The 461,373-nt window shown below is 64.3% G+C and carries 406 protein-coding genes, 7 tRNA genes and 1 pseudogene (2 of these 414 only partly in view); 176 read left to right on the plus strand and 238 right to left on the minus strand.

Annotated features, from left to right (window positions below):
• From mutY to mutM, 3 genes are all read right to left on the minus strand, one after another.
• Positions 1-287, minus strand: partial view of an A/G-specific adenine glycosylase gene (gene mutY / locus JY96_RS03680; protein ID WP_052162103.1) — the start only. Its footprint begins 811 nt before the window's first position; 287 of the gene's 1,098 nt are visible here — the first part of the coding sequence; its start codon is at positions 285-287; its stop codon lies beyond the left edge, outside the window.
• Positions 284-2,296, minus strand: coding sequence for a dynamin family protein (locus JY96_RS03685; RefSeq protein ID WP_035035046.1), 2,013 nt, complete (start codon positions 2,294-2,296; stop codon positions 284-286). The genes mutY and JY96_RS03685 overlap by 4 nt, the downstream gene beginning before the upstream one ends.
• A gap of 98 nt (positions 2,297-2,394) precedes the next feature.
• Positions 2,395-3,225: a bifunctional DNA-formamidopyrimidine glycosylase/DNA-(apurinic or apyrimidinic site) lyase gene (mutM, locus tag JY96_RS03690; RefSeq protein WP_035035049.1), complete on the minus strand. Its 831-nt coding sequence runs from the start codon at positions 3,223-3,225 to the stop codon at positions 2,395-2,397.
• 90 nt (positions 3,226-3,315) lie between these two features.
• Between mutM and JY96_RS03695 the strand changes: the two genes are divergently transcribed.
• The 8 genes from JY96_RS03695 to JY96_RS03730 all read left to right on the plus strand — a co-directional run bounded on the left by JY96_RS03695 (position 3,316) and on the right by JY96_RS03730 (position 10,117).
• Positions 3,316-5,190 carry a tetratricopeptide repeat protein gene (locus JY96_RS03695; RefSeq protein WP_052162104.1) on the plus strand — a complete coding sequence of 625 codons (1,875 nt, stop codon included), beginning with the start codon at positions 3,316-3,318 and terminating at the stop codon, positions 5,188-5,190.
• Positions 5,187-5,846: a lipoprotein insertase outer membrane protein LolB gene (locus JY96_RS21915; RefSeq protein WP_052162105.1), complete on the plus strand. Its 660-nt coding sequence runs from the start codon at positions 5,187-5,189 to the stop codon at positions 5,844-5,846. The genes JY96_RS03695 and JY96_RS21915 overlap by 4 nt, the downstream gene beginning before the upstream one ends.
• An 18-nt stretch (positions 5,847-5,864) precedes the next feature.
• Complete coding sequence (gene ispE / locus JY96_RS03705; RefSeq protein ID WP_035035051.1) at positions 5,865-6,755, plus strand: 4-(cytidine 5'-diphospho)-2-C-methyl-D-erythritol kinase; 891 nt, start codon at positions 5,865-5,867, stop codon at positions 6,753-6,755.
• Positions 6,756-6,900: 145 nt separating this feature from the next.
• Positions 6,901-6,977: transfer RNA gene (locus JY96_RS03710), tRNA-Gln, on the plus strand.
• Positions 6,978-7,128: 151 nt separating this feature from the next.
• Entirely contained in the window at positions 7,129-8,091 is a 963-nt protein-coding gene (locus JY96_RS03715; RefSeq protein WP_035035053.1) for a ribose-phosphate pyrophosphokinase, read from the plus strand.
• Positions 8,092-8,174: 83 nt separating this feature from the next.
• On the plus strand, positions 8,175-8,795 hold the full coding sequence (locus JY96_RS03720; protein WP_035035055.1) for a 50S ribosomal protein L25/general stress protein Ctc: 621 nt from the start codon (positions 8,175-8,177) through the stop codon (positions 8,793-8,795).
• Positions 8,796-8,885: 90 nt separating this feature from the next.
• Complete coding sequence (pth, locus tag JY96_RS03725; protein WP_035035057.1) at positions 8,886-9,551, plus strand: aminoacyl-tRNA hydrolase; 666 nt, start codon at positions 8,886-8,888, stop codon at positions 9,549-9,551.
• Between the two features lie 53 nt (positions 9,552-9,604).
• On the plus strand, positions 9,605-10,117 hold the full coding sequence (locus tag JY96_RS03730) for a DUF4124 domain-containing protein (protein WP_035035059.1): 513 nt from the start codon (positions 9,605-9,607) through the stop codon (positions 10,115-10,117).
• 38 nt (positions 10,118-10,155) lie between these two features.
• Here the strand turns inward: JY96_RS03730 and JY96_RS03735 are convergent, their stop codons facing one another.
• The 3 genes from JY96_RS03735 to rsmD all read right to left on the minus strand — a co-directional run bounded on the left by JY96_RS03735 (position 10,156) and on the right by rsmD (position 11,691).
• Positions 10,156-10,410, minus strand: a complete 255-nt coding sequence (locus tag JY96_RS03735; RefSeq protein WP_035035061.1) for a YfhL family 4Fe-4S dicluster ferredoxin — start codon at positions 10,408-10,410, stop codon at positions 10,156-10,158.
• Between the two features lie 30 nt (positions 10,411-10,440).
• Positions 10,441-10,941, minus strand: coding sequence for a pantetheine-phosphate adenylyltransferase (gene coaD, locus JY96_RS03740; RefSeq protein WP_081961015.1), 501 nt, complete (start codon positions 10,939-10,941; stop codon positions 10,441-10,443).
• A gap of 84 nt (positions 10,942-11,025) precedes the next feature.
• On the minus strand, positions 11,026-11,691 hold the full coding sequence (gene rsmD, locus JY96_RS03745) for a 16S rRNA (guanine(966)-N(2))-methyltransferase RsmD (RefSeq protein WP_052162107.1): 666 nt from the start codon (positions 11,689-11,691) through the stop codon (positions 11,026-11,028).
• A gap of 57 nt (positions 11,692-11,748) precedes the next feature.
• Between rsmD and ftsY the strand changes: the two genes are divergently transcribed.
• Entirely contained in the window at positions 11,749-12,933 is a 1,185-nt protein-coding gene (gene ftsY, locus JY96_RS03750; RefSeq protein WP_035035064.1) for a signal recognition particle-docking protein FtsY, read from the plus strand.
• 42 nt (positions 12,934-12,975) lie between these two features.
• Here the strand turns inward: ftsY and JY96_RS21920 are convergent, their stop codons facing one another.
• Together JY96_RS21920 and ffh are read right to left on the minus strand one after the other, a co-directional pair.
• Positions 12,976-13,839: a DUF2726 domain-containing protein gene (locus JY96_RS21920; protein WP_052162108.1), complete on the minus strand. Its 864-nt coding sequence runs from the start codon at positions 13,837-13,839 to the stop codon at positions 12,976-12,978.
• A gap of 211 nt (positions 13,840-14,050) precedes the next feature.
• Positions 14,051-15,430, minus strand: coding sequence for a signal recognition particle protein (ffh, locus tag JY96_RS03760; RefSeq protein ID WP_035035067.1), 1,380 nt, complete (start codon positions 15,428-15,430; stop codon positions 14,051-14,053).
• A gap of 32 nt (positions 15,431-15,462) precedes the next feature.
• Between ffh and JY96_RS03765 the strand changes: the two genes are divergently transcribed.
• The 17 genes from JY96_RS03765 (at position 15,463) to JY96_RS03845 (ending at position 39,272) form a co-directional block, all read left to right on the plus strand.
• The gene (locus JY96_RS03765; protein WP_035035070.1) at positions 15,463-16,326 is read left to right on the plus strand and encodes an inner membrane protein YpjD; all 864 of its coding nucleotides are present in this window, start codon (positions 15,463-15,465) and stop codon (positions 16,324-16,326) included.
• Between the two features lie 18 nt (positions 16,327-16,344).
• On the plus strand, positions 16,345-16,581 hold the full coding sequence (locus JY96_RS03770) for a PP0621 family protein (protein WP_035035072.1): 237 nt from the start codon (positions 16,345-16,347) through the stop codon (positions 16,579-16,581).
• 11 nt (positions 16,582-16,592) lie between these two features.
• Positions 16,593-18,461 carry a PAS domain-containing sensor histidine kinase gene (locus JY96_RS03775; protein ID WP_052162110.1) on the plus strand — a complete coding sequence of 623 codons (1,869 nt, stop codon included), beginning with the start codon at positions 16,593-16,595 and terminating at the stop codon, positions 18,459-18,461.
• Positions 18,458-19,975: a sigma-54 dependent transcriptional regulator gene (locus JY96_RS03780; RefSeq protein ID WP_035035074.1), complete on the plus strand. Its 1,518-nt coding sequence runs from the start codon at positions 18,458-18,460 to the stop codon at positions 19,973-19,975. Before JY96_RS03775 ends, JY96_RS03780 begins: the two co-directional genes overlap by 4 nt.
• A 6-nt stretch (positions 19,976-19,981) precedes the next feature.
• The gene (gene ampD, locus JY96_RS03785; RefSeq protein ID WP_052162111.1) at positions 19,982-20,623 is read left to right on the plus strand and encodes a 1,6-anhydro-N-acetylmuramyl-L-alanine amidase AmpD; all 642 of its coding nucleotides are present in this window, start codon (positions 19,982-19,984) and stop codon (positions 20,621-20,623) included.
• 296 nt (positions 20,624-20,919) lie between these two features.
• Entirely contained in the window at positions 20,920-23,778 is a 2,859-nt protein-coding gene (locus tag JY96_RS03790) for a ribonucleoside-diphosphate reductase subunit alpha (protein WP_235334022.1), read from the plus strand.
• 270 nt (positions 23,779-24,048) lie between these two features.
• On the plus strand, positions 24,049-25,263 hold the full coding sequence (locus tag JY96_RS03795; protein WP_035041094.1) for a ribonucleotide-diphosphate reductase subunit beta: 1,215 nt from the start codon (positions 24,049-24,051) through the stop codon (positions 25,261-25,263).
• 159 nt (positions 25,264-25,422) lie between these two features.
• Positions 25,423-25,884: a histone H1-like DNA-binding protein gene (locus tag JY96_RS03800; protein WP_035035079.1), complete on the plus strand. Its 462-nt coding sequence runs from the start codon at positions 25,423-25,425 to the stop codon at positions 25,882-25,884.
• A gap of 95 nt (positions 25,885-25,979) precedes the next feature.
• Positions 25,980-26,327 (plus strand): DUF167 domain-containing protein, encoded by a 348-nt coding sequence (locus JY96_RS03805; protein ID WP_081961018.1) that lies wholly within the window; start codon positions 25,980-25,982, stop codon positions 26,325-26,327.
• A 146-nt stretch (positions 26,328-26,473) separates the two neighbouring features.
• A complete protein-coding gene (locus tag JY96_RS03810; RefSeq protein WP_035035081.1) occupies positions 26,474-26,665 on the plus strand; it encodes a hypothetical protein in 192 nt (63 codons plus the stop codon).
• A 97-nt stretch (positions 26,666-26,762) separates the two neighbouring features.
• Positions 26,763-28,427 (plus strand): energy-dependent translational throttle protein EttA, encoded by a 1,665-nt coding sequence (gene ettA / locus JY96_RS03815; protein WP_035035083.1) that lies wholly within the window; start codon positions 26,763-26,765, stop codon positions 28,425-28,427.
• Between the two features lie 325 nt (positions 28,428-28,752).
• Positions 28,753-29,778, plus strand: coding sequence for a hypothetical protein (locus JY96_RS03820; RefSeq protein WP_235333842.1), 1,026 nt, complete (start codon positions 28,753-28,755; stop codon positions 29,776-29,778).
• A gap of 231 nt (positions 29,779-30,009) precedes the next feature.
• Positions 30,010-31,044, plus strand: coding sequence for a putative solute-binding protein (locus JY96_RS03825; protein ID WP_035041102.1), 1,035 nt, complete (start codon positions 30,010-30,012; stop codon positions 31,042-31,044).
• Between the two features lie 118 nt (positions 31,045-31,162).
• Positions 31,163-33,316, plus strand: coding sequence for a TRAP transporter large permease subunit (locus tag JY96_RS03830; protein WP_052162113.1), 2,154 nt, complete (start codon positions 31,163-31,165; stop codon positions 33,314-33,316).
• Between the two features lie 110 nt (positions 33,317-33,426).
• Complete coding sequence (locus tag JY96_RS03835; protein WP_152606351.1) at positions 33,427-36,240, plus strand: zinc-dependent metalloprotease; 2,814 nt, start codon at positions 33,427-33,429, stop codon at positions 36,238-36,240.
• 81 nt (positions 36,241-36,321) lie between these two features.
• Positions 36,322-38,553, plus strand: coding sequence for an ATP-dependent DNA helicase (locus JY96_RS03840; protein WP_152606352.1), 2,232 nt, complete (start codon positions 36,322-36,324; stop codon positions 38,551-38,553).
• Positions 38,550-39,272, plus strand: a complete 723-nt coding sequence (locus JY96_RS03845; protein ID WP_035035085.1) for a glutamine amidotransferase — start codon at positions 38,550-38,552, stop codon at positions 39,270-39,272. The genes JY96_RS03840 and JY96_RS03845 overlap by 4 nt, the downstream gene beginning before the upstream one ends.
• 73 nt (positions 39,273-39,345) lie before the next feature.
• On the opposite strand, the gene panC is transcribed toward JY96_RS03845, so the two are convergent.
• A complete protein-coding gene (gene panC / locus JY96_RS03850) occupies positions 39,346-40,221 on the minus strand; it encodes a pantoate--beta-alanine ligase (RefSeq protein ID WP_035035087.1) in 876 nt (291 codons plus the stop codon).
• A gap of 28 nt (positions 40,222-40,249) precedes the next feature.
• Positions 40,250-41,074: a 3-methyl-2-oxobutanoate hydroxymethyltransferase gene (gene panB / locus JY96_RS03855; protein ID WP_035035089.1), complete on the minus strand. Its 825-nt coding sequence runs from the start codon at positions 41,072-41,074 to the stop codon at positions 40,250-40,252.
• Positions 41,075-41,256: 182 nt separating this feature from the next.
• On the opposite strand from panB, the gene JY96_RS03860 reads away from it, so the two are divergent.
• The gene (locus tag JY96_RS03860) at positions 41,257-42,474 is read left to right on the plus strand and encodes a PQQ-dependent sugar dehydrogenase (protein WP_081961020.1); all 1,218 of its coding nucleotides are present in this window, start codon (positions 41,257-41,259) and stop codon (positions 42,472-42,474) included.
• A 16-nt stretch (positions 42,475-42,490) separates the two neighbouring features.
• Here the strand turns inward: JY96_RS03860 and JY96_RS03865 are convergent, their stop codons facing one another.
• Both JY96_RS03865 and JY96_RS03870 read right to left on the minus strand, forming a co-directional pair.
• Positions 42,491-43,339 carry a ScpA family protein gene (locus JY96_RS03865; RefSeq protein ID WP_035035094.1) on the minus strand — a complete coding sequence of 283 codons (849 nt, stop codon included), beginning with the start codon at positions 43,337-43,339 and terminating at the stop codon, positions 42,491-42,493.
• Between the two features lie 45 nt (positions 43,340-43,384).
• The gene (locus JY96_RS03870; protein WP_035041112.1) at positions 43,385-43,585 is read right to left on the minus strand and encodes a DUF3460 family protein; all 201 of its coding nucleotides are present in this window, start codon (positions 43,583-43,585) and stop codon (positions 43,385-43,387) included.
• Positions 43,586-43,678: 93 nt separating this feature from the next.
• Here JY96_RS03870 and JY96_RS03875 point away from each other — a divergent pair, with 93 nt between their 5' ends.
• Positions 43,679-45,250 carry a CYTH and CHAD domain-containing protein gene (locus tag JY96_RS03875; protein ID WP_161784234.1) on the plus strand — a complete coding sequence of 524 codons (1,572 nt, stop codon included), beginning with the start codon at positions 43,679-43,681 and terminating at the stop codon, positions 45,248-45,250.
• A gap of 78 nt (positions 45,251-45,328) precedes the next feature.
• On the opposite strand, the gene metG is transcribed toward JY96_RS03875, so the two are convergent.
• Positions 45,329-47,404, minus strand: a complete 2,076-nt coding sequence (metG, locus tag JY96_RS03880) for a methionine--tRNA ligase (RefSeq protein ID WP_035035097.1) — start codon at positions 47,402-47,404, stop codon at positions 45,329-45,331.
• A gap of 158 nt (positions 47,405-47,562) precedes the next feature.
• Here metG and apbC point away from each other — a divergent pair, with 158 nt between their 5' ends.
• The 3 genes from apbC (at position 47,563) to JY96_RS03895 (ending at position 52,184) form a co-directional block, all read left to right on the plus strand.
• Positions 47,563-48,678, plus strand: a complete 1,116-nt coding sequence (gene apbC / locus JY96_RS03885; RefSeq protein WP_152606353.1) for an iron-sulfur cluster carrier protein ApbC — start codon at positions 47,563-47,565, stop codon at positions 48,676-48,678.
• Positions 48,679-48,690: 12 nt separating this feature from the next.
• Positions 48,691-51,315: a PAS domain S-box protein gene (locus JY96_RS03890; RefSeq protein WP_035035100.1), complete on the plus strand. Its 2,625-nt coding sequence runs from the start codon at positions 48,691-48,693 to the stop codon at positions 51,313-51,315.
• 194 nt (positions 51,316-51,509) lie between these two features.
• Positions 51,510-52,184, plus strand: coding sequence for a response regulator (locus tag JY96_RS03895; RefSeq protein WP_035041117.1), 675 nt, complete (start codon positions 51,510-51,512; stop codon positions 52,182-52,184).
• A gap of 4 nt (positions 52,185-52,188) precedes the next feature.
• Here the strand turns inward: JY96_RS03895 and JY96_RS21925 are convergent, their stop codons facing one another.
• Positions 52,189-53,256, minus strand: a complete 1,068-nt coding sequence (locus JY96_RS21925) for an ATP-binding protein (protein ID WP_152606354.1) — start codon at positions 53,254-53,256, stop codon at positions 52,189-52,191.
• 572 nt (positions 53,257-53,828) lie between these two features.
• Between JY96_RS21925 and JY96_RS21930 the strand changes: the two genes are divergently transcribed.
• The 3 genes from JY96_RS21930 to JY96_RS03915 are packed head-to-tail and all read left to right on the plus strand — an operon-like array spanning position 53,829 to position 61,922.
• A complete protein-coding gene (locus tag JY96_RS21930) occupies positions 53,829-57,902 on the plus strand; it encodes a response regulator (protein WP_052162116.1) in 4,074 nt (1,357 codons plus the stop codon).
• 3 nt (positions 57,903-57,905) lie between these two features.
• Positions 57,906-60,140, plus strand: coding sequence for a bifunctional diguanylate cyclase/phosphodiesterase (locus tag JY96_RS03910; protein WP_052162117.1), 2,235 nt, complete (start codon positions 57,906-57,908; stop codon positions 60,138-60,140).
• A 3-nt stretch (positions 60,141-60,143) separates the two neighbouring features.
• Positions 60,144-61,922, plus strand: coding sequence for a diguanylate cyclase (locus JY96_RS03915; protein WP_035035102.1), 1,779 nt, complete (start codon positions 60,144-60,146; stop codon positions 61,920-61,922).
• 39 nt (positions 61,923-61,961) lie between these two features.
• On the opposite strand, the gene JY96_RS03920 is transcribed toward JY96_RS03915, so the two are convergent.
• Positions 61,962-63,497, minus strand: a complete 1,536-nt coding sequence (locus JY96_RS03920; protein ID WP_035041128.1) for a bifunctional ADP-dependent NAD(P)H-hydrate dehydratase/NAD(P)H-hydrate epimerase — start codon at positions 63,495-63,497, stop codon at positions 61,962-61,964.
• Positions 63,498-63,957: 460 nt separating this feature from the next.
• Here JY96_RS03920 and JY96_RS03925 point away from each other — a divergent pair, with 460 nt between their 5' ends.
• Complete coding sequence (locus JY96_RS03925) at positions 63,958-64,986, plus strand: AraC family transcriptional regulator (protein ID WP_035035104.1); 1,029 nt, start codon at positions 63,958-63,960, stop codon at positions 64,984-64,986.
• A 21-nt stretch (positions 64,987-65,007) separates the two neighbouring features.
• On the opposite strand, the gene JY96_RS21935 is transcribed toward JY96_RS03925, so the two are convergent.
• The 5 genes from JY96_RS21935 to JY96_RS03950 all read right to left on the minus strand — a co-directional run bounded on the left by JY96_RS21935 (position 65,008) and on the right by JY96_RS03950 (position 69,857).
• Positions 65,008-66,255, minus strand: coding sequence for a lipase family protein (locus JY96_RS21935; protein ID WP_152606356.1), 1,248 nt, complete (start codon positions 66,253-66,255; stop codon positions 65,008-65,010).
• Positions 66,256-66,504: 249 nt separating this feature from the next.
• Positions 66,505-68,220, minus strand: a complete 1,716-nt coding sequence (locus tag JY96_RS03935) for a ClcB-like voltage-gated chloride channel protein (RefSeq protein WP_052162888.1) — start codon at positions 68,218-68,220, stop codon at positions 66,505-66,507.
• 121 nt (positions 68,221-68,341) lie between these two features.
• Entirely contained in the window at positions 68,342-68,773 is a 432-nt protein-coding gene (locus JY96_RS21940; protein ID WP_052162119.1) for a hypothetical protein, read from the minus strand.
• A gap of 121 nt (positions 68,774-68,894) precedes the next feature.
• Positions 68,895-68,984, minus strand: a tRNA-Ser gene (locus tag JY96_RS03945).
• Positions 68,985-69,029: 45 nt separating this feature from the next.
• A complete protein-coding gene (locus JY96_RS03950) occupies positions 69,030-69,857 on the minus strand; it encodes a symmetrical bis(5'-nucleosyl)-tetraphosphatase (protein ID WP_035035106.1) in 828 nt (275 codons plus the stop codon).
• Between the two features lie 74 nt (positions 69,858-69,931).
• On the opposite strand from JY96_RS03950, the gene JY96_RS03955 reads away from it, so the two are divergent.
• Positions 69,932-71,227, plus strand: a complete 1,296-nt coding sequence (locus tag JY96_RS03955) for a hemolysin family protein (RefSeq protein WP_035035108.1) — start codon at positions 69,932-69,934, stop codon at positions 71,225-71,227.
• Here JY96_RS03955 and JY96_RS03960 read toward each other — a convergent pair whose 3' ends face one another.
• Positions 71,228-73,855, minus strand: a complete 2,628-nt coding sequence (locus JY96_RS03960) for a DNA internalization-related competence protein ComEC/Rec2 (RefSeq protein WP_152606358.1) — start codon at positions 73,853-73,855, stop codon at positions 71,228-71,230.
• Positions 73,856-73,990: 135 nt separating this feature from the next.
• On the opposite strand from JY96_RS03960, the gene JY96_RS03965 reads away from it, so the two are divergent.
• The gene (locus JY96_RS03965) at positions 73,991-74,395 is read left to right on the plus strand and encodes a GFA family protein (protein WP_035041142.1); all 405 of its coding nucleotides are present in this window, start codon (positions 73,991-73,993) and stop codon (positions 74,393-74,395) included.
• 27 nt (positions 74,396-74,422) lie between these two features.
• Here the strand turns inward: JY96_RS03965 and JY96_RS03970 are convergent, their stop codons facing one another.
• Positions 74,423-75,298 carry a CPBP family intramembrane glutamic endopeptidase gene (locus tag JY96_RS03970; RefSeq protein ID WP_035041156.1) on the minus strand — a complete coding sequence of 292 codons (876 nt, stop codon included), beginning with the start codon at positions 75,296-75,298 and terminating at the stop codon, positions 74,423-74,425.
• A gap of 138 nt (positions 75,299-75,436) precedes the next feature.
• On the opposite strand from JY96_RS03970, the gene JY96_RS03975 reads away from it, so the two are divergent.
• From JY96_RS03975 to gloA, 5 genes are all read left to right on the plus strand, one after another.
• Positions 75,437-75,892, plus strand: a complete 456-nt coding sequence (locus JY96_RS03975) for a RidA family protein (RefSeq protein ID WP_035035109.1) — start codon at positions 75,437-75,439, stop codon at positions 75,890-75,892.
• Positions 75,893-75,900: 8 nt separating this feature from the next.
• Positions 75,901-76,389, plus strand: coding sequence for a disulfide bond formation protein B (locus JY96_RS03980; protein WP_035035113.1), 489 nt, complete (start codon positions 75,901-75,903; stop codon positions 76,387-76,389).
• A complete protein-coding gene (locus JY96_RS03985) occupies positions 76,382-78,277 on the plus strand; it encodes a chorismate-binding protein (protein ID WP_235333843.1) in 1,896 nt (631 codons plus the stop codon). Before JY96_RS03980 ends, JY96_RS03985 begins: the two co-directional genes overlap by 8 nt.
• Before the next feature lie 148 nt (positions 78,278-78,425).
• Positions 78,426-78,992 (plus strand): fasciclin domain-containing protein, encoded by a 567-nt coding sequence (locus tag JY96_RS03990; RefSeq protein ID WP_052162123.1) that lies wholly within the window; start codon positions 78,426-78,428, stop codon positions 78,990-78,992.
• A 116-nt stretch (positions 78,993-79,108) separates the two neighbouring features.
• The gene (gloA, locus tag JY96_RS03995) at positions 79,109-79,528 is read left to right on the plus strand and encodes a lactoylglutathione lyase (RefSeq protein WP_035041165.1); all 420 of its coding nucleotides are present in this window, start codon (positions 79,109-79,111) and stop codon (positions 79,526-79,528) included.
• Between the two features lie 70 nt (positions 79,529-79,598).
• On the opposite strand, the gene aroC is transcribed toward gloA, so the two are convergent.
• From aroC to JY96_RS04010, 3 genes are all read right to left on the minus strand, one after another.
• Positions 79,599-80,699: a chorismate synthase gene (gene aroC, locus JY96_RS04000; RefSeq protein ID WP_035035115.1), complete on the minus strand. Its 1,101-nt coding sequence runs from the start codon at positions 80,697-80,699 to the stop codon at positions 79,599-79,601.
• A 146-nt stretch (positions 80,700-80,845) separates the two neighbouring features.
• Positions 80,846-81,316, minus strand: coding sequence for a CBS domain-containing protein (locus tag JY96_RS04005; protein ID WP_035035118.1), 471 nt, complete (start codon positions 81,314-81,316; stop codon positions 80,846-80,848).
• 193 nt (positions 81,317-81,509) lie between these two features.
• Entirely contained in the window at positions 81,510-82,697 is a 1,188-nt protein-coding gene (locus JY96_RS04010; protein ID WP_369796120.1) for a YihY family inner membrane protein, read from the minus strand.
• 73 nt (positions 82,698-82,770) lie between these two features.
• On the opposite strand from JY96_RS04010, the gene JY96_RS04015 reads away from it, so the two are divergent.
• Both JY96_RS04015 and JY96_RS04020 read left to right on the plus strand, forming a co-directional pair.
• A complete protein-coding gene (locus tag JY96_RS04015) occupies positions 82,771-83,313 on the plus strand; it encodes a DUF2069 domain-containing protein (RefSeq protein ID WP_369796121.1) in 543 nt (180 codons plus the stop codon).
• Positions 83,310-84,767: an FAD-binding oxidoreductase gene (locus JY96_RS04020; RefSeq protein ID WP_035035120.1), complete on the plus strand. Its 1,458-nt coding sequence runs from the start codon at positions 83,310-83,312 to the stop codon at positions 84,765-84,767. Before JY96_RS04015 ends, JY96_RS04020 begins: the two co-directional genes overlap by 4 nt.
• Before the next feature lie 18 nt (positions 84,768-84,785).
• On the opposite strand, the gene JY96_RS04025 is transcribed toward JY96_RS04020, so the two are convergent.
• The 23 genes from JY96_RS04025 to tsaD form a co-directional block, all read right to left on the minus strand.
• Complete coding sequence (locus tag JY96_RS04025; RefSeq protein ID WP_035035123.1) at positions 84,786-85,343, minus strand: DUF1178 family protein; 558 nt, start codon at positions 85,341-85,343, stop codon at positions 84,786-84,788.
• Positions 85,344-85,364: 21 nt separating this feature from the next.
• Positions 85,365-85,976 (minus strand): NUDIX domain-containing protein, encoded by a 612-nt coding sequence (locus JY96_RS04030; RefSeq protein ID WP_052162124.1) that lies wholly within the window; start codon positions 85,974-85,976, stop codon positions 85,365-85,367.
• Between the two features lie 36 nt (positions 85,977-86,012).
• Complete coding sequence (locus JY96_RS04035; RefSeq protein WP_035035126.1) at positions 86,013-86,321, minus strand: DUF2818 family protein; 309 nt, start codon at positions 86,319-86,321, stop codon at positions 86,013-86,015.
• A 35-nt stretch (positions 86,322-86,356) separates the two neighbouring features.
• Positions 86,357-87,835: an NADH-quinone oxidoreductase subunit NuoN gene (gene nuoN, locus JY96_RS04040; RefSeq protein WP_035035128.1), complete on the minus strand. Its 1,479-nt coding sequence runs from the start codon at positions 87,833-87,835 to the stop codon at positions 86,357-86,359.
• A gap of 12 nt (positions 87,836-87,847) precedes the next feature.
• Positions 87,848-89,335 (minus strand): NADH-quinone oxidoreductase subunit M, encoded by a 1,488-nt coding sequence (locus JY96_RS04045; RefSeq protein WP_235333844.1) that lies wholly within the window; start codon positions 89,333-89,335, stop codon positions 87,848-87,850.
• A gap of 16 nt (positions 89,336-89,351) precedes the next feature.
• Positions 89,352-91,361 carry an NADH-quinone oxidoreductase subunit L gene (gene nuoL / locus JY96_RS04050; RefSeq protein ID WP_035035133.1) on the minus strand — a complete coding sequence of 670 codons (2,010 nt, stop codon included), beginning with the start codon at positions 91,359-91,361 and terminating at the stop codon, positions 89,352-89,354.
• Positions 91,362-91,378: 17 nt separating this feature from the next.
• On the minus strand, positions 91,379-91,693 hold the full coding sequence (nuoK, locus tag JY96_RS04055) for an NADH-quinone oxidoreductase subunit NuoK (RefSeq protein WP_035035136.1): 315 nt from the start codon (positions 91,691-91,693) through the stop codon (positions 91,379-91,381).
• Positions 91,690-92,340 carry an NADH-quinone oxidoreductase subunit J gene (locus JY96_RS04060; protein ID WP_035035138.1) on the minus strand — a complete coding sequence of 217 codons (651 nt, stop codon included), beginning with the start codon at positions 92,338-92,340 and terminating at the stop codon, positions 91,690-91,692. Before JY96_RS04060 ends, nuoK begins: the two co-directional genes overlap by 4 nt.
• Before the next feature lie 6 nt (positions 92,341-92,346).
• Positions 92,347-92,841 (minus strand): NADH-quinone oxidoreductase subunit NuoI, encoded by a 495-nt coding sequence (gene nuoI / locus JY96_RS04065; RefSeq protein ID WP_035041172.1) that lies wholly within the window; start codon positions 92,839-92,841, stop codon positions 92,347-92,349.
• 13 nt (positions 92,842-92,854) lie between these two features.
• Positions 92,855-93,913, minus strand: a complete 1,059-nt coding sequence (gene nuoH / locus JY96_RS04070; protein ID WP_035035139.1) for an NADH-quinone oxidoreductase subunit NuoH — start codon at positions 93,911-93,913, stop codon at positions 92,855-92,857.
• A gap of 19 nt (positions 93,914-93,932) precedes the next feature.
• A complete protein-coding gene (gene nuoG, locus JY96_RS04075) occupies positions 93,933-96,260 on the minus strand; it encodes an NADH-quinone oxidoreductase subunit NuoG (protein ID WP_035035141.1) in 2,328 nt (775 codons plus the stop codon).
• Between the two features lie 104 nt (positions 96,261-96,364).
• Complete coding sequence (gene nuoF / locus JY96_RS04080; protein ID WP_035035142.1) at positions 96,365-97,708, minus strand: NADH-quinone oxidoreductase subunit NuoF; 1,344 nt, start codon at positions 97,706-97,708, stop codon at positions 96,365-96,367.
• A 12-nt stretch (positions 97,709-97,720) separates the two neighbouring features.
• Positions 97,721-98,206 (minus strand): NADH-quinone oxidoreductase subunit NuoE, encoded by a 486-nt coding sequence (gene nuoE, locus JY96_RS04085; protein ID WP_035035144.1) that lies wholly within the window; start codon positions 98,204-98,206, stop codon positions 97,721-97,723.
• Between the two features lie 18 nt (positions 98,207-98,224).
• Positions 98,225-99,478, minus strand: a complete 1,254-nt coding sequence (locus JY96_RS04090; RefSeq protein WP_035035147.1) for an NADH-quinone oxidoreductase subunit D — start codon at positions 99,476-99,478, stop codon at positions 98,225-98,227.
• Between the two features lie 21 nt (positions 99,479-99,499).
• Positions 99,500-100,114, minus strand: a complete 615-nt coding sequence (locus JY96_RS04095) for an NADH-quinone oxidoreductase subunit C (protein ID WP_035035149.1) — start codon at positions 100,112-100,114, stop codon at positions 99,500-99,502.
• Positions 100,115-100,128: 14 nt separating this feature from the next.
• Complete coding sequence (locus JY96_RS04100; protein ID WP_035035151.1) at positions 100,129-100,605, minus strand: NADH-quinone oxidoreductase subunit B family protein; 477 nt, start codon at positions 100,603-100,605, stop codon at positions 100,129-100,131.
• A gap of 72 nt (positions 100,606-100,677) precedes the next feature.
• Complete coding sequence (locus tag JY96_RS04105; protein ID WP_035035154.1) at positions 100,678-101,037, minus strand: NADH-quinone oxidoreductase subunit A; 360 nt, start codon at positions 101,035-101,037, stop codon at positions 100,678-100,680.
• Positions 101,038-101,282: 245 nt separating this feature from the next.
• Positions 101,283-101,367, minus strand: a tRNA-Leu gene (locus JY96_RS04110).
• Between the two features lie 109 nt (positions 101,368-101,476).
• Entirely contained in the window at positions 101,477-101,851 is a 375-nt protein-coding gene (gene secG / locus JY96_RS04115; RefSeq protein ID WP_035035157.1) for a preprotein translocase subunit SecG, read from the minus strand.
• Between the two features lie 36 nt (positions 101,852-101,887).
• The gene (gene tpiA, locus JY96_RS04120) at positions 101,888-102,643 is read right to left on the minus strand and encodes a triose-phosphate isomerase (protein ID WP_035041173.1); all 756 of its coding nucleotides are present in this window, start codon (positions 102,641-102,643) and stop codon (positions 101,888-101,890) included.
• On the minus strand, positions 102,643-104,928 hold the full coding sequence (gene pnp / locus JY96_RS04125) for a polyribonucleotide nucleotidyltransferase (RefSeq protein WP_035035160.1): 2,286 nt from the start codon (positions 104,926-104,928) through the stop codon (positions 102,643-102,645). Before pnp ends, tpiA begins: the two co-directional genes overlap by 1 nt.
• A gap of 200 nt (positions 104,929-105,128) precedes the next feature.
• Positions 105,129-105,398 (minus strand): 30S ribosomal protein S15, encoded by a 270-nt coding sequence (gene rpsO / locus JY96_RS04130; protein ID WP_035035163.1) that lies wholly within the window; start codon positions 105,396-105,398, stop codon positions 105,129-105,131.
• Between the two features lie 163 nt (positions 105,399-105,561).
• On the minus strand, positions 105,562-106,632 hold the full coding sequence (tsaD, locus tag JY96_RS04135; protein WP_035041175.1) for a tRNA (adenosine(37)-N6)-threonylcarbamoyltransferase complex transferase subunit TsaD: 1,071 nt from the start codon (positions 106,630-106,632) through the stop codon (positions 105,562-105,564).
• 76 nt (positions 106,633-106,708) lie between these two features.
• On the opposite strand from tsaD, the gene JY96_RS04140 reads away from it, so the two are divergent.
• From JY96_RS04140 to JY96_RS04155, 4 genes are all read left to right on the plus strand, one after another.
• Positions 106,709-107,341, plus strand: a complete 633-nt coding sequence (locus tag JY96_RS04140) for an ANTAR domain-containing response regulator (protein ID WP_035035166.1) — start codon at positions 106,709-106,711, stop codon at positions 107,339-107,341.
• 230 nt (positions 107,342-107,571) lie between these two features.
• On the plus strand, positions 107,572-108,795 hold the full coding sequence (locus tag JY96_RS04145; RefSeq protein WP_369796122.1) for a CmpA/NrtA family ABC transporter substrate-binding protein: 1,224 nt from the start codon (positions 107,572-107,574) through the stop codon (positions 108,793-108,795).
• 242 nt (positions 108,796-109,037) lie between these two features.
• Positions 109,038-109,973 carry a nitrate ABC transporter permease gene (gene ntrB / locus JY96_RS04150; RefSeq protein ID WP_035035173.1) on the plus strand — a complete coding sequence of 312 codons (936 nt, stop codon included), beginning with the start codon at positions 109,038-109,040 and terminating at the stop codon, positions 109,971-109,973.
• Positions 109,974-110,011: 38 nt separating this feature from the next.
• Complete coding sequence (locus JY96_RS04155; protein ID WP_035041177.1) at positions 110,012-110,812, plus strand: ABC transporter ATP-binding protein; 801 nt, start codon at positions 110,012-110,014, stop codon at positions 110,810-110,812.
• A 176-nt stretch (positions 110,813-110,988) separates the two neighbouring features.
• Here JY96_RS04155 and lgt read toward each other — a convergent pair whose 3' ends face one another.
• Positions 110,989-111,792: a prolipoprotein diacylglyceryl transferase gene (lgt, locus tag JY96_RS04160; protein WP_035041178.1), complete on the minus strand. Its 804-nt coding sequence runs from the start codon at positions 111,790-111,792 to the stop codon at positions 110,989-110,991.
• Between the two features lie 78 nt (positions 111,793-111,870).
• Between lgt and JY96_RS04165 the strand changes: the two genes are divergently transcribed.
• The gene (locus tag JY96_RS04165) at positions 111,871-113,127 is read left to right on the plus strand and encodes a putative Na+/H+ antiporter (protein ID WP_035035176.1); all 1,257 of its coding nucleotides are present in this window, start codon (positions 111,871-111,873) and stop codon (positions 113,125-113,127) included.
• 88 nt (positions 113,128-113,215) lie between these two features.
• Positions 113,216-114,208, plus strand: coding sequence for a sodium:calcium antiporter (locus tag JY96_RS04170; protein ID WP_235333845.1), 993 nt, complete (start codon positions 113,216-113,218; stop codon positions 114,206-114,208).
• Between the two features lie 21 nt (positions 114,209-114,229).
• Here JY96_RS04170 and ilvD read toward each other — a convergent pair whose 3' ends face one another.
• A complete protein-coding gene (gene ilvD, locus JY96_RS04175) occupies positions 114,230-116,080 on the minus strand; it encodes a dihydroxy-acid dehydratase (protein ID WP_035035182.1) in 1,851 nt (616 codons plus the stop codon).
• Positions 116,081-116,158: 78 nt separating this feature from the next.
• Positions 116,159-116,419 (minus strand): TIGR04438 family Trp-rich protein, encoded by a 261-nt coding sequence (locus tag JY96_RS04180; RefSeq protein ID WP_035035184.1) that lies wholly within the window; start codon positions 116,417-116,419, stop codon positions 116,159-116,161.
• 119 nt (positions 116,420-116,538) lie between these two features.
• Here JY96_RS04180 and JY96_RS04185 point away from each other — a divergent pair, with 119 nt between their 5' ends.
• Entirely contained in the window at positions 116,539-116,850 is a 312-nt protein-coding gene (locus JY96_RS04185; protein ID WP_052162125.1) for a c-type cytochrome, read from the plus strand.
• Positions 116,851-116,959: 109 nt separating this feature from the next.
• Here JY96_RS04185 and JY96_RS04190 read toward each other — a convergent pair whose 3' ends face one another.
• From JY96_RS04190 to JY96_RS04200, 3 genes are all read right to left on the minus strand, one after another.
• A complete protein-coding gene (locus JY96_RS04190) occupies positions 116,960-118,789 on the minus strand; it encodes an MFS transporter (RefSeq protein WP_235333846.1) in 1,830 nt (609 codons plus the stop codon).
• 213 nt (positions 118,790-119,002) lie between these two features.
• On the minus strand, positions 119,003-120,985 hold the full coding sequence (acs, locus tag JY96_RS04195) for an acetate--CoA ligase (RefSeq protein WP_035035190.1): 1,983 nt from the start codon (positions 120,983-120,985) through the stop codon (positions 119,003-119,005).
• 207 nt (positions 120,986-121,192) lie between these two features.
• Positions 121,193-122,452, minus strand: a complete 1,260-nt coding sequence (locus JY96_RS04200; protein WP_035035193.1) for an HD-GYP domain-containing protein — start codon at positions 122,450-122,452, stop codon at positions 121,193-121,195.
• 296 nt (positions 122,453-122,748) lie between these two features.
• Between JY96_RS04200 and JY96_RS04205 the strand changes: the two genes are divergently transcribed.
• The 3 genes from JY96_RS04205 (at position 122,749) to JY96_RS04215 (ending at position 126,145) form a co-directional block, all read left to right on the plus strand.
• The gene (locus tag JY96_RS04205) at positions 122,749-123,351 is read left to right on the plus strand and encodes a TIGR00645 family protein (protein ID WP_035035197.1); all 603 of its coding nucleotides are present in this window, start codon (positions 122,749-122,751) and stop codon (positions 123,349-123,351) included.
• 91 nt (positions 123,352-123,442) lie between these two features.
• On the plus strand, positions 123,443-124,969 hold the full coding sequence (locus JY96_RS04210) for a fumarate hydratase (protein WP_035035201.1): 1,527 nt from the start codon (positions 123,443-123,445) through the stop codon (positions 124,967-124,969).
• Between the two features lie 96 nt (positions 124,970-125,065).
• The gene (locus JY96_RS04215) at positions 125,066-126,145 is read left to right on the plus strand and encodes an MBL fold metallo-hydrolase (RefSeq protein ID WP_035035212.1); all 1,080 of its coding nucleotides are present in this window, start codon (positions 125,066-125,068) and stop codon (positions 126,143-126,145) included.
• Here the strand turns inward: JY96_RS04215 and JY96_RS04220 are convergent.
• From JY96_RS04220 to JY96_RS21950, 3 genes are all read right to left on the minus strand, one after another.
• Positions 126,120-126,722 (minus strand): type IV pili methyl-accepting chemotaxis transducer N-terminal domain-containing protein, encoded by a 603-nt coding sequence (locus JY96_RS04220; protein WP_161784237.1) that lies wholly within the window; start codon positions 126,720-126,722, stop codon positions 126,120-126,122. The genes JY96_RS04215 and JY96_RS04220 overlap by 26 nt on opposite strands.
• Before the next feature lie 283 nt (positions 126,723-127,005).
• Positions 127,006-129,600 carry an ATP-dependent chaperone ClpB gene (clpB, locus tag JY96_RS04225; protein WP_035035216.1) on the minus strand — a complete coding sequence of 865 codons (2,595 nt, stop codon included), beginning with the start codon at positions 129,598-129,600 and terminating at the stop codon, positions 127,006-127,008.
• A gap of 120 nt (positions 129,601-129,720) precedes the next feature.
• Positions 129,721-130,887, minus strand: a complete 1,167-nt coding sequence (locus tag JY96_RS21950; protein WP_052162127.1) for a diguanylate cyclase — start codon at positions 130,885-130,887, stop codon at positions 129,721-129,723.
• A gap of 155 nt (positions 130,888-131,042) precedes the next feature.
• Between JY96_RS21950 and JY96_RS04235 the strand changes: the two genes are divergently transcribed.
• On the plus strand, positions 131,043-132,479 hold the full coding sequence (locus JY96_RS04235; RefSeq protein ID WP_035035218.1) for a carotenoid oxygenase family protein: 1,437 nt from the start codon (positions 131,043-131,045) through the stop codon (positions 132,477-132,479).
• Between the two features lie 39 nt (positions 132,480-132,518).
• Here JY96_RS04235 and JY96_RS04240 read toward each other — a convergent pair whose 3' ends face one another.
• The 6 genes from JY96_RS04240 to JY96_RS04265 all read right to left on the minus strand — a co-directional run bounded on the left by JY96_RS04240 (position 132,519) and on the right by JY96_RS04265 (position 138,773).
• On the minus strand, positions 132,519-133,082 hold the full coding sequence (locus JY96_RS04240) for a molybdenum cofactor biosynthesis protein MoaE (protein WP_052162128.1): 564 nt from the start codon (positions 133,080-133,082) through the stop codon (positions 132,519-132,521).
• Position 133,083: 1 nt separating this feature from the next.
• A complete protein-coding gene (gene moaD / locus JY96_RS04245; protein ID WP_035035220.1) occupies positions 133,084-133,344 on the minus strand; it encodes a molybdopterin converting factor subunit 1 in 261 nt (86 codons plus the stop codon).
• Positions 133,345-133,358: 14 nt separating this feature from the next.
• Positions 133,359-134,672, minus strand: coding sequence for a gephyrin-like molybdotransferase Glp (gene glp, locus JY96_RS04250; protein ID WP_235333847.1), 1,314 nt, complete (start codon positions 134,670-134,672; stop codon positions 133,359-133,361).
• Positions 134,673-134,711: 39 nt separating this feature from the next.
• Entirely contained in the window at positions 134,712-136,133 is a 1,422-nt protein-coding gene (thrC, locus tag JY96_RS04255) for a threonine synthase (protein WP_035035222.1), read from the minus strand.
• A 2-nt stretch (positions 136,134-136,135) separates the two neighbouring features.
• Positions 136,136-137,458, minus strand: coding sequence for a homoserine dehydrogenase (locus JY96_RS04260; protein ID WP_035041187.1), 1,323 nt, complete (start codon positions 137,456-137,458; stop codon positions 136,136-136,138).
• An 82-nt stretch (positions 137,459-137,540) separates the two neighbouring features.
• Positions 137,541-138,773: a pyridoxal phosphate-dependent aminotransferase gene (locus tag JY96_RS04265; protein WP_035035226.1), complete on the minus strand. Its 1,233-nt coding sequence runs from the start codon at positions 138,771-138,773 to the stop codon at positions 137,541-137,543.
• A 137-nt stretch (positions 138,774-138,910) separates the two neighbouring features.
• Between JY96_RS04265 and JY96_RS04270 the strand changes: the two genes are divergently transcribed.
• The 4 genes from JY96_RS04270 (at position 138,911) to JY96_RS04285 (ending at position 143,547) form a co-directional block, all read left to right on the plus strand.
• Positions 138,911-139,285 carry an Mth938-like domain-containing protein gene (locus tag JY96_RS04270; protein WP_035035228.1) on the plus strand — a complete coding sequence of 125 codons (375 nt, stop codon included), beginning with the start codon at positions 138,911-138,913 and terminating at the stop codon, positions 139,283-139,285.
• A 106-nt stretch (positions 139,286-139,391) separates the two neighbouring features.
• Entirely contained in the window at positions 139,392-139,871 is a 480-nt protein-coding gene (locus JY96_RS04275) for a peroxiredoxin (RefSeq protein ID WP_035035232.1), read from the plus strand.
• Between the two features lie 359 nt (positions 139,872-140,230).
• The gene (locus JY96_RS04280; RefSeq protein WP_035041189.1) at positions 140,231-141,991 is read left to right on the plus strand and encodes a PhoH family protein; all 1,761 of its coding nucleotides are present in this window, start codon (positions 140,231-140,233) and stop codon (positions 141,989-141,991) included.
• A gap of 176 nt (positions 141,992-142,167) precedes the next feature.
• Positions 142,168-143,547 (plus strand): diguanylate cyclase, encoded by a 1,380-nt coding sequence (locus tag JY96_RS04285; RefSeq protein ID WP_035035235.1) that lies wholly within the window; start codon positions 142,168-142,170, stop codon positions 143,545-143,547.
• Here JY96_RS04285 and rlmD read toward each other — a convergent pair.
• The 4 genes from rlmD to surE all read right to left on the minus strand — a co-directional run bounded on the left by rlmD (position 143,476) and on the right by surE (position 147,631).
• Entirely contained in the window at positions 143,476-144,915 is a 1,440-nt protein-coding gene (rlmD, locus tag JY96_RS04290; protein ID WP_081961029.1) for a 23S rRNA (uracil(1939)-C(5))-methyltransferase RlmD, read from the minus strand. The genes JY96_RS04285 and rlmD overlap by 72 nt on opposite strands.
• Before the next feature lie 88 nt (positions 144,916-145,003).
• On the minus strand, positions 145,004-145,942 hold the full coding sequence (locus JY96_RS04295) for a peptidoglycan DD-metalloendopeptidase family protein (protein ID WP_035035238.1): 939 nt from the start codon (positions 145,940-145,942) through the stop codon (positions 145,004-145,006).
• 55 nt (positions 145,943-145,997) lie between these two features.
• Entirely contained in the window at positions 145,998-146,909 is a 912-nt protein-coding gene (gene pcm, locus JY96_RS04300) for a protein-L-isoaspartate O-methyltransferase (protein ID WP_235333848.1), read from the minus strand.
• The gene (gene surE, locus JY96_RS04305) at positions 146,882-147,631 is read right to left on the minus strand and encodes a 5'/3'-nucleotidase SurE (protein WP_035035241.1); all 750 of its coding nucleotides are present in this window, start codon (positions 147,629-147,631) and stop codon (positions 146,882-146,884) included. Before surE ends, pcm begins: the two co-directional genes overlap by 28 nt.
• Before the next feature lie 191 nt (positions 147,632-147,822).
• Here surE and JY96_RS04310 point away from each other — a divergent pair, with 191 nt between their 5' ends.
• Together JY96_RS04310 and JY96_RS04315 are read left to right on the plus strand one after the other, a co-directional pair.
• Positions 147,823-148,551, plus strand: coding sequence for a response regulator transcription factor (locus JY96_RS04310; protein ID WP_035035244.1), 729 nt, complete (start codon positions 147,823-147,825; stop codon positions 148,549-148,551).
• Between the two features lie 47 nt (positions 148,552-148,598).
• The gene (locus JY96_RS04315; RefSeq protein WP_052162129.1) at positions 148,599-150,953 is read left to right on the plus strand and encodes an ATP-binding protein; all 2,355 of its coding nucleotides are present in this window, start codon (positions 148,599-148,601) and stop codon (positions 150,951-150,953) included.
• Positions 150,954-150,973: 20 nt separating this feature from the next.
• Here JY96_RS04315 and JY96_RS04320 read toward each other — a convergent pair whose 3' ends face one another.
• Together JY96_RS04320 and JY96_RS04325 are read right to left on the minus strand one after the other, a co-directional pair.
• Positions 150,974-152,797 carry a GspE/PulE family protein gene (locus tag JY96_RS04320; protein ID WP_081961030.1) on the minus strand — a complete coding sequence of 608 codons (1,824 nt, stop codon included), beginning with the start codon at positions 152,795-152,797 and terminating at the stop codon, positions 150,974-150,976.
• On the minus strand, positions 152,794-153,579 hold the full coding sequence (locus JY96_RS04325; RefSeq protein ID WP_035035246.1) for a spermidine synthase: 786 nt from the start codon (positions 153,577-153,579) through the stop codon (positions 152,794-152,796). Before JY96_RS04325 ends, JY96_RS04320 begins: the two co-directional genes overlap by 4 nt.
• Before the next feature lie 27 nt (positions 153,580-153,606).
• Between JY96_RS04325 and JY96_RS04330 the strand changes: the two genes are divergently transcribed.
• From JY96_RS04330 to JY96_RS04355, 6 genes are all read left to right on the plus strand, one after another.
• Positions 153,607-154,209 carry a DNA-deoxyinosine glycosylase gene (locus tag JY96_RS04330; RefSeq protein WP_081961032.1) on the plus strand — a complete coding sequence of 201 codons (603 nt, stop codon included), beginning with the start codon at positions 153,607-153,609 and terminating at the stop codon, positions 154,207-154,209.
• 189 nt (positions 154,210-154,398) lie between these two features.
• Complete coding sequence (locus JY96_RS04335) at positions 154,399-155,997, plus strand: FAD-binding oxidoreductase (protein ID WP_035035249.1); 1,599 nt, start codon at positions 154,399-154,401, stop codon at positions 155,995-155,997.
• A 22-nt stretch (positions 155,998-156,019) separates the two neighbouring features.
• Positions 156,020-157,501 (plus strand): glycerol-3-phosphate dehydrogenase/oxidase, encoded by a 1,482-nt coding sequence (locus tag JY96_RS04340; RefSeq protein WP_052162130.1) that lies wholly within the window; start codon positions 156,020-156,022, stop codon positions 157,499-157,501.
• The gene (locus tag JY96_RS04345) at positions 157,498-159,075 is read left to right on the plus strand and encodes an FGGY-family carbohydrate kinase (RefSeq protein WP_035035251.1); all 1,578 of its coding nucleotides are present in this window, start codon (positions 157,498-157,500) and stop codon (positions 159,073-159,075) included. The genes JY96_RS04340 and JY96_RS04345 overlap by 4 nt, the downstream gene beginning before the upstream one ends.
• Before the next feature lie 38 nt (positions 159,076-159,113).
• Positions 159,114-159,812: a phosphatase PAP2 family protein gene (locus tag JY96_RS04350; protein ID WP_052162131.1), complete on the plus strand. Its 699-nt coding sequence runs from the start codon at positions 159,114-159,116 to the stop codon at positions 159,810-159,812.
• Entirely contained in the window at positions 159,809-160,186 is a 378-nt protein-coding gene (locus JY96_RS04355) for a diacylglycerol kinase (RefSeq protein ID WP_035035254.1), read from the plus strand. Before JY96_RS04350 ends, JY96_RS04355 begins: the two co-directional genes overlap by 4 nt.
• Here the strand turns inward: JY96_RS04355 and JY96_RS21955 are convergent.
• The 6 genes from JY96_RS21955 to JY96_RS04385 form a co-directional block, all read right to left on the minus strand.
• Entirely contained in the window at positions 160,176-162,572 is a 2,397-nt protein-coding gene (locus JY96_RS21955; protein WP_052162132.1) for an MASE3 domain-containing protein, read from the minus strand. The two genes, JY96_RS04355 and JY96_RS21955, sit on opposite strands and share 11 nt — an antisense overlap.
• Before the next feature lie 121 nt (positions 162,573-162,693).
• Positions 162,694-163,560: a TatD family hydrolase gene (locus JY96_RS04365; RefSeq protein WP_035035257.1), complete on the minus strand. Its 867-nt coding sequence runs from the start codon at positions 163,558-163,560 to the stop codon at positions 162,694-162,696.
• A 21-nt stretch (positions 163,561-163,581) separates the two neighbouring features.
• Positions 163,582-164,262: a lipoprotein-releasing ABC transporter ATP-binding protein LolD gene (lolD, locus tag JY96_RS04370; RefSeq protein WP_035041208.1), complete on the minus strand. Its 681-nt coding sequence runs from the start codon at positions 164,260-164,262 to the stop codon at positions 163,582-163,584.
• 5 nt (positions 164,263-164,267) lie between these two features.
• Entirely contained in the window at positions 164,268-164,477 is a 210-nt protein-coding gene (locus JY96_RS04375) for a DUF2788 domain-containing protein (RefSeq protein WP_035035260.1), read from the minus strand.
• 1 nt (position 164,478) lies between these two features.
• Positions 164,479-165,264, minus strand: a complete 786-nt coding sequence (locus JY96_RS04380) for a DUF2189 domain-containing protein (protein WP_052162133.1) — start codon at positions 165,262-165,264, stop codon at positions 164,479-164,481.
• Positions 165,257-166,510: a lipoprotein-releasing ABC transporter permease subunit gene (locus JY96_RS04385; RefSeq protein ID WP_035035261.1), complete on the minus strand. Its 1,254-nt coding sequence runs from the start codon at positions 166,508-166,510 to the stop codon at positions 165,257-165,259. Before JY96_RS04385 ends, JY96_RS04380 begins: the two co-directional genes overlap by 8 nt.
• 60 nt (positions 166,511-166,570) lie before the next feature.
• Here JY96_RS04385 and JY96_RS04390 point away from each other — a divergent pair, with 60 nt between their 5' ends.
• Together JY96_RS04390 and recJ are read left to right on the plus strand one after the other, a co-directional pair.
• Positions 166,571-167,563 carry a hypothetical protein gene (locus JY96_RS04390; RefSeq protein WP_035035262.1) on the plus strand — a complete coding sequence of 331 codons (993 nt, stop codon included), beginning with the start codon at positions 166,571-166,573 and terminating at the stop codon, positions 167,561-167,563.
• A gap of 9 nt (positions 167,564-167,572) precedes the next feature.
• Positions 167,573-169,300, plus strand: a complete 1,728-nt coding sequence (gene recJ / locus JY96_RS04395) for a single-stranded-DNA-specific exonuclease RecJ (protein ID WP_035035263.1) — start codon at positions 167,573-167,575, stop codon at positions 169,298-169,300.
• Positions 169,301-169,342: 42 nt separating this feature from the next.
• On the opposite strand, the gene JY96_RS04400 is transcribed toward recJ, so the two are convergent.
• The 4 genes from JY96_RS04400 to flgA all read right to left on the minus strand — a co-directional run bounded on the left by JY96_RS04400 (position 169,343) and on the right by flgA (position 172,178).
• Positions 169,343-170,380 (minus strand): PEP-CTERM sorting domain-containing protein, encoded by a 1,038-nt coding sequence (locus JY96_RS04400; protein ID WP_035035265.1) that lies wholly within the window; start codon positions 170,378-170,380, stop codon positions 169,343-169,345.
• Positions 170,381-170,534: 154 nt separating this feature from the next.
• Positions 170,535-170,930 (minus strand): hypothetical protein, encoded by a 396-nt coding sequence (locus tag JY96_RS04405; RefSeq protein WP_035035267.1) that lies wholly within the window; start codon positions 170,928-170,930, stop codon positions 170,535-170,537.
• Between the two features lie 8 nt (positions 170,931-170,938).
• The gene (gene flgM, locus JY96_RS04410; protein ID WP_035035269.1) at positions 170,939-171,235 is read right to left on the minus strand and encodes a flagellar biosynthesis anti-sigma factor FlgM; all 297 of its coding nucleotides are present in this window, start codon (positions 171,233-171,235) and stop codon (positions 170,939-170,941) included.
• Between the two features lie 127 nt (positions 171,236-171,362).
• Positions 171,363-172,178: a flagellar basal body P-ring formation chaperone FlgA gene (flgA, locus tag JY96_RS04415; protein ID WP_052162134.1), complete on the minus strand. Its 816-nt coding sequence runs from the start codon at positions 172,176-172,178 to the stop codon at positions 171,363-171,365.
• A 202-nt stretch (positions 172,179-172,380) separates the two neighbouring features.
• Between flgA and flgB the strand changes: the two genes are divergently transcribed.
• The 15 genes from flgB (at position 172,381) to JY96_RS04490 (ending at position 186,114) form a co-directional block, all read left to right on the plus strand.
• Positions 172,381-172,818 carry a flagellar basal body rod protein FlgB gene (gene flgB, locus JY96_RS04420; protein ID WP_035035271.1) on the plus strand — a complete coding sequence of 146 codons (438 nt, stop codon included), beginning with the start codon at positions 172,381-172,383 and terminating at the stop codon, positions 172,816-172,818.
• A 21-nt stretch (positions 172,819-172,839) separates the two neighbouring features.
• Complete coding sequence (gene flgC, locus JY96_RS04425; RefSeq protein WP_035035273.1) at positions 172,840-173,250, plus strand: flagellar basal body rod protein FlgC; 411 nt, start codon at positions 172,840-172,842, stop codon at positions 173,248-173,250.
• Between the two features lie 32 nt (positions 173,251-173,282).
• Complete coding sequence (locus JY96_RS04430) at positions 173,283-173,942, plus strand: flagellar hook assembly protein FlgD (protein ID WP_035035275.1); 660 nt, start codon at positions 173,283-173,285, stop codon at positions 173,940-173,942.
• Positions 173,943-173,998: 56 nt separating this feature from the next.
• Positions 173,999-175,303, plus strand: coding sequence for a flagellar hook protein FlgE (gene flgE / locus JY96_RS04435; RefSeq protein WP_035035278.1), 1,305 nt, complete (start codon positions 173,999-174,001; stop codon positions 175,301-175,303).
• Between the two features lie 37 nt (positions 175,304-175,340).
• Positions 175,341-176,069: a flagellar basal-body rod protein FlgF gene (flgF, locus tag JY96_RS04440; protein WP_035035280.1), complete on the plus strand. Its 729-nt coding sequence runs from the start codon at positions 175,341-175,343 to the stop codon at positions 176,067-176,069.
• Between the two features lie 46 nt (positions 176,070-176,115).
• Positions 176,116-176,898 carry a flagellar basal-body rod protein FlgG gene (gene flgG, locus JY96_RS04445; RefSeq protein WP_035035284.1) on the plus strand — a complete coding sequence of 261 codons (783 nt, stop codon included), beginning with the start codon at positions 176,116-176,118 and terminating at the stop codon, positions 176,896-176,898.
• Positions 176,898-177,575: a flagellar basal body L-ring protein FlgH gene (locus tag JY96_RS04450; protein ID WP_035035286.1), complete on the plus strand. Its 678-nt coding sequence runs from the start codon at positions 176,898-176,900 to the stop codon at positions 177,573-177,575. The genes flgG and JY96_RS04450 overlap by 1 nt, the downstream gene beginning before the upstream one ends.
• A gap of 64 nt (positions 177,576-177,639) precedes the next feature.
• Complete coding sequence (locus tag JY96_RS04455) at positions 177,640-178,770, plus strand: flagellar basal body P-ring protein FlgI (protein WP_035035288.1); 1,131 nt, start codon at positions 177,640-177,642, stop codon at positions 178,768-178,770.
• Complete coding sequence (gene flgJ / locus JY96_RS04460) at positions 178,770-179,687, plus strand: flagellar assembly peptidoglycan hydrolase FlgJ (RefSeq protein ID WP_035035297.1); 918 nt, start codon at positions 178,770-178,772, stop codon at positions 179,685-179,687. Before JY96_RS04455 ends, flgJ begins: the two co-directional genes overlap by 1 nt.
• A gap of 20 nt (positions 179,688-179,707) precedes the next feature.
• Positions 179,708-181,483 carry a flagellar hook-associated protein FlgK gene (flgK, locus tag JY96_RS04465; RefSeq protein ID WP_035035299.1) on the plus strand — a complete coding sequence of 592 codons (1,776 nt, stop codon included), beginning with the start codon at positions 179,708-179,710 and terminating at the stop codon, positions 181,481-181,483.
• A gap of 28 nt (positions 181,484-181,511) precedes the next feature.
• Positions 181,512-182,747, plus strand: coding sequence for a flagellar hook-associated protein FlgL (gene flgL / locus JY96_RS04470; RefSeq protein ID WP_035035301.1), 1,236 nt, complete (start codon positions 181,512-181,514; stop codon positions 182,745-182,747).
• A 27-nt stretch (positions 182,748-182,774) separates the two neighbouring features.
• On the plus strand, positions 182,775-183,980 hold the full coding sequence (locus tag JY96_RS04475; protein ID WP_035035304.1) for an EAL and HDOD domain-containing protein: 1,206 nt from the start codon (positions 182,775-182,777) through the stop codon (positions 183,978-183,980).
• 104 nt (positions 183,981-184,084) lie between these two features.
• Positions 184,085-184,414: a hypothetical protein gene (locus JY96_RS04480; RefSeq protein ID WP_035035306.1), complete on the plus strand. Its 330-nt coding sequence runs from the start codon at positions 184,085-184,087 to the stop codon at positions 184,412-184,414.
• A 27-nt stretch (positions 184,415-184,441) separates the two neighbouring features.
• The gene (locus JY96_RS04485; RefSeq protein WP_035035308.1) at positions 184,442-185,470 is read left to right on the plus strand and encodes a serine/threonine protein kinase; all 1,029 of its coding nucleotides are present in this window, start codon (positions 184,442-184,444) and stop codon (positions 185,468-185,470) included.
• A gap of 185 nt (positions 185,471-185,655) precedes the next feature.
• Positions 185,656-186,114 (plus strand): flagellar basal body-associated FliL family protein, encoded by a 459-nt coding sequence (locus JY96_RS04490; RefSeq protein ID WP_035035310.1) that lies wholly within the window; start codon positions 185,656-185,658, stop codon positions 186,112-186,114.
• On the opposite strand, the gene JY96_RS21960 is transcribed toward JY96_RS04490, so the two are convergent.
• Positions 186,074-188,119, minus strand: coding sequence for a S8 family serine peptidase (locus JY96_RS21960; protein ID WP_161784238.1), 2,046 nt, complete (start codon positions 188,117-188,119; stop codon positions 186,074-186,076). The genes JY96_RS04490 and JY96_RS21960 overlap by 41 nt on opposite strands.
• A gap of 297 nt (positions 188,120-188,416) precedes the next feature.
• Between JY96_RS21960 and JY96_RS04500 the strand changes: the two genes are divergently transcribed.
• On the plus strand, positions 188,417-189,043 hold the full coding sequence (locus tag JY96_RS04500) for a superoxide dismutase family protein (RefSeq protein WP_035035312.1): 627 nt from the start codon (positions 188,417-188,419) through the stop codon (positions 189,041-189,043).
• A gap of 37 nt (positions 189,044-189,080) precedes the next feature.
• On the opposite strand, the gene JY96_RS04505 is transcribed toward JY96_RS04500, so the two are convergent.
• The 4 genes from JY96_RS04505 to ppc form a co-directional block, all read right to left on the minus strand.
• Positions 189,081-189,752, minus strand: coding sequence for a DUF1345 domain-containing protein (locus JY96_RS04505; RefSeq protein ID WP_235333849.1), 672 nt, complete (start codon positions 189,750-189,752; stop codon positions 189,081-189,083).
• Between the two features lie 30 nt (positions 189,753-189,782).
• Positions 189,783-191,288: an MDR family MFS transporter gene (locus JY96_RS04510; RefSeq protein WP_081961582.1), complete on the minus strand. Its 1,506-nt coding sequence runs from the start codon at positions 191,286-191,288 to the stop codon at positions 189,783-189,785.
• 123 nt (positions 191,289-191,411) lie between these two features.
• Positions 191,412-193,757: a response regulator gene (locus tag JY96_RS04515; RefSeq protein WP_052162136.1), complete on the minus strand. Its 2,346-nt coding sequence runs from the start codon at positions 193,755-193,757 to the stop codon at positions 191,412-191,414.
• Between the two features lie 201 nt (positions 193,758-193,958).
• Positions 193,959-196,772 (minus strand): phosphoenolpyruvate carboxylase, encoded by a 2,814-nt coding sequence (ppc, locus tag JY96_RS04520; RefSeq protein WP_052162137.1) that lies wholly within the window; start codon positions 196,770-196,772, stop codon positions 193,959-193,961.
• Positions 196,773-196,935: 163 nt separating this feature from the next.
• Here ppc and edd point away from each other — a divergent pair, with 163 nt between their 5' ends.
• Genes edd through JY96_RS04535 form a run of 3 tightly spaced genes read left to right on the plus strand, consistent with a single transcriptional unit; the run spans position 196,936 to position 199,893 of the window.
• Positions 196,936-198,786: a phosphogluconate dehydratase gene (gene edd / locus JY96_RS04525; protein ID WP_035035320.1), complete on the plus strand. Its 1,851-nt coding sequence runs from the start codon at positions 196,936-196,938 to the stop codon at positions 198,784-198,786.
• A gap of 44 nt (positions 198,787-198,830) precedes the next feature.
• On the plus strand, positions 198,831-199,484 hold the full coding sequence (locus tag JY96_RS04530) for a bifunctional 4-hydroxy-2-oxoglutarate aldolase/2-dehydro-3-deoxy-phosphogluconate aldolase (protein WP_035041222.1): 654 nt from the start codon (positions 198,831-198,833) through the stop codon (positions 199,482-199,484).
• Positions 199,485-199,542: 58 nt separating this feature from the next.
• The gene (locus JY96_RS04535; RefSeq protein WP_035035322.1) at positions 199,543-199,893 is read left to right on the plus strand and encodes a YggL family protein; all 351 of its coding nucleotides are present in this window, start codon (positions 199,543-199,545) and stop codon (positions 199,891-199,893) included.
• On the opposite strand, the gene JY96_RS04540 is transcribed toward JY96_RS04535, so the two are convergent.
• Positions 199,880-200,719, minus strand: a complete 840-nt coding sequence (locus JY96_RS04540) for an EAL domain-containing protein (protein WP_052162138.1) — start codon at positions 200,717-200,719, stop codon at positions 199,880-199,882. The genes JY96_RS04535 and JY96_RS04540 overlap by 14 nt on opposite strands.
• 525 nt (positions 200,720-201,244) lie before the next feature.
• Between JY96_RS04540 and fic the strand changes: the two genes are divergently transcribed.
• The gene (fic, locus tag JY96_RS04545; RefSeq protein WP_035035325.1) at positions 201,245-202,363 is read left to right on the plus strand and encodes a protein adenylyltransferase Fic; all 1,119 of its coding nucleotides are present in this window, start codon (positions 201,245-201,247) and stop codon (positions 202,361-202,363) included.
• Positions 202,364-202,504: 141 nt separating this feature from the next.
• Here the strand turns inward: fic and JY96_RS04550 are convergent, their stop codons facing one another.
• Both JY96_RS04550 and hrcA read right to left on the minus strand, forming a co-directional pair.
• The gene (locus JY96_RS04550) at positions 202,505-203,218 is read right to left on the minus strand and encodes an NYN domain-containing protein (protein WP_035035327.1); all 714 of its coding nucleotides are present in this window, start codon (positions 203,216-203,218) and stop codon (positions 202,505-202,507) included.
• A 693-nt stretch (positions 203,219-203,911) separates the two neighbouring features.
• Positions 203,912-204,931, minus strand: a complete 1,020-nt coding sequence (hrcA, locus tag JY96_RS04555; protein WP_035035329.1) for a heat-inducible transcriptional repressor HrcA — start codon at positions 204,929-204,931, stop codon at positions 203,912-203,914.
• A gap of 92 nt (positions 204,932-205,023) precedes the next feature.
• On the opposite strand from hrcA, the gene JY96_RS04560 reads away from it, so the two are divergent.
• From JY96_RS04560 to rapZ, 3 genes are read left to right on the plus strand one after another with little or no spacing between them, the layout of a single operon-like run.
• Positions 205,024-205,926: an NAD kinase gene (locus JY96_RS04560; protein ID WP_035035332.1), complete on the plus strand. Its 903-nt coding sequence runs from the start codon at positions 205,024-205,026 to the stop codon at positions 205,924-205,926.
• 1 nt (position 205,927) lies between these two features.
• On the plus strand, positions 205,928-207,661 hold the full coding sequence (gene recN / locus JY96_RS04565; RefSeq protein WP_035035335.1) for a DNA repair protein RecN: 1,734 nt from the start codon (positions 205,928-205,930) through the stop codon (positions 207,659-207,661).
• 58 nt (positions 207,662-207,719) lie between these two features.
• Positions 207,720-208,664 (plus strand): RNase adapter RapZ, encoded by a 945-nt coding sequence (gene rapZ / locus JY96_RS04570; RefSeq protein WP_035035338.1) that lies wholly within the window; start codon positions 207,720-207,722, stop codon positions 208,662-208,664.
• 4 nt (positions 208,665-208,668) lie between these two features.
• Here the strand turns inward: rapZ and JY96_RS04575 are convergent, their stop codons facing one another.
• The 15 genes from JY96_RS04575 to JY96_RS04645 form a co-directional block, all read right to left on the minus strand.
• Entirely contained in the window at positions 208,669-209,598 is a 930-nt protein-coding gene (locus JY96_RS04575; protein WP_035035341.1) for an SDR family oxidoreductase, read from the minus strand.
• 24 nt (positions 209,599-209,622) lie between these two features.
• A complete protein-coding gene (locus tag JY96_RS04580; RefSeq protein ID WP_035035343.1) occupies positions 209,623-210,651 on the minus strand; it encodes an NADP-dependent oxidoreductase in 1,029 nt (342 codons plus the stop codon).
• A gap of 136 nt (positions 210,652-210,787) precedes the next feature.
• The gene (locus JY96_RS04585; protein ID WP_035035345.1) at positions 210,788-211,252 is read right to left on the minus strand and encodes a PaaI family thioesterase; all 465 of its coding nucleotides are present in this window, start codon (positions 211,250-211,252) and stop codon (positions 210,788-210,790) included.
• A gap of 54 nt (positions 211,253-211,306) precedes the next feature.
• The gene (locus JY96_RS04590; RefSeq protein ID WP_035035347.1) at positions 211,307-212,101 is read right to left on the minus strand and encodes an SDR family oxidoreductase; all 795 of its coding nucleotides are present in this window, start codon (positions 212,099-212,101) and stop codon (positions 211,307-211,309) included.
• A gap of 12 nt (positions 212,102-212,113) precedes the next feature.
• Entirely contained in the window at positions 212,114-212,395 is a 282-nt protein-coding gene (locus JY96_RS04595) for a Dabb family protein (RefSeq protein ID WP_035035350.1), read from the minus strand.
• Positions 212,396-212,443: 48 nt separating this feature from the next.
• Positions 212,444-214,339, minus strand: a complete 1,896-nt coding sequence (locus JY96_RS04600) for an acyl-CoA dehydrogenase (protein ID WP_035035353.1) — start codon at positions 214,337-214,339, stop codon at positions 212,444-212,446.
• A gap of 62 nt (positions 214,340-214,401) precedes the next feature.
• On the minus strand, positions 214,402-215,181 hold the full coding sequence (locus JY96_RS04605; RefSeq protein ID WP_035035356.1) for a crotonase/enoyl-CoA hydratase family protein: 780 nt from the start codon (positions 215,179-215,181) through the stop codon (positions 214,402-214,404).
• Positions 215,182-215,327: 146 nt separating this feature from the next.
• Positions 215,328-217,433 carry a 3-hydroxyacyl-CoA dehydrogenase NAD-binding domain-containing protein gene (locus tag JY96_RS04610; protein WP_035035359.1) on the minus strand — a complete coding sequence of 702 codons (2,106 nt, stop codon included), beginning with the start codon at positions 217,431-217,433 and terminating at the stop codon, positions 215,328-215,330.
• A 273-nt stretch (positions 217,434-217,706) separates the two neighbouring features.
• On the minus strand, positions 217,707-218,402 hold the full coding sequence (locus JY96_RS04615) for an ABC transporter ATP-binding protein (protein ID WP_035035361.1): 696 nt from the start codon (positions 218,400-218,402) through the stop codon (positions 217,707-217,709).
• A 2-nt stretch (positions 218,403-218,404) separates the two neighbouring features.
• Positions 218,405-219,229 carry an ABC transporter ATP-binding protein gene (locus JY96_RS04620; protein ID WP_052162139.1) on the minus strand — a complete coding sequence of 275 codons (825 nt, stop codon included), beginning with the start codon at positions 219,227-219,229 and terminating at the stop codon, positions 218,405-218,407.
• Positions 219,230-219,240: 11 nt separating this feature from the next.
• Positions 219,241-220,533 carry a branched-chain amino acid ABC transporter permease gene (locus JY96_RS04625; RefSeq protein WP_035041228.1) on the minus strand — a complete coding sequence of 431 codons (1,293 nt, stop codon included), beginning with the start codon at positions 220,531-220,533 and terminating at the stop codon, positions 219,241-219,243.
• Positions 220,534-220,538: 5 nt separating this feature from the next.
• On the minus strand, positions 220,539-221,564 hold the full coding sequence (locus tag JY96_RS04630; protein ID WP_035035363.1) for a branched-chain amino acid ABC transporter permease: 1,026 nt from the start codon (positions 221,562-221,564) through the stop codon (positions 220,539-220,541).
• A gap of 106 nt (positions 221,565-221,670) precedes the next feature.
• Positions 221,671-222,915 carry a branched-chain amino acid ABC transporter substrate-binding protein gene (locus JY96_RS04635; protein WP_035035365.1) on the minus strand — a complete coding sequence of 415 codons (1,245 nt, stop codon included), beginning with the start codon at positions 222,913-222,915 and terminating at the stop codon, positions 221,671-221,673.
• 198 nt (positions 222,916-223,113) lie between these two features.
• Positions 223,114-224,745 (minus strand): 3-(methylthio)propionyl-CoA ligase, encoded by a 1,632-nt coding sequence (locus JY96_RS04640; RefSeq protein ID WP_035035367.1) that lies wholly within the window; start codon positions 224,743-224,745, stop codon positions 223,114-223,116.
• Positions 224,746-224,945: 200 nt separating this feature from the next.
• Entirely contained in the window at positions 224,946-225,383 is a 438-nt protein-coding gene (locus JY96_RS04645; RefSeq protein ID WP_035035370.1) for a thioesterase family protein, read from the minus strand.
• A 152-nt stretch (positions 225,384-225,535) separates the two neighbouring features.
• On the opposite strand from JY96_RS04645, the gene JY96_RS04650 reads away from it, so the two are divergent.
• From JY96_RS04650 to JY96_RS04675, 6 genes are all read left to right on the plus strand, one after another.
• Positions 225,536-226,309 carry a TetR/AcrR family transcriptional regulator gene (locus tag JY96_RS04650; protein ID WP_235333852.1) on the plus strand — a complete coding sequence of 258 codons (774 nt, stop codon included), beginning with the start codon at positions 225,536-225,538 and terminating at the stop codon, positions 226,307-226,309.
• On the plus strand, positions 226,306-227,463 hold the full coding sequence (locus JY96_RS04655; protein WP_035035372.1) for an efflux RND transporter periplasmic adaptor subunit: 1,158 nt from the start codon (positions 226,306-226,308) through the stop codon (positions 227,461-227,463). Before JY96_RS04650 ends, JY96_RS04655 begins: the two co-directional genes overlap by 4 nt.
• Before the next feature lie 12 nt (positions 227,464-227,475).
• Complete coding sequence (locus JY96_RS04660) at positions 227,476-230,646, plus strand: efflux RND transporter permease subunit (RefSeq protein ID WP_035035375.1); 3,171 nt, start codon at positions 227,476-227,478, stop codon at positions 230,644-230,646.
• Between the two features lie 55 nt (positions 230,647-230,701).
• A complete protein-coding gene (locus JY96_RS04665) occupies positions 230,702-231,355 on the plus strand; it encodes a protein-L-isoaspartate O-methyltransferase (protein WP_035041233.1) in 654 nt (217 codons plus the stop codon).
• 27 nt (positions 231,356-231,382) lie between these two features.
• The gene (locus JY96_RS04670; RefSeq protein ID WP_369796123.1) at positions 231,383-232,786 is read left to right on the plus strand and encodes a TolC family outer membrane protein; all 1,404 of its coding nucleotides are present in this window, start codon (positions 231,383-231,385) and stop codon (positions 232,784-232,786) included.
• Positions 232,787-232,920: 134 nt separating this feature from the next.
• Positions 232,921-233,256 (plus strand): hypothetical protein, encoded by a 336-nt coding sequence (locus JY96_RS04675; protein WP_152606362.1) that lies wholly within the window; start codon positions 232,921-232,923, stop codon positions 233,254-233,256.
• 63 nt (positions 233,257-233,319) lie between these two features.
• On the opposite strand, the gene JY96_RS04680 is transcribed toward JY96_RS04675, so the two are convergent.
• The 6 genes from JY96_RS04680 to petA form a co-directional block, all read right to left on the minus strand.
• A tRNA-Thr gene (locus JY96_RS04680) sits at positions 233,320-233,395 on the minus strand.
• Between the two features lie 49 nt (positions 233,396-233,444).
• Positions 233,445-234,071: a ClpXP protease specificity-enhancing factor gene (locus JY96_RS04685; protein WP_035041243.1), complete on the minus strand. Its 627-nt coding sequence runs from the start codon at positions 234,069-234,071 to the stop codon at positions 233,445-233,447.
• 25 nt (positions 234,072-234,096) lie between these two features.
• Positions 234,097-234,711, minus strand: a complete 615-nt coding sequence (locus JY96_RS04690; RefSeq protein ID WP_035035379.1) for a glutathione S-transferase N-terminal domain-containing protein — start codon at positions 234,709-234,711, stop codon at positions 234,097-234,099.
• Between the two features lie 138 nt (positions 234,712-234,849).
• Positions 234,850-235,617 (minus strand): cytochrome c1, encoded by a 768-nt coding sequence (locus tag JY96_RS04695; RefSeq protein ID WP_035035382.1) that lies wholly within the window; start codon positions 235,615-235,617, stop codon positions 234,850-234,852.
• A gap of 20 nt (positions 235,618-235,637) precedes the next feature.
• Positions 235,638-237,041 carry a cytochrome bc complex cytochrome b subunit gene (locus tag JY96_RS04700; RefSeq protein WP_035035385.1) on the minus strand — a complete coding sequence of 468 codons (1,404 nt, stop codon included), beginning with the start codon at positions 237,039-237,041 and terminating at the stop codon, positions 235,638-235,640.
• A 13-nt stretch (positions 237,042-237,054) separates the two neighbouring features.
• On the minus strand, positions 237,055-237,651 hold the full coding sequence (gene petA / locus JY96_RS04705; protein ID WP_035035387.1) for a ubiquinol-cytochrome c reductase iron-sulfur subunit: 597 nt from the start codon (positions 237,649-237,651) through the stop codon (positions 237,055-237,057).
• 264 nt (positions 237,652-237,915) lie between these two features.
• Here petA and mscL point away from each other — a divergent pair, with 264 nt between their 5' ends.
• Positions 237,916-238,338 carry a large conductance mechanosensitive channel protein MscL gene (mscL, locus tag JY96_RS04710; protein WP_035035389.1) on the plus strand — a complete coding sequence of 141 codons (423 nt, stop codon included), beginning with the start codon at positions 237,916-237,918 and terminating at the stop codon, positions 238,336-238,338.
• A gap of 117 nt (positions 238,339-238,455) precedes the next feature.
• The gene (locus tag JY96_RS04715; protein ID WP_052162140.1) at positions 238,456-240,936 is read left to right on the plus strand and encodes a DUF1631 family protein; all 2,481 of its coding nucleotides are present in this window, start codon (positions 238,456-238,458) and stop codon (positions 240,934-240,936) included.
• A gap of 30 nt (positions 240,937-240,966) precedes the next feature.
• On the opposite strand, the gene pdxA is transcribed toward JY96_RS04715, so the two are convergent.
• Entirely contained in the window at positions 240,967-241,974 is a 1,008-nt protein-coding gene (gene pdxA / locus JY96_RS04720) for a 4-hydroxythreonine-4-phosphate dehydrogenase PdxA (protein ID WP_035041248.1), read from the minus strand.
• 142 nt (positions 241,975-242,116) lie between these two features.
• Between pdxA and hisI the strand changes: the two genes are divergently transcribed.
• From hisI to tatC, 5 genes are all read left to right on the plus strand, one after another.
• Positions 242,117-242,509, plus strand: coding sequence for a phosphoribosyl-AMP cyclohydrolase (hisI, locus tag JY96_RS04725; protein WP_035035391.1), 393 nt, complete (start codon positions 242,117-242,119; stop codon positions 242,507-242,509).
• Complete coding sequence (locus tag JY96_RS04730; protein WP_035035393.1) at positions 242,506-242,898, plus strand: phosphoribosyl-ATP diphosphatase; 393 nt, start codon at positions 242,506-242,508, stop codon at positions 242,896-242,898. Before hisI ends, JY96_RS04730 begins: the two co-directional genes overlap by 4 nt.
• Before the next feature lie 104 nt (positions 242,899-243,002).
• Positions 243,003-243,233 carry a Sec-independent protein translocase subunit TatA gene (tatA, locus tag JY96_RS04735; protein WP_035041251.1) on the plus strand — a complete coding sequence of 77 codons (231 nt, stop codon included), beginning with the start codon at positions 243,003-243,005 and terminating at the stop codon, positions 243,231-243,233.
• A 45-nt stretch (positions 243,234-243,278) separates the two neighbouring features.
• Positions 243,279-243,737, plus strand: coding sequence for a twin-arginine translocase TatA/TatE family subunit (locus tag JY96_RS04740; RefSeq protein WP_035035396.1), 459 nt, complete (start codon positions 243,279-243,281; stop codon positions 243,735-243,737).
• Between the two features lie 12 nt (positions 243,738-243,749).
• Positions 243,750-244,535, plus strand: coding sequence for a twin-arginine translocase subunit TatC (gene tatC, locus JY96_RS04745; RefSeq protein ID WP_035035399.1), 786 nt, complete (start codon positions 243,750-243,752; stop codon positions 244,533-244,535).
• Between the two features lie 11 nt (positions 244,536-244,546).
• Here tatC and JY96_RS04750 read toward each other — a convergent pair whose 3' ends face one another.
• Positions 244,547-245,725: a trypsin-like peptidase domain-containing protein gene (locus JY96_RS04750; RefSeq protein ID WP_035035401.1), complete on the minus strand. Its 1,179-nt coding sequence runs from the start codon at positions 245,723-245,725 to the stop codon at positions 244,547-244,549.
• Between the two features lie 43 nt (positions 245,726-245,768).
• On the opposite strand from JY96_RS04750, the gene JY96_RS04755 reads away from it, so the two are divergent.
• From JY96_RS04755 to JY96_RS04765, 3 genes are all read left to right on the plus strand, one after another.
• Entirely contained in the window at positions 245,769-246,518 is a 750-nt protein-coding gene (locus JY96_RS04755) for a Nif3-like dinuclear metal center hexameric protein (RefSeq protein ID WP_081961035.1), read from the plus strand.
• A gap of 118 nt (positions 246,519-246,636) precedes the next feature.
• On the plus strand, positions 246,637-248,283 hold the full coding sequence (locus JY96_RS04760) for a FecR domain-containing protein (protein ID WP_161784239.1): 1,647 nt from the start codon (positions 246,637-246,639) through the stop codon (positions 248,281-248,283).
• Positions 248,280-250,643 (plus strand): CHASE2 domain-containing protein, encoded by a 2,364-nt coding sequence (locus tag JY96_RS04765; RefSeq protein WP_035035405.1) that lies wholly within the window; start codon positions 248,280-248,282, stop codon positions 250,641-250,643. Before JY96_RS04760 ends, JY96_RS04765 begins: the two co-directional genes overlap by 4 nt.
• A gap of 19 nt (positions 250,644-250,662) precedes the next feature.
• Here JY96_RS04765 and JY96_RS04770 read toward each other — a convergent pair whose 3' ends face one another.
• The 12 genes from JY96_RS04770 to JY96_RS04825 form a co-directional block, all read right to left on the minus strand.
• Entirely contained in the window at positions 250,663-251,247 is a 585-nt protein-coding gene (locus tag JY96_RS04770) for a CBS domain-containing protein (protein ID WP_035035408.1), read from the minus strand.
• A 218-nt stretch (positions 251,248-251,465) separates the two neighbouring features.
• The gene (hisF, locus tag JY96_RS04775; RefSeq protein WP_035035411.1) at positions 251,466-252,245 is read right to left on the minus strand and encodes an imidazole glycerol phosphate synthase subunit HisF; all 780 of its coding nucleotides are present in this window, start codon (positions 252,243-252,245) and stop codon (positions 251,466-251,468) included.
• Between the two features lie 18 nt (positions 252,246-252,263).
• On the minus strand, positions 252,264-253,010 hold the full coding sequence (gene hisA, locus JY96_RS04780; protein ID WP_035035414.1) for a 1-(5-phosphoribosyl)-5-[(5-phosphoribosylamino)methylideneamino]imidazole-4-carboxamide isomerase: 747 nt from the start codon (positions 253,008-253,010) through the stop codon (positions 252,264-252,266).
• A 47-nt stretch (positions 253,011-253,057) separates the two neighbouring features.
• On the minus strand, positions 253,058-253,747 hold the full coding sequence (hisH, locus tag JY96_RS04785) for an imidazole glycerol phosphate synthase subunit HisH (RefSeq protein WP_035035416.1): 690 nt from the start codon (positions 253,745-253,747) through the stop codon (positions 253,058-253,060).
• 44 nt (positions 253,748-253,791) lie between these two features.
• Positions 253,792-254,415 carry an imidazoleglycerol-phosphate dehydratase HisB gene (gene hisB, locus JY96_RS04790; protein WP_035035418.1) on the minus strand — a complete coding sequence of 208 codons (624 nt, stop codon included), beginning with the start codon at positions 254,413-254,415 and terminating at the stop codon, positions 253,792-253,794.
• Positions 254,412-255,512 (minus strand): histidinol-phosphate transaminase, encoded by a 1,101-nt coding sequence (gene hisC / locus JY96_RS04795; protein WP_035035420.1) that lies wholly within the window; start codon positions 255,510-255,512, stop codon positions 254,412-254,414. Before hisC ends, hisB begins: the two co-directional genes overlap by 4 nt.
• Positions 255,513-255,515: 3 nt before the next feature.
• Complete coding sequence (gene hisD / locus JY96_RS04800; protein ID WP_035035422.1) at positions 255,516-256,829, minus strand: histidinol dehydrogenase; 1,314 nt, start codon at positions 256,827-256,829, stop codon at positions 255,516-255,518.
• 87 nt (positions 256,830-256,916) lie between these two features.
• Positions 256,917-257,573: an ATP phosphoribosyltransferase gene (gene hisG, locus JY96_RS04805; protein WP_035035423.1), complete on the minus strand. Its 657-nt coding sequence runs from the start codon at positions 257,571-257,573 to the stop codon at positions 256,917-256,919.
• A gap of 139 nt (positions 257,574-257,712) precedes the next feature.
• Entirely contained in the window at positions 257,713-259,008 is a 1,296-nt protein-coding gene (gene murA, locus JY96_RS04810; protein ID WP_035035426.1) for a UDP-N-acetylglucosamine 1-carboxyvinyltransferase, read from the minus strand.
• Positions 259,009-259,113: 105 nt separating this feature from the next.
• The gene (locus JY96_RS04815; protein ID WP_035035429.1) at positions 259,114-259,368 is read right to left on the minus strand and encodes a BolA family protein; all 255 of its coding nucleotides are present in this window, start codon (positions 259,366-259,368) and stop codon (positions 259,114-259,116) included.
• A gap of 29 nt (positions 259,369-259,397) precedes the next feature.
• Positions 259,398-260,171: an ABC transporter permease gene (locus tag JY96_RS04820; protein ID WP_035035432.1), complete on the minus strand. Its 774-nt coding sequence runs from the start codon at positions 260,169-260,171 to the stop codon at positions 259,398-259,400.
• Positions 260,168-261,121 (minus strand): ABC transporter ATP-binding protein, encoded by a 954-nt coding sequence (locus JY96_RS04825; RefSeq protein ID WP_052162141.1) that lies wholly within the window; start codon positions 261,119-261,121, stop codon positions 260,168-260,170. The genes JY96_RS04820 and JY96_RS04825 overlap by 4 nt, the downstream gene beginning before the upstream one ends.
• A gap of 173 nt (positions 261,122-261,294) precedes the next feature.
• Between JY96_RS04825 and JY96_RS04830 the strand changes: the two genes are divergently transcribed.
• Entirely contained in the window at positions 261,295-261,552 is a 258-nt protein-coding gene (locus JY96_RS04830; protein ID WP_035035437.1) for an acyl-CoA-binding protein, read from the plus strand.
• 90 nt (positions 261,553-261,642) lie between these two features.
• Here JY96_RS04830 and JY96_RS23510 read toward each other — a convergent pair whose 3' ends face one another.
• Positions 261,643-261,948 carry a polyhydroxyalkanoic acid system family protein gene (locus JY96_RS23510; protein ID WP_035035442.1) on the minus strand — a complete coding sequence of 102 codons (306 nt, stop codon included), beginning with the start codon at positions 261,946-261,948 and terminating at the stop codon, positions 261,643-261,645.
• A 166-nt stretch (positions 261,949-262,114) separates the two neighbouring features.
• Between JY96_RS23510 and JY96_RS04840 the strand changes: the two genes are divergently transcribed.
• Complete coding sequence (locus JY96_RS04840) at positions 262,115-263,266, plus strand: M20 aminoacylase family protein (protein ID WP_369796187.1); 1,152 nt, start codon at positions 262,115-262,117, stop codon at positions 263,264-263,266.
• Here JY96_RS04840 and JY96_RS04845 read toward each other — a convergent pair whose 3' ends face one another.
• Both JY96_RS04845 and JY96_RS04850 read right to left on the minus strand, forming a co-directional pair.
• Positions 263,267-263,968 (minus strand): RNA ligase family protein, encoded by a 702-nt coding sequence (locus JY96_RS04845; RefSeq protein WP_035035448.1) that lies wholly within the window; start codon positions 263,966-263,968, stop codon positions 263,267-263,269.
• 9 nt (positions 263,969-263,977) lie between these two features.
• The gene (locus JY96_RS04850; RefSeq protein ID WP_035035450.1) at positions 263,978-264,472 is read right to left on the minus strand and encodes a hypothetical protein; all 495 of its coding nucleotides are present in this window, start codon (positions 264,470-264,472) and stop codon (positions 263,978-263,980) included.
• Between the two features lie 181 nt (positions 264,473-264,653).
• Between JY96_RS04850 and JY96_RS04855 the strand changes: the two genes are divergently transcribed.
• Both JY96_RS04855 and JY96_RS04860 read left to right on the plus strand, forming a co-directional pair.
• Positions 264,654-266,429, plus strand: a complete 1,776-nt coding sequence (locus tag JY96_RS04855) for an ExeA family protein (RefSeq protein ID WP_035035454.1) — start codon at positions 264,654-264,656, stop codon at positions 266,427-266,429.
• Positions 266,413-267,180, plus strand: coding sequence for a general secretion pathway protein GspB (locus JY96_RS04860; RefSeq protein ID WP_035035457.1), 768 nt, complete (start codon positions 266,413-266,415; stop codon positions 267,178-267,180). The genes JY96_RS04855 and JY96_RS04860 overlap by 17 nt, the downstream gene beginning before the upstream one ends.
• Positions 267,181-267,197: 17 nt before the next feature.
• Here JY96_RS04860 and JY96_RS04865 read toward each other — a convergent pair whose 3' ends face one another.
• Positions 267,198-268,568, minus strand: a complete 1,371-nt coding sequence (locus JY96_RS04865; protein WP_035035460.1) for an ATP-binding protein — start codon at positions 268,566-268,568, stop codon at positions 267,198-267,200.
• Positions 268,565-269,299, minus strand: coding sequence for a response regulator (locus tag JY96_RS04870; protein WP_035035462.1), 735 nt, complete (start codon positions 269,297-269,299; stop codon positions 268,565-268,567). Before JY96_RS04870 ends, JY96_RS04865 begins: the two co-directional genes overlap by 4 nt.
• A gap of 233 nt (positions 269,300-269,532) precedes the next feature.
• On the opposite strand from JY96_RS04870, the gene JY96_RS04875 reads away from it, so the two are divergent.
• Both JY96_RS04875 and JY96_RS04880 read left to right on the plus strand, forming a co-directional pair.
• The gene (locus JY96_RS04875; protein ID WP_052162142.1) at positions 269,533-270,528 is read left to right on the plus strand and encodes a hypothetical protein; all 996 of its coding nucleotides are present in this window, start codon (positions 269,533-269,535) and stop codon (positions 270,526-270,528) included.
• 44 nt (positions 270,529-270,572) lie between these two features.
• On the plus strand, positions 270,573-270,839 hold the full coding sequence (locus JY96_RS04880) for a cysteine rich repeat-containing protein (protein ID WP_052162143.1): 267 nt from the start codon (positions 270,573-270,575) through the stop codon (positions 270,837-270,839).
• Here the strand turns inward: JY96_RS04880 and modD are convergent, their stop codons facing one another.
• The 3 genes from modD to cphA (JY96_RS04895) all read right to left on the minus strand — a co-directional run bounded on the left by modD (position 270,840) and on the right by cphA (JY96_RS04895) (position 276,655).
• Positions 270,840-271,685, minus strand: coding sequence for a ModD protein (gene modD / locus JY96_RS04885; protein ID WP_035035464.1), 846 nt, complete (start codon positions 271,683-271,685; stop codon positions 270,840-270,842).
• A gap of 141 nt (positions 271,686-271,826) precedes the next feature.
• Positions 271,827-274,406: a cyanophycin synthetase gene (cphA, locus tag JY96_RS04890; RefSeq protein ID WP_035035466.1), complete on the minus strand. Its 2,580-nt coding sequence runs from the start codon at positions 274,404-274,406 to the stop codon at positions 271,827-271,829.
• A 29-nt stretch (positions 274,407-274,435) separates the two neighbouring features.
• Positions 274,436-276,655, minus strand: coding sequence for a cyanophycin synthetase (gene cphA, locus JY96_RS04895; RefSeq protein ID WP_035035467.1), 2,220 nt, complete (start codon positions 276,653-276,655; stop codon positions 274,436-274,438).
• Positions 276,656-276,832: 177 nt separating this feature from the next.
• Here cphA (JY96_RS04895) and JY96_RS04900 point away from each other — a divergent pair, with 177 nt between their 5' ends.
• The 4 genes from JY96_RS04900 (at position 276,833) to JY96_RS04915 (ending at position 282,331) form a co-directional block, all read left to right on the plus strand.
• Entirely contained in the window at positions 276,833-279,088 is a 2,256-nt protein-coding gene (locus JY96_RS04900) for an ABC transporter ATP-binding protein (protein WP_081961585.1), read from the plus strand.
• A gap of 135 nt (positions 279,089-279,223) precedes the next feature.
• Positions 279,224-279,697, plus strand: coding sequence for a DUF1854 domain-containing protein (locus tag JY96_RS04905; RefSeq protein WP_035035468.1), 474 nt, complete (start codon positions 279,224-279,226; stop codon positions 279,695-279,697).
• 59 nt (positions 279,698-279,756) lie between these two features.
• Positions 279,757-281,622: a B12-binding domain-containing radical SAM protein gene (locus JY96_RS04910; protein WP_052162144.1), complete on the plus strand. Its 1,866-nt coding sequence runs from the start codon at positions 279,757-279,759 to the stop codon at positions 281,620-281,622.
• Positions 281,623-281,764: 142 nt separating this feature from the next.
• Positions 281,765-282,331 carry a hemerythrin domain-containing protein gene (locus JY96_RS04915; RefSeq protein ID WP_081961040.1) on the plus strand — a complete coding sequence of 189 codons (567 nt, stop codon included), beginning with the start codon at positions 281,765-281,767 and terminating at the stop codon, positions 282,329-282,331.
• 25 nt (positions 282,332-282,356) lie between these two features.
• Here the strand turns inward: JY96_RS04915 and JY96_RS04920 are convergent, their stop codons facing one another.
• The 17 genes from JY96_RS04920 to JY96_RS05000 form a co-directional block, all read right to left on the minus strand.
• Positions 282,357-283,493, minus strand: a complete 1,137-nt coding sequence (locus tag JY96_RS04920; protein ID WP_081961041.1) for a GGDEF domain-containing protein — start codon at positions 283,491-283,493, stop codon at positions 282,357-282,359.
• A 333-nt stretch (positions 283,494-283,826) separates the two neighbouring features.
• Positions 283,827-283,902, minus strand: a tRNA-Lys gene (locus tag JY96_RS04925).
• Positions 283,903-284,006: 104 nt separating this feature from the next.
• Positions 284,007-284,082 (minus strand) — tRNA-Lys (locus tag JY96_RS04930).
• 38 nt (positions 284,083-284,120) lie between these two features.
• Positions 284,121-284,921: a ThiF family adenylyltransferase gene (locus JY96_RS04935; RefSeq protein ID WP_200883434.1), complete on the minus strand. Its 801-nt coding sequence runs from the start codon at positions 284,919-284,921 to the stop codon at positions 284,121-284,123.
• A gap of 7 nt (positions 284,922-284,928) precedes the next feature.
• A complete protein-coding gene (ybgF, locus tag JY96_RS04940) occupies positions 284,929-285,747 on the minus strand; it encodes a tol-pal system protein YbgF (protein ID WP_052162145.1) in 819 nt (272 codons plus the stop codon).
• A gap of 17 nt (positions 285,748-285,764) precedes the next feature.
• Positions 285,765-286,337, minus strand: a complete 573-nt coding sequence (pal, locus tag JY96_RS04945) for a peptidoglycan-associated lipoprotein Pal (RefSeq protein WP_052162146.1) — start codon at positions 286,335-286,337, stop codon at positions 285,765-285,767.
• A gap of 40 nt (positions 286,338-286,377) precedes the next feature.
• Positions 286,378-287,700, minus strand: coding sequence for a Tol-Pal system beta propeller repeat protein TolB (tolB, locus tag JY96_RS04950; protein ID WP_081961042.1), 1,323 nt, complete (start codon positions 287,698-287,700; stop codon positions 286,378-286,380).
• 137 nt (positions 287,701-287,837) lie between these two features.
• Positions 287,838-289,340 (minus strand): ribonuclease G, encoded by a 1,503-nt coding sequence (gene rng / locus JY96_RS04955; protein WP_035035470.1) that lies wholly within the window; start codon positions 289,338-289,340, stop codon positions 287,838-287,840.
• Between the two features lie 12 nt (positions 289,341-289,352).
• Entirely contained in the window at positions 289,353-290,036 is a 684-nt protein-coding gene (locus JY96_RS04960) for an NAD(P)H-binding protein (protein WP_052162898.1), read from the minus strand.
• Between the two features lie 11 nt (positions 290,037-290,047).
• Positions 290,048-290,671 (minus strand): nucleoside triphosphate pyrophosphatase, encoded by a 624-nt coding sequence (locus JY96_RS04965; protein WP_035035471.1) that lies wholly within the window; start codon positions 290,669-290,671, stop codon positions 290,048-290,050.
• Between the two features lie 26 nt (positions 290,672-290,697).
• A complete protein-coding gene (locus JY96_RS04970; RefSeq protein WP_035035473.1) occupies positions 290,698-291,426 on the minus strand; it encodes a hypothetical protein in 729 nt (242 codons plus the stop codon).
• Between the two features lie 62 nt (positions 291,427-291,488).
• Entirely contained in the window at positions 291,489-291,956 is a 468-nt protein-coding gene (gene rlmH, locus JY96_RS04975; protein WP_035035476.1) for a 23S rRNA (pseudouridine(1915)-N(3))-methyltransferase RlmH, read from the minus strand.
• Between the two features lie 43 nt (positions 291,957-291,999).
• Positions 292,000-292,746, minus strand: a complete 747-nt coding sequence (rsfS, locus tag JY96_RS04980; RefSeq protein WP_035035478.1) for a ribosome silencing factor — start codon at positions 292,744-292,746, stop codon at positions 292,000-292,002.
• On the minus strand, positions 292,747-293,400 hold the full coding sequence (gene nadD / locus JY96_RS04985) for a nicotinate-nucleotide adenylyltransferase (protein WP_235333853.1): 654 nt from the start codon (positions 293,398-293,400) through the stop codon (positions 292,747-292,749).
• Between the two features lie 9 nt (positions 293,401-293,409).
• Positions 293,410-294,336, minus strand: coding sequence for an oxygen-dependent coproporphyrinogen oxidase (gene hemF, locus JY96_RS04990; protein ID WP_035035479.1), 927 nt, complete (start codon positions 294,334-294,336; stop codon positions 293,410-293,412).
• Positions 294,337-294,377: 41 nt separating this feature from the next.
• Entirely contained in the window at positions 294,378-295,664 is a 1,287-nt protein-coding gene (gene purD, locus JY96_RS04995) for a phosphoribosylamine--glycine ligase (RefSeq protein WP_035035481.1), read from the minus strand.
• Between the two features lie 12 nt (positions 295,665-295,676).
• Positions 295,677-296,399, minus strand: a complete 723-nt coding sequence (locus tag JY96_RS05000) for a YebC/PmpR family DNA-binding transcriptional regulator (protein WP_035035484.1) — start codon at positions 296,397-296,399, stop codon at positions 295,677-295,679.
• Positions 296,400-296,617: 218 nt separating this feature from the next.
• Here JY96_RS05000 and JY96_RS05005 point away from each other — a divergent pair, with 218 nt between their 5' ends.
• The gene (locus JY96_RS05005) at positions 296,618-298,189 is read left to right on the plus strand and encodes a helicase HerA-like domain-containing protein (RefSeq protein ID WP_035035486.1); all 1,572 of its coding nucleotides are present in this window, start codon (positions 296,618-296,620) and stop codon (positions 298,187-298,189) included.
• Between the two features lie 12 nt (positions 298,190-298,201).
• Here the strand turns inward: JY96_RS05005 and JY96_RS23700 are convergent, their stop codons facing one another.
• Together JY96_RS23700 and lplT are read right to left on the minus strand one after the other, a co-directional pair.
• A complete protein-coding gene (locus JY96_RS23700) occupies positions 298,202-298,666 on the minus strand; it encodes a hypothetical protein (protein ID WP_052162147.1) in 465 nt (154 codons plus the stop codon).
• Between the two features lie 80 nt (positions 298,667-298,746).
• Positions 298,747-300,051, minus strand: a complete 1,305-nt coding sequence (gene lplT, locus JY96_RS05015; RefSeq protein ID WP_035035489.1) for a lysophospholipid transporter LplT — start codon at positions 300,049-300,051, stop codon at positions 298,747-298,749.
• A gap of 212 nt (positions 300,052-300,263) precedes the next feature.
• On the opposite strand from lplT, the gene alr reads away from it, so the two are divergent.
• From alr to JY96_RS24105, 4 genes are all read left to right on the plus strand, one after another.
• The gene (alr, locus tag JY96_RS05020; RefSeq protein ID WP_035035491.1) at positions 300,264-301,385 is read left to right on the plus strand and encodes an alanine racemase; all 1,122 of its coding nucleotides are present in this window, start codon (positions 300,264-300,266) and stop codon (positions 301,383-301,385) included.
• Between the two features lie 129 nt (positions 301,386-301,514).
• Positions 301,515-302,015: an acyl-CoA thioesterase gene (locus JY96_RS05025; protein WP_035041294.1), complete on the plus strand. Its 501-nt coding sequence runs from the start codon at positions 301,515-301,517 to the stop codon at positions 302,013-302,015.
• A gap of 41 nt (positions 302,016-302,056) precedes the next feature.
• Positions 302,057-303,430 carry a DNA repair protein RadA gene (gene radA, locus JY96_RS05030; RefSeq protein ID WP_035041297.1) on the plus strand — a complete coding sequence of 458 codons (1,374 nt, stop codon included), beginning with the start codon at positions 302,057-302,059 and terminating at the stop codon, positions 303,428-303,430.
• Between the two features lie 148 nt (positions 303,431-303,578).
• On the plus strand, positions 303,579-305,429 hold the full coding sequence (locus JY96_RS24105; RefSeq protein ID WP_161784240.1) for a TonB-dependent siderophore receptor: 1,851 nt from the start codon (positions 303,579-303,581) through the stop codon (positions 305,427-305,429).
• Between the two features lie 19 nt (positions 305,430-305,448).
• Here JY96_RS24105 and murJ read toward each other — a convergent pair whose 3' ends face one another.
• Positions 305,449-307,011, minus strand: a complete 1,563-nt coding sequence (gene murJ, locus JY96_RS05040; RefSeq protein WP_035035497.1) for a murein biosynthesis integral membrane protein MurJ — start codon at positions 307,009-307,011, stop codon at positions 305,449-305,451.
• A 169-nt stretch (positions 307,012-307,180) separates the two neighbouring features.
• Here murJ and rpsT point away from each other — a divergent pair, with 169 nt between their 5' ends.
• Complete coding sequence (rpsT, locus tag JY96_RS05045) at positions 307,181-307,474, plus strand: 30S ribosomal protein S20 (protein ID WP_035035500.1); 294 nt, start codon at positions 307,181-307,183, stop codon at positions 307,472-307,474.
• 122 nt (positions 307,475-307,596) lie between these two features.
• On the opposite strand, the gene JY96_RS05050 is transcribed toward rpsT, so the two are convergent.
• Positions 307,597-307,944 (minus strand): DUF3579 domain-containing protein, encoded by a 348-nt coding sequence (locus tag JY96_RS05050; protein WP_052162148.1) that lies wholly within the window; start codon positions 307,942-307,944, stop codon positions 307,597-307,599.
• A 472-nt stretch (positions 307,945-308,416) separates the two neighbouring features.
• On the opposite strand from JY96_RS05050, the gene JY96_RS05055 reads away from it, so the two are divergent.
• Together JY96_RS05055 and argF are read left to right on the plus strand one after the other, a co-directional pair.
• Entirely contained in the window at positions 308,417-309,619 is a 1,203-nt protein-coding gene (locus tag JY96_RS05055) for an aspartate aminotransferase family protein (protein WP_035035504.1), read from the plus strand.
• 18 nt (positions 309,620-309,637) lie between these two features.
• Positions 309,638-310,570, plus strand: coding sequence for an ornithine carbamoyltransferase (gene argF, locus JY96_RS05060; protein WP_035035507.1), 933 nt, complete (start codon positions 309,638-309,640; stop codon positions 310,568-310,570).
• A gap of 16 nt (positions 310,571-310,586) precedes the next feature.
• Here argF and JY96_RS05065 read toward each other — a convergent pair whose 3' ends face one another.
• The 6 genes from JY96_RS05065 to flhB are packed head-to-tail and all read right to left on the minus strand — an operon-like array spanning position 310,587 to position 318,656.
• On the minus strand, positions 310,587-311,954 hold the full coding sequence (locus JY96_RS05065) for a methyl-accepting chemotaxis protein (protein WP_035035510.1): 1,368 nt from the start codon (positions 311,952-311,954) through the stop codon (positions 310,587-310,589).
• A 26-nt stretch (positions 311,955-311,980) separates the two neighbouring features.
• Positions 311,981-312,694: an RNA polymerase sigma factor FliA gene (locus JY96_RS05070; protein ID WP_035041302.1), complete on the minus strand. Its 714-nt coding sequence runs from the start codon at positions 312,692-312,694 to the stop codon at positions 311,981-311,983.
• Between the two features lie 21 nt (positions 312,695-312,715).
• Positions 312,716-313,558 (minus strand): hypothetical protein, encoded by an 843-nt coding sequence (locus JY96_RS05075; RefSeq protein ID WP_052162149.1) that lies wholly within the window; start codon positions 313,556-313,558, stop codon positions 312,716-312,718.
• Between the two features lie 42 nt (positions 313,559-313,600).
• Positions 313,601-315,370 carry a flagellar biosynthesis protein FlhF gene (gene flhF, locus JY96_RS05080; protein ID WP_035035512.1) on the minus strand — a complete coding sequence of 590 codons (1,770 nt, stop codon included), beginning with the start codon at positions 315,368-315,370 and terminating at the stop codon, positions 313,601-313,603.
• On the minus strand, positions 315,367-317,475 hold the full coding sequence (gene flhA, locus JY96_RS05085; protein ID WP_035035514.1) for a flagellar biosynthesis protein FlhA: 2,109 nt from the start codon (positions 317,473-317,475) through the stop codon (positions 315,367-315,369). Before flhA ends, flhF begins: the two co-directional genes overlap by 4 nt.
• Positions 317,472-318,656, minus strand: a complete 1,185-nt coding sequence (gene flhB, locus JY96_RS05090) for a flagellar biosynthesis protein FlhB (RefSeq protein ID WP_052162150.1) — start codon at positions 318,654-318,656, stop codon at positions 317,472-317,474. Before flhB ends, flhA begins: the two co-directional genes overlap by 4 nt.
• Before the next feature lie 448 nt (positions 318,657-319,104).
• Here flhB and JY96_RS05095 point away from each other — a divergent pair, with 448 nt between their 5' ends.
• The 3 genes from JY96_RS05095 to JY96_RS05105 are packed head-to-tail and all read left to right on the plus strand — an operon-like array spanning position 319,105 to position 321,459.
• On the plus strand, positions 319,105-319,692 hold the full coding sequence (locus JY96_RS05095; RefSeq protein ID WP_035035516.1) for a hypothetical protein: 588 nt from the start codon (positions 319,105-319,107) through the stop codon (positions 319,690-319,692).
• Positions 319,689-321,095: a sensor domain-containing diguanylate cyclase gene (locus JY96_RS21965; protein WP_052162151.1), complete on the plus strand. Its 1,407-nt coding sequence runs from the start codon at positions 319,689-319,691 to the stop codon at positions 321,093-321,095. Before JY96_RS05095 ends, JY96_RS21965 begins: the two co-directional genes overlap by 4 nt.
• 1 nt (position 321,096) lies before the next feature.
• Positions 321,097-321,459 (plus strand): response regulator transcription factor, encoded by a 363-nt coding sequence (locus JY96_RS05105; RefSeq protein WP_035035518.1) that lies wholly within the window; start codon positions 321,097-321,099, stop codon positions 321,457-321,459.
• A 47-nt stretch (positions 321,460-321,506) separates the two neighbouring features.
• Here JY96_RS05105 and JY96_RS05110 read toward each other — a convergent pair whose 3' ends face one another.
• The 4 genes from JY96_RS05110 to JY96_RS05125 form a co-directional block, all read right to left on the minus strand.
• Positions 321,507-323,066 (minus strand): SpoVR family protein, encoded by a 1,560-nt coding sequence (locus tag JY96_RS05110; protein WP_052162152.1) that lies wholly within the window; start codon positions 323,064-323,066, stop codon positions 321,507-321,509.
• Positions 323,063-324,361 (minus strand): YeaH/YhbH family protein, encoded by a 1,299-nt coding sequence (locus JY96_RS05115; protein ID WP_035035521.1) that lies wholly within the window; start codon positions 324,359-324,361, stop codon positions 323,063-323,065. The genes JY96_RS05110 and JY96_RS05115 overlap by 4 nt, the downstream gene beginning before the upstream one ends.
• Positions 324,362-324,464: 103 nt before the next feature.
• Entirely contained in the window at positions 324,465-326,387 is a 1,923-nt protein-coding gene (locus JY96_RS05120; protein ID WP_035035524.1) for a PrkA family serine protein kinase, read from the minus strand.
• 263 nt (positions 326,388-326,650) lie between these two features.
• Complete coding sequence (locus JY96_RS05125; protein ID WP_081961045.1) at positions 326,651-329,236, minus strand: ATPase, T2SS/T4P/T4SS family; 2,586 nt, start codon at positions 329,234-329,236, stop codon at positions 326,651-326,653.
• 223 nt (positions 329,237-329,459) lie between these two features.
• Here JY96_RS05125 and JY96_RS05130 point away from each other — a divergent pair, with 223 nt between their 5' ends.
• The 3 genes from JY96_RS05130 to JY96_RS05140 are packed head-to-tail and all read left to right on the plus strand — an operon-like array spanning position 329,460 to position 331,529.
• Entirely contained in the window at positions 329,460-329,759 is a 300-nt protein-coding gene (locus tag JY96_RS05130) for a DUF2282 domain-containing protein (RefSeq protein ID WP_035035526.1), read from the plus strand.
• Positions 329,760-329,773: 14 nt separating this feature from the next.
• Positions 329,774-330,721 (plus strand): DUF692 domain-containing protein, encoded by a 948-nt coding sequence (locus JY96_RS05135; RefSeq protein WP_035035528.1) that lies wholly within the window; start codon positions 329,774-329,776, stop codon positions 330,719-330,721.
• A complete protein-coding gene (locus JY96_RS05140; protein WP_081961046.1) occupies positions 330,705-331,529 on the plus strand; it encodes a putative DNA-binding domain-containing protein in 825 nt (274 codons plus the stop codon). Before JY96_RS05135 ends, JY96_RS05140 begins: the two co-directional genes overlap by 17 nt.
• A gap of 21 nt (positions 331,530-331,550) precedes the next feature.
• Here JY96_RS05140 and JY96_RS05145 read toward each other — a convergent pair whose 3' ends face one another.
• The 8 genes from JY96_RS05145 to JY96_RS05180 form a co-directional block, all read right to left on the minus strand.
• Complete coding sequence (locus JY96_RS05145; protein WP_052162153.1) at positions 331,551-332,477, minus strand: energy transducer TonB; 927 nt, start codon at positions 332,475-332,477, stop codon at positions 331,551-331,553.
• Between the two features lie 4 nt (positions 332,478-332,481).
• A complete protein-coding gene (locus tag JY96_RS05150; RefSeq protein ID WP_035035532.1) occupies positions 332,482-332,925 on the minus strand; it encodes a biopolymer transporter ExbD in 444 nt (147 codons plus the stop codon).
• Between the two features lie 2 nt (positions 332,926-332,927).
• Complete coding sequence (gene tolQ / locus JY96_RS05155) at positions 332,928-333,632, minus strand: protein TolQ (protein WP_035035535.1); 705 nt, start codon at positions 333,630-333,632, stop codon at positions 332,928-332,930.
• 6 nt (positions 333,633-333,638) lie between these two features.
• The gene (locus JY96_RS05160; protein ID WP_081961586.1) at positions 333,639-334,142 is read right to left on the minus strand and encodes a YbgC/FadM family acyl-CoA thioesterase; all 504 of its coding nucleotides are present in this window, start codon (positions 334,140-334,142) and stop codon (positions 333,639-333,641) included.
• An 84-nt stretch (positions 334,143-334,226) separates the two neighbouring features.
• On the minus strand, positions 334,227-334,745 hold the full coding sequence (locus JY96_RS05165; protein ID WP_035035537.1) for a histidine phosphatase family protein: 519 nt from the start codon (positions 334,743-334,745) through the stop codon (positions 334,227-334,229).
• Between the two features lie 77 nt (positions 334,746-334,822).
• Positions 334,823-336,868 carry a polyphosphate kinase 1 gene (ppk1, locus tag JY96_RS05170; protein ID WP_035035539.1) on the minus strand — a complete coding sequence of 682 codons (2,046 nt, stop codon included), beginning with the start codon at positions 336,866-336,868 and terminating at the stop codon, positions 334,823-334,825.
• A 171-nt stretch (positions 336,869-337,039) separates the two neighbouring features.
• Positions 337,040-339,928 carry a DNA polymerase I gene (polA, locus tag JY96_RS05175; protein ID WP_235333854.1) on the minus strand — a complete coding sequence of 963 codons (2,889 nt, stop codon included), beginning with the start codon at positions 339,926-339,928 and terminating at the stop codon, positions 337,040-337,042.
• 62 nt (positions 339,929-339,990) lie between these two features.
• Positions 339,991-340,599, minus strand: coding sequence for an outer membrane beta-barrel protein (locus JY96_RS05180; RefSeq protein WP_035035541.1), 609 nt, complete (start codon positions 340,597-340,599; stop codon positions 339,991-339,993).
• A 242-nt stretch (positions 340,600-340,841) separates the two neighbouring features.
• On the opposite strand from JY96_RS05180, the gene JY96_RS05185 reads away from it, so the two are divergent.
• Both JY96_RS05185 and JY96_RS05190 read left to right on the plus strand, forming a co-directional pair.
• Positions 340,842-341,810, plus strand: a complete 969-nt coding sequence (locus tag JY96_RS05185; protein WP_035035543.1) for a homoserine kinase — start codon at positions 340,842-340,844, stop codon at positions 341,808-341,810.
• A gap of 2 nt (positions 341,811-341,812) precedes the next feature.
• Positions 341,813-342,619: a BPSS1780 family membrane protein gene (locus tag JY96_RS05190; RefSeq protein WP_035035547.1), complete on the plus strand. Its 807-nt coding sequence runs from the start codon at positions 341,813-341,815 to the stop codon at positions 342,617-342,619.
• A 14-nt stretch (positions 342,620-342,633) separates the two neighbouring features.
• On the opposite strand, the gene JY96_RS05195 is transcribed toward JY96_RS05190, so the two are convergent.
• Together JY96_RS05195 and recG are read right to left on the minus strand one after the other, a co-directional pair.
• Entirely contained in the window at positions 342,634-343,557 is a 924-nt protein-coding gene (locus JY96_RS05195; protein WP_035035548.1) for a LysR substrate-binding domain-containing protein, read from the minus strand.
• Between the two features lie 55 nt (positions 343,558-343,612).
• Positions 343,613-345,769: an ATP-dependent DNA helicase RecG gene (gene recG / locus JY96_RS05200; RefSeq protein ID WP_081961047.1), complete on the minus strand. Its 2,157-nt coding sequence runs from the start codon at positions 345,767-345,769 to the stop codon at positions 343,613-343,615.
• Between the two features lie 228 nt (positions 345,770-345,997).
• Between recG and queA the strand changes: the two genes are divergently transcribed.
• The 4 genes from queA to JY96_RS22755 are packed head-to-tail and all read left to right on the plus strand — an operon-like array spanning position 345,998 to position 351,824.
• Positions 345,998-347,056, plus strand: a complete 1,059-nt coding sequence (gene queA / locus JY96_RS05205) for a tRNA preQ1(34) S-adenosylmethionine ribosyltransferase-isomerase QueA (RefSeq protein ID WP_035035551.1) — start codon at positions 345,998-346,000, stop codon at positions 347,054-347,056.
• 13 nt (positions 347,057-347,069) lie between these two features.
• A complete protein-coding gene (locus JY96_RS21970; RefSeq protein ID WP_052162156.1) occupies positions 347,070-349,439 on the plus strand; it encodes an ATP-binding protein in 2,370 nt (789 codons plus the stop codon).
• A gap of 21 nt (positions 349,440-349,460) precedes the next feature.
• Positions 349,461-350,600, plus strand: a complete 1,140-nt coding sequence (gene tgt, locus JY96_RS05215) for a tRNA guanosine(34) transglycosylase Tgt (protein WP_035035554.1) — start codon at positions 349,461-349,463, stop codon at positions 350,598-350,600.
• A gap of 15 nt (positions 350,601-350,615) precedes the next feature.
• On the plus strand, positions 350,616-351,824 hold the full coding sequence (locus tag JY96_RS22755) for a ceramidase domain-containing protein (protein ID WP_081961048.1): 1,209 nt from the start codon (positions 350,616-350,618) through the stop codon (positions 351,822-351,824).
• Positions 351,825-351,857: 33 nt separating this feature from the next.
• Here the strand turns inward: JY96_RS22755 and JY96_RS21975 are convergent, their stop codons facing one another.
• The 7 genes from JY96_RS21975 to JY96_RS05260 all read right to left on the minus strand — a co-directional run bounded on the left by JY96_RS21975 (position 351,858) and on the right by JY96_RS05260 (position 358,879).
• Positions 351,858-352,892: an endonuclease/exonuclease/phosphatase family protein gene (locus tag JY96_RS21975; RefSeq protein WP_081961049.1), complete on the minus strand. Its 1,035-nt coding sequence runs from the start codon at positions 352,890-352,892 to the stop codon at positions 351,858-351,860.
• A gap of 19 nt (positions 352,893-352,911) precedes the next feature.
• A complete protein-coding gene (locus JY96_RS05235; RefSeq protein ID WP_035041351.1) occupies positions 352,912-353,580 on the minus strand; it encodes a CAAX prenyl protease-related protein in 669 nt (222 codons plus the stop codon).
• A gap of 100 nt (positions 353,581-353,680) precedes the next feature.
• Positions 353,681-355,015, minus strand: a complete 1,335-nt coding sequence (locus tag JY96_RS05240; protein ID WP_052162159.1) for an MFS transporter — start codon at positions 355,013-355,015, stop codon at positions 353,681-353,683.
• A gap of 59 nt (positions 355,016-355,074) precedes the next feature.
• A complete protein-coding gene (locus JY96_RS05245) occupies positions 355,075-357,039 on the minus strand; it encodes an MFS transporter (protein ID WP_052162160.1) in 1,965 nt (654 codons plus the stop codon).
• Positions 357,040-357,078: 39 nt separating this feature from the next.
• Positions 357,079-357,933: a DUF2145 domain-containing protein gene (locus JY96_RS05250; protein ID WP_369796124.1), complete on the minus strand. Its 855-nt coding sequence runs from the start codon at positions 357,931-357,933 to the stop codon at positions 357,079-357,081.
• A gap of 10 nt (positions 357,934-357,943) precedes the next feature.
• Complete coding sequence (locus tag JY96_RS05255; protein WP_235333855.1) at positions 357,944-358,390, minus strand: hypothetical protein; 447 nt, start codon at positions 358,388-358,390, stop codon at positions 357,944-357,946.
• A 30-nt stretch (positions 358,391-358,420) separates the two neighbouring features.
• Positions 358,421-358,879 carry a YiaA/YiaB family inner membrane protein gene (locus JY96_RS05260; protein WP_052162161.1) on the minus strand — a complete coding sequence of 153 codons (459 nt, stop codon included), beginning with the start codon at positions 358,877-358,879 and terminating at the stop codon, positions 358,421-358,423.
• A gap of 113 nt (positions 358,880-358,992) precedes the next feature.
• Here JY96_RS05260 and JY96_RS05265 point away from each other — a divergent pair, with 113 nt between their 5' ends.
• The gene (locus JY96_RS05265) at positions 358,993-359,799 is read left to right on the plus strand and encodes a helix-turn-helix transcriptional regulator (protein WP_035035560.1); all 807 of its coding nucleotides are present in this window, start codon (positions 358,993-358,995) and stop codon (positions 359,797-359,799) included.
• On the opposite strand, the gene JY96_RS05270 is transcribed toward JY96_RS05265, so the two are convergent.
• The 4 genes from JY96_RS05270 to JY96_RS05285 are packed head-to-tail and all read right to left on the minus strand — an operon-like array spanning position 359,786 to position 363,086.
• Entirely contained in the window at positions 359,786-360,997 is a 1,212-nt protein-coding gene (locus JY96_RS05270) for a CaiB/BaiF CoA-transferase family protein (RefSeq protein WP_035035562.1), read from the minus strand. The genes JY96_RS05265 and JY96_RS05270 overlap by 14 nt on opposite strands.
• 43 nt (positions 360,998-361,040) lie before the next feature.
• Entirely contained in the window at positions 361,041-361,481 is a 441-nt protein-coding gene (locus JY96_RS05275; RefSeq protein WP_035035564.1) for a biopolymer transporter ExbD, read from the minus strand.
• Between the two features lie 33 nt (positions 361,482-361,514).
• Positions 361,515-362,288, minus strand: coding sequence for a MotA/TolQ/ExbB proton channel family protein (locus JY96_RS05280; protein ID WP_081961051.1), 774 nt, complete (start codon positions 362,286-362,288; stop codon positions 361,515-361,517).
• A gap of 9 nt (positions 362,289-362,297) precedes the next feature.
• Complete coding sequence (locus JY96_RS05285) at positions 362,298-363,086, minus strand: energy transducer TonB (protein WP_152606363.1); 789 nt, start codon at positions 363,084-363,086, stop codon at positions 362,298-362,300.
• Positions 363,087-363,252: 166 nt separating this feature from the next.
• On the opposite strand from JY96_RS05285, the gene tssA reads away from it, so the two are divergent.
• Positions 363,253-364,338, plus strand: a complete 1,086-nt coding sequence (gene tssA / locus JY96_RS05290) for a type VI secretion system protein TssA (RefSeq protein WP_035035566.1) — start codon at positions 363,253-363,255, stop codon at positions 364,336-364,338.
• A gap of 93 nt (positions 364,339-364,431) precedes the next feature.
• On the opposite strand, the gene JY96_RS05295 is transcribed toward tssA, so the two are convergent.
• From JY96_RS05295 to JY96_RS05320, 6 genes are all read right to left on the minus strand, one after another.
• Complete coding sequence (locus tag JY96_RS05295; RefSeq protein ID WP_235333857.1) at positions 364,432-365,223, minus strand: OmpA family protein; 792 nt, start codon at positions 365,221-365,223, stop codon at positions 364,432-364,434.
• A 13-nt stretch (positions 365,224-365,236) separates the two neighbouring features.
• Positions 365,237-366,223: a type VI secretion system-associated protein TagF gene (tagF, locus tag JY96_RS05300; RefSeq protein WP_035035571.1), complete on the minus strand. Its 987-nt coding sequence runs from the start codon at positions 366,221-366,223 to the stop codon at positions 365,237-365,239.
• Positions 366,220-370,098 carry a type VI secretion system membrane subunit TssM gene (gene tssM / locus JY96_RS05305; protein WP_035041358.1) on the minus strand — a complete coding sequence of 1,293 codons (3,879 nt, stop codon included), beginning with the start codon at positions 370,096-370,098 and terminating at the stop codon, positions 366,220-366,222. The genes tagF and tssM overlap by 4 nt, the downstream gene beginning before the upstream one ends.
• Positions 370,099-370,116: 18 nt before the next feature.
• Positions 370,117-371,667: a hypothetical protein gene (locus tag JY96_RS05310; protein ID WP_035035572.1), complete on the minus strand. Its 1,551-nt coding sequence runs from the start codon at positions 371,665-371,667 to the stop codon at positions 370,117-370,119.
• A 79-nt stretch (positions 371,668-371,746) separates the two neighbouring features.
• Positions 371,747-372,013 (minus strand): PAAR domain-containing protein, encoded by a 267-nt coding sequence (locus tag JY96_RS05315; RefSeq protein WP_035035574.1) that lies wholly within the window; start codon positions 372,011-372,013, stop codon positions 371,747-371,749.
• A gap of 133 nt (positions 372,014-372,146) precedes the next feature.
• Positions 372,147-372,992, minus strand: coding sequence for a M15 family metallopeptidase (locus JY96_RS05320; RefSeq protein WP_235333859.1), 846 nt, complete (start codon positions 372,990-372,992; stop codon positions 372,147-372,149).
• A 124-nt stretch (positions 372,993-373,116) separates the two neighbouring features.
• On the opposite strand from JY96_RS05320, the gene JY96_RS05325 reads away from it, so the two are divergent.
• The 5 genes from JY96_RS05325 (at position 373,117) to JY96_RS05345 (ending at position 377,156) form a co-directional block, all read left to right on the plus strand.
• Positions 373,117-374,058, plus strand: a complete 942-nt coding sequence (locus tag JY96_RS05325; protein ID WP_152606364.1) for a hypothetical protein — start codon at positions 373,117-373,119, stop codon at positions 374,056-374,058.
• Positions 374,059-374,180: 122 nt separating this feature from the next.
• Positions 374,181-374,936 (plus strand): GTP cyclohydrolase I, encoded by a 756-nt coding sequence (gene folE / locus JY96_RS05330; RefSeq protein ID WP_035035579.1) that lies wholly within the window; start codon positions 374,181-374,183, stop codon positions 374,934-374,936.
• A 5-nt stretch (positions 374,937-374,941) separates the two neighbouring features.
• A complete protein-coding gene (locus JY96_RS05335; RefSeq protein ID WP_035035581.1) occupies positions 374,942-375,370 on the plus strand; it encodes a BLUF domain-containing protein in 429 nt (142 codons plus the stop codon).
• Positions 375,364-376,299: a DUF429 domain-containing protein gene (locus tag JY96_RS05340; RefSeq protein ID WP_235333860.1), complete on the plus strand. Its 936-nt coding sequence runs from the start codon at positions 375,364-375,366 to the stop codon at positions 376,297-376,299. Before JY96_RS05335 ends, JY96_RS05340 begins: the two co-directional genes overlap by 7 nt.
• Positions 376,296-377,156 (plus strand): D-hexose-6-phosphate mutarotase, encoded by an 861-nt coding sequence (locus JY96_RS05345; protein ID WP_035035583.1) that lies wholly within the window; start codon positions 376,296-376,298, stop codon positions 377,154-377,156. The genes JY96_RS05340 and JY96_RS05345 overlap by 4 nt, the downstream gene beginning before the upstream one ends.
• A gap of 30 nt (positions 377,157-377,186) precedes the next feature.
• Here JY96_RS05345 and JY96_RS05350 read toward each other — a convergent pair whose 3' ends face one another.
• Genes JY96_RS05350 through JY96_RS05370 form a run of 5 tightly spaced genes read right to left on the minus strand, consistent with a single transcriptional unit; the run spans position 377,187 to position 381,521 of the window.
• A complete protein-coding gene (locus JY96_RS05350; RefSeq protein WP_052162164.1) occupies positions 377,187-377,825 on the minus strand; it encodes an SCO family protein in 639 nt (212 codons plus the stop codon).
• 8 nt (positions 377,826-377,833) lie between these two features.
• Positions 377,834-378,760 (minus strand): heme o synthase, encoded by a 927-nt coding sequence (cyoE, locus tag JY96_RS05355; protein ID WP_052162165.1) that lies wholly within the window; start codon positions 378,758-378,760, stop codon positions 377,834-377,836.
• Between the two features lie 27 nt (positions 378,761-378,787).
• The gene (locus JY96_RS05360; protein WP_052162166.1) at positions 378,788-380,035 is read right to left on the minus strand and encodes a heme A synthase; all 1,248 of its coding nucleotides are present in this window, start codon (positions 380,033-380,035) and stop codon (positions 378,788-378,790) included.
• Between the two features lie 15 nt (positions 380,036-380,050).
• Positions 380,051-380,737 (minus strand): hypothetical protein, encoded by a 687-nt coding sequence (locus tag JY96_RS05365; RefSeq protein WP_035035584.1) that lies wholly within the window; start codon positions 380,735-380,737, stop codon positions 380,051-380,053.
• Positions 380,724-381,521: an SURF1 family protein gene (locus JY96_RS05370; RefSeq protein WP_035035586.1), complete on the minus strand. Its 798-nt coding sequence runs from the start codon at positions 381,519-381,521 to the stop codon at positions 380,724-380,726. The genes JY96_RS05365 and JY96_RS05370 overlap by 14 nt, the downstream gene beginning before the upstream one ends.
• Positions 381,522-381,563: 42 nt before the next feature.
• On the opposite strand from JY96_RS05370, the gene JY96_RS05375 reads away from it, so the two are divergent.
• A complete protein-coding gene (locus JY96_RS05375; RefSeq protein WP_035041366.1) occupies positions 381,564-381,782 on the plus strand; it encodes a twin transmembrane helix small protein in 219 nt (72 codons plus the stop codon).
• 72 nt (positions 381,783-381,854) lie between these two features.
• On the opposite strand, the gene JY96_RS05380 is transcribed toward JY96_RS05375, so the two are convergent.
• The 7 genes from JY96_RS05380 to JY96_RS05405 form a co-directional block, all read right to left on the minus strand.
• Positions 381,855-382,739 (minus strand): cytochrome c oxidase subunit 3, encoded by an 885-nt coding sequence (locus tag JY96_RS05380; RefSeq protein WP_035035588.1) that lies wholly within the window; start codon positions 382,737-382,739, stop codon positions 381,855-381,857.
• Between the two features lie 37 nt (positions 382,740-382,776).
• Positions 382,777-383,007 (minus strand): DUF2970 domain-containing protein, encoded by a 231-nt coding sequence (locus JY96_RS05385; protein ID WP_035035591.1) that lies wholly within the window; start codon positions 383,005-383,007, stop codon positions 382,777-382,779.
• Between the two features lie 9 nt (positions 383,008-383,016).
• The gene (locus JY96_RS05390) at positions 383,017-383,559 is read right to left on the minus strand and encodes a cytochrome c oxidase assembly protein (RefSeq protein ID WP_235334024.1); all 543 of its coding nucleotides are present in this window, start codon (positions 383,557-383,559) and stop codon (positions 383,017-383,019) included.
• Positions 383,560-383,654: 95 nt separating this feature from the next.
• On the minus strand, positions 383,655-383,780 hold the full coding sequence (locus JY96_RS23810) for a cytochrome oxidase small assembly protein (protein ID WP_235333861.1): 126 nt from the start codon (positions 383,778-383,780) through the stop codon (positions 383,655-383,657).
• Positions 383,781-383,799: 19 nt separating this feature from the next.
• A complete protein-coding gene (gene ctaD / locus JY96_RS05395) occupies positions 383,800-385,434 on the minus strand; it encodes a cytochrome c oxidase subunit I (protein WP_035035597.1) in 1,635 nt (544 codons plus the stop codon).
• Between the two features lie 39 nt (positions 385,435-385,473).
• Complete coding sequence (gene coxB, locus JY96_RS05400) at positions 385,474-386,613, minus strand: cytochrome c oxidase subunit II (RefSeq protein ID WP_235334025.1); 1,140 nt, start codon at positions 386,611-386,613, stop codon at positions 385,474-385,476.
• Between the two features lie 346 nt (positions 386,614-386,959).
• Positions 386,960-387,913: a hypothetical protein gene (locus JY96_RS05405; RefSeq protein ID WP_035035603.1), complete on the minus strand. Its 954-nt coding sequence runs from the start codon at positions 387,911-387,913 to the stop codon at positions 386,960-386,962.
• 77 nt (positions 387,914-387,990) lie between these two features.
• Between JY96_RS05405 and JY96_RS05410 the strand changes: the two genes are divergently transcribed.
• The 3 genes from JY96_RS05410 (at position 387,991) to JY96_RS05420 (ending at position 390,650) form a co-directional block, all read left to right on the plus strand.
• Positions 387,991-388,752 (plus strand): ComF family protein, encoded by a 762-nt coding sequence (locus JY96_RS05410; protein WP_161784241.1) that lies wholly within the window; start codon positions 387,991-387,993, stop codon positions 388,750-388,752.
• 73 nt (positions 388,753-388,825) lie between these two features.
• A complete protein-coding gene (locus JY96_RS05415) occupies positions 388,826-389,632 on the plus strand; it encodes a PEP-CTERM sorting domain-containing protein (protein ID WP_035035605.1) in 807 nt (268 codons plus the stop codon).
• Complete coding sequence (locus tag JY96_RS05420) at positions 389,574-390,650, plus strand: tetratricopeptide repeat protein (RefSeq protein ID WP_052162168.1); 1,077 nt, start codon at positions 389,574-389,576, stop codon at positions 390,648-390,650. The genes JY96_RS05415 and JY96_RS05420 overlap by 59 nt, the downstream gene beginning before the upstream one ends.
• On the opposite strand, the gene JY96_RS05425 is transcribed toward JY96_RS05420, so the two are convergent.
• A complete protein-coding gene (locus JY96_RS05425) occupies positions 390,651-391,466 on the minus strand; it encodes an SGNH/GDSL hydrolase family protein (RefSeq protein ID WP_081961588.1) in 816 nt (271 codons plus the stop codon).
• Between the two features lie 330 nt (positions 391,467-391,796).
• Here JY96_RS05425 and JY96_RS05430 point away from each other — a divergent pair, with 330 nt between their 5' ends.
• Positions 391,797-392,549: an SDR family oxidoreductase gene (locus JY96_RS05430; RefSeq protein WP_035035607.1), complete on the plus strand. Its 753-nt coding sequence runs from the start codon at positions 391,797-391,799 to the stop codon at positions 392,547-392,549.
• On the opposite strand, the gene JY96_RS05435 is transcribed toward JY96_RS05430, so the two are convergent.
• From JY96_RS05435 to JY96_RS05445, 3 genes are all read right to left on the minus strand, one after another.
• Entirely contained in the window at positions 392,550-394,628 is a 2,079-nt protein-coding gene (locus JY96_RS05435; RefSeq protein ID WP_035035609.1) for a TonB-dependent siderophore receptor, read from the minus strand.
• A gap of 160 nt (positions 394,629-394,788) precedes the next feature.
• Complete coding sequence (locus JY96_RS21980; protein ID WP_081961057.1) at positions 394,789-396,831, minus strand: ATP-binding protein; 2,043 nt, start codon at positions 396,829-396,831, stop codon at positions 394,789-394,791.
• Position 396,832: 1 nt separating this feature from the next.
• On the minus strand, positions 396,833-397,741 hold the full coding sequence (locus JY96_RS05445) for an ABC transporter substrate binding protein (RefSeq protein ID WP_161784242.1): 909 nt from the start codon (positions 397,739-397,741) through the stop codon (positions 396,833-396,835).
• Between the two features lie 341 nt (positions 397,742-398,082).
• Here JY96_RS05445 and JY96_RS05450 point away from each other — a divergent pair, with 341 nt between their 5' ends.
• From JY96_RS05450 to JY96_RS05460, 3 genes are read left to right on the plus strand one after another with little or no spacing between them, the layout of a single operon-like run.
• On the plus strand, positions 398,083-399,918 hold the full coding sequence (locus tag JY96_RS05450; RefSeq protein WP_052162172.1) for a thiamine pyrophosphate-binding protein: 1,836 nt from the start codon (positions 398,083-398,085) through the stop codon (positions 399,916-399,918).
• Positions 399,915-400,739: a citrate synthase gene (locus JY96_RS05455; protein ID WP_035035614.1), complete on the plus strand. Its 825-nt coding sequence runs from the start codon at positions 399,915-399,917 to the stop codon at positions 400,737-400,739. The genes JY96_RS05450 and JY96_RS05455 overlap by 4 nt, the downstream gene beginning before the upstream one ends.
• A complete protein-coding gene (locus tag JY96_RS05460; protein ID WP_035035617.1) occupies positions 400,736-401,542 on the plus strand; it encodes a hypothetical protein in 807 nt (268 codons plus the stop codon). The genes JY96_RS05455 and JY96_RS05460 overlap by 4 nt, the downstream gene beginning before the upstream one ends.
• A gap of 17 nt (positions 401,543-401,559) precedes the next feature.
• On the opposite strand, the gene JY96_RS05465 is transcribed toward JY96_RS05460, so the two are convergent.
• From JY96_RS05465 to JY96_RS24110, 7 genes are all read right to left on the minus strand, one after another.
• Complete coding sequence (locus JY96_RS05465; protein ID WP_161784243.1) at positions 401,560-403,599, minus strand: TonB-dependent siderophore receptor; 2,040 nt, start codon at positions 403,597-403,599, stop codon at positions 401,560-401,562.
• 191 nt (positions 403,600-403,790) lie between these two features.
• Positions 403,791-404,093, minus strand: a complete 303-nt coding sequence (locus tag JY96_RS05470) for a hypothetical protein (RefSeq protein ID WP_035035624.1) — start codon at positions 404,091-404,093, stop codon at positions 403,791-403,793.
• A 102-nt stretch (positions 404,094-404,195) separates the two neighbouring features.
• On the minus strand, positions 404,196-405,437 hold the full coding sequence (locus tag JY96_RS05475) for a sodium:proton antiporter (RefSeq protein WP_035035627.1): 1,242 nt from the start codon (positions 405,435-405,437) through the stop codon (positions 404,196-404,198).
• A gap of 11 nt (positions 405,438-405,448) precedes the next feature.
• The gene (locus JY96_RS05480; RefSeq protein WP_052162174.1) at positions 405,449-406,822 is read right to left on the minus strand and encodes a DUF389 domain-containing protein; all 1,374 of its coding nucleotides are present in this window, start codon (positions 406,820-406,822) and stop codon (positions 405,449-405,451) included.
• 566 nt (positions 406,823-407,388) lie between these two features.
• Positions 407,389-408,378: a hypothetical protein gene (locus JY96_RS05485; RefSeq protein WP_035035629.1), complete on the minus strand. Its 990-nt coding sequence runs from the start codon at positions 408,376-408,378 to the stop codon at positions 407,389-407,391.
• A gap of 26 nt (positions 408,379-408,404) precedes the next feature.
• Positions 408,405-409,865 (minus strand): GIY-YIG nuclease family protein, encoded by a 1,461-nt coding sequence (locus tag JY96_RS05490; protein WP_035035631.1) that lies wholly within the window; start codon positions 409,863-409,865, stop codon positions 408,405-408,407.
• A 331-nt stretch (positions 409,866-410,196) separates the two neighbouring features.
• Positions 410,197-410,319, minus strand: a complete 123-nt coding sequence (locus JY96_RS24110) for a hypothetical protein (RefSeq protein ID WP_255352659.1) — start codon at positions 410,317-410,319, stop codon at positions 410,197-410,199.
• Positions 410,320-410,973: 654 nt separating this feature from the next.
• Here JY96_RS24110 and JY96_RS24255 point away from each other — a divergent pair.
• Positions 410,974-411,531 (plus strand): helix-turn-helix transcriptional regulator, encoded by a 558-nt coding sequence (locus tag JY96_RS24255; protein WP_369796188.1) that lies wholly within the window; start codon positions 410,974-410,976, stop codon positions 411,529-411,531.
• A gap of 355 nt (positions 411,532-411,886) precedes the next feature.
• Here the strand turns inward: JY96_RS24255 and JY96_RS05500 are convergent.
• From JY96_RS05500 to uvrB, 15 genes are all read right to left on the minus strand, one after another.
• Positions 411,887-411,961: transfer RNA gene (locus JY96_RS05500), tRNA-Val, on the minus strand.
• Positions 411,962-412,025: 64 nt separating this feature from the next.
• Positions 412,026-412,751 (minus strand): DNA polymerase III subunit epsilon, encoded by a 726-nt coding sequence (gene dnaQ, locus JY96_RS05505; protein WP_035035636.1) that lies wholly within the window; start codon positions 412,749-412,751, stop codon positions 412,026-412,028.
• Between the two features lie 65 nt (positions 412,752-412,816).
• Positions 412,817-413,464, minus strand: coding sequence for a hypothetical protein (locus JY96_RS05510; RefSeq protein ID WP_152606365.1), 648 nt, complete (start codon positions 413,462-413,464; stop codon positions 412,817-412,819).
• A 36-nt stretch (positions 413,465-413,500) separates the two neighbouring features.
• Positions 413,501-415,162 (minus strand): GMC family oxidoreductase, encoded by a 1,662-nt coding sequence (locus tag JY96_RS05515; protein WP_035035642.1) that lies wholly within the window; start codon positions 415,160-415,162, stop codon positions 413,501-413,503.
• Positions 415,163-415,185: 23 nt separating this feature from the next.
• Entirely contained in the window at positions 415,186-415,713 is a 528-nt protein-coding gene (locus JY96_RS05520) for a gluconate 2-dehydrogenase subunit 3 family protein (RefSeq protein WP_152606366.1), read from the minus strand.
• 30 nt (positions 415,714-415,743) lie between these two features.
• Positions 415,744-416,082: an ISC system 2Fe-2S type ferredoxin gene (fdx, locus tag JY96_RS05525; RefSeq protein ID WP_035035647.1), complete on the minus strand. Its 339-nt coding sequence runs from the start codon at positions 416,080-416,082 to the stop codon at positions 415,744-415,746.
• A gap of 9 nt (positions 416,083-416,091) precedes the next feature.
• On the minus strand, positions 416,092-417,960 hold the full coding sequence (gene hscA, locus JY96_RS05530) for a Fe-S protein assembly chaperone HscA (RefSeq protein WP_035035649.1): 1,869 nt from the start codon (positions 417,958-417,960) through the stop codon (positions 416,092-416,094).
• 14 nt (positions 417,961-417,974) lie between these two features.
• Positions 417,975-418,499 (minus strand): Fe-S protein assembly co-chaperone HscB, encoded by a 525-nt coding sequence (gene hscB / locus JY96_RS05535; protein ID WP_035035652.1) that lies wholly within the window; start codon positions 418,497-418,499, stop codon positions 417,975-417,977.
• Between the two features lie 85 nt (positions 418,500-418,584).
• On the minus strand, positions 418,585-418,908 hold the full coding sequence (gene iscA / locus JY96_RS05540) for an iron-sulfur cluster assembly protein IscA (protein WP_035041381.1): 324 nt from the start codon (positions 418,906-418,908) through the stop codon (positions 418,585-418,587).
• Positions 418,909-418,996: 88 nt separating this feature from the next.
• Positions 418,997-419,383, minus strand: coding sequence for a Fe-S cluster assembly scaffold IscU (gene iscU, locus JY96_RS05545; RefSeq protein ID WP_035041383.1), 387 nt, complete (start codon positions 419,381-419,383; stop codon positions 418,997-418,999).
• A 129-nt stretch (positions 419,384-419,512) separates the two neighbouring features.
• Complete coding sequence (locus tag JY96_RS05550) at positions 419,513-420,733, minus strand: IscS subfamily cysteine desulfurase (RefSeq protein WP_035041385.1); 1,221 nt, start codon at positions 420,731-420,733, stop codon at positions 419,513-419,515.
• A gap of 145 nt (positions 420,734-420,878) precedes the next feature.
• Positions 420,879-421,412, minus strand: coding sequence for a Fe-S cluster assembly transcriptional regulator IscR (gene iscR / locus JY96_RS05555; RefSeq protein ID WP_035035654.1), 534 nt, complete (start codon positions 421,410-421,412; stop codon positions 420,879-420,881).
• Between the two features lie 264 nt (positions 421,413-421,676).
• A complete protein-coding gene (locus JY96_RS05560; RefSeq protein WP_081961061.1) occupies positions 421,677-422,240 on the minus strand; it encodes a low molecular weight protein-tyrosine-phosphatase in 564 nt (187 codons plus the stop codon).
• Positions 422,241-422,306: 66 nt separating this feature from the next.
• Positions 422,307-422,564 carry a hypothetical protein gene (locus JY96_RS05565; RefSeq protein ID WP_035035657.1) on the minus strand — a complete coding sequence of 86 codons (258 nt, stop codon included), beginning with the start codon at positions 422,562-422,564 and terminating at the stop codon, positions 422,307-422,309.
• 153 nt (positions 422,565-422,717) lie between these two features.
• Positions 422,718-424,868: an excinuclease ABC subunit UvrB gene (gene uvrB / locus JY96_RS05570; RefSeq protein ID WP_081961062.1), complete on the minus strand. Its 2,151-nt coding sequence runs from the start codon at positions 424,866-424,868 to the stop codon at positions 422,718-422,720.
• 140 nt (positions 424,869-425,008) lie between these two features.
• Between uvrB and JY96_RS05575 the strand changes: the two genes are divergently transcribed.
• A complete protein-coding gene (locus JY96_RS05575) occupies positions 425,009-426,208 on the plus strand; it encodes an amino acid aminotransferase (protein WP_035035658.1) in 1,200 nt (399 codons plus the stop codon).
• A gap of 515 nt (positions 426,209-426,723) precedes the next feature.
• On the opposite strand, the gene JY96_RS05580 is transcribed toward JY96_RS05575, so the two are convergent.
• Positions 426,724-428,790: a TonB-dependent receptor gene (locus JY96_RS05580; RefSeq protein ID WP_035035661.1), complete on the minus strand. Its 2,067-nt coding sequence runs from the start codon at positions 428,788-428,790 to the stop codon at positions 426,724-426,726.
• Positions 428,791-429,025: 235 nt separating this feature from the next.
• Between JY96_RS05580 and JY96_RS05585 the strand changes: the two genes are divergently transcribed.
• Positions 429,026-429,535 carry a hypothetical protein gene (locus JY96_RS05585; protein WP_035035663.1) on the plus strand — a complete coding sequence of 170 codons (510 nt, stop codon included), beginning with the start codon at positions 429,026-429,028 and terminating at the stop codon, positions 429,533-429,535.
• A gap of 133 nt (positions 429,536-429,668) precedes the next feature.
• Positions 429,669-430,631 carry a hypothetical protein gene (locus tag JY96_RS05590; RefSeq protein ID WP_152606367.1) on the plus strand — a complete coding sequence of 321 codons (963 nt, stop codon included), beginning with the start codon at positions 429,669-429,671 and terminating at the stop codon, positions 430,629-430,631.
• Here JY96_RS05590 and JY96_RS05595 read toward each other — a convergent pair.
• The 6 genes from JY96_RS05595 to JY96_RS05620 form a co-directional block, all read right to left on the minus strand.
• Positions 430,611-433,247 carry a fused MFS/spermidine synthase gene (locus JY96_RS05595; protein WP_235333862.1) on the minus strand — a complete coding sequence of 879 codons (2,637 nt, stop codon included), beginning with the start codon at positions 433,245-433,247 and terminating at the stop codon, positions 430,611-430,613. The genes JY96_RS05590 and JY96_RS05595 overlap by 21 nt on opposite strands.
• Positions 433,244-433,867, minus strand: coding sequence for a TIGR02466 family protein (locus JY96_RS05600; RefSeq protein WP_035035674.1), 624 nt, complete (start codon positions 433,865-433,867; stop codon positions 433,244-433,246). The genes JY96_RS05595 and JY96_RS05600 overlap by 4 nt, the downstream gene beginning before the upstream one ends.
• Positions 433,868-433,892: 25 nt before the next feature.
• On the minus strand, positions 433,893-434,765 hold the full coding sequence (locus JY96_RS05605) for a HupE/UreJ family protein (protein WP_235333863.1): 873 nt from the start codon (positions 434,763-434,765) through the stop codon (positions 433,893-433,895).
• Positions 434,766-434,842: 77 nt separating this feature from the next.
• On the minus strand, positions 434,843-435,706 hold the full coding sequence (locus tag JY96_RS05610) for a peptidyl-prolyl cis-trans isomerase (RefSeq protein WP_081961063.1): 864 nt from the start codon (positions 435,704-435,706) through the stop codon (positions 434,843-434,845).
• Between the two features lie 66 nt (positions 435,707-435,772).
• Positions 435,773-436,216 (minus strand): copper chaperone PCu(A)C, encoded by a 444-nt coding sequence (locus tag JY96_RS21985; RefSeq protein WP_052162175.1) that lies wholly within the window; start codon positions 436,214-436,216, stop codon positions 435,773-435,775.
• 96 nt (positions 436,217-436,312) lie between these two features.
• Entirely contained in the window at positions 436,313-438,616 is a 2,304-nt protein-coding gene (locus tag JY96_RS05620; protein ID WP_035035678.1) for a hypothetical protein, read from the minus strand.
• A gap of 330 nt (positions 438,617-438,946) precedes the next feature.
• Between JY96_RS05620 and JY96_RS05625 the strand changes: the two genes are divergently transcribed.
• Positions 438,947-439,543 carry a PEP-CTERM sorting domain-containing protein gene (locus JY96_RS05625; protein ID WP_035035682.1) on the plus strand — a complete coding sequence of 199 codons (597 nt, stop codon included), beginning with the start codon at positions 438,947-438,949 and terminating at the stop codon, positions 439,541-439,543.
• Between the two features lie 68 nt (positions 439,544-439,611).
• Here the strand turns inward: JY96_RS05625 and JY96_RS05630 are convergent, their stop codons facing one another.
• Positions 439,612-441,144, minus strand: a complete 1,533-nt coding sequence (locus JY96_RS05630) for a galactose oxidase early set domain-containing protein (protein ID WP_052162176.1) — start codon at positions 441,142-441,144, stop codon at positions 439,612-439,614.
• Between the two features lie 345 nt (positions 441,145-441,489).
• On the opposite strand from JY96_RS05630, the gene JY96_RS05640 reads away from it, so the two are divergent.
• The 15 genes and pseudogenes from JY96_RS05640 to nth all read left to right on the plus strand — a co-directional run bounded on the left by JY96_RS05640 (position 441,490) and on the right by nth (position 454,476).
• Positions 441,490-442,746, plus strand: coding sequence for a polyhydroxyalkanoate depolymerase (locus tag JY96_RS05640; RefSeq protein ID WP_035035687.1), 1,257 nt, complete (start codon positions 441,490-441,492; stop codon positions 442,744-442,746).
• A gap of 54 nt (positions 442,747-442,800) precedes the next feature.
• Positions 442,801-443,469: an electron transport complex subunit RsxB gene (gene rsxB, locus JY96_RS05645; RefSeq protein ID WP_035035689.1), complete on the plus strand. Its 669-nt coding sequence runs from the start codon at positions 442,801-442,803 to the stop codon at positions 443,467-443,469.
• Positions 443,470-443,627: 158 nt separating this feature from the next.
• Complete coding sequence (locus tag JY96_RS23815) at positions 443,628-445,043, plus strand: lamin tail domain-containing protein (RefSeq protein WP_235333864.1); 1,416 nt, start codon at positions 443,628-443,630, stop codon at positions 445,041-445,043.
• Positions 444,932-446,209, plus strand: a pseudogene (locus JY96_RS23820) (ExeM/NucH family extracellular endonuclease); the annotation flags it as partial. The gene JY96_RS23815 and the pseudogene JY96_RS23820, both read left to right, overlap by 112 nt.
• Positions 446,210-446,254: 45 nt before the next feature.
• Positions 446,255-446,542, plus strand: a complete 288-nt coding sequence (locus tag JY96_RS24180; protein WP_304413409.1) for a type I secretion C-terminal target domain-containing protein — start codon at positions 446,255-446,257, stop codon at positions 446,540-446,542.
• Between the two features lie 35 nt (positions 446,543-446,577).
• A complete protein-coding gene (locus JY96_RS05655; RefSeq protein WP_035035693.1) occupies positions 446,578-447,342 on the plus strand; it encodes a PEP-CTERM domain protein in 765 nt (254 codons plus the stop codon).
• 228 nt (positions 447,343-447,570) lie between these two features.
• Entirely contained in the window at positions 447,571-447,777 is a 207-nt protein-coding gene (locus JY96_RS05660; RefSeq protein WP_152606368.1) for a hypothetical protein, read from the plus strand.
• 174 nt (positions 447,778-447,951) lie between these two features.
• The gene (gene egtB, locus JY96_RS05665; protein ID WP_035035698.1) at positions 447,952-449,166 is read left to right on the plus strand and encodes an ergothioneine biosynthesis protein EgtB; all 1,215 of its coding nucleotides are present in this window, start codon (positions 447,952-447,954) and stop codon (positions 449,164-449,166) included.
• A 27-nt stretch (positions 449,167-449,193) separates the two neighbouring features.
• The gene (gene egtD, locus JY96_RS05670; RefSeq protein WP_035035701.1) at positions 449,194-450,150 is read left to right on the plus strand and encodes an L-histidine N(alpha)-methyltransferase; all 957 of its coding nucleotides are present in this window, start codon (positions 449,194-449,196) and stop codon (positions 450,148-450,150) included.
• Positions 450,151-450,217: 67 nt separating this feature from the next.
• Positions 450,218-450,838 carry a LemA family protein gene (locus JY96_RS05675; RefSeq protein ID WP_035035704.1) on the plus strand — a complete coding sequence of 207 codons (621 nt, stop codon included), beginning with the start codon at positions 450,218-450,220 and terminating at the stop codon, positions 450,836-450,838.
• A gap of 84 nt (positions 450,839-450,922) precedes the next feature.
• On the plus strand, positions 450,923-451,807 hold the full coding sequence (locus JY96_RS05680) for a YgcG family protein (protein ID WP_035041418.1): 885 nt from the start codon (positions 450,923-450,925) through the stop codon (positions 451,805-451,807).
• A gap of 10 nt (positions 451,808-451,817) precedes the next feature.
• Complete coding sequence (locus JY96_RS05685; RefSeq protein WP_035035707.1) at positions 451,818-452,321, plus strand: TPM domain-containing protein; 504 nt, start codon at positions 451,818-451,820, stop codon at positions 452,319-452,321.
• 90 nt (positions 452,322-452,411) lie between these two features.
• Positions 452,412-453,170 carry a PEP-CTERM sorting domain-containing protein gene (locus tag JY96_RS05690; RefSeq protein ID WP_035035709.1) on the plus strand — a complete coding sequence of 253 codons (759 nt, stop codon included), beginning with the start codon at positions 452,412-452,414 and terminating at the stop codon, positions 453,168-453,170.
• A gap of 62 nt (positions 453,171-453,232) precedes the next feature.
• Positions 453,233-453,826, plus strand: a complete 594-nt coding sequence (locus tag JY96_RS05695; protein WP_052162177.1) for a DUF3617 domain-containing protein — start codon at positions 453,233-453,235, stop codon at positions 453,824-453,826.
• 8 nt (positions 453,827-453,834) lie between these two features.
• The gene (gene nth, locus JY96_RS05700) at positions 453,835-454,476 is read left to right on the plus strand and encodes an endonuclease III (protein ID WP_035041424.1); all 642 of its coding nucleotides are present in this window, start codon (positions 453,835-453,837) and stop codon (positions 454,474-454,476) included.
• A gap of 76 nt (positions 454,477-454,552) precedes the next feature.
• Here nth and JY96_RS05705 read toward each other — a convergent pair whose 3' ends face one another.
• On the minus strand, positions 454,553-455,527 hold the full coding sequence (locus JY96_RS05705; RefSeq protein ID WP_052162178.1) for an SGNH/GDSL hydrolase family protein: 975 nt from the start codon (positions 455,525-455,527) through the stop codon (positions 454,553-454,555).
• Between the two features lie 134 nt (positions 455,528-455,661).
• The gene (locus tag JY96_RS05710; RefSeq protein WP_035035712.1) at positions 455,662-456,576 is read right to left on the minus strand and encodes an SDR family oxidoreductase; all 915 of its coding nucleotides are present in this window, start codon (positions 456,574-456,576) and stop codon (positions 455,662-455,664) included.
• A 62-nt stretch (positions 456,577-456,638) separates the two neighbouring features.
• Here JY96_RS05710 and JY96_RS05715 point away from each other — a divergent pair, with 62 nt between their 5' ends.
• The 3 genes from JY96_RS05715 (at position 456,639) to JY96_RS21990 (ending at position 459,802) form a co-directional block, all read left to right on the plus strand.
• Positions 456,639-457,682: a CDP-6-deoxy-delta-3,4-glucoseen reductase gene (locus JY96_RS05715; protein ID WP_035035716.1), complete on the plus strand. Its 1,044-nt coding sequence runs from the start codon at positions 456,639-456,641 to the stop codon at positions 457,680-457,682.
• A 42-nt stretch (positions 457,683-457,724) separates the two neighbouring features.
• The gene (locus tag JY96_RS05720) at positions 457,725-458,141 is read left to right on the plus strand and encodes an HIT family protein (RefSeq protein ID WP_035035718.1); all 417 of its coding nucleotides are present in this window, start codon (positions 457,725-457,727) and stop codon (positions 458,139-458,141) included.
• Between the two features lie 182 nt (positions 458,142-458,323).
• Positions 458,324-459,802, plus strand: coding sequence for an ATP-binding protein (locus JY96_RS21990; protein ID WP_052162179.1), 1,479 nt, complete (start codon positions 458,324-458,326; stop codon positions 459,800-459,802).
• Between the two features lie 87 nt (positions 459,803-459,889).
• Here JY96_RS21990 and JY96_RS05730 read toward each other — a convergent pair whose 3' ends face one another.
• The gene (locus JY96_RS05730; protein ID WP_035035720.1) at positions 459,890-460,099 is read right to left on the minus strand and encodes a hypothetical protein; all 210 of its coding nucleotides are present in this window, start codon (positions 460,097-460,099) and stop codon (positions 459,890-459,892) included.
• A 5-nt stretch (positions 460,100-460,104) separates the two neighbouring features.
• Positions 460,105-461,373 carry the 3' portion of an HlyD family type I secretion periplasmic adaptor subunit gene (locus JY96_RS05735; RefSeq protein WP_035035722.1) on the minus strand. 255 nt of this gene lie beyond the right edge of the window, so 1,269 of the gene's 1,524 nt are visible here — the last part of the coding sequence; its start codon lies off the right edge, out of view; it ends in the stop codon at positions 460,105-460,107.

The following is a 461,373-nucleotide window of genomic DNA, read 5'->3' on the forward strand; positions in this document are numbered from 1 at the left end:
TAGCCCAGGCCGCTCCACAAGGTCAACACATCATCCAAGGGCGCAGCAGCCAGTGCCTGCACATCGGGAAAGCGCTGCAAAAAACGCTCGAAGTAGCCCAGCACGGTGCTGACCTGGGTCTGCTGCAGCATGATCTCTGACAGCCACACGCGGTAAGGATCACGCACACCCTGCCAGGGCAGATGATGGCGCCCTTCCTGACGCTGCCAGGCCACCAGGCGCTCAGCCAAGACTGGCGTCACCTGCTGCGCTTGCTGCAGCAGGCGGGCTGGGCTCGTGGCGCTCATGCGCCCGCGGTGCTTTGCGACGTGGATTGAGAAGCCAGCGACAAGTCCAGCGTCACCTGCTGGACATCGGCCCCGTTGGCCGCAGACAAGGTATCGGTCTGCGCCTGCTTGACCAGCTCATCCACCAGCGACCCCAGACGGGTCTGCAACTGCAGCACGCGCTCGTCCTGCGCCTGGACTTCCTGCACGCGGTTGTCCAGCTCGTTCGATGCCGACTGGATGCGGTCCAGCGACTCATAACGGCGCTTGAAGTTGCGGCGGCGTTCGCGCAACTGGCTGTCCACCTGCGCCGACGCGGTCTTGTTCCACAGTTCGATGTCGTTGCTCACGGTCTCGAACACCACACGCAGACGCGAGATCAGCATGCGGCGGAACTGCTCCTGGAAGCCCGGCTGCGCCAGCCTGAAGGCCTGGCTCAGGCCCAGGTACTGCACGTAGTTGCGCTCGATGAGGTTGAGGTCTTCGGTGTACTTGCGCACATCCAGCGGCACATCGGCCACCAGGCTGAAGCCGAACTCGGCATTGAGCTTGGCGTACGAGGCCACCAGCATGGCGTGGATCTCGTCATTGCGCTGCTGCGCCTGCTCGATCAGGTCACGCAGGCGGCCACACAAGTCGATGAAGGACTTCTTGGCGCCCAGCGGCAACCACGAGCCCCCCAGCACCTGCTGCAGCACATCCACCTCCTGGCGCAGGCGATCTGCGGACAGGTCATGCAAGGCATTGCGCAACATGCGGGCATGCACACTGCGCATGGCCTGCAAGCGGGCCGTACATTGCTCGAACTCGGAGGCTTCGGCCTGCACCCGCTGCAGCATCAGCTGCACCTTGCCACTGCTCTTGCCGCGCAGGCCACGCAGTTCATGCAACTGGTCGGCATACAGGCGGCGCATCTCGCCGAAACGGCGGGTGAGCTGCTGCTGGAACTGCTGCGCCCCCTGCACCGCGGCCTGCCCCAACGTCTCGCGGCGACGCGGCAGCAGCCCTTCGGACAAGGCGTTCTCGAAGGTCTCCAGACGGCTTTCGCCCAGGCCTTCACGGTTGCCGCTCAAGCGTGCAGCCAGGGCCTGACGTGCCGAGATCGGGAACACATGCGAAGTCGGGATCTCCAGCGTCTGCGCCACGCTTTCGCACTGGCGCACGATGGTCTGCTCGATCTGCTCGGGCGTGCTCAAGGGGTCGACCAAGGAGTCGATCTTGTTGAGCGCCACGAAACGGGCCAGCGCCGGGCCGCACAGGTGATCACGCCAGATCGACAGGTCGGACTTGGTCACGCCGGTGTCCGCCCCCAGGATGAACACGGTGGCATGCGCCTGGGGCAGCAGCCCCAACGTCAATTCAGGTTCCGTACCGATCGCGTTGAGACCAGGGGTGTCCAGCACCACCAGGCCGCGCTTGAGCAGCGGGTGCGGCAGGTTGATACGGGCATGGCGCCACACCGGCACTTCAACCGAACCATCAGCCTGCAAGGGCGGGTTTTCTTCGGGGCGCTCGGGATCCCAGAAACCCAGGCGAGCGGCTTCCTCGGGCGACACCATGCGCGTGCGCATCACCTCGCTCAGCGCCTTGGCCATCCCCTCCGGATTGGACAGGTCCAGCTCGATCCAGGTCCACTCCTTGGGCAGGCGGCGGTACTCGGCCAGGGAGGCCGCCTCCAGGCGCGTGTCGATGGGCAGCAGCGACAAGCCAACCGGGTCGTGCGCGTCATACCCCAGCTCGACGGGGCACATCGTGGTGCGCCCGGCCGACGCCGGCATCATGCGGCGGCCCTTGTCCGAGAAAAAGATGGCGTTGATCAACTCCGACTTGCCGCGCGAAAACTCGGCGACAAACGCCACCATCAGTTTCTCGCCGGACAGGCGATGACGCATGGCCTCGAACCATTCTGCGGACGCATCGTCAAGCAGATCATGTTCGCGGGCAAAGCGGGCCAGGGCCGCCAGTTTGGCGTCCGTGTCGGCGCGCCACTGCCCAAGGGCATCCAGGTGGCTGGCAAAAGTCGGCATCATGGAATTAATCGTATCTCAAGCCGGTGAACCGGAAATAAGCATATTCGTCCGAGTTGGGACAAAAAGTACAGCCTTATTCGCCAAGCAATCCACAGCCGTCACCTTTTCTGACAAATTGGGCAATAAAAGGTGGCGCGTTGCCCCTGCAGCACACGGCGAATCGGCGTGCCGCAAACCCGACAGGGCAGCGCTTCGCGTCCGTAAACCTGGGTCGCCAATTGAAAATGGCCCTGGGCACCGTGCGCGTCCTTGAAATCCTTCAGGCTGGAGCCACCCAGGGCAATGGCTTGCTGCAAAACAGATTGAACCTCTCGCACCAGTTTTTCACAGCGTGGTTTACTCACGCGCCCGGCGGGCAACCTCGGGTCGATACCCGCTCTGAAAAGCGCCTCACACGCATAGATATTGCCTGCCCCAACCACAATGTCGCCGGCGAGCAGGGCCTGCTTGATGGCCACCGAACGCCCCCGCAAACGCTCATGCAGATAAGCGCCATCCAAGGCTTCGTCAAATGGCTCCAGCCCGAGGCCCGCCAGCAATTTGCCGGGCACCCCTTCGTGCATCGAGGGTCCCCATACGACAGCACCAAAACGACGCGGGTCGGTCAGCCGCAAGGTCCCTTTGTCGGTCACCATTTCAAAATGGTCGTGCACACCAGCCGGTGGCAAGCGGTGAGAAAACGACAAGGAGCCTGACATGCCCAGGTGGATCAGCAAACCGCCTTGCGTGCCATCCGACCGGGCCAAAGGCAGCCAGAGGTATTTGCCTCGGCGCAACACTTTGCCCACCTGCCAGCCATGCAAGGCATCCACGTCATACCCGACTGGCCAGCGCAATGGCTTGCCCATGTGCACGGAACGCACGCTCGCGCCTTCGATGCGGTCACCAAAACTCTGGCGAGTGACTTCAACTTCGGGTAATTCAGGCATGAAGGGAATTATCCCGTCCCAATCGAATCCATCGGAGCCAAGGCGAGTGGCCGCCACATCAATAGAATGGCCACATCAGTTGGAGACCCCATGTCCCTCTCTTTTGCCAATTTGTCCGCCCTGGCCTTCAGAGCCGCCACCGCACCAGCCGCCCGCCGGCGGTCACGCTCATCCTCCCTGGCGGCCACGCTGGGCGCCGGCACGCTGGCCCTGTGTGGCCTGAGCACGGCGTTTGCCCAAGGCCAGGCCGCATCCCCCCCGAGCAAGGCAGGCTCTGCAGCGGTCACATCCGTGGTGGTCAAGCCTACCGTCCAGAACTCGGCGATGGACGGCGCCCTGTTTTATCAAATCCTGGTCGCCGAGGTGCAAGCCAACAGGGGCGATGCCGGCTCTGCCTACCAGCTCTACCTGGAGTCTGCCCGCCGGCACCAGATCGGCCAGCTTTACCAGCGCGCCGTGGAAATCGCCTTGCGTGGCCGCGCTGGCGAGCAGGCATTGGCCGCAGCCAAGGCCTGGCGCCAGGCCATGCCACATTCCAAAGAAGCCTCCGAGTACACCGCGCAGATCCTGCTGGCGCTGGGCCGCACCAGCGACCTGGCCGCCCCGCTGCGCACACTGATCCAGCTGACCCCGACACCACAGCAACCGCAGGTGCTGGCCTCTCTGCCTCGCACCGTGGCCCGATTGAATGACAAACGCGCCGCGGCACAGGTGATCGACGAAGCCACCCAACCCTGGCGCCAGCCCCCGCTTGAACTGGCCGAAGCCTGGTCCGCCAGCGCCGAAGGCTGGATGCAGGCCAAGGACTACGACAAGTCCATGGCCGCACTGGAAAAGGCCGTTGCACTCAAGCCGTCCTTGCCCAACCCGGGCCTGATCGCCATCGACCTGATGAACATCGACCCACGCGCCGAACAGTTCGTCAAGCAGCAACTGGCTCGCCCCGACGCTCCCTCGCTGGTGCGACTGGCTTACGGCCGAAAGCTGGCTGGCACGCAACGTTATGTCGAGTCGGCCGAGCAACTGGAGCAACTGCTGGCCACCCAGCCTGATCAGATGGGCACCTGGGTCACCCTGGCCGCCGTGCGGCTGGAGCTCAAGCAACTGGACAAGGCCGAAGCAGCCCTGCAGCCCGTGCTCAACCCGACCCCAGGCAACAACAAGGCCGCCACGTCCAACGTCACGCCACCTGACGCCAACGACACCGAGCAGGCCTACCTGCTCATGTCCCAGATTGCCGAGCAACGCAACCAGCTGGCGCAATCGAGCGCCTGGCTGGACCGCGCCGACCCCAAGCATGAGCGGCTCAACATCCAGGCCCAACGTGCACGCCTGCTGGTCAAGCAGGGCAAGATCGCCGAGGCACGCAAGCTGATCCGCGAACTGCCCGAGACCGAACCGCGCGACGCCGTGATGAAGGTCCAGGCCGAAGCCCAGCTGCTGCGCGACGCACGCCAATGGGACGAGGCCTACAAGGTCCTGGGTGACGCCACCAAGCGCTTCCCGGACGACAGCGACCTCTTGTATGACCAGGCCATGCTGGGCGAACGCCTGAACAAGTTCACCGAGATGGAAGCGCAGCTGCGCAAGGTCATGGAGATGGCGCCGGACAACCCCAACGCCTTCAATGCCCTGGGCTACAGCCTGGCCGACCGCGGCATCCGCCTGGATGAAGCGCGCACACTCATCAAGAAGGCGCTGGAGCTGCGCCCCGGCGACGCCTTCATCACCGACAGCCTGGGCTGGCTGGAGTTCCGCGCCGGCAATGGCGCCGAAGCCCTGCGCATCCTCAATGAGGCCTACCAGTCCCGCCCTGACCCTGAAATTGCAGCCCACCTGGGTGAAGTGCTCTGGAGCCAGGGCAAGCAGGATGAAGCACGCCAGTTGTGGCTGGACGCCCTCAAGCGCGAGCCAGACAACGACACGCTCAAAGAGACCCTGACGCGCTTCAAGATCAAGCCGTGAGATCGCCGCGCGCCCTCGCTCGCGCCCTGTGCGTGCTGTGCCCCCTGATGCTGCAGGCTTGTGCCAGCGTGTCCGAGGGCGACCCCATCGTGGCGCAGATGCGATCCGGCGGCGCCTGTGCGGCAGCAGAGGCCTCATCCGCGCCGGGCGCACCCTTGCCAGCTCAGGCGGCGGAAGCACGCCCGCCTGCTCGCGCCCTGCCCCGCATCGACCTGCAAGGACAGATGAGCGTCAAGCTGAGTGCCTTTGCCGATCAGCCCGCCAAGGGCCTCAGCCTGGGTTTTTTCTTCTCAGGCAACACCGACACCGGCCAGCTTGACCTGATGACCCTGATGGGCAGCCAGATGGCGCAGGTGAACTGGCAACCGGGCGAAGCCTGGCTGGTCAATGACAAGGGCCGCGCACGCTACGACAACCTCGACAGCCTGAGCGAAGCCGCGCTGGGCGAGCCCCTGCCCTTGCGGCAACTGGTGCACTGGATGCAAGGCCATCCAGACCCAGAACTGCCCAGCGCACCAGGCCCTGAGACCGACACCTTCACCCAGCAAGGCTGGCTGATCGACGCACGCGAACTGCCCATCAAGAAGCTGAACGCCCGGCGCGAAGCCACGCCCGTTCAACGAGGCGTCCAGCTCAAGATCTACCTGGACCGCTGAAGCACCCGCACGCCCGCCATGCCCAGCCTGCACAACCTGCCCGCACCCGCCAAGATCAACCTGTTCCTGCACGTGACGGGTCGCCGCCAGGATGGCCACCACCTGCTGCAGTCCGTCTTCATGCTGATCGACTGGCAGGACACCCTGCACATCGAGACCCGCAGTGATGGCCAGTTGCGCCGCCACGACCTCAACGTGGGCCTGCCCGACGATGACCTGTGCCTCAAGGCTGCACGGCTGCTGCAGGCCGAGAGCCGCACGTCGCAAGGCTGCGACATCCGCATCCACAAAGAGGTGCCCTGGGGCGCCGGCCTGGGCGGCGGCAGCTCGGACGCGGCCACCGTGCTGCTGGCGCTCAACCAGCTGTGGGGCCTGAACTGGCCGAGGTCGCACCTGGAGGCACTCGCCGTGAAGCTCGGGGCCGACGTGCCTTTCTTCGTGCGCGGGCACAACGCCTGGGTCGAAGGCATTGGTGAGTCCATCACCCCGATCGCACTGCCAACCGAGGTGCTGAACACCCCCTTGGCCTTGCTCAAACCGCCTGTGGCCGTCCCCACTGTGGCGATTTTTGGCAACGAATTGCTCAAGCGCGACACAAAGCATGCTATAGTCGAAGACTTTCTTGCAGCGCCCCGGCGCTTCGGCAGAAACGACTTGCAGGCTCCCGCGGAGTCCTACAGCGGTCAGATCAGTCAAGCGCTGGAGATCATGCAGAACCGCTTCGGCAACAGCCGGATGACGGGCTCAGGCAGTACCGTGTTTTCGTGGATGTCCACTGACACAAACAGCCAGACACCCACCTTCCAGCCAGCCGATCTGGGCCTGAATGATCCCGCATGGGTCGGTCGCGTCAGTCGCGGTCTGATTCAGCATCCCCTGCTTGATTTGCTTGATCCGATCCCTGATTGATCCGCAAATTAAACAGTGAAGATTCTGAACAACAGACTTGAATGACGCAAAAAACCGGCTATAATGCGAGGCTCTGAACAAGAGTGCAGCTTACTAGGTTGCAGCGCGATGAGGTAGCGATACATCAAAGCACTGTGTCCTGTGTAGGGGAATCGCCAAGTTGGTTAAGGCATCGGATTTTGATTCCGACATACGAGGGTTCGAATCCTTCTTCCCCTGCCAAATAATTCGTTCGGTCCCTTGATCGAACATCACCTGCCCTACACCTTCCGCGAAGGCTGTTTTTCCTGGCAACAGTCAGGTACTCCTCAGGGCCAGGTGCTGGGCAGATGCTATTTTCGCCATCAGTCCCACGTTCTACGATCGGCCCGCCATGCTATCCGATACCGTTCTGTTCACCGGCAACGCCAACCCGGCGCTCGCTCAGGAAATCGCCACCAACCTCGGCATCTCGCTGGGCAAGGCCTCGGTGGGCCGCTTCTCTGATGGTGAAACCACGGTCGAGATCCAGCAGAACGTGCGCGGTCGCGAGGTGTTCGTGGTGCAGTCCACCTGCGCCCCCACCAACGACAACCTGATGGAACTGCTGATCATGGTCGACGCGCTCAAGCGCGCGTCCGCCCAGCGCATCACGGCCGTCATCCCCTACTTCGGCTACGCCCGCCAGGACCGTCGTCCTCGCTCGACCCGTGTGCCCATCTCGGCACGCGTCGTGGCCAACATGCTGGAAGCCGTCGGCGTCAACCGCGTCCTGACGATGGACCTGCACGCCGACCAGATCCAGGGCTTCTTCAACATCCCCGTCGACAACATCTACGCTTCGCCCGTGCTGCTGTCCGACCTGCAGGCCAAGAAGTACGAAGACCTCGTGGTCGTGTCGCCCGACGTCGGTGGCGTGGTGCGTGCCCGTGCGCTGGCCAAGCAACTGGGTTGCGATCTGGCCATCATCGACAAGCGTCGCCCCAAGGCCAATGTGTCTGAAGTGATGCACGTCATCGGTGAAATCGATGGCCGCAACTGCGTGATCATGGACGACATGATCGACACCGCCGGCACCCTCGTGAAGGCGGCCGAAGTGCTCAAGGAGCGTGGCGCCAAGAGCGTGTACGCCTACTGCACGCACGCCGTGTTCTCGGGCCCCGCCATCGAGCGCATCAAGAATTCGCATCTCGACGAAGTCGTGATCACCAACACCATTCCGCTCAACGACAGCGCCAAGGGCACCGGCAAGATTCGCCAGCTCACCACGGCCTTCCTGTTTGCGGAAACCATCCGCCGCATCACCGATGGTGAGTCGGTGACCTCGCTCTTCTCGGAACAGAACAACAACTTCTGATCCGATTCCCTTGACCGGGCCGTCGCAGGTCCGGTCTTTTTACAGCGCCTGGTCGCGGGCGCTATACCAACTTGGAGCATTCCATGAAATTCACCGCCTTCGAGCGTAGCCTGCAGGGGACCGGAGCGAGCCGCCGCCTGCGCATTTCCGGCAAGACACCTGGCATCGTTTACGGTGCCGGCCAAGAGCCCAAGAACATCGAGCTGGACCACAACGCGCTGTACCACGCCATGCGCAAGGAAGCCTTCCATTCGTCCGTCCTGGACATGGAGCTGAACGGCAAGGTCGAAAAGGTCCTGCTGCGTGACTACCAGGCTCACCCCTTCAAGCCCCTGGTCCTGCACGTTGACTTCCAGCGCGTTGACGCCACCACCCGCATCCACAAGAAGGTGCCCGTGCACTTCGTGGGCGAGGTCGACTCTCCTGCAGTCAAGGTTGACAAGTGCATCATCAACCACGTCACCACCGAACTGGAAATCGAGTGCCTGGCTGAACAGCTGCCTGAATTCCTGACCTGCGACCTGAGCAAGGCCGTCAAGGGCCAGACCTTCGGCGTGGAAGACCTGGGCCTGGCTGCCCACATCAAGGTGCTGACGCACGGCCGCAAGGCTCCGACCCTGGCTACCGTGGTCGAGCCCGTGGAAGAAGTCATTGCCGCCCCCGTGGCTGCTGCCGAACCCGCCAAGGGCAAGAAGAAGAAGTAATCACTTCTTCCCTTGCGCTCATGCGAGTCAAGCCCCGCTCAAGCGGGGCTTTTCTTTTTGTGGATGCCACCTAGATAATCCGCACCCATCATGATTCGACTGTTTGTGGGCTTGGGCAACCCCGGCCCGGAATACGAAGACACTCGGCACAACGCCGGTTTCTGGTTCATTGACGACCTGGCCCGCCGCCTGGGCGTCACCCTGCTGCCCGACCGCGCCTACCATGGCCTCGTCGCCCGCGCCAACACGCCACAAGGGCCTGTGTGGCTGCTGCAGCCGCAGACCTACATGAACCTGTCGGGCAAGTCGGTGGCTGCGCTGGCCCGCTTCTTCAAGATCACGCCCGAAGAAGTGCTGGTGGTGCACGATGAACTCGACTTGCTGCCCGGCCAGGTCAAGCTGAAAAAGGGTGGCGGTCATGGCGGCCACAACGGCCTGCGCGACATCCACACCCAACTGGGCACGCCCGACTACTGGCGCCTGCGCCTGGGCATCGGCCACCCCGGGGTCAAACACGAGGTGGCCAACTTCGTGCTGCGCAAACCACCTCAGTCAGAGCGTGAGGCCATTTTCAAATGCATCAGCCAGTCGCTGGATGCCGTGGACGCCATGCTCGCCGGTGACATGAACAAGGCCGTCACCGTGGTGCATGCGCAGCCTCAGCGCCCCAAGCCGCCCCGCAAGGAAGCGACCGCCAAGCCCATTGAGTCCACTGAACCAGGCAAGACAACGCCCCCGGAGGCGCCACCAGGCTGAGACCCATATCAGCCGGCTTGCCTGAACCACATACAACACAAGGAGGAAGGTTCATGACACACCGGACACGCACCATCAAGAAGCCGCATCAACGCGTGGCCACCTCTGTGGCCGTGGTGATGATCGGCCTGCTGCTCGGCATGAGCGGCGCAGCCGTACGCGCCAATGCGCCCTCGCCCGCCAGCACCAAGCAGAGCTGGCGCTGCACCAGCCAGACCGGCACGGTCACCTACAGCCAGCAACCCTGCGAGGGCCAGGCCGAGCTCAAGCAGATGGCCGACGATCGCAGCACCGCTCAACTGCGCCAGTCTCGCGACAACGGCCTGCGCGACGCCAAACTGGCCCGGCGAATGCAGCGTGAGCGCCGCCATGAAGAGCGCATGGCCAGCCTGGAGCGGCCGGTTGCGCTGTCGAAAAACAAGCCGCACGTGATCAAGGCCACGCCCAACAGCCATCGCCCCAAACCCGTCAGTGACTCGACGCGCCCGGTCAAGATCAAATCAGAGAAAAAGCCGTCTGGCCGCAGCAACACAGCGGACAACCAGGGCTCGTCACTTCGCCCCTGATCAAGCGGCAGGCAAAAAGAGCCGCCCCACCAGGTAGCTCAGGCCGCCTGCGCCTGCAAGCGACGGAACTTGGCCCACAGCTGGTCTTTGGACTCGACGTGATCCGGGTTGACCGGGATGCACTCCACCGGGCAGACCTGGATGCATTGGGGCTCATCGAAGTGCCCGACACACTCCGTGCACTTGGCCGGGTCGATCACGTAGATGGTCTCGCCCATCGAGATGGCCTGGTTGGGGCACTCGGGCTCGCACACGTCGCAGTTGATGCACTCGGAGGTGATGGTCAGGGCCATGTACTTCTACCTTGCTTGCTCGGCGCCGGCTCAATCGGCCTTGCGGTTCACACGTTCGTGCAAGCGCGCCAGCACGCTGGGTGCCACGAACTTGGAGACATCGCCACCGAGCATGGCGATTTCACGCACAAAGGTGCCCGACACAAACTGGTATTGATCCGACGGCGTCAGGAACACCGTTTCAACATCGGGCATCAGCTGGCGGTTCATGCCAGCCATCTGGAATTCGTACTCGAAGTCGCTGACGGCGCGCAGGCCACGCACCACCACCTTGCCGCCGTGCCCGACCACGAAGTCGCGCAGCAGGCCCGAAAAGGCGATGACCTCGACATTGGGATAGTCCTTCGCCAGCTCCTTGGCCATGGCCAGGCGCTCATCCACCGAGAACATCGTGCGCTTGTGGTGGCCGGCGGCCACCGCCAGGATCAGGCGACCAAACAACTGGCTGGCACGACGCATCAGGTCAGCGTGGCCCAGGGTCATGGGGTCAAAAGTACCAGGGTAAACGGCGGTCAGCTTGGATGAAGTCAATCGGGGCTCCGATGGTGAAGATGCCGGGGCAGCCGGCTCCCGGCTCGGCAGAGGGCAGTGTAAAGCCCAGCTTGAGCGGCGCGGTCAGGCAGGCGGAGCAGCCACGCGTCGAAAAAGGTGAAAGTGCACTGCCCCTGCCTGCCCGTGGCGATGCGGCGCAAGCTGGGCGATCAGGTGCGCGTGCTGTTCAGCATCAGGCAATTGCGCCAATGGTGCCGGCGATTCCAGATAGATCCAGCCGCCGTCTGGCACGCATTGAAGCGCCCCTTCCAGGGCTGACCAGAACAAGCCTTCGTCAAAAGGAGGATCCAGAAAAACCAGGTCAAAGAGCCCGGCCTGACGCGCCTGGCGCATCCAGGGGATGGCGTCGGCCTGCATCACCCGAACCTGGGAAGCCTTGAGCCGCGCTTGCACGGCTTGCAGATTGCGGACGAGACCGGGCTCGCGCTCCAGCAGCAGCACCTCCTCGGCGCCGCGCGACGCGGCCTCGAAGCCCAAGGCACCGCTGCCGGCAAAGGCATCCAGTACCCGCCAGCCAGACAGATCCTGCCCCAGCCAGTTGAACAAGGTTTCTCGCACGCGGCCAGGTGTGGGGCGCAGGCCAGCCGACACCGGCACGGGCAACACGGAGCGCTTCCACTGCCCCCCGATGATGCGAACCTCCTGTGCGGCGGTTTGCGCCACGGCTTGCGCCGCCTTGGTCTGCGGGCCTTTGATCGGATCGGGTTTGCGGGGGCGTGTTGCGCTCATGTCGTTCGGTCTTGCTCTGCGCGTATTGTAAAAACCCGGGGCTCTTACAATGTGCCCATGTTCAGTTTCATCAAGAAAAAGCTGGGGTGGGGCTCCGCCCAGCCTGAGTCCGCGCCCGCGCAGCCCTCCGGCGATGCCGACAAGGCAGCAGGCGCGCCCGCACCTGCCGAGCAGCCGGCGCCAGCCATCTCCACCAAGCCTGCAAACGCCTCGCCTGCAGCGCAGCCCCCTGCTCAGCCCCCCGTTGCGCAGGCTGCACGCCCCGAGACACCTCAGGTCCAAGCATCACAAGCGCCTGCTGCAACGCCTGCACCAGCGCCGGCCCCCGAGCGCCGCTCCTGGCTGGACAAGCTGCGCGCAGGCCTGCGCAAGACCGGTTCCAGCATCGCCCAGGTCTTCACCGGCACGCAGATTGACGACGCCTTGTACGAGGAGCTGGAGTCCGCCCTGCTGATGGCGGACGCGGGCGTGGCCGCCACAGAGCACCTGCTGGCCGACCTGAAGCACCGCGTCAAGGAAACCAAGGCCACCGACCCATCGCAGGTCAAGAACCTGTTGATCGACGCCATCACCGAGCTGCTGCAACCACTGGAGAAATCCCTGGTGGTGGGGCTGCACACGCCCACCGTCATCATGGTCGCCGGCGTCAACGGTGCGGGCAAGACCACCTCGATCGGCAAGCTCACACGCCACCTGTCCGATGCCGGGCAGAAAGTGCTGCTGGCCGCCGCCGACACCTTCCGCGCAGCAGCCCGTGAACAGCTGCTGGTCTGGGCCGATCGCAACCATGTGGAGATCGTCAGCCAGGAAGGCGGCGACCCTGCTGCGGTCACTTTTGACGCCGTTCAGGCCGGCCGTTCACGCGGCTGCGACGTGGTCATCGCCGACACGGCAGGCCGCCTGGCCACGCAATTGCACCTGATGGAAGAGCTGCGCAAGGTCAAGCGCGTGATCGGCAAGGCCATGGACAGTGCCCCGCACGAGGTGCTGCTGGTGGTCGATGGCAACACGGGCCAGAACGCGCTGTCGCAGGTCAAGGCCTTTGACGAGGCCCTGGGACTGACCGGCCTGATCGTGACCAAGCTCGATGGCACGGCCAAGGGCGGCGTGCTGGCCGCGATCGCCTTGTGGTCGCGCCAGCGTCACAGCGCGGTGCCGGTTTACTTCATCGGCGTCGGTGAAAAGCTGGAAGACCTCCAGACCTTCAACGCCCGCGAATTTGCCCAGGCCTTGCTGGCCTGACCGCCACCGGGCCCCGCTGTGCGGTGCCTGGCAATGCCTGACTCAATGGTGGCGTTGCGCGGTCGGTGCAGCCGTTGCGGCTGGCGCAGCGTCGAGCGGCATCTCGCCTGAGTCCAGGTCATCGAACCAGGTCGAAGGCGGCGGCTCTTTGCGCTCGTTCTCGGGCGTGTCATCGGTGTAGGCCCATTCGTCCAGCGCGACGTCCACCGTTTCGTTGACGCTCATGCCATTCATGGCGCCAATCGGGCTTTGCATGGAAGCCACCACGGCGGCGGCTTCGGCATCGCGCCTCGCCACACTGACATCCTGATAGCCGGAGCGCCCAGAAGTCGAGATGGCTGCGCCCAGGATGGCCTCCCTTGCCACGGCTGGCCCGGGCAAAGCCCCTTCCAGCCAGACATGAACGGGGATGCGCGCCGCCTGCAGCACACGGTCCATGCGCGCATGGCGGCGCTGGCTGCGTTCTTTTTCGCGAGAAATCGGCTGGCGGATCTCCACCACCGCGATCACCTGCGAGGCCATGTCGCACACGACCAGGTCGGCACACAGGGAACCCACGCGGCGCAGCCATTCGCTGTAGGAATTCTTGGTGGGCACCTTGATGAAACGGGCCACCGGCACTTGCGCCAGGATGACGTGATCCGGCATGGCCTTGCGCAACACGTGATAAGCGTCACGCTCGCTCACGGTCAACACCCGGGTGGCCATGGGCTCCCAGTCCATCAGGGTGTCGAGGTTGTCCTGCATGCTGGGCCCGCTCTTGCGACCGAAGCGCGCCTTGCCCTCCTGACGGGCTTTGGAACGAGGCGCGTCACCGCGCGATGGCCGTCCAGATGCGGCCTGGTGGTTCTTGCTGTACCACCACGCGCCTGCAATGCCTGCGGAACCCAGAATGCTGGCGACCAAAACCGGCCAAGTCGTTACCATGTCCATCATTTTTCAGGCCTTCCTGCCCAAGCTCACCACGGGCAACCAACACCCGGACTCATCAGGCTCTTCGGCTACCAAACGGGTCGACTGAAGGCCTCGGTTGCACACGCAACACAAGTCACATACGCTAACAGCGCCCCCCTGCCAGGGTCAATCGGGTTTACAGGCAAGGTCGTGACAAGGCGTTTCAGCGGCCCATGCCCGGCATGCCCTTCATGCCGCCCATGCGTTTCATCATCTTGAAAAGGCCGCCGCCCTTCATCTTTTTCATCATGGTCTGCATCTGCTCGAACTGGTTGAGCAGGCGGTTGACGTCCTGGATCTGGACACCCGCGCCTTGTGCAATGCGGCGCTTGCGGCTGGCCTTGGTCTTGCCATCCATCAGCAAGGCAGGCTGGCGGCGCTCCTTGGCTGACATCGAACGGATGATGCCCTCCATGCGGCGCATGTCGCGCTCGGCCTTGTCCATGTCGGCCTGACCTGCCTTGGAAGCCAGCTCGGTGGGCAGCTTGTCGATCAGGCCGGACAGCCCGCCCATCTTCTTCATCTGGCTGATCTGGGCCAGGAAGTCGTCGAAGTCGAAATCGGCACCGGCCTTGACCTTGTCGGCCAGCTTTTGTGCCGCCGCGATGTCGACCCCCTTGGTCACCTCTTCGACCAGGGCCACGATGTCGCCCATGCCCAGCACGCGGCCGGCATGGCGATCGGCGTCGAACACTTCCAGGCCGTCGATCTTTTCAGAGACACCGGCAAACTTGATGGGCACACCGGTGATCTGGCGCACGGACAGCGCCGCACCACCCCGCGAGTCACCGTCCAGCTTGGTCAGCACCACGCCGGTCAGCGGCAAGGCATCCTTGAAAGCCTTGGCGGTGTTGACGGCGTCCTGGCCCTGCATGGCATCCACCACGAACAGGGTTTCGACCGGGTTGAGCAAGGCGTGCAGGTCCTTGATCTCGGCCATCAGCACTTCGTCAATCGCCAGGCGGCCGGCCGTGTCGAACAGCAGCACATCGAAGTAATGGCGCTTGGCGTAGTCGATCGCGGCCAGGGCGATGTCGTGCGGCTTCTGGCTCGGGTCGGAAGGGAACCACTCGGCGCCGGCTTGCGCCGTCACGGTCTTGAGCTGTTCGATGGCGGCCGGACGATAGACGTCGGCCGAAACCGTCAGCACCTTCTTCTTGCGCTTTTCGATCAGGTGCTTGGCCAGCTTGGCCGTGGTGGTCGTCTTGCCCGCGCCCTGCAGGCCGGCCATCAGGATGATCGCGGGCGGCTGGGTGGCCAGGTTGATGTCAGAGACACCCTCGCCCATCGTGGCGGCCATCTCTTTCTGGACGATGCTGACCAGCACCTGACCCGGCGTCAGCGAGGACACGACCTCGTGGCCCAGGGCCTTTTCCTTGACGCGGGCGATGAAATCCTTGACGACCGGCAAGGCCACGTCGGCCTCCAGCAGCGCCATGCGGACCTCTCGCAACATGTCCTGCACGTTGGATTCGGTGATGCGGGACTGGCCGCGCATGGTTTTAACCAGGCGACTCAGTCGTTCAGTGAGGTTGGATGCCATGAAATAGCTGCTTGTGCTCTTAAACTCGTCACATGATTTTATCGCTCGCCTCGTTCACGTCTTTCACGTCATGGCCCACTGGCCTGGCCGTGCTGGCTTATGTGGTGGCCAGTGCATGGCCCGCACGCACCGCCAGCGAGAACACCCACCAGGATAGGCCCGTCTGGGCGGCCCTCTGCCTGGGCTGGCTGGCTCAGGCATTGGCCATCCTGCTCGACACGGTGGCGTTTGACGGCCCGACCCTGCATGCGCGCTTCGGCTTTGCGCCAGCCCTGTCTGTGACCACATGGCTGGTGCTCGCAGTCTATGCCATCGAGAACCGCCGGCTGGGTTTGCCCAGCGTGCGCCGTGCGCTGGCGCTGCTGGCCGCCATCACCGTGGCCCTGGCCTGGCTCTTCCCAGGGCAGACGCACCCACAGAACGTGCCGCCCCTGGCGCCGCTGCATTGGCTGACGGGCTTTGCGTCCTACGGCCTGATCGGCGCGGCGCTGTTGCATGCAGCCCTGCTGCGGCACGCCGAAAAACAACTGCGCGCCAAGCCGGTATCAGGCCAGATCCCCCACCCAGGCTCGTCTGGCGGGCAAGCCCTGGGCATGCCGCTTTTGCGCCTGGAATCCTTGACCCTGCGTTTCGTGGGCGCCGGCTTCGTGATGCTCAGCCTCACGCTGGTGCTCGGCGCCTTGTTTGCCAAACCCTGGCGCTGGGATCACAAGACCATTTTTTCCGTGCTGTCGTGGCTGGTGTTCGCCGTGCTGCTGATCGGCCGAGCGCGATTTGGCTGGCGCGGCCGCCAGGCGGTGCGCTGGCTGGTGGCGGGCTCCGCGCTGCTGCTGCTGGCTTATGTTGGCTCGCGTTTCGTGCTGGAAGTGGTGCTGCACCGCGCCACCTCGGCCTGATCACGTGCAGAGCCAAGCATGTTCAAGTACCTCCTGATCGCCCTGCTCCTCGTCTGGCTGTTTTACTCGCCGGCGCTGCGTGGCCGACGCACGGGCAGCAAACCGCCAGGCAAACCTGAAGCACCCCGCGCCGAAAAAATGGTGCAATGCGCCCATTGCGGGGTCCACCTGCCCGAGGGCGAAGCCGTCATGGACGACAAGGGCCAAGCCTTCTGCAGCCAGGCACATCGGCACGCCGGGCGCGGGCAGGCTTGAACAGCGCATCCATGTCATCTTCCAGAGACTCTCACGTATCCTGGTTTGGCGAGCCCCCGGTCGCCGGCACCACCGCGTGGGCTGAGCAGGGCGCCACAGAAGCGGCGTTCGCAGACAGCACGCAACTCAACGCCAGCCCGCCGCCCAGCGCCGGCAAAACCAGCGCAGCCACCAGTGAAGCCACCACCGGCGACGCCAATCGGCCATCTTTCCACCGCATTTACCGGGCGTTTCTGACGGCCCGCTTCGCGCTGGCGGTGGTGCTGCTGGGCCTGGTCATCGGCTACTGGGCCCTGGGCAACCACCCTGCTTTGTGGATGGTGGTGTCCACGATGGGGTATGCGATCGCCACGTTATCGCTGCTGATCTGGCCCAGCCATGCCCAGGCCACCCGCCCGGATCTGCAATCGCTCAAGCCACGTGAAGCCATCGCGAGCGTGGGGGTCGACCTCGCGTTTTTCGCGGCCATGCACTACCTCAGCGGCAACACCCTGAACTCGCAGGCCCTGCTGGTGCTGCCGGTGCTCATGGCAGCCGTGCTCATGCCGCGCATCCTGGCGCTGGGCGTCGCCGCGGCAGCCACACTCAACCTGCTGGGCGCGGCCTTGCTGCAAGGTCAGGTCAGCGGCAACCTCACTTCCTTGCTGGCCCAGGCGGGCCTGACTGGTTTTGGTCTGTTTGCGATTGCCGCACTGGCCAGCGAGTTGTCAGCCCGGCTGGCCAAGGAAGAACGCAGCGCCCGAGGCAGCCTCGAACTGGCCCGGCAGCAAGCCCAGCTCAACCGCCTGGTGATCGAGGAAATGAGCGAAGGCGTGATGGTGGTTGACCGCCAGGGGCGCGTGCGCACGGCCAACCCGGCGGCTCGCCGCCTGCTGGCGGCACAGGGCCTGGTATCCCCCGCCCCATTTCAACTGCGCGGTGTCCCGTCGTGGGCCGCCCTGATCAACGCCGTCGAAAAGGCACTGGGTAATCCTCAAAGGGCGGAGGACGGGCAGGAGGTCAAACTCCAGTTCGACGACCAGACCCAACGCGAACTACGCCTGCGCGTGCGCTTCACCAAGGGCAAAGGCGGGCGCACATCGGAAGACATGTGCGTGATGCTCCTGGAGGATCTGCGCGCCGTCCGTGCCCGCCAGCGGCAGGACAAACTCGCGGCCATGGGGCGCATGTCGGCCGGCATCGCACACGAGATCCGCAACCCGCTGGCGGCCATCTCGCAGGCCAATGCCCTGCTGGCCGAAGACGCCGCCACCCCCACCCAGAAAAAGCTGACCCAACTGGTGACTGACAACGTCGCCCGCCTCAAGCACATCATCGACGACATCCTGGCGGTTGCACCGGGCGTGCGCCCACCGGCCCCCGCCATCGACCCGATCGAAACCATTGTGGCCATCTGCAACGACTGGCGCAGCACGCAAGGGTTGGCCCTTGGCGAAGACAGCCTGCTGGACATCGACACCTCGGGTTGCCAGCGAGCACCCACCTACCCACACCTCAAGATCCGCTTCGAACCAGAGCACCTCCAGCGCGTACTGGTCAACCTGCTGGACAACGCCTTGCGCTACAACACGGGCGAGCCTGGTGCGATCAACGTCAGCCTGCGCTGGATGCCCTCTGCGGACCCGGCCGGCCTGCTGATGCTGTCGGTGTCCAATGACGGTGAGCCGGTTTCGGCCGACACCGAGCGCTCCTTGTTCGAGCCCTTCTTTTCCACACGCAGCAGGGGCACCGGGCTGGGCCTGTATATTTGCCGTGAACTGTGCGAGCGACATGGTGCCAACATCGATTACCGCCTGCACCCGCCGCCTGTTCGACACCGCAACGAGTTCTTCGTGACGGTGCCTGTTGAACCCAACGGCCTGCCCCATCAGACAGCATGAGCACCCCCACCCACCATCGCCTGCTTGTCGTGGATGACGAACCCGATCTGCGCACGCTGTACGAACTCACCTTGCTGCGCGAAGGTTATGACATCGAAACTGCGGGCTGCGTCGAAGACGCCCGGCTGCTGCTGGCCGAACACCGCTTCAGCGCGGTGATCACCGACATGCGCCTGCCCGATGGCACCGGTCTGGACATCCTCAAGCAGCTGGAGTCTGAAGGCCGCCCGGAAAAAGCCATCGTGATCACGGCCTATGGTTCCGCGGAAAACGCGGTCAGCGCCCTGAAGGCCGGGGCCTACGACTACCTGACCAAACCGGTCGATCTCAAACAGTTCCGCGCCGTCATTGCCTCGGCCCTGAACAACGAAGCACCGCCGGGCGTACAAGAGCCCATTCAGGGCGCGCCTGCGAATGCCACCGCCCACACTGCGGCCCCCAGCGAAAAAAGCCGCTCGGCCCTGGCTCGGCTGGCCGGCAACAGCCCCTGCATGCAGCAGGTGCGGGTCTTGATCGACAAGGTCTCGCGCAGCATGGCCCCCGTGCTGCTGTGGGGCGAATCGGGCACCGGCAAGGAACTGGTGGCACGCGCCATCCACGATGTCAGCAACCGCGCCTCGCAGCCCTTCATCGCGGTCAACTGCGGCGCCATCCCTGAACAGCTGCTGGAAGCCGAGTTCTTCGGCTTTCGCAAAGGCGCCTTCACCGGCGCCACTGAAGAACGCGAAGGCTTCTTCCAGGCCGCCAACGGTGGCACCCTGTTCCTGGACGAAATCGGTGACCTGCCGCTGGCCATGCAATCCAAGCTGCTGCGCGCAATCCAGGAGCGGGCCGTGCGGGCCGTGGGCGCCACGCAGGAAGTGCAGGTGGATGTGCGCATCGTCAGCGCATCCCACAAGGACTTGCAAGCCGAAGTCCATGCCGGGCGCTTCCGCCAGGACTTGTTCTACCGCCTCAATGTCATCCAGATCACCTTGCCCGCCTTGAGGGAAAGGCTCGAAGACCTGCCGCTGCTGAGCCAGCGCATTCTGGAGCGCATTGCGCACGAGTCCGGCATGACGGGCGTGCCGCAATTGAGCCTGGCCGCGCAATCGGCCCTGCTCAGCCACCGATTCCCTGGCAATGTGCGCGAGCTTGAAAACCTCCTGCACCGCGCGGTGGCCCTGAGCACCCAGCACATCCTGGAGCCCGAGGACCTGGGCCTGGCCACACCCGCCCCCTCGCTGGAAAAGATCGAGGTGGAGGTGGCCGCCCCGATCCACGCCCCCGGCGTTTCACCAGCCGAAGCCCCGCTCCCGACGGACCTGGTTGCGCACCTTGACCAGATCGAGCGCGACATCCTGGTGCAGGCACTGGAAAAGCACAGGCTCAACCGCACGGCAGCTGGCGCAAGCCTGGGCTTGTCCTTGCGCCAGATGCGCTACCGCATGGCGCGCCTCGGCGTGCAGGTGAGCGACCAGGGCGTGGTGCTGGGCGAGCGCTTCGACCCGGACACCGACACCGATCAAGCTTGAGCGCCCATGGGCCACACACCTGACCACACCGACGGCACCGCCAACGCCAGCCCTCACCTCTGGCGCAACGGCTGGTATGCAGCCGCGCGCCAGGTGCCTTCGCCCAACTTTGGTCCGCGCCCCGAACAGGCCCGCATCACGCTGGCCGTGATCCACTCGATCAGCCTGCCACCAGGCGAGTACGGCGGCAGCGAGATCGAGCAACTGTTCACCAACCAGCTGGACTGGAGCGCCCACCCCTACTTCGAACAGATCCGCGGCGCGGAGGTCTCGGCGCATTTCGTGATCCGCCGCGACGGCGAGATCGTGCAGTTCGTGTCGGTGGATGACCGGGCATGGCATGCGGGCCGTTCAAGCTGGTTGGGTCTGGACAACTGCAATGACTACAGCGTGGGCATCGAGCTGGAAGGCCTGGAAGACACGCCGTTCGAACCCGCGCAATACACCGCCTTGGCCACCCTGATTGATGCGCTCAAACAACGTTGCCCCATCGACCAGATCGCGGGCCACGAACACATCGCCCCAGGCCGCAAACGTGACCCGGGCAAGGCCTTTGACTGGGCCCATCTGCAGCAGTTGACAGACTGGCCCGCAGCCCATCTCGCGGGCCTTTGCACCCAGACGCCAGGCACGGCACACGACGCCTAACCGCCTGGCGCTCGGCTGTCATGCCGACTTCCCCCATTGGCGATTTCCCTTGTTTTTCCCCCTGTTCGCGGGGTGGGGGCAAAAAGGCGTTATAGTCACGGCCAGACACTACAGGTAGTGCTTCACGGCACCCAAAACACCAGATATAGTGTCCTCCGCAGTTGGCAGTTGTGATCGCAACTGCCTGATTTCAACAGGCCAGACACCGCATCCAAGCGCGTGATCGGCCTGGCGATCCTGAAGGGAATTCCATGCAAACGTCCACGCCCAGCACCATGCCCACCCCCGCTTCTGTCATGCCCGGCGCCGCCGCGGTGGCAGTCGAGCCGCGTCAGTCCGCGTACTCCGCCTATCAGATCATCCGACGCAATGGTGCGGTCGTCTCGTTCGAACCCAGCAAGATCGCCGTCGCCCTGATGAAGGCCTTTCTGGCCGTGCACGGCACGCAAGGCGCCGCATCGGCCTCCGTGCGCGAAACCGTTGACGGCCTGACCGAAATGGTCGTGCGCGGCCTGCTGCGCTCGCGTCCAAGCGGCGGCACCTTCCACATCGAAGACATCCAGGATCAGGTCGAGCTGTCCCTGATGCGCGGTGGCCATCATGAAATCGCCCGCGCTTATGTGCTGTACCGAGAGCGTCGCGCACAGGAGCGCGCCAAGCAAGCGGATGCACAGCAAGCCGCCGCCCTGCCCACCCTGACCGTGATCGACCGCGGTCAACGCGTCCCGCTGGACCTGGCCCGCCTGCAAGCGCTCATCGTGGAAGCCTGCTCGGGCCTGGGCGATGACGTCAAGGCCGCCCCCATCCTGGCCGAGACCCAACGCAACCTGTATGACGGCGTCTCGATCGACGAGGTCTACAAGGCCGCCATCCTGGCCGCCCGCACCCGCATCGAGCACGACCCGGCCTACACCCGAGCCACCGCCCGCCTGCTGCAGCACACCATCCGCCGCGAGATCCTCGGTGAAGAAGTGACCCACGCTGAAATGGCCACGCGCTACGCCGACTACTTCCCCACTTTCATCAAGAAGGGCGTGGAAGCCGAACTGCTGGACGAGCGCATGCAGCAGTTCGACCTGGCCCGACTGGGTGCCGCTCTTAAATATGAGCGCGACCTGAACTTCGACTACCTCGGCCTGCAGACCCTGTACGACCGCTACTTCCTGCACCACAACGGTCAGCGCATTGAAATGCCCCAGGCGTTCTTCATGCGCGTGGCCATGGGCCTGGCCCTCAACGAAATCGACCGCGAAGCCCGCGCCATCGAGTTCTATGAACTGCTGTCGTCCTTCGATTTCATGTCGTCGACGCCCACGCTGTTCAACTCCGGCACCCGTCGCTCGCAGCTGTCGAGCTGCTACCTGACCACGGTCCCTGACGACCTCGACGGCATCTACGAAGCCATCAAGGAAAACGCCCTGCTGTCCAAGTTCGCTGGCGGCCTGGGCAACGACTGGACCCCGGTGCGCGCCCTGGGTTCGCACATCAAGGGCACCAACGGCAAGTCGCAAGGCGTCGTCCCCTTCCTGAAGGTGGTCAACGACACCGCCGTGGCCGTGAACCAGGGCGGCAAGCGCAAGGGCGCCGTCTGCGCTTATCTCGAGTCCTGGCACCTGGACGTGGAAGAATTCCTCGAACTGCGCAAGAACACCGGTGACGACCGTCGTCGCACCCACGACATGAACACGGCCAACTGGATCCCCGACCTGTTCATGCGCCGCGTGATGGAAGGTGGCGACTGGACCCTGTTCTCGCCCGCCACCTGCCCTGATCTGCACGACAAGTTCGGCAAGGCATTCGAAGAGGCCTACACCGCCTACGAAGCCAAGGCCGACCGCGGCGAGATCAAGCTCTTCAAGCGCGTGAAGGCCACCGACATGTGGCGCCGCATGCTGTCGATGCTGTTCGAAACCGGTCACCCCTGGATCACCTTCAAGGACGCCTGCAACGTGCGCTCGCCGCAGCAGCACGTGGGCGTGGTGCACTCCTCGAACCTGTGCACCGAGATCACCCTGAACACCAACGGTGGCGAAATCGCCGTGTGCAACCTGGGCTCGGTCAACCTGGCACAGCACATCAAGGACGGCGCCATCGACCAGGAGAAGGTCAAGAAGACGGTGAAGACGGCGATGCGCATGCTCGACAACGTCATCGACATCAACTACTACGCCGTCAAGAAGGCCCGCGACTCCAACCTGCGCCACCGCCCCGTCGGCCTGGGCATCATGGGCTTCCAGGATGCGCTCTATCAATTGCGCACGCCTTACGCCAGCCAGGAAGCGATTGAATTTGCCGATCGCTCGATGGAAGCTGTCTGCTACTACGCCTACTGGGCCTCGACCGAATTGGCCGAAGAGCGCGGCCGCTACAGCAGCTACCGCGGCTCGCTGTGGGACCGCGGCATCCTGCCGATCGACTCGCTCAAGCTGCTGGCCGAACAACGCGGTGGCTACGTTGAAGTCGACACCTCGACCTCGATGGACTGGGATGCCCTGCGTGCTCGCATCGCGATGTTCGGCATGCGCAACTCCAACTGCGTGGCCATCGCCCCGACCGCGACCATCTCCAACATCATTGGTGTGGATGCGTCGATCGAGCCTTGCTTCGGCAACCTGTCGGTGAAGTCCAACCTGTCGGGCGAGTTCACCGTGGTCAACGAGTACCTGGTGCGCGATCTGAAGAAGCTCGGCCTGTGGGACGACGTCATGGTCATGGACCTCAAGCACTTCGACGGTTCGCTGCGCCGCATCGACCGCGTGCCTGAAGACCTCAAGAACCTGTACGCCACCGCATTCGAAGTTGAACCGGTGTGGCTGGTTGAAGCGGCATCGCGTCGCCAGAAGTGGATCGACCAGGCTCAGTCGCTCAATATCTATATGGCGGGCGCATCGGGCAAGAAGCTGGATGAGACCTACAAGCTGGCATGGCTGCGCGGTCTCAAGACCACCTACTACCTGCGCACCGTTGGCGCCACGCATGCCGAGAAGTCGACGGTCTCGCGCGGTCAGCTCAATGCCGTGTCGAACATGGTGGGCGGCAGCATGAACGCTGCACCGCAGCAAGCTGCAGCACCTGTTGAAGCAGCACCTGCAGAGCCCGCAACCGACATCAAGTTCTGCTCGATCGACAACCCCGATTGCGAAGCTTGCCAATGATCGGCACGTGCTCATGATTGAAGACCATCAGTGATCATCATCAATCGATCAGACCTTCAACATGGGCACCATCACAAGGCCTCGTCATCTCATCAAAGGTGCGAGGTCTTGTTCAACTGATGGTTTGAACTGAGCTTCAAAACATACTCAATCGATGCCTTCTTGATGTTTTCGATGCAAGCCCGCAACAACCACGAGGCTTTGATGTCAAGAAGTGCTTGGTGTTTTTAACAACACCCTTTCATAATCCGACTCCATAGGATGTTCACCATGCTGGTCTGGGAAGACGACTCCTCCAAATCATCTTCAACGCCAATCGGTTCTGTGCCCTCTTCGCTCGGCGATGCACGGAACACGGCCTCGTCACCTCTCGCGACCGGCCTGGCAAGCGTTGCATCCAGCACCCCGAGTGCCCACACCATGTCTGCCTCCACGCCCACACCCGCAGCCACCACCGGTGGCTCGACGCGTCGTGTGAACGTGGCCGACAAGCGCATCATCAACGGTCAGACCGACGTCAACCAACTGGTGCCGTTCAAGTACAAGTGGGCCTGGGAAAAGTATCTGGCCACCTGCGCCAACCACTGGATGCCACAAGAAGTGAACATGTCTCGCGACATCGCCTTGTGGAAGGACCCCAATGGTTTGAGCGAAGACGAGCGTCGCATCATCAAGCGCAACCTCGGCTTCTTTGTCACCGCTGACTCGCTGGCCGCCAACAACATCGTGCTGGGCACCTACCGCCACATCACCGCGCCCGAGTGCCGCCAGTTCCTGCTGCGCCAGGCTTTTGAAGAAGCCATCCACACCCACGCCTACCAATACATCGTGGAATCATTGGGCCTGGATGAATCAGAGATCTTCAACGCGTACCACGAAGTTCAATCCATCCGCGACAAGGACGAGTTCCTGCTTCCCTTCATCGAAGCAATCATGGACCCGAACTTCCACACCGGCACACAAGAAACCGATCAGACCTTGCTGAAGTCGCTGATCGTGTTCGCCTGCCTGATGGAAGGTCTGTTCTTCTACGTGGGCTTCACCCAGATCCTGGCGCTGGGTCGCCAGAACAAGATGACCGGCGCCGCCGAGCAGTATCAATACATCCTGCGCGATGAATCGATGCACTGCAATTTCGGTATCGACCTCATCAACCAGCTCAAATTGGAAAACCCGCATCTGTGGACTGCGCAATTCAAGGCAGAAATCAAGGCGCTTTTCATTAAAGCTGTGGAACTGGAATACCGATACGCTGAAGACACGATGCCGCGTGGTGTGCTGGGCCTGAACGCGTCCATGTTCAAGGGTTACCTGCGCTACATCGCCAACCGTCGTGCCACGCAAATTGGTCTGGAAGAGTTGTTCCCCAATGAAGAGAACCCCTTCCCGTGGATGAGTGAAATGATTGACCTGAAGAAGGAACGCAACTTCTTCGAGACCCGAGTTATTGAATACCAGTCGGGCGGTGCCCTGTCCTGGGATTGATCGCGAGCCGCAAAGAGCACGAGGATCCACCCCGGATATGTCCACCCGACCTACCCCATTCATCACACCGCGCTCAGATCCTAGGGGGCGATGGGTGATGGATCCCTGTACTGCAATCCGCAGTGCAGTGCTCTTTGCAACTTGATCAAGGAGATCCGTATGGCAACTGCGAAAAAAGTGGCAGCTAAGAAAGCCGCCCCGGCCAAGAAGGCCGCTGTGAAGAAGGCTGCGCCCGCCAAGAAGGCCGCCGTGAAGAAGGCCCCTGCCAAGAAGGCAGCAGTGAAGAAGGCAGCACCCGCCAAGAAGGCCGCTGTCAAGAAGGCTGCACCCGCCAAAAAGGCAGCAGTGAAGAAGGCCGCACCGGCCAAGAAAGCTGCCGTCAAGAAGGCTGCGCCCAAAAAGGCAGCTGTGAAGAAGGCTGCACCGAAGAAGGCTGCCGTCAAGAAGGCTGCACCGGCTAAAAAGGCTGCTGCCAAGAAGGCGCCTGCCAAAAAGGCCGCTGCCAAGAAGCCTGCTCCCGCCAAGCCTGCCCCTGCCCCAAAAAAGGCAGCTGCACCGGCCGCAAAGACCACGCTGAGCCCTCAAGCCGCGTGGCCTTTCCCGACGGGCAACAAGCCCTGATTCACTCACCGTGAATCAGCATCAGTGATCAACTGATGTTCCCCAACCCGGCTACGGCCGGGTTTTTCTTTTGTCGATGTGCACCTGCCCCAGACATGAGCACCAACGCCCCCAAGCCAGCCTCATCATGGCCCTGTCTTCGCATTGACGGCAAAGGCAAGGCTCAACGCACCGTGCTCGATATCAGCGTCTCGCCCAACGCCAAGAAGACAGAACTGGTGGGTTGGCACGATGGCGCACTGCGCGTCCGGCTGGCGGCGCCACCCGTGGATGGCGCCGCCAACGATGCATTGCGCAAATGGCTGGCGCAGGAAATGGGCATCCCTCAAAACCAGGTGACCTTGCTGCGAGGCGCATCAGGGCGAAGAAAGCAATGGGCACTGGACATCCCCGCCGAACAAGTCGAGGCCTGGCTGGCCAGTCAAACCACATTGCAAAACTGACCCCCGCATCCCGGCGACCCGCTTTCATCACCCCTTAATCGAGCGCTACCCTATCGTGGGGGACAGGGCTACAGTGCCTGCATGCCTGCAGCGTCTCGCCCCTCGCTCGGCAAAGACAGTACTGATGGGGGCAGGAGAGCCAGGCCATGTCGCAACACAACACCCCTGAACCCAGCCAGACCCAACTGCAAGAGGTTCAAGCCGCCCTGTTCAACCTGCGCGATGGCCTGATGAACCTGAAGATGTCCCTGCAGGAACTGGCCTTCATGACCGACGAAACCGCCCAGCGCGAAGCCATGGCCGAGGCCGAAAACCTGATCATGCGCCTGCGGGGCTGAATACCCGCGGATAAACGCACCGAAAAAACGTAAAGGGCCGCAGCTTGCCTTAAGCTACGCGGTTTGATCCAAGTTACTCGCATCAAGCGAGCGCGCCATGGCCCAGTACGTTTTCACAATGAACCGCGTCGGGAAGATTGTTCCCCCGAAGCGTCAGATCCTCAAAGACATCACCCTGAGTTTCTTCCCGGGCGCCAAGATCGGCGTGCTGGGGGTGAACGGCTCCGGCAAGTCCACCTTCCTGAAGATCATGGCAGGGGTGGACAAGGACATCGAGGGTGAAGCCGTCCCGATGCCCGGCATCAAGATCGGCTACCTGCCCCAGGAACCCCAACTCAACCCCGAACAAACCGTTCGCGAGGCTGTTGAAGAAGGCATTGGCGGCGTGCTCGCAGCCAAGAAGCGCCTGGACGAGGTGTACGCTGCCTATGCCGAACCCGATGCCGACTTCGATGCGCTGGCCGCAGAACAAGGCGAGCTCGAAGCCATCATCGCCGCCGGCGGCTCCGAGAACACCGATCTGCAACTGGAGCTCGCTGCCGACGCGTTGCGCCTGCCCGCATGGGATGCCGTGATCGGCAACCTGTCCGGCGGTGAAAAGCGCCGCGTGGCCTTGTGCCGCCTGCTGCTGTCCAAGCCCGACATGCTGCTGCTCGACGAACCCACCAACCACTTGGACGCCGAGTCCGTGGACTGGCTGGAACAGTTCCTCAGCCGCTTCTCCGGCACCGTGGTGGCCATCACCCACGACCGCTACTTCCTGGACAACGCGGCCGAGTGGATCCTCGAACTCGACCGTGGCGCAGGCCACCCCTACAAGGGCAACTACTCCGATTGGCTGGAAGCCAAGGAGAAGCGCCTGGAGCAGGAACAAAAGACCGAAGACGCCCGCGCCAAGGCCCTGAAGCAGGAACTGGAATGGGTGCGCAAGAACACCAAGGGTCGCCAGGCCAAGTCCAAGGCTCGCCTGGCACGCTTTGAAGAACTGAGCGACGTCGAATACCAGAAGCGCAACGAGACGAACGAAATCTTCATCCCTGTGGCCGAGCGCCTGGGCAATGAAGTCATCGAGTTCAAGAACGTCACCAAGTCCTTTGGTGATCGCTGCCTGATCGACAACCTGAGCTTCAAGGTGCCTGCTGGCGCCATCGTCGGCATCATCGGCCCCAACGGCGCGGGTAAATCCACACTGTTCCGCATGATCCAGGGCGTCGAGAAGCCAGACAGCGGCGAAGTTGTGATCGGCAAGACCGCACAACTGGCCTTCGTGGATCAGAGCCGTGAAGGCCTGGCAGCCGACAACACGGTGTGGCAGGACGTCTCGGGCGGGCTGGACAACATCGTCGTGGGCAAGTTCGTCATGCCTTCGCGCGCCTACATCGGCCGCTTCAACTTCAAGGGCAACGACCAGCAGAAACTGGTGGGCAACCTGTCTGGTGGTGAACGTGGCCGCCTGCACCTGGCCAAGACACTGGCTCAGGGCGGCAACGTGCTGATGCTCGACGAACCCTCCAACGACCTGGACGTCGAAACCCTGCGCGCATTGGAAGACGCCCTGCTGGAGTTCGCCGGCAGCGCCATGATCATCTCCCACGATCGCTGGTTCCTGGATCGCATCTGCACGCACATCCTGGCGTGCGAAGGCGACTCGCAATGGTTCTTCTATGACGGCAACTACCAGGAGTACGAAGCCGACAAGAAGAAGCGCCTGGGCGAAGAAGGTGCCCGCCCCAAGCGTGTGCGCTTCAAGCCCATTCGCTGATACGCATTGCGCACCGCCATCAAGGCCCGTCATCGACGGGCCTTTTTTATTCACTTTCGCTTGCCATTCGGGGGCTATCCCTAGGGTTTCCAACAGAAGGGCCACCCCCTGCGGGGGCTAGAATTTCGTGGAATTTTTGGCATTGGCAGATGCGCCCAAAGTGCCCTGGCAACAGCCAGGCACACGATGGATTCAGGGACCCGGGACGAGGTTTGCCACGTGACAAATGGACCTTGCCCCACGCCCTTGAAGGACGTCGGCCACAACACACCGGCCCTGGCCCCGAAGCCGGTGAACACTGATGATTCTTGTTGGAGACTTGTTGATGACCTCTCGGATTACCCGCCTGCTCACGTCGACCGTGCTGGCCATTTCGGCGATGACCATGGGTGGCTGCGCCCTGATCGAATCCAACGTGAGCGGCACGACCCTCAGCATCCTGGAGGACGGCTTCACCCCCCCCACGCTGCAAATGCGTGACGTGGAAATGGCCTGCAACTTCGCCACGGTCAACGGCCCGCTGGTTGGCGCTGCGCGCAATTTCTACGGTGACCCTTCGCTGATGGAAACCGTGCTGATGTCTTCGGCTGGCGTGTGCTCCGAGAACCAGGCGATCGCCGAAGAAATGCGCTACATGCGCGCAGCCCGCGAGAAGCGTGCCGACGAAGCCCAGGATGCACGTATCGCCCAGAAGCGCTTGCTGGCCGTCGCGGCCGAACGCCAGTACACGGCCTTCTACCGCATGCGGACCAAGATGGAGCAGAAGTACTTCATCAAGTACGGCTCCGAGTGCCCACGCTTCAAGCGTGACTTCGACGAACTGGTCTACCTGCTGGGCTCGGTGGCCGGCCTGCAAGCCATGCAGAACGACATCGCTGCTCAACAGACCGTGGGCGTGCCCACCGACACCGCCCCGCTGGTCGAGAAAGCTTTGAAGTGCCTGGACAACGCCAAGTGGTGGGGTGCCCCCAATGCAGCCCGCGCTGCGGTGTGGAGCATCATCCCTGGCGGCGGCGAAGGCAAGGACATCAAGGGCACCTTTGATACCTCGATGAAACTGGGTGAAGCCGCCGGCGTCCGCCTGTCGCACGTGATGGCCGCTGTGGCCGCCCAATCGGTGGACGACAAGACCGCCGTGCGTGAGACCATCAAGCGCTTCACGGCCAACAAGGACTTCAAGGCCAACCCTGAATACCGCCTGATCGATGCGATTGCCCAATCGCAGATGATCAATGTCTCGGACCGCATGTGGACACAGGCCACCGGCACCCGTACACCGATCGGCAGCCTGGGCAAGTTCTGGGATGAGAAAGCCGGTGGCGACATCGATGCAGACAGCTTCCTGAAGTGATCCGCATCGATAAACGCTAGGTAAAACCCCAAGGGAATTCCCTTCCCCCGTGTGTGTGGGTGGGGGTTTACCTCAAGAAACCTTCAACCAGATATAGTTACAAAGCTAACGATCCAGACCACCGCAAGTGGTCGCTTTCAAGTGCCGAAAATCGGCAAAGCTCAGGGGTCCCGTCAATGGGCCCCTGACTTTTTTTGGTATCGAGGAGACATCATGAAGTTGGTCAAGAAAATGAGCCAAACCAGCCTGGCCGTGCTGGTTGCCATGGGTGCAATGACATCTGCCCAGGCTGCTCAAAAAGTTTGCGTTTACGACTTGCTGGGCACTGCTGGCGACCTCTTCAACATGGCCAAGGATTACGCCGTGGCGATGCAAAAGTTCGGTGGCAACATCGAACTCAAGGGCTATACCGATGAGCGCGTGGCCTCGGAAGACTTCCGTACCGGCCAATGCGACGGTGTGATCGCCACCGCATTCCGCACGCGCCAGTTCAACCCCGTGGCCGGCTCGATCGACACGCTGGGCGCCACCACCATCGTCAAGGACGGCAAGATCGACATCGCCGCCAGCTACGACGTGGTCCGCAAGATCATCCAGACCTATGCATCGCCTGCAGCAGCCAAGCTGATGGTTGAAGGCAACTATGAAATCGGCGGCATCACACCGCTGGGCGCCGCCTACCCCGTGCTCAATGATCGCAAGATCAACACCGTGGAAGCCCTGGCCGGCAAGCGCATTGCCTCGTTCGACTACGACAAGGCCCAGGCCGTGATGATCCAGCGCATTGGTGCGCAGCCGATCTCCGCCGACATCACCAACTTCTCGACCAAGTTCAACAACGGCGCCGTGGACATGATCGCGGCACCCACACTGGCCTACAAGCCGCTGGAGCTCTACAAGGGCATTGGCAAGACGGGTGCCATCACGCGCTTCCCGATCATGATCCTGACCTACCAGGTCGTGCTCAACAAGACCAAGTTCCCCGAAGGTTTCGGCGAGAAGTCCCGCGAATACTGGGCCAGCCAGTTCGATCGCTCCATGCAGCTGATCAAGCAGGCCGACGCCAGCATCCCGCCCGGCACCTGGATGGAACTGAGCGCCGAGAATTCCTACAAATACACCTTGATGCTGCGTGAATCGCGCATCGATATCGCGCAAAAGGGCTTGTACGACAAGCGCGGTCTGAAGGTCATCAAGAAAATCCGCTGCAACGTGAACCCGGCTGACCCCGAGTGCACCACCAAGTCGGAAGAAGACTGGAAGTAAGCCAGCAGTGACGGGTTCCCCCCCGTCACGTCGTACTGCTGATACCGCCGAGGGGCCTGCAGGCCCCTCCCCCTTTGACTGCTGGTCGTGATGGCCAGCCCGGTCGCGTGATTGCCCCATGAACACCCCTGCCTCCCGAAAGATCCTGGGTCGCACCATTCTCGAATGGTTCTCCAGCCTTCCCGTCTTTGCCTTGTTGTTGTTGACCCTGATCATCGGTACCGGTGAGATGGTCCACGGCCAGTTGCTCAAGCTGGGCGAATCCATGTTCGGCGACTCCCACGCTCAAGTGCAGTACTTCATGCTGCGCGCCGAGCCGGTCAAGCCCGATTGCGATGTCAACGTCAACATCGACGCCGAACTGGCCAAGCAATCCGCGGCGCCTTCTGGCAAAACCGGCGGTGATGACATCGACGATCTCTTTGGTGATCAGAAGGCTGCAGACCCGGCTGTGCTGCGCAAGTCGATCGAGCAGGCCCTGGCGATCTGCAAGGCCAAGCACGAGTTGTATGCCAAGGTGGTGCAGCACCAGACGCCGCAGGTCAGGGCCTACCGCACACTGGAAACCAGCTTCTTCGGTCTGTTCCAGATCGGTACGGACAACCGCCCGCTGATCCTGCTGCTGATGGTGGCCATCGCCGCCGTGACCACCACGCTGGGCTTCCACCACATCGGCATCCGCCCCGGCCATTACTCGAAGGACTACCTGCTGCAATCGGTGTCGCAGGTGATCTCATCGGCCCTGCTGCTGTTTTCCTGCGTGCGCTACTACCAGATCCTGCAAGGCTCTGGCGTGCCCATCGAGCACCCGCTGATCCACTACATCTGGATGGCCTTGTTCACCACCCTGCTGCTGATCAACCTCAAGCGCGTGATCATGCCGGTCAAGTCCCAGTTCGGTGAAGGTGAGTGGTCCGGTGCATTCCTGTCCATCCCGCTGTACGCGCAGATGGCCACCATCGCAGGCGTGTACTTCCTGATCAAGGGTCACCACGCTGGCCTGGCCATCTACATCAACCAGCTGATGGAGTTGCCCAGCATCTTCATGAACCTCGGCCTGTTCATCTGGTCGGGCATGTTGCTCAAGCAAAGCCGCATCGTCGACCTGTTCATGGACACGCTGCGCCCCTGGAACCTGTCGCCCCAGCTGCTGACCTACATCATCTTGCTGGCTGCTGCTGTGGCCACGGCCTACACGGGTGCCTCCGGTGTGTTCGTGATCGCCGCTGGCGGCATCATCTACCACGAGGTGCGTGCCTCGGGTGGTTCGCGTCAGTTCGCCCTGGCCGCCACCGCCATGTCCGGCTCGCTGGGCGTGGTGCTGCGCCCCTGCCTGCTGGTCGTGATGATCGCCGCGCTGAACAAGCAAGTGACCACCAGCGGCCTGTACCACTGGGGCTTCTACGTGTTCCTGCTGACGTCGACGCTGTTCTTCCTGACCTCGCAGATGCTGCGTACCCAGCGTGCCAACATCGAATCGCCGATGAAGGCCCTGCCCGCGATGATTCGCCAGATCGTCCCCCTGCTGCCCTATTTCCTCGTGGTGGCCGTGGTGGTCTGGCTGTATGAATACGCCCTGGACACCAAGCTCAACGAGATCACTGCCCCGACGATCATGCCGGTCATCCTGCTGATCATCCTCGTCTACGACAAGTTCACGAACAAGGGCAAGGCCGAGCTGACACCTGACTACGCCAGCCACCGCCAGGAAGGTGTCGAGAAGTCGATCCGTTACGCCACCAACGAGACCATCGGTCACATCGGTGCGCTGCTGAGCCTGATGACGCTGTCGCTGGCCATGGGTGGCGTGATCGAGCGCTCCGAAGTCATGGGCTTCTTCCCCAAGGTGTTCGAAAATCACTGGACGGCAATGGCCTTCCTGGTTGTCACCAAGGTGCTGCTGGGCATGATCATGGACCCGTTCGGTGCCGTGGTGCTGGTGTCGGGCACGCTGGCCCCCATCGCCTACGCCAACAACATCGACCCGCTGCACTTCTGGATGATGGTGCTGGTGGCCTTCGAGCTGGGTTATCTGCTGCCTCCCGTGGCCATCAACCAGTTGCTGACGCGTCAGGTGATCGGCGAAGAAGAGGTGACCGTGGCGGATGCCGAAGTGAAGCACCTGGGCTTCTACCGTCGCTACGAGCGCTGGATCCTGCCGCTGGTGGTGATGACCATCGGCCTGGTGATCGTGGCGTTTGGCCCGCTGGCCATCCACGACTATCCGCAGCTGGCCTTCATGAAGGAATGGTTCCCGCCCGCTGGCCAGTGATGCCCTGACATCACCCTGCACAAACCCGGTTGAATGCCACGCATCAGCCGGGTTTTTTCTTGGGTGGCCCCTTGTCAGGCCAGCATGGGTCGGTGGTATGTTCCCAACCCATGATTTGCCCCCCTCACCTGAACCTGCTGAACTCCCCCGTGCATCACGGGCACACACATCGAACCTGGACGTTCAAGCCGCTTGTCGGCGCCACGTTGCTGGCCATGGCCTTGAGTGCATGCAGCAGTCTGGGCGGCAAGACTGGTGCTGCCCCCGCAGCCGTCGCGACCGCCAATGGGGCCGCCGCACCAGGGCCCCAGCACTTGAATCCGCCGGTGGTAGCCGCCAGCGGCGTCAACGCATCGATGCCACCCGGCGCTGCGCATGTGCCCGCAAGCGCCCCCGCGCAGCAGCCGCCCTTCGACGCCGTGATCAAAGGCGCCGAACGCCAGGACGGCATGCTGCCCATCTGGAAGCGCCAGGACAAGGTCTGGATCGAGCTGCGGCCAGAGGCCTTTGGCAAACCCTTTTTCCTGTCTCCCAAGCTGGCATCGGGCATTGGCGAAGCTGGCGTGTTTGGTGGCTTGATGCAAAGCCGCTGGGCGCAGGTGGGCCGCCCGCAATGGGTGGAGTTCCGCAAGGTGCAGCAGCAGGTGCACCTGCTGGCCATCAATGCCGCGTACACCGCCCAGGCCGGCACACCTCAGGCCAGGGCCGTTCAGGCCGCCTTCTCGCCCAGCCTGCTTGGCAGTGTGCCGCTGGCCAGTGCGCCGCACGGCAAGTCTGGTGCTGTCCTGATCGAGGCCAACACGCTGCTGCTGGGTGACCTGCTTGGCGTTGCTCAGCACCTGCAGCGCACCTACCGTCAGAACTATGGCCTGGACGGCCGCAACTCCGCCTTGCTGGAAGCCCGCACGCAAAGCAACAGCCTGGTGTTCGAAGTGTCTCAGCACTTTGCGACAGCGGGCATCGCGGCGGGCGGTGGCGCACCGGGTGTGCCTGCGTCCACCGTGCCGTTGTCCGTGCCCGATCCGCGCAGCATGTTCATCACTGTGCACTACAGCTTGTCAGCCCTGCCTGAAAAGCCCATGCGCACACGCGCAGCCGACCCCCGTGTCGGCTACTTCACCAGCACAGTGGCCGACTTCACCGATGACCTCGCGCGCACCCCGCGCCAGCGCTTCATCAACCGCTGGCGACTGGAGAAGAAGGACCCGGCGGCCGCATTGTCCGAGCCGGTTCAGCCCATCGTTTTCTGGCTGGACCCGAGCATCCCCGATGCCTACCGGCCCACCATCACCGAAGGCATCCTGGAATGGAACAAGGCCTTCGAGGCCATTGGCTTCAAGAACGCCATCGAGGTGCGCACGCCGCCCAAGGACAAGCCCTTTGACACGCAGGAGACCGGCCACACCTCCATCCGCTGGATGACCAACAGTGCCCCCGTGTTCGGGGCCATCGGTCCCACCCATGTGGACCCACGCACCGGCGAGATCCTGGACGCCGACATCGCACTGGAAAGCCTGTCCTCGCGGGCCATCCGCACCGTGCGCAGCCAGTTCATCAGCGCATCGAACGCCGAGCAGGCACCTGATGCCTGCCAGCATGCCGAGCAGGCGTCCGAGCAACTGGGGCTGGCGCTGGACGTGCTGGAGGCGCAAGGCGTGCTCGACCCTGACAGCCCACAGGTGAAGGACTTCGTGCTGGCCTACATCAAGGACACCACGATGCACGAGGTGGGCCACACACTGGGCCTGCGCCACAACTTCCGCGGGTCGCGCTGGCACACGGCCGAAGAACTGACTGACCCGGAGCTGACGAAGGCCAAAGGCAACAGCGCATCGGTGATGGACTACTCGCCCATCAACCTGCCCCTGCCGGGCCATCGCGCCGGGGCCCCCTTCCAGACCACGCTGGGCCCGTATGACTACTGGGCCATCGAATACGGCTACAAGGCCTTGCCAGACGACAAGGCAGCCGCGCAGAAGGAACTGCAAGCCATTGCCCAGCGCAGTGCGGACCCGGCCCAGGCCGACGCCCTGGCCTTTGGTACAGATGAAGACAACGCCATCGGGCTGGACCCTCAGGCGCTGGTGTTCGACCTGGGGCGTGACCCCGTGGTGTTTGCCCGCACGCGCCTGGCCATCGTGCAAGACCTGTTCGAACGCCAGGCCAGGCGGCAGCTGACGCCGCAAGATGACCCCACGCTGCTGCGCCGCAGTGTGAGCTACGGCCTGCGTGACATGGCCCGCACCAGCCATATCCTGCTCAAGCAGGTGGGCGGCATGGTCACCCGGCGCGATGCACCAGGCAGCGGCCGCGACTTGCTGGACCCCTTGCCCTCGTCACAACAACGTGCGGCCTTGCACCTGTTGATGGAGGCCTACCTGTCGCCGCAAGCCATCAAGCTGCCCCCCGCCCTGCTGCGGCGCCTGGGGCCTGATTACCTGGATCGCCAGGAAGGCGGCGATGGCCGCACGCCGGTGCCCACGGACTTCTCCTTGGCCGAGCAGCAACTCGTGCTGCAACGTGATGTGCTGGGCTACCTGATGAGCGAGACGCTGGCCGAACGCCTGCTCGACAACATCGACAAGACGCGCGACAAGGACAAGCAACCACTGACGGTGCGTGAACTGCACCGCACCTTGTTCGACACCATCTGGCAGGACGAGGCCTTGCCCGCCGGCACCGAAAGCGCACGGCGCAACCTGCAGCGAGAACATGTCAACCGCCTGGCCACGGCCGTGGTGCGCGGGGCCAGCGCACGCGCCGATGTGCGCGCCATCATGCGACAGCAGGCTGTGAAGCTGCTGGCACTGCTGAAGAAACAGCATGGCGGAGACCCGAACAGCACGGCTTACGCCCATCGCGAGGATTGCATCAACACCTTGAGCGCGGCCTTGCAAGCCAGCGTGGTGCGCAACGCGCCCTGAAGCACCACCAAATCACCTGCGCCACCCCATCGGAGGGGCCCAAAGCGCGGCGTCCCGCAACGACAATAGCGGGACGCAAGCTTGAGTGACGACATGGACCTGCCCACGCTGTTTTCCGCATCAGGCCCGCTGGCGCGTGCCTTTGAAGGCTACCGCGTGCGGACCGAACAAATCGAGATGGCCCAGGCCATCCAGGAAGCCATACGCGAGGCCAGCACGGTGGTGCTGGAAGCGGGCACCGGGGTGGGCAAAACCGCAGCCTATCTTGTGCCGGCGCTGCTGGAAGGCGGCAAGGTCATCGTGTCGACCGGCACCAAGGCCTTGCAGGACCAACTCTTTCACCGCGATCTGCCCGCCGTGCGCGACGCGCTGGCCGTGCCCATCAAGGTGGCCCTGCTCAAGGGCCGCAGCAACTACCTGTGCTGGCACCATCTGGAGCGCACCAACCAGGATGCCACGCTGCTGGGCAGCAAGCAGGAGGTGCGCGACCTCAGCCTCATCAACCGCTTCATCCACCTCACGCCCACAGGCGACAAGGCCGAGTGCAACCAGGTGCCCGAGCACGCCTCGATCTGGTCGCGCGTCACCTCCACGCGCGAGAACTGCCTGGGCAGCGAGTGCAAGCACTACACCGATTGCTTCGTCATCAAGGCCCGGCGTGAAGCGCAGGACGCCGATGTGGTCGTGGTCAACCACCACCTGTTCTTTGCCGACCTGATGCTGCGCGAAGAAGGCGTACCCGAGCTGCTGCCCAATGCGCAGACCATTGTGTTCGACGAAGCGCACCAGCTGCCTGACACGGCCACGCTGTTCTTTGGTGATTCGATTTCGACTGCGCAACTGCTGGACCTGCTGCGCGACACGCTGGCCACAGGTCAATCACAAGCGCGTGACGCGGCCAACTGGAACGACGTGCTGGCCCCGCTGGACCGTTGTACGCGTGACCTGCGTCTGTGCTTCGGGCTGCAGATGCAGCGCCTGTCGCACGCACAGCTGGGCGCTGACCACCCTTTGCATGCGGCCATCGGTCAATTGAAAGAAGCCTTGATGCATGTGCGTGAGGTGCTGGACGGCCAGGCGGACCGCAGCCCTGACCTGGCCCAATTGCACCGCCGCAGCGATTCCCTGATGCAGCGCCTGTGCGCATGGGGTGCACCCGAGCGCGCCAACGAGCCCGAGCTGTGCTGGGTGGACGTCGGCACGCACGGCGTACAACTGCACCGCACGCCCATCTCGGTGGCCGACGTCTTCAAGCGTCAACGCCTGGGTTTAGGTGAAGTCGAGACAGCGCTGGACGAAGAGCCAGACGAAGACGACGTCGAAGGTGCCCTGGCGCGCAACGCCGAGCTGGATGAGTTGCCCTGGCAGGATGACGACAAGCAGGGCGAGACCAATCCCACAACTCAGGCCGAAGCGGGCAGCGACGCGGACGACGAACAAGAGGATTTGCAGGCCTTGATGGCCGGCGCATACGATGAACCGACCGCCAGCACCAGGCCTGCATCGGTGCCCAGCCACAAGGCCGATGGTGATGAGCCTGGCGCCGTGCCCAAGCCACCGCGCCGAGCCTGGATCTTCACCTCGGCCACACTGGCCGTGCGGCAGGACTTCAGCCACTTCACGCACGCCCTCGGCCTGGAGGACGCACATTGCCAGTCCTGGTCCAGCCCATATGACTACGGCGAGCAAGCCATGTTGTATGTGCCCCAGCAGATGCCCGCGCCGTCAGACCCGGGCCATACCGATGCGGTGGTGGATGCCGCCCTGCCCTTGATCCGCGCCAACCGAGGGCGAGCCTTCGTGCTGTGCACCAGCTTGCGCGCCGTGGCCAAGGCGGCCGAGCGCCTCAAGAAGCTGTTTGCCGAATCGGGTGACCCGTTCCCGGTGCTGCAACAAGGTGATGCACCCCGGCCCACGCTGCTGGAAGACTTCCGCCGCGCAGGCAATGCGGTGCTGGTAGGCAGCCACAGCTTCTGGGAAGGCATCGACGTCAAAGGCGATGCGCTCACGCTGGTCGTGATCGACAAACTGCCCTTTGCCCCGCCCGATGACCCGGTGATGGCCAAACGCCTGGAGTTGCTGGCTCAGCAAGGCGGCAACCCCTTCATGGAACACCAGGTGCCTCAGGCCATCATCGCCTTGAAACAAGGCGCCGGCAGACTGATCCGCAGCGAGACCGACCGGGGTGTGCTGATGATCTGTGACACGCGCCTGATCGACAAGCACTATGGCCGTCGGATATGGCAGAGCCTGCCCCCGATGAAACGCACCCGCGTGGAAAATGAAGTGGTCGCTTTCCTGGAGACGCTATGAGCCGCACCTGTCTGGCCCTGCAACACCTCAGCTTTGAAGACCTGGGTTCGATCGAGCCCGTGCTGCGCACGATGGGCTTCACCATCCAGTACCGCCAGGCTGGTGTGGATGACCTGCACAGCGCACAGGCCCAGGCCGAATGGCGCGACGCCGACCTGGTGGTGGTGCTGGGCGGGCCCATCGGCGTGTACGAAGCCGATCGCTACCCCTTCATCCACGATGAAATCGCGCGCATCCAGGAGCGGCTGAGCAGTGGCAAGCCCTTGATCGGCATCTGCCTGGGTGCGCAAATGATTGCTGCGGCCAGCGGGCAACGCGTCTACCCCGGCCCGGCCAAGGAGATCGGCTACAAGCCTTTGCGTTTGACCACAGAGGGTCAGAACTCACCGTTGGCTGCCTTGGCTGCTTGTGCTTATGAGGTGCTGCACTGGCACGGCGACACCTTTGATCTGCCGCCCGGCGCCGAGTTGTTAGCCTCGACGGACCTGGTCACCAACCAGGTCTTCAGCATCGGCCCCAGGGTGCTGGGCCTGCAGTGCCACCTGGAAGCCCAGCCACGTGATCTGGAACGCTGGCTGATCGGCCACACCGCCGAGTTGACGGCAGCCGGCATCGACCTGGCACAGCTGCGTGCAGACAATCAACGCATCGGTGATCAGCTGGTCAGCGCGGCCCAGCAGGTGTGGCTGAACTGGTTGATGGGCGCGCTGCCCTTGTGATCAAGCACCAGGGTCTACTGACATGAAGACCTGGCGCGCCTGACCTACCCAAAGCCCCAAGCACCACCAGCGCTCAGAACTCCAGGTTGTCGATCAGGCGCGTCTTGCCCAGGCGGGAGGCCGCCACGCCAACCAGGGGCTCGCCTTGCGCCAGTTCGGCGTCGGTGGCAGGCAGCAAGTCACGCTGGCGACGCACCATGATGTAGTCGGTCTTCCAGCCGCGGGCATCGAGTGCGGCCTGGGCTTGGGCTTCCATCGTGGCGATGCTGGCCTGGGTCAGGGCTGAACTCGCACGCGCCGCCGCCACCTTGTCCTTGACCGAACGCAGCACAACGCTGAGCTGCACCGCTTCCGCCCGCTCGTCGGCGCTGAGGTAACCATTGCGCGAGGACAAGGCCAGGCCATCATCGGCACGCAAGGTCTCACCACCACGGATGTCGATGGGCAGCCCCATCTGGATCACCATGTTGCGGATGACCATGAGCTGCTGGTAGTCCTTCTTGCCGAACACGGCCACGCGCGGCTGAACCAGGTTGAACAGCTTGTGCACGACGGTGCAGACGCCTGTAAAGAAGCCGGGACGGAAGGCCCCTTCCAGGATATCGGCCAGCTCGGTGGGCGGCACCACCTTGTAGCCTTGCGGCTGCGGATAGAGCTCCGCTTCGGAAGGTGCGAACAGCACATCGCATCCGGCCTGGGCCAGCAACTCGGCATCGCGCTCCAGTGTGCGCGGGTAGGTATCGAAGTCTTCGTTGGGCCCGAACTGCAGGCGGTTGACGAAGATGCTGGCCACCACCGGGCTGCCGCTGCCGGCCACGATCTCGCGGGCTTGCTTGATCAAGGCCAGGTGGCCATCGTGCAGATTGCCCATGGTGGGCACGAAAGCGGGCGCGGCTGGGTGAGCGGCCAGCTCGGCACGCAAGCCGGCCACGGTGTGGATGATCTTCATATCAAATTCCGAGAGGGGATCTGGTTGATCAGTAGGCGTGCACGGCTTCGTCAGGGAAGCTGCCGTCCTTCACAGCGGCCACGTAGCGGCGGATGGCGTCATCCACCGAACCACCCTCGGCGGCAAAGTTGCGCACGAAGCGTGGCAGCTTGCCACGCGTGATGTTGAGCATGTCGTGCAGCACCAAAACCTGGCCGGCCGTGCCCTGCCCCGCGCCGATGCCGATGGTCATCAGGCCGGGGTTGTCGGCCTGCACCTCGCGCGCCACCGCTGACGGCATCAGCTCCAGCACCATCATGGCGGCACCAGCATCAGCCAGGGCCTTGGCGTGCTTGCGCAGCGTCTGCGCGCCGGCTTCATCCCGTCCCTGGATGCGGTAGCCGCCCAAGGCATGCACGCTCTGCGGGGTCAGGCCCAGGTGGGCACACACCGGCACGCCGCGCTCGGTCAGAAAGTGCACGGTCTCGGCCGTCCAGCCACCGCCTTCGAGCTTGACCATCTGGGCGCCTGCCTGCATCAAGGCGATGCTGGAGCGCAGCGCCTGCTCGCGGTTTTCCTGGTAGCTGCCAAACGGCAGGTCCCCCACCACCCAGGCATTGCGGTTGCCACGGGCCACGCAACGCGTGTGGTAGACCATCTCGTCCATGGACACAGGCACCGTGCTGGCATGGCCTTGCACGATCATGCCCAGCGAGTCACCCACCAGGATGCAATCGACACCGGCCTCGTCCACCACGCGCGCAAACGTGGCGTCATAGGCAGTCAACATGGCGATTTTTTCGCCCTTGGCATGCATTTCCCGCAGGCGGTGCAGGGTGATCGGCTTGCGGCTTGGCTCGACGGCGTTGTTCATGTAGTTTGCGACCTCGGCGTGTGGACGCCAGTGTAGGAAGTGGCGCGATTCTAGGCCGGGAAATCCCTTTGCGCAGGCATCCGGCCCGACAGACCCTGACACCCGCAGCATGGGGCGTTCAATCGGCCTGGGCCTCGCCCCTTCTGTCGTCACCGGCCCCCTTGAAGCCAGGGAGAAACGCCATGGCAACACATCTTCCGATCTGCCCCTCGACACCTGCCCGCTGGTGGCGATTTGGCGCATGGGCCCCCTTGTTGACGATGTATCTGGCTGCCTGCGGTGGCGGCGCTTCGCCTGACGGCACGGTGGGCACGCCCAGCAGCACGTCCATCAAGACCGTGCTGATCGCGCAGGGTTTGTCATCCCCGTGGGGCATGGTATTCATGCCCGATGGCCGGTTGCTGATCACTGAAAAAGCCGGGCAAATGCGACTGGTGAGCATGAACGGCCAGGTGTCGGGCGCCATCACAGGGCTGCCGCCGGTGGCCGACGCCGGCCAAGGTGGCTTGCTGGACGTGCAGCTCGACCCGGACTACCCAAGCTCGCCCTGGATCTACTGGAGCTATGCGGAACCCGGCGTCAACGCTGAAGCCGGTCTGGCCGGCACCGCGGTAGCGCGCGGCCGGCTCACAGAGCTGGTGATGGGCAACGTCCAGGTGATCTTTCGCCAGGTTCCCAAAGTGCAGGGAAACAACCATTTCGGTTCGCGGCTGGCTTTTGCCAGAGACAAGACCTTGTTCATCACGCTGGGTGAGCGCATGCAGGATGACCCAGCCAACCCAGGCACGGAAAACGCCCAGAATCTGGCCAAGCACCTGGGCAAGGTCGTCCGGATCAACCGCGATGGCGGCATACCTGGCGACAACCCCTTGTTTGCCAACGGCCTGGCCTTGCCCGGCATCTGGAGCCTCGGCCATCGCAACGTCCAGGGTGCGGCGATTCACCCCGCCACCGGCGAACTGTGGGTTTCAGAGCACGGACCACAAGGCGGCGATGAAATCAACCTGGTGCGTGCGGGTCACAACTATGGCTGGCCACTGCGCAGTTACGGTTGCCCATATGGCGCGACACCAGGGGATGCTTGCCGCGTGGGCGGCGGCGTGCATGCACCCGACTTCGATGAACCCCTGACCTACTGGGTGCCCCTCTCCACGGCTCCCAGCGGCATGGCCTTCAACACGGGCACACGCTACCCGGGCTGGGAGGGCAATCTGTTCGCAGGCTCATTGGCCGGGCAGACACTCTGGCGACTGACGGTGGACAACGAACATGTCCTGGTCAGAGAGGCCCTGCTGAGCAAGGTCATCGGGCGGATACGCGATGTGGTGCTGGGCCCGGATGGCTGGCTGTACGTGATGACCGACGGCGACAACGCCCGCATCTACCGGATCGAACGTTGAGCGCGAACTTGAAGATTCAAGCGGGCTGGTAAGCCAGGCGCACGTAGATGGGCGCAAAGGCCTCGGCCTGGGTCACTTCCAGCAGGCGTTCGCGGGCCAGCTCCAGCATGGCGATGAAGGTCACCACCATGACCTGCGGGCCGCGGGTGGTGTCGAACAGCTCTTCAAACTCGACGAAGCGGCGCCCCTGCAGCGTGCGCAAGACCTGGCTCATGAACTCGCGTACTGACAGCTCCTCGCGGCTGATGGTGTGGTGCTTGTTCAAACGGGCGCGCTGCAGGATGTCCATCCAGGCTTCGCGCAGGTCGGACAGGGCCACATCGGGGTGGCGCACGTGCACAGAGGGGTCGTTGTGGATCTCGACGCGCAGGAAGTCACGGCCCAGCAGCGGCAGTTGATCCAGCTTGGCCGCGGCCAGCTTCATCTGCTCGTACTCGATCAGGCGGCGGACCAGTTCGGCGCGCGGGTCTTCGGCTTCTTCACCCTCGGCCACCTTCTTGGGCGGCAGCAACATGCGTGACTTGATCTCGATGAGCATGGCCGCCATCAAGAGATAGTCGGATGCCAGTTCGAGGTTGGTCTTGCGGATCTGATCCACATAGGCCAGGTACTGCCGCGTGACATCCGCCAGCGGGATGTCGAGGATGTTGAAGTTCTGCTTGCGGATCAGGTAGAGCAGCAGATCCAGCGGGCCCTCGAAAGTCTCCAGGAAGACTTCGAGCGCATCCGGCGGGATGTAGAGATCCGTCGGCATGGCAAACAGGGGTTCGCCATACAGACGTGCCAATGCCACCTGGTCGATGACCTCGGGCAGACCTTGCTCGTCAAGCTCGGCCGGTGGCAGGCCACCTTCATCGGCGGCCATGACGTGCTGTTGTGTCACCTGTCAGACCAGGCCATCACCCGAGGCTCAGGCCTTGGTTGAGTAGACGTAAGGCTGTTGCTCGACGCGGGCTTCGCGGTAGCCCTTCTGAGCCTCGCGGTCCACGGGCTTGTCCCACAGCAGGAAACGCCCCTGGCGCTGACGCTCTTCGAGTTGCGGATCACGTGCCTTGAGGCTGTCGATGAACTGCGTGACGTCGGACTTGTACGGTTTCCAGAAAAGCGGCATGGCTTTGACCAATTCAATCAAGATGCGAGAACCTGACATTTTATGGGTGCGATCGCCCTGATCTGATCACCAGGGCACACGACAATGTCAGGCATGCAGGAAATTGAACTGAAATTCCAGATTCCGGAAGGCGCGCTGGAGGCCGTTCGGGCCGAATTCACCCGCCTCAACGCCGGCCAGAACACCGATCTGCGCCTGCGGGCCTCGTATTTCGACACGCCCGATCGCCGCCTGGCTGCCGCACGCATGGCGCTGCGCGTGCGCCAGGAAGGCGAGGACTGGGTTCAGACGCTCAAGGCTGGTGGCAGCAACACCATGATGCGGCTGGAGGACAACCAGCCTGCGCAGGAGCCTGCCCACGGCCAGCCCATTCGCGCCGACCTGGGGCGGCATGCCGGCACACCTGCCCAAGAGGCCCTGGAGCGCGTGTTGAGCTGGTCCATGGCACAAGACCCGCAAGGCCATGGCACTGGCCTGATCGAGCTGTACGGCACCGACATCACCCGCACGCGGGCGCTCGTCACCGTGGGCAAGGGCACCTTGTTCGAGGGCGAAGTGGAGCTGGCGCTGGACCTGGGGCAGATCCATTCCGGCAGTTTGAGCGTGCCCGTACGCGAACTGGAGATTGAATCGGTATCAGGCCACCCCATGGCCGTGATCCTGGCCGGGCGCGACTGGGTGGCTCGCCACGGCCTGTGGCTGGACACGCAGACCAAGGCCCACCGGGGTGACCGCCTGGCGCGTGAAGCGGCGGCGTTGCTGGCGCCCACCGCAGCCGCGCCTGACCAGGCTGAGCCTGCCGTGCACACCACACTGGCGCACCCCGCCAAGGTCAAGTCCGGCTCGACCATGGACGAAGCCTGGCGCGCCGGCGTCGAAACCTGCCTGGAACACATCACCGGCAACCTGAGCGAACTGGGCAACGCGCCCACCTCGACACCCGCACTGGCTTACCAGTTGAGGCTGGGCCTGCGCCGCCTGCGGGCACTGGGCCGCTTGTGGGCGCACACACCCTGGGCACTGCCGGCCAGCAGCCTGGACAAGGCCACGACCCTGACGCGGCAACTGGGCTACTGGCGCGACCAGGAGGCCTTGGCCTGGTTGCCTGAGAAACTGCTTGCCGCAGGTAGCCCCGCACGCCCCCTGCCCAGCCCGACACCGCCGCCAGGCCTGCCCGCCGACGTGGTGGCGCTGGCCCGCTCTGCCCTGGCCACCGAACTCTGCCTGGACGTGTTCGCCACCTTGCTGGCGCCTGAGCGTCCCGCCGATGCGCCCCACGCTGACTTGCTGCCCTGGCTGAATGCTCGCCTGACACGCTGGGCGGCCCGCTGCGCCAGACACGCGCACGGCCTGGCCAAACTGCCCGACACCGAACTGCACCAGTTGCGCAAGCGCGGCAAGCGGCTCAGGCTGGCTGCCGCCATTTATGCGCCGCTGTGGTCGGACAAGGCTTTCAGGCGCCATGACCGGGCGCTGCAAAGCGTGCTGACCGGTTTGGGGCGTGTGCAGGATGAGGTGGTTGCGCAGGCCTGGTACGCCCAGCTGGCGCAGCAGGAGCCTCAGGCACAGTTCGCCTGCGAGTGGCTGCAAGGCCGGCGCAAGAGCCTGCGCAAGAAGGCGCAGCGGAGCGCACAGCGCTGGCTCAAGCGCCGTTCACCCTGGTGATCTGAACGGCGTCGCGATCTGGCGCCGCGAAACAGCGTGACAACAGGGTGCCGGCTCGCTGCGACGCCCTGATTCGTCTCAGCGGATGCGCATACCCGGCTGCGCACCGGCCACCGGCTCCAGCACATAGATGCCGGGCGTGCCCTTTTCATCGGCATGCGAAGCAGCCAGCACCATGCCTTCGCTCACGCCGAACTTCATCTTGCGGGGCGCCAGGTTGGCCACCATCACGGTGTGCTTGCCGATCAGGTCTTCAGGCTTGTAAGCCTCCTTGATGCCGCTGAACACATTGCGTGTGCGGCCCTCGCCCACGTCCAGCGTCAGGCGTAGCAGCTTGGTGCTGCCTTCCACGTGCTCGGCGTTGACAATCTTGGCGATGCGCAGGTCCACCTTGACGAAGTCGTCGATGGTGATGGTGTCGGCGATGTCCTCGCCACCCGGTTTCGGCAACTCCACCACAGGCGCAGGCGGCGCCTCAAACAGCGCATCCAGCATCTTCACGTCCACACGCTGCATCAGGTGCTGGTAGGCGCCAATGGTGTGCGCGCCCAGCAGTTGCTCGGCGCTGGCAAAGGTCATCGGCTCAACCTTGAGGAAGGCCTCGACGTTGGCGGCCACGACCGGCAGCACCGGCTTGAGATAGATGCTCAACAGGCGGAAGGCCTCGATGCACACCGTGCAAACCTCTTGCAGGCGAGCGTCCATGCCCTCCTGTTTGGCCAGCTCCCAGGGCTTGTTGGCATCGACGTATTCGTTGACGCGGTCGGCCAGAAGCATGATCTCGCGCAGCACCTTGCCCAGTTCGCGGGCCTCGTACTGTTCGACGATGCTGGCGCGGCCAGCCTGCAGCGTGGCCAGCAACTGCTTGCCCTCTTCGCCGATGTCGGCCGTCGTTTTGCCTTCAAATCGCTTGGCGATGAAACCCGCCGCGCGGCTGGCGATGTTGACGAACTTGCCCACCAGGTCACTGTTGACCCGGGCCATGAAGTCGTCCTTGTTGAAGTCGATGTCCTCGACGTTGGCGTTGAGCTTGGCGGCGATGTAGTAGCGCAGCCATTCGGGGTTCATGCCCAGGCTCAGGTACTTCAGCGGGTCCAGGCCGGTGCCGCGGCTCTTGGACATCTTCTCGCCGTTGTTCACGGTCATGAACCCGTGCACGTTCACCTGGTTGGGCAATTTGCGGCCGCTGAACTGCAGCATCGCGGGCCAGAACAGCGTGTGGAAGTAGGTGATGTCCTTGCCGATGAAGTGGATCTGCTCCACGTTCGGGTCGGCCATGAACTCGTCATAAGAGCGGGCTTCGCCGTACCTGGCCTTCGGGCCGCCGGCTGCGAAGTAGCCCTTGAGCGAGGCCAGGTAGCCGATGGGCGCATCCAGCCACACATAGAAGTACTTGCCTGGCGCGCCGGGGATCTCGATGCCGAAATAAGGCGCGTCGCGGCTGATGTCCCAGTCACCCAGGCCACCTTCACCGTTCTCATCCTTCGTGAACCATTCCTTGATCTTCTTGCTCACCGCAGGCTGCAATTTGCCGTCCTGCGTCCATTGCTCCAGGAAGCTCAGGCAGCGCGGGTCGGACAGCCTGAAGAAGTAGTGGTCCGAGGTCTTGAGCACCGGCGTGGCCCCTGACAAGGCCGAATACGGGCTCTTGAGTTCGGTGGGCGCGTAAACGGCACCACACACCTCGCACGAATCCCCGTATTGGTCCTTGGCGCCGCACTTCGGGCACTCGCCCTTGATGAAGCGGTCGGCCAGGAACATGCCCTTTTCAGGGTCGAAGAACTGTTCGATCGGGCGGACGTCGATCAGGCCCTGCTCCTTGAGGGCCAGGTAGATGCTCTGCGCCAGTTCATGGTTCTCGGGGCTGTCCGTGCTCGACCAGTGGTCGAAACTGATGTGGAAACCGTCCAGGTAGGGCTTGCGGCCGGCTGCGATGTCGGCCACGAACTGCTGCGGTGTCTTGCCGGCCTTTTCGGCGGCGATCATGATCGGCGCGCCATGCGCGTCATCCGCGCCGACGAAATGCACCTGGTTGCCTTGCATGCGCTGGAACCGCACCCAGATATCAGCCTGGATGTACTCCATGATGTGGCCGATGTGGAAATGGCCATTGGCATAAGGCAGCGCGGTGGTGACAAAAAGCTGGCGTGGCATGGTGCGGTTCGGGTGAGGCGGGCCAAGGGAAGCCTGCCAACGTTTCAGGGGGAATCGCCGATTTTAGGCTGCATGCCGTGCCACACTCATACAGACCGTTGCACTAGACTGCCCGGTTTCGCCGTTTTACCGCTTTCTCCGCGCCCTGCTCCGCTCTTATGACCGCCCTGTCCCCCATCGAAAACGCCGCCCAGACTGCCCTGACCGCCGTGTGCGACCCGCTGACTGGTCAGGACTGGGTGTCCACGCGTCACCTGAAATCACTGAAGGTGGACGGCGGCCGTGCTGTGCTCGACATCGCCCTGGGCTACCCGGCGCAATCGCAATGGCCCGCCTACACCGAACTGGTCAAGCAAGCGCTGCTGCTGGTGCCGGGCATTTCGGACGTGCAGGTGAACTGGTCCACCCAGATCCAGACCCACGCGGCTTCGCGCGGCCAGGCTTTGCTGCCCGGCGTGAAGAACGTGGTCGCCGTGGCCTCGGGCAAAGGGGGCGTCGGCAAGAGCACCACGGCCATCAACCTGGCCCTGGCCCTGGCCGCCGAAGGCGCTCGCGTGGGCATGCTGGACGCCGACATCTACGGCCCCAGCCAACCTTTGATGATGGGCATCAGCGGCAAGCCGCCCAGCCCGGACGGCAAGACCATCACCCCGCCCGTCAATTTCGGGCTGCAGATGATGTCCATGGGCCTGCTGGTCGACAACCAGGCGGCCACCATCTGGCGCGGCCCCATGGCCAGCCAGGCCTTTGACCAATTGCTGCGCCTGTCCAACTGGGGGGAACCTGGCGAGCCGTTGGATTACCTGGTCGTCGACATGCCGCCCGGCACCGGCGACATCCACCTGAGCATCAGCCAGCGCTCGCCCCTGACGGCCGCGGTCATCGTGACCACCCCGCAGGACATCGCCCTGCTGGACGCCCGCAAGGGCCTGCAGATGTTCGAGAAGGTCAGCGTGCCGGTGCTGGGCATCGTCGAGAACATGGCCGTGTTCTGCTGCCCGAACTGTGGCCACGAAGAACACATCTTCGGCCAGGACGGCGGCAAGCGCATGGCCGCCGATTTCAATGTGCCCCTGCTGGGCTCCATGCCGCTGGACCTCAAGATCCGCCTGCAGGCCGACAGCGGCCAGCCGACCATGGTGGCCGAGCCCGACAGCAAGGTGGCACAGCTCTACAAGGACATGGCCCGCAAGCTGGCGGCCGGCTTGTCCAAACTGCCCAAGGATTACTCCGCCAAGATGCCCGGCGTGAGCGTTGTACAACCCAAGGCCTGATTTCGTATTCACATGGCAAGCCCCACGCCTTTACATGTAGAGGACGCCTGGTTCGATCTGGTGCCGCTGGCGCTGATCGAGTTCAACGAGCACGGGCGCGTTTTACGCGCGAACTCAGCGTTGAGCGCGCAGCTGGGCTATGCCATCCCGCCGGGCAGCGCGCTGGCCGACACCCCTCAGGCCTTGCAAAGGTTGTGCGGCTGGGACTCCCCTTTGACCCTGCTGGCGCTGGGCCCTGAGGACGCGCCGCTGCAAAGCCAGGTCATGCAGACACGCCAGGGCAGCACGCCCGTCAGCCTGCGCAGCCAGATCTGGACGCTGGCCCAGCCCAGCCACGAGGCGCCCAGGCGCTTCCTGTGCGCCATCAAGGACACGCCGACGGCCACCGCCACACCCACGGCGGCGCCAGCGAGCGCCATCACCTCCGATGCCGACGCCGCCCCCGTGCCGGATCAGGCTCAGCTGCTGCACGAGCTCAGCACCATCCTGGAGAGCACGCCAGCGGGCATCGCCTACCTGCGCGACAACGTGCTGATGCGCTGCAACCGCCGCTTCGAGCGCATGCTGGGCCTCACCCCCGGCTCCATGGCCGGCCAGAGCCTGGACGTGCTGCTGAGCGCCGACCCGCGCATCGACCGCGTGGTGACAGAGACGGCCACCGAGCTGCTCAAGTCCGAGCAGTTCGAAAGCGAGCTGGAAATCGTCATCCCGGGCAACACCACGCGCTGGTACACCTTGTCCGTGCGCCGCATCGGCATGTCCAACAACCCGCTGGAAGTGATCGCGGTGCTGTCGGACATCAGCCGCATCCGCTCGCAACAGCAGCAGCTCGACGCGCTGGGCCGCGATCGCGAGCTGATGTTCACGCTCTCGGGCGTGGGCATCGCCTTCGTCAAGGACGGCCTCATCCAGAGCGCCAACCCAGCCCTGTCGCACCTGATCGGCGACGACGCCGCCAGCCTGACCGGCCGCCCGTTGCTGAGCCTGTACGCACTGGACGTCGACAACAACACCGACCCCGACATCACGGGCGTGCTGCGCAGCCTGGGCCACTGGCAAGGCGAACGCGCGCTGCGCACCAAGAAAGGCCGTGTGCTATGGGCTGAAGTCGCGCTGCGGCTGGTCAACCCGCTGCGGCCTGAAGAAGGTTTCATCGCCTCCTTCGTCAATGTGGACGACCGCCATCGCGCGGAGCAACGCCTGACCCTGCAGGCCGACCGCACCCGCGCCATCCTGGACTCGGTGTTCGTGGGCATCGTGACGCTGGACGAACACGGCATCGCCTGGATGAACCGCTCGGCCCGCCGCATGTTCGCCGGTGATCTGGCCGACTTCGTGGGCCAGCCACTCAGCACCGTGGCCACGCCCGACCTGGACCACCCCTTCCGCCTGACGGACTACCTCGATGACCTGCTGGACGGGCAGTCGCACACCTTCGAGTGCCAGGTCGTGGGCCGAGATGGCCGCGTCTTCTGGGTCGTGGGCAACGCCGTGGTCACGCTGGGCGAAGGCAACCGCCGCCACATCACCTACGCCCTGCTGGACATCGACCGGCGCCGCCAGGCCGAGGCCCAGTCCGCCGAAGCCCAGGCCACGCTGCAGCGCATCATCGAGATGGCGCCCATGGCCATCCACCTGGTCGACGCCAAGGCCTTGACCTTGCTGCAGGCCAACCAGGCGGCATCCAGCAGCTACATGAACATCGAGCCGGCCAAGGCCCTGGGCAAGCCGCCCGAGGCCCTGTACGACGCCGATCGGGCCCGCTTGCTGCGTGCCGACATGCAGCACGCACTCGACAGCGGCCAGACCGTGCACCGCGAATACAGCCGCCCGTACAAGGGTGGCAACCAGATCTGGGATGTGAACTACCTGCCGCTGGCGCGCGAAGGTGAGTCCGCCGACCAGTTGCTGGTGGTGGCCTCCGACATCACCGAGCAGCGCGCGGCCGAGCAGGCCCGCCTGGACGCGGCCATCGCCCAGCGCGAGATGCTGGTCAAGGAAGTGCACCACCGCATCAAGAACAACCTGCAAGGCGTCGCCGGCCTGCTGCAGCAGATCGCCATGCGCAAGCCGGAGGTCGCCTCCGCCATCTCCGAAGTGGTCGGCCAGGTGCAGGCCATTGCCCAGGTCTATGGCCTGCAGGTGGGTGCAGGCGGCCCGCTGCGGCTCAAGGCCGTGGTCGAGGCGATTGCCTCGTCGGTGCAACGCACGTTCGGGCGCCCCATTGCCCTGAGCATGGAAGGCAGCAATGCAGGCGACTGGCAATTGCCGGAAGCCGAGTCCATCCCCATTGCCCTGTGCCTCAACGAGTTGCTGACCAACGCCCACAAGCATGGCCCGGGCACCACTGCCCTGGGCTGCACGCTGCAATCGAGCGAGCAAGGCGTGTCCATCAAGATCAGAAGCCCCGGCCAGTTGCCACCGGACTTCAATGTGGACCGTGTGCCCGGCGGCGTGTCCGGCCTGGGCCTGGTGCGCGCCCTGTTGCCGCGTCGCAGTGCCAAGCTGGCCATGAAGCAGGATGGCCCCGAGGTGCTGACCCAGGTCGACCTCACGCCACCGGGCATCAACCTGATCCCGCCACCCCACGTCTTGGGTGAACCCACTGGTCAGCAGATCACTCTTTGGCCACAATAAGCCCCCGACGCTTGGATACACCTGCATCACGCAGGTGCATTAGACTGGTCGGCTTCGGTAAACGGTGCCCATTGTGGAACGCATGGCACCACTCTGACCGATCGACGACAAGCAGAAGACTGAGCGGTAGGTAAGAGGTGCTGGCCATTTCCGGTCGTACACGGCCTGGGCTGGTAGCCGAAAAGGACACGGGTGTGAATCAAAAAGGCAAGATTCTGGTGGTGGATGACGACCGGCTGGTGTTGGCCACGCTGACCCACGGTCTCGCGCAAGCGGGCTACGAAGTCATTGACGCCGACAACGGGGATGACGCCATCTTGCTGGCCCGCCAGCACAAGCCCGAACTGGCCTTGCTGGACATCCGCATGGAAGGCAAATCCGGCTTTGACGTGGCCGTTTACCTGCGCGAGTACTGCCAGATCCCCTTCATGTTCCTGTCCGCTTTTGCCGATGAGGCCACGATCAAGCAGGTCAAGGAACTGGGCGCGCTGACCTACCTGGTCAAGCCTCTGGACATCCAGCAGATCGTGCCGGCCGTGGAGGCCGCCTTTGCCAACCGGGCCAAGACCCATGCACCGGCGGCGCCTGCTGTGGTGGCATCCCCTGTGGCTGCGCCCGCCGCGACGCCAACGTCCACCCCGACACCAGCCACGCAGGCTGCTGCGCCGGCAGTCACGGCACCTGTAGACCCACTGGCGCAGAACGTGGCCATCGCCGTGGGCATCGTCATGCACCGCAATTCGCTGGACCGCCAGCAGGCCATGGCCAAGCTGGTTCAGCAGGCCCAGCAGGAAGGCCGCACACTGGAAGCCCAGTGCGAGCGCCTGCTCAATGCACAGGAAGTGCTGGCCGGCCTGGGTTCGCTCTGAGCGTTCACTCCGGGCGCTGGGCGCGCTGCTGCGCCTCAACCGTGCCCATCAAGGTGAAGTAGAAACAGGCGCCCTCGCCCGGACGGGCCTCGGCCCAGATGCGCCCACCATGCCGGCGCACGATGTTCTGGACCCCCGCCAGCCCCACGCCCGTGCCGGGGAACTCCTTGGCGCTGTGCAGCCGCTGGAACATGCCAAACAGCTTGTCCGCGTGCTGCATGTCAAAGCCGGCACCGTTGTCGCGCACAAAGAACACCGCCGGGTTGGTTGCCGGCATGACACCCACTTCCACGCGCGGTTGCGCCACCTTGGCGCTGTACTTCAGGGCATTGCTGATCAGGTTTTCAAGCACGCGCCGCACCAGCAGCGGGTCGGCATCTTCATGCATGCCCTCGGCCACCACCAGTTCGGCCGCCGCGCAACCCGCATTGACCAGCGCCGACTGCTCCGAGCCGATTTCACGCGCCAGGGCGGTCATGTCGATGCCCACACGCTGCAAGGGCTCGGCGGCCAGTTGGGCCTGCGCCAGGATCGCGTCGATCATGCCGTTCATGCGTGCCGCGGCTGTCAGCACGCGGTCCAGGTGATCGTTGCCCAGGCGGTCCATCGCCCGGCCATAGTCTTCCTTGACGATGCGGGTGAAGCCCTCCACCACACGCAAGGGTGCGCGCAGGTCGTGCGACAGGGCATAACGCAGCACCTCCTGCTCGGCCTCGCGCATCTGGGCATTCTGGGCCGCATCCTCGGCCTCGGCGCGGGAGAGCGCGCTGGCAGCTTGTTGAGCCTGATCGGCCGCGGCCACAGCAGGCTGCATCATCTGCAACACGCCTCGGAACCCCAGAAACTGACCCTGGTCGCCCCAGCGGGGCTCGGCCTGAACGGCGCAACGCCAGCCCTGCCCCTGCGCGCTCACGCCCTGCAGCCCCTGGGGCCAAGGCAGGTCCAAGGCCTCCCCGCAAGCCACTTTTTGCTGCAGGCAATAGGCCAGACGCCCCAGATCCGCATCCTGGCATGAAGCATCCTCAGGCCAGTTGGACAACCACAGTGGATGTGCGCCAACGTATTCGGACAATCGGGCCCAATCCACCGAAATGCTTTTGGGCAAACCCAGGCCGGGTTTGAAAACGCTCAAATGGTGCAGCGCGTCCGTTTCCCAATACCAGCCCGAAACCCAGTTTTGCCAATGGGGGGCGTCAGGGGCAGTCGGTTTTGAATTAACGCTAGCGTCAGCAATTTGACGCATCACAAAAATGACGTCGCTTTGTAACAACACCGCGCCGGCCACGCACCAAGCCATCATGGCCAGGGCAAACAGCCACACGGGCGCCTCGATGAGCGCCAGAGCGACCATCGCGACAACGCCGCCCAGGGCCCAACGCCAGAACCGGGCCTTCGAATGGCGAAAACCCTGATCAAGCGGGGTGGGCAAATCTACGTCGCTGCGCATCCAAACCATTGTAAGGAGGGCTGCAAGGGGTTTCTTCTGCTGGTTGAAGTTTTCACGGAGCCTGTAAAGTTCGTGAAATATCTGACGAAGGTCACAGTATGCCCGCCTATTTTCTCGCGGCAAGTGGGTGACTTTCCCAAGGAATCAAGTTGGCGATGTCGCAGAACCCGTATTCAAGGCGCACACCTTGGACCGTGATGATGCTCCTTCTGGCGCTTGCAGCCGTGGCCGCTGCAACCTGGAACTGGGGGCTCAGCGGTCTGGGCCTGACCGTGACCGTGCTGGCCTCCACCGGCATCGGCCTCATGGCGCGTCGGCCTCTGCAGCCCGCGGGTGATCAGCCCAGCAGCACCCAGCCACCGCAAAACACGGAGTTGTCCGCCGATGCCGTGGCCCAGGCCACGCAGCCCCTGTCTCAACCACCTGCATCCCCGCCGCCCAACGAGCCCACCCCGAACGACGACGCCCAGCGCCAGCTGGAGCTCAGCCGCCGCATCGCAGAGGCCGCCCACACCGCCCCCAATCTGGCCCAGGCCCTGCACCGGGTGGGCGAAGCCCTGCACCAGCACCTGGGCTCGCGCGGCTGGATCTGCCTGCGTGTGGAGGGCTGGAACGGTGAGTCGGCCTTGCTGCGGCCCTGGATGGACACCGGCAGCGATGGCAACGACATGATCGACGTGTCGGCCATTGCCGCCACGCACCGCGATGAACGCCCCCTGGGTGAGGCGCTGAGCAAGCTCTCGCCCCAGATGGCCGACATCCCCCGCTCCCCTGACAGCAATTGCCCGTGGCGCCTGAACGGCACCCAGAGCGTGGTGGCCATGCCCATCTCGATCGAAGGCTGGCCCCTGGCCCTGCTCGAATTCGACGACCCCAGCGCCAGCCAGACGGATTGCGCCGCCGTGCTGGAGATCGCCGCCATCCAGCTCGGCTTCGTGGCCCAGCGCGATGCCAACCTGGCCCACATGGCCAGCAACGCCGAACACCTCAGCCGCCTGACCCTCGTGGCCACGCGCATCAGCAGCGGCGTGGCCATCACCGACCGCGACGGCAACATCGAGTGGATCAACAGCGCCTTCGTGGCCCTGACCGGCTGGCCGGAAGAGCGCGTCATCGGCCGCCGCCTGCCCGAACTGCTCGCCCAGGAAGTCAGCGACCCGGCCACGGTCACGGAACTGGAAGACCACATCTCGCGTGGCGTGCCCTTCCGCTTGTCGTACGAATCCGGCCGCCAGGGCTCGCAGAGCATCACGCGCTACTGGGGCGAGATCGACGCCATCCAGATGCTGGACGAGACCGGTGGCCGCAGCCAGTACGTCTGCCTGTTCAACGACATCACCAAGCGCAAGTCGCAGGAGCACATCCGCGACCAGGAGCGCGAGTTCCTCGAAGCCCTGCTGGGCAACCTGCCGGTCAGCCTGTTCGTGCTGGACCCGGTCAACCTCAATGTGGTGGCCATCAACCGCTACACCGAGATCGAATTCAAGCTGCAGCGCGACCAGGTCGTGGGCCGCTCCATCGAGCATGCGCTGGGCAAGTCCGTGCTGGGCATGACCCAGCCTTATATGCAAGAGGCCATCGAATCGGGCCTGACGGTCGAGCACGATTTCACCTGGTCCGGCGAAGCCGGCACGCGGGTGGTCAATGCTCGGCACTTCGCCCTGCGCCACAGCAATGGCCGCCCTCGCCTGCTGATCTCGCTGGTGCGCGACATCACATCGTCCCGCCAGGCCCAGGCCGACCTGGAAGAGTCCGAACGGCGCTTCCGCGAGCTGGTCGAGTCCATGGACGACTCGGTGTACGTGGCCACGCAATCGCGCGAGCGCTACATCTACCTGAGCCCGCGCACGGAGGCCCTGCTGGGCATTCCGAATGAAGAGATGCAGGCCCAGCCCAGCCGGGTGCGCGACATGGTCGTGCCCGAGGACCTCCACCTGCTGGTCGAGCAAGAGGCACACGAGCAAGCCAACGAGCCCACCGACGCGCTGCTGCGCCTGGTCGTGCCTGGCAAGGGCCTGCGCTGGATCCGCCACCGCACCCGCGCCCGCCGCCTGCCCGATGGCCAATCGCGCATCTACGGCCTGGTGTCCGACGTCACGGAAGACCATAACCAGGCGCTGGAGCTGCAACGTGCCCGCGACCTGGCCGAAGCCGCCAGCCAGGCCAAGAGCCAGTTCATGGCCAATATGAGCCACGAGATCCGCACGCCCATGAACGGCATCCTGGGCATGACGGAACTGCTGCTGGGCACGCCGCTCAACGACAAGCAGCGGCGCTTTGCCCAGGCGGTCTACCGCTCCGGCGAGAGCCTGCTGGAGATCATCAACGACATCCTGGACTTCGCCAAGATCGAAGCCGGCCGCCTGGAACTGGCCACCTGCGACTTCGTGCTGCGCACCCTGGTGGAAGACACCCTGGAGCTGATGGCCCCGCGCGCCCACGAAAAAGGCCTGGAGCTGAGCTTCCGCGAACAACCCGGCCTGCCCGCGGTCATCCACGGCGACCCGCTGCGCCTGCGCCAGATCCTGACCAACCTCGTGGCCAACGCCATCAAATTCACCGAACACGGCGAAGTGGTGGTGGACATCCGCCGCGCCATTGGCGGCACCGTGAGCCTGCACAACGGCGACATCCCCAACGGCATCGAGCTGGAATTCATGGTGCGCGACACCGGCATCGGCATCCCATCCGAGGTGATCCCCCGCCTGTTCAGCGCCTTCGTGCAGGCCAATGGCGGCATGGCGCGCCGTTATGGCGGCACGGGCCTGGGCCTGGCCATCTCCAAGCAGTTGGTCGAGCTGATGGGGGGCTACATCGAGGCGCACAGCGCACCTGGCGTGGGCTCGGAGTTCGTGTTCCGCGTGCCGGTGCGCGTGGGCGACACCCAGGTCGACATGGCCATGCTGGAAGAGCCCGAGATGCCCTCTTTCAACGTGCTGGTGGTGGACGACAACGACACCAACCGCACCGTGATCGAGAACATGCTCACCGCCTGGGGCATGAACGTCACGCAGGCCACCAATGGCCGCGAGGCGCTCAACATCCTGATGGCCAACCCGAATCAGGACGCCGAGTTCGAGCTCGCCCTGGTCGACATGAACATGCCCGAGCTGGATGGCCTGGGCCTGGCCGAAGCCCTGCGCAGCAGCGGCCGCTACCCCCATATCAAGATGATCCTGCTGTCGTCGGTATCCTCGCCGGACGACGTGCGCCGCGCCCAGGAAGCCGGCTTCCAGCGCTTCGTGGCCAAACCCTTGCGCAAGGCCGAACTGCGCCAGGCCATCCTGGGCATCTCGGCCGAACTGGGCAGCGACGTGGCCCACGAGGCCATCCGCATCTGCAAGAGCGTGCTGGTCGTGGAGGACAACTCCGTCAACCAGGAGGTCTGCAGCCAGATGCTGCGCCGCCTGGGTTGCGAGGTGAAGGTAGCCAACTCGGCGCTCGAAGGCCTGCGCAAGCTGGGTGAATACCGCTTCGACCTGGTGCTGATGGACATCCAGATGCCCGGCATGGACGGCGTGGAGGCCCTGAGCTGGTTCCGCCGCGGCTCGACCACCCGTTTCAAGTTCCTCACGCCGTCCGACACCCCGGTCATCGCGGTGACGGCCAATGCACTGGAAGGCGACGAGCAACGTTTCCTGGATCTGGGTTTTGACGACTACCTGTCCAAGCCCTTCCGCCAGAGCCAGTTGCAGAAGATCCTGATCGAGCACACCCACCCGGACGGCCTGGCCTCCGGCATGGCCAACGAAGAGCCCAGCACCGTCCCCATGGCCTTGCGCGATGTGGCTGATGCCCAACGAGACACCCAAGCCGGCGCCCTGCCAACCGCCGAGCCGCACGACGAGCCGAGCGAGCCCACCGTGCCCGCCGCGCTGGAGCCGCTTGCCGCAGCACCTGCCAGCGCGGTGGCTGACCACAGCGACCTGTTCGACGCCGAGGCCCTGCGCCGCCTGCGCGAACTCGACCCGCGGGGCGACAACCGCCTGATCGAGCGCGTGGCCAAGGCCTTCGAAACCTCGGTCGGCCGCCTGCTACCGCAGTTGGATGAAGCATTCAAGATGAATGACAGCGCGGCAATCATGCATGTTGCGCATACACTGAAGTCGTCCTCAGCCAGCATCGGCGCACTCAAGTTGTCACAAATGTGTGCCGAAATTGAAACCATGATCCGGCGCCAGACAGGAGAAGACTTGAGCACACGCATCCGCGAGGTTCCCATTGAGGCTGACCGCGTGCTCCTGGGCCTGCGGCAGATGCTGGAGACTTGAGCGATGAGTCTCCCCTCCCTCATGGCCGATCAGAACCTCGACGAACAACCCAAGGTCCTGCTGGTTGACGACGATGAAGTCAACCTGCTGCTGACCTCGATCGCCCTGCGGGAACGCGGCTTTGCCATCACGGAGGCCAGCTCCGGCGAGCAAGCCCTGCACTTGATGGCCGACCTGCTGCCCGACGTGGTGGTGCTGGATGCGGTCATGCCCGGCCTGGACGGCTTTGCCACCTGCCAGGAATTGCGGCACCTGCCCGGTTTCGAATCCCTGCCCGTGCTGATGCTGACGGGCCTGGACGACGAAGCCTCGATCACCCGCGCCTACGAAGTCGGCGCCACGGACTTTTTCGTCAAGTGCACCCAATGGAGCCTGCTGGCCGGGCGCCTGCGCTACCTGCTGCGTGCCTCCCGCACCCGCTACGAGCTGGAGCGCAGCAAGGCCAAACTGGCCCGCGCACAAGACCTTGCCCGCATGGGCAGCTTCGACTGGCGCAAGGGCGCGGGCGACATCGCCTTCTCACTTGAAGGCCTGCGCGTCTTCGGCATGGGCCAGGGCGACAGACTCGGCCTGCGCCAGATCGTGCGCATGATGCCGGCCGAAGAGCGGCGAGCCTTCCAGCGCGTGCTGCGCGAGGTGATCGACCATGGCACGGTGCTGTGCAACGACGTGCAAGTTGGCCTCACCGATGGCCGCCAGCGCATCCTGCACGTGGAGGCCGAGCCCGAATTCAACGAGCAGGCCAACCTGATCGGCTACACCGGCATCGTTCAGGACGTGACCGACCGCCGCGTGGCCGAAGACAAGATCAAGCACCTGGCCAATTTCGACACGCTCACCGGCCTGCCCAACCGCCGCCAGGTGTTCTGGCGCAGCGAACGCGCCATCGAGCATGCCAAGCGCCTCAACCATTGCGTGGCCCTGCTGCAAGTCGGCCTGGACCGCTTCAAGATCATCAACGAGAACCTGGGCCACCACGCCGGTGACGAACTGCTGATCGAGGTCTCGCGCCGCCTGCGCAGTTGCGTGCGCCACTCCGAGCAGGTCATGGAGGGCAACCTGGACATCGGCAGTGGCCAGCGCGTGCACCGCACGCTCGAAGCCGTGGGCCGCCTGGGTGCCGATGAATTCGTGGTGCTGCTGCCCGAGATCAGCAGCGAGCAGGAGGCCATGGACACCGCGCGCCTCATCCTGGATGCGCTGCGCGAACCCATGATGGCCGCCGGCCAGGAATGCTTCATCACCGCCAGCGTGGGCGTGGCCGTGTTCCCGGCCCATGGCCTGAGCGTGGCCGACCTGCTGCGCAATGCCGACGTGGCCATGGACCTGGCCAAGACCCAGGGCCGCAACACCGCCCAGCTGTATGACCCGCAACTGGCCAGCAAGGGCCGCGTGCGCCTGGACCTGGATACCGCCCTGCACAAGGCCCTGGAGCGCAAGGAACTGGTGCTGTACTACCAGCCCAAGATCGACGTGCGCACCAGCCGCATGGTGGGCGCTGAAGCCTTGATGCGCTGGCAGCGCGGCACCCAGCTGGTGCCGCCTGGCGACTTCATCCCGCTGGCCGAGGCCACCGGCCTGATCAACGAGATGAGCCTGTGGGCCATCGAAGAAGCGGCCAAGCAGGCCAAGGAATGGGAAAGGAAGTTCGGCTTCGATGCCTCGATCGCCGTCAACCTGCCCAGCCGCCTGTTCGAACAAGCTGACCTGGTCGAAAAGATCGAGGCCATCCTGTCACGCCTGGGCGTGGAGCCCCGTGCCATCGAGCTGGAAATCACCGAAACCGGCCTGATGAAGGACTTGCAAGGCGTCGTGCCCTCGCTGCACCGCCTCAACCAACTGGGCACCGAGATCTCGATCGACGACTTCGGCACGGGCTATTCGTCCCTGGCCTACCTGACCACCTTGCCCATCAGCGAACTCAAGATCGACCGATCCTTCGTGCGCGACCTGGGTGACACGCCCCAGAGCGGCGCCGTGGTGTCCGCCATCATCGCGCTGGCCCGTGCGCTGGGCTTGCGCGTCATCGCCGAGGGCGTCGAGAACGTGACCCAGATGGAAGTGCTCTACAACCTGGGCTGCCACATCTGCCAGGGCTTCCTGTTCGCGCGCCCCATGCCCGCCAGCCAGGTCGAGCAATGGCTGCTGGACACACAGTCCGGCCAGACCTTGCCGCGCATCGCCGGTGGGCTGGTCGGCACGGACCCCACCGCCACAAGGATCAGCGGCTCACGTTGAACCATGCCCACACCGCCCAACACGCCAAGCAGCTCACTCACCCCTGCCCAACTGGCCAAGGCCGCACTCAAGCGCCTGGCCGAACAGCGGCTGGAGCCCACCCCTGACAACTACCGCAAGGCTTACGAGGCCGAGTCAGGCGTGCCCTCCTCGCCCACCACCACGCCAGACAGGCCCGCGGACAAGGCCGCCACGCTCAACGAGTCCCAGCAGGACAACGATGACGGTGAACGCTGGTCCAACCTGATCACCCGCATCCTGCGTGGTGCGGAACGGGGCGGCCGTCAATGGACCACCGCCCGCAAGAAGGACAGCCTCAAGCGCGTACTCGATGGCAGCAAGAGCTCGGCCACGCGCCTGCACCAGCGCCTGACCCAGCTCGTCGGCAGCTGGGACAGCGACACGCTGGACAACAGCCTGCTGGAAGGCGACGAGGCCGCCGCCGACACGCCGGCCACATCCACTGAAGACAAGGCCGCTGCACCGGCGCAGGCCAGCGCGGCGTCCACCGCTGCGCCTTTGATCACGACACCCGACGCCACGCTGGCATCCACGCCCGCCATCACCTCGTCCTGGCCCGAGCTGGCTCGCCACGCCATCGACCAACTCGCCGACACGGTGGCGGCCGCCCTGCCCCCGCAGCAGGCGCAGTCGGAAGAAGCCATCCGCACCATTGAGTCCGTGCTGGATCAAACCCGCGACACCACCGTGCCCGATGAGCAGCACGCGCACATCAAGTCCGAGATCAGCCTGGCTTGCGAGCAGGCACGGCGCGTCATCGAGCACCGCTACCACCTGATCGACCAGTTGACTGGGCTGTGCACCGCCCTGACCGACAGCCTGGCCGAGTTGTCTGAAGACGACTCCTGGGTGCAAGGCCAATGCCTGGCCATGCGCCACCAGTTGGCCGATGGGCTCAACAGCCGCGGCGTGCGCCACATCCAGCAGTTGCTGGCCGAGACCCGTGAGAAGCAGATCGCACTCAAGCAGGAACGCGAAGCGGCCCGCCAGGCGCTCAAGCAGTTGATCCACCAGATGCTGCACGAGATCGCCGAACTGGGCAGCACCACCGACCGCTTCCATACCAATTTGGGCCGCTATGCCGACACCATCGGTGAGGCCGACAGCCTGGAGAGCCTGGCCGGCGTGGTGCGCGAAATGGTGGCAGAAAGCCGCACCGTGCAGGCCGTGGTGTCGCAGACGCAAACCCGCTTGAACGACGAGCACGCCCGCGCCAGCGAGCTGACCGAACGCGTTCGCCAGCTGGAAGACGAGATCCGCAAGCTGTCTGACGAGGTCTCGACGGACCCGCTGACCCAGATCGCCAACCGGCGCGGCATGATGCGCGCGTTCGAGACCGAGCAGGCCAAGATGCAACGCGACGGGACCACGCTGGCCATCGGCTTGCTGGACGTCGACAATTTCAAGAAACTCAACGACACCCTGGGCCACCAGACGGGCGACGAAGCCCTGAAATTCCTGGCCCGCCGCGTGGGCGAATTGCTGCGCCCCGTTGATGTCGTGGCGCGCTATGGCGGCGAAGAGTTCGTGGTGCTGCTGCCAGCCACTGGCCTGGATGAGGCCCAGCAGGTGCTGACCCGCCTTCAACGCACGTTGAGCGCCGAGTTCTTCGAGCATGAAGACAAGAAGGTGTTCATCACCTTCTCGGCCGGGGTCACGCTCTACCGCGCAGGCGAAGCCATCGAGGCCACGCTGGACCGCTCGGACGTGGCCTTGTACGAGGCCAAGCGCACCGGCAAGAACCGCACCTGTATGAACTGATGAACTGAGGGCGCCCGACGAGGCTACCCCAGCCCGCGCTCAACGCGGCACAGGCAAAGCAGCCAGGCGCTTGAGCGCAGCCGGGATCAGATCAGGCAGGTCATCGGCGATCAGGCCCAGGCCAAAGTCCTGCGCCGCATCACCATGCAACCAGGCCGCGGCACACGCCGCCTGCCACGCCGGCATCCCCTGAGCCAGCAAGCCCACGATCATGCCCGCCAGCACATCACCTGCGCCCGCCGTGGCCAGGGTGGCCGGCGCATGGCGGTTGATGGCCGCGCGCCCATCGGGCGAGGCCACCACGGTATCGGCGCCCTTGAACAGCACCACCGCGCCACTGAGCCTGGCCGCTGCACGCGTGCAGGCCAGCTTGCTGCCCGCGCCCGCCACTTCCGGCGTCTTGAACAGGCGAGCGAACTCGCCACCATGCGGCGTGAGCACCACGGGCCGGCTGTGCCCCTTGATCGCGGCGAACAACAAGGATGGGTCTTCATGGAAGGCCGAGATCGCGTCTGCATCCAGCACCACCGGCCGGCCACTGGCCAGCATGGTCAGCACCAGGCCGCGGATGCCCGATGCGTTCGAGCCGCCCATGGCACCCGGCCCGATCAGCATGGCCGACAGCCGGTCGTCGTCCAGCAAGCCCTCCAGGCCCACCTGCCAGCTGGCGGCGGCTTCGCCCTCCAGCGGGTGCACCATCACGCACTCCAGCGCGCTGGCGTACACAGGCCAGGCACGGTGTGGTGTGCACACCGTGGTCAGGCCGGCCCCGATGCGGGCGCAAGCGCGGGCAGCCAGCCGGGCCGCGCCGGTCATGGAGGCGCCGCCCCAGATCAAGGCATGGCCTCGGTGGTACTTGTGGCCGGCCGCGTCCACCGTGGGCCACACATCGCGCCAGACGACGGGCTGGTTGTCCCAGGCCTGCACGTTCATGGGCGCCAGCACTTCAGGCCGGATGCCGATACCCGACACCACCACCTCGCCACACAAGGCCCGCCCCGGCATCAAGGCATGCCCGGGCTTGAGCCTGAAGAAGGTCACCGTGAGCTGCGACTGCACGGCCCCTGCGGCCTCACCGGTATCGCCCCAGACACCGCTGGGTACGTCCACCGCGACGATGGGCAGGCCACGGGTGTGCGCCTTCAGCAGCACATCGGCAGCCACGCCATCCAGAGGCCTTGCCAGGCCGGCACCGAACAAGGCGTCCACCACCAACTGGGCCCCATCCAGGCATACCGGCGCCACATCGTTCAACAAGGGGGTATCGCCACCGGCTTGCGACCAGGCTTGTGCCGCCAGGGCCGCGTCCCCTTTGAGTGCGTCAACAGGGGCCAGGCAGGCCAGTCGCACAGGCCAGCCCAAGGCACGCAAGCGCGTGGCCACCACGAAGCCATCGCCACCGTTGTTGCCGGGCCCGCACAGCACCACCGTGTCACGTGGCGACCAGCGCTGTGTGAGCGCACGCACCACGGCATCACCTGCTGCCTGCATCAAAACCCAACCAGGGGTGCCCGCCGCGATGGTGGCCGCGTCGGCTTGCGCCATCTGCCCGACCGTCAAGATTTCACAAACCATGTTGAAGACACCCGCCTGGGGGTGCAAGGAAAAGCATCTGCGCACAGTGTGCCGCCAACTTTCACACACAGGTGGCATCTGCATCTTGATCTGCGTGCAAAAAACCGCCACAGCACCGATGAAAAGCGAGATACTGAATCTGTCGACGCGCTGAGGTAATCAACGCCAGACGGGGTAGCCGGGTAACGGCGCCAAACATGGGTGCTCAGCCTGACTTGATCAGGCAGGCAAGGTGGTCTTGCCGCACCACGCCACCGATCTGGTGGCTCCCCTTCACAGGGGCAGATCTGGGGACCGCCCCACCAGATCAGGCCTTCCAGTTGGATGGCCGCCGCACAGCCCGTCGCTCCTAGGCCGATGGGCTGTTTTCTTTGTGGGCGTGGCACCTCAAACATCGGTGCAAAGCCGAATGGCCGTGAGGGCTGTGCTGCTCTAGCATCGGGCCTCCGCCTGATTCGCCATGCCCATCGAACGCAGTTACCTCGGCTCCGCCAGCCCCAGCTATGCGCTGGCGGTGCTGGAGTATTTCGAGCAACGCAGCATCAACCCTGAAGATGTGTTTGATCCAGCACGTGTGCACGACATCCGGCAAGGAGCCGACACGCAACGGCTGAGCATCCTGCAATGGCAAGGCATGCTGCAGCAGGCGGCGAAGTACCTGGGCGACCCGGCCTTCCCGCTGAAGCTGGCCGAGACCATCAAGATGCGCCACCTGGGCATGCTGGGCTTTCTGCTGATGTCGTGCGACACGCTGGGGGCCGCCGCCGCCACGCTGCAGCGCTACGAGCAATTGCTAGACAGCGTCAACGAGGCCGAGTTCCAGGCCGAGGGCGAACACTGCACGCTGACCTGGCGCCCGCTCATCGAGAACCCGCCTGTGGACTTCATCATGTTGTCCATGAGCTTGTGGGCGCACCAGGCGCGCAAGCTGGCGGAGCGGCCGGACCTGGTCTGCGATGCCTGCTTCACGTTTGCCGAGCCTGACAGCGCAGCGGTGCGGGCCTGCTTCGAGGCCACTTTTGGCGGGCGTGTGCAGTTCAACAAGGGCGTCAACCAGTTGCGCATCCCCATGGCCTACCTGAGCCTGCCTGTGGCGCAGCGCGACCGGCATGTGCATGCCTCTTTGCGGCAACAGGCTGAAACCGATCTGGTCAAGCTGCTGGGACAGGATCACGGCTTCATGGCGCACCTTGAAACGCTGCTGGCCGAGCGCCTGCCCATGGGCGAGGTCACGCTGCAGCATCTGGCCACTGAGTTGCAACTGGCACCCCGCACCTTGCAGACGCGGCTGGAGCAGCACGGCGAAACCTACCGCGAGGTGCTGGACCGCGTGCGCTACCGTCAGGCAGAACGCCTGTTGCGCAACCCGCGAATGACGCTGGCCCATGTGGCGGACCTGCTCGGCTTCTCAGATCAAAGCGGCTTCCAGCATGCGTTCAAGCGCTGGGCGGGGGTGTCGCCCGGCGACTATCGGCGGCGCCTGACCTGAGCAGTCAGGCGCCAAGCTGCGTCACTTGCAGTTGGTGGGAGCAGGCACGTCGTTCAGGCGGTCCTGCAAATAGGCAAAGGCCTTGCCAAAGCCCGTGACGGCCAGCAGCAAGTGGTCGTTGTAGGTCCGGCTGTATTGCACCTTCACGCCCTGGCTGCAGTACTTGTTCACCAGCGCGTCCACATCGGCCACCGGCATGAGCTCATCCACCGTGCCTTCGTAGATGTAGACGGGTGCCCCCGGTGTGCGCTGCCCCAGGCGGTTCTCGGCAATGATCTGCTTGACCACGGGCACATCCAGCAACTGCGGCACGGTGGTGTTGCTGCTCATCTTCTGGAAGGCGAAGTTCAGCAGCGGGTCAGGTGCACCGGTGAGGAACTGCCCCAGGCACATGTTCTGCGCCTTGGCCAGCATGGTCTTGCCTTTGTCATTGGTCAGCGTGGCCGTATCCACCTCCGGGTAGCCATTGGCCAGCGCGGCCACGGCACCGAAGTACACGCCCGCCCAGAAGCCGCCATCCACCTTGCGGGCAATGTCACCCAGGTCCACGGCCACGCCACCGGCCGCCACGCCCTTGATGTTCAGCTCGGGCGCATAACTGCGGTACAGCTCATTGGCCCAGTTGGCCGCGATCGCACCGCCCGAGTAGCCCGAGATCACCACCGGGGTGCTGGCACCATTGAGGCCGGCGGGGTTGAAGTTCTCTGCCGCGCGGATGCCGTCGAGCACACCGTGGCCGGAGTTCAAACCGATCGTCCACAGCGACTTCAAACCCTCGTAGTCAGGCGACATCACCACCAGGCCATTCTTCAAGGCGGTCTGGATCAAGGCCTGTTCCAGCGCCGTACCTTTGACGAACTCGTAGGACGGCGCGCAACGCAGCGTCAAGGCGTCATACGCAACGTTGTAGGCCATCAACTGTCGGTTGGTCGCCGGCGCGTTGTCCGGCAAGAGCACCGTACCCACCATGGCCACGGGGCGCCCCTTGTGGTCGGTGCTGCGGTACATCAGTTGCCAGGCCTGGCCTTTCACCGGAAAGAGGTAGTAGGCCTTGGCGTTGATCTCGCGGTAGCGCAGCACCGTGCCAGGCATCACCGCGCCCAACTCCACCTCGCTGGGCGCGGTGTAGAACGTGTCGTTCTTGGGCTCCAGCGGTGGCGTGGGTGGGGCAGGAAAGGCCTGCTGCGCCGCAGCGGGGTGCGACAAAGTTGCGGCCAGGGCGGCCATGCTGGCGAGGCCAGTCAGGATGCGGTTGAGGGATGTCGTCATGTTGATGCGCTGCGCTGTCTCTTGGTGTTGCTCTGAACCGCGGCCAGCGAGGGCCGCGGCATGATGCCGACGCACGGAGGCATCGGCGAGCACATGGTGAAAGCAGCTCACCAGTCTGTATTGCGCGTTCGCGCAGATGTCATGCGGCAACGCGCATAAGCAGGGTTAGCCCCGAGCCGGATTCAAGATGGCAAGACCGCCAGCAGGGGGGCACCGACGTGACGACAAGGACCCGTGCGAACGGCATGCTCAGCGGGTCAGGCTCGCCCCCATCAGCAGCATCACATCGGTCTTGGTGGCCGAGCCAAGGAGCTTGCGCACGCCACCTTCATCGCTCACCACGGGGAGGCGTTCGCCGTGATGACGCGCAAACACCAGCAGCGCCGCGCTCATGTCCATATCAGGCGTTAGCGCGGGGAACTCACGCAGCAGGATGTCGCTGGCGAACAGGGTCGGCACAGCATGCTGGGCCATGGCGCGCGCCACGTCATGCAAAGACACCGCACCCACGAACCCGCCTTGCTCGTTGACGACATAAAGATACTGCACCCGGTGTCGGGCGAATACCTGAGCCAATTCAGCCACGCTCGTCTGGGGCGTCACGCTGGGGCGATCCGGCTTGATCAGATCAGCTACCGTGGTCAGCCTGATGGCTTGCACGCCGGCGTCCGTGCGCTGGCTGCGCAGAGAGGCGGCGTAAACAGAACCGCGGCGAAAAACACGCGCTACCGAATACGCACTCACGCAAGCCAGCATCAGCGGCAAGGTGATCTGGTAGCTCATCGTCATTTCCGAAATCATCAGAATCGACATCAACGGCGCATGGGTGGTTGCCGCCAGCATGGCCCCCATGGCCACGGCAGCACAGGCGCTGGGCAAAGCCATGCCGGGCACCAACGCATTGAGTGCATGCGCATAAAGCGCACCAAATGTTGCGCCAACAAACAAGGTCGGCGTGAACACACCACCCACCGCCCCACTGCCCACTGTCGCCGACGTGGCCAGCAGCTTGGCCATCAGGACCAGCAACAATGCCTGCCAGCCCCATGGGGAGCCCAGAATCGAGTTCACAACGCTGTAGCCATTTCCCCAGACCTGAGGCTCGTACATCGACACCAGGCCAACGATCAGCCCACCCAAGGCGAGCCGGAGCGCGAGCGGCAGTGGTAGCCGGGCAAACAGGCTTTTGGCGGCATCCAGCATCCAGAGAAACGCAGGCGCGACCAGGCCAGTCAGCGCGCCCAGCATCAAATATGGCAAGACATCGGCGCCAGCGATCGGCGCGAACGCGGGCATGTCATAGCTTGCGTGATACCCCACCACCTGATGGATCACGATGCTGGCACTGACCGACGCAACCAACAATGGCCCGAGCCCGGACATCGCCACCGAGCCCAACACGATTTCCGAGACGAACAAGGCCCCTGCAATGGGTGCGTTATAGGCAGACGCGATGCCTGCTGCAGCACCGCAGGCTGTGAGCAGGCGCTGGCGCGGCACATTGAAATCGACCGACTTGCCGAGCACGGATGCGGCCATCGCGCCCAACTGCACCATGGCCCCTTCTCGCCCGATCGAAGCACCAGAAGCAATCGACAGCAAGGAGGACAAGCTGCGCAACAGCGACTGCCCCGGCTTGATCACGCCATCTCCTGCGGCGATGGCCTCCATGTAATCAGGGGCCGAACGCGCTCCCGGCATGCGTCGGGCCAGGACGAGTACGGTACCCGCCAGCAACCCACCAAGCGCCGGGATCCAGACGCGTTGCCAAGGCTGCAGTGCACTGGCCACCGCAACCAGGCTCCCCGTGTGACGAGTGAAACCCCATTGAAGCAAGGAAATCGCTTCACGAAAAGCCACCGTGGCCAGCGCCCCCACCACCCCTGCCAGCGCCGCCCACAACCAAAGCGTGTTGCCGGGCCGTGGCATCAAGCGCTCTATCAAGCGCAGCCTGAAACTCAGCAGCCGCCTGTACCAATCTGATTTTCTGGGTGGCATCGCCGGTCCGCTCATGGTGATGATCAGCAGGCGCGTGCCTGCGCAAGAAGCGGCACGACGATGGTTGCCAACGGCAAGACCTGGCTGATCACCCTTGGAGACCCGCTTGCAGCACCGCCAGACAGCGCGCTCTCACCGTCTCCGGCAAATCGACGATGGCGTGCGCCAGGCAGGCGCGGGCAACCCGCTGGGCGTCTTCCAGCGCCCCCTGTTGCGAATAAACAAGCATCAGTCGCTCGTAGGGGTGGCTGCCGCAGAACATGTCGTCCACGTTCGCCTCATACAGGGCCATGGCGGCATCCAGCTGCCCTTGCTTTTCCAGGGCCTCACCGCGCACATTGCGCTCGGTCAGCACGGACTCCATCTCATGGATGCGCGCCCGGAGTGCATCGCCACCGTCTTCGCCGCAGGCCATGACCCGCCCCAGTTCACGGCGAGCCTCGTTGAGCTGCAACTGCAGCGGGCGCCGGTCTTCCTGACCTGCTTGTGTCGGACCGGCCACCGTCAGCAGCCTGTACATGCGCCCGAGAATGCCCACCAAGCACCTCAATAGAAGCCCCTCATCGAAACGGATGACCCGCAAGAGGAGAGAAGCGTCAACCATGAAATGCCCAAGCAACTCATTGACTCGGGCCAGATACTGGCGGGTGCGGTGAGATTCGAACTCACGGAGGGGATAAACCCTCGCCGGTTTTCAAGACCGGTGCCTTAAACCGCTCGGCCACACACCCTGAAGCTCGCCATTGTAGTGGCTTTGGCCACAGCTTTGCTGCCGCTCAAGCCTTGCCCGGCTTTTGCGCCTGCGGGCAATCGATCTGAATGAGCTCGCGCGTGGCGCCGTCGACACGCACCGCCGAGAGCTGGCCGCCCCAGACGCAGCCGGTGTCCAGCGCCAGCAGGTCGTCACGGTTGATGAGCCCCAGCGTGGACCAATGCCCGAAGGCCACGGGCGTGCCCTCGGTGCGGCGCCCCGGCACGTCGAACCAGGGCATGAAACCCTCGGGCGCGCCGTCGCTGCCGTCCTTGGTGGCGAATTCCATCGTGCCGTCCACCGAACAAAAGCGCAGGCGTGTCAGGCTGTTGACCACACAGCGCCAGCGCGGCACGCCTTGCAGGCTGTCATCCCAGCGCTCGGGCTCGTTGCCGTACATGCGGGTCAGGAACTCCCCCAGGTCCGGCCCGGCCAGCATGGCCTCGACCTCACCGGCCAGCGCCACGGTCTGCGCAGCATCCCATTGCGGCACCACGCCGGCATGCACCATCAGCCATCCGTGCTCATGAACGGCCAGGCGCTGCTGGCGGATCCAGTTGAGCCAATCGTCCCGGTCGGGCGCGTTCAGGATGGTGTCGAGCGTGTCACTGCGGTGGGGCTTGCGCACGCCATGGGCCACCGCCAGCAGGTGCAGATCGTGGTTGCCCAGCAGGCAGGTGGCCGAGTTGTCCAGCTCGCGCAGGCGGCGCAGCACGCCCAGCGAATCAGGCCCCCGGTTGACCAGATCGCCCAAGATGTAGACGTGGTCCCTTGAAGGAGAGAAATCAATGGTCTGCAACAACCGCTCAAAAGGGTTGCAACAACCTTGCAGGTCGCCAACTAAATAGATCATGGAACGGATTCTGCTACGCTTATGGGCCCTTTACAGACGGCCCGGCCAAGGCATTGCCCGACGCGGCGCCACACATGGAACTTGCTCTACTGTTTTTTCTGACCCTGCTCAACGGCTGTTTCGCCATGTCGGAGATGGCGCTTGCCGCCAGCCGCAAGGCGCGCTTGCAGGTCATGGCCGAAACCGGCGACGTGGGCGCTCAGACCGCCATCGAGCTCCACGACAACCCCACGCAGTTCCTGTCCACCGTTCAGATCGGCATCACCTCCACGGGCGTGCTCAACGGCATCGTGGGCGACGCGGCTTTCTCCGAACCGCTTGCACACTGGCTGCATGCGCAGTTCGACCTGCATGAACGTGCCGCGGCCATTTCTGCCACCGGCATCGTGGTGCTCATCATCACCTTCGTGACCATCATCTTTGGTGAGCTGGTGCCCAAGCGTGTGGGCCAGCTCTACCCCGAGACGGTGGCCCGCCTGGTGTCGCAGCCCATGAAGTGGCTGTCCCGGATGGCCAAACCTTTTGTGCGCCTGCTGGCGGCCACCACGGTGGCCATCCTCAAACTGCTGGGCATCAAGGACAACGGCAACCGCAGCGTGACGGAAGAAGAGATTGCCGCCCAGTTGGAAGAAGGCCTGGACGCCGGCGTGATCGAGGCCCATGAGCACCAGATGGTGCGCAATGTGTTCCGCCTGGATGAGCGCCAGATCGGCTCGATGATGATCCCGCGCAGCGACATCGCCTGGCTCAACATCGACGCGCCCATGGAAGACAACCTGGCCACGATTGCCGAGCACGGCTATTCGCGCTACCCCGTCTGTCGGGGCGGCCTGGACGACGTGGTGGGCGTGGCCACGGCCCAGCAACTGCTGCATCAGCTGACCCAGCATCAATCCAATGACCTGAGCGAAGGCCTGATGCCCGCGGTGTTCGTTCCCGAAACCCTCTCGGGCATGGAGCTGCTGGAGCACTTCCGCGCCTCGGACACACAGATGGTGTTCGTGGTGGACGAATACGGCGAAGTGCAAGGTGTGATCACGCTGCGTGACGTGCTGGAAGCCATCACAGGCGAATTCACGCCCACCGAATCGGAAGATGCCTGGGCCATCCAGCGCGAGGATGGCTCCTGGTTGATCGACGGCCTCATCCCCATGCCGGAGCTGAAGGATCGCCTGGAAATGAAGGCCCTGCCCGATGAGGACCGTGGCCGCTACAACACCCTGGCCGGCATGGTCATGCTGTTGCTGGGTCGCCTGCCTGAGACCACCGACTCGGTTGACTGGGAAGGCTGGCGCTTCGAGGTGGTGGACATGGACGGCAAGCGCATCGACAAGATCCTGGCCAGCCGCATCAACACGCACGAAGGCTGATCAACCATCCTCAGTGGGGCGGTGTCCCTTGACGGGCCTGGCCTGCATCGGTGAAGGCTGATCCCAATACCGATGGTGGCCCGGCCGCCAGCACTGCCCGAGGCGCGGTGTGGCGCCCGGCTGGGTGACATCCAGCGGGTGCGTATCAATCTGGCTTTCGCCCATCGACCAGACGAAGGCCCCACAAGCCGGCGTGGCCACCCAGTTCAGCTGCATGGCCTCGTAGCGCGCCAGCACCGGCGGCGAAGGGTGCCCATAACGATTGCGGCGGCCCACCTGAATCACCACCTGCTGTGGCTGCACCGCCTGGAGGAAACCAGCCGTGGACGATGTTCGGCTGCCGTGGTGCGCCGCGACGAGCACGGTGCTGCGCAAGGCCTGCGGGTCATGGGCGACCAGGGCTGCCTCCTGCTCGGCCTCGATGTCACCCGTCAACAAGGCGCTCGCGCCGTTGGGCCCATCCACACTCACCTTGAGCACGCAGGACATCGCATTGGGTTCGCGCTCGGTGCGATTGGCGTAGTCATCAGGCCACGGGTGCAGCACCTCGAAGCGCACACCATCCCATTGCCATTGCTGGCCTGCCTGGCAGGCGAGGTGAGGCACCGCTTTGCCGCCCATGCCTGGCTGGTGGCGCAGCGCATGATCCTCATCCAGCGAGCTGATCAACTGCGCCACCGGCATCTGCCCGATGATGGCGGCCGCCCCGCCGACATGGTCGGTGTCCTGGTGGCTGATCATCAAGGTGTCCAGCTCGCTGACACCCATGGCCCGGAACAGGGGCAGCAAGGTGCGCTCACCGGCATTGAGCTGCTCGCCAATGCGTGGCCCCGTGTCGAACAGCAGCGCATGGTGTGCTGTGCGCACCAGCACCGCCGTACCTTGGCCGACATCCGCCGCGATCAGGCCAAACGTACCGGGCCTGGGCGCTGGCAAGACATGCCCGCTCTGGGGCAAATAAGCCAAGGGCAAAACGAACGGCAGCAACCCCAGCCGCCAGCGCCAATGCATCGGCACGGCCAGCGCGGCACCGGCCACCACGCCAAACAGTGCCACCCACCAGGGCAACACCGGTGACGCCGCCATCGCGGGCCACGCGTGAACGAGCGAGGCCACCAGGCCCATCAGGCCATGGATCACCCAGACACCGGCATCCCAGCACGGGGCCCACAACGTCCCCAGCAGGGCCATTGGCGTGATGCAGATCGTGAAGACAGGAATGGCGATCAGGTTGACCAGCAGGCTGCTGATCGAGGCCTGCTGAAACACGACCAGGCTCAAGGGCATCAAGGCCAGCGTGATCAGGCACTGGATGCGCACGAGCTGGCACAAGTCCCCCCAGGCCTTCGCCGCCCAGCCCCGCAGGCGCTCGCTCATGGAGGATGGCTCCGGCCCGGCAGGCTGGACCTCGGTGTGCAGTGGCGAGGCCGCCAGGCCTGCGGACAACAAGACCCCCACCGCCACATACGACAACCAGAACCCGGCCTGCCGCACGGCCCAGGGGTCCAGCACCGTCAGCCCCACGGCACTGACCATCCACACCAGTGGCCATGGCCAGCGCCGGCCACCCGATCGCAAGCAGCACACCATGGCCATCATCCACACCGTCCGCTGGGCCGGCACGCCCCACCCCGCCAGCACCGCATACAAACCGCTGGCACACACCGCCGCCCACATGGCCACATCGGGCGCAGGCCACCAGTGCATGCCTCTGGGCCACCGTGACCAGAGCCGGCGCACCAGCAAGGCTGCCATCCAGCCAAACATGGCAATGTGCGCGCCGCTGATGCTGACGAGGTGGGTGATCCCGGCCTGGCGGAACAAGCCCCAGTCATCTTGCTCGATAGCCGATTGATCCCCCACGGACAAGCCCGCCAGGATGCCCGCCGCACGCCTGTCTGGCACATGCTCGAAGATCGCGCCCCGTATGCGCTGGCGCCAGCGGTCCATCACCCCTTGCCAAGGCCACTCGGCCTGATCGCTGATGCGGCGTGCACCCTGCCCGTCTCCCACCCCCTTGGCCCGCACCTTGCCCACCGCCCTGACACCCCGCTCGAAATAGGCCAGCGTCCCGTCAAAGGCACCAGGGTTGGATTGGCCATCTGGCGCATGCAGTTGCACCGTCACCTGCCATTGCTCACCAGCCAGGGGCAGCACGCCATCTTGAACGGCCATGCGCACACTCAGGTGCCGCGGCCAGTCACGGGCCATGGTGTCAGTGTCCAGTCCCCGCTGCGGCAACCAGTTGATCACCCGGGCATCCAGCACGGCACCGCCTGGCACGGGTTGAGGCAAGCCTTCCACCTGCACGAGGGCGGACACCGCTTGCCCCACCCACGCATCAGGGATGGCTTCGTGCATGCGGGCGCTCGCGCGCCACGCCGTGGAAGACCAGGCCAAGGCCAGCACGGCCAACGCGCTCAGGGCCAGCCATGCCCAGCACAAACCGCGCCGCCATCGCGCAAACCTGATCCAGGGCCGGCGCCTCGCCCAGATCAAGGCGATCAAGCCGACCCCGGACACACCCGCAACCCATGCCGACGCCCAAGCCGGTGGCAACGCCCCCGCGCCGGTCTGCCAGAACACCCCCCACAACCAGGCCCCAGCCCAGACCAGCCACACACCCATCACCCGCCACCCACATTTTTTGTGTTGCCATCTGTATCAATGGCTGCGGCATTGTGTGGAGCACATTAAACAGCGGCAAGCACCCCGATAGGTGGCGATGAACGGGGGATGGACAAGGCACAGCACAATCCAGCCATGAACACAGGAAGCTGCCTGTGCGGGGGCATTCAATTCCGCATCCTCACCGACATCCCACCGATTCAGATCTGTTATTGCAGCCAGTGCCGCAAGGCGCAGGGTTCGGCGTTTGCCGGCAATGCGCCCATCCCGGCAGCAGACTTCGAGCTGGTATCGGGGCAAGCCTTGATGCAGGCATACGAGGCCACGCCGGGCAAGCGCCGCTGGTTCTGCAAATGCTGCGGCTCGCCCATCTACAGCGAGCGAGACAGCCTGCCGGGCGTGCTGCGCGTGCGCATGGGCACGGTGGACGAGCCCATCCAGGCCGGCCTGGCCTTTCATGCCTATGTGGGATCAGGCTGCAGCTGGTGGGCAGCGCCAGACGATGGTCGCCCGCACCACCCGGCCAGCCCGACCACCTGAGTGCAATGGCCACGCGCCCTGCCAAACTCAAGCCAAAGCCGGATAGGTGAACAGCAGGAAGTGCGTAGCATTGACCGCGATGTGCGTGAGGATGGCCGCCTCGATGCGCCGGGTGCGCGCATAGGCCGCCGCATACCCGAGCCCGGCAACGGTGGCCAGCAGGGCAAAGGGCCACCCACCACCCAGGTGGACGGCACCAAACAAGATCGCAGACACCAGCGCCGGCAGCCAGCACACCAGTGGCGATGCCCCCCATGCCTGAGCCAACCGTTCCTGCAACAGCCCACGGAAGAATGCCTCCTCGGCCACACAGGTGAACAGCAAGTTGATGGCGAGGAAGGCTGGCGCCTGCACCGGCCACTTCGGATCCCAGTGGATCAAATGGGTTGCCACACCCAAGCCCAGCACCAGGGCCACGGTAAGCAGCAAGATGGGTGCGGTGGCCAACAGCATGGCGCGCCATTCAGGCAGCGAGCCACAACGCCGGCACACCCAGACCAGCAGCCCCAGGCCGGCCAGGGCCTTGTCCACGCTGGCGAACAAGGCAAAAGGTGGCGCGTCCGGACTCAGCCGAACGGCTTCAAACACCGGCACGCGGTGAAACCAGGGGAAGGCGTGCAAAGCCAGCGCCAGCGCCATCACGCCAAAGGCCAGAGGCGGCCACTTTGATGAGGCGCTCGACGAGGCGCTTTCCTGGGCCCACCACCCCAGCCACATGAAAACGGCCAGTGGCAACAGCGCGGCCCAGTTCAGCACGCCACCGGCCAGGCCAGCCAGGACGGCCGCCACCAGCAACCACACCCAAGGCGCACCCCAGCCGCCGGCCGCGCCGCTGCGCGCCGGGCTTGGCCACCAGCTCACCACAATGGCCAGGCCCAGCAGCCCCACACTCACATCGGCCATCACCATCGATCGGCACCTTCCTGAATTGCTTGTAATTGCTTGTATCACCCTGTCAAACCGGGTGTCAGGCAGTCGGTGTAGCATTCCCGTTCAGGCCGCTGCCTGCGGCACAAACCGATATTTGACCCCACGCTGACCATGTCCATCGAACAACGCCTCAAAGACCTCGGCATCACCCTGCCCCCGGTGTCGGTGCCCGCCGCCGCCTATGTGCCCTTCGTGCGCACCGGCAACCTGGTCTTTCTGTCCGGCCACATCGCCAAGAAGGACGGCCAGGTCTGGGCTGGGCAACTGGGCAAGAACATGGCCACGGCTGACGGCAAGGCCGCAGCGCGCGCCGTCGCCATCGACCTGATGGGCACGCTCAGCGTGGCCGCCGGGGGGCTGGACAAGGTCGTGCGCATCGTCAAGGTCATGAGCCTGGTCAACAGCACGCCTGACTTCACGGAACACCACCTGGTCACCAATGGCTGCTCGGAACTGCTGGGCGAGGTCTTTGGTGAAGCCGGCGTGCATGCCCGCAGCGCGTTCGGCGTGGCGCAGATCCCGCTGGGGGCCTGCGTTGAAATCGAACTGATCGCCGAAGTGCGCTGAGCCCCGTCATGGCCAAGTTGTCTCCGCGTCTCGCACTGAGTTTGATGGGCCTGGCCAGCGGCGTGTCCGTTGCGCTGGCCCTGCTGGCACAGCACAAGTTCGGCATGGAGCCCTGCCCCTGGTGCATCCTGCAACGCATGATCTTCATCGTTCTGACGGTGCTGTGCCTGCTGGCCGCCGCCCTGCCCGGCGCGCTGCCACGTCGTGCGCTGTCGGCCCTCACCTTGCCCTTGACGCTGGGCGGCATCGGCGCAGCCCTGTGGCAGCACTTTGTGGCCGCCAAGTCGGCATCCTGCGCCCTGACCTTCGCCGACAAGCTCATCACCTTCGTTGGCGCTGACACGCGTTGGCCCGACATCTTCGAGGTGCGCGCCTCGTGTGCCGATGCCGCCGCCAGCGTGCTGGGCGTGCCCTTCGAGTTCTGGAGCCTGGCTTTGTTCGCCGTGGTGGGCATGGCCCTGCTCTACAGCATCGTCACCCCCGACCGCCGTGCTTGACCAAGACCCGAGCCTGCCCACCGCGCTGCTGGACTTCCCGGCGCACGAGGGGCAGGAAGGCCCGCGCCAGCGCTGGCGTTTCGAGCGCCCGGTGCGCTGGCTGGTGGCCCATGACCCCTCACAGGTGGCAGGCTTGCTGGACGCCGCACACGCCCACGCCAAGGCCGGCCAATGGTGTGTCGGCTGGGTGGCGTATGAAGCTGCACCGGGGCTGGATGCGCACCTGCCCGTCAAGGCCTTGCCGCCCGGCCAGCCTTATGCCGTGTGGGCCGTGTTCGATGAGGCCCAGCCCTGGGCCGGTGACGAGATCGTGCCGGGCGCAGCCGCAAGCTGGTCGACAGGCCCCTGGCAAGCCGACCTGGACGACGAGGCCGCCACACAGCGCATCCAGCAGATCCACGAACTGATCCGTGCTGGCGAGGTCTACCAGGTCAACCTGACCACGCAGCGCCACTCGGCCTACCAAGGCGAGCCCTCGTCCCTTTGGCCCTACTTCATGGCCTTGCGCCGCAGCCAGCCACAAGGCTACGGCTTGATGCTGGATGCACGCGCGGCCTGCCGTGCCCCAGGGGCGGTGTTGAGCGTGTCCCCAGAGCTGTTTTTTGACTGGGATGGCCACACGCTGACCACGCGCCCCATGAAGGGCACCGCTGCCCGCGGCCTGGATGCGCAGTCGGATACCGAGGCTGCAGCGCACCTGCGCACCAGCACCAAGGAGCGCGCAGAGAACCTCATGATCGTGGACCTGCTGCGCAACGACCTGTCGCGGGTCGCCGAAGTGGGCAGCGTGCAGGTGCCTTCGCTGTTTGATGTGCAGGCCTTGCCCACGGTGTGGCAGATGACCTCCACCGTCACGGCCCGAAGCCGCGCAGGCCTGAAACTCAGCGAGGTGTTTGCGGCGCTCTTCCCGTGTGGTTCGGTCACCGGCGCGCCCAAGCGCCAGGCCATGCACCACATCGCCCGGCTGGAGCGCAGCGCCCGTGGCGTTTACTGCGGCGCCGTGGGCATGATGGCGCCGGGCGGGCGGGTCACGTTCAACGTGCCCATCCGCACCGTGTGCGTGCACACCCCGCCGCCGCCTGCCCCGTGGTCCGCCCATTGCGGCATCGGCAGCGGCATCACGCTGGATGCCACGCCTGCCGGCGAAGTGGCCGAGTGGCATGCCAAACAAGCCTTTCTCAAGCGCGCCGACAGCCCCTTCCAGCTGCTGGAATCGATGCGGCTGGAGCAAGGCCAGATCCCGCGCCTGAGCCTGCACCTGCAACGCCTTGCCGCCAGTGCATGGCACTTTGGCTGGGCCTGGGGCGAGGCGCAAGAACAGCGCGTGCGAGAAGCCCTGAACGCGCTTTGTCAGGCGCACCCGGCCGGGGTGCACAAGGTGAGGCTGCTGTTGTCCGTCGATGGTCATATCAATGCCCAAGCCAGCCCTTTGATCGGCCCGGGCTCGGCTCCTGAGACGCATCCGCCACCGTGGACCCCGCAAAGTACGTCGGCAGACCTCACGCCCGATGATCGGCCGACCGTGACCGTTCAGCTGGCCGAACAGGCCATGCCCCCCGCTGACGACTTTATCCGCCACAAGACCACCAGGCGCCAGGCCTACGCGCCCTTCGCCCCCAAAGACGGGGCGTTCGACACCTTGCTGTTCAACCAGGCGGGCGAGCTCACCGAGTTCACCATCGGCAACCTGGCCTTGAAGCTCGATGGCCATTGGTACACCCCGCCCCTTGCCGCCGGCCTGCTGCCCGGCGTGATGCGCGCCAGCCTGCTGGCACAGGGCGCCTTGCACGAGCGCACGTTGACACTCAACGACCTTGCCCAGGCGCAAGGGATGGCATTGCTCAACAGCGTGCGCGGCTGGCTGCCGGTGCGTCTCGCTCGCGCTTAGCCGAAACCCGGCCCCCCCGGTGCCACCGCGCGCCAGTTACCCAACAGACAACATGGCCAATGTGCACAAAGCGGGCATATTGCGCACAATAAATACCGATCAGTCACTTTTAATACTGATTGGTTTAACCCCATTCCAGGAGCCACCCATGTTCAAGTTCGCCCGCCTTCCTCGCCTGTCGCTGCGTCAACTGACCCCGGTCGCGGCCATTGCTTCCGCCCTCTTTGCCTTGACGCCCGCCCAGGCGACGCCCTTCAACCTGAGCGCCTACCTCAGTTGCCGCCACACCCAGCTCACCGAGTTCCCCGGCACCATCGTGGATGCGGCGATGGCCACGCCGCAATTGAGCACGCTGGTGTCCCTGGTGGTCGCGGCAGACCTGACCGGTGCGCTCTCCGGCAAAGGCCCGCTGACCGTGTTCGCGCCCACCAACGATGCCTTCGCCCAGGTTCCCGGGCCGCTGCTGGACCTCATCGGCAGCGATCCCAAACTGTTGACCAAGGTCCTCACCTACCACGTCACCAGCGGCACAGCCGACCCGCGCCGCAGCCTCATCCCCACACAGGTCCCCACCCTGCAGGGGCAAAGCCTGTTCCTGACCTATGACGCCGACGGTGCTTCAGTGAACCAGTCGGTGGCCAGTTGCAAGGGTGTGAAGACCACCAACGGTACGGTCTGGCTGATCGACAGCGTCTTGCTGCCACAATTCAAGTGACCCAGCCGCACTGAGGCACTGCAAGCCTGCAGCGCGAGCGGGGTTTCCTGCCGCGCTGCCAGGCTTCGTTTCATGGTGGCCGCACACTCTTGGCTTTCTTTTACGCAACCACACTCATGCGACTGCTGCACACCATGCTGCGCGTTGGCAACCTCCAGCGCTCGATCGACTTCTACACCCAGGTCATGGGCATGACCTTGCTGCGCACCACCGACCGCCCGGAACAGCAATACACGCTGGCCTTCCTGGGCTACGGGCGCAATCCTGAACATGCCGAGCTGGAGCTGACCTACAACTACGGCGTCGACCAGTACGAACTGGGCACGGCCTACGGCCACATCGCCATTGGCGTCGACAACGCAGCAGCGGTCTGCGACGCCGCCCGCGCCAAGATGGCCACGCTCGGCGGTTCGGTTTCGCGTGAGGCCGGCCCCATCAAGGGCGGCACCACCGTCATCGCCTTCCTGACGGACCCGGATGGCTACAAGCTAGAGCTGATCGAACGCCCTCAGGCGGCCAGCGAGCTCACCCAGTAAAAGCCACTCGGTAAAAGCAAAGGGCCCGAGGGCCCTTTGTGCTTGGAAGCTGCCGCCAGGCCTGCGCCCATCAGGGCCGGCGCGCCGCGATCTGAGGCGTGTCCACGACCACATCACCACACTGTGCGCGATGGCGCAAGGCATGGTCGATCAACACCAGCGCCAGCATCGCCTCGGCAATCGGCGTGGCACGGATGCCGACACACGGATCGTGTCGCCCGAAGGTTTCCACCGTGGCAGGCTGCCCCTGCAGGTCGATGGACTGGCGCGGCGAGCGGATCGAGCTGGTCGGCTTGATGGCAATCGCCACACGCAGGTCCTGCCCGGTCGAAATGCCACCCAGCACGCCACCAGCATGGTTGGAGGCAAAGCCATCGGGGTACAGCTCGTCGCCATGCACCGTGCCGCGCTGGCTCACGCTCTCGAAGCCCGCGCCGATCTCCACGCCCTTCACCGCATTGATGCCCATCATCGCGTAGGCGATGTCGGCATCCAGCTTGTCGAACAGGGGCTCGCCCAGGCCCACCGGCATGCCCGACGCCTCGACGATCAGCTTGGCCCCGCAGGAGTCACCGTCCTTGCGCAACTCGTCCATATAGGCTTCCAGCGCCTCGATCTGGCTGACGTTGGGCGCAAAGAAGGGGTTGTTGGGCACATGCTCCCAGCCCTCGAAAGCAATCGGCATGGTACCCAGCTGGGTCATGCAGGCGCGGATCTCGGTACCGAACTGCTCGCGCAGCCACTTCTTGGCCACGGCGCCGGCGGCCACCATCGGGGCGGTCATGCGGGCGGAAGAGCGGCCACCACCACGCGGGTCGCGGATGCCGTACTTGTGCCAGTAGGTGTAATCAGCGTGCCCGGGGCGGAAGGTCTGCAGGATGTTGCCGTAGTCCTTGCTGCGCTGGTCCGTATTGCGGATCAGCAGGGCGATGGGCGCGCCCGTGGTTTTGCCTTCGTAGACACCGCTGAGGATCTCGACGGCATCCGGCTCATTGCGCTGGGTGACGTGGCGCGAGGTGCCAGGGCGGCGGCGATCCAGGTCGGGCTGGATGTCGGCTTCGGACAAGACCATGCCCGGTGGGCAGCCGTCGATCACGCAACCGATGGCCGGGCCATGCGATTCGCCAAAGTTCGTCACCGTGAACAAAAGACCAAGGGTGCTGCCAGCCATAGCGCCAATTCTTGAGAAGTCGAAAGCGGAAGACCGCTATTGTCCCCCATCGGCCCGCGCCTGGCTGCCGGAATGCAAAACGCCCGGCAGAACCGGGCGTGGCATGCTGCATGGCGCGCACAGGCGCCCATCGGGTGACGCAGGCGTCAGAGCAAGGCGGGGCGTTCGCGCTCGGCTTCCTCTTCGACAGGCCAATCACGAATGTAGGCCTTGAGCATGCGGTTTTCGAAGTCCTGGCCGTCCACCACGGCCTTGGCCACGTCGTAGAAAGAGATCACGCCCATCAGGGTCTTTTGGGTCATGACCGGCATGTAGCGCGCATGGCGGTTGAGCATCATGCGACGCACTTCGTCGATTTCGGTTTCGGGCGTGCAGGTCAAGGGGTGATCGTCCATCACCGAACGCACGGTCATGGCGCCCACGGAGCCGCCATTGCGCACCACGCCCTGGATCACCTCGCGAAACGTGAGCATGCCGACCAGGTCGCCATGTTCCATCACCACGAGCGAGCCAATGTCATGTTCGGCCATCGTGGTCGTGGCCTCGGACAGGGGCTGATCAGGCTGAACGGTGAACAGGGTGCTGCCTTTGACTCGCAGGATATCGCTGACTTTCATGGTCTGTCTCCTCGATCGGTTGCACAAAAAAATTAGGGAAAGGTAGCGTTCAATATAGCCGCATCGGTGCGGGCTCGCCAAGAGGCAAAACAAGTCTGGAGCCCGGAAAACGGACCGCGGGCCATCAAGCAGCCACGCCCTCAGCCTCCACCGCCCCGCTGTCGCCCCGGGTTCCCCCTGATCGCCCGAGTCGTCAGGACAAGGCTTCCGCCAGGGTCATGCGGTCCATGCCCGCGCGGCTCCAGAAGCCTTCTGTGAAGCCATCAGGCCGCAACAGCACCTCGCCCACCAGCGGCGCCACCAGGGTGGCCTGCGGATCACACAGCAGGACAAAACGCCCACCCGTGCCAACCTGCGGCTCGTCCAGCAAACCGATCCAGTCCAGCCCCTGCAACAACTCCAGCAAGGGCTCGATCTGCAAAGGGTCCGTGCGCAGGCGCTGCGCCAGTTGTTCCGCCGTCAGGCCACGCACCGAACCGTGCCGCTCGGCCAGCAAGGCGCGCAACACAGCCAGGGCCAAGGCAAAGCGATGGCCTGGTGTGTCTGGCCAGCGCTTGACCTGTGACAACAGGCTGGGCGTGTAGGCCGTCACCACCGCGCCCAGCAAGATGATCAACCAGCTGAGATAGATCCAGATCAGGAACAGCGGCACGGCCGCGAAAGCGCCATAGATGGTCGAGTAGACCGGCACCTTGGACAGGTAGATCGCCAGCCCCTTCTGCCCCAACTCCAGGCCGGTTGACGCGAACAGCGCCCCGCCCCAGGCGTGCTCCCAGCGCACGAAGGTGTTGGGCACAAACTTGTACAGCGAGGCGAAACCGGCCGTCTGCAGCATGAACACGATCATGCTCAGCAGGAAGCTCACGCCACCGGGCAACTCGTCCACCAGCCCACCGGAGGCCGACAATAGGTAGGACGTCAGCGACAAGCTGGCCCCGACCAGCAAGGGCCCCAGGGTCAGGGCAGCCCAGTACACCAGCACGCGCTGCGCAATCGGCCTCACCGTGCGCACGCGCCAGATGCTGTTGAGCGTGTGGTCGATGGTCAGCATCAGCGCCATGGCCGTGACACCCAGCGCCACCAGCCCCAGCCCGCCCATCTGGCTGGCCTTGGTCGCAAACTTGGTCAGCGACAGCAGCACCGGCTTGGCGATGGCATCCGGCACCATGCCGGTCAACACTTGCTGCTCGAGCACCTTGCGAAAACGCGCGAACACCGGGAAGGCGCTGAACAAGGCCAGCATCACGGTGAACAGCGGCACCAGCGCAATCGTGGTCGTGAATGTCAGGCTGCCTGCCGTGACGCCCAGGTGATCCTCGCGGAAACGCAGGCGCAAGGTCTGATAAGTCTGAGCCCAGGGCCACTGCTGAAGCGTGCTCACCAGCAGCGTCCATCGCTCGCGGGCATTTGCCCAAAAGGTCCAATTCGACGTCATGCTGGCTATGATGCCAGCCATGCGCGACCACACAGCCCGTGTCGACCCGCGTCGTGAAATTTTCGAGATGAGCACGCCCCCTTCCACCCCTACTTCCACCCCCACCGCCCCTGAAGACGACAGCCACACCGAAACCGTCGTCGGCCAGCACCCCGCTGAGCGCCTGATGCGCATCGACCGCATGCGCCTGCTCAATGTGGCCCTGCTGCTGGCCTTGATCAGCCTGGGCTTGAGCTGGGAGTTGTGGCTGGCCCCGCTCAAGGGCGGCAGCGGCGCGCTCGCGCTCAAGGTGCTGCCCCTGACGCTGGCCATTGCCGGCATGCTCAAACACAGGCTCTACACCTACCGCTGGATGTCCCTGCTGATCTGGCTGTACTTCACCGAAGGCGTGATGCGTGCCACCAGCGATACCGGCTTGTCGCAGATCCTGGCCGGCATTGAAGTCACCCTGAGCGCCGCGCTGTTCACCGCCTGCGCGGTGTATGTCCGTCTGCGTTTGCGCGTGCTGCCACCCAAGGTCAAGGCTGGCAAGGGCGCCGCCAAAGCCGATCAGCCCGCATGAACACCCTGCTGGACGCCCTGCGCGCCGTGGTCGGCCAGGCCCATGTCCTGGTCCCACGTGATGCGAGCGATCCCGAGTTCAGCCGCCATCAAACCGATTGGCGAGGCCGCTATCACGGGTGGGCCATGGCCATCGTGCGACCGGCCAGTACAGGCGAAGTCGCCGAGGTGATCAAGCTGTGCGCGGCGCATCGGGCCGGCGTCGTGCCGCAAGGCGGCCACACGGGCCTGGTAGGCGGCGGTGTGCCGGACGCCAGCGGCCAGCAGATCGTGCTGAGCCTGCAGCGCATGAACAAGGTGCTGTCGGTGGATGTGGCCAACTTGTCCATGACCGTCGAAGCAGGTTGCCTGCTGGCGGAGGTGCAACAAGCGGCTGACGATGCAGGCCTGCTGTTCCCGCTCAGCCTGGCCTCTGAAGGCAGTTGCACCATCGGCGGCAACCTGGCCACCAACGCGGGCGGCACCCATGTGCTGCGCTACGGCACCGCGCGCGAACTCTGCCTGGGCCTGGAAGCCGTGACCGCCCAAGGCGACATCTGGAACGGACTGAAGAGCCTGCGCAAGGACAACACTGGCTACGACCTGCGCGACCTGCTCATCGGCAGCGAAGGCACCTTGGGCATCATCACCCGCGCCAGCCTGCGGCTGTACCCCAAGCCCGCATCCCGGCTGTCGGCGCTGGTGGCCTGTGACACCATCGAGCAAACCCTGGCGCTGTTGACCCTGGCGCGCCGCACGCTGGACGCCTCGCTCTGCGGTTTCGAAGCGATGCAGGCCTACCCGATCGCCCTCACCTTGCGCCACAAGCCCGAGCAGGCCAAGGCGGCCCGCGCGCTGCTGCGTGCCAATGCCAGCGCCCAGGACATCTCACCCGAGTGGAGCGTGCTCATTGACACCAGCAGCCCGCACAGCCAGGCCAGCCTTCAGGCCCAGCTTGAAGACACCCTGTCGCAGGCTTTGCAAGCAGGCCTGATCCAGCAAGCCAGCATCGCCCAGTCAGACACGCAATACCGCGAGATGTGGGCCTTGCGCGAAACCATTCCGCTGGCCGAGAAGGTCGAGGGGCAGATGGTCAAGCACGACATCGGTGTGCCCACCTCCTGCATCCCCGCCTTTCTGGCCCAAGCTGAACAAGCCTTGTCCAAGGCCTTTCCCGGCTGCCGCATCGTGTGCTTCGGGCACCTGGGTGACGGCAACCTGCACTTCAACGTGCAGAGCCCCGTCGGCATCGACGATCAGGCCTTTCTGCTTCAACACGAACACGCCGTCAACACCATCGTGTACGACATCGCTGTGAGCCTGGGCGGCACGATCTCGGCCGAGCATGGCATCGGGCAACTCAAACGCGAGGAACTGGGCAGGCGACAAGGCCAGATCGGCACGGGCCTGATGCGCGCCATCAAGCAGGCGCTGGACCCGCAAGGCCTGCTCAACCCCGGCAGGCTGCTGCCCTGAAGGCGTTTGGGCCCGCGCTTACTGCAAGGGCCCCTCGAACCCTTCAGGAATCGGCATGCTCAGGATGTCGATGCCCTCTTCCCGCAATGCCTGTTTTTCTTCTTCCGTGGCCTGCCCACGGATGGCCCGCTCGGGCGCATCACCATGGTGGATGCTGCGGGCCTCGTCCGCGAAGCGCTCACCGACGTCCTCGGTGTGCTCGACCACATGGCGCACCGCCTTGAGGTAGAGCGCCTGCAAAGCGGCCATAGCCTCCTGGGCTTCGGCAGGCAGAGAGTCATGCGCGGGGCGCTCGCTTGCTGCTACCGAGGAAACCGGCTTCTGCGATACCGGCTGCACGCGCTGCACCTGGGCCACGTTGTCGCGCCCCGTTGCCCCACCGGCCACAGCAGGCAAGCGTTCCTTCAAGCCCGATGTGTTGAGATGCGGCGCGGACGGCAGGCGTGTGACCTCATGGTCACCACAGACAGGACAAGTCAGCAAGCCGCGCGCCTTCTGGGACGACAGATCGTCGGCGGACGCAAACCAGCCTTCGAAGTGATGCCCCTGTGAGCAGTGCAGATCAACCACCAGCATGATCAACCACCTCAGCCGCGCTCAACCCACTGATGCCCATTGCAGCGGCCACTGGCCAGCCCTGTACTTGGCCAGCCACATCATGCCCACGATGGTCTTCACGTCCGTGAGCTTGCCGTCACGCACCCAGCCCTCCAGCTCGTCCAGGCTGGCCGTGAACACGTCCAGGAACTCGCCTTCGTCCAGGTGGCGCTCGCCCAGTGTCAGCTCATCGGCAAACCAGATCTCGATGATCTCAGTGGCGTAGCCAATGACAGGGTGCATGATGCCGGCCTTGGCCCAGCGTTTCGCCTTGTAGCCGGTTTCTTCCCACAACTCACGTTGAGCGCAGGCCAGGCCACCTTCACCGGCGTCCAGCTTGCCCGCAGGGAACTCGATCATGGTCTGGCGCACAGGGTAACGGTATTGGCGCTCCATCACCAGCTTGCCATCGGGCAGCATGGCCACGATCATCACGGCGCCCGGATGGACCACGTACTCGCGCGGGGCCTCACGGCCATCGGGCAGGCGAACACGGTCACGCCGCAACTCGATGAAATGCCCTTTGTAGACCTGGCTGGACTCGATGGTCTCTTCGCGCAGGTGCGCGTCTTGCGCAGGCGCTTGCGTCACGGGCTGATCAGGATCGGACATCTTGGCAACGGCCTTGCGTGGCGACTCAAAACGCCATCATCCCTGCTTGCGCAGATAGCGCCAGACGAAGCCCGGAAAAGCCAGCGTCAGGAAAACGCACAACCACACGGCCACGAATTCCCAGCGCAGGGGGCTGGCTTGCCCCAGCTTGCTTTCCAACACTCGCCCCAGCACGGCAGTGAGCCCGGCATACACCAGCAACTCCAGCAGGCGCCAGGCCACCGGCTTGCGCTCGCTGCGCGGCCCGAGCACGAACAGGCGTTCGTTCACAAAAGGCAAATTGGCCGCGATCAACGCGGCCACGAGCACAACACTGACAGCCCAGACGGGCACGAGGCCCGTCATGCGCTGATGCTTTCAGATCGTTGTGCCATCTTCAATCAACCAGCCAGCGACTGGGTGATGGCCTTGGCGCACAGCGTCATGAGGCCGCTGGGCAAGATACCCAGTGCAAGCACGACCAGCGCGTTCACCGACAGCAGCACGCGGGCGCTGCCACCCGCCACGGGGGCGGTGTCGGTCGGCTCATCAAAGTACATGACCTTGACGATGCGCAGGTAGTAGAACGCGCCCACCAGCGACAGCAGCACCGCCGCGATCGAGATCTGCAGCAGCAAAGGCGAGTTGGTGGTGATCAGTGCCTGCAGCACGGCCAGCTTGGCGTAGAAACCAACGGTCGGCGGGATGCCTGCCAGCGAGAACATGAACACGGCCATGATGCCGGCCAGCATCGGGCTGCGCTTGTTCAGGCCAGCCAGATCGGAGATCTGCTCGGACTCGAAACCAGGACGCGACAGCACCATGATCAGGCCGAAGGTACCCAGCGTGGTCAGCACGTAGGTCAGCACATAGAACAGCGAAGAGCCGAAGCCATTGCCGGCCGACACGGTGTTGCCCGCCACGACGGTGGGCACGAAACCCAGCAGCATGAAGCCCAGTTGTGCGATACCCGAGTACGCCAGCATGCGCTTGAGGTTGGTCTGCGCAATGGCCGCCAGGTTGCCCACGGTCATGGACAGCACGGCCAGGATCATCAGCATCTGCTGCCAGTCGGTGGCGGTGTTGATCAGGCCTTCCACCAGCAGGCGGATGGTGATGGCAAAGGCAGCCAGCTTGGGCGCACCGGCCACCAGCAGCGTGGCAGCGGTAGGCGCACCCTGATACACGTCAGGCACCCACATGTGGAAAGGCACCACACCCAGCTTGAACGCCAGGCCAGCCACGATGAACACCAGGCCGAAAGCCAGCACCTGCTTGTTGATCTGGCCCGTCAGCGTGGCCTTGTAGACCTCGCCCAGGTCCAGCGAACCCGTGGCGCCGTACATCATCGACAGGCCATACAGCAGGAAGCCCGAAGCCAGCGCGCCCAGCACGAAGTACTTCATGGCCGCTTCAGTGGCTTGCGCGTTGTCACGACGCAGGGCCACCAGGGCGTACAGCGACAGCGACATCAACTCCAGGCCCAGGTAGATGCTCAGGAAGTTGTTGCCGATGATCATGATGGAGATGCCCAGCAGCGCGAACATGCTCAAGGTGAACAGTTCACCCTTGAGCATCTCGCGCTCACCGGCGTACACCTGGGCATACACCAGCGAGCCCATCACGGCCAGCGTCGCGCACAGCGACAGCAGATGGCCCATGGCATCGGTCACGACCATCTTCTGCATGGCGTACACCGACGCGCCGTTGTCCAGCGCAGCCAGGTGCAGGCCAGCCACCGCAGCCAGCGAGGCCAGGGTCAGCAGATAGGTGGTGGTTCGTTTCGGGCAAGTGACAAACAGATCAACCAGGGAGACCAGGCAGGCCATTCCCAGCAGCACGATCTCGGGCGTCACTGCGCACCAGTTCAAATCAGTCATGTCGATCGGCCCTTATTTCAACTTGCTCACGGACACGTGCTGGATCAGCTCGGTCACGGACACATGCATGGCATCGGTGAACGGCTTGGGCTGGATGCCCATCCACAACACCGCAGCAGCCAGGATGGCCAGCATCAGGAACTCGCGGGCGTTGATGTCAGTCAACTCACGCACGTGGTCGTTGGTCACGTCACCGAAGTACACGCGCTTGTACATCCACAGGGTGTAGGCAGCGCCAAAGATCAGGGCGGTGGCAGCCAAGGCACCAATCACGAAGTTGAACTTCACGGCACCCAGGATCACCATCCACTCGCCAACGAAACCGGCGGTGCCCGGCAGGCCGCAGTTGGCCATCGAGAACAGCAGCGCAAACGCGGCGAACTTGGGCATGGTGTTGACCACACCGCCGTAGCTGGCGATTTCACGCGAGTGAACGCGGTCGTACAGCACACCGATGCTCAAGAACATGGCACCCGACACAAAACCGTGGGCGATCATCTGCACGATGCCGCCGGCGATACCCAGCTCATTGAAGATGAAGAAACCCAGGGTCACGAAACCCATGTGCGCGATGGACGAATACGCCACCAGCTTCTTCATGTCCTGCTGGACCATGGCCACCAGGCCGATGTAGATCACGGCGATCAGCGACAGCGTGATCACGACCGGGGCGAACTCATGCGAGGCGTCCGGCACGATGGGCAGCATGAAACGCAGGAAGCCATAACAACCCAGCTTCAGCATGATCGCGGCCAGCACGACGGAACCACCGGTCGGCGCTTCCACGTGGGCGTCCGGCAACCAGGTGTGCACCGGCCACATCGGGACCTTGACCGCGAAAGCTGCGAAGAAGGCGCCGAACAGCATCGCCTGAGGCGTGGCCGGCAGCGGCAGCTTCTGCCAGGTCAGGATGTCGAACGAGCCACCCGACTTGTAGTACAGGTAGACCAGCGCGACCAGCATCAGCAGCGAGCCCAGCAGCGTGTACAGGAAGAACTTGAACGCGGCGTAAACACGGCGCGGACCGCCCCACACACCGATGATGATGTACATCGGGATCAGGGTCGCTTCGAAGAACACGTAGAACAGCATGCCGTCCAGTGCCGAGAACACGCCCACCATCAGACCCGACAGGATCAGGAAGGAGCCGTAGTACTGGTGCGGGCGGTCTTCGATCACTTCCCAGCCCGCGATCACCACGATGATGGTGATGAAGGCCGTCAGCGGCACGAACCACATCGAGATGCCATCGACACCCAGGTGGTAGAAGATGTTGAAGCGCTCGATCCAGGCCGCGTGCTCGACGAACTGCATGGCAGCGGTGCCGCCATCGAAATGCGTCATCACGGGGATGGTGACCAGGAAGCCGATCACCGAGCCGATCAAGGCGATCCAGCGCGTCACGCCGGCGTTTTCCTGACGGCCGATGGCCAGCAGCAGGATCCCGAATGCCACCGGAATCCAGATGGCCAGAGAAAGGAGGTTAGACATAGTTTGCATGAACCGGTCCTCGCGCTCAGTGGTGCATGAACACGAACCATGTCATGAGGGCGAACACCCCCAGGATCATGACCAGCGCGTAGTGATAGAGGTAACCCGTCTGGAACAGGCGCACCAGCGAACCGATCAGGCCCACCAGCTTGGCCGAGCCATTGACCAGCAAGCCGTCAATGATGCCGACATCACCCACCTTCCACAGACCACGGCCCAGCAGGCGTGCGCCAGCGGCCAGCACGTTCTCGTTGAACCAGTCCAGGAAGTACTTGTTCTCGCCGATCACGATCAGCGGGCGCAGCACCTTGGCGAACATCGCGGGAATCTGTGGCGCCACGATGTAGAACACGTAGGCAGTCACGACGCCAGCCAGAGCCAGGAAGAACGGCAGCGAGGAGAAACCGTGCACAGCCATCTCGAAGGCACCGTGGAACTCATGGGCCAGCTCTTCCATGGCCGGGTGGTGCTCCAGGTCGATGCTGATGGCGCTCTTGAGGAAGTCGCCAAACAGCTCAGGCTGAATGGTGAAGTAGCCGATCAGCACCGACGGAATGGCCAGCAAGATGAGCGGCAGCGTCACGACCAGTGGCGACTCGTGCGGTTCGTGGGCATGCCCATGGCCGTGATCGTCGTCATGGTGGTCATGCTCACCGGGGAAAGGCTTGTGATGGAAGCGTTCCTTGCCATGGAAGACCAGGAAGTACATCCGGAAGCTGTAGAAGGCGGTCACGAACACACCCATCACCGCGGCGATGTAGGCATAGTGTGCGAACGGCAGGTGGCTGGCATGCAGCGCCTCGATGATCGAGTCCTTCGAGTAGAAGCCCGAGAAGAACGGCGTACCGATCAGGGCCAGCGACCCGATCAGCGACGTGATCCAGGTGATGGGCATGCGCTTCCACAGGCCGCCCATGTTGCGGATGTCCTGGTCGTGGTGCATGCCGATGATGACCGAGCCTGCACCGAGGAACAGCAGCGCCTTGAAGAAGGCGTGCGTCATCAGGTGGAACACGGCCACGTTGTAGGCCGACACGCCCAGGGCCACGGTCATGTAACCCAGCTGCGACAGCGTGGAGTAAGCCACCACGCGTTTGATGTCGTTCTGGATGATGCCCAGGAAGCCCATGAACAGGGAGGTGATCGAACCGATGACCAGGATGAAGTTCAGCGCGGTGTCGGACAACTCGAACAGCGGCGACATGCGGGTCACCATGAAGATGCCGGCCGTCACCATGGTGGCAGCGTGGATCAGCGCGGAGATCGGCGTGGGGCCTTCCATCGAGTCAGGCAGCCACACGTGCAGCGGGAACTGCGCCGACTTGCCCATGGCACCGATGAACAGGCAAATGCAGATCACGGTGATCAGCATCCAGTCCGTCGCAGGGAAGCCCAGCTTGGCCAGTTCAGGTGCCTTGGCGAAGATCTCGGTGTAGTTCAGCGTGCCGGTATAGGCCAGGATCAGGCCGATGCCCAGGATGAAGCCAAAGTCACCCACACGGTTGACCAGGAAGGCCTTCATGTTGGCGAAGATGGCCGTGGGCTTCTTGAACCAGAAGCCGATCAGCAGGTAAGACACCAGGCCCACGGCTTCCCAGCCGAAGAACAGCTGCAGCATGTTGTTGCTCATCACGAGCATCAACATCGAGAAGGTGAACAGCGAGATGTACGAGAAGAAGCGCTGGTAGCCAGGGTCCTCTTCCATGTAGCCGATGGTGTAGATGTGCACCATCAGCGACACGAAGGTCACCACGCACATCATCATCGCGGTCAGGCCGTCGATCATGAAACCGACTTCCATCTTCAGCGAACCCAGCGTCATCCATTCGTAGACCGTCTGGTTGAAGCGTGCGCCATCGATGACGGCATTGAGCGTCATCGCCGAGATGATGAAGGAGATCAGCACGCCCAGGATGGTCAGGGCATGCGCGCCTTTGCGGCCGATCACCTTGCCGAACAGGCCGGCGGCGATCGAGCCGGCCAGCGGCGCCAGGGGCACCGCCAGCAGCGAGTTGAGAGAAAGTGCTGTTGTCATTGTTGTGTCTCTCCCGATCAGCCCTTGAGCGTGTCCAGCTCGTCGACGTTGATCGACTGGCGGTTACGGAACAGCGTCACCAGAATGGCCAGGCCGATCGCCGATTCAGCAGCCGCCACGGTCAGGATGAAGAACACGAAGACCTGCCCGTCCATGTCACCCAGGTAGTGGGAGAAGGCCACGAAGTTCAGGTTCACCGCCAGCAGCATCAACTCGATGCACATCAGCAGCACGATGAGGTTCTTGCGGTTCAGGAAGATCCCGATGACCGACATGGCGAACAGGATGGCGCCCAGCGACAGGAAGTGGCCGAGTGTGATGGTCGTGATCATGCTTGGCCTCCGTTCTGAGGAGCGGCTTCGGCGGCAGGCGCAACCGGAGCTTCGATGGTCGGAGCCAGCTTCACCACGCGCAGACGGTCGCCCTTCTTGACGCGCACCTGCTCGGAGGGACTCTGGAAGTGCGAATCCTTGCGCTTGCGCAGGGTCAGCGCGATGGCGGCAATGATGGCCACCAGCAAGATGACGGCAGCGATCTGCACCGGGAACAGGTAGTGCGTGAACAGCTCGATACCCAGCGCCTTGGCGTTGGGCACCTTGGCCACGTCAGGCGGGAACGGCTTGGCAGACGGCAGGTCGAAACCGCGCGTCAACACGAAGGCCATTTCCACCGCGATCACGGCGCCGATGCCACCGGCCAGCGGGAAGTGCTTCCAGAAGCCCTGACGGATCGAGTCGATGTTGATGTCCAGCATCATCACGACGAACAGGAACAGCACCATGACCGCCCCCACGTACACGAGCACGAGGGAGATGGCCAGGAACTCGGCTTGCAGCAGCATCCACACGCACGAGGCGCTGAAGAAGGCCAGCACCAGGTGGAGCGCGGCGCTCACTGGGCTCTTGGCGGTGATCACGCGGAAGCCCGCGAAGACCAGCACTGCGGCAAAGGTATAGAAAAGTAGGCTGAAGGTGTCCATATCGGGTCAGCGGTATTTCGCGTCCGCCTCCTTGTTGGCTGCAATTTCCTTTTCGTAGCGATCACCCACCGCCAGGAGCATGTCCTTGGTGAAGTACAGATCGCCGCGCTTCTCGCCGTGGTATTCGAAGATGTGGGTTTCCACGATCGCGTCCACGGGGCAGCTTTCTTCGCAGAAGCCGCAGAAGATGCACTTGGTCAGGTCGATGTCATAACGGGTCGTACGACGTTGACCATCGTCGCGCACCGCCGATTCGATGGTGATGGCCATGGCCGGGCACACCGCTTCGCACAGCTTGCACGCGATGCAGCGCTCTTCGCCGTTTTCATAACGACGCTGGGCGTGCAGACCGCGGAAGCGTGGCGACAGCGGCGTCTTTTCTTCAGGGAACTGCACGGTGACGTACGGTTTGAAGAAGTGACGACCGGTCAGGGCCATGCCCTTGAACATTTCCAGCAGGAAGAAGCTGGAGACGAACTCTTTGAGGGACGTAGCAGACATGTTCATGTGCCCCTTATTTCCAGATGTTCCAAGGCGACATCATCCAGCCGCCAACCAGCACCAGCCAGATCAGCGTGATGGGGATGAAGATCTTCCAGCCCAGACGCATGATCTGGTCATAGCGGAAGCGGGGGAACGAAGCACGCACCCACAGGAACATGGTGACGATGATGAAGGCCTTGATGCCCAGCCAGATCCAGCCGGGGATGAAGTCCAGCGCCGCAAATGGAGACAGCCAGCCGCCGAAGAACATGATGGCCGCCAGTGTGGACACCAGGATCATGTTGGCGTATTCAGCCAGGAAGAACATCGCGAAGGCCATGCCCGAGTACTCGATCATGTGGCCGGCCACGATTTCCGATTCACCTTCGACAACGTCGAAGGGGTGACGGTTGGTTTCAGCCAGGCCGGAGATGAAGTACACGACCGTGATCGGCAGCAGCGGCAGCCAGTTCCACGACAGGAAGCCCATGCCCATGCTGGCGAACTGCCCCTTGCCCTGGCTCATCACGATGTCGGTCATGTTGAGCGAGCCGGCTGTCATCAGCACGATCACCAGGCAGAAGCCCATGGCGATTTCGTACGACACCATCTGGGCCGAAGCGCGGATGGCGCCCAGGAAGGCGTACTTCGAGTTGGATGCCCAGCCGGCGATGATCACGCCATAGACTTCCAGCGAGGTGATCGCCATCAGGAACAGCAGGCCAGCGTTGACGTTGGCCAGCGCGACTTCCGGGCCGAAGGGAATCACCGCCCAGGCAGCCAGCGCGGGCATGATCGTCATGATCGGGCCCAGCAGGAACAAGGGCTTGTTCGCCGCCGACGGCAGGATGATTTCCTTGAAGATCAGCTTGACGGCGTCCGCAATCGGCTGCAGCAGGCCCAGCGGACCCGTGCGGTTCGGGCCCGGACGGATCTGCGACCAGGCAATCGCCTTGCGCTCCCAGAGGGTCAGATACGCCACGCAGCCCAGCAGCGGCAGCAAGAGCGCCACGATCTTGATCAGCGACCAGACCACGGGCCAGGCTGCGCCCAGGTTGGCGGCACCAGCGTTGTACAGGGTGTCAATCATTGGTTGTCTCCCCTACCCTTCAGGCTTTTTCGACGCGGATGGCGCCGAAAGATGCGCCCAGCGTTGCGGTGGCCGAGGTACCGGCAGGCACACGCACCACGTTGGCGGGCAGGCTGGCATCCAGCACGGCGGGCAGCACAGCCGCGCCACCGTCTTGCGACACCTTGACTTGAGCGCCTTCGGCCAGGCCGAGCTCGGCCCAAAGGGCTTGCGGCAGGCTGGCCACAGGCGCCTTGCCGTCGGCCGTGGCCTGCAGCGAGGGCGCGCGGCGCACCAGGGCGTCGGCGCTGTAGATGGGCACATCGGCCAGACGCTGCAGACCACCGGTCGAAGCGCTCAGGTTGATGGCCGCCGAGGTGGCATTGTTGAGCTTGGCAGGCAGCGCAGCCAGGTCACCCAGCGCGCGAGCCTTGACCTCTTCCGAAGTTTCGTAGGCAAAGCCTTCCAGGCCCAGCATCGTGCCCAGCACGCGCAGCACCTTCCAGGCCGGACGGGCGTCGCCCAGGGGCTTGACCACGCCGTGGAAGCTTTGCACGCGGCCTTCGGCGTTCACGAAGGTACCGGAGGTTTCGGAGAAAGGCGCAATCGGCAGGATCACGTCGGCATACTCATTGGCGCTGGTCTTGAACGACGACAGCGACACGACCATGTCGGCACCTTGCACGACAGCCATGGCCGCGCTCGGGTTGGCCGTATCGAACTCGGGCTCGACGCCCAGCAGCACGATGGCCTTGAGGCCCTTGCCGTCACCAGACAAACCGAGCATCTGGCCGGCGTTCAGGCCGCCTTGTTGCGGCTGGGCACCCACCAGTTGCGCGCCGACCGTGTTGGCCGACTCGCCCAGGAAGCCCAGCTTGGCGCCGGTTTGCTCGGCAATCCATTGCCCCAACGCCTGCAGCGACGAGGCTTGCGGGTGTTGCACTGCGGCATTGCCCAGCAGGATGGCCTTGCTCTGACCAGACAGCAGCGATGCAGCGATGGCCTTGGCGGCGTCGGTCGCGTTGCCGGCGGCTGGTGCCGACACGCCGCGCTCGGCGGCCACGGCGGCAGCCACGTCAGCCAGGGCTTGTGCCCAGGCGCTCGGCGCCACGGTCACACGTTGGTTCAGCGGGATCAGCCAGTCATCATTGGCGCCACCGATAGCAGAGATCTGTGCACCACGCTTGGCAGCCTGACGCAGACGCGAAGCGAACAGCGGGTGATCCTTGCGCAGGAAGGAGCCGACCACCAGGGCGCGATCCAGCGTGGACAGCTCGGCAATCGGCAGACCCAGCCAGCGTGCGCCGGCACCGGTCGTGAAGTCAGCCTGACGCAGGCGGGTGTCAACGTTGTCGGAACCCAGGCCGCGCACCAGCTGGCTCAGCAGGAAGAGTTCTTCCACGGTGCTGTGCTCGGTGGCCAGCGCGCCGATGGTGTTGGCGCCCTGCTCCTTGGCAATGCACTTCAGGCCGTGTGCCACGTATTCCAGGGCGGTGTTCCACTCCACCTCTTGCCATTGACCGCCCTGCTTGATCATGGGCTTGGTCAGGCGTTGCTCGCTGTTGAGCGCCTCGTAGCTGAAGCGATCGCGGTCAGCGATCCAGCATTCGTTGACGTCTTCGTTCTCGAGCGGCACCACGCGCATCACCTTGCCGTTCTTCACTTGAACGATCAGGTTGGCACCAGTGGAATCATGGGGCGACACGCTCTTGCGGCGCGACAGCTCCCAGGTACGGGCGCTGTAGCGGAAAGGCTTGCTAGTCAGGGCACCGACCGGGCAGATGTCGATCATGTTGCCCGACAACTCGGAATCAATCGAGCGGCCCACAAACGTGGCGATCTCGGAATGCTCACCGCGGTGCTGCATGCCCAGTTCCATCACGCCGGCGATCTCCTGGCCGAAGCGGACGCAGCGCGTGCACTGGATGCAGCGGCTCATCTCTTCCATGGAAATCAGCGGGCCGACCTCCTTGTGGAAGACCACGCGTTTTTCTTCCTGATAACGGGAAGAAGAACCGCCGTAGCCCACGGCCAGATCCTGCAACTGGCACTCGCCGCCCTGGTCGCAGATGGGGCAATCCAGCGGGTGGTTGATGAGCAGGAACTCCATCACGCTCTGCTGAGCCTTGATGGCCTTCTCGCTCTTGGTGCGCACGATCATGCCTTGCGTGACCGGGGTGGCGCAGGCCGGCATGGGCTTGGGCGCCTTCTCGATGTCCACGAGGCACATGCGGCAGTTGGCCGCGATCGACAACTTCTTGTGATAGCAGAAGTGCGGAATGAAGGTCCCATTTTCTTCAGCAGCACGGATCACCATGCTGCCTTCCTGGGCCTGGACTTTGCGTCCGTCGATTTCGATTTCGATCATAGCGTTACTTACCTTTTAGGGCACGCGTGCGGGCTTCCGCCGGGCCGCCCCAAGGAAGACCAGCCCCCACGGGGGGCAGCGAGGTACTCCGAGCGTGGGGGCGCTTAGACATAGGCCGGGACCATGCAGGTCTTGTGTTCGATGTGGTGCACGAACTCGTCGCGGTAGTGCTTGATGAAAGCACGCACCGGCATTGCCGCGGCATCACCCAGTGCGCAGATGGTGCGGCCCTGGATGTTGTCGGCAACGGAGTTCAGCAGGTCGATGTCTTCAGGACGGCCCTTGCCGTTCTCGATGCGGTCCATCATGCGCCACAGCCAGCCCGTGCCTTCGCGGCAAGGCGTGCACTGGCCGCACGATTCGTGCATGTAGAAGTAGGACAGACGCAGCAGGCTCTTGACCATGCAGCGGGTCTCGTCCATCACGATGACGGCACCCGAGCCCAGCATCGAGCCGGCCTTGGCGATGGAGTCATAGTCCATCGTGCACTCCATCATGATGTTGGCAGGCAGCACCGGCATGGACGAACCACCAGGGATCACGGCCTTGAGCTTGCGGCCACCGCGCACGCCACCGGCGAGCTCCAGCAGCTTGGCAAACGGCGTGCCCATCGGGATCTCGTAGTTGCCGGGACGCTCGACGTCACCAGAAATCGAGAACAGCTTGGTGCCACCGTTGTTGGGCTTGCCGGTATTCAGGAAGGCTTCGCCACCATTGCGGATGATCCACGGCACGGCCGCGAAGGTTTCCGTGTTGTTGATGGTGGTGGGCTTGCCGTACAGGCCGAAGCTGGCGGGGAAAGGCGGCTTGAAGCGGGGCTGGCCCTTCTTGCCTTCGATCGATTCCAGCAGCGCGGTTTCTTCACCGCAGATGTAGGCGCCAAAACCATGGTGCGCGTGCAGCTGGAACGTGAAGTCGCTGCCCATGATGTTGTTGCCGAGGTAACCGGCAGCACGGGCTTCTTCCAGGGCGGCTTCGAAGCGTTCGTACACCTCGAAGATTTCGCCGTGAATGTAGTTGTAGCCCACGGTGATGCCCATCGCGTAGGCCGCAATGGCCATGCCTTCGATCACGGTGTGCGGGTTGAAGCGCAGGATCTCGCGGTCCTTGCAGGTACCCGGTTCGCCTTCGTCGGAGTTGCAGACCAGGTACTTCTGGCCGGGGAAGGCGCGGGGCATGAAGCTCCACTTCAGGCCGGTGGGGAAGCCGGCACCGCCACGACCACGCAAGGCAGAAGCCTTCACTTCGGCGATGACCTGGTCCTGGGTCATGCCCGGGCCACCGTCCTTGCCGAGGATCTTGCGCAGCGCTGCGTAGCCACCGCGGGCTTCGTAGTCCTTCAGACCCCAGTTGTTGCCGTCGATGCCCGCATAGATTTGCGGCTCGATGTGGCGGCCATGGAAAACGGTTTCCTTGCCGGTCGCCTGGAATTGGGAAAGATCAAGCATCTTGTTCCTGCCTCACTTGGCCTGGGCCTTGAGCACATCAACCAGCTTGTCCAGCTTGTCGTTGCTCATGTAGCTGACCATCTGACGGTCGTTGACCAGCATGACCGGTGCGTCGGCGCAGGCGCCCAGGCACTCACACTGCTGCACGGTGAACAGGCCGTCGGGCGTGGTGCCACCGTTGTCGACACCCAGCTTCTCGCACAGGTACTGCAAGGCCTTCTGGCCGTCGCGCAACTGGCAAGGCAGGTTGGTGCACACGTTCAGCTTGAACTGGCCCACCGGCTGCTGGTTGTACATGTTGTAGAAGGTGACCACTTCATGCACGGCGATGGGCGCCACGCCGATGTAGTCAGCCACTTCCTGCTCGCTTTCAGGCGACACCCAGCCACGCTCCTGCTGGACGATGGACAGGCAGGCCATGACCGCGGAGATGCGCTGGTCGGCCGGGTACTTGGCGAGTTCGCGGTCGAAACGCGCTTTGGTTTGTTCGCTCAACATGGTTTGTCGATCACTCACTTAGCGGTCAATCTCACCGAACACGATGTCCATCGTGCCGATGATGGCCACGGCATCAGCCAGCATGTGGCCGCGGGACATTTCGTCCAGCGCAGCCAGGTGCGGGAAGCCGGGGGCACGGATCTTCAGGCGGTAAGGCTTGTTGGCACCGTCGGATGCCAGGTAGATGCCGAACTCTCCCTTGGGGTGCTCGACTGCGGCATAGGCCTCGCACTCGGGCACATGGAAGCCTTCGGTGAACAGCTTGAAGTGGTGGATCAGCTCTTCCATCGAGGTCTTCATCTCGACGCGCGAAGGTGGGGCCACCTTGTGGTTGTCGGTGATGACAGGGCCCGGGTTGGCACGCAGCCAGTCCACGCACTGCTTGATGATGCGGTTGGACTGACGCAGCTCTTCGACACGCACCACATAGCGGTCATAACAGTCGCCATTGGTGCCGACAGGGATGTCGAAGTCCAGCTTGTCGTACACGTCATACGGCTGGTGCTTGCGCAGGTCCCACACGATGCCGGAACCACGCAGCATGGCGCCCGTCAGGCCCATCTGCAGGGCACGCTCAGGCGTCACCACACCGATGCCCACCGTACGCTGCTTCCAGATGCGGTTGTCGGTCAGCAGGGTTTCGTACTCGTCCACCAGCTTGGGGAAGCGTTGGGTGAAGTCGTCGATGAAGTCCAGCAGCGAGCCCTGACGGTTCTCGTTCATGCGAGCGATCGTCTTGGCGTTCTTGATCTTGCTGACCTTGTACTGCGGCATCGCATCCGGCAGGTCGCGATAGACACCGCCTGGACGGAAGTAGGCCGCGTGCATGCGCGCGCCCGACACGGCTTCGTACATGTCGAACAGGTCTTCACGCTCGCGGAAGCAGTAGATCAGGATGTTCATGGCGCCGCAGTCGAAGCCATGACAGCCCAACCACAGCAGGTGGTTCAGCACACGGGTGATCTCGGCGAACATCACACGGATGTACTGCGCACGCACCGGCACCTCGATGCCCAGCATCTTCTCGATGGCCAGGCAGTAGGCGTGCTCGTTGCACATCATCGAGACGTAATCCAGGCGGTCCATATAGGGCAGCGACTGGATGTAGGTCTTGGACTCGGCCAGTTTTTCAGTGGCACGGTGCAGCAGGCCGATGTGCGGGTCGGCGCGCTGGATGACTTCGCCGTCGAGCTCCAGCACCAGACGCAGCACGCCGTGCGCTGCCGGGTGCTGCGGACCGAAGTTCAGGGTGTAGTTCTTGATTTCTGCCATGGTTCAACCTTCCTGCATCGATCAGTGGAGACCACCGTAGTTGTCTTCGCGGATGATGCGCGGGGTGATCTCGCGCGCCTCGATGGTGACCGGCTGGTAGATCACGCGCTTTTGCGCTTCGTCGTAACGCATTTCGACGTGCCCCGTGGTGGGGAAGTCCTTGCGGAACGGGTGGCCGATGAAGCCGTAGTCGGTCAGGATACGGCGCAGGTCTTCGTGGCCGTCAAACACGATGCCGTACAGGTCGAAGGCTTCGCGCTCGAACCAGTTGGCCGAGTTCCAGATGCCGTTGACCGAGGCCACGATCGGGAAATCATCGTCAGGCGCGAACACCTTCAGGCGCAGGCGCCAGTTCTTGCTGACCGACAGCAGGTGGCTGACGGCGCAAAAGCGCGGGCCTTCCGAATAGATGCTGGGTGCGCCGTCCTTGTAGGCCGAGTAATCCATGCCGCACAAGTCGATCAACTGTTCGAACTTCAGGTCGGCATGGTCACGCAAGGTGCGGGCCACTTCGAGGTAGTCGGCGGCAGACACCGTCAGGGTCAGTTCACCCTTGGCGTTGTCCAGTCGCTTGATCTTGTCGCCCAGCACGTTTTGCAGGGCGTTTTGCAGGTTGGCGAGTTTTTGGGTCGTCATGCGATGGCTCCTGATCAGCGGGCGATCGTGTTTTCGCGGCGAATCTTCGCCTGCAGCTGCAGGATGCCGTAGAGCAGTGCTTCAGCCGTCGGCGGGCAGCCGGGCACGTACACGTCCACCGGGACGATGCGGTCACAACCGCGCACCACCGAGTAGCTGTAGTGGTAGTAGCCACCACCGTTGGCGCACGAGCCCATGGACAATACCCAGCGGGGTTCGGCCATCTGGTCATACACCTTGCGCAGGGCTGGCGCCATCTTGTTGCACAGCGTGCCGGCCACGATCATCAGATCGGACTGACGGGGGCTGGGGCGGAACAACATGCCGAAGCGGTCAATGTCGTAGCGAGCCGCGCCCGCGTGCATCATCTCGACCGCGCAGCAGGCCAGACCGAAGGTCATGGGCCACAGAGAACCGGTCTTGGACCAGTTGATCAGCGTGTCAGCCGAGGTGGTGATGAAGCCCTCTTTGAAGACGCCTTCGATACCCATTTCAATTACCTCTTGAAGATTCCAGTGCCAGAGCGGTTGCAGGAACGGTCGCGATGCGAGCCAGAGCCGGGATCACTCCCAGTCCAGCGCGCCCTTCTTCCACTCGTAGGCAAAGCCCACAACCAGGATGCCCAGGAACAACATGATGGCCAGGAAGCCGGTCATGCCCACTTCCTTGAGCGCCACCGCCCAGGGGAACAGGAATGCGATTTCCAGGTCGAACAAGATGAAGAGGATGGCGACCAGGTAGTAGCGCACATCGAACTTCATGCGTGCGTCCTCGAAGGCTTCGAAGCCGCACTCGTAAGGGGAGTTCTTGGCCTCGTCAGGGCGACGGGGGCCCAACAGGAAACCAAGCGCCTGTGGCGCAATGCCCACACCCACGCCAACGAGGATGAAAAGAATGACGGGCAGATATTGCTCAATGTTCATGGCCAGGGGCTTTCAGAACGAACAAGACGCGTGATTGGACCACACAGACAAAACAAAAAGCGCGCCAGGCATGCGATCAATCGGGATTGAACCCGAGATGACAGCATCCACAGCGCGCCCACCGGAGGACTTCGTACTGCTGAACCCACCCAACGGAAGGCAGCTTTCACATCCTTCACGATCAGCTTGGGAGAAACAACCGGCGCTGATCATGGGATTGGCACAAAGACTCGTTTGAAATCTTATGGTGCCGACGGCGAGACTCGAACTCGCACAGCTTTCGCCACTACCCCCTCAAGATAGCGTGTCTACCAATTTCACCACGTCGGCAAGTGGGTCAGCAAAGTGCTTCACTGAACCCGCTCGTTTGTTGCTTCGGTTTGCTTGAGGTTTGCTCACCGAAGCCTCTTATTCTAAACCGATTTTTGTCGCCGATTCGTCACTTGTTCGGAATCAGTGCAGCACCAGAGGCCGGCGCAGCAGGCACCGACACCGCAGAGGCCGCAGAAGCGGACACCGCAGCACCACTGGCAGCCTGATCCAGCACGCTGGCTTGATCAGCCGCGTTGGCGCGATGGTTACCGAAGTAAGCCAGCGCCAATGTGCAAGAGAAGAACACAGCGGCCGCCACGGCCGTCGAGCGCGACAAAAAGTTGGCGCTGCCGGTGGCCCCGAACAGACTGCCCGACGCCCCACTACCGAAGGACGCCCCCATATCGGCACCCTTGCCGTGCTGCACCAGCACCAGGCCAATCATGGCCAGCGCAGACACAACCTGGAGCAAGAGCACCATCGTCATCAAAGCTTGTTGCATGAAAGAAAACTCCTAGACCTTTTCCAGTCGATGACCTCAGGCCGCGCGCGCGATGGCAGCGAAATCCGCCGCCTTGAGCGCAGCACCACCAATGAGGCCGCCGTCGATATCAGCCTGAGCGAACAGCTCGGCCGCGTTGTCGGGCTTGACGCTGCCGCCGTACAGCAGCGGCACCTTGGCCGCTTCAGGCAGGGCAGCCTTGAGCTGCGCACGCAGGAAAGCGTGCACAGCCTGCGCCTGCTCGGGTGAAGCCGTCTTGCCTGTGCCAATGGCCCAGACAGGCTCGTAAGCCACCACGACCTGCACCAGCTGCGCACCCAGGGTGTCGATGACAGCCTTCATCTGGCGCGCCACCACAGCCTCGGTTTGACCCGCTTCGCGCTCGGCCAGCGTTTCGCCGACACAGACGATCGGCGTCAGGCCATGAGCCAGTGCAGCCTTGGCCTTGTCGGCGACCAACTGGTCACTCTCAAGGTGGTAGCTGCGGCGCTCCGAATGCCCCACGATGGCGTACTTCGCACCGAATTCGCGCACCATCGGGCCCGAGACCTCACCCGTGTAAGCGCCTTGCGCCTGCACGGAGACGTCCTGCGAGCCCCAGGCAATGGCCGAACCCTTGAGGGCCTCGGCCACATCAGCCAGGAACACGAAAGGCGGGCACACCGCCACATCAGCCTTGGGCGCCGTGGCGGCCAGGTCGGCCGCCAGAAGACCCTTGATCAGTTCAGCATTGGATGCACGGCTGCCGTGCATCTTCCAGTTGCCAACAACCAGTTTCTTCATGGCGCGGATCACTGCTGCTGTTGCTGCTGAGCCTGGCCTTCGGCGTCACCACCTTGAGCCGACGTCTCTTGCTCGGCGCGGGGCGCACGGTCACGGCGCTCGCCGCGGTCACCGCGATCACCACGATCACGGCCACCACGGTCGCCGCGGTCACCACGAGGGCCACGGTCGCCGCGCTCTTCGCGCTCGGGCATACCTTCAGGGCGATCCAGCAAGGCCTTCATGGACAGCTTGACGCGGCCCTTTTCGTCGGTCTCCAGGACCTTGACCTTGACGATCTGGCCTTCCTTCAGGTAGTCGCCCACGTTCTCGACACGCTCATGTGCGATCTGGCTGATGTGCAGCAGACCGTCCTTGCCGGGCAGCAGGTTGACCAGGGCACCGAAGTCAAACAACTTGGTGACAGCGCCTTCGTAGGTCTTGCCGATTTCGACTTCAGCGGTGATCTCGTTGATGCGCTGGATGGCGAAGTTGGCCTTCTCGGCATCGGTCGAAGCCACGGTGATGACACCGTCTTCGGCGATGTTGATCTGGCAGCCGGTTTCTTCACACAGGCCACGGATGGTGGCGCCGCCCTTGCCGATCACGTCACGGATCTTCTCGGGGTTGATCTTCAGCGTGTACAGGCGGGGCGCGAACTCGGAGACTTCGGTGTTGGCACCGGCCATGGCTTCGACCATCTTGCCCAGGATGTGCAGGCGAGCTTCCTTGGCCTGAGCCAGCGCGACCTGCATGATTTCCTTGGTGATGCCCTGGATCTTGATGTCCATCTGCAGAGCCGTGATACCGGACGTGGTACCGGCCACCTTGAAGTCCATGTCACCCAGGTGATCTTCATCACCCAGGATGTCGGTCAGCACGGCGAACTTGTTGCCTTCCTTGATCAGGCCCATGGCGATACCGGCCACGTGCGCCTTCATGGGCACGCCAGCGTCCATCAGCGCCAGGCAGCCGCCGCACACGGAAGCCATCGACGAGGAGCCGTTGGATTCGGTGATCTCGGAAACCACGCGCAGGGTGTAGGCGAACTCTTCCTTCGGGGGCAGCAGCGGCACCAGGGCGCGCTTGGCCAGACGGCCGTGGCCGATTTCGCGGCGCTTGGGGCTGCCCACACGGCCGGTTTCGCCGGTGGCGAACGGAGGCATGTTGTAGTGGAACAGGAAGGTGTCGCGGAAGTCACCGGTCAGCGCGTCGATGCGCTGGGCATCTTGCTCGGTGCCCAGGGTGGACACGACCAGGGCCTGGGTTTCACCACGGGTGAACAGGGCCGAGCCGTGCACGCGCGGCAGCACGCCGGTGCGGATCTCGATGGGACGCACGGTGCGGGTGTCGCGACCGTCGATGCGAGGCTCGCCGGCCAGGATCTGGCTGCGCACGATCTTGGCTTCGATGTCGAACAGCAGGCCTTCAACCTTGACGCTGTCAAAAGCGATGCCCTCTTCGGTCAGCGCGGTCTTGACTTCTGCGTAGGCCAGGCGGCAGGCGTGCGTACGAGCCTGCTTGGAGCGGATCTGATAAGCAGCGCGCAGCTTTTCTTCAGCCAGGGCATTGACCTTGGCGATGAAGGCCTCGTCCTTGGCGGGAGGCAGCCAGTCCCAGGCAGGCTTGCCGGCATCGCGCACGAAATCGTGGATGGCCTGGATGGCGATGTTGCCTTGCTCGTGGCCGAACACCACACCACCCAGCATCACGTCTTCCGACAGCTGGTCGGCCTCGGACTCCACCATCAGCACGGCGGACTCGGTACCGGCGACGATCAGGTCCATCTTGGACTCGGCCATCTGCGAAGGGCTGGGGTTCAGCACATATTCGCCATTGATGTAGGCCACGCGTGCGGCGCCGATGGGGCCGTTGAACGGGATGCCGGAGATCGACAGCGCGGCGCTGGAGGCGATCATGGCGGCGATGTCGGACGCCACCTCAGGGTTCAAGGACACCACATGGATCACCAGCTGGACTTCGTTGTAGAAGCCTTCGGGGAACAGGGGACGGATCGGGCGGTCGATCAGACGCGAGGTCAGGGTCTCGAATTCGGAAGGCTTGGCTTCGCGCTTGAAGAAGCTGCCAGGGATCTTGCCGGCGGCGTAGGTCTTTTCGAGGTAATCAACCGTCAGGGGGAAGAAGTCCTGGCCGGGCTTGGCGGTCTTGGCGCACACCACGGTGGCCAGCACGACGGTGCCTTCGATGTCGACCAGCACGGCGCCGGTGGCCTGGCGGGCGATTTCACCCGTTTCCATCGTGACGGTGTGGTTGCCCCACTGGAAGGTCTTGGTGACTTTGTTGAACATGGTCATGGAAGTGATCTCCGGTTTATATCGGGCACCTTGCGGCGCCTTTGGTTATGCCGTCACTCAGTCGCGATGCCATTCCAGCGGGATTGCGGGGATCAACCCCGTTGGAATGACACAGCGTTCGCTTGTCGAGTGCCTGGCGTCAAAAAACAAAAAGCCTGTGCTGGGGGAGACCAGACAGGCTTTTTGTTGTCATGCGGTGCTTACTTGCGCAGACCCAGCTTGGCGATCAGTGCAGCGTAGCGGCTGAAGTCCTTGTCCTTCAGGTAGTCCAGCAGCTTGCGACGACGGCTGACCATGCGCAGCAGGCCGCGACGACCGTGGTGGTCCTTCTTGTTGGCCTTGAAGTGGGGAGTCAGTTCGTTGATGCGAGCGGTCAGCAGGGCCACTTGCACTTCGGGAGAGCCGGTGTCGTTGGCGGCACGGGCGTTGTCCTTGATGATGGCTGCGGTATTGATGTCTGCGACGGACATGGTGTTTCCTGAAAAACAGATGCAGGCCGACGGTACAGACTGATCAAAAAGTCAGGCACCAGCGGTTTCTGCGTTGGACTTGCGACACCGGGTGAAACCAACCCAGGTCGTGCGAAATTGCCGCCCTTTGAAAACGGCAAGACGCAGAGTATAGCAAAAATCCTCAGAGGGTGGCCAGATCCCAGCGCGGCTTGACGTCGAACGCCGGCTCGGTGCTCAGCGTGGCCAGCCCCGCCTGCAGTCGCATGGCCGCTGCCAGGGCGATCATGGCGCCGTTGTCGGTACACAGGTGCAATTCAGGGTAGTGAACGCGGATACCACGCCTGGCGCAAGCTCGATCCAGTTGCTCGCGCAGCAGTTTGTTGGCACCCACGCCACCGGCCACCACCACCCGCTTCAGGCCAGTGGACTTCAACGCGGCCAGCGACTTCTTGACCAGCACCTCGACAATCGCGGCCTGCGTGGAGGCCGCCAGATCTGCCAGTACCGCCTGGTTTTCGGGCGCCGCCAGCTTGTCGGCCTGCTCCAGCCAACCCAGACGCACCAGATGGGTGCGAACCGCGGTTTTCAAACCCGCGAACGAAAAATCCAGGTTGCCGGAATGCAGCATGGGCCGAGGCAACTCGAAGGCATCCGCCCGCCCATTGGCCGCCAGCTTCGACAGGTGCGGGCCACCCGGATATGGCAAGCCCATCAGCTTGGCCGACTTGTCGAAGGCCTCGCCGGCTGCGTCGTCCACCGTTTCGCCCAGCAGCTCGTAGCGCCCTACCCCATCAACACGCATCAGCTGCGTGTGGCCGCCGGATACCAGCAGCGCCACAAAGGGGAACTCGGGCGGGTCAGCGGACAGGAAAGGCGACAGCAAATGCCCCTCCAGGTGATGCACCCCCAGCAGCGGCTTGCCCATGGCCGCACCCAAGGCACAGGCCACACCCGCCCCAACCAGCAGCGCCCCTGCCAGACCAGGGCCCTTTGTGTAGGCCACCACATCCACATCGCTCATGGATTTGCCAGACTCGCTCAATACCTGGCGAGCCAGCGGCACGACGCGGCGAATGTGATCGCGGGAAGCCAGTTCGGGCACCACGCCGCCATAAGCCTGATGCATGTCGATCTGGCTGTGCAAGGCATGGGACAAGAGCGTGGGTGCACCACCGCTCTGAGGCAGCGCCACCAGCGCCAGCCCCGTTTCGTCACATGAAGATTCAATACCCAGGATCAATGTGTCAGCCATCCCGCGAGTGTAGATCCCCACCAACATCGGTGCCATGGCCGTCGCCGGCGGGCTTGTTTGTTGCATGATCCCGGCCATGAGCCTTCCAGCGCAGCAGCTACGCGTCGTCATCGTCCTGCCCGTCACCCTGTCCATCGAACCCGATGACGATGAGGTGGCCGAGGTCGAACGCACACGCATCCTGCGCATCGCGCTGCTGGAGGCCGGCTACAACGTGATCGCCACCCTGCCCGGCGACCGCTTCCTGCCCGACCGCCTGACCGAGATCCAGCCCGACATGGTGGTGGTCGATGCCGAATCACAAGGCCGCGACATCCTGGAACACGTGGTGATGGCCACGCGCGACGAGCGCCGCCCCATCGTGATGTTCACGGACGACGAAGACACCAGTTATGTGCGCAAGGCGATTGCCGCAGGCGTGTCGGCTTATGTGGTGGCAGGTACGCCGGCCGAACACATCAAGCCCGTGCTGGATGTGGCCATGGCGCGCTTCGAGCATGAAGAGAAGCTGCGCAGCGAGCTGGCCGACGCGCGCAATCAGCTCGAAGAGCGCAAGGTCATCGACCGCGCCAAGGGCCTGCTCATGACCCGCCAGGGCCTGACCGAGCAGGAAGCCTATGCGCGCCTGCGCAAGGCGGCCATGGACAAAGGCATCAAGCTGGCCGATGTGGCCCAGCGCCTGATCGACGCGGCCGACCTCCTCGGCTGAAGCCTGGCCCCAAGCCTGTGCACACAGGCTGGCACACCGTTTGCATTACCTGATTCAAGCAAAGTCAACGGCGACTTTGCGTGCCTTGGGCGCCCAATGACGGGCCCCGAGCTTCCGACAAAGGTGTCATCGAAGCGTGTTTCCGTCCTTGTGATGGAGGCCTGCTGCGACGACACCTTTTTTGTTTTCAAACAGGAAAGCTTTGCACCATGAACTCGCAGGATCTGAAAATGACCCGCCGCACCATCTTGAAAACCGCAGCCGCCGCCAGTGCCGTCGGGGCTGTGCCTGGGCTCCAATCCGCCGTCTGGGCCGCGGGCTCCGACAAGCCCGAACTGGAGGAAGTCAAGATCGGTTTCATCCCCCTGACCGACTGCGCCTCCGTCGTGATGGCCTCGGTGCTGGGCTTTGACAAGAAGTACGGGGTCAAGATCGTCCCGTCCAAAGAAGCCTCCTGGGCCGGTGTGCGAGACAAACTGGTGAACGGCGACCTGCACATGGCACACGTGCTGTACGGCCTGGTCTATGGCGTGCACCTGGGCACGGCTGGCCCCAAGAAGGACATGGCTGTGCTCATGTCCATCAACAACAATGGACAGGGCATCACCCTGTCCAAAATGCTGGCCGACAAAGGGGCGGTGGACGGGCCGTCTTTGGCCAAATACATGGCCGCCAACCATCGTGAGTACACCTTCGCAGGCACGTTCCCGACAGGCACACATGCCATGTGGATGCACTACTGGCTGGCTGCCGCCGGCATCAACCCACTGTCTGGCGCCAAGCTGATCACGGTACCGCCGCCTCAGATGGTGGCCAACATGCGCGTGGGCAACATGGACGGTTTCTGCGTGGGCGAGCCATGGAACCACCGCGCCATCATGGATGGCATCGGCATCACGGCCAACACCACCCAGGACATCTGGCAGGATCACCCTGAAAAGGTACTGGGCTGCACCGCAGAGTTCGTCAAGATGTACCCCAACACCGCCCGCGCGGTGATGATGGCGGTGCTGGAAGCCAGCCGCTGGATCGATGCCGGCCTGCAAAACAAGATGAAGATGGCCGAGACAGTCGCCCAGAAGTCCTACATCAACACCAGCGTCGATGTGATCAACCAGCGCATCCTGGGTCGCTATCAGAACGGCCTGGGCAAGACCTGGGACGACCCCAACCACATGAAGTTCTTCAATGACGGCAAGGTCAACTTCCCGTACCTGAGCGACGGCATGTGGTTCCTGACGCAGCACAAGCGCTGGGGCTTGTTGAAAGACCACCCGGACTACCTGGGTGTGGCCAAGCAGATCAACCGGATCGACCTGTACAAGCAGGTGGCCAGCGCCATGGGCATCAGCGTGCCCAAGGATGTGATGCGTACCAGCAAATTGATGGACGGCGTCGTCTGGGACGGAAAGGACCCGAAGAAGTACGCCGACAGCTTCAAGATCAAGGCCTGACCTTGGTCCACAGGTTTGTGCAACCTGCCCGATTCCTTGCCTGAGTTTTGTGAGCTTTTTGAGTTTCGCCAACAAAACCAACTGAGTCCCGCTGAGACCCGATCCCGCCGGGGCGCCCTTGAAGGCACCCCCAGGTCATCCACTTGAATGGATGGCCCCGGCTGGTCACCTTTTGCAGACATCGAATCGGGCGGGCCCCTGCGCTTCGCTCACGCCTCACCGGCCCATTGAAGGAGTTCCTCATGGTCAGCGCCGTCTTTCACAGCCCCTCGGATGCCAGCGACGCCCTGCGCGCGGACAAGGCATCCGGCAAGCCCACATCCAACCCCATGACTTCCATCGCCGCCCCCGCTGGCAGCCCCCTCGCCACAGCCAGCACCAAACCTGCCCCCCTGCCCAAAGCGCCCACTGACTGGGCAGGCCTGGCCCTGACCGCGCTGGCACCACTGGCGGGCATCGCCTTGCTGGTGGGCATCTGGGCCTTGCTCACCATGAAAGGCGGCAACTTCCCCACGCCGCTGGCCACCTGGCAGGAAGCCGTCAAGCTCTTCTCGGACCCGTTCTACAGCAACGGCCCCAATGACCAGGGTATCGGCTGGAACATCCTGTTCTCGCTCAAGCGCGTGGCCATGGGCTTCGGGCTGGCTGCCGTGGTCGGCATCCCGCTGGGTTTCCTGATCGGCCGCTCGAAGATCGCCAGCGCCATGCTCAACCCGATCATCAGCCTGCTGCGCCCGGTGTCGCCCCTGGCCTGGCTGCCCATCGGCCTGCTGGTGTTCAAGTCGGCTGACCCGGCCGCCATCTGGACGATCTTCATCTGCTCGATCTGGCCGATGATCATCAACACCGCCGTGGGCGTGCAGCGTGTGCCCGAGGACTACCTCAACGTGGCCAAAGTGCTGAACCTGAGCGAATGGAAGATCGTCACCAAGATCCTCTTCCCCTCCGTGCTGCCCTACATGCTGACCGGCGTGCGCCTGTCGGTGGGCACCGCGTGGCTGGTGATCGTGGCCGCTGAAATGCTCACGGGCGGCGTCGGCATCGGCTTCTGGGTCTGGGACGAGTGGAACAACCTGAACGTGCACCACATCCTGATTGCCATCTTCGTGATCGGCATCGTCGGCCTGCTGCTTGAAAACGCCCTGGTGGCTGTCGCCAAGCGCTTCAGCTTCGAATGAGCCCCGCGCACCACCCACCACCATCCAAGGAGTCACGCATGCCTCACTTCATCGACATCAGCCAGGCCGAAATGGTGTTCAACACCAAGAAGGGCCAGTTCCACGCCCTGCGCGAGATCAACCTGGGCATCCAGAAGGGTGAATTCATCGCCTTGATCGGCCACTCGGGCTGCGGCAAGTCCACCCTGCTCAATCTGATTGCCGGCCTGCTCATGCCCACCAGCGGCGGCCTAATCTGTGACGGCCGGGAGATCGCCGGCCCCGGCCCCGAGCGCGCCATGGTGTTCCAGAACCACTCGCTGCTGCCCTGGCTGACGTGCTACCAGAACGTCTACCTCGCCGTGGAGCGCGTGTTTGGCGGCAAGGAAAGCAAGGAGCAACTCAAGAAGCGCACCGAGGACGCGCTGGAGCTGGTCAACATGACCCACGCCACGCACAAGCGCCCCAACGAGATCTCGGGCGGCATGAAGCAGCGTGTCGGCATTGCCCGCGCCCTGGCCATGGAGCCCAAGGTGCTGCTGATGGACGAGCCCTTTGGTGCGCTGGACGCGCTGACCCGCGCCCACCTGCAAGACGAGCTGCTCAAGATCGTCGCGCGCACCAAGTCAACCGTGGTCATGGTGACCCACGATGTGGACGAGGCCGTGCTGCTGTCGGACCGCATCGTGATGATGACCAATGGCCCGGCCGCCACGATTGGCGAGGTGCTGGACGTGCCGCTGGCCCGCCCCCGCAACCGTGTCGAACTGGCCGAAGACCCGACCTACATCCATTGCCGCAAGGCGGTGCTGGACTTCCTCTACACACGCCACGGCGTGGCCGACAAGAAGGCCGCCTGATCCGGGCCGAGAGATCGTACGGAGAAACCGAGGAGCAAACAGAGGTTGAAACCAAACGCTGGCACACCCCTTGCTTGAAGAGCAGTGGCCGCTTGATTCGCCAGAGCCAGGCGGTCTTCCTCAGCGGGGGTCAGTGGGTCCGCGAAACTCCACCGACCTCTTAACGCCTTCCAGTTTCAGGACTGGAAGGCGTCTTTTTTTGCCATGCCCCAGAACAGGGCCCCCAGGACGATCATGGGCACGCACAGCCATTGCCCCATGCTCATGTTCAGTGCAAGCAGGCCCAGGAAGCTGTCCGGCTCGCGGAAGTACTCGGCGATGAAGCGGAAGCTGCCATAGCCCAGCAGGAACATGCCGGACACAGCGCCCTGCTGGCGCGGCTTGCGCGCGTACAGCCACAGCAGCACAAAGAGCAGCACGCCCTCCAGCCCGAACTGGTAGAGCTGCGAGGGGTGGCGAGGCAGGTCACTGCCCGACTCCGGGAACACCATGGCCCACGGCAGGCTCGGGTCGGCCGCCCTGCCCCACAACTCGCCGTTGATGAAATTGCCGATGCGCCCGGCAGCCAGGCCGAGCGGCACGCAGGGGGCCACCAGATCGGCCACCTCGAAAAAGTGTCGGCCCTGACGTTTGGCGAACACGGCCATGGCGGTGATCACCCCCAGCAAGCCACCGTGAAAGGCCATGCCCCCTTGCCAGACCGCGAAGATCTCGGCCGGGTGAGCGAAGTAATGCGAAGGCTTGTAGAACAGCACATAGCCCAGCCGCCCGCCCAGCACCACGCCCAGCATCGAGAAGAACAGCAGGTCTTCTACGTGCTGGCGCGTCCAGCCGCGTTCGGCAAACGGGGCATGCGTGGCGCGCACGGTCGCCAGCAGATAGGCGCCCACGAAGGCCGCCAGGTAAGTCAGGCCGTACCAGTGCACCTTCAAGGGGCCCAGCGACACGGCAACAGGGTCAAATTGGGGATGAATCAGCATGGCGCGAACGATAACCGATGTGGCCAGCCACATGGCCGCCCCCAATGTGAAGATGTGTTGGGCTGGTAGGATCAAGCCATGAACCCGACCACCATCCAGATCATTGGCGCCGGCCTGTTCGGGGTCGCGCTGCTGCACACCTTCTCGACCAAATTCTTCGAGCACCTGGCTCACACGCGCCCGACCCACGCCGGCCTGTGGCATCTGCTTGGCGAGGTCGAAGTCGTTTTTGGTTTCTGGGCGTTCGTCATGATGACCGTGATGTTCGTGCTCGAAGGCAAAGCCGCTGCCACGCACTACCTGGACACACGCAACTTCACCGAACCGCTGTTCGTGTTCGCCATCATGGTGGCGGCCGCCAGCAAGCCCATCCTGCAAGCCGCAGGTGGCATGACCCGATTGCTCGCACGCATGTTGCCGCTGGCACCCGGCTGGTCGTTCACGCTGGTTGCGTTGACGATCGTGCCCTTGATGGGCTCCTTCATCACCGAGCCGGCTGCCATGACTTTGGCTGCGCTGCTGCTGCGTGATGGGCTTTACAGCCATGCCATCTCCAACCGGCTGAAGTACGCCGTACTGGGCGTGCTGTTCGTCAATGTGTCGATTGGCGGCACCTTGACGCCTTATGCAGCGCCGCCCGTGCTGATGGTGGCCAGCGCCTGGGGCTGGGATCTGGCCTTCATGTTCCTGCACTTCGGGGACAAGGCCGCACTGGCCGTGGCCATCAATGCCATCGGCCTGGTGCTGCTGTTCGGCAAGGAACTCAAGACCCTGCCGCCCCTTGCTCCGCCGGATGAGGCCCGGCCTCCCTTGCTGGTCACCGCCATCCACATCCTGCTGCTGGCGGGCATCGTGATCTTCGCCCACCACCCGCCGGTCTTCCTCAGCCTGTTCATGCTGTTTCTCGGCTTCACGGCTGCTTACGAGCGCTACCAGTCACCGCTGATCCTGCGCGAAGGTTTGCTGGTGGCCTTCTTCCTGGCGGGGCTTGTGGTGCTGGGTGGGCAACAACAGTGGTGGCTGGAGCCCTTGCTGCTCAAGATGGATGCCAACGCCGTGTTCTTTGGCGCCACGGCGCTGACAGCCATCACCGACAACGCCGCGCTGACTTACCTGGGTTCGCTGGTGCAAGGTTTGAGCGACGAGTTCAAGTACGCCCTGGTGGCTGGCGCGGTGACTGGCGGTGGCCTGACCATCATTGCCAATGCACCCAACCCTGCCGGCGCATCCATCCTCAAAGGCAAGTTCGAGGACCAGGCCATCCACGCAGGGGGCCTGCTGCTGGCCGCATTGGCTCCTACGCTGGTGGCCTTGATGGCATTCAAGTTGTTGTGAGCCACCCTGATCACACGATTGGTGGAATCCAAAGCACCGGGCTGAACCTGACCAAATCGAAGGGGATACCATCCTGACCACACTCTGGTTGACCTGGCTGCAATTTCTGATCTGCGTCGCTGTGATCGGATTTGCCGGCGTCAGGCTCAGCCGCTATGGTGACGCGATTGCGTCACTCACCGGCCTGTCCCGCAACTGGATCGGGCTGATCCTGATCGGGACTGTCACGTCACTACCTGAGTTGGTCACGGGCATGAGTGCAGTGACCGCAGCCAATGCGCCAGACATCGCGATGGGCGATGCACTGGGCAGTTGCGTGTTCAACCTGGCCATCCTGGCCTTGATCGATGTGCTCTATCGCAAACAGTTTGTCTACCGCGTAGCATCCAGTGAGCACATGCTGTCTGCGGCCTTCAGCATCATCTTGTTGGCAGGTGCTGCCTTCAATTTGTTGATGACAAGGCAGAACGCCATGCCAATCATTGGGCATATCAGCCTGGGCAGTGTGGCGTTGCTGGTCATGTACCTGGTGACCATGCGAGCGCTTTACCTGGCGGAACAAAGGCATGCCAACGCCAGACCAGGCACCAAACCGGAACAACTGAGCATGAAGGCTGCCCTGATGGGCTACAGCATCTCTTCTGCCGTGATCATTGCCGCAGGCGTTTGGTTGCCCTTCGTCGGAGTCGAACTGGCACGCGTCATGGGGTGGTCCCACTCCTTCGTTGGCTCACTGTTTGTCGCGTTCGCCACATCGGTTCCAGAACTGGCCACCACATGGGGAGCCTTGCGCGTCGGGGCCATCGACATGGCCCTGGGCAACCTGCTTGGCAGCAACTTGTTTGACGTGATGATCTTGGCCCTGGACGACATAGCCTACCGCGCAGGCTCGATTTACCAGTCGGTGTCACCCGTCCATGCTGTATCGGCCGTCACGGCGTGCATGATGAGCGCCGCGGTCATTGTGGCCCTGGCCTACCGTCCGGTCTCCAGGGTCTGGCATACAGCGAGTTGGGCCAGCCTCTCCTTGCTGGCCTTGTACCTGCTCAACGCCATGATCCAGTTTCTGCACGGCCATTAGGGCCGCGCAGACGGCCTCGCTTCAGCGCTTGATCTGCGACAGGTCGCGCACCGCGCCCGTGTCAGCCGAGGTGGTCAGCAAGGCATAAGCCTGCAAGGCCGCCGACACATAACGCTCGCGCTTGGCCGGCTTCCAGGCATGGGTGCCACGGGCTTCCATGGCCTCGCGGCGCTTGGCCAGCGTCTCGGGGCTGACGGCCAGGTGGATCTTGCGGTTGGGGATATCGATCTCGATGGCGTCGCCATCTTCCACCAGCGCAATGGCGCCGCCTTGCGCCGCTTCAGGCGAGGCGTGGCCAATGGACAGGCCCGAGGTGCCACCGGAGAAGCGGCCATCTGTGAGCAAGGCGCATTGCTTGCCCAGGCCGCGGCTCTTCAGGTAGGAGGTGGGGTACAGCATTTCCTGCATGCCGGGGCCGCCCTTGGGGCCTTCGTAGCGGATGATGACCACGTCACCAGCCTGCACCACTTCGCCCAGGATGCCGTCCACGGCGTCTTCCTGGCTCTCGAACACGCGGGCCTTGCCGGTGAACTTCCAGATGGACTCGTCCACACCGGCCGTCTTCACGATGCAGCCCTTCTCGGCGATGTTGCCGTAGAGCACGGCCAGGCCACCGTCTTTGGTGAAAGCATGTTCTGTGCTGCGGATCACGCCCTTGGCGCGGTCCAGGTCCAGCGCCTTCCAGCGGCTGTCTTGCGAGAAGGCCACTTGCGTGGGCACGCCACCAGGCGCGGCCTTGAAGAACTCGTGCACGGCTTCGTCCTTGGAGACGGTCACGTCCCACTGAGCGATGGCATCAGCCATGGTCTTGCTGTGCACGGTGGGCAGATCGGTGTGCAGCAGGCCGCCACGGGCCAGCTCGCCCAGGATGGCCATGATGCCGCCGGCACGGTGCACATCTTCGATGTGCACATCAGGCACGGCAGGGGCCACCTTGCTCAGGCAAGGCACGCGGCGCGAGATGCGGTCGATGTCCTGCATGGTGAAGTCCACGCCGGCTTCCTTGGCAGCGGCCAGCAGGTGCAGCACGGTGTTGGTCGAGCCGCCCATGGCCACGTCCAGGCTGATGGCGTTCTCGAAGGCCTTGAAGTTGGCGATGTTGCGGGGCAGCGCGGATTCGTCGTCCTGCTCGTAGTAACGCTTGGCCAAGGCCACGATGCTGCGGCCGGCCTGGCGGAACAGCTTTTCACGATCGGCGTGCGTGGCCAGCGTGGTGCCGTTGCCTGGCAGGGACAGGCCCAGCGCCTCGGTCAGGCAGTTCATGGAGTTGGCGGTGAACATGCCCGAGCACGAACCGCAGGTCGGGCAGGCCGAGCGCTCGACCTGGGCAACCTCTTCGTCAGAGCAGCTCTTGTCAGCGGCCTTGACCATGGCGTCCACCAGGTCCAGCGCGATGACCTTGCCTTCAAGCTTGACCTTGCCGGCCTCCATCGGGCCACCGGAAACGAAGATCACGGGGATGTTCAGGCGCAGCGCGGCCATCAGCATGCCCGGGGTGATCTTGTCGCAGTTGGAGATGCACACCAGCGCGTCGGCCGTGTGGGCATTGCACATGTACTCGACGCTGTCGGCGATCAGGTCACGCGAGGGCAGCGAATACAGCATGCCGCCGTGACCCATGGCGATGCCGTCGTCCACGGCGATGGTGTTGAATTCCTTGGCCACACCGCCTGCCGCTTCGATTTCGCGGGCAACCAGCTGCCCCAGGTCCTTCAGGTGCACGTGGCCGGGCACGAACTGGGTGAAGCTGTTGGCAATCGCGATGATCGGCTTCTCGAAATCACCGTCCTTCATGCCCGTGGCGCGCCACAGGGCACGGGCACCCGCCATATTGCGACCGGCGGTGGAGGTACGGGAACGATACTGAGGCATGAAACGGCTCCGGGGGGCTTGTTTTCTGAAGGGACCCGATTTTATCCCCTGCCCCGAAAGCCGGCTAACTTTGCGCGATCAACGCTTGCCCTTCTTGGGGCTTTGCAGGCCGAGCGCATCCAGCGACTTCTGCCGGCGGGCCTCCCGCTTGTCGTCGATCTTCTGCATGGCCTTGCGCTGCGTCATGCCCGACCAATCGGCCCACACCCACCAGACGATGGCCAGCCCGAAGGGCAGCAGCATGATCCACCAGTGCTCTTTCCAGGTCCAGGCCCCGACGGGACCGATGCCAGCCAGGTTCAGGACCAGCAACACAACGCCAATTGCGACAAACCACATGATTGCTGCCCTATGAAATGCGTGCCGAGGCAAAAAAGACACGCCTGTCAACGCGCGCCCTGCCCAAGCGTTTATAAAACACCCCTCAACTGTAATTCACCCTCTGTGGAAGGACCCCCATGAAACTCCTGCCCTCCCTGCTGATTGCCGCCACGCTGGCCGCTGCTGGCGCCCCCGCCATGGCCAACCTGGAACTGGCCCAGAAAAAGGCCTGCCTGGCTTGCCACAGCGTGGACAAGAAGGTGGTTGGCCCAGCCTACAAGGATGTGGCCAACAAGTACCGCGGCCAGAAGGGCATCGAAGCCAAGCTGGTCGAGAAGGTCATGAAGGGCGGCAAGGGTGCCTGGGGTGAAGTGCCCATGCCCGCCAACCCCCAGGTCAACGAAGCCGAAGCCAAGCAACTGGTGGGCTGGATCCTGTCGCTGAAATAAACAGCCCGGCCGCTCCCGGCAACGAAAAAGCCCCGCTGTGTGCGGGGCTTTGTTTTTCACGGCTGGCCAACGCTTGTGGCATTGGCCAGCCCGGGGTCGCATCGAGGCGTCAGTCGCCGGCGTAGATGTCGACGTCCTTGGTTTCACGCACGAACAACAGGCCAATCACAAACGTGGCGCTGGCAATGATGACCGGGTACCACAAGCCGTTGTAGATGTTGCCCGTCTGGGCCACGATGGCAAACGCCGTGGTTGGCAGCAGGCCGCCGAACCAGCCATTACCGATGTGGTACGGCAAGCTCATCGAGGTGTAGCGGATGCGGGTCGGGAACATCTCCACCAGCATGGCGGCAATCGGGCCGTACACCATGGTCACGTAGATGACCAGCAGCGTCAGGATGGCCACGATCACAGGCTTGTTCAGCTTGGCCGGGTCAGCCTTCGCCGGGTAGCCCGCCGCCTTGAGCGCAGCACCCACCGACTTCTTGAAGTTGGCTTCGAGGACCTTCACCGCAGCAGCCTTGCCGTCCTTGTCGAACGAAGCCAGGGTCGCCGAGGCTTCCTTCAAGGCCTTTTCCGCGTCCTTCAGCTTGTCGGCGGCAGCGGGATTGGCCGTCATGTCGGCCACCTTGGCCGCAGCGGCGTCCTTGGCCTTCGTTGCCATCTCCTTGGCGGCGAGCACATCAGCCTCGGTCACCTTGGTGGGCGACACGCTGTTGATCACCGTTTCGCCAACCTTGACGACAGCCAGGGCACCAGCGGGGCCGCTGACGTTCTCGTAGTTCACCGAGCTGCTGGCCAGCAGTTGCTTGGCCACGTCGCAGGAACTGGTGAACTTGGCGGTGCCCGTCGGGTTGAACTGGAAGGAGCACTCGCTCTGGTCGGCCACCAGGGTCACCGGCGCAGAGGCCTGAGCGCGAGCCAGATCAGGGTTGGCCGCTTCGGTCAGCGCCTTGAACAGCGGGAAGTAGGTCACCGCGGCAATCAGGCAGCCACCCAGGATGATGGGTTTGCGGCCGATCTTGTCGGACAGCGAACCAAACACCACGAAGAAAGGCGTACCGATCAGCAGGCCCAGGGCCACCAGGATGTTGGCGGTGGCACCATCGACCTTCAGCGCCTGCGTCAGGAAGAACAAGGCGTAGAACTGGCCGGTGTACCAGACCACCGCCTGACCCGCGACCAGACCAACCAGGGCCAGGATCACGATCTTCAGGTTGGCCCACTGGCCGAAGGACTCGGTCAGCGGCGCCTTGGAGGTCTTGCCCTCTTCCTTCATCTTCTTGAAGGCCGGGCTTTCGTTCATGCTCATGCGGATCCACACGCTGACGCCCAGCAGGGCGATCGACACGATGAACGGGATGCGCCAGCCCCAGTCAGCGAAGGCCTCTTCGCCAATGGCCGTGCGCACGCCCAGGATCACCAGCAGCGACAGGAACAAACCCATCGTGGCGGTGGTCTGGATCCAGGCTGTGTAGGCACCACGACGACCGTGCGGCGCATGCTCTGCCACGTAGGTTGCCGCACCACCGTACTCACCACCCAGTGCGAGACCCTGCAGCAGGCGCAGCCCGATCAGGATCACAGGCGCAGCAACACCGATCGAGGCATAGCTGGGCAGCACGCCCACGATGAACGTGGACATACCCATGATCAGGATGGTGACCAGGAAGGTGTACTTGCGGCCGATCATGTCACCCAGGCGACCGAACACCAGGGCACCGAAGGGACGCACGATGAAGCCGGCCGCGAAGGCCAGCAGCGCAAAAATGAACGCCGAGGTGGGATCAAGCCCGGCAAAGAACTGTTTGGCGATGATGGCCGCCAGAGAACCGTACAGGTAAAAGTCGTACCACTCGAAAACCGTGCCTAGGCTGGAGGCGAAGATAACCTTCTTCTCCTCGGCCGTCATTGGCGCACTGGAAACGTTGCTTGCCATGGTGTAGAGCTCCTCGTCATTACAGAAGTAAGCACGCTTGTGGCGTACTCACCCCTCAATCTAGGGGGGGTCGTTAATAAATGTAATGAGGGTGAATGCTTAGAAAGCGGTGAATTTGCACATATTCCCACATGGGGTTTTCACCAGCACAAAAACCTGGTGCCTTTCAACACCAGGTTTCACATTCACTCGAATATCTGAAAACCAAAGTTTTCAATTACTCTGGGACAACTGATCGAGAATCGCGGGGTTTTCCAGCGTGCTGGTGTCCTGCGTGACAGGCTCGCCCTTGGCCACCACGCGCAACAGGCGTCGCATGATCTTGCCGGAGCGGGTCTTGGGCAGGTTGTCACCGAAGCGGATGTCCTTGGGCTTGGCGATGGGCCCGATCTCGTGGCCCACGTGGTTGCGCAATTCGTTGGCCAGTTGCTTGGCCTCGTCCCCCGTGGGGCGTGGACGCTTGAGCACCACGAAGGCGCAGATGGCCTCGCCGGTCAGGTCGTCAGGGCGACCCACGACAGCGGCCTCGGCCACCAGCGGGTGCGACACCAAAGCCGATTCGATTTCCATCGTGCCCATGCGGTGGCCCGACACGTTCAGCACGTCGTCGATGCGGCCGGTGATGGTGAAGTAGCCCGTCTTCTCGTCACGGATGGCGCCGTCACCAGCCAGGTAGTACTTGCCCTGGAAATCCGCCGGGTAATAGCTCTTCTTGAAGCGCTCGGAATCACCCCAGATGTTGCGGATCATCGATGGCCAGGGCTTGCGCACGACCAGCACGCCGCCCTGCCCCCATGGCACTTCCTTGCCGGTTTCGTCCACCACGGCCGCATCGATGCCCGGGAAGGGCAGCGAGCAGGAACCAGGCGTCAACGCGTGGGCGCCAGGCAGCGGCGTGATCATGTGGCCGCCCGTTTCGGTCTGCCAGAAGGTGTCGACGATGGGGCAACGGCCACCACCGATTTCGCGGTGGTACCACTCCCAGGCCGCGGGGTTGATGGGCTCGCCCACCGTGCCCAGCAGGCGCAGGCTGCTCAGGTTGAAGTTGCGCGGGTGCACGGCGTCGTTGGACTCGGCTGCCTTGATCAGGGCGCGGATGGCCGTGGGCGCGGTGTAGAAGATCGAGACCTTGTGGGCTTCGATCATGCGCCAGAAGCGGGCGGCGTCCGGGTAGGTGGGCACGCCCTCGAACACGACCTGCGTGCCACCGACGGCCAGCGGGCCATAGGCCACGTAGGTGTGACCGGTGACCCAGCCGATGTCAGCCGTGCACCAGAACACGTCATCGGGCTTGAGGTCGAACGTCCACTTGGTGGTCACGGCTGCATGCAGCAGGTAACCGCCCGTGCTGTGCTGAACACCTTTGGGCTTGCCGGTGGAGCCAGAGGTGTACAGCAGGAACAGCGGGTGTTCTGCAGAAACCCACTCAGGCGGGCAGACATCGGATTGCTGGGCAACGACATCGTGCAGGTACACGTCGCGGCCAGCCACCATGGGCACCTTGCCGCCCGTGCGTTGCCAGACGATGACCTGGCGGACGCTGTCGCAGCCGCCCAGAGTAAGAGCCTCGTCCACGATGGCCTTGAGCGGCAGCGCCTTGCCACCGCGCAGTTGTTCATCGGCCGTGATCACGACCACGGCGCCCGCGTCTTCCACGCGGTCACGCAGGCTCTGTGCCGAGAAGCCGCCGAACACCACCGAGTGCGTCGCGCCAATGCGCGCGCAGGCCTGCATGGCCACGACGCCTTCCACCGACATCGGCAGATACAGCACGACGCGGTCACCCTTCTTGACGCCCTGGGCCTTCAAGGCGTTGGCCAGCTTCGACACGCGAGCCAGCAGATTCTTGTAGGTCACGTGGGTGACCTGGCCATCGTCGGCCTCGAAGATGATGGCAGTCTTGTCGCCCAGGCCAGCCTCGATGTTGCGGTCCAGGCAGTTGTAGGAGGCGTTGAGCTCGCCGTCCTCGAACCATTTGAAGAACGGGGCGTTCGATTCGTCCAGCGCTTTGGTAAACGGCTTGTGCCACGTCAGGAACTGCTTGGCCAGACCGGCCCAGTAACCTTCGTAGTTCTCCTGCGCCTGGGCGCACAGCTTGTCATAGGCCGCTCGGCTGCCGACGTGGGCGGTACGGGCGAAGGCCTCGGGGACGGGATATTGCTTGCTCTGATTTGTGGTCTCAGTTGGGCCAGTCATGTTTATTAACTCCATCTGGCGGCGCTTGTGGCGTCGCGGTTTCAATCGGTCAAGATTTGCCTGGGTTGCAGACAAACCTAGCCAACTCGGCACCATGCTCCCAACTTGGCCTGATTCGACTAAGGACTATCCCCAAGCCTTCTGGCGCAAAAATCGGTCTGATCTGATGGAGAAATCAGTGGCGGTGCGAAATATGCCTCGGCATTTTCACGATACAGCCGCGTCCTCGGCCGCGCCCGCGGTAGCGCGAACCTCCTTGAGGTAACGCTCCAGCATGGGCAGATCGCCACCGGCGCTTCGGATGACGCGCGCGTGCAACTCCCGGTCCAGCTCCCGCAGGCGCCAGTTGATCTCCCGGAGGATGGCGGCCACCTCTCGCTGCATCGCGGGCGACTCGTTGTGCAGCCAGGCCCCGTCGGGCTGAACGTCAAGCCCTGTGCTGGACCAGGCGCGCCGGATGCTCTCGAACCGTTCCAGCGCCTGCCCCCACAGGGTCTTGAACGGCCCGCTGGCCCGATCGAACATGGGCTTGAAGTCAGCCTGCACACTCATGATGCGGTTGAGCCGCTCGCCGAGCTCGCGCGACATGGTCAAGGCGTCCTTCAAGGCCTCGCCTTGTGCGGTGGCATCCGCCTCTCTGCACTCACGGAATGTCTTGCTCACCACGTCGATGACCGGTCGGCTGAACTCGCCATGAATGAGCTTGACCGCCACATCGGCCTGCTGCAGCGCGCCACCGCCCTTGTCGAGCATGCCCCCCAGCATCTCAGCCACGGCCAGGATCTGGGCGCTGTCAGACACCTCGCCCATGCGGCGCCCTTGCGGGTAGCCAAAGCCATCCAGGCGCTCGTGGTGATCCAGGATCAGGGCGCTGGCGGGTCTGGCCATGCCGGCCAGGTCCTTGAGCAGGCTGTGTGCAATCAACGGGTGGGCGGCGATGTGGCGCCACTCCTTGGGGCCCAGCTGGGCGTCTTTTTCGAGGTAGCGGGGGTCGATGTAGAGCTCGCCCACATCGTGGCTCAAGGCCGCCACCAGCATCACGTTGAGGGCATCGTTTTCGCCGGGCATCATGCGCTGCACCAGGCTGATGGCCAGCAGGGCCACGCACACGGCATGGTCCAGCTTGCCGGACTGGTGCTCGGTGTAGACCGTCAGCAGCGTCTGCAGGCGCCCCGCGAAGGTGCTGTCGGTGAACAATTTGATCGGGCTGGCACGCTTTTCCGACAGGCACACGGCCCGCAAGGCCGGATAAGTGTCCAGCATGCGCTCGGCCATTTCCGCGCAACGCTTGCCGGTCACACCATCGGATACGGCCATGCAGTCTTCCAGAGGCTTGATCAATTTGTGCTCGATCAGGCGCTCGCGCATGGACCGGTTAATGGCATAACCCTTGGCGACCAGTTTCATGCCATTTTCGGAATAAATATCTTCCGTGGCTTCAACCTGGCGCTCTTCGGCCACCGTCATCACATGATCCAGATAATGGACATTGACTGTTGAATGGGTGGTTTGATTCGTCAAAGTAGCCAGTCCAGAAACAAGAACACGCGCGGGGGTTTGCGCACATGCTTTCATTCTGAAGGACGCGAGCAGGGCTTGCATGCCTTACCAGCAAGAGCGGCGGTGGCTTGCGGAAAATTGTCACGCCACGCCTTGCCAGTGAGCTCAACCCGACCAACATGGCAAGGCTTTATGCCCCAGCCCTGAATACAGGGTGCAGACAAAACTAAAATCCGCGCCATAACTCGGCAACAGCATTCATCATGAGCAACAATCACAAGTCACCAAAATCAGGTCTTCTACCATCATTTATTTTTGCCAGCAGGTGGCTGCAATTGCCGCTGTATCTCGGGCTCATCCTGGCGCAAGTGGTTTATGTCTTTCACTTCTGGGTGGAGCTGGTTCACCTGGTTGAAGCCGCACTGGGCAATCAGGATGCGCTCAAGGCCATCTTCGAGGCCTCCGGCCAGCAAGGCGCCACGCCGCCTGATCACCTGACCGAAACCACCATCATGCTGGTGGTGCTGGGGCTGATCGACGTGGTGATGATCTCCAACCTGCTGATCATGGTGATCGTGGGGGGCTACGAGACCTTCGTCTCCCGCATGAACCTGGAAGACCACCCCGATCAGCCCGAGTGGCTGGACCACGTCAACGCGTCGGTGCTCAAGGTGAAGCTGGGCACGGCCATCATCGGGATTTCGTCCATCCACCTGCTCAAGACCTTCATCAACGCCGAAAACTACTCGGACAAGGCCTTGATTGCGCAGACTGTGATCCACATCGCCTTCCTGCTGTCGGCCATGGCGATTGCCGCCACCGACCGCATCCTGCATCCGGCCGGGGCGTCGCACGAGAAACATTGATCGGTGCGCCGGGCGCGCGCCAAGTGCACGCGTCCTTGGCACAATGTCGGTTTTCCCGTTTCACCCTTCCCGCCTCAAAAAGGCCACTGCCATGACGACCATTCGCTACGACGATCTCGTTGAAAGTGTCGCAGCCGCGCTGCAATACATCAGCTACTACCACCCCGCTGACTACATCGCCCACCTGGCTCGCGCCTACGAGCGCGAAGAGAGCCCGGCTGCCAAGGACGCCATCGCGCAGATCCTGACCAACTCGCGCATGTGCGCGGAAGGCCACCGCCCCATCTGCCAGGACACCGGCATCGTCAACGTCTTCCTGAAGATCGGGATGGGCGTGAAGTGGGAAGGCTTTGGTGCCCGCTCCATCCAGGAAGCGGTGGACGAAGGCGTGCGCCGCGGCTACAACAACCCGGACAACAAGCTGCGCGCCTCGGTGCTGTCGGACCCGATCTTCGAACGCAAGAACACCAAGGACAACACGCCTGCCGTGGTCTTCATGGAGCTGATTCCCGGCGACAAGGTTGACGTGACTGTGGCTGCCAAGGGCGGCGGCTCGGAGAACAAATCCAAGGTCTACATGCTCAACCCGTCGGACAACATCGTGGACTGGGTGCTCAAGACCGTGCCGACCATGGGCGCTGGCTGGTGCCCGCCCGGCATGCTGGGCATCGGCGTTGGTGGCACGGCCGAGAAGGCCGCCCTGCTGGCCAAGGAATCGTTGATGGACGACATCGATATGTACGAGTTGCTGGAGCGCGGCCCCCAGAACAAGCTGGAAGAGCTGCGCATCGAGCTGTACGAGAAGGTCAACGCCCTGGGCATCGGCGCGCAAGGCCTGGGTGGCCTGACCACGGTGCTGGACGTCAAGATCAAGACCTACCCGACGCACGCGGCCTCCAAGCCGATTGCCATGATCCCGAACTGCGCGGCCACCCGCCATGCGCACTTCGTGATGGACGGCTCGGGCCCGGTCTACCTGGACCCGCCCAGCCTGGACCTGTGGCCCAACGTGCACTGGGCGCCGGACTACAACAAGTCCAAGCGCGTGGACCTGAACACGCTGACCAAGGAAGAAGTGGCCAGCTGGAAGCCCGGCCAGACCCTGCTGCTCAACGGCAAGATGCTGACGGGCCGCGACGCCGCGCACAAGCGCATTCAGGACATGCTGGCCAAGGGCGAGAAGCTGCCCGTGGACTTCACCAACCGCGTCATCTACTACGTGGGCCCGGTTGACCCGGTGCGCGACGAAGTGGTCGGCCCCGCCGGCCCCACCACCGCCACCCGCATGGACAAGTTCACCGAGATGATGCTGGCCCAGACCGGCCTGATCTCGATGGTGGGCAAGGCCGAGCGTGGCCCGACTGCCATCGAAGCCATCAAGAAGCACAAATCGGCCTACCTGATGGCCGTGGGTGGCTCGGCCTACCTGGTGTCCAAGGCGATCAAGGCCGCCAAGGTCGTGGGTTTTGCAGACCTGGGCATGGAAGCCATCTACGAGTTCGACGTGGTCGACATGCCGGTGACCGTGGCCGTGGACAGCGGCGGCACCAGCGCGCACATCGAAGGGCCCAAGACCTGGCAGGCCAAGATCGGCAAGATCCCCGTCAGCGTGGCCTGATCGCTGCTCGCGACTGATCAAAGCCCCGTCGCTTCGGCCTCGGGGCTTTTTCTTGCGCGCAACACCGCAGCAACGTTCGTGCATTAGCCTTTGCGCATGAAGAACCCCTACTTCAACCCCGCCAAGAAGCACCACCGGCCTGACGGCTTCCAGAACAACTACATGTCGTTCAGAGGCAAGCGCTGGCATGAAATCCTGCGCTGGCGCTGGCAGGCCTGGCGCGCCGGGCACCCTCGCCCGCTGCAGAGCCCCATCCCCGTGTTGGCGCCGGATCTGGCCTTCATTCACGCCAATGCCAAGGCGGGCCTGGCCATGCAGCCGGCCATGACCTGGATCGGGCACATCACGGTGCTGGCGCAAATCGGCGGGCTCAACCTGCTGACCGACCCGGTGTTTTCGGAGCGCTGCTTTCCGGTGCAATGGGCGGGCCCAGCGAGGCAAACCCCACCAGGCTTGCGACTGGACCAGTTGCCGCACATCGACGTGGTGCTGCTGTCGCACAACCACTATGACCACATGGACGAGGCCTCGCTGATCGCCTTGGCGAAACAGCCCGGCGGCTGCCCGTTGTTCATCACGCCGCTGGGGCACAAGCATTGGTTCGCACGGCGCGGCATCCAGCGCGTGATCGAGCTGGACTGGTGGGACACGCATGTGCTGGAGGCCACGGCGCAATCAGCACGGATACCGGTGACCTTGACCCCGGCCCAGCACTGGTCGGCGCGCACCGCGACCGATGCCTTACGCAGCCTGTGGGGTGGCTACGCGGTGCTGTCCCCCGATTGCCACTTGTTCTTTGCGGGTGACACGGCCTATTCGAAGGACTTCATCGACATCCGTCAGCACTTCGCGCGTGAGCACGCGCCGGAGTTGGGCGGCGGGTTTGACATCGCGCTGCTGCCCATCGGTGCCTATGAGCCACGCTGGTTCATGAAGGACCAGCATGTCAACCCGGAAGAGTCAGTGCAGATCTTCAAGGACCTGGGCTGCAAACGCGCGCTGGCCGTGCACTGGGGCACCTTCCAGTTGACGGACGAGGCGCTGGATGAGCCGCCGAGGGCGTTGGCGCGTGCGCTGGCGGCTCAAGGTTTGTCGCCAACGGACTTTCATGTGGCAGCCGTTGGCGAAACCTGGCGCCTGCCCGCGCGGCTCAAGCCGAATTCATCGACGCCTTGACCAGTTGCTCCACCTCTTCCGTGATGGTGGCCATGCGCGCGGCCACCACCGCAAACTCCCGGCCCTCGGGCCCCGCGCGGTAGGCCGAAACCTGCGCATTGAAGGCCACCACGCGTGCTTCCCGCGCAACCGACTGAATCTCCTCATTGAGGCGCGTACGTTGCGCCTGCTGCGCCTTGGACAGTTGCCGGGCCTCCAGTTCGTAAGTTTGCGTGATCTGGGTCAACACACCCAGCAAGTCCGAGGATGTGTCCACCAAGGCAGACTGCGTGGCCTCGCTCAAGGGCTCACCGCGCCGCAAGCTTCTGATGGTTCGCTCCAGCAAGTCGATGAAGGCTTCGATGTGCGCCCTGGCCTGCGAGGCCCCATCAAAAGCCTGGCGCAGCTTGTGAGAGAACAAGCCGGGCAGACCGTCCCCACCTTGGGTCAGCAACTGGTGGCTGCTGCGAAACTGGTTGAGCACCTCCTCCGCCGTCGACAGCGCACTGGTGCGCCCGCCCCCCGCCAGCACCACGAACAAGGTCAGCCGCTGCGACAACATGCGCTGACGCCCGGCCAGGTTGATCAGACGAGACAAGGTGTCTGCGCAAGGCGCGCTCCCTTTATCGGATGCCATCGTGGCGGAGGAAGAACTCGTGGGTCGAGGCGATAAAACGGCAGTGGGCATGGCGGGCTGCTTGGCTGCGAGGCCAGTCTGAATCGATTGCATTGCTCATGCAAACGTCGTTCCAGAAGGTGCACCAGGATGCGTCCCAAGTGATCAGGCACATGAAAAGCATGAAAAAAGCCACACGGCCCGAAGGCGCGTGTGGCTGGTGTCAGCGCTTGGTCAAGCCGGTGCTCGGCGCACCGGCACGGTGTCAGTGCACCGTCCGGTCGAACTCGAATTCGCCGGCTTCGTTGACCTTCACCGGGATCACGTCCTTCGGGCCAAACTTGCCCTGCAGGATCAGCTTGGCCACCGGGTTCTCAATGCGCTGCTGGATGGCGCGCTTCAAAGGCCGTGCACCAAACACCGGATCGAAGCCGACCTTGGCCAGCTCGACCAGCGCCTCGTTGGACACATCCAGCTTCATCTCCAGCTGAGCCAGGCGGCCTTCCAGGCCCTTGAGCTGGATCTTGGCGATGGACTGGATGTTTGCCATGTCCAGCGCATGGAACACCACCACCTCGTCGATGCGGTTGAGGAACTCGGGGCGGAAGTGCTGCTTGACCTCGACCCACACGGCGTCCTTGATGTCCTCTGAAGGTTGCCCCGCCATCTGCATGATGTGGTGCGAGCCCAGATTGGAGGTCATCACGATCACGGTGTTCTTGAAGTCCACGGTGCGGCCCTGGCCATCGGTCAGGCGGCCATCGTCCAGCACTTGCAGCAGCACGTTGAACACGTCCGGGTGGGCCTTCTCGACTTCATCGAGCAGCACCACGCTGTAGGGCTTGCGACGCACGGCCTCGGTCAGGGTGCCGCCTTCTTCATAGCCCACATAGCCCGGAGGCGCGCCGATCAGGCGGCTCACCGAGTGCTTCTCCATGAACTCGCTCATGTCGATGCGGATCAGGTGGTCTTCGCTGTCGAACAGGAAGCCGGCCAGGGCCTTGCACAGCTCGGTCTTGCCCACGCCGGTGGGGCCCAGGAACAGGAAGGAGCCATACGGGCGATTCGGGTCAGACAGGCCCGCACGCGAGCGGCGGATGGCGTCGGACACGGCCACGATGGCCTCTTCCTGCCCCACCACGCGTTCGTGCAGCTTGTCTTCCATGGCCAGCAGCTTGTCGCGCTCGCCCTGCATCAGCTTGGACACGGGGATGCCGGTGGCGCGGGCCACCACTTCGGCGATTTCCTCTGCGCCCACTTGCGTGCGAAGCAGCGTCGGCTTGCCACTGTCCTTGACCTTGGCGTTCTCCTTGTCCTGCGCGTCCTTCAGGCGCTTCTCCAGCTCGGGCAGCTTGCCGTATTGCAGCTCGGCCACCTTGTTGAAATCGCCCTTGCGCTTGAACTCCTCGATCTGGAAGCGGATCTTGTCGATGTCTTCCTTGACCGTGGCCGAACCTTGGGCCTGGGCCTTTTCGGCCTTCCAGATCTCTTCCAGATCGGCGTACTCTCGCTCCAGCTTGCTGATCTCTTCTTCGATCAGGCCCAGGCGCTTGATGGAGGCTTCGTCCTTCTCGCGCTTGACGGCTTCACGCTCGATCTTCAGCTGGATCAGGCGGCGGTCCAGGCGGTCCAGAGCTTCAGGCTTGGAGTCGATCTCGATCTTGATCTTGGCAGCGGCCTCGTCGATCAGGTCGATGGCCTTGTCCGGCAGGAAGCGGTCGGTGATGTAGCGGTTGGACAACTCGGCCGCGGCCACGATGGCCGGGTCGGTGATCTCGACGCCATGGTGCACTTCGTACTTCTCCTGCAGGCCGCGCAGGATGGCGATGGTGGCCTCGACCGTGGGCTCGCCCACCAGGATCTTCTGGAAGCGGCGCTCCAGCGCAGCGTCCTTCTCGATGTACTTGCGGTATTCGTCCAGCGTGGTCGCACCGATGCAATGCAGCTCGCCACGCGCCAGGGCGGGCTTGAGCATGTTGCCGGCGTCCATGGCGCCATCGGCCTTGCCCGCACCGACCATGGTGTGGATCTCGTCGATGAACATGATGGTCTGGCCTTCGTCCTTGGCCACTTCCTTGAGCACGTTCTTCAGGCGCTCCTCGAAGTCACCACGGTACTTGGCGCCGGCCAGCAAGAGGGCCATGTCGAGTACCAGCACGCGCTTGTTCTTGAGGGTATCGGGCACTTCGCCAGCCACGATGCGCTGGGCCAGGCCTTCCACGATGGCGGTCTTGCCCACGCCGGGTTCACCGATCAGCACGGGGTTGTTCTTGGAGCGACGCTGCAGCACCTGGATCGCACGGCGGATCTCTTCGTCGCGACCGATCACGGGGTCGAGCTTGCCAGCACGGGCACGCTCGGTGAGGTCCAGGGTGTACTTCTTGAGCGCTTCGCGCTGGCCTTCGGCTTCGGGGTTGTCCACCTTCTGGTCTCCTCGGACGGCTTTGACAGCGGCTTCCAGCGCCTTGCGGTTCAAGCCGAAATCGCGCGCCACGGAGGCCGTGTCACCCTTGTGATCGGCCAGGGCCAGCAGGAACATCTCGCTGGCGATGTAGGGGTCGCCCTGCTTGTGGGCTTCTTTCTCTGCGCCTTGCAGCAGGCTGACGGTGTCACGCCCGGCCTGCACCTGGTCGGCGCCCTGCACTTGCGGCAGCTTGTCGATCTGCTTTTCCAGCTCGGTGGCCAGGCCGGGTACCTTGACGCCCGCCTTTTCGAGCAGCGCACGCGGGCCATCGTCCTGGCGCAGCATGGCCAGCAGGATGTGGGCCGGTTCGATGTAGGGGTTGTCGCGCGTGACGGCCAGGCTCTGAGCCTCGGTCAGCGCTTCCTGAAATTTGGTGGTGAGTTTGTCGAGTCGCATGAGCACTCCCGGTTGTCGGAGGGGCCCTGCGAAACGGTGCAGAGCCAATTGCTCATGAAGATAAGGCGATGGCCAGACATTTCAAGCCCTGCATGCCCGCATGGCTTGAGAAAGATCAAGTCAATCGCCGCTGACGACTCGGTTGCGGCCGGTGTGTTTGGCCTGGTACAGGCAGGCGTCCGCCCGGGCCAGATCATCTTCCAGCGTGGTGTCCTCCCGGTGGTAGGCGATGCCGATGCTCACGGTCACACGGATCTCGCCCGTGCGCGTCTCGAAGGGGCTCAACTCCACGATTTCGCGCACGCGTTCCGCGATGGACTGCGCCTCCAGCCTCGAACGCACCGGCAGCAGCACAGAGAATTCCTCGCCGCCATAACGCGCCAGCAAGGCGTCTTCCCGGAGGTGATCGCGCACGGTGTTGGTCACATGCCGCAGCACGTCGTCGCCCGTGGCGTGGCCGTATCGGTCATTCACGTCCTTGAACAGGTCGATGTCGATCATCAGCACCGCCAGGATGCTGGCCTGTGCCGACTGCAAGGCCACCATGCGCTCACCCAGCTCGCGCAAGCCCCGACGAGACAAGGCGCCGGTCAGGTCGTCCGACAAGGAGCGGGCGCGCAGCTGCTGCATGAGCCGGTCATTGACCGAAGCAAACACGACAGACGACACCGCCAGGGGCAGCAAGGCAAAACTCAAGCCCGTGATGGGCATGAGCCAGTCGGGGGTGTGCAGCCAGTGCGAGGGGTAAGGCCCGGGCTGCGTGAAAGCCCAGTACAGCAGGACAAGCCAGTTCAAGGCAAATTCACACGCGGCCACCAGCAAGCTCAGATCGCCACCGGTGAACTTGCCGTTCTGAACGGTGATCAGCCCCTGGTCCAGCGCCATGCCCACACTGACCAGGCCAAACACGATGCCGATGGTCTGCACGTACTGCGCGTCCGTGCCGAGAGCCGCCCCCACCCACAGCGACATCCCCACCAGCAATACCACCACCAGACCCACCCCAGGGTGGGTGCGGCGCCCGTTGAGTTGCCTGAAGGCCCAGGCCAGCAAGGCCACCCCCATGCCGGCAAAGCCGATGGCGCCCTTGGTCACCTCGGGCCGAAGGCTCAGCGGGCTGAGTTGCACGCACAGCAACGCCGACAGGCACAGCAGCGCCCAGCGGAACAGGCCCAATGCATAACTCACACGGGCTTGTTCCGTGCGCACCATGGCCAGCAGGCCCAGGCCCACCAGGGAGCCCGCGCCCGCAACCGCGTAGCAGGTATAGACATCAATCGACAGCATGCCCGGTTTTTATACTCTGAAAGTAGGGCTATATCGGCATGCGAAGGCTCGGATTAATACTGGCACCGTTTAACAACAGCAGGATATGTTGACAGCCAACACATAAAGCGTTTCAATGAACATGTTCACACCGTAAACATTGCAAGGAGCCGATCATGCGCCACGCCAGCCTGCCGCTTTCTGTCGACCACGATGAGTCGGCCCCTTCTACTCAGTTGCTCGGGCAGCAAAGCCAACACGGGAACCTGTACCTGGAAGGGCCTTTTGCCCCGGTCGACCGAGAAACCACGGCCACAACGCTGCGTGTCAAAGGCGCGATCCCGCCCGAGCTGGATGGCCTGTATGCGCGCATTGGCCCCAACCCGCTGAAACCGCCCTCACCCGCCCGCTACCACTGGTTCACCGGGGATGGCATGGTGCATGGCGTGAGGCTCTCAGGCGGGCAAGCCCTGTGGTACCGCAACCGCTGGATCGGCAGCAAGACCGTGCAAAAAGCGCTGGGTCGCGAGGTGCTGCCCGGCAAGACGCGGGGCATCTTCGACACGGTCAACACCAATGTGTTTGGCCACGCCGGCCGCCTGTGGGCATCGGTAGAAGCGGGGCCCGTGCCGGTCCAACTGGATGCCGAACTCCAGTCCGTGCGCCACGGGCTGTTTGACAGCGCACCCACCGTCGCCTTTTCAGCGCACCCGCATCGTGACCCGATCACAGGTGACCTGCACGCCGTGACGTACGACGCCACCGAGCGCAAGGCCCTGAGCTACGTCCGGGTGAACGCACAAGGCCAGGTCGACAAGGTGGTGCGCATCCCCGTCAGGCAAGGGCCCATGGTGCATGACTGCGCCATCACCCGCACGCGGGTCATCGTGCTGGATCTGCCCGTCACCTTCTCGTTCTGGGCCCTCCTCAAGCGCTCGCCCTTCCCTTATGTGTGGAACCCCGCGCACGGTGCCCGCGTCGGCTTGCTGCCCCGCGATGGGCAGGCCAGTGACATGCGCTGGTTCGATGTCGATCCCTGCTATGTCTTTCACCCCTGCAACGCCTTTGATCAGGCCGACGGCTCGGTCGTGATGGACGTGGTGGTGCACCGCCACATGTTCGATCATTCCCGTATCGGCCCTGATGCAGACACGCAGCCCCGCTTCGAGCGCTGGACGCTGCCTGCAGGCGGCTCACGCGTGTTGCGCGAGGTGATTTCGGAGCGCGCGCAAGAATTCCCGCGCCCGGATGAGCGCCTGTTCGCGCAACCCTATCGATATGCCTATGCCGTCGAGTTCAGCGTCGACACCCGAGGTGGGCAATCGGTGCTCAAGCACGATCTGAGCACCCGCACCACCACCGAACACCGCTTTGGCGAGCACATCAAACCGGGCGAATTCGTGTTCGTGCCGCGCCATGCGAAATCAGCCGAAGACGAGGGCTGGCTGATGGGTTTCGTGAGCAACCTGGAAACCGGCCTGGGCGAGTTGCATGTGCTGAATGCGGCCGATGTGGGCGCGCCAGCCGTGGCCATTGTGGAGGTACCGGCGGCGGTACCGCTGGGTTTCCATGGCAATTGGGTGGCTGCCGCCGATCTGGGTTCGATGGGCTAGCGCCCTGGCCGCCACAACCCCGTGACGCCGGGGCGCACCTCAGTCGCCGGGCTGGATCTGGACGTTGAGCGCGCTCAGGCCGCCCCAACGCGCGGCGGCTTCATCGTCGGCGCTGCGGGCGTCCACCCAGCGGCTTTCACCGCCTGAGGACTCCTTCTTCCAGAACGGCGCCTGGGTCTTGAGCCAGTCCATCAGAAACTCGGCGCATTGGAACGCCTGTCCGCGGTGGGCCGAGGTGACGGCCACCAGCACGATCTGGTCGCTCACCCGCAGTGGCCCCACGCGGTGGATGACCCGCACGCCGCGCACGTCGAAACGGCGCCAGGCCTCCTGGATGAGCTGGGCGATGCTGCGCTCGGTCATGCCGGGGTAGTGCTCCAGCTCCATGACGGATGCCTGCACCGGCTCGACCTCGCCGGCGTGTTCACGCCACTCCCGAACGGTGCCCACGAAGCTGACCACCGCACCCACGCCCACATCGCCGGCACGCAAGCGGGCCACCTCGGTGGACAGGTCAAAGTCTTCCGGCCCGACCCGCACGCAGGCCAGTGCGACCTCGAACGAGCGATCAGCGACAGCGGGCGCGATGGGCAAGCTGCTCATGTCAGCCCCCGGTGACCGGCGGGAAAAAGGCCACTTCATCGCCCTCGCTCAACGCCTCGTCGGCATCGCACAGCGTCTGGTTCAGGGCCATGCGAAGGCCACGGGTCTCATCCAGCGCGGCGGCATGAGTGGCGGATTGACGGGTCAACCAGCCCTGCAATTGGCCCACGGTACGGGGCGCATCCGCGCCATCCAGCGACACGGTTTCACCCGCGCCGAGCTTCTCGCGCACGGAGGCGAAGTAACGCACTTGAATCTTCATGATGAGAGGGCTGATCAGCCAGCCGTGAGCTGACGGGCACCGCTAGCCGGTTGCAGCAACTCGGGCAGCGGCAGGTAGGCCACTGTATCGCCAGGCTGTACCGTCTGACCAGGAAGCAGATCAATCAAGCCGTCTGCCCACACGGCGGAGGTCAGCACGCCCGAACCCTGGTTCGGGTACAGGGTGACACGGCCTTCGGCATTCAGACGGGCGCGCGCGAACTCGCGGCGCTTGTCGGCCTTGGGCCAGCTGAATTCGGCCACCAGGCTCAGCGCCTGCGGCAAGGCCCAGGGCTCGCCGGCCAGCACGGCCAACACGGGGCGCGCCAGCAGCAGGAAGGTCACATAGCTGGCCACGGGGTTGCCCGGCAGGCCCATGTACAGCGCCCGGCTGCCATCTGCACGCTGCAGCCAACCAAACACGAAGGGCTTGCCCGGCTTGATGGCCAGGGCCCAGAAATCCAGCCCGCCTTCGGCCAGCACGGCGTTGCGCAAGTGGTCTTCTTCACCAACGGACACACCGCCACTGCTGATGACCAGGTCACTGGTTTCCGCGGCCTGGCGAAGTGCCTCACGGGTGGCTTCCAGCTTGTCGGGGACGATGCCCAGATCCTGCGCGTCTGCGCCGCAGGCCTGGGCCAGGCCACGCAGGGTATGGCGGTTGCTGTTATAGATGGCGCCAGCCGGCAAGGGCTGCCCCGGCATCACCAGTTCATTGCCCGTGGTCAGGATGCCCACGCGCGGGCGCTGGAAAACGCTCAGGTCGGCCGCCCCTACCGAGGCCGCCACACCCAGGCCGGCGGCCGTCAGGCGCAAACCGGCTTGCAGCACCGTCTGGCCCTGGGCGATGTCCTCGCCGCGGCGGCGGATGTTCTGCCCTGCGAGCACAGGTTCGTTGAAACGCACGGCGCCTGCGGCGGCATCGGCCGTGGTGTGCTCCTGCATCACGACGGCATCCGCGCCTTCAGGCACGGGTGCACCGGTGAAAATGCGGGCGCATTGCCCAGCCTGCAAGGCCGCGCCCACCTGCCCTGCCGCAATGCGCTGGGCTTGCGGCAAGCTCACCGCATCAGCCGCCGCACCAGCTTGCCCCGCTTGAGCCAGGTCAGCCGCACGCACGGCGTATCCGTCCATCGCACTGTTGTCCAGCGGCGGCACGTCCACTGACGAGACCATCGCTTGCGCCAGCACCCGGCCCAGGGCCTCGAAGCTGCTGACCGATTCGGTCTGGCGCTGACCCTGCGCGCCTGCCACGTGCTGCTCGACCGCAGCGCGCAAGTTGGACCAGGCCTCATCCAGAGGCATCAGGGGCTTGAAGGCCGTGGCCATGGCTCGCCTTTACGTTGTGGATGTCGATGGGGCGATGGGTCAGTCGTTGCAGTGCTGGACGATGTAGTCCTTGACCTGCTGCGTGCTGTTGGGCACCACCACAAAGCGCTTGGGCAGGGTCTCCAGGCCTTCCAAGCCCTTGATCCAGCTGGGGCGCTCGGGTTGACGGCCCGTGGCTTCGACGATGGTCTCAGCGAACTTGGCCGGCAAGGCGGTTTCCAGCACCAGCATGGTCACGCCGGGTTTGGCGTGCTCGCGCGCCACCTTCAGGCCGTCGGCCGTGTGGGTGTCGATCATCACGCCAAAACGCTCGAAGGTGTCCTTGATGGTGGCCAGGCGGTCGCTGTGCTTGCTGGTGCCCGACACAAAGCCATAGTCCTTGACCTTGGCGAATTCTTCGGCCGTGAGGTGGAACTCGCCACGCTGCTCGATCGCGTCCTTGAACAAGGACTTGACCTTGGCGCCATCGCGCCCCAGCAGATCGAACACGAAGCGCTCGAAGTTCGAGGCCTTGGAGATGTCCATCGAGGGCGACGAGGTTTCGTACGTCTCGGCGCTGCCCCGCACGCGGTAGCTGCCCGTGCGGAAGAACTCGTCCAGCACGTTGTTCTCGTTGGTGGCCACCACCAGCGTGTCGATGGGCAGGCCCATCATGCGGGCCACGTGGCCAGCGCACACATTGCCGAAGTTGCCCGAAGGCACGGTGAAGCTGACTTTCTCGGCGTTCGACTTGGTGGCGTAGAAGTAACCGGCGAAGTAGTACACCACCTGGGCCAGCAGGCGCGCCCAGTTGATCGAGTTGACCGTGCCGATCTTGTACTGGCGCTTGAAGGCCAGGTCGTTGGACACGGCCTTGACGATGTCCTGCGCGTCGTCGAACACGCCTTCCACGGCCAGGTTGTGGATGTTGGGGTCCTGCAGGCTGAACATCTGAGCCTGCTGGAAGGGGCTCATGCGGCCATTGGGCGACAGCATGAACACGCGCACGCCCTTCTTGCCGCGCATGGCGTACTCGGCCGCACTACCCGTGTCGCCCGAAGTGGCGCCCAGGATGTTGAGCGACTCGCCGCGGCGCGCCAGTTCGTACTCGAACAGGTTGCCCAGCAGTTGCATGGCCATGTCCTTGAAGGCCAGCGTGGGGCCGTTGGACAAGGCTTGCAGCGCCAGACCAGGCTCCAGCGGCTTCAGGGGCGTGATCTCGTCAAAGCCGTACACCGCCTTGGTGTAGGTCTTGGCGGCCAGGGCCTTGATGTCGGCCTGGGGGATGTCGTCGATGTAGAGCGACAGGATCTCGCCAGCCAGCTCGGCATAGCTCAAGCCGCGCCACTTCGTCAGCGTCGCGTCGTCGATCTTGGGGTAAGACGTGGGCAGGTACAGGCCGCCATCGGGGGCCAGGCCTTCGAGCAGGATCTCGGCGAAACCGCGCTCGGTCTTGTCACCACGGGTAGAGATGTACTTCATGATCAGGCCAGCTCTTCTTTGCGCAGCTTGACGATGGGGGCGAGCACCGTAGGCAGGGCCTGCATGGCGGCCAGGGCCGTGTTCATGCGGCCTTCCTTGGTGTCGTGCGTCAGGATGATCAGGTCGGTCTGGTTGCCGCCTTCGCCGCTGACCTCATCGGCCTCACGCTGGATGACGGCGTCAATCGAGATGCCCTGCTCGGCCAGGATGCCCGTGATCTTGGCCAGCACGCCGGTCTGGTCGGCCACGCGCAGGCGGATGTAGAAGGACGTGACAACCTCGTCGATCGGCAGGATGGGCAGCGTCGACATCGAATCGGGCTGGAAGGCCAGATACGGCACGCGCGCGGCGGGGGCTGCGTCAATCAGGCGAGCGATGTCCACCAGGTCGGCCACCACGGCCGATGCGGTCGGCTCGGCGCCGGCGCCCTTGCCGTAGTACATGGTCGTGCCCACGGCATCACCTTGCACCATCACGGCGTTCATCGCGCCCTCGACGTTGGCGATCAGGCGGCGCATCGGCACCAGCGTGGGGTGGGTGCGCAGCTCAATGCCATTGGCTTGGCGGCGCGCAATGCCCAGCAGCTTGATGCGGTAGCCCAGTTGCTCGGCGTACTTGATGTCCGTGGCCGACAGCTTGGTGATGCCCTCCACATGGGCCTTGTCGAACTGAACGGGCACACCAAAGGCGATGGCGCTCATGATCGTGGCCTTGTGCGCGGCGTCCACGCCTTCGATGTCGAAGGTGGGGTCGGCTTCGGCGTAACCCAGGCGCTGCGCTTCTTTCAGCACCACGTCGAAGTCCAGGCCCTTGTCACGCATCTCGGACAGGATGAAGTTCGTGGTGCCATTGATGATGCCGGCCACCCACTGGATCTGGTTGGCGGTGAGGCCTTCACGCAGCGCCTTGATGATGGGGATGCCACCGGCCACGGCGGCCTCGAAGGCCACCATCACGCCCTTTTCGCGTGCGGCAGCGAAGATTTCAGTGCCATGCACGGCCAGCAGAGCCTTGTTGGCCGTGACCACGTGCTTGCCGGCCGCAATGGCTTCCAGCACCAGGGCCTTGGCAATGCCATAGCCACCGATCAACTCCACCACCACGTCGATCTCGGGGTTGGCGATCACGGTGCGGGCATCGGACACGATCTGTGCCGAATCACCCACGACCTTCTTGGCCAGTTCGGTGTTCAGATCGGCCACCATGGCGATCTCGATGCCGCGGCCGGCGCGGCGACGGATCTCTTCCTGGTTGCGCTTCAGCACGGTGAACGTGCCGCCACCGACGGTACCGATCCCCAGCAGGCCGACCTTCACGGGTCGCAGTTGTTGTTGGCTCATTCGAATCTCACTTGAAGAAAACGTCCGCGGTGCCAGCGATCGGCGTGCACCGCATGGAAAACGAAAATCAGGCTGTGGCAGCGTGGCGCTTGCGATAGCCGTCCAGGAAGCGGGCGATGCGGTTGATGGCCTCGGCCAGGTCATCGCTGTTGGGCAGGAACACCAGGCGGAAGTGATCCGGGTGCGTCCAGTTGAAACCCGTACCCTGCACGATCAGCACCTTTTCTTCGGCCAGCAACTCATAGGCGAACTGCTGGTCGTCGGCGATGGGGTACATCTTGGGGTCGAGCTTGGGGAACATGTACAGCGCGCCCTTGGGCTTGACCACGCTCACGCCAGGGATCTTGTTGAGCATCTCGTAGGCCAGGTCGCGCTGCTTGCACAGGCGGCCCGTGGGCGCGACGAGGTCCTTGATGCTCTGGTAACCGCCCAGGGCCGTCTGGATGGCCAACTGGCCCGGCGTGTTGGCACACAGGCGCATCGAAGCCAGCATGTTCAGGCCTTCGATGTAGTCCTTGGCATGACGCTTTTCACCGGACACCACCATCCAGCCCGCGCGGTAGCCGCAGGATCGGTAGTTCTTGCTCAGGCCGTTGAAGGTCAGGAACAACACATCTTCGGCCAGCGATGCCATGGCGGTGTGCGTGGCGCCGTCGTACAAGGTCTTGTCGTAGATCTCGTCGGCCATCACGATCAACTGGTGCTCACGGGCGACCTGGATGATCTCCTTGAGCAGGCTCTCCGGATACAGCGCCCCGGTCGGGTTGTTCGGATTGATGACCACGATGGCCTTGGTGCGCGGCGTGATCTTGGCGCGGATGTCGGCGATGTCGGGGTTCCAGTCGGCCTGCTCGTCGCAGATGTAGTGCACGGGGCGCCCGCCCGACAGCGACACGGCCGCCGTGTAGAGGGGGTAGTCAGGCGCGGGCAGCAGGACTTCGTCGTCCTCGTTGAGCAAGGCATTGAGCGCCATCACGATCAGCTCGGAGGCGCCATTGCCCAGGTAGACGTCATCCACCGTCACGCCCTGGATGCCCTTTTCCTGGCAGTAGTGCACCACGGACTTGCGCGGCGCGAACAGGCCCTTGCTGTCCGTGTAGCCCGCCGCCCCCGGCAGGTTGCGGATCATGTCCTGCACGATCTCGTCGGGCGGCTCCAGCCCGAACACGGCCAGGTTGCCGATGTTGAGCTTGATGATCTTGTGGCCCTCTTCCTCCATCTGCCGCGCCTTTTCCAGCACGGGCCCACGGATGTCATAACAGACGTTGGCGAGTTTGCTGGACTTGGCGATGGGCTTCAAAACAGTCTCCAAAACAGAGCGATGCAGGCGATACGAGGGCGGACGGTGTGCCTCAAACCCCTGCCGGCTGTCCGGACAGACCAAAACGAGGGCGAAATGAGGGAAAGCTAGAATTTAACCACACTGATCCGACTCTTATGAAACTGCAACCCGACCGCGCCGAGGGCGTGAACATCATCAATGCCTACACGGCGGGCTCCGTGTCCGTCAACGGTGAGGCGTACACTGGCAGCATCCTGGTACCGCCGACCGGGCCGGTGATCCCCTGGGACGTGAACGCGCTGTCAGACCTCACGCAAGCCCATTTCGAGCGCATGGCCGAAGCCCGGCCCGAACTGATCATCTTTGGCAGCGGCCGCCAGTTGCGTTTCCCGCCGCCAGCGCTGCTGCGCCCCTTGATGGCCGCGCGCATCGGCATCGAGACCATGGACACGGCCGCCGCGGCCCGCACCTACAACATCCTGGTGGCGGAGGGTCGCCAGGTCATGGCCGCCCTGCTCGTCCATTCGTGATGCGAAAAACGCCCTCCTTGTGGGGGATGTGCCCCGAGTTTCGGGGGTGGGCCCAGAAGCACTTTATAATTGCAGGCTAATCAAGCAGGCTGCTGATCACTACAACATGACACCCGCCCTCAACAAACCTTTGCCGGAATTTGAAGCTGTCGCCACCGGAGGTGTGAAATTCACGCCTCACGCCTTCGTGGGACAGACTGTGGTGCTGTACTTCTACCCGAAGGACCATACACCTGGATGCACCACCGAAGCCATGCAATTCCGTGACAAACACAAGGAATTCGTCAAGGCAGGTGCAGTCGTGTTCGGCGTATCGCGAGACAACCTCGCCTCGCACGACAAGTTCAAGGAAAACCTCGAGTTGCCCTTCGAACTCATTGCCGATACGGAAGAAAAGCTCTGCCACATGTTCGGCGTGGTCAAGAACAAGATCATGTACGGCAAGAAGGTCAAGGGCATCGAGCGCTCGACCTTCCTGATCGGGCCCGATGGCGTGCTGCGCGAAGAATGGCGCGGCATCAAGGTCGCCGGTCACGTCGATGACGTGCTCAAGGCCGTGAAGGACCTGAAGCAAGAAGCGGCCTGATCGTTTCTCGCGCACCGGAACAAGCGCCTCGCAACGAGGCGCTTTTCTTTTGCGCTGGCGCATCTGCGCCCGCCGCGACCTGCACCGGGTCGCCCCGATGGGGACTTGCCCTCATCATGAAAATCGCTCAGGGAAAGCGTGATGCATTCGGCCTGTTGATGTGCTGCAACAGCACCACATCGCGGGCACGGAGTGTGCATAATCGTTTACATGCATCTGAGCTGTTCTGAACTCAGTCCACTGTCTGACCACCGATCCACCGAGCATCGACCTGATGCCTGTGAGATCGACCAGCCTGAGGCCGCACATTGTCTTGTGCGGCCTTTTTGTTTGTGCCTTCACTCCTGACGGACTTCATCATGCCTCTGCCCAAGCCGCCCACCAAACGCGCTGACATGCTGACCGCTGAAGACTTCACGTCCCAGCCCAAACCTGTCAAGCAAGCCAAGAGCAGCACCCGCGCTTCATCGGCCAAAGCAGCCCCCACCAGCGTTCAGCCACCCGTGCTGGAACTGGTGAGACCCGCCCCCGCCGTGGTTGAGCAGGTCACCCCCCCCAAACCTGCGAGCACCAAAACGGGGCGAGCAGCAGCACCCATCGTGGCCGACAAATCTGGCGGCGCCCCCGTGTCCACCAAATCGACCAACGGCGACAGCGCCAAGGTCCGCAACACGCCCGCACCTGGCTCCAGCCCCACGCGCCGCCGCCGCGATGTGGGTGGCCCCGCCAAGCTCTTCGTGCTGGACACCAATGTGCTCTTGCACGACCCGATGTCCCTCTTCCGCTTCGAGGAGCACGACGTCTACCTGCCCATGATCACGCTGGAAGAGCTGGACGGGCACAAGAAGGGCATGACCGAGGTGGCGCGCAACGCCCGCCAGGTCAGCCGTGACCTGGACGCGCTGGCTGCCGACTTGAGCAGCCGCCAGCAGGTAGACCCTGCCTCCGGCATCGACCTGACCAAGACCGGCCACGTCGAGGCCAAGGGCAAGCTGTACTTCCAGACCATGGGCATGGAAGTGCAACTGCCCGCCGGCCTGCCGCAAGGCAAGGCCGACAACCAGATCCTGGGCGTCGTGCAGGCCCTGCGCAGCCAGCACCCTGGTCGCGATGTCGTGCTGGTGTCCAAGGACATCAACATGCGCATCAAGGCCCGTGCCCTGGGCCTGATCGCTGAAGACTACTTCAACGACAAGACGCTGGAAGACGGCGACCTGCTGTACACCGGCGTGCTGCCCCTGCCCGCCGACTTCTGGGACAAGCATGCCAAGGGCATGGAGAGCTGGCAGCAAGGCGGCATCACCTACTACCGCGTCAGCGGCCCGATGGTGCCGGTCCTCCTGGTCAACCAGTTCGTCTACCTGGAAGGCCCCGGCGTCACGCCCTGGTATGGCAAGGTCACCGAGATCACCGGCAAGACGGCCGTGCTCCGTACGCTCAAGGACTACGCCAACCAGAAGCACTCGGTGTGGGGTGTGGCGGCGCGCAACCGCGAACAGAACTTCGCGCTGAACCTGCTGATGGACCCGGAATGCGACTTCGTGACGCTGACGGGCTCGGCCGGTACCGGCAAGACGCTGATGACGCTGGCGGCCGCCTTGAGCCAGGTGCTGGACGAACGCCGCTACACCGAGATCATCGTCACCCGCGTGACGGTGCCGGTGGGTGAAGACATCGGCTTCCTGCCCGGCACGGAAGAAGAAAAGATGTCGCCCTGGATGGGCGCGCTCGATGACAACCTGGAAGTGCTGGCCCGCGGCGACAACAGCGCCGGTGAATGGGGCCGTGCCGCCACCAACGAGTTGGTGCGCAGCAAGATCAAGATCAAGAGCATGAACTTCATGCGGGGCCGCACCTTCCTCAACAAGTTCCTGATCATCGACGAGGCGCAGAACCTCACCCCCAAGCAGATGAAGACGCTGATCACGCGTGCCGGCCCGGGCACCAAGATCATCTGCCTGGGCAACCTGGCGCAGATCGACACGCCTTATCTGACCGAAGGCAGTTCAGGCCTGACCTATGCGGTGGACAAGTTCAAGGGCTGGCCACACAGCGGGCACGTCACACTGGCACGCGGCGAGCGCTCGCGCCTGGCAGACTTCGCCTCCGAAGTGCTCTGAGCTCCTTTCAGCCTCATGCACGAGGGCCCCATCCGGGGCCCTTTTTCTTTATGTCTTTCAGAAGATGGAAATACGCGCATTACTTGGCATAAACAGCGAGGCAACTTGATCCGACCCCGACACAAAGCGCTTGCAAATCGACAGAATGAAGAAGTAAGCAGCTGTACATCCTCATCTTGAACCCGGCCACCAACATCGCAACAACTTCATCAGGCATCAGCACGACCCAGTTTCTGATCGTGCTGGCCCTCATGTTGATCCTGATGGTCGGCGGGCTGGCCGGGCTGACGCAACGCCGCTCACGTCGGCTCACCTCCTGGCACTGGCTGGACAGGCTGTCCGATATCGTGCTGTCCAAAGACCCCAAGCAGATCGTGCTGCTGCTGCGCTACCTGGTGGGGGCGGCCAACAGCGTCGCCGGGGTGGCCGCGCTGAATTACGGCGTATCGGAAAGGGTCATTGAGGCCGAGGGCAGCAACTGGCTGACCGCTGCCGCGATCTTTTGCGCAGTGGGCTTTTACGCGGCGATGCGCATGGGGCTCAACAAACGCCTGGCCGACCCCTCCATGGCTGCCCCGCAGATCATCTGTGCCGTGATCTTCCTGGCCTGGGGTTACACCCTGGGTGGCCCGGGTAGCCCGATTGCCTTGTTGCTGTTGTTCGTGTTCCTGATGTTCAGCATCTTCACGTCCACCACACGCACGCTGATCGTGGCTTGCGTGGTGGCTGCTGCAGCCTTCGGCATGGCCATGATCCACGTGGCCGTGAACACGCCCCAGGTGCCTTACATGGCCAAGCTGCAGCTGGTGTATTTCAGCGTGCTGTTGTTCATGCTGGTGAGCGTGTGCGTACTGGTGTCCCAGTTCAACCGCATGCGAGACAAGTCCACGCGACGCAAGCAGGAGCTGTCCGAAGCCCTGGCCCGCATTCAGGATCTGGCCACGCGCGACGAGCTCACCGGCCTGTTCAACCGTCGGCACATGCTGGAGCTGCTCAACAACGAGAAGCACCGCTGCATCCGCAGTGAACGCCGTTTCTGCATTGCCCTGATCGACGTGGACCGTTTCAAATCGGTCAATGACACCCATGGGCACGGCGTGGGCGACGAGGTGCTGGCGTCCGTCGCGGGCGTGATCACCGGTGGCCTGCGCGAAACCGATGTGGTGGCGCGTTGGGGCGGAGAGGAATTCCTGATCATGTTCACCGACACGGACTGCCCCACTGCCGAGCTGGTGCTGTCGCGCATTCAGATGATGCTGTCGGCCACGATGGTGAGCCAGGTGGTGCCCAGCCTGCATGTAACCTTCTCGGCGGGCCTGACGCATTACGACGCGGAAGAAATGCTGACGCGCACCATTGACCGCGCTGACCGGGGCCTCTACATGGCCAAGGCAGGTGGCCGCAACCGCGTGGTGCGGCTGGAGCCTGGCCAGCCCGAGGTGACGCCCGTTGCGCAACCCTCGGGCAAGCCCACAACGATGTCCTCAGTCGCGCTCGAAAACCGCCATGCTTTCGACGTGAGCGGTATGGGGAAACATGTTCACCGCCCCGCCTGACACGCAGCGGTAACCCGCCTGGTGCACCAGCAGGCCGGCATCGCGCGCAAGCGTGGCCGGGTTGCAGCTCACATAAACGATGCGCTTGGGCGGTACCCAATCTGGCACCAGGGTCGGGTCCTGATGCAGATCGGCCATGGCCTTGGCCAGGGCGAAAGCACCTTCACGCGGTGGGTCCACCAGCCACTTGTCGGCGTGGCCATAGCTGGCCAGCTCCTGCGGGGTGATCTCGAACAGGTTGCGCGCCACGAAGCTGGTATTGGCGTCCACCTGGTTGAACTTCGCGTTCTCGCGTGAGCGCGCCACCAGGGCTTCGCTGCCCTCGATGCCCAGCACCTCGCGCGCCTGCGTGGCCAGCGGCAAGGTGAAGTTGCCCAGGCCGCAGAACCAGTCGATCACGCGCTCGGTGGGCTGTACGGCCAGCAGGCGCAGCGCCCGGCCCACCAGCACCTGGTTGATGGCGTGGTTGACCTGGGTGAAGTCGGTGGGCTTGAACGGCATGGTGATGCCGAACTCGGGCAAGGTGTAGTCCAGCGATGGCAGAGATTCGTCCAGCGGGTGCACGGTGTCCGGCCCCTTGGGCTGCAACCACCACGAGATGGTGTGTTGGCCGCCATCGTGGGCGCTGTGCTCGGTGGCGAAGTCCTTGAGGCGCTGGGCGTCGGCGGCGCTGAGCGGGTTCAGGTGGCGCAGCACCAGCACAGTCACTTTGGTGCCGATGGCCACTTCGATCTGCGGCAGGCTTTCGCGCTGCTCCATGCCCATGATCAGCGCGCGCAGCGGCATCAGCAGGCGGCTCATGTGCGGAGGCAGGATCTCGCAGGTCTGCATGTCGGCCACGTAGCGTGACTTGCGCTCGTGAAAACCTACCAGCACGGTGTTCTTCTTGGCCACGTAGCGCACGGACAGGCGAGCGCGGTAGCGGTAGCCCCATGTCGGCCCCTCGATGGGGCGCAGCAGCATCTCGGGCTTGACCTTGCCGAGATGCCAGAGGTTGTCCTCCAGCACACGCTGCTTGACGGCCACCTGGGCACTGGGGTGGAAATGCTGCATCTTGCAGCCACCGCACAGGCCGAAATAGGCGCACTTGGGCTTGACGCGCTGCGAGCTTTCGCAACGCAAGTCGGTCATGGTGCCCTGCTCCCAGTTGTTCTTCTTGCGCGACACGGTGACGCGCACCTCTTCACCGGGCAAGGCATCTTCGACAAACACGACCTTGCCGTTGGCGCGGTGGGCCACGCCCTGGGCTTCCAGATCCAGGGATTCGACCTTCAACCACTCCAGGTGGGGCGGCACAGGGGTGTCGATGGGTGTCGCCACGGCTTCAGCGGGGGCGGCAGAAACAGAAACGGGGGATGATTCACTCATCCCCCGATTGTCTCAGGACTGGCGGGCTTCCCGACGAGGCGGGGCCCCTCACCCGTGCGGTTCAGTCGCGCAGACCAGAAGCGAGGCCTCAGCGGCTGGGCAACTGTTTGGCCGGGTCGATCGGCTTGCCCTGCTTGCGGATTTCGAAATGCAGCTGGACGCGATCGGTGTCGGTCGAGCCCATTTCAGCGATCTTCTGGCCCTTGCGCACGGCCTGGTCTTCCTTGACCAGCAGGGTCTGGTTGTGGGCGTAAGCCGTCAGGTACTCGCCGTTGTGCTTGATGATGATGAGGTTGCCGTAACCGCGCAGGCCGGAGCCGGCATACACGACACGGCCATCGGCTGCGGCCATCACGGGGTCACCCGCCTTGCCGCCAATCGCCAGCCCCTTGCGTTTGCCCTCTTCAAAGGTGCCGATGGTCGGACCATTGGCGGGCCAGCCCCACACAGGCTCGTCCGTGTCCTTGCTGCTGTCCTTGGCGGCTTCCTTGCCTGCATCCTTCGAATCGGCCGCGCTGGCCGCGGCACCCGAGGACGCTGCGCTGGCCGCGCCACTGGCGGCTGCGCTGGCTGCACCCGCAGTCGCACCCGATGCGGCCTTGGCAGGGCCACCCTTGCTGTCCAGCGAGCGGCTTTCAATCTTGGGGCTGCTGATGGGCTTGGCCGAGGCAATGGCAGACGAGCCTGTCGCGCTGGCGTCCACGCTCGGCGGAACCACGCGCAAAACCTGACCAACCTCGATGATGTTGGGGTTCTCGAGGTTGTTCCAGGCCGCCAGATCACGCCAGTTCTGACCGGCATCCAGCGAGATGCGGATCAGGGTGTCACCCGGCTTGACCGTGTAGTAGCCGGGCTTGCCAGCGTTCTCTGCACCAGGCAGCACGCGCTGTGCGGCAGTGTTCGTGGACGAGCCCGAGGTGCCCGCACGCGAACGGTCTTCGACCGGGGCACGGTGACCGGGAGAGGCGCAACCGGCCAGGATGAGCAACAACGCGGCCGAAGCGGCCAACCTGATAGTGGAAGTCATGTGCATGAGGACACTCGATCGGGACTGGGTACACAGGTGCACCGGCCCAACAACGTCATGTGGTGCCTGATTTTAGAGGGACGAACAGGACCGCACCGGCGCGACTATGTTGCAAGCTGCCATCCGGCAGGCGGTCCAGGATGGTCAGCACCTGCGTGCCGCCACGGGCTTCTTCAAGCGGGGCCACCAGACGGCCGCCCGGTGCGAGTTGATCAATCCAGGCCTGCGGCAAGGCTGCCCCACCTGCTGCGGCAATGATGGTGTCGTATGGCGCCAGGGGTGCATGGCCAATCATGCCGTCACCATACACCAAACGCACGTCCGGCCATTCGGGCAGGTGCTGGCGCAGCGTATCGAGGTTGGCGCGGGCCTTCAGATGCAGGTCGCGCAGGCGTTCGATGGACACCACGCGCCGTGACAGGTGCCCCAGCAATGCCGCCTGGTAACCGCAGCCGCTGCCGATCTCCAGGCACACGCCCAGCGGCCTGTGCGGGGTGCCGGCAGCCGGCGCAGGCACACCGGGGCGCACACACAGCAGCTGCATCATGGCGGCCACGACCGAGGGCTTGGAAATGGTCTGGCCCAGCCCGATCGGCAGGCTGGTGTCTTCATAAGCCTGGTTGACCAGCGCGGTGTCGACAAAAAGATGCCGCGGCACACGCGCAAACGCGTCCAGCACATGGGGATGGCTGATGCCGTCGAGCATCAGACGCTCGACCATGCGGCGGCGCACGTGGATGGAGTCCAGCCCGACGCCTTGCGGGGTGCTGTGGCGACGGCGGTCCTGCTCGGCCTGCTGCAGGTGGGCCTGGGGGCGCAACAGCTCCCGCGAGCCGGCCTGCGGCGCGGGCGCCGGCCTGGGGCCCGCCGATTTGACGGTGGCGACCTGATCCAGCTGCAGCGGGAAGCGACGTGGCTTGCGATCAGGCTGGCTGGCACTCATCGTGTCGCCACCCAGCCTTGCCATGCCGGCATGCGCTTGTGGTCGGTCATGTCCACCTGCAAGGGCGTGATGGAGACCTGGCCGGCGCGCACGGCGTGGAAATCGGTGCCCTCGCCATCTTCCTTGGCTTCGCCGGCCGGGCCGATCCAGTAAAACAGGTCGCCGCGCGGGTTGGCCTGAGGCACGGCGGGGAAACTGGCATGGCGGCGGCCCAGGCGGGTGATCGCCCAGGGGGCCTGATCAGCCTGCGCCGAGGCGGGGATGTTGACGTTGAGCAGCCAAGGCCGCGAGGCGGGCTCCTGGGCCAGCACGTGCTCGACCACCTGGCGCGCCACGCGTGCGGCCACATCAAGGTGCTGCCACCCCTTGTCGGTCAAGGAAAACGCGATGGAAGGCACGCCGAACAGGTAACCTTCGGTCGCCGCGGCCACCGTGCCCGAGTACAAGGTGTCGTCGCCCATGTTGGCGCCGTTGTTGATACCCGACAGTACGAGATCCGGCTTGGGGATCAAACCGGAGGTCAAGGCCAGGTGCACGCAGTCCGACGGGGTGCCACTGACGTAGCGAAAGCCGTTGGCGGCTGTGTGCAGGCTCAGCGGTTGATGCAGGCTCAGCGCGTTGGATGTCCCGCTGGCGTTACGCTCTGGCGCGAAGACATCGATCTGGCCCAGCCCCTTGCAGGCTTCCACCAGCGCGGCAATGCCGGGCGCCAGGTAGCCATCGTCGTTGGCAATCAAAATTCGCATACCCGGATTGTAGAAGCGCAACGCCTTTGATCGTCAAACCGTTTAAGCGGGGGGCCCGGGCGTGACGCACAGCGTTGCGGACCTGATAATCTTCTGGTGTCCGTCCGAAAGGATGACCCCGCCAGGCCCTCGCCGGGGCGGGCGCAACCGCAACCCTGGCAGGCCAACAAGGCGGCTTCAGGAGGAGTGCCATGGCTGTCAAGGTATTGATTCTTGAAGACAACCCGGTCGCCCGGGGCTTTTTGTGCCGCGTCGTGCGGGAAAGCTTCAGCGACGTCAGCAGCATCACCGAAGCCGGTGATCTGGACGCTGCACGCCAGTTGCTGGGCCACAGCGCGGGCGGCCGTGCAGCCCCTTCTGACGACCCCTATCAGTTGATCCTGGTGGACCTGGAGTTGCCCGACGGCAGTGGCCTGGAGTTGCTGACCGAGCTGGCCAGCTACCCAGCCACCCGCATCGTCACCACCTTGTATTCGGACGACGACCACCTGTTTCCCGCCCTGCAATGCGGCGCCGACGGCTACCTGCTCAAGGAAGACCGCTTCGAAGTGCTGGTGGAAGAGCTGCAGAAGATCGTGCGTGGGCAACCACCGCTGTCACCCGCGATTGCGCGCCGCCTGCTGACGCATTTCCGCTCCGGGGACGGCATGGGCAATGGCCATGGGCAAACCCAGGCGCCGCAAGCGGTGGCGCCGGTTGCGGCCGTGGCACCCGCCGTGCTCGACCATGAAAGGCTGACGCCACGCGAAAGCGAGGTCCTGACCTACCTGAGCAAGGGTTTCACGATCAAGGAAATCGCCTCGCTGATGGGCATCAAGTGGTTTACGGTGAACGACCACATCAAGTCCATCTACAAGAAGCTCAACGTCTCCAGCCGCGCTGAAGCCGCTGTCCTGGCCAGCAAGCAAGGGCTGGTCTGACGCGCCCTCAACGGGCCTGAGCCGCCCGGCCACGCTGCAAGACCGTCATGGCCTCACCCGGACCCCAAAGCTCGCAGGGCGATCGCCGCACAGGCTGGCCCAGCCTGGACGAAGTCCTGCAGGGTGCGCATGAATTGCCCCGCTGGATCGGCTGGCGCCTGCGTGCACTGGTGGCCACCGTGCTCCTGGCCTGTGGGCTGTTTTTCCTGCTGGCGCACTGGCTGTCGACGCAACCTCACCTGCCCTTTGCACTGAAGGCCACGCCCGAAGGGCTGGTCAAGATCCAGAACGTGGACACGCCCTCCCTGATGCACCTGGAGGGCCGCGTTCTGGATGGTGTGCGGCTCGATCGCCCGGTGGAATCCGGTGTGCAGACCCTGAGCACCCCCATCGAGTTGCTGTCGCTGCAGCGCTCGGCACGCTGGATCATCGACCCGGACTTGCGCCAGCGCCACCTTCAGCTGCATGAGCGCATGGGCGCGCTGCTCCAGGCCGCAGCGGGGCAGAACATGAAGGTGGCGCTGGACTTGCGGCACACGCCAGACGAGTCCGTCACGATCACCCCGGTGACCTGGGCTGGGCTGAGCCCGCTATTCTGGCTGCTGGGCCTGTTGTCGATTGCCGTGTTCGGTGTCGGGGCCGTGGTACTGCTGGCGGGCCCGCAGTGGCGCAATGTCGCTTTCGCAGCCCTGGCACTCAGCCAGAGCGGGCAGTTGATGTTCATTGCCATCGAGAACAACCTGGACTTGTTTGCCCCTGTCTGGTTTGTTCAGCTGGACATGCAGTTGCGGCTGGTGTTCGACCTGGTCGGGGCGGCAGCCCTGGTCCAGATCGCGGTGCTCCACCCCCACAGGATGACGGGCTGGGGCTGGTATGCCGCGCTGGCCTGGCTGTCTGCGCTGGGCCTGTGGCTGGGCTTGAGCCAGCTGGACTCCACCCTCAACTGGTGGGTCGTGCAATCGGGCTGCGTTGGCCTGTCGATCGCTGCCATCAGCCTGATGACCGCCTCGTTCCACATCGAGCCCCACCCCTTCACCCTGATGATGCGGCGCCTGGTGGTGGTGGCCGTGCTGACCTGGCTGCTGCTGAGCCTGGCCATCTGGCGTGGCGTGACACGCGCCGACATGCAGCTCAACATCACCAACTTCGGGGTGCTGACCTGGCAGGTGTTTGCGGCCATGGCGGTGTTGCTGTCGCCTTACCTGTCGCGCTCGCGGCCCATCTTGCAGGAGTTCTCGCTGCTGGCGGCTTCCAGCACGATCGCCGCCTCGCTGGACTTGCTGTTCGTGGCCGTGTTCTCGCTGGGTCAGTTCACGTCAATGACCTTGTCGCTGTTCTTTTCGTTCGGCTTGTACCTCATCATCCGCCGCTGGGTGATGACGCGCCTGCCCGGTCGGGACTCACTGACCATGGAGCGCCTGTTCCAGCGCCTCTACCGCATCGCCCGTGAAGTGGAGCGCCAGCCGGACACGCTGGACGCCTCCCTGATGCGCCTGATGCGCGAGCTGTTTGACCCGCTGGAGGTCACCCTGGTGCCCGGGGAGGTGGGCCACACGGCCTTGCGCGGCAATGGTTCGGTGCTGCTCGTGCCCATCCCCGGCTGGGGCATACGCCCTGCGGCGGCGCGGCACGTGCTGGTGCTCAAGCATTCGCACAAGGGCCAGCGCCTGTTCACGTCCGAAGATGCGCGACTGGCCGAGCGGGTGATGGAGCAGCTCTACCGCGCCCTGAGCTTCGACCAGGCAGTCGAACAAGGCCGCAGCGAGGAGCGCCTGCGCATCGCGCAGGACCTGCACGACGACATCGGCGCGCGCCTGCTGACGCTGATGTACCAGGCGCCCAATGCGGAGATCGAGGAATACATCCGCCACACGATCCAGGATCTCAAGACGCTGACGCGTGGCCTGGCCGCGCAGTCTCACCTGCTGAGCGAAGCCGCCGGCGAGTGGAAGCGCGACCTGAGCCAGCGCCTGGCCGCGGCACGCTGCGAGCTGGACTGGCACATGTTCCAGGACACCGACCTGACGCTGACCATGGTGCAGTGGTCGGCGCTGACGCGCATCATGCGCGAGCTGGTCAGCAATGCCATCAGCCACGCCAAGGCCAAGCGGGTGCAGGTCAAGCTGCGGCTGGAAAACGACCGGCTGACCTTGTCCGTGGAGGACAACGGCATGGGCCGCGCGCCGGCCACCTGGTCACACGGCCTGGGCCTGGGTGGGGTGCGCAAGCGCGTCAAGCAACTGGGCGGCAATGTGCGCTGGCTGGAGGTCGAACCCAAAGGCATCCGCTGCGAGGTGGTGATCGACTACTTCTCGGGCTCCAGCGGCATGACCGGCACCGGCACCGGCGCACACCCGGGCGGCACGCACCCAGGGCCGGACAGCCAGTTTTCTTCGCACTGACCTTCGCGCCGATCCCCGCACTAGGCTTCCCACTGCGGGGTGTTGCGCAAGACCTCGTCCAGCGTGGTGACGCCCTCGGCCACCTTCATGACGCCCCCCAGGCGCAGCGGGCGCAGCCCGTCCTTGGCCGCCTGCTTGCGGATGCGGGCCATGTCCACCTGCGGGTGCATGCCTGCGCGGATGGCTTCCGACACGGGCAGCAGTTCGTACAAGCCGACCCGCCCCTTGAAACCGGTCATGCGGCAATCCAGGCAGCCCACGGGCTTGTAGGCGTTGATCTTGCCGTTCATGCGCCAGGGCTTGATGGCCTCGGCCAGCGTGGCCGGGTCGAGTTGCTCATCGGGCTGCTTGCACGCCGGGCAAAGCGTGCGCACCAGGCGCTGGGCCAGCACACCGATCACCGTGGCGCTGATCAGGTAGGACGGCACACCCAGATCGGTCAGGCGCGTGATGGCCGAAGCCGCATCGTTGGTGTGCAAGGTGGAGAACACGAGGTGGCCGGTCAACGAAGACTGGATGGCCATCTCGGCGGTTTCCAGGTCGCGGATTTCGCCCACCATGATGATGTCCGGGTCCTGGCGCATCAGGGCGCGCACGCCTTCGGCAAAGCCCAGGTCGATGGCCGGCTGCACCTGCGTCTGGTTGAAGGCGGGCTCGATCATTTCGATCGGGTCCTCGATGGTGCAGACGTTGACCTCGTCGGTGGCCACGCGCTTGAGCGTCGAGTACAGCGTCGTGGTCTTGCCTGAACCCGTTGGGCCGGTGACCAGGATGATGCCGTGCGGGCGGGACACCAGCTCTTCCCAGATCTGCGTCTCGGACGGCGCAAAACCCAGGGCCTCGAAGGACTTGACGGTGTTGTCCGGGTCGAAGATGCGCATCACCAGCTTTTCGCCGAAAGCGGTGGGCATGGTGGACAGGCGCATTTCGACTTCGTCGCCACCCGGGTTGCGCGTCTTGATGCGGCCGTCCAGCGGGCGGCGGCGCTCGACCACGTCCATGCGGCCCAGCAGCTTGATGCGCGCGGTCATGGCCTGCATGACGGACAGCGGCACCTGGTAGACCGTGTGCAACACGCCGTCGATGCGGAAGCGGATGGCGCCCATCTCGCGGCGGGGTTCGAGGTGGATGTCCGATGAGCGCTGGTCAAAGGCGTATTGCCACAGCCAGTCCACCACCTGGATGATGCCCTGGTCGTTGGCATCCAGCTGGCGGTTGGTCTTGCCCAGTTCCACCAGTTGCTCGAAGTTGTGGGCCACGCTGTCGCCGGTCTTCTTGTTGGCGTCCTTGACGGACTTGGCCAGCGTGTAGAACTCGGTGCGGTAGCGCTGCAGGTCCAGCGGGCTGGCCACCACCAGCTTGATGGTCTTCTTGGTGTGCGCCAGGATCTCGTCGATCCAGCCCACGTCCAGCGGCTCGCAGGTGGCAATGGTGATCTCGTTGAGACCGAACTGCACCGGCAGGGCCTTGCGGCGCTCGGCATAGTTGATCGACATCACCTCGGCCACGCGGGCCACGTCCACCTTGAGCGGGTCGATGCGCAGATAAGGCATGCCGATGTGGCCGGCCAGCCATTCGGTCAAGGGCTCCAGCTCCAGTGCCGTGCCGGTATCGGCGCGCTTGAGCCCCAGGCCCGCCAGGCGCACCAGAGGGTGCTGGGCGCTGTCGCCGGCGCCAAAGCGTTGCGCTACCGATTCGGCGTCTTTCAAGGTGAGCACCTTGTCCTCGGTCAGCCAGGCCAGCAGCACGCGCCATTCAAGCGGGCCCTTGTGGGTCACGGGGCGCTTGGTGTGCGGCTTGTGGGCCCCGTGTTGGGCACCCGAAGACGAGGCGTGTGCGGTCATGTCTTGCTGGACGCGGCAGGCGTGAATGTGGAGAGAAGCTTGACCCATTTTCGCGCGGGAAGCGACCAACGGGTCTGTAAAGTTTCGGCACGTTGTGCCAGCACTTCACGCTCTGGCATGTCGAAACCCTTCCAGGCCAGGACGATGGTGTTGCCCTCGGTGGTGGGTTTGAGCATGGCCACCCGGCCCTCGCCAAAGGCGGCGCTGATGCGCGAGGCGCTGCGCTCGAAGCTGGCATCGCGCCCGAAGAGGTTGACGGTCATGATGCCGCCATCGTCCAGCACCCGCCAGCAGGCGCGGTAGAAGTCCTCGTCATCCAGCACGGGGCTGGCGGCCTCATGGTCATACAGGTCGACGCACAGGGCATCGGCGCTGGCGATGTGCGCGTCCTCGTTCACGTACCTGGCTGCATCACCGAGGATGACGGTCAGGCGCTCGTCATCGTCAGGCAGGTGGAACCAGTTGCGGCAGGCCGCGATGACCTGCGGGTTGATCTCGACGGCCGTGGTGGGCAGACGCAGCACGCTGTGGCAGTACTTGGTGATGGCGGCCGCCCCCAGGCCCAGCTGCAGGCTGCGCGTGTGGGGCAGCTCGGCGGGGTCGCGCAGCAGCATCCAGGCCATCATGCGCTGGATGTAGTCCAGCTCCAGCTTCTGAGGCTGGCGGATGCGCATGGCGCCCTGGATCCAGGGCGTCTCGAGGTGGAGGTAACGAAGGCCACCTTCTTCGGAAATGGTGGCGTCAGGGAGGGCGGGGAGCCGAACAGCTTTGGTGCGTTTCACGCCCAGCAGTGTGGCACAGTCGGGCTAATGGCCCGCCCACGTTCGTCCTTATCCGACGCCACCAACGCCACCGCCCCCACCGAGACCACGGCAAGCACCGCTTCAACAGCGCAGCGCCTGTCGGGCCTGGCACCGGTTGCCGCACCGGGCGCGCGCCTGCTGGTGCTGGGGAGCTTCCCCAGTGTGGCCTCGCTGCAGGCCCAGCAGTACTACGCCCACCCGCGCAACCACTTCTGGCCCATCCTCTCGGCCCTGTGGGGGCTGGAGGGCGAGCAGGCCCTGCCCGCCCTGCCCTATGCCGAGCGCCTGCCCATCGTGCAGGCACATGGCCTGGCCATCTGGGACGTGTACGCCGGTTGCGAGCGCCAGGGCAGCCTGGACAGCGCCATCCAGAACGCGCAGCTCAATGACCTGGCCGGGCTGATCCGCCGCATCCCCACGCTGGAGGCGATTGCGCACAACGGGGGTGAGTCGGCGCGCCACATGAAGATCACGCAGGCACTGGGCTTGCCGGTCTACAAGCTGCCCTCGACCAGCCCGGCCAATGCCTCGTGGTCCTTCGAGCGCAAGCTGGCCGCGTGGCAGGCGGTTTTCGCGGCCCACAGATTGACGCAATTGGTCAAGGGCTGACACCGAAGGTCAAGCCCCCCTTGACCGGTTTCGAAACAATGGCTGCATGGTGATGGCCGGCACACGCGCTTGCGTTGTGACCCGAGCCCGCGCTCCGCTCCTGCCTTCGAGTCTTGAATGAATCGGGTATGCCCATACCCCGATGGCGTCAGCCTGCGCGTCTTTTTCAGTTGAAGTTGAAAGTTGGATATGCGGCGCTGGAATGGCTGGGGTGACGACAAGAACCACTACCCACTGAGGGCGGCGGGCCTGCACTACATCAAAGGCCTGATCGGCCAGGGGCGCGTGCTGCCCGATGCCACCTTGGCCTCCGTGTGCCTCAGCGTGCCTGCCAGCCGCCTGCCCGACCACCCGCTGGTCTCCAAGGACCCGGAAACACGCATCCGCCATGCGCGTGGCCAGAGCCTGCCGGACTGGTACGCCATGCGATCTGGCCTGTTCGGGCTGTTCCCTGATGGCGTGGCCGAACCCACGAGCACCGAGCAGGTCCGCGAACTGCTGGCCTGGGCAGAAGACCAGGGTGTGCAGGTGATCCCTTATGGCGGCGGCACGTCCGTCGCCGGGCACATCACGCCGCAGCCTTCGCCGCAACCCGTGCTGACGATCTCCATGGCGCAGATGAACCGTTTGATGGCCCTGGACGAGGTCAGCCAGATCGCCCGTTTTGGTGCGGGCACACCAGGGCCGCTGCTGGAGCAGCAACTGGCCGAGAAGGGCTATGTGCTTGGCCATTTCCCGCAATCGTTCGAGCTGTCGACCGTGGGGGGCTGGGTGGCGAGCCGCTCATCGGGTCAGCAGTCGATCCGGTATGGGCGCATCGAGCAGTTGTTCGCCGGCGGGCGCATCGAAACGTTCAAGGGCACGCTGAGCATCCCAACCATCCCGGCCTCGTCTGCCGGACCCGATCTGCGGGAGATGTTCATGGGCACGGAGGGGCGCATGGGCATCCTCACCGAGGTGGACGTGCGTGTGCAGCGTTTGCCCGAGCACGAGTCCTTCCATGTGGCGTTCGCGCCCGATTGGGAGTCCGCCTTGCGCATCGTGCGCGAGCTGGTCCAGACCAAGGTGGCCGTGTCCATGTTGCGGCTGTCCAACCCCGAAGAAACACGCACGCACCTGCTGCTGGGTGCCGAAGCCTGGCAAGCCAGGTGGCTGAACCGCTATGCGGCCCTGCGTGGGTGCCCGGACGGCAAATGCATGATCACCTTTGGCACGACAGGCACGCTGCGGCAAGCGCAGCATGCACTGAGCGAGGTCAAGCGCGTTGTCAAGCGTGAGGGCGGCTTCTATGGCGGCACCTTCATGGGCCGCAAGTGGGCGCATTCGCGCTTTCGCTCACCGTATCTGCGCCACGGCTTCTGGGAACACGGCTATTCGATCGACACGCTCGAAACCTGCGTGAACTGGTCCAAGGTCAGCGAGGCCATGCGCCAGATCGAAGAAGCCTTACATGCGCATGCGGGGCCAGGCGAGCAGGCCCATGTGTTCAGCCATCTCTCGCACATGTACACGCAGGGCTCGAGCATCTACACGACCTACTTCTTCCGCAACTCGGACAACTACCCCGAGACGCTGCAACGCTGGCGCGCCATGAAGCGCGCGGCATCGGACGCCATCGTGCGTGTCGGCGGCACGATCAGCCACCAGCACGGCGTAGGCCGCGACCACGCGCCCTGGCTCACGGCCGAAAAAGGCCCACTGGGCATGGCTGCCATCGGCCAGGTGCTGCGTTATTTCGACCCCCAGGAGCAGCTCAACAAGGGCTGCCTGGGTCGCTTCCACGACTGACACCCAGGCAGGAGACACATTCATGTTGGGTCAACGTGGGGAACTGCCCAGCCTGGCATCACGCGGCATCTGGGATGCGGTGGTGATCGGCGGCGGCATCACCGGGGCGGGCATCTTGCTGGAAGCTGCGCGCAGAGGGCATCAGGTGCTGCTGCTGGAGCAAAAGGATTTCTCCTGGGGCACATCCAGCCGCTCATCGAAGATGGTGCACGGCGGGCTGCGCTACATCGCACAAGGCGACATCCAGCTCACGCGGCACGCCTTGCAGGAGCGTGAACGCCTGCTGGCCGAGTTGCCGGATCTGGTCGTGCGCATGCCCTACATCTTTCCGATCAGGCAGGGCCGCTTTCCGGGCCGCTGGCCCATGACCTTCATCCTCAAGTTGTACGACGCACTGGCCGGCATCCGTGATCACCGCTGGATGAGCCGCGCAGCGCTGCAGCAGGCCTACCCTGGCTTGAACGCGCAAGGCCTGCGCGGCGCGATGTGCTACACGGACGCACTCACGGATGACAGCAGGCTGGTGATGCGCGTCTTGCAGGAGGCCTCGCTGGAAGGCGCCACCGCACGCAACTACACCGAAGTGCTGGCCATCAAGGCCCAGGGCAATGGGCATGCGCTGACGGTGCGAGACACGGAAACGGGTGCCAGCATCACGCTGCAAGCCCGCCAGGTCTTCAACGCCACAGGCCTGTGGGCTGATCGGCTGTCCGGCACACCGCCGGTGGTGCGCCCTCAGCGCGGCACGCACTTGTTTGTGGCCGCATCGCGCCTGCCCGTCAGGGACTGCCTGACCATCCTGCACCCCGACGATCGCCGGCCGGTGTTCGTGTTCCCCTGGAAGGGCCAGACCTGCATCGGCACCACCGACATCGACCACCGCGATGCCATCGAGGACGAACCGCACTGCACGCCAGCCGAAATCGACTATCTGCTCAAGGTGGCCAACAGCGAGATGCCCGAGCTGCACCTGCGCCGCGAAGACGTGCTGGCCACCATGGCCGGTGTGCGGCCCATCATTGCCTCAGGCAAGGGACGCGACCCATCCAAGGAAAGACGGGATCACCTCGTCTGGCAGGCCAATGGCGTGATTTCGGTGTCAGGCGGCAAGCTCACCACCTTCAGGCAGATCGCGCTGGATGCACTCAAAGCAGCCGGGCTGATCGATGCGAAGGCGCATCGCGAGGCGCATCAGGGCCGACACCTGCGCTGCTTCAAGCATGCGGTGCCTTCGCCTCAAGGGCTCAACGACCCGCTGCGCGGACCGGCCTGCGGCGCGGAGCTTCAGGCGCAAGCGGAATGGATCCTCACGCACGAGATGGTGGTGCACCTGGACGACCTGCTGCTGCGGCGCCTGCGACTGGGCCTGCTGTGCGCCGACGCGGGTGAATCGCTGCTGCTCACGCTCAAGCCGATGTGCCAGTTGCATCTCGGTTGGGATGAAGCCCGCTGGCAATGGGAACGCGCGCGCTACCGCGACGTGATCGCCCGGAGCTACCGATGAGCGCCGCAAAGCCCCATGCGCAAGACCTGATCCTGGCCATCGACCAGGGCACACAGAGCGTGCGCGCCATGTTGTTCGACCTCGATGGCCAGTTGGTGGCCAAGTCACAGCAGCACATCACGCCGTATTTCTCGAAGCACCCGAACTGGGCTGAACAAAACGGCGACTACTTCTGGCTGCACCTGGGCCAGGCCTGCCAGGCCCTGTGGCGCCATCACCCCTCGCTGAGAGACCGCGTCTGCGCGGTGGCCCTGACTTGCCAGCGTGCCTCGATGATCTGCCTGGACGAGCACATGAAGCCGCTGCGCCCCGCCACGATCTGGCTGGACTCGCGCCGCACCGATCGTTACCCGGATCTGCCTTGGTGGCTGAAGGCGGGCATCCGGCTGGTCGGGCAGCAGCACATGATGTACCAGTTGCAGTCCAAGGCCGAGTGCAACTGGCTGGCCGCCGACTTCCCGGATGTGTGGGCACGCACGCGCCACTTCGTGCAACTGTCGGCCTACCTCACCCTCCGCCTGACCAATCAGCTGCGCGACGCGGTGCCATCGCAGGTGGGCTATGTGCCCTTCGACCACAAGCACCAGCAGTGGGCCGCTGACACCGACCTGACATGGCGGGCCTTGCGCGTGAAGCGCGAACAGTTGCCCGAACTGGTGCAGGCCTCCGAGCCCCTGGGCACGATTTCCGCCGAAGCGGCCAGGGAAACAGGCATCCCCCAAGGCTTGACGCTGTATGCGGCCGGCGCCGACAAGGCCTGTGAAGTGCTGGCCTGCGGCGGCATCAGCCCCGATGTGGCCTGCATCAGCTATGGCACCACGGCCACCATCAACACGGGCAACACCCGCTATGTGCCGCCCATGCCTTTTCTGCCGGCCTACCCGGCCGCCATGCCCCACGCCTACAACTCTGAAATCATCGTGCAGCGAGGCTACTGGATGGTGAACTGGTTCAAGCGCGAGTTCGCGGCGCATGAAGTGCGGCTCGCGGAAGAACGTGGCGTGGCGCCCGAAGTGCTGTTCGACACGCTGCTCGACGACTCCCCCGCCGGCGCCATGGGCCTGGTGCTGCAACCGTTCTGGAACCCAGGTGTGAAGTTCCCTGGCCCCGAGGCCAAGGGCGCCGTGATCGGCTTTGGCGACGTGCACACGCGGGCCCATCTGTACCGCGCCATCATCGAAGGCCTGGCCTACGCCTTGCGGCATGGCAAGGAGCAACTCGAACACCGCAACCATGTGCCTGTGCACAGCCTGCGCGTGGCCGGCGGGGGCTCGCAAAGCGACCGCATCATGCAGATCACGGCCAACGTCTTTGGCTTGCGCACGGAACGCATCCACACCTTCGAGGCCTCTGGCCTGGGCGCAGCCATCAACGCGGCCGTTGGCGCGGGCTATTACAAGACGCACAGCCAGGCCGTGGTGGCCATGTCGCGGCCTGGCCGGGTGTTCGAGCCCGAGGCAGACAAGGTCCGCCTTTATGACCAGCTTTACCGCGAGGTCTACAACCGCATGTACGACAGGCTGTCGCCCCTGTACCGGTCGATCCGCCACATCACCAACTACCCCAGGCACTGAACGGCCTGGCCTGGCCACAAGCGGGTAAGCTGTGGGCCATGCGCCCCTTCATCCGCCAACACTTTGGCCCGTATTTCGAACTGCGCCTGCTGTGGCCCAGTTTGCTGATGGCCATGGCGGCATGGGGTTTCATGAAGATCGCCGGCGAGGTGCTGGAGGGCGATGCCCGCGCCGTGGACCTGTGGATCCTGCAACTGCTGAGAACGGGCGACAAGCAGCTCACGCCCATCGGGCCGCTGTGGTTGCAGGAGGCCATCCGGGACCTGACCGCATTGGGCAGCCCGGCCGTGTTGACACTGACCGTGGGGGCCGTGTGGGGTTACCTGGTGATGGCGCGCCAACGGGTCATGGCCTGGCTGGCACTGGGCTCCGCGCTGGGTGGCGTGCTGGTGGCCTTCGGCTTGAAGGCCTTGTTTTCGCGCGAGCGCCCCGATGCGGTCTTCCACACCGCCGTGGCCTCCGGCTACAGCTTCCCGAGTGGCCACGCGATGATGTCTGCCATCGTCTACCTGACCATGGCCGCGCTGATTGCCCGCCTCGCGCCACGCACCCGCCTGAGGCTGTACGTGATGGCTGTGGCGTTGCTGATCACAGGCCTGGTCGGGCTGTCGCGCATCTACCTGGGTGTGCACTGGGCCTCCGACGTGGTGGGTGGCTGGGCGGCTGGCGCGGCCTGGGCCCTGCTGTGCTGGCTGCTGGCCAGCCGCTTGCACCTGGGGCAGGAGCGCCACCCATGAAGGGGCACCACTTCCTCGATCGCCTGGCTTACGCCTGGGCCGGCCTGCGTACGGCCTGGCGCATGGAAAAGAGCCTGCGCACGCATGCGCTGGCCACCGTGGGTGTGCTGGGCCTGCTGCTGCTCACCCGTGCACCGGGCCTGTGGTGGGCCGTGATGGCCTTGACGGTGGGCCTCGTGGTGGCCACCGAATTGCTCAACACCGCGCTGGAAGCCTTGTGCGATCACCTGCATCCCCAACGTCACGAGGCCATCAAGCTGACCAAGGATGTGGCCGCCGCAGCCGTGCTGGTGAGCAGCCTGGCCGCCCTGATCGTGGGCCTGGCATTTGTGGCTGACCAGGTGCTGCCCTGGTTAGGCTGGATCAGGCGATGACGCCTTCGCTGCGCCGGCGGGCCTGATCAGATTTCACGGACGCCAGCACGGCATCCAGGCGCATCAGCACCCCTGCCACGTCCAGGGGCTTGGGCCAGAAATCGGCAAAACCTTGCTCACGCGCACGGGTCAAGGGGTCCTTGGAAACGTCGGCCGACATGGCGATGCAGATCAGGCCCTGCCCTTGCGGCATCTGGCGGATGCGGGCAAGCACCTCGCCGCCGTTCATGTCGGGCAGGTTGATGTCGATGAGCACCAGATCAGGCCAGCCGTGCTGCAAGCGGTCCAGTCCCTTTTCACCGTCCTCGGCGATCAGCAGCTTGACGTCTGGCCGAAGGTCGAAGATGGCGCGCAGCAAGGCGGCATTCAAGGGGTTGTCTTCGATGCACAGCACGGTGGTCACGTTGTCATCGGCCTGGCGCGGGCGTGTCACTGCGGGTTCAGGCGGTGCGGCAGACGCACTGGCTTGCGCCACCAGTGGCATCTGAACGGTCACGGTGGTGCCAACGCCCTCCGTGCTGTCCAGGGTGACCTCGCCGCCCATCGACTCGATCAACCGGCGCGTGATCACCAGGCCCAGGCCCGTGCCCTCGATGCCATCCCGATCGGCCCCCAGGCGGTTGAAGGGCTCGAACAGGCTTTTCATCTGCTCGACACTGAGCCCTCGGCCGGTATCGGCCACCCGCAACAAGAGCCATTCGCCCCCTGCCTCGCGTTCGCTGATGGCGCAATGCACGGTCACCTTGCCGCCCACGCGGTTGTACTTCACGGCATTGGACAGGATGTTGATCAGCACCTGTTTGAGCCGCCGCTCGTCGCCCAGGATCTGGCGGCGCTCCACCTTGGCGGCATCTACATGCACCGACACCCCCATGGCCTCGGCCTGCGGCAGCACCATGGGCAGGCTCTGCGCAATCAACTCACCGATGCGCACCGGCGCCATGGTCAGGCCCGCATCACCCGACTCGATGCGGGTCAGATCCAGGATGTCGTTGATCATCTCGAGCAAATGTTGCCCCGCCCGCAGGATGTACTCGACATGCAGACGCTGCCCCGCGGCCATGCGCGAATTGGCATCGTGCAGCAGCAGTTGCGCAAAACCGATCACCGCATTGAGCGGGGTGCGCAGCTCATGGCTCACGCGCGACAGGAACTCGCTCTTGGCCTGGCTGGCCTTCATCATGGCCTGGCGCTCCAGCAAGGTGGCTTCGGCCTGCTTGCGCTCGGTGATGTCGCGCGACAGCACGATGAAACGGGTATCCAGGCCGTTCACCCCGCCCTTGCGAGACACCGACAACTCGAACCAGCGAGGGCCTTGCGGCAGAGGCACTTCCAGCTGAGCACCCGACGAGGTGCCGCTCGACAAAGCCGCCTCCATCGCAGCGATCACCACCTGCGCCTGCTCGGGGGGCATCACCTCCTGGATGGTCTTGCCCAGCAGTTCATCGGCCGGCCGGATCAAGGTCTCAGGGCGGGACGAATGCACGGCGTGGTAACGGCCATGCAGATCCAGCTCCAGCATCACGTCGGGGACGGCATCCAGCGTGGCGCGCAACTGGTCGCCCATGAGCGCCATCTCGCGGTAAGGCTCTTCGATCACCTCGACAAACACGGCGCGGTACAGGAAGAGGTAGGACACGACCTTGTAGATATGGCCGGTGAAGTTGTAGACATCCCCCATCGTGGCATACAGGGTGAAAAAGCACTCGCTCATGGCCATGACACACACGGCACCGAACAAGGCTGCGGCATTGAAGGGCAAGGGGCGGCGCATCTGCGTGTACAGGCGCCACGCGGCAGCCAGGTTCATGCCAATGACCAGGTACTCGGCACCGATCTTGAAGGCGGTCAAGCCTGTGCCGGGGCGGAAGGTCTCGGGCACCCAGCCTGGGTGAAACAGAAAGGCCCAATAGCACACGCCGACCACGCTCAACACGGCCAGCAGCCAGCCATAACGCCCCGGCCCGGACACTGATCGACCAGGCGGCAGCACCGCCACGGCGAGCAAGGCCGAGGCCGCCAGCAAACGGGCTGCCAGCCAGAAATGAATCGCCTTTTGAGGGCCTGAGGGCGTGATGAAGCGGGGCATGCCCATGAAGGACAAGGCGTGTGCGAAGTCCAGCATGGCCACACCCAGGAAGGCACAAGCCAGGATCACCGCATGACGAGGCAGCGCACGGCTATAGGCATTCCACCCCGATGCAAATACAAGCACCGCGATGACCACGGCCACCATTTCCAGCAAGGTGTGGATGGGCACGTAATCTTCGATCTTTTGAAAACCCGCCCAGAAAGGCACGGCCCAGGCCAGCAGCAGGCCCAGCGCCATGACGGCAATCAGGGCCAGTGCCTGACGCATGGGCGCGCGATGGCTGTGATGCAGCATCACACCGCTCCTTGAGGTTCATGTCTTGGAGTCCGGGCACAGGGACCGCAGCTTCAACAAAGACAACTCGCAAGGGCGTGCCAAGACCTGTGAGAACGATTGTGGCACGCTCAGCGGAGCATCACCAGCCTGGTGCACCTGCGGCACCTGTCAAGACTGACAGGCCGGGCAAGGCCTGCAAGGCATTGGCCGTGGTGCGTGATTGCGTCTGCTCGGGCGTCCAGCCGCGCAGTTGCGCCAGGGTCAGCGCAATACGGGGCAACTCGGCCGGCTCGTTGCGGCTGCGCTGCCCCTGGGCCCGCGCCTCGGCGGTCTGGTAAAGCCAGTGCGGCGGGATGTCCGGGGCGTCGGTTTCCAGCACGATGGCCTCTTCGGGCAGGCTGGCCGCCAGACGGCGGATCTGCAGGGCGCGCTCGAAGGTCATGGCGCCGCCAAAACCCAGTTTGAAGCCCAGATCCAGAAAGGCCTGGGCCTGCTGTTCGCTGCCATTGAAGGCATGCGCAATGCCACCCTGCACAGGGCGCCCTGCATCACGCAGGCGCCGCAGGTGTTTGAGCAGGCCATCGGCACTGCGGCGCACATGCAGGATCACCGGCAAGCCATGCGCCGCGGCCAGGTCCAGCTGTGCCGCATACAGGCGCTCCTGCAAGGCCTTGCTGCTGTCATCCTGCAGATCAGGCACGAAGTAGTCCAGACCGATCTCGCCCACGGCCACCAGGCGGGGGTCGTTTCGCCAGGTCTGCAACGCTTGAGCCAGGCTGGCCAGGGCCACCTGCTCGGGCGTGTCGTGCACATAAAGGGGATGGATGCCCAAGGCATACGCGCCACCGCATTGCAGGGCCGCCGCACGGGCCGTGGCAAAGGTGGCCGGCGACACGGCAGGGACCACCATCAGCCCCACGCCAGCATCGCGGGCGCGCTGAATCACATCAGCACGGTCCGCATCGAACTCGGGTGCATCGAGGTGGCAATGGGTATCGAGCCACATGCGCGCATCCCCCCTGCCCGCTCAGGGCTCGAAGCGGCCGTTGACCAAACGGTGGCGCTGCGCACAGCGTTGTGCCAGGCTGGCATCGTGGGTGACCATGACCACCGCCGTGCCCTGATCGGCGGCGAGTTGCAGCATCAGGTCGAACACGATGTCGGCCGTAGTGCGGTCGAGGTTGCCGGTGGGCTCGTCGGCCAGCACACACGCAGGCTGCGTGACCAGCGCGCGGGCCACGGCCACACGCTGGCGCTCGCCACCGGACAGCTCGGCCGGGCGGTGCTCCACGCGGTTGAGCAGGCCCACGCGGTCAAGCCACAGGCGGGCCTGCGCACGGGCCTGATCCTGTGGCATGCGGCGGATCAGCAAGGGCATGGCCACGTTATCCAGCGCGGTGAACTCGGGCAGCAGGTGGTGGAACTGGTAGATGAAGCCCAAGTGCTGGTTGCGCCAGGCACCTTGTTGCGCCGGATTCATGTCACCCAGCTCACGCCCCATGAGCTGCACGCGCCCGCTGGTCGGGCCATCGAGCCCCCCCAGCAGGTGCAACAAGGTGCTCTTGCCGGAGCCCGAGGCCCCCACCACCGCCACCGTTTCACCGCGTGATACCTGCAAGTCCACGCCCTGCAGGATGCTCACATCCAGCGGGCCTTCATGGAAACGTTTGACCAGCCCTTGGGCTTGAAGAATGAAAGTGTCAGCCATGCCGATCAAATATGGAGCAACCAGACCAGGATGTTCTTGGCGATGAAGCCCAGCATCCCGAAACCCAGCACGAGGAACAACATGAAGGTGCCGAACTTGCCAGCCTTGGACTCGCGAGCCAGCTGGAAGATGATGAAGAACATGTAGAGGATGAAGCCGCCCACACCGACGGTCAGCCCCAGTTGAGCAATCTGCTCCTCGCTCAGACCAAACATATCAAACCGCTTCCCTGCCCGTTTCGCGGACCACCAGATCGCGATAGGCATGCCAGGTGGCATGGCCCAGAACCGGTATCACCAGAATCAAACCAAACATCAGGGTGCCCAAGCCCAGCAGGCTCAGCGCCATCACGATCGCAGCCCAGGTGCTCAGGCAGATGGGATTGGCCGCCACGGCCCGCCAGCTGGTCAGCACGGCGCGCTGCACGGTGACCTGGCGGTCCACCAGCAGGGGAATGGCCACCACGCTGGAGGCGAACACCGGCGCGGCCATCACCCCGCCAACCAGCAGCCAGATCTCGAAGAAGCCCGGGTTGGGCGACAGCACCACACGCTGCAGGAAATCGGTGGGCGTGGTCACGGGGGGCTTGACACCCAGCGTGATCAGCGCGGCCGAGGTCATGACCCAGCCGGTGCCCAGGGCGGTGAGCAACAGGCCGAACTTGACAAGGCGACGGTCCATGGACGACCAAACGGCCCAGACTGCCTCGAAACCGGCAGGCTCACCCCGCAGCAAAGCGCGGCTGACCGCGTACAGCCCGGTGCTCAGGATGGGCGCTACCATCAGGAAGCCCGAGATGGCCCCGGCCAGGATCCAGAAGTGGTCCCAGGCCATCAGCATCAGGAGGCCGCCAAAAGCACCCATGAGCGCGCCATGGGCCAGGCCGACCACGGGCGCCTCCATGAAGTCGCTCCAGCCCCGGGCCAGCCAGATGAAGGTCCGCAGGGAATGCACCTTGCGGACACGCAACGGACGGTCTTGAGCACGCAGCAGTTCACTCATAACGCAGGGCCTCGGCAGGTTGCACACGGCTGGCGCGCCAGCTGGGGTACAGCGTGGCAGCCAGGGACAGGACCAGAGAAATCACGGCGATGGGGAGGATGTCGCCCCATTGCGGGTCAGAGGGCATTTGCGAGATCAGGTAGATGCTGCCAGGCAGGAAGCGCACACCCAGCAGGTGCTCGATGAAGGGCACGATGACATCCAGGTTGAAGGCCACCAGCAGGCCCAGGCCCAGGCCACCCAAGGTGCCCATCACGCCGGACAAGGCGCCCTGCACCATGAAGATCGCCATGATGGAGCGCGGGCTGGCGCCCAGGGTGCGCAAGATCGCGATGTCGGCGCGCTTGTCGGTCACGGTCATCACCAGGGTGGAAACCAGGTTGAAAGCCGCCACGGCCACGATCAACGTGAGGATGATGAACATCATGCGCTTTTCCACCTGCACCGCGTCAAACCAGTTGCGGTTGGTGCGCGTCCAGTCACGCACGATGACATCGGGGCCCAGGGAATCGGCCAGCTCATTGCCCACGCTGCGGGCCATCTGCGCATCCTTGAGCTTGAGCTGCACGCCGGTCACGCCACCGGTGCGAAACAGCTTGGCGGCGTCATCGGCATGCATCAGCACCAGGCCGCTGTCGTACTCATAGTGGCCCGCATTGAAGATGCCCACCACCGTCACCTGCTTGAGGCGCGGCACCACACCGGCCGGGGTCATCTGGCCGCTGGGCGCGACCACGGTGAGCATGTCGCCCTCGTTCACGCCCAGGCTGCGCGCCATTTCGATGCCGATGATCACGCCCCAGCCACCGCTGTGCAGGCGCGCGAAGGTGTCCTTCATGCTGGCGGCCAGCGGCGTGACCGCCACTTCTTCAGACGGCACGATGCCGCGCACCAGCGCGCCACGCATGTCATCCCCACGGGCGATCAGGGCTTGTGCGGGCAGGAAGGGCGCCACGCCCACCACAGCGGGGTTGCGCCGGGCCTTGTCGGCCAGCACGTGCCAATCGGGCAAGGCACTGCCCCGGGCATCAAACAGCTCGACATGCGCGACCACGGACAGCATGCGGTCCCGCACTTCCTTCTGGAAGCCGTTCATGACCGACAGCACGATGATCAGCGCGGCCACGCCCAGCGCGATACCCAGCACCGACACACCGGAAATGAAAGAAATGAAGCCGTTTCGGCGTGTGGTACGGCTGGCTCGGGTGTAACGCCACCCGACGCGCCATTCAAAAGGCAGATTCATGATGGGGGGGAGTGTACCCACTTGATAATCACGCCTTATTCACGCCAGCCCCCTGATCAAGTGACCAACCCGCCCTCCACGCACTGGATCGTGCCCTTTGCGGCCAGCCTGTCCGAGCCCTGCCAGCACGCCCTGCCCCGCCTGGCCGACGCCAAGGCCCTGCCCAACCTGCGGCGTTTGCTGAGCCAGTTGCAGGAAACGACCCGCGTCGAAGGGGATGAATACGCGCTGTCCATGCCGCACGAGCGGGTACTGGCCGCCAGCATGGGCTGGCCGGATCAGGATGGACACCTGCCCTGGGCGGCCTGGTGGGCGGCGCGAGATGGCGTGACCTTGCCTGATGGTGCGCCCTGGGGGCTCTTGAGCCCTGGCCACTGGCTGATGGGCCGCGACCACCTCACCCTGCTGGACCCGGCCACGCTGGCCTTGAGCGAAGCCGAATCTCGCACCTTGTTTGATGCCGTGCGTGAGTTGTTCGAGAGCGACGGCTGGACGCTGGTCTGGGGCGCCAGCCAGCGCTGGTATGCCGCGCACCCCTCGCTCGAAGGCCTGCCCACCGCCTCGCTGGACCGCGTGATCGGCCGCAACCCCGATGTCTGGCTGACCGATCACCCGCAAGCGCGCACGCTGCGCCGCCTGCAAAGCGAGGTGCAGATGCTGCTTTATCAGCACCCCGTCAACGACGCCCGTGAGCAAGCTGGCCTGGCCACGGTCAACTCCTTCTGGCTCAGCGGCTGCGGCCCGACGCCCGCCACCGTGGCGCTGCCGGCGCACATCAAGCTGGTCGACGATTTGCGCGCCCCCATGCTGGCCGATGACATGCCCGCCTGGCTGGAGGCCTGGGCGCAAGTGGACAACACCGTGCTGAAGCAGGCCGTGCAGGCCGCAGAAGCAGGCCAGCCGATCATGCTGACCTTGTGCGGCGAACGGCATGCCATCACGCTGGGCCAGACACCAGCCGCCGGCCTGAGCACCCGCCTGTGGCAATCTGTGAAGCGCCTGACCTCATCCCGCGGTGGCCCCGACCTCGTGGCCCTGCTCAACAGCCTGTAAGCGACGCCCATGAAAATCACCGCCCGAGAGGTCCCTCCCCGCGCAGCCTGGGCCCTGGAAGAAGCCGGCGTTCACCCGCTGCTGGCGCGTCTGTTTGCATCACGCGGCATACGCACGGCCGACGAACTCGACGACAGCCCGGCCCGCCTGCTGGCCCCGCAGGACCTCAAAGGCGCCACGCAGGCCGCCAGCTTGCTGGCTGACGCCATCACCCAGGGCCAGCGCATCTGCATCGTGGCCGACTACGACTGCGATGGCGCCACCGCCTGCGCCGTGGGCCTGCGCGGCTTGAAGATGCTGGGGGCACGCCCAGACCAGGTCAGCTACGTGGTGCCCGACCGCGCCGTGCACGGCTACGGTTTGACGCCGCCCATCGTGGACATGGTGCGTGCCAAGCAGGCCGATGTGCTGGTGACGGTGGACAACGGCATGGCCAGCCACGAGGCCGTGAGCAAGGCCCGCGCCTTGGGCTTGAAGGTCATCATCACCGACCACCACTTGCCTGTGGTGCTGGATGACGGCCAGGTCAGCCTGCCGGACGCCGACGTGATCGTGAACCCCAACCAGCCCGGCTGCCCCTTTGCCAGCAAGGCCCTGGTGGGCGTGGGCGTGATGTTCTACGTGCTGCTGGCCTTGCGTGCCGAGTTGCGCCAGCGCGGTGTGTTCGACGCCGCCAGCCAGCCCCGCATCGACAACCTGCTGGACCTGGTGGCACTGGGCACCATCGCCGACGTGGGCAAGCTCGACGACAACAACCGCCGCCTGGTCGCGCAGGGCCTCAAACGCATCCGCGCCGGGCGCATGCAGCCGGGCATCGCCGCCCTGTTTGCCGCCGCGGGCCGCGACCCGGCCAAGGCCACCAGCCAGGACTTTGGCTTTGCACTCGGCCCACGCGTGAACGCCGCCGGCCGCCTGGCCGAGATGGGCCTGGGCATCGAATGCCTGAGCACCGACGACATGGGCCGCGCCGACCTGCTGGCCCGTCAGCTGGACACCATCAACCGTGAACGGCGCGAGCTGGAGTCCGGCATGCGCGAGCAGGCCGAGCAACTGCTGGAATCGGTCATGCCGGAAGGCGAGCCGCCCGCGGCCGTGGCCATCTTCGACCCCGACTTCCATGAAGGCGTCGTGGGCATCGTGGCCTCACGGCTGAAAGACCGGCTGCACCGCCCCACCTTCGTGTTCGCGCTGGGCCAGGACGGCTTGCTCAAAGGCTCGGGGCGCTCCATCCCTGGGTTCCATCTGCGTGATGCGCTGGACCTGGTCAGCAAGCGCCACCCCGGTCTGCTCAAGCGTTTCGGCGGCCACGCCATGGCGGCGGGCTGCACCATTGCCGAGGAAGATTTCGACACTTTCGACACCGAGCTGACCCGCATCGCGCAAGCCGGCCTGGACCCCAGCCTGCTGCTGCGCCAGATCAGCACCGATGGCCCGCTGGATGCCCAGTGGTTCACACCCGAAACCGTGGCGCAACTCGACAGCGCCGTGTGGGGCCCCGGTTTTGAAGCCCCCGTTTTCAGCGACCAGGTCGAGGTGCTGGGCCAGCGCCTGGTGGGCGAGCGCCACCTCAAGCTCAGCCTGCGCGTGCAAGGCCAGGTACGCGACGGCATCTGGTTCGGGCACACCGACCCCTTGCCAGCGAAAACGCAATTGGCATACCGCGTCAACCTGGATGAATTCCAGGGCCGCCAGCGGGTTCAGATCGTGGTGGAAGGCGCCGTCGATATCGCAACCTGAGGTGCGAACCTGGTGTCAGGCCAGATGCGCTGATGCCTTTGATCAGTGACGCCGGCCACGCTGCATCACCCCAGCCATGCAGACTAGGCCGAGTCCGAGGCAAGCCAGGGTCGACGGCTCCGGCACAGGAGAAAGCAGGAAGGAGCGCTGCTGACCATTAACGGTACCCAAGCCGACGATCTGTCCTGCATCGTTAATGTCATAGGCGTATTGAAGCGTCCAGTTGCCACCATTGACCAGAAGATCCTTCAGCGACAGTACCTGGCCATCCTCCCACAAGGTGGCAACCGGACTGCCCAGCAGACCGTAACTTACTTGCCCCACAATCGAGCCATTGTTGTTAATGGCGTTAGCAGTGGACGCCGTGGTGCCAGCTGGGGTGTTCAGAACGGTCAAGTTCCCCTCGCTATCCCAGCGCGCGGCCCAATAAGTGTTGTTCTTCAGAACCGCGCCCGCCACGGCCATCGTATCGTTGATATCAACCGCTTTGGCCGCACCTCCATCACCGCCGCTGAGTTGCCGGAACTGGCCGACGCCGTTCCATACCCCTGCGCTGAGGCCATCGTTGCCGACGATGACACCACCTTCATTGACGCCGGTCGCAGAGCTGTTGGCACCGCCGAGCGCTTCGGCCTGACCGCTTCGCCACACCACAGCACGGCCGCCTGACTCGCCCACGACCACACCTTGCTCGTTGACCGCGTGAGCCGCGCTCTGGCTGTTGGCGCCATTCAGCCCGGCCAGCATCTGGAACTGGCCGCCTTGCCAGGTGAACGCCTGCTTATCGGCGGTCCCCACGGCCACGTTGCCATTGTTCAGATCCTCGATCGTCAAAGCCTTAGTCCCGATCGGCTGACCGATGTCAATGATGATGCCGCCATAGGTGCCGGGACCAACCGGACCGTTCTGCGTGGCAACCATGCCTTGGTCATTGATGACGGAAACTGGCAGTGGATCACTGACCAGAGGCGAGAAGGACAAGCTGCTGATGGTGTACTGTGGCGCGGCCATCGCCGTGGCACAGAACGCCCATGTCAGCAATCCGGTCAGCGATTTGATGCGCGCAACTGCCTTGGCCATGATCGAAAGCTCCCCTATTTGATCAATTGTGAACGACAAAACACAATCGTCAGTCTAAGAGCAGCCCCCATGGCACGGCAGCCGATTGCGTGCAATTCGAGACAGGGCCCCCTGGACACGGGGTCGCGCCAGAGGCCCGGGCGGCCTCGAAAACTCAACGGTAGGCGTTGAGCGCCTTGGACACCGGCGTTTGCGCCAGGTTGCCGTAGGTGCTGCTTTCCTCGCGCGGAAACAGCACGCTCAGCGTGCGGTCGATGGAAGCATTGGCCCGGTTCACGGCCGCTTGTTGGGCCAGCACACGGGTCTGCGCCAGTTTCAGGCGCGAACGCAAATCATCGGTCAGCGGCTTCAAACCAGCCTGTTCGGCCTTGCGAAAGGCCACGAGCGATTCGGCCAGACCACGCTGCAGGTGAAGCGCATGCTGGGCAATCAACTCGCTGTCACCCGCGGCAAAAGCCTTGTCCAGTTCGGACAGGCGCTGCTCGATGTCCGCCACTTGGGCAGCCATCTCCGCAGACACCTGTTCGCGATGGGGCAATGCTTGTGCCATGTTCAGCCTCAGCCCTGCTTGCCTTGCAGCAGTTCCTTGGCGTTGGTGATCAGCTTGTCAGCGATGACTTCAGGGTTGACCTGATAGGTGCCGCTGTCGATGGCGTTCTTGACGCTGGACACCTTGTCCGCATCGAAACTGCCATCTGCTGCCGAAATCAGCCCGGATGCCACGTTGGAGAGCGTGACTTTTGCACTCTCGCTGACGCTGCCTGAGGCCGATGATGTCTTTCCGGTTGTGCTGCCGCCCTCGGTGCGGGGGCCGAGGCCACCTACCGCTTTGTCTAAAGGGTTGCCGATCTTCATGATGTACTCCTTGATCCCGGCGTATGCCGAGTGGTCACATCCGCGATATCGACGCGGGGCTGACCGACTTTAATGCCAAACACCTGGAACCCCCTAGCTATGGGGGGTAAATTGGCAAAAAACTGTTTCACAGCGACAACTCCACCAGCCGGTCGCCCACCGGGTGGCCACAGACCACTCGGCCGTTGTCGGTCCTTACACGGGCACATTGGCCCTCGTCCCCGGGTGTCAAGGCGGTGCCCTCTGCCGCAATCTGAAAACCGTCACCACGCACCGTCAGGCGCACAGGGTCACCAGCTGCAAACCAGCGGCGGGCTTTCACATCATCCTGGCGGACGCTTTGGCCGGGCTCGATGCCACGCAGCAAGGTGCGCCCCACGATGTCCGCCAGACGCATGACAGCGGGGGACGTCTTTTCGGCCAGGTCCACCTCGGCCAGACGCAGATCGTTTTCGTTCACCGGGTTGCCAGGGCGCAGCGGCACAGCCGCCACCAGCGCCTGCCCCCAGACCTTGACTGTCACCGGCCAGAACACATTCCAGTGCACCGGGCCCTGCTCGCAGCGCAGGCCCACACGGGTCTTGCCCCACATCTGCACCCCGTTGGGCATGTAGGCGCGCACCTTGTCACAAGGCGCCAGCTTCAGGCGAGGGTCCAACTGGCCCAGCACCACCTCGACGCGCCAAGGCTTTTTTTGCGATGCGGCATCGTTGCCGCTGCCCTGGGGCAAGGCCTGCTGCTTGAGCAGGGAGCTCACCTGGGATTGCAGCCCACCGGTATCGGCCATCGCCACGGTCTGCGCACGTGCGGCTGGCGCAAACGTGGCCGCGACGGTGCACAGCCCCGCCCACAGCACGGAACTGAGCCCCGCCATCAGGAACTGGGCAGGTGCCAGCCCGATGTCCTGGCAGAGGCGGCCGGAGTGATCGATGGACGTTTTCATGGTGAGTTGACTGTACGAAGCCCCGTCCCCATGCAAGGAAAGGAAATGAGGGCGGAATGGCCCGCTATTTCGGCTCATGTTTTTGGCCCAGCCGATCAACATCCCAGACAAGCTGCCTCGTCGTGCATCCGCCCCGGTGATCCCCACCAGGACTGCCGCACCACCAGCCAGCAGATGTGACCAGCCCCGGAGGGCCCAGACCATGCTGAACCGATTGACCGACTCCTTGAACTTCCAGGCCGAAGCGCTCTCGCTGCGGTCGGAACGCCAACGCCTGATCGCCAGCAACATCGCCAACGCGGACACCCCCGGCTACGTGGCACGCGACTTCGATTTCGCCACCGCCCTGCGCCAGGCCACCGGCCAAGGCTCGGTGGGTGACAGCAGCGTGCACACGCCCAAGCTGACCATGGCGGCCTCCAACGGCGGGCACCTCAACCGCAATGGCCAGCCCGTTGGCGGCCGCGACCAGCCCGACATGAACTACGCCCTCGCCTCCCAGACCAATCTGGACAGCAACACCGTGGACATGGACCGCGAGCGCGCCAACTTCGCCGACAACACCGTGCGCTACGAAGCCACGCTGCGCTTCATCAACTCACAGGTTCGCACGCTGAACACGGCGATCACGGGCCAGTAAAGCGCTGAATAGGAGACCACCATGTCGATGTTCAAGATTTTCAATGTGGCCGGTAGCGCCGTCAGTGCGCAATCGCAGCGCCTCAACGTGGTCGCATCCAACCTGGCCAACGCAGACACGGTGGCCGGCCCCGATCGCGCGGCCTACAAGGCCCGCCAGGTTGTGTTCACCACCACGCCCATGGGCGAAGTGGGCACCGCGGGCGTCACCGTCAGCCAGGTCACCGAAGACAACAGCCCCGGCCGCCGCGTGCTTGACCCCAAGCACCCCCAGGCCGATGCCGATGGCTACGTGACCTACAGCAACGTCAACACGGTCGAAGAGATGGTCAACATGATCTCGGCCTCGCGTTCCTACCAGAACAACATTGAAGTCATGAACACGGCCAAGTCCCTGCTCATGAAGACCCTGCAGATGGGTCAAGGCGGCTGATCACCTCGAGCATTGATTGAACAGGACAAGTCATGACCACAGTCACCAACAACACAGCGACCAGCGGCACCGCCGCCACGTCGACCACCTCGACCACGTCCAAGAACAGCATGTCCGAGGCCTCGGACCGCTTCCTGAAGCTGCTGGTCACACAGATGCAGAACCAGGACCCGCTCAACCCGGCCGACAACTCGCAGATCACCAGCCAGATGGCGCAGATCAACACGGTGACGGGCATCGACAAGCTCAACACCACGATGACGAGCATGAGCACCAACATGACCCAGCTGCAGATGCTGCAAGGCACCGGCCTGGTCGGGCACTCGGTGGTCATGGAGGGCAACCAGCTGGGCACCAACACGGCAGGCAACGGCGTGGGCGGCTACGAGCTGGCTGCGGCCGCATCCAATGTGCAAGTCGACATCTACAACGCGGCTGGCATCAAGCTTGACACCGTCACGCAAAGCGGCATGGGCGCCGGCCTGCAGAGCTTCGAATGGACGCCGCCCAGCGGCACCAGCATGACCGGCCTGACCTTCAAGGTCACGGCCACCAGTGGCGGCAAGGCCATCACCAGCACACCCATGATGAGTGACCTGGTCGATGCTGTCAGCACCGGGGACAGCGGGCTCATGCTGGAGTTGCGCAACTCGGGCAGCACGGCCTACAGCAAGATCAAGACCGTGTCCTGATCAACCTCATCACCCTTTTCACTTCGCCACTGCAGTAACGCCGAAAGGACATCACCATGGGCTTCCAGCAAGGACTATCCGGCCTGAACATCTCCAGCAAGAACCTGGAGGTGATCGGCAACAACGTGGCCAACGCGAACACCTACGGCGCCAAGTCATCGCGCGCCGAGTTTGCCGACATGTACGCGGCCTCCCTGGGTGGCGGCGGCAGCAACGGCATCGGCATTGGTGCCCGTGTGGCGTCCGTGGCGCAGCAGTTCACACAAGGCAACATCAGCACCACCTCGAACAGCCTGGACCTGGCCATCAACGGCCGGGGCTTCTTCGCGCTGGCCGACTCGCAAGGTGAAACGGTGTACTCGCGCAATGGCCAGTTCAAGCGCGACGCCAACGGCTACCTGATCAACAACGAGAAGCACCAGTTGCTGGGCCAGGCGCTCGACGCCAGCGGCGCCCCCGCAGGCCCGGCCGGCACGCCCATCCAGCTGACCAACGACAGCTCGCCCCCGCAAAAGGCCAGCGCCATCACCATGACGGCCAACATGGACGCCCGCGCCAAGCCCATCGCCACGGCCATCGACTTTGCTGACTCCAAGACCTACAGCTTCGTCACATCCCAGACGGCTTATGGCGACAACGGTGCCCCCATCGCGCTGAACTACTATTTCAAGAAGACCGCTGACCCCACCCCCGGCGACCCCACCCTGACGCCCCCTGACCCTGGTACCGGCGGCACCTGGGAGGTCTACCTGAGCGCCGACGGCAACACCAATGCCGCTTCGGTTCAGAACGACGGTGGCAGCCCCCCTCTGCCCACCCCGATCGCCACATTCACCTACGACGCCAACGGCACCCTGCCCACCGGCACCGTGTTCACGATCCCGTCCATTCCTGGCGGCAACAACGGCCAGCCACTGACCGGCGTCACGCTCGACATCAGCGGCAACACCGAATACTCCGGCGCCTACTCGGTCACCGACCTGTCCGGTGGCGGTTATGCACAAGGCAACCTGTCGGACTTCGTGATCGAAACCGACGGCACCGTGACGGCCCGCTACACCAACGGGCAGTCGAAGGCCCTGGCCCGCGTCCAGCTGGCCGACTTCAAGAACCTCAACGGCCTGCAGCCGGTTGGCTCCAATGAATGGAAGCCCACGGCGTCCTCAGGTGACCCGCTGCCACTGGGCACACCGGGCTCGGGCGTGTACGGCCTGCTGCAATCCGGCGCACTGGAAGAGTCCAACGTGGACCTGACCGGCGAGCTGGTCAACATGATCGTCGCGCAACGTGCCTACCAGGCCAATGCACAGACCATCAAGGCCGAAGACCAGGTCCAGCAGACGCTGGTGAACCTGCGTTGATGAACGGGCCGGCATCCCGCAGTAACAGGAGCACAAGATGGACCGCATGATCTACGTGAGCATGGCTGGCGCCAAGATGAACATGCAGCGCCAGGACGTGTTGTCCAACAACCTGGCCAACGTCAGCACCACCGGCTTTCGGGCCGAACTGGAGGCTGTGCGTGCCGTGCCGGTGCGAGGCGACGGCGCCAGCACACGCGTCTACTCGCTGGAAACCACCGTGGGCTACGACGACAACGCCGGCCCCGTGACCTTCACCGGGCGCTCGCTGGACGTGGCCGCACAAGGCAAGACCTGGATGGCCGTGCAGGCACTGGACGGCACCGAGGCCTACACCCGCTCAGGCTCGTTCACGCTCAATGCCGATGGCATGCTGGTCACGCACAGCGGCCTGCCGGTGATGGGCGATGGTGGCCCGATCAACATCCCTGCCGGCTCCGAGCCCAGCATTGCACCGGATGGCACGGTCAGCGCCAAGGCTGCCAACGGCAAGATCACCGGCGTGGGCAAGCTCAAGCTGGTGACGCCGCAAGACAAGCTGGTGCGCGGTGAAGACGGCCTGTTCCGGTCTGCCGACGGCGCCGAGCTGCCTGCCGATGCCAACGCCCGCGTGCAGGACGGCTCGCTGGAAGGCTCCAACGTCAACCCCATCGAGACCATGGTGTCGATGATCGCCGCGTCCCGCCAGTTCGAGACGCAGATGAAGCTGATGCAGACCGCCGAGTCCGACGAGAAGGCCGCAGCCCAGCTGCTGTCCGCCGGTTGACCTGATTTGATTTGAGAGATGGCGCGACGCGCCGAGGAGTAATGCCATGATGCGTTCACTGTGGGTATCGAAGTCCGGCATGGAAGCCCAGCAGACCCAGCTGGATCACATTTCCCAGAACCTGGCCAACAGCGGCACCAATGGCTACAAGCAGTCGCACGCCATCTTCGAGGATCTGATGTATCAGAACCTGCGCCAGAGCGGTGCCAACAGCTCGGAGCAGACGCAACTGCCCACCGGCCTGCAAGTGGGCCTGGGCGTGCGTGCCGTGGCCACCTCGCGCCAGTTCACACAGGGCACGCTCACGCAGACCTCGAACAACCTGGACCTGGCCATCCAGGGCAAGGGCTTCTTCCAGATCACCATGCCCGACGGCACCACCGGCTACACCCGGGACGGCGCCTTCCAGATGGATTCACAAGGCCAGCTGGTCACCAACAACGGCTACCTGGTGCAGCCCGGCATCACCGTGCCGGCCGACGCCACCAACGTGACCATTGCGCAAGATGGCACCGTCACGGCCACGATCCCCGGCCAGGTCCAGCCTCAGAACCTGGGGCAGATCCAGCTGGCATCCTTCGTGAACCCGGCCGGCCTGGAGCCCAAGGGGCAGAACCTGTTTGCCGAAACCCCCGCCTCCGGCGCCCCGCAGACAGGCACCCCCACCGTGCAAGGCATGGGCAGCCTGTCGCAAGGTTTTGTCGAATCCTCCAACGTGAACGTGGTGCAGGAGCTGGTGACCATGATCCAGACCCAACGCGCCTACGAGCTCAACTCCAAGGCCATCCAGACCTCGGACCAGATGCTGCAGAAACTGGGACAAATGTGATGAACCGCCTGCGCAAGCTGCTGCCCTTCAGTCTGCTGCCCATCGCCCTGCTGACGGGCTGCGTCACCACCTCGCCCAAAGTGGATGTGGCCGAGCCCACGCAAGCGCGCCCTTCCGCCGCCGCCTACGCCCCGGTCAACAACGGCGCCATCTTCCAGGCCGGCGGCTACCGCCCCCTGTACGAAACGCACCGTGCGCGCATGGTGGGCGACATCATTACCGTCAACATCAGCGAAGCCGTGTCGGCCAAGCAGGTGACCACCAGCTCCATCGAGAAAAAGGGCAGCGTGAGCAGCGCCATCACGGCCGTGCCGCTCGTGCGGCTGGATCAGGTGGCCAAGCTCGGTGCCGCCGGCTCGGCTGACAACAAGTTCGATGGCACCGGCAGCACGGCCGCCACCGGTAACTTCACCGGCACCATCACCGCCACCGTCACCGAGGTGCTGCCCAATGGCCACCTGATCGTGGCGGGCGAAAAACAGATCGGCGTGTCCAAGAACGTTGACGTGCTGCGCTTCTCGGGTCAGGTAGACCCGGCCAGCATCCAGCCGGGCAACACCGTGCTGTCCAGCCAGATCGCCAACGTGCGCATCGAGCACATGGGCCGTGGCGCCCAGCAGGATGCACAGGGAATAGGCTGGCTTGCCCACTTCTTTTTGAGCATTTCGCCGTTCTAAAGAACTCGACAATGAAGCCGAGCCCCGTGGATCTCCGGGGGCCCTCAGATGGGAAATCGGCTTCATGGACACCTCGGATCGCCTCCTCAAACTGCTGATCGGCCTGGCCTTCCTGGCGGCCTCCGCGGCCCTGTGGTGGCCGGTGGATGCCAAGGCCGTTCGCCTCAAGGAAATCGCCGCCGTTCAAGGCGTGCGCAGCAACCAGCTGATGGGCTACGGCCTGGTCGTGGGCCTGGACGGTACCGGCGACCAGACCACGCAGGCGCCCTTCACCGCACAGAGCCTCAACGCCATGCTGCAGCAGATGGGCATCACCATGCCCGCTGGTGCCACCATGCAGCTCAAGAACGTGGCGGCCGTGATGGTCACCGCTTCCCTGCCCCCCTTCGCCCAACCTGGCCAGGCCCTGGACGTGACCGTGTCCTCCATGGGCAATGCCAAGTCCCTGCGCGGCGGCACCCTGATCGCCACCCCGCTCAAAGGTGCTGACGGCCAGATCTACGGCATGGCCCAAGGCAATGTGGTGATCGTCGGCGCCGGCGCGGCGGCAGGCGGTGCCAAGGTGCAGATCAACCAGCTCAACGCAGGCCGCATCCCAGGTGGCGCCACGGTGGAGCGCAGCGTGCCCACGCCCTGGCTGCAAAGCAGCACCGTGCAGTACGACGTGCAGGCCGATGACTTCAACACCGCCCGTGAGGTGGCCGATGCCATCAACAAGGCCAAGGGCCCTGGCACGGCCGAGGCCATCAACGGCCGCACCGTCAACGTCAACCTCCCTGCCCAGCCCGGCGCGCGTGTGGCCTTCATGGCCGATCTGGAAAATCTGAACATCGACAAGGCCACGCCCGCCGCCCGTGTGGTGATCAACTCCCGCACCGGCTCCATCGTGCTCAACCAGGCCGTGACCATCGGGCCTTGCGCCGTGGCGCACGGCAACCTGTCGGTGACCATCAGCTCCACGCCGGTGATCAGCCAGCCCAGCCCGATGTCGCAAGGGCAGACCGTGGCCACCGAGAAGACCGACATCCGCATCAACCAGGAGCCTGGCGCCCTGATCCAGATGCCTGCCGGCACGAAATTGACTGACGTCGTCAAGGCCCTCAACACCCTTGGCGCCAACCCGCAGGACCTGCTGGCCATCCTGCAAGCCATGAAGGCGGCCGGCGCACTCCAAGCCGAGCTGGAGGTGATCTGATGAGCCTGAACGCAACATCCAAACAGCCCAATGGGCTGACCCTTGACCTGCGCTCCCTGGACAGCCTCAAGGCCACGTCCGGCAAGGACCCCAAGGCCGGCATCAAGGAAACCGCCAGGCAGCTTGAAGGCCTGTTCATGCAGGAGCTGGTCAAGAGCATGCGCTCGACCACGATGAACAGCGGCATGCTGGACAACTCGGCCACCGAGATGGGCACCAACATGCTGGACACGCAACTGGCCAACCAGATGACCGGCCTGCCCGGCGGCCTGAGCGACCTGATCACCAGGCAGCTGGAGCGCCAGCTGGGCATCGCCAGCAAGGACAGCAAGGGCAACCCGCTCAAGGGGCTGGGCGACCTGTCGACGAGCCGCCTGCAGGACGACCCGGCCAACACCACCCGCAGCACCGCAGACGCTGCTTACGTGGACAACAAGAACCTGAGTGCCTCCGAGCGCTTCGTGCGCAAGCACAAGGAAGCCGCCAAGGCAGCCGAGGCCGCCACCGGCATCCCCGCCACCAACATCCTGGGCCAGGCCGCACTGGAGTCGGGCTGGGGCAAACATGAAATCCGCATGAAGGACGGCTCGCCCAGCCACAACCTGTTCGGCATCAAGGCCACATCCGACTGGAAGGGCAAGGTCGCCGAGGTCACCACCACCGAGTACATCGGCGGCGTGGCGCGCAAGGTCACCGCCAAATTCCGTGCGTATGACTCTTATGCCGACGCTTTCACGGACCACGCCAGGCTGCTGAGCCAGAGCCCGCGCTACAGTCAGACGGTGGCTCAGGCCGACACGGCCAGCGGCTTTGCCCGTGGCTTGCAAAAGGCGGGCTACGCCACTGACCCAGCCTATGCAGACAAGCTCACCAAGGTGATCAACACCACCTTGCGTCTGCAAAAGACCGTCACCTGACGGCCTGACAGGAGTACACCATGGGTACAGGCATCTTCGGGATCGGGACCTCGGCCATGACGGCCACTCAAGCCATGCTTGACACGGTCTCGCACAACATCAGCAACGTCAACACGCCGGGTTACTCGCAACAGAACGTCGAGCTGGCCACCCAGGGCGGCATGTTCACGGGTGCCGGCTTTTATGGCCGTGGCGTGCAGGTGGTCACGGTCACCCGATCGACGAATGAATTCCTGGTCAAGCAGGTCAACGTCAACACGGCCCAGAACAGCGCCGACCAGACTCGGCTGGACAAGCTCAAGCAAATGGAATCCGTGTTGCCCACCGGTGAAGCCGGCCTGGGCTACTCGGCCAACCAGGTGCTCAATGCCTTCGTGGACGTGGCCAACCAGCCCCAGGACGTCTCGGCCCGCCAGGTGGCGCTGGCCCGCGCGCAGGACTGGGTCAGCCGCATGAACACGGCCGGCAAGCAGCTCAATGACCTGCAAACTGGCGTGATGTCCGACATGGGCACCTCGGTGGCGCAGATCAACAACCTGACCAAGCAGATCGCCGAAGTCAACCAGAGCATTGCGAAATACACCGGCTCGGGCCACGCGCCCAATGACCTGCTGGACAAACGTGACCAGCTGATCAAGCAGCTCAACGAGCAGGTACAGGTCACCACGGTGGCCGCAGACGATGGCACCACCAGCGTGTTCATGGGCGGCGGGCAGCTGCTCGTGCTGGGCAACGATGCACAAACGCTGACCGTGGTCCATGACGCCACGAACCCGGCCCAAGGCCGTGTGGCCCTCTCCAGCAACGGCACCACCCGCGTGCTCGACAGCAACCAGATGACCGGCGGTGCTTTGCACGGCCTGCTGCAGTTCCAGGACTACGACCTGGCCCAGACCCGCCAGCAGCTCAACACCTTTGGCGCCAATTTCGCCGATGCCCTCAATGCCCAGCAGGCACTGGGCATCGACCTGGATGGCAACCTGCAAACCAGTTTCGACGCCGCAGGCAACCCGGTCAGCAACCCGCTGTTCACCAACACCTCGGATGCCGCCTCGCTGACCCTGTCCATGACCGCCCCCAAGGGGCTTGCGGCGGCCTCGCCCTTGTCGGCCACCCCTGCGCTCACCAACACCGGCACCGCCACCATCGACTCGCTTGTCATGGTGCGCGCCCTGCCCACCACCAATGCACTGGACGCTGCCACCTCGCAGCCCACCACCGGCGCGCCGCTGAACGTGGTGTTCGCCACCGACCCCAGCGACCCCACCAAGCTGGTCTACAGCTTCACCGACAGCACAGGCGCCCCTTACAAGGACACCTCGCCACCGCGCAGCTGGACGCCCGGCACCCCCATCACCGACCAGGACCCTGCCAGCACCCCGAGCGCAGCGTTGTTCAACCTGAGCATCAAGGGCGTGCCCAAGGCCGGTGACTCGATCCAGATTTCGCGCACGGCCTTCCCGGCCTCCAACAACGGCAACGCCATGGCCATGCTGGGCCTGCGGGACCAGGCCATCGTCTCGCTGGACGGCACGTCCAAGACCACGGTGACCGATGCCTACTCGCAGATGATCGGCAACCTGGGCGTGATCGTGCAAGGCGGGCAGACCTCGGCTGACATCTCCAAGACCTTGCTGACCGGCTCGGAGCAGACACTGACCAGCACCAGCGGCGTGAACCTGGATGAAGAAGCGGCCAAGCTCATCCAGTATCAGCAGAGCTACCAGGCGGCAGCCAAGGTGCTGCAGATCGCCCAGTCTCTTTTCGCGACCTTGCTGCAGACCGCGCAGGCTTGACGCGCTGGCATAAGGAAGGAACCTGATCATGCGCATTGCAACGGCTTACGGCTATGCACAAGCCATCAACAACCTGCAGGAGCGGCAGCAAAACCTGTCCACCTCGCAGCAACAGTTGACCTCGGGCAAACGGGTCAATGTGGCCAGCGACGACCCCACCGCGGCCGCACGGGCCGAACGCGCCCTGGCGCAGATCTCGCGCACCGAAGCAGACCAGCGCACGCTCGACGCCAGCCGCAACGTGATGAACATCGCCGAGTCCTCTCTGGGCACGGCCACCGACCTGCTGCAGACCGCACGTGAAACCCTGGTGGCCGCCGGCAACGGCAGCTACTCGGACAGCGACCGCAAGGCGCTGGTCGCCAAGCTCAAGGACATCCGCTCGCAACTGCTGACCGTGGCCAACACGTCGGATGGCGGCGGCGGTTATGTCTTCGGCGGGCAAGGCTCGTCCTCCCCACCCTTTGTGGACACGCCCACCGGCGTGGTCTTCCAGGGCCAGGCGGGCGAAACGCTGGCCTCGCAGGCCGACCACCTCAACCTCACGGTAGACGGCCAGCAAGTCTGGCTGAACGCCAAGTCCGGCAATGGCGTGTTCAACACGGCACCCGGCACCAACAGCGTCACCAGCGGGGCCAACAGCGGCACGGGCTGGATCAGCTCGGGCTCGGTCACGAACCCCAGCCAGCTGCCCTACCCGGCCACGCCTGCCCCGGCCTATGCCGTGAACTTCCACGTCTCGGGCGGTGTCACCACGTACGACGTGCTGGAAGACGGCAACCCCATCGCATCAGGCCAGCCCTACACCAGCAGCCAGCAGATCGCCATCCCGGGCAAGGGCATGGCGGTGGCGATCTCCGGTGTGCCCGCCGATGGCGACACCTTCAACGTCACCGAGGCACAAAACAACCTCAATGTGTTCACCAGCCTGGACAACACCATTGCCGCGCTGCAGGCCACCAACCCGCAAGGCGGCGCCGTGCAACAGGCTGTCAACACCGGCATGACCCAGCTCGATGCGGCCTTGAGCAGCATCCAGGGCGCCCGCTCCGCGGTGGGCGAACAGCTCAACCGCATGGACGGCATCCAGAGCCGCAACGACACGCACAAGCTGGCGGCCCAGACGGAAAAGTCCAATGCCGAGGATCTCGACATGGTTTCCGCCATCTCCAGCTTCCAGAACCAACAAACTGGCTACCAGGCGGCCATTCAGAGTTACGCCTCGATCCAGAAGTTGTCCTTGTTCCAATACATCAACGGCTAAATCAAAGGGTAAAGGCAGGCCCCTCACATGGACCATCCCATTCTCAACCAGACCGCATTGGCCTACTGCCCGGTCATCGATCGCAACCGCAACGTCATCGCCACACGCCTGACGGTGTTCCCGCTCAACCCGAGCGCCAAGCTGGACCCACGCGCACTGCTCGACGCGCTCGCCGAAGCCTGGCCCAGCGGTGGCGGCCAGCTGTGGCTCAACGTGGCCAGCGAAGGCCTGCTGCACGACCTGATCGTGGCGCAACCGGGCACGCACGTTGTGGTGGAAGTACCGGCCTTCATGGCCTCGGCACCTGAAAACACCGAACCCATGTGCACCCTGCATGCCAATGGCAGCACCATGCTGCTCAAGGGCCGCCCCCTGCAGGAGCTGCCACGCGAGGTGCTGGACTGCTTCAAGTACGCCATCGTCGACTTCGAGGAAGACCGCCGCATTGACCAGACCACCGGCGGTGCCGGCGTCTCGCCCGAAGGCATCCCCCGCCACATCGGCCACGTCCAGGCTGGCGTCAGCAATGTGCCGGACATGGAAACCAGCTTCCGCCGCGGTGCGGCAGCCGTGCTGGGCTGGCCCATCGACGACGTCATCAAGGCCGGCAACAAACCGGCCGATCAGCCCTCGCTGCAAGTCATCGTCATGTTGATCGACCAGGTCCACAAGCAGGAAGACATCGAGGTGCTGGAGAACACGCTCAAGCGTGACCCGCCCCTGGCCTACAAGCTGATGCGCTACATCAACTCGCCGGCCTTCGGGCTGTCGGTCGAGATCAGCTCGTTCCGCCACGCCATCATGATCCTGGGCTATCAACGCCTCAAGCGCTGGCTCGCCCTGCTGCTGGCCACCGCCAGCAAGGACCCGAACATGAAGCCGGTGATGTACGCCGCCGTGCGCCGTGGCCTCTTGATGGAAGAGCTCGCCCGCATCAGCGGTGACGACGAGATGCGCAACGAGCTGTTCATCTGCGGCGTGTTCTCGCTGCTGGACCGCATGTTCCAGCAACCCTTCAGCGACCTGCTCAAAACCATCCCCGTGCCCGAGCGCGTGTACCAGGCCCTGGCCGACAACACCGGCCCTTACGAGCCGTATTTCTGCCTGGTGCAAGCCATCGAAGGCAGCAGCGTCTTCGACCTCAAGGAGGCCGCCGAGGCCCTGATGATCGGCTTTGGCGACATCAACACGGCCATCATCAAGGCCATGGCCGCGGCCTCGCAGCTGGAGTGACCCGGCGGGGTTGCGCAGTGTGAATTCATGCACGCTGCCCACCCCCTCACTCACGGGTTAACCCTTGGTCTTTTCAGGTGGAGCCGGTATCCTCTGGCTCCACTATGAATGCATTTGCCCCCCTCATCGGTGTCATGGTCCTGTCCTTTGTGCTGGTCACGAACTTCTTCGTGGCCGCCTGGCGCTTGGGGGTCCTGCGCGCTTTCGGCCGCCGTCACAACCTGAACTGGCGCACGCTCACCGCCGGGTCGCTGGCCGCCTGCCTGCCCTTCGCCGGCGCCATCCTGGCCTTGACGCTGATCCCCTCCGACAACGGCGTGGACATCTCCCTGTCGGCCGCCCGGCTGGCCGTTCAACTGGCCGGCAGCGGCCTGGTCATGCACCTGATCAACGACCAGCTCGTGATCTGGGGCCGCGCGCAAACCCAGCTCTGATGCCAGCCGTCGTCGTTAAGATGGCGCATGCACGCCGACACCCCTTACGCCGACCTCACCCCTGACCTCGTCCTGGATGCCCTGGAGGCCCTGGGCCAGCGTGTGGACGGCCGGCTGCTGCAGCTGAACTCCTACGAAAACCGCGTCTTCCAGATCGGGCTGGACAGCGGCCATTTCGTGGTCGCCAAGTTCTACCGGCCAGGCCGCTGGAGCGACGCACAGATCCTCGAAGAACACGCCTTCGCGCATGAACTGGTGGCCGCCGAAGTGCCGGCCGTGCCGCCCATGCCCCTGCAAGCCGCGCTGGAGGGTGCCAGCGTACAAGGTGATCCCCCGACATTGGGCTTTTTCAAGGGCCACCGCGTGGCCGTGAGCCACCGGCGCGGCGGCCGCTCACCCGAACTCGAAGACCTGGGCGTGCTGACCTGGCTGGGCCGCTTTCTGGCCCGCCTGCACCTGGTGGGGGCTCAACACCCCTTCGTCCATCGCCCGACGATGGGCGTGGCGCAAACCGGCCGGCAAGCGCGCCAATGGCTGGCCGACAGCGACAGCCTGCCCATCGAGCAGCGCACCCTGTGGCTGGCCGTGGCCGACCAGGCGCTCGACCTGTGCCAGCAGGCCTTTGACCGCATCGATGGCCTGCGCCTGCGCCGCCTGCATGGCGACTGCCACCCCGGCAACATCCTGTGGACACCGGACGGCCCGCATTTCGTCGACCTGGACGATGCCTGCATGGGCCCCGCCGTGCAGGACTTCTGGATGCTGCTCAGCGGTGACCCGCGCGACCGCCAGGTCCAGCTCAACGCCTTGCTGGAAGGCTATGAATCCATCGCCGAGTTCGACTGGCGCGAACTCAAGCTGGTGGAGCCGCTGCGCACCTTGCGCATCATCCACCACAGCGCCTGGCTGGCCCGCCGCTGGCACGACCCGGCCTTCCCGGCCGCCTTCCCCTGGTTCGGCTCGGCCATGTACTGGCAGCAGCAGATTGACCTCTTGCGCCAGCAGATCGACGTCATGCAGACCCCGGATGACCAGCCCGCCTGGATGATGGACTGAGACAGGCGGCCGGCATCAGCGGACAAGAGGCCTTGGCCGAAAAAACAATGTTTTCATACCCGGGTTCAAGCGACGGAACGGCGTGCGTTTGTCGCGCTTGAGCGCTGCCCGTCAGCGTCGCTTCGGCGGCGCCATAGTAAGGTTCACGTCATCCACCCGACACCCTTCTGACCGGAGCGCAGCGCATGGCCATCGCGAAAGAGATCGATCAACCCACCTCAGGCATCAGCGACTGGCTGCTTGAACTGGTGATCGGCCTGGCGGTGGTGGTGCTGGGGGGCGGTGTGTGGGCCTACACGCATTTTTCGTCGCCGGGCACCGAGCAGCAACGGCCCAAACCCGTCTGGCTGAACGTCCCCAAGGTCATGGCCCAGACCGCCGACGGGCGGATGGTCAACGTCAAGGTCAATTTGCGCCTGGCCAAGGACAAGGATGCCGGTGAACTGGAACCCTATATCCCGGCCTTCAAGACCATGATCCAGGAAGCCAGCACGGGCATCACGCGCGACGAACTGAAAGACCCTGGCGGCATGCTGCAGTTCAGCAAAGCCGTCAAGGCCTCGGTCAACGGCTACCTGAAATCACAGGACGTGCCCACGCGCATCAAGGACGTCGCGTTCGACGAGTTGATGCCACTGCCCTGACGCGGCTGCGCCGCTGGTACGACACGCTGGCCATCAAGGTGAACAAGGCCAGCCCGATCAGCGCGGCTCCATCGACGCTGCCACCGCCGCCACCTGATGAGGTGCTGGTATTGGTGACAGGCACGCTGGCAGGCACGTACACCCACTGGTCGATCGTCGCCGAGCGGCCACTGTCATCGGTGACCTGTAATTGCACCTTGAAGGCTCCCGGCGCCGTCGGCGTCAACTGGGTCTCGACGCTGTTGCGCGACCAGCCTGACGCATTGACGATGCCACCGTCGTCCAGCACCTGCCAGGCGTAGCTGCTCATGCTGCCCCCTACCGGGCTGACCATGGACTGCGCCGCATTGAGGTAGACAGGCTGGTTGGGCTGTGGCGTGGCCTGTGTCGAGGGTTTCACCGTGATCACGGCCACGGGGTCGGTCAACGCCGCCTGCACGGCCGCATCCACATCGAGCATGCCGGCGCCGCAGGTTTGAGTCGTGCAATAGCATTCGAATTGCTCGGCCGCACTCGGGGCCACGCAACGGCCGCTCGCCAGTGGGTCACCGGATGTCGGGAACGCTCGGGCGTGGCGCCGCAAGAGTGACGATACCGCCGCCGGAGTCAGACTGGATCGCGCTTGCAGCAACAGCGCGGCCGCACCGCTGACCTGGGGGGCAGCAAAGCTGGTGCCATTGGCCCAACGGCTCATCTGGTCCGTATAAATGGACCCACCGTTTGCGTTGCTAACAGGGTCCTTGTCACCACTATTGGTTGTGGTGAGCATGGTGTAGAGGCAATCACCTGTGGCGTTCTCGCAGTTGCCAGCCGGGGCACTCAGGCTCACCTCCGGCCCCAGGGACGAATACCGCACCTTGGCGCCCACATGCCGCACCCCAGCGACGGCGATCACGCCCGGGCAATTGGCCGGTGTGGACACCGCCAGGCCGTTGTCATTGCCGGCGGAAGCCACAATCACCACATTGAGCGCCGTGAGCTCGGCGATGACCTCTTTGTAGGCCAGCGAGCACGTGTCGCTGCCACCCAAGCTCATGTTGATCACGCGGGCGTTGGCGACCGGCGGCGTTGACACGCCATCTACCGGGAGCCCCGCAGCCCAGCGCATGCCGGCCATGATGTCCGAGTCCCAGCCCCCGCACTTGCCCAAGGCTCGCACCGGCAGAATCATCGCCTCCGGCGCCACGGATGCACCACCTATACCATTGTCGGCCTTGGCCCCGATGATGCCCGCCACCTTGGTGCCGTGCCAGGTGCTCGTGTCCAGCACCTGGCAGTCCACCGTGGTTTTCAGCTCGGAATTGATCTCATTGATGCCGTTCTGATCGACCCAGTCACCCAGGTCAGACGGATCGGTGCTGCGCCCGCCCGGCTTGGGCACCCCAGCCACAGAGGCGTAGCTGATCATATTGGCGCCTGGATGCAGCTTGTCGACCAGATCCGGGTGGTCCGTGCGCACCCCCGTATCGATCTCTGCCACGGTGATGCCACTACCCCTCACAGGGACAGTGCGAACCCACGCAGCCTGTGCATTGATGGCCGCATGGGGAGCATCCACATCTGGCGTACGCAAGAACCACTGCCCTGCTGCCACATTGGGGTTGCTCACATTGGAGAACAGCGGGTCATCAGGGTAGACGCTGTGAAGCCGGCGCAAACGGTCCGGCACGGCATACATCACATCGCCGTCTTTGGCCAGCACGGCGGCCAGCGCTTCCGAGCTCAAGCCCTGCGCCATCGCCACATGCACACGCGGGCCAACCTCTCGCCCGTCCTGCACCACCAGGCCACGGCGCTGCCCCAGCCTTTGCATGAGGTGCGTCTGCGTCGAGCCACCCGCAGACTGCACCTGCACCACGCTGCTCCTGAGCACACTGGCGTCCGGCTTGAGCTTGACGATGACCCGCCCGTACGTGCCGTCTGCCGCCTGTACCAACGGGGCTGCGGCCAGCAGAAGTGCGGCACCGAGTCGTGGCCACCATCGGGCCTTGCTTGAAAAACTCATCGCTACTGCCTTTCGGGCATCCAAGGCTGGCATGCCCCCTTCACGCCTTTTCGGACAAGCCGTGAACACCGTCATCAAATTGCCTCATTTCGCAGCACTCCAACGCTCACCCCAGGGGGAACCCGCGTTCCTCAAAGCTTGCCAACAAGGTTATCCACAGGATACGGGGATAAGTCCATATGCAGATGCGCCATTTCGACGACATGACAAGGCCACCTGCAAGGGTACTGTCCAAAATTCACGGTCTGCGGCGCTACAGTGGCCCGTTCAACGATTTACCAACAGGAGGCTTTACCAATGAAACACACTCACTGGCTGTCGACCGCGGCCATGATGCTGGCCCTCGCAGCTTGCTCGACCCCCTACAGCCCCAACGGGCAGGCCAGCGCCAACGCCCCCGGCATGGGTGGCGGTGAACGCGGCACGATGGGCGGCATGATGGGCGGTCAAGGCATGATGGGCCAGGGCATGATGCAAGGCATGGCCATGGCCACCTTGACGCCCACCCAGGGCAACACGGCCCGCGGCATGGTGGTCTTCCACCAGATGCAGGACCACATGATGGTGCACGCGCACATCACGGGCGTGGCGCCCAATTCCGAGCATGGCTTTCACCTGCATGACGTGGGCAGCTGCGCCAGCACGGACGGCACCAGCGCCGGTGGCCACTTCAACCCAGGCAAGACCGCCCACGGCCCGCAGGACGCCGAGCACCATGCCGGCGACATGCCCAGCCTGAAGGCCGACGCCGACGGCGTGATCGACCAGAAGTTCATGTTGCACGGCGTGACGATCAAGGGCGACGCCAACAGCATCGACGGCCGCAGCGTGATCCTGCATGCCAATGCCGACGACTACAAGACCCAGCCGACCGGCAACTCGGGCGCCCGCATCGCCTGCGGTGTGATCGCCACGCACCCCTGAGCCACCTGGGCGAGCCGCTCAAGCGCGGCCTGCGCACTCACAGCAGGCTGGACGCGACGTTGATGGTCAGGGCCACCAGGCTGGTGTTGAACAGGAACGCCAGCACGCAGTGCACCAGGCCGACACGCCGCATGCCGGAGCTGCTGATCGACACATCGGCCGTCTGGCCCGATGTGCCGATCACGGCGGCAAAGTAGAGAAAGTCCAGGTAATCGGGGTCGGGCGTGTCAGGGAACTGCAGCCCGCCTGGCTGCCCCTGGCGTCGTGCCGAATAAAAATCGTGCGCATAGTGCAGCGCGAACATCACCTGCGTGAACGCCCAGGACGACAGGATCGTGCCGCCCGCCAGCGCAATGTGTGCCATGCGGGCCGCCCCGGTGAAATCCTTGGCCACGGACAACTCCGCCACGATGGAGCCCAGACTGGCCAGCGCCGAGATCACCACCAGCGTCAGGATGGCCGCCGCGCCATCGTCCTGCTGGCACGCGCGCCGCTGAATCTGCGCCTTGCTCGAACGCGCCATCATCCAGCCCGCGAGCGCCAGGTAGGCCCAGGCCCCCACGTTCCAGCCGATGATCCAGCGCGTGATCTCGCGCGTGGCTTCATGCAGGGGCAAGGCCAGCGCCACCGTGATGCCCAAACCGCCTGCGATGAACAGGCGCGGCCGGATGTGAATCTGCCGCAGCAGCGGCACCTTGTGCAGGTTCATGCGCCGGATCATAACGAGGGCTGGCCCGGCTCAGGGCTTGTCGGCATGCAGGTTCATGGGCGGCACGCACTTGACCAGCACGGCCACGATGACCATCAAGCCCACCACGATCCACTGCCCATCATGGATGGCACTGACCAGCCCGTGGCGCGCCACATCCAGCAAGGCCGAAGTGTCCTGCCCGGCCTGGGTCACCAAGGCGTTCAAGCGCGTGACCTCGGACGCATCCACCAGGATCTGCGGGTCGCTCAACCATGGGAGCCACCGGGTCTGGCCACGCTGCACCAAGGCCTGCTCGACGGCCTGCACATAGTGGTGCGACACCAGCGTGCCCACCAGGGCCGTGCCCAGCATGCCGCCCATCATGCGCGTGGACTGCAGCATGGCCGTGGCCACGCCCAGTTGCTGGCGCTGCGCACTGGCCTGGGTGAACAAGGTGAGGTTAGGCAGCAGCACACCGATACCGAGCCCGCCTGTCATCATCGCGGCCACCACCAGGGCATGTGGCGTGCTCGCCGTGACCTGTGTGAGCGCCAGCGCGGCCAGCCAGAACAGGGCGGCGCCCACGTACAGCATCCAGTTGGGTGAAGACAACCTCGTCACGATGCGGCCATTGGTGATGCTGCCCACCGTGATGAAGACGGCAAACGGCGTGATCAACAAGCCCGCCTGATTCGGCGACAAGCCGAAGCCCCCCTGGAACATCAACGGCGCGTAGTACATCACCGCGAACATGCAAAAGCCCATGGACAGCGAGAGCGTGAACAAGGGCACCAGGTGCCGGTCGGACAACAGGCTCATGGGCAGCACGGGATTGGGGCAACGCCGCTCCCACCAGATCAACGTCACCAGCGACACGGCCATCACACAAGCCAGCGCCAGCAACCAGGCCACCGGCTTGTGCTGCGGCCACCACTCGACCAGCAACTGCATGCTGCCCAGGCACAGCGCGATGAGCGCCGAGCCCTGCCAGTCCAGCGGCTTGGGCTCGTGCTCGGCGTGGCGGATGTGCGGCAGGTAGCGCGACACGAACAACAAGCTGGCCAGGCCCACCGGCAGGTTGACGAAGAACACCGAGCGCCAGCCCCAGTGCTCGGTGAGGTAACCGCCCATGGACGGCCCCACCGCATTGGCCAGCCCGAAGCTGGTGCTGAACATGATCTGCCAGCGCAGCCGCGATCTGGGGTCGGGAAACAGGTCGGGGATGCAGGCAAAGGTGGTGGCCACCAGCATGCCCCCGCCGATGCCTTGTGCACCACGCGCCAGCACCAGTTGCGGCATGTTCTGCGCCCAGCCGCACAACATGGACGCGGCCGTGAACAGCACGATGGCCGCCAGCACAAAGGGCTTGCGCCCGTGTTCATCACCCAGCTTGCCGAAGATGGGCACCGTGATGATGGAGGTCAGCAGATAGGCGGTGCCCACCCAGGCATACAGGTCGAAGCCATGCAGCTCGGCCACCACCGTGGGCAAGGCGGTGCCGATCACGGTCTGGTCCAGGGCCACCAGGATCAGCACGAAACACAGGCCCAGCATGGCCAGCAGGGTCTGGCGAAAACCCAGTGTTGTCGAAGAAGATGCGCTCACCACGTCCAGGCGGTTTGGTCAGGGAAGGTGGAGCTTACCTCGGCGGCCCGCAACACTGCCACCGCCACGACACTACCGCGCTTGCACCGGGGCCAACGACCTGGCATGCCGAATCCACCAGGCCAGCTTGCTGAACAAGGTGTCCACGTCGATCGGTTTGACGATGTGGTCGTTCATCCCGGCCGCAAAGGCCTGCTCCAGGTCACTGGCCATGGCGTTGGCGCTCAGCGCGATCACGGGCAGGTTTGCAAAACGCGGCTGCGCCCGGATCTGGCGAGCGGCGGTGTAGCCATCCATCACGGGCATCTGGCCGTCCATCAGCACGCAATCGACATCAGGCAGGGCATCGAGCATGTCCAGCGCAGACTGGCCGTTGCCGGCCAGCACCACGTCCACCCCGACCATGCTCAGCAACGCCACGATCAACTCCTGGTTGACCTCGTTGTCCTCCACCAGCAGCACGCGGGTGCCGGCCAGGTCGGCGCTCGGCGCCTTGTCCTGCGGTTTGCCCAAGTCTGCATCACCTTGCACCAGCGCGCTGTCGAGTGCCGCGCTGACGGCCTCCAGCATGGTAGAGGCCGTCACGGGTTTGGTCAGCACCGCTTGCAGCTGCACCTGCATGGCCTGAGCCTGTTTGAGCGCCTCGTCACGGGCCGACACGGTCACCATGATCACGGCCGGCGGTTGACTCACCTGGTCAGCGGACTGGATCAGGCGCGCACACTCGATGCCATCCATGCCCGGCATGCGCCAGTCGATCAGCGCCACCTCGAAGGGGCGCCCTGCTTTCTCAGCCTGCCGGACCTGGTCCAGCGCATCGGGGCCATTGCCCACGACCGTCACATCGAACTGGAACCGCTGCGCCATGGTTTGCAGGATCTCGCCGGCAGACAGGTTGTCGTCCACGATGAGCACCCGCAGGCCATCGGCCCTCACCAAGTGGCGCGGGCGCACTTCTTCGAGATGCGTGCTCCAGCGCAGCTTCACCGTGAAATGGAAGGTGGAGCCCTTGCCCGGCTCGCTTTCCACCCAGATCCGCCCGCCCATCAACTCGACCAGTTGCCTGCAGATGGCCAGGCCCAGGCCTGTGCCACCGTATTGGCGCGAGGTCGAGCTGTCTGCTTGCGAAAAGCTCTGGAACAACCGGCTCTGCTGCTCGGCACTCATGCCCAGGCCGGTGTCGCGCACGGCCAGGTGCAGCTCGATCTGCTCGCCTTCGCGGGCCACTTCGTTCACCGACACCAGCACCTCGCCACGCTCGGTGAACTTCACCGCGTTGTTCACCAGGTTGGTCAGCACCTGCCCCAGCCGCAAGGCGTCGCCATGGAACACCGGCGGCAGGCTGGGCGCCGTGTGGAACAGCAACTCCAGCCCCTTTTCCTCGGCCTTGAGGCCCACCAGGCTGCTGAGGTTGTCCAGCACCTGGTCGAGGCTGAAGGGCGCCACCTCCAGCTCCAGCTTGCCTGCTTCGACTTTGGAAAAATCCAGAATGTCATTGATGATGCCCAGCAGGTTCTGCGCAGCCCGGTGCACCTTTTCCACATAGCCGCGCTGCTGCGGGCTCATCGCCGTCTGCAAGGCCAGGTAGGACATGCCGATGATCGCGTTCATGGGCGTGCGAATCTCGTGCGACATGTTGGCGAGGAACTCCGACTTGGCGCGTGTGGCCTCTTCAGCCAACTGCTTGGCGCGGACCAGGGGCGTGATGTCCGACGACACGCCCGCCAGGGCAAATGGCTCGCCGCGCTCCCCCAGCACGGGGAACTTCAAGGACATGTAGGTGTGCGTGCTGCCATCGGATTGCGGCAGCAACTCCTCCCGCTGCTGGGCGCAGCCTCCCAACAGCACCTCGCGGTCAACATCCATGAACCGGCGGGCCAGCTCGGCGTCCATCAAGTCGGCATCTGTGTGGCCAATGGTCTGCTCGTGGGTGACCCCGACGACATCGCAGAAGGCCTGGTTGGCCAGCAGGTAGCGCCCTTGCGGGTCCTTGGCGTAGATGACAGCGGGGGCGTGGTCCATGATGGACTGCAGCAACTGCTGGTTCTCCTGCGCCGAGCGCCTGGCTTGCACCAGGGATGTGCGGTCCTGTACCCAGGTGGCATGGCAGGGGCGGCCATCCAGGGTCTGCGCCTTGGCCTGCAGGCTCAGGCGCCGGATCTGGCCATCTGATCGGACCAGGTCCAGCTTGATGGCATCGGCCTGCGTTCGGGAGAACTGGCAAGCCTTCAGCAAAGCCTGCGCGGGCCCCACCATACGAGGCTCATCACCGGGCTGCGACAGCAGATCCTGCTCGTCGAGCCCCGCCCAGGCCAGCAAGGTGTGGTTGACGAAGACGAGGCGCCCCGACTCATCGGCGATCAACAAGCCCACCGGGCAGCTGTTCAACACATCACGTGTTGCTTGGGACAGATCCATGGCGACAGCACTCCGGTACACACGGGCAAGGGGCTTGCACAGGCGGATCAAGCCAATCTAGCACCCGGGCTCTCACCTTGCCAATGCAGACAAGCTCGCACCGATGTGCCAGCAGCACAACTTCTTCACGCCTGTCACGCTTCGTGGGCTTGCAACCCTTGCGCCATGTAGGGATGAGGTTGCCCGCTGACGCCCCTGGACTCAACCGCTGTTGCGCAGCCCCTGAGCCAGGCCGTTGATGGTGAGGTGGATGCCACGCTGGATGCGCTCGTCCACGGCTTCCTGGCGCCGCTGGCGCTCGCGGAAGCTCTCCAGCAGCGTGACCTGCAGGTGGTTGAGCGGGTCCAGATACGGGTGGCGGTCGGCAATGTGGCGCTGCAACTCGGGGTGGCGCTCCAGCAGGGTCTGCTGGCCGGTCACCATCAGCAGGTGGCGCAAGGTGAGTTCATGCTCGGCCCGGATGCGCCCAAAGATCGCCGCACTCAAGGCCTTGTCGCTGACCAGGCCCGCATAACGCGAGGCGATGGCCATATCGGACTTGGTCAGCACCATGTCCATGTTCGACAAGAGGCTGGACAGATAAGGCCAGTTCGCGTGCATGGCCTGCAGGCGCCGTGCACCGGCCTCGCCGTGCTTTTGCACATAGGCCTCGATGGCGCTGCCAAAACCATACCAGCCCGGCAACATGATGCGGCACTGGGCCCAGCTGAACACCCAGGGGATGGCGCGCAGGTCGTCGATGGAGGTGGACTTCTTGCGCGAGGCCGGGCGGCTGCCGATGTTCAGATGGGCGATCTCGGCAATCACCGTGGACTCCCAGAAGAACTGCTCGAAGCCTTCGGTTTCGTAGACCAGGTGGCGGTAGGCCGCAAAGGCCGTGGCCGACAACTCTTCCATCACGTCCAGGAACTCGGTGGGCACGCCCCGGTTCGGCGGCAGCAGGCTGGCGGTGAGCGTGGCGGCCACCAGCACCTCCAGGTTGCGGCGACCGGTTTCGGGCTGGCCGTACTTGGCTGCAATCACCTCGCCTTGTTCGGTCAGGCGCACCTGGCCCTGCACCGCACCAGGCGGTTGCGCGAGGATGGCCTGGTAGCTGGGGCCACCACCACGTCCCACCGAGCCACCACGGCCGTGGAACAGGCGCAGGCGCACGCCGTGGCGGGCGAACACCTCCACCAGGCCGATTTCGGCCTTGTACAGCTCCCAGCCCGAAGTCAGGAAGCCGCCGTCCTTGTTCGAGTCGGAGTAACCCAGCATGACCTCCTGCACGTCACCCAGGCTCTTGAGCAGCTCGCGATAGAGAGGCAAGGACAAGAGCTTGTCCATGATGCCGGGGGCGGCGCGCAGGTCGCCAATCGTCTCGAACAAGGGCACCACGTTGAGCGCCAGGCGTGCAGGCTGATCGCCACGCGCGGGTTGCAGCAGGCCAGCCTCCTTGAGCAGCACGGCCACCTCCAGCATGTCGGACACGCTGGCCGCCTTGCTGATGATGCACTGGGCCACGGACTGGCGGCCATACCGTTGATGCGCCAGCCGGGCCTGCTGGAAGATCGCGATCTCACCCTGGCTCAGCTCGCTGTAGGCAATGTGCGGCGAGTACAGCGGGCGGGCCGTCTGCAGCTCGGCCAGCAAGCGAGCCACGCGCTGGTCTTCGTCCAGCGACAGGTAGGCCGAGCCCGGCTCGGCGGCCTCCAGCAAGTCAGCAATGACCTGCTCGTGCACGTCCGAGTTCTGGCGCAGGTCCAGCGGTGCGAGGCTGAAGCCGAACACCTGCACGGCACGGCGCAACTGGCGCAGGCGCCCGCGCGTCAGCGAGGCCGAGCCATTGGCCTTGAGCGAACGGTGGATGACGTCCAGGTCGGCCAGCAGTTCGTCCGCCGTTTCGTAAGCAGGTGCCTCGCCCAAGGCGGGGCGAGCAGGCTTGCGTCCGATCAGGTTCTGGTAGGTGGCCGCCAGGCGCGCATACAAGCCGCTGATGGCACGGCGGTAAGGCTCGTCCATGCGGTGCTGGGACTGATCAGGCGAACGCTCGGCCAGAGCCAGCAGCGCTTCTGATGGTTTGGCCAGCAAGGCCGAGATCGACAGCTCCAGCCCCAGTTCATTGAGCTCGGCCAGGTGGTGGCGCAGCACGCATTCGGCCTGCATGCGCAAGGTGGCATCCAGCACCTGCGCGGTCACGAAGGGGTTGCCGTCGCGGTCACCACCGATCCAGCTGGCCACGTGCAGGAAGTTGGGCAAGGCCAGCTCATCGGCCTGCGGTGCCCGGGCCTGCTTGAGGTCCGCGCGCAGGCGGTCTTCAAGCTGCGCATACAAGCGCGGCACTTCAGCCAGGAAGGTGCGCTCGTGCGTCTCCAGGCTGTTGGCCACCTCGTCCAGCACGGACAACTTGGTGGGCCGCAGCAAACGCGTCTGCCACAAGGTGAGCACGATGCGGCGCAGTTCTTCGGCAGACTCAGCTTGCTCTTGCGGCGTCTGCGGGCTCTGGTCACGTTCGCGCAGCAGGCGGGCCAGTTGCATCTGCTCGTGCAGGATGCTGTGGCGGCGTACTTCGGTGGGGTGTGCGGTGAGCACGGGCGCCACCTGCGCGTGCCCGATCAATTCGAGCACCTGCTGCGGGCTCAGACCCTCAGCGGCAAAGCGGTCCAGCGCATGCTCCAGCGTGCCTTCGCTGGCCGGCTCGCCACTGAGGGCGGCCTGGCGTTGCAGCCGGATCTGGTGCTGGTCTTCGGCGATATTGGCCAGCAGCGAGAAATAACTGAAGGATCGGATCACCTGCAGCATCTGGTCGCGCGACAGGCTGTCGAGCGTGCTCTCCAGTGCCTGGCGGGCAGCCTGATCGTGTTCACGCCGAAAGCGCACCGAATGGCGGCGGATCTGGTCCACCAGCTCATACGTGGCCTCGCCGTGCTGCTCGCGCACGGTGTCGCCGAGCACGCGGCCCAGCAGTCGGATGTCATCCCTCAACAGGTGGTGAGGGTCTTGGGCGGACGGGTGGTCCTGGTCAGAAGCATTCATGTGCCGTGTCTCTTGTGAAGGCGGGGCCACACAAATGGTACAAGAAGGCAGCACGCATTCGACACCCTTGCTGATATCTTTCCGTGCAGAGACCTGACACCCGACGTGCAGACAGGCTTGCCATAGACTGTCCTTTGATGTCCGCACGGATGGGAACCTGAACATGAGCAACGCCACACCCACGCCGATTCACCCTGTCATCGCCGAGGTCACCGAGCGCATCCGCCAACGCAGCGCCGCCAGCCGCGCCGATTACCTCGCCATGGTCGAGCAAGCCGGCCAGCACGCCCCCCAGCGCAAGGGCATGGGCTGCGCCAACCTGGCCCACACTTTTGCCGCCGCGCCAGTCAACGACAAGCTGGCCATCCGCGAATCCAGGCGCACCAACATCGGCATCGTCACGGCCTACAACGACATGCTGTCGGCCCACCAGCCGTATGCCACCTACCCCGAGTTCATCAAGCAGGTGGCCCGCGAGGCAGGCGGCGTGGCCCAGGTGGCGGGCGGTGTGCCCGCCATGTGCGACGGCATCACGCAAGGCGCCGAAGGCATGGAGTTGTCGCTGTTCTCGCGCGACGTGATTGCCCTCGCCACCGCCGTGGCCTTGTCGCACAAGGTGTTTGACGCCGCCCTGTACCTGGGCATCTGCGACAAGATCGTGCCGGGCCTGATGATCGGTGCACTGCGCTTTGGCCACCTGGCCAGCGTGTTCGTGCCCGCCGGCCCCATGACATCGGGCTTGCCCAATGACCAGAAGGGCAAGGTGCGCCAGCAATATGCGCAGGGCCTGGTGAGCCGCGAGGCCCTGCTCGAAGCCGAGGCCCAGTCGTATCACAGCGCCGGCACCTGCACCTTCTACGGCACGGCCAACTCCAACCAGATGCTGATGGAAATCATGGGGGTGCAGTTACCGGGCTCATCCTTCGTGAACCCGGGCACGCCCATGCGTGAAGCGCTCACGGCCCATGCCGTGCGCCGGGCACTGGCCTTGAGCCACGATGGCGAGCAGCCCACGCCACTGGGCCACATCGTCGATGAGAAGGCCGTGGTCAACGGCATCGTGGGCTTGCTGGCCACAGGCGGCTCTACCAACCACACCATCCACCTGGTGGCCATGGCCCGCGCGGCCGGCGTGCTGATCGATTGGGATGACTTTTCGGACCTGTCTGCCGTGGTGCCTCTGCTGGCGCGCATCTACCCCAATGGCTCGGCCGATGTGAACCACTTCCATGCTGCCGGTGGCATGGGCTTCCTGATCCGCGAGCTGCTGGATGCCGGCCTGCTGCATGCCGATGTGAACACCGTAGCCGGCGCTGGCTTGCGCCACTACACGCAAGAGCCCAGCCTGGAAACCGGCACACTGAGCTGGCACGATGCACCCCTGCAGAGCGGCGATGTGTCCGTGCTGCGCCCTGTGGCCGAGCCCTTCAGCGCAGATGGGGGCTTGAAGCTCATGCGCGGCAACCTGGGCCGCTCTGTCATCAAGGTCTCGGCCGTCAAGCCCGAGCACCGCGTGGTGCGGGCGCCCGCCATCGTCTTCCATGACCAGCAGGATGTGCTGGATGCTTTCCAGGCAGGCCAGTTGGAGCGCGACTTCGTGGCCGTGCTCACCTACCAGGGCCCGCGCGCCAACGGCATGCCTGAGCTGCACAAGCTCACGCCCGCACTCAGCGTGTTGCAGGATAAGGGCTTCAAAGTGGCGCTGGTGACGGATGGCCGCATGTCGGGTGCATCAGGCAAGGTGCCGGCCGCCATCCACGTGAGCCCGGAAGCGCTGGACGACAGCCCCATCGCCCGCGTGTACACAGGTGACATGGTCGTGCTCGATGGCCAGACCGGCGAGCTGCGCGTGGAGGTAGACGACGCCACCCTGGCCGCCCGCAGCGTGACCGTGCCCGATCTGCACCACAACCAGTTGGGCACAGGCCGAGAACTGTTCGGCCTGTTCCGCCACAACGCGGGCAACGCCGAGGCCGGGGGCAGCCCCTTGTTCGGCGCTGCACTGCATCGCTGATGCCTGATCTGGATACCTCTCAGCATACGCACACCACCATCACCATGACCACACCCGCCCCCCTGCCCTCGTTCAAGTCCCGCGTGGTGCCCGTCATCGCGCTCAGCGAGGCCAGGCAGGCTGTGCCCCTGGCTCGTGCCCTGCTGGCCGGTGGCATCGATGTCATCGAGATCACGCTGCGCCACCCGTGTGCGCTGGATGCCATCAAGGCCGTGGCCGATGAGGTGCCTGAGATGGCCTTGGGCGCCGGCACCCTGCTGCAAGCGGCCGATGTCGACAAGGTGATGCGTGCTGGTGCCCGCTTTGGACTGTCGCCAGGCCACACGCCAGACCTGCTGGACACCGTGATCGCGCAAGGCCTGCCCTTCGTGCCGGGCGTGATGACGCCCAGCGAAGTGATGTACGCCCGCAACCGCGGCTTCAAGCTGCTCAAGCTCTTCCCGGCGGCTCAAGCCGGCGGCCAGCAGATGCTCAAGGCCCTGGCCTCACCGATCCCCGATGTGCGCTTCTGCCCCACCGGTGGGGTCAATGAAGACAACTTCACCACCCTGCTGGCCGAACGCAATGTGGCGCTGGTGGGCGGCTCGTGGCTGGCCCCGCTGGCTGACATTGAGGCGGGCCGCTGGGGCCTCATCACGCAACTGGCGCAACGGGCGACCGACAAGCTGGCGGCGGCGGCCAACCTGCCACAGGCTTGATCGGTTTGCGCTCGCGGAGCTTCTATGATGCGAGCCCACTTAGCAACAAGGATCAGTCATGTCCAAACAACGTAGCCGCCGCCAGCGCAAGAAGCTGCACATCGGCGAATTCAAGGAGCTTGGCTTCCTGTTCGAAGCGACGCTCAAGCCTGGCGCCGACGAAAATGCCCTGATCGAAGCCTTCCTCGTGGAAGCCATCGATGCCAATGAGTTGGGCTTTGGCGGATGGGCCACAGGCGGCGCCGTGGAGAAATTCGGGCGCGGCAGCATGACCGAAGAACAACGCCAGACCGTCCTGAACTGGCTGGTCGCACGGCCTGAAATCACGACGCTGTCGGCCACCGGGCTGATCGACATGTGGTACTCCACGTCGGCAGGCGAGCACTTCGCGGCGATCAAGCCCGCGTAAAGGAAAAAGCCCCTGAGCGGTGCAGCGGCTCCGGCCAGGACACCTCGGCTGCCGAGGTGATCGCGCGGAACACGGGCTTGGCGAACAGGAAGCCCTGCATCAGCGTCACGCCTTCATGCAGGAAGAAGTCGCGTTCATCGGCGGTCTCGATACCCTCGGCGATGACCTGGATGCCCATCTCCTGGCAGACGCGCACCATGCCGCGTGCGATGGCCTGGCGTGACTTGCTGACGTTCACGCCGCGCACAAGCGCCATGTCGAGCTTGATGAAGTCCGGCGTGAAGTCGGCCAGCAGGGTGAGGCCGGCATAGCCCGCGCCGAAATCGTCGATCGCGGTCAGGAAACCGTACTGCTTGTATGCCTGCAGGATGGTCGCCAGCCAGGGGCCGTCCTCCACACGCTCACCTTCGGTCACCTCGAAAATGATGTGATCAAGGGGAAAGTTGTGCGCGCGCGCAGCCTCCAGCGTCGTCCGGATACAGACCTCCGGCCTGTAGACCGCGTTGGGCAGGAAGTTGATCGACAGCCGATCCTTCAGGCCAAGTTGCGCTGCAGTCTTGATGGCCTTCACGCGGCAGGCCTGGTCGAAGCGATAGCGGTTCTGCTCCGTCACCTGCGACAGCACCGCCAGCGCCCCCTCACCCGCAGGGCCGCGCACCAATGCCTCGTGCGCATAGGTGCTGCGACCAATCACATCGACGATGGGCTGGTAAGCATAGTCAAACTGAAAACCAAGCGGTTCGGCCGTGCTGCAGGCGCCGCAACCCTTTTCGGGGCCGACATCGAGCTGTGCCGCGTCGGAAGGCGCTGGATGAATCTTGAACATGGCGAGTCCTTGACTGTGGTGGCGGCTTGAGATCAGCGGGTAAGTCACCGCTCACCAAGGCGCAGAGCCCGACCCAGATCGCGACTGCCTGTGAATCTGTACGGTATTGGTTTGGCAAGGCGAAATGAGCAGCCTGGCCATGCCACCAAATGCATGGCCTCGATATCGGCAGAAACGCCTTCGACTTGAGCGAACCCACAGGCTCAGACTTTTTACGTGCCGTTCAGAGTCACGTTTGCGTCATGCTCAACAAAGACAAACGACCTGACATCGCTGCCAGATCGTTGAATTTGTTGGTAGGCCGTGTTGGACTTGAACCAACGACCAAAGGATCATGAGTTGGCGGGCACCTGTTCACCATCCGGTGGGAAATCGCTTGACACGTCGCAGAAACGCGAATCTAGCGACACATTCAGCCAACGTGTCGCCGCTGACGACATGACGTGATAACGTGTCGCCAATTCTGAAAAATATCGACATGATCAAGTTTCGTGTCGCAGTCTGAACCACGAGACCGCCTGGCCCATGAGCGACCCTTTGCCCCCCTGGCGCCCTGAAACGCCCTACAACCAGTTGCCCCCCTTGCCGCCTCGGCATGACATTGAAAGCAAGGCCGTGCTCAAGGCGTGCATCACTGCGCGTGCCGCCCTGGCCGAGCTGAAACAGGCGGCAGAGCTGATCCCCAACCAGACCATGCTGATCAACACGATCCCGCTGCTGGAAGCCAAGGACAGCTCCGAGATCGAGAACATCGTCACCACAACCGACCAGCTGTTCCAGCACGTCCAAGGCGACGGCACGGCTGACCACGCCACCAAAGAGGCTCTTCGCTATCGATCGGCCTTACAGCGGGGGTTCCTTTCACTGAAAGACCGCCCCCTGTGCACCGCCACCGCCGTGGAAATTTGCCGCACCCTCAAGGGTGCAGACATGGACATCCGCCGCACACCAGGCACTCAACTCGCGAACGACCGAACGGGCGAGGTGATCTACACCCCACCAGAGGGCGAGGCACACCTGAGAGACCTGTTGGCCAACTGGGAGCGCTTTCTGCACACCCAGACCGAGCTGGACCCGCTGATCCGCATGGCTGTGGGGCATTACCAGTTCGAAGCCATTCACCCGTTCGTCGACGGCAACGGCCGCACCGGCCGGGTGGTGAACATCCTGTATCTGATCCAGGAAGAGCTGCTCAGCCTGCCCATCCTTTACCTCAGCCGCCACATCATCGCCCACAAGGCCGATTACTACCGCTTGCTGCTGGATGTGACGCAAAAAGAGGCCTGGGAGCCCTGGGTGCTGTTCATGCTCAAAGCTGTTGAAGAAACCTCGCGTTGGACCACGGCCAAGATTGCGGCCATCCGCAAGCTCGCTGACCACACCACCGAGCATGTACGCGCCCACCTGCCCAAGATTTACAGCCGCGAGCTGGTCGATGTGATCTTCGAGCAGCCCTATTGCCGCATCGCCAACCTGGTCGAGAAAGACATCGCCCAACGACAGGCTGCCTCTCGATACCTGAAAGACCTGGTGGAGCTGGGTGTGCTGCGTGAAATGCAGTACGGCAAAGAAAAGCTCTTCATCCACCCCAAACTGATGCAACTGCTGACCCGCGACAGCAATGCCCTCGTGCCTTACGCCTGAGAAGGCTGCCATGAGCACCGCTAACGACAACAAACGCCAACAGCTGATCGACAAGCTGAAAGAGACGTTCCAGATTGACAAGGCCGATCTGGACTTTGACCAAAGCCCCCTTCCTTCCTTTGCTGAATGACCGAACGGCCATCACTTGAGGCGAATGGCAAGGTGGGTGAAGCCAGACACGTCCGTGTTTTCCTTGACCTCAAGATAAGTCTGCTTGCGAACAAGCTCACTCAACTTTGTGCATCCGTAGAGGCGCGTGTCAAACGCCGGATTGTTTTTGGCGATGTGTGAACCCACGGCTGAGAGCGCCCCCCAGCCGCTGTCGCGGGAAATCGCTGCCAAGGCCTGAGTAAAGGCTTCTTTCAGATCTGGAATGTCATCCACCGTCGGCCGACCTTCGGTCGCAGGCGACGCTGATCGCAGTACCTCGAAGTAGATAAACCTGTCGCACGCTGCGCGGAAGGCCTCTGGCGTCTTTTGCTCACCGAGCCCATACACGAGCTTGCCAGCCTCCCGCATGCGGGTAGCCAGGCGTGTGAAATCGCTGTCCGATGACACCAAGCAAAAGCCGTCGACGTTACCGGCATAGAGCAGATCCATGGCATCGATGATCAACGACGCATCGGTGGCGTTTTTGCTCTTGGTGTAGGCGAACTGCTGAATGGGCTGTATCGCATGCCGATGCAACTGATCTTTCCAGCCCACCAGGTTCTGGGTTGTCCAGTCGCCGTAAGCCCGCTTGACCGTGGCGATGCCGAATTTGGCAATCTCTTCCAGCAATGGCTTGATCATGGCTGCCGATGCATTGTCGGCATCGATCAACACGGCAAGCCGGGCGGTGTCGGTGGTGCTCAATTCAATCCCCTATTTGTCCGGCCCTCAGCCTAACCGGGAAGGCGCCCCCCGGGCCACCCGGGTGGGTTGCCGACAACATTCGCCTACCGAGACTGGGACACCCCAGCCCAGGCAGGGCACCACTGAGCCCCACGTGCAACTCGTCAAGCAATCCAGATTGCGTGGAAGCCATAACCTCCAGCCTTCGCCGTCACAACTTGTTGACGCAGGCCTAGGGAACGCGAACGTTGCGCAGCGGCCTGGCCAAGCTTCGCCGGATAGTGCTTGATGCGAATATCAACCAAGGCCACCTGCGTACAGAGCCTGGGGCCGAAAAGCGGGGGAGTGGTAGGCCGTGTTGGACTTGAACCAACGACCAAAGGATTCCGGTTTGTGTCCATTTCTGGACTCCCTGGACTATGCCTTCGCCATGGGCCAAAAGGCCTGAAGGCGGGCGCCGTCTAGTCTCTACACCTTCCCGGTGTTCCGGGCTTGGCTCGGCATTGCCTTGTGCCTTGCGGCCGTCAGGTTTCACCGAATTTGACGCCATTCACGCACCCGGTTTCCCTGGGTGGTGCACAACTTTCGCTATGAGTCCTCTGCTCTAACCAACTGAGCTAACGGCCCACTCGGCGGCGATTCTACCTTGAGCCAGCACGCCCGAGACCGTTGCGCCCCGCCCGTTCACAGCGCGCAGCCAGCCCCAGTCAAAACTTATTTCTGACTCAGCACATTGGTCACCAACCGGGAGGTGATGTCCACAATCTCGATCATGCGGTCGTAGGCCATGCGGGTGGGGCCGATGACGCCCAGCGTGCCGACCACCTGGCCGTTGATCTCATAAGGCGCCGACACGACGGACAGCTCCTCGAAGGGCACGATCTGGCTTTCGCCGCCAATGTAGATGCGCACGCCCTCGGCCCGGCTGGAGCCGTCGAGCAGGCGCATGAGCTGGGTCTTTTGCTCGAACAGGTCGAACATGCGGCGCAGCGAACCCAGGTCGTTGGAGAAGTCCTGCACGGTCAGCAGGTTGCGCTCGCCGGACACGACCAGTTGGTCCGAGTTCTCGGCCATGACCTCGCCGCCGGCCTGCACGGCCTGCTGCATCAAAGTGGCGATGTCGCTGCGCAGCTGGTCCACCTCGCGCTTGAGGCGTTCGCGCATTTCATCGATGCTCAAGCCCGAGTAATGCGCGTTGAGGATGTTGCTGGCCTCCACCAGTTGGGACTGGCTGTAGTCCTGCGCGGTGAAAATGACGCGGTTCTGCACGTCACCATCGGGCGCCACCAGGATCACCAGCACGCGCTTGTCACCCAGGCGCAGGAATTCGATGTGCTGGAACATGGACGCCTTGCGCGGCGCCGTGACCACGCCCACGAACTGCGACAGGCTGGAGAGCATCTGCGCGGCACTGGCGATCACGCGCTGGGGCTGGTCGGGCTGGAGCTGGTCGCGCGCCTCGGCACCCAGGGTATCCAGGGTCACGGGGCGCGACGTGAGCATGGTGTCCACGAACAGGCGGTAGCCCTTGGGCGTGGGCACGCGGCCGGCCGAGGTGTGCGGGCTGACGATCAGGCCCAACTCTTCCAGATCGGCCATCACGTTTCGGATGGTGGCAGCGGACAGGTCCAGGCCCGAGGCGCGCGAAAGCGTACGCGAGCCGACGGGTTGACCGTCGGCGATGTACCGCTCAACCAGCGCTTTCAACAGAATCTTGGCTCGATCATCCAGCATGTCTGGGCATTTTAGTTTGAGCTGTCAAACCTGCCAGCCCCACTCTAGGGGCCCGTCCTTTTTTGACACCCTCGTGTGGTGTAATTCCTCGCATGTCGAGTCTGCCATCTTGTCGTTTCCGCCACGCCGCCCTCGTCGGCAAATACCAGGCCCGCGGCATCCGCCCGGTGCTGGAGGACGTGGCCCATATCCTGGCGCGCGCCGGGCTCGACGTGTCGCTGGAGCGTGAAACGGCCCAGAACACCGGCATGACGGAATACCCGCCCCTGACGATCAAGGAAATTGGCAAGCAATGTGACCTGGCCGTGGTGCTGGGTGGCGACGGCACCATGCTGGCCATCGCGCGCGAGCTGGCGCCGTTCAACATCCCGCTGATCGGCATCAACCAGGGCCGCCTGGGTTTCATCACCGACATCCAGCTGAAAGACATCGCCACCGCCCTGCCCTCGATCCTGGCCGGTCAATATGAAGAAGAGCAGCGCGCCATGCTGGAAGGCGCCGTGCTGCGCCCGATGCGCGGCGCCGGCTTTGAAACCATCTACGACGGCTACGCCATCAACGAGGTGGTGGTGAGCCGTGGCGCCACGGCCAGCATGGTCGAGCTGCGCGCAGAGATCGACGGCCAGTTCGTGGCCAACTACCGCGCCGACGGCCTGATCGTGGCCTCGCCCACGGGCTCGACGGCTTACGCCTTGTCGGCCGGCGGCCCGATCATGCACCCCGGCCTGGGTGGCTGGGTCATCGTGCCGATTGCCTCGCACACCATGTCCAACCGGCCCCTGGTCGTGTCGGACGACGTGACCATCACCATCGAGATCGTGGCCGGCCGCGACGCCAGCATGAACTTCGACATGCAAAGCCTGGCCAGCCTGCTGCACGGCGACCGCGTCACCGTGCGCCGTTCGCCGCACAAGGTGCGCTTCCTGCACCCCAAGGGCTGGAACTACTACGCGACCCTGCGCCGCAAGCTGCGCTGGAACGAAGGAGTCAGTTGAGATGTTGCGCCGCCTGACACTGCGCGATTTCGTCATCGTCACCAGCCTGGAGGTGGACCTCGGCGGTGGCTTCACGGCCCTGACCGGCGAAACCGGCGCGGGCAAATCCATCCTGATCGACGCGCTGCAACTGGCGCTGGGCAGCCGGGGGGATTCGGGCGTGGTACGCGAAGGTGCCGCCCGCGCTGACATCACCGCCGAGTTCGACCCCTCATCCGAACTGGCCGCCCGCCTGGCCCCCTGGCTGGAAGAAGCCGGCTTCGACAACCTGGAAGCCGGCGCGCCCCTGCTGCTGCGCCGCGTGGTCGATGCCCAGGGCAAGAGCCGCGCCTGGATCAATGGCAGCACGGCCACCGTGTCGCAACTGCGCGAGCTGGGTGAGCACCTGGTGGACATCCACGGCCAGCACGCCTGGCAAAGCCTGACCCGTGCCGATTCGGTGCGCGCCCTGGTGGATGCGCAAGCCGGTGTGGACACGCCCGCGCTGCAACAAGCCTGGGCCGCTCGCCGCGAGGCCCAGCGCCGCCTGGACGAAGCCCGCAGCAAACAGGCCGACCTGGACCGCGAGCGCGAGCGCCTGCAGTGGCAGATCACCGAGCTGGACAAGCTTGGGCCTCAGGCCGACGAGTGGGACACGCTCAACGCCGAGCACCAGCGCCTGAGCCACGGCCAGGCCATCCTGGATGCGGCGCGAATGGCGCTGGGCGCCGTGTCTGAAGCCGACAGCAATGCCGAGTCGCTCACCTCGCGCGCCATTGACGCGCTGGAAGAGGTGGCTGGCGTGGAGCCGAACCTGGCCAACGCCCTGGAAGTGCTGCGCGAAGCGCAAGCCCAGCTGCAGGACGCCGCCCACAGCCTCAACAGCGCGCTGCACCACACCGAGCTGGACCCGGATCGCCTGGCCGAGCTGGACAACCGCATGTCGGCCTGGATGAGCCTGTCGCGCCGCTACCGCCGCCCTGCCCCCGAGCTGCCCGCGCTGCTGCAAAGCTGGCGCGCAGAGCTCGCCGAGCTGGACGCTGCTGCCGATCTGGACGCGCTGGAACGTGAGGCCCAACGTGCGCACAAGGCCTGGCTGGACGTGGCCAAGGCCGTGTCCAAACAACGCGCGCAAGCCGCACCGGCCATGGCCCAAGCCGTGACCGAGGCCATGCAGGACCTGGGCATGGCCGGCGGCCGTTTCGAAGTGGCCCTGGTCAAGCAGGATGAGCCTCAGGCTTATGGCCTGGAGAACATCGAGTTCCTGGTGGCGGGCCATGCGGGCAGCACGCCGCGCCCGCTGGGCAAGGTGGCATCGGGCGGCGAGCTGTCTCGACTGGCCTTGGCCATCGCGGTGACCACCTCGCAGCGTGCGGACGAAACCGCGCAGGTCGGTACCCTGATCTTCGACGAAATCGATTCGGGCGTGGGCGGTGCGGTGGCCGACACCGTGGGCCTGCTGATGCAGCGCCTGGGCCGCGAACGCCAGGTGATGGCCGTGACCCACCTGGCCCAGGTGGCCGCGTGTGCGCACCAGCACCTGGTCGTGTCCAAGGCCTTGAGCAACGGCCAGACCGCCAGCGACATCCGCGAAGTGCAAGCCGACGCGCGCGTGCACGAAGTGGCCCGCATGCTGGGTGGCGCCATCACCGACACCAGCCGTGCGCATGCACAAGCCATGCTGCAAACGGCCAGCAAGGCCGACAAGGCCAACGCGACCAACAAGGCGCGGCCGGCACGCAAGGAAGCAGCATGAGCGCCGCACGGCCGCCCGAAGGCGCTCGCACCGCAGTGCGCAGCACGGAGGTTTCCAAATGACCCCATTGGACATCGTCCTGCTGACGGGCATCTCAGGCTCCGGCAAGTCCGTGGCGCTCAATGCGCTGGAGGACGCCGGCTACTTCTGCGTCGACAACCTGCCGCCCGAGCTGCTGCGCGGCATGATCGACTTGGAAAACAAGCGCCCGCCGGAGCTCAAGCGCCGCGTGGCCGTGTCGGTGGACGTGCGCAGCGCGCATTCGCTGCCCAACCTCACGCCCATGCTGAGCGATCTGCGCAAGGAAGGCCACTCGGTGCGCGCGGTGTTCCTCGACGCCAGCACGGACGCCCTGGTACGGCGCTTCTCGGAAACGCGCCGCCCGCACCCGCTGTCACAAGTGGCGAAGGCCCCCAAGCCCGAGCACGACGACAAGGCCGAGCCACGCCGCCGCGCCTCGGACAAGTTCAGCGACAACGACTCCACCGAGCAGGCTCTGATCGACGCCATCAACCTGGAGCGCGAGCTGCTCAGCCCGCTGCGCGACTTCTCGACGGTGATCGACACCTCGCTGCTGCGCCCGGCGCAACTGCGCACCTGGATCCGTAACATCGTGCAGGCCGCCCCCTCGCGCCTGACGCTGGTGTTCGAGTCCTTCGCCTACAAGCACGGCGTGCCCATGGACGCCGACTTCGTGTTCGACGTGCGCATGCTGCCCAACCCCTTCTACCTGAAGGAACTCAAGCCGCTCACCGGCCGCGACCAGCCCGTGATCGACTACCTCGCCGCACAGCCTGAATCAGCCGAGCTGCTCACGCAGATCGAAGCCTTCCTCTTGCGCTGGCTGCCTGCTTTGGAAGGCGACCAGCGCAGCTACGTGACGGTGGCCCTGGGCTGCACCGGCGGCCAGCACCGCTCGGTGTACTGCGTCGAGCAACTGGTGCAGCGCTTCGCACCACGTGGCGTGGTGCTGGCGCGGCATCGCGAGCAGGACGCGAAGTAAGCGATCAGCCTTCCTTGGCCATCGCGTCGCGCAAGGCCTGACGCAACTGCTGGCCGATCTCCGGCTTGCCCGAGAACGGGTCGGTCGGGTTACGGCCCTGCACCACATCTTCCAGACGCGTCTGCACCATGCCCAGTGCTTGCGGGTGGGTGTAGATGTAGAACTGGCCGGCTTCGATCGCCTTGTAGACCAGCTCGGCCGTATCCGTGGCCGTGACCTTGCCCGAGGTGACCGCCTTGGTGCTCATGGCCTGCGCGATCATCTGGCTGGGCGTGGGTTTGCCTTCGCTGCGCAGCTCGGCGGGGCGGTTGCGATGCGACTGGTGGATGCCGGTGGGCACGAAGTACGGACACAGCACCGAGGCGTGCACCTGCTCGGTCACCAGGGCCAGGTCCTGGTACAGCGTCTCGGACAGGCTCACCACCGCGTGCTTGCTGACGTTGTAGGCGCCCATATTGGGCGAGTTCAGCAGGCCGGCCATCGAGGCCACGTTGACCATGTGGCCCTGGTAGCTCGGGTCCTTGCGGGCAGCGGCCAGCATCAGTGGCGTGAAGATGCGCATGCCGTGGACCACGCCAAACAGGTTGACGCCCAGCACCCATTCCCAGTCGCGCTGGGTGTGCTCCCAGATCAGGCCGCCGTGGGCCACGCCCGCGTTGTTGATGACGATGTGCGGCGCACCGAAGCGCTCCATGCACATGTCGGCCAAGGCCTGGATGTCCTCGGCACGTGAGACGTCACCGCGCAAGGCGGCCACCTTCGCACCCGTGGCGCTGAGCTCTGCCACGGCCGCATCCAAGGCATCCTGCTGCACGTCGGTCAGCACGAGGTTCAAGCCACGCTTGGCGCCCAGGCGCGCCAGTTCCAGGCCAAAGCCGCTGCCTGCGCCGGTGATCACGGCCGTCTGGCCTGCTTGCAATTTCAAGTTCGACATCTTCTTGTCCTGCTGTGTGGGGGATCAGATCAGTTTGACCAGCTGTTTGCCGAAGTTCTTGCCCTTGAGCAAGCCCAGGAAGGCCTCAGGTGCGCTGGCGATGCCCTGAGCCACGGATTCGCGGAATTTCATCTTGCCGGTGGCCACCATCGTGCCCAGCTCCATCGTGGCCTCGGGCCAGACGTCGGCGTGTTCGCTCACGATGAAGCCTTCGATCTTCAAGCGGTTGACCAGGATCAGCGCCGGGTTCTGCATGGGCAGGGGCTGGCCGTCATAACCGGCGATCATCCCGCACATGGCGATGCGGCCAAAGGCGTTCATGCGCAGCAGCACGGCGTCCAGGATCATGCCGCCCACGTTCTCGAAGTAGCCGTCGATGCCATTGGGCGTGGCCTCTTTCAGCGCCTTGTAGAAGGCCTTCGGGTCACTGTGCACCTTGTAGTCGATGCAGGCGTCAAAGCCCAGCTCTTCGGTGACATAGCGGCACTTGTCGGCGCCGCCGGCCACGCCCACCACGCGGCAACCACGGGCCTTGGCCAACTGACCCACCACGCTGCCCACCGCCCCACTGGCCGCACTCACGACCACGGTCTCGCCGGCCTTGGGCGCGATGATCTTGATCAGTCCATACCAGGCCGTCACGCCGGGCATGCCGACCGAACCCAGGTAGGCCGACAGCGGGATGTGCGCCGTGTCCACCTTGTGCAGCATGGCGCCCTTCACGCTGGCGTCCACCACCGAGTACTCCTGCCAGCCGCCCATGCCCAGCACCTTGTCGCCGGGCGCGAACTTGGCGTGCTTGCTGGCCACCACCTCACCCACCGTGCCACCGATCATCACGGTGTTCAGCGGCTGCGGCTCGGCGTAGCTCTTGCTGTCGTTCATGCGGCCGCGCATGTACGGGTCCAGCGACAGGTAGTGGTGGCGCACCAGCACCTGGCCATCGGCCAGCTGGTCCAGCGTCGGCACGGGGGCCTCGACCAACTTGAAGTTGTCGACGGTGGCTTCGCCTTGTGGGCGAGAAGCGAGGAGGATCTGATGGTTGAGGGTCATGGAGCTTCTCCTTCAGCGTGGATGCTGGTTTTGGCGGGTGAACGCGATCGGTGCTTGTGATCAGTGGGTGTGATCAATACGTCTGATCTTCAAGAAAGGGCAATGGGCACAAGCGCACAAGGGAACGGATGGGGGCTCAATCAGAGCCAGGCCCATGCAACAAGGGCTTGGCAGCCGGCCGCACTTCACGGTCGGACACCGGCAAGGCGCGCAGGAACTTGAACGTGGCCGTGGCGTGCGCGCACACGCGGCCTTTTGAATCGAGCACCTTGCCTTCGGTAAAGGCCAGCGATGCGGTGGAATGCAGCACATGGCCCACAGCCTTGATCTGGCCAAGGCCGGGGCGCATGAAGGTGGTCTTCATCTCGATGGTGACGAGGCCGGGCCCACCATCAGGCTGGTCCAGGTTGAGGCTGCGCGCGGCGTGCGCCATGGCCACGTCCAGCAAGGTCATCATCAGGCCGCCATGGGCCACGCCAAACGAGTTGGTGTGCTGGTCCTGCACATCGAGCGTGATCTCGGCTTCGCCGTTTTCGTAGCGCTGCATCTCGCAGCCGATCTGCTCGATGAAAGGAATGCGAACCGCAAAGGGAATGGCCATGTCAATCCTTGCTGAAAACGCGCGCGGGTCTTGGGTACATCATCCAGCGCACCCTCAACCAATAAGCGCGCTGACGCCGCCGTCCACCGCCAGGATCTGCCCGGTGATGTGCTTGCCCGCATCAGACGCGAACAGCAGCGTGGCACCCTTGAGGTCTTCGTCGTCACCCACACGCAGCAGCGGCGCGCGGTTGGCAATGGTTTCCTCGCCGACCATGGCCAGCGTACCAGCCGTCATCTTGCTTGGGAAGAAGCCCGGTGCAATGGCGTTGACGCGGATGCCCAGGTGCCCCCATTCGCAGGCCAGCGCCCGCGTGAAGTTGATGACCGCGCCCTTGCTGGTGTTGTAGGCGATGGTCTGCATGAAAGGCGGGTTGCCGCGCAGGCCGGCGATCGAGGCCACGTTGATGATGCGCCCCTGCTTGCGCGGGATCATGCTGGCCTTGGCAATCGCCTGCGACAGCAGGAAGTAGCCACGCACATTGAGGTTCATGACCTTGTCCCACGCCTCGACCGGGTGCTCGGCGGCGGGTGCGCCCCAGGTGGCGCCGGCGTTGTTGATGAGGATGTCCACATCGCCCACGCGTTCCAGGGTTTCGTCGGCCAGGCGCTGGATGTCTTCGGCCTTGCCCGCGTCTGCGGCAATCCAGCGCGCGTCGATGCCGGCATCCTGCAAGGCCATCACGGCCTGCTCCAGGTCAGCCGACTTGCGCGAGCTGATCACCACCTTGGCACCGGCTTCGCCCAGCGCATGGGCCATCTGCAGGCCCAGGCCGCGCGAGCCACCGGTGATCAGGGCCTTCTTGCCGGTCAGGTCGAAGAGTTGTTGAACCTTGCGTGCGTCGCTCATGCTGACCTCGGCTCAAACGTTGAAGTCAACCACGTGGCGGGTGGCCGCCATCTCGCGGATCTGCGCCACCACGCCCTGGTGATGCGGGTGCGGGATGTAGGCCGCCAGCGCATCCTTGGTCTCGAAGGTGGACACGAGCACCACGTCGCAATTGGCCTCCAGGCCTTCGGTCTTGATGCCGACGTCGAACTCGTACATGCCGGGCACGAGGCCCTTGCAGCTGTCCAGCAGGGCCTTGACCTTGGGGGCGTCTTCGGGGCGCTTGAGCGTCCACATCACGATGTGTCGGAGCATGTTGGTCTCTTTCGATGTTGTTGGTTTGAACCGGTGATTGGGTGAGCCTCAGAACCAGTCGGCCTGAGCCTGTGCACAGGTCAGGTCTCGCCTGGCGACCACGCCCAGCCAGGCATCGATCTTGGGCAGCTCGAAGTTGAAGAAGTAATTGGCGGTGGCCAGCTTGCCCTTGAGGAAGCCGGCGCCCAGCGGGCTCTTGTCCCAACTGTTTTGATCTTGACCCTTGGCCTGCGCAGCCTTGGCGGCCAGCGCCAGCTCCAGCCAGATCCAGGCCAGCACGGTGTGACCAAAGGCCTGGAGGTAAGGCGTGGCATTGGCCAGCGCTTCTTCAGGCACGCCTGTGGACCAGGCGGCCTTGGTGGTGGCGCCGATCTTCTGCAGCGCTTGCGCCAGGGCATTGGCGTGCACCGCCAGGCCATCCACATGGCCCGCCTTCTGGATGGTCTCGCTGATGCGCTCGGCCAGCACGCTCAAGGCCTTGCCACCGTTCATCACCACCTTGCGGCCCAGCAGGTCCAGACCCTGGATGCCATGCGTGCCTTCGTGGATCATGTTGAGGCGGTTGTCACGCCAGTACTGCTCGACCGGGAAGTCACGCGTGTAGCCATAACCACCCAGGATCTGGATGGCCAGGCTATTGGCCTCTTGTGCCCATTCGCTGGGCCAGCTCTTGGCGATCGGCGTGAGCAACTCCAGCAGCAGGCCTGCCTTCTCGGCTTCCTCGCCGGTGCCGGTGTGTTCGTCGTCCACCAGTTGCGCACACAACAGGCCCAGGGCCAGGCCACCTTCGGCAATGGCCTTTTGCATCATCAGCATGCGCTTGACATCGGTGTGCTCGATGATGGGGATCTGCGGTGCGGTGTGGTCCTTGCCGCCTGCGCCCCCACCCACAAGATGGCGGCCTTGCGGGCGTTGCTTGGCGTATTCCAGCGAAGCCTCATAACCGGCGTAACCCAGCATGGTGGCGCCAATGCCCACGCTGATGCGGGCCTCGTTCATCAAGGTGAACATGCACTTCAGGCCTTCGCCCTGCTTGCCGATCAGGTAGCCCACTGCCCCGGCCTGGCCATTGACCGGGAACTTGCCTTCGCCGAAGTTCAGCAAGGTGTTGACGGTGCCGCGGTAGCCGCACTTGTGGTTCAGGCCAGCCAGGGCCACGTCGTTGCGCTGCTGAGTGATGCTGCCGTCTTGCTTGACCAGCTTGCGCGGCACGATGAACAGCGAGATGCCCTTCACGCCCGGGATGGTCTTGCCATCTTCACCGGGGATCTTGGCCAGCACCAGGTGCACGATGTTCTCGCCCATCTCGTGCTCGCCGCCCGAGATCCACATCTTGTTGCCGGTGAGGCGGTAGCGTGGGCCCAGGCTGTCTTGCGCCCAATCGATGCCGCTGCCATCGCCTTTGACGTCAGGCACGGCCTTGGTGGCGATGTCCGACAGGCTGGAGCCGGCCTGGGGCTCGCTCAGGCACATGGTGCCGAAGGTGCGGCCTTCAAAGCCGCCGCGCGCGAACACGTCGATCTGCTTGGGGGAGCCATGCGCCAGGATGGTGTTGGCATTGCCACGCGTGAGCATGGGGTAGGCCGCGAGCGACACGCTGGCTTTGTAGAAAAAGCTCATCGAGGCGATCTCGACCACCGTGGGCAACTGCATGCCGCCGATGTCGGCATCCTTGCTGCCGGCCATCAGGCCCGAGTCGTTGAAGGCCTGCATGGCCTGTGGCGTCTCCTTGGGCAGGGTCACCGTCACGCCGTCGAACTCGGGCTCGTGCACATCGGTCAGGCGGTTGAAGGGGGCGAACTGCTCGTTGGCGATCTTCTCGCTCAAGTCCAGCACGGCGGTGAAGGTTTCGCGGTTGTGCTCGGTGTGGCGTTCACGCTGACACAGGCCTTCGGCGTTGAGCCAGTCGTACAACAGGAAATCGATGGTGGCGCGGTGGGTCATGGGGTCAACTCAGCAATCAATGGGGTCAAACGAGATCAAAGCGTGGGGCAGTGAAACGGCCTTCAACGGCCCTTGAACACGGCCTCGCGGCGCTCCAGGAAAGACTGGATGCCCTCCAGGGCGTCCTCGCTTTGCATCACGGGCAAGAGGTTGGGGAACAAGGCCTTGGCTGCGGCGGCTTCGCCCTCGTTCCAGGCCAGGCGGGTGGACTTGAGCACGTTCTGCACGCCCAGCGGCGCGGCCTTGGCGATCTGCTCGGCGATCTCGCGGGCCTTGGCCAGCTGCTGGCCGGCCGGCACGACCTCTTGCACCAGGCCGGTCCGCAAGGCCTCTTCGGCGTACCAGTATTCGCCCGTCAACAGGTAACGTTGTGCGGCGCCCCAGCCCATCTGGCGGGGCAGGCGCAGCGTGGCACCACCACAGGGGAAGATGCCGCGCTTGACTTCCAGCATGGCGAAGCGCGTGTTGTCAGCCGCCACGCGCACCTCGGTGTTGAGCATGATCTCCACGCCCCAGGTGAAGCAGTTGCCTTGCACCGCCATCACCACCGGCTTGCTGTGGCGCTCACCGCTCAGGCCGAAGGGGTCGATCTCGCCCTCGCCAATCTCGAAACCCCTGCCATTACCGAAGATGGGCGCCCACTTGTCCAGCTCCACGCCGGAGGTCATGTGCGCGCCTTCGCCATACAGCAGGGCCACGCGCAGATCGGGGTTGCGGCTCAGCTCGCCATAGGCCTTGGCGATGTCGTGGTACATCTCGGGCGACAAGGCGTTGTGCTTTTCAGGGCGATTGACCTTGATCTCCAGGATGTGGCCGACCTGGCTGGTTTCGATGTAGGACATGTCGAATCTCGCTGTCTGTTCAGGCACAAAAAAAGGCCCGCACGGCAAACGCCATGCAGACCTCAGGTTCAGATCATCTGATCCAGGTGTTCATGTTGTGGCTCAATCGGCGACCGATCGGCTGATCCTTGGCGTAGTGCCTTGGATCAGGCCTTGCCGCCCGTGAAGGTCTTGCCTTCGGCTGCCAGCTTGGCCAGCAGCGGTGCGGGCGTCCAGAAGGCGGGGTCGCCATTCGGGTTGGCCGCGTAGCCCTTCATCAACTCGACCACCTTGGGCAGGCCGATCATGTCGGCATACAGCATGGGGCCACCACGGTAAACCGGGAAGCCATAGCCCGTCAGGTAGACCATGTCGATGTCAGAGGCTTTGGACGCGATGCCTTCTTCCAGGATCTTGGCGCCTTCGTTGACCATGGCCAGCACCAGGCGCTGCACGATCTCATCGTCACTGATCGCGCGAGGCGTGATGCCCTTGTCGGCACGCACCTTGTCGATGCAGGCTTGCACTTCCGCAGAAGGCACGGGCTCGCGCTTGCCGGCTTCGTAGTCGTACCAGCCCTTGCCCACTTTCTGGCCGAAGCGGCCCAACTCACAAATGGCATCGCCCACGGGGCTGTAGATCACGTCGGGCTGCTCGATCTTGCGGCGCTTGCGGATGGCATAACCAATGTCGTTGCCGGCCAGGTCCCCCACACGGAAGGGGCCCATGGCCCAGCCAAAGGCCTCTGCGGCCTTGTCCACCTGCTGCACGGTGGCGCCCTCTTCCACCAGGAAGAAGCCCTGGCGCACGTACTGCTCGAACATGCGGTTGCCGATGAAGCCATCGCACACGCCCGAGACCACAGCCACCTTCTTGATCTTCTTGGCCACAGCCATCACGGTGGCCATCACGTCCTTGGCCGTGTGCTTGCTGCGCACCACTTCCAGCAGGCGCATCACATTGGCGGGGCTGAAGAAGTGCAGGCCGACCACATCGGCTGGGCGCTTGGTGACTTCGGCAATCTTGTCCACGTCCAGCGTCGAGGTGTTGGACGCCAGGATGGCACCGGGCTTCATGATGCTGTCGAGCTTGGTGAAGACCTGCGACTTCACGCCCATGTCTTCGAACACGGCCTCGATCACCATGTCGGCCTGGGCGATGTCGTCATAGCTCAGCGTGGTGGTCAGCAGGCTCATGCGCTGCTCGTACTTCTCTTGTGCCAGCTTGCCCTTGGCCACTTGCGCTTCGTAGTTCTTGCGGATGATGCCCACGCCGCGGTCGATGGCATCGGGCTTCATCTCCAGCAGTGTCACGGGGATGCCGGCATTGAGGAAGCACATGGTGATGCCGCCGCCCATGGTGCCGGCGCCGATCACGGCCACCTTCTTGATGTCACGCAGGGGCGTGTTGTCTGGCACATCGGGGATCTTGCTGGCGGCACGCTCGCCAAAGAAGGCGTGGCGCAGGGCGCGGGCCTGGTCGCTGGTCACCAGCTTGGCGAACACGTCCTGCTCATAAGCCAGGCCGGCATCCAGATCCAGCCTGGTCGAGGCTTCCACGCAGTCCACGCAACGTTGTGGCGCTTCGAGGTTCTTGCGGGTCTTGGCCAGATCCGCGCGGGTCTTGGCGAACAGCTCGGCGTCGGCAGGCGCCGCCACGCTCAACTGGCGCACGGAAGGCAGCGGGCGCACGGCGGCCACGTCCTTGGCAAAGGCGATGGCGGCGGCCAGCAGGTCGCCGTCCACCAGCTTGTCGAACAGCTTCTGGCCAGGGGCCTTGGCCAGCTTCTCGCTGGGCACCGAGGCGCCGGTCGTGATCATCTGCAAGGCGGTTTCCACGCCCAGCACGCGCGGCAGGCGCTGCGTGCCACCGGCGCCCGGCACGATGCCGATGTTCACCTCGGGCAGCGCGATCTGCGTGCCCGGCGCCACAAGGCGGTAGTGGCAGCCCAATGCCAATTCCAGGCCGCCCCCCATGGCCACGCCATGAATGGCCGCCACCACAGGCTTGCCCGATTGCTCCACTGCCGTGATCGCGGTGTGGAAAGACGGCTCGGCAGCCATCTTGGCCGTGCCGAATTCGCGGATATCCGCCCCGCCGCAGAACACCTTGCCCGCGCCCGTGATCACGATGGCCTGCACGGCGCTGTCGGCATTTGCCTTGGCGATGCCATCCACCACGCCGGCCCGCGTGCTCTGCCCGAAGCCGTTGACAGGCGGGTTGTCCAGCGTGATGACGGCCACGCCGTCGGTGACTTGGTAGGAGGTGCTCATGGCGATCTCGTTGGCGAATGTTGAGAAGAAAACGGGCGATCCGGGTCGCCGATCAATTCTGACAAGAAGTCTTGTAAGAATAGACGAACATTGTGGCACCAGCGCTGTAAAGGCGATGCCGGCATGGGGAAAATACCTCATCCCTCAGGGATTCCGGTCGCGTCGACCTGCCGCCTCAGGCCCCACGGGTACAACGGACAAGGGGCGCACCTGCCCTGATGCGCCCACAGGCTCCAACCACAGGAACAGGCGGCAGGCCAGCCAGGCGGTGGCTCAGACCTCCAGCCACTCCTTGCGGGTGTACTGGTCGGCACGCAGCTCATCGGGCGTACCGTGGAACACCACCTCGCCATGCCCCATCACGTAGCAGCGCTGCGAAATGTCCAGGGCGATGGTGAGCTTCTGCTCCACCAGCAGCACGGCCAGTCCTCGCTTCTGCAGCTCCTTCAGGTACTCGCCCACCAGCTCCACGATCTTGGGCGCCAGGCCCTCGGTGGGCTCGTCGATCATGATCAGGTCGGGGTCACCCATCAGCGTGCGACACAGCGTCAGCATCTGCTGCTCGCCGCCGGACATCACGCCGGCCTCCGTGTGCTGCCGTTCCTTGAGGCGCGGGAACATCTGGTACATGTCGTCCAGGCTCCAGCGGCTGTTCTTGTGGCCGGACTTCATGCCCAGCTTGAGGTTCTGCTCGACCGTCAGCTTGGGAAAGACATCGCGGCTCTCGGGCACATAACCCAGGCCGCGTCTGGCCACGTCATACGTCTTGTGGCCCAGCAGTTCTTCGCCCTTCCACTTCACCGAGCCCTCGCCGGTGACCAGGCCCATGATGGTCTTGATCGTGGTCGATCGCCCCGAGCCATTGCGCCCCAGCAGGCTGACGATCTCGCCCGGGTTGACCTCTAGGTCCACCCCGTGAAGGATGTGGCTCTTGCCGTAAAACGCGTGCAAATCCTGAATGCTCAACATGGTCAGACTCCCGCCTCGGCGGCCTGGTTTTGCGCCAACACCGAGCCCAGATAGGCCTCCTTGACGCGGTCATTGGCGCGCACGGCCTCAGGCGTATCGAAGGCGATCACCTCGCCATACACCAGCACCGCGATGCGGTCAGCCAGGCCAAAGACCACACCCATGTCGTGCTCCACCGTCAGCAGCGTCTTGCCCTCGGTCACCTCGCGGATCAGTTTGACGAAGTTGGCCGTCTCGGACTTGCTCATGCCGGCTGTGGGTTCATCCAGCAGGACCACATTGCCACCGCCGGCAATCGTCACCCCCACCTCCAGCGCACGCTGTTCGGCATAAGTCAGTTGCGAGACATGCACATCGCGCTTGCGCCGCAGGCGGATCATGTCCAGCACCTCTTCGGCCCGGGCATTGACATGCTCCATGCGAGAGAGGAAACGCCAGAAGGTGTAGCGCTCGCCCATGGACCACAACACCGCGCAGCGGATGTTCTCGAACACGCTCAGCCGCGGGAACAGGTTGGACACCTGGAAGCTGCGCGCCAGGCCGCGGCGGTTGATGTCATAAGGCGTGAGCCCGTGGATGGGTTCGCCATTGAGCAGGATCTCGCCGCTGGTGGGTGCCATGCGCCCACTGATCAGGTTGAACAGCGTGGACTTGCCCGCGCCATTGGGCCCGATCAGCGCCACGCGCTCGCCAGCCTTCACGGCCAGTTCAGCACCGCGGATGATCTCGGTCTTGCCAAAGGACTTGCGCACCTGGCGCAGTTCCAACGCCATGCCTTTTGGGGACGTGTCGGCAGAGGTGTTGGCAGATGTGGAATGCTTGCTCATGTTCGTCTGCCTCACAGCGCGGGGGTGCGCGCGATCTGCGCCTCGATGTCTTCCTGGATCTGGTTCCACAAGCGCGAGAAGCGCCTGCGCACCAGCTCGAACAAGCCCACACCCACCACGAGCATGAGCACCGCCAGGCCCCAAGTCGTGCTGCTTTGCGTATCCAGGCTCACGCCAGCGAAACGCATCACAGGGCCCAGCGCCTCATCCAGCTTGATGTGGTAGACCATCTCCACCATGGCGGCAAAGGGCAGCACCACCAGCGTTGCCGTCACAGCCAAAGCCGCGTACACCCCCCACAGGCGCTTGAGCATGCCGTAGCCCGCCAGGCGCACATTCATCATCAACAGGCTGGCAAAGCCACCCGGGGCGTACATCACCATGAACAGGAACAGCAGGCCCAGGTACAGCAGCCAGGCCTTGGTCAGCTCCGACAGCATCACCATGGCAAACACCATCAGTACCGCGCCGATGATGGGCCCGAAGAAGAACAGCGAACCGCCCAGGAAGGTGAACAGCAGGTAGGCGCCCGAGCGCTGCGCGCCCACCACCTCGGCCGTCACGATCTCGAAGTTCAGGGCATACAAGCCACCCGCGATGCCGGCAAAGAAGCCCGCGATCATGAAGGCGATGTAGCGCACCCGCTGCGTGTCATAACCAATGAACTCGACACGCTCGGGGTTGTCGCGCACCGCATTGAGCATGCGCCCCAGCGGCGTCTGCGTGAAGGCGAACATCAGCACCGTGCAGATGAAGCAGTACACGGCGATCAGGTAATACACCTGGATCTGCGGCCCGAAGGTGATGCCCATGACGGGCTGGCCCACCACGCGGTTGCTGCTGATGCCGCCTTCACCACCGAAGAACTCCGGCAGCATCAGCGACATGTTCCAGACCAGCTCGCCCACACCCAGCGTGATCATGGCAAAGGTGTTGCCTGACTTCTTGGTGGTGACCGCGCCCAGCAAGGCGGCCATCGCGAGGCCACCCAGCCCGCCGATCAAAGGGATCAGGCTCACCGGGATGGACCAGTCGCCCGCACCCACCTTGTTGAGCGTGTGAATGGCCGCGAACGCGCCCAGGCCTGAATAGACGGCATGCCCGAAGCTGAGCATGCCGCCCTGCCCCAGCAGCATGTTGTACGACAGGCAGACGATGATGGCCGTGCCCATCTGCGTGAGCATGGTCAGCGACAGGCTGCTCTTGAGGAACATGGGCGCCACGAACAGCACCAGGGCAAAGGCCGACCACAACAGCCAGCGACCCAGGTTCAAGGGACGGAATCGGTAGACGTTACTGGTCATGTTCTTCACTCCTCACGTGTACCCAACAAGCCCTTGGGCCTGAAGATCAGGATCAGCACCAGGAGGAGATACGGCAGGATCGGCGCCATCTGCGACACCGTGATCTTGAGCAGCGGGTAGGACCAGTGCTCGTAATTGACCGTCTGACCGTGGCTTTGCATGAACGAGGCCACCGACACATCGGCCACCACGGCAAAGGTCTGCAGCAGGCCGATCAGCAACGAAGCCAGGAAGGCGCCAGCCAGTGAGCCCATGCCGCCTACCACCACGACCACGAAGATGATGGCCCCCACAGAGGCGGCCATATTGGGCTCGGTCACGAAGGCGTTGCCACCAATGACACCGGCCAGCCCCGCCAAGGCACAACCGCCGCCAAACACACCCATCATCACGCGCGGCACGTTGTGCCCGAGCGCCTGCGCCATGTCAGGGTGCGTCAGCGCGGCCTGGATGATCAGGCCGATGCGCGTGCGGGTCAGCAGCAACCACAAGACACCCAGCATGAACAGGGCGACCAGGGCCATGAATCCACGGTAGATCGGGAACTGCGTGCACGAATTGCCGGCCTCAGGGCCACAGATGGTTGGATCACCCGCGCCCATCAGGAACTGGAGGCCGTGCCCCTTGACGTTGGCAATGGTGAACAACGGGCCGCTGAGCACATCAGGGATGCGGTAGTCCACATTGGCCGGCCCCCAGATCAGGCGCACGCACTCGAACACCACATAGGACAAACCGAAGGTGACCAGCAGCTCCGGCACGTGCCCATAAACGTGGACCTTGCGCAAGCTGTAGCGCTCGAAGGCGGCCCCCAACAGGCCCACCAGCAAGGGCGCCAGGATGAGCGCAGGGAAGAAGCCCACCAGCCCCGTGATCACGTAAGCGAAGTAGGCACCCAGCATGTAGAAGCTGGTGTGCGCGAAATTGAGCACACCCATCATGCTGAAGATCAGCGTCAGCCCGGAGCTGAGCATGAACAGCAGCAGCCCGTAGCTGATGCCGTTCAGAAAGAAGACGACGAAGGTTTCCATCAGGCGCGGCGCATGCGTGACACGTGAGCAGGCGCTGCGCCACCTTGCCTGCCCGGACTCAACAACCCGGCCACCCCATGAAGCGAGGTGGCTCGGGCTGCCCACATCACGAAGGACGCTTCATCTGGCAGGAGGTCGGCGTGCTCGACACATACGCGTCGAAGGATTTGACCGGCACGAAGGTCATGCCCGTCTTCTCGACGTCATAACTGTTCTTGGCATCCACCGGCGCCCACTTGGCGATGAACAGTGGCTGCTGCAGCTGGTGGTCGGTCTTGCGCATTTCCACTTCGCCGTTGAAGCTCTTGAACTTCAGGCCCTCCATGGCCGCCGCGACCTTGAGCGGGTCGGTGGACTTGGCCTTGGCCATGGCATCAGCCAGCATGGCCAGCCCCGAGTAGGTGGCAGACGAGTAGAAGTCGTCATTGAAGCGCTTCTTGAACTCGCTGACCAGGCTCGCGTTCAGGCCGGGCATGTTGTAGTGGCCATAACCCACCTGGTAGACGCGCCCATCAGCGGCCTTGCCCAGCGCGGTGGGGGTGCCACCGAAGTTCGCGTAGTAGGTGTAGAACTTGACGTTGAGGCCCGCTTCGTTGGCGGCCTTCACCAGCAAGGCCAGATCGGACCCCCAGTTACCCGTGATCACCGTGTCCGCGCCGGAGGCCTTGATCTTGGCCACATACGGCGCGAAGTCGCGCACCTGGGCCAGCGGATGCAGGTCGTCGCCCACGATCTGGATGTCCGGGCGCTTGCGAGACAACATGGTCTTGGCGAACTTGGACACCTGCTGGCCGTGCGCGTAGTTCTGGTTGATCAGGTAGACCTTGTGGACGTCCTTTTGCTCCTTGATGAAGGTGGTCAGCGCTTCCATCTTCATGGAGGTGTCGGCATCCAGACGGAAGTGCCAGTAGCTGCACTTGCTGTTGGTCAGATCAGGGTCCACCGCGGCGTAGTTCAGGTAGACGATTTCCTTGCCGGGGTTGCGCTCGTTGTACTTGTTGACGCCATCCACCAGCGCCAGGGCAGAGCCCGAACCCAGGCCCTGCACCACGTAGCGGATGCCCTGGTCGGCCGCCGACTTCAAGGCGTTGAGTGTTTCAGCAGGGCTGAGCTTGTTGTCGATGCTGACGATCTCGAACTTGACGCCCGCCGGGTTGTTGGCGTTGATCTTCTCGGCCACGAACTGGAAGCTCTTGACCTGGTTCTGGCCCACGCTCGCCATCAGACCCGACAGCGGGTCGATCCAGGCGATCTTCACCGTTTCGCCCTTCTGGGCAAAAGCCGCGCCTGCAGTAAGGCTGGCAGCCACCAACAGACTCAGCGTGCGAACTTGGGGAACTTGGAAGCGCATGAGGATCTCCGTGTCGTGTTGAAACGTAAGCAAACTCAATTTACCCCCCTGACTTGAGGGTGCCAGTCAGGGATGACCCGCATCCCGTCCGCCTCGCGCCTAAACGCGCCCAAGCGCGGTCAACACGCGCCACAACACACGAGCTGCGCAAAAAAAAGGCGCCTCCAAACGAGGCGCCTTGTGTGTTTACGGCAACGATCAAGCCGTAGGCAGCTTGTGGTCTTTGAACTTCTCGCGCAACTGCAACTTCCAGATCTTGCCCGTGGCCGTGTGGGGGATCTCGTCCACGAACACCACGTCGTCAGGCGTTTGCCAGTTGGGGATCTTGCCTTTGTAGAAAGCGATCAGTTCTTCCTTGCTCACCTCGGCACCAGGCTTCTTGACCACCACCATCAGCGGGCGCTCGTCCCACTTGGGGTGATGGCAGGCAATGGCCGCGGCCTCCTGCACGGCCGGGTGGGCCATCAAGGCGTTTTCCAGGTCGATGGAGCTGATCCATTCGCCGCCGGACTTGATCACATCCTTCGAGCGATCGGTGATCTGCATGTAGCCATCGGGGTCGATGGTGGCCACGTCGCCCGTGGGGAACCAGCCATCGTGCAGCGGCGACTTGTCGATGTTGAAGTAGCCGCTGATCACCCAGTGGCCACGCACCTCCAGGTCACCGGCCGACTTGCCATCCCAGGGCAGCACCTTGCCTTCGGCATCCACAATGCGCATGTCGATGCCGTACACCGACTTGCCTTGCTTTTCCAGCAGCTTCTGCTTGTCTTCCGTCGACCAGTCTGCGTGCTTGGACTTCAGTCGGCCCAGCGTGCCCAGCGGCGACAGTTCGGTCATGCCCCAGGCATGGATCACTTCGACGTTGTAGTCGTTCTCGAAGGTGCGGATCATCGCGGGCGGGCAGGCCGCGCCGCCGATGATGGTGCTCTTGAAGGTGCTGAACTTCAGGTTGTTGGTCTTGACATGGTTCAGCAGGCCCAGCCAGATGGTGGGCACGCCGGCGCTCATGGTGACCTTCTCTTCTTCGAAGAGGTTGTACAGCGAAGCACCATCCAGGTGGTGACCAGGGAACACCAGCTTGCAGCCCACCATGGCCGCCGTGTAAGGCAGGCCCCAGGCATTGACGTGGAACATGGGCACCACGGGCAGCACGGTGTCCGTGGCCTTCAGGCTCATGGCGTCGGGCAGCGCTGCGGCGAACGCATGCAGCACGGTCGAGCGGTGCGAGTACACGGCGCCCTTGGGGTTGCCGGTCGTGCCCGAGGTGTAGCAGATGCTGGCCGCGGTGTTCTCATCGAACGAAGGCCAGCAGTAGTTGCCATCTTCGGCCGCAATCAGGTCTTCGTAGCAATGCAGATGGGGCAGCGCGCACTCACGCGGCATGTTCTCGCGGGCGCACATCAGCACCACATGCTGGAGTGCCGGCAGCGAAGGCGCCAGCTTCTCGACCAGGGGGAAGATGTTGAGGTCAACGAAGATGACCTTGTCCTGCGCATCGTTGGCGATCCAGGCCACTTGCTGCGGGAACAGGCGCGGGTTGATCGTGTGGCACACACGCTGCGAGCCCGACACCGCGTAATAGATCTCCATGTGGCGATAGCCGTTCCAGGCCAGCGTGCCCACGCGGTCGCCTGCCTCCAGGCCGAGGCGATCCAGAGCCTGCGCCAGCTTGCGCGAACGCAGTTCGACCTCGGTCCAGTTGGTGCGGTGCATGTCGCCTTCCACACGCTTGGACACGATCTCGACATCACCGTTGTGACGTGCCGCGTGCGTGAGCAGCGACGAGATCATCAAGGGCATGTGCATCATTTGGCCCATCAGGCTCATAGGAACTACCTCCGAAAAACAGGACGACGCATTTGACCAGCGGGCCAAAACAGGAAACAAGCCGAATCAGATCAGCGCAAAGATCATAGACGCAGCCCGCCCATAATCCATGGAGAACCCCCAAGGGATAACCCTGGGATCACGCCAAATCGGCATTTAGCCCGCCAATCCGGGAAACATACGGAACCAGATGCAAACCGTCAAGGCATGCGCAGGGCTTGTAGCGCCTTGAGGAAAGGCTCGGGCAAGGCCACGGGCCGGCGCGTGGCGCGGTCCACATACACATGCACAAAATGCCCTACCGCCGCCGTCTGCGGAGCGCCCTCGTCAAACAGGCCGATTTCGTAGCGCACGCTGCTCTTGCCGATGTGGCCCAAGCGGATGCCGGCGTCCACGTTGCGCGGGAACTCCAGCGGGGCGAAGTAATTGCAATGCGTCTCGATGACCAGGCCGATCACCTCGCCCTGGTGGATGTCCAGCACGCCCGCCTCGATCAGGTAGCGGTTGACCGCCGTGTCGAAGTAGCTGTAGTAGGTGACGTTGTTGACGTGTCCGTAGATGTCGTTGTCCATCCAGCGCGTGGTGATGGTGCTGAAGTGGGCATAGGCGGCCCGGTCTTGTGCTTGCGGTCGTTCCATGTGCTGACTTGTTGGGTAGATGAGGCGATGCGCCGTGCGCGGGTCAGCGGGCATGATAGCCATGCGCGTGTGGCGCCAAGGGGCCGTTTGACCAATGCAAGTCCAGGCGGCTACATTACTGACCCACAGGTCAGTTACTTGGAAACCTCGTCTTGAGCCGCACGCCCTCGCCTGCCTCCACCCTGCCCCTGAAGCCGCACCAAGCGGACGGGGAAGCGCCCTCTTGCCCCATCGTGGCAGCAGTGGCAGCCATCGCGCCCAGGTTGCCCGGCGTGCGCCAGCGCCGCAAGGCCGCCCGCCCGCATGAATTGCTGGAAGCCGCGCTCACCTTGTTCGTGGAAAAAGGCCTGGCCGCCACCCGAGCCGAAGAAGTGGCCAAGCTGGCTGGCGTCTCCAAGGGCACGCTGTATCTGTACTACCCCAGCAAGGACGAGTTGTTCAAGGCCGTGGTGCGCGCCTACCTGACCCAGGTCATCGCCGAGGGTCATGAACTGGTCGAGCAGTTTGAAGGCAACACATCCGATCTGCTGCATCTGCTGGCGCACACCTGGTGGTCCCGCGTGGGCGCATCCAAGGCATCGGGCCTGCTGGTGCTGATCATGGCCGAGGCCCGCAACTTCCCCGAATTGGCGCAGTTCTATGTGGACGAGGTGGTGGCGCCCAGCCATGCGCTGCTGGCCCGCGTCGTTCAGCGCGGCATCGACCGCAACGAGTTCCGCCCCATGGACGTGACCTCGGTGGTACACGCCCTCATCGCGCCCATTCAGTTTCTGATCCTCTACCGCCAGTGCACCTCGGTGTGCACGGCCAACCCGGTGCCGCTTGATCCGGAACGTTTCATGACGACCCAGATCGAATTGCTGCTGCGTGGCCTGGAAGTCCGCCATCCGGTCATCCCCAACGAGCTGCCCTCCCCCAACACATGAGCAAACCCACCAAATGGATCGCCCTGGCAGCAGGCGTGCTGATCCTGGGCGGCGGCATCGGCCGCGCCATCGTGCACAAGAAGGCGCAGCAAAACGAACTGGCCCAAAGCACGGCGACGGCGCAAGCCGGTGTGGTGTCCTTGAGCAGCAAGGACGTGCATGAAGTGCGCCCCACCTTGCTCACGCATGCGATTCCCGTATCGGGCAGCCTCACGGCGCAACGCTCGGCCATCGTCAAGGCCAAAGTGGCCGCCGAACTGCTGAGCCTGAGCGTGCGTGAAGGTGACCAGGTCAAGGCCGACCAGGTCATTGGCAAGCTGGACCCTCAAGAGTTCGACACCCGCCTGCAGCAGGCTCGCCAGCAAGCGGCATCGGCCAAGGCCCAATGGCAGATTGCCCAGCAGAACCTGGAGAACAACCAGGCCCTGGTGCAGCAAGGCTTCATCTCGCGCACCGCGCTGGACAACTCCATTTCCAACGCCGCAGCAGCCAAGGCCACGTACGAAGCAGCCCAATTTGCGGTGGACCTGGCCGCCAAGTCCTTGAAGGACAGCATTGTGCGCGCGCCGATTGCCGGGCAGATTTCGCAGCGCTTTGCGCAGGCAGGCGAACGTGTCGGCGTGGATGGCCGCATCGTGGAAGTGGTGGACCTGAGCAGCCTGGAATTGCAGGCGCCGTTGACACCGCAAGATGTCACCCAGGTACGCGTCGGCAGCCCGGCCACGCTGCATGTGGAAGGCCTGCCGGAACCCCTGCCCGCCCGCATCGCCCGCATCAACCCCAGCGCCACGGCCGACACCCGCTCGGTCATGGTCTACCTGGCCTTGAAGCCCCACCCGGCCTTGCGCCAGGGCCTGTTCGTACAGGGCGAAATCACCCTGACGCAACAAGAGGCGCTGAGCGTGCCGCAGACCGCCATCACGCGCGAGTCCGGCCATGATCAGGTACTGCGTGTGCGCGATGGCAAGGTTGGCAAGGTGGACGTGAAGCTGGGCTCGCATGTGGGCAAAGGTGCGAACGAGGTCCCCATGGTGGAGATCGTCGAAGGCCTGCAGGCTGGCGACCGCGTGCTGGCCAATGCATCGGGCACGGTGCACGACGGCCAGGCCGTGACGCTGGGGCAGGCTCAGGCTTCTTCCACTGCTGCACGCTGAGCCGCCCAAGCCATGTGGTTCACCCGCCTGTCCATCCTCAACCCGGTGATGGCGACCATGGTCATGGTGGCCCTGGTCGTGCTGGGTCTGTTCTCGTACCAACGCCTCAAGGTTGACCAGTTCCCCGACATCGAACTGCCCACGCTGGCCATCCAGCTGGACTACCCCGGCGCCTCGCCCGAGATCATCGAGTCCGAAGTCACGCGCAAGGTCGAAGAAGCCGTCAACACCGTGGCGGGCATCAACCAACTGTACTCGCGCTCGTATGAAGGCAGCTCGGTTGTCATCGTGCAGTTCAACCTGGATGTCGATGGCCGCCGCGCGGCCGACGATGTGCGAGAGAAGCTGTCAGCCATTCGCCCGACGCTGCGCGATGAAGTCAAAGAACCTCGTGTGCTGCGCTTCGATCCGGCCAACCGCCCCATCTTTTCGCTGGCGTTGACCTCGCCCAAGGGCTCGCAAAGCGAACAAGCCCTGACCACGTATGCAGACCAGATCCTGCGCAAGCGCCTGGAGAACGTGCGCGGCGTGGGCTCGGTCAACCTCGTGGGTGCGCGCAAGCGGCAAATCAACGTCTACCTGAAGCCGCAGGCCATGCAGGCACTGGGCCTGCGCGCCGAGCAAGTCGCCAACGCGGTGCGCCTGGAAAACCAGGACCAGCCCGCCGGCAGCGTGCGCACCCAATCGCAAGACCGCGTCGTGCAGATCGACGCACGCCTGAAAACCGTGCGTGATTTCGAACGGCTGATCGTGGCCACACGCGGCGGCCAGCCCATCCGCCTCAGCCAGGTTGCGGATGTGGTCGATGGCCCGCAGGAGCTGGACACACTCGCGCTGTACAACGGCAAGCGCACGCTGGCGCTGGAGGTGCTCAAGGCCCAGGGCGAGAACACGCTGGACGTGGTCAAGGGCCTGCGTGACGTGGTGGATCAGGTCGACAAGGAGCTGCCGCCCGGCATGAAGGTCGACGTCATCCGCGACAACAGCCGCCCCATCGCGGTCAGCGTGTCCACCGTGCGCGAAACGCTGATCGAAGGCGCCGTGCTCACCGTCGCCATCGTCTTCCTGTTCTTGAACTCCTGGCGCTCCACCGTCATCACCGGGCTCACGCTGCCGATCTCCATCATCGGCACCTTCCTGTTCATGTACGCCTTCGGCTTCTCGATCAACATGATCACGCTGATGGCCTTGAGCCTGTGCGTGGGCCTGTTGATCGACGACGCCATCGTGGTGCGCGAGAACATCGTGCGCCATGTGCAGATGGGCAAGTCCGCACTGGATGCTTCCATGGACGGCACCAAGGAGATCGGCCTGGCCGTGCTGGCCACCACCTTGTCCATCGTGGCCGTGTTCCTGCCGATTGGCTTCATGGGCGGCATCATCGGCAAGTTCTTCCACGAGTTCGGCATCACCATCGTGGCTGCCGTGCTGATCTCGATGTTCGTGAGCTTCACGCTCGACCCCATGCTCTCCAGCATCTGGCATGACCCGGCCATCCACCGCCATGCCGGTGTGGTGGCGGCCAGCTCGCTGTATGACAAGACCATCGGCCGCGTCACGGCGGCGGTCGAACATTGGGCAGACTCATTGGGCGATGCCTACCAGCGCATCCTCGCCTGGGCACTGGACCACCCCTGGTGGACCATGCTGGTCGCCTTGCTGAGCCTGGTCGGCAGCCTGGCCCTGACGCCGCTCATGGGCACCGAGTTCGTGCCCAAGGCCGACTACTCCGAGACCTTCGTCAACTTTTACACACCGGCCGGCACCTCGCTGGAAGCCACCGAAGCCCGCACACACGATGTCGAAGCCCTGATCCGCGCCATGCCGGAGGTCAGCTACACGCTGTCGACCATCAACACGGGCTTTGCACTGGGCCGCAACCAGGTCAGCATCTACATCCGACTGAAGGATCGCAAAGAGCGCACCCGCAGCGTGGACCAGCTCTCCGCCCCCTTGCGCAAGGCCCTGAGCCAGTTGCCCGACATCACCGTGACGCATGTGGGCCTGCTTGACGCCGTGGGTGGCCAGAAGCCCATCCAGCTGTCCATCCAGGGCACCAGCCTGGCCGAACTGGGCAAACTCTCGCAAGAGACACTGGACAAGCTCAAACAGGTACCCGGCCTGGTCGACCTGGACACCAGCCTCAAGCCCAACAAGCCCACGCTGGACATCCGCGTGCGCCGCGATGCCGCCGCCGACCTGGGCCTGAACGTCGACAGCATCAGCAATGCCTTGTCGGTGCTGGTCGAAGGCAAGACCGTGGGCAGTTGGCTGGCCGATGACGAACAGAACTACGACATCCGCGTGTCCCTGCGCCCCGAAGACCGCCGCACCGCCGAAGACCTGCGCAACCTGCCCCTGGTCGCGGGCGTGGACGCGCAAGGCCGTCCGCGCATCGTCAAGCTGCACCAGGTCGCCGACATCATCGAAGGCCTGGGCCCCACCCAGATCAACCGCCGCGACCTCAACCGCGAAGTCGAGATCACGGCCAACGTGACCGGCCGCTCCATGGGCGAGGTCTCCGCCGACATCAAGACCATTCTGGACAAGACCGCCTGGCCCACCAACTACCACTACCGTTTCGGCGGCTCCACCAAGGACATGAAAGAGGCCTTCGAGTACGCCGCGTCTGCCCTGGGCCTGGCCGTGGTCTTCATCTACATGATCCTGGCCTCGCAGTTCCGCAGCTTCCTGCAGCCCATCGCGCTGATGAGCTCGCTGCCCCTGACCCTCATTGGCGTGGTCCTGACCCTGCTCGTGTTCGGCTCCACGCTCAACATGTTCTCGGTCATCGGCATCATCATGCTCATGGGCCTGGTCACCAAGAACGCGATCCTGCTGGTGGACTTCGCCAACCGCGCCCGCCTGGGCGAAAGTGGGGAATTCAGCGGCGACAGCCACCACACCGACCCCCTGTCCCGCCGCGAAGCCCTGCTCATGGCCGCCCGCGTGCGCCTGCGCCCCATCCTCATGACCACGCTGGCCATGGTGTTCGGCATGGTGCCCCTGGCCTTCGCCCTGACCGAAGGCTCCGAACAACGCTCCCCCATGGGCCAGGCCGTGATCGGGGGGGTGATCGCCTCCTCGCTGCTGACCCTGGTGGTGGTGCCGGTTATCTACGCATTTCTTGATGATTTCAGCTTGTGGGTCAAAAAGCGGCTGAAAACCGACAGCTCTTCTTAAAATCTATGTTTTATCCGGATTACTTTCACTTACCGTCTCCCGTAGGATGCCCAGCATGAACGTCGAACAAGCCCGCTTCAACATGATCGAGCAACAGATCCGCCCCTGGGATGTCCTGGACACCTCGGTGCTGGCACTGCTGTCTGCCGTTCGCCGCGAAGACTTCATCCCCGCAGAACACCGTGCCCAGGCCTTCATGGACCTGGAAATCCCCCTGGGCAACGGCCGCGCCCTGCTCGCCCCCCGCGTCGAAGCCCGCATGGTGCAGGATCTGAACCTGAGCAAGCGCGACACCGTGCTGCTCATCGGTGCCGCCACGGGCTACGTCGCCGCCCTGCTGGCCCACAAGGCCCAGCGCGTGATCGGCCTGGAAACTGACGCCGGCCTGGCTGCCCAGGCCCGTACCAACCTGCGCAACGCCTCGGTGAACAACGCCGAAATCGTGCAGGGCGACGGCACGTCCGGTTTCCCCGGGCAGGCGCCTTACGACGCCATCTTGCTGACCGGCTCCGTGGCCTCCGTGCCGCAAAACCTGCTGGACCAACTCAAGACCGGCGGCCGCCTGCTGGCCATCGTTGGCCAGGAGCCCATCATGCAGGCCACGCTCTTCACCCGCGTGAACGACGCGCAATTCAACAGCCAGGTGCTGTTCGACACCATCGCCCCCCGCCTGGCCGGCTTTGCCGAGCCCAGCCGCTTCCAGTTCTGACTGCTCTCTCCCAACATTGAGGAATCCATGATGTCCAAGTCCGTCAAATCGGCCACCCAGCCCCTTGGCCAGCGAGTAGCCGCCCGCTGGCGCCCGCTCGCCCTGGCCACCGCCACGGCGGTGCTGAGCCTGGCGGGCTGGACACATGCACAAGCCGAAAGCCTGGTTGACCTGTACCAGGCCGCCAAGGGCTATGACGCCGCCTACCTGTCGGCCAAGGCCCAGGCCGATTCCGTTCAATACCAGGTGGACCAGGCCTATGCGCTGCTGCGGCCCTCGCTGGGTTTGAAGGCTTCGATCAACCGCAGCCATTTTGAAAGCTCGATTGACATTCCGCCCGCCTATGCAGGCATCTACCCCTCCTCGACCAACGCGACCAGCAAGACCGGTGGCTTGGCCGCCAAGATGCCGCTGCTGAACAGGGCCGACGCAGCCAAGGTCGACCAGGCAGAGCAATCGCTTGAAGCAGCCAAGGCCGACCTGACCATCGCTGAAAACGACCTGGCCGCCCGCCTGACCCAGGCTTATTTCGACGTGCTGGCAGCCCAGGACGTGCTCACCACCACACAAGCCAACAAGAAGGCGCTGGCCGAACAGCTGGCCTCTGCCAAGCGCAACTTCGAGGTGGGCAACGCCACCATCACCGACACCCGCGAAGCCCAGGCCCGATTCGACCTGGCCTCCGCCCAGGAGATTGCCGCCACCAATGACCTGCAGGTCAAGCGCATCGCCCTGGATCAGCTCGTTGGGCGCAAGGACGTCACCCCCAGCCCGCTGCTGACCCCCGCCAATCTGGACGCCTTGGCCCCAGGTCAGATGGACGACTGGGTGGCCCAGACCTCCGCGTCTCCCGTGGTCCGCAAAGCGGAAGTGGGCTTGAAGGTTGCCAAGCTGGAAATCGACAAGGCCAAGGCTGGCAACTGGCCCACGCTGGATGCAGTAGCCAATCTTTCTCGTACCAAAATTGACTCGAGCACCTTCCAGGCCACCACGAGCTCGGGCACCAACGCCTCCATCGGCATCGAACTGAACATGCCGCTGTACGCCGGTGGCGCCATCCAGAACCGGGTCAAGGAAGTGCTGTCTCTGTCCGACAAGGCCGAGCGTGATGTGGACAACGCCAAGCGCAGCGTGGCCCTGGCCACCCGCCAGGCCTTCTCTGGCGTGCAATCGGGCCTGGCGCAGGTCAAGGCCTATGAAGCCGCCGAAGCCTCTGCCAAGCTGGCACTCGAAGCCACCCAACTGGGCTACCGCGTCGGCGTGCGCATCAACAAGGACGTGCTGGACGCCCAGACCGCCCTGAGCTCCACCCAGAAGGACCTGTACAAGGCTCGCTACGACGTCATCGTCGGGTCGATCAAACTCAAGCAGGCCGCCGGCACGCTCAAGCCCGAAGATCTGGTCGAACTCAACAAGCTGGTTGCCAAGTAAACCCGCCCGACACCGCACTCGCAGGCCCGCAACAGCGGGCCTGTTTTCTTGCGCTCCCGCAGGCTGGCGGCCTGTCCGCCGAGGCAGGATTGGGCTACATTGAATTCAGCGACCCCCAACCACAGGAAGACAACATGACACGCCTGCCCCTCTTGAGCTGTACCCTTGCGGCCCTGGTGATGCTCACCGCCTGCGGCAGCGTCCAGCGCCACGAACGTTATGCCGGCCATGTGATTGAAGCCAACCCCGACATGGTCACCCACTGCAAGCTGATCGACACCCTCAGCAGCAGCTCGGGCCTCACCGGCTTCTTCGCACCCAAAGGCGTCGACAACATCAAGCAGAACTTGCTGCGTCAGGCCGACGCCATGGGCGCCACCCATGTCGTTTGGAACAAGGCCAACGTGGGTTATGACGAGACCTCATTGAAGGCCATGGTCTACCGTTGCCCAACAGCCGATCACCCTTGATACACGGGCAAGGAGCCCAAAGAAAAAGCCTGCAACACAGAAGTGCTGCAGGCTTTTTTGATTTGGTGCCGGCTGTCGGATTCGAACTGACGACCTACCGCTTACAAGGCGGTTGCTCTACCAACTGAGCTAAGCCGGCCCTGATCGACATGCGATCAGAAGCTCGTATTCTACAACGGGAATGAGGCTTACTTGATGCGCCGCAAGGCCGGGCGCCCACCACCGGAAGGCGGGGGGTCCGTCTGATCGTCACCACGATCCGTGGCCTTGGGCGCGGACTCCAGCTCCACCGGTTTGACCGATTTGGGGCGGTCCTTGGCCGGTGCTGCTGCAACGTCCTTGCCCTCGCTCTTGCCGGCCTTCGCCAGCTTCAGCGAAGGTGCCCGTTCGATGGGATGGTCCGCAGGCAGGCTCGCGTGCATGACGGCCACATCGCCCCCCTCGTCCGGCGACGAGGGTGAGTCCACCCCCTCACCACCCAAGGAGGTTGGCACCGGGAAGGCCATGCCCTGGCCATTTTCACGCGCATAGATCGCGATCACATGGTCAACCGGCACGCAGATATCACGCGCCATGCCGCCAAAACGCGCCTTGAACTCGATGAAGTCGTTGCCCAGCTGCAAGGCGCTGGTGGCCTCGAAGCTGACGTTGAGCACGATCTCGTTGTTCTTGACGTATTCCTGCGGCACCTGAACGGAGCGGTCCACATAAACAGCCAGATAGGGCGTGAACCCGTTGTCGGTACACCAGTCGTGCAGCGCACGGATGAGGTACGGCCGCGTGGAAGAACCCTGGGAATCTTGTTCAGTGGACATGCTGCTCATTCAGACCGGTGACGGATCACTTGCGCATCACTTTTTCAGACGGCGTCAGTGCCTCGATGTAGGCCGGACGCGAGAAGATGCGCTCAGCATACTTCAACAGCGGCAGTGCATTCTTGGACAGCTCGATGCCGTAGTAATCCAGGCGCCACAGCAGCGGGGCGATGGCCACGTCGAGCATCGAGAAGTCGTCGCCCAGCATGTACTTGTTCTTCAGGAAGATGGGCGCCAGCTGCGTCAGGCGGTCGCGAATTTGCGAACGGGCCTTTTCCAGCTGCTTGTCGTTGCCCTTCAAGCCGCCACGGCCTTCCAGCAGGTTGACGTGCGAGAACAGTTCCTTCTCGAAATTCAGCAGGAACAGGCGCACGCGGGCACGGGCAACGGGGTCACCCGGCATCAGCTGAGGATGCGGGAAACGCTCGTCGATGTACTCGTTGATGATGTGCGACTCGTACAGGATCAGGTCACGCTCAACAAGGATGGGCACCTCGTTGTACGGGTTCATCAGGGCGATGTCTTCGGGCTTGGCGAAAACGTCAACGTCACGGATTTCGAAATCCATGCCCTTTTCGAACAACACAAAACGGCAACGGTGCGAGTAAGGGCAGGTCGTTCCGGAGTAGAGCACCATCATGGCGGTGGGCCTCCTAATAGTCAGTCTAAAAAGGCTCGTGGTGAGAGCCACCACAAAACAACGAAGCGCAGTGACTGCTTTGCAGCAGTCCACTGCGCCAACAACGCTCTCACCGACGAATCAGTGAGGGCGCCTGAATCACTTCACGTCTTTCCAGAAGGCGGCATTCAGACGCCATGCGATAAAGAAGAAGATCGCCAGGAAAATCAGCACGCCCACGCCGATGCGGGTGCGCTGGTTCTGCACAGGCTCACCCATCCACTGCAGGTAAGCCACCAGATCGGCCACGGCGCTGTCGTACTCCTGGGGCGACAGCTTGCCAGGGGTCAACTGCTCGAAACCTTCGAACTTGTGCTCGGTCTTGCCAGGGTTGTGCGGATCGGCTTCTTCCACGAACTTGGCCGCACGCTGGCCCTGCAGTTCCCACAGCACGTGCGGCATGCCGACGTTGGGGAAGATCAGGTTGTTCCAGCCGGTCGGGCGGGTGTCGTCACGGTAGAAGCTGCGCAGGTAGGTGTAGAGGTAATCCGCACCGGTACCGCTGCCGCTGGCACGCGAACGAGCGATCAGGGTCAGGTCAGGCGGCACGGCGCCGAACCAGACCTTGGCGTCCTTCGGATCCAGCGAGACCTTCATGACATCGCCCACCTTGTCCGTGGGGAAGAGCATGTTGTCCTTGATCTGCTGCTCGGTCAGGCCGATGTCCCTCAGGCGGTTGAAGCGCATGAAAGCAGCAGAGTGGCAGTTCAGACAGTAGTTCACGAACAGCTTGGCACCGTTTTGCAGCGCGGCCAGGTCGGTCATGCGTTCCTTGGGGAACTTGTCGAGCACCAGGGCTGTATTGGCGTGCGCCGCACCCGACACCAGGGCGACAGCAGCCAGCAAAGAGGCAAGGATTTTTTTCATGTCTGTGTTTCCTGCTTCTATCAGTGAGGCTTGAAGGTCACACGATCGGGCACTTGCTTGAAGGTGCCGAGCTGGCTCCACCAGGGCATCAGCACGAAGAAGCCGAAGTACAGCAGCGTGCCAACCTGGGACACGACGCCGCCGATTTCAGACGGAGGCTGCACACCCAGGTAGCCCAGGATGACGAAGTTCACCACGAACACGGCGTACACGATCTTGTGCCAGCCCGGACGGTAGCGGATGGACTTGACCGGGCTCTTGTCGAACCAGGGCAGGCCAGCCAGGATCACCACGGCGCCGCCCATCACGGCCACACCCCAGAACTTGGCTTCGAGGACCTTGAGCAGCCCGATCAGCACGGCAGCGCCAACCAGCCCGGCGATCTTCGTCTGACCGGTGCCCTTGCCCTTGACCAGGTTCAGCACGGCAGCCAGCCCAACGATCACGCTGAACACGGTGACCATCTGGTCAGTCGTGGCACGCAGCATCGAGTAGAAAGGCGTGAAGTACCAGACCGGCGCAATGTGCAGCGGGGTCTTGAACGGGTCAGCGGGGATGAAGTTGTTGTACTCCAGGAAGTAACCGCCGAACTCGGGCATGAAGAAGATCACGGCCGTGAAGCAGATCAGGAAGCCCACCACGCCCACGATGTCGTGCACCGAGTAGTAGGGGTGGAAAGGCACGCCGTCCAGCGGGTGACCATCGGCATCCTTGGGGCCTTGCTTGATCTCGACACCGTCGGGGTTGTTCGAGCCCACTTCATGCAGCGCGATGATGTGCGCGACCACCAGGCCCAGCAGGACCAGGGGCACGGCGATCACGTGCAGCGAGAAGAAGCGGTTCAGGGTGGCATCGCCCACGACGTAGTCGCCACGGATCAGGATGGCCAGGTCAGGACCGACGAAGGGGATGGCGGAGAACAGGTTGATGATCACCTGGGCGCCCCAGTAGGACATCTGGCCCCAGGGCAGCAGGTAGCCCATGAAGGCTTCGGCCATCAGGCACAGGAAGATCAGGCAACCGAAGATCCACACCAGTTCACGCGGGGTACGGTAGGAACCGTAGATCAGGCCGCGGTACATGTGCAGGTACACCACGATGAAGAACGCCGAGGCGCCCGTCGAGTGCATGTAGCGGATCAACCAGCCCCATGGCACGTCGCGCATGATGTATTCGACCGAGGCAAAGGCCATGGCCGCATCCGGCTTGTAGTTCATGACCAGGAAGATGCCGGTCACGATCTGGATCACCAGCACCAGCATGGCCAGCGAACCGAAGAAATACCAGAAGTTGAAGTTCTTCGGCGCGTAGTACTCGGACATGTGCTCCTTGTACATCTTGCTGGCCGGGAATCGGTTGTCGATCCAGGTCATGAACTTCTCGCCCGCCGAGGCGCCGGCAGGCGCTTGCTTGAATTCAGCCATTGCGTCTCTCCTGTCAGGCCTTCTTGTCTTCACCAATCAGCAGCTTGGTGTCAGACAGGTACATGTGGGGGGGGACTTCGAGGTTGTCCGGCGCCGGCTTGTTCTTGAACACGCGGCCGGCCAGGTCGAAGGTCGAGCCGTGGCAGGGGCACAGGAAGCCACCAGGCCAGTTGTCGGGCAGCGAAGGCTGCGGGCCAGCCTGGAACTTCGACGAAGGCGAGCAACCCAGGTGGGTGCAGATGCCGACGGCCACCATGATTTCGGGCTTGATCGAGCGGAGCTCGTTGCGGGCGTACTCAGGCGTCATTTCCGGCTTGCGCTCGGATTTCGGGTCAGCCAGCTCACCGTCGATCTTGGGCAGCTCGGCGATTTGCTCGGGCGTGCGCTTGATGATCCACACCGGTTTGCCGCGCCACTCGACCGTCATCATCTCGCCCGGCTTGAGGTTGCTGATATCAGCCTCAACGGCAGCACCAGCTGCGCGAGCACGTTCTGAAGGTTGGAAGGTCGAAACGAAGGGGATGGCGGTGGCCACGCCGCCCACGCCACCGGCGGCGCAGGCCATGGTCACCCAGGTCCGACGGCTTTGATCCACTGGCTGATTGCTCATGGGTATCCTTATGGACTTTGAGAGGACAGATGGGACGATGAGATTGGGGTCAACCTCGCATTCTAACGGACGTCTGTCGGCCCTCCTCCCCTTGGCCGCACTTGTTGATCAGACTCAGACTCCCGTCAGTCTGTAACATTTACGCAACGCGCCCGTGCACCAAGGCCCTCCGCAGCCGCATGCCGTCCGTCGCGACATCCGCAGCCGGGCCTACAGTCACCCCGAGGGTCACATTTCATTTCCATCAAGGAACGGAGTCACGCAATGAGTTTTTTCAGTGAATTCAAGGAGTTTGCCGTCAAGGGCAATGTGGTCGATCTGGCGGTCGGTGTGATCATCGGCGGCGCCTTCGGCAAGATCGTCGACTCGGTCGTCAATGACCTCATCATGCCGCTGGTCGGCAAGGTGGTGGGTGGACTGGATTTCAGCAATTACTACATTGCGCTGGCTGGTCAACAACCTGGCCTGCCGCTGGCCGAAGCCAAGAAGGTCGGCGCCGTGTTCGCCTATGGCAGTTTCCTGACCGTGGCGCTGAACTTCGCCATCCTGGCGTTCATCATTTTCCTGATGATCAAGCAGATCAACCGCCTGAAGAAGGAAGAGCCTGCAACCGCCCCGGCGGCGCCAGCGCCCACCTCTGAAGACATCTTGCTGCTTCGTGAGATTCGTGACAATTTGAAACGATAACGAAAGACGGGGCGGAAGCGGCCGATATCCAACGATCAAAGGCAGTCCCTTTTTGGGACAGTTCATGCAGCGGCCCGAAATGGGCTGCTGACACCCTGATCTGATTGGACCCGTCCTGTGACCGACCCTCGTTTAGACATCGTTCTTGACCGTGCGCACAGCCGCGTCAACAAGGCGGTGTCGGACGCCATCGACAAGGTTCTGACACAGCTCGGGCCGCTGTCCCTGTCGGCCACCAGCAATTCACAGCGCCAGCTGCTGATGAGCGCCGAGCGGGAGCTGAAATTCAAGGCCCCGCAGGTGAGCGCCAGCTTCAACAAGGGCTTTCGCCAGCAACTGGACAAGGCCAACCGCGTCACCCAGAGCGGGCACCAGACGCTGGGCAATGACACCGACTGGGCCTCTTTGTCCCTGGTGGACAACGAAGAGGTGGAGCGCAGCGTCACCGCCGACCGCATGGCCCAGGCCCTCACGCATGAATGCGACGCGGAGCTGGGACCGCTGCAGGCCCACATGACCACCCTGCTGGGTGACCCCAGCCCCGAGCGCAACCCGCTGCGCCCCCCCGGCATTGCCAAAGCCTTGCTGAATGCGCTGGCCGACGTGGGCAGCGAACCGGACGTGGTGCAGACGCTGGGTCAGCACGCCGGGCGCGTGCTGGGGCAGGAGCTGCGCAACTGCTACAGCCAGATCCTGGCCGACCTGAAGGCCCAGGGCGTGACGCCACAGGGCCTGTCGGTCAACCGCGCGCGCCAGGGCACGGCGACAAGCCCCGGTAGCCTCAATGGTGAACTGCCCACGGCCACGCCGACGCAACCAGGCACCTTCAACGACAGCACCGCCGGGCGCAGCACCTCCGGCTATGCCAGCGCACCGCTGACCGCCGAAACGCACCTGCGTGCCGCCCAGGCACTCAGCGAGATGTTCGGCGTGACCATGCCCGGCCCCGTACCGAACGGCCCGGCCCCCATGGGGCTGCGTGCGCCGCGGGCGCCTGGCGGCATGCCGGCCGTCAACCCCGACTTTCAGAACCTGCTGCGCCAGATCGCCGCCCAGACACCCGCCCCCGGCTGGACGGCGGACTTCCCCGGCGCCGATGGCGCAGGCGCTCAGGGCGAGATCAGCGCAGGTTTTGCCGGCCCGCTGATGGCCGTCAACCTGATCCGCGCCCACCGGGAAGAACTGGTGCGCGCCAGTGGCGGTGCCGCCCTCGATCAGATGGTGATCGATATCGTGGCCGCCCTGTTCGACCAGGTGCTGTCCGACCCCAAGGTGTCGCCGCAGATGGCCCGCCAGATCGCCCGCCTGCAGATGCCCGTGCTGCGTGTGGCCCTGGCCGACATGAGCTTCTTCAATTCACGCAAGCACCCCGTGCGGCGCTTCGTGAACCGCATCGCGACCCTGTCGGCCTCTTTTGATGGCTATGACGACGGTGCTGGCCGCGCTTGCCTGGAGCGCGTCACCGCGCTGGTCGATGACATCGTCGCGGGCGATTTCGACCGCATGGACGCCTACGAGTCCAAGCTGGCCGAGCTGGAATCGTTCATCGACACCGAGAACGCGCGCGAAGCGGCCGAGAACGCCGCCGTGGCCGCCATGCTCAACGGCAAGGAAGCCGATCTGCGCGTGCACCAGCGCTACATGCAGATCCTCAAGCGCGAGCTGGCTGACGTGGAGATGCCCGAGTTCGTGCGGGACTTCCTGGCGCAGATCTGGAGCCAGGTGCAGGTCATGGCGTCGGCCCGCGACGGCGCGCAATCCCCCCTGGCGGCCCGCATGAAGAAAGCCGGGCATGACCTGGCCCTGAGCGTGCAGCCCAAGGGGCACCCGCAATTGCGCAAGGAGTTCCTGCTCAAGCTGCCGCAGCTGATGAAGGACCTCAACGAGGGCCTGGGGCTGATCCAGTGGGCTGACGAAGCCAAGCAGGCCTTCTTCTCGCAACTGTTGCCGGCCCATGCCGAGTGCCTGAAAACCGCGCCGCACCACGACCTGACCCAGCGCATGCTGGAGCACCAGCTGACCAAGGTCGAACAGATTGCCATTCCCAGCCGCGAGGAAGCGGCCAATGACCCGCTGCCCGAGACGCTGGACGACCTGAAGTCGCCCCCGGTGCTGACGGTGGTGTCGGCCCTGAGCGCCACCGAAATCCAGCAGGCCGGCTTTGTGCCCGAGGCCGCGCTGGCCGCCGAAGGCCCGCTGGACATCGACCTGAATCTGCCCGGCGACAACGACCCGTCGCTCAGCGAAATCGACATCAACCTGGACGCCCCGCCGCCGCCCTCGGCCGGCCTGCAACTGGTGCACCACATCCAGAAGGGCACGGCTTACCAGATGATGATGCAGGGGCAGTGGAAAAAGGTTCGCCTGACCTGGGTGAGCGACGGCCGCACCTTCTTCATCTTCAACCACGGCCACACGCACAAGCAGACCATCTCGCTGACGGCCCGCACGCTGGCCAAGATGTGCGACAGCGGCCGATTCAGGGCGTTCGAGCAGGCCGAATTGATCGAACGCGCCACCGTGCGTGCGCGCCGGCAACTGGCCGCACTCGGTTCAGGCGGCGCCAGCGCCGCGCCTCGCGCCCGCTCTGCGGCCTGATCGCTCGCGGTCTCTTTGAGCGTCAGCGCCTCAGGCGCCCGCCCGCCCGGCCACCAGCACACGCGCCATGCGCACGGCCTGCGCGAAACTGGCTTCGTCCGCCCGGCCCGTCCCGGCCAGATCAAAGGCGGTACCGTGGTCGGGGCTGGTGCGCACAAAGGGCAGCCCCAAGGTCACGTTCACCCCCTGGTCCAGCCCCAGGTACTTCACCGGGATCAGCCCCTGGTCGTGGTACATCGCGATCACCACGTCAAATTCGCCAGGGTGCCCTGGCACGTTCCGGGCGCGCATGAAGACCGTATCGGGCGCGTAAGGCCCGCTGGCGTCGATGCCGTCGGCACGGGCCGCCTCGATGGCCGGGCCGATGATGGTCAGTTCCTCGTCGCCAAACAGCCCGCCTTCACCCGCGTGCGGATTCAGCCCTGCCACGGCGATGCGTGGGCGCGGCATGCCCCAAAGTTGTGCACTGGCATGCGTGATGCGGATGGTCTCCAGCACCGACGCGGTGGTGACCTGCTCGATGGCCTGGCGCAGGGACACATGGATGGTCACCAGCACGGTTTTGAGTTCGTCGTTGGCCAGCATCATGCGCACGGGCGCAGGCGCCTGGCCCGGGGGGCTGCCTTCGGCCTGGAGCAGCTCGGTGTGGCCCGGGTAAGGTTCGCCAGCCAGCGCCAGCGCCTCTTTGTGCAAGGGGGCAGTCACGATGCCAGCCACCTGGCCTTGCTGGGCCAGGCGCACCGCTTCGCGGATGCAGGCAGCGGCCGCCTGCCCGGCCCGCACGTCCACCTGCCCCAAGGGGGCGTCCAGCAAATCAGCTGGCAGGGCCGGAGGCACCCAGACGCCCATCTGCCCAGGCTGCAGGCTGGCTTGCTGCGCCAGGCTGCCCAGAGCCACCACCTCGGGTCGATCCGCTTGCGGCAACCAACTGGTCGCCCGCTGCATCACCGCCAGGGAGCCAATCACGACAGCCGCGCCGCCACCTGCGCGCCACCATTTGGCAATGATCTCAGGGCCGATGCCGCAGGCGTCCCCCATCGTGAGCGCCAGCAACGAAGAAGCAGACGAGGAAGAGGGCTCAGCCACGGTGACACCTGTTTATTGCCTGGAAAGGCCAGATTGTCACCCCTGACAACAGGGCCGGATCAGGGCTGGCCCCTCGATTGCTACACTCCCCCCTATGACTTGGTTAGATGAAATCCGCTGGGACGAAAACGGGCTGGTGCCGGTGATCGCCCAGGAAGACACAAGTGGCGACGTGCTGATGTTTGCCTGGATGAACCGCGACGCCCTGGCCCGCACGGCCGAACTGGGCGAGGCGGTGTACTGGAGCCGTTCGCGCCGCAAGCTGTGGCACAAGGGCGAAGAGTCCGGCCACATCCAGAAAGTGCATGCCATCCGCATGGACTGCGACAACGACGTGGTGCTGCTGCGCGTGACGCAGCTCGGCCACGAGCCGGGTATCGCCTGCCACACCGGCCGTCACAGTTGCTTCTTCCAGAAATTCGAGAATGGTCAGTGGGTTTCGGTTGACCCGGTGATCAAGGACCCCGCCAGCATCTACCAAAAATGAGTGCCACGCCCTCCCCCTCCAGCCCGCGTCAGGACGTGCTTGCCCGCCTGGCCGAGGTGATCGAGTCCCGCAAGGGCGGCGACCCGGACAAAAGTTATGTGGCCCGCCTGTTCCACAAAGGCACCGACACCGTCTTGAAAAAGGTCGGTGAGGAAGCAACTGAGACGGTGATGGCCGGCAAGGACATGGCGGCCGACCCCAGCGAGGCGCACCGCAAGGCCTTGGTGGGCGAGTTCGCCGATCTGTGGTTTCACTCCATGGTGGCCATGGCCCACCTTGGCTTGCACCCCGACGAGGTGGTGGGTGAGCTGGCCCGGCGCGAGGGCCTGTCGGGCCTGGAGGAGTTCGCCATGCGGAAGGTAAAGACAAGTGAAGGTGGCGCATCCTGATCAAAATGCGCATGTGCATATATGTGTTCAGGCGAGCCTGAATCGCCAGCACAGCAGACAATTACCGGTTAGTTTTCGAGTCATCAGACTTTTTGGAGAAGATCATGGGTTCATTCAGCATTTGGCATTGGCTGATCGTGCTGCTCATCGTGGTGATGGTGTTTGGCACCAAGAAGCTCAAGAACGTGGGCACCGACCTGGGTGCGGCCGTGAAGGGTTTCAAGGATGGCATGAAGGACGGGACCACCTCGGCCGACGCGCCTCCTCAACAAGTGACCAACGCTGCCCGCCAGGACGCCAACACCGTTGACGTCGAAGCCAAGAGCAAGTCTTGATCGATCTGTTTTTTTGCCGCGCCACTGCAAGGTGGGGCGTAAGCCATGATTGATTTCGGCATCGACAAACTGGCGCTCATCGGTGCGGTGGCCCTGATCGTCATCGGGCCCGAGAAGCTGCCGCGCGTGGCCCGCACCGTGGGCGTGCTGCTGGGCAAGGCCCAGCGCTATGTGTCGCAGGTGCAAAGCGAGGTCAACCGCTCCATGGAGCTGGAAGAGCTCAAGAAGGTCAAGGCGGGGCTCGAAGAGGCTGCGCGCGACGTGGGCCAGTCCGTGGAGCACAGCATCAACGAAGCCCGCGATGCGATCTACACCGACCCGCTGGCCGACCACGCCTCGCAGCATGAGCCCACGCCCTACTACAGCTACGGCCCGCCCGTGCGCAAGAACTGGCGGCTCAAGCGTGGTGCCACGCCACTTTGGTACAAGCAACGCCAGGGCGTGCGCCGCCAGGTGCAGTCCGGCGCCGCGCGGGTGGCGCGCTTTCGTCCCGGCCCCCGCTGAACAGGGTTTTGTGTGAGTGAAACAAACAAACCAGACGAGATGGATGGCAGCGAACAGCCATTCGTGTCCCACCTGATCGAATTGCGTGACCGCCTGATCCGGGCGGTGATTGCCGTGGGGGTGTGCTTTCTTGTGCTGGCCATCTACCCAACACCTTCGGTCCTGTATGACTGGCTGGCGCTGCCGCTGGTGCAGCACCTGCCCAAGGGGGCCACGCTGATCGCCACCAACCCGATCTCGCCCTTCATGGTGCCAATCAAGGTCACGATGCTCGCGGCCCTGATGCTGGCCTTGCCGGTCGTGCTCTACCAGATCTGGGCCTTCGTTGCCCCGGGCCTGTACGCCCACGAAAAACGCCTGGTGCTGCCCTTGATCATCTCCAGCACGGTGCTGTTCTTTGCGGGCGTGGCCTTCTGCTACTTCTTCGTGTTCGGCAAGGTGTTCACCTTCATCCAGAGCTTTGCGCCCAAGAGCATCACGGCCGCACCCGATATCGAGGCCTACCTCAGCTTCGTGCTCAACATGTTCCTGGCATTTGGCGCGGCGTTTGAAGTGCCCGTGGTGCTGGTGATCCTGGCGCGCATGGGCATCGTGTCAGTCGAGAAGTTCAAGAGCTTTCGCAGCTACTTCATCGTCATCGCCTTCGTGATCGCCGCCGTGATCACGCCGCCGGATGTGGTGTCGCAACTGTCGCTGGCCATCCCCATGTGCCTGCTGTACGAGGTGGGTATCTGGGCCGCGCAGCTGTTCGTCAAGCACACGCGCGCCCCGGACAGCGAGGACGCACCAGCCGCCTGATCTGTGAGGGCTTACTCGTCCTGATTGCGCGCCTGAAGCGGCGTCTTCGGGCGCTTGGCCACCACGACGTTGAGCGCCAGGATTTCAGTGCCGCGCTGGACGCGCAATTGCACGGACTCACCCGGTTTGAGCGAGGCCACGGCGTTGAGCAACTGTGCCGTGTTGGCCACCTTGTTGCGGGCCACCTCGACCACCACGTCGCCCGGACGCATGCCGCCTTGCGCGGCAGGGCCGTTGTGCAAGACGCCCGTGATCAGCACGCCATCCTTGATCGGCAGGTTGAAGGTTTCGGCCATCTCGGGCGTGAGGTCACGCGGCTCCACGCCGATCCAGCCACGGGTCACCTGGCCATCGCGGATCAGGCTTTCCATGACCTGGCGCGCGGTCGACACGGGAATGGCAAAGCCAATACCCAGGCTGCCGCCTGAACGCGAGTAGATGGCGCTGTTGATGCCGACCAGGTTGCCCGAGGCATCGACCAGCGCACCGCCGGAGTTGCCCGGGTTGATGGCCGCATCCGTCTGGATGAAGTTCTCGAAGGTGTTGATGCCCAGCTGGTTACGGCCCAGCGCGCTGACGATGCCGGCCGTCACGGTCTGTCCCACGCCGAAGGGGTTGCCGATGGCCAGCACAGGGTCCCCGACTTGCAAGGCATCCGAATCACCGAAGGCGATGGAAGGCAGGCGGTCCAGGTCCACCTTGAGCACGGCCAGGTCGGTGTCCGGGTCGGTGCCGATGACCTTGGCAGAGGCCTTGCGCCCGTCGGTCAGCATCACCTCGATGTCATCCATGTGGTCGACCACATGGTTGTTGGTGAGCACATAACCCTCCGGCGACACGATCACGCCCGAGCCCACACCGGATTGCGGCTGGCCTTCCTGGTCGCCAAAGAAGTAGCGAAACCAGGGGTCGTTGCGGCGCGGATTGCGCGCAGCCGAATTGCTGGTCACGACGCTGACCACAGTGGGCGCAGCCTTCTGGGCCGCGTCCCGAAAGCCCAGGGCCACGGCCGCAGGCGCTGGCGCACTGCTGCCAGGGGCTGCGGCCGGCACCACGGCCACCGTGGCGCCAGGCAAGGCTTGACGCCAGGACACGGACTGGATCCACTGTGGTTTGAATGTCGAGACCACGAACAGCACGGCAACCGCCACGGTCACGGTCTGCGAGAAAATCAGCCAGGTTTTACGCATGAATGCCACAAGCCATGAACAACATCAGTCAGAAAGGCCAGCCATGATCGACCGAGAAGCCTTGCATCGCCACCTGCAGGAACTGCTGGAGGCCGATCGATTCAAGGATTATGGGCCGAACGGTCTGCAAGTTGAGGGCAAGCCCGTCATTCACAAGCTGGTGACCGGGGTGACGGCCAGCCTGGCCCTGATCGACGCGGCCATTGCCGCCAAAGCAGACGCCATCCTGGTGCACCACGGCCTGTTCTGGCGTGGGCAGGATGGCCGGCTCACCGGCTGGATGAAGCAGCGCGTGGCCCGACTGATCCAGCATGACATCAACCTGTTTGCCTACCACCTGCCGCTGGACGCCCACACCTCCCTGGGCAACAACGCCCAATGGGGGCAAAGACTGGGCCTGGTGGCAGACGGCCGCTTTGGTGATCAGGATCTGGGCTTCCTGGGCCCGGTGCCCGACGAGCTGGATCTGGCCGGCATGGTTGAGCGCGTGACCCAGGTATTGGGACGCGCGCCCGTGATGGTGCCGGGTGACGGTCGCGCCTTGAAGCGGGCAGCCTGGTGCAGCGGTGGCGCGCAAGGCTACTTCGAGGGCGCGATCGCCGCGGGCGCGGACGTGTTCCTCACCGGTGAGATCTCGGAGCCTCAGGCGCACTACGCGCGTGAAACCGGCGTGGCCTTCCTCGCCTGCGGCCACCATGCCAGCGAACGCTACGGCGTGCAGGCGATCGGGCAACACCTGGTGTCGCGCCTGGGCCTGCAGCACGAGTTCCTGGACATCGACAATCCGGCCTGAGCTGACAAGCCCGCCTTGCCGCTGAGGCGGGCATCACGTAAGCTGCCTGACATTCAAACGAACTCGGGAAGTTTTGCCCATGCTGCTCGCACATCGACCGGCCTGGACAGGTGTCTGGATGTGCGCAGCATCACTGACATGCTGCCCTGTTGCCTTGGCCGCCTCGGCGTCATGTCACACCCATACGGCCGTTGCCGGTGACACGCTGATCGGCCTGAGCCAACGTTATCTGGCCGAACCCCGGCACTGGCAGGTGCTGGCCCGCGTCAACAAGATTGACAACCCCAGGCGCATCCCCATCGGCCAGCCACTGTGCATCCCGGTCGAGCGCATGAAGGCGACGCCACAGGCCGGCGTGGTGCTGGAGGTGGTGGGCGAGGTCACGCGCCGCGATCCACCTGGCGCCGGCCACGCTGCCGCCATGCAACCGGTACAAAAAGGGGACGCCGTCACCCAGGGCATGACGCTGCGCACCAGCACCAACGGCTACGTCACGGTGCAGCTGGCCGATGGCTCGATCCTGAAGGTTCAAGCGGACACGCAAGCGCGGCTGGACAGCTCGGTCAAGTACGAGGAGGCCGGTTTTTTTGCCTCGACCTGGACCGTGCTGCGCGGGCGAGTCGAATCCCTGGTCGCGCACCTGACGGGCGGGCAACCCCGCTACCAGATCAAGACACCACAGGCGGTGCTGGGCGTGCGCGGCACCGAATTCCGCGTGGCCACGGATGACAAACAGACCTGGAATGAGACCCTGGACGGCACGGTGGCGGTGAGTGGCGCCATGAAGGGTGGCAAAGGTGCCACAGGGCGTACCACCCTGGTCACCGCTGGCCATGGCACGGTGGCCGGTGCGCAGGCCCACATCGCCGAGCCCCAGGCCCTGCCGGTCGCCCCCGTGCTGTCTGGCCTGCCTTCCTTGTTCGAACGCCCCCTGCTGCGCCTGGACTTGCCGGAAGTCCCCGGTGCCAGCAACTACCGCATCCAGATCGCCGAAGATGCCGACTTCCGCCGCGTACGCGCCGAAGCCACATCGCCGCAGCCCCATTTCCGCGTGGCTGACCTGCCTGACGGCCACTACCACCTGCGGGCACGCGTGGCGAATGCGCAAGGGCTGGAAGGACAGGATGGCACCTGGCCCCTGCAGCTCAAGGCACGCCCTGAGCCCCCCATCCCCACAGCCCCCGCCAACCGCGCCAAGCTGCGCGCCCGCGAAGCCCACTTCAGCTGGACGGCACACCCCCAGGCCCGAGCCTACCGGCTGCAAGTGGCACGCGATGCAGGCTTCACGCAACTCGTGCTGGACCAGGCTGACCTGCCCGACCCAGAAGCCACCGTGCCGCTCCCGGCGGGCGATTACCACTGGCGCATCGCCACCACCGCTGCAGGCCCGGACAAAGGCCCCTGGGGTGATGCCCAGTTGCTGCTGATGCGAGATCCCCCCGCGCAACCGCCGCCACCGGTGATCACGCCTGACAGCCTGCAATTCCAGTTGCAAGCCGAGCCCGGGCAGCACTTCGAATTCCAGATGTCAGCCGACGGGGCGTTTGCCCGGATGCTCTACAGCGTGACCGCCGACACGCCCGACATCACCCTGCCCCGGCCACCAGAAGGCGGGCGCCTGTATGTGCGCTACCGCGCCGTGGATGCAGACGGCTTCATCGGGCCCTACACCACCCCGCAGATGGTGCTGCTGCCGGCCTGCGTGCGGAGCTCGGACATGCAGTGCGTGGGCGGTGGCGAGCATTTCCTCACCACCGAGCCATGAACCGAGCTGACATGCCATCGGCCTCCAGCAGCATGCACCCGGTCGGTCAGCAAGGCCGTGAATGGTGGCTGGTGAGCCTGTGCCTGATGGCCCTGACCGCGGCAGCCTGCTGGTGGCACTGGACCTGGCACCTGGACCAGGCCGTGTACGACGCCGCGCAAAGCACCTGGCAGCGCCAGCCAGCCCCCGACATCGTGATCGTGGCCATTGATGATGCCAGCCTCCAGGCCATCGGGCGCTGGCCCTGGAAGCGGTCGATCCACGCCAGTGTCCTGCAGCAGATCCAGGCGGCCTCGCCCAAATCGGTGATGCTGGACTTGCTGCTCAGCGAACCCGATGCGGACCCGCAGCAAGACGCCTTGCTGGCGAACGCCATGCGCGCGTTCGACAAGGTCATCCTGCCCGTGGGCCACGTGCTGGATGGGGCGGGGCAAGGCCACGAGCTGCGCCCCATCCCGCTCTATCAGGATATCGCCCACCTGGCCCATGCCGACGCGGCCATTGATGTGGATGGCACCTTGCGCAAGGCCTATCTGTGGGCAGGCACCCGCGCCCAGCGCTACCCTCATCCTGCGCTCGCCATGTTGCAGGCGGCGGGCGAGTGGCCAGAAAACATCCCGGCCCAGACGGCACAGGATGACGCAGCGGCCACGTCGCCCAATATGCAGTCCTATTGGCAGCGCCAGGGGCCCATGGCCATTCCCTTCCTGGGTGCCCCCGGGCGCATCGCCCACGTGTCCTACGCGGCCGTGCTGCGTGGTGATGTACCGGCCAGCACCTTCCACCATCGCCATGTTCTGATCGGCGCCACGGCCAGCGGCCTGGGTGAAACCTTCCAGACCCCGGTGTCGCAATTCGGCGAGGGCATGTCGGGTGTCGAGGTCATCGCACAATTCCTGGATGCCTTGAGGCAAGGCCGGTTCATCCACACCTTGCCGACAGTGGCCAATGCGGCCTTGTCCGCGCTGCTGGTGCTGGGCCTGCTGTGGTCCTTCCGCCGTGTCACGCCGCGCCAGGGCCTGATCAACAGCGCCTGCCTGGCCGTCGGGGCCGTGCTGGTGTCGTGGGGCCTGATGCAATGGGGCCTGTGGTGGCCACCGTTCGGGCTGGCACTGGGCGCCCTGTTGAGCTACCCCGTCTGGAGCTGGCGCAAGCTGGAGGCCACCGCGCGCGAGCTGGAGCGAGAGCTTCAGGCCATGTCAGGTGATCCGGGCATGACAGGCCAGGGCCCCTCTGCCCCCAAGGGCAAAGCACAGGGCGACTTCATGCGGCAACGCACCGGTGCCATCAGCCAGGCCAGCTCGCAACTGCGCCAGACACGGCAACTGCTGGCCCACACGCTCTCGGCCTTGCCTGACGCGGTGTTTCTTGTGGACGCCGAGCATGTGATTACCCAAGCCAACCAGCAGGCCTGCGTGATGACCGGATTCAACCACGCGTCAGCCTTGCTGGGGCGCCCTTTGAGCGAGGTGCTGGCCCCCCTGGCGCCCAATGAGGCCCCCACCTGGGAGATGCTGCTGGACAAAGCCATCCAAAGCCGTGCGCCTGTGACATCGGCCGCAGCGCACCCGCGCGGCAAGCAGTACCTCGTGGCGGTGGTGCATGCCGATGACCGCATCCCTGACAGCGGCACCATCGTCTGTGCCACGGATGTGACGGCGTTGCGTGAGGCCGAGTTGCAGCGCGCTGAACTGCTGGGCTTCATCGCGCACGACATCCGCTCGCCCCAGGCTTCGCTGATCTCGCTGGTGGAACTGCACCGCATTGGCGGGCAGATGTCCCAGGAAGAAACGCTCAAGCACGTGGAAGCCATGGCGCGGCACACCCTGGATCTGTGCGAAGAGCTGCTGCAGGTGATGCGGGCCGAGACGCGGCCCATTGCCCCGGCTCAAGGCGACCTGATCCAGCTGGCACAGGACTGCATCGACGAGATGCAGTTGCAGGCACGCACCAAGGACATGGTGCTCTCAGACAACTGGCCACCCGGCCACATGCAGACGGCCACCTTTGACGATTACCTGCTGCACCGCGCCCTGATCAACCTGCTGAGCAACGCCATCAAGTTCAGCCCCAAAGGCGGACGGGTGTCCGTCTCGGTGACGCACGAGCCCGGGCACCACGTGATCGCCGTGCGCGACCAGGGCCCGGGCATCCCGGAGTCGGAACTGGGGCGCCTGTTCAAGCGTTATGAACGCGTTGAGCAGGGGCGCCCGTCCAAGCTGGCGGCCGGCATCGGCCTGGGCCTGGTCTTCATCGACACAGTAGCAAGGCGCCATGGCGGGCAGGTCAAGGTCATCAACAGCCCCGGTGAAGGGGCTTGTTTTGAACTGTGGCTACCCACCGATGTCGGTGCGAACTGAACGCGCGGCTCAGTGAAGCTCAGTGCGCCAGCACCATCTCCAGCTCGGCAAAGCTGCGCGAATGCAGATCAGGCTCAATGGTCGTGTTCATCGCCATCTCCAGGCGGCTGGCCGAAAACAGGCCGCGCAACACCGTCTTGCCATGCTTGGCCTGGGTCACCAGCAGGTAGCGCAAGCCGTGCTCATGCATGGTCTCGGCAATATCACCCAGGCGGGCCGTGCGCACAGCAGAGAGGTCGACCGTGTCCCATTGGGTCACGGGCACCATCACGTCGGCGACGGTCAACTCACGGCGAGACACCATGTGGCTGGAAGCCCGCACCACAGGGCGTTCACCCTGGATGTCTTCGGCGGTCACCATGCCGACCAGCTCACCGTCCACGCCAGCCACGAACACCATGCGCACCCCGGCGCGCAGCATCAGGTGCAAGGTCTGGTCCAAGCCATCATGCGGCTGGGCCACCACGCAGGCGCTGTGGTGCAGATCGGTCAGCAGGCTCAGGGCCGCATCGTGGGGCAAGGCCATGCGCTGCACCTTGGGCAATTCGGGCGCGGTGGTCATGGATGACAGCGGCAGCGGCTTGAAACGAGAAGTCAAGGGCATGAGGCACTCCTTTCGAAGTTGAACCCGCCCCCTGGCGGCCCGGCCGTTCAATGGCCTTGGCACGGAGGGCGAGGCATATCCCGCTCCACACATTACGCCTGTTCTCGACACGCAGACAGGGGCATGCGCAAACCCATGCGGCCGGGAGTGTGATGCTTGTCACGGCAACAAAAAGGAAAGGCCGCATTAGCGGCCTTTTCGGACAAGCGAGCGGTGGCTCAGATGCGCACGGGAATGCCGCGTTGCGCCATCACGGCCTTGGCCTGCGCCACCGTGTACTCGCCGTAGTGGAAGATGCTGGCCGCGAGCACGGCATCCGCCCCGCCCTGCTGCACGCCGTCGGCCAGGTGGTCCAGGTTGCCCACGCCGCCAGAGGCGATCACAGGCACGCCCACGGCATCGCTCACGGCACGGGTCAGCTCCAGGTCGAAGCCGGATTTGGTGCCATCGCGGTCCATGCTGGTCAGCAGGATCTCACCGGCGCCGTGTTCGGCCATTTGCCTGGCCCAGGCCACGGCATCCAGGCCCACGTTCTTGCGGCCACCGTGGCTGTAGACATCCCAGCCCGGCCCACGCGCGGCCAGGTCGTCACCCTGGCGACGCTTGGCATCGATGGCCACCACGATGCACTGCGAGCCATAACGGTCGGAGGCCTCGCGGATCACGGGCGGGTTGGCCAGCGCGGCCGAGTTGAAGCTGACCTTGTCGGCACCGGCATTGAGCAGGCGGCGCACGTCGTCCACCGTGCGCACGCCCCCACCCACCGTCAGCGGGATGAAGACCTGCGAGGCCACGGCTTCGATGATGTGCAGGATCATGTCGCGGCCATCGCTGGTGGCCGTGATGTCCAGGAAGGTGAGCTCGTCGGCGCCTTGCTCGTTGTAGCGCGCGGCGATCTCGACCGGGTCACCGGCGTCACGCAACTCGACGAAGTTGACGCCTTTGACGACGCGCCCGCCTGTGACGTCCAGGCAGGGAATGATGCGTTTGGCTAGCACTGGAAGGCCTTTGCTCGATCAGCCTTCGCCATTGAGTTCATCGGCACGCTTTTGTGCCAAGGCGAAGTCCAGGTCACCCGTGTAGATGGCGCGACCGCAGATCACGCCTTCCACGCCTTCGGACTCGACGGCGCACAGTTCTTCGATGTTCTTGATGTTGGACAGGCCACCGGAAGCGATCACGGGCACGGTCAGGGCCTGGGCCAGCTTGACCGTGGCATCGATGTTGATGCCCGACAGCATGCCGTCACGGCCGATGTCGGTGTAGATCACGCCTTCCACGCCGTAGTCTTCGAACTTCTTGGCCAGGTCAACGACCTCGTGACCGGAGAGCTTGCTCCAGCCGTCGGTGGCGACCTTGCCGTCCTTGGCGTCCAGGCCCACGATGATGTGGCCGCCAAAGGCGACGCAGGCGTCTTTCAGGAAGCCCGGGTTCTTGACCGCAGCAGTGCCGATGATGACGTAGCTCAGGCCGTCGTCCAGGTAGCGCTCGATGGTGTCGAGGTCGCGGATACCGCCACCCAACTGCACCGGGATCTCGTCACCCACTTCTTTGATGATGGCCTTGATGGCCGCCTCATTGACGGGTTTGCCGGCAAAGGCACCGTTGAGGTCCACCAGGTGCAGGCGACGGGCGCCCGCGTCCAGCCAGCGCCGGGCCATCGCGGCCGGGTCCTCGCCAAACGTGGTGGAGTCATTCATATCGCCTTGTTTGAGGCGAACGCATTTGCCGTCTTTCAGGTCAATCGCAGGGATCAGCAGCATGGCTGTGGTGCGGGTGGGTGGAGAAATCGTTGGAACCCTGGCAGCACTCAAGGCTTCCAGAGCAGGAAATTGCGGTACAGGGCCAGCCCGTGCTCGGCACTCTTCTCGGGGTGGAACTGGGTAGCGAAAATGTTATCCCGGGCTACAGCGCAGGTAAAGCGGACACCGTATTCGGTTTCGCCGGCGCTGTGTTGGGGATTGTCCACAACCGCATGGTAGCTGTGAACGAAGTAAAAGTAGCTGTCGTCGGGTATGCCGGCCCACACGGGGTGAGGCTGGCCACCCCAGACACCCGCGTGGCGGGACTGGTGGACACGATTCCAGCCCATCTGGGGCACCTTGTAGCGGCTGCCATCGGGCTGGGTCATGCCGTCCAGGCGGAACTTGATCACCTTGCCTGGCATGAGGCCCAGGCCGGGAGTGTCCTGCTCTTCGGAATGGTCCAGCAGCATCTGCATGCCCACGCACACGCCCATCAAGGGCATGTTGGCGGCGGCATGCAAGACGGCGCCCAGCAAATGGCCGCCGTGGGCTTCGCGCAGTTCGCGCATGCAGTCGCGCATGGCGCCCTGCCCCGGCAGCACGACGCGCTCGGCGGCATTCACCACCTCGGGGTCGTTGGTGACCACGACCTTGAGGTTCAGGTCTTTGGCTGCGTGTTCAACCGCCTGCGAAACAGAGCGCAGGTTGCCCATGCCGTAATCAATCACGGCCACTGTCGATGTCGTCTGGCTCATGGAGTCAAAGGGAAAGCATCACAGGGAGATCGAAACGGCAGGGCTCACAACGAGCCCTTGGTCGAGGGGATCACGCCGGCCATGCGGGGGTCGCGCTCCAGCGCGGCGCGCAGCGCACGGGCAAAGGCCTTGAACACGGTTTCACACTGATGGTGCGCGTTGACGCCCTTCAGGTTGTCGATGTGCACGGTGACGCCCGCGTGGTTGACGAAGCCCTGGAAGAACTCGTAGGTCAACTGGGTGTCAAAGCCGCCAATGCTGCCGGCCGTGAAGGGGATGTCGATGTGCAGGCCAGGACGACCGGAGAAGTCGATCACGACGCGTGACAGGGCCTCGTCCAGCGGCACATAGGCGTGGCCATAACGGCGGATGCCCTTCTTGTCGCCCACGGCCTTGGCGAAAGCCTGGCCCAGGGTGATGCCGACGTCTTCCACGGTGTGGTGGCCGTCGATGTGCAGGTCGCCCACGGCGTGGATGTCCAGATCGATCAGGCCGTGGCGTGCGATCTGGTCGAGCATGTGGTCGAAGAAACCGATGCCGGTGTGCAGCTTGGCCGCACCGGTGCCGTCCAGGTTGACGCGGACGGTGATCTGGGTTTCGGCGGTGTTGCGGGTGACCTCGGCCACGCGATCGGCGCCAGCTTGGGCCACCATGTCAGGAGCGTTCATGCAGGGTTGGAAATCAGGGGTTCACGCAGGATGTCGGCCAATGCCGCGATGAGCGCGTCATTTTCCGAGGCTTGTCCCACGGTCAGGCGGATACAGTTTGCCAGCAAACGGTGCAGGCCCGCCACATTTTTAATCAGGATGCCCCTAGCTTTAAGGGCGTTGAAGGCCGCAGCGGCGTCGTTCACGCGCACCAGGATCATGTTGGCCTGGCTGGGGTAGGCCTTGGCGCCGGGCATGGTGGCCAGGGCGGCCAGCAGGCGTTCACGCTCGGATTTGATGGTTGCCGCCTGACGGGCGAACTCGTCCGCATGCTCCAGCGCGAACAGCGCCGCCTCGACGTTGAGCACGCTGATGTTGTAGGGCGGGCGCACCTTTTCGACCTGCTCGATCAGGTCCTTGCGGCCCATCATGTAGCCCAGGCGGACGCCGGCCAGGCCGAATTTGGACAGGGTGCGCATCAGCAGCACATGCGGGTGCTTCGTCAGGCAATCCAAGTAGCTCTTGCTGGCGAAGGGCTGGTAGGCCTCGTCGATGATGACCAGACCTTGGCCGTTGGCGCCCACCGCAGCCACGATTTGCTCGATGACGGCGTCGTCCCACAAATTGGCCGTGGGGTTGTTCGGGTAGGCGATGTAGGTGAGCGCGGGCTTGTGTTCGCGGATGGCAGCCAGCATGGCGGGGCCATCCAGCTCGAAGTCGGGTGTCAACGGCACGCCCACGAATTGCATGCCGCTTTGTTTGGCAAAGGCCTCGTACATCACGAAGCCCGGCAGCGGCGCCAGCGCCACGGCACCCGGTTGGGCGCAGGCCACGGACAGCAGCGAGATCAGCTCGTCGGAGCCATTGCCCAGCACCAGGCCGTAGTCGGCGGGCACATGGGCGTAGGCGCGCAGGGCCGCATGCAGGTCATACACGCGCACACCCGGGTAGCGGTTCAGGGCCACCTTGCCCAGGCGCTCACCCAGCTCGCCCTGCAAGGCAGGCGGCAGGGTGAAGGGGTTTTCCATCGCGTCGAGCTTGATGTAGCCCGCGGCGTCCTGCACCACGTAGGCGTGCATGGCGCGGACATCAGGGCGAAAAACGTCGAGCAGGCTCATGGCTTATTTCTTCAGGCGGAATTCAGCAGCCTGGGCGTGGGCCTGCAGGCCTTCGCCATAAGCCAGCACCGCGGCGGTCTTGCCCAGCACCTGGGCGCCGGCTTCGCTCACCTCGATCAGGCTGGAGCGCTTCTGGAAGTCGTACACGCCCAGCGGCGACGAAAAACGCGCCGTGCCCGAAGTGGGCAGCACGTGGTTGGGGCCGGCGCAGTAGTCGCCCAGCGATTCGCTGGTGTAGGCACCCAGGAAGATGGCGCCCGCGTGCTTGAGCAGGGGCTCCCACTTGTGCGGGTCGTTCGAGGACACCTCCAGGTGCTCGGGCGCGATGCGGTTGCTGATCTCGCAGGCCTCTTCCATGCTGCGCGTGTGGATCAGGGCGCCCCGCCCTTCCAGCGAGGCGCGGATGATGTCGGCGCGCGGCATGGTGGGCAGCAGGCGGTCGATCTCGGCTTGCACCTTGGCGATGTAGGCGGCGTCCGGGCACAGCAGGATGCTTTGCGCCAGCTCGTCGTGCTCGGCCTGGCTGAACAGGTCCATGGCGACCCAGTCGGGCGGGGTCGTGCCATCGGCCAGTACAAGGATCTCGCTGGGGCCGGCGATCATGTCGATGCCCACGGTGCCGAACACGTGCTTCTTGGCGCTGGCCACGTAGGCATTGCCCGGGCCGGTGATCTTGTCGACCTTGGGGACCGTGGCAGTGCCATAAGCCAGGGCGGCCACGGCTTGCGCGCCACCAATGGTGAAAGCGCGGGACACGCCGGCCACATAGGCGGCAGCCAGCACCAGCGGGTTCTTTTCACCCTTGGGCGTGGGCACGACCATGATGATTTCCTGCACACCAGCCACATGGGCGGGGATGGCGTTCATCAGCACGGACGAGGGGTAGGCGGCCTTGCCACCGGGCACATAGATGCCCACGCGGTCCAGCGGCGTGACCTTCTGCCCCAGCAAGGTGCCGTCTTCATCGCGGTATTGCCAGCTCAGGCCGCAGGCTTCCTTCTGGCGCTCGTGGTAGCTGCGCACGCGCTTGGCGGCACTTTGCAGGGCTTCACGCTGCACGGCAGGCAGGCTGTCAAACGCGGCCTTCAACTCGGCCTGGCCCAGCTCCAGCGCGGCCATGCTGTCCACCTGCAGGTGGTCGAATCGGCCGGTGTACTCGAGCACGGCGGCGTCACCACGCAGGCGCACATCAGCCAGGATCGCGCCCACGCGGTCTTCGATGGCCGTGTCGGTCTCGGCCGACCAATGCAGCACCTTCTGGAAGGCGGCATCGAAATCGGGCTGGGAGGTGGCGAGGTGGCGGATCTGGACTGTCATGAGCAAAAGGATCTCAGAAATCTGACTGCTGCGCAGGGCTGACGCGATGGCTTGTGGCTACCAGCGTCATAGCCCCGGGCAGGCGCTTCACTTCTTGGGGATGGCGGATTCGAAAGCCTGGATCAGGGCGCGGATGGGTTCGCGGTTGAGCTTGAGCGAGGCCTGGTTGACCACCAGGCGCGAGCTGATGTTCATGATCTGCTCGACCTCGACCAGGTGGTTGGCCTTGAGCGTGTTGCCGGTGGACACCAGGTCCACGATGGCGTCGGCCAGGCCGGTCAAGGGGGCCAGCTCCATCGAGCCATACAGCTTGATCAGGTCCACGTGCACGCCCTTGTTGGCGAAGTGATCGCGGGCAATGGTGGTGTACTTGGTGGCCACGCGGATGCGCGAGCCCTGCTTGACGGCAGCGGCGTAGTCGAAGTCGGCGCGCACGGCCACGCTCATGCGGCACTTGGCGATGTTGAGGTCCAGCGGCTGGTACAGGCCGTCGTTGTCACCGTTGACGCCGGCGTGCTCGATCAGGATGTCCTTGCCGGCCACGCCGATATCGGCACCGCCGTATTGCACATAGGTGGGCACGTCGGAGGCGCGCACCAGCACCACACGCACATCAGGGCGAGTGGTGGGCAAGATGAGCTTGCGGGACTTTTCAGGGTCTTCGGTCACCTCGATGCCGGCAGCGGCCAGCAGCGGCAAGGTTTCTTCGAAGATGCGGCCTTTGGAAAGTGCGAGGGTGATCATGGATGTAGATGATGTCATGCCCGTTTGACGCAAAGCCACCCGCAGAACTCAGCCTGCCAAGCGGACACCGCAGAACCGGCTTCGCCGGGCTGCTGGTGTCGCCCCCTGGAGGGGGCGCGCGAAGCGCGTAGGGGGTGGGTCATTTCACGCGTTCAATGTCAGCACCGATGCCGCGGAGTTTCGCTTCCATGCGGTCGTAGCCACGGTCCAGGTGGTAGATGCGGTCGACCAGGGTCTCACCCTCGGCCACCAGGCCCGCGATGACCAGGCTGGCCGATGCGCGCAGGTCAGTGGCCATCACGGTGGCACCAGACAGCTTGGGCACGCCGGCGACAACAGCGCTGTGGCCATCGATCGAGATGTTTGCACCCAGGCGGATCAGCTCGTTGACGTGCATGAAACGGTTTTCAAAAATCGTCTCGTGGATCACGGCGGTGCCTTCGGCCACGCAGTTGAGCGCCATGAACTGGGCCTGCATGTCGGTCGGGAAGGCGGGGTACTCGCGGGTGCGGAAGCCCACGGCCTTCAGGCGAGCATCGGCCTTGACCCGGATCCAGTCGGGACCGGTTTCGATGCCGACGCCGGCTTCACGCAGCTTCTCGATGACGGACTCGAGGTGCTCGGCATTGGCCTTGCGCAAGGTGACGTCGCCACCGGTGGCGCCCACGGCGCAAAGGAAGGTGCCGGTTTCGATGCGGTCGGGGATGATCTGGTGTGCCTGGGCGCTGCTCAGGCCATGCAGCTTGTCCACGCCCTGGATGCGGATGCGGTGCGTGCCCTGCCCTTCGATCTTCGCGCCCATGGCGATCAGCAGGTTGGCCAGATCGGCGATCTCGGGCTCTTGCGCGGCATTTTCGAGAACGGTTTCGCCCTCGGCCAGGGTGGCGGCCATCAGCAGGTTCTCGGTGCCGGTCACGGTGACCATGTCGGTCGTGATGCGGGCGCCCTTCAGACGGGTCGGCTGGCCGTTGGCGCCCAGCGGCGTGCGCGCTTCGATATAGCCGTGCTCGACCGTGATCTGGGCACCCATGGCCTGCAGGCCCTTGATGTGCTGGTCCACCGGGCGAGAGCCGATGGCGCAACCACCGGGCAGCGACACGCGGGCGCGGCCAAAGCGCGCCAGCAGCGGGCCCAGCACCAGGATGGACGCGCGCATGGTCTTGACCAGCTCGTAAGGCGCTTCGGGCTTGTCGACCCGGCCGGCGTCCAGCGTGACGCAGCTGGCGTCATCGGCATGGCGCTCGGCCACGACGCCCATGTTGCCCAACAGCTTGAGCGTGGTGGACACGTCCTGCAGTTGCGGCACATTGGCCAGCGTGACGGGCTCGGCGCTCAGCAGCGTCGCGCACAGGTCAGGCAGGGCGGCATTCTTGGCGCCAGAGATGGTCACTTCGCCTTGCAGGCGACGACCGCCGCGGATCAGGAGTTTGTCCATGGGGAAACACAAAGGGCGCGAGCCTGCCGCCGAAGCGGAGTCGCGCCTGAATTAGAGGGTTCGATGATCTGGCAGAGCGAGTGCCGCCCGGTTCAGACTGTGAAATCAGGCCTTGGGAGCCTGCTCGGCCCATTCGGCCGGCGTCAAAGTCTTCATGGACAGCGCATGGATCTCAGCCCGCATTCTATCGCCGAGGGCCTGGTAAACACGCTGGTGGCGGCCAATCCGGTTCTTGCCCTCGAACTCGGCCGACACGATGGTGGCGAAAAAGTGCTGGCCGTCGCCTTCGACCTCCAGGTGCGAGCACGGCAGCCCGGCGGCAATGTATTGCTGGATATCGGCAGGGGTGGGGTTGGCCATGTTGGACTCGACAGATCAGGAAAAAAGGTTCAGGACCGGATTTTGTACCCGGTCTTGAGCAAACGCAGCGCCAGGGCCGAAACACCCAGTGTGGCGGTCGCCACCACGCCCAGGCTCAGCCAGGGGCTGACGTCACTGGCGCCAAAGAAACCGCGCCGGAAGCCGTCGATCAGGTAGAAGAAGGGGTTGAGGTGGGACAGCCCCTGCCAGAAGCCCGGCAGCGAGTGCACCGAATAGAACACGCCCGACAAAAAAGTCATGGGCACGATGATGAAGTTCTGGAAGGCCGCCATCTGGTCGAACTTGTCGGCCCACAGGCCGGCGATCAGGCCCAGCGCGCCCAGCAGGCAGCCGCCCAGCAGGGCAAAGACCAGGGCCCACCAGGGTTCGACCAAGCCGGGCGGTGCGAACCAGGCCGTGACGATGAACACCCCTGCGCCCACTGCGAGGCCGCGTACGAGCGACGCCCCCACGTAAGCCAGGAACCAGGCGCGGTGCGACAAGGGTGTCAACAGCACGAACACCAGGTTGCCGGTGATCTTGCTCTGGATGAGCGAGGACGAGCTGTTGGCAAAGGCGTTTTGCAGCAGGCTCATCATCACCAGACCGGGGATGAGGAAGCGCGTGTAGCCCACGCCCTTGAACACCTGGACGTGGTCTTCCAGCACATGGCCAAAGATCAGCAGGTAGAGCACGGAGGTCAGCACCGGCGCGCCAATGGTCTGGAAGCTCACCTTCCAGAAGCGCAGCACTTCCTTGAGGAACAGTGGGCGGGCGCCCTGCACTGAGGCAAGCCAGTTCATGCGGCCACCTCCACCTTGCTCACTTGGCCCACTTTGGCGTGCTCGCCCTGATGGCTTTGCATGATGGCCAGGAAGACGTCCTCCAGATCGGCGCGCCCCATCTCCAGGTCTTCGACCTTGCAGTGGGCCTCGCGCAGCTGCGCCAGGATCTGCTCGATCTCGGTGGCGTCGTGCGCGGGCAGCTGCACGATGCGGCCTGTGATGCGGGCCTGCGCAGCGAGCTGCAGCGGCAAAGCTTGGTCGGTCTTGAAGCGCAGCATGGTGGAGGCCGTGCCCGCCAGCAAGGCGGAGGTACGATCCAGCGCGACCAGTTGCCCCTGCTTGAGCATGCCGATGCGACCGCACAGGGCCTCGGCCTCCTCCAGGTAATGCGTGGTCAGCAAGACGGCGTGGCCCTGTTTGTTGAGCTGAGCGATGAAGTGCCAAAGGGTCTGGCGCAGCTCCACGTCCACGCCGGCTGTGGGTTCGTCCAGCACGATCACGGGTGGGCGGTGCACCAGGGCTTGGGCCACCAGCACGCGGCGTTTCATGCCGCCGGACAGCTGGCGCATATTGGCATCGGCCTTGTCGCTCAAGCCCAGGTTGGCCAGCAGCTCGTCGATCCAGTCGTCATTGCGGCGCAGGCCGAAGTAGGCACTCTGGATGCGCAGGGTTTCGCGCACCGAAAAAAACGGGTCGAACACCAGTTCCTGCGGGACCACGCCCAGCGCGCGGCGGGCGGCGGCGTAGTCACTGACCACATCATGGCCCTGCACGGTGACCTTGCCCGATGTCGCACGGCTCAGGCCGGCCAGGATGCTGATCAGCGTGGTCTTGCCCGCGCCATTGGGGCCCAGCAGGCCGAAAAATTCGCCCTCCTGGATGTCGAAGCTGACGCCCTGCAGCGCACGCACGGTGCGGCCGCCGGATTCGAATGTTTTGGTGACGTTCTGGAAGGAAACTGCGCTCATGAGGTCGACGATTCTAGAGAATCCGCCATGACCCCATGGTTTCTCAGGCACTGGCTTGAGGGGGCTGCCAGGCTTCTGAGCCCGTCAAACGGGCAGTAACATGCACCCGCGATGAACCCGTCACCGCAGGCCCCAGGCCCGCGCCGTGACCGCCAATTTGACAGGAGACAAGCATGTCCGATCTTCAAGCCCGCTTCGACAAGGCCCTGGCAGACTCCAAGCTGCTGCCCGCCAAGCCCGACAACAACACCCTGCTGCAGATGTACTCGCTGTTCAAGCAAGGCAGCGTCGGCGACGCCACGGGTGACCGCCCCGGCTTCACCGATTTCGTGGGCCGCGCCAAGTACGACGCCTGGGCCGCCCTGAAGGGCAAGAGCCAGGACGAAGCCAAGCAGGGCTATATCGACCTGGTCGAGTCGCTCAAGAAATAAGCGCATCCATCAGCACGGCCGCGCATGCTGGCCGGCCAAGCAAAACGGGCTGCCCATGCAGCCCGTTTCTCATGGCGCAGCGCCGCAGGATCAGGCCTTGCCCGATGCCTTGTCGATGATGCGACCCAGGTTCTTGGCGATCTCGGATTCGATCATCGGCTTGAAGGCCTTCATCATCATGCCCAGCTTGACGTCCAGGTCGAAGCTGGTGCCGGTCACGGTCATCAGGCCGTTGACGCCCATGCGCTCGAACGTGATGGTGTCCTGGTCGGCACCTTCGGTGTGCTTGCACTCCAGGCCCATCTTCTTGGCGGAGTCTTCGGCCCATTGCTTGGCCAGTTCACGGGCCTTTTCCAGACCCAGGGTGTGTGCTTGGGAAAACTTGACGTCGCTCATGGCGAATCTCCTCGTTGGTCGTAACGGCTGGACACTATAAATAGCCCGGCCACGGTTCGACGGGTAATATCTCAAACTTGTTCGAAAAGTCCCCTGAACCATGACCGTGACGCGTGCCGAACTGCCCCCGACCATCCTGCCGGAGTTGCTGGAGCAGGCCGATGCCATGCGGGCGTTTCGCCGTGACATCCACGCCCACCCGGAGCTGTGCTTCGAGGAAGAGCGCACCGCCGACCTGATAGCGCACACGCTGCGCAACTGGGGCATCGAGGTGCACACGGGGCTGGGCAAGACGGGCGTGGTCGGCGTGATCAAGGGGCGCCCGGGCCAACGCGCCATCGGGCTGCGTGCCGACATGGACGCCCTGCCCATGACCGAGCACAACACCTTTGCGCACGCCAGCCGGCACCAGGGGCGCATGCACGCCTGCGGCCACGATGGCCACACCGCCATGTTGATGGCCGCCGCCCAGCACCTGGCGGCCTCGCGCAACTTCGACGGCACCGTGTACGTGGTGTTCCAGCCGGCGGAAGAAGGCGGTGGTGGCGCGCGCGAGATGATCCGCGACGGCCTGTTCACCCGCTTCCCGATGGACGCCATCTTCGGCATGCACAACTGGCCGGGTATGGCAGTGGGCGAGTTCGCAATCAAGAGCGGCCCCTGCTTTGCGTCCAGCAACGAGTTCCTGATCACCATCCGCGGCAAGGGCTGCCATGGCGCCATGCCCCACTTGGGCGTGGACCCGGTGCCGATTGCCTGCCAGTTGGTGCAGTCCTTCCAGACCATCCTGACGCGCAACATGCGCCCGATCGAAACCGGCGTCATCTCGGTGACCATGATCGAAGCGGGTGAAGCGACCAATGTGATCCCCGAGTCCGTGACCATGCAGGGCACGGTGCGCACCTTCACCAACGACACGCTGGATTTGATCGAAAACCGCATGCGCGAGATGACGCAGCACGTGTGCGCCGCCTTTGGCGCCACGGCGGATTTCGAGTTCAGCCGCAACTACCCGCCCACCATCAACCACCCGGCTGAAACCGAATTCGCGCGCCAGGTGATGTGCGAAGTGGCCGGCGCAGACAAGGTTCGCGAGTTCGAGCCCACGATGGGCGCGGAAGACTTCAGCTATTTCCTGCAGGCACACCCCGGCGCCTACTTCGTGATCGGCAATGGCGACGGTGCGCACCGTGAATCAGGGCACGGCATGGGACCCTGCATGCTGCACAACCCCAGCTATGACTTCAACGACGAGTTGATCCCTCTGGGGGCGACGCTGTGGGTCAGGCTGGCGCAACGCTGGTTGGCGCAGGGCTGATCAGCCCACCTCGCCCTGCTCCCAGCTGATGCGGTTCCACTGCAGGGCTCGGCTGCGCCAGTGTTCTTCGATGCTCTGCACGAAGTCCGGGCGGACCAGCTTGCCGCGGTTGATCAGCCAGTCGTCATCCTCATGGCGCACGACAACGCCCTCCAGTGAGCCTTCGCGGTAGTGGCTGCGGTGGGTCTGCACCCACTCGGTCAGCGTGGCCAGCGTGGTCAGGCCCTGGCTCACGCGGGGCACCTCGCGCACCTGGAGCTTTTGCGCCAGCTCGTGGCGGCGGCGTGTGCTCCAGAAGCGGCCGGTGGCGCGGTCGTACACATCAAAGGCGAGGTACCAGTCCGGCAGGGTTTCGTAGTCCAGCGAGTGCTGGGCGGCACACCATTCGCCGAACAGGATGAGCTGGTCACCCAGCGCATCGAACAAGGCGTCCTCGCGGATCACCAGCCATTCATCCAGGCGCGCGAACTGGCCGCCATAAGGCTTGTTGAGGTACTGGCCGCGGTTCTGCACATGCAGCACACCCTCGGCGTTGAAGGAGATGCCCATGTTGGCACCGTCGAGCTTTTCTTCGACGACCACGGGGTGATCCAGCAAGGCCTTGACCTCATCGGGGGCCAGCACTTTGTCGTCGCGCGGGGTGCCCGATGCCAGCCAGGCGATGTGCGGCGTGTGGGGAAAACGGAAGAACTCGCTAGTCATGCTCGGACCTTACTTGCCAAACTTGTGGACGTGGAACTGGTTCAGTTCCGCATCGCATAGAAACTGAACGCGCACACCATGGGTGGCCAGCGCCGCAGACCAATCCAGCCACTTGCAATCGGCTGCCTGCAGGATGGGCGGCACCTCGGGGTGGCTGCGGGCCACGGCCACGAACTTGCGGTCGGCAGCATCGAAGTGGCTCAATGCTGGCTCATCAGGAAAGGCCTCGTAGCCACGTTCGGCGTGAGGCGGGATCTCGACCAGGTCGCAGCGCGCGGGGTTGTCCAGGTTGTGCAGCACCCAGCGCAGGAAGGCATCACCGGGGCCTTGCCCATCGCTGGCGTGGGTCTTGTGCTGGTACTCGCGCACGATCTCGAAGCCGGCATCCACGGCCACGCGGCCGGTCTGCATCAGCGACGTCAGCCAGCGGGCGCAACGCTGGACGCAATCGGGTGAGACATCAGGGTGCTGGCCGTTGGCCACCAGGATCACGTTGGTGTCCACGACATATGTGAACGCGCCGGGGCCATCTGGCGCAGAGGGAAGATCGGGGTGCCTGTGATGCGACATGGATAGGGCTTGAGAGCCCCCTCATTTTGCGCCCAGGCGCCCCAGCGGGACGCGGCATGATGTGGCGGGATGTCCACTGAGCGGAGGCAACTCCGACTGACGCTATGCTTGCCCCATGTACGCGCAATATTTCGGCCTGAAACAGGCGCCGTTCTCGATCGCGCCCGACCCGCGTTATCTGTACATGAGCGAGCGCCACCGCGAGGCCCTGGCTCACCTGCTGTATGGCGTGGGCGGTGGTGGCGGTTTCGTGGTGCTCACGGGCGAGATCGGCGCGGGCAAGACCACGGTCTGCCGCTGCTTCCTGGAGCAGATCCCCCGCCGCACCAACGTCGCCTACATCTTCAACCCCAAGCTGACCGTGGGCGAGCTGCTCAAATCGGTGTGCGACGAGTTCCGCATCCCCTACGAGCACCAAGGCCCGGGCCAGGCCACCATCAAGGACTACGTTGACCCGCTCAACGAGTTCCTGCTCAAGACGCACGCGGTCGGCCAGAACAATGTGCTGATCATCGACGAGGCGCAGAACCTCTCGCCCGACGTGCTGGAGCAGTTGCGCCTGCTGACCAATCTGGAGACGAGCGAACGCAAGCTGCTGCAGATCATGCTGATCGGGCAGCCCGAGTTGCGCACGATGCTGGCTCACCCCGAGCTGGAACAACTGGCCCAGCGGGTGATCGCGCACTTTCACCTGGAGGCCTTGTCTGAAGACGAGACGGGCCAATACATCCAGCACCGCCTGTCCGTGGGCGGGCTCAAGCGGGGCCGGCTGTTTGACAGCAAGGCCGTGCGCCGCGTCCACCAACTCACGGGTGGCGTGCCACGGCGCATCAACTTGTTGTGCGACCGCGCGCTGCTGGGCGCCTATGTCGAGAACAAGGCCAAGGTGGACCGGCAGATCGTGGACAAGGCCGCGCAGGAAGTTTTCCAGGTACCCAAGCCTGGCCATGCCGCCGCGCCAACAAGCAAGGCCAGCCCGAGCGGTTCGACACCACGTACTGGCCGCAAGAACAAGCCCCAGGAGCCATGGATGCCCTGGCTGGCTGGCGGCCTGCTGTTCACGGCCATGGCAGGCATTGGCGGGGCGGCGTGGCTGCATCAGCACCAACGCGCGCAAGCGGTCAAGCTGGCGGCCAAGGCTGCCTCAGGCCCGGACGCCAAAGGCCGCAGTGCCGCATCGGCCGCTCGCACCAGCGCATCGGCCGTCATACCAGGCGGCACCATCAGCACCACACTGGCTGCGCCACCGATCGAGGCACGCGGCGTTTACCAGGCCGCCTTCCGCAAGGAAAAGGACGCCTTGCATGCGCTGGCGCCGCTGTGGCAAGTCACGCTGAGCGAGACCGGTGACACCTGCACCCAGGCGCAACGGCAGGATCTGGCCTGTTTCCGCAACAGCGGCGGGCTGGCCCTGATCCGCCAGCTGGCGCGCCCGGTCGTGCTGGCGCTGCATGACGACAAGAACCAGGCCATCTACGCCCTGTTGACCGGCTTGAAAGACCAGACCGCCTTCATCACCCTGGACGGCAAGCCCTATTCGCTCCCGTTGAGTGCGCTGGCCACCATGTGGCGGGGCGACTTCATCACGTACTGGCGTACGCCGCCGGCCTTCCGCGCCAAGATCCTGCCGGGCAACGCCGGCCCGGCTGTGGATTGGCTGGCCCTGCAACTCGCCAGGCTGGACAAGGCCCCGCCGCCCGGCGGCAAACAGGTTTTTGACGCCAGCATGCAGTCGCGGGTGTACGCTTTCCAGATGGCGCAGGGGCTCAAGCCCGACGGGGTCGTGGGCGCCACCACCTTCATGCTGATCAACCGCGCCGTGGGCATCGACGAACCCAGGCTGCAAACGGGCCAGACCACCGCGAGACGAGACGATGTCCTACATCCTTGACGCCCTCAAGAAGGCCGATGCCGAGCGCGAGCGTGGCTCGGTACCTGGGCTGCATTCGCAACCGCTCGGCCAGGTGGATGACGATGAGGACACGGTTTCGCGCCGCCCCGTGCCGCCTGCGATGTGGCTGGTCGCGGGCGCGGGCATCTGCCTGATTGCGGTGTTGAGCTGGCAATTGCTGAGCCGGCCTGCTGCGCCTACGCCGGAACCTGCACCGGAACCTGCGGTTGCGCCCATGGCCACGACGGCGCCACCGCCGGATCAGCACACGCAGCCCGCCCGGGCGGACAGCATGCCGGCGGCAGTCGAACAACGCGCGCCGCAACCGCCATTGGCGGTCACGCCGCCCCAAGCACCAGCCGAAAGGCCGCCGGCCGTCGCGCAGCATGCGCCCCCGCCTGCACCAGCCATGCCGCCAGCCACACCCCCGGCCGCGGTGGTGCGTGAGGCCCCTGCCCGCGCCACGGCACAGGCGACCCAGACCGCCCCCAAGCCCGCGACGCAAGTCGCACCGCCTGCCACCCGCGTTCCCACCATGAGCGAGTTGCCGGACGACATCAAGCGGGACTTGCCGCAGCTGATGATTGGCGGCGCCATGTACTCTGACACGCCGTCCAGCCGCATGCTGATCATCAACAGCCAGGTCTTCCATGAAGGCGACCAGCCTTACCAGGGCCTGGTGCTGGAAGAGATCCGGCTCAAGTCGGCCGTGTTCAAGTACCGCGGTTACCGCTACGCCATCAACTACTGATCAAGGCCCCGACGAGGTCATGACTGGGCCGGTGGCCGGGCCTCGTGCAGCGGCCAGTCCAGGCGAGCCAGCAAGCCACCGCCCTCGCGAGGCAAGAGCTCAAGCCTGGCCTGATGCGCCTGGGCGATGCGCTCCACAATGGCCAGGCCCAAGCCGGCCCCAGGCTGCAGGTGCGAACGGGCTTGATTGCCCTGTGCAAATGGGCGCTTGACCTGCTCCAGCTCGGAGGCCGCAATGCCCGGCCCGCGGTCCATGACCTCGATGAACAGGCGCTGCTGCACCACCCGGGTCACCACGTCGATGGGCGGGCGGCCGTGTCGCTGCGCGTTGACCAGCAGGTTGAGCAGCACGCGGCGCATGGCATGCACAGGCAACTGCAGCTGCGGCACCTCGCCCAGGTCGAGGCCCATTGCACGCGCCCCCGCTTCGTCCAGCACACACATGGCCACGGTCTCGCGCACCAGGTCATTGACGTCCACCTGAAGCAGCGGCTCCTGCGCGGCACCCGCATCATGGCTGGCGCGGGTGAAATCCATGAACTGCTGCAGTAGGTGTTCCATGCCATCAATGCTGCGCTCCACGCTGGCCAGCAAGGCAGGGTCACCCTGGCCTTGCAGCATCTCGGTGGCCAGGCGCATCTTGGTCAAGGGCGTGCGCAGGTCATGTGACAGCCCCGCCAGCATCAGGGCACGCTCACGCTCATGACCGGCCAGGCTGGCCGCCATCTCGTTGAAGCCTTTCGCCACCGTCGCGATCTCGCTGGGGCCATCCTCAGGCAAGGCCGGCGCACGCTCGCCCCGGCCCAGGGCCCGTGCTGCCTCGATGACCCGCGCCAGTGGTCGATTCAGCCGGCGCTGGATCAGCCATGCGCCCCAGATGGCCAGCAGCACGGTGATGACCGAACCGATGACCCAGGTACGCGGCACCCCCTGCGAGGACACCAGGCCGGGCAAAGTCATCCAGTAATGGTCACCGTCCAGCGTGATCTGAACGGCCAGAGGGTGGCCAGGCTCCCGACGCCACTGCACCTGGGCGCCATCTTTCGAGATGGACCTGGTGATCTGCTCGATGTAGGCCTGCTCCAGTGGCGCGAGCCTTTGCGGGCGATCACGCCGCGACGCCCGAGCCGCGTCGGCATCCGATGCCAAGGGCACTCGAGCTCGCGCGTTCATGCGGTCCAGAAAGGCCTGCCGCTGCTCACGTGGCAAGGCTGCCAGCCCGGCTTGCAAGGCCTCGATATGCTGCGCCGCACTTTGCGCCGATTGCCGCACACGCGGCTTCATCACCAGCTCCCGAAACAGCACGGCGCTGGCGAGTTGCGCCACCACGATGAGGACCGCGATCAGCAGCATGTTGCGCTGGAACAGGGTGCGAGGCCAGGCGCTCATGCGGCCCCCTGCCCTGGCTCGCCCGGCTCAGGGACGAACACATAACCCACACCCCATACCGTCTGGATGTGACGAGGGCTGGCCGGGTCCGCCTCGATCAGGCGGCGCAGGCGCATGACCTGCACATCGATGCTGCGGTCCGTGGCTTCATGGTCCCGCCCTCGTGTCAGCTCGATGAGGCGATCGCGCCCCAGGGGCCGGTTGGCGTTCATGGCCATGGCGTGCAGCAGGTTGAACTCGACCGTGCTCAAGGCCACATCAGCCCCGTCACGCAAGAGGCGCCGCTGGGACGCCAGCAAGGTGAAGCGCCCGAAGCACACAGGCTCCTCGCCCAAAGGCCCGCCGTGCGCGCCCAGCATGCGCTGACGACGCACCATGGCCTGCACGCGGGCCAGCAGTTCCCGCGGATGAAAAGGTTTGGGCAGGTAGTCGTCGGCGCCCATCTCCAGGCCGAGGATGCGGTCTACCGGGTCGCCTCGGGCGGTGAGCATCAGAATGGGCACGGTTTCACCCTGCGCGCGCAGACGTCGGCACAAGGACAAGCCGTCTTCGCCCGGCATCATCACGTCCAGCACCAGCACATCGAAACGCTCGCGGGCCAGCAGTTTCTCGGCAGCGGCGGCATCACTGGCCACGCGCACGGCCATGCCCTGCTCGCCGAGATAACGCTGCAGCAGGCTGCGCAGTTCGGCCTCATCGTCGGCAATCAGGATACGGGCGAGGTCGGTCATGGTCTTTCGTGTCTGCTTGCGATGGATGATAGGTGTTGCCCGGTGGGCTGCAGGCCACGCTCGCCGGCCATCTGTTGATGAAATCATGACAAACGATGACAAAGCGCCTGACCCTGTCATCGCTTGCCATGGAAGTCACGTTGTGTGTCCTGCACGGTGCCCATCTTTGCGAGACAGTCTGTTCACCCCAACAAGCCCGCCTCCGCAGTCGGCATCAAGACAAGGACTTCACCATGCGTTCACTCACCGTCACCACCCTCGCACTGGCCTGTTCATGGAGCTGCCAGGCAGCCGATCTGGGCACCCGCGTGCCCCTGGCACAACGTGAAATCGCGGCCCACCGTACCGCCAAAGAGGCGGCGGCCTGCGTGGCAGCACAGCCTTTCTACTGGGAGATCGGCAACGCCGAGCGTTCACTGGCCAATGGGCAATCTGGCGAACAGGCGCCGGGTGCACAGACCAAGCTGGCGCTGGCCTCGGCCTCCAAGTGGTTGTACGGCGCCTACGTGGCAGAAGAGCGCCAGGGCAAGCTCAGCAACGAGGATGTGCAGTTCCTGAGCTTCCAGAGCGGCTACACGCGCTTTCGCGTCTGCCTGCCCAACCAGACCGTGGGTGAATGCCAGGCCAGCTTGCTCAATGGCCGGGGCCGCATCGACACCCAGACCATCGGCCTGTTCGACTACAACGGCGGCCACATGCAGAAACACGCCACCCTGATGGGCCTGGGCATGCTCAACAAGGATGAACTGGCTGTGGCCATCAAGCGTGGCCTGCACCTGGGCCCCGATTGGGCACTGAGCTACAGCCAGGCGCAACTGGCTGGCGGTGGTGTCAGCACAGCCGCCGACTATGCCCGCTTCCTGCGCGCCACGCTCAAGGGCGATTTGCAGATGGGCGCGCTGCTGGGCACACACCCCGTGTGCACCAACCCGCTGACCTGCCCCAAGGACGCCGTCAAGACCCCGATCCCACAAAGCGAAACCTGGCACTACTCGGTGGGCCACTGGGTGGAAGACGATCCCAAGGTGGGTGATGGCGCCTTCAGCAGCCCGGGCGCATTTGGCTTCTACCCCTGGATCGACGCCAGCAAGACCTTCTACGGCATCGTGGCCCGTGAAGACCGCAGCGGCCTGCGCTCGGATGACCCCGACCAGAAGCCCGCCGTGCAATCGGTCGATTGCGGCCGCCTGATCCGTGCTGCCTGGCTCACTGGCCAGGTCCAGCCCTGAAATGCCCTCACCACAACCCGTTCACCCATCAGGAGAAACACACCATGAAGATCAAGCCCATTGCCCTGCTGGGCCTGCCCCTGTTGCTGGCCCTGTGCCTGCCTGCCGCGCACGCCGAAGAAAGCGTCAAGGAGGCGTGCAAACAGGATGCGCAAACGCTGTGCAAAGGCATTCAACCTGGCGGTGGCCGCATTGCAGCCTGCCTGAAGCAGCACAAGGATGAGGTGTCGGCCGAATGCAAGGAGGCCATCAAGGCGCGCCGCGGCGAACACCGCCGTCGCCCGGGTCGCAAGGCCAGCGACGCCAGCTGATCAGACATCCCGCGAGAAACGCACCTCCACATCACGTGCTGGTGCATGATACGGCGCGGACGACACCAGGATGTCCGCGCCGGCGTCGGCATAAGCCACGGCATTGGCGGCATTGACACCACCGGCCACGGCCAAGGTCGGGTGCAGCCGGCTCGTATGCAACGTCATCTTGCATTGACGCACGGCCTCCGGCGTGAAGCGCTCCAGCTGCAGCACATCGGCGCCCGAGGTCGCCATGGCCAGGGCCTCTTCCAGGCTGCCCACCTCGACCACCAATCGCTTTTCCGGTTGGTACTTGCGCAGGCGGCCCACCATGTCGTCGGTGCTCACGTCCAGGAACACACGGTGCTCGGGAAACAGCAGCATGGTCTCTGACAAGCCCATGCGGTGCATGACGCCGCCGCCTTGCAGCACCGCCTTGACCGACAGGGCACGTGTGCCCGGGAAGCTCTTGCGCGTGCAGGCCAGTGGCTGCGCATGCCCCGCCGCACGCAACTCGGTGACGATGCGCGCCACCTCGCTGGAGATGCTGCTGGCGTACTCCATCAAGGTCTGAGCGACCTTCCAGACCAGCAGCAGCGTCGAAGCGCGACCATGTGCGCTGAGCAGCTCAGCCCCGGCCAGCACATGTGTGCCCGATGGTGCGATCACCGTGGCCGAGGCGCCATACAACTCGAACAGGCGGGCCGCCTCTTCCGTGCCGCACACCGTCATGGGTTGCCGCGCGGCCATCACGACGCGCCCGGGGGCATCGCCCAGGCCCAGGCCCATGGTCGTCATGTCACCGTAAGGTGCATCTTCCTGAATCAGTTCTTGCAGGGCGCTGTCAGACAAGGCTCTGAGCATGTTCGCAACTCCGCTGTCGCAGTGCCGACATCATGGCACCGGCAGCCCGTCATGGGTTTGATCTCCCAGAAACGCACACGGCCGGGGTGCACATTTCGCACACCCCGGCCGAGCCTTAGGATCGAATCATGTCAAGGCCGATCAGGCCATCTCTGACGCCTCGGCACAGCGTTTGGCCAGGTGGGCCAGTGCCTCTTCCACCTGGTCGACCAGAACCAGGCACAGGTCGCCCGGCTGCAGGCGCTCCAGCGCGGTGTCGATGGCCACGAACTCGCCACGGATCTCGTCGACCTTCTCGGCGCGCTGCGCCTTGGCCAGGCCTTCGCGCAGCAGCGCCAACACCTCGCCGTCTTCACGGCCACGCTGGCAGGCGTCCTGGAACAGGATCAGCTCGTCGAAGGCATCGCCCAGGATGGCAGTCTGCTCGCGGATGTCTTCGTCACGGCGGTCACCGGCGCCACTGATCACCACCGAACGTCGCTTGGCCGGCAAGGCGTTCACGGCGGCCACCAGGGCGCGCATGGCGTCGGGGTTGTGGCCGTAGTCGGCGATCACGGTGGCACCACGAAAGTCCATCACATTGAAGCGGCCCGGTGCGTTGTCGGCATCGTTGACGAAGCTGGCCAACCCGCGGCGGATCGTGTCCCAATCCAGGCCGGAGCTCCAGGCCGCGCCAATGGCGGCCATGACGTTGTCCACCTGGAAGCCGATCGAACCATTGCGGGTGATGGGGATGTCGCGCAGCAGCAGGCTTTCGCGCCAGTTGCCCTCGGAGGCCACGATGGCGTCACCGTCCACGCACAGGGTGCGCTTGCCTTGTGCGCGGTGCGCGGTCAGCACGGGGTTGTGCGGGTCGGCAGCGAAATAGATGATGCCGCCCGGGCACTTGGGCGCCATGGCCGTGACGATGGGGTCGGCCGCATTGAGCACGGCATAACCATTGGCGGCCACGTTCATCACGATCACGCGCTTGAGCACGGCCAGGTCTTCCACCGTGGTGATGTAGTTCAAGCCCAGATGGTCGCCTGCACCGATGTTGGTCACCACGGCCGTCTGGCAGCGGTCGTAACCCAGGCCTTCGCGCAGGATGCCGCCTCGTGCGGTTTCGAACACGGCCGCGTCCACATCGGGGTGCATCAGCACATTGCGGGCACTCTTGGGACCGGAGCAATCACCACTGTCGATCTGGCGGCCGTTGACATACACGCCATCGGTGTTGGTCATGCCCACACGCAAGCCGCTGGTGGCAAGCAAGTGCGCCGTCAGGCGGGCGGTCGTGGTCTTGCCATTGGTACCGGTCACGGCCACGATGGGGATGCGGCCGTCGTCACCCGATTTGTAGAGGTTGGCCACCATGGCCTCGCCCACGTTGCGGCCCTTGCCGTAGGACGGCGACAGGTGCATGCGCAGGCCAGGCGCGGCGTTCACTTCGACGATGCCGCCGTTCTGCTCTTCCAGCGGCTTGTGCAGGCTTTCGGCCAGCACGTCCACACCACAGATCTCCAGGCCGATGGTCTGGGCGGCGGCAATGGCGCGTGCCGCCACTTCGGGGTGCACGTCGTCGGTCACATCGGTGGCGGTGCCGCCGGTCGACAGGTTGGCGTTGTTGCGCAGGATGACGCGGCGGCCCTTCTCGGGCACCGATTCAGGCTTGAGGCCCTGCACGTCCAGCCGCGCGATGGCGATGTCGTCAAAGCGGATCTTGGTCAGCGAGGTCGCATGGCCTTCGCCACGACGCGGATCGGCATTGACCTTGTCGACCAGGGCGCGCACGGTGAGCACGCCATCGCCAATCACATGGGGCGGATCACGGCGGGCTGCGGCCACGAGCTTGTCACCCACCACCAGCAAGCGGAAGTCGTTGCCGGGCAGGTATTTCTCGACCATGACCGTGCCGATCTCGGCCGCCGCCTTGTAGGCGATCTCCAGGTGCTCCCGGCTGACAATGTTGACGGTCACACCCTTGCCCTGGTTGCCGTCCTGCGGCTTGCACACCACGGGCAGCCCAATTTCCTGAGCCACCGCCCAGGCGTCATCCGGGTCAGACACGGGGCGGCCAATGGGCACGGGCACGCCGGCCGCAGCCAGCAGGCGCTTGGTCAGGTCCTTGTCCTGTGCAATGGATTCGGCCACGGCGCTGGTGTTGTCCACCTCGGCAGCCCAGATGCGGCGCTGCCTGGAGCCCCAGCCGAACTGCACCAGGCTGCCCGTGGTCAGGCGACGCCAGGGGATGCCACGTGCCGCGGCGGCAGTCACGATGGAGCCCGTTGAGGGGCCCAGGCGCACGTCTTCATCCAGCTCGCGCAACTCGGCAATGGCGGCCTCGACATCGAACTCGCCGGCGTTGAGCGCGGCCTGAATCAGGGCCTGGGCCTTGTCGAACGCCAGGCGCCCGACCTGTTCTTCGCTGTACTCGACGATGACCTGGTAGATGCCGGTTTCAACCGTGACGGCCGTGCGGCTGAAGGTCACCGGGCAGCCGGCTTGCGCCTGCAGGGCCAGGGTGGCGGCCTCCAGCACATGCGCCAGGCTGATCTGGCCGGGGCGGCCATCCGGGCGCAGCGGGCCCAGAGAGGGGAAGAGCTTGCGCAGGGCATCTTCGAAACCCGGCAGTTGCTCAATGGCGCGCTCGGCCGGCTCGCAGGCCACAACGGCCTCGATGGCCGTGTGGCGGCTCCAGAGATTGGGGCCGCGCAGGGCCCGAATGCGTGAAACGTCCATCAGCGTATCTCTTTAGCGTGTCTCTTTGCTCAGCGCACCGACTTGGGGGCCGGGTCGAATGTTTCCAGGCCAGCGGCAATCAGCTCCGGTGGGATGCCCAGCGCCCAGGCCACGGCCACGGCGGCCAGCAACGACTTGACGCTGGCACCCGGCACGGCCTCACTGGCACCAATGCCCGTCATGCGCCGCGCCGCGGCACTGTTGAGGTCGGCGCAACGCACCGGCATGTAGCCGTTGTGGGTCAGCAGCACGTGGTGCCCTTCGATGGACACGGTGCGGCCGCCCTTGGCGCGGTGCGCGACCATGGCCGGGTTGAGGTGGTCCAGGTCGTAGAAGATGACTTCGCCATCGCACAGCTCGGCCATCTCGACCAGGCGCTCGTCGGCGGCATTGAGCACGGCCACGCCATCAGGCAACACCACGTCCACCTGCGTGCGCAGCACCTTGAACAACTGGCTGGGTTCGTGGATGTCGTGCTCGGCCAGCGAAGCGTCCACCGGCGCTTCGGAGCCCAGCAGGTCGGTCACCACGCCCACGGCGCAACGGTCATAGGCCAGGCCGTCATTGAGGATGCTGGCCGCGCCGTTTTCCAGCACGATGGCGTTGACTTCGCGGTTCATCAGCAGGCGCTGGCCCGCGTCCCAATTGGCGCGGTCACCTGATTCGACGCGGCGGCTGCCCAGGAAAAGGCCATCGCGGCAGGCCAGGCCCACGTGCTTGCCGCTCAGGTGCAGCAGCCAGGCCGTCAGGCGGGCGATGTTGTTGGTGCCTTGCGAGCCGGCCACGCCGATGATGGGCACACGGCCCGTGGCCTCTTCATCGAACAGGTGGTCAACGATGGCCTTGCCCACGGGGCGCGGCAGGCCTTCGGCGGGCTTGAGGTGCATCAGCAGACCGGGGCCGGCATTGACCTCGACCACGGCGCCACCTTGGGCCAGCAAGGGCTTGGAGATGTCCTCGGCCACCACGTCCACGCCGGCGATGTCCAGGCCCACAACGCGGGCGGCCAGGCCAACCAGGTAGGCCACATCGGGGTGGACCTCATCCGTGCAGTCGATGGCGACGTTGCCATTGCGCTGGATCAGCACGCGGCGGCCATCGGCCGGCACAGCCTGCGGGCTCAGCCCCTGGCGCTGCAGATCGAGCTGCACCACCTCGTCTTCTTCGATGTTGATGCGGTTGAGCGGGAAGTCTTCCGTCAGGCCACGACGCGGGTCGGTGTTGAGCTGCTGGTCGATCAGTTCGACCACCGTGGACTGGCCGTCGCCCGTCACCCAGGCGCTTTCACCACGGGCCGCGGCCACGACCTTGCCACCCACCACCAGGATGCGGTGCTCGTCGCCTCGGATGTAGCGCTCGACCAGCACCTCGCTGCCATGCTGCTCGGCCAGCTTGAAAGCAGCCTCGACATCGGCGCGGGATCGCAGGTCCAGCGACACGCCGCGGCCATGGTTGCCATCGGTGGGCTTGACCACCACCGGCAGGCCGATGTCCTCGGCGGCGTCCCAGGCTTCGTCCGCCGAATTGACGATCTGGCCTTCGGGCACGGGCACGCCGCAGGACTTGAGCAGGCTCTTGGTCAGGTCCTTGTCCCGCGAGATGCCTTCGGCGATCGCGCTGGTCAGGTCGGTTTCGGCCGTCCAGATGCGGCGCTGCGCGGCGCCGTAACCCAGTTGGACCAGGTTGCCGTCGTTCAGGCGGATGTGGGGGATGCGGCGATCGGTGGCGGCGCCCACGATGGCCGCCGTGGAGGGCCCCAGGTAGTAATCGTCGATGTGGGTGCGGACTTCTTCGACCGCCTTGTCCACATCAAAAGGCTCGTCATTGATGGCCGCCATCAGCAGGGCATGGCCTTCCTTGAGCGCGGTGCGGGCGACCTGCTCGTCGCGGGCGCGGAACACCATGCGGTACACGCCATGTTGCGAGGTGCTGCGAGTCTGGCCAAAACCGGTGGGCATGCCCGCCAGGTTCAGCAGTTCGATGACCACGTGCTCCAGGATGTGCCCGGCCCAGGTGCCCTCGGTGAGGCGCTCGATAAAACCGCCGCGCTCGCCCACGCCGCAGTGGTGCTCGACCAGCGCAGGCAACATGGTGGTGAGCCGTTCATTGAAACCAGGCAGCATATGGGAGGGGTGGTCCTCCAGCTCGCCCAGATCCAGCCAGACTTCGAGCACTGGACGGTAAGTCCAGATATTGGGGCCGCGCAGGTAATTGATGCGCAGCAGCTTGATGTCGTTCTTTTTGCTCATGTCCAGCGGGGGTACAGCGGGGAAAAGGCGTCCTCAATGTCTGATGGACCGGTCAGTTAAGGGTAAACCCGATAATGTGCCCTGCTTAACGGCAGGCATCCCCAGGCAATGAGGGAAAATGGTGGGCTGCGCACGCAGGTCATCCGAAGTGATGCCCTCACGCGTTACTACCTGACCATGCACAAAAACCATCCAGTTGACGCCCACAGGCATCAGGCCGATCACGACAAGACCAGAGCAGGATTGCCGCTGGCTGCTGATGAAAACGTTTTGAGTACGCTGGAGGTTGACTTGGACGCGCAACTTCGTTTCGCGAAGTCGACGCTCGTCCTGACCGAACAACGCCTGCTGACCCGCGCCCCAGGGGCCGACGCCTGGCAAAGCTGGCCGCTGCACCCGGATCTGCAACTGCGCCAGCACGATCACGCCGGCGTGGGTACCCTGGAATTGCACGATGCGAACAGCCGTGTCGCATTCTGGCGCTTCACGCTGGACGTGCAGGTTCAAGTGCTGCGCCTGCTGGAGCAGTTCGAGCGCCGCCAGCTCACCCTGAAAACCGGTCAGCTCCCGCCCGAGGACGACAGCACCCAGTGCCCGACCTGCAAGGCCCAGCTGCCACCAGATACCGACGAATGCCCGGTCTGCACCCGCGAGTTGCAAACCCCGCCCTCAACCTGGGTGCTGCTGCGCCTGTGGCGCTTCGCCCAGCCCTATCAGGGCCAGTTGCTGGCCGGTTTCCTGCTGACCCTGGCCTCCACCGCCGCCACACTGGTGCCGCCCTACCTGACCATCCCCCTGATGGACAAGGTGCTGATCCCCTTCCAGACCGGCCACGCCATCGACCCCTGGCTGGTGGCCATGCTGATGGGTGGGCTGCTGGGTTCGGCCCTGCTGGCCTGGAGCCTGGGCTGGGCGCGCACCTACCTGCTGGCGCTGGTCTCCGAGCGCATCAGCGCCGACCTGCGCACCACCACCTTCGACCACCTGCTCAAGCTGTCGCTGGATTACTTCGGCAGCAAACGCACCGGTGACCTGATGTCGCGCATCGGCAGCGAAACCGACCGCATCAGCGTGTTTTTGTCGCTACATGCGCTGGACTTCGCCACCGACGTGCTGATGATCGGCATGACGGCCATCATCCTGTTTTCCATCAACCCCTGGCTGGCCCTGGTCACGCTGATCCCCCTGCCCTTCATCGCCTGGATGATCCACCTGGTGCGCGAGAAACTGCGCACCGGCTTCGAGAAAATCGACCGCGTCTGGGGTGAGGTCACCAACGTGCTGGCCGACACCATCCCCGGCATCCGCGTGGTCAAGGCCTTTGCACAGGAGCACCGCGAATCCAAACGTTTCCGGGATGCCAACGCGCACAACCTGGACATCAACGACAAGCTCAACAAAACTTGGTCGCTGTTCTCGCCCACTGTGGCGCTGATGACGGAAATCGGCCTGTTGGTGGTCTGGTCGTTCGGCATCTGGCTGGTCTCCAAACAGCAGATCACGGTCGGTGTGCTGACCGCCTTCATCGCCTACATCGGCCGCTTCTATGGCCGGCTCGATTCCATGAGCCGCATCGTGTCGGTCACGCAAAAGGCCGCCGCGGGCGCCAAGCGCATCTTCGACATCCTGGACCACGTCTCCAGCGTGCCAGAGCCCGCCAACCCGGTGAAGCTGCCCGCACCGCAAGGCGGCATCACCATGGAGAGCATCGGCTTCCGTTATGGCAGCCGCTCGGTGATCCGCGGGCTCAACCTGGACATCCGCCCCGGCGAGATGATCGGCCTGGTGGGCCACAGCGGCTCGGGCAAGAGCACCCTGGTCAACCTGATCTGCCGCTTCTATGACGTGACGGACGGGGCCATCAAGGTCGATGGCGTGGACATCCGCCGCATCGGCGTGTCGGACTTCCGCAAGCACATCGGCCTGGTGCTGCAAGAGCCCTTCCTGTTCTTTGGCACCATCGCCGAGAACATCGCCTACGGCAAGCCGGACGCCACCCGCGAAGAGATCGTGGCCGCCGCCCGTGCCGCGCACGCACACGAGTTCATCCTGCGCTTGCCGCAAGGTTATGACTCGCTGGTGGGTGAGCGTGGACAAGGCTTGTCTGGCGGTGAGCGCCAGCGCATCTCGATTGCACGTGCGCTGCTGATCAACCCGCGCATCCTGATCCTGGACGAGGCCACCTCGTCGGTCGACACCGAAACCGAAAAGGAAATCCAGCGCGCGCTGGACAACCTGGTGCAAGGCCGCACGACCATCGCCATTGCCCACCGCCTGTCTACGCTGCGCAAGGCCGATCGCCTCGTGGTGATGGACCGCGGCCAGGTGGTGGAAGTGGGCCCGCATGATGAGTTGATGGCCAAGCAAGGCGCTTACTGGCGCTTGTACGAAGCCCAGGCGCGCAAAGCCGAACAGGATGCCTTGATAGATTGACCCACCCCCTACGCGCTACGCGCGCCCCCTCAAGGGGGCACCGCCAGCGGACCGGCGAAGCCGGATCCGCGGCGGTCGCTGGATCTGAGCTGAGGCAGGCAACGGGTGTTGCGCATGCCAGCATGGAGAACGTACATGACGACACCCGCTTTCACACTGCAACGCAACACCTTCGGCCGACTGGTCTTCACCGGTGCGGACGGCGAGCCGCATACCGGCGTGGTGCCCGTGCGGGCGTTTCCGATTGCGGCGCCTGACGAGGGTGTGTCCATCGTCAGCACGGATGGGCACGAGCTGGCCTGGATCGACCGCCTCAGCGCGCTGCCCACCGCCCTGCGCACCCTGCTGGAAGAAGAACTCGCCAGCCGCGACTTCGCACCGGCCATCCAGGCGATCAAGGCCGTGTCCACCTTCTCGACCCCCAGCACCTGGACGGTGGACACCGACCGCGGCCCCACCGAGTTCGTGCTCAAAAGCGAAGACGACATCCGCCGCCTGGGCGAGGGCAAGCTCATGATCACGGCCGGGCACGGCGTGAGCTTCGTGGTGACGGATCGCCTGGCGCTGGACAAGCACTCGCGCAAGCTGCTTGAGCGCTTTCTGTTCTGACCTACTCAGGCCTGCCCGTGACTTCTACCCCGTTCCGCGTGCTGTCCGTCATCCCCCCGATGACGCAGCTCAACACGCCTTATCCATCGACCGCTTACCTCACGGGCTTCCTGCGTTCACGCGGCGTGGATGCCGTTCAGGAAGACCTGGCCCTCAAGTTGGTGCTGCGCCTGTTCACACGCGAAGGCCTGCATGCCGTGCTCGAACGCGTCAAGGCCATCCCGCACAAACAACGCACCCCCGCCCTGCGCTCATTTGAAGAGCAGTTCGAGCGCTACAGCGACACCATCGGCCCGACCATCCGCTTCCTGCAAGGCCGTGACCCGACGCTGGGCCACCGCATCTGCAACCGCAGCTTCCTGCCCGAGGGCCCGCGCTTTGATGCCATCGACGCCTACACCATCGGCGAAGAAGGCGACGACCCCATCGGCTGGGCCTTTGGCGCCTTGGGCATGCACGACCGTGCCAAGCACCTGGCCACGCTCTACCTCAACGACCTGGCCGACGTGCTGCGCGACGCGGTGGATGCACGCTTCCAGTTCGTGCGTTATGCCGAGTCACTGGCCGCCAGCCAGCCCACGTTTGACCCGCTGGCCGAGGCGCTGGCCGCCCCGCTCAACCTGGTGGACGAACTGCTGTGCGAGTTGACGCTGGAGGCGATCAAGGCCCACCAGCCCCGCCTGGTACTGGTCTCCGCGCCTTTTCCTGGCAATGTGTACGCGGCCTTCCGCATCGCCCAGGCCATCAAGGCCTTCGACCCCAGCATCGTCACGGCCTTGGGCGGTGGCTTCGTCAACACCGAGTTGCGTGAGCTCAGCGAGCCGCGCGTGTTCGACTACTTCGACTACGTCACGCTGGACACGGGCGAGCGCCCTTTGCTGGCCCTGCTCGAACACCTGCAAGGCCAGCGCGGCCCGCAACGCCTGGTGCGCACCTTCGTGCGCGACGCCAGCACGCAGCAGGTGAAGTACACCAACTGGGCCGAGCCCGACGTGCCCTTTGCCGAAGTGGGCACGCCCACCTGGGACGGCCTGCCCCTGAACGAGTACCTGTCCCTGCTGGACATGCTCAACCCCATGAACCGCCTGTGGTCCGACGGGCGCTGGAACAAGCTCACCATCGCGCACGGCTGCTACTGGAAGAAGTGCAGCTTCTGCGATGTCAGCCTGGACTACATCGCCCGCTACGAAAACGCCACCGCCGAAATCCTGGTGGACCGCATCGAGGCCATCGTCAAGGAAACAGGCCAGACGGGCTTCCATTTCGTGGACGAGGCCGCGCCGCCCAAGGCCTTGCGTGCCCTGGCGCAAGAGCTCATCAAGCGCAAGGTGCAGATCTCCTGGTGGGGCAACATCCGCTTTGAAAAGTCCTTCACACCCGAGTTGTGCCAGTTGCTGTCGGACAGCGGCTGCATCGCCATCTCGGGCGGCCTGGAGGTCGCCTCCGACCGCCTGCTCGCCTTGATGAAAAAAGGCGTGTCGGTGGAACAGGTCGCCAAGGTCACCCGTTCGTTCACCGAAGCCGGCGTACTGGTGCATGCCTACCTGATGTACGGCTTCCCCACGCAAACCGTGCAGGACACGGTTGATGCGCTGGAGTACGTGCGTCAGCTGTTCGAGAACGGCTGCATCCAGAGCGGCTTCTTCCATCGCTTTGCCTGCACCGTGCACTCGCCCGTGGGCCAGAACCCCGATGAATACGGGGTGACGCTGCAGCCGCTACCCCCGGTATCTTTCGCCAAGAACGACGTGGCCTTCATCGACCCCACCGGCGTGGACCACGACGCCATGGGCGCTGCGCTCAAGAAGGCCATCTACAACTTCATGCACGGCGTGGGGCTGGAGTCGGATGTGCGCAGCTGGTTCGATGTGAAGGTGCCCCGCCCTACCGTGCCGCGCAACCGAATCACCAAAGCCCTGGCCTGAAATTACCCTGGATCAAGAAAGAGATCCCAATCGGACTACAGCCAAGCGTTGACTTAGCGCAAGCCAGGCCGGCGGCGGGTGTCGAGAATCGAACTCAGTGATATCCCTCACACCTCAACCAACCTGCCTGCAGGAGCCCGTCATGTCCGCCGTTCTCCAGACCTCTGCCTCCAACGCTGCCATCCCTCGCGGCCGTGCGATTGAACCTTTTGACGTGCTGGATGCCTGCCACCAGCAACTGGTGACCGCCTTGCAGCAAATGGGGGATCTGGTCGTCTACCTGCAGGAACACGGGGTGGATGGCAAGGCACAGGAAATGGCCCGCGCGATCTTCCTGTTCTTCATGAACACGGCCCGTCAGCACCATCTCGACGAGGAAAAGCACATCTTCCCCGCTCTGATCAGCAGTGGCGATGACGAATTGGTGCGCCACACACTGCGCCTGCAGCAGGACCATGGCTGGATCGAGGAAGACTGGCTCGAACTGGCACCGCAGTTCGAATCGATTGCCGCGGGCTACAACTGGTTCAACATCGACCAGTTGTCACATGCCGTGCCCGTGTTCCAGGCCCTCTATCAGGACCACATGGCCCTGGAAGAGTCCCTGATCTACCCCGAGGCCAAGGCGCGCATCGCCGAGTGGGATCTGCAAGGCATGGGGCGTGAAATGGCCCTGCGCCGCCGAGGCGCCACCAAGGCCGCGGGGTAAACACGGCTCAAGCCAGCACCGGCGCTCAGGCCGCCGACACACCCGGCTGGCCTGCGGTGCGCAGCGGCAACTCCGTGACATTGGCCCTGGCCTGCGCCAGCGCCTCGGCCCTCGCACGCTTGTTTTCGTACATGCGCTCGTCGGCCTCGCGGATCAACTCGTCCAGGCTCATGTAGTGGTCGGTCCCGGTCTGGCTGATGCCCACGCTCAAGGTCACGCCGGGCAACTGCTGGCTCAAGCCCTCGCTCAGCCTGTTCCAGTAGATGGTCTTGGCTTCGGCCTCCGTGCAGTTGGGCAGGATGACCAGGAACTCGTCGCCGCCATAGCGGAAACACAGGTCCTCGCTGCGACCGATGGTGCGCAGCAACTCGCCCGTCTTGGTCAGCACATCGTCGCCCGCCAGGTGGCCGTGCTTGTCGTTGATCTGCTTGAAGTCGTTGACGTCCAGATAGACCAATGACACGGGCTCGCTGCGACGCTTGGCCGCGCGCAAGGCATGCTCGGCGGCCTCATCCAGATGCCGGCGGTTGAACAGGCGCGTGAGCGGATCGGTGCGGGACAGATCCTGCAGTTGCTGGGTGCGCTCGCATACCTTTTTCTCCAGGCTCTGCGCATACAACTCCAGCCGCGTCTTGGACGACTCGATCTCCTGCATCATGCTGCGCAGGTAGATGTCGAAGACCAGGGTCATGTCGAAGAAGAACAGCTTGTCCAGGGCCGCGATCACGGCGCGCCGGTTCGGTGAATCCGGCACTTCGCTGGAGATGGTCTTCACCAGCATGCCCCGCAGCGAGTGCACGGAGGCCAGGTAGAGCTTGGGGTCCACGCCGATGCGCTTGTGCCCCAGGCCAATGTGCAGGCGGTTGTTGACGTACTCGGCGTCGTAGATGCCGCAAAACAGATCCAGGATATAGCGACGCTGCGCCACCTGCATGCGCTGCAAGGTGTCGGCGTCCCCGATCAGCAGCATGATCTCGGGGATCTCCATCTGCTGCTTGTAGAAATCGTCCACCAACTGATGGGAGCGCCGGTCAATGAGCGCCCGCACGCTGAGCAGCGCCGTCACGTCTTCTTCCGAGAACGACAACAGCGATTTGCGCTGGTCGATTTCAAAATCAGCGATGCGCAGTTGCTCCAAAAGCGTCTGCTGGGTGATTTGCATGAGCGACCTCTCTGTTGTTCGGGCAGCGCATCCGCTCAACGGGCATCAGGAGGTGCTGCCAACCAAACCTGACGCGATCTACCAGCCCTTGCCTACCCGACCCCTTGATGGAGACCGAATTTGCGAGTTCTGCGGGATCATTGTGCGTAGCACACAGGGAGGCGGCAAGAGGAAACGGCCCCGTTTGGCACCAAGCCAGGCCGCAAAGTGCGCAATAGTGCACACGAACAGCCAATGCGCGAGCCTGAAAAGAAGCTGAAAGGGCTATAAGGCTTTTTCAGGCGCGCAAAAAGTAAAAAGGGACCAGCTCGTTAGAACTGATCCCTCAAATTTTGGTGGGCCCTGAGTGACTCGAACACTCGACCAACGGATTAAGAGTCCGCTGCTCTACCAACTGAGCTAAGAGCCCGCACCTGGTATCTTCTTGCGAAGACCGCTAGAACTGATTATCTAGCGAAGACTTAGATTATATACACAGTTTTTGTGTCCAACCCAAGTCTTTGAAAAATTTTTTGGTGGGTCGGGCGAGACTCGAACTCGCGACCAACGGATTAAAAGTCCGCTGCTCTACCGACTGAGCTACCGACCCCCGAAAAGCCTAAGACTATAACACAGCTTTTCGCTGCTTCAGGCCTTGAGCAAGGCTTCGATCATCTGCGCAGCCGCCACCATGCCGAAGGTGGCCGTGACCGTGACACTGGAGCCATAACCGGCGCAGTTCAGCGAGCCATCCCCTGGTGCAGCATCACCGGTGTCGCAGCTGTCTTGAGGTGGCAACACGGCCTCACGCGAGAACACGCATGGCAGGCCCATCCTCCCCTTGCGCGCACCGCCATGGCGCTGGCGCCAGCGTTGACGCAGGCTGGCCAGCAAAGGGTCGTGCGTGACCTCGGCCAGGTCGGCCACTTCCACCAGTTGCGGGCGGGTCTTGCCGCCAGCGGCGCCCACCGCCACCACGGGCTTGCCGTGCTGCTGCGCCCAGGCCGCGATGGCCGCCTTGGCCCGCACCTGGTCACAGCAATCGATCACACCATCGATGTCCTGCGCTTGCAGCAACTCGGCCACATTGGCCTCGTCCACGAACTCTTCGATGGCCTTGACCACGCAGCCCGGGTGGATGAGTGCAATGCGGTCCTTCAGCGCCAGCACCTTGGCCTGCCCGAAGGTGGTCTCCAGGGCATGCACCTGGCGGTTGACGTTGGACTCGGCGATGTTGTCCAGATCGATCAGCGTAAGTTGCGCGACACCACTACGCGCTAATGCCTCGGCCGTCCAGGAGCCGACACCGCCTACCCCGACCACGGCGATGCGCGCAGCGCGCAAGCGTTCGTAGCCTGACAGGCCATGCAGGCGGCGCAAGCCACCAAAGCGTCGGTCGGGGTCAGGCTGGCTGGCCGCGGCCAGCAGGTCATCGCTCAATGAAGTCACGGGCAGCTCAACGGGCCTTGCGCTTCTTGTCCGTGTGCGCGGCGGGCATCGTCAGCAAGCGGTCACGCGCGGCCTGCGCGGCTTCGGTCTGCGGGTACTGCTTGATCAACAGCTCCAGCGTCTTGCGCGTGTTCTCGTTGTCTTTGAGCTCGCCATAGCAGTTGGCGATCGACAGCAAGGCTTCAGGTGCGCGCACGTGGTCAGGCGCGCGGTCGAGCAATTGCTTGAAGGCGCTGATGGCTTCCTTGTAGTCGCGCAGGCCGTATTGGGCATTGCCCAGCCAGTACAGCGCCGATTCACGGTAGCCTGTGGTCGGGAAGCGCTGCACCAGCCCGTTGAGGCCCGCTGCACCACCGGCAAAGTCAGCGGCACGCAAGCGCGCCAGGGACTCGTCGAACAGGCGCTTCTCGTCCGGGTCCACCTTGAAGGTCTTGCCGTCCAGCGTCACGGACTGGGGCTCCAGCTTGCGCACGCGCTCGTCCAGCGCGCCCTGCACGTCCTTTTGCTTGCGCTGCAGTTCGGACACGTCGCGCACCAGCACCTCGTTGATGCCTTGCTGCTTGGCCAGGTCACTGCGCAGCTGTTCGAGCTGGGCGTTCATGTCCAGCAGGCTGCGCTTGAGCTGGTCGACCTGGGTGGTCAGTGCGGCGAGCTTGGCGTTGGTGGCATCCGCATCCTGGGTGCGCTGCATGCGCACTTCGAGGATGGCGCGGCGCGCCTCGTCGTCCTCAAACAGGCCGGCGTGGGCACCCGTACCGGTCAGCAAGGTGGCCATGGCCAACACGAGAGGCCGCAGGCGAACAGACATGGGAGAGGCAAAGCGCATGGCGAGTCCCTTGGAGATCAACGGTCCTTGATTTCAGCGCGGCGGTTCTTGGCCCACGCCTCTTCATTGCTGCCTTGCACGGCCGGGCGCTCTTCACCGAAGCTCACGGCTTCGATCTGGTCACCCGACACGCCCAGCAGGGTCAGCGATTTCTGCACGGCTTCGGCTCGGCGCTGGCCCAGGGCCAGGTTGTACTCGCGGCCACCGCGTTCGTCGGTGTGGCCTTCGATCACGATCTTCTTGCCCTTGGCGGCCATCAGGCGCTTGGCGTGGCCTTCAATGGCGCTGCGGAACTCTTCCTTGACCACGTTGCTGTCGAAGTCGAAGTAGATGACGCGGGCCAGGCCGATGTCGGCACCCGCGTTGTCGGACGGGGCCACCACCACGGGCGCCACGTTGGTAGACGGCACCGAGTTGTTGTTGGCGCCGTAGCCACTGCCGCCGGGGCGCGTCGCATCGGTGATGGGGGCGGCACCGTTGCCGGCCTTGTCGTCGAGCTTGACGGTCGAGCCGCAACCACCCAGCAACAGGGCGGCCGAGGCCAGCAGGGAAAGGGCAAACAGGCGAGAGGTCTGGCGAGCTTGAATCATGCGAGGCTCCTGGGATCTGAAGAAAGGGCGGGCGGCGCGTTCAACGCCGGGACGGGTTCAACTGCGGGCCCCACACGGGCTCCCGCACATCGGCTTGAGGGGTGGCCAGCTTGGCCTTGATGCGGCCGTCCAGCGAGGTGGTCATCAGCACGTCGCGCCCCTGAGCGCGCGAGGCATAGATGATCTGCTTGCTGTTGGGGGCAAAGCTGGGGCTTTCGTCATCACGGGTGTCGGTCAGCATCTTCACGCTGCCACTGGCCAGGTCCATGAGGTGCACGCGGTAGGCACCACCATCCACCTGGCCGATGTAGGCCATGTAGCGGCCATCCGGGCTGATGGCCGGGCTGATGTTGTAGCTGCCGGAGAACGTGACGCGCGTGGGGCTGCCACCTGATGCGGGCACCCGGTAGATCTGGGGCCCACCCCCACGGTCGCTCACGAAGAAAACGGTGCTGCCATCGGGCGACCAGGTGGCCTCCGTATCGATGGCTGCGCTTTGCGTCAGGCGGCGCAGGCCTCCACCATCCACGTTGATGACGTACAGCTGCGAGCCACCGTCACGGCTGAGCGTGACGGCCAACTGGCGGCCGTCAGGCGACCAGGCCGGCGCACTGTTGCTGCCCTTGAAGCCGGCCACCACACGGCGGCGGCCCGAGGACACGTCCTGCACAACCACCACGGCCTTGCCGCCTTCAAAGGACACATAAGCCAGCTGGCGGCCATCCGGCGACCACGCGGGCGAGATGATGGGCTGCGCACTGGTCAGGGCCGCCTGTGTGCCCTCGCCGTCCGAGTCGGCAATCACCAGCGTGTGCTGGCGCCCGACCTTGCTCACGTAAGCGATGCGGGTGGCGAACACGCCTTTGTCGCCGGTGAGCTTTTCATAGACTTCGTCAGCGATGCGGTGCGAGGCCTGACGCAAATCACCAGCCGGCACGACCAGGCTGAGCCCGCCCATGTCCTGGGCCTTGAGCACGTCCCACAGGTGGTAGCGGATGTCGAAGCGGCCATCGGCCAGCGGCGTCACCGAGCCGGCCAGCAGCGCGTCGGCGCCCTTGCTGCGCCAGTCGCTCAAGGGTGGGCGCCCCACCTCATCGAGCCTGTCGGCACTGGCATCCAGCGATTTGAACAGACCGCTGCGCTCCAAGTCGGCCTTGATGATGGCCGACAGGGGCTGGGGCGAGCGCGCCTCGTCACGGAATTTGCCGATGGCAATGGGGATCTGGGTGGCCCCCACGCCGGAGATCTCGACGCGAAACTGGGCGTGCGCCGCATGGAGCGGCCAGAGTGTGGCGCCCGCTGTCAAGGCGAGCCCGCCGAACAGGCCACCGAGGGCCGAACGACGCGAAACAGGGAGCTGCATGGGTTCCGTCACTCAGACAGGCAGAGTCAAACTAACCCCAATTGTGCCCCCTCCTGAGCGGAAGTTCCTCGCATCAGCCCAGGAACCCTGCGCCCAGGATGTCAAGCAATGTAAATCCGGTCAGCAGCGGGCAACCGTCACAGCAGCACGATGTCGTACTGCTCCGGCGACATCGAAGGCTCGGCCTGCAGCGACACGGGCTTGCCGATGAAATCGCTCAGGCCCGCCAGGTGCTGGCTTTCCTCGTCGAGCAGCATCTCGACCACGGTGGCACTGGCCACGACGCGGAACTCCTTGGGGTTGAACTGGCGCGCCTCGCGCAGGATCTCGCGCAGGATGTTGTAGCAGACAGTGCGCGCCGTCTTGACCTGCCCCCTGCCCTCGCAGGTCGGGCATGGCTCGCACAGCATGTGCGCCAGCGACTCGCGGGTGCGCTTGCGCGTCATTTCGACCAGGCCCAGCGGCGAGAAACCGCTCACGGTGTGTTTGGTGCGATCCTTGGCGAGCTGCTTGCGGAACTCCGAGAGCACGTTGTCGCGGTGGTCCTCGCGCAGCATGTCGATGAAGTCGATGATGATGATGCCGCCCAGGTTGCGCAGCCGCAGCTGGCGGGCAATGGCCTGGGCCGCTTCCAGGTTGGTCTTGAAGATGGTGTCGTCGAAGTTACGCGCACCCACATAGCCGCCGGTGTTGACGTCAATCGTGGTCAGCGCTTCGGTCTGGTCGACGATCAGGTAGCCGCCGGATTTGAGGTCCACGCGGCGCGCCAGTGCCCGTTCGATCTCGGTGTCGATGTTGTAGAGATCGAAGATGGGGCGCTCGCCCTTGTAGTGGTGCAGCTTGTCGACCGCCGATGGGGTGAACTCGGCACCAAAGGCCTTGAGCGCGTCGAACTGGATCAGCGAATCGATGCGGATGGTGGTGACCTCGTCATTGACCAGATCACGCAGCACGCGCTGGGCCAGGTTCAGCTCCTGGTACAGCAAGGTGCCCGGCGCAGCCCTGAGGCCATGCTCACGGACCGTCGCCCAGGTCTTGCGCAGGTAGGCGATGTCGGCCGCCAGTTCTTCGTCCGTGGCGTCTTCGGCATTGGTGCGCAGGATGAAGCCGCCCGAGCGGGTGCGGCCCTCTCGGTTATCGGCCTCGCCGATCAGCCGCATCATGCGCTCGCGCAACTGGTCGCGCAGCTCGGGCGAGCCGATCTTTTGAGAGATGCCCAGGTGGTCGTCCTGCGGCAGGAACACCAGCAAGCGCCCCGCCACACTGATCTGCGTGGACAGCCGCGCACCCTTGGTGCCGATCGGGTCCTTGATGACCTGGACCATCAGCGTCTGGCCCTCGTGCACGCGCTTTTCAATCGGCGTCTGCACTTCGCCGGAGCGCGGATGCGGCTTGGCCTGCCCGTCTTCACGGTGCAGGTCGGCCACGTGCAGGAAGGCGGCGCGTTCCAGGCCGATGTCGATGAAGGCCGATTGCATGCCGGGCAGCACGCGCACGACCTTGCCGGCGTAGATGTTGCCGACCAGGCCGCGCTCCAGGGTGCGTTCAACGTGCAACTCCTGCACGGCCCCACCTTCAATGAGGGCGACGCGGGTTTCCTGGGGGGTCCAGTTGATGAGGATGTCTTGTGAGCTGGGCATATGCCCCGCAATTTACCGCATGCGGCGCAAGGCGATGTTGTCCAGCACATGCCAGCCCGGCTTGCCGGCTCGCGCAGACGCCAGCAAACCCGCTGCCACTTGCGCATCCCGCACGGGCTTGTAACGCGCCGGCATCAGGAAGCCCAGCTTCAGGGCGATGCGCTCGCCCGTGCGATGCTCGGTGCGATCCCCCGCCAGGAAGGACGGCCTGGCCACCGAGACATGCTCGAAGCCCATGGCCTTGATGGCCTCTTCCAGCTCGCCCTTGGTGCGGCTGTAGAACACCTTGGAGCGGGCACTGGCACCCAGCGCGCTGACCAGCATGAAACGACAGGCACCTTGTGCCTTGGCCAGTTGGGCGATCTGCAGGGGGTAGTCGAAATCGACCTGACGGAAAGCGGCTTGTGACCCGGCCTGCCGAATGGTGGTGCCCAGAGCGCAGAACACCCAGTCCACATCGAACCAGTCGGCCTGCGCTTCGAGGCGCTCGAAATTGGCCTTGCAGATGCGCAATTTGTCCAGGCCAGACACCGCCATGTGTCCGGGGCCCAGCATCTCGACGGGCGCCAGGTCCCGGCGCACCAGGGCGCGCACTTCGGCCACCATGGGGTCGGCCAGCAACTGCACCAGCGCTTGCCGCCCGACCAAGCCGCTGGCGCCGGCCAGCAAGACACGCACGCCGCTTGAGCTTGCCATGTTGCCCTCGCTCAAAAGCGCCAGCCCAGGGGCTTGAGCAGCTCAGCCGTTTCGAACAGGGGCAGGCCCATGATGCCGCTGTAGCTGCCGTCCAGGTGCTGCGTCCAGGCGCCCGATCGGCCTTGGATGGCATAAGCACCGGCTTTGCCCATGGGCTCGCCGCTGGCCACATAACGCGCGATCTCGTCGGGTGACAGCACGCGCCATTGCACATGCGACACGCTCAAGCGCAACTGGCCATTGACCACCACCGCGGTCAACACCTTGTGCGACTGGCCCGACAACTTGGCGAGCATCTCGGCCGCATGGGGGCCATCGGCCGGCTTGCCCAGGATCTCGTCGCCCAGGGCCACCGTGGTGTCGGCGCACAGGATGGGCGCCTCAGGCCAGCCGCCCTGAGCGGCACGCCTTGCGCGGCGCGCCACCGCGGCCTCCCACTTGGCCATCGTCACGCGCTGCACATAGTCTTCAGGGCATTCGCCCGGGCGTTCGGCTTCAAGCGATTCGGCATCCTCATCCGGATCGGGCAGGAGCAACTCATGGCGCACGCCCAACTGATCCAGCAGTTGTCGACGGCGAGGGCTTTGAGAGGCCAGGTAGAGCCAAGGGCTGGCCGTGAATGCGGGCAAGGTCATGCCCACATCCTACGGCAAGCGCCGGCTCACTGTCGTGCCTTGTCGCACACGCTTTCTGGCAAGGGCATGGACAGCAGCCACATCGTGCGCTGCGAGGCGCGCGCCATCGGCAAGGCAGTCTGTGCGACCGGCTGCGCCGCAGCGGCATCGCCCACCAGGCCCTGCAGGCCCTCCGGCATGGCTTGCACCTGGTCCATGGTGATCCACGCCGCCACGCAAGGCCCGCGCTCCTGCACGAAATCTGCGGGCGGGGGCAAATCCACCGAGTTGGCCGTCCAGGTGCTGTCGCGCTCATTCACCTGGGCCAGGATGCCGGCAAGGTGGTCATCCCCTGTGATGACGCGCAAAGGCTGGCTGCCGTAGCGTTGATGCAGGTCGGCAGAGATCTGCTCGGCGGGGCGGTCCGTCCAGCAGCTCTTGCAGCGCTGGGCGTTGATGTCAGGCACCCACCAGCGCAAGGCAGACGCCCCGATGGTCACGGCCACCAGGGCCCAGGTCAGCGCCACGGCACGCGCTCGCCAGGGGGCCAGGCGCTCGTCCCCATCCAGGATCTGCCAGGCTTTCACGCACATCCAGACCGTGGTGCCGGGGATCACGGGCCACAACCAGCGCGGCGTGAAATGGGAGGCTCTCATCACCACCATGATGACGATGAGGATGGACAAGCCGCAGACCGTCTGCCAGCCCAGCCAGCGCCCGACATCGGCGCGCACCGCACCGCCCTGGTCGGCAGGCGATCGAACGCGCCATGCCATAGGCCAGCACCCAGACCGCCACAGCCACCCAGGCACTGAGCAGCGTCGGTCTTTTGAAAAAATCAGGCACGGTGATAAGGGTGGTTGTTGCGCAAGGACCAGGCGCGGTAGAGCTGCTCCAGCAGGAGCACGCGCGCCAGGGCATGCGGCAAAGTCATGTCGGACAGGCGCATGGCCTCGTCCGCTGTCTTCTTGAATTGAGGGTCGATGCCATCGGCCCCGCCAATGATCAGCGCCACATCGCGGCCATCATTGAGCCAGGCCTCGGTGCGCTCGGCCAGCTGCACACTGGTCAGGCGCGTGCCACGCTCATCCAGAATGACCCGGCGCACGCCGCGTTCCAGGGCCGCCTCCATGCGCGCCGCCTCGGCCTGCATGATGGCGGCCACTGGCTTGCCTTCGCGAGGCTCAGCCTTGAGCGCCTTGACCTCCACCTTCCAGTCAGGCGGGAAGCGCTTGAGGTAGTCCTCACACGCTTCGTTGGCCCAATCGGGCAGGCGGTGGCCAATGGTGACGACAGTGAGCTTCATGGCCCGATGACCTCTGGGTTACTGCACCGACGTCAACAGGGGCTCAACGCGCCGACTTCCTGGGGGCAGCCTTCTTGGCGGCCACCTTCTTCACGGCCACCTTGCGGGCGACGGCCTTCTTGGCCGCCACTTTCTTGACCGCGACCTTGCGGGCTGGCGCCTTCTTGGCCTCCGGCGCGTTCACCACGATCTTCTTGACGGAGCTGGCGGCTTTCTTGGCTGCGACCTTCTTGGCCACAACCTTCTTGGCTGCCGGCTTGGGCGCAGCGGCACCCGCCTTGCTCACGGCCTTTTTCGCAGCGGGCGCCTTCTTGGCAGCCACCTTGCGGCTCGGCGTCGTCGTCGCGGCCTTCTTGGCTGCGGTGGTCTTGCCCGCGGCCTTCTTGGGCTTCACGGGCGCCTCGCCTTCATCTGGCTCGGAGGCCTTGACCAGGCCGGTCTTGCCCGCATTGAGCTTGATCGCCACGGGCTTCTCGCCCCAGATCTCTTCGAGCTGGTAGTACTGGCGAATAGCAGGCTGCATGATGTGCACGACGGCCGCGGCGCAGTCCACGATGATCCACTCACCGTTGTCTTCGCCTTCGGTGCGCATCACCTGGAAACCTGCTGCCTTGACCGCCTGACGCACGCTGGAGGACAGCGCCTTGGTCTGACGGTTGGAAGAGCCGGTTGCGATGATCACACGCTCGAACAAGGGCGAGATGTGCTCGGTGTTGAACACGACGATGTCTTGGGCCTTGACATCTTCCAGACCATCGACGATGGCGCGTTGCAGTTTACGGATGTCCATTCAGCGGGGGGCGCCACCAGGGGCGTAGAGTTGATGGGTTGCAATATAACGCGCCACCGGTGCGGACACCAGTTCCGGCGCGAGGGTCAAAGGATCTTCGCCACGGGCAAGCCGGGCGCGGATATCGGTCGAGGACACGTTCAAGGGCGGCAGGGGCAACTCCACCACCCGGTGCGGGAGGCCGGCCAGCGCCTTGGGCGCAGCAGGCAGATCATGCCCTCTGCAGGCCACCGCCAGCGTCAGCGCTTGCAACAATTCGTGCCAGCCCTGCCAAGTCGGGAAGTTGGCGTACTGGTCCTGGCCGATGATCAAGAACCAGTCGGTGGGCTCGGCGGCCGTGCTTTGTAGCATCCGCACGGTGTCCCGCGTGTAAGAAGGGCCATCGCGATTCAGCTCGATGGGATCGACGACGAAACGCGGCTCATGGGCTGTCGCCGCTTGCACCATGGCCAGGCGGTGCCCGGGGGCGGCAAGCTGCCGGGCCTTCTGCCAGGGCTGCCCGACCGGGATCCAGCGAACCTCGTCAAGCTGCAGGTGCCTCAAGGCGGTCTCTGCCAGCTCGACGTGCGCGCGGTGCACCGGATCAAAGCTGCCGCCCATCAGGCCCACGCGTCGGCGCGCGGCGGCTTCAGGCAAGGGGGGAGAAGATGTCAACAAACGGCCTCAGACCCAATCCCGCGCAGGCAGGAAGTCGGTGTAGAGCGCAGCCTCGGCACTGCCTGGCGCGGGGTGCCAGTCATAACGCCACTTCACGATGGGTGGCATCGACATCAGGATGCTCTCGGTGCGGCCACCGGACTGCAGGCCGAACAGCGTGCCGCGGTCCCACACCAGGTTGAACTCGACATAACGGCCGCGGCGATACGCCTGGAAGTCACGCTCTCGCTCACCATAGGGCTGGTCACGGCGGCGCTGCAGGATGGGCAGGTAGGCCTGCGTGAAGGCATCGCCCACCGCGCGGATCATGGCGAAACCGCCTTCAAAGCCCAGTTCGGAGAAGTCGTCAAAGAAGACGCCACCCACGCCTCGTGCCTCGTTGCGGTGCTTGAGGAAGAAGTACTCGTCGCACCACTTCTTGAAGCGCGGGTACTTGTCTTCACCAAAGGGTGCCAATGCGTCCTTGCAGACCTGGTGGAAGTGACGGGCATCCTCGGCCTGGCCGTAGTAGGGCGTGAGGTCCATGCCGCCGCCGAACCAGGCCACCACCGAACCATCGGGCTTGTGGGCCGCCAGCATGCGCACGTTCATGTGCACCGTGGGCGCATACGGGTTGCGCGGGTGGAACACCAGCGACACACCCATGGCCTCGAACGGGCAGCCCGCCAGTTCGGGCCGGTGCTGCGTGGCCGAAGGCGGCAGGCTCGGGCCCTTCACGTGCGAGAAGTTGCAGCCGCCGCGCTCCAGCACGGTGCCCTCTTCCACCAGGCGCGAGCAGCCATCACCCTGCAGGCGCTCCTGCGGGCCGCGCACCCAGGCATCCTTCACAAAGGGCGTGCCATCTTCGGCTTCGAAGGCGGCCACGATGCGGTCTTGCAGATCCAGCAGGTACTGGCGAACGGCGTCGGTGTTCAAGGCGGGCGTGGTGCTCATGAAGGCTTGCAGGTAGAGGCCAAAACGGGGTCAGCGTGCAATCAACGGGCCTTGATGGCGCGCCAGCCGATGTCGGTGCGGAACTGCATGCCGTCGAACTGGATGCCCCGCATGTAGTCGTAGGCTCGCTGCTGCGCCAGCTTGGCGGACTCGCCCAAGGCCGTCACACACAGCACGCGACCACCGCTGGTGCGCACCTGGCCGTCTTCACCCATGGTCGTGCCGGCATGGAACACCATGGCGTCATCGGCTTCAGCGGGCAGGCCAGTGATCACGTCACCCTTCTTCGGGTCCAGCGGGTAGCCGCCTGCGGCCATCACCACACCCAGTGCAAAGCGGCGATCCCATTGCAGCTCGACCTGGTCCAGCGTGCCATCGGTGGCGGCCATGAACACGTCGATCAGGTCGCTCTTCAAGCGCATCATGATGGGCTGGGTTTCAGGGTCGCCCATGCGGCAGTTGAACTCCAGCGTCTTGGGGTTGCCGTTGGCGTCGATCATCAGGCCGGCGTACAGGAAGCCCGTGAACGGGATGCCGTCCTTGGCCATGCCGGCCAGCGTCGGGTTGATGATCTCGTGCATGGCCTTGGCGTGCACATTGGGCGTCACCACGGGGGCCGGCGAATACGCGCCCATGCCACCGGTGTTGGGGCCGGCATCGGCATCCAGCAGGCGCTTGTGGTCCTGGCTGGTGGCCATCACGGCCACGTTCTTGCCATCGGCCAGCACGATGAAGCTGGCTTCTTCACCTTCGAGGAACTCTTCGATCACCACGCGGGCGCCGCCAGCGTTGTGCTGCACCCCCAGCTTGTTGTCGAGCAGCATCCAGTCCACCGCCTGATGGGCTTCGTCCAGCGTCATGGCCACGACAACGCCCTTGCCCGCGGCCAGACCGTCGGCCTTGATCACGATGGGCGCACCGTGCTTGTCCACGAAGGCGTGGGCTGCCGCAGCGTCGGTGAAGGTCTCGTAGAACGCCGTGGGAATGCCATGGCGCTTCATGAAGTCCTTGGCAAAGGCCTTGGAGCTCTCCAGCTGGGCGGCCTTCTGCGTGGGCCCGAAGATGCGCAGGCCACGCGCGCGGAACTCGTCCACCACGCCAGCAGCCAAAGGAGCCTCAGGGCCCACGACGGTCAGGCTGATCTTGTTGTCCTGCGCGAAGTCGGCCAGCGCCTTCACATCGGTGATAGGCACATTGACCAGGTGCGGATCACGCGCCGTGCCGCCATTGCCCGGCGCCACATAGACCTTGGTGGCCTTGGGTGACTGGGCCAGCTTCCAGGCCAGGGCGTGCTCACGGCCACCCGAGCCGATGACAAGAATATTCATGCTTTACTCAATTCAGTTCAGTTCGGCGTTGTGGAACACGTCCTGGACGTCGTCCAGGTCTTCCAGCACGTCCAGCAGTTTCTGCATGCGGGCGGCTTCGTCGCCCGTCAGCTCGATGGTGTTCTCGGCGCGCATGGTCACTTCGGCCATTTCAGGTTTCATGCCAGCACCTTCCAGGGCGTTCTTCACCGCTTCAAATTCGGCGGGGCTGCTCAGCACCTCGATCGAGCCGTCTTCATGGGTGATCACGTCGTCGGCGCCGGCTTCCAGGGCCACTTCCATGACCTTGTCTTCGTTCACGCCGGGCGCAAACAGCATCTGCCCCACATGCTTGAACTGGAAGGCCACCGAGCCTTCGGTGCCCAGGTTGCCACCGTGCTTGCTGAAAGCATGGCGCACTTCGGCCACCGTGCGCACACGGTTGTCGGTCATGCAGTCCACGATGACGGCCGCGCCACCAATGCCGTAGCCTTCGTAGCGAATTTCTTCGTACGTGACGCCATCGAGGTTGCCCGTGGCCTTGTCCACGTTGCGCTTGATGTTGTCGGCCGGCATGTTGGCCGCCTTCGCCTTTTCAATGGCCAGGCGCAGACGCGGGTTCATGTTGATATCGGCGCCACCGGCACGGGCCGCCACGATGATTTCACGCGTGATGCGGGTCCAGATCTTGCCGCGCTTTTCGTCCTGACGGCCCTTGCGGTGTTGGATATTGGCCCACTTGGAATGACCGGCCATGGCGTGTTGCTCCGGGTGATAGTCTGTTTTTGAACGACAGAACGCGCACCGGCACAGCGCCGGTGCGCGCACAAAAAATGCTCAGCCAAAGCTGAGTGATACTGTGATTTTACCTTTCGGCCGGGTTGACCCTGATCAGGTTCTGCTCAGAATGGCCCACCTGTCCGTTTTTCACCCATCCAGCACCCGCTCGACAACCTTTCAGGCGCCCCACCACCATGGCCGACCCCATCCTGCTTGCCCGGAACAAAGACACCGAATGCCACCTGCTGCCGGCCCTGGCCAACCGCCACGGCTTGATCACCGGCGCCACGGGTACCGGCAAGACGATCACCCTGCAGTCGCTGGCCGAGAGCCTGTCCAAAGCGGGCGTGCCCGTCTTCATGGCAGACATCAAGGGCGACCTGACCGGGATCTCGCAAACCGGTGCCGTGTCACCCAAGCTGGCCGGCATCCTGGCTGAGCGGGGCCTCGATACGCCCGAGCCCCTGGCCTGCCCCACCACGCTGTGGGACGTGTTCGGTGAGCAAGGCCACCCGGTGCGCGCCACCGTGTCCGACATGGGCCCGCTGCTGCTGTCGCGCATGCTCAATCTGAACGACACCCAGCAAGGCGTGCTGCAACTGGTGTTCAAGATCGCCGACGACAACGGCCTGCTCCTGCTGGATCTGAAGGACCTGCGCGCCATGCTCCAGCACGTGGGCGACAACGCCAGCCAGTTCACCACCGAGTACGGCAACATCAGCGCCGCCAGCGTGGGGGCCATCCAGCGCGGCCTGCTGCAGATCGAGGAGCAAGGCGGCGACAAGTTCTTCGGCGAGCCCATGCTCAACATCGGCGACTTCATGCAGACGGTGGATGGCAAGGGCGTGATCAACATCCTGGCCGCCGACAAGCTGATGAACGCGCCCCGCCTGTACGCCACTTTCCTGCTGTGGATGCTGTCGGAGTTGTTCGAAACCCTGCCCGAGGTGGGTGACCTGGACAAGCCCAAGCTGGTGTTCTTCTTTGACGAAGCCCACTTGCTGTTCAAGGATGCGCCATCGGCCCTGGTGGAGCGCATCGAACTGGTGGTGCGCCTGGTGCGCTCCAAGGGCGTGGGCGTCTACTTCGTGACCCAGAACCCGCTGGACGTGCCCGACACCGTGCTGGGCCAACTGGGCAACCGCGTGCAGCACGCCTTGCGCGCCTTCACGCCACGGGACCAGAAGGCCGTGAAGGCCGCTGCCGAGACCATGCGCGCCAAGCCCGGACTGGACATCGAAACCGCCATCACCGAACTGGCCGTGGGCGAGGCCCTGGTCAGCCTGCTGGACGACAAGGGCCGCCCCAGCATCACCGAGCGCGTGTTTGTGCTGCCCCCCGGCAGCCAGATCGGGCCGATCACGCCCGAGCAGCGCAAGGCCTTGCTGGCCAACTCCCTGGTGGCTGGCGCGTACGAAAAGATGGTCGACCGCGAATCGGCTTACGAGAAACTCAAGGGCCGTGCGGCGGCCTCACCCACCAGCGCGCAGGCAGGCAGCAACGAGCCCAAGTCCATGCGCGAAGAGGCCGCCGAAGCCATGAAGGGTGGTGCCGCAGACGCCGCGACAGGTGCTGCAGGTGCCAGCACTGGCGGCTGGCTGGGTGACATCACCGACGGCCTGCTCAAAGGCAGCGGCCGCAAGGACTCGATCCTGGAAACCGTGGCCAAATCGGCCGCGCGCACCATTGGCTCGAGCGTGGGCCGCGAGATCATCCGCGGCGTGCTGGGCTCGATCCTGGGTGGATCAAGCAGCCGCCGACGTTAAACCGCACACCGATCAACGGCCGTGGCTCCAGCCGCGGCCACCATCGTCACGCCCATACCCATCGCGAGGCACCATCATGCGCTGGTCGCCACGCGGGCCATCGTTCCAGGCGTAGCGATCTTCGTCATGATGATGATGGCGATGCCAACCCCAGGCCCAGGGGCCACGCGGTTCGCAGCGGCGGGGTTCCTGGTACACCACCACAGGCGCAGGCATGTACACCGGGCGGGGCTGGACCACCACGGCTGGCGGCGCATACACGACCGGTGCTGGCGCGTACACCACAGGGGCGGGCGCATAAACGCCATGGCGCGTGTTGGAAACTGCTGTCGACACGTAACCCATGCCTTGCACAGGCGCATTGACGTTCACCGCCCAGTAAACGCCGCCACCTGCGTGGGCACTGGCCGAGGCCGCCACGAAGCCGGCCACCAGGGCCAGGCGGGACAGGGTTGCAATACGAGAGGTGGTGTTCATGAGAGTCTCCTTGTGAGCTCTCAACGGGCCAGCCACCGTTCTGGCTGACCTGAGTTTGTAAATCTGTGTAGCCAGCCGTATCAGTGGCGCGAGTGGCCGTCGCCATGATGGTGGCCATCACTGCGGGCCAGGGCCATCAACTGGTCGACCTCGTCCTTGTACACGATGGTATTGCGGCGGTGCCACAGGCCGATCAGCCCCATGAAGGACGCCACCACCAGGCCAAACACCGTGATCGCGCCAAAGGCCGACAGCCCCATGGATGTGGCGCCGGCATACAGCCCGCCCAGGGCCAGGATGCAGGCCTGCTCGTTGAAGTTCTGCACCGCGATCGAGCGCCCGGCGCCCATCAGGTTGTGGCCACGGTGCTGCAGCAAGGCGTTCATCGGCACCACCAGATAGCCCACGGTGGCACCCAGCAAAATCAGGAAAGGCACAGCCATGGTCAAACTGGTGATGACGTTCAGCCCCAGCATCAGCACGCCCATGAGCACGCCCAGGGGGATGAGCTTGGTGGCCAGTTCCAGCCGCATGGACACCGACGCGACCACAGCGCTCACTGCCGTGCCCAGCACCACCACCCCGGCCAGCGACGAGGCCTGCGTCGTGGAATAACCCAGCGCGGCTGCGGCCCAGGGGAACACGATCACGCGCATATTGCCCGACACCCCCCACACCAGGGTCGTGCTGGCCAGCGAGATCTGGCCCAGCTTGTCTTTCCACAGGCGGGCGTTGCACTGCCAGAAGTCGCGCAGCAACTCCATCAGGTTGCCGCTCATGGGTTGCAGCACCGCGTCCGTGCGCGGGATGCGCAGGTTGAACAAGGCGGCAATCATGTACAGCACGATCATGGACGAGACCGCGGCCTGCCAGGGCTGGGTCACGCCCGTATCGATCACCGGGAAGTCAAAACCCAGCAAGATGGATGACAGCTTGACCCCGACCAACTGCCCACCCAGCAGCACACCCAGGATGATGGAGGCGACCGTCAACCCCTCGATCCAGCCATTGGCCTTCACCAGTTGAGAGGGCGGCAGCAATTCGGTGAGGATGCCGTACTTGGCCGGCGAGTAAGCCGCCGCACCCAACCCCACCACGGCGTAAGCCAGCAGGGGGTGCAGCCCGAACAGCATCAGCAGGCAACCAATGACCTTGATGCTGTTGGACAGGAACATGACCTTGCCCTTGGGCAAGGCATCCGCGAACGCCCCGACAAAAGGCGCCAGCACCACATAGAACAGCGCAAACATGGGTGCCAGGAAGGGCATCTGCCACGCGGGCGCATGGCTGGTTTTCAGCAGTTCAATCGCGCCAACCAGCAAGGCGTTGTCGGCCAGCGAGCTGAAAAACTGCGCCGCCATGATCGTGAAAAAGCCTTTTTTCATGCGCGAGCGTCGTCGGGAAGGTTCATATCTGATCGATTCAAATCCTGCCTGATAGACATGTCCGCGCCGAAATCTCGTTGATCACATCAAAGGCCGCCGGTTATAGCACGGCACCCCGACGGCTTGCCGGGGCACGCCGGGATTCCTGCCACGGCGCCACGCAAACAGGGGCCTGGCAAGCCCGACTTGGCGAGGCTGGCAAAATAGCACCCATGCCGCGCCCGCTTGAAGCCCTGATCCACCTCGACGCCCTCCACCACAACCTGCAGCGCGCCCGCGAATGCGCCCCCGACGCCAGCGTCTGGGCCGTCGTCAAGGCCAACGGGTATGGGCACGGGCTACAGCGCGTCTACGAAGGGCTGCGCGCTGCCGACGGTTTTGCCCTGCTGGACATCGCCGAAGCGAAGAAGCTGCGCGAACTCGACTGGCGCGGCCCCATCCTGCTGCTCGAAGGTGTGTTCGACGCCCGCGATCTGGAATGGTGCTCGCGCCTGGGGCTGTGGCACGTGGTGCACTGCGATGAGCAGATCGACTGGCTGGCCGCCCACAAGACCGAATGGCCCCACCGTGTCTTCCTCAAGATGAACACGGGCATGAACCGCCTGGGTTTCAAGCCGCACGCCTTCCGCAACGCCTGGGCCCGCCTGAGTGCCCTGCCCCAGGTGGACGAAGTCTCGCTGATGACGCATTTTTCAGATGCTGACAGCCCGCGCGGCATCGCGCATCAAATGGCCGTGTTCCAGCAACACGCGGGCGACCTCAGCGGCGAGCGCAGCCTGTGCAACAGCGCGGGCACCCTGCGTTACGCCAGTGACCCGGCCGTGCGCGGCGACTGGGTCCGCCCCGGGGTGATGCTGTATGGCGCCGCCCCCGATTACCCCGAGCACGACGTCACGCACTGGGGCCTCAAGCCCGCCATGACGCTGCAGTCCAAAATCATCGGCATCCAGCACCTGGAAGCGGGCGACACCGTGGGCTACGGCAGCCGTTTCACGGCCGACAAGCCCATGCGCATCGGCGTGGTGGCCTGCGGTTATGCAGACGGCTACCCGCGGCACGCGCCAGATGGCACGCCCGTGCTGGTGGATGGGCAGCGCACCGGCCTGGTCGGCCGCGTGTCCATGGACATGATGTGCGTGGACCTCAGCCACCTGCCCGAAGCCCAGATGGGCAGCCCGGTGACGCTGTGGGGCATCGCGCCCCACCACGGCGACCACGCGGCGCAGTTGTCGATTGACGAAGTGGCCCACCGTTGCGGCACGATCGGGTACGAGCTGATGTGCGCGGTGTCGCCGCGCGTGCCCGTCCAGGTGCTCAACCACCCCTTCCCCTGATCTTTTCAGCCACCAAAATGGCGCGTTCGATCCGCCATCAGGCACCAGTTCGGCACACTACTTGCGTCTGACTGGTGCTTTTTGATTGCTTGCACAACAATGGACATCGCTGCGGAACGACACATGGACATCGACCACCAACGCCACCAACTGCGCATGACGGTGCTGATGACACCGGACATGGCCAACTTCTCTGGCAATGTGCACGGGGGCACCATCCTCAAGCTGCTGGACCAGGTGGCCTATGCCTGCGCCAGCCGCTATGCCGGTTGTTATGTGGTGACCCTGTCGGTGGACCAGGTCACCTTCCGCCAACCCATCCACGTCGGTGAGCTGGTCACCTTCCTGGCCTCGGTCAACTACACGGGCACCTCGTCCATGGAGATCGGCATCAAGGTGATCGCCGAGAACATCCGCACGCAGGTGGTGAGGCATGCCCAGAGCTGCTTTTTCACCATGGTGGCGGTGGACGACAACTCCAAGCCCACCCCGGTGACCCCGCTGACACCCGCCACACCCGATGAGGTACGCCGCTTCAATGCCGCCAAGCTGCGCAGACAGTTGCGCCAGGAGCTGGAGCAGCGTTTCAAGGCCATCCAGGCCGAGAGCAGCGGGCAAGCACCAAGCTGATCCCGCCAGGTGAGGTGTGAGCCATGCCCGACAATGTCGGCATGGCCAAGGAAAAAACCGTCTACACCTGCAGCGAATGCGGGGGCATCAGCCCGAAGTGGCTGGGCAAGTGCCCCAGCTGCAACGCCTGGAACACACTGGAAGAAACACGCGCCGAGCCTGCAGCGGGCAAGAACCGCATGCAGGCGCTGGCCCGCGGACTGAATGCCGCCCAACCGGTCACCACCCTGTCCGAAATTGAAGCGGCGGACGTCTCCCGCACGCCCACCGGGCTGGAAGAGCTGGACCGCGTGCTGGGCGGCGGCATCGTCGCCGGTGGCGTGGTGCTGATTGGCGGCGACCCGGGCATCGGCAAGTCCACCTTGCTGCTGCAGGCGCTGGACGCGCTGTCTCGCCAGATGCCCGTGCTGTATGTGACCGGTGAAGAAAGCGGCGCCCAGGTCGCCCTGCGCGCCCAAAGGCTGGGGCTGGATGGCAGCCACGTGCGTGTGCAGGCCGAAATCCAGCTGGAAAACATCATCGCCACGCTGAACGCCGAGAAACCCGCCTTCTGCGTGATCGACTCGATCCAGACGGTGTTCTCGGATCAACTCACCTCGGCGCCCGGTTCGGTGGCCCAGGTCCGTGAATGCGCCGCGCACCTGACCCGTGTCGCCAAGTCCAGCGGCTGCACCATGGTCCTGGTGGGCCACGTGACCAAAGAAGGCGCACTGGCCGGCCCGCGCGTGCTGGAGCACATCGTGGACACGGTGCTGTACTTCGAAGGCGACACGCACAGCAGCTTCCGCCTGATCCGCGCCATCAAGAACCGCTTTGGCGCGGTCAACGAAATCGGCGTGTTCGCCATGACGGACAAGGGCCTCAAGGGCGTGACCAACCCCAGCGCCATCTTCCTGTCCACGCACAGCGAGCCGGTGCCGGGCTCGTGCGTGCTGGTGACGCTGGAGGGCACCCGCCCCTTGCTGGTCGAGATCCAGGCCCTGGTGGATTCAGGCGGCCCCAGCCCGCGCCGCCTGAGCGTGGGCCTGGAGCGCGACCGCCTGGCCATGCTGCTGGCCGTGCTGCACCGCCATGCGGGCATGGCCTGCTTCGATCAGGACGTGTTCGTGAACGCCGTGGGTGGCGTGCGCATCAGTGAGCCGGCGGCCGACCTGGCCGTGCTGCTGGCCATCCAGAGCAGCCTGCGCGGCCGCGCCCTGCCCAAGGGCTTCATCGCTTTTGGTGAAGTGGGCCTGGCCGGTGAAGTGCGCCCTGCCCCGCGTGGCCAGGACCGCCTGAAAGAAGCGGCCAAGCTGGGCTTCTCCATCGCGGTGGTGCCCAAGGCGAACGCCCCGAAAAAACCCCTCGATGGGCTGACCATCCACGCCGTGGAGCGCGTGGAGGAAGCCATGGAGCTCATCCGCAGCCTGAACTGACCCCGTTTCACACCGTCCCAAAAACCCGATCATGTTTCGCGCACTGTTTCCAACCCAATTTCTAAGTGGCTGTCTTGCACTTGCGTGTTTGGGCGCAGCACAGGCACAAAACATACCGCCCCCAGCTGAAGACGACGATTTCGCCAACGTGCCGAACGTGCTCACGGCCAGCCGACTCAAGCAGCCGCTCAACGAGGCGCCGGGCGCCATGACGGTGGTCGACCGCAAGACCATCCGACTGTCCGGCGCACGCACCTTGGCGGACGTGATGCGGCTGGTGCCAGGCTATATCTCGAGCGGCTGGAATGGTGCCAACCCGCTGGCGGCCTACCACCTTCCGCTGGATGACTACGGGTCACGCAACCTCGTACTGATCGATGGCAGACCGGTCTATTCGTCACTGTACCTGGGCGACACCCACCGCGGCATGATGGACGTGATGCTCGAAGACATCGAGCGCATCGAGGTGCTGCGCGGCGCCAACTCGGCGGCTTATGGCGCCAATGCCATGTTTGGCGTCATCAACATCATCACTCGACACAGTGCCGATGTTCCCACAGCAGAAGTCAGCGCCACATCCGGTAGCAACGGCATCGATGACCATCGCGTGCAACTGGGTGGCAGGCTGGGCAAGGACGCCACTTTTCGCATCTCGGCAGGCGATCAGCGCGATTGGGGCTACCTCAATGCGCATGACGACATGCACCTGAGCGTGCTGGATAGCCGACTGGACTTCAAACCCACCGAGGCGGACGACATCATGATGTCGGCGGGGATCTCCTACCTGCTTGCAGGAGAAGGTTTCGCCGACTCGCTGACCAATCCTCTGCGGACGATCCAATCCAAAGACACCTACCTCAATGCGCGCTGGCAGCATCAGGTGTCGGACACGGATCAATGGCAGCTGTCCCTCAGCTACATGGAAGACTGGAAGCAAGACCGCGCGCCTTTTGCCCTGGTACCGGAGGTAAGTATCGACTTCGGCGGCATCGGCTTCAGCAACAACCTCGAACTGCAGCGCAAGACGTCTCTGGGCGACGGGCTGCGTGCGGTGGTCGGCGCCGGATACCGTGAAGCCCAAGGGCGCTCCAAAGCCCTGTATTCAACGACGGGCACGGAGGGCTTTCACGAAGAGCGCGTTTTCGGCACCATTGAGTGGCGCGCCACACCGCACTGGCTGTTCAACGGCGGCCTCTTCATCGGAGAGCACAGCCTCGCCGGCACCTATGCCGCCCCCCGACTGATGGCGAACTGGCTGATCTCGCCAGAGCACACGCTTCGTGCTGGTGTGACCCAATCCGTGCGGACCCCAAGCCCTTTTGAGTACGCTGGCGACGTGCGTTACGAGTTCAACGGCATGCTGCTGGGCGAGACCTGGAAAGCCCGTGGCGGCGTGAAACCAGAGCGGCTCAACAGCCAGGAAATTGGCTACCTGGGCCGGTTTGCCGCCAGCCAGCTCACGCTGGATGTACGCGCCTACCACGAGCAGATGAAGTCGTTCATCCGAAACACCTCATACAACAACGATTTCAAGCTGCCGTTCACCACGGGCTTGAGCGACTACGAAAACTTCCAGGGCTTTGATCTGGTGGGCATCGAATACCAGATGCGCTGGAAACCCGTCAGCTCAGGCGAGTTATGGCTCAATCAGAGCTTCGAGCATCTCAACTGGGATTTTTCGGATTTCAATCGAGACAAAGAGCGTTTTCCGCCGGAGCACGCCACCACCATCGCCTGGTTTCAGCAACTGCCTGCCGGCATGGAATTGAGCGTCATCCACCAGGTGACAGGCAGCATGACCTGGCGCCATACCGACAACTGGATCAGGGCCACGCACCGCACCGACGTCCGCTTGGCATACCCATTCCGCCTCAACAACATGCGTGCAGAACTGTCCTGTACCGCGCAGTCCGTTCAAGGCGATCAGCCCACCTTCCTGACAAGCAGGCAATTCATGGTGCCGCGCCGGAGTTTCGTGCAGTTCAAGCTGGAGATCTGAACGCCGAACAACGCCGTGTTCAGCCCTTGATCGCCTGCCGCAGGTTCAGGCCCGAGGCCATCAAGGTGCCGAAATACACCACGGCGGCAGCCAACATGCAGGCGGCCAGTGCACCGATGCGCAAGAAGGTGTGGGCGTGCAGGCCGATCCAGTCGATGCGCTCAGCCGCCAGCCACAGGCCCACGCCCAACAAGGCCGTGGCCACCACCACGCGCAAACTGAAGCCCGCCCAACCCGGCGACGGGCGGTAGCGCCCAGCCCTGCGCAAACCGGTCAGCAGCCAGGCTGAATTGACCAGCGAGCCCAGGCCGATGGACAAGGCCAGGCCAGCGTGCCCCAGATAAGGCACGAAGATGGCGTTGAAAATCTGCGTGATCACCAGCACGGCGATGCCGATGCGAACCGGTGTCTTGATGTCCTGCGTGGCATAGAAGCCCGGCGCCAGCACCTTCACCCCGATCAGGCCCATCAGGCCCACGCCATAACAAGACAGGGCCAGCACCGTTTGCTTGACGTCATGGGCGCTGAAGTGGCCATAGTGGTAAAGCACCGCCACCAGGGGCTTGGCAAACACCAGCAAGGCCACCGCGCAGGGTAAGGCCAGCAGCAGGACCAGACGCAAGCCGCGGTCCAGCAAGGCCGAGAACTGCACCTCGTCACCGCTGGCCTGCGCACGCGAGAGTTGCGGCAGCAGCACCACGCCCAAGGCCACGCCCAGCATGGCCGTGGGGAACTCCATCAGGCGGTCGGCATACGTGAGCCACGACACGGCCCCGGCCCCCAGGTGCGATGCAATCTGCGTGTTGACCAGCAAGGACACCTGCGACACCGACACCCCCAGCACGGCCGGCGCCATCTGGCGCAGGATACGGCCCACGCCGGGGTGCGCCCGCGCCTTGCGCCACGCTGCCAGCGTCAGGCCCACGCGAGGGATCATGCCGATCTTGAGCAAGGCCGGCACCTGCACGCCCAATTGCAGCGCACCGCCGATCATCACGCCCACCGCCAGCGCAAACACAGGTTCCACGCCGTGTGACCTGAACAGCGGTGCCACAAAGATGGCCGCGCCGATCACCGACAGGTTGAGCAGCACGGGCGTGATGGCCGGCACAGCGAAACGGCTCCAGGTGTTGAGGATGCCCGCGCTCAGCGCCACCAGCGACATGAAGCCGATGTAGGGGAACATCCAGCGCGTCATGACCACGGCGGCGTCAAAGCCCCCGCTCTCTTTCAGGCCAGAAGCCATGGCCCACACCACAAAAGGTGCGCCCACCACACCCAGCACGCACACGATGGCCAGCACCCCAAACAGCACCGTGCCGACGGCATTGACGAGGTCGTGCGTGGCCTGATCACCGTTCTTGGCGCGGCTTTCGGCGAGGATGGGGACAAAGGCCTGCGAGAACGCGCCCTCAGCGAACAGGCGGCGCAGCAGATTTGGGATGCGAAACGCCACGTTGAAAGCATCGGTGGTGGCGCTGGCGCCGAAAGCCGCCGCGATCAGCAACTCCCGAACCAGGCCGGTGATGCGTGACGCCAGGGTCAGCATGGAAACGATGGACGCGGATTTCAGCAAGCTCATCCGGGCATTATAGGAAGCGCCCCACCCCTGGCTTGGCAAGCGCGCTCAGGCAGGCTATAATCTTCGGTTTTCCAACCAACTTGGCCCTGTGGGGTGCGAATTGGCAGGTAGGGCGGGCCTGTTCGACAGGGTTCGCTGACCAGCCAGGCATTCGCAGGGCCCGAAAATCATGGCATCTGCATCCAAAGCCAAAAAGACCGTCCGTATTGCTTCGGGCCGCAAGCGCGCTCGTCAAGACGTCAAGCTGAACGCTGCCAACTCGGCTCTGCGCTCGAAGTTCCGCACCGCCGTCAAGGGTGTTCTGAAGGCTGTTCAAGCCGGCGACAAGGCCAAGGCTTCTGACGCTTTCAAGACTGCTCAAAGCGTGATCGACTCGATCGCCGACAAGGGCATCTTCCACAAGAACAAGGCCGCTCGCCACAAGAGCCGCCTGTCGGCCAAGATCAAGGCCATCGCCGCCTGATCAGGGTTCGCCCAAGCTGAAAAGCCCGCTTGAAGCGGGCTTTTTTGTGCCCGAACGAACGGGCCAGAACCATGGGCAAAACGAGGAAGCGGGGGCCATGCCCTCGCGCCAGCGCAACAGCTTCAGCGTGGCGCGTCAGGCAGCAGACAGGCTTCGACCACCTGCAAATCGTTATCACGCGCAAAGTTCATCACGAAATCCCAGGCCATGGGTTCGATGTCGCGCAGTGCTTCGTTGACGACCACGCACTTCACATTGCCCATGCTGGTGGGCACGCAATAAGGCGAGTAGCCAATGTGCGCCAGCTTGCCCATGGCCGCGCCACCTGGCCGGAAACTGGACATGGCACCGGCCAACCGCTCGGCCCAGTCACTGGGGCGAAAGGTGCGACCTTGGCTCGTGATGCCTTGGATGAAGATCTCGCGGGGTTTGGAGGGCGTGGGGGGTGGGGATGTAGGGGTCGCCGACACGTTAGCGCTTCCGACGGGCTGTGCAATGGGTAAATTGACAGGCGCAGCAGCAGATTGTGTCTGGCGACTGCGGGGAACAAGAGCCGACTCGGGCGGGTAACCCTGGCCTGGCACCTTGGTGATGGACACGGCTTCTGTGAGCGTTTCCATGCGAGACAGTCCTCCATTGTCGCCAACACTGTGATGTACCGCAACATTGATGCCAAGAGCCCGTGCCCCGGACTGGGTCACGACTTGACACCCGTTCGCGCACAACCCTCGGCGCACGCCCTGTTCATATCGGATGACATGGCACGAGCTTGATGCCTCATGCCCTGTTATGGCGCAAGACAAAGCGGAAATCGCTGGTGCCTGGCGCATGCAACACGCGCCGCCGGATTCCAGCCGCCGCGCCTTTTACATAGAATGTGTCCTGGCGCAGTGCCTGCTGCGCCTTTTTTCTTTTCGCAACTGAACCTGAGAACCCGTTGCCATGACTGCTCCCGTGTCGATGCCCCATGTGATGCCCACCTACGGCCGCCTGCCCATTGCGCTTTCGCATGGTGAAGGTGTTCGCGTCTGGGACACCGAAGGGCGACGCTACCTGGATGCGCTCTCGGGCATCGCGGTCAACACCCTGGGCCACAAGCACCCCAAGCTCGTCCCCGCCCTGCAGGATCAGATCGAGAAGATGATCCACTGCTGCAACTACTACCAGGTGCCGCTGCAGGAAGAACTCGCCCGCTTGCTGGTCGAGCGTTCGGGCATGACCAACGTGTTCTTCTGCAACTCCGGCCTGGAAGCCAACGAGGCGGCGCTGAAGATTGCGCGCAAGTACGGCCATGAAAAAGGCATCGACCGCGCTGAAGTGGTCGTGTACGAGAAGGCCTTCCACGGCCGCTCGATCGCCACGCTGTCGGCCACCGGCAACCCCAAGGTGCACGCCGGTTTCGAGCCGCTGGTCGAAGGCTTTGTGCGCGTGCCGCTCAATGACATCGCCGCGCTGGAAGCAGTCGCCAACACCCACCCGAACGTGACGGCCGTGTTCCTGGAAGTGATCCAGGGCGAAGGCGGCATCAACGCCGCCCGCACCGAGTACCTGCAGGCCGTGCGCGCCTTGTGCGACAAGCAAGGCTGGCTGCTGATGCTTGACGAAGTGCAATGCGGCATGGGCCGCACCGGCAAGTGGTTTGCCCACCAGTGGGCCGGCATCCAGCCCGACGTGATGCCCCTGGCCAAGGGGCTGGGCTCCGGTGTACCTATCGGCGCGGTGGTGTGCGGGCCCAAGGCTGCCAATGTGCTGCAGCCCGGCAACCATGGCACCACCTTCGGCGGCAACCCTCTGGCCATGCGTGCCGGCGTCGAAACCATCAAGATCATGGAAGAAGAGCAACTGCTGGCGCACGCTGACCGCGTGGGCAAGCACCTGCATGACGCCCTGGTGCGCGAGTTGGGCGAGCTCAAGGGCGTGGCCGAGATCCGCGGCCAGGGCCTGATGATCGGCATAGAGCTCGACCGCCCCTGCGGCGTGCTGCTGCAGCGCGCCGTGGACGCCGGCCTGCTCTTGAGCATCACGGCCGACAAGGTCATCCGATTGCTGCCGGCCCTGATCATCACGGCGGAGGAAGCCGACGAGATCGTCGCCATCCTCGCGCCGCTGGTCAAGGCCTTCCTGTCTGAAACAAGCGCTGCTTAAACTGACGTCTGAATTCGCATGAAGCCCGGTATGAGTCTCATCAAACACTATCTGCAGTTCAAGGACCTTCGCGAGCAGGAGTACGCCTACCTGTTCGAGCGCGCCGCGATCATCAAGAAGCGCTTCAAGAACTACGAGAAGTACACCCCCCTGGTGGACCGCACCCTGGCCATGATCTTCGAGAAGGCCAGCACCCGCACCCGCGTGAGCTTCGAAGCGGGCATGTACCAGATGGGCGGCTCGGTGGTGCACCTGACCACCGACGGCAGCCAGTTGGGCCGCAGCGAACCGATCGAGGACAGCGCCAAGGTGATCTCGCGCATGGTCGACATCGTGATGATCCGCACCTACGAGCAAGCCAAGCTGGTGAAGTTCGCAGCCAACTCGCGCGTGCCGGTCATCAACGGGCTGACCAACGAATACCACCCCTGCCAGATCCTGGCTGACATCTTCACCTACATCGAGCACCGCGGCTCGATCAAGGGCAAGGTGGTGGCCTGGGTGGGCGACGGCAACAACATGGCCAACACCTGGCTGCAGGCCGCCGAGATCCTGGGCTTCACCGTGCACGTGAGCACGCCCAGCGGCTACGAGATTGACCCGGCTGTCGCCGGCATCAGCAACACCGATTGCTACAAGGTCTTCAAGGACCCGATGGACGCCTGCCGTGGCGCGCACCTGGTGACCACCGATGTGTGGACGAGCATGGGCTTCGAGGCCGAGAACGAGGAACGCAAGAAGGCCTTTGCTGACTGGTGCGTGGACGCCGACATGATGGCCGTGGCGGCCCCGGATGCGCTGTTCATGCACTGCCTGCCAGCGCACCGTGGTGAAGAGGTCGAGGCCGAAGTGATCGACGGGCCGCAGTCCGTCGTCTGGGACGAGGCGGAGAACCGCTTGCACGTACAAAAGGTACTCATGGAGTACCTTTTGTTGGGGCGCATTGGCTGATCAAGCCAAGTCGAAATCAGAAGCGGTAGGCTAGGCGCAAGCCACCCCAGTGCCTGCCCGCCACCGTGATCGGGGCGGCCACTTCCTTGAGCAGCACGAACTTGCCACCCCCCATATCGCGTCGATAGGTCTGCAACAGGAAGGGCCTCTCGTTGCGCGCCGAGGCCAGCCCCGTGCGGTCATTGAAGATGCGGCGCCAGCGTGAGTTGGCGGTGTTCCAGACCACATCACCGAGTCGCTGCGGGTGGCAGTAGATCTGGTTGTGCGTCGAGATGTAGCCGTTGCGGTCGGCCGCGATGCAAAACACCACATCCGGCAAAGCGCGGATGGCCGCCTCCTGGATGGGCGGCAACAAGTCGTCGGTCAGGGCATTGAACTTGGTCGCATGCTGTTGCGGCTGCGTTCCGGGCATGGGCTGGTAGTTCTCGTCGAACAACTGCTCCAGCGTGATGCGCCGCGAGGCCAGGGCCTCGTTGAGCACATCGGAGATCTGGCCGGCCACCTGCTTGACCAGGTCGATGTAGGGCGTGTCCGAGGTCTCCACGCCCGAGGCGGCGATCACCTCCATCAGGCGCTCTGACACGGTCAACACCGCATCACTGCGCTTGAACGCCGAGGCCAGCTCCTTGCGAGCCTTGTTGACCTCGCCTTCCATCAGGCTGATCTGCTCGTTCACGCCTTGCGTCAGCTGGCGGCTGGCATCGGCCGCGGCGCTGATGCGCTGCACGCCCTCCTCCACACCATGCAAGGCTTCATGGAAAGTGGCTGGGCGGTTCTTGTTGTTGGTGGCGGCATGGGCCTGATCGGTCAGGTCGCTGGCCAGCGACTGGATGCGCTGATCGAGTTTGCCGATCGTGCTCTGGATGGCCTTGGAAATGGATTCCACCTGGGTGGACAGGTCCTTGACGGCATCGGCCACCACAGAAAAACCGGCGCCAGCTTCACCGGCGCGCTTGGCTTCGACGGAGGCGTTGAAAGCCACCAGCCGGGTCTGCAAGGCCACCTGGGCAATCTGCTGAGCGGCATCGGATACCTGGTGCAAGGTTTCGACCACACCACTGACTTCGCGGCCCACATGGGCCACGCTTTCGCGCGCGAGCTGCATGGAGGCCATACCGCCTACGGTTTCAGCGTGGATCTGGTCCTGGGAACGAACGATGTCTTGCAAAGCAGAAACCAGCCCCGCCAAGGTCTCGGTCTGGTGGTTGGCCACCGCCGTGGTGTCTTCCAGGCTGCCGCGCAGTTGCGCCGCTTCGCAGCCCAGGCCACTGGTGTCACGCTCCAGCGTTTCGGCCAGTTGTTGTGCACCCAGATTGACAAGGGGCTGGGCCACCGGCTCGATGGGCTCGGGTACCGCTGGCTTGCGTCGGAACATCGTCAGCATGTCTGCCTCTCAAAAGCGCGATGCGCTTACCACTCCCGCAGCTTGACGCGCAGGCGAGCAATGGACTGGCTGTGCAGTTGACAGACGCGTGACTCGGTCACGCCCAGCACCGCCGCGATTTCCTTGAGGTTCATGTCCTGCTCGTAGTACATGCTCATGACGTACTGCTCACGCTCGGGCAGGTTCTTGATGGCCTCGACCAGAGCATGGCGCATGCGGTGGTCTTGCAGCAAGCTCAAGGGGTCGTTGCCCTCGTCGGTCACGTGGCGATCGAGGTAATCGTTGTCACCGTCCTCGCCGCTCATGTCTTCCAGGTAGATGAGCTGGGTGCCACGCACCTTGCCCAGCATCTCCTGGTAGTCACCCAGGGTCATGCCCATTTCACTGGCGATTTCGCTTTCATGCGGCGCGCGGCCCAGGCGCTGCTCCAGCCTGTGCACAGCGCCTTCGATGTCGCGCTGTTGCTTGCGGGTGCCACGGCTCAGCCAGTCGGCGCCGCGCAGCTCATCGAGCATGGCGCCACGAATACGCTGGGTGGCAAAGGTCTCGAACTGCACGCCCTGCCCTGCGTCGAAGCGCGTGAGGGCGTCGGTCAGGCCGATCATGCCAACCTGAATCAGGTCATCAATCTCGACGTTCGCAGGCAGTTTGGCAATCATCTGGTGCGCCAGGCGACGCACGAGAGGACTGTATTGGCGCAGCATCGCGTCGATCTCAAGTCGGCCTTTGGCGGTGTACATGCTCTGCTCCATGAACATCAATCAATTGAGTACGGGGGCGGCGCTTGAAGGCAATGCTGCCCCCGGCGACATCAGGTGATCAAAAGCCGTGTCGCTCAGTGCGAGCGGCAGCGCCGTTCGCAGCAAGCCGGCTGCCATTTCCATGAACCTGGGATGCGGGTCGGCGGTGGCCGGCTCGCGGGGGTCCAACAACTGCCAGTCACGCTGGGCCACGCCCAGGAAATCATCGGCGCAGCGGGCCAGGCGCTCGGCCACAGGCCGGGCCTGCTGGCTGCGGGCGGTGGCGCACACGAGCAGGTCGTAGGCCATCCAGCTGCCGCGCTGGCTGATGACCTTGACGGCGGCGTACGCGTCGGTGAGGCCTTCAGCCAGGTCATTGGTGAACAACAAGGGGCGCAGGTTGGTGCCACGGGCACGCTGCGAGAACAGGCGCACGATGGCACTGGCAGAGGCATGCACCAGCACCACATCGACTTGTGGCGCCGCGTTGGCGATGGCGTCCAGCAGGCTGCTGCACGAACCACGCGCATCCACGTAACGCAGCGGCAGGCCTTTGGCGGGCATGTAGCTGATCTGGTCGGACAGCACCTCGATGCCCTCGGCCAGATCAAATTCGGCCAGCTCGCCGGGCGGGCGAGCCTGATCGCTCGCATCCACCACCAGCACCTTCAGGTTGAAGCCGGCATAGGCCGCACACAGGCGCTCCAGCACCAGGCCACCACAAGCGGTGCTGGGGTTGGCCACCACCGGCACAAAGCGCAACACCCGGGAGGTAAACATCTGCCGCATGCCCTGCGCCTGGTCCACCGGATGGTGGGCGCGGGGACTGCTTGCGCTGACCTGATGGCTGTCGTGGCGGCTCATGTGTTGGCTGTCTTTTAGGTTGACGTTGGTGACAAGCTGCTATCAAACGTGACGCGGGGTAGACAGGGGATTGGCGGCCACCGGCCCCGAGAACACCAGGCTCACTTCGTTGGGATCGAGCCTGTACGCGGGGTTCAGGCTGGCTTTCAGCGCGCGGTGCACCAGGGCTTGGGCCGACAGACGATGCCAATCTTCGGGCACCCGTTGGCCATTAGCTACACCCAAAACTTTCAATTTGTGACGAATTAACGCATCCAGTGCCGGACCGAGCTTCACGGCTTCATCCAGCTTGGACAGCACCACACCGGCACAGGCTTCGGCGTGATACGAATGCATCACATCCTCAATCGAGTCGCCTTGTGCAGCGGTGTTGATCACCAGCAGCTTCCGGATGCTGGGATGGGCCAGCATGTCCAGCAGCTCCTTGGTGCGGCCATCGCGCTGGGCCATGCCAGCGGTGTCGATCAGGATCAGCTTCTTGCCGGACAGCAGCTCCAGCAGGTCTTCCAGCGCGGCGCGGTCATGGGCCATGTGCACGGGCACGCCCAGGATGCGGCCATAAGCGCGCAGCTGTTCGTGGGCACCGACACGGTAGGCATCCAGCGTGATCAGGCCCAGGTTGGAGGCACCGTGCTTGGCGGCAAACGTGGCAGCCAGCTTGGCGGTGGAGGTGGTCTTGCCCACGCCGGTGGAGCCGATCAAGGCGAACACGCCACCTTGGTCTTCGATGGGCAGCTCGTGGTCGGCGGTGTTGACGTTGCGCTGCAGCACCTGGGTGGCCCACTGCACTTCGTCGTGCGAACCGTTGCTCACTTCGGCGGGCATGGCGTCGAGCATCTTGCGCACCAGCACAGCCGAGAAACCGGCGTCCAGCAGGCGTTGAGCCAGCTGGGCTTGCGAAGGCGTGCGGCCCAGCTTTTCGATGAAGGCCATCGTCTCGAAACGCTCCTTCATCATCTCGCGCATGGCGCGCAGCTCACCCAGCATGGAGGCGTTGGCGTCCTGCGCGGCCTTCAGGGCGGACAGGGTGGCGGCATCGGGTTGGGCCACACGAACGGCGTCACGAGCGGGCGTGACCTTGTCCATGGTCAGGTCGGCATGCTCGCTGCGCAGCGGCACCACCTGAGCGGCGGGCTTGGGCTGTTGCACGGCTTGCGGGCGAGCCTGGGGTGCGGGCTGGCGCGGCTGGGCCACCGGGGCCCGGCGCACGGGCTGCTCCCACTGGTCGGCTTCGTCTGCCACGGGCGCAGATCGGCCGCGCATGGCTTCGCCTGCCAGATCCACCGAGGTGGGCACGGCGGGGCGCTGCGGCTTGGGCTGGGCAAAACGCTGGTTCAGTTGTTCTTCGGGCGGCAGGGCCATGGCGGGCTCGGTGCGCGCCTGCATGGCAGCCTGACGGCGCTTGAGCATGCGTTCGCGCACATAGTCCTGGAAGGACAAGGTGCTCATGGCCAGTTGCTTGACGTCGTCCTGCACGGTGTTGGCCAGGTTCGCCATGGTTTCCTTGGCTTGCTTGGCAACGGCCTTGCGGGGCTGCGCGCTGACCGCTTCGTCGCGGGGTTCAGTACGCGATTCGCCACGAGATTCAGAGCGGGATTCGCTGCGAGATTCACGCGGCGCCAGCTCGGGTGCATCCTTTTCGACCGCGTAGTGGTCCATGGCCGGCACGCTGTCTGCGGCCATCGCCAGGATCTCGATGCCGCCTTCGGCAGCGGGCTTGGTCGACAGCACGACGGCATCGTTGCCAAAGGCGGCCTTGACCTTTTGCATGGCCTCGCGGCTGTTGCGTCCAGTGAAGCGTTTGACGTTCATGCGTGGCCTCCGATCAGGGTACCGATGCGAATCGAGTGAGTCTCAGGAATCTCGCTGTGACCCAGCACCTTGAGACGAGGTGCGGCGCGTTTGAGCAGGCGTGCCACCGAGGGGCGGATGATGTCCGGCACCAGCAGGCAGGCGGGGTGGCCCATGTTTTCCTGACGCTGCGTGGCCTCGGAGGCCTGGCGGGTCAGGTGGTCGGCCACGCCCGGGTCGAGCATGGGGCCGCTGGGCGATGTCAGGGCTTGCGTCAGCAGGCGTTCCAGATCGGGGTCGATGGCGATCACGTCGAGCTCGCGCACCGGGCCGTAGATCTGCTGCACGATGGCGGGGGCCAGGCCGATGCGGATACGGCGGGCCAGTTCGGCCGGGTCGTTCACCACATTGGGGCTGGAAGCAGCCTGCTCGGCGATGGTTTCGATGATGGAGCGCATATCGCGGATATGCACACCTTCTTCGAGCAGGAGCTGCAGCACTTTTTGCAGGGTGGAAATGCCGACCATCTTGGGGACCACGTCTTCGATGAGTTTGGGGGCCAGTTTCGTCACATGCTCTACCAGTTGTTGGGTTTCGACTCGTCCCAGCAACTTGGCTGCATGGAGTTGCATCAAGTGTGAAAGATGGGTGGCCACCACGGTCGAGGGATCAACGACCGTGTAGCCGGCCATTTGCGCGGCATCCCGCTGGCGTTCTTCCACCCACACGGCGGGCAGGCCAAAAGCGGGGTCCACGGCGGCGGTACCGGCGATCTGGTTGACCACATGGCCGGGGTTGATGGCCATGAGCATGTTGGGGAAGACCTCGCCCTCGCCCACCACGGCACCACGCAGGGTGATGCGGTAGAAGCTGGGCTTGAGCTCCAGGTTGTCCTTGATGTGCACAGATGGCGGCAGGAAGCCGACTTCTTGCGCGAACTTGCGGCGAACGCCCTTGATCCGGGTCAGCAGGTCGCCGCCACGCTCCTTGTCCACCAGCTGGATCAGGCGGTAGCCCACTTCCAGGCCCAGGGTGTCGATGGGCTGCAGGTCTTCCCAGGTGGCTTCGCCATTGGGGTTGGCCACTTCCGAAGCGGGCTTTTCGACCGGCTTGGGTGCGTTGCGGGCAGCCTCCTGCTTGAGTGCCATCTTCCAGGCCCACCAGCCCAGGCCACCACCGACGGGCAGGAACACCATGGACGGCATGCCCGGGATCACGCCCAGCAGGCCCAGGATGCCGGCAGCCACGCCGATGACCTTGGGGTTCTCGAACATCTGGCCCATGATCTGGGCGCCCACGTCCTTTTCCTTGCCGACGCGCGACACCACCATGGCCGCCGCCACCGAGATCAACAGGCCGGGGATCTGGGCCACCAGCGCGTCACCCACAGCCAGCAGCACGTAGGAGCTGGCCGCGTCGCCCGGCGACATGCCGTGCTGCACCACGCCAATCACGAAACCGCCGATCACGTTGATGAACAGGATCAGGATGCCGGCGACCGCGTCACCGCGCACGAACTTGGAGGCACCGTCCATGGAGCCGTGGAACTCGGCTTCTTCGCCCACTTCCAGGCGGCGGCGCTTGGCTTCTTTCTCGTCGATCAGGCCGGCGTTCAGGTCGGCGTCGATCGCCATCTGCTTGCCAGGCATGGCGTCCAAGGTGAAACGGGCACTCACTTCGGCGATGCGCTCGGAGCCCTTGGTGATCACCACGAAGTTGATCACCACCAGGATCGCGAACACGATCAAGCCGACGGCGAAGTTGCCACCAATCAGGAAGTGGCCGAAGGATTCGATCACATGGCCGGCCGCGCCGGTGCCCGTGTGGCCTTGCAGCAGCACCACCCGGGTCGAGGCCACGTTCAGCGACAGGCGCAGCAAGGTGGTCAGCAGCAGCACCGAGGGGAAGGCCGCGAAATCCAGCGGGCGGATCATCGTGGCCGCCACCATCATCACCATCAGGGCGGTGGCGATGTTGAAGGTGAAGAACAGGTCCAGCATGAAGGCCGGCAGCGGCAGCACCATCAGGGCCAGCACACACACCACCACGAGCGGTGCAGCCATCACCTGCAGGTTCTTGTTCTGCCCGCCCAGGAGGGCCTGGAGCTTTTGCAAAAACGGGTTCATGCGTCAATCTCCGATTCTTCTTGTTCGAGCTTGGCCTTCAACTTCGCCGATTGCTGGGGGTCCAGCTCGGCGGGCACGTCCAGATCAGGCAGGTTGCCCGGCAGTGCGGAGCGGCCTGCCAGCGCATTGCGCAGCTGGAACACATAGGCCATCACCTGGGCCACGGCGCTGTAGAGCGCCACGGGCACTTCCTGGTCCACTTCGGTGTTCGCATAAAGCGCACGAGCCAGAGGCGGGGCCTCCAGCACGGGCACACGGTTTTCGGTGGCGATGTCACGGATGCGGAAGGCCAGCAGGTCCAGGCCCTTGGCCACCACGCGGGGTGCGCCCATGGAGGCCTCGTCGTACTTGAGCGCCACGGCATAGTGGGTCGGGTTCATCACGACCAGATCGGCCGTGGGCACGGCGGCCAGCATGCGCTTGCGGGCCATCTCGCGCATCTTCTGCTTGATCTTGGCCTTGACCTCGCCACTGCCCTCTTGCTGCTTGTACTCTTCCTTGGCTTCCTGATGGCTCATCTTCATCTTCTCGGCGAAGAGGAAGCGCTGCAGGGGCCAGTCGATGATGGCAAACGCCGCGATCACCAGTAGCATCGAGCCGAGCACCTCGCCCAGGGTGACACCCAGGTCATGGATGGCCGAAGGCAAGGGTTGCGACAGCAGGCCCACCAGGCCAGGCCAGGCCTTGTACAGAAAGGTGGCGCCTGCCGCCCCCAGGATCAGGCCCAGGGCCGAGGCCTTGAGCGCGTCGATCATCTGCTGCTTGGAAAACAGGTTGCCGATGCCGGCAATCGGGTTGAGCTTGCCGAAATTGGGCGAAATCACCTTGAAGGACATCACCCAGCCGCCGGCCATCACCGAGGCCGCCGCCGAGGCCAGGCCGATGCTCAGGCTGAAAGGCACGACCACCATCAGCGCCTCCAGCGTCCACTGGCTCAGGCGCTCCATCATCACGTCGTTGTTGGCCACCGAGCGGGCGTCGAAGCGCAGGCCGGCGTGCAACAGGGTCTGCATCTTGTCCATCCAGACCGGCGTCAGGCCCATGAGCACGCCGGTGGCCGCCAGGATCACCAGGAAGTGCCCCAGATCTTTCGAGCGAACGACCTGGCCCTCTTCGCGCGCTTTCTGAAGCTTGCGCGCCGAGGCGGGTAATTGCTTGTCTTGAGAACCTTGGTCGGACATGGTGTGCGAAGGACTGCTGCTTGATGAGCATTCTTCGCGAGCACCTGGAAATCTTTAGCCGGATAAGAGGGGTGCCCCACGCGCTATTCGGCCAGCGTTTTGCCTGGCGCAAACGCAAATCGGGTCAGACGTGAACTGCGTCACACCTGGATGACGCGGTCCGGGTCCCGGTCAGCCTGTACGACCGCCTGATCCAGGCCGCCATGATTCGCCCCTGGCTCGGGAGAGCCGAGGCGAGCACCGGCATATTTTCACGATTTGTCGGCTTCTGCCCCGCGCAAACAGCCCCCCCCTCTCAAGGCAAGTGCTGGCATGCCGTAAACCGGCTTGATGAAGACCAGTTGGCTGCGTCTTCGCCAACAAAAGCCAAATACCATGCCACTGCGCCCCATGCCCCCTGATCGCTCCAGATCGCACGCCGGCAACGCCCCTGCACAAGGAGCCCATCATGGACGCTGAAGCCATCACACAAGCCTCAGTGGAGAGCCTGCGCAAGCTGTTGCGCGACGCCTCTGTCGTGCAGGCCAGCCAGTATTTCGACGGGCAGGACGTCACCCTCATTTCCGAGCCGCCGGATCACCAGCTCGGCCAGGTGCTGGCCCGCTACATCGCGATGGTGCTGCTGACCTGCGAGGAACTGCGCATCGTCTTCAAGGTGCACTTCAACCCCGAGCAGATCCGGGCTTACCGCCAGACCAAGCGCGCAGCCGACACCGACCTGACCGACAAGCAGCTGGTGGACTTCATGAAGGAGTTGAGCAACCAGATGGGTGGCCGTGTCTGCCGGATCTTTGATGCACACCAGATCTCCATGGGGATGAGCGTGCCGCTGTGTACCCGGGGCATCTACGAGATCTACGCCGACTACCAGGCCAAGACGGGCGCCATCACCAAATTTGGCGACTTCTGGCGCCTGGAAGGCCCCTTCGACGGCATCTACTGCAGCTGCTATGTCGAGCTGCTCAGCAAGAACGACCTCTCAGGCATCAAGGCCGAAGACGAAGAAGCACAAGAAGGCGAGCTGGACTTCCTATGAGCAACCACAACGAACTGCAGGCCTCGCACCGGGTGCTCTCCATGCTGGAGAGCGCCTGCGAATACAACGAACAGATCCTGGACGACATCCCCAGCGTGTTCGTGGTGCTCAACCAGCACAACCGCGTCATCCGGGCCAACAAGGCCTTCTGCGAGCTCGTGGGCTGCACCATGGAGACCGCGCTGCACCTGGACTTCACCGCGTTCTTCACCAGCGAGAACCGCGACATCCTGCTGCACCATTTCAGCCACCTGCGCGACGACAGCAACAAGGACACCAATGTCCGCATGAAACTGGAGTTTGCCGGCACCAGCGAAGACCAGCCCGCCAAGCCCTTTTTCTGGCGCATCTTCAGGCTGGGCAGCGTCAGCGAGGCCGAAGGCAAGGTCATCTCGATGGTCGGCGACGATCTGTCTGGCCTGTACCAGTCCGAGCTCAAGCTCATGAGCATCTTCTCCAGCATCCCGCTGGGGCTGATGGTGCTCGACAGCCAGGGCCGGATCACCGAGGTGCTGTCCGAATACTGCCATGTGCTGCTCAACCAGCGCACGCTGATCGGCGCGTCGCTCCATGAACTGCTGTTGCGCGCCAACCCGGATCAGGAAAAAGAACTCAATGAGGCCTTTGACCTGCTGCGGGAATGCGCGGGCCAGTTCATGCCGCATTTCTCGGCCCGCGAAGCCGAGCTGGGCCGCCTCAACCAGTTGAAGATCGAAGGCCCCGCCGGCTTCGAGAAGTGGATCAAGCCGCGCGTCCAGCCGATCGCCAAGAACAACACCGTGGACCGCTACATGGTCACGCTGGAAGACATCACGGCGAGCTATCTGGCACAGCGCCAGATCGAGAAGGCCGACCTGCTGGGCAGGCAGGCACAGGCCCTGTACGAATGCGCCATCCGCGACCCGCTCTCAGGCCTGTACACCCGCCTGTTCATGAACGACAGCATCAGCCGCCTGATTGCGTCGGCCAAGCGCGACAACATCCGTGAACTGGCCATCGTGATGTTCGACCTGGACAACTTCAAGAGCGTCAACGACACCTATGGGCACGACGCGGGCGACCGGGTGATCAAGGCCTTTGGCAACATCATCCGGGCCTGCACCCGGGACACGGACATCTCGGTGCGTTATGGCGGCGAGGAGTTCGTGCTGGCCCTGCCCTGCAACGAAACCCACGAGCAAGGTGGCGCCATCGTGGCCGACCGCATCCGCGCCAAACTGGCCGAGACCCCCATCGACATTGGCAAGGGCCAGATGTTGCGTGTCACCACCAGTTCAGGCGTGGCTTACTGCCACAAAGGCGACACGCTCGAAACATTGCTGCACCGCGCCGACAAATACCTGTACGTTGCCAAGCACAATGGCAAGAACCGCGTGTGCGTCGAAACGGCAGAAGGAGAATGACATGCCCCGGATTTTGGTGATCGATGACGCCAAGACCATGCGCGACGCGCTGAAAGACCTGCTGATCCCGGCGGGTTTCGAAGTGGTCGAAGCAGAAAACGGCGAACAAGGGCTGGAGCGAATGGGCCAACACGCCATCGATCTGGTCATCTCGGACCTGAACATGCCCGGCATGGACGGCCTGACCATGTGCAAGCACATCAAGGAGCAGGGTTACCATGCCCCGATCTTCATGCTCACCACACAGACCAGCCCCGAGCTGAAAGCCCGTGCCAAGGAGCACGGCGTGGTGGCCTGGATCGTCAAGCCCCACAAGGACGACATCCTGCTGGGCGGCATCCGCAAGGTGCTCAAACTCAGCTGAGCAACCCGCTCAAGCTGGTGTCTCCCGGGCGCCAGCCGGCCCCAGGATCACTCCATCGAGGCCGGCACCACCGTCCACTGCTGGCGAACATCGCCGATGCCATTGACGCTTTCCAGGTGAACCGGGAAGCCCCACAGGCGCGCCACGTGCTTGAGCACCTCACGCGTGCTGTCATGCAAGGGGCGGTCATTGTGCTGCGTGTGGCGCAGGGTCAAGGAACGGTCACCGCGCAGGTTCACGCTCCAGACTTGGATATTGGGCTCGCGTGAGCCCAGGTCGTACTGCCTGGACAGCATCTCGCGCAACTGGCGGTAGCCGCCTTCGTCGTGGATCGCGCTGACCTCGTATTCGCTCTCTTCTTCATCGTCGCGGATGGCGAACAGGCGGAAGTCACGCATCACCTTCGGGCTCAGGAACTGGCCGATGAAGCTCTCGTCCTTGAAGTTGCGCATCGCATAGTCCAAGGTCTTGAGCCAGGCGTGGTCCTTGGGGTCGGTGCCTTCTGCCGAGCCGGCGAAGTCGGGGAACCAGAGACGGTCTTCCGGCGTGGGCTTCTCGCAAATGCGCTTAAGGTCGGTGTACATGCCAAAGCCCAGCGCATACGGGTTCAGCCCACTGTAGGCGCGGTGCCCCACCGGCGGCTGGAACACCACATTGGTGTGCGACTGCAGCCACTCGATCATGATGCCGTCGGTCAGGTAACCGTCGTCATACATGGTGTTTAGCAGGGTGTAGTGCCAGAACGTGGCCCAGCCTTCGTTCATCACCTGGGTCTGGCGCTGCGGGTAGAAGTACTGCGCCACCTTGCGCACGATGCGCACGATCTCGCGCTGCCAGGGCTCCAGCAGCGGCGCGTGCTTCTCGATGAAGTACAGCAGGTTCTCTTGCGGCTCGGCAGGGAAGCGGCGCACCGACTCTTCCTCGGGCCGATCAGCTCGGCGCGGCAAGGTGCGCCACAGGTCATTGACCTGCTGCTGCAGATAGGCTTCGCGCTCCTCGCGGCGGGCCAGTTCCTTGTCCAGCGACAGCTTGCCCGGGCGGCGGTAGCGGTCCACGCCATGGTTCATCAGCGCATGGCAGGAGTCCAGCAACTCTTCGACGGCGTCCACGCCATGGCGCTCTTCGCAACGTGCCACGTAGTTCTTGGCGTAGACCAGGTAGTCGATGATGGAGCCCGCATCCGTCCACATGCGGAACAGGTAGTTGCCCTTGAAGAAGCTGTTGTGGCCATAGGCCGCGTGCGCGATCACCAGGGCCTGCATGGCCATGGTGTTCTCTTCCATCAGGTAACTGATGCAGGGGTTGGAGTTGATGACGATCTCGTACGCCAGCCCCATGAAGCCGCGGCGGTAGTTCTTCTCGGTGGCGATGAACTCCTTGCCGTACGACCAGTGCCGGTAGTTCACTGGCATGCCCACGCTGGCGTAGGCGTCCATCATCTGCTCGGCCGTGATGATCTCGAGCTGATTCGGGTAGGTGTCGAGCTTGAAGCGCTCGGCCGTCGCGCGGATGACGTCGTGGTACTCCTCGATCAACTCGAAGGACCAGTCGGAAGGGCCAGGCAGCGGCTTGCTGTGCGTTTGATGCTGATTCAGTAGTGCGCTCATGCATCCACCCCTTCCTTCTTGAACAGCTCACGGAACACCGGGTAGATCTGCGAGGCATCCAGCACCTTGCGCATGGCGAAGTGCTTGTGCTGCTCGGCCAGGGCCAGGTACTCGTCCCACAGGTTCTGCTCGGTCTGGGCCACCTGCACATAGGCGTAGTAGCGCACCAGGGGCAGGATCTTCTGCTCGATGATCTCGCGGCAGCGGCTGGAGTCATGGTGCCAGTTGTCACCGTCGGAGGCCTGGGCCACGTACAGGTTCCACTCGCTGGTGGGGTAGCGGGCCTGGATGATCTCGTCAAGCAGCACCAGGGCGCTGGACACCACGGTGCCGCCGGTTTCGGTCGCGTGGAAGAACTCGTCTTCCGTCACTTCCTGGGCCTGCGTGTGGTGGCGGATGAAGACCAGTTCGATCTTGTCGTAGTGCCGCGTCAGGAACAGGTACAGCAGGATGAAGAAGCGCTTGGACAGCTCCTTGCGCTGCTCGTCCATCGAGCCGGACACGTCCATCACGCAGAACATCACGGCCTTGGTGGTAGGCACCGGCACCTTGATGCGGCTGCGGAAACGCAGGTCGATCGGGTCCAGGAAGGGGATGCCCTTCATGCGGCCATACAGGTGCGACAGCTTGGCTTCGATCTCTTCGATCTCGGCCGCATGCTTGCGCACGATGGCCTCGTCGCCATCTTCGGTCTCGGCGCGCAGGGTGGCCAGACGCGCTTCGAGCTCCTGGATCTCGCGCCGCGAGGAGGCCCCCAGGGCAATACGCCGCCCCAGCGCCCCGCGCATGGAGCGCACCACGTGCAGGTTGTTGGGTGTGCCATCGCTGCTGAAGCCGGCACGGTGGCTCTTCCACTCGGGCACCTCGGCCAAGGCGGTGCGCACGAGGTTGGGCAAGGCCAGGTCCTCGAAGAAGACCTGCATGAACTCTTCCTTGCTCAGGCTGAACACGAAATCGTCTTCGCCCTCACCGGAATCGGAGGCCTGGCTGCCGCCACCGCCCTGCCCTTGGCCGCCTTGCGGCTTCTCGATGCGGTCCCCCCTGACGTACTCCTTGTTGCCGGGGTGCACCACCTCACGCGTGCCGCCTTGGCCATGACCGAACACCGGCTCGGACAGATCGCGCTTGGGAATGGCGATGTCCTCGCCGTTTTCGATGTCGCGGATGCTGCGGCCGTTGATGGCACGCTGCACCGCTTCACGCACTTGGTCTTTGTATCGACGCAGGAAGCGCTCACGGTTGCCGATGGACTTGTTCTTGCCCGCCAGCCGCCTGTCAATGATGTGTTGCCTCATGCTCGCTTCCGAATTGCATCAAGTGGGCGCCATGGATCCGGCTTTGCCGGGCCATTGGCGACGCCCCCTTGAGGGGGAGCGCCGGAAGGCGCTCGGGGGTGGGTCATGAACTCTTACGCACTCGCAAATACCACTCGCACAGCAGGCGAACCTGCTTGGCCGTATAGCCCTTCTGGACCATGCGGTTGACGAAGTCCTCGTGCTTCTTGACCTCGTCGGCGCTGGCCTTGGCGTTGAAGCTGATGACCGGCAACAACTCTTCGGTGTTGCTGAACATCTTCTTCTCGATCACGGTGCGCAGCTTCTCGTAGCTGGTCCACAGCGGGTTCTTGCCACCGTTGTTGGCGCGAGCCCGCAGCACGAAGTTGACGATCTCGTTGCGGAAGTCCTTCGGGTTGGCGATACCGGCCGGCTTCTCGATCTTCTCGAGCTCGGCGTTCAGCGCGCCGCGGTCGAAGATCTCGCCGGTGTCGGTGTCGCGGTACTCCTGGTCCTGGATCCAGTAGTCGGCGTAGGTCACGTAGCGGTCGAAGATGTTCTGGCCGTACTCGGAATAGCTTTCCAGATAAGCCGTCTGGATCTCCTTGCCGATGAACTCCGCGTAACGCGGCGCCAGCATCTCCTTGATGTAGGAGATGTACTTCTGCTCGGTTTCAGCCGGGAACTGCTCGCGCTCGATCTGCTGTTCCAGCACGTACATCAGGTGCACCGGGTTGGCCGCCACTTCAGCCGGGTCGAAGTTGAAGACCTTGGAGATGATCTTGAATGCAAAACGCGTCGAGATGCCGCTCATGCCCTCGTCCACGCCTGCGTAGTCGCGGTACTCCTGGATGGACTTGGCCTTGGGGTCCGTGTCCTTGAGGTTCTCGCCGTCGTACACCTGCATCTTGCTGTAGATGCTGGAGTTCTCGGGCTCCTTCAGGCGCGTGAGGATGGCGAACTGGCTCATCATCTTCAGCGTGCCCGGGGCGCAGGGCGCGGCGGCCAGCGACGAAGTGCGCACCAGCTTCTCGTAGATCTTGATTTCCTCGCTCACGCGCAGGCAATAAGGCACCTTGACGATGTAGATCCGGTCAAGGAAAGCCTCGTTGTTCTTGTTGTTGCGGAAGGCCTTCCACTCGCTCTCGTTCGAGTGAGCCAGCACCACGCCATCAAACGGGATCGCACCGAAACCTTCCGTGCCCTTGAAGTTGCCTTCCTGGGTGGCGGTCAGCAGGGGGTGCAGCACCTTGATGGGCGCCTTGAACATTTCCACGAATTCCAGCAGGCCCTGGTTGGCCAGGCACAGGCCACCGGAGTAGCTGTAGGCGTCCGGGTCGTCCTGGGCATAGGTTTCGAGCTTGCGGATGTCAACCTTGCCCACCAGCGCGCTGATGTCCTGGTTGTTCTCATCGCCTGGCTCGGTCTTGGCGATGCCCACCTGCTTGAGGATGCTGGGGTAACGCTTGACGACCTTGAACTTGCGGATGTCACCGCCGAACTCTTCCAGGCGCTTGACAGCCCAGGGGCTCAGGATGCGGTTGAGGTAGCGGCGGGGGATGCCGTATTCCTTCTCCAGGATCGGGCCGTCTTCCGTCGGGTCGAACAGGCCCAACGGCGACTCGTTGACCGGCGAACCCTTGATGGCGTAGAAGGGCACCTTCTGGGCCAGCAGCTTGAGCCGCTCGGCGATCGACGACTTGCCACCGCCCACCGGGCCCAGCAGATACAGGATCTGCTTCTTTTCTTCCAGACCTTGCGCGGCATGGCGGAAGTAGCTGACGACCTGCTCGATGGCATCTTCCATGCCATAGAACTCTTCGAAAGCCGGGTAGATCTTGATCACCTTGTTGGTGAAGATCCGAGACAGGCGCGGGTCATTGCGCGTGTCGATCATCTGCGGTTCACCGATCGCTTCGAGCATGCGCTCTGCCGCGGTGGCGAAGGCCGATTTGTCTTTCTTGCAGATCTCGAGGTATTCCTCGAGGGTGAATTCTTCTTCGCGGGTGCGCTCGTAACGAGCTGCGAAGTTGCTGATCACGTCCATACAGACCTCCGAACCATCGACTTACGCCATCGATGCCATTCGTGATCTGCGCCGTAACCACCTGGTGAACTCGGCGCGACCACACAAGCATCGCCTTCACACCAAAGATCGAGGAAATCGCCTCACATTCAAGCCCGGATAAGGCCCCGGTTCTTGTGTCTGATCAACGACTTCGTTGCTGTCTATCTTGCACCTTTTTTGGGTCGTGCGTGCAGCATGCGCACAACAAGGCACGCTTTCATCAGTTTCCCGCCGCCATGGGGCTACATATTGCTGCTGGCACGCACCTCTTCCATGCTCGTTATGCCTGAGAGGACTTTCTCTATGCCGTCCTGACGCAGGGTGCGCATGCCTTGCCTGAGCGCCTGATGCAACAGGGCTTCGGCGTTGGCGCCGGTCTGGATCATGCGGCGGATCTCGCGGCTGACAGACAGCAACTCATGCAGGCCTGCACGGCCTTTGTAGCCAGTGTGGTTGCACTGCGGGCAGCCTTTGCTGCTGTGCATCATCAAGGTACCCTCGTGCCCCAGGCGTGCCTGCCAGTCGGCCAGCAGGGCTTCGCGCGAGGGCGTTTCTTCGTGCTCGGGGAACACGTAGAGGTACTCCTTGATCAGGTCGTCGATCTGATGCTGGGTGGCCGGCTCGCTGACCTTGCAGGCGGTGCACAGGCGACGCACCAGGCGCTGCGCCAGCACGACCAGCAAGGCATCCGCGAAGTTGAACGGGTCCATGCCCATGTCCAGCAGGCGGGTGACGGTTTCCGGTGCGCTGTTGGTGTGCAGTGTGGTGAGCACCAGGTGGCCCGTGAGCGAGGCCTCGATGCCCATGTCGGCGGTTTCGTGGTCACGGATTTCACCCACCATGATCACGTCCGGGTCGGCACGCAGGAAGGCGCGCAAGGCCTTGGCGAAGGTCCAGTCGATCTTGGGGTTGACCTGCACCTGGCGCAAGCCGGGCTGGGTGATTTCAACCGGGTCTTCGGCCGTCCAGATCTTGCGTTCGGGCACGTTGATGAAGCTCAGAGCCGAGTGCAGCGTCGTGGTCTTGCCGGAGCCGGTCGGGCCCACGCACAGGATCATGCCGTAGGGCCGCTCCAGCGCCTCTTTCAGGCGCGTGAGGTTGTAGGGGCTCAGGCCGATCTTGTCCAGCGGCATGGGGCGTGCCGAACTGAGAATGCGCATCACCACGTCTTCCAGACCGTTGTTGGTCGGGATGGTGGCCACGCGCAGCTCCAGTCGGTACTGGGGCACGAAACGCGCGAAATTGATCTTGCCGTCCTGGGGCTTGCGGCGCTCGGAGATATCGAGGTCGCACATGATCTTGATACGGGCGATCATGGCGCTGCGGTAGTTGTGCGGCAGCTCCAGATACGGCACCAGTGCACCGTCCTTGCGGAAGCGGATCTTGATCTTGTCGCGGCCGGGGTAGCTCTCGATGTGGATGTCGGAGACGCCCTGGGTGTAGGCCTCCACGATCATGGTGTTGATCAGGCGCACCAGCGAGTTGTCACTTTGCTCGATGGGCTTGTCTTCTTCCTGGAAGGCCTTGTTGTCCAGGCCCTCTTTCTCCAGGTCTTCGACCAGCTTGCCGGAGTCGATGGACTCCATCTCCAGCTCGGCCGGGTCGGAGAAGGCGGCGAACATCACCGAGGTCACGTCGGCGCCCAGCTTGGCGTAGGCGTCGCGGATGGACCATTCCAGCTGGCTCTGGTTGGCCAGCACCGGCACGATCTTGCACTGGGTGACGAACTCCAGTTCGGACAGCACCGAGCGTTTGCTGGGGTCTTCAACGGCCACGATCAGGGTGGTGTCACGCAGCAGCAAGGGCGCCACCAGCAGCTTGGCCGCCACGTTGAAGGGCACCTTGTTGAGCGCGTCCGGGTCGGCGGGGAAACGGTCCAGGTCCACCAGCGGGTAGCCCATCTTGCGGGCCAGGGCGCTCAGCAGATCCTGGCGGGACACCATCCCTAAGCGCACCAGCAACTCGCCCAGCGGCACGGTGCGGTCGGTCTTTTGCTGCTTGAGGGCGTCCTGCAATTGCTCTTCGGTGATCAGGCCCAAGGCGATCAGCGCCTCACCGATGCGCACCATGGGCATCTGGCTTTGGCGCTCGATGGCGGCAATCAGTTGATCAGGCGAGACCACTTTCTGGGTCAACAGGATGTCACCCAGCTTCTGGTTGCGCAGGTTCTGCTGCACCTCGACCGCCTGCTCCACTTCTTCGGGGCTGACGGCTTGCGAATCGACCAACGCCTGGCCAATCAGCGGGCCGATTTCGACACCCGCGATCACTTCGGTGGGCACGAACAGGCGGTGCACGGCCCCGCGCTCATCCACGGGCGGGAACAGGAACAGGCCAAACTCGTTTTCGACGTGGCCGATGGTGTCGCCTTCCAGCGTACCGCCGGCCACCAGGTGGACGCGGTAATCCGTCACCGGGCGCTCGGCCAGGACGCCGTTGTCATGCTGGCTCAGGCCGGCGTCTGCCAGCTTGGGCTCGATCGGGCGTGTCAGCAAGATCGTGCGGAACTGGTTGAAGCGCAGCGGCATGGTGGTGCGCGCTGGCGGCACCTGGATGTGGGCCACGTGCTCGGTGGGCACAAAGAAGTTCAGGCGCCCCTGCATCACGCGGCCGTTGAGCCCCACGATCTGGCAGGGCTCGGGCTCCTGCTGCACACCGGGCACAGGATAGGTGGCAAAAGGCGGCGTGGGCCAGCGGAAGGCACCGCTGTCCGGGCTGTCGTTTGTGATGTCGCTCAGCCCCGCGTTCTGGAAGTCGATGCCCTGCTCTCTGGGTGGAGCCGGCGGGCCTACTTCGATGCGGAAGATGCGCTCAGGGTTATCAGACATGTCGATCCTTGCATCCAGGATGCGACACTGACACCCCGGGCTGATTGCCATGCTATGAAACTGCCCGCATCATGATCGGGCCATAAAGCGCCAAAAAGCGCGCATTTGCAGCTCGGGATGCCACCGGCATGGTCCAGTGAAAGATTACGACGACTCGCACGACCAATAAGATGCCGCCTGAAGAAGGTGTGCGTTTTTCAACCGAATCTGCAAGGAAATCATCATGAATCAACGTCAACTGCTGTCTTCTGCCCTCGCCTCGCTGCTGGCCGTGGGTGCCATCCAGGCGGCGCATGCTGCTGAAGAAGGCGCAGCCAAGGACAAGGAAAAGTGCTTCGGCATCGTCAAGGCCGGCCAGAACAGCTGCGCCAACCTGTCTGGCACGCACTCGTGCGCCGGCGAAGCCAAGGCCGACAATTCGCCCGTGGAGTGGAAGCTGGTGGCCAAGGGCACCTGCGCCAAGCTGGGCGGCCTGAGCCTTGAGCAAGCCAAGGCGGCGCTGGCCCAGGCCGGCGGCAAGTGAGGGCCTGACACCCGATGAGCAGCACGTGGTCCCTGGTGGGTATTGGCCTGCGCCAACCACACGCGCAGGAGTTGTTGCGGCTGCGCCCGCCTGAACTGGGCTTCCTGGAGGTGCATTCCGAGAACTTCTTTGCCGATGGCGGGGCGGCCCTCGACGTGCTGGACCAGATGCGGGCGCTCTACCCCATCAGCCTGCATGGCGTGGGCTTGTCGCTGGGCTCTGCCTCGGGCATCGATGCCGACCACCTGACGCGGCTGGCTCGCCTGGTGGCCCGCGTCAACCCCGTTCGGGTGTCGGACCACGCCAGTTTTGCGCGCGTCGCCCCTGCGGTGCCGGGGCAAGCTGGCGCCGTGCACGCCAGCGACCTGCTGCCCCTGGCCTTCACGCCGACCTCGCAAGATGTGCTGGTGGCCAACATCCAGCAGGTGCAGGACAAGCTCCAGCGCCCCATCCTGATCGAGAACCTGTCGGCCTACATGGCCTACCAGGATGATGAGATCGCGGAGGTGGATTTCCTGATCCAGACCTGCCGGCGCGCAGGCTGCCAGTTGCTGCTGGACCTCAACAACCTCGTCGTCAACGGCCTGAACCGGGCGCGGCGCACCACCTGGCAACACACGCCGGGCGTCGAACCTGATCGGGGCCAGGCGCTGACCAAGGCGCGGGCCGAGGCGCTGGACTTTGTCTGGTCCATCCCGCCGGGCATGGTGGGTGAAATTCACCTGGCCGGCTTTCGCTGGGCCGAGCCCGACCGCCTGATCATCGACGACCACAGCCAGCGCGTGCACCCCACGGTGTGGGACGTGTACGCCCAGACGCTGGCCCACCTGGGCGAGATCCCCACCCTGATCGAATGGGACGTGGACCTGCCCCCCCTGGCCGTGCTGCTGGACGAAGCCCGCCTGGCTGCACAGGCGCTGGCCCAGCACCGCGGGGAGGCCGAGCATGAGTCGATCGACTGAATTGGCGCGGCAGCAGGCGGTGCTGGCGGCCTGGCGCACCCCACACAACACCGAACGGCCTTGGGATGCATCCCAGGCCTGCTGGCCGGCGCTCGTGGCCGCACGCCTGCAAACCGATGCGACCGGCTTGCGTGCCTACCAGCTCAACGCGCAGGCCACCGCACAACGCGTGATCGCCGCGCACTACCCGACGCTGCAGGCCATGCTGGGTGAGGACACGTTGAAGGCGCTGGCGCTCATCCTGTGGCAGGAGGCGCCACCCGACCGTGGTGACCTGGGCGCATGGGGGGCGGCCTTGCCGGGTTTGATCGAGCGCCACCCGGATCTGCAGACCTGGCCCTGGCTGGCCGATTGCGCCCGGCTGGACTGGGCCCGCCACCAGTGCGAGCGCGCCGCGGATGCCAACCTGGACACCCGCAGCCTGAACCTGTTGGCCGAAACCGAACCTGAACAGCTGCACCTGGCGCTCAAGCCCTGTGTGCAGTTGCTCTCGTCAGACTGGCCTGTGGTGGCGCTGTGGCAGGCACATCAGGGCCCTGCCGACACCCATGAGGATGCCGCCCGGCTTGCATTGCGAAGCGGGCAAACCGGCGACGTGGTGGTCTGGCGCCAGCCCTGGTTGTTGCAGATGGCGCCCGTGGGCCCCGCAGACGCCCTGTGGATGAAGGCGCTCCTGACGCAGCCAGATCAGCCCCTGGGGACCTTGCTGGCCCAGGCCCCGACTGGCTTCGATTTCGGTACCTGGCTGAACCAGACCGTGGCGCAGGGCTGGTTGTGGAAGCTGAGCGCCACGGCGGATCAGGTCTGAGGCACTCGGCGCTCAGCCAGCTCAGAAGTCTTTCGGACGGAACTCCAGCTGCATCACCGGCGGCACACGGCCGCTTTCGTCAGCAGGCAGCACCTCGGTGCGATCGAGCGCACGCATCACAGCCTCGTCCCACGAAGCCACCCCGGAGCGCTCGATGAACTTGGTCGACAGGATGCGGCCATCCGGGCCGCAGCGCACTTCGACCACGGCCAGCGGGTTGCCGCTCACGTTGTCGGTGAACACGATGTTGGGCTTGATGCGGGCCTTGATGCGGCCGCCATAAGCCGCACTCGGGCCGGCCGATCGGCTGGGTGTACCCAGCGAACCCAGTTCGGACATCATCTCCTGCAGCTTGGCCTTGCGCAGGGCTTCGCGTTCGGCCGCGGCCTTGGCACTGCTGTCGGCACTGGTGGCCTTGGACGTGACCGGCTTGACCTCGGGCACCTTCTTGGGCTCCGGCTTCGGTGCCGGTTTAGGCTCAGGCTCCACCGGTTTCTTGGGCGGCACCTTCTCGGCCTTCTTCACCGGCTTGGGCGGCTCGGTCTCAAAGACCTCGACAGGCTCGCGGTGCTTGCGTTTCTTGGGTTCTTTCTTGGGCGGCGTGCGTGACACCACCACATCCGGGATCGGCTGAGGTGGCGGCGGTTCCGGCTCGGCGGCCTTCACGGGTTCGGGCGGCGTCTCTGGTGGTTTTTCAACCGGCTGCTCGACCTGTGGCGGTGGGGGCGGCGGCTCCACGGCCTCGGGCACCGCCGCACGCGGGATGTCCGACCAGACTTCGGCCTCGACCGTTTCCGGGTTGGTCATCTTCCAGTGCACGCCAAAGGCCAGCGCGGCCACCAGCATCAGGTGCACGCCAAGGGCCATGGCCACGCCCGAGGTCCAGCCGTCCGCTGTGCGCGGGCGCAGGTCCGGGCCGGCTCCTGGGTGGACGACGTCGGCGTTCAAGGCGTCAGCCCCCTGTGGTGCGCACCGACAGGCCCACGCGGGCCACGCCGGCTTTCTGCAGCACGTCCATCACGTGCACCACGGACTCGTAGCGCACGTCCTTGCGCGCGCTGATGATCACGGGCACGGCGGCGGGGCCACCAGCCGCCTCGTCCTGCAAGGGCTTGATGCGCGCGGCCAACTCGCTCACGTCCAAGGTGTCGACGTCCTTGCGGTCAATGCGCAGGCGCACACGGTCGGCGTCTTCCAGCACGACCTCGATGACCTTTTCGGGCGCCTTGCGGGCCTTGCCGATGCTGGGCAAGTCCACCACGCCGGTCGGCAGCAGCGGTGCGCTCACCATGAAGATGATCAGCAGCACCAGCATCACGTCGATGAACGGGACCATGTTGATCTCGTTGCGGGTGCGCCTGCCACGGCGCCCGCCTCGGGCATTGAGCTCGGCCACGGTCAGTGCCCCTGTGGTGCGCCAGCCGGGTTGGCCGGTGCGGCGTTGCGCGCCAGGATGTTGGAGAACTCTTCCATGAAGGACTCCATCTGGATGGCGATGCGATCAATGTCGCGCGCCAGGCGGTTGTAGGCCAGCACGGCGGGGATGGCCGCAAACAGGCCGATGGCCGTGGCCACCAGGGCCTCGGCGATACCGGGCGCCACCGTGGCCAACGTCACCTGCTGCATGTTGGACAGACCCGTGAAGGCGTGCATGATCCCCCACACCGTGCCGAACAGGCCGATGTAAGGCGACACCGAACCCACCGAGCCGAGAAAGTCCAGGCGCGCTTCGATGACGTCCATCTCACGCTGGAAGCTGGCGCGCATGGCGCGGCGGGCGCCGTCCAGCAAGGTGGGCACATCGGTCACACGGCGCTCGCGCAGCTTCATGAATTCGCGCATGCCCGCGGCGAAGATGCGCTCTTGCGGCGAGGGAGGGCCTTCGCCGCGTTGCGCGTCCTGGTAGAGCTCCTGCAGGGTGCGCCCGGCCCAGAATTCGCGGTCGAACTCGTCGTTGTCGGTGCGCACGCGCTTGAGCCCGATCAGCTTGCTGAAAATGACGCTCCAGCTGGCCAGCGACACCGCCAGCAGCAGCGCCAGCACGATCTGCACCACCGCGCTGGCATGCAGCACCAAGGCAATGATGGACAAGTCTTGGTTCATGGGAAATCAGGCTCCAGAGGTTGGAATCGGGGTGGGCAGGACAGACAGGATGCGCGCGGGGATGCGGCCGGGCTTGAGGTCTTCCTGGCCGGGCTGGGACTGCACCCAGCCAATGCGAACCTGCCCCTGCGTCAGCAAGGTCGCGCCGCGCCAGACGTCCTGCGCGAAGCTCACGCTGCTGCGCCCGACATTGATGACGCTGACGGTCACCGTCAAACGGTCGTCCAGGCGGGCGGGCTTGATGAAGCGCATCTGCGTGTCGGCCACGACGAACATGCCCTCGCCCGAATGGCGCATGCCCTCCTGCTCGAAGCCCAGGGAGGACAGCCACTCGGTGCGGGCGCGCTCCATGAACTTGAGGTAGTTGCCGTAGAACACGATGCCACCGGCATCGGTGTCTTCCCAGTAAATGCGGATCGCATGACGGAAATGCGCATTGACCAGGGCGCTGGGCACGGTGGGCGCGGCGGCGGTATCGACAGAAGCGTCAGCAGCGGACAGCAGGCTCATGGCCGCCATTATCCAGGGGATCGGGCCTGATCGTGCCGCCAGGCTGTCATTCAAACTGTCAAGACACGTAAAGCGCGCGGTGCATCAAAGGAAATCGGGCGGCTGAACCGCGTGCAGCGTCACGCTGGTGTGCCCGTCGCGCTCGCGGCTGCGCAGCCACCACACCGCCCCCTTGCGCACCGACCAGGCCAGATCCTGCCCGGTCAGCAGGCGGGCGGCCAGCATGCCCAGCGTGGGCTGGTGCCCGACCAGCAGCACGGCATCCCTGGCGCGGGGCCAGCGCGCTGCCTCCAGCAGGTCGTCCACGCTGGCCTGTGGGTTGATGGATTTCACCGTCTTGAACGTGCGGCCCAGCGCCAGCGCAGTCTGCTGCGTGCGCTGTGCCGGGCTGACCAGCACACGGGTCGTGTCGGGCAAGCGCTGGTTGAGCCATTGGGCCATGCGCTCGGCCTGCCGCTCGCCCTTGGGGGTCAAGGTGCGGGCGAGGTCCTGCGCCATGTCGATGTGGACCGTCAGGTCTTCGCCGGCTTCTGCGCGGGCCTGCAAGGCTTCGTCCAGCGGCAAAGCGTGTGCCTGAGCGTGCCGCCACAAGATCAGATCCATGCTGAACTCCTCATGCGCCCTCCTGGATGTGTCATGCCCGGGCAGCCTGATGGATCAACGCGTCAGGCTGATGACAATCAGATCAAGGCGCGAAAGCGGGCCATCAAAGCCTGCTGAGCACTGACGCCATCTTGCGAGACGCGCTCGTAGCGGCCATCACCCAACTGGCGCCAGGCATCGCGGTGGTCCAGCAGATACGGCACCAGGCACTCGTCGATCACGCGCTGGCGCAAGGCCGCATCGCGCACGGGCCAGGCGGCTTCGATGCGCCGCGTCATGTTGCGGTTCATCCAGTCGGCGCTGGACAGGTAGAGCACCTCGTCGTCATCCCCTGGGCCCCAGCGGAAGTACAGCACACGCGTGTGCTCGAGCATGCGGCCCACGATGGAGCGCACGCGGATGTTCTCGGACAACCCGGGCACACCCGGCGGCAAGATGCAGGCCCCACGCACGACGAGGTCGATGCTGACGCCTGCCTGCCCCGCTTCCAGCAAGGCCGCGATCAAGGGCTCGTCCGTCAGGGAGTTGAGCTTGAGCACGATGCGTGCGGGCTGGCCGGCCTGGGCCGCCTCGGCCACATGCTTGATGGTGCGGATCAGGTGCGACTGCATGCTGAACGGTGCCAGCAGCAGGTGCCGGGTGGACTTCTGGTGCGTCAGGCTGGAGAGCTGCTGGAACACCATGTCCACATCGGCCGTGATCTCGGCATTGCTGGTCAGGTAACCTACGTCGGTGTACAGGCGCGCTGTCTTGGGGTTGTAGTTGCCCGTGGACAGATGGGCGTAACGCCGCAGGCGATTGCCCTCGCGGCGCGTCACCAGCATCATCTTGGCGTGGGTCTTGAGGCCCACGATGCCGTACACCACCTGCGCCCCCAGCGCCTCCAGGCGTTCGGCCCAGTTGATGTTGGCCTCTTCGTCGAAGCGCGCCTTCAGCTCCACCACGGCCAGCACTTCCTTGCCGCGGCGCACGGCTTCGAGCAGCAAGTCCATCAACACCGACTCGCTGCCGGTGCGGTAGATGGTCTGCTTGATGGCCAGCACATCCGGGTCGTACACGGCCTCGCGCAAGAAGGCCACGACCGCATCAAATGACTCGAAGGGATGGTGCAGCAGGCAGTCCTGGTGGCGCAGGTGCTCGAACATGCCGGCCTGCGGCAAGGTCTGCGGCCAGCCGGCCTGGTAGTTCGGGAAGCGCAGCGGGTCGGCATCGGCCTGGTCGATCAACTGCGTGAGGCGCACGAGGTTGACGGGGCCGTTCACCTCATAGAGAGCTTGCTTGTCCAGGCCGAACTGCTCGAGCAGGAAGTCGGACAGATCCTTGGGGCAGTTGAACACCACCTCCAGCCGCACCGACTGGCCGAACTGGCGCGTGCTCATCTTGGAGCGCAGGGCCTGGCGCAGGTCGGTGACATCGTCTTCGTCCACGTCGATGTCCGAATCCCGCGTGAGGCGGAACTGCGAGAAGGCCTGCATCTCGCGGCCGGCAAACAGCTCCCCCAGGTGCGAGCGGATCACGCTGGACAGCAGCACAAAGCACTGCTTGCCGTCCGAGATTTCGGGGGGCAGCTTGATCACGCGCGGCAGCACGCGCGGGATGCGCACGATGGCGATGTCGTTGTCGCGCCCGAAGGCATCGCGCCCACTCAGGCGCACGATGAAGTTCAGCGTCTTGTTGGCAACCTGCGGGAAGGGGTGCGACGGGTCCAGCCCGATGGGCACCAGCAGCGGGCGAACCTGGCGATGGAAGAAATCGGCCACCCAGGCGCTCTGGGCCTCGTTGCGGTGCGCGTGGTTGAGGATGTAAATGCCGGCCTCGCGCAGCGCCGGGCCGACCACGTCGTTGAAGATCTGGTACTGGTCGTCAACCAGTTGATGGGCCTCTTTGGCGACATCGGCCAGGTACTGCGGGTCGATGCCGGTGCCGCGGGTGCGCGAGGCCTCCAGCACATCGGCAAAGCGGACCTCGAAGAATTCGTCGAGGTTGGACGACACGATGCAGATGTAGCGCAGGCGCTCCAGCAGGGGCACGTCCTCCCGCTGCGCTTGCGCCAGCACCCGGCGGTTGAATTCCAGAATGGCCTGTTCGCGGCTCAACAACTTCAAACGCGGGGCGGTGTACACCTGACAACACTTCCTTTGCAATCAAACCGGATCGCGCCAGACAAAGCGCGGGGCTTTGAGTTTAGAACGCCAAAGCCCTCAGGATGATGACAGTTGTGTGTCAGTGTGCAGCTGACCACGCCGCGCAAGGCGGGTGGGCGATCAGCTGGCGGCCTCCCACGCCGCGCACGGTTAGTGTGCGGCTTCCCAGTTCGGCCCTGCCCCGACCTCGGCCAGCAGCGGCACCCGCAAGGCCGCCACCGAGGCCATCAGGCGAGGCACTTCGGCCTTGACCCAGTCCAGCTCGGCCTCAGGCACCTCGAACACCAGTTCGTCGTGCACCTGCATGATCATCAGCGTGGCCTTGCCTTGCGCGTCCAGCGCGTCCTGCACGGCCACCATCGACAGCTTGATCAGGTCAGCCGCCGTGCCCTGCATGGGCGCGTTGATGGCGGCCCGCTCGGCACCGGCACGGCTCGGGCCGTTGGGGCTGTTGATCTCGGGCAGCCACAAACGGCGCCCGAACACGGTTTCGACATAACCCTGCGCCTTGGCCAGCGCACGGGTTTCATCCATGTAGCGCTTCACGCCGGGGTAGCGCGTGAAGTAGCGCTCGATGTAGGCCGACGCCGCCGAGCGCTCGATGCCGAGGTTGCTGGCCAGGCCGAAAGCGCTCATGCCGTAGATCAGGCCGAAGTTGATGACCTTGGCGTAGCGGCGCTGCTCGCTGCTGACCTCATCCGGCGTCACACCGAAGATCTCGCTGGCAGTGGCACGGTGCACGTCCATGCCCTCAGCAAAGGCGCGCAGCAGGTTCTCGTCCTGCGAGATGTGGGCCATGATGCGCAGCTCGATCTGCGAGTAGTCGGCCGAGACGATGACGTGGCCCGGCGGCGCGATGAAGGCTTCGCGGATGCGGCGGCCTTCGGCTGTGCGCACAGGGATGTTCTGCAGGTTCGGGTCGTTGCTGGACAGGCGGCCCGTGACGGCCACGGCCTGCGCGTAATTGGTGTGCACGCGGCCGGTTGCCGGGTTGATCATCAGGGGCAGCTTGTCCGTGTACGTGGACTTGAGCTTGGCCATGCCGCGGTATTCGAGGATGCGAGCCGGCAGCGGGTAGTCTTCGGCGAGCTTCTCCAGCACCTCTTCATTGGTGGACGGCGCGCCGGATGCCGTCTTCTTCACGACGGGCAGGCCCTGCTTGACGAACAGGATCTCGCCGAGCTGCTTGGGTGAGCCCAGGTTGAAGGGCTGGCCGGCCAGCTCGTAGGCTTCCTGCTCCAGCGCCATGATGCGTTGGCCCAACTCGTGGCTTTGCTGCCGCAGCAAGTCCGCATCAATCAGCACGCCGTTGCGCTCGATGCGCTGCAGCACGCGCGAGGTAGGCAGCTCGAAGCGCTGGTAGATGTCCAGCAAACCCGGCTCGGCCTGCAAGCGCGGCCACAGGGTCTCGTGCACATGCAGCGTCAGGTCGCTGTCTTCACTGGAGTACTGTGAGGCGCGGTCCACTGCCACTTGCGCAAACGGGATCTGCTGCGCCCCCTTGCCGGCCACGTCTTCGTAGCTCAGGCCGGCGCGGTTCACGAAGCGCAACGCCAGCTCACCCAGGTTATGCCGGCGATGCGCTTCGAGCACATAGCTCTCCAGCATGGTGTCATGCGCATAACCCTGGATGCGGATGCCGTGGTTGGCCAGCACGTGCGTGTCGTACTTGATGTTCTGGCCGACCTTGGCCTTGCTGGCGTCTTCCAGCCAGGGCTTGAGCTTGGCCAGCACCTCGTCGAGCGGCAACTGCGTGGGCGCATCAGGGCCCTCGTGGCGCAGCGGGATGTAGCAAGCGCTGCCCACATGGTCACTGAACGACAGGCCCACGACGCGGGCTTTCATGGGGTCGAGCGAATCGGTCTCGGTGTCGAAGGCGACCAGTTGGGCCGCGTGCAGGCGAGCCAGCCATTGATCGAAAGCCGCCCAATCGAGGATGGTGTCGTAATGGGTGTCGACCTGGGTCAAGGTGGATGCGGGGGAGGCACCACCCATGGCTGAGGCTTCGTTGGCACTTGCGTCGCCTGCTGCTTCACCCACTGGATCGACATCACCACCAAACAGGTCACCCGTGGCGCTGGGCTTGGGTGCTTTGGGCGCCTTGCCAGTCTTGGCTGCGGGGGCCGCGGTCGCTGAGCTCAGCCCCAGTTGCTTCTCGACCTCGGCACGGGCCGTGCGGAAACCATAGCGTGTGTAGAAGTCCAGCAACGCAGGCAGGTCGGGCGCCTTGAGCGCCAGCGCGTCAAGTGAAGGCCACTGGGGCACATAGCCCGTGAGGTCACAATCCAGCTTGACGGTGATGAGGCGGCGGCCTTGGGGCAGCCAGTCCAGCGCCTTGCGCAGGTTCTCACCCACCACACCCTTGATGCTGTCTGCCGCGGCCATCACGCCTTCGAGCGTGTCGTATTCAGCCAGCCACTTCACAGCCGTCTTGGGGCCCACTTTCTCGACGCCAGGCACGTTGTCCACCGTGTCGCCGATCAGGGTCAGGTAATCGATGATCCGCTCGGGCGGCACACCGAACTTGGCCTGCACACCGGGGATGTCCAGCACCTCGGGCGGCTTGGCCATGGTGTTGATCAGCGAGACCTGCGGGTTGACCAGTTGGGCCAGGTCCTTGTCGCCCGTGGAGATGACGACCTTGTGGCCGGAGGCTGCCGCCACCCTGGCCAGCGTGCCGATGGCGTCATCGGCTTCGATGCCCGGCACTTCGAGCACCGGCCAGCCCAGGAGCTTGACGACTTCGTGGATCGGTTCGATCTGGGCTCGCAGGTCATCCGGCATCGAGGGGCGGTGCGCCTTGTACTCGGGGTACCACTCGTCGCGGAAGGTCGGGCCTTTGGCGTCGAACACACAGACGGCATGCTCGGCGCCGATGTGGTCACGCAACCAGCCCATCATGTTGACCATGCCGTGCAAGGCGCCGGTCGGCTCGCCTTGCGGCCCGCGCAGGTCGGGCATGGCGTGAAAGGCGCGGTAGAGGTAGCTGGAGCCGTCTACCAGCAGCAGGATGGGCAGGGAATCAGAAGGGGTAGTCACCGGGGCGTTCATGCCCCGGATTGTGACGCCTATTCATGAGGCCATAGAGGCCCGGGCCCGGATCAGAACTCCATCGAGCCACCGATGCCGAACAGGTAGTAGCTCTCGTGGCCCTTGACCACATAGTCGAAGCTCGACAGCAGGCGCATGTCGCGGGCGAACTGGTAGGACAGACCGGCACCGAAGTAAGGGGCGCTGCCGTAGTCGTTCACACGCTCGGTGGTGCCACCAGCGTAAGTGATGTTCTGGTCACGGCGGGTGAAGGCCCAACCCACGCGCAGGCTGTTGGTGAAGTCGTTGAGCAACTCGACTTCCCAGTTGATGCCCACCGACAGGGCGCGCATCTTCTGGCGCACGGCGGCCACGCCGGTCGAGGCCGTGGTAGCCGTGTCATTGGCGCGGTCCAGGCCACCGAAGAACATGTAGTTCACTTCTGCGGCCAGACCGGGGGTCAGACGCTTGCCACCGAAGAACTTGCCGCTGAACGTGGCCCGGTTGCAGCTGGTGCCGCATTCCCACTGCGCGGCCCCCACACCGAAGGCGCCACCGCCATAGATGCCCAACGGGGCGGATTCGCGTTCCTGGGCCATGGCCGACAGGCTCACCAGCGACAACGCTGCAGCCAGCGTGGACAGGGTCTTGGAATACTTGCTCGGGGCTGAAGTGCTCATGATGCGGGACCGGTTCCTCGTTATAGGAAAAATGCACGCCCCCACAAAGCAGTGGGGCGGGGTTTTCAATATCCTGAGAAGTCTGCCACAGCGACTCCTACAATCACACGCTCGTCTTCCCCCGGAGCCTGAGGGTTTACGCCTAAGCTGTGAGCCGCCGCAACATCTGGTTGCGGTTTTCCATGCCGATGCACCTTTTTGTTGCCAGGGGCCCCCGCCTTTTCGATGCTTGACTGAGTCACATGGCCGTTTTCACCGAAGTGTCCCCGCAGGAAGCGGCTGGACTGCTGTCCGACCTGGATCTGGGTACCTTGCAATCCATGCAGGGTGCCACCTCCGGCATCGAGAATACGAACTACTTTGTCAGCACAGACAAGGGTGACTATGTGCTGACCTTGTTCGAGCGCCTGAGCTACGAGCAACTGCCCTTCTACCTGAACCTGATGCACCACCTGGCGAACCGCGGCATCCCCGTGCCCGCACCCCAGGCCAATGCGCAAGGCGAGATCCTGCACACGCTCAAGGGCAAGCCCGCTGCTGTGGTGACGCGCCTGAAGGGCCGCAACCAGTTGGCGCCTCAAGCTGCCGATTGCGCGCAGGTGGGCGCGATGCTGGCTCGCATGCACGAAGCCGGGCTGGACTACCCGCACCAGCAGCCCAATCTGCGTGGCCTGGCCTGGTGGGAAGAGACCATCCCCGTGGTTCGCCCGCACCTGAATGCCGATCAGGTCGCCCTGATTGAATCCGAGCTGGTGTTCCAGCAAGAGCTGGCGCGCTCGGCGAGCTACAAGGCCCTGCCCGGCGGCCCGATTCACGCCGACCTGTTCCGCGACAACGTGATGTTCGACGGCCCGGCGCTGTCGGGTTTCTTCGACTTCTACTTCGCGGGCTGCGACACCTTCGGCTTCGACATCGCCGTGTGCCTCAATGACTGGTGCATCGACCTGGACACCGGTGCGCTCGACCCGGTTCGCGCCCAGGCCTTCGTGGCAGCCTATGATGCCCAGCGCCCCCTCACGGATGATGAACTCGTGCTGCTGCCTGCCCTGCTGCGTTCCGCCGCGTTGCGCTTCTGGACATCCCGCCTGTGGGACTACTACCTGCCGCGCGATGCCGCCATGCTCAAACCCCATGACCCGACGCACTTCGAGCGCGTGTTGACGATGCGCCGCAACCAGCCCTGGTCGTATCAACGAGGCACCGCGGCCTGAGCATGAAACTCAAACTGGTCAAAGCCTCTCGGGGGCTGGTCTGGGTGCGCCAGGGTTTGCTGGCCTGCCGGCAACAACCACTGGGCTACATCAGCTTGCTGGGCCTGACCAGCATGGCGGCCATGCTGCTGATGCTGGTGCTGCAGGAGGTCGGGCTGGCGTTGGTCACCTGTCTCGCACCCAGTGTGTGGATGGGCTTCATGCTGGCCACCCGCCGTGTGCTGACGGGCCAATCCATCACCCCTGCGGTGATGATCGAGCCCTTCAAGAGTGATGCAGCCGTGCGCAAGGCCTTCGCCCAGTTGGGCGTGCTGTATGGCCTGTGCATGCTGGGCGCCCTGCTGCTCTCGGGCTGGCTGGGCCCTGATCCGCAGGCCCTGGAAGACATCAAGACCAAAGCGCAGGACCTGGCCGAGGTGATCACCAACCCGCTGGTTCAAGAAAGCATGCTGCTGGACCTGGCGCTGACCTTGCCGGTGACGCTGCTGTTCCTGCACGCCCCCGCGCTGATCCTGTGGGCGCGCGTGCCCTTGCCCAAGGCGCTGTTCTTCAGTGCCGTGGCAAGCTGGCGCAACCTGGGTGCCTTTGTGCTGTTTGGCCTCGGCTGGTTCGGGGTGCTCAGTGCACTGGCGCTGGTGGCCGGTCTGATCGTCACCATCCTGCCGATACCGGTGCTGGTCAATGCCCTGACCATGGCCGCCAGCATGGGGCTGGCGGCGGCCTTCTACGGCTCTTTGTATTTCGCGGTGGTGGACTGCTTCGATCCACAAAAGCCCGCCGAACCCACCGAGCCAGCTCAATCTGTCTGAGTCGGCAACCCCGCTCAGGAAGTCAGGCGCTCAACGCCTTCCAGCGGGCAGGCATAGATGGCATTGCGCAAGGCCGCGATGGCCTCATAACGCGTGAAGCTGCGCCGCCAGGCCAGCACCACACGGCGCGTGGGCACCGGGTCTTCAAATGGCACGAACACCAGGTGCGGATGCGGCTCGCGCGGCACCGACAGCATGGGCACCACGGTGACCCCCATGCCCGCCGCCACCATGTGTTTGATGGTCTCCAGGGACGAGCCCTCGAAGCTCTTGCGGATGCCCTCGGCATCGCTGGAGAAGCGCGCGAACTCGGGGCAGACCTCCAGCACATGGTCACGGAAGCAATGGCCTGCGCCCAGCAGCAACATGGTCTCGCGCTTGAGCTCTTCGGCGCTGATGCGCTCGCGCTGTGCCAGCGGATGCATGCGCGGCACGGCCACCATGAAGGGTTCGTCGTACAAGGGCGCCACGGCCAGGTTCGTGTCCATGAAAGGCTCGGCCAGGATGGCGCAATCCAGCTCACCGGCACGCAGCATTTCCAGCAGCTTGACGGTGAAGTTCTCCTGCAGCATCAGTGGCATCTGCGGCACGTGGGCAATGGCCGAACGCACCAGATCAGGCAGCAAGTAAGGGCCGATCGTGTAGATCACACCCAGGCGCAAGGCACCGGCCAGCGGGTCCTTGCCGCGCTTGGCGATCTCTTTGATGGCCTGGGCCTGCTCCAGCACCGCCTGGGCCTGGCGCACGATTTCTTCGCCCAGGGGCGTGACGCTGATCTCGGCGCTGCCACGCTCGAACAGCCGCACGTCCAGCTCGTCTTCAAGCTTCTTGACGGCCACGGACAGCGTGGGCTGGGACACGAAGCAGGCCTCGGCAGCCCGCCCGAAGTGGCGTTCACGTGCCACGGCCACGATGTAGCGAAGTTCAGTCAGCGTCATGGGTTTTGATTGTGCTGAATTTGGGCGAAAGCTGCCTGCCCCGAAAGATACCCTGTCATGCCTTGAGGAATTCCGACTTCTGCCCCAGCCAGCGGGCCACATGGCGTTGCGCCGCATCAGGGTGGTCACGCAACATGATCTCGGCGACCTGGCGGGCACGCGCCACCAGGCCCTGGTCTTCGTTCAAGTCTGCAAAACGCAAGAGCGCCGCACCGGATTGCCGCGAGCCCATGAACTCGCCCGGGCCCCGGATCTCCAGGTCGCGCCGCGCGATCTCGAAGCCATCGGTGGTTTCGGCCATGGCCTTGAGGCGCTGCTTGCCCGAGTCGGACAAGGGCGAGGCATACAGCAGCACACACACGCTGGCCACGGCGCCACGACCCACCCGCCCGCGCAACTGGTGCAACTGGCTCAGGCCGAACCGCTCGGCGTGCTCGATCACCATGAGGCTGGCGTTGGGCACGTCCACCCCCACTTCGATCACGGTGGTGGCCACCAGCACAGACAACTCGCCGGATGCAAAACGTGCCATGACATCGGCCTTCTCGGCCGCGGGCAAGCGCCCATGCAACAAGCCCACGCCAAAGCCGGCCAGCGCCTCGCTCAACTCCTGGTGCGTCTGGGTGACGTTGCTCAGGTCCAGTGGCGGGCGGCGATTGCTGGCGCGGCCGGCCAGCTCGTCAGCGGCCTGGTCGCTGTCCTCGGTTTCGTCGATCAAGGGGCAGACCCAGTAAACCTGGCTGCCCTTGGCCACCTCGTCACGGATGCGCTCGACCACATCGGGACGACGCGTGTCCGCGAACACCTTGGTGACGATGGGCGTGCGGCCGGGCGGCAACTCGTCGATGGTGCTGACCTCCAGGTCGGCCAGGTAGGTCATCGCCAGGGTGCGGGGGATGGGTGTGGCGCTCATCATCAGCAGGTGCGGCTCCAGCTCGCTGCTTTCGAGCTTGCGGCGCAACTGCAGGCGCTGCGCCACACCGAAGCGGTGCTGCTCGTCGATCAAGGCCAGGCCCAGCTTCGCGAACTCGACCTGATCCTGGATGACGGCGTGTGTGCCCACCACCAGTTGCGCTTCACCCGATGCCACGGCTTCCAGTTGCGCGCGTTTGGCCTTGGCCTTGAGGCTGCCGGTCAGCCAGGCCACCTTGATGCCCAGGGGCTCGAGCCAGCCCACCAGCTTGCGGAAGTGCTGCTCGGCCAGGATCTCGGTGGGTGCCATCAGGGCGCATTGCCAGCCCGCGTCCATGGCCACGGCGGCGGCCAGCGCGGCCACCACGGTCTTGCCCGAGCCCACATCGCCTTGCAGCAGGCGGTGCATGGGCTGCGGCCTTTGCAAGTCCTGGGCGATCTCTTCGCACACCTTTTGCTGTGCCGCTGTCAACTGAAAAGGCAGCACCGCCAGCAGGCGCTCTTGCAAGCCTTGAGGCACGGCCTTGAGCACAGGCGCCTTGAGGTGCGCCCGCTCCGCCCGGGCCTGCATCTGCGAGACCTGTTGGGCCAGCAGCTCTTCGAACTTCAGGCGTTGCCAGGCGGGGTGGCTGTGGTCTTCCAGTGCCTCCACCGCCACCTCGGGCGAAGGATGGTGCAGGAAGTGCAAGGCATCACGCAGGCGCGGCCAGCGGCCGGGCAGCAGTTCGGGCGGGATCAGCTCTTCCAGCGGCGCGCGCGACAGGCCCGAGGCCACGGCCTTGCGCAGATAAGCCTGTGGCAGGCCAGCACTGGTCGGGTAGACCGGCGTGAGCGAAGCCGCCAGTGGCGTGTTGTCGCTGACGATGCGCACCGTGGGGTGCACCATCTCGCGCCCCCAGAAGCCATGGCGCAGCTCGCCGCGCGCACGCAGCCGCACACCAGGTGCCCAGCTCTTTTGCTGCGAACCATAGAAGTTCAGGAAGCGCAGCAGCACTTCGCCTGTGCCATCGTCCAGGCGCACGATCAGCTGGCGGCGGCCACGAGCCTCGATGCGGTTCTCGCTGACGATGCCCTCTACCTGCACGGTCTGGCCGTCGCGGGCATCGCGCAGCAAGGTCAGGCGGGTTTCGTCCTCATAACGCAGGGGCAGATGCAAGGCCAGGTCGATGTCGCGCACCAGGCCCAGCTTGTCCATGGCCTTTTGCGGCGCCGAACGCGCAGGCGTTGCAGCGGCCTCGACCTTGGTCGACCCCGCAGACTTGCTGGAAGCGTGATTGGCCGAAGCCCCGCTTTGCGCCACCTGACTCCATCCCCTGGCTTGTTGACAAGCGTGTCATTGTGCCCGCGCCGGCCGTACTTCCTACCCCCTCCTGCCCCCCAATAAGGGCCGCACGGCGCGCCACAGCCCGCCCACCACACCCCCACAGGCTTGCCGGGCCATTTTCAAGATGCGAACGCGGGATGCGCCCCCGCTTGCGGCGACAATACCGGGTTTCCTTGGCACGGGACCCGTCCGTCCCTCAATGGCATGAGCTCTTCCCTCACCCCCACCACCTACACCCTGAGCGACTTCGATTTCGAGCTGCCGCCCGAGCTGATCGCCCAGCACCCCGCCGCCGAACGCAGCGCCTCCCGTTTGCTCGATGGCCGTGGCGCACAGCCCGTTGACCGCGTCTTCCGTGAGCTGCCTGACCTGCTGCAGCCCGGCGACCTGCTCGTGTTCAACAACACCCGCGTGATCAAGGCCCGCCTGTATGGCCACAAGGCCTCGGGCGGCGCCGTGGAAGCGCTGGTCGAGCGCGTGCTGCCGGGCAACGAAGTGTGGGCGCACCTGCGCGCCAGCAAGTCGCCCAAGCCGGGCAGCATGGTGCGCTTCGCCGATGCCTTTGATGCCGAGGTGCTGGGGCGTGGCGGCCCGGACGGCGGTCTGTTCCACCTGCGCTTTGCCGGCGACCCGCTGACACTGCTGGAGCAGCACGGCCACGTGCCGCTGCCGCCCTACATCACCCACGCCGACGAAGAAGACGACGTGCGCCGTTACCAGACCGTGTTCGCCTCGGCGCCGGGTGCGGTGGCCGCGCCCACTGCCGCCCTGCATTTCGACGAAGCCTTGCTGGACCGGCTCAAGGCCCGGGGCATCCAGACCGCCGAGGTAACGCTGCACGTGGGCGCCGGCACCTTCCAGCCTGTGCGCACGGACAACCTGGCCGAGCACAAGATGCACAGCGAGTGGTTCGAGGTGCCTGCCTCCACCGTGGCCGCCATCGAAGCCACCAAGGCGGCAGGCGGGCGTGTGGTGTCGGTCGGCACGACGACGCTGCGCGCGCTGGAGTCCGCCGCCTTGCACGCACCTGCGGGCCACATCCTGCAGGCTGGCAGCCGCGACACGGACATCTTCATCACGCCCGGCTTCCAGTTCAAGGTGGTGGATGTGCTCATCACCAACTTCCACCTGCCCAAGAGCACCCTGATGATGCTGGTCAGCGCCCTGGCCGGCTACGAGCACATCAGGCAGCTATACCAGCATGCGATCGCCCGCGGTTACCGCTTCTTCAGTTATGGCGACGCGATGCTGATCCAACGATGAACTACAAAACACCATGGGATACCACCTCGAACGCGCCGCCGGGCTCTGGTTGAAACCACTGCAAGCCTGGCTGCTCTGCCTGATCCTGTTCATGACGGGTGCGGCCCAGGCGGCCCCCACCTTCATCGTGGACGAGGCCAGCCTGTCTCCCGGCAGCTGCGCCGAACGGCTGGAAGGCCGCACCGTCAAGCTGCCCGATGACTGGCGTGCCCTGGGCATCAAGCCACCTGCGGTGGGCTGCTACCGCGCACGCCTGTACATGCCGCGTTCACCCGTGGTGCCCTGGGCGCTGCGCATTGACCGTCTGCCGGGCAACCACCGTGTCACCGTCAATGGCATCCAGCTCAGCACGCACCACATGGAGGGCACGGCCATCACCAGCATGGCCACCCTGCCCTATCTGATCGAGCTGCCCGTCAACGTGCTGCTGGCCGGGGACAACGACATCGAGATCGATGTGCGCATGAACCCGTTCCGCAAGCCTGGTATCGCACCGATGCAGGCTGGCCCGCTCACCGACATGCGCGACGACTTCGACCGCTGGGCCGGCCTGACGGTAGACCTGCCGCAAACGCTGAACATGAGCGTGGCGGGCATGGCCTTGTTTCTGCTGCTGGCTTGGCGCGCCCGTCCCCGCGATGTGATCTTCGGCTACTTCGGCTGCCTGATGCTGGTCATGTGCGGCCGCAATACGCTGTACTTCGTGGAGACCATCAACTGGCCCGCCCCCGTGGTGGACTGGTTCTTCTTCGCCGCGCAAGCGGTCAGCACTTATTACGTGGCGCTGTTCGGGCTGAGCTACGCCAACATCTCACTCAACAAGCTGCTGTGGCCGCTTCGCCTCATGGGTTTCGGCTTCCCGGTGATCGGGCTGGTCGCCATGGGCACGCCGTACCTGGATACCTTGCGCCTGGTGGCCTACCCCATCCTGATGATCACGGGCGTGTGGGTGGTGTCCCGCGTGGTGCAAACCGCCTGGACGCGCCACTGGCTGGAAGCCATCGCCATGACGCTGGGCCCGGTAGGCACCTTCATCAGCGTGGCGCACGACTACCTGTTTCTCACGCCGTATCTGGACGTCACCGCCCTGTACTGGACACCCTATTGCGTGCCCATCATCTTCCTGGGCTTCGCGCTCACGCTGATGCGCAAGTTCATCGACGCGATGAACCTGTCCGAGCGCATGAACATCACGCTGGAAGAGCGCGTGGCCGAACGCACACGCGCCCTGGAGGCGGCCAACCAGTCCAAGACACGCTTCCTGGCCGCGGCCAGCCACGACCTGCGTCAGCCCACGGCCGCCATCGGGCTGCTGGTCAGCCTGTTGCGCCAGCAAGCAAAAGACCCTGGCGTCAAGGACCTGACCAATATGCTCGACGAGGCCGTGGCCTCGATGGAATCGCTGCTGGTGGGCCTGCTGGACATTTCGCGCCTGGATGCGGGTGCCGTCAAACCCGAGTTCCAGTCAGTGGGCCTGCACGATGTCTTCCAGGCTGTGCGCGTGCATGAAAAGAGCGCCGCCGATGGCAAGGGCCTGCGCCTGCGCTTTCGGCTGCCACGTGGCGTGCCAGGCTCCCAGTTGATGGTGCTGACCGACCCCATGCTGCTGCACAGCGTGCTGCGCAACCTGGTGGCCAATGCCATCCGCTACACGCACAGTGGCGGCGTGCTGGTGGCCGCCCGTCGTCGCGGCAAGCACCGCCTGCGCATCGAGGTCTGGGACACCGGCATCGGCATTGCGCCCGACCAGCTCGACCGCATCTTCGAAGAGTTCTACCAGGTGGGCAACACCGCGCGGGATCGCAACCGCGGCATCGGCCTGGGCCTGGCCATCGTGCGCCGCACGGCATCGATCCTGGGCGAGCAGGTGACGGTCAAGTCACGGCCGGGACGCGGGTCCTGCTTTGCGATCGAGCTGCCGCTCAACCTGGTGGCCAGCAAGCGCACCGAGGCACCTGCCGCGCCATCGCAACCCTTGACGGGCCGTGTGATCTGGCTGGTGGAAGACGACATCCTGCTGCGCCGCGCGATTGGCGAGATGCTGCACAGCTGGGGCGCCCGCACCCGCACCTGGGCCGATGGCGAAGCCCTGCTTGACGAGCTGCCCGCACTGATCCAGGACGGCGACGAAGAAAGCTTGCCGGACACCCTGATCACCGATTACCGCCTGCCCGGTATCAACGGCCTGCACCTGGTCCAGACCCTGGGCGTGCACCTGCGCTCGCAGGGCCACCAGCTGCACAGCATCATCATCTCGGGCGACACCGACCCCGCCGAGATCGCCCGCCTGAACGCATCCGGCCAGGAAGTCCTGTCCAAGCCCTTCCGCAGCGAACGCCTGCTGGAGCGGCTCAACGCCCGCCGCCCCGCCACCATGGCCTGAGCCAGCATATAAAGAGACACCATGTTGAAATTCGACCTCCTCAAGACCGAAGGCGAAGCCCGCCGCGGCCAGCTCACGCTCAACCACGGCGTGGTGCAGACCCCCATCTTCATGCCCGTGGGCACCTACGGCACCGTCAAAGGCGTGATGCCGCGTTCGCTCGAAGAGATGGGCGCGCAGATCATCCTGGGCAACACCTTCCACCTGTGGATGCGCCCAGGCCTGGACATCATGAAGCAGTTCGGCGGCCTGCATAAGTTCGAGAGCTGGAACAAGCCCATCCTGACCGACTCGGGTGGCTTCCAGGTCTGGTCGCTGGGCGAGATGCGCAAGATCAGTGAAGAAGGCGTGCGCTTTGCCTCGCCGGTCAACGGCGACAAGCTGTTCCTCACGCCCGAGATCAGCATGCAGATCCAGACCATCCTGAACTCGGACATCGTCATGCAGTTCGACGAGTGCACGCCTTACTGGAAGGGCGACAAGTCGCTGGGCCACATCACGACCGAGAAGGAAGCCCGCGCCTCGATGGAGCTGAGCCTGCGCTGGGCCAAGCGCTGCATCGCCGAGTTCACCAAGCTGCAGAACCCCAATGCCTTGTTCGGCATCGTGCAGGGCGGCATGTTCCCCAACCTGCGTGAAGAATCGCTGGCGGGGCTGGTGGAGCTGGACCTGCCCGGTTATGCGATTGGCGGCGTGAGCGTGGGCGAACCCAAGGACGAGATGCTGCGCGTGATGAACCACATCACGCCCAAGCTGCCGGCCAACAAGCCGCGTTACCTGATGGGCGTGGGCACACCGGAAGACCTGGTGGCCGGCGTGGCCACGGGCGTGGACATGTTCGACTGCGTGATGCCTACACGCAATGCGCGCAACGGCCACCTGTTCACGCGCTTTGGCGACCTGCGCTTGCGCAACAGCCGCTACAAGGCGGATGAACGGCCGATCGACGAAACCTGCACCTGCCACACCTGCTCGAATTTCAGCCGCGCCTACCTGCACCACCTGGATCGCTGCGGCGAGATGCTCGGCCCGATGCTGACCACCATCCACAACCTGCACTACTACCTCAACCTGATGCAGGAAGTGCGGGATGCGCTGGATGCTGGGCGCTTTGGCGAGTTCCAGAAGCAGTTCTCCGCCGATCGCGCACGCGGCGTCTGACCTGACGGACCGGCCATGGACCTGCTCGCCTACTTCGGTGCATCGATCGATCTGTACTGCGAGCGGCTGGACCCTGGCTTCTGGGCCGAGCCCGTCAATGCGCTGACCAACTTGTCTTTCATCGCCGCGGCCTTGTGGGTGTCACGCGCACTCCAGGTGCGCCAGCTCGATCGGCGTGACCTGCGCTGGCTGGCCTGGTCGATCGGGCTCATCGGCATCTGCAGCTTCGCCTTCCATACCCTGGGGCAACGTTGGGCAGCCTGGCTGGACTCGGGCAGCATCCTGCTCTTCCTGCTGGGGTTTGCCGCGACCTGGACGCAGCGTGTGCTGGGCTGGCCCTGGTCGCGCGCCTGGCTGGGCGCGGCCATCGCCGGTGCCTTCATCGGCCTGGGCACGCTGCTGCTCCTGCAGATCCACACCACTTGGATGCGGCCCGAGGTGGCCTGGTACATCAGCACCTGGCTGGCCATCGCCATCACGGCTGCCTGCACGCCCCGGTTGGCGCCCAATGGGGGCGCCATGCGGCCCTGGATGTGGGGCGCCTGCGGCATGTTCACGCTGGCCCTGGTACTGCGCCAACTGGATCAAAGCGTATGCCCCTGGTGGCCGCTGGGCACGCACTTTGGCTGGCACCTGAGCAATGGCCTCGTGACGGCCCTGGCCATGCAGGCTCTGATGGTGGCCACGCCACCCAGTGCCAAGCCGGTTCAACGCGCGCTGTCATGGCCGCTCAACTGGTTTTACACGCTCTTTGTCTGGGGCATGGCCCTGGTCCTGCTCTTTGAAGAATGGGGCTGGGAATACCTGGCCGCCATCGTCGCCTGGTTCGGCCGGCTGCCCGGCCTGCGCTGGATCGAGGGCCGCATCCAGGCCCTGCCGCCTTACGCATCCCTGGCCTTGTTTGGCGTGCCCCTGCTCACCCTGCTGCCCGTCAAGCTATTGGCGCTTTACTGGCTGGGCCACGGCCACACCCTGCTGGGCATCGGCGTCATCATCTCGGCCAAGGTTGGCGGCACCGCCATCACGGCGCGCCTGTTCATGCTCACCCGTCCCACCCTCATGAGGCTGGCCTGGTTCGCCCACTGGTTCAACCGCTGGATGGCCTTCAAGGACCGCATCCTCGCCAGCGTCAAGGCCAGCGCCGCGTGGCAGCAATGGGTGCGCGCCAAGGCGAACATTCGCCAACTGATCCAACGCGTGCGGCAGCTGTTCAAACCGCGCTGATCGGCCCCACAACAACGGGACGGGCGGGGCGCGTCACTGGCGAGTCAACAGCAGGTCCGCAATCACCGGCCGGTGCTGCGAGGCCACGGTACCGCCCACTTCAGTCTGCGTCACGCCAATGTCATCGGACACCAGGATGTGGTCGATGCGCAGGAAGGACACCCCCGGGCGCAACGAGTGGCCGTGGGTATAACCATAACCAAACCCCGCGGACGAGAACGCATCCCGCAAGCCAGTGTGCAGCAGCGTCTTGACCACTGCTGAACTCTCGGGCGCGTTCAGGTCGCCCGCCACGATGCGAGGCCGCTTCATCTGCCGCAAATGCTCGGCCAGCACGCCTGATTGCACCAGGCGGTCGTTCATGTTGCCGCTCCAGGCGTCCAGGCCGCGCAGGCCTTCTCGCCGGGTGGCATTCAGCCCGTCACGCGGTGTGGTGAAGTGCACCGTGACCAGGTCCACCTCCTTGCCATGAGCCTGCAACACGCAATGCACGAAGCTGTGTTTCTGATTCCGGTACGGGATCCAGCCCGGCGCGCAGTCCTTGAGCGGAAAGCGACTGGCCACGATGTACTGCCCGAAGCCGTAAACCTGGCGCTTGCCCATCAAGGCCTGGTAGGTTTCCGGCTTGGTCTGCTCCAGCTTCATCAACTGCCCGGCATCCTGCATGACGATCACGTCCGGGTCATGCAGCATCACCTCCAGCGCCAGTTCACCAAAGCCATTGGGCCGCAACGAGGCCAGGTAGGCCTTGACGTTGTAGGTCATGAAACGAATGTGCCCGTAACCCTCGTCGGCATGGCCGATGCACAGGCCCATGATGGACGTGAGCACCACGCCAACCGTGAACGCCGAGAGCACACGCCAGGCCCAGCCCAGCCACAAGCTGCCGATGAGCGCAGCGATGGCCGGTGCCAGAAATGCCGGGTAAGGCACGTACTGCAGCAAGGCCAGGATCGGCCTGCGCTCGGGGTTCTCGTCCAGCACGAGCCAGACGAAGGCCACACCCAGCGCCACCAGCACGACGGCCGCACGCAAGAACAAAGACCATCCACCTTGTGCGCGCCTCATGGCTGCTCAACCCCTCATGTCACCAGAACTGCCAGTTGCCATAAACGACAACCCAGATACCCAGCACGCCGTTGGTCACGGCATGCGCCACCACCGCGGCCCACAAGGAGCGGGTGTAGCGGTAAAGCAGAGCATAAGCCAGGCCAGCCACCACCGCGCCCAGCCACTGCGTGTGCGCCAGCATGAAAACCAGGGTGGACAGCAACATCGCCTTGGGCGACACCTCGGAGGGGTCCACCTTCTCGAAATCGGGGTTGTCGATCCAGCGCATCAGGAAGGAGCGCCAGAACAGTTCTTCCATGACGGGCACCAGCAGCGCCGCCCCGACCCAGCGCACGGCAACCAGGCCCCACTGCAACTGCCCTTCGGCGTCCACGGGGCGGAAGGAGGCGGTCGGGCTGCCCAGCATCATCCAGGGCTCGGTCAGCAGGATCCACAGCTTGAACACCACGGCGCCCACCACCAGGGCGATGACCGCCTGCTTGAAATCGAGGCGAGCCGGCCCGCCCAGTTCGCTGTAATCCCGCCAGAAAAACGCGATGCTGCCCCCCACGATCAGGACAGACAGGCCATAGACCCAGCGAGGGTCCAGCCAGCCGTTGTCCGGCGGAAGATAGCCCCGCACCGCCAGCAGGATCATGAACAGGCCGAAGGGGACCACGCGGGCCCAGCCCGCACGCGTGAGCATGCTTTCCATTTTGGAGCGTGTGTGAAGAGGTGTTGAAGATGGCCGCCAGGCGGTCACCACTGGGGGGATTGTCGTGGCAAGTCAGGCGGTGCCAGCCACCTTATTCGGGCGCCTGGCGCCGCCAGCGTCGCAGCCAGACCACGGTGTGCTGCCACAGCAGCGGCTGCCAGCGCAACGTCATCAGCACGACAAGCAGGTGCAGTACACAGGCCACCGCGAAGATCGCGCCCACGCCCAGCCCGCAGGCCGACAGCAGCCAGGTCATCAGCGCACTCAGCAGGATCAACACCGCGTTGAGGATGTTGTTGGCCGCCACCACGCGCGCCCGGTGGCTGGCCTCGGCGCGGTATTGCATCTGGGCATACAGAGGCACGCTGAACAGGCCGATCGACATCGACATCATCAACTGGTCGAACAGGCCGCGCCAATGCAAAGGCCTGGCCATGAAGTCGTGCACCGAGTAGGCCTGCACCTGTGCCATGCCCGGGTCATGCGCGATGCCGTGCACCACCCAGGCGATGTCCAGGCCAAACACGCCCATGCCCAGTGCGCCCACCAGGACCAGGCCCAGTTGAGGCTCGTCGCCCTCCTGCGCGTGGGTCAGCCATTCGCACAAGAGCGCCCCGGCCGCCACGCCCAATGAGGTCACCACCAGCAACAGCGAGGCGATGTCTTCAGGGGCATGCAAGATGGTTTTGCTGAGAAGGGGAAACAGCCCCAGAAAGACCGCGCCAAAGCACCACATCCAGGAAATGCCCAGCAGGCACATCAGCAGCACGGGGTCATGGTGGATGCGATCCAGGTTGCGCCAGGTCTCGGCCAGCGGGTTCCAGTTGAGCTTGATGCCGGGCGACAGGGGGGGCGTCGAAGGCACGGCCTGCACGGCCAGCCGCCCGGCCACGGCCAGGCCCAGCAAGGTCAGCATCAGCGCCGTGGTGCCACCACCACCCGGCGCCAGCAACACGCCACCGCAAACCGTGCCCAGCAGGATGGCGGTAAAGGTGCCCATCTCCAGCAGGCCATTGCCACCGGTCAATTCCCCCGCCGACAGATGGCGTGGCAGGTAGGTGTACTTCACGGTGGAGAACACTGTCACGTGCACGCCGGACAAGAGCACCGCCAGCAACAGCGTCGGTGCATGCCTTGTCCACAGCGCCCAGGCCGCCAGCGCCATCATCCCCACCTCGGCCGATTTGGCCAGACGCATGAGGCGCGCCAGATCAGAGCGATCGGCCCATTGCCCGGTGGTGGCCGACAGCAGCACCGAGGGCAGGATGAACAAGGCTCCCAGCGCAGGGCCCACCACTTGAGGCGGCAACCAGCTCACCTGCACCTGGTAGGTCAGGATCAGGACAACCGCGAACTTCAGCAGGTTGTCATTGACGGCGCCCAGGAACACCGCCCAGAAAAACGGCGCAAAACGCCGCTGGCCCAAGAGCCTGATCTGATGCGGTCTGCCTGGCGCAGTCATCTCACGGGTATCTCAAGGCCATCTCAGGGAGACGGCGCGTCCAGCAAGGCCTGCACACGCGTCTGCAAGCCTTCAGGGGTGACGTCCTGCGGGGCAATGGGCTCGCCCACCACCAGGCCGATGCGGTTAAACAGGCCGCGGCGCAAGGGCTTGGACATGGCGGCGCCTTCGATGCGCGAGAAGGTCGAGCCCCACAGGTTGTGCAGCGCAGAGGGGATCACCGGCACCGGATTGGTTTCGAGGATCTTCATGATGCCGGGCTTGAAGGGCTGCATCTTGCCGTCCTTGGTGATGGCGCCTTCGGGGAACAGGCACAGCAAATCCCCATCCTTGAGCACCTGGCGGGCCCGCTCGAAGGCGCGCTCATAGGCCTCGGGGTTCTCTTTTTGGGGCGCAATGGGGATGGCCTTGACCGCCTTGAAGAACCAGCCCATGCCGGGTGTCTTGAAGATGCGGTGGTCCATCAGGAAGATCATGGGCCGCGGGCTGCACACACCCAGGATCACGGCGTCCACGAAGCTCACGTGGTTGCAAACCAGGATGGCGGCGCCGTCCGTAGGCAGGTGCTCGTCACCACGCACCTTGAGCCGGTACACGATACGGGTCACGAACAGCATGACCAGGCGCACGATGTACTCGGGCATCAGCCAGAACACATAGCCCACCACCAGCACATTGAGCAGCGCCGTCACGCCGAACACCTGCGGGATCGAAAAGCCCTGGCCCAGCAGGGCGCCGGCCATCAGGCTGCTGACGATCATGAACAGCGCATTGAGGATGTTGTTGGCCGCGATGATGCGGGCACGGTGGCTGGGCTTGGCACGCAACTGGATCAGGGCGTACATGGGCACGCTGTACAGGCCAGCACTGAAGGCCAGCAGGCCCAGATCTGCCATCACACGCCAATGTTCGTGGTGCGAGACAAACTCGCCCACCGTCATCAAGCTGCCCTGCGCGTGCGTCAGGCCTTGCGACGCCAGGTACAGGTCGAACGCGAACACACTCATGCCCACCGCACCGATGGGCACCAGGCCGATTTCAACGTGGCGGTGCGAGAAGGTCTCACACAGCAGCGAACCCACCGCGATGCCCACCGAGAACACCACCAGCAGCAAGGACGCCACCTCGGTGTTGCCACTCAGCACCTCCTTGGCGAACGCAGGGAACTGCGACAGGAAGACCGCGCCAAAGAACCACATCCACGAAATCCCCAGCAGCGAGCGGAACACGCTGGGGTACTCGGCCGCCAGCTTCAGGTTGCGCCAGGTCTCCGACGCCGGGTTCCAGTTCAGCTTGAGGTTCGGATCAGACGACGGTGAAGCCGGGATCTGCAAAGCGGCCAGCCAGCCGATCACCGCCACGGTGAAACAGCTGCCCGCCACCCAATGCACGCCCGTATCCGGGATGCCCATCATCAGGCCACCGCCCACATTGCCCAACAGGATGGCCACGAAGGTGCCCATCTCGACCATGCCATTGCCACCGGTCAGCTCGCGCTCGCTCAGATGCTGCGGCAGGTAAGCGTATTTCACCGGCCCGAACAAGGTGGAATGCAGGCCCATCAGGAAGACGCAGCCCAGCAGCAGCGGCACCAGCTGCATCCAGAAGCCGATGCCCGCCAGCACCATGACGCCGATCTCCAGCACCTTGACACCGCGCATGATGGTGCCCTTGTCGTACTTGTCAGCCCACTGCCCGGCCGTGGCCGACAGCAGCACGAACGGCAGGATGAACAGCGCACCGATCACCAGGCCGGCCATCTTGGGCGCCAGCCAGCTCACATTGAGCTGGTAGGTCACCAGCACCGTGAAGGCGAACTTGAACAGGTTGTCATTGGCCGCACCCAGGAATTGGGTCATGAAGAAAGGCGCGAACCGCTTTTGCGACAAGAGCGCAAACTGCCCCGCATGCGCTGGTTGATCGATGCCGGCGGCGCGTGTGCTGGTTTCACTCACTGTAGGGTCCTCTCCTGGCTGGTTGCCGACCATTGGACAACAAATCAGCCCGTTGATGCCGGGGAATTGGCTTTAACGAATCACCCATTCAGGCCCGCCCAGGCCCGTTCGTTGCAACCACGCCAACACCGAGTCCACGGTGACGGTGCGGATGCGGCCGGTGAAGCGCAACACCGACGGGTGATCATCAAAGCTCACGTTGGCTGCGGTCAAGCGGGCACCCAGGCGCGTCAAGGTCGACAAGTGCAGTTCGGTCGGCTCGTAGCCGTGGTCCTTGAGCCAGTCCTGTGCGGACTCGCGGCTGTTCAACTCGGCGCCCATCGCCACGGCCAGCAGCTCGATCGCCCACTGGTTGCTCTGTTGATAGGTCTGCGCCCACGGGTAGGCCACCATGCTGTAAGCCCGGGTGTGCAGGCCGGCCACCGGTGCGGGGTTGCGCAACAGCGGCAGCAACTTTTGCTGCGCCTCGGCATTCAAAGGCATGACGGCGGCCACGTACTCGTAAGGCGTGTCCAGGAAGAAGTCGCCAATGCCCTCGCGGTAGATGGACGACTTGTCGGTGCCGCACTGGTTGAGCTTGTGCAGCACGCGCCAGGTGTCGCCCTCCTTGTAAGCCAGGCCCAGATGCGAATAGCGCAAGCCGTACTCGCGCAGGTTCTGGCCGGAACGTGCCAGCACCACCACCTGCGCGCCAGACTCGTCGAGCCGCTTGACCGTGCGCTCGGCCAAGCCCAGGCCCTGCGTAACCGCAGACAGTTTCAAGGGCTCGGTGTCGCAGCTGCGGCCGGCCCATGCCGTGCCGGCGCCCGCACACAAGGCGGCACACAAGGCGATCGCCCGCACCATCGAACGCCCCATCAAGCGCAACGGCATCACCCGGGGCAGCTTGCTTGTACGCACCATGCGCTGATTCAGTTTGGTTTGCACGATCGCTCCTTCAGCGGATGACCCGCTCGTGGTGCAACAAGGCCTTGCCCAGTTCATTGGGGATCAGCGCCAGCACCTCGCCCGCAGTCGACAGGACCCAGCCCGCGCTCACCGCCGTCACCGTGATGGCCGTGCCCACCGCCACCGACGCCATGCCCGCCGAGATGGCCGACCACTTGACCACGATGCGGGCGCCATCGCTGGCACGCTGCAAGACCCAGACCGTGCCATCGGCCACCACCTCGACGGACGCCAGCACCAGCACCGAGCCAGCCGCCACGGACAGCACCGGCGCCGAAATCGACATGGCCACCGGCAGAGCCGACAAGGCACTGGCTTCCGACAAGCCATCGTTGTGGGCCCTGGCGGGCAGGCTCGCGGCCAGCATCGACCAGGACACCATCGTTGCAAGCAGGCCGCGGCGGCCACGCGTCATCACACACTCATGCGTTTTCATGATTCACCTCTTGAGAACTTGCTTGGGGTATTACCGAGACTCGCCTTGCTCGGCCATCTCTGCGACGTCGTCCTCATGGGCGTCGCGCAGCATCTTGGCCAGCGTGAACGCCGAGGACAGCAGGAACAACCAACACACCATCAGAAAGGCCTTGAAGCAGGGATCGATGGCCATCTGCCACATGCCCCACCCGGTCAGGCCCACCGCCAGCCCAAAACCGCACCACACCACCACCGACCACATCGGCGTGTTGTGCTGACGGGCGGCCTGATCGCGCACATGCTTGGACAGCACGAACACCGTGGACAGCGAGAACACATAACCCATGACCATGAAGGCCTGCTCAATGGCCTTACCGGGCAACCATGCGAGGCCCGTGCCGCACAGGAAAGCGGCGATCGCGAAAGAGATCCACACCTGGAACGTCCAGGCCCGGGTATCGCGTCGAATCACAGTGGCCATGATGGTCTTGCCTTGGCTGTTGAACATGGACGCGATTCTTGGCGCGCACCACCCAAGGGTCAACCAGACAATACGAAGTGCATGATGGATGACCATGCAGTATCATTTTTCGATACTTTCATGCATGAACGGAGCCATCGATGAGCACCAGCCAGGATCTGGTCAAGGCCTTGAAGGCGGAGCTGAAATCCGCTGGTGTGACCTACGCCCAGCTGGCCGCGCGCCTGGGCATGGCCGAATCCAGCGTCAAGCGCATCTTTGCCAAGGCCGACATGCCGCTGTCACGCGTGGACGACATCTGCCGCGCCCTGAAGCTGGACTTCGCTGAACTGGCGCGCCGCGTGGCCGATGCACAGCCCATGCGCCGCGAGTTGAGCCTGGCGCAGGAGCGCGCCGTGGTGGCGGACCGCAAGCTCCTGCTGCTGGCGATTTGCTGCCTGAGCCAATGGACCTTCGAGCAGATCGTCTCCAGCTACGCCATCAGCGAGGTCGAGTGCATCCGCTACTTCGCCAAACTCGACAAGCTGGGCATCATCGAGCTGCGCCCGCTCAACCGCTACCGCTTGCAGGTGGCCAAGACTTTCAGATGGCGCCCCAACGGCCCGGTGATGGACTTCTTTCGCCACCACGTGGTGGACGAATACTTCGCCGGCGGCTTTGACGGCGAGGATGAATTGCTGTTGCTGGTGCACGGCTCACTGGGCCCGGGCCTGGCCACGGCTTTTGCCGAACGCCTGCAGCGCACCGCCGAAGACTTCGCGCAGCAGCACCTGGCCGACCAGCGCCTGCCCGCCGAGAAACGCAAGCCCTACACGCTCGTGGTCGGCCTGCGCTCGTGGTGGTGGCAGGCCTTTGTGGACCTGTGGCGCGAGCCACCGCCCTCGCCAGCAAAGCCCGTCAACAAGCCCCCCACCAAATCGATCAACAGGCCGATCAAGGCTTCTTGAGCGCGGCCAGCACGGCCTCGGTGTCCTCACCCAGCATCGGGCCACGGCGCTGGATCACACCCGGTGTGCCCGACAGCTTCGGGATAATGCCCGGCACCTCGACGGTCAGGCCATCGTGCGTGGTCACCGGCAGGATCATGTCGCGTGCGCGATAGTGCGGGTCGTGGGCGATATCCTGCGCGTTGTAGATGCGGCCTACGGGCACACTGGCCGCGTTGAGCACATCCAGCACCTGATCGACAGGGCGCGTGGCCGTCCAGGCACCAATGGCCGCGTCGATCTCGGCCACACGCTTGACACGGCCGGGGTTGCTGGCCAGCTCGGGGTCGGTGGCCAGGTCATCACGCGCGATCGCGATCATCAGGCGCTTGAAGATCGAGTCCCCATTGCCGCCGATCACCACCATGCCATCGGCGCAGGGGTAGGCATTGCTGGGCGCGATGCCGGGCAAGGCCGAGCCCGCCGGCTGGCGAATGGCCCCAAAGGCGCTGAACTCGGGCAGCAGGCTTTCCATGCAATTGAACACGGCCTCGTACAAGGCCACGTCCACCACCTGCCCGCGGCCCTTGGGCGCTTCGGGGCTGATGCTGCGCTGGCGTGCCTGCAAGGCCAGCAGGATGCCGATGGCACCGTGCAGGCCGGCCAAGGTGTCGCCCAGGCTCACACCGGCACGCACGGGCACGCGGCCCGGCTCGGCATTGAGGTAACGCATGCCGCCCATGGCCTCGGCCACCACGGCAAAACCAGGGCGCTCGCGATAAGGCCCCGTCTGCCCATAACCGCTGATGCGCAGCATGATCAGGCCCGGGTTGCGCTGGCTGAGGTCTTCATAAGCCATGCCCCATTTCTCCATGGTGCCGGGCTTGAAGTTCTCGATGACCACATCGGCTTCGTCAATGAGGCGGCGCACGATGTCGCGGCCTTCTTCCGTGCGCAAGTCCAGCACCACGCTCTTCTTGTTGCGGCTCTGAAACTGCCACCACACGCTGGTGCCGTTGTGCAGCATGCGCCATTGGCGAAGCGGGTCGCCGCCGGCAGCGCCCTCGGCCGCAGGCGGCTCGATCTTGATCACATCGGCGCCGAAGTCGGCCAGGGTCTTGCCGGCAAACGGGCCCGCGATCAACTGGCCGAGTTCGATCACCTTGAGTCCTTCAAGAGCCTGAGGCGGGATGGTGGCGGTATTCGATGTGGTGGTCATGGCAAAAAATGTTCAGTCGGCAGATGCTCACGCGGTGAGCGCCTCATGGCGCAGGCTTGGGTCGCGTGGCCAGCTCAGGGTCGGTCACGAAGTTGATCTTGGTGAGCCCGGCCTGCGCCGCATCGGCCAGCACCTCAGCCACCGCGCGGTAAGGCACGGCCTGGTCCGCACGCAGGTGCACTTCGGGCTGCACGGCCTTGCCGGCCTCGCTGGCAAAGCGCGTCACCGAATCCTCGCGGCTCAGCGCCAAGCCGTTCCAGTAACGCACGCCATTCGCATCGATCGACAGGTCGATCTTCTCGGCCTTGGCCGACATCACCTGCGCGCTGGCCTTGGGCAACTCCAGCTTGATGGAGTGACTCAGCAAAGGTGCGGTCACGATGAAGATGACCAGCAGCACCAGCATCACATCGATGAGCGGCACCATGTTGATCTCGGCCATGGGCGCGTTGGCGCGTTTGTCGTCGAAACTGGCAAAAGCCATATCGTGTCCTTTCCACGTCCGTTCTGCGTCCGTTCAGTTGGCCTGGCCCGAGCCCTTGAGCGTCTGGCCGGTCGACAGGAAGGTGAACAGCTCGAAGGCAAAAGCATCCAGGCGCGCGCCCCATACACGGTTGCTGCGCGTCAGCCAGTTGTAGCCCATCACGGCGGGGATGGCCACAGCCAGGCCCACGCCGGTCATGATCAGCGCCTCACCCACCGGGCCGGCCACCTTGTCCAGCGTACCGGCACCCGTGGCGCCAATGGCGAGCAGCGCGTGGTACACGCCCCAGACTGTGCCGAACAAGCCCACGAAGGGCGCCGTGGCCCCGATGGTGGCCAGCACGCTCAGGCCGCTCTCCATGTTCATGGTGATCTCGTCGAGCACCTTCTTGATGGTGCGCGTGAGGAACTCCTGCGCGCTGCCGGCTTCTTCCAGCTTGGCCGCGCCAAAGCGCGCGTGGTGAGCCTGTGCGTGCATCGCGTGCGCGGTCAAGTGCGCGAACGGCTCGTGCACGCCCTTGGCCGCGATCTCGCCTTGCACGGCTTCCAGCGAGGTGGCATTCCAGAAGAAGTCGAGGAAGGCGCGGCTGCGCTTCTGGCGCCGCACCAGGGCCACGCCCTTGGTCAGGATCAGGCCCCAGGACACCAGCGACATCAGCACCAGGATCAGGAACAGGCCCTGCCCCACGGCATCGGTCTGGTGGATGAAGTGCACGAAACCAAGATCGGACGCCGCCGGCTCACTGGTCACGGCCGCCGATGCGGGCAATGCGGCGGGCAAGGAAGCGGCAACAGCTGGGAGGGTCATCTTGCGGGTCTATTCCAGATTGAAAACGATTTCGGCGGGCACCCAGACGGCACGCGGCACACCGGCCTCGACATGAGGTTGAAAGCGCGCGGCCTTCATGTTTTGCACGGCCTGCCGATCCAGCCGCGGGAAGCCCGAGCCTTTGCTGACCAGCACATCCTTGGGGCGGCCTTCTTCATCCACCAGCACCTTGAGCTGCACCACGCCGGATTCACCCAGGTCACGTGAGGCGCGAGGGTAAACCGGCGGCGGCTCGACCAGGTAGCGCACGGCCGACATGGGCAGCTCCTTGGGGCTAGCCGAGACCGGTCGAGCGGGTTCAGTTGCGGGCGCCGGGTTCGTTGGGGCATGGGCGGTGCTCGTGGCAGCCGGCGCCGGGGTCTGGGCCACAGCCTGGGTCACCGGCTTGCTGTCCTGCACCGGGGCCGCCACCGGCACATCGGCAACTGGCGCCGGCCTGGCGCTGGCCAGCACAGGCGTCTGGGCTGGTCGGGCCGCTGCGGGTGCCGGGTTCACTGCTGGTTGCGGCATGGCACGGGCCGGCGCAGGCACCGGTTCAGGCGGCTTAGGGGTCACAGGGGGCGCTGCCCGCTCGCTCACGGGCCGAGGGCTGTCCATCACCAGGGTGGCCGTGATGATCGGCGGCTCGGCCACCACAGCGACGGGGCTCGCGGCGTGCCACAAGAGCCAGGCGATCAGCGCGTGCGCCACCACCACCACCGCGCCCAGTGCGCCACGCTGGCGCGCACTCAGGTCCGCCGGCAAAAGTGGCAGACCGGATGCGGTCGATCGGGGCAAGACAAGGCTCATGGCAAGTGCACGGGCAGGGCGAGGCAGGCAGGCAGGCAGGCAAAACGCCGATCTTATCCATGTTGAATGACACCTCCCCAGCTTGGGGGAGCCTGGTGAGGCGAGCCAGGCCGGGCTTCATGGGATGATTGCCGCTCAGAAAAACAGGGATCGTATGGAACTTGACGCCTTGCTCGCGCCCATTTCGGACAGCTCGCCATGTGGCGAAGACATGTCCTTTTCGCTCGAATTCGACCAGATCGCCGAGATGCGGCGGCAGGACGACCCCACCCTGGATCAGGGTGAATGGGTCACGGCGCTCAAAACAGCTGACTGGCCGGGGGTTGCAGAAAGCTGCAGCACGCTGCTGAGCACCCGCACCAAGGACCTGCGGCTGGCCATGTGGCTCACGGAAGCGCTGGCGCTGACGCAGGGTTATGCCGGCCTGGACCAGGGCCTGCAGCTGTGCACCCAACTGAGCGAAACTTACTGGGATGCCCTGCACCCGCAAGCCGATGGCGGCGACTACGAAGAACGCATCGGCAACATCGGCTGGCTGCTGCACCGCGTGGTGGCCTTGAGCACCGCCCTGCCCTTCACCAAGGGCCGCCAGGGTGCCGCCTACAGCCTGAGCGACCTGGCCGCAGCCCGCCTGGCATCCAGCAGCACCGAGCGCGACAACCAGGACCAACGCCAGCCCGCCAACGACCAGATCACGCTGGAACAGTTCAACCGCGCCCTGAAAGACACCCCTGCCCAGTACCTGCTGGGCCACCTGCAAGCCGCCAAACGCTGCGAAGCCCACCTGCTGGCCTGGCAAGGCGTGGTGGATGGCCACCTGGGCGCCGATGGCCCAGGCTTCGTGCAGGCCAAGGAAGCCGTGGCCGCCGCCATCCACGAGCTGGAGCGGCTCTGCCGTGACACTGGCGCCCTGGGTGAAGCCGGCAGCCTTGGCGGCACCGACGACGGTCAGCCTTCACCCGTTGCAACAGATGACGACACAGCAGCATCAGGCACGGGCGGCAAGGCAGGCGGCCCGCCGCGCACACGCGCCCAGGCCCTGCAACAGCTGCGCGAAGTAGCCAGCTTCTTCCGCCGCACCGAACCCCACAGCCCGGTGGCTTACCTGGCCGAAAAAGCCGTGAAGTGGGGCGAGATGCCGCTGCACGAATGGCTGCGCAAGGTCATCAAGGACCAGGGCGCCATGTCGCACCTCGAAGAGCTGCTGGGCCTGGACAACGGCGACGAAGCCGGCGCCTGAGTGGCCTGTGGCGCCACCTGAGCGGCCATGAGGCCAGGCGCAGGTGGCGGCCACGCCTGGCTACGCGTCGGTCACGCCTCGATCACACGCTGATCAGGAGCCGACGCGGAACTCGATGCGCCGGTTGCGGGCCCGGCCCTCTTCCGTGGCGTTCGACGCCACCGGCTGATCCGGCCCCAGGCCTGAAATGGCCACGCTGTCAGCAGGCAAGCCCTTGCCCACCAGGTAAGACTTCACCGACTGCGCCCTCGCCAGCGACAGGCTCACATTGGCAGCCCGCCCACCGGAGGCATCCGTGTGGCCGATGACCTCGAACTTGCGCCCCTTGAGCCTGGCCATGGCCGCGGCCATCTCGTCCAGGATGGGCAAGGCCGTGGGCCGCAGCACGGCGCTGCCTGGCTCGAACTCCACGATGCGGTTGGCCAGTGCCTGGTCCACCACCGCCTGCTCCTGAACCGCCACGCGCAAGCCATTGCGCACGGTGTAGGTCGGGTTGAGCGACTGGGCCATGTCACTGGCGATCTGCTGGCGCACGGACTCGTTGCCCACCTCGCCACGCAGATCAATGGTATTGCCCTGGATGCTCAACTGCCCATGGCTGACCTGCTTGAGCGACGGCGACAAGAGCTTTTGCACATACTGGTTCCATTGCGGCGGCGCCACAACCGAACCCAGCGTGAGCTGGTCCACCACACGGTCGGCGCCATAGAGCTCGCGCATGCGCGAGATCACGGCCACGCGCGTGGCCTCATCGGGCACCGTGCCCGCCACCACCACCTGGTTAGGCCCGGTCACCTGAGCGGCACCAGCGGCTGCGGGCACCTGCGCCAACGCGCCCTGCACACACACCGCACCCAGGCAGCCCAGCAGCATCCATTTCGACAAACATGGCTTCACATCAGACTCCCAGGAACACTTCGCGGTAGGTGCTCAAGGCTTGCGCCAGCGACAAGGCCGGATCCCGCAGGTAGTTGGACAATTTGCGCAAGCCGTAATCTGCGTCCACCTCGTCCTCGACCCAATCGGCCTCCAACAGGTGCACACCCTGCTCCTGCAGCAAGGCCGGGTCGATCACCGCTTGAAGCGTGGCCGCCGACGCGCCCTGGAAGCCCAGCACCATGTAGGGGCACCCCTGGACCTGGGTGATGAACAACCCCAGTTCCAGCGGGTGCCGAGCAAAGAAACCCGTGATCAGAGCCAGCCAGTAGGCTGCCACCGGGCCCTTGAGCGCGGCATCGGCCACCAGGGGCAGGCACAGCACCTTGTTGAGCTTGGCCGCGCCTTGGGCCATGGCCGGCTGCAGCAGCATGCCCAGCGCCAGCGTGGCCTGGCGCACCGACAGGCGCGTGCCACTGGCCGCCAGCATCTGCTCCAGGCTGGCCACGGTGTGCGTCTCCAGGAAGTCATCGAAGGCGCGCTGCGCGGCGGCCTGGTTCACATCCACATCCAGCGGCCCGGTGAGGCTGGCCTGAGCATGTTCCAGCTCGATGGCCGCATGCGCCACGCGCGCCACCTGCTCCAGCCTTGCCCAAAGGCGTGACAGCGCCACGGGCCCCAGCGGCGCGAAATCACGCGGCTGCGCCAGGTCAAAAGCGCCAGCGGTGATAAAGGGAAAGCGCCGTCCGGAGGCGTCCTGGCTGGCCAGCCAGTGCCCCGCCAGGCCCACGGCGCTGTCGGTGCCCAGGATGGCAAATTGCGTGGCGGGGGCTGCGTCATAGATCAGCTTCCAGCGCGGGTCCATGGCCAGGCGGTCCATGGTCTGCGACTGCCACTTGTCCAGGCTGGTGATGAGCGCGGCATGCTGCGCGCTGCGAACGAAGTCACCGCGGGACGGCACCTTGCCAAAGTACAGCAACTCCGTGGAGGATGTGCGCACCGCGCTCATGATGCGGAACCTTCCTGCTTGTTGTTGTTCGCCATGGCCTCATCCGGGCCGGCAATGATCGACGGCAGCGCGCCCGGTCTGGCTTGCGGGCCATTGCCACCGGTTGAAGCGGTAGCCGGAGCGGCAGGGGCAGGCGTCGCGGCATTGGAGATGATGCGCAGCTGCACACCCACCGAGTTGGCGCCCTGAGGCCAGCGCAGCTCGAACAGCTGGTTGTCGATGCGCTTGCGTTGCGCGGCGTTGATCATCTTCTCCAGCCCGAAGCGGCCCGATTCATTGAAGAACTCGACCGGCTTGCCATCCAGCGTCATGCCGGTGATGTGCACCCCCGGCGTGCCTGGGCCTGGCCACACGAAGTGCGTCCAGCTGGCCGCGCCATTGCGGTAGCGCATGACCTGGCCATCGATGTCCACCGTGTACTCGGTCAGGCCAGGCGCTGCCAAAGGCAGGATCTGGAAAACCGTCTGCGCGTCGGCCGCTGCGGTGGCGCCACCACCCGCTGCAGCGCTGCTGCCACCACCACCGGCAGCCTGCCCATTGAGCGGCGCAATCCACGAACCCAGGCCCGCCACGAACTCGGGGCGCAGACGCAAGCCCATGTCGGCCCAGGTGCGCGGCGTCACGCCGTCGCCGCGCTTGAGCACCAGGGCACCCAGCGACTGCTCGACAAACTTGGCGATCACGCCTTCGGCGCCAAACACCTTGGCGATCTCGCCAGGTGCGGCCTCCATGCGCGAGCTGCGGTCAAACGGATACTTGCTGGCCAGGGTGCGCTGATAGGGCTCGAACACCTGCGCCATCCACACGCGGTTGAGCTCGGCTTCTGCCGGTTTGACGATGACCGCGAAAGCCTGCATCAAGGGGCGAACCAGCAAGGGGCGCAGCGTCGCACGGGCCGAATCGCTCATGCCATTGAGCATCTGCTCGTCGACCATCTTCAGCGCTTCACCCAGCTCGCCGCCGCCCTCCAGTGTCTGCAGCATCAGCTGGCGCGAGGCAGGGCCCGGGTCGCCCTGGGTCTTCATCTGGTTGAAGCGCGAACGGATGCGGGACAGGGACTCCAGATAAGGCTTGATCATGGGCGCCCCATCTTCGCGCGGCACCATCAGGCGACCCACGGCTTCAAACTCCTTGCCGATGGGCCCCATGGGCTTGTTCTTTTCCTTGTCCAGGTTGATCTCGGCATTGATGGTCACCGGTGAGGGCACGGCGCCCAGCACCCTCTGCTTGAACCATTCCATGAACGTGCGTTTGCCCTGGCCCAGGCGCTCGTCCAGCAGGCTGGGGTTGTCCCACGAGGTCTGCTCGTACAAGGTCTTGAGCAAGGTGCCCACGGGCGAGCTGGTCGGGTCACCCAGGCGGTTCATGTTGGCCACGGCCACCTCGAAGCTGCCGAAGTCCTGCACGCTGATGCTCTGCATGAACTTCTGCCACTCGCGCACGTACTCGGCCTTGTAGAGCTGCGTGAGCGACTTCTGGATCTGCTCGGGGCTGCCCTCCAGGGTCAGGTCATCGTGCGAGGCCGTCTTGAGCACCCAGTCGGTGGACTGCAGCTCGCTGTTGGCCGCATCCTTGATCGCGTCCTTGATGTAGCCGTTCCAGGCTTCACGCGTGAAGGCGCCCGACACCGCATAACCACCAGCCACCACCTGGCGGTCGGCGTCGCTCACGAGGCGCGCGACCGTCACCGGGGCAAAGCGCGTGGCGGCACGGGCCTTGATCTCGGCGTACACGCGCTCGCGTGCCGGCATGCCCTTGATGACACGGCGCAGGTTGTCTCGGGTCTGGTCCAGCAGGCTGATGTTGAGGTCCTGCTCGGGGAAGGCCGCATCGTTCATCTGCGCCATGGCAAATGACATGATGCGCTCGGCCTTCTGGATGAGCTGCTCGCGCGGCATGTTGCCGCGGTTGGCGTCCAGCCAGGTGCGCCAGAAGCGCGTGAGCTGGTCGCTCATGTGGCCGGGCTCCAGTCGGCTGCGGTCACCCAGCATCAGGTAGGCCTTCAAGGCGTTGTAGGCCTCGGTCACGTTGGTGCTGGACGCGTTGGCATAAGGCGAGCCTGCAGCGGGCGCCTCGGTGACGGGGTCACCATTGGCATGCTCGGTGATCACGCCGGGTGCCGCTGTCGCCACGGGCGTGGCTGCAACCGGTTGCGCATTGGGATCAGGCAGGAACTGCAATGGGCGCAGATCGGCTGCGTGCGCGTTGACGTCGCCCAGATAAGCGGCAATGGCCTGCGCCGTGGGCTTGAGCATCACCACCTGCAGGCCGTTGTAATACTCCTCCTTCAAACGGTCTTCAATGGCTTGCCCTTGATACAGCCCCAAGCCGATCGACCAGGGCCGCGTCTGGCGGTAGCGCTGCATCTGCTCCAGGCGATCCTGCAGGATCTCCAGGGCCTCCAGGCGAGATTGCAGGTCCACGCGGTTGTCCTGCACCTGCTGGGCCTTGACCAGATCAGCCTGCACATGGGCCACCAGCTCGCGGTTGCCCATGTAAGACCAGGTCCAGGCGGCCAGCAGCGCGCCCAGCAGCAGCACGCCACCAAAGAAGGTGGCATACCGCAAGCGCAGCTTGGTGCGGCTCGTGTACTGCTGGACCAGCTGGCGGTCCGCGAAGATCACGCGCGAGAACAGCTCCTTGAGGAAGAAGCCGCTGTTGGAATACACCGCGGCCGATGTACCCGGTTGCAGCTGCAAGCCGAACTGCTCGGCCACGCGCTCGCTGGCGCGGCTGGTGGACTGCCCTTCCTGCACGGCGCTGGTGAAGTAGAAGCCGCGGAAGATGGGCCGGAACTGGTACGGGTTCTCTTCAAACAGCGTGTTGATGAAGGTGCGCATCGCCGGCTTGAGCGCGGCGAACTCCAGCGGGAAGGTCAGCACGCCGGGCGGCAGTTGCTCGCCCCGGTGCAGGGACATGCGCGCCACGGAGGCTTCCTTCAGGCCCTGGTAGAGCTCGTCGAAATGCGTCTCGAACTGCGACACGGCATCCACTGTCCCGGTGGTGTCATAAGGCAGGGTCGCGCCCCAGACCTTGTCACGCTCGCTGCGGTCGCGATCCTCGAAGAAGTCGACGAAGCCGGCGATCAGGTCAGCCTTGGTGAACACCACATAAACGGGTGCGAACACCTCCAGCTTCTCGGTCAGCTCCTGCACGCGCTGGCGCAGCTTGCGGGCCAGGTCGATGGCGAACTCGGGGCGGTTGGCACCCAGCTCGGCGATGCTCACGGCGATGATCACGCCATTGAGCGGCGCCTTGGGGCGATGCCGCTTGAGCAGCGACAAGAAGCCCATCCACTCCTTGCGGTCCTCTTCGTGCACGGAGTAGCGGCCTGCGGTGTCCAGCAAGATGCCTTCGGTGGTGAAGTACCAGTCGCAATGGCGTGTGCCACCGATGCCCTGGATGACGTTGTCGGCGCTGTCTGCAAACGGGAACTTCAGGCCGGACTTGACCACGGCAGAGCTCTTGCCCGCAGCCGGGTTGCCGATCACGGCATACCAGGGCAGTTCGTACAGCGCGGCCGAACCAGAGGTCTCACCCAGCTTGGACGACTTGATCAGCTTGACGGCCTCGGCCATGCGTTCACGCACGGCAGCCACTTCATCCTGCTTGCCGGCCTTGGCGGCCGCCTTCATGGCCTTGTCGGCCTCTGCATCCATGGCGTTTTCCAGCGACTGGGCGGCCTTGCGGGCCTTGTAGCGGCGCACGCCCCACACGATGGCCCAGGCCAGCAGCAGCAAGCCCAGCACCAGCACGGCCCAGACCAGGCCGATGCGCAAGGCGTCTGCGCCTACCAGGAGGAAACCCGCCAGGGCCGCCAGGCCGATGACGGCCAGCACGCGGGGGTCAAGAAGAAACTGCCAGATTCGTTGCATGGACATATCCAATGTCGATCAGGTTGAAGCGAGGGCGGCACCCCAAGGTGCCAGCGCCACCACCACCCGCTCATGAGAAGACTGCACGTGCGTGGCCACGGCCACCTGATCGGGCACCTCGCCCGCACGCAGCGCCGTGCACGCCAGGGCGGAAGGCACCAGGGCCCGTGCCAGGCCCATGTCACCGCAGGACTCACCCACGCGGGTGACGGCCAGCATGGGATCCACACCGGGAACCACCTCCTGCAAGGCCTCGAACAACTCTGCCGTGCGGCTGGCACGGTGGTCAGCATCGGACACGACCAGCAAGCGGTCCTTGTCGGCCTGGTTCAAGGCCAACGCCTGCTGCAGCGCCGCGCCCAGCACGGCGGCGCCCACACGCCCGGCAGCATCGGCCGACTTGTCGCGCGTGGCCCGCACGGGGCGCCACATGCGCACGGGCGGCACCTCGGGCTCTGCCTGCAAAGGCCAATGCTCGTTGGCCAGCAAGAGGCCCGCAGCGGCCTCACCGGGCACCCTGCCCGTCTGGTGCGACGAGGTGAACAACTCGCCCACGGCCTGCATGCGCTCGACGCTGGGCTCATTGACGGCGCTGTCCACCGCCAGGATCAGCAGCAGCTCGGGGCGTGGGTCACGCGACCATTGCACGATCTGGCGGTCGACCTCGTCCCAGAAACCTTCAGGCCGCTCGACGGCTTCGGTCAGCCAGCGCAGCCCCTTGGCCTGATGGGCTTCAGCCCAGTCCAGCAGCGCGCCGCATTGGCTGCGCACCCACTCCACCGCGGTATCACGCTCGCTGGTCGCCCATTGCGCAGGCAACAGCAGGCGCACGGTCAGCTGGGGCGCCAGCGCGGATCGCGCCTGCACCTGCGCCTTGTTGACCGGGGCGGCGACACCAGACAGATGCGCCTTCATGGCGGTACCTGATGCGCCCTCGCCTGTGCTGCTCTCTGCGCCGCTTGCCGCGGCCATCACACCCGATGGCGCCAGGGCGCTCACGGCATCCAGCATCTGGTGCAAAGGCGCTTCCAGCAAGGCCAGGCCGCGCAGCACCGGTTCAGACAAAGCAGGCTCCTGCATCAACTCGGCATGGGCATCCAGCCAGTCACGCACGTCCAGATCGGCCACGCGCGAGGTGAAGATGGGCAGGCCGTCCACATCCTGCAGCTCGCTGTCGAGCTCAGGGCGCACGGTGTGAGATTGCAAACCGGCCCAGGCCGCGCCCGCATCGTTACCGGCCGCCAGCGTGACCGCTTCGGCCAGCACCCAGGCTGACAAGGCACGCTGCGCTTCATCCGACACCGCATGGACCGAAGCCACCGTTGGCGCACCTTCGGCGGCCTTGGTAGCCGGCACCACGGGCGCCGCCGCCTGCGCACGCAGCCGCTTCACACCCCACAGCACCAGCAGCAAGAACGCCGTCAGCGCCACAGGCAGCACAAACAGCTGCCCCACGATCTCGCCCGTGCTGGCGTCGTGTGCATTGTTCTGCCAATGCCAGATGGTGATCAGCCACACGATGATGGTGATCGCCAACCACAGTGCGCCTGCCTTCAATACCTTGGTCATGCTCTGACTGCCTGCTTGATGACCGTGTCGATCCCGACCCCGACCCGTTTACCCGTTGATGTGTGATGACCTGCCAGCGTCAGTTGCCCGTGGACACGGCCTGAGCGGCAATGAGGGTGGCGCCGCAGGCGCACTTGTCGCCATGGCGTGCGGCGGGCTTGCCGTCGATGATCATGGTGGGGTCACCTGACACGATCACGGTCGTGCCATGGCTGCGCTTGGGGCAGGTCACCTGGTCGCCCACGCGGGCAATGCGCTTGCCTTGCGTGTCAGTCGTGCCGGAAGCCTCGACCACGGTGCCACCGTGATCGGTGGTGTCACCCAATACGATGAATGGACGGCCCATGGCGTCAAGCTCCCTGTCTGATGTTGTTTGTGTCAGCCGGATCTCTCCGGTGCGGGGCGAGTCTAAAGGCTGCACGCGCCATCAAGCCCCCCCGCTGGAGGGGTCGCACCGTTACCAACTGTGTCAAATGCGCTCAGCGGTTACCCGCGGCCCGGATGGCGGCTTTCGCGGCGGGCTTGCGCCACTCCATGTGCCCCAGGTCCATCATCTGCCAGCGGCCACCCCAGGTCAGGCCCACCTGCTCGGCCACCTGCCCATAGAGCTGGTAGCCACGCATAGCCCAGGGGTCCTTCTCGGAGATCACGAGCTTGCCGTCCTTGTAGAAGGCGCAGTCCACCGCCAGGCCGTACTGGTGGTAGCTCTGCCAGGCACCGGCCATGGTCACATTGCTGCCCTTGGCCGCCAGCATGGCCTGGCGCTCGGGGCTGCGGTAGCCCTCCAGCAGCGCCATCTCGTAGCCGTGCTCCTCTTTCATGATCTTGAACACGGCCAGGACACGTTGCACGAACTCGGCATCCATCTGATCCCAGCGGCGGTCGGCGCTCGACAGCATCGGGCGCACGATCTCGACCTCGGCCGTGGTGAACACGGCCGGCGGCAAGGGGGGCGGCGGCACCAGTTGCTCACCGGCCAGCAGATGCGCCACCTGTCGGTTGCCTGGGTCGACCCGGTCATCAAAACCATCCAGTGCACGCGGGCCATGCAGGCTCCAGCCCAGCACCATCAGCACCGGGGCCAGCAGCAAGAGCACGCTGCCCACGGCCCACATCCAGCGTGCCTGCCACCAGGCCTGCGCAGCCTGGGCCTGCCCGAGCACACCACCCACCACGGCCTCACGCCCCGACTGCACCTGGCGCCCCCATGACTGCCCGCGCCGGGCGCCGCGGCGAGACCAGCTCAGGCAAGCCTCGCGCAAACGATCACGCCAATGCGGAAAGGCCCGCAGCGCCAGCACGCCGCAGCCCAGCAGAAAAGCCAACCATAACCACCCTGTTCGCACCATTTTTGTAACTATTGTTTGCTGACTGCTGGCCACCCCATGACGCCGAAGACCAGCCGTCCTTAGAATCCGCCGATTACGCAAAGAACCTAGGGAGACCGGCTTGAGCCAGCACAGCGGTGGGCGATCTGCCCGCCACCTCACACCAGACAAACCCGGCCGTCCCAGCCTGGATCGCCCCAGCCTGTTTGCAGGCATGGACAACGAGCCCAGCAGCTTTGACGGCGACACGCAGCGCGTGCGCATTCTATCGACGCTGGAATCAACCCGCCGCCCCGCGCGCGGCCCGATGAAGATCCATGGCATCACGAAGAAGAAGCGCAGCAACTGGCAGACCAAGGCTTTGCTGGGCCTGATGGCCGTGGGCGTGCTGAGCCTGCTGGCCAGTTTCGTGATGGTTCTGGTGAACGGGCACGCCGCTTCGTCCAAGGCAGATGCGGCCGATCAGGCGCCAGCGGACCATCGCGAGGCCACCAGGCCTGCCGCCCCCCCCCGCGTCAGCCCGGACAACCCGCTGGCCGCCCTGGTCGCGCCACCGCCAGCGCGCACGGCGGCCATCGCGCCAACACGCACCGAGCAAGCTGCGGTGATCGAGAACGTGGCCATTGCCACGCCTGTGATCAACCATGGTGCCAACCCTGCCCCTGCAAAATTGAACACCGAGGCCAAGGCAGCGTCGGCCCTGCCTGTCGTGCCCAAGTCGTCGGTCATCGCCACAACCGCCGCCGCAACAACCGCCACAGCCAAAGCCGAACCCGCCAAGCCCACCGTGCTGGCCATGGCCACGCCCACCTCACAAGACACCAGCAAGCAAGCCAGGCCCGCCGCACCCGCAGGCAAGCGCCCTCAGGCAAGCAGCCGCAATGATGAAGACGTGGCCCTGCTGGAAGCCATGTTTGCCCACACCCGCCCCCGCCCGGTCGTTGAATCTGCGGCGGATGAAATCAAGCGCCGCTGCAGCAGCCTGAGCGGCCCGGAGGCCGCCACCTGCCGTGCACGCGTCTGCGTCCAGAACCCCACTGCGGCGGTCTGCCACCAGGACTGAACAAACCCTGTTCACGGCCAGATTGCGCGCCCAGGCGTGCAACTGCAATCCGGACAAGCAACAAGGTTGTCCCGCGCTTGTTAGCATCGAGGGTCTGTCATCCCCCTGTCATTGGACGCGCCATGACCACTCCCTCGCTCAGAGCCATCGATACCACCAAGCCGGAAGCCCCCACCACGGAGGCATCCGAGCACGAGGGTGTGCCGGTTTCCATCAAGATCCGCGAGCGCATCAAGGCTGCGCAAAAGCGCTTCCACGCCAACGACAACATCGCCGAGTTCATCGAGCCGGGTGAGCTGGACAAGCTGCTTGACGAGGTGCAGGCCAAGATGAACACCGTGCTCGCCAGCCTGGTGATCGACACCGACAGCGACCACAACACGCAGGACACGGCCCGCCGCGTGGCCAAGATGTACCTCAACGAAATCTTCCGCGGCCGCTACCACGCTGCCCCCTCGGTCACGGAATTTCCCAATGCGGAAAGGCTCAACGAGCTGATGATCGTGGGCCCGATCACCGTGCGCAGCGCCTGCTCGCACCACCTGTGCCCCATCATCGGCCGGGTCTGGATCGGGGTGATGCCCAACGAGCACTCCAACCTGATCGGCCTGTCCAAGTACGCGCGCCTGATCGACTGGATCATGAGCCGCCCGCAGATTCAGGAAGAAGCCGTGACCCAGGTGGCCGACGTGCTGCAATCTCACATGAACCCTGATGGCCTGGCCGTGGTCATGGAGGCCGACCACTTCTGCATGCACTGGCGCGGCGTCAAGGACATGGACTCCAAGATGATCAACAGCGTCATGCGCGGCTCCTTCCTCAAGGACCCGAATCTGCGGCGAGAATTCCTTTCGCTGGTCAACCACAAGAAAGGCTGAGCCCCATGTTGGTACGTCTGCTGTATGCCAGCCGCGCGGCTGAGGCCCTCACCCCTGAAATCGTGGACAGCATCCTGGCTGCTTCGCGCAAGGGCAACCCGGCCTTGGGCATCACGGGCTTGCTCTGCTACAGCGGCGACATCTTCATGCAGGTGCTCGAAGGTGGTCGTGATGCGGTCAGCCAGCTGTACAACGCCATCAGCCAGGACCCGCGCCACCGCGATGTCGTGCTGCTGAGCTACGAAGAGATCACCGAGCGCCGCTTTGCCGGCTGGACCATGGGCCAGGTCAACCTGGCGCGCGTCAACCCCTCGATCCTGCTGAAGTACTCCGAACGCCCGGTGCTGGACCCCTACGCGGTGTCGGGCAAAGTGTCGATCGCGCTGCTCGAAGAGCTGATCGCCACGGCCTCCATCGTGTCGCGGCCTTGCTGAACACGCCCTCATCCAGCCCCGCCCAGTTGCTGGGCCTGGACTTCAGCTGCGCACCCAGCAAACGCAAACCGCTGACCCTGGCCTGGGGGCGCCGAGCCGGGCACGTCGTCAAGCTCGACCGGGTGGACGAGTTGCCCACGCTCACCGAGCTGGAGGGCTTGCTCGCACCTGATCACCCGGAGCTGGGCCAAGGCTTCGTGATGGGCTGCGACTTCCCCTTTGGCCTGCCCAAACCCTTTGTCGACGCCTTGTGCGCGCATGGGCCCGGCGAGTTGCCTACACTGTTGGCCAAGCTGGATGACCCAGCCCAAGGCCAGACCACGGACCGCCTGATTCAAGCCCTGCATCGCCACTGCGGCAACCGCGCTGGCTTTCAGAACCTGATCGACACCTGGGGCCAAAGCTGGCACACCGATCGCCCCGCCGGCAGCAAACTGCTGCACCGCCCTACCGACCAGGCTGCACCGGGCACCTCCAGCACCAGCCCGCTGCAGACGCGTTATGTGCCCGTGGGCAAGATGTACTTCGAAGGCATGGCCCGGCTGGTTGAGGCCAACATCACCCTGCCCGGCTTGCGCCAAGGACGCCCCCAAGCCGTCGCGTTCGAAGCCTACCCCGGCTTGCTCGCCAGCGATTTGCTGGGCAAGCGCAGCTACAAGAGCGAGACCGACGCAACCAACGAACGCCTCATCGCCCGCATGGACCTGGTCGACGCGCTGGAACAAGGCCGCAGCCGCCTGGGCCTGCGGCTCAAGCTCAGCCCCGCCCAAAGGGATCAACTCGTGTCAGACCCCAAAGGCGACCGCCTGGACGCCGCCTTGTGCCTGATGCTGGCGGGCTGGGCGCATCAGCAGCACGAGCAAGGCGCAGCCCTTTGGGGCATGCCCAGCAACGTCAACCCCATCGAAGGATGGATACTCTCGGCATGAGCGACTTGATTTTCCCGATGACCGAGGTGCTGGGCCAACCAGCTGTGCGCGTACAAGCCCCCGATGGGGCGCAAGCCATTGTGCTGCTGCACGGTGGCCATGTGGTGTCCTGGATCCCTGCGGGCGGCCGCGAACAGCTGTACCTGTCCCCCCAGGCTGTGGCCGGCCCAGGCCAGGCCGTGCGCGGCGGCGTGCCCGTGATCTTCCCTCAGTTCGAACAACGCGGCCCGGACACCAGCCTGCCCCGCCATGGCCTGGCGCGCACCCGCACCTGGGCTGTGGAGAGCAGCAGCCGCGCCAAGGACCACGCTCAACTGACCCTCGCGCTGGACGACAACGCCGAGACCCGCGCCCTGTGGCCACACAGCTTCACGCTGGAGTTGACCGTGTCGATCAGCGGCCAGCGGCTGGATCTGGAGCTCTACGCCCACAACCCTGGCGAGACCAGCTGGCCTTTTGCTGCTGCCCTGCACACCTACCTGGCCGTGCCCGACCTGTCGCAAGCCCGACTGCAAGGGCTGGAGGGCTGCCACTATGTGGACAGCCTGACCGGTGGCGAAACAGTGGAAGACCACCCTGAGAAACGCTTCTCCGGTGAGGTGGACCGCATCTACGCCAAGGCCCGCAACCTGCTGCTGCGCGACGGCCCGCGCCGCCTGGCCATCGAGGCCGACCAGCTGCCTGATGTCGTGCTGTGGAACCCCGGCCCGGACAAATGCGCCGCGCTCAAGGACATGCCGCCAGACGGCTGGCAGCACATGCTGTGCGTGGAGGGTGGCAACATCCTGGAGCCCATCACCCTGGGCCCGGACGAGAGCTGGAGCGGCCGCCAGAGCTTCACGCTGCTGGCGTCCTGATCGTGCGCGGCCTGATCGGCACGCTGCCGATCAGTGCTTCGCCTGGGCCAGCAGCTGCCGGATGTCGGCCGTGAGATCCTCGACCTTCATGCCGTAGCGCACGAACAGGCGCACCTGGCCTTCAGGGTCGAACACGAAGGCACCCGCGGTGTGGTCCATGGTGTAGCTGCCGTTCTTGGTGGGCACCTTCTGGTAGAACACCTTGAACTCCTGCGCCGTGGCCTCGGTCTGCGCCAGCGAGCCACGCAGGCCCACAAAGCTCGGGTCCATGTTCTGCAGATAGGCCTTGAGCACCTCGGGCGTATCGCGCTCCGGGTCTACGCTCACGAACACGCCTTGCAGGCGCTCGCCATCGGCACCCAGCCGCTTGCGGACCTCGGCCAGCTCGGCCATGGTCGTGGGGCACACGTCAGGGCATTGCGTGAAGCCGAAAAACACGAACAGCACCTTGCCCTTGAAATCAGCAAGCTGGCGCGGTTTGCCGTTGTAATCGGTCAGCGAAAGCTTGCGGGCGTAGTTCGCACCGGTGATGTCCACGGCGTTGAACTTGGCCTGAGGGGTGTCGGCCTTGGGCGCAGGCGCACCGGGCTTGTCACACGCAGCCAGAGACAAGGCGGCCAGGCCGGCCAGCAACACCTTGCGGCGTGTCGAAGAATAAATTGGTGGCATGAGCTTGCTCAGATCGTCCAGTAATGATCGACCAGCAAGGCGGCAAACAACAGCATCAGGTAGATGATGGAGAAGCGGAAAGTCTTGCGGGCCAGCTCGTCACTGTAACGCCGCCACAGCGCAAAAGCGTAAGCCAGGAATGCCAGGCCCAGGCTCAGCGCGGACCACAGGTAGATCCAGCTGCTCATGCCGTAGATGAAGGGAAGCAAACTGCCCGCCAGCAGGATCACCGTGTACAGCAGCACATGCAGGCGCGTGAACGCGTTGCCATGGGTCACCGGCAGCATGGGCAAGCCGGCGCGGGCATAGTCCTCGACGCGGTAGAGCGCCAGCGCCCAGAAGTGCGGCGGCGTCCACAGGAAGATGATCAGGCACAGCATCAGCGCCTCGGGCTCGACCGCACCACGCATGGCGGCCCAGCCCAGCACCGGCGGCATGGCCCCCGATGCACCGCCGATCACGATGTTCTGCGGCGTCAAGGGCTTGAGCACCACCGTGTAGATCACGGCGTAACCCACGAAGGTGCCCAGCGTCAGCCACATGGTGAGCGCGTTCACCCAGATGGCCAGGATGGCCATGCCGACGCCGCACAGCACGGCACTGAAGCTCAGCGTCTGCCAGAGGGTCAGCTCGCCGCGTGCGGTGGGGCGCCAGGCCGTGCGCTTCATGCGGGCATCGATGCCCTGCTCGATCAGGCAGTTGAACGCAGCGGCCGCGCCGGCCACCAGCCAGATGCCGATGCAGGCCGCCAGCGCGGTAAGCGCCTCCGATGTGCTGGGCATGCCTGGCACAGCCAGCAACATGCCAATGACCGCGCAAAACACAATCAGCTGCACCACGCGGGGCTTGGTCAGCACATAGAACTGCCGGAACCTCGATGGCACGGGGGGTGACGCGCCAAGCTCGTTGGCGGGAGAAGCGATTGCGTCAGACATGCATGAACTCTGGAATCTGGATAGCCACTATGAGGACGACGCCTGTGGCTCGCCAGCGTGAAGTCCCTGATGCGGCCGAGCGTTCAAGCTGCGTGGCCCAGTGCTGGCCTGACCGGACCGCGCATTCGCCCGGGGCGACACGCAGATCAGCACACGCACCAGCCGCCAGACCAGCAAAGCCGCACCCAGGGTGTGCGCCAGTGCGGCCACCAGCGGCCAGCCCAGCACCACATTGCTCAAGCCGCTGAGCAGTTGCCAGCCCGCCAGCAGCCACAGGATGCGGCCATCGTGACGCCAGGGATGGTCACCCTGCGCACCCGCCTGTGCCGTGATCGACCAGCGGCGTAAAAGGGCCCCGAATGTTACCAGAGCAAGCAAAACCACCACCGCCACCAGGCGATGCAGCACGTGGATCGCCGTGAGCGCGGGCAGCGTGATGAAGGCCCCCTGGCCATCGCCGCCCAGCGGTCTCAGCAGATGAAAACCCATGCGGAAATCCATCTCCGGCCACCATTGCCCCTGGCACATGGGCACCTCGGTGCAAGCCAGCACGGCGTAATTGGTGCTGACCCAGGCGCCCAGCGCGATCTGCAGGGCCAGCAAGGCCAGCACCGCCCAGCCCAGCCTGCGCAAAGGCGCGCGCTGCCAGCTCAGGCGCAAGGCTGGCGGCAGTTGGACGACTTCCAGCACACGCACCTGTGCCGTCAGCAGGCCCACGCCCAGCATGGCGCCAATGAGGTGGCCCGTCACGATGATGGGCTGAAGCTTGAGCGTCACAGTCAGCGCGCCGAATGCGCCTTGCGCGCACACCCAGATGAAAGCCGCCGTGGCCCAACAGGGCGACAAGGCCCCTGCGCGCCCACGCATCCACCAGGCCAGGGCCATCAGCGCGGTGATCAGCGCCCCCACGGCGGTGGCCAGGTAGCGGTGCACCATCTCGATCCACGCCTTGCTCTGGGAAACCGGGCCCGTCGGCAGCGCCGCATGCGCAGCGCTGATCTGATCGTGCGCGGCAAAAGGGCTGGTCTCACCGTAGCAGCCCGGCCAATCGGGGCAACCCAGGCCGGAATCGGTCAAGCGCGTGAAGGCACCAAACACCACCAGATCGATGGTCAGAAACAGGGTGAGCACGGTCAGCACCCGCTGCCAGGCAGGCCAGCCCTGCAAGCCTTGCCTGCGGGCACGCAGCGCCACCACGCTCGCGGGCAACAGGGCCAGCAAGGCGCCCAGCAGGGCTACTTCCAGTGCGGGGTTCAGATTGATCAGGCCAAGCATGCGCCTTGTGTCCTCTCAGCGCCCCGGTTCATCCCAGGACTCGTTGGCCTTCATCAGGCGCGCCAGGTCCTTCTTGATCCGCGAGGGGTCGGCATCCACGGGGAAGCGCATCATCCAGTCGCCACGGGGGTCGACCAGATAAAGGTGTGCATCCAGGGCCTGCCCCTCCTGCGGTGCCAGCCACCGCGCGAGGTCGACCGGCGAGGTCCGCAGCACCCAGGCGTTCTTCAAGCCTTCCTGCAACGCCGCACGCACCGGAGCCTGATCCGTGATCAACCAGACCCGGTCCAGGCGATCCTTGTCCTTGCCCAGCGTCTCGCGCAACTGGCGTTGCAGATACAGGTGCTGCTCGCAACGCTGGTCGCAGGCGCCACTCGCCACCGTCACCAACAGCCATTGCCCTTTGAGCGAGGCCGCCTTGACCTCATGCCCTTGCTGATCCAGCAGCGGCAAATTGGCGTCAGAAGGCATCGGCCTGGGCGGCGTGATCAAGGTGCCGTAGTTGACGCGGCCCTGCGGCTTGATCACGTAGTAGGTGAAGTACGACGCCACCACGGGGGCCGCGCACACGGCCCACACCAGCAGCATCTTCAGGCGGCCTGCGCGCGTGCGCTGCGCGGGTTCTTCGCTGGCGGGCGTGGGCATGCTGTGCACGCTCAACTGGATCATGGGATCGGCCTGCGCGGTATCAGGATGGGACATGTGCACTTGCTCGTCGTGGGCGGATGATTTGGAACCAGACCGTGAGGCCGATGATGCCAGCGGCCATGGCGAACCACTGCGCGGCATAGGCCAGGTGCGTGTCCTGCCCTAGCCCCGGTTCGGGCCAGTTGCGGCGCAAAACTTCGGCATGTTCGTCGGCATGTTCGGCCGGTGCCTCAGCTTGCACCTGAAGCACGGCACCAGCCAAGGGGGCTTGCCCCAGCCAGTGGCGCCAGAATGCCACGTCGGCGTTCTGCCTCAACAGCGGGCCAGTCTGCTTGGCGGGCATGGCCTCGTCACCCAATTGGTAAGTCCTGGAGAGCCCCAGTGTGACGAGCCCCTGCACGCTCACCAGCCCGGTTGAGGTGGGCACGGAGGGCAGCGCACTGCGGTCATGCACATCGCGCGGCACCCAGCCCCGCTCCACCAACACGACGCGACGGCCGCAGCCCCCTGCACCACCATCGAGCAACAAAGGCGTGACCACGACAAAACCGCTCATGCCATCCATGGGCCGGTTATCCAGGAAAACCGTCTTGTCGACAAGCCATCGCCCCTGAAGGGCCACGGGCTTGTAAAAGGGCAGGCGCTCTGTGTTCAAAGACGGGTCACAAGGCCAGTCGTCGTTGCGCCAGGGCGCCTGTGTGCGCTGGGCCAGCATGTGCTCATGCGCCTGCCGTTTCTCGGCCGCACGGCTCAATTGCCAGAAGCCCAGCTTCACGGTCAAGGCCGTCAACAGCAGGGCCACCAGCCAGACCACGATGCGTCGCTGCCCTGGGGTCATTGCCCTCCTCCGGTCACACCGGGGCACCCATAATCCGTGTTCATGAAAATCGTGATCGCATTTGCATTGCTGGCCATTGTGATGGCACTGGCGCTGGCTGGCCGCGCCATGTTGCAAGATGGCCGTGACGGGCAGCCCAAAACCAACCGAATGGTCAAGGCCCTGGCCTTGCGCGTGGGGCTGTCGATCGCGCTGTTTCTGTTCATCTTGCTGAGCTACAAGCTGGGCTGGATCCACCCGACGGGCGTGCCCCTGAAGTAAAAGAGCGCCGCAAGGGCGCTCCGGATGGTGGGTGTGCAGGGCCTTTGTTGAGCCCCGCACGCCGTGATGCGATCAAGTCCAGTACACCACCATGTACAGGCCCAACCAGACCACGTCCACGAAGTGCCAGTACCAGGCTGCGCCTTCAAAGCCAAAGTGCTTGTCTGCCGTGAAGTGGCCCTTCATCAAACGCAAGGTGATGAACAGCAGCATCAGCATGCCGACGAACACGTGCATGCCGTGAAAGCCCGTGAGCATGAAGAAGGTCGAGCCGTAGATGCCCGACGACAGCTTCAGGTTCAGGTGGTGATAAGCCTCGTAGTACTCGAAAGCCTGCAAACTGATGAAGGTGGCCCCCAGCAGCACGGTCAGCCACATGAAGCCGATGCACTTGCCGCGCAGGTTCTCGCGCAGCGCGTGGTGCGCAATCGTCAAGGTGACACCAGACGTCAGCAGCAAGGCCGTGTTGATGGTGGGAATCGGCCATGGGCCCATGGTGCGGAACGGCTCCACGGTACCAGCAGGCGACGCTGTCATGCCGGCCATTTCGGAGGGCCAAACAGCCTTGAAGTCAGGCCACAACAAGGCGTTGTCGATGCTGCCCAGGTTGGGCAACACATGCAGGCGCGCCCAGTAGAGGGCACCGAAGAAGGAGCCAAAGAACATCACCTCGGAGAAGATGAACCAGGCCATGCTCCAGCGGAAGGACAGGTCGATGCGGTCGCCGTACAGGCCACGTTCGCTTTCAGAGATGGCATCCGAGAACCACTGCTTGAGCACCACGGCCCACCAGATGAAGCCGGCCAGCACGCAGTAAGGCGCCCATTCAACGCCGTTGACCCACTGCCCGGCCCCCAGCACCACGAAGAACAGCCCGACGGCCGCCATCATCGGGTGCCGCGAGGGCCCCGGCACGAAGTAATAAGGGGCTTGCCCTTTGGTCACCGCAGTGGACATCTATGTGCTCCTCAAGAAACAACACCCGTCACGACACTCACTGGGCCACGCCGCTGGTGACGATCCATCGCACCAGCAAGACCAGGCCCACAACAAACAACACGGCCGCCAGCACCCCTGCCACGATCACATGGACCGGGTTGATCTTGGCCACGTCCTGCGCATAGTCACTCGACTTGCGCACCCCGAAGAAGGACCACGCGACCGCCTTGAGCGTCTGGCCAAAAGAGCCCTTGCGCTGGGAGGCATCGCGTAGATCGTCAGTCATCACACACCGTCATACCGAACCCTTGGGCGCCATCGGCACCTTGCCCCCCACCTCGAAGAAGGTGTAGGACAAGGTGATGGTCGACACGTCCTTGGGCAATTTGGGATCGATCACGAACACGACGGGCCAGCGTTTGCTTTCACCCGGCTTGAGCGTGTGCTCGCTGAAGCAGAAACACTCCAGCTTGTTGAAATGCGAGGTGGCCTGCTTGGGGGCATAGCTCGGGATGGCCTGGGCAGTCATGGTCCGGTCCTGCCGATTGCGGAACTCGTACATCACGGTGGTGACCTCGCCCGGGTGCACACGAACGGAGCGGACCTCGGACTTGAAATCCCAGGGGCCACGCGCATTGGCATCGAACTCGACCGTGATGGAGCGGCTCAAATCAACCTGGGTGTTGACCTTGCTGGAAGCCAACGCACCTGGCGACTGCTGCTCGGCCAGGGACAGCACATTGATACCCAGGGCTGTGCAGATGTGCTTGTAGAGCGGCACCATGCCATAGCCGAAGCCGAACATCAGCCCCACGATCACCACCAGCTTGCCCACCATGTCCAGGTTGGCCCTGCGCAACCACTTGCGCTTGCGGCCTGCAACCTCATCCATCTGAAGGGCTTCGGTGCTCACGGCAGTTCAACCTGTTGGAGTCAATGGTGAGAGAACATCACCATCTTCGCGATGAAACCGACGAAGAAGGTCACGGCCACGGAAGCCAGGATGAGCGCGAGCCTGAGGTTGCGCTGGCGGTCTTGCTCTTTCAGTCGGGTGCTCATGGCGCCAGTCCTTTCAGGCTCAACCGATCACGCGCGTGGCGGTGGCATCCAGCTTGGGCGGGTTCTCGAAAGTGTGGAACGGTGCGGGCGAAGGCACTTCCCATTCCAGACCTTCGGCACCATCCCAAGGCTTGGCCGGTGCCGGCTGGCCCTTGCCACGCATGGCGGGGATCATCACCACGAAGATGAAGAAGACCTGCGCAAAGCCGAAGAAGAAGGCCCCGACGGACGCGATCGCGTTGAAATCGGCGAACTGCATGGGGTAGTCGGCATAACGACGTGGCATGCCAGCCAGACCCAGGAAGTGCATGGGGAAGAAGGTCACATTGAACGCGATCAGCGACCACCAGAAGTGCAGCTTGCCCTTCCACTCAGGCACCATCACGCCTGTCCACTTGGGCGCCCAGTAGTAGAAGCCTGCGAACAGCGCAAACAGGGAGCCGGCCACCAGCACATAGTGGAAGTGCGCCACCACGTAGTAGGTGTCCTGAATCTGGATGTCGATGGGCGCCACAGAGCAGATCAGGCCCGTGAAGCCACCCATGGTGAACACGAAGATGAAGCCCACCGCCCACAGCATGGGGCTCTCGAATGTCATGGAGCCGCGCCACATGGTGGCCACCCAGTTGAAGATCTTCACGCCCGTGGGCACCGAGATCAGCATGGTGGCGTACATGAAGAACAGCTGACCCGTCACCGGCATGCCGGTGGCGAACATGTGGTGGGCCCACACGATGAAGCTCAGGATGGCAATGGAGGCCGTGGCATACACCATCGAGGTATAGCCAAACAGCTTCTTGCGGGCGAAGGCCGGCACGATCTGGCTGATGATGCCGAAGGCCGGCAAGATCATGATGTAGACCTCGGGGTGACCGAAGAACCAGAAGATGTGCTGGTACATCACCGGGTCACCGCCACCGGCGGGGTTGAAGAAGCTGGTGCCGAAGTGGCGGTCCGTCAGCGTCATGGTGATGGCGCCGGCCAGCACAGGCATCACGGCGATCAGCAGGTAGGCGGTGATCAGCCAGGTCCAGGCGAACATTGGCATCTTCATCAGCGTCATGCCGGGTGCGCGCATGTTGAGGATGGTCACGATGATGTTGATCGAGCCCATGATCGAACTGGCCCCCATGATGTGCATCGCGAAGATGCCGGCGTCCATCGAGGGGCCCATCTGCAGGGTCAGCGGCGCGTACAGCGTCCAGCCGGCAGCAGGTGCGCCACCGGGCAGGAAGAAGGAGCCCACCAGCAGCAAGGCCGCCGGGATCAGCAGCCAGAAGCTGAAGTTGTTCATCCGCGCGAAGGCCATGTCGGACGCGCCGATCTGCAGCGGGATCATCCAGTTGGCCATGCCCACGAAGGCCGGCATGATGGCGCCGAACACCATGATGATGCCGTGCATCGTGGTGAACTGGTTGAACATCTCGGGGTTCATGATCTGCAGACCCGGCTTGAACAGCTCGGCACGAATGCCCAGCGCCAGCACGCCGCCGATCATCAGCATGGTCAAGGAGAACAGCAGGTACAGGGTCCCGATGTCCTTGTGGTTGGTGGCATAGACCCAGCGGCGCCAGCCATGTGGATGACCGTGGTCATCGTGGGCATGGGCGTCATGGTGGCCGTGGCCGCCATGGTCAAGAACTGTGCTGCTCATGAAATATCCTTTCCTGATCCCGTTGAGGCCACGCCCGCATCACTTGCGTGCGGCCAGCACTTCGGACGGCTGCACCGTCTGGCCGGTCTTGTTGGACCAGTGGTTTTTCGTGAAGGTGATCACTGCGGCGATCTCGGTGTCAGACAACTGCTTCCAGGAAGGCATGATGTTGTTCTGGCCATTGAGCAGCACGTGGATCTGGACAGCCTTGTCTTCGCTCAGCACCTTGGGTGAGCCGTCCAGCGGTTTGACGGCCCCACCACCCTTGCCGTTGGGTTGGTGACAAGCGGCGCAATTGGCGTTGTAGACCTTCTCGCCGCGGGCCAGCAGGTCAGCTTGCGTCCAGACCTTGTTGGGGTCATCGGCCTTGGCGGCCATTTCTTTCTGGCGATCGGCCACCCACTTGCTGTAGTCCTCGGCGCTCAGCACCTTGACGTGGATGGGCATGTAGGCGTGTTCCTTGCCGCACAACTCGGCGCACTGGCCGTAGTAGTCGCCCGTCTTCTCGGCACGGAACCAGGTGTCGCGCACGAAGCCAGGGATGGCGTCCTGCTTGATGCCGAAGGCCGGCACCATGAAGGAGTGGATCACGTCGTTGGCCGTGGTGATGATGCGCACCTTCTTGTCGACCGGCACCACCAGTGGGTTGTCGACCTTGAGCAGGTAGTTGTCACCTTGGGGCGTACCAGCGTCAGACAGGGCGCGCTGAGAGGCATCCAGCGTGGAGATGAACTGCACGCCCTCGCCTTCGCCCTTGATGTAGTCGTAGCCCCACTTCCACTGGTAGCCCGTGACCTTCACCGTGAGATCGGCGTTCGTGGTGTCCTTCATGGCCACGACCACCTTGGTGGCAGGCAGGGCCATGCCGATCACGATCAGGAAGGGGATCACGGTCCAGACGATTTCCACGGTCGTGGACTCATGGAAATCCGCCGACTTGTGGCCCTTCGATTTGCGGTGGGCGTAGATCGAGTAGAACATGACCCCGAACACCAGCACGAAGATCGCCGTGCAGATGTAGAGCATCATGTAATGCAGGGATTGCTGCTCGGCCGCGATCTTGGTGACCGGTGGGGCCAGATCAAGCTGGCGCACGGCAGGCCCGCCCGGCAGATCACCAACAGCCCAGCTCGCCTGGGTCATCAAGCCCAGCACGGCCAGCGAGGCCGCCTGCCCCATGGAGGTCACTCGGGACTGGAGTCCACCCAGGGACGACATCCGACTCACTCTGCACCCAGGATCTTTGATCATGTCTTGGCTCGTCAAGGATTGAACGCGGTCACTCATGCAGGGCATGGGAAAGATCTGGCGCCTGACCGGACGCCAGTCGGCCCCGGCAAGCCTCGGAAAATTGCTCCGAAGCCGGGTTCGACATGGCTTGATGCGGTGCACCATCCAAAATATCAAAACCATTCTAGCCACCCACTTGAGGTGTCTCAATACGCAATCCAGCCCGATGTGCTATGAATAACCCGCAGTTCTGGCAACAATCAACGCGTGGCGATACAACGACGCCACAACCCCATCAGGGCTTGTCCTGCTTGCGGACCATGCGTTTCATGTCGTCCAGAGACACACGGGCCTCGGACGCCATCTTGACGCGCGGCATGGGTTTGATCGCGTGGCCGTAGACCAGCTCCACCGTGAGGCCCAGGCGGCCATCGGGTCGCGTCAAACGTGCAGCGAGCTCCTCCTGCAGGCGCGCCTGCCAGCGTGGGGTACGCAGCCCCGGCATGCGCCCGAGCGCCACATTGCCCCCCCAGGTGCGCAACTCCTGCAACATGGCCTCGGGTGTGGCCCAGGTCAGCGTCAACCGCTCCATGTCCATGACGGGGTCAGCGAAGCCAGCCTTGACGAGCTCGTCGCCCAGGTCATGCATGTCGACAAAGTCGATGGTGGGCAAGGCCCAGCCCAGCGCCTGATAGACCGAACGCAGCTCACGCGCCGTGTCCGGGCCCAGGCCTGAGCACATCAGAAAACCATCCACCGCCAGGTGCCGGTGCCACTGCGCCATCAGCGCAGGCAGGCTGGGGTGGGCGTGCAGGCTCATGTTGGCCCAGAGCATTTGCGCACCATCCGGCAGATGCCCGGCAGACAACAGCGCCTCGCTCGACCAGGCCTGAGGCACCTCACGACGCCACAAGGTCTTCCAGGAGCGCGTGGCACCCTGCGCCAACTCAGCCTGGCTGCGCTGCCTCAAGCCCTCTGTGGGCTCAACCACCCATCGCTGGGCCTGCGGGTAGCGTGCCTGCACCAGTTCGGTACCCGCACCCAGAAAGGCCGACCAATCGATCCAGGAGGTGGGCTCCAGCTTGATGGGCGCCAGCTTGTCCGCCAGGCGGCGGGCGGCCTCCTGGTGCAACCAGGGCACTTGAGGCAACAAGGCCAGGCGACGGGCCTGCCGCTGCAGTGCCACCTCGCTGGGCGAGCAAGGCGGCGAAGAAGAGGCATCCAAAGGGGGCAACTGAATGGGGGACATGGAACGCGACTGACGGCCCCAATCGGGGCGATGTTGCCCGAAAGGCCGCTCAGTATATTGAGTGGATGCTTTCCGCCTTGTTCACAAGGGCAAATCACGCCCGCCTCACCCTGGCCCGCGCGGCCGCACCGGCCAGCCAGTGCCACCTGTGCCGCACCTGGCAAAGCGAACCGCTGTGCGCAGCCTGCATTCAGGCCTGGCGGCCGAGCACGCGCCGCTGCCTGCGTTGTGCCATCGACCTGCATGACGATCACCCGGACACCATCTGCCAACGGTGCGAGGATCAATCACCGGAGTTCGATCGTGCCGTGGTCGCCGTCGATTACAGCGGCCCCTGGCCGGGCCTGCTGGCCAGGTTGAAGTTTCAAGGGGGCACCGCACTGGCCTGGCCCCTGGCCCGACTGCTGGCCGAGGCCGTTCAGCACAGGCTGGGCAACACAAGCCTGATCATCCCCGTTCCGCTTTCGCCGCAACGATTGCGGGAGCGCGGCTACAACCAATCCTGGCTGCTGGCCAGGCAGGCCGGGCAATACCTGGGCATTCCTGCATGCACAGGCCTTCTGGAGCGACTACGCCATACCCCGCGCCTGATGAGCTTGTCTGCCGAAGAGCGGCTGAAACAGATCCAGGCAGCATTTCAGGTCGCGCCCAACGCCCTGGCCAAACTGGCCGATCAGGACATTGCCATCGTGGACGATGTCATGACCACCGGCGCCACGCTCAATGCCTGCGCACAGGCGCTTCTCGCTGCCGGCGCACGCAGTGTGTCGGTCTGGGCCGTGGCACGCACCCCCGTTGATACCAGATCAGACCAGATGGATACCGCCACTTCGGCTTGACTTTCAACGCGGCGTTTCACACGGTTGAAATGCCACCCACCTGGCGAAAACCACTCAACCAGGAATATGAACCATGCGTACTTCCAGTTATCTGGCCACGGTTGTGGCCATCGTCTCGGCATGTGCGCCCCACGCCCAGGCAGCCAGCTACCACTACAACTTTGAAGCCATCGCCAGCGGCGATGTCAACGGGCCTGTGAACGGATCTTTCAGCGTGGACCTGAGCCAGATTGCCCTGACCCAGACCGTCACGCGAGCCGATGGCGCCACCCTGCTCTACCAGCAGGAGGAGGCCGAACTCTACTATGGCGAATGGGGCTTGATCGACTGGCAACTGGCTGGCGACATGCGGCGGGGCGGCTCCATCGGCGCACCTGCTGGCGCCACCATCATCCGGACGCTCCTGCCCAACGGCAGCAGCACGCTGACCCTGAATACATCCGCGGCCTTCTCGCACGGCGCCATGGGCTCACAAAGCTTGGTGCTGACCTATTCCAGCCCAGATGATGCGCTCTTCACGCACCCGGAAAGCCTGCCACCGCTGGAGAAGTTCAAGTCAGCCACAGGCGCCTATGAGTACTTTTACGCTGCGTCGTACAGCGACCCGCTTGAAGGCCGGAAGTTCGCTTTCACGGTCACGTCGACAACCGTGCCCGAGCCTGCGGTGTTGAGCATGGCGCTAGCCGGCCTGCTGTTGTTGGGAATCAGAAAAAAAGCAGGCCGTCAAACACTAAGCATCGCGGCCCATAATCTGACGCCAACAGACTTTCGCCTGACCGTCCATGATCAAAAGCAGAGAACCCAGTCAACAGGAACGCGGCATGCTGGTCGCCATGTTCAACCAGCGCCAATATGCCGAGGCCGAGGCCTTCGCGCGTGAACAAACCCGTCAATACCCCAAACACCCGTTGGCCTGGAAGGTACTGGGCGCATCGCTGCAGAAGTTGGGGCGTGTGGCCGATGCCTTGCCGGCCATGCAGAAAGCCGCCGTACTGATGCCCAAGGACCACGAGGCCTTCAACAACCTTGGGGTCACGCTCAAGGACCTGGGCAAGACCGAGCAAGCCATTCACTGCTACCGTCAGGCACTGGCCTTGAAGCCCGACTATGCCGACGCCCACGGCAACCTGGGCGCCGCGTTGCGCGAGCAAGGCAAGCTCGCCGAGGCGCTGGCCTGCTACAAGCGCAAGCTGGCCCTGGCCCCGCATGACGATGAAACCCGGCACCACGTCGATGCCTTGTCGGGGGTCACCACCACGGGCGCGCCCAGCAAGTACATCGAGGGTGTCTTCGACAACTACGCGGCCAAGTTCGACCAGCACCTCACCCAAGCGCTGGGATACAACGTGCCGCAACGCATGGCCGAGCTGCTGGTGCAGCACCACAACCGGCCTGCCAACGCCAGACCACGTGTACTGGACCTGGGCTGCGGCACAGGGCTGGTCGGCGCGGCGCTTCAGGGCATGGAGGCCGAACTCATTGGCGTGGACCTGTCTGGCGGCATGCTGCAACAGGCACGCGCCCGCGGCATCTACCAGGACTTGCTGCAATCCGATCTGGTACCCATGATGCAGTCGCAAGCCGATGCCAGCTTTGACATCGTGACGTCTGCCGACGTGTTCGTCTATGTGGGCAAGCTCGACGAAGTCGTGCAGGAGACCAGGCGCCTGCTGAAGCCGGGTGGCCTGTTTGCCTTTTCGGTCGAGTCCTTCGAGCCTGGCCCACAGGATGAAATGGGTTTCAAGCTGGAAACATCCGGCCGCTATTCACATGCGGCCAGCTACCTCACGGCGCTGGCCGCACGCCACGGCTTCACGGTGCTGGCCACCCAAACCGTGACCATTCGGGTGGAACAAGGGCAAGCCATCATGGGCCAGCTTGCCCTTTGGCGTGCCTGATCAGTGCGCGTGATCTCGCCGGACCAGCTCGATGGCGATGCGGCTGGCCGCCCGGCGCGCGGTTTCCGGTGAGGGGTGGATACCGTCGCCGATGTGCACGAAGTCCTTCCAGATGTCCAGCACCATGGCGCCCGGCACCTCCGCGCGCACGCGGCTGCTGGTCACTGTGCTCATGGCGGTGTAGTCGGCTTCGTTGATGACCCAAGCCAGGCCATAGAGGCTCTGGAACAAGGGCAGATCAAGCTGCTTGTAGCGGGGCATCGTGCCGAAGATGGGCGTCAGCCCGGCGGCACGCGCCTGGTTGCCCACCGCGACCAGGCGATCCGCCACCTGGTTGATCTGCGCGGCGGTGCAAGGCTGCGTCGTGGATTGAGGCACACCAAAGGCATCGGCATGAAGGCAATCATTGGGCGGCATGATCACCACGTACTTCGCGTTGTAGGTGGTGAAGCTGGGCGGCATCGCCACGCGTGCCAGCGCATGCTGCAACTGGGTTGAGTAGCTGTCCCAGCCTGCTGGCCCACAAACGCTGGCGCCAGGGGCGCAAGCCAGGCGAGCAAAGCTTGTACCGCCAGCCTGCCCTTCATTGATCACATAACCGGGCAACAGCGGATTTCTGGTCAAGGCTTGCCCCACACTCAAATAAGTGCCGAAGCCGACCGATATACCACCCAAGGGTGCAACGCCATTGTTGAAGGGCGTCGCGCCCTCCGCATAGGACGCACCAATGATCAGCAGAGGCAGGCGGGACGGCGCGGTCGCTGTGGCGTCAGCCCATGCGGGCTGCAAGGCAAGCGCAGTGAAAGCAAGGCTCATCCATTTCGTCATACGCATGGCAAATCCTCTATCTCTGTGGTTGATGAAAGCCGCTCCGACCCTTCCCCGCAGGGCTGACGAGCCTGAGTGACCCGCATGGCGGAGGAACCGCCATCGCCCCTCATCGACAGGGCAGGCGCAGCTCTTGAGCGCCCGACACAAAGATGCGCCACGCCCGTGGAATCTGCGCCCGGACGGGCACGAACGTTCGTGCCGATCGGCCTCACACCCCCTTGAACAGGTGAGATCAAGCACTTACTACCCGGATCGGGTGTTCCCCCATGGCGCCCGCTTCAATAGCATTCGAGGCCTCAAGCAGTAAGGACTCCCATGCAGAAACTCTCGGGCAAGACCGCCCTGATCACGGGCGGCAACAGCGGCATCGGCCTGGCGACGGCCAAGCTCTTCGTGGAACAAGGTGCCCGCGTGGCCATCACGGGCCGTGATCCGGTTTCACTGGAACAGGCCCGACAGGCGTTGGGTGAGGACGTGCTGGCGCTGCGCAGTGACGCAGGCAATGTGGCCGAGATCGCTCAACTGATGAACGCGGTCGGCGAACACTTTGGCCATCTGGATGTGCTGTTCATCAATGCGGCAGCAGGCAGCCCTGCACCGATGGAGTTCACCACCGAAGCGCAGTTCGATGCCATGTCGAACACGTCGTTCAAGGGCGTTTTCTTTGCGATCCAGAAGGCCGTACCTTGGATGCGGCCAGGCGGCTCGATCATCGTCACGACGTCCATTTCGAACCAGGTGGGGGCCCCCAACTTCAGCGTCTACGCCGCATGCAAGGCGGCTGCCCGCTCGCTGGTGCAGAGCGCCAGCCTGGAACTGGCGCACAAGGGCATCCGCGTCAATGCCATCAGCCCTGGCCCCATCGACACCCCCGGCTTTGGCCGCTGGGATGTGCCTCAAGAGGTGGTGGATGCCGCACGCGCCGATTTCACGAACCGTTCGCCAAGCAAGCGCTTCGGCACGCCCCGCGAAATTGCCGACGCGGCGCTGTACCTGGCGACCGACTCGTCAAGCTACGTGGTGGGTGCCGAACTGGTCGTGGATGGTGGCATGAGCCTGCTGCTGTGATCACAGGCGGTAGCTGACCTGCAGATAAAACGACCGGCCGCCCAGCGGCAGGTCATTGGCTATCAGCACCGGCATCGGGTTACCCGGTGAATAGAGGCTGGGCTCGCGTGCGTCGGCGTTGAACAGGTTGCGCACCGAAGCTGCAAAGTCCCAGCTGCTCCATTGCCGATGGGTTCGCAAGGTCAGGTCGACCGTGGTGTAGTCCGGCACCTTGGGTCGGGTATCACCGGGCGCACGCGCCCGGTCTGCCACGTAATTGACCTGCCCGCTCAACAGCAAGCCACTGGCAAAGCCCCAATCCGCCCGACCAAAAACGTGGTGATGCGGGGCGTAGCCCGCGTCTTCGCCGCTGGCCTCATCGGTTGAGCGTTGATAGGCGTAGTTCCCGACCAACCGAACGTTGGTGCGGACATCATGCGTGGCTTCCAACTCGAACCCGTGCCCGTTCTGAGCCCCCGTGTTGCTGCGCGTCGCTGGAAAGCCGGCCGTGCGGATGATGTCCTTCATGGCGTAGCGAAACACACTGAGCTGCAGCTGGGTGTCAGGCCTGGCCTGCCAGGAAAACGCCGTCTCCAGTGTGTTGATGATTTCCGGCTTCAGGTCCGGGTTGCCTCGCAACACGGGGTTGTTGACGCTGTAGCGCTCCGAAAAGGATGGCGCGCGGAAAGCCCGCCCGTACAGAACCTTCGCGGTCAGGTCCGCGGAGGCATCCCACACGAGGGCTGCACGAGGATTGGTGGTGCCACCAAAATCGGAATACCGGTCGTGCCGCAACCCGGCGGTCAGCGCCCAGTCTCGCGCAAAGTTCCACTCGTCCTGGGCGTACACGTAGCGCACGATACGGCGGCGCGGCGCAAGGAAGGAGTCATCGACAGGCACCTCGGCCAGATCGGTCAGCACCAGGCCCGGCGCAAAGGTGAAATTCTTGAACTCCTGCGTCCGGTACATGTTGAGATCATCTTGCCCGATGCCAAAACGCATGTGGTGGCCCGCCAGGCCGGAGTAGGACACCACGGCGGACGCGCGTTGCTGGCGCTCCCAGGTGTTGGGGGCCCCCAGCATGCCATCGGGGAACAGCACGAAGCTCTGCCCATCAAAGATACGCGCCCCGGGCGGGTACACACGAAGCGGCGTGGGATAAGTGGTGATGTATTCAAAATAGCTGGCGGTCAGCCCCAGCTTCCACTGCGGTGCCAGCTCGATGTCATTCCACGACAGATCGGCGTTGTAGCGTTCCGTCCGCCCCTGCCCGACAGGGTCCAGCGCGCTGGCAGCCCCCCCACCGAGGCCAATGTGGTCACGCAAGCGATAACCTGCTCGCAGGCGCACCTGCTTGTAGGCCAGATCCACACTGCCATCCACCGCATCGTGGCCCAGATTGACGGAACCTGGTGCAAGGCTCGCCTGCGTGGAAGCAAGCTGGTCGTTGAGCGATTGCGCATCCGACTCCACCCGGCCTTTGAAACCATCGGTGGTGCCGACACGCAGATACCCGGCCACATCAACCGAACCGATCTTGCCCCCATGCAAAGCCCAGGCGTCCCTGGTCTTGAATGAACCGGCACGCACACCAAACTCGGTGCCGGAGATGTCTGCGGCCGACTTGGTGATGATGTTGATCACGCCTGAATAGGCGTCTGCACCATACAGTGCCGAGCCCGGCCCGCGGATGACCTCGATGCGGGCGACGTTCTCAAGGGGGAGCCCCGCCCAGCCATTGCCTCGGTTGCCGATGAACATCATCGTCATCGGCACGCCGTTTTGCAGGACCAGGGTCTGAGGGTTGAATTCGCTGTAGATGCCGCGGATCACGTACAGCGGGTTGTAGCCCTGAACGTTGCGGCTGACATGGATGCCCGGCACCGTTTCCAGCACTTCATCCAGGTCTGTGGCACCCATGGCCGCGATGTCTTCTGACGTGATGACAGTGGCCACGGCCGGCGCACGGCGCAGGGGCTGCTGGTTGCCCGTTGCAATGCTGATCGTCGCCTTGTCACCATAGACCAAAGACAGCTCTTCTTCTTCGCTGCTGACCTGTGCATGCGCAGCGGATGCCAGCAAGGCCATCATGCACGCCATGGCTCGCGCGATGGCGCAAGGCACTGGAAGAGGACTCACCACAACCCGACGACCGGAAACGAAACAACTCATTATTCGATTCCTGTTTTTTGCAACCGGCCGATTGTGTGTCTTCCATAGGAATTTGGGAAGTGCGTTTGTGCGAACAGACGCCTGCTCGCTACACCTGCTGATCTGGTGACACCTCCTGCAGCCAGATCAAAGACAGGCAACGCCCCAGATGCCCCAGCAAAACGGCGTTCTCGAAGGGCTTGGACATGAACAGGGTGGCGCCAGCCTCCAGGGCCTGATCACGATGGGCATGGGACGCGTTGGCCGACAAGGCAATGATGGGCAGCGCCTTGCCCAGCTCACTTGCGCGGATTCGCCGCATGGCCTCCAGGCCATCCATCACAGGCATGGCGAGATCCATCAGCACCAGATCAGGCCAGGCCGCCTGCATCTTGTCCAGGGCGTCTTGCCCGTGGACGGCTTCCTGCGTGTCAAATCCGAGCGCCAGCAGCAACTCGTTGAGCATCTGGCGATTGGCGGCGACGTCATCCACGATCAACACGCGCTTGCGGGCGCCTTCATAACCCAGTACGTGTGGCGCAGGTGCTGCCTCACGCTCGGCGCGGTCGGCCAGCGGCAGCAACAGTTCGAACCAGAACTGGCTGCCCGCCCCCATCTCGCTGTGCAGGTGGAGCTCGGAACCCATCAGGCGCACCAGTTGCCGACTGATCGCCAGCCCCAGCCCGGTACCGGCGGCACGGCTTCGTGAATCGCCGGCCTGCTCGAAAGGCTCGAAGACCCGTTGCTGGTCTTCAGGCCGGATGCCGACACCAGAGTCGCGAACCTCGAAACGGATGCGAGCCTGCTGCCCGGCCGGGTCCTGCCCGACCAGCGTCATGCTCAGGCTGACGATGCCGGACTGGGTGAATTTCACGGCATTGCTCAAGAGATTGAGCAACACCTGCCTCAATCGTTTCTCATCCACCAGCAGCGCGTGAGGCAGGTGCTCGTCGCCCTGGGCCACGAAGGTCAAGCCCTTTTCAGCGGCCTTGATGCGGATGATGTCGTCCAGCATGGACAGCAGCGCACGGGGATCAACAGGAGACAGCCTCAACTCCGTCTTGCCGGCCTCGATCTGGGAGAGGTCCAGGATGTCGACAATCAGCATCAGGAGGTGCTCGCCACTGCCATGGATGGTGTTGAGGCAGTTCAGCTGGCGGTCGGTGAGCGTGCGGTCCATCTTGAGGATCTGCGCATAACCCATGATGGCATTCAGGGGGGTGCGCAACTCGTGGCTCATGCGCGCGAGGAAATCACTCTTGGCCTGGCTGGCCACTTCCGCACGTTCTTTGGCACGCTGCAACTCGTTGGTGCGCTCACGCACCAGTTCTTCAAGGTGATCCTTGTGGCGCCCCAGTTCTTCGCCACGCTCCTGGAGCGCCGCGATCATGCGATTGAAGGCCAGGGACATGGTCTGGATGTCCCGAGGGCCTTCCACGGTGGTGCGCACCTGCACCTCACCTTGCTCGGCGCGAGACATGGCGGCAGACAGCTTGTCCAGTGGGCGCGTCAGGCGTGCACTCAGCAAACGGATCGCGACCAGGAACACCGCCGCGAAGAAAAACGACGACAGGATGTTGACCATGAAGATGTTGGCCACCATGCGCCCCAGGGTCGCCTTGCTCAACACCACGACCACGTAGCCGAGGAATTCATCGGTGGGCGCCACCACTTCGAAAGGGGTCGCGGAACGCACGGTCCACACCGGGGCCACGAAGCGCCAGGCCTCTTCCGTTTCGCTTTCGAGGTAGGACTCGCGCGACGAGGCCGGGACCTGAACGGATTTGTCGGCGGGGCCAGCTGCCGCCACGCCTTTGGCCAGCAGCACGCCGCCATTGGGCTTGCAGACTTCAACGCGCAGCACATCGGGAAAGGCCAGGGTGGCGGCCACCGCGTCGTTCGCGTTTTCGGGAGAGCCCGACAACAGGGCCAGCTGGCTCTGGCCGGCCAGGCTCGCCGCAATGCGCAGGCTTTGCTGGATCAGGTTTTCACGCACTTGCTGGCTGCCCTGCCAGGCACTGCCCACTGAGGAGAACAAGGCCAGACAGAACACGCCAATCGCCATCGTGATGCCGAGTTGCTGCTGAAAGGTCATGCCTTTCAACATGCGGTCGAGTTGCCGTCTGGGGAGCGAGGTTTGTGCACCTGTCATCTCATTGCTCCGGTAATGCCAAATGGATGCGCTGCTGTGAGATGCGCAGATCAACGCCAAGGTGCTCGGCGGTGCGCGTGTTGACGGCGGTCAACACCTGCTTGAGCGCTTGAATGCCCCGGCTGGGCGCACTGCTGCTCTGTTGAGCACTCAGCGCGGCCCCAGCCAGGGAACGCCCCAACTCTGCATTGTCGGGATAAAGCGAGAACAACACGCCCCGCCTGACATGCATGACGTTACTGGAGAACACCACCAGGTTCTGCGACCAGGCTTCCCGCAGGACCAAGGGCAGCACGGCCGACTCGTCCACGGTGGTGGAGTCCTGGGGCAGCCAGATCGCATCGCGGCGCGGGTTCACCGATCCCAGCACGTCCTGGTAGCGACGCACGGCAGATTTCAGATCCTCGGCCTGCAGGGCCACCAGCTCCAGGCCTTGCGTTCTGGCCGCTTCACGCGCCAGGCGGATCAGCCAGTCGTTCTGCCGAGGGTCGTACACGACGATGACCCGCTTGATGCCCGGCACGAACGAGCGCAGCCGGTTGAACAGCAAGGCGGGATCGGGCGCCAGGCTTTGCACCAGCATCCCTTGGGATTCGGACTCGGGCACAGACAGCACACCGCCAGCCACGACATTGATCTGGCGATCCAGGCTGCTGGCGACTTTCAAACCGCTGCGCCCCAAGGCAATCACGGTGTGGATGTCTCGGCGGCGCAACTCGTCGGACAAGGCAGGGGGCGTGGCACCCATGGCCACAGGAAAGCTGGCCACCTTGCCGTGGGTGCGATCCTCGATGCCTTCGATGATCGTTGCGAAAACGCTGCGATAGGGCTCCCCGATATCAGGGTAGATCACGGCAATGTTGGCCCGGCTGGATTCGTCATCAGCGGCGACGGCCGAGCCGGCGTACAAGAGAGACCCCAGTAGAGACCCCAGTACTGCCACCAACAGCCATCTTGCTGTCACCCGCCATTGACGCCACGCTGAGAACAAGTAACTCCCCATGTTCTGACCGGCCACCTGAAGCCGGGACTGCCATTCTGTACTGCCGCACCCCACATTCTGAGGGGCATGCCGGACTTTGCGCTATTCGTGTTGCGCCGTGTGCGCAATGGTTTGCATCCGCCCCTTGATCGAGGGTTGGCCCGCGACAAGGGGGATGACGATCCGCTGCGCGACAGGCATGCTTGCGCCAACCTTAATTGTTTCAAGATGTGACTTGAAACATCATGTTGTAACAAGGATCAGGCATCGTGAAGTCCGCCGCAGTTGTTCCGCTTGCGCCCGCCCCTGTCACGGTGGGCGCCGCCTCGCTCATCGTGTCCTACCTGGAGGCCCTTGGGGTCGATTTCGTCTTCGGCGTCCCTGGTGGCGCCATCGAGCCACTCTACAATGCCATGGCCGTCAGCATGCGGCGTGGCGGCCTGCGCCCCGTGGTGGCTCGGCATGAGGCAGGCGCCGCCTTCATGGCCGATGGCTATGCCCGCGAGACCGGCAAGATCGGCGTGTGCGTGGCCACATCGGGCCCCGGCGCCACCAACCTGATCACCGGCGTCGCCTGCGCCTACGACAACAAGGTACCGATGCTGGTCATCACAGGCCAGCCCTCCTTACCGGTCTTCGGCAAAGGGGCCTTGCAGGAATCGGCCTGCACGGGCATCAACACGGTGGGCATGTTCGGCCACTGCACCCGCTACAACACGCTGGTATCCCATGTGGATCAACTGGAGACCAAGCTGGTTCAGGCCTTGATGCGTGCCTCCCAGCCGCCGCATGGGCCGGTGCACCTGTCGATCCCGCTGGACTTGATGCGCAGCCCCGTCGAGCAGCGCCTGTCGCCGCAGTCCTTGCAGGCCCTGCTGCGCAAGCCCTCCTTGATCGACGAGGACATGGTGCATTCGCTGTTCACGTCGCTGCAGGCAAGCCGCAAGGTCGCGCTCATCGTTGGTGGGGACTGCGGAGAGGCCATCGATGCGATCACCCATTTTGCCGAGATGACGAACTCCAGCTTCGTCACCACACCGGATGCCAAGGGCCTGATCAACCCCCACCATGTGCTCTACCGTGGCGTGTTCGGCTTTGCGGGCCACAGCAGCGCCCAGGATGCGCTCAATGACGACGTGGACTTGATCCTGGCCATTGGCACCAGCCTGGGCGAGTGGACCAGCGGCGCCTGGAGCCAGAGTGTGCTCAACAGCAAGTTGATCCACATCGACGCCATGGACGAACACCTGCGCCACTCCCCCATGGCGCGCCAGCATGTACGCGGCCGCATCCGCACGGTGTTCGAGCGCCTGCTGGACATGATGCACATCGAGCAGGAGTCCCTGGGCATGCCGTGGTCACCCACTGACTTCAAGCACACCAAACACAACGCAGTGACGTTGCGTGAGCCGGAGAAGGTACACAGCGATGCCACGCCGATCAAGCCTCAGCGCCTGATGGTGGAGCTGTCCAAGCGTTTGCCGCCCACCACGCGCTTCCTGGCCGATGCGGGCAATGCCACGGCCTGGGCCATCCACTACCTGGAGTCGCGCAACAACCGCAGGCTGGGCCTGGTGCCGCCCTATGGTGGTTCGCAGGACCTCGCCGCCAACCGGGCCTGGCATGGTGAACGTCGCCACGACCATGCTGGCTGGTTGCGCGTGCTGATGGACTTTGCCCCCATGGGGTGGGCCATCGGTGCCGCGGTAGGCGTGGCGCGTGGCAAGCCTGATTGCCCCGTGGTGTGCATCACGGGCGATGGCAGCTACCTGATGAACGGGCAGGAGATCACGGTGGCCGCGCAAGAAGGCCTCACGGTGATCTTCGTCATCCTCAACGACAGCGCACTGGGCATGGTCAAGCATGGGCAGCGCCTGGCAGGCGCCGAGCAGGTTGCGTTCGAGCTGCCCACGGTGAACTACGCGCTGATGGCCGAAGCCATGGGCGTGCGGGGCCATGTGATCGAAAGCCCCGATGACTTCAACCAGCTGGACATGGCCGAGATCCTGAACCGCCCCGGCCCCACCCTGCTGGACATCCGCATTGATGCCGAGGAAGTGCCGCCCATGAGCCTGCGCATGCAGACACTGGAAGGCTCGGTATGAGTAGCTCACCTTTGCACACGCGCATCTGGCACGAAGAAGCCGAGCCGGACAACCCGTTTGCGACCCGCACTGCGCGCTGCCATGGCTATGACGTGTATGGCCAGATGATGGGGCGGGCACGCTGGGCCGACATGGTCTGGCTGTTGCTCAAGGGCGAGGCGCCGTCGGAGGCTGAAGCCACGATGCTGGATGCACTGGCGGTGGCCCTGGCCAACGCCGGGCCACGCGACCCCATGGTGCATGCGGCGATGTGCGGTGGCGTGGGCGGCTCACCGGCTGCGGCGAGCCTGATGGCCGCACTGGCCGTGGGCGCGGGGCAAAGCGGTGGCGCGCGGGATGTGTACCTGTGCCTGCGTCATTGGGCGCAATGCAGCGAGGCCGCGCCAGAAGCCTGGGCTCAGACACTGGCGCAAACTGGCCAGCCCACCTGGCTTGCCCCGGACGACGCAGGCTGGCCCGCCATCGAACACCCGGCGGGTTTTGACCCGCATGGGGTGCGCACCGCCACCATCGTCCAGCAAACGCTGGAGACGCTGGCCAGCATGAGCCCCGGCCCTCGCCTGCCCTGGATGCGGCAGCAGCGTGAAGCGCTGGAACAAGCAGCCGGCCACCCTCTGGCCATGACCGGTGTGGCGGCAGCCGCGCTGGCCGACATGGGCTTCAACGCCCAACAAGGCGAGATGCTGTTTTTGTTGTTGAGGCTGCCCGGTGCCGCCGCACACGCCCTGGAGCAAGGTGACTACGGCTTCAAACATTTCCCGTACCCGGCGGTCGACCTGCTGGACGACCCCTTGAACAAACACCAGGAGGCCACAGCATGAGCGGCCCACACACCCTGGCTGAACACGTCGGCGTGCTGCGCACCAAGATGGGCGCGGCCTTTCCGGGGCAGCGCGCCGTGTTCCGCGGCCACGATCTGCACCGGGACCTCAAGGATCTGGACTGGTTCTCGCTGTGCGCCTTCGGCATCTTCGGCCGGCATGTGCCACGTGAACACATCCAGCTGATGAGCACCGTGCATGTCTACACCAGCTACCCCGACGCACGGCTGTGGAACAACCGCGTGGCCGCACTGGCGGGCACCACGCGCAGCACACCCAACCTGGCCATCAGCGCAGCGCAGGCCATCTCCGAGGCCACGATCTATGGACGCGGCAACGAGTTCCGCGCGCTGGACTTCTTCCTCAAGACCCAGCAGGCGCTGGACGCAGGCACCTCGCTGCCGGACTACCTGGAGCACTTCTTGCGCAGTGGCGGCCGGCTTGCAGGCTATGGCCGCCCGATCTCGACCAGTGATGAGCGCATGCCATTGACACTGGCGCTGGCAGCAAAACTGGGCTTGAGCCACGGGCCCTACCTGAAGCTGGCCTATGACATCGACCGCTATTTCGAGTCCACCGGCCGCCAGTTGCGCATGAACCTGAGTTCATTGCTCTCAGCCTTCGCGGCAGACTTTGGCTGGACACCCAGGGAGTTCAACTTGCTGGTGCACAGCGCCTTCCTGGCCGGCATGTACCCCTGCTACCTGGAGGCCGCTGACAAGCCGCCCGGGGCCACCTTTCCCACGCCATGCCGGGACGTGGTGTACGAAGGCTCTCCAGCAAGGGATTGGCCCGCACGCTGAGTCCGGGCCCAAAACGATCACATGCGATAGACCGCCTGCAGGAAGAAGGTGCGCCTGGGCAGCGGCAGGTCATTGGCGATCAACACGCTCGCAGCCGCCGGCTCACGCGCATCGGCGTTGAAGACGTTGCGCACACCGCCTGACAGCTCCCAGCCCTTCACGCCCGCACTGGCGCGCACATTGAGGTCCAACGTGGTGTAGTCGGGCACGTCCGGCCGGGCATCGCCCGCGGCGCGCTTGCGATCGGCCACATGGTTGAGCTGCGCCCCCAGCATCCACGGCCCGAAGGCCCGCCAGTCAACACGGGCGAACACATGCTGATGCGGCGCAAAGCCTGCATCGGTATGCGTGGCCTCATCGGTAGAGCGCTGTAGCGCGCAATTGCCCTGCACACGCAGCGTGCGAGTGGCCTGCCAGGACACATCCAGCTCGCCCCCCTGCCCGGTCTGCTTGCCCGTGTTGCTCCACGCCAGGTTGCGCACCCGGATGATGTCCTTCATCGTGTAGTGAAACAGGCTGAGGTTCACATCCATGTCGGGCCTGGCCTGCCACGCGAAAGCGGCCTCCCAGGTGCTGATGGTTTCAGGCTTGAGGTCAGGATTGCCTCGGGTGACCGGGTTGTTGACGCTGTAGAGCTCCGTGAAGGACGGCGCACGGAAGGCGCTCCCGTACAGGAGCTTGGCGGTCAGATCGGCACTGGCATCCCACACCAGCGCGGCACGAGGGTTGAGCGTGTTGCCGAAATCCGAGTAGTGATCCTGACGCAAGCCGCCGGTCAAGGCCCAGTCCTGGGCCACGCGCCATTCATCCTGCACATAGGCATAGTCCACGATACGCCGATGGGGCGTCATGAAGGCGTCGGCCTGAGACACCTCGATGGGCGTCTGATCCGGAAACGGAACGGGCACCGCATCCTGCCCGAAGATCTGAATCGAAAAGTTCTTGATTTCCTGCGTGCGGTACAGGTCCAGATCATCGTGCCCGAGGCCGATGCGAACAGTGTGATTGGCCAGGCCACGGTAGGCGGCCACCACAGACAAGCGGACCTGATCCTCCCAGGTATTGGGCGCCCCGAACATGCCATTGGTGAACCCGAGTGAGCCGGGCGGCAGCAACTGGAATGGCGCGAAGTACGCTTGCGTGTAGAACAGGTAGCTGCCCGTCACACCCACATCCCAATCAGGCAGGACGTCCGTGCCATTCCAGCTCAGATCAGACGTGATGCGCTCACTCTTGCCTCGGCCAACGGGGTCGAGCGCCCCCAGCACACCCGGTCCGGCCTGCGTGTTGTTGCGCAGCTTGTAGCCGGAACGCCATCGCCATGCGCCTCGGCTCAGATCGACGCTGGCGTCCACCGCGTCATAGCCCATGTTCACCTGCCCCGGCGCCAGGCTGGCGTGCGTCGAGGTCTTGCTGTCAATGATCGTCTGCTTGTCGGATTCGATCTGATTGTTGAAGCCGTCCGTGTGACCGACAGACAGGTAAGCCGCCACGTCCACGGTGCCGAGCTTGCCTCCGTGCTGCGCCCATGCGCTGCGTGTGTGGAAGGTGCCGGCGCGCACGCCGAGCTCGGTTCCCTCGATGTCGGCCGCCGTCTTGGTGATGATGTTGATCACGCCGGAGTAGGCATCGGCCCCATAGAGAGCCGAGCCAGGGCCGCGGATGATTTCAATGCGTGCGATGTTCTCGACCGGCAAGCCAAACCAGGCATTGCCACGGTTGCCCACGAACAAGGTAGTCATGGGAACGCCGTTTTGCAGCATCAGGGTTTGCGGGTTGTACTGGCTGTTGACGCCCCGGATCAGGTACAAGGGGCTGTAGCCCTGCTCGCTGCGGCTGACGTGGATGCCGGGCACGGACTCCAGCACCTCGTCGAGATCCGTGGCCCCCATGGCCACAATGTCCTGAGCTGTGATCACCGTTGCCACGGCGGGTGCGCGCCTCAAAGTTTGCAGGCTGCCTGTTGCGATGCTGACCGTCGGCTTGTCACCATAGGACAAGGCCAGATCCGCTTCATCTTCGGCCGTCTGCGCATGCAAACGGGGCTGCATGGTCATGGCCAGCACGCCTGCAGCCACATGGGTCACAGCAATGCAAAACCGCCCTTGCTTCACGGGCCTACTACTTCCAGACATCCGATTCCAGCATTTTTACAACCGGCCGATTGTGTGGGTTCGTTGGGAATTTGGGAAGCCGGGTTGACCTGGGAGACGCAAGGCCGCTACAAAGCCAATGGCCTCCTGCCTGCCTATTTCGTTCGTAAAAAAACCATCAGGATCCTCTCGATTTCAGCACCCATGGCCTCGAGCATGCCCGTCAGTCCTTCGCCCCGTTTGGCTGCCGCCTCGGCGTCGATCTTCGACAGACCTCGGATCTCCTCAAGTTCACGTTGGAATTTGGTACGGTCCAGTTGAAGTTTGGCGAGTTGCGCGGCGGCATCCGGCGGGACAGCCTGAGCCGTGGCCGCCTGCTGCATCAACTCATCGATACGACGCAGGTGCGAATCGGACAACCGGATATGCTGTTCGACGAGCTGAGACATCTGGTCCATATGACGACTCCGTTGTGGATTACGCTGGCTTGATCAAGCGCGATCTCATTTGAAGAGATGCCCTCAAGCAGAGACCAACTATCCGCCGACACCAGAGCGAAGTCAATCTTGTGCGCGGACCATTCGCCGAGCCAGATGGCTGATGGTCAACCCCTGCCCCAAAATTGACCAGACAACCACGCAGTACGTCAACGCCAGCAAAGATTCACGGGCGGCACCTGCCGGCAAAGACAAGGCCAGGGCCACGGAAATGCCGCCGCGCAAACCACCCCAGGTCAACATGGACCCGGCCCCTTTGGGCAGCCGAAACGCCTGACGAAGCAGCCTGACCGGCACGCCTACCGACAACCAGCGCGCAGCCAGCGTGATCAGGATCGTCGCCACGGCTGCAGCAAACAGATCCTGTGCGAAACGGATCACCACCACCTCCATGCCGATCAACACGAACAGCACGGCATTGAGGATCTCGTCGAGCAGCTCCCAGAACAGATCGATGTGATGACGTGTCGTGTCTGACATGGCCAATGATCTACCCTGATTGCCGATGATCAAGCCAGCCACCACCATGGCCAGCGGGCCTGACACGTGCAGGCGATTGGCCAATGCGTAGCCCCCCATCACCGAGGCCAGGGTGATCAGCACCTCCACCTGGTATTGATCAATGCTGCGCAACATGCGGAACGTGGCATACCCCACAACCCAACCAAGGAGCAGGCCACCACCAGCCTCGTGCGCCAGCAACTCCGCGGCATGCTGCCACGTTGGCACATCCCCGCTGGCCGCCATGCCCAGCAGCAGCGAAAAAATCACCACGCCAACCCCGTCGTTGAAAAGTGATTCTCCAGCGATCACCAGTTCGAGGCACCTGGGGGCCCCAGCCGACTTCATGATGCCCATGACAGCGATCGGATCAGTCGGCGAAATCAACGCACCGAACAGCAAGCAGTAAATCAAGGGCAAGGGCCAACCCAGCCAAGGCAGGACGGCCCACATGGCCAGCCCGACCACCGCCGTGGACAACAAGGTGCCCAGCACGGCGAGCCCCCCGATCTGCCAGCGATAGTCACGCAACTCACTCAAATCGACATGCAGGGCACCGGCAAACAAGAGCAAGGACAACATGCCCTGCATCAGCACATCCGAGAAGTCGATCGACCGCAGCAGCGAGACCTCGTAGGCGTGTAAACCATGCAAGAAGCCGAGCGCATCCAGCCCCAGCAGAAACAAGGACAGCACCAACGAAGAGACCATGACACCGATGGTGGTAGGCAAACCGATGAAGCGATGGTTCACATACGCCAGCAGCGCAGTCACGACCAGAAAGATGGCAGCGATTTCAAACATGGAGAGAATCTTCAGTGCCGACGAGCCTTCTTGCTTGAAGGCGGCACATCGACATGGACGAACAGACGGACGTCTGTGGACTTTGTTCTGGCCATGAACCAGGCTTTCACCCTTGCCTGTTCACTCTGGCTAAAGGGGCGCGGCGAGACCATGCTCAAGAAGGGCACCACCTTTTGCGCCTGCTGGCCAGCGGACTCGGACATGCTGCCTTGACCAATCAGGACATCATGCAACTCCGGGTACTGGGCCTTCAACTCACGCTCGATGTCCACGGCAGCAGGCAACCATGCAGATCGACTCAACAGATCAGCCTTCAACTTCTGAATCTGCTGATCGCGCTCGGCGATGCTCTTTTGGCTGTCACGGTACAACTCACTGACGATGCCCGCCTTCAAGGACGTGACATCGATCTGCTGATTGGCCGATTGGTGCACAACCATCACCGCGCCTTGCAGGCCAGCTTCGTCCAGGCGGGATTCAATGTCGTGCAAGACCTCTTTGCCCAGCGGCATGCCGATCAAGGTGACTTCGATCCGTTTGCCTGCACCGTTGATGACCGTCTCGACCACATGCGTCTGCTCGAAACGAAAGGATTGCGCGATGAACTTGCGCGCATTGCTCTCGAACACCGCATTGCCCACCAGTTGATAAGCCAGATAGACGCTGGGCAAGGCGGTGAAGGCCACCACACCGATCAACCACCGCTTGATCCGGTCTTCGATGTGCTGGTCGATTGCCTTGCGGCGCGTCAGCCCCAGATACCCGATGACGATCACGGTGGCCACGGCGATGAACACGCAATTGATGGCAAACAGGTAGATGGCGCCGCCAAAAAATGCCCAACGGCCGTTCGCCAGGCCATATCCAGCCGTACACAGAGGGGGCATCAAGGCCGTGGCGATGGCCACGCCTGGGATGACGTTGGATTTCTCGCTGCGGGTAACGCCAATGATGCCCGCAAGCCCCCCGAACAAGGCAATCAGGACGTCCCATATGGTGGGCGAGGTGCGCGCAAGCAGTTCGGAGTGCGCCTCCGTCAAGGGCGTCACAAAGAAGTACAGCGTGGAGGTCAGCAGGCTGATGGTGGCCGCCACAGCCAGGCTCAACAGTGATTTCCTGATCAGCTTGAAGTCATAGATGCCAACGCCATAGCCGACACCCATGATCGGCCCCATCAGCGGGGACACGAGCATCGCGCCGATGATCACGGCCGTCGAATTGACATTGAGGCCAATCGACGCAATGAAGATGGCAAATATCAGCACCCAGGCTGTCGCACCTTTGAGCTCACTGCCAGCACGCAGACTGGCGTCGATGACGTCGTCAGCAGCCTTGTCCTCTTGCAGGCTGAATCGCCTGGACAGCGTCTTGCGAGCGCGATCCATCAATACTCTGCTTGCGTGTACCTGGGGCGAATTCATGAGTAGTCAATCACTCAACGTATATCAGTGCACTTGCTACCGCGTTCCTCTTCAGCCAGCCGGTCAGCGAGGACTGCCTTGCCAGTTGCGATTCTATTGACTTGGTCCGACGCATCAGCTCAACCTCTGTTTCAGACAACTTTCCCAGCCTTGTGGCCAGCAAGTCCATGGCAGAGGCCTACTGCTTATTCAAGCCATCGACAAGCCCCATCAAATCATGTCCAGCGCTGCCGGCGCCTCTCGAATGTTGCCATCTGCGCTCGTCTGCTGATTGAGTGCGAGGCCCAGCCTGACGGCTGCCCAATGTCCCAAATTTTGGTGGGACAAAGAAAACCACCAAGAATCAATAAATTACGCACTCTACGCATACCGGATGATGGACCAATATAACCGTGCGATTGTGGTCATCACACATCTCCTGCCCCGCAGGTAGCCCGGTAATGTGTCCTCATAAAGTGCTTGCTGTTGTCCACGCTTGATTGAGGCGGGTACACCTCATGCCACGGGCATTCGCGCCCCGTCAAAGCTCGCTATCGAACCGCGACATGTACGAACGCCATGGCACCAATCGCAAGCCCTAAAAGTGCAACTGCGTTTCTCTTCAGCCAACCGGGTAGCGAGGACTGGTCTGCCAGTTGAGTCTCAACCAACTTTGTACGGCGCATGAGGTCAGCCTCTGCTTCAGACAAGTGCTCGAGTCTCTTGGCGAGTAGGTCTGTGGCCGAGGCGTACTGCTTCCTCAGGCTGTCGACAAGCTCCATCATTCCTTGACCCGCGCCCTGGAGAGCAGTGATCTCATCAGCGCACTTGCCTTTCAAAGACATCAAGCCGTCATTGAGTGCTTGTTGATCTTCTGCCAACGACTTCAGTTCTTTTGCGCTACGTTCAGCGTGGGTGCTCAATTCTTTCGCGAGGGTATCTACCTCTCCAGCAAGGTGATCAGAAGCACTTTTCAAGCTTAGTGTCTGACCGCCCAGAGCTTGCAAGTCTTGCCGAAGTTCATGCTCTTTTCGCGTCAACTTAGCAGTCAGTTCGGCGATCTCCTGTTCATGTCGCTCCACCGCTTCATGGTGACGTAGTTGGTCCTCGATTTGCTCTTGAAAATCACAAAGCACATCAACCGCCGCTTGCTGATTGGCGTCCAGCGTGTGCGTGTCTGCTTGCATCTTCTGGATCTTCTCGAGAAGAACGCCATGAAACTCACGAAGCACATGGTCCTTTCGGCTTTGGAGCCGAAGGACCACTTGAACAGCCTTCTGAGTTGTTTCAAGACTGCCGCCAAGTTCTTTCACCATTTTCGCCAAATCACGGTCGTTGGCCCCCGAAACAGCCCCCCAGACAGCCGCCAAACGTCCCTTCCCCTGCAGCTCGCCTGCCTGGGTCTGCAACGTTTGATTACTAGCGATGGCCTTGACCATCTCATCCAAGGCCTTCGTCAACTCCAACCTGGCCGAGGCGATCTCTTGCCTTTGGGCCTCCGTGAGCGCCACATCTTTGGAGACTTCTTTAACTTCGGTCATTCGATAGCTCTTCGTATTGATGGATTTCAACCCTTGCGTGCGGCCAAACGGGCGCGTACGTCAAGCGGTGCAACAGGTTGGTGGCTAGCGAGAGATATGGTATGGCTGCGTGTATCAACCTCAAAGTCGAACGATCCTTCGACATAATCCCTCAGATCTTCGAGCAGGATCAATTCACGCTCTTGGACCGCAATCAACCGCTCACACGTCAACCGCATCTCTTCAACAGCCTCTTGTGCATCGCTCTTCATAGCGATGAGCAGCTTAACCAGCGCGGGGACAAAACGCTGAAGGTAGAAACTGGAAACACCGTACCCCACAGCGCAAATTGCAGCAGACAGGTATGGCGCCACAGGGCCAACAACAGTTGCCAAGTTGGCCTCAAGAATAGGGTCCAGCGCATCCCAAAGGATCAGGGTGCCGCTTAACACTAGGGTCTCAGTGACCTTCTGCACCAATTCATCTGTGGTCATCGTCTTTGCACCTTGGAAGAGCTGCCATGCCGAAAGGCCAAGGTCGTAGATGTTCTTCGCCAAGTTGTAGAACTGGGCTATCGTCTTCGAGACTGCATTGACGACAAATTCGAAGATGCCTGCAAGGACCTTCATAGGTGCGTCAATGATTGCCTGGATGACTTTCCAAACGCGATTGAAGATGCGTTGGAGCCGATGTTTGATGGTGCGCGAGACTCCCTTCGCAAGTTCAACCAGCTCATCTTTGAGCGCTTTGGTCAACTCAGTTACCAACTGTTCAAAGACCCCCCAGCCTACGTTCTTGGCCGCTTCTGTGGCGGCACCCATGGCAATCGTTGTTGCACTACCCGAAGCGTCCTTCATCTTCTTGGCTTCGATGTTGGCTCGCTTTCCCTGTTCTGTTTTTAGCTCTTCACGAGTATTTTTCGCGGGCTTCTCTTTCGCAATCAGGTGAGCCTCAACTGCAGCAGCTGTGGCTTCAGAGTCCATGGTCACGAACTTAACAGTGCACCCCTCCTGGAACTCATCCGCGAGCTTGTAGGGCTTATCACTTTGCTGTCCTTGCTTGTGCTCGTTCAGGTGTCCTGCGTGCCAGCGAGTTTTGAGCTTCGTGCTGTCGCCAACATAGACTGCCTCGCCTTGCTGGTTGAAAACGACATAGACGCCAGGGGTGTTGGGTACATCATCAAGCCCTTCGGCCTTCCCATTTTTAACTGTGAACGAGCCGTCGAATTTCATAGTGGCAATTGAGGAGACGCCATGTGACAACGTCTTTTGGAACATTTCCTTCCATGCCACGCCTCGATTTGCCACCTCCATCGCGCTAGCTGCTGAAGCAGCGGCGAGCGTGTCTTTCGTGGCAGAACCCAGATCAGACGTCTTGGCGTTAGGGCGAGAGTTGTTCTTGTTGCGATGCCCCGCGACAAGCTTGCGAGTGACGTTGTCAATTGCCCGATCGATGATCGCGTTCGCTAGAGGGGGCAACGTCTGAAGCTCTTGTAGACCATCTGTCATGTCTTGTTCCTGGGTTGATGTCCAGACCGCCCCGAATGCAGTCAGGAATTTTGAAGATTAATTATCGTTACCGATTGATACGAGGCCATCCCCGACCTCAGTGTTTGTGAAGCGCCTGCTTGATCGCTGCCTGCATGCAAGGAAACAAAGCCATCACCGAGGACATCAGATCAGGCTCTGGGTCCAAACTCATTGCTGCCGCACCACATTTTTTGCAGTGCGTCGGCGGTGGAATCCTCAAGCAGTCGCTGTCAACCGCAAACATGACCGAACTGCCACATTCGTTACACCGAAAGCACCAGCGGCGTCTACGTGGAGGCATTGGCATTGGTTAGAAGTACCGCTTGGACACCTTGTGATACAGCGATACCGCACTGTTGGCCAAATATCCAACAGCGAACACGATTGCAAAGGCTTTGAGGTGCTCCATAGGAGAGCTTTGATCGATCTTCATGACCGCTCCTTGACGTGGTTGGCTCCCGGACCATCCGGATGCTCTGCAGCCCATTCTTCTCAACCATGCGAAGCCAGCGTTCGCATCCACGCGTCCTGTGACGATGTAGCAACACCACGTTCGGGCGATGCGCTCTTTCAATCAATCGCCGCATCATGCTGGCTGATGAACCCAGTAACACGCACAAATCCATCGTCGGATTCATCCTCTCAGGCCGCCGAGCGTTATCGCAATTTCCGAGCACAGACGGAAATCCTGCGATGCTTAAGCGCCCACCGCAGCTGGCTCTCTGCCAGAGACATTGCTCGCTACTTGGATGATGCTGGGCTGAAGCCATACAGCACCAGAAACCTCCAGAACGTCTTGAGCAACTTGGTTGAGGGAGACGCCAATATCGAACGGATTCTCGAAGGTCGAACTTACCGTTACCGTTGGACGGGCGAGCGCCCAAACTGGTTGTACGGACTAGATGACCGAGACATCCTGACCTTGATGCTGGCAAGGCGCCATCTTGAGCACCTCTTACCGTACGACGTGCGCAAAGGCCTCGACGACAAGCTCGCGGCCAGCAAGGAGTTGACGACGCCCAGAGGGAGGAGTCAGCTTCTCAAATCGTGGCCAGACAAAGTGGCGACGATATCTCTCCTGCCTCGAATGCAAGCCCCTTGCTTAAGCTCGGACGTGTTATCACACGTTAGCGAAGCGCTGCTTAACGACAGATGGCTCCACATCGACTACCAGAACGCAGCTGGGCGACAGCTATCTGATGTACGGGTAATGCCCTTGGCACTGGTTCAACAGGGCGAGCGGCTGTTCCTTGTATGCAGATTCGAAGGCCACGACGACAACCGAAACCTAGCTTTGCATCGAATCCAGACAGCCGAGGCAACGCCCCATCCTTTTGATCGACCTTACTTCTCACTGACTGACTACATAGATCGTGGAGGCTTTGGCTTTGGAAACGGAGAACGCATCGTCATTAGACTGGTCGTCGCACCGCATCTAGCCAGCCTGCTTAGAGAGACCCCATTGTCTGCTGACCAGCACATTAGCAAACGCGATGATGGGCGCGTCAACGTATCAGCCACTGTCATCAGAGGAGAACAGATCCGATGGTGGGTGCGCATGCACGGCGAGGCCATTGAAGTCGTCGCACCCAAAAACCTCCTCACAGAGGTAGATACCACGCAACCAGCAACAACACCACGTTAGGAGCGCGATCGTGGCCAGTTGAGGAGCTCGTGTGCGGATGAACGCATTCAATTGGCCAAGGTTGTCCCCACCAATCACCGCGCGCCTGGCCCGCATCGCAATTGGCGCAGGCAGCGCGTTTCCTAATGTTTTGAAAGCGGTACGGACCTGGCTTCTGCCCGTAGCCTAGCCCTTGCGACGGATCTTGGCCCGCCAGTACTGCCCGCGTTTCTCGAATGTTGCCATCTGCGCCTCATGTGGTGGTTGAGTGCGAGTGCCAGGCCTGACTGCTACCCCACTGTCCCAAAATTGTCCCAAATTTTGAAACGGGCAAGAAAAAAAGCACTTAGCATCGCTGCTAAGTGCTTGATTTTCTTGGTGGGCGGTGCAGGGTTCGAACCTGCGACCCCTGCCGTGTGAAGGCAGTGCTCTACCGCTGAGCTAACCGCCCGAAACTGGTTCGGGAATTTGTCGATTTCTGCTGATTTGCTTGCCGCAATCAGCGAAGACCATGACTATAGCACAACTTCCATCGACTTCCACAAAGTTTTTCCGCCGCTGGCTTTGTCGATGGCTTCCAACGATTTGTCGAACGCCTCGGCCTCTTCGTCCGTGGGCTTGATCACGGGCAGGTCGAAGGCGCTGAAGTCGATGGCCACGACTTCCTGCGTGCCCTGCCCTTCGCCGTTTTCGGATGCATCACTGTCGATCAGCAGGGCATCCTGGCCGCGGGTCATGTTGATGTAGACCTCGGCCAGCAGCTCCGCGTCCATCAAGGCGCCGTGCAGTGTCCGGTGGGTGTTGTCCACCTCCAGGCGGCGGCACAAGGCATCCAGCGAGTTGGACTTGCCGGGGAACATCTCGCGGGCCATGACCAGGCTGTCGATGATGCCGGCCACGTGGTCCTGGAACAGGCCGCGGTTCAGGCGCTTGAGCTCCGCGTTGAGGAAACCCACGTCGAAACTCGCGTTGTGGATGATGATCTCGGCATCGCGGCAGTAGTCGAGAATCTCGTCAACGAGCGCGGCGAACACGGGCTTGTCGGCCAGGAACTCATCGGTCAGGCCGTGGATCTTGACGGCATCCTCGTGGCTGGGCCGCTCGGGGTTGATGTAGAAGTGCAGGTGCCGGCCGGTGAGGCGGCGGTTGACCATTTCCACACAACCGATTTCAATGATGCGGTCGCCTGACTCGGGGCTCAGGCCGGTGGTTTCGGTGTCAAGGAAGATCTGGCGGGACATGCTGGTGCAGAGATTCAACGGTGGCGGCCTACTGTACCAGCCACCACCGTACTCTCAGGTGCCGATCAGGCCGGCTGCACGCAGGTCAGGCCATTGACGAACTTGTCGGGCGTGGCGCTGAAGTTGCCGACGTTGTTCAGCCAGGTCGCATCATGCAGATCCCAGCCTGCTGGGCATGAGAGGGTACCTGGGCCGCCAGTGCCCTCATCCGGGCGAGCCAGGGTGTTGACACCGATGAAAGGCTGCCACTGGAAGCTGCTGAGGCTGAAGTCGGTGCCGGCCACCACGTAGTCCGCCTGCAGCGCGCCCGAGAGCAGGAAGCCCTTGCTCGCAAACGAATAGCCGCCGCCCAGTTCGTACATGCCCGTGCGGTTGCCACCCACCAGGCGCAGGCGCAGCTTGTCAAAGGCGATGCTTTGCTTGCCAAAGGGGAAGGTGGCCTCGACCTTGGCGCCGGCGACCTTGTTGCGGTCATTGGTGCGCACGCTGCGTACGCCCAGCACCAACTCGGGGCCGGCACCAAAGGCCCAGTTGATGCCGGCATAGGCCTGCGTGGTGTCTGCGTCGCCGCTGCCGCCACCCGTGACGGTGGGGGCGGTACAGGCCGTGGTACAGGCAATCGTGCCGGCCGACACGGCTGGCGCGAACACGCTGCCAGACAGGGTTGCCACAGCCACAACAAGATGAGAGACGAGCGTATGGGTGCTTTTCATGATGGGTTCCTTCCAGGTCATTACAGGCACGAACCGCTAACCGGCTTGAAGGAATCGGTCCACCGCGCGCAAGGCCATGGCCTGGATCGTCAGTGAAGGTGACTCCCCTCCTCCGGAACTTGGAAACGTGCTTCCATCACAAAGTAACAGGTTGTTCCAGCCGTGAATTTGATTTCGCTCATTGCAAACACTGTTCTGAGGCGCCCCCCCCGACCTGCAGGTACCGAACACGTGCGTGGAGGTGAAGTCGTCATACGTGCCCAGTTCCATGCGCAGGTCGTCACAGCCTGCGGCCTTGAGCACCGCACGGCAGGTGCGGGCCATGAACTGCAGGCGCCGGCACGCCATCTCATCCACATGGGAGTGAATGCGCGCCAGCGGCATGCCGTGCTGATCTCGCGCGCTGGGGTCCAGGTCGACGAAAGCGCGCGGATGCGGCAGGCTCTCGCCGATGGCACCCACGGCCAGTGCATGCCCGAAGGTTTGCCGCAGTTGCTGCTTGTGCTGCGCCCCCCACCCCGACAACAGGCGCGTGGCGTAGGCCACCGGGCCCATCAGGTCGGCGTCCAGCGTGGCCGCGTAGACGCGCATGCCGCCGACCACACCAGGGATGGCGTCGGGCCGGTTGTGATCCCAGCTGATGGCGTCGGCGGGCAGGCCCACATGGCTCGATTGCGCTTGGGGATGCAAGCCGATGGATGTCCAGGACAAGGTCTCCATGAAATGCTGCCCGACCTGCCCCAGATCGTTGCCGATGCCCTGCGGGGCCAGTGAGGAAGCGTTGGCAAGCAGGAGTCGCGGCGTTTCGATGGCACCGGCAGCCAGGATCACGACGCGCGCGGTCTCGGTGCGCTGGCGCCCCTTGGCATCGACATAACGCACGCCACGAACGACACGCTGCTCACCATGCACCAGCGACAACACCGTCGAGCGGGCACGCACTTCGCAGCGGCCGGACTGCAGGGCGTGGCGGATGAAGGTCTGGTCGACCGAGCCTTTGTCGCGCCGAGGGCAACCCCGTGCACACCCGCCGCAGTAATTGCACGGCGGGCGCCCGTCATACGCCTGAGACAGGGCCGCACGCGGATTGGGCTCCCAGTGCAGGCCCACGGCGCGCGCGCCCTCCCCTAATGTGCGCGAGGCGCGGCACAGCGGGTGCGCAGGCAGTGGGTAGGGTGCGCTGCGCCAGCGGTCACCGGCCTCATGCGGCCCGGCCACGCCGATGAGTCGCTCGGCCTCCAGGTAATAGGGCTCCAGTTCTGCGTAGTCAAAGGGCCAGTCCGCGCCGACGCCAAATTGGCTGTGCAAGGCCATGGCGTGCGGGTTGAGCCGATGTGCTTCGCCCACGTAATGCAGGGTGCTGCCCCCCACGCCACGCACATGGCTGTAGCCACCTCGCACGGCACGGCGATCCCCGACAACCAGACGCCCTGTTTCGTGGTGCCAGCTCCGGATGTCGTCCCATTGTGGGTCGAGTGGCTGCATCTCGCCAAACCGGTGGCGCCCGGTGCTGCCCTCCTTGACGGGGAAGTAGCGCGTTTCCCAATCGGGCTGAGCAAGGCCGTAATCCTTGTCGGGATCGAACCAGGGGCCGGCTTCCAGCACCAGCACCTTGCAGCCACGCTGCGTGAGCCGCCAGGCGGCTGCGGCACCGCCCGCACCGGCACCGATCACGATGGCATCAAAGGCGTGGCTCATGTGGCAGAGGGCGTAGGCATGGCTCAGTCCAGCACGTGCCCCATGGGCTGGGGCGGCCGCTGTACGGGCAAGCCTTTCAGCGCCTGGGGCTGCGTGTAGTAGAGCATGAAAGCGCGTTCGCGCATCCAGTGGAAGAAGCGCCGCTGCGGGGCCTCCCAGGGGGCCTGGGCCATCCACGCCACCAGCGCCTCGCGCTCATCGGCCGACAAGGCGGCGAAGCCGTCACCATATCGGTCCAGCCAGGCGCACACAGTGTGGATGAGGTGCTGCAGTTCGGCGTCGGTCTGCGCCTGCTGCCAGATGGTCTGCGGCACGTGCAAGGCGGACGCTGCGGGCGTCCATTCATCGGCGGGGATCAGGTGGTCGATGAAGGGCGTGAGCGCCGGAGGCATCGTGGCCAGCGGCTTGTTGCCTGGCGACCGGTTTCGAGCCACCTTGGCATCTGCTCGCGCCAGCCAGCCAAGGGGCCCTGCGGCCAGCAGTGCGCGCAAAAACCAGCGCCTGCGCAGTTCAGGCAAGGACGGCCAGGTGCTGAACGAGCGAACCGACACGATGGCGTCCTGCGTGCGGCCTGCCGGAACTCAGTGGTTCTCGCGCGCGTGGTTGATCGTGTACTTGGGGATCTCGATGGTGAGATCCTGCCCGGCCACGATGGCCTGGCAGCTCAGGCGCGAATTGGGCTCCAGGCCCCAGGCGCGGTCCAGCAGGTCCTCTTCGACTTCTTCCATCTCGTTGAGGCTGTTGAAGCCTTCACGCACGATGACGTGGCAGGTGGTGCAGGCCGCGCTCATGTCGCAGGCGTGCTCGATCTCGACGTGGTTTTCCAGCAGGGCTTCGCAGATGCTGGTGCCCGGTGCGGCCGTGATTTCCTTGCCTTGGGGGCACAGGGTGGCATGGGGCAGGATCTTGATGATGGGCATGGTCTAGCTTCAGACTTGATCGAGTTTGCGGCCCGCCAGCGCCTGGCGGATGCTGCGGTTCATGCGCTCGGCGGCGAAGGCCTCGGTGCCATCGGCCAGGGCCTTGATGGAGGCCTCCAGGGCGTCGATGTCGCCACGGTCGCAACGCTGGCCGATCTGGGCCATCAGGCCGTCGATGCGGGCGCGGTCTTCGGGGCTGAGCAGGTCGCCGTCAGCGGCCAGCGCGGTACGCGTGGCCTCCAGCATGCGCTCGGCTTCGACGCGGGCTTCGCGCAGGGCGCGGTCCTTCATGTCAGCGGCCGCGGTGGTGAAGCCCTCGCGCAGCATGTGGGCCACCTGGTCGTCGGTCAGGCCATAGCTGGGCTTGATCACGACCGAGGCTTCCACGCCAGAGAGCTGCTCCTTGGCCGACACACTCAACAGGCCGTCGGCATCGACCTGGAAGCTCACGCGGATGCGCGCGGCACCAGCAGCCATCGGCGGAATGCCGCGCAGCTCGAAGCGCGCCAGCGAGCGGCAGTGCTCGACCTGCTCGCGCTCGCCTTGCACCACGTGCACGGCCAGGGCGGTCTGCCCGTCCTTGAAGGTGGTGAAGTCCTGCGCCAGGGCGCAAGGGATAGGCGTGTTGCGCGGGATGATGCGCTCGACCAGGCCACCCATGGTCTCCAGACCGAGGGACAGGGGCAGCACATCCAGCAGCAGCAATTCACCTTGCGCGTTGTTGCCTGCCAGCTGGTTGGCCTGGATGGCGGCACCCAAGGCCACGACCTCATCGGGGTTCAGATCGGTCAGCGGGGGCTGGCCGAAGAAGGCGCCCACGGCATCACGCACGGCGGGCATGCGCGTCGAGCCGCCGACCATGACCACGCCCTTGACCTCGTCGGGCTTGACCTTGGCATCACGCAGCACGCGCTTGACCGAGGCCAGGGACTTGTCGATCAGCGGCTTGGCCAGCTCGGCCAGGCGCTCACGCGTGATCTTCACCGACAGCATGCCGCCCGACAAGGCGCAGCTCAGGTGCGCGCTGCCATCGGTGGACAGCTTTTCCTTGGTGCGGCGCGCGGCCACGAGCACGGTGCGCTTGTCCTGCGGCGTGACCGCTTCCATCTTGGCATCCAGCAGCGCGGCATCAGCCAGCAGATGGTCGATGTCGTCACCGCCCAGGGCCGAGTCGCCGCCGGTGGCCACGACTTCGAACACGCCACGGCTGAGCTGCAGCAAGGAGATGTCGAAGGTGCCGCCACCCAGGTCGTAGATGGCGTAGAGGCCTTCGGCACCGTTGTCCAGGCCGTAGGCAATGGCTGCGGCGGTGGGCTCGTTGAGCAGGCGCAGCACGTTGAGACCGGCCATCTGCGCGGCGTCCTTGGTGGCCTGGCGCTGAGCGTCGTCAAAGTAGGCAGGCACCGTGATCACGGCGCCGAACAGGTCGTCGTTGAAGGTGTCTTCGGCACGCTGGCGCAGGCTGGCCAGGATCTCGGCCGACACCTCGACCGGTGACTTCAGGCCGGCCACGGTCTTGACCGCGACCATGCCAGGCTGGTCTTCGAACTGGTATGGCAGGCGCCCCGCATCGGGCAGATCGGCCAGGCGGCGGCCCATGAAGCGCTTGACCGACACGATGGTGTTCTGCGAATCCTCGGCCTGTGCGGCCAGGGCTTCGAAGCCGATGTGGCGACGGGTCTGGCCGCGCTCGTCCACCATGTAGCGCACGGCCGAGGGCAGGATCACCCGGCCTTGCTCGTCGGGCAGGCATTCGGCCGAGCCGTTGCGCACGGCGGCCACCAGCGAATGCGTGGTGCCCAGGTCGATGCCGACCGCTATGCGGCGCTGATGGGGGTCGGGCGATTGCCCAGGTTCGGAGATTTGCAGCAGGGCCATGGGTCGTGGGTCAGTCAGCTGGCGTCTTCGTATTTTTCAAGGCGCGCATCGATCTCTTCCAGCAGGCGATCGATGAACATGAGGGCGCGCACTTCCTGCGCGGCCTGGGTCGGGTTGGCGTCCACGTCCAGCAGTTGCGTCAGGCGCGCCAGGCGAGCCTTGCGCTGGCCTTGGACCTCGTCGGACAAGGTCTCGACATCGGCGGCGCTGCCGGCTTCTTCCAGGGCTTCGCGCCACTGCATCTGCTGCATCAGGAAGGCGCCCGGCATGGCCGTGTTGTTCTCGGCCTGAACGGGCACGCCAGCGAGCTGGCACAGGTAGGCGGCCCGCTTGAGCGGGTCCTTCAGGCGCTGGTGGGCCTCGTTGACACGCACCGCCCATTGCATGGCGATGCGTTGCGAGGCGGCGCCCTCGGCCGCGAAACGGTCAGGGTGGACCTGGGCCTGCAAAGCCTTCCAGGCCGCGTCCAGTTTTGCGCGGTCCAGCGCGAAGGCCTTGTCCAGACCCAGCAGGGTGAAGTCGTCAGCGTCGATGTTCATGGCCACAGCAACCCGTTAAAAAGCGAAACCCCACCACATGGTGAGGCTTCCATCAACGCAAGGCGCGTGCCTTGCCGGCGTGCGTTCAGATGCGGAAGGATTCACCGCAGCCGCAACGGTCACGCTCGTTGGGGTTGTTGAATTTGAAGCCTTCGTTCAAGCCTTCACGAACGAAGTCGAGTTCGGTGCCGTCGATGTAAGGCAGGCTCTTGGGGTCGACCAGGATCTTGACGCCCAGACGCTCGAAGACGATGTCTTCAGGGGCGACTTCGTCGGCGAACTCGATCTTGTAGGCCAGGCCGGAGCAACCGGTGGTCTTGACGCCTAGGCGCACACCCACGCCCTTGCCGCGACGGCCCAGGTAGCGCGTGATGTGGCGTGCAGCCGCCTCGGTCAGGCCAACCGTCATGCTGGCGTTGACTTCAGCGATGTCCGCCAACGGCCCGTTGCCGGGACCGGCGGTGCACGATGCCGGGTTGACGGCAGTGGTGGCTTGATCAGGCTGCATGCTTGGTCTTGTAGTCGTTGACGGCGGCTTTGATCGCATCTTCCGCCAGGATCGAGCAGTGGATCTTGACCGGGGGCAAGGCCAGCTCTTCGGCGATCTGGGTGTTCTTGATGTCCAGCGCTTCGTCCAGCGTCTTGCCGCGCACCCATTCGGTCACCAGCGAGCTGGAGGCGATGGCGGAACCGCAGCCGTAGGTCTTGAAACGGGCGTCTTCGATCACGCCGGTGGCGGGGTTGACCTTGATCTGCAGCTTCATCACGTCGCCGCAGGCCGGTGCGCCGACCATGCCGGTGCCAACGGTTTCGTCGCCCTTTTCGAAAGAGCCAACGTTACGGGGGTTTTCGTAGTGGTCAATGACCTTGTCGCTGTATGCCATGATGAACTCCAAAAATTCCAAAGAACGATTCTTAGCGATGGGCGGGGCCAGCGCCGGGCCGCCCCAAGCGTCCGGCCCCGCAGCCCCCTCGGGGGGCGGTTGCAGTACCCTGCAACCGGGGGCTGACGTCTAGTGTGCAGCCCATTGAATAGTGCTGATGTCAATGCCGTCTTTGTACATGTCCCAAAGCGGTGACAGTTCGCGCAGCTTGGCCACGCGGTCCTTCAGGGTGTTGACCACGTAGTCCACTTCTTCCTCGGTGGTGAAGCGGCCGATGGTCATGCGCAGCGAGCTGTGGGCCAGCTCGTCGCTGCGGCCCAGGGCGCGCAGCACGTAGCTGGGCTCCAGGCTGGCCGAGGTGCAGGCCGAGCCGGAAGACACGGCGATGCCCTTGATGCCCATGATCAGCGACTCGCCTTCCACGTAGTTGAACGACACGTTCAGGTTGTGGGCCACGCGCTTTTCCAGGTCGCCATTGACGAAGATCTGTTCGATGCCTTGCAGGCCGGCCAGCAGGCGGTCACGCAGCGCCTTGATGCGCACGTTCTCGGTGGCCATTTCTTCCTTGGCGATGCGGAAGGCTTCGCCCATGCCGACGATCTGGTGCGTAGGCAAGGTGCCCGAGCGCATGCCGCGCTCATGGCCGCCACCGTGCATCTGCGCTTCGATGCGCACGCGGGGCTTGCGGCGCACGTACAGCGCGCCGATGCCCTTGGGGCCGTAGGTCTTGTGCGAGGCCAGGCTCATCAGGTCAACCGGCAGCGTGGCCAGGTTGATGTCGACCTTGCCGGTGGCTTGTGCGGCATCCACGTGGAAGACGATGCCCTTTTCACGGCACAGCTTGCCAATGGTCTCGATGTCCTGGATCACGCCGATTTCGTTGTTCACGAACATGACCGAGATCAGGATGGTGTCGGGGCGGATGGCGGCCTTGAGCGCGTCCAGATCCAGCAGGCCGTCGTCCTTGACGTCGAGGTAGGTGGCTTCGAAGCCCTGGCGCTCCAGCTCACGCACGGTGTCCAGCACGGCCTTGTGCTCGGTCTTGACGGTGATGATGTGCTTGCCGCGCGTCTTGTAGAAGTGCGCCGCACCCTTCAAGGCCAGGTTGTTGGATTCGGTGGCACCCGATGTCCAGACGATCTCGCGGGGGTCGGCACCGATCAGCTCGGCCACCTGGGCGCGGGCCTTCTCGACGGCTTCTTCGGCCTCCCAGCCGTAGGCATGGGTGCGCGAAGCCGGGTTGCCGAAGTGCTCGCGCAACCAGGGGATCATGGCGTCCACCACGCGGGGGTCGCACGGCGTGGTCGCGCCGTAGTCCATGTAGATCGGGAAGTGAGGGGTCATGTCCATGGTGGGCATTCAACAAAGCTGGCGCCAGACCCATGCCACATGGTGAGATGGGCGGCTGCTGGCGCGTAATTAATGATCGCTGCGCAAAGCCTTTGATTATCGGGGACACCGCCCGGGGTAGGCAAACCCGCAGGCGGAGTGGCCCTTATTTCGTGAGGGCTGCGCCGAGTGCGAACACCGAGTTGGGGGCTGTGACCTTGATGGGCTTGACCACCGGCTGGGTGGAGATCGCGCGCTTGATCGGCTGGGCCTCGACGGACACGCCCTTGGCGAGCTGGTCTTCCACCAGTTTGCGCAGGGAGATGGAGTCGAGGTACTCGATCATCTTGTTGTTCAGGCTGGTCCAGAGGTCGTGCGTCATGCAACGGCCGCCGTCTTCACCCATGCAGTTTTCCTTGCCACCGCAACCGGTCGCGTCGATGGGCTCGTCCACCGCCACGATGATGTCAGCCACGGTGATGTCGTCGGCCTTGCGGCCCAGCGAGTAACCGCCGCCGGGGCCACGGGTGCTCTCGACCAGCTCGTGACGGCGCAGTTTGCCGAACAGCTGTTCGAGGTAGGACAGGGAAATCTGCTGCCGCTGGCTGATGGCAGCCAGTGCCACGGGGCCAGTGTGTTCACGCAGAGCCAGATCAATCATCGCCGTCACGGCAAAACGGCCTTTGGTAGTCAGACGCATCGCTTCTCTCCTTGGTCAGGGACTCGGGCGACACCCTTCGCGGCAAGGGTTGGCCTTTGAGGGGTTGCGCCGGGATCTCCAACGCACCTGGGGTGCCTTAATCCCGAGTAACGGAGTCGATTATAGCTTACCCAACTGATTTAGTCAACTTCAACCAAGGGTGTTCCCTGATGCCTGGCCGATGACGCCCACAGGAACAGGTCTATCAAGAAGCGGGCCAAGGCCCTGGCCCAGCAGATTGCTGGGGCATGCGCGCGGGCGTTGTCAGGGAGGGGACGCGACAGACGCGACAACTTGTCGCAAATGTTCGACCAGGCCGTCGCAGGCGTCTTCGACCAGATCGAGCACGAACTCGAAGCCGGCCGGGCCACCGTAGTAGGGATCAGGCACGGTCTGCACGCTGGCATGCGGCGATCGGGCCGGCATGAACTCGGTCAGGCGCTTGAGCTTGCGCCGGGTGTGGGGATCGGTGGGGCAGTTTTCTTCCAGCAAAGCCAGATTGTCCCAGTCCATGGCCAGCAGCAGGTCGAAGCGATCGAAATCCTGCGGCAGCACCTTGCGGGCCCGCAGGTGCTTCATCTCGTAGCCGCGCCGAGCGGCGATTTCCTGGGCACGCTCGTCTGGCGGGCTACCCACATGGTAGGCGTGCGTGCCCGCCGAATCCACCTCGATCAGGTCGGCCAGCCCGGCCGCCTCCAGCTTGCGGCGCAGCACGGCCTCGGCCGTGGGGCTGCGGCAGATGTTGCCCATACAGACCATGAGCACCCGGGTGCGCGGGCCTGGCGTGGGGTCGGTCGTCTTGAACAGGGACGATGGGAAAAAAGCCATTCAGAACTTATATGCCGCAAAGATGTCCATTGTCTTTGCGCTTGCCCACAAACCCAAGGGCACAAGTCACATCGCGTGGGCTGATGGCGACATGCGCTGCAGGGGCATGCTGGAACCGGCCACATGCATGGTGCCGTCTTCGTCCACGTCCAGGTGTTCGCCTGTCGCGAGTTTGTACTCGACCTCGCCGGTGGGCTCCCACTGGGTCTGCATGTCCAGCAGGTTGTCCACACGGGTCAGGTGCTCGTAGGCGTGGACCTTGTAAGTGGCGCCGTGCATGTCCTGCACGCGGAAGGTCTCAAGGCGGTGAAGCTTCTTGTCCATGGTGCACTCCTTTTCGGCAAGAGCGAAAAACAGGAACGTTGATCAGGCGCGGGCCCGACGCGTTTTGATTGTGCGCCGGTGTCGGCAGCCTGAACAGCCCCCGCCTTTGACCAGGGGCAAAGCCTGCGCGCCTTCCTGCGAGCGAGCCTGCTCTTACTTGCGGCCAGCCTGGATCGGCACCACGTGGTCGTGCACCACGGCACCAAAAGCCTGCTCCTTGAGCAGGGCGAGCTGGTCGCGCAGCCGGGCGGCCTTTTCGAACTCCAGGTTGCGTGCGGACTCCAGCATCTCCTTTTCGAGCTGCTTGATGCGCTTGCTCAGGTCGCGCTCGGACAAGCCCTCGCTGCCCTCCATGGACTTGACCAGGGCCTCGGCCGCGCGCAGGTCGTCCTTGGCCGCGTTGGACATGACGCCGTCGATCAGTTCCTTGACCTTCTTGTTGATGGTGCGCGGCGTGATGCCGTGGGCCTCGTTGTGCGCGATCTGCTTGTTGCGGCGCCGCTCGGTCTCGGCCATGGCCTTGCGCATGGACTCGGTGATCTTGTCGGCATACAAAATGGCGTGGCCGTTCTGGTTGCGGGCCGCACGGCCGATGGTCTGGATCAGGCTGCGCTCGGCACGCAGGAAGCCTTCCTTGTCGGCGTCCAGGATGGCCACCAGCGAGACTTCGGGGATGTCCAGGCCTTCGCGCAGCAGGTTGATGCCCACCAGCACGTCGAAGGTGCCCAGACGCAGGTCACGCAGGATCTCGACGCGCTCGACGGTGTCGATGTCAGAGTGCAGATAACGCACCTTGACGCCGTTTTCGGTGAGGTAGTCGGTGAGCTGCTCGGCCATGCGCTTGGTCAGGGTCGTGATCAGCACACGCTCGTTCTTGTCGACGCGGATGCGGATCTCCTGCAGCACGTCGTCCACCTGGTGCGTGGCGGGGCGCACTTCCACCATGGGGTCGATCAGACCGGTGGGGCGCACCACCTGTTCGACGACCTGCCCAGCGTGCTGCTGCTCGTAGGCCGCCGGCGTGGCGGTGACGAACACGCACTGGCGCATCTTGCGCTCGAACTCTTCGAACTTGAGCGGCCGGTTGTCCAGCGCGGAGGGCAGGCGAAAGCCGTATTCCACCAGCGTGGTCTTGCGTGAGCGGTCGCCGTTGTACATGCCGCCCAGCTGGCCGATCATCACGTGGCTTTCGTCCAGGAACATGAGCGAATCGGCCGGCATGTAGTCCACCAGCGTGGGTGGCGGGTCACCGGGGTTCGCGCCCGACAGGTGCCGGGTGTAGTTTTCGATGCCCTTGCAGTGGCCCACCTCCTGCAGCATCTCCAGGTCGAAGCGGGTGCGCTGCTCCAGGCGCTGGGCCTCGACCAGCTTGCCGTCGCCCACCAGTTGTTTGACGCGTTCGTTGAGCTCCAGCTTGATGGTCTCGATGGCGGCCAGCACGCGTTCGCGCGGCGTGACGTAGTGGCTGGAGGGGTAGATGGTGAAGCGCGGGATCTTCTGGCGGATCTTGCCGGTCAGTGGGTCGAACAGCTGGATGGAATCGATCCCGTCATCGAACAGCTCGATGCGCACGGCCAGCTCGCTGTGTTCGGCAGGGAACACGTCGATGGTGTCACCGCGCACGCGGAAGGTACCGCGACCGAAATCCATGTCGTTGCGCTGGTACTGCATGCGGATGAGCTGGGCGATCACGTCACGCTGGCCCACCTTGTCGCCCACGCGGGCGAGCAGCACCATCTGCATGTAGTCGTCGGGTTTGCCGATACCGTAGATGGCCGACACGGTGGCCACGATGACCACGTCGCGGCGCTCCAGCAGGCTCTTGGTGGCGGAGAGGCGCATCTGCTCGATGGCCTCGTTGATGGCGCTGTCTTTCTCGATGAACAGATCGCGCTGCGGGACGTAGGCTTCAGGCTGGTAGTAGTCGTAGTAGCTGACGAAATACTCGACCGCGTTGTGGGGGAAAAACTCGCGGAATTCGGCGTAAAGCTGGGCCGCCAGGGTCTTGTTGGGCGCGAACACGATGGCCGGGCGCCCGGTGCGGGCGATCACGTTGGCCATGGTGAAGGTCTTGCCCGAGCCGGTCACGCCCAGCAGGGTCTGGTAGGACAGGCCGTCTTCGATGCCCTCGCACAGCTGCGCAATGGCGGTGGGCTGGTCGCCCGCGGGCGGATAGGGCTGGAACAGCTCGAAAGGCGAATCGGGATAGGTGACGAACTGGCCCGCGTTTTCGGTGGCCGCAGACGCCGAACCCTCGTTTTCTGACGAGTCTTTGGCAGCAAGAAAATCAATCGGCTCAGACATCCGCGTCACAGTTCGATAAAATAAAGGGTTTGCCCGATTTGGCGAAGGTGGTCACAAACCACTTTTTTGCCGAGTTCGAGCTGTCGAATTTTCCAGCTTATCCCTTTTTCAGCTCTAACACCTGACCGGAGACTGCTTGCATGGCCTCGCTGTTCGCTTCCGTTGAAATGGCCCCCCGGGATCCCATCCTGGGCCTCAACGAACAATTCAATGCCGACCCCAACCCCAACAAGGTCAACCTGGGCGTGGGCGTGTACACCGACGACAAGGGCAAGCTGCCCCTGCTGAAGTGCGTGGCCGCTGCCGAAAAGCAGATGTCCGAAGCCCCCAAGGCCCGTGGCTACCTGCCCATCGACGGCATCGTGGCTTATGACAAGGCCGTGCAAGGCCTCGTGTTCGGTGCCGAGCACGCTGCCGTGAAGGCTGGCCGCATCGCCACGGCCCAGGCCATTGGTGGCACCGGCGGCCTGAAGCTGGGCGCCGACTTCCTCAAGCGCCTGAACCCGGATGCCCAGGTCCTGATCTCGGACCCGAGCTGGGAAAACCACCGCGCGCTGTTCGAAGCCGCCGGCTTCCCCGTGGACGTCTACCCCTACTACGACGCAGCCAACCGTGGCATCAACTTCGACGGCATGATCGCCAAGTTGAAGGCCTCCAAGGCCGGCACCATCGTGCTGCTGCACGCCTGCTGCCACAACCCGACCGGTTACGACCTGACGGACGCCCAGTGGGATGAAGTCATCGCCGTGATCAAGGCCGGTGGCCTGGTGCCCTTCCTGGACATGGCCTATCAAGGCTTTGGCAACGGCATCGCCGAAGACGGCGCCGTGGTCATCAAGTTCCTGGACGCCGGCCTGAGCTACTTCGTGTCCACCAGCTTCTCCAAGAGCTTCTCGCTGTACGGCGAGCGCGTGGGCGCCCTGAGCATCGTGAGCGAAACGGCGGAAGAGTCCAGCCGCGTGCTGAGCCAGCTCAAGCGCGTGATCCGCACCAACTACTCCAACCCGCCGACGCACGGCGCGCAAGTGGTGGCCACGGTGCTGACCACGCCCGAGCTGCGCAAGATGTGGGAAGACGAGCTGGCCGAGATGCGTGACCGCATCAAGCTGATGCGCACGGCGCTGGTCAGCGAGCTGACGGCTGCTGGCGTGCAGGGCGACCTGAGCTACATCACCCGCCAGAAGGGCATGTTCAGCTACTCGGGCCTGAACGCGACGCAAATGCAACGCCTGCGCTCGGAGTTCGGCATCTATGGTGTGGACTCGGGTCGCATCTGCGTGGCCGCGCTGAACACCGGCAACATCAAGGCGGTGGCTGCGGCCATCAAGGCCGTGATGTGATTTGAGGTTGCTTGCTGATGCGCTGTGAGGCGCGTTGGCTTCAGTCTGTACCAAGCCCCTCTTGCGAGGGGCTTTTTTATTTGCGGGTTGTTGGGCGCTTCGGCGTTGGCGCGCGAGGCGGGGGCTGAGCCGGCACAAGTTCTGGCAGGAGGACAGAACCAGGCTTCAACGTGACGACGTCTTTGTCGTGGTCGTTGCTGCCGCCGTAGCCGCGGTCACCCTCCCCTCACCCCGCCAACAACTGTGGCGGTACTCAAGCGGGGCGACAAAAGGCTGAGGTGGTGTGCGGCCGGGCGCCTTGTTGGCGTCGGAGGCGCGCAGGGAGGCTTAGGTCTGCCCCTTGTCGGCAGACAAGGGGATGGCGAGCATGTTTGAGGCCGCAGACCGAGTTGCGCAGCCACCTGAGCTGGACGAGCACCGCAGAGCAGTCCCGCATTGGCGGGACCGCCAACATTGAAGCCCGGACGCATGCCACCTCAGCCGCGCCCCGCGCTGGCGCTCAAGCGCATCAGACCTTAGAAACTCACATTCATCGTCACCCGCACCGTGCGAGGCTCGGCCGGATGCGAGTGCAAATCGCCGACACCTTGTGCGGCCTCACCTTGCAGGCGCGAGGTGTAGTAGTAATCGATGTCGCTGGCCTTGCGGTCAAACAGGTTGAAGACATCCAGCGACAGCTTCACGTCGGGCGAGACCTTGTAGCCCACACGGGCGTAGGCCAGGGTCGTGCCTCGCGAGCGCTGGCTGTTGTCCTCGATCAGGGGGCGGGGGCCGAAGTAACGCAGCTGGAACTGGCCGAACCAGGGCCCCCAGCCGGTGACCGTTGCGCCCAGCGAGGCCACCGTTCGCACCGAGCCAGGTATGTAGCGGCCCGCATTGGGTGCATCACCCTGCTCTTCCTTGAAGCGCGATTGCGAGAACGCCAGGTCCGCATCCAGCAACAACCAGCTGTTGGCCACATAGTGGTTGTTGAACTCGATGCCATAACGCTTGCTGGCGCCGCTGGCTTCGGTGTCGCCCGCATCGCCCGAGAACACCAGCTCCGAGCCCAGCGTCAACTGCCACAAGGACAGAGAGGACTGCAGCCCGGGGACGATCTCTGTGCGCAGCCCCAGCTCGGCGCCCTTGGTCCTCACCAGTGCTGGTGAAGGCTCGATAGGGGTGCCTTGTTTCGGGCTGATGGTGGCGGTCACGCCGCGCGCATCGTTGCTGTGGAAGCCGTAGCCATAGCTGAAGAAGTACTCGGTCTTGTCCCAGGGGCCGAAGATGAGGGTCAGCTTGGGGCTGTTGATCAGCGCCGTCTGCCTGCCGCTGTTGCCTGCGATCGAGCTGTTGACGTCCACATGGTATTGATCGGTGCGGATCCCGGCCACGCTGCGCAACCAGGGCTGCCAACGGGTCTCGTTGCTGGCGTACAGGCCCACGCTGGTTTGCTTGACACGGCTTTCCTGCGTGGTGCTCAGGCGCTGGCCGTTTTCAGCGGCGTACAGGCCCACGGGGCTGAGGCGGTCATGACGCAGTTGCAGGCCCACGGTGTGGGTGCTGTCGTGCCCGGCCAGCGTGGTCTGCCAGCTGCGGCTGGTGTTCAGCCCATAGACCTGCCGGCTTTCGGATTGCTCGAACTGGTCGCCGTGAACGGGGTCATCCAGGAAGTAGGTGAAGTTGGAGAACAGATCCAGGCTGGACTGGATGGCGTAGGCATTGAGCTTGAACTCGCCATCATCCAGCGCATGCAGCAGGTCATACGACAGGCTGAAACGCGAGGTGTCGCCATGGTCGCTGGCATCGACGGCGGCGAAGCGGCCAATGGCACCGCTGTCGACCGCGCGCTGTGGCACCTGATCGGTGGCGCGCCACTTGGCGGTGTAGGCCATGCCGGTGAGGGTCGAGCGCGTGTCGCCTTCGCCGAAGCTGTAGCGCAGCACACCGTTGGCACGCCGGAAGTTCTCCGGGTTGTCCCAAGGGCCGTCGTTGTGGGCGGCCTCGATGGCGTACAGCAGCTTGCCCGTGGTCAGCGGCGTCGTGTTCACCAAGAGCGCGCGTGCATAGCCGTTCTCGCCCGCGGTGAGGGAGGCCAGACCACGTGGCAAGCCATTGAACAGCTGGATGTGCGCGGCGCCGGCTGATGCGAAGTCGCCTTCGCTGGCGTAGTACGGGCCCTTGCGGTAACTGATGCGGTCGACCAGTTCTGGGATCAGCCAGTTGAGGTCACTGTAGCCCTGGCCGTGCGCGTGCGTGGGCATGTTGACGGGCATGCCGTCCACGGTGGTGGCGAAGTCGGTGCCGTGATCGAGGTTGAAGCCGCGCAGGTAGTACTGGTTGGCCTTGCCGTCGCCACTGTGCTGCGACACGATCACGCCGGGCACGAACTCCAGCACCTCGGCAGGCCTCAGCGTGGGGCGACTGGCCAGCAGCTTCGAGGTGACCACGCCTTCGCTGGCGACGTCCGATGTGCCGATGGCGTTGTCGTAATTGCCAGTGATGGTCACCGAGGGCAGTGCCGCGACCTGCTGGGCCTGGGCGAGTGAGGAGACCACAGCCACGGCACTGGCCAGAACGGTGCGAACAAAGGGGAACTGCATGCGTGACTTCCATTGACGACAGGGCACCGGCACGACCCTGTACTGCCCGCCGCCATTTATGCGCTGTGGATGCTAAAGGCGCGTTGTGAATCTTCCGTGTCAACCCTTACGACGCCAACCCTTGCCTGGATGAGGCTGGTGGAACATGGCGCCCACCTGAACCGTCATCAAGGCTTCATGCGTGTGGCCTACAACCGCAAGCTGCCCCAAGCCGTGACGATGCGCTCACCCACCGATGCTCGCCCTCCCCGTTCGATTTGCTCGCCACCACGCGCTGCGCCATCTGCTGGTGTGGGTGCTGGTCGTGAGCCTGCCGATCAACGGCATCTCGAACCTGCTGACGCAGATGCTGGGTGTGGCGCATCGCCACGTCGAGATCGCGCCCACACAGGACAGCGGCCCGGTCATTGACGCATCCCGCCTGCTGAGCGAACCAGCGCACCATCACTCGCATGAGGATGCGGCACACCCCCATCTGCACACCCATGCGCACATGATGTTCGAGCGCCACTTCCATCAACCCTCGGATGGCAGCGTGATCGCCTTGGGCTCGAAAGAGTCAGGACAGGATGGCCCCGGCCATGCCAACAGCCTGAGCGACACCGCAGGCCTGCACGGGCTGCGCCAGGCCCTGCAGACGCCTGCCTGGATGCCCATGGTGCTGCGCACCGGATGGCCGCGCTACGCGCCGCTGGCTTGGCGCAGCCACATCGTGACGCCTCTCGAGCGCCCTCCCCACCACTGAGGTGTGCGGCCCCACCTGGGCCGCCTCTTGCCCTGCATGAGCCCACGCGCCCGGATGCCATCCGGCGGCGTGGCCATGCGACTTCAACCTTGCGCCGCGGCCATCCGCCAGCGGCAACAGGAAGGGACACCTCATGATTTGTTGGAACGACTTCGAGATGAACGAAGCCGGGCGCGCGCTCGGCCATGACCTTCACAAGCTGAGCCTGATCGCGCCGCATGCCAGCTGGCCAGCCGTCGTGCGCGAAGGCTTTGACGCCGCCGCTCATGCCGGGCAGCGCCGCCAGCGAGCCGACCGCTTTGTGGCCAAATGGCTGCAGTTACGCCTGAGCGCCTGGCGAAGAGGCCGTCGCGTGGCCGATGACGTGACGCCCGCGCTGTTGCGGGACATCGATGTGCCTCGCTGCCCGATCACCCGCCAGCCCCTGACCCACGGCAGCTTGCAGGACACGGACTGGTCGGTGGACCGCTTGAACAACGATGCCGCGTACGCCGCCTCCAACCTGGCGGTGATGAGCGTCAAGGCCAACCGGGCCAAGGGCGCGCTGAACTTTCAGCAGGTCTACGCCAGGTCCCAGCAGGCAGCCGATTCAGACGGCCTGCGCCCCGTCGAGTGGCTGCGGCTGGCAGTGTTGATGCTGGGGCCGGCCTATGCGACGCAAGCCCACGCGGCCCCCATCCTGCCCTTGTGCGCACCGCTGCCCTGCCGCTCGGTTCGCCTGGCACCACAGCAGGTTCAGCGCCTGCTCACCGTGAACGGCGCACGCCATGCCGACAAGAACCGCTTGATACGGACGCTGGCTCAGGCCTGCAACAGCGAGATCGCGCGTGAGCGCCTGTTGTTTCTTGGCGAGGCGGTGCACGAAGGCTTGAAGCGCATCACCCCATCCGAGGAGTGTTGGGATGTGTGGCTCCAGCCGGCCGTGCTGCAGGCGCTGATGCGCTGGCATGATGCACTCGACCCATCCACCTGGGCACGTGTGGCGGCGCTGTCAGGCCAATTGTCGGGCGCTCGCCCGGAGACCCCGAGGCGATTGCAGGCCTGGTGCCTGCCGACAAGAGGCTATGCACCGCGCTTAATGACCGGATGGTGTTGAAGCCGTGAGTTCGCGCAAGGCCTCGGCTGCATCCTGACTGGATGGCTGGATGCGGAGCAGGGCCGTCAACAACGCGCGTGCGGCCGGCTCGTCACTGGCTGCCAGGGCGCCGGCCATGCGCACCAGCGGGTCGTAGGCCGGCCTGAAGTCTGGGCTCACGCGCAAGACGGACAACAGGGGTTCGCGCACCTGCGCCAGCATCTCCTCCACACGGCCCGTGGGCTGCACACGCATGCCGATCTCGACGAAACGCTTGCGGGAAGCCCAGTAGGCGGTCAGGCGCCTGGCCCAGTCTGGCTCGACGCCCTGCCCGGCCACCTCTTCGGGCGTGACCGCAAGCGCATCAAGCAAAGCCCACAAGCGGTCTCGCGGCAGGGAGTCCGGTGCATACGTGATGCGTGGTGCGAGGTAGGTGACCACAGGGTGATCATCGGTGTTGAGCGGCGCCGAAGCGGCAAAACGGGCCAAGGCCTCGGGCCCTGCCAGCAGGCTGCCCAGCAAGGCCCATTCGTCTTCGATGCCAAAGGCCGCCGGCGAGATCGGCATGCGGGCGCGGGCCAGACGCTGGCGCAACAGCGCGGGATCAAAGTGCCCGCCATTCGCCCGTCCGATCAGGCCGATCACGGGGGTTTCCAGGCTGTTGCTGGCCAGGATCGCCATGCCGCCCGGGTAGACCGCCAGGAAGGACTTCACGATGCTGCGCAGCGTGTCCAGATCCAGCTGGTGCAGCGGCAGCCACTGGCAGAACAGGCCATCGGCCGCCAACCTGTGGCGCACGAAATCGAAGTGCTCCACCGTGTACAAGGCGCCTGAGCCGCTGCGTGCCGGCTGGAAGTTGTCGGACACGATCACGTCGTAGGTCTGCGGGCTGACGCGCACATAGCGCCTGGCATCAGCGGCCATCACGTGCAGGCCTTGACCGGGTGCACCCTCGTTGAAGACACGCCTGAAATGGCGCGAGGCCTCGATCACCTCGGGTAAAAGCTCCACCACATCGACCTGCAGATCGGGGTCCTGCGCGGCGGAGCCGGATGTCACACCCGTGCCCAGGCCCAGGAACAAGGCTCGGTGCGGCGCAGGATGCAGGAGGATCGGCAACAAGGCCTGGCGGGCGTCCACCAGCCGCGTGGCGCTGCTGCCTTCCTGCTGGCGATTGTTGATGCGCAAGCGGGCCACGCCTTCAGCGTCTTCCACCACGCTCACGGCGGCCATGGCCCCTTCCTGGTAGCTGACGATGTGCCCGCCGGGTGGCACATCCACAAAGACCAGTGGCGGCGCCATCAGCGCCACGGCCAAAGCCATGCCAGCCGGTGCCCAGCCCCATAGTGAGGCCCACAGCTGGCGCGAGCCCAGCAGCAGGTAGGCCGACGCCAGCAGGAGCAACACCACCTTGGGCCCCAGCCAGGGCGCCAGCGCCACGCCAAACAGGGGCGGGGCGAGCGCGGCCCCCAGGGTGTTGACACCCATGGCCCGGCCAAAGCTGATGCCCAGCGCACTGGCCCGATGCGTCAGGTGGCTGAACAGGGCGCCCATGACCAGCGTGGGCAAGCCGAACGCCAGCAAGGCCAGCACGGCCTCGGCGCCCACGGCCGCCGCCATGGAGCCCTCTGCCAGCGTGATCACCTGATCACGCAGTGCCTGCGCGCCCCACAGGCTGATCGTGCCCAGCAGGCAGGCCATCGCCAGGGCGCTCAACAGGCGATCCCCGAGTCGAGCCGGATCCTGAGACTTCAGCAAACGACGTTGATAGACAGCGGCACCACCAGCCGTGCCCACCAGGTACACCGCCAGCAGCATGGCGAACGTGTAGACCGTGTCTTCCGCGACCTGGCTGATGACGCGCACCACCAGCACCTCATAGCCAATGCCCAGCAAACCGGTCAGGGCGAGCTGGGCCAGCAGACCGCGCCTGGCTCGAATCTCCACGGCCAGCGGCAGCGGTCGCGTCTGCACCAAGGCACGCGGGGGCAAGGCCAGCAAGGCAACACCGGCACACAAGAGGTTGAGCCCCACGCACACGGCCGCCGTACGGGCCAGACCCCACGCTGGGATCAACCAGAAAGTGGCACTCAGCACGCCTGCGACGGCCCCGAAGGTGTTGCTGGCATAGTGCCCCGCGATGGAGCGCCGCTCGGCCAGCAAGCCCGCTGTCACGCGCTCCATGGCGGGCAAGGTGGCGCCCATGGCGGCCGTGGCAGGCAGCAGCAACAGGAAGGTGCCGCTGAAGGCCACCAGCCATTGCCATGCGGGAGAGGGCTGCACACCCGTCAACGCCAGCACCCCAGCACTGAATGGCGTCATCACCGCCATGAGGACCAGGCCCCACACGCCGATCAGCAGCTCGCAGGCCACATACCAGCGTAGAGGCCGGCCGCTGCGCTCGATGCGGGGCCCCAGCCCCAAGGCGCCCAGCGCCAGGCCGCCGAAGAACGCGGCCACCACGGCCAGCACGGCTGCCGACTCGTGGCCCAGCCAGGTGGCACATTGCTGCGTCCACACCATCTGGTAACCCAGGCCGGCAAAGCCGGAGGCGAACATCAGGAGCAGCGCGGCCTGGTGGCGCACGTGCTCATGCACCACCGGCTCCGTGGCGGGCAGGCTCAGATCGGCTTTCACGCGCTGAACTGCACGGCGTAGCCCCACGAATCCAGGCGCACCGGGATGGCGTTGAGGGCCAGGGTGATGCGCCGCTCGCCCTCGTTGGGCGGCACGGCGTGCATCAGGTAACTCGGGAACAGGACCAGGTCACCGGGCTGCGGCGACGGGCTGATCCATTTCTCGGCATTGAAGGGCCCCGTCACCACACCCGCGTGGTCGTTCTTGAAGGAGTAGTCCGTGCCACCGGGTGACTTCATGAACACGGTGCGCGAAGAGTCATGTGTGGGCGTGAGGTACACCACAGCCGAAATGAAGCTGTTGGCGTGGTTGTGCATGGACTGGCGCCCACCTTGGTCCAGCACATTGACCCACATCTCCTTGATGGACCAGCCCATGCGCTCGCCAAACAGCTGCGCACCAAAGTCCGCCAGCTTGGGCGTGATCAGGGCTGCCGCCTCGATCAGCAAAGGGCTGTCGCTCGGCTTGAGCATCTGCGTGTGCGACAAGTTGGACGAAGCGTTGTTCTCCTGCAAGGCCAGGCCGCTGAAGTGCTGCACCAGCCCGTCCACCAGGCTCTTGGGCAGGGCGCGGGGGGCACGCATGATGGGCGTGGGAAAGATGCCGATGACTTCATCCATGATGGGTACTTCCTTGTGTCATCTGTCAGGCGAAGATGGCCAGCACACGCGACCAGGCCCAGAACGAGGCCACCGCCCCGATCCCGTACAAGGTGGCCGTGCGGGCTTGTGCCACGCGCGACCAGCGCGAGGCCACGCGCCACAGCGCCCAGGCCGCTGCCACCGTCATCAGCTGGCCGATCTCGACGCCGACGTTGAAGGTCAACAGCGCGACCAGCATGTGGTTCTCGGGCAGGCCGATTTCCTTCAAGGCGCCGGCAAAGCCCAGCCCATGCACCAGACCGAACAGGAAGGCGACCACCGCAGGCCACCGACGCGCCAGGGTCTGTCGCTGGTGCAAGGCCTCGCCAGCCACCAGCACGATCGACAGGGCGATGGACGCTTCGACCGGCGGCGAGCGCAAGGCCAGCCAACCCAGCGCACTCAAGGCCAGCGTCAGGCTGTGCGCCGCCGTGAAGGCGGTGATGGTCCACAGCAGGTTGCGCTTGAAGCCCACCAGGAACAGCAGGCTGATCACGAACAAGAGGTGGTCGACACCGGTGAGGATGTGCTCGACACCCAGCATGGTGTAAGCCCAGGCAATCTCGCCCATGCCTCGGCGGTCATCTGCGGCGCCATACAGATGCACCGTGGGCTGGCTCGCTGTCAGCGTGTAGACGCGGCTTTGCCCGTCCAGCCAGTACATCTTGACCAAGGCTGCTGAATAGGTCTTGCCTACCCCGGTGACCGACAGCGTGCCCTGCATGCCCGCCTTGCCGCAATGCAAGACGTTCATCTCCGCCGTGCACGACTCTGGCCAAACAGGCGACAGGTCATCACTGGCGGCGCGTTTCTCGGTGGCGGTCCATTGCCAGATGAATTCACCTGGCGCCATCTCGCGCACCTGCATTTCTGCCATGCTCATTTCATGCGCACAAGCTGCGTTGCCAATCAACAGGCAGCTCAAGCTCAGCAGCAAGCGGTGAAGCCAGGCCCTCATTTGCTGGCCTCTTCGAACTTGATCTTGTACTTCTTGGCCATATTGGCCACGGCAGCACTGCGTTGTTCGGCCATGGTGGCGTCGGTCCAGGCCTGCAACACCAGCGGGCGCACCACCTCGAAGGCAGCGGGCTTGGGCGGGGTGACAGCCATCAGGCGCACGGCATGCCAGCCATCCTTGGTCTTGATGGCGTGCCATTCGTTGCTGCCGGCCTGTTCCAGCTCTTTGGCGAATTCAGGGCCGTAGCTCTGATCCAGGTTGGACTTGGGCCGCCCCTTGAACACACGCAAGCCCGCTTCGGCATCGCCCGATGCACCGCTGTTCAAGGTGCCCACCAGGGCGCGCATGCGCGACTCGGTGTTCTCACCAGCCAGTACGGCCTCCTGGAAGTCGTAGCGTGCGGGTTCGTCATAGCTGGTGCGATGGGAATCGAACCACTCGCGCAGCACCTTGTCGTTCACGGGCGGCAGCTTGGTGTTGGCGTCCACCACGCTCAGGGCCTTGAAGATCACGCGTTCGCGAATGGCCGTGTCCCCCTTGTCAACTTGCAGGGCCAGGCCTTCGCGGTACAGCACCTCGTTGTCCAGCCACACGCGACGCAAGGCGGCGAGCTCCTTGGCATCGGGCTCGCGGCCGCGAGACTCCTTGAACACCTGCCTCGCCTCGGCATCCACGGCCGCACCCACGATGATCGTGTGCGGGTCGTCGGCCCGGGTCACCAGATAGTGATCCGCGGCGAACAGCAAACCACCCAGCAGCATGAAGTGCAGCAGCGGCTCCCTGAGCCATTGGGGGGCCGCCGTGGCCTTGGGCAGCACGCCCGTTCGGTCGAGGGTGGAGGAGGACAGCGTGGAGGACATAGAGGTACTTCTGAAGATGACGCTTGAAAGGCAACAAGGTGCCTGGGTGTGAAGCGTACGGATCAGTTATGACATTTCGTAGTCAACGTTCAATTCCGCCTCCAGCACTCCGCCTTTCTCGAAGATGAGGCGCATGGGATAAGCGCGCCCGATGAGCAGCGGCTGCGTCAGCCCGGTCAAACGAAGGTGCACGCCCGCTTCCGTCAGCTGAAGCTCCCGGCCCTTCTCGATCAGCAGGTCCAGCGCCCGGCCGGTGCTGATGCCGCCGATCTCGGCACCCGTGGCCACGGGGGTGACCACACCGATCAGGCGATCTTCTCGCGTGACCTGATCGATCTTCATGCACACGACCGCGAACCGCGCATCGGCTGGCGTGACACGGGTCCAGGGGTGCGTGATGCGCAGCGTGGACGCAAAGAACTCGCATGCACGCACCGGCGGAACGAGCGCCGTGGCGCCCAAAGCCAGGCCGGCACGCAGGATGTGGCGACGGGTGGTGATGGCATTCATGTTCGGATCTCCTGTATGAGCACAATGAAAAAGACACCGCGCTGTACAACACGCGGTGTCTTGTCGAGAGCGGCAGACGCTTGTCTGTCAGCCGGTTTACTTCACGCCGGCAACCAGGGTCGAGCCCGCCACTTCAACGTAGATCGGGTTGCTGTAGAACCACAGGTCAGCCCAGGCAGCCACGTCGTACGACACCATCTTCTGGCCAGCCGCAACAGGGCCGCTGGCGGTGGTGATGGCAGCGGGTGCCGTGGCCAGGTGGGCCGGGCAACCGTCGATGAGGCCCGAAGCAGCCGTCCAGCTCACGCCATTGGTCGGCACGTTGGTGCCCACGGTCGTGCAAGGAATGCGCAGGTTGGCCGATGCCTGGGCGTTCGTGAAGAAGTCAGACAGTGGGTTGCCGTTGGCGTCGGTCTCGTAAGGCACGGCAGCGGGCATGTTGGTGCCGCGCAGACGCACATACTGAGAAGCCGCCACCGCCGGGATGCGGAAGCTCATCTTCAGGAACTTGGTGCCATCCACGCCGGAGGTGAAAGGCGTCCAGGGCGTGCTGGATGCGGCGCTGAAGGTCTTGAGCAAGGCGGCCGTCGTGTTCTTGGCGGCGGCAGGCACCACCGACAGGTCAGCCGTCGAGCCGTCCGAGTGCAGCCAGTTGGTGTTGCGCGGCCATTCACCCGAATAGTCTGCAGCACCCGGTGTGCGGTAGCCCGACACCATGCCACGGATCACGTCGATGTGGTCCAGCACAGGCATGTTGATGGGCTGGTTCACGCCGATCTGAGCCAGCGACGGGTTGGGGAACGAGTAAGGCGAGTTGTTGGCACCAGCCGGATCACGCACCACCACCGACACGATGATGTCGGCACCAGGACGCACGACGAGCTTCTCGCCCATGGTGGCGCAGCCGGTGGCGTTGATGTCGGTGTTGTTGACAGCGGCGTTCACGGCCAGCGACTCAACAGCCGCGTTGGTACGCGCACCCAGGCCGGCATACGACGAGCAGGCGACCAGCGCCAGGCGGTCGATCAGCTGGCCGCTGGACGCGAAGTTGTTGCCCGAGCGCAGACCGTTCACCACCGTTTGCGGGCGGATCTTGTCAGCGCCCTTGCGCACCATGGTGTAGTTGCGCTGGTATTCGCCGGGCTGGAAGTCCTGGGTCGAGCGGCGGTCATCCGGGCCGAAGATGCCGCGGTTGTGCCAGTCGGAGCTGGCGAAGAACCAGAAGTTGCGGCCTTCACCCAGCAGGGCGTCCCACACACCACCGATCACTGCACCGTAAACGCCGGTGCCGCCGTAGGTCGTGCCGCCAACCGAGTCGTACTTCTTGCCGTCGGAGAAGGTGTTGCGCAGGATCTGGTATTCACCGCGGTTGGAAGAGGCGCCGTGGCCTGGCTGGGTTTCAAAGCCGAAGGCGATGTTGGGCGCGGTGTTGTTGAAGTTGCGCAGGTGCTCGACGTTGAAGCCCTGGTTGCCATTGGGATCAAACGGGCCGGCGCGCTCCAGGTGGGCAGGCACGTAGTAGCTGCCATTGGGGTGGTTCTCGACCATCCACTTCAGGGCTTCCAGGGTCTTGTTGTGGCCCTTGGTGCCCACGCCGGCGCCGCTGGCAGGCATCAGCTTCTGGGCGGTGGCGTTCCAGCTCACGTCGGCGGCATTGAGGCTGCCGGTCACCGAGCAGTTCCAGTTGTTGCCGTTGGTGGTGCCGGTGTAGTTGCCACGGCTGGTGTCGGTGTCGCCACGGTCAAAGCAGTAGCTCCACTGGGCCAGTGCATTGGCATTGCCCTGCGCGGTGTAGCCGGCGGTGGTGGGCAGTGTGGCCGTATCCAGGCTGGCGGGCATCTGGCCCGTGATGATGGACATCGAAGTGTGCTCGTGACCGGCCACCACCGACTCCAGGCCCATGAACAGGGGCACGTTGCTCAAAGTGCTGAGGTACTCGACCAGGGGGTACTGGAACTCCTGGATCGACTGCCAGCGCCACATGTTGCCGGTGGGGCTGGCTGCGCCGAAGCCACCGTCACCCTTGATGGCGGCCTGGCCGATGCTGTTGGCCCAGGTGGTGGTGGGGCCCATGTTGGAGACATAGGGGTAGGCAGGCGTGTCCAGCGAGGCGTCTTCTGCCAGCGTGCAGTTGCGGTTGCCATTGCCACCGTGGCCAGCCTGGACGAACCAGTCGAGGCCCCAGGTGCCGGCATCCTTGCCGGTGGACTTCTTGACCAGCTTCTGCATCGAGATGGCGCCATCCGAGCAAGTGGTGTGATTGTGGAAGTCACCCGCAACGTAGGTGCCAGGCACCTTGGTGGCGGCGATGGCGACGGTCGGGGCGACCACCGATGTCGATGCACCCAAGGCGGCCACGACGGCCAGGGCGATCTGATTGGGACTGAAACGGAATTGCATGAACTGCTCCTAATGAATGTGAAACTGGCCCGATACCCGCGGCGCGCCGCACCGGATACGCATGCCTGGGCATCCGGCATGAACCGGACACGGCTGCAGCTTATTGACCGACGGTGAACCTGGCGTGACTCGCTTTGGATGCCGATGAGCCGATCTGCCCACCGAGAACCAGACATGTCCTGATAGCTGGATGACGCCAGAGCAAACGGCCTAGCACACGTGGGGTCGCGGTCATATGTTTGTCGTTGTGCCTGCCTAGACTGGCCCCGGTCCATACCGCTTTCCTTTGCTGTCCATCAAGCAAGAGCACACCATTTTTAGGAGTTCACAATGAAGCTCGCTTCCACCCTGTCCCTCGTTGCGCTGGCCCTGGCGCCTGCCCTGTCGTCTGCTGCCACCGGTTTCACGATCGACTTCGAAAAGAACTGGTCCTACGGCGAAGCCGTCGACAACCAGTACGCCGCACAAGGCGTGACGTTCACGAACGTGCTGGGCGTGTCCAATGACCCCGCCTTCGACCCTTACTACAGCAACGCCCCCTCGCCCATGGGCGTGGCCATGGCCCAGCTGGATGGCGTGAGCAACACCACGGCCTTCATGAACGTGGCCGGCGGCGTGGACGGCCTGCTGTCCTTCTTCTACTCGACCCCGTCTGACGTGGTCGGTGCCGTCAAGGCGTATTCGGGCCTCAACGGCACGGGCACCCTGCTGGGCACCTTTGACCTGGTGGCCAACACGGCCGACTACAGCACCTGGACCGCCGCCAACTTCAGCTTCTCAGGCACGGCCCTGTCGTTTGACCTGAGCGCCACCGCCAACGTGGCTGGCGTGGACAACATCTCGGCCGTGCCCGAGCCCAGCACCTGGGCCCTGACTGCCTGCAGCCTGGCCGTCATGGGCGTGAGCCTGCGCCGCCGCGCCAAGTAAACGGCCCCCCAAAAACAAAACGCCGCGCAGGTCACCGCGCGGCGTTTGTTTTTTTGGAGCCGGGAAGATCAGTTCATCAGCTTGATGATCTTCGCCACGGAGGGCACCCCCGCACTGTTGAACACAAACAGCATGTAGTAGCCCGGTGGCGCCACATTGGCCGAAGCCGGCATGGTCACGGTCAGGTTCTGGCCAGAGGCCGTGTAGTTCAGCGTCATGAAGCGCTGGTCGAAATCCACCGTGTGGGTGGCTGAGCCCGTCTTGACCAGCGTGACCTTGCTGATGCCGCTCACATTGGCGGCCACGGCGATCGATTGCCCCCAGGTGGCCGTCGCGGGCACCGACGTGATCACGGGCCGTGTCGCCAGCGTACCGGACCAGTCCCGCTGGTACAGGTATGGCGGCGTGTAGATCTCGGCATTGAGGTTGGTCACCGGGCCCGGCGCACCGCCCCCGGCCGTCAGCACGCGTGCATCGGGCAGCAACAAGGACACCGAGTGGTACAGGCGCATCTTGGTGGCCGTGGCAGCCGTCGTCCAGCCGTTGTTGGCGGGGTTCCAGATCTTGGCGGTGTAGGCCACACCATTGGCCACGTTGCTCACCATGGAGCCACCACTCACGAACACCTTGCCATCGGCCATGACCGTGGCCGAGCCATGGAACCGGTCCTGCCCGACACCCGCCACGCTGGTCGACTTGGGTGTGGCGCCGGTGATGTCGATCACCACGGCCTTGTTGAGCTTGCGCAGCGACAGGATCTTGCCCGGTGTGTACATCACGCTCGTGAGGTATTCGTCGCTGACCGGCAGGGTCAGGGCGGTCTTCTCGAGCTTGCCGGTACCCGCTGGATCAAGGTAGTAAGTGCCGCCCCACTTCGTGGCAATGAAGACCTTGCCATTGGGCGCCTGCCACGCGCGCGGGTAGCTCCAGTTCTTGAGGCCATAGGCGTCGTCGCTGATGGCCGACGACAAGGTGCGCCAGCCCGTGCCCTCGGTATAGACCTCCGGTGTCGGCGCGGGGGTGTCCGGGTCGATGCGCCCGCCCAGCACCAGCACTTCGCCGGCCGCCGTGGTCAGCACGGTGGGATACCAGCGCAGGTAGCTCATGGGCTGCTGGGCCGAGTACAAGGCCGAAGACCGGTAGTCAAACAGGTTGACGTCGTTGACCGAATAGTTGCGGACGTTGTTGACCGTCTTGTCGCCACCCGTCAGCAGCACGGCGCCACTGGCCGGCAGCACAATCTGGCCGCTGCAGAAGGTGTCGGTACCCGTGGTGTTGGGCAGGGTCAGGTGGGCGTCGGTGCCCGTGCCCTTGCTGGGGTCCCAGACATCGTAGGTGAACTGCCCGGTCTGGTTGCCCTTGCCGTCCGTGCCATAACCCAGGACACGACCATCCGGCAGCAACACCACGTGAATCGGGATCAAGGGCCAGTTCACCACGGGCCCGAACGAGCCCCTGATATAGGTATCCCAGGCCGCGTGCACGTGTGAGGCCGACAGGGCCACCGCCCCGCCCAGGACCCCTTTGATCAGGCCGTTGGACAAGGCCCCGCCAGAGCGCTTCGCTTTCCGGGCGTTTTGGAACAGATGAGGTGCGTGCATATGGAGACTCCCTAAGTGTTTCGTATCGACCAGATCATTTCCACGATGAGAAAATGAAAGTGAGTAAACGTTAGCGCACGAAGCTGAGCCGGATCAAAAATTTCCCCCCTTGTCTCGGGGATGATCCCCCTGTCTCGGTAGGGGCACCTCGCGACAGGCTGCACCCGACGTTTAACGAACAAGCAGACTCTGAAATGCACAGCAATCGTGCTGTTGTTGACCTGCTCACGGGTCCAGGAGAAGTGCAAATATTGAAAAACTCCACTATGCTGCACTGCACCATGTTGTTGAAAACGTGAGTGATCACCTTCATGTGACTGCTGTACCCGACCCAAAGGCCCTGCCATGCTCTATCAGATCTACGAAACCAACCGCGCCTGGATCAGTCCCTTCTCTGAATTCGCCAGTGCCGCGTCCAAGCTGTACAGCAACCCGCTGTCGCCGCTGGCTCAGATCCCCTCCGCGCACCGCGTATCGGCTGGCTTTGACCTGGTCCACCGTCTGACCAAGGAATACGAAAAACCCGAGTTCGGCATCAACAAGGTCAATGTGCACGGCACGGACGTCGTCATCCAGGAACAAGTGGTTGAAGACAAGCCGTTTTGCAAGCTGATCCGCTTCAAGCGCTTCACCGACGATGCCGCCCTGCTCGACAAGATGCGCGACCAGCCCTCCGTGCTGATCGTGGCGCCGCTGTCCGGCCACCACTCGACCCTGCTGCGCGACACCGTGCGCACCATGCTGCAGGACCACAAGGTCTACATCACCGACTGGATCGATGCCCGCATGGTGCCGCTGGAAGAAGGCCCCTTCCACCTGGACGACTATGTCAACTACGTGCAGGACTTCATCCGCAAGGTCGGCCCCGGCGTACACGTGATCTCGGTGTGCCAGCCCACGGTGCCCGTGCTCGCAGCCGTCTCGCTGATGGCCAGCCGCGGTGAAGCCACCCCGCGCACCATGACCATGATGGGCGGCCCCATCGATGCGCGCAAGTCGCCCACGGCCGTCAACAACCTGGCCATGAACAAGAGCTTCGAGTGGTTCGAGAACAATGTGATCTACCGCGTGCCGCCCAACTACCCCGGTGCTTCGCGCCGCGTGTACCCGGGCTTCCTGCAGCACACCGGCTTCGTGGCCATGAACCCCGATCGCCACGCCAACTCGCACTACGACTACTTCCTGGACCTGGTGCGTGGTGACGGCGACAGCGCCGAGGCCCACCGCCAGTTTTATGACGAGTACAACGCCGTGCTGGACATGCCGGCCGAGTATTACCTGGACACCATCAAGACCGTGTTCCAGGACTTCGCCCTGGTCAATGGCACCTGGAAGATCCGCAACCCGCAAGGCAAGGACGAACTGGTCCGCCCGCAGGACATCAAGACCACGGCCCTGCTGACCGTGGAAGGCGAGCTGGACGACATCTCGGGGGCAGGCCAGACCAAGGCTGCGCACGATCTGTGCACCGGCATCCCCAAGACACGCCAGAAGCACTACGACGTCGTTGGCGCGGGCCACTACGGCATCTTCTCGGGCCGCCGCTGGCGCGAACAGGCCTACCCTGAAATCCGCGCCTTCATCCTGTCGCACAACAAGTGATGCCGAGCCCTGCCCGCCTGGTGCGGCGCAGGGCTTGTACACTCCGGCGCCATCATGGATGCCCGACAGATCAACGCCATCAACGCCCTCCTGCCGCAGACGCAATGCACGCGCTGCGGCTTTCCTGATTGTGAAGGCTACGCCCAGGCCATTGCCCAAGGCGAGGCCGGCATCAACCAGTGCCCACCGGGTGGCGCGGAAGGCGTGAAACGACTGGCCCAACTGACGGGCCTGCCCGAAGTCCCGTTGAGCGAAGCGCACGGTGCGGAGGGCCCGCGCACGCTGGCCGTCATCGACGAAGCCTGGTGCATCGGTTGTACCTTGTGCATCAAGGCCTGCCCGGTGGACGCCATCATTGGCACCAACAAGCACATGCACACGGTCATCGAAAGCCAGTGCACTGGCTGCGAGCTGTGCATCCCCGTGTGCCCCGTGGACTGCATCTCGCTGGTGCCTGCACATGACGTCGAACCCGCACCCACAGGCTGGGCCGCCTGGCCGCAGGAACTCGCCGACCAGGCTCGCCAGCGTTATGCCTTCCACCAGATCCGGGTGGTGCGCGCCAAGGCCGACCACGATGCGCGCCTGCAAGCCAAGGCCGAACACAAGCTGGCCCACATCGAAGAAGCCTCCAAGCTCACCGACCCACAGGAGCTGGACAAGAAGCGCGCCGTGATCGAGGCCGCGCTCGCCCGCGCACGCGCACGCCGGCAACAAGGCTGAGCCCGGCGTTCGCACAGGGCGCATCCGGCCGGCTTCACGCGAAACGGACACTGCCACGAACCCTGGCCCCAAGGGACCACGCTGCGGCCGGATCGGGCCCATGCACCTGAAACAGCGGGCTTCCACACTGCAAGGCATCTCCATGTTCGAGGTTTGCCATGCGTTTGCCCAAGCTGATTTCCGCGCCGTTCCACGTCACCCCCGCACGTCGGTTCAAACCCGTCTGCCTGGCCGCCCTGCTGGCCCTGAGCAGCGCGGCCCTGGCCTCCAGCAACGGCCTGGTGATCAGCCAGGTGTATGGCGGCGGTGGCGCCACCAGCGGCAGCCCCACGTACAAGAGCGACTACGTCGAGCTGTTCAACGCGGGCAGCACGGCCATCAACCTGTCGGGCCTTTCGCTGCAGTACGCCTCGGCCACGGGCACGGGCAACTTCTCGGGCAACCCGGTGACGGCACTGCCCAATGTGGCCGTGCAGCCTGGTCAATATTTCCTGATCAGCCTGACCACGTCCGGCACGGTGGGCGGAGCCCTGCCGGTCACCATCGATTTCGCAGGCAGTGCCAGCCTGAACATCAGCGCCACCGGCGGCAAGCTGGCTCTGGTCAACGGCACCGCTGGCCTGACCTGCAACGGCAGCAGTACCGTCTGCACCTCGGCCCAACTGGCCCAGATCGTCGACCTGGTGGGCTATGGCTCGGCCAACTTCTATGAAGGCAGCGGCGCGGCCCCGGCCCCCAGCACCACCACGGCCATCCTGCGTGCCAATGCTGGCTGCACGGACACCAACGTCAACACCAGCGACTTTGCAGCCGGCACCCCAGCCCCCCGCAACACAGCCACCCCGGTGCTCGTCTGCAGCGGCTCAGGTGGCGGTGGCGGCACGGGCGGTGGCACGGGCTCAGGCGGCACGCTCACCCCCATCCACAGCATCCAGGGCAATGGCAATACCAGCCCGTTCGTGGGCCAGACGGTCAGCACCAGCGGAGTGGTCACCAAGGTGAACAACAACGGCTTCTTCCTGCAAGACCCCAACCCCGACAGCGACCCCAGCACCTCCGAAGGCCTCTTCGTTTTCACCAGCACGGCCCCGACCGTGTCGGTGGGCCAGGCCATCACCCTGAGCGGCAAGGTCGCCGAGTTCAACACGGGCGCGGCCACCAACACGCTGACGACCAGCCACACTGTCACCGAGCTCGCTTCACCCACCAACATCACGGTGGTGAGCAGCGGCAACAGCATCGCGCCGACGGTCATCACCCTGCCCGCCACCGAGGCCCAGCTGGAGGCCCTGGAAGGCATGCTGGTGACGATCAACACGCAGCTCACGGCTTCGCAGAACTACTTCCTGGGCCGTTATGGCCAGGTCACGCTGGCCGCCAACGGTCGCCTTGAAAAGCCCACCAACAAGTTCCGCCCCGGCACCGTGGACGCCATCAACATGGCATCCACGGTGCCCAGCGCCAGATCCTGCTGGACGATGGCAGCTCGCTGCAAAACCCCAACCCCACGCCTTACATCGGCGCCGACAACACCCTGCGTGCCGGCGACACCATCGACAGCATCACCGGCGTGATCGACTACGGCCTGAGCACCAGCAGCAATGCCGGTCTGGCCAGCTACAAGATCCACCCGACCACGGCGGTGGCCTTCTCGCGCGTCAACCAGCGCAGCGCGCAACCCGCCGATGTGGGTGGCAATCTGCGCATTGCCAGCGCCAACCTGCTGAACTTCTTCACCACCTTCAGCGACGGCAACACGGCCAGTGGCCAGAGCGGCCAGGGCTGCGCGCCCTCGGGCACCACGGCGGACTGCCGCGGCGCGGACTCCGCCGCCGAATTCACCCGCCAGCGCACCAAGCTGATTGCCGAGCTCGCGGCCATGAACGCCGATGTCGTCGGCCTGATGGAGCTGCAGAACAACGCCGCGGCCGTGCAGAACCTGGTGGACGGCCTCAACAGCGTGATGGGCGCCAACACCTATGCCGTGGTGCCGGACCCGGCCAGCGGCGTGGGCTCGGACGCCATCAAGGTGGGCCTCATCTACAAGCTGGCCAAGGTCAGTCGCGTGGGCGCCTCGCTGAGCGACACGGACCCTGCGCACAAGCGCCCTTCCGTGGCCCAGACCTTTGCCGCACTCAACGGTGAGCAGTTCGCCGTGGTGGTCAACCACTTCAAGTCCAAGGGCAGCTGCCCCACGACCGCCGCCAACCTCGACCCGGATCAGGACCAGGGTGATGGCCAGGGCTGCTTCAACGCCACCCGCGTGGCCGAAGCCACAGCCATCCAGACCTTCGTGGCCAACCTGCAGACCAGCACGGGCAACACCCGCGTCGTGCTGCTGGGCGACTTCAACGCCTACAGCCAGGAAGATCCGATCTACAAGCTGACCAGCAATGGCTACACCGACCTGGCCGCCCGCTTCAGCGCCCAGCCCTACTCGTACGTGTTCGACGGCGAAGCCGGTGCCATCGACCACGCCGTGGCCACCTCCGCCTTCAACAGCCTGGTCACCGGCGCCATCGAATGGCACGTCAATGCCGACGAGCCCTTCGTGATCGACTACAACCTGGAGTTCAAGCAACCCGCCTGCGCCGCTTGTGGCCTGGATTACTACACCGCCACGCCCTACCGCTCGTCTGACCACGACCCGCTGCTGATCGGCCTGAATCTGGTCCACGTCATCAACGGCAGCTCGCGCAGCGAGACCATCGTGGGCACACCGGGTGACGACCGCATCACCGGTGGCGCCGGTGCCGACGTGATCACGGGTGGCGCAGGCCGCGACGTGTTCGTCTACACCAGCCTGCGCGATGCGCTGGACACCATCACCGACTTCACGCCCGGTGAAGACCGCATCGACCTCGGCACCTTGACGGCCTCCCTGCGCGCCACGGCAGGCTCTGCCACCGACCTCATCGCCACGGGCTTCATCCAGCTGGTCGACACCAGCGCCGGCCTGGAGATCCAGGTCGACAGCGACGGCTACGCAGGCCCGGCCGCAGCCCGCACGCTGGTGCGCCTGCAAGGCGTGACACGCAGCCAGCTGCAAGCCTCGCGCGACCTGATCCAGTAAGCACCAGCCCTCATCAACTTGAACGGATGTTTCCCATGAAGTTCACCACACGCACCACCCTGGCCTTGGCCGCCTTGTCGATGGGCGCACAGGCTCACGCAGCCGATCTGCAAAACAGCAGCTTCACGCAGGGCCTGAACCACTGGCAAAGTGCAGGCGATGTCTCCACGCAAAGCGGCACCGTGCTGGGCATCAACCTCGGTGCGGCCCCCGTGGCCGTGCTGGGCACTGCCTCCACCGCTTATGACGACGACGCCCCCGCTCTGGCTGGCAGCTACAACCTGTCGGGCCTGGACCCGATCGAGACCGCGCCCGCCCAAGGCCTGGAAAGCTGGCTGAGCCTGCCTGCGCAAGCCCTGGGCAGCAACGCCTACGAAGGCTCGGCCATCTCGCAAACCTTTGACATCAGCGCCGGCTCGCAGCTGTCGTTCGACTGGCGCTTGCTGACCCGCGACAACGGCAGCAACCAGGGCGAGCCCGATGCTGCCTGGCTGAGCTGGAACCAGGGCGGCCAGGTGCAGTTGATCGCACTGGGCAACGCGGGCAGCAGCGCGCTGCAAGCGGGCACGGGCGGCTGGTTGGACACGGGCCTGCAGCACGCCAGCTACACCGCCCAACAAGCTGGCACGCTGACCTTGTCCTGGGTGCTCGCCGACGTCAACAGCTTCAGCAACACCAGCTTGCTGACCCTGGAGAACGTCGCCGTAACACCCAGCGTGCCCGAGCCCGCCGGCATCGCGCTGGTGCTGACCGGCCTGGTCATGCTGGCACGCGCCAGCCGCCGCACGCACCAAAGCTGACGACGCAAGCACCACCTTGTTGCCCCATGCCGCATGACGTTTCATGACATGGCATCAAGGTGGTGAAAGCCCCAATCCAGCGCGTGGCCTGGCACCCACAACAGGCCCCCTTCATGGGGTCAATCCTCTGTCATCGCTGGCCCGCAAAATGCATGATGAAACAGGTGGCCGAACGCAACACAACAACAAGTCGGGTGGCCATGAAGTGGAGACCGCATGCGCGCGCTGATGAACCTTGCCATTGAACCTGCCCTACGTGTTTTTGAAGTCTCGACCCTGGTCGTGATCACCCCGTCTCAGCAGGCCGTCAAGCGCGTTCTCAAGGTGCTGGCTGACACGCCCGTGGGCGCCATCCAGATCGTGCGGGATCGTTACCCCAAGTCCCGCTCGCACGAAGTGCTGTCCTGCCATCTGCTGGATGCCCAGGCCGCATGACAAGCCGCTGAAGGCCATTGAATAGCCCCACGGGATGGACTTCGTTACAGCGCGATTGACAGCAAGGCCACGCTGTCAGATCCTTGTGTAAGCAGTACCAGGGCTCGCACGACCACGCCTGCATGAAGCTTGGCGCCATGAGCCAAGTCCTTTGTCCTTGCGTGGGGTCGAGACATGCCACCTTCACCTGCCGAGCCGGGCTGCAGCCTGGCCAGCCGTTATCGCGACATCCGCGCCACCAGCGAGGCCTTGTGCGCGCCGCTGGCCGTGGAAGACCATGTGCCCCAGCCCGCGGCCCATGTCAGCCCGCCGAAATGGCATCTGGCCCACACCACCTGGTTCTTTGAAACCTTTGTGCTGCCCAGGCTCGCCCCTGAGCAAGCGCCCTGGCACCCGCTTTACGGCTACCTGTTCAACAGCTATTACGAGACCATCGGCCAGCGCGTGCAACGCCACCAGCGTGGCACCCTGAGCCGCCCCACGGTCGACGAGATCCTGGCTTACCGGCGCCACATTGACGAATGCATGCTGGGCTGGCTGGCACGCGAGCCGGACGAATCCGTATGCGCCCTGATCGAGCTGGGCCTGCAGCATGAACAGCAACACCAGGAGCTGCTGCTCACCGACATCAAGGCCATCCTGGGCGGCAACCCTTTGCAGCCCGCCTACGCCCACGGCAGCGTCGCCACCTGGGACACGGCACGCGAGCATGTGCCCATGCCATCGGCCACCCGCCAGCGCTGGCTGGACATCGACGGCGGCCTGCACGAGGTGGGGCACCAGGGCCCGGGCTTCGCCTTCGACAACGAAGGGGCCAGGCATGTGCAATACCTGCGGCCCTTCCAGATCCAGCAAAGCCTGGTCAGCAATGGCGACTACCTGCGCTTCATGGCCGACCAGGGCTACCAGCGCCACGAACTCTGGCACGCAGAAGGGTGGGACTGGCTGCAGGCCGAAGGCATCGAAGCGCCCCTGTACTGGTCGCGTGACGAGCGCTCGCCCACGGGGTGGTTGCACTACACCTTGCATGGCCCCCAGCCCGTGCCACCCGATGCGCCCGTCACCCACCTCAGCCACTACGAAGCCCATGCCTTCGCACAATGGGCAGGTTGCCGGCTGCCCACCGAGTTCGAATGGGAAGCCGCGCACAGCCAACTGACATGGGGGCAACGCTGGGAATGGACGGCCAGCGCCTACCTGCCCTACCCCGGCTTTCACAAAGCCGCCGGCGCCGTGGGCGAATACAACGGCAAGTTCATGGCCAACCAGATGGTGCTGCGCGGCAGCTCGTTTGCCACGCCACCGGGCCACGCCCGCGCCACCTACCGCAACTTCTTTCACCCACCGCTGCGCTGGCAATACACCGGCGTGCGCCTGGCTCGCGACTGAACACGCGCACCCGGAAGGCCCCACACCATGTCGAACGCCCCTTTGCTGAACGAGCTGTCGCAACGCGCCCTGGCGGGCTTGAGGCAAACGCCCAAGTGCCTGCCCTCCATGTACTTCTACGACGACGAAGGCTCGCGCCTGTTCCAGCGCATCATGCGCCTGCCCGGCTACTACCTGACCGAGGCCGAACACGAGATCCTGGCGCAGCAATGGCCCAAGCTGCTGGACGCCTTCACACCCGATGGCCGGCCCTTCAAGCTGATCGAGCTGGGCAGCGGCGATGGCAGCAAGACACTCGCGCTGTGCACCGCCTTCCTCAAGGCCAGGGCCAGCTTCAGCTATGTGCCGGTCGACATCTCGGCCCACGCCCTCAACAGCCTGCTCAAGGCCTTTGAGCACAACCTGCCCAGCCTGCGGGTGCACCCACGAATGGGCGACTACTTCTCAGGCTGGCAGCAGCCCGAGCACGGCCAACGCCAGATCGTGATGTTCATGGGCAGCAACCTGGGCAACCTGACGCTGGACGAGGCCCTCACCTTCTTGCGGCAGATACGCGGCCACCTGAGGCCAGGCGACGGCTTGCTGCTGGGCCTGGACCTGATGAAGAACCCGCACACGCTGCTGGCGGCCTACAACGACCCGGAGGGCGTGACCGCCGCCTTCAACCTGAACCTGCTGCGACGACTCAATCGCGAACTGGGCATGAACTTCCAGCTGGAACGCTTCAGCCACTATGCCTGCTACTCCCCGCTGGACGGCGCGGCGCGCAGCTTCCTGGTCAGCCTGGACAAACAGACCGTGCGCAGCACCCGCCTTGACCTGCAGCTCCAGTTCGAGGCCGGCGAGACCATCTACACCGAGCAATCACAAAAATACAGCCCCGCCATGATCCGGCAACTGGCACAAGACAGCGGCTTTGCGTCAGCGCTGCACCTGCAGGACCAGCAAGGCCGTTATGGCGTGAGCTTCTGGCAAGCCTTGTAGCGCGGTGAATCGCCCCAAAATGGCCTAAGCTAGGCACTTGAACTGCCTTGCCTGAAAGGTCCACCGAATGACTGCTGCCCCGCTCTCCCTGCTTCGTCGCCTGGCCGCGCCCGCCAGCGCCGCCGTGCTGGCCCTGTCTCTGACCGGTTGCGGCTACAACGACTTCCAACGCCTGGACGAACAGACCCAATCGGCCTGGTCCGAGGTGCTCAACCAGTACCAGCGCCGCTCCGACCTCATCCCCAACATCGTGGCCACCGTCAAGGGCGAAGCCGCCTTCGAGCAAGACACGCTGACCAAGGTGGTCGAGGCCCGCGCCAAGGCCACCAGCATCCAGGCCACCCCCGAGTTGGTCAACAACCCCGAGGCCTTCAACAAGTTCCAGCAGGCCCAGGGCGAGCTGTCTGGCGCCTTGTCGCGCCTGCTCGTGGTCAGCGAGAACTACCCCAGCCTCAAGGCCAACCAGGGCTTCCAGGATCTGCGCGTGCAGCTTGAAGGCACCGAGAACCGCATCACCGTGGCCCGCAACCGCTACATCAAGTCGGTGCAGGACTACAACGTGCTGGCCCGCAGCTTCCCCTCCAACCTGACGGCCATGGTCTTCAGCTACCACGTCAAGCCCAACTTCACGGTGCAGAACGAAGCCCAGATCTCGACACCGCCCACTGTGGACTTCAACAAGAAGTAAGGCCCCCGCGTGCACACCCGCGCAGCACGGCAGCAGCCAGCCCGCATCGGGTGGCGTTCGGCATGGCTGAAGCTGTGCACGTGGCTGATATGCAGCGTGATCGGCGGCCTGATCGGCCTGCCCCCCTCGGCAGCCCTGGCGGCAGACACCCCCGGTGACGTGCTGCCCGTGCCGCCGCTGAGCGGCCACGTGATCGACCAGAGCCAGACCCTCAGCCCCGATCAACAACAAGCCCTCGAGCGCAAGCTCGCCGCCTTCGAGCAGGCCCGAGGCACGCAGATGGTCGTGCTGTTGGTGGCCAGCACCTTGCCCGAGGACATCGCCGCCTATGCGCAACGGGTGGGTGACACCTGGAAGATCGGCCGCCGCGATGTGGGCGATGGCCTGCTGATCGTGGTGGCCAAACAGGACCGGCGCATCCGCATCGAGGTGGCCAAGACGCTGGAAGGCGCCGTGCCCGATCTGGCTGCCAGCCAGATCATCGAACGGGCCATCAAACCGGCTTTCAAGGCGGGTGACTATGCCGGTGGGCTCAACCTGGGTGTTGATCAGTTGATCGCCCGCATTCAAGGCGAGAACCTGCCCTTGCCCGATGCCCGACCCGCCAACTCGCGCAGCCACAACGAGGGCTTCCAGTTCAATGACCTGCTGGTCTTCGGCCTGATCGGCGTGCCCATCGTGTTCGGGGTGCTCAGCAGCATCCTGGGCCGCAAAGGCGGCGCACTGGCCACCGGCCTGGTCACGGGTGGTCTGGTCTGGCTGGTCACCACCAGCCTGTTCATCGCGCTGGCGGCCTGGGTCGCCGCATCGCTGTTCGCACTGGCCTTTGGCACGGGCGGCCGTGGCGGCCCCGGCGGCTGGGGTGGGCCACCGATGGGCGGTGGCTGGGGCGGCGGTGGTGGCGGCGGCGGCTGGTCATCCGGTGGGGGTGGTGACTTTGGCGGCGGCGGCGCCTCCGGCAACTGGTGAGGCGGCAAACATGAACACATTGGCACGCTGGGCACGCCACATCTGGCTGGACGCCGCAGACACCCGACGCCTGCTGGGTGCGGCCGGCTTGCAGCGGCTGGAGCAAGCCGTGCGCGACAGCGAAGCCCGCCACATGGGCGAGTTGCGCGTGTGCGTGGAAGCCGGGCTCAGTGCAGGGGCCTTGTGGCGCGGCATCTCTTCGCGAGCGCGCGCCATCGAGCTGTTCAGCCAGCTCCGGGTCTGGGACACCGAGCACAACAACGGCGTGCTCATCTACCTGCTGCTGGCCGAACGCCGCATCGAAATCCTGGCCGACCGGGGCCTGCACATCCGCACCGACAGTGCGGTGTGGCACGGCATCACGCAGCAACTCTCGGCCTCGCTGCAAAGTGGCCAGTACGAAGCCGGTCTGACCCAGGCCATCACCGCGGTCAGCGAGCTGCTGCGCCAGCACTTCCCGCTGTCAGGCCGGCCCAATCCCAATGAGTTGCCGGATGCCGTCGTGCTGATCTGATGCCACAGGGCATCCAGGCACGGGATTGACCGAACGCGGCATGCCCGCCGAAACTGGGCGGGTTTCCATAACGACACAGGGACTTTCTCCATGAAGATGAACACGTTCGTTCGTGCCAGCGTTCTGGCCGCGTCGGTGGCCGCCACCCAGGCCGCCTCGGCCGCCCCCGTGAACTACACGTTCTCCACCCGAGCCCAAGCCTTGGGCAACGCCGACCTGATCGCCCTGCTGGGCAGCAACAGCCAGGTCAGCGGGCAGTTCACCTATGACAACTCGGCCCCCTACTTCGGCAACTCGGCCGAGCTCGGGTTCGAAGGTAATGCGGCCATTTACGTCGGCGACGCCCTGACACCACGCGCGCTGTCTCCCATCAGCGGCACCGTGGCGGGCCACACCTTTTCGGATGTCGTTGGCGCGGTCAGCGTCTCCAACGATCTTGCGGCGCCCTCCCCCTTCAAGGATGCGCTGATGTTCTCGGCGGACCCCAGCCCCAAAGCGGGCTCGAACACCCTGCCGACCGACTATCCCCGTCAGCTTGCCGGTTTCGACATCGGCGACTACCGCCTCGTCAACGTCCGGCTGTTCTGGGTCAGCGGCCTGGGTGGTGCGGCCGACTTTCTGGCCAGCACGGACCTGCCTGCCGCATTGCCCACGCTGACCGGTCGACTGGCCCTGGACTTCGTGCGCATCAGCGACCCGCTCAACACCGCCAACACCCCCTTCTACAACAATTCGGTCTTCTTTGAAGGGATGGCCGTGCAGGCCACGGCGGTGCCCGAACCGGCGACAACCGTGTTGATGGCAATGGGGCTGCTGGCCCTTGCCAGCACACACACACGTCGCCGCTGAGTCGATGCGAGGCGCGGGCCTTGTGTCATGATCTTTCTCCTGACCACGCCCAGGAGCCCAGCATGCGCACGCCTCGCACCTCATCCTTCACTGCCCACCACCTGGTGATATCGCTGGCACTGGCCGGCGCCCTCGTCGCGGGCGCCCAGGCCGCCGACACCCCGCCCATCAAGCCTGGCTTGTGGCAAGTCACGGCCGATTCGCAGCAGCTCAACGGCAAGCCCCTGCCCGACATGTCGGCACAGCTGGCCGAGCAGATGAAGCGCATGCCGCCCGAGATGCGCGCCCAGATGGAAGCGCAGATGAAGGCCAAGGGCGTGCAGATGGCCCCAGGCGGCGGCAACATGGCCATCCGCATGTGCATGACCAAGGAGATGCTGGATCAGAACCGCTGGCAGAAGACCGAAGGCAACTGCAAGAACACATCCATGACCCACAGTGGCAACACCTGGAGCTGGAAGTTCACCTGCACGCAACCGGCCAGCGAGGGCGAAGGCAGCACCACCTTCACCGACAGCACCTCGTACAACAGCGACATCCGCATCACCAGCCAGCGCAATGGCCAGCCGCAAACCGTGAGCATGAAGCACCACGCCAAGTGGCTGGGCGCGGACTGCGGTGAGCTCAAGCCCCTGGCGCCCCCACCCAAGCCATGAGCACCTTGATGAAGCCGGCCGACATCCAGGCCTTTTTCGAGACCCTGCAAGCGGCCAACCCGCACCCTGAAACCGAACTGGCCTACAGCACGCCTTTCGAGCTGCTCACGGCCGTGTTGCTGTCAGCCCAGGCCACCGACGTGGGCGTCAACAAAGCCACGGCCAAGCTCTTCCCGGTGGCCAACACGCCGCAGCAGATCCTGGATCTGGGCATCGATGGCCTGTGCGACTACATCAAGACCATCGGGCTGTACAAGAGCAAGGCCAAGCACCTGATGGAGACCTGCCGCATGCTCATCGAGCTGCATGGCGGCGAGGTGCCCCGTACACGCGAGGCCCTGGAAGCCCTGCCCGGCGTGGGCCGCAAGACGGCTAACGTGGTGCTCAACGTGGCCTTTGGCGAGCCCACCATGGCGGTGGACACGCACATCTTCCGCGTGGGCAACCGCACGGGCCTGGCACCCGGCAAGACACCACTGGAGGTGGAACTCAAGCTGCTCAAGCGCATCCCGGCCGAGTTCAAGCTGCACGCCCACCACTGGCTGATCCTGCACGGGCGTTATGTGTGCCAGGCGCGCAAGCCGCGCTGCTGGGAATGCAGCGTCAGCGCCTGCTGCAAGTTCAAGCCCAAAACAGCAGCGCCCGCCTGAGCGGGAACCCAGGCAGGCGCTTGAGGCTGGCAGCGGCGCGAAGCCGCAGGATCAGGCCGCAGACTCAGATCGAGTATCAGCCGCGTGCACGGCGCACGGCCAGGCCGGTGAACACCAGGCCCACCAGCATCAGGCCGCTGGTCATCGGCTCCGGCACGGCTGAGGTCATGGCCACGGCCATGGCAGTGCCCACGGCGTCATGCACATAGGCCGTGGGGTGCACCTTGTCGAACAGGTAGTACTGATCGGGGTTGGCGCAGACCGGGGCCGTGCTGTTGGCGCCGGTGTAATCGCCCGTCCAGCAACGGTCGGTCACGTTGCCACCTGATGCTGCCAGGCCCGCGCGCACGCCAGCCAGCACGGTGGGCGTGTCAAAAACGGTGAGGTTCATGCCGGCGCTGTGGGCCTGCAGGTTGTTCATCTGTGCCGTCAGCGCGCCATTGAAGCTGGTGGACAAGGACGTCAGCAGGCTGGGCGGGATGGCGCCCGAAGTGCCGTAGAACGTGGTGGCCAGGTCAGGCAGCAGCGGCACCAGGAAGTCACGCGCACCGGCACCGTACAAGGTGCCCACTTCGGTCACCAGGTTGGTCACGGCCGTCGTCACCACGGACGACATGTTCGAGAAATTGTTCGACGCGATCGCGGCCAGGAAGTCATTGCCACCGCCCCAGACCACATACAGCGAACTGGCGCTGGCTGCCCCACCGGCCACATAGTTGTTGACCTGGCTGAGCATGCCGGTGTTGGCCACCAGCGGGTTCTGCGCCTGGAACTGGTTGCCCGTGCCGGTCAGGGCGCCACCATAAGCGTAGTCCACCAGCGGTGCCCCCAGCTTGGCTGCCATGACCTCGACGGCCACCGCACCATTGCTGAAGCGACCATTGTCGTAAGGCGCTGCGGGCACGGCACCGCCGAACTTCTGGGCCAGGTTGCCGTTGTCCGACAGGCTGTCGCCAAACACGACCACCTGGTCATACGCATACGCGGCATCGGCCGACAGGATTGCAATCAGGGCCACGCTGGCAGCGGCCACGGCACGACGGATAGACATGGTCAAACCCTTGCTGAATATTGAATGGTGAAACCCGCGAAGATAGCACCGGCTCCTGATGCAAGCCGGGCCCGCCACACCCCTATGAGAGGGAGAAGGCCCTGAACAGGGGGCATCCATGTCGCGATCCAGCCTCAGGACAAGCCGTTCTGTATCGATGGGTAACGCAAGCGCAAACGCAACTCCTGCTTGAGGCGATCGTTCTTCAGCCGGCGTGACTCGCTCATGAAGGACAACTGCATGGGGCTCAAAGCCGCAGCGGCCTCGGTCCGGCTCATGCGGGGTGGCCTGGGCAGGCCGAAGTAGTCGGCCACCCAGTCGAAGTAATCGCCCATGTGCATGTCGGTGTCGTCGCAGGCATGCACGACGCGACCTGGACGGCCTCGCCACAGCGCGGCCAGGCAGGCGCGCGCCAGGTCATCGGCGTGGATGTGGTTGGTGTAGACGTCGTCGTCTGGCTTCAGCACGGGGCTGCCTTTGCGCACGCGCTCACGCGGGTCCCCGCCTTCGCGGTCCAGCGCGTAGATGCCGGGGATACGCAGGATGCTGGCCCGCGTCCCGGCCTGTAGTGCCTGCCGGCGGCCCCACCACCGCACGCGCGCCTCGGCATCCACACGACGGCGACCACGGTCGGTGGCCGGTGCCACGGCGCGGGTCTCGTCAAACAGGGCGCCTTGGGCATCACCATAAACACCGGTGGTGCTGCCATAGACGAACGATTTCACGCCGCCACGCCGCGCCAGCGCCGCGAGCAGCCGCGTGGTGCGCGGATCGGTCGCCCCATGGCCCGGTGGCGGTGCCAGGTGCAGCACCCGCGTGGCCAGGCCAGCCAGCCGCGCCAGGGTGGCGGGGTGATCCAGGTTGCCCAGCAGCGGCACGATGCCCGCTTGCCGCCAGACTGCCACCTTGTCCCGCTGCGAGGTCAGGGCCAGCACCCGGCAGCGTGGCAGGAGCAGGCCCGCCGCGCGGCTGCCCACATCACCACAGCCCACGATCAGCACACGTGTTTGACGAAACCGGGTATGTCGTGCGGGTTGCGGATAGAACATGGCGGGGGGAGATGAAGTCTGAGCGAAAATCGACCCCGTGATTCTGATCGAGGTTTGTGTTCATGAGCTTTTCCGTCACCATCGCGCCCAGCGGCCGTGCCTTCACCATGCAACGGGACGAAACCGTACTGGGCGCGGCCATCAATGCCGGCATCGGCCTGCCCTATGGCTGCAAGGACGGTGCTTGCGGCTCCTGCAAGTGCAAGCTGATCGAAGGCCGCGTGATCCACGGGGCGCACCAGGCCAAGGCCCTGAGCGCTGCGGAAGAAGACGCGGGCTACATGCTCACCTGCTGCGCCACGCCGCAAACCGATCTGGTGATCGAGGCCCGGCAGGTGGTGGGCATCGGTGACCACCCCGTCGTGAAGATGCCCACGCGCGTGACCAGCCTGCACCGCGCTGCACCCGACGTGATGGTGCTGCGCCTGCAACTGCCCGCCACGCACAACTTCGGTTTCCGTGCCGGGCAGTACATCGAGTTCGTGCTCAAGGACGGGCACCGCCGCAGCTACTCAATGGCGAACTCGCCAGAAGAGGTCAAGGCAGCCGGCATCAACGGGCTGGAGCTGCACATCCGGCACATGCCCGGCGGCCTGTTCACCGACCACGTCTTCGGCACCATGAAAGAAAAGGACATCCTGCGCGTGGAGGGGCCGTTTGGCACTTTCTTCCTGCGTGACGACTCCGAGCGCCCCGTCGTGCTGCTGGCCTCGGGCACCGGCTTTGCGCCGGTCAAGGCCATCATCGAGCACATGCGCCACGCCGGCATCGCGCGCCCCACCGTGCTGTACTGGGGTTGCCGCAGCAAGGTCGACCTGTACATGCACGAGTGGGCCGAGCAACAGATGGCCGAACTGCCCTGGCTGCGTTATGTGCCCGTACTGTCGGAAGCCAGGCCCGAAGACAAGTGGCACGGCCGCACGGGGCTGGTCCACCACGCGGTGCTGGCTGACCTGCCCGATCTGTCCGGCCACGAGGTGTATGCCTGCGGCGCACCCATCATGGTGTCATCCGCCCGCGCGGACTTCAGCGCCAAGGCTGGCCTGCCCGAAGAGTATTTCTACGCCGACGCTTTCACCAGCGAGGCAGACAAACACGGCGGCTGATCTCACCCGTCCGCCCACGATCGCCCAAACAAGGAGCCCACGATGAGCTACGACAACAACAACATCTTCGCCAAGATCCTGCGCGGCGAGATCCCCTGCATCAAGCTGTATGAAGACACCCATACGCTGGCCTTCATGGACATCATGCCGCAGACGGATGGCCACGCGCTGGTGATCCCCAAGGAGGCGGCCGAGACCTTGTTCGACCTGTCCGACGCCGCGGCGCAGGCCTGCATGGCCACCGTGCGCAAGATCGGCGAGGCCCAGAAGAAGGGCCTGGGCGCCGACGGCGTGGTGCTGATGCAGCTCAACGGCCCGGGCGCCGGCCAGACCGTGCCGCACTTCCACATCCACGTGATCCCCGGCTCGATCGGCGACCTGCGCCGCCCGCACGCCACCGTCATGGCCGACCAGAACCACCTCAAGGCCTTGGCCGCCAAGATCGTCGCGGCACTGTGATCGCGCGGCGTTACACATTGATCGGCAGCTTGCGCAAATAGTGCACGAGCCACTGCCGGGCCTGGTCATTCAGGGTAATTACCAGATCTTGTGGCGCACCTGCCTGACTCCTACACTCAGTGACATGCACCGCCCCCGCGGCCACTGCCGTGGGTGTTTGCTCATCGGTGCCAGCAGCACCCATGTCGCATCTCTTCCATTCGCTGCGATTCCGCCTTCTAGCCGCCAGCACACTCATCGTGTTGCTGCTTTTTCTGGGCATGCTGTGGAACACGGCCCGCGCCCTGCACCAGATCTCGGTGGACAACATGCGGGTGTCGATCCGCCAGACCGCCGAGGCCCTGAACCTCGCCATTGCCCCCCACACCAGCACGCGCGGGCTGCGCGCCATCCAGGCCTATGTCGATGAACTGGTGAACGGCGAAGCCGACACCCGCATCGTGTACGTGGCCCTGCTCGACGAGAACCAGCACGTCATCCTGCACACGCCCGGTGCGCCCCTGCCCTTGCCGGATACCAGCCGCCCTCTGGAAGAAGAGATCAACACGGGCGTGGTCCATGCCAGCCAGCGCATCCTGCTGGACGCGGGCAAGGTGGGCAGCCTGCACTATGGCTTGTCCACCACCTTGTACAAGCGCACGCTCAACAAGGTGGTCACCCAGAACATGGTCGGGCTGCTGATTGCCCTGGTGCTGTTCATGACCTTGATCGTGGTGGTGGGGCTCAACGTCAACCGCCGCATCAGCAGGCTGATCGTGGCCTCCAAGGCCCTGGCGCAAGGTGACCTGAACGCACGAGCCCAGGTGGATGGTCGCGACGAAATCGCCTTCCTGAGCAAGCTGTTCAACAAGATGGCGCAATCCATTCAGGAGCGCATGGCCGATGGCGAAGCCAGACGCGCCGAGATCAGCGCCTTGAATGAACAACTGGAGCAGCGCGTGGCCGAGCGCACCGCCGATCTGCAGGACATGGTCAGTGGCCTGGAGAGCTTCAACCGCACGGTGTCTCACGATTTGCGCGGCCCCTTGACCGGCATTGGCAGCCTGGCCCAACTGTCGATCGAGGCCCTTGAACGCGGCGATGACTCGCTGGCCCGGAAGTTCCTGCCCGTGATCGCCAAACAGTCCGGCGCCACCACCGACATGCTCAACAGCCTGCTGCTGCTGGCCCGCGTTGGCGAAGCCGATCTCAAGCGCACCTCGGTGGCGCTGGACGCCATGGTCAAGGAAGTCATCGAGCAGATCGCGATGTCCGACACAACCCGCGCCATGCCGCAGATCATCATGCACAAGCTGCCTTTGGTGCAGGCCGACCCCGACCTGCTGCGGCCCGTGTTCGTCAACCTGATCGGCAACGCGGTGAAGTTCACCGCGCAAAGCAAGGCCGCGTGCATCGAGATCGGGGCGCAGCCGCAAACGGGCGAGGACCTCATCATCTACGTCCGGGACAATGGCCCCGGCTTCAAGCCCGACGCATCGGACAAGCTCTTCAAACCCTTTGTGCGCCTGCATGGCGCCACTTACACGGGCCATGGCGTGGGCCTGAGCATCGTGCGGCGCGCCGTGGGCCGCCATGGCGGGCGCGTCTGGGCCGATGGCATGCCTGGCCGCGGGGCGACCTTCTACTTCACCTTGCCGGATTCAGGCACACATCAGATATAGGACTTCCTCACCTAGAACTGGGCGAGGATGAACTCTGCTGTCCCGCTTGCTGAGTTCGAGGCAAACTACCCACCAACAACGCGCTGCTCAGGCCGCGACCGTCTGACTTAAACCGACTGGCCTCCGCGAAACCCGGGGCACTTCGCAGAAGTGGATCAGGCGCGTGTTGGGGAAGATGTCTCGCGCATACAGCGTTTCACCCCAGCCCGGCTGCTGCGCCCAGGTGTGGCCGATGCGGCGGAACTGGCCCGGGAAGTTCTGGTGGATGAGGAGGATGCGTTTGTGGACCTCGGCCATGACGATCAACGCTCCCGCAGGCTTTCCTTGGCGTAACTCTGCACCGGGCTGAGCAGGTACTCGATCACGCGGCGTTTGCCGGTCTTGATCTCGGCGGTGACGTTCATGCCGGGTGTCAGGCGGATGGGTTTGCCGTCCACGTTGATAGTGTGTTGTGCCAGCGTCAGGGTGGCCGGGAACACGGCACCACCTGGGGCGGGCGCCTTCTCGCCTTCCTTGTCCTGCTGTGCGGCGGCCTTGGCTGGATCCTGCATCACCGCGTCGGCCGTGATGGTGGTGACCTTGGCGGGCACGGTGCCGTAGCGTGTGTAGGGGAAGGTCTCGAGCTTGATCTCGGCTTCCTGCCCGAGGGTGACGAAGCCCACGTCCTTGTTCTCCAGGGTGACTTCGGCCGTGACTTGCGCCTGGTCGGGGACGACCACCAGCAGCACTTGCGCGGGCGTGACGACGCCGCCCGTGGTGTGGATGGCGAGCTGCTGCACGGTGCCGTCCACCGGGGCGGTGAGCGTGGTGAGCTTTTCGCGCTGGCTGGCCTTGGCGCCTTCGGCCACCAGCTGGCGGGCTTGCAGGTCGGCCTTGGCGTGGCGTTCGTTCAGGGTCTTGAGCGTGTCGGCCCTGAAGGCGAGCAAGGTCTGTTCGGCCTGGGTGATCTCGGCCTTGGTTTCTTCACGGCGGGCGCGGTAGGCGGCCAGGTCCTGCTCCATCTCGACGCGGGCGCGGGTGCGGTCCTCACCAGCGTGCTGGGCCACGAAGCCTTCCTTGGCCAGCTTGGCGAAGTCGTCTTCACGCTTTTGCGCCATGGGCAGGGTGGCCTTGAGCTTGGCGACTTGCTCGCGCACGGTTTCCAGGTCGGCCTTCTTGGTGTCGATGTCGGCTTGCAACTTGGCTTGCTGGGCCTGGATGTTCTGCCATTCGGCGTCCAGCTGGTTGCGGGCCAGGCGCAGTTCGGTCTCGTCCAGGCCACTGCCGGGGCCCTGGGCTTCGGCGGGCAGCACCGGGGGCTTGCCGTGATGTTTGTGGTGCTTGTCCAGCGCATCGAGCAGCGCCTGTGTGCGCCAGGCTTCAGACAAGGCGCCGGCTCGCTCCTGCATCACGCGGGTGTTGTCAGCGGCGGCGGCGGTGGGGTCGAGTTCGATCAGCACCTGGCCGGCCTTGACCTTGTCACCGTCTTGCACGCGGATGGTTTTGACCACGCTGGCTTCCAGCGGCTGGATGAGCTTGGTGCCCTCACTCACGACGATGCGGCCAGGTGCCACGGCCACGATGTCGACCTG

It is taken from the genome of Aquabacterium sp. NJ1 (assembly GCF_000768065.1).
Classification (GTDB): Bacteria; Pseudomonadota; Gammaproteobacteria; order Burkholderiales; family Burkholderiaceae_C; genus Aquabacterium.

Coding starts and splice junctions, on each gene's coding strand:
- JY96_RS03685 (WP_035035046.1), bottom strand. CDS start 2,296: ATGATGCCGACTTTTGCCAGCCACCTGGATGCCCTTGGGCAGTGGCGC.
- mutM (WP_035035049.1), bottom strand. CDS start 3,225: ATGCCTGAATTACCCGAAGTTGAAGTCACTCGCCAGAGTTTTGGTGAC.
- JY96_RS03695 (WP_052162104.1), top strand. CDS start 3,316: ATGTCCCTCTCTTTTGCCAATTTGTCCGCCCTGGCCTTCAGAGCCGCC.
- ispE (WP_035035051.1), top strand. CDS start 5,865: ATGCCCAGCCTGCACAACCTGCCCGCACCCGCCAAGATCAACCTGTTC.
- JY96_RS03715 (WP_035035053.1), top strand. CDS start 7,129: ATGCTATCCGATACCGTTCTGTTCACCGGCAACGCCAACCCGGCGCTC.
- JY96_RS03720 (WP_035035055.1), top strand. CDS start 8,175: ATGAAATTCACCGCCTTCGAGCGTAGCCTGCAGGGGACCGGAGCGAGC.
- pth (WP_035035057.1), top strand. CDS start 8,886: ATGATTCGACTGTTTGTGGGCTTGGGCAACCCCGGCCCGGAATACGAA.
- JY96_RS03730 (WP_035035059.1), top strand. CDS start 9,605: ATGACACACCGGACACGCACCATCAAGAAGCCGCATCAACGCGTGGCC.
- JY96_RS03735 (WP_035035061.1), bottom strand. CDS start 10,410: ATGGCCCTGACCATCACCTCCGAGTGCATCAACTGCGACGTGTGCGAG.
- rsmD (WP_052162107.1), bottom strand. CDS start 11,691: ATGAGCGCAACACGCCCCCGCAAACCCGATCCGATCAAAGGCCCGCAG.
- ftsY (WP_035035064.1), top strand. CDS start 11,749: ATGTTCAGTTTCATCAAGAAAAAGCTGGGGTGGGGCTCCGCCCAGCCT.
- ffh (WP_035035067.1), bottom strand. CDS start 15,430: ATGGCATCCAACCTCACTGAACGACTGAGTCGCCTGGTTAAAACCATG.
- JY96_RS03765 (WP_035035070.1), top strand. CDS start 15,463: ATGATTTTATCGCTCGCCTCGTTCACGTCTTTCACGTCATGGCCCACT.
- JY96_RS03770 (WP_035035072.1), top strand. CDS start 16,345: ATGTTCAAGTACCTCCTGATCGCCCTGCTCCTCGTCTGGCTGTTTTAC.
- JY96_RS03775 (WP_052162110.1), top strand. CDS start 16,593: ATGTCATCTTCCAGAGACTCTCACGTATCCTGGTTTGGCGAGCCCCCG.
- JY96_RS03780 (WP_035035074.1), top strand. CDS start 18,458: ATGAGCACCCCCACCCACCATCGCCTGCTTGTCGTGGATGACGAACCC.
- ampD (WP_052162111.1), top strand. CDS start 19,982: ATGGGCCACACACCTGACCACACCGACGGCACCGCCAACGCCAGCCCT.
- JY96_RS03790 (WP_235334022.1), top strand. CDS start 20,920: ATGCCCGGCGCCGCCGCGGTGGCAGTCGAGCCGCGTCAGTCCGCGTAC.
- JY96_RS03795 (WP_035041094.1), top strand. CDS start 24,049: ATGCTGGTCTGGGAAGACGACTCCTCCAAATCATCTTCAACGCCAATC.
- JY96_RS03800 (WP_035035079.1), top strand. CDS start 25,423: ATGGCAACTGCGAAAAAAGTGGCAGCTAAGAAAGCCGCCCCGGCCAAG.
- JY96_RS03805 (WP_081961018.1), top strand. CDS start 25,980: ATGAGCACCAACGCCCCCAAGCCAGCCTCATCATGGCCCTGTCTTCGC.
- JY96_RS03810 (WP_035035081.1), top strand. CDS start 26,474: ATGTCGCAACACAACACCCCTGAACCCAGCCAGACCCAACTGCAAGAG.
- ettA (WP_035035083.1), top strand. CDS start 26,763: ATGGCCCAGTACGTTTTCACAATGAACCGCGTCGGGAAGATTGTTCCC.
- JY96_RS03820 (WP_235333842.1), top strand. CDS start 28,753: ATGACCTCTCGGATTACCCGCCTGCTCACGTCGACCGTGCTGGCCATT.
- JY96_RS03825 (WP_035041102.1), top strand. CDS start 30,010: ATGAGCCAAACCAGCCTGGCCGTGCTGGTTGCCATGGGTGCAATGACA.
- JY96_RS03830 (WP_052162113.1), top strand. CDS start 31,163: ATGAACACCCCTGCCTCCCGAAAGATCCTGGGTCGCACCATTCTCGAA.
- JY96_RS03835 (WP_152606351.1), top strand. CDS start 33,427: ATGATTTGCCCCCCTCACCTGAACCTGCTGAACTCCCCCGTGCATCAC.
- JY96_RS03845 (WP_035035085.1), top strand. CDS start 38,550: ATGAGCCGCACCTGTCTGGCCCTGCAACACCTCAGCTTTGAAGACCTG.
- panC (WP_035035087.1), bottom strand. CDS start 40,221: ATGAAGATCATCCACACCGTGGCCGGCTTGCGTGCCGAGCTGGCCGCT.
- panB (WP_035035089.1), bottom strand. CDS start 41,074: ATGAACAACGCCGTCGAGCCAAGCCGCAAGCCGATCACCCTGCACCGC.
- JY96_RS03860 (WP_081961020.1), top strand. CDS start 41,257: ATGGCAACACATCTTCCGATCTGCCCCTCGACACCTGCCCGCTGGTGG.
- JY96_RS03865 (WP_035035094.1), bottom strand. CDS start 43,339: ATGGCCGCCGATGAAGGTGGCCTGCCACCGGCCGAGCTTGACGAGCAA.
- JY96_RS03870 (WP_035041112.1), bottom strand. CDS start 43,585: ATGCCGCTTTTCTGGAAACCGTACAAGTCCGACGTCACGCAGTTCATC.
- JY96_RS03875 (WP_161784234.1), top strand. CDS start 43,679: ATGCAGGAAATTGAACTGAAATTCCAGATTCCGGAAGGCGCGCTGGAG.
- metG (WP_035035097.1), bottom strand. CDS start 47,404: ATGCCACGCCAGCTTTTTGTCACCACCGCGCTGCCTTATGCCAATGGC.
- apbC (WP_152606353.1), top strand. CDS start 47,563: ATGACCGCCCTGTCCCCCATCGAAAACGCCGCCCAGACTGCCCTGACC.
- JY96_RS03890 (WP_035035100.1), top strand. CDS start 48,691: ATGGCAAGCCCCACGCCTTTACATGTAGAGGACGCCTGGTTCGATCTG.
- JY96_RS21930 (WP_052162116.1), top strand. CDS start 53,829: ATGATGCTCCTTCTGGCGCTTGCAGCCGTGGCCGCTGCAACCTGGAAC.
- JY96_RS03910 (WP_052162117.1), top strand. CDS start 57,906: ATGAGTCTCCCCTCCCTCATGGCCGATCAGAACCTCGACGAACAACCC.
- JY96_RS03915 (WP_035035102.1), top strand. CDS start 60,144: ATGCCCACACCGCCCAACACGCCAAGCAGCTCACTCACCCCTGCCCAA.
- JY96_RS03920 (WP_035041128.1), bottom strand. CDS start 63,497: ATGGTTTGTGAAATCTTGACGGTCGGGCAGATGGCGCAAGCCGACGCG.
- JY96_RS03925 (WP_035035104.1), top strand. CDS start 63,958: ATGCCCATCGAACGCAGTTACCTCGGCTCCGCCAGCCCCAGCTATGCG.
- JY96_RS21935 (WP_152606356.1), bottom strand. CDS start 66,255: ATGACGACATCCCTCAACCGCATCCTGACTGGCCTCGCCAGCATGGCC.
- JY96_RS21940 (WP_052162119.1), bottom strand. CDS start 68,773: ATGTACAGGCTGCTGACGGTGGCCGGTCCGACACAAGCAGGTCAGGAA.
- JY96_RS03950 (WP_035035106.1), bottom strand. CDS start 69,857: ATGATCTATTTAGTTGGCGACCTGCAAGGTTGTTGCAACCCTTTTGAG.
- JY96_RS03955 (WP_035035108.1), top strand. CDS start 69,932: ATGGAACTTGCTCTACTGTTTTTTCTGACCCTGCTCAACGGCTGTTTC.
- JY96_RS03960 (WP_152606358.1), bottom strand. CDS start 73,855: ATGGGTGTGTGGCTGGTCTGGGCTGGGGCCTGGTTGTGGGGGGTGTTC.
- JY96_RS03965 (WP_035041142.1), top strand. CDS start 73,991: ATGAACACAGGAAGCTGCCTGTGCGGGGGCATTCAATTCCGCATCCTC.
- JY96_RS03970 (WP_035041156.1), bottom strand. CDS start 75,298: ATGGCCGATGTGAGTGTGGGGCTGCTGGGCCTGGCCATTGTGGTGAGC.
- JY96_RS03975 (WP_035035109.1), top strand. CDS start 75,437: ATGTCCATCGAACAACGCCTCAAAGACCTCGGCATCACCCTGCCCCCG.
- JY96_RS03980 (WP_035035113.1), top strand. CDS start 75,901: ATGGCCAAGTTGTCTCCGCGTCTCGCACTGAGTTTGATGGGCCTGGCC.
- JY96_RS03990 (WP_052162123.1), top strand. CDS start 78,426: ATGTTCAAGTTCGCCCGCCTTCCTCGCCTGTCGCTGCGTCAACTGACC.
- gloA (WP_035041165.1), top strand. CDS start 79,109: ATGCGACTGCTGCACACCATGCTGCGCGTTGGCAACCTCCAGCGCTCG.
- aroC (WP_035035115.1), bottom strand. CDS start 80,699: ATGGCTGGCAGCACCCTTGGTCTTTTGTTCACGGTGACGAACTTTGGC.
- JY96_RS04005 (WP_035035118.1), bottom strand. CDS start 81,316: ATGAAAGTCAGCGATATCCTGCGAGTCAAAGGCAGCACCCTGTTCACC.
- JY96_RS04015 (WP_369796121.1), top strand. CDS start 82,771: ATGCGCGACCACACAGCCCGTGTCGACCCGCGTCGTGAAATTTTCGAG.
- JY96_RS04020 (WP_035035120.1), top strand. CDS start 83,310: ATGAACACCCTGCTGGACGCCCTGCGCGCCGTGGTCGGCCAGGCCCAT.
- JY96_RS04025 (WP_035035123.1), bottom strand. CDS start 85,343: ATGCTGGTGGTTGATCTGCACTGCTCACAGGGGCATCACTTCGAAGGC.
- JY96_RS04030 (WP_052162124.1), bottom strand. CDS start 85,976: ATGTCCGATCCTGATCAGCCCGTGACGCAAGCGCCTGCGCAAGACGCG.
- JY96_RS04035 (WP_035035126.1), bottom strand. CDS start 86,321: ATGACGGGCCTCGTGCCCGTCTGGGCTGTCAGTGTTGTGCTCGTGGCC.
- nuoN (WP_035035128.1), bottom strand. CDS start 87,835: ATGACTGATTTGAACTGGTGCGCAGTGACGCCCGAGATCGTGCTGCTG.
- JY96_RS04045 (WP_235333844.1), bottom strand. CDS start 89,335: ATGCAAACTATGTCTAACCTCCTTTCTCTGGCCATCTGGATTCCGGTG.
- nuoL (WP_035035133.1), bottom strand. CDS start 91,361: ATGACAACAGCACTTTCTCTCAACTCGCTGCTGGCGGTGCCCCTGGCG.
- nuoK (WP_035035136.1), bottom strand. CDS start 91,693: ATGATCACGACCATCACACTCGGCCACTTCCTGTCGCTGGGCGCCATC.
- JY96_RS04060 (WP_035035138.1), bottom strand. CDS start 92,340: ATGGACACCTTCAGCCTACTTTTCTATACCTTTGCCGCAGTGCTGGTC.
- nuoI (WP_035041172.1), bottom strand. CDS start 92,841: ATGTCTGCTACGTCCCTCAAAGAGTTCGTCTCCAGCTTCTTCCTGCTG.
- nuoH (WP_035035139.1), bottom strand. CDS start 93,913: ATGATTGACACCCTGTACAACGCTGGTGCCGCCAACCTGGGCGCAGCC.
- nuoG (WP_035035141.1), bottom strand. CDS start 96,260: ATGATCGAAATCGAAATCGACGGACGCAAAGTCCAGGCCCAGGAAGGC.
- nuoF (WP_035035142.1), bottom strand. CDS start 97,708: ATGCTTGATCTTTCCCAATTCCAGGCGACCGGCAAGGAAACCGTTTTC.
- nuoE (WP_035035144.1), bottom strand. CDS start 98,206: ATGTTGAGCGAACAAACCAAAGCGCGTTTCGACCGCGAACTCGCCAAG.
- JY96_RS04090 (WP_035035147.1), bottom strand. CDS start 99,478: ATGGCAGAAATCAAGAACTACACCCTGAACTTCGGTCCGCAGCACCCG.
- JY96_RS04095 (WP_035035149.1), bottom strand. CDS start 100,114: ATGACGACCCAAAAACTCGCCAACCTGCAAAACGCCCTGCAAAACGTG.
- JY96_RS04100 (WP_035035151.1), bottom strand. CDS start 100,605: ATGGGTATCGAAGGCGTCTTCAAAGAGGGCTTCATCACCACCTCGGCT.
- JY96_RS04105 (WP_035035154.1), bottom strand. CDS start 101,037: ATGAACATTGAGCAATATCTGCCCGTCATTCTTTTCATCCTCGTTGGC.
- secG (WP_035035157.1), bottom strand. CDS start 101,851: ATGCAACAAGCTTTGATGACGATGGTGCTCTTGCTCCAGGTTGTGTCT.
- pnp (WP_035035160.1), bottom strand. CDS start 104,928: ATGACCATGTTCAACAAAGTCACCAAGACCTTCCAGTGGGGCAACCAC.
- rpsO (WP_035035163.1), bottom strand. CDS start 105,398: ATGTCCGTCGCAGACATCAATACCGCAGCCATCATCAAGGACAACGCC.
- tsaD (WP_035041175.1), bottom strand. CDS start 106,632: ATGGCTGACACATTGATCCTGGGTATTGAATCTTCATGTGACGAAACG.
- JY96_RS04140 (WP_035035166.1), top strand. CDS start 106,709: ATGAGCCTTCCAGCGCAGCAGCTACGCGTCGTCATCGTCCTGCCCGTC.
- JY96_RS04145 (WP_369796122.1), top strand. CDS start 107,572: ATGACCCGCCGCACCATCTTGAAAACCGCAGCCGCCGCCAGTGCCGTC.
- ntrB (WP_035035173.1), top strand. CDS start 109,038: ATGGTCAGCGCCGTCTTTCACAGCCCCTCGGATGCCAGCGACGCCCTG.
- JY96_RS04155 (WP_035041177.1), top strand. CDS start 110,012: ATGCCTCACTTCATCGACATCAGCCAGGCCGAAATGGTGTTCAACACC.
- lgt (WP_035041178.1), bottom strand. CDS start 111,792: ATGCTGATTCATCCCCAATTTGACCCTGTTGCCGTGTCGCTGGGCCCC.
- JY96_RS04165 (WP_035035176.1), top strand. CDS start 111,871: ATGAACCCGACCACCATCCAGATCATTGGCGCCGGCCTGTTCGGGGTC.
- ilvD (WP_035035182.1), bottom strand. CDS start 116,080: ATGCCTCAGTATCGTTCCCGTACCTCCACCGCCGGTCGCAATATGGCG.
- JY96_RS04180 (WP_035035184.1), bottom strand. CDS start 116,419: ATGTGGTTTGTCGCAATTGGCGTTGTGTTGCTGGTCCTGAACCTGGCT.
- JY96_RS04185 (WP_052162125.1), top strand. CDS start 116,539: ATGAAACTCCTGCCCTCCCTGCTGATTGCCGCCACGCTGGCCGCTGCT.
- JY96_RS04190 (WP_235333846.1), bottom strand. CDS start 118,789: ATGGCAAGCAACGTTTCCAGTGCGCCAATGACGGCCGAGGAGAAGAAG.
- acs (WP_035035190.1), bottom strand. CDS start 120,985: ATGACTGGCCCAACTGAGACCACAAATCAGAGCAAGCAATATCCCGTC.
- JY96_RS04200 (WP_035035193.1), bottom strand. CDS start 122,452: ATGACGGTGGCCGAAGAGCGCCAGGTTGAAGCCACGGAAGATATTTAT.
- JY96_RS04205 (WP_035035197.1), top strand. CDS start 122,749: ATGAGCAACAATCACAAGTCACCAAAATCAGGTCTTCTACCATCATTT.
- JY96_RS04210 (WP_035035201.1), top strand. CDS start 123,443: ATGACGACCATTCGCTACGACGATCTCGTTGAAAGTGTCGCAGCCGCG.
- JY96_RS04215 (WP_035035212.1), top strand. CDS start 125,066: ATGAAGAACCCCTACTTCAACCCCGCCAAGAAGCACCACCGGCCTGAC.
- clpB (WP_035035216.1), bottom strand. CDS start 129,600: ATGCGACTCGACAAACTCACCACCAAATTTCAGGAAGCGCTGACCGAG.
- JY96_RS21950 (WP_052162127.1), bottom strand. CDS start 130,887: ATGCTGTCGATTGATGTCTATACCTGCTACGCGGTTGCGGGCGCGGGC.
- JY96_RS04235 (WP_035035218.1), top strand. CDS start 131,043: ATGCGCCACGCCAGCCTGCCGCTTTCTGTCGACCACGATGAGTCGGCC.
- JY96_RS04240 (WP_052162128.1), bottom strand. CDS start 133,082: ATGAGCAGCTTGCCCATCGCGCCCGCTGTCGCTGATCGCTCGTTCGAG.
- moaD (WP_035035220.1), bottom strand. CDS start 133,344: ATGAAGATTCAAGTGCGTTACTTCGCCTCCGTGCGCGAGAAGCTCGGC.
- glp (WP_235333847.1), bottom strand. CDS start 134,672: ATGGCCACGGCCTTCAAGCCCCTGATGCCTCTGGATGAGGCCTGGTCC.
- thrC (WP_035035222.1), bottom strand. CDS start 136,133: ATGAAGTACATCTCTACCCGTGGTGACAAGACCGAGCGCGGTTTCGCC.
- JY96_RS04270 (WP_035035228.1), top strand. CDS start 138,911: ATGAAACTGCAACCCGACCGCGCCGAGGGCGTGAACATCATCAATGCC.
- JY96_RS04275 (WP_035035232.1), top strand. CDS start 139,392: ATGACACCCGCCCTCAACAAACCTTTGCCGGAATTTGAAGCTGTCGCC.
- JY96_RS04280 (WP_035041189.1), top strand. CDS start 140,231: ATGCCTCTGCCCAAGCCGCCCACCAAACGCGCTGACATGCTGACCGCT.
- rlmD (WP_081961029.1), bottom strand. CDS start 144,915: ATGAGTGAATCATCCCCCGTTTCTGTTTCTGCCGCCCCCGCTGAAGCC.
- JY96_RS04295 (WP_035035238.1), bottom strand. CDS start 145,942: ATGACTTCCACTATCAGGTTGGCCGCTTCGGCCGCGTTGTTGCTCATC.
- pcm (WP_235333848.1), bottom strand. CDS start 146,909: ATGGCAAGGCTGGGTGGCGACACGATGAGTGCCAGCCAGCCTGATCGC.
- surE (WP_035035241.1), bottom strand. CDS start 147,631: ATGCGAATTTTGATTGCCAACGACGATGGCTACCTGGCGCCCGGCATT.
- JY96_RS04310 (WP_035035244.1), top strand. CDS start 147,823: ATGGCTGTCAAGGTATTGATTCTTGAAGACAACCCGGTCGCCCGGGGC.
- JY96_RS04315 (WP_052162129.1), top strand. CDS start 148,599: ATGGCCTCACCCGGACCCCAAAGCTCGCAGGGCGATCGCCGCACAGGC.
- JY96_RS04320 (WP_081961030.1), bottom strand. CDS start 152,797: ATGACCGCACACGCCTCGTCTTCGGGTGCCCAACACGGGGCCCACAAG.
- JY96_RS04330 (WP_081961032.1), top strand. CDS start 153,607: ATGGCCCGCCCACGTTCGTCCTTATCCGACGCCACCAACGCCACCGCC.
- JY96_RS04335 (WP_035035249.1), top strand. CDS start 154,399: ATGCGGCGCTGGAATGGCTGGGGTGACGACAAGAACCACTACCCACTG.
- JY96_RS04340 (WP_052162130.1), top strand. CDS start 156,020: ATGTTGGGTCAACGTGGGGAACTGCCCAGCCTGGCATCACGCGGCATC.
- JY96_RS04345 (WP_035035251.1), top strand. CDS start 157,498: ATGAGCGCCGCAAAGCCCCATGCGCAAGACCTGATCCTGGCCATCGAC.
- JY96_RS04350 (WP_052162131.1), top strand. CDS start 159,114: ATGCGCCCCTTCATCCGCCAACACTTTGGCCCGTATTTCGAACTGCGC.
- JY96_RS04355 (WP_035035254.1), top strand. CDS start 159,809: ATGAAGGGGCACCACTTCCTCGATCGCCTGGCTTACGCCTGGGCCGGC.
- JY96_RS21955 (WP_052162132.1), bottom strand. CDS start 162,572: ATGCTGCATCACAGCCATCGCGCGCCCATGCGTCAGGCACTGGCCCTG.
- JY96_RS04365 (WP_035035257.1), bottom strand. CDS start 163,560: ATGTGGCTCGATACCCATTGCCACCTCGATGCACCCGAGTTCGATGCG.
- lolD (WP_035041208.1), bottom strand. CDS start 164,262: ATGGCTGACACTTTCATTCTTCAAGCCCAAGGGCTGGTCAAACGTTTC.
- JY96_RS04375 (WP_035035260.1), bottom strand. CDS start 164,477: ATGTTTGGTCTGAGCGAGGAGCAGATTGCTCAACTGGGGCTGACCGTC.
- JY96_RS04380 (WP_052162133.1), bottom strand. CDS start 165,264: ATGAGTGAACTGCTGCGTGCTCAAGACCGTCCGTTGCGTGTCCGCAAG.
- JY96_RS04385 (WP_035035261.1), bottom strand. CDS start 166,510: ATGAATCTGCCTTTTGAATGGCGCGTCGGGTGGCGTTACACCCGAGCC.
- recJ (WP_035035263.1), top strand. CDS start 167,573: ATGAAAATCACCGCCCGAGAGGTCCCTCCCCGCGCAGCCTGGGCCCTG.
- JY96_RS04400 (WP_035035265.1), bottom strand. CDS start 170,380: ATGGCCAAGGCAGTTGCGCGCATCAAATCGCTGACCGGATTGCTGACA.
- JY96_RS04405 (WP_035035267.1), bottom strand. CDS start 170,930: ATGGCACAAGCATTGCCCCATCGCGAACAGGTGTCTGCGGAGATGGCT.
- flgM (WP_035035269.1), bottom strand. CDS start 171,235: ATGAAGATCGGCAACCCTTTAGACAAAGCGGTAGGTGGCCTCGGCCCC.
- flgA (WP_052162134.1), bottom strand. CDS start 172,178: ATGAAAACGTCCATCGATCACTCCGGCCGCCTCTGCCAGGACATCGGG.
- flgB (WP_035035271.1), top strand. CDS start 172,381: ATGCTGAACCGATTGACCGACTCCTTGAACTTCCAGGCCGAAGCGCTC.
- flgC (WP_035035273.1), top strand. CDS start 172,840: ATGTCGATGTTCAAGATTTTCAATGTGGCCGGTAGCGCCGTCAGTGCG.
- JY96_RS04430 (WP_035035275.1), top strand. CDS start 173,283: ATGACCACAGTCACCAACAACACAGCGACCAGCGGCACCGCCGCCACG.
- flgE (WP_035035278.1), top strand. CDS start 173,999: ATGGGCTTCCAGCAAGGACTATCCGGCCTGAACATCTCCAGCAAGAAC.
- flgF (WP_035035280.1), top strand. CDS start 175,341: ATGGACCGCATGATCTACGTGAGCATGGCTGGCGCCAAGATGAACATG.
- flgG (WP_035035284.1), top strand. CDS start 176,116: ATGATGCGTTCACTGTGGGTATCGAAGTCCGGCATGGAAGCCCAGCAG.
- JY96_RS04450 (WP_035035286.1), top strand. CDS start 176,898: ATGAACCGCCTGCGCAAGCTGCTGCCCTTCAGTCTGCTGCCCATCGCC.
- JY96_RS04455 (WP_035035288.1), top strand. CDS start 177,640: ATGGACACCTCGGATCGCCTCCTCAAACTGCTGATCGGCCTGGCCTTC.
- flgJ (WP_035035297.1), top strand. CDS start 178,770: ATGAGCCTGAACGCAACATCCAAACAGCCCAATGGGCTGACCCTTGAC.
- flgK (WP_035035299.1), top strand. CDS start 179,708: ATGGGTACAGGCATCTTCGGGATCGGGACCTCGGCCATGACGGCCACT.
- flgL (WP_035035301.1), top strand. CDS start 181,512: ATGCGCATTGCAACGGCTTACGGCTATGCACAAGCCATCAACAACCTG.
- JY96_RS04475 (WP_035035304.1), top strand. CDS start 182,775: ATGGACCATCCCATTCTCAACCAGACCGCATTGGCCTACTGCCCGGTC.
- JY96_RS04480 (WP_035035306.1), top strand. CDS start 184,085: ATGAATGCATTTGCCCCCCTCATCGGTGTCATGGTCCTGTCCTTTGTG.
- JY96_RS04485 (WP_035035308.1), top strand. CDS start 184,442: ATGCACGCCGACACCCCTTACGCCGACCTCACCCCTGACCTCGTCCTG.
- JY96_RS04490 (WP_035035310.1), top strand. CDS start 185,656: ATGGCCATCGCGAAAGAGATCGATCAACCCACCTCAGGCATCAGCGAC.
- JY96_RS21960 (WP_161784238.1), bottom strand. CDS start 188,119: ATGAGTTTTTCAAGCAAGGCCCGATGGTGGCCACGACTCGGTGCCGCA.
- JY96_RS04500 (WP_035035312.1), top strand. CDS start 188,417: ATGAAACACACTCACTGGCTGTCGACCGCGGCCATGATGCTGGCCCTC.
- JY96_RS04505 (WP_235333849.1), bottom strand. CDS start 189,752: ATGAACCTGCACAAGGTGCCGCTGCTGCGGCAGATTCACATCCGGCCG.
- JY96_RS04510 (WP_081961582.1), bottom strand. CDS start 191,288: ATGCTGGGCCTGTGTTTCGTGCTGATCCTGGTGGCCCTGGACCAGACC.
- JY96_RS04515 (WP_052162136.1), bottom strand. CDS start 193,757: ATGGATCTGTCCCAAGCAACACGTGATGTGTTGAACAGCTGCCCGGTG.
- ppc (WP_052162137.1), bottom strand. CDS start 196,772: ATGAATGCTTCTGACCAGGACCACCCGTCCGCCCAAGACCCTCACCAC.
- edd (WP_035035320.1), top strand. CDS start 196,936: ATGAGCAACGCCACACCCACGCCGATTCACCCTGTCATCGCCGAGGTC.
- JY96_RS04530 (WP_035041222.1), top strand. CDS start 198,831: ATGACCACACCCGCCCCCCTGCCCTCGTTCAAGTCCCGCGTGGTGCCC.
- JY96_RS04535 (WP_035035322.1), top strand. CDS start 199,543: ATGTCCAAACAACGTAGCCGCCGCCAGCGCAAGAAGCTGCACATCGGC.
- JY96_RS04540 (WP_052162138.1), bottom strand. CDS start 200,719: ATGTTCAAGATTCATCCAGCGCCTTCCGACGCGGCACAGCTCGATGTC.
- fic (WP_035035325.1), top strand. CDS start 201,245: ATGAGCGACCCTTTGCCCCCCTGGCGCCCTGAAACGCCCTACAACCAG.
- hrcA (WP_035035329.1), bottom strand. CDS start 204,931: ATGCTGGATGATCGAGCCAAGATTCTGTTGAAAGCGCTGGTTGAGCGG.
- JY96_RS04560 (WP_035035332.1), top strand. CDS start 205,024: ATGTCGAGTCTGCCATCTTGTCGTTTCCGCCACGCCGCCCTCGTCGGC.
- recN (WP_035035335.1), top strand. CDS start 205,928: ATGTTGCGCCGCCTGACACTGCGCGATTTCGTCATCGTCACCAGCCTG.
- rapZ (WP_035035338.1), top strand. CDS start 207,720: ATGACCCCATTGGACATCGTCCTGCTGACGGGCATCTCAGGCTCCGGC.
- JY96_RS04575 (WP_035035341.1), bottom strand. CDS start 209,598: ATGTCGAACTTGAAATTGCAAGCAGGCCAGACGGCCGTGATCACCGGC.
- JY96_RS04580 (WP_035035343.1), bottom strand. CDS start 210,651: ATGACCCTCAACCATCAGATCCTCCTCGCTTCTCGCCCACAAGGCGAA.
- JY96_RS04585 (WP_035035345.1), bottom strand. CDS start 211,252: ATGGCCATTCCCTTTGCGGTTCGCATTCCTTTCATCGAGCAGATCGGC.
- JY96_RS04590 (WP_035035347.1), bottom strand. CDS start 212,101: ATGAGCGACGCACGCAAGGTTCAACAACTCTTCGACCTGACCGGCAAG.
- JY96_RS04595 (WP_035035350.1), bottom strand. CDS start 212,395: ATGCTCCGACACATCGTGATGTGGACGCTCAAGCGCCCCGAAGACGCC.
- JY96_RS04600 (WP_035035353.1), bottom strand. CDS start 214,339: ATGACCCACCGCGCCACCATCGATTTCCTGTTGTACGACTGGCTCAAC.
- JY96_RS04605 (WP_035035356.1), bottom strand. CDS start 215,181: ATGTCCTACATCGAAACCAGCCAGGTCGGCCACATCCTGGAGATCAAG.
- JY96_RS04610 (WP_035035359.1), bottom strand. CDS start 217,433: ATGAGCACCTCCTACCAAGTCACCGACGGCGTGGCCGTCATCACGCTG.
- JY96_RS04615 (WP_035035361.1), bottom strand. CDS start 218,402: ATGTTGAGCATTCAGGATTTGCACGCGTTTTACGGCAAGAGCCACATC.
- JY96_RS04620 (WP_052162139.1), bottom strand. CDS start 219,229: ATGAGCAAGCATTCCACATCTGCCAACACCTCTGCCGACACGTCCCCA.
- JY96_RS04625 (WP_035041228.1), bottom strand. CDS start 220,533: ATGACCAGTAACGTCTACCGATTCCGTCCCTTGAACCTGGGTCGCTGG.
- JY96_RS04630 (WP_035035363.1), bottom strand. CDS start 221,564: ATGGAAACCTTCGTCGTCTTCTTTCTGAACGGCATCAGCTACGGGCTG.
- JY96_RS04635 (WP_035035365.1), bottom strand. CDS start 222,915: ATGCGCTTCCAAGTTCCCCAAGTTCGCACGCTGAGTCTGTTGGTGGCT.
- JY96_RS04640 (WP_035035367.1), bottom strand. CDS start 224,745: ATGAGCCTGATGGGCCAAATGATGCACATGCCCTTGATGATCTCGTCG.
- JY96_RS04645 (WP_035035370.1), bottom strand. CDS start 225,383: ATGGAACGACCGCAAGCACAAGACCGGGCCGCCTATGCCCACTTCAGC.
- JY96_RS04655 (WP_035035372.1), top strand. CDS start 226,306: ATGAGCAAACCCACCAAATGGATCGCCCTGGCAGCAGGCGTGCTGATC.
- JY96_RS04660 (WP_035035375.1), top strand. CDS start 227,476: ATGTGGTTCACCCGCCTGTCCATCCTCAACCCGGTGATGGCGACCATG.
- JY96_RS04665 (WP_035041233.1), top strand. CDS start 230,702: ATGAACGTCGAACAAGCCCGCTTCAACATGATCGAGCAACAGATCCGC.
- JY96_RS04670 (WP_369796123.1), top strand. CDS start 231,383: ATGATGTCCAAGTCCGTCAAATCGGCCACCCAGCCCCTTGGCCAGCGA.
- JY96_RS04675 (WP_152606362.1), top strand. CDS start 232,921: ATGACACGCCTGCCCCTCTTGAGCTGTACCCTTGCGGCCCTGGTGATG.
- JY96_RS04685 (WP_035041243.1), bottom strand. CDS start 234,071: ATGTCCACTGAACAAGATTCCCAGGGTTCTTCCACGCGGCCGTACCTC.
- JY96_RS04690 (WP_035035379.1), bottom strand. CDS start 234,711: ATGATGGTGCTCTACTCCGGAACGACCTGCCCTTACTCGCACCGTTGC.
- JY96_RS04695 (WP_035035382.1), bottom strand. CDS start 235,617: ATGAAAAAAATCCTTGCCTCTTTGCTGGCTGCTGTCGCCCTGGTGTCG.
- JY96_RS04700 (WP_035035385.1), bottom strand. CDS start 237,041: ATGGCTGAATTCAAGCAAGCGCCTGCCGGCGCCTCGGCGGGCGAGAAG.
- petA (WP_035035387.1), bottom strand. CDS start 237,651: ATGAGCAATCAGCCAGTGGATCAAAGCCGTCGGACCTGGGTGACCATG.
- mscL (WP_035035389.1), top strand. CDS start 237,916: ATGAGTTTTTTCAGTGAATTCAAGGAGTTTGCCGTCAAGGGCAATGTG.
- pdxA (WP_035041248.1), bottom strand. CDS start 241,974: ATGGGGGACGCCTGCGGCATCGGCCCTGAGATCATTGCCAAATGGTGG.
- hisI (WP_035035391.1), top strand. CDS start 242,117: ATGACTTGGTTAGATGAAATCCGCTGGGACGAAAACGGGCTGGTGCCG.
- JY96_RS04730 (WP_035035393.1), top strand. CDS start 242,506: ATGAGTGCCACGCCCTCCCCCTCCAGCCCGCGTCAGGACGTGCTTGCC.
- tatA (WP_035041251.1), top strand. CDS start 243,003: ATGGGTTCATTCAGCATTTGGCATTGGCTGATCGTGCTGCTCATCGTG.
- JY96_RS04740 (WP_035035396.1), top strand. CDS start 243,279: ATGATTGATTTCGGCATCGACAAACTGGCGCTCATCGGTGCGGTGGCC.
- JY96_RS04750 (WP_035035401.1), bottom strand. CDS start 245,725: ATGCGTAAAACCTGGCTGATTTTCTCGCAGACCGTGACCGTGGCGGTT.
- JY96_RS04755 (WP_081961035.1), top strand. CDS start 245,769: ATGATCGACCGAGAAGCCTTGCATCGCCACCTGCAGGAACTGCTGGAG.
- JY96_RS04760 (WP_161784239.1), top strand. CDS start 246,637: ATGTGCGCAGCATCACTGACATGCTGCCCTGTTGCCTTGGCCGCCTCG.
- JY96_RS04765 (WP_035035405.1), top strand. CDS start 248,280: ATGAACCGAGCTGACATGCCATCGGCCTCCAGCAGCATGCACCCGGTC.
- JY96_RS04770 (WP_035035408.1), bottom strand. CDS start 251,247: ATGCCCTTGACTTCTCGTTTCAAGCCGCTGCCGCTGTCATCCATGACC.
- hisA (WP_035035414.1), bottom strand. CDS start 253,010: ATGCTGCTGATCCCTGCGATTGACCTGAAAGACGGCAAATGCGTTCGC.
- hisH (WP_035035416.1), bottom strand. CDS start 253,747: ATGAGCCAGACGACATCGACAGTGGCCGTGATTGATTACGGCATGGGC.
- hisB (WP_035035418.1), bottom strand. CDS start 254,415: ATGAACGCTCCTGACATGGTGGCCCAAGCTGGCGCCGATCGCGTGGCC.
- hisC (WP_035035420.1), bottom strand. CDS start 255,512: ATGAGCCTGCTCGACGTTTTTCGCCCTGATGTCCGCGCCATGCACGCC.
- hisD (WP_035035422.1), bottom strand. CDS start 256,829: ATGACAGTCCAGATCCGCCACCTCGCCACCTCCCAGCCCGATTTCGAT.
- hisG (WP_035035423.1), bottom strand. CDS start 257,573: ATGATCACCCTCGCACTTTCCAAAGGCCGCATCTTCGAAGAAACCTTG.
- murA (WP_035035426.1), bottom strand. CDS start 259,008: ATGGACAAACTCCTGATCCGCGGCGGTCGTCGCCTGCAAGGCGAAGTG.
- JY96_RS04815 (WP_035035429.1), bottom strand. CDS start 259,368: ATGGCCAACCCCACCCCTGCCGATATCCAGCAATACATTGCCGCCGGG.
- JY96_RS04820 (WP_035035432.1), bottom strand. CDS start 260,171: ATGAACTGGCTTGCCTCAGTGCAGGGCGCCCGCCCACTGTTCCTCAAG.
- JY96_RS04825 (WP_052162141.1), bottom strand. CDS start 261,121: ATGAGCGCAGTTTCCTTCCAGAACGTCACCAAAACATTCGAATCCGGC.
- JY96_RS04830 (WP_035035437.1), top strand. CDS start 261,295: ATGTCCGATCTTCAAGCCCGCTTCGACAAGGCCCTGGCAGACTCCAAG.
- JY96_RS23510 (WP_035035442.1), bottom strand. CDS start 261,948: ATGAGCGACGTCAAGTTTTCCCAAGCACACACCCTGGGTCTGGAAAAG.
- JY96_RS04840 (WP_369796187.1), top strand. CDS start 262,115: ATGCGGGCGTTTCGCCGTGACATCCACGCCCACCCGGAGCTGTGCTTC.
- JY96_RS04845 (WP_035035448.1), bottom strand. CDS start 263,968: ATGACTAGCGAGTTCTTCCGTTTTCCCCACACGCCGCACATCGCCTGG.
- JY96_RS04855 (WP_035035454.1), top strand. CDS start 264,654: ATGTACGCGCAATATTTCGGCCTGAAACAGGCGCCGTTCTCGATCGCG.
- JY96_RS04860 (WP_035035457.1), top strand. CDS start 266,413: ATGTCCTACATCCTTGACGCCCTCAAGAAGGCCGATGCCGAGCGCGAG.
- JY96_RS04865 (WP_035035460.1), bottom strand. CDS start 268,568: ATGAGCGCCTGGCCTCGCACCCTGTTCCAGCGCAACATGCTGCTGATC.
- JY96_RS04870 (WP_035035462.1), bottom strand. CDS start 269,299: ATGACCGACCTCGCCCGTATCCTGATTGCCGACGATGAGGCCGAACTG.
- JY96_RS04875 (WP_052162142.1), top strand. CDS start 269,533: ATGCGTTCACTCACCGTCACCACCCTCGCACTGGCCTGTTCATGGAGC.
- JY96_RS04880 (WP_052162143.1), top strand. CDS start 270,573: ATGAAGATCAAGCCCATTGCCCTGCTGGGCCTGCCCCTGTTGCTGGCC.
- modD (WP_035035464.1), bottom strand. CDS start 271,685: ATGCTCAGAGCCTTGTCTGACAGCGCCCTGCAAGAACTGATTCAGGAA.
- cphA (WP_035035466.1), bottom strand. CDS start 274,406: ATGGACGTTTCACGCATTCGGGCCCTGCGCGGCCCCAATCTCTGGAGC.
- cphA (WP_035035467.1), bottom strand. CDS start 276,655: ATGAGCAAAAAGAACGACATCAAGCTGCTGCGCATCAATTACCTGCGC.
- JY96_RS04900 (WP_081961585.1), top strand. CDS start 276,833: ATGCACAAAAACCATCCAGTTGACGCCCACAGGCATCAGGCCGATCAC.
- JY96_RS04905 (WP_035035468.1), top strand. CDS start 279,224: ATGACGACACCCGCTTTCACACTGCAACGCAACACCTTCGGCCGACTG.
- JY96_RS04910 (WP_052162144.1), top strand. CDS start 279,757: ATGACGCAGCTCAACACGCCTTATCCATCGACCGCTTACCTCACGGGC.
- JY96_RS04915 (WP_081961040.1), top strand. CDS start 281,765: ATGTCCGCCGTTCTCCAGACCTCTGCCTCCAACGCTGCCATCCCTCGC.
- JY96_RS04920 (WP_081961041.1), bottom strand. CDS start 283,493: ATGCAAATCACCCAGCAGACGCTTTTGGAGCAACTGCGCATCGCTGAT.
- ybgF (WP_052162145.1), bottom strand. CDS start 285,747: ATGCGCTTTGCCTCTCCCATGTCTGTTCGCCTGCGGCCTCTCGTGTTG.
- pal (WP_052162146.1), bottom strand. CDS start 286,337: ATGATTCAAGCTCGCCAGACCTCTCGCCTGTTTGCCCTTTCCCTGCTG.
- tolB (WP_081961042.1), bottom strand. CDS start 287,700: ATGCAGCTCCCTGTTTCGCGTCGTTCGGCCCTCGGTGGCCTGTTCGGC.
- rng (WP_035035470.1), bottom strand. CDS start 289,340: ATGCCCAGCTCACAAGACATCCTCATCAACTGGACCCCCCAGGAAACC.
- JY96_RS04960 (WP_052162898.1), bottom strand. CDS start 290,036: ATGGCAAGCTCAAGCGGCGTGCGTGTCTTGCTGGCCGGCGCCAGCGGC.
- JY96_RS04965 (WP_035035471.1), bottom strand. CDS start 290,671: ATGACCTTGCCCGCATTCACGGCCAGCCCTTGGCTCTACCTGGCCTCT.
- JY96_RS04970 (WP_035035473.1), bottom strand. CDS start 291,426: ATGGCATGGCGCGTTCGATCGCCTGCCGACCAGGGCGGTGCGGTGCGC.
- rlmH (WP_035035476.1), bottom strand. CDS start 291,956: ATGAAGCTCACTGTCGTCACCATTGGCCACCGCCTGCCCGATTGGGCC.
- rsfS (WP_035035478.1), bottom strand. CDS start 292,746: ATGGACATCCGTAAACTGCAACGCGCCATCGTCGATGGTCTGGAAGAT.
- hemF (WP_035035479.1), bottom strand. CDS start 294,336: ATGAGCACCACGCCCGCCTTGAACACCGACGCCGTTCGCCAGTACCTG.
- purD (WP_035035481.1), bottom strand. CDS start 295,664: ATGAATATTCTTGTCATCGGCTCGGGTGGCCGTGAGCACGCCCTGGCC.
- JY96_RS05000 (WP_035035484.1), bottom strand. CDS start 296,399: ATGGCCGGTCATTCCAAGTGGGCCAATATCCAACACCGCAAGGGCCGT.
- JY96_RS05005 (WP_035035486.1), top strand. CDS start 296,618: ATGGCCGACCCCATCCTGCTTGCCCGGAACAAAGACACCGAATGCCAC.
- JY96_RS23700 (WP_052162147.1), bottom strand. CDS start 298,666: ATGAACACCACCTCTCGTATTGCAACCCTGTCCCGCCTGGCCCTGGTG.
- lplT (WP_035035489.1), bottom strand. CDS start 300,051: ATGAAAAAAGGCTTTTTCACGATCATGGCGGCGCAGTTTTTCAGCTCG.
- alr (WP_035035491.1), top strand. CDS start 300,264: ATGCCGCGCCCGCTTGAAGCCCTGATCCACCTCGACGCCCTCCACCAC.
- radA (WP_035041297.1), top strand. CDS start 302,057: ATGGCCAAGGAAAAAACCGTCTACACCTGCAGCGAATGCGGGGGCATC.
- murJ (WP_035035497.1), bottom strand. CDS start 307,011: ATGAGCTTGCTGAAATCCGCGTCCATCGTTTCCATGCTGACCCTGGCG.
- rpsT (WP_035035500.1), top strand. CDS start 307,181: ATGGCATCTGCATCCAAAGCCAAAAAGACCGTCCGTATTGCTTCGGGC.
- JY96_RS05055 (WP_035035504.1), top strand. CDS start 308,417: ATGACTGCTCCCGTGTCGATGCCCCATGTGATGCCCACCTACGGCCGC.
- argF (WP_035035507.1), top strand. CDS start 309,638: ATGAAGCCCGGTATGAGTCTCATCAAACACTATCTGCAGTTCAAGGAC.
- JY96_RS05065 (WP_035035510.1), bottom strand. CDS start 311,954: ATGCTGACGATGTTCCGACGCAAGCCAGCGGTACCCGAGCCCATCGAG.
- JY96_RS05070 (WP_035041302.1), bottom strand. CDS start 312,694: ATGTACACCGCCAAAGGCCGACTTGAGATCGACGCGATGCTGCGCCAA.
- JY96_RS05075 (WP_052162149.1), bottom strand. CDS start 313,558: ATGAGCCGCCACGACAGCCATCAGGTCAGCGCAAGCAGTCCCCGCGCC.
- flhF (WP_035035512.1), bottom strand. CDS start 315,370: ATGAACGTCAAACGCTTCACTGGACGCAACAGCCGCGAGGCCATGCAA.
- flhA (WP_035035514.1), bottom strand. CDS start 317,475: ATGAACCCGTTTTTGCAAAAGCTCCAGGCCCTCCTGGGCGGGCAGAAC.
- flhB (WP_052162150.1), bottom strand. CDS start 318,656: ATGTCCGACCAAGGTTCTCAAGACAAGCAATTACCCGCCTCGGCGCGC.
- JY96_RS05095 (WP_035035516.1), top strand. CDS start 319,105: ATGGACGCTGAAGCCATCACACAAGCCTCAGTGGAGAGCCTGCGCAAG.
- JY96_RS21965 (WP_052162151.1), top strand. CDS start 319,689: ATGAGCAACCACAACGAACTGCAGGCCTCGCACCGGGTGCTCTCCATG.
- JY96_RS05105 (WP_035035518.1), top strand. CDS start 321,097: ATGCCCCGGATTTTGGTGATCGATGACGCCAAGACCATGCGCGACGCG.
- JY96_RS05110 (WP_052162152.1), bottom strand. CDS start 323,066: ATGAGCGCACTACTGAATCAGCATCAAACGCACAGCAAGCCGCTGCCT.
- JY96_RS05115 (WP_035035521.1), bottom strand. CDS start 324,361: ATGAGGCAACACATCATTGACAGGCGGCTGGCGGGCAAGAACAAGTCC.
- JY96_RS05120 (WP_035035524.1), bottom strand. CDS start 326,387: ATGGACGTGATCAGCAACTTCGCAGCTCGTTACGAGCGCACCCGCGAA.
- JY96_RS05125 (WP_081961045.1), bottom strand. CDS start 329,236: ATGTCTGATAACCCTGAGCGCATCTTCCGCATCGAAGTAGGCCCGCCG.
- JY96_RS05130 (WP_035035526.1), top strand. CDS start 329,460: ATGAATCAACGTCAACTGCTGTCTTCTGCCCTCGCCTCGCTGCTGGCC.
- JY96_RS05135 (WP_035035528.1), top strand. CDS start 329,774: ATGAGCAGCACGTGGTCCCTGGTGGGTATTGGCCTGCGCCAACCACAC.
- JY96_RS05140 (WP_081961046.1), top strand. CDS start 330,705: ATGAGTCGATCGACTGAATTGGCGCGGCAGCAGGCGGTGCTGGCGGCC.
- tolQ (WP_035035535.1), bottom strand. CDS start 333,632: ATGAACCAAGACTTGTCCATCATTGCCTTGGTGCTGCATGCCAGCGCG.
- JY96_RS05160 (WP_081961586.1), bottom strand. CDS start 334,142: ATGAGCCTGCTGTCCGCTGCTGACGCTTCTGTCGATACCGCCGCCGCG.
- JY96_RS05165 (WP_035035537.1), bottom strand. CDS start 334,745: ATGGATCTGATCTTGTGGCGGCACGCTCAGGCACACGCTTTGCCGCTG.
- JY96_RS05180 (WP_035035541.1), bottom strand. CDS start 340,599: ATGAGCACTTCAGCCCCGAGCAAGTATTCCAAGACCCTGTCCACGCTG.
- JY96_RS05185 (WP_035035543.1), top strand. CDS start 340,842: ATGGCCGTTTTCACCGAAGTGTCCCCGCAGGAAGCGGCTGGACTGCTG.
- JY96_RS05190 (WP_035035547.1), top strand. CDS start 341,813: ATGAAACTCAAACTGGTCAAAGCCTCTCGGGGGCTGGTCTGGGTGCGC.
- JY96_RS05195 (WP_035035548.1), bottom strand. CDS start 343,557: ATGACGCTGACTGAACTTCGCTACATCGTGGCCGTGGCACGTGAACGC.
- queA (WP_035035551.1), top strand. CDS start 345,998: ATGAGCTCTTCCCTCACCCCCACCACCTACACCCTGAGCGACTTCGAT.
- JY96_RS21970 (WP_052162156.1), top strand. CDS start 347,070: ATGGGATACCACCTCGAACGCGCCGCCGGGCTCTGGTTGAAACCACTG.
- tgt (WP_035035554.1), top strand. CDS start 349,461: ATGTTGAAATTCGACCTCCTCAAGACCGAAGGCGAAGCCCGCCGCGGC.
- JY96_RS22755 (WP_081961048.1), top strand. CDS start 350,616: ATGGACCTGCTCGCCTACTTCGGTGCATCGATCGATCTGTACTGCGAG.
- JY96_RS21975 (WP_081961049.1), bottom strand. CDS start 352,892: ATGAGGCGCGCACAAGGTGGATGGTCTTTGTTCTTGCGTGCGGCCGTC.
- JY96_RS05235 (WP_035041351.1), bottom strand. CDS start 353,580: ATGCTCACGCGTGCGGGCTGGGCCCGCGTGGTCCCCTTCGGCCTGTTC.
- JY96_RS05245 (WP_052162160.1), bottom strand. CDS start 357,039: ATGGTCGGCAACCAGCCAGGAGAGGACCCTACAGTGAGTGAAACCAGC.
- JY96_RS05255 (WP_235333855.1), bottom strand. CDS start 358,390: ATGAAAACGCATGAGTGTGTGATGACGCGTGGCCGCCGCGGCCTGCTT.
- JY96_RS05260 (WP_052162161.1), bottom strand. CDS start 358,879: ATGTTCAACAGCCAAGGCAAGACCATCATGGCCACTGTGATTCGACGC.
- JY96_RS05265 (WP_035035560.1), top strand. CDS start 358,993: ATGAGCACCAGCCAGGATCTGGTCAAGGCCTTGAAGGCGGAGCTGAAA.
- JY96_RS05270 (WP_035035562.1), bottom strand. CDS start 360,997: ATGACCACCACATCGAATACCGCCACCATCCCGCCTCAGGCTCTTGAA.
- JY96_RS05275 (WP_035035564.1), bottom strand. CDS start 361,481: ATGGCTTTTGCCAGTTTCGACGACAAACGCGCCAACGCGCCCATGGCC.
- JY96_RS05280 (WP_081961051.1), bottom strand. CDS start 362,288: ATGACCCTCCCAGCTGTTGCCGCTTCCTTGCCCGCCGCATTGCCCGCA.
- tssA (WP_035035566.1), top strand. CDS start 363,253: ATGGAACTTGACGCCTTGCTCGCGCCCATTTCGGACAGCTCGCCATGT.
- tagF (WP_035035571.1), bottom strand. CDS start 366,223: ATGAGCGCGGTGCGCACATCCTCCACGGAGTTGCTGTACTTTGGCAAG.
- tssM (WP_035041358.1), bottom strand. CDS start 370,098: ATGCAACGAATCTGGCAGTTTCTTCTTGACCCCCGCGTGCTGGCCGTC.
- JY96_RS05310 (WP_035035572.1), bottom strand. CDS start 371,667: ATGACCAAGGTATTGAAGGCAGGCGCACTGTGGTTGGCGATCACCATC.
- JY96_RS05315 (WP_035035574.1), bottom strand. CDS start 372,013: ATGGGCCGTCCATTCATCGTATTGGGTGACACCACCGATCACGGTGGC.
- folE (WP_035035579.1), top strand. CDS start 374,181: ATGACCACTCCCTCGCTCAGAGCCATCGATACCACCAAGCCGGAAGCC.
- JY96_RS05335 (WP_035035581.1), top strand. CDS start 374,942: ATGTTGGTACGTCTGCTGTATGCCAGCCGCGCGGCTGAGGCCCTCACC.
- JY96_RS05345 (WP_035035583.1), top strand. CDS start 376,296: ATGAGCGACTTGATTTTCCCGATGACCGAGGTGCTGGGCCAACCAGCT.
- JY96_RS05350 (WP_052162164.1), bottom strand. CDS start 377,825: ATGCCACCAATTTATTCTTCGACACGCCGCAAGGTGTTGCTGGCCGGC.
- cyoE (WP_052162165.1), bottom strand. CDS start 378,760: ATGTCTGACGCAATCGCTTCTCCCGCCAACGAGCTTGGCGCGTCACCC.
- JY96_RS05360 (WP_052162166.1), bottom strand. CDS start 380,035: ATGCTTGGCCTGATCAATCTGAACCCCGCACTGGAAGTAGCCCTGCTG.
- JY96_RS05365 (WP_035035584.1), bottom strand. CDS start 380,737: ATGTCCCATCCTGATACCGCGCAGGCCGATCCCATGATCCAGTTGAGC.
- JY96_RS05370 (WP_035035586.1), bottom strand. CDS start 381,521: ATGACCCCAGGGCAGCGACGCATCGTGGTCTGGCTGGTGGCCCTGCTG.
- JY96_RS05375 (WP_035041366.1), top strand. CDS start 381,564: ATGAAAATCGTGATCGCATTTGCATTGCTGGCCATTGTGATGGCACTG.
- JY96_RS05380 (WP_035035588.1), bottom strand. CDS start 382,739: ATGTCCACTGCGGTGACCAAAGGGCAAGCCCCTTATTACTTCGTGCCG.
- JY96_RS05385 (WP_035035591.1), bottom strand. CDS start 383,007: ATGACTGACGATCTACGCGATGCCTCCCAGCGCAAGGGCTCTTTTGGC.
- JY96_RS05390 (WP_235334024.1), bottom strand. CDS start 383,559: ATGGTGGGCAAGCTGGTGGTGATCGTGGGGCTGATGTTCGGCTTCGGC.
- JY96_RS23810 (WP_235333861.1), bottom strand. CDS start 383,780: ATGAGCACCCGACTGAAAGAGCAAGACCGCCAGCGCAACCTCAGGCTC.
- ctaD (WP_035035597.1), bottom strand. CDS start 385,434: ATGAGCAGCACAGTTCTTGACCATGGCGGCCACGGCCACCATGACGCC.
- coxB (WP_235334025.1), bottom strand. CDS start 386,613: ATGGGGCAGGCGGCCTCGCTGGCCGTGCTGGGCTTGATGACCCAGGCG.
- JY96_RS05405 (WP_035035603.1), bottom strand. CDS start 387,913: ATGTCCCCCATTCAGTTGCCCCCTTTGGATGCCTCTTCTTCGCCGCCT.
- JY96_RS05415 (WP_035035605.1), top strand. CDS start 388,826: ATGCGTACTTCCAGTTATCTGGCCACGGTTGTGGCCATCGTCTCGGCA.
- JY96_RS05420 (WP_052162168.1), top strand. CDS start 389,574: ATGCTGGTCGCCATGTTCAACCAGCGCCAATATGCCGAGGCCGAGGCC.
- JY96_RS05425 (WP_081961588.1), bottom strand. CDS start 391,466: ATGAGCCTTGCTTTCACTGCGCTTGCCTTGCAGCCCGCATGGGCTGAC.
- JY96_RS05430 (WP_035035607.1), top strand. CDS start 391,797: ATGCAGAAACTCTCGGGCAAGACCGCCCTGATCACGGGCGGCAACAGC.
- JY96_RS05435 (WP_035035609.1), bottom strand. CDS start 394,628: ATGGCGTGCATGATGGCCTTGCTGGCATCCGCTGCGCATGCACAGGTC.
- JY96_RS21980 (WP_081961057.1), bottom strand. CDS start 396,831: ATGACAGGTGCACAAACCTCGCTCCCCAGACGGCAACTCGACCGCATG.
- JY96_RS05455 (WP_035035614.1), top strand. CDS start 399,915: ATGAGTAGCTCACCTTTGCACACGCGCATCTGGCACGAAGAAGCCGAG.
- JY96_RS05460 (WP_035035617.1), top strand. CDS start 400,736: ATGAGCGGCCCACACACCCTGGCTGAACACGTCGGCGTGCTGCGCACC.
- JY96_RS05465 (WP_161784243.1), bottom strand. CDS start 403,599: ATGACCATGCAGCCCCGTTTGCATGCGCAGACGGCCGAAGATGAAGCG.
- JY96_RS05470 (WP_035035624.1), bottom strand. CDS start 404,093: ATGGACCAGATGTCTCAGCTCGTCGAACAGCATATCCGGTTGTCCGAT.
- JY96_RS05475 (WP_035035627.1), bottom strand. CDS start 405,437: ATGTTTGAAATCGCTGCCATCTTTCTGGTCGTGACTGCGCTGCTGGCG.
- JY96_RS05480 (WP_052162174.1), bottom strand. CDS start 406,822: ATGGATCGCGCTCGCAAGACGCTGTCCAGGCGATTCAGCCTGCAAGAG.
- JY96_RS05485 (WP_035035629.1), bottom strand. CDS start 408,378: ATGACCGAAGTTAAAGAAGTCTCCAAAGATGTGGCGCTCACGGAGGCC.
- JY96_RS05490 (WP_035035631.1), bottom strand. CDS start 409,865: ATGACAGATGGTCTACAAGAGCTTCAGACGTTGCCCCCTCTAGCGAAC.
- JY96_RS24110 (WP_255352659.1), bottom strand. CDS start 410,319: ATGAAGATCGATCAAAGCTCTCCTATGGAGCACCTCAAAGCCTTTGCA.
- JY96_RS24255 (WP_369796188.1), top strand. CDS start 410,974: ATGCAAGCCCCTTGCTTAAGCTCGGACGTGTTATCACACGTTAGCGAA.
- dnaQ (WP_035035636.1), bottom strand. CDS start 412,751: ATGTCCCGCCAGATCTTCCTTGACACCGAAACCACCGGCCTGAGCCCC.
- JY96_RS05510 (WP_152606365.1), bottom strand. CDS start 413,464: ATGAAAAGCACCCATACGCTCGTCTCTCATCTTGTTGTGGCTGTGGCA.
- JY96_RS05515 (WP_035035642.1), bottom strand. CDS start 415,162: ATGAGCCACGCCTTTGATGCCATCGTGATCGGTGCCGGTGCGGGCGGT.
- fdx (WP_035035647.1), bottom strand. CDS start 416,082: ATGCCCATCATCAAGATCCTGCCCCATGCCACCCTGTGCCCCCAAGGC.
- hscA (WP_035035649.1), bottom strand. CDS start 417,960: ATGGCCCTGCTGCAAATCTCCGAACCTGGGCAATCGCCCGACCCCCAT.
- hscB (WP_035035652.1), bottom strand. CDS start 418,499: ATGAACATCGACGCTGACGACTTCACCCTGCTGGGTCTGGACAAGGCC.
- iscA (WP_035041381.1), bottom strand. CDS start 418,908: ATGACGGTTGGCCTGACCGAGGCGGCTGCACGCCACATCACGCGCTAC.
- iscU (WP_035041383.1), bottom strand. CDS start 419,383: ATGGCATACAGCGACAAGGTCATTGACCACTACGAAAACCCCCGTAAC.
- JY96_RS05550 (WP_035041385.1), bottom strand. CDS start 420,733: ATGGACATGACCCCTCACTTCCCGATCTACATGGACTACGGCGCGACC.
- iscR (WP_035035654.1), bottom strand. CDS start 421,412: ATGCGTCTGACTACCAAAGGCCGTTTTGCCGTGACGGCGATGATTGAT.
- JY96_RS05560 (WP_081961061.1), bottom strand. CDS start 422,240: ATGGCTTTTTTCCCATCGTCCCTGTTCAAGACGACCGACCCCACGCCA.
- JY96_RS05565 (WP_035035657.1), bottom strand. CDS start 422,564: ATGGACAAGAAGCTTCACCGCCTTGAGACCTTCCGCGTGCAGGACATG.
- uvrB (WP_081961062.1), bottom strand. CDS start 424,868: ATGTCTGAGCCGATTGATTTTCTTGCTGCCAAAGACTCGTCAGAAAAC.
- JY96_RS05575 (WP_035035658.1), top strand. CDS start 425,009: ATGGCCTCGCTGTTCGCTTCCGTTGAAATGGCCCCCCGGGATCCCATC.
- JY96_RS05580 (WP_035035661.1), bottom strand. CDS start 428,790: ATGCAGTTCCCCTTTGTTCGCACCGTTCTGGCCAGTGCCGTGGCTGTG.
- JY96_RS05585 (WP_035035663.1), top strand. CDS start 429,026: ATGCTCGCCCTCCCCGTTCGATTTGCTCGCCACCACGCGCTGCGCCAT.
- JY96_RS05590 (WP_152606367.1), top strand. CDS start 429,669: ATGATTTGTTGGAACGACTTCGAGATGAACGAAGCCGGGCGCGCGCTC.
- JY96_RS05600 (WP_035035674.1), bottom strand. CDS start 433,867: ATGGATGAAGTCATCGGCATCTTTCCCACGCCCATCATGCGTGCCCCC.
- JY96_RS05605 (WP_235333863.1), bottom strand. CDS start 434,765: ATGGCAGAAATGCAGGTGCGCGAGATGGCGCCAGGTGAATTCATCTGG.
- JY96_RS05610 (WP_081961063.1), bottom strand. CDS start 435,706: ATGTCCTCCACGCTGTCCTCCTCCACCCTCGACCGAACGGGCGTGCTG.
- JY96_RS21985 (WP_052162175.1), bottom strand. CDS start 436,216: ATGAATGCCATCACCACCCGTCGCCACATCCTGCGTGCCGGCCTGGCT.
- JY96_RS05620 (WP_035035678.1), bottom strand. CDS start 438,616: ATGCAATTCCGTTTCAGTCCCAATCAGATCGCCCTGGCCGTCGTGGCC.
- JY96_RS05625 (WP_035035682.1), top strand. CDS start 438,947: ATGAAGCTCGCTTCCACCCTGTCCCTCGTTGCGCTGGCCCTGGCGCCT.
- JY96_RS05630 (WP_052162176.1), bottom strand. CDS start 441,144: ATGCACGCACCTCATCTGTTCCAAAACGCCCGGAAAGCGAAGCGCTCT.
- JY96_RS05640 (WP_035035687.1), top strand. CDS start 441,490: ATGCTCTATCAGATCTACGAAACCAACCGCGCCTGGATCAGTCCCTTC.
- rsxB (WP_035035689.1), top strand. CDS start 442,801: ATGGATGCCCGACAGATCAACGCCATCAACGCCCTCCTGCCGCAGACG.
- JY96_RS23815 (WP_235333864.1), top strand. CDS start 443,628: ATGCGTTTGCCCAAGCTGATTTCCGCGCCGTTCCACGTCACCCCCGCA.
- JY96_RS05655 (WP_035035693.1), top strand. CDS start 446,578: ATGAAGTTCACCACACGCACCACCCTGGCCTTGGCCGCCTTGTCGATG.
- JY96_RS05660 (WP_152606368.1), top strand. CDS start 447,571: ATGAACCTTGCCATTGAACCTGCCCTACGTGTTTTTGAAGTCTCGACC.
- egtB (WP_035035698.1), top strand. CDS start 447,952: ATGCCACCTTCACCTGCCGAGCCGGGCTGCAGCCTGGCCAGCCGTTAT.
- egtD (WP_035035701.1), top strand. CDS start 449,194: ATGTCGAACGCCCCTTTGCTGAACGAGCTGTCGCAACGCGCCCTGGCG.
- JY96_RS05675 (WP_035035704.1), top strand. CDS start 450,218: ATGACTGCTGCCCCGCTCTCCCTGCTTCGTCGCCTGGCCGCGCCCGCC.
- JY96_RS05685 (WP_035035707.1), top strand. CDS start 451,818: ATGAACACATTGGCACGCTGGGCACGCCACATCTGGCTGGACGCCGCA.
- JY96_RS05690 (WP_035035709.1), top strand. CDS start 452,412: ATGAAGATGAACACGTTCGTTCGTGCCAGCGTTCTGGCCGCGTCGGTG.
- JY96_RS05695 (WP_052162177.1), top strand. CDS start 453,233: ATGCGCACGCCTCGCACCTCATCCTTCACTGCCCACCACCTGGTGATA.
- nth (WP_035041424.1), top strand. CDS start 453,835: ATGAAGCCGGCCGACATCCAGGCCTTTTTCGAGACCCTGCAAGCGGCC.
- JY96_RS05705 (WP_052162178.1), bottom strand. CDS start 455,527: ATGTCTATCCGTCGTGCCGTGGCCGCTGCCAGCGTGGCCCTGATTGCA.
- JY96_RS05710 (WP_035035712.1), bottom strand. CDS start 456,576: ATGTTCTATCCGCAACCCGCACGACATACCCGGTTTCGTCAAACACGT.
- JY96_RS05715 (WP_035035716.1), top strand. CDS start 456,639: ATGAGCTTTTCCGTCACCATCGCGCCCAGCGGCCGTGCCTTCACCATG.
- JY96_RS05720 (WP_035035718.1), top strand. CDS start 457,725: ATGAGCTACGACAACAACAACATCTTCGCCAAGATCCTGCGCGGCGAG.
- JY96_RS21990 (WP_052162179.1), top strand. CDS start 458,324: ATGTCGCATCTCTTCCATTCGCTGCGATTCCGCCTTCTAGCCGCCAGC.
- JY96_RS05730 (WP_035035720.1), bottom strand. CDS start 460,099: ATGGCCGAGGTCCACAAACGCATCCTCCTCATCCACCAGAACTTCCCG.